This window comes from Blastococcus aggregatus (assembly GCF_900221005.1).
Lineage (GTDB): Bacteria > Actinomycetota > Actinomycetes > Mycobacteriales > Geodermatophilaceae > Blastococcus > Blastococcus aggregatus.
This window is the reverse complement of sequence record NZ_OBQI01000006.1, coordinates 1-376,660: the sequence shown is the minus strand read 5'-3', so window position 1 is coordinate 376,660 and position 376,660 is coordinate 1. Positions and strand designations below refer to the sequence as shown.

General features: G+C 73.8%; 356 protein-coding genes, 7 tRNA genes, 3 pseudogenes and 3 riboswitches. Of the genes and pseudogenes, 205 read left to right on the top strand and 161 right to left on the bottom strand.

Features of this window, described 5'->3' with window-relative positions; all coding sequences use genetic code 11:
• The 3 genes and pseudogenes from CRP29_RS19970 to CRP29_RS19960 all read left to right on the top strand — a co-directional run.
• Positions 1 to 3,159 (top strand): AAA family ATPase (locus CRP29_RS19970; protein ID WP_097196834.1); only part of this gene is annotated, 3,159 nt, incomplete at its 5' end.
• Positions 3,160 to 3,318: 159 nt separating this feature from the next.
• The gene (locus tag CRP29_RS19965; protein ID WP_097196781.1) at positions 3,319 to 3,543 is read left to right on the top strand and encodes a helix-turn-helix transcriptional regulator; all 225 of its coding nucleotides are present in this window, start codon (positions 3,319 to 3,321) and stop codon (positions 3,541 to 3,543) included.
• A 162-nt stretch (positions 3,544 to 3,705) separates the two neighbouring features.
• Positions 3,706 to 4,653 (top strand): annotated as a pseudogene (locus CRP29_RS19960) (tyrosine-type recombinase/integrase); the annotation flags it as partial.
• Positions 4,654 to 4,858: 205 nt separating this feature from the next.
• Here CRP29_RS19960 and CRP29_RS19955 read toward each other — a convergent pair.
• From CRP29_RS19955 to CRP29_RS19930, 7 genes are all read right to left on the bottom strand, one after another.
• Positions 4,859 to 4,931 (bottom strand) — tRNA-Ala (locus tag CRP29_RS19955).
• 25 nt (positions 4,932 to 4,956) lie between these two features.
• Positions 4,957 to 5,100, bottom strand: coding sequence for a DLW-39 family protein (locus tag CRP29_RS22925; protein ID WP_176523062.1), 144 nt, complete (start codon positions 5,098 to 5,100; stop codon positions 4,957 to 4,959).
• 72 nt (positions 5,101 to 5,172) lie between these two features.
• Positions 5,173 to 5,246: transfer RNA gene (locus tag CRP29_RS19950), tRNA-Ile, on the bottom strand.
• A 162-nt stretch (positions 5,247 to 5,408) separates the two neighbouring features.
• A complete protein-coding gene (locus CRP29_RS19945) occupies positions 5,409 to 6,230 on the bottom strand; it encodes a DUF3566 domain-containing protein (protein WP_097196780.1) in 822 nt (273 codons plus the stop codon).
• 104 nt (positions 6,231 to 6,334) lie between these two features.
• Positions 6,335 to 8,803 (bottom strand): DNA gyrase subunit A, encoded by a 2,469-nt coding sequence (gyrA, locus tag CRP29_RS19940; protein ID WP_097196779.1) that lies wholly within the window; start codon positions 8,801 to 8,803, stop codon positions 6,335 to 6,337.
• Positions 8,804 to 8,888: 85 nt separating this feature from the next.
• On the bottom strand, positions 8,889 to 10,925 hold the full coding sequence (gene gyrB, locus CRP29_RS19935; protein WP_097196778.1) for a DNA topoisomerase (ATP-hydrolyzing) subunit B: 2,037 nt from the start codon (positions 10,923 to 10,925) through the stop codon (positions 8,889 to 8,891).
• A gap of 266 nt (positions 10,926 to 11,191) precedes the next feature.
• Positions 11,192 to 12,613 carry an APC family permease gene (locus CRP29_RS19930; protein WP_097196777.1) on the bottom strand — a complete coding sequence of 474 codons (1,422 nt, stop codon included), beginning with the start codon at positions 12,611 to 12,613 and terminating at the stop codon, positions 11,192 to 11,194.
• A 117-nt stretch (positions 12,614 to 12,730) separates the two neighbouring features.
• On the opposite strand from CRP29_RS19930, the gene CRP29_RS19925 reads away from it, so the two are divergent.
• Positions 12,731 to 14,221 carry an SDR family oxidoreductase gene (locus CRP29_RS19925; RefSeq protein ID WP_097196776.1) on the top strand — a complete coding sequence of 497 codons (1,491 nt, stop codon included), beginning with the start codon at positions 12,731 to 12,733 and terminating at the stop codon, positions 14,219 to 14,221.
• 98 nt (positions 14,222 to 14,319) lie between these two features.
• Here CRP29_RS19925 and CRP29_RS19920 read toward each other — a convergent pair whose 3' ends face one another.
• From CRP29_RS19920 to dnaA, 7 genes are all read right to left on the bottom strand, one after another.
• Entirely contained in the window at positions 14,320 to 15,987 is a 1,668-nt protein-coding gene (locus CRP29_RS19920) for an ABC transporter ATP-binding protein (protein WP_342745239.1), read from the bottom strand.
• 106 nt (positions 15,988 to 16,093) lie between these two features.
• The gene (locus tag CRP29_RS19915) at positions 16,094 to 17,089 is read right to left on the bottom strand and encodes a hypothetical protein (protein WP_097196774.1); all 996 of its coding nucleotides are present in this window, start codon (positions 17,087 to 17,089) and stop codon (positions 16,094 to 16,096) included.
• Between the two features lie 24 nt (positions 17,090 to 17,113).
• Positions 17,114 to 17,614 carry a DciA family protein gene (locus tag CRP29_RS19910; protein ID WP_091991349.1) on the bottom strand — a complete coding sequence of 167 codons (501 nt, stop codon included), beginning with the start codon at positions 17,612 to 17,614 and terminating at the stop codon, positions 17,114 to 17,116.
• Positions 17,604 to 18,779 (bottom strand): DNA replication/repair protein RecF, encoded by a 1,176-nt coding sequence (recF, locus tag CRP29_RS19905; RefSeq protein WP_097196773.1) that lies wholly within the window; start codon positions 18,777 to 18,779, stop codon positions 17,604 to 17,606. The genes CRP29_RS19910 and recF overlap by 11 nt, the downstream gene beginning before the upstream one ends.
• Before the next feature lie 68 nt (positions 18,780 to 18,847).
• Complete coding sequence (gnd, locus tag CRP29_RS19900) at positions 18,848 to 19,783, bottom strand: phosphogluconate dehydrogenase (NAD(+)-dependent, decarboxylating) (RefSeq protein ID WP_097196772.1); 936 nt, start codon at positions 19,781 to 19,783, stop codon at positions 18,848 to 18,850.
• Positions 19,784 to 19,863: 80 nt separating this feature from the next.
• Positions 19,864 to 21,015 carry a DNA polymerase III subunit beta gene (gene dnaN / locus CRP29_RS19895; protein WP_097196771.1) on the bottom strand — a complete coding sequence of 384 codons (1,152 nt, stop codon included), beginning with the start codon at positions 21,013 to 21,015 and terminating at the stop codon, positions 19,864 to 19,866.
• Positions 21,016 to 21,968: 953 nt separating this feature from the next.
• On the bottom strand, positions 21,969 to 23,747 hold the full coding sequence (gene dnaA, locus CRP29_RS19890; RefSeq protein WP_097196770.1) for a chromosomal replication initiator protein DnaA: 1,779 nt from the start codon (positions 23,745 to 23,747) through the stop codon (positions 21,969 to 21,971).
• A gap of 657 nt (positions 23,748 to 24,404) precedes the next feature.
• Between dnaA and rpmH the strand changes: the two genes are divergently transcribed.
• The 8 genes from rpmH (at position 24,405) to CRP29_RS19850 (ending at position 30,026) form a co-directional block, all read left to right on the top strand.
• Entirely contained in the window at positions 24,405 to 24,542 is a 138-nt protein-coding gene (rpmH, locus tag CRP29_RS19885; protein WP_040338882.1) for a 50S ribosomal protein L34, read from the top strand.
• 1 nt (position 24,543) lies between these two features.
• Entirely contained in the window at positions 24,544 to 24,945 is a 402-nt protein-coding gene (rnpA, locus tag CRP29_RS19880) for a ribonuclease P protein component (protein WP_097196769.1), read from the top strand.
• The gene (gene yidD, locus CRP29_RS23725; RefSeq protein WP_097196768.1) at positions 24,942 to 25,295 is read left to right on the top strand and encodes a membrane protein insertion efficiency factor YidD; all 354 of its coding nucleotides are present in this window, start codon (positions 24,942 to 24,944) and stop codon (positions 25,293 to 25,295) included. The genes rnpA and yidD overlap by 4 nt, the downstream gene beginning before the upstream one ends.
• Positions 25,288 to 26,352: a membrane protein insertase YidC gene (gene yidC, locus CRP29_RS19870; RefSeq protein WP_097196767.1), complete on the top strand. Its 1,065-nt coding sequence runs from the start codon at positions 25,288 to 25,290 to the stop codon at positions 26,350 to 26,352. The genes yidD and yidC overlap by 8 nt, the downstream gene beginning before the upstream one ends.
• Before the next feature lie 79 nt (positions 26,353 to 26,431).
• Positions 26,432 to 27,037 carry a Jag family protein gene (locus CRP29_RS19865; RefSeq protein ID WP_097196766.1) on the top strand — a complete coding sequence of 202 codons (606 nt, stop codon included), beginning with the start codon at positions 26,432 to 26,434 and terminating at the stop codon, positions 27,035 to 27,037.
• Positions 27,034 to 27,705: a 16S rRNA (guanine(527)-N(7))-methyltransferase RsmG gene (rsmG, locus tag CRP29_RS19860; protein ID WP_097196765.1), complete on the top strand. Its 672-nt coding sequence runs from the start codon at positions 27,034 to 27,036 to the stop codon at positions 27,703 to 27,705. Before CRP29_RS19865 ends, rsmG begins: the two co-directional genes overlap by 4 nt.
• Before the next feature lie 100 nt (positions 27,706 to 27,805).
• Positions 27,806 to 28,840: a ParA family protein gene (locus CRP29_RS19855; RefSeq protein WP_245853111.1), complete on the top strand. Its 1,035-nt coding sequence runs from the start codon at positions 27,806 to 27,808 to the stop codon at positions 28,838 to 28,840.
• Between the two features lie 91 nt (positions 28,841 to 28,931).
• Positions 28,932 to 30,026 carry a ParB/RepB/Spo0J family partition protein gene (locus tag CRP29_RS19850; protein ID WP_097196764.1) on the top strand — a complete coding sequence of 365 codons (1,095 nt, stop codon included), beginning with the start codon at positions 28,932 to 28,934 and terminating at the stop codon, positions 30,024 to 30,026.
• Between the two features lie 72 nt (positions 30,027 to 30,098).
• On the opposite strand, the gene CRP29_RS19845 is transcribed toward CRP29_RS19850, so the two are convergent.
• The 9 genes from CRP29_RS19845 to CRP29_RS19805 all read right to left on the bottom strand — a co-directional run bounded on the left by CRP29_RS19845 (position 30,099) and on the right by CRP29_RS19805 (position 42,211).
• The gene (locus tag CRP29_RS19845; protein ID WP_097196763.1) at positions 30,099 to 31,094 is read right to left on the bottom strand and encodes a D-alanine--D-alanine ligase family protein; all 996 of its coding nucleotides are present in this window, start codon (positions 31,092 to 31,094) and stop codon (positions 30,099 to 30,101) included.
• Positions 31,091 to 32,515, bottom strand: coding sequence for an aminotransferase-like domain-containing protein (locus CRP29_RS19840; protein WP_176523061.1), 1,425 nt, complete (start codon positions 32,513 to 32,515; stop codon positions 31,091 to 31,093). Before CRP29_RS19840 ends, CRP29_RS19845 begins: the two co-directional genes overlap by 4 nt.
• 348 nt (positions 32,516 to 32,863) lie before the next feature.
• On the bottom strand, positions 32,864 to 34,033 hold the full coding sequence (locus tag CRP29_RS19835) for an N-acetylmuramoyl-L-alanine amidase (RefSeq protein WP_097196762.1): 1,170 nt from the start codon (positions 34,031 to 34,033) through the stop codon (positions 32,864 to 32,866).
• Between the two features lie 154 nt (positions 34,034 to 34,187).
• Entirely contained in the window at positions 34,188 to 34,514 is a 327-nt protein-coding gene (gene trxA / locus CRP29_RS19830) for a thioredoxin (protein WP_091991006.1), read from the bottom strand.
• An 85-nt stretch (positions 34,515 to 34,599) separates the two neighbouring features.
• Positions 34,600 to 35,562 (bottom strand): thioredoxin-disulfide reductase, encoded by a 963-nt coding sequence (trxB, locus tag CRP29_RS19825; protein ID WP_245853110.1) that lies wholly within the window; start codon positions 35,560 to 35,562, stop codon positions 34,600 to 34,602.
• A 101-nt stretch (positions 35,563 to 35,663) separates the two neighbouring features.
• Entirely contained in the window at positions 35,664 to 37,307 is a 1,644-nt protein-coding gene (locus tag CRP29_RS19820) for a protein kinase family protein (RefSeq protein WP_097196832.1), read from the bottom strand.
• Positions 37,308 to 37,389: 82 nt separating this feature from the next.
• The gene (gene murJ, locus CRP29_RS19815; protein ID WP_245853109.1) at positions 37,390 to 39,366 is read right to left on the bottom strand and encodes a murein biosynthesis integral membrane protein MurJ; all 1,977 of its coding nucleotides are present in this window, start codon (positions 39,364 to 39,366) and stop codon (positions 37,390 to 37,392) included.
• On the bottom strand, positions 39,363 to 41,738 hold the full coding sequence (locus CRP29_RS19810) for a DUF6049 family protein (RefSeq protein WP_097196760.1): 2,376 nt from the start codon (positions 41,736 to 41,738) through the stop codon (positions 39,363 to 39,365). Before CRP29_RS19810 ends, murJ begins: the two co-directional genes overlap by 4 nt.
• Positions 41,735 to 42,211 (bottom strand): NUDIX hydrolase, encoded by a 477-nt coding sequence (locus CRP29_RS19805; protein ID WP_097196759.1) that lies wholly within the window; start codon positions 42,209 to 42,211, stop codon positions 41,735 to 41,737. The genes CRP29_RS19810 and CRP29_RS19805 overlap by 4 nt, the downstream gene beginning before the upstream one ends.
• A gap of 105 nt (positions 42,212 to 42,316) precedes the next feature.
• Between CRP29_RS19805 and CRP29_RS19800 the strand changes: the two genes are divergently transcribed.
• Positions 42,317 to 43,765 (top strand): CCA tRNA nucleotidyltransferase, encoded by a 1,449-nt coding sequence (locus tag CRP29_RS19800; RefSeq protein ID WP_097196758.1) that lies wholly within the window; start codon positions 42,317 to 42,319, stop codon positions 43,763 to 43,765.
• 51 nt (positions 43,766 to 43,816) lie between these two features.
• A complete protein-coding gene (locus tag CRP29_RS19795; protein WP_245853108.1) occupies positions 43,817 to 44,671 on the top strand; it encodes a matrixin family metalloprotease in 855 nt (284 codons plus the stop codon).
• An 18-nt stretch (positions 44,672 to 44,689) separates the two neighbouring features.
• Here CRP29_RS19795 and CRP29_RS19790 read toward each other — a convergent pair whose 3' ends face one another.
• Positions 44,690 to 45,997, bottom strand: coding sequence for an MFS transporter (locus CRP29_RS19790; protein ID WP_097196756.1), 1,308 nt, complete (start codon positions 45,995 to 45,997; stop codon positions 44,690 to 44,692).
• A 69-nt stretch (positions 45,998 to 46,066) separates the two neighbouring features.
• Here CRP29_RS19790 and CRP29_RS19785 point away from each other — a divergent pair, with 69 nt between their 5' ends.
• Entirely contained in the window at positions 46,067 to 46,732 is a 666-nt protein-coding gene (locus tag CRP29_RS19785) for a YqgE/AlgH family protein (RefSeq protein WP_245853107.1), read from the top strand.
• Between the two features lie 110 nt (positions 46,733 to 46,842).
• On the opposite strand, the gene CRP29_RS19780 is transcribed toward CRP29_RS19785, so the two are convergent.
• The 3 genes from CRP29_RS19780 to CRP29_RS19770 form a co-directional block, all read right to left on the bottom strand.
• Positions 46,843 to 47,595, bottom strand: a complete 753-nt coding sequence (locus tag CRP29_RS19780) for a hypothetical protein (RefSeq protein WP_097196755.1) — start codon at positions 47,593 to 47,595, stop codon at positions 46,843 to 46,845.
• Between the two features lie 104 nt (positions 47,596 to 47,699).
• Complete coding sequence (locus CRP29_RS19775) at positions 47,700 to 48,779, bottom strand: inositol-3-phosphate synthase (protein ID WP_097196754.1); 1,080 nt, start codon at positions 48,777 to 48,779, stop codon at positions 47,700 to 47,702.
• Positions 48,767 to 49,459 carry a PadR family transcriptional regulator gene (locus tag CRP29_RS19770; protein WP_245853106.1) on the bottom strand — a complete coding sequence of 231 codons (693 nt, stop codon included), beginning with the start codon at positions 49,457 to 49,459 and terminating at the stop codon, positions 48,767 to 48,769. The genes CRP29_RS19775 and CRP29_RS19770 overlap by 13 nt, the downstream gene beginning before the upstream one ends.
• A 142-nt stretch (positions 49,460 to 49,601) precedes the next feature.
• On the opposite strand from CRP29_RS19770, the gene CRP29_RS19765 reads away from it, so the two are divergent.
• The 3 genes from CRP29_RS19765 (at position 49,602) to CRP29_RS19755 (ending at position 54,260) form a co-directional block, all read left to right on the top strand.
• A complete protein-coding gene (locus tag CRP29_RS19765; RefSeq protein ID WP_097196753.1) occupies positions 49,602 to 50,015 on the top strand; it encodes a DUF5318 family protein in 414 nt (137 codons plus the stop codon).
• A 164-nt stretch (positions 50,016 to 50,179) separates the two neighbouring features.
• Positions 50,180 to 52,762, top strand: a complete 2,583-nt coding sequence (locus tag CRP29_RS19760) for a transglycosylase domain-containing protein (RefSeq protein WP_097196752.1) — start codon at positions 50,180 to 50,182, stop codon at positions 52,760 to 52,762.
• A 22-nt stretch (positions 52,763 to 52,784) separates the two neighbouring features.
• Positions 52,785 to 54,260 carry a glycosyltransferase family 87 protein gene (locus CRP29_RS19755; protein ID WP_097196751.1) on the top strand — a complete coding sequence of 492 codons (1,476 nt, stop codon included), beginning with the start codon at positions 52,785 to 52,787 and terminating at the stop codon, positions 54,258 to 54,260.
• 63 nt (positions 54,261 to 54,323) lie between these two features.
• On the opposite strand, the gene CRP29_RS19750 is transcribed toward CRP29_RS19755, so the two are convergent.
• On the bottom strand, positions 54,324 to 55,112 hold the full coding sequence (locus CRP29_RS19750; RefSeq protein ID WP_245853105.1) for a deoxyribonuclease IV: 789 nt from the start codon (positions 55,110 to 55,112) through the stop codon (positions 54,324 to 54,326).
• A 120-nt stretch (positions 55,113 to 55,232) separates the two neighbouring features.
• Between CRP29_RS19750 and CRP29_RS19745 the strand changes: the two genes are divergently transcribed.
• The 9 genes from CRP29_RS19745 (at position 55,233) to CRP29_RS19705 (ending at position 63,243) form a co-directional block, all read left to right on the top strand.
• Positions 55,233 to 56,264, top strand: a complete 1,032-nt coding sequence (locus tag CRP29_RS19745; RefSeq protein ID WP_097196750.1) for a hypothetical protein — start codon at positions 55,233 to 55,235, stop codon at positions 56,262 to 56,264.
• Between the two features lie 218 nt (positions 56,265 to 56,482).
• Positions 56,483 to 56,770 carry a 30S ribosomal protein S6 gene (rpsF, locus tag CRP29_RS19740; RefSeq protein WP_040339252.1) on the top strand — a complete coding sequence of 96 codons (288 nt, stop codon included), beginning with the start codon at positions 56,483 to 56,485 and terminating at the stop codon, positions 56,768 to 56,770.
• Between the two features lie 2 nt (positions 56,771 to 56,772).
• The gene (locus tag CRP29_RS19735) at positions 56,773 to 57,282 is read left to right on the top strand and encodes a single-stranded DNA-binding protein (RefSeq protein ID WP_097196749.1); all 510 of its coding nucleotides are present in this window, start codon (positions 56,773 to 56,775) and stop codon (positions 57,280 to 57,282) included.
• Between the two features lie 43 nt (positions 57,283 to 57,325).
• The gene (gene rpsR, locus CRP29_RS19730) at positions 57,326 to 57,562 is read left to right on the top strand and encodes a 30S ribosomal protein S18 (protein ID WP_091770706.1); all 237 of its coding nucleotides are present in this window, start codon (positions 57,326 to 57,328) and stop codon (positions 57,560 to 57,562) included.
• A 2-nt stretch (positions 57,563 to 57,564) separates the two neighbouring features.
• A complete protein-coding gene (rplI, locus tag CRP29_RS19725) occupies positions 57,565 to 58,020 on the top strand; it encodes a 50S ribosomal protein L9 (RefSeq protein ID WP_281256821.1) in 456 nt (151 codons plus the stop codon).
• A 588-nt stretch (positions 58,021 to 58,608) separates the two neighbouring features.
• Positions 58,609 to 59,979 (top strand): replicative DNA helicase, encoded by a 1,371-nt coding sequence (gene dnaB, locus CRP29_RS19720; RefSeq protein ID WP_217991679.1) that lies wholly within the window; start codon positions 58,609 to 58,611, stop codon positions 59,977 to 59,979.
• Between the two features lie 176 nt (positions 59,980 to 60,155).
• The gene (locus CRP29_RS19715) at positions 60,156 to 60,746 is read left to right on the top strand and encodes a hypothetical protein (RefSeq protein WP_141437179.1); all 591 of its coding nucleotides are present in this window, start codon (positions 60,156 to 60,158) and stop codon (positions 60,744 to 60,746) included.
• A gap of 1,056 nt (positions 60,747 to 61,802) precedes the next feature.
• Positions 61,803 to 62,213 (top strand): DUF7715 family protein, encoded by a 411-nt coding sequence (locus CRP29_RS19710; protein ID WP_097196827.1) that lies wholly within the window; start codon positions 61,803 to 61,805, stop codon positions 62,211 to 62,213.
• A 52-nt stretch (positions 62,214 to 62,265) separates the two neighbouring features.
• Positions 62,266 to 63,243 carry a DUF2804 domain-containing protein gene (locus CRP29_RS19705; RefSeq protein ID WP_097196746.1) on the top strand — a complete coding sequence of 326 codons (978 nt, stop codon included), beginning with the start codon at positions 62,266 to 62,268 and terminating at the stop codon, positions 63,241 to 63,243.
• A 71-nt stretch (positions 63,244 to 63,314) separates the two neighbouring features.
• On the opposite strand, the gene CRP29_RS19700 is transcribed toward CRP29_RS19705, so the two are convergent.
• Positions 63,315 to 64,520 carry a fatty acid desaturase family protein gene (locus tag CRP29_RS19700; RefSeq protein WP_097196745.1) on the bottom strand — a complete coding sequence of 402 codons (1,206 nt, stop codon included), beginning with the start codon at positions 64,518 to 64,520 and terminating at the stop codon, positions 63,315 to 63,317.
• A gap of 52 nt (positions 64,521 to 64,572) precedes the next feature.
• A complete protein-coding gene (locus CRP29_RS19695; RefSeq protein WP_097196744.1) occupies positions 64,573 to 65,676 on the bottom strand; it encodes a ferredoxin reductase in 1,104 nt (367 codons plus the stop codon).
• Positions 65,677 to 65,771: 95 nt separating this feature from the next.
• Between CRP29_RS19695 and CRP29_RS19690 the strand changes: the two genes are divergently transcribed.
• Genes CRP29_RS19690 through CRP29_RS19680 form a run of 3 tightly spaced genes read left to right on the top strand, consistent with a single transcriptional unit; the run spans position 65,772 to position 69,201 of the window.
• On the top strand, positions 65,772 to 66,968 hold the full coding sequence (locus tag CRP29_RS19690) for a PucR family transcriptional regulator (protein ID WP_245853104.1): 1,197 nt from the start codon (positions 65,772 to 65,774) through the stop codon (positions 66,966 to 66,968).
• On the top strand, positions 66,965 to 68,299 hold the full coding sequence (locus CRP29_RS19685) for a CoA transferase (protein ID WP_217991678.1): 1,335 nt from the start codon (positions 66,965 to 66,967) through the stop codon (positions 68,297 to 68,299). Before CRP29_RS19690 ends, CRP29_RS19685 begins: the two co-directional genes overlap by 4 nt.
• Before the next feature lie 5 nt (positions 68,300 to 68,304).
• Entirely contained in the window at positions 68,305 to 69,201 is an 897-nt protein-coding gene (locus CRP29_RS19680; RefSeq protein ID WP_097196742.1) for a hypothetical protein, read from the top strand.
• Here the strand turns inward: CRP29_RS19680 and CRP29_RS19675 are convergent, their stop codons facing one another.
• Genes CRP29_RS19675 through CRP29_RS19665 form a run of 3 tightly spaced genes read right to left on the bottom strand, consistent with a single transcriptional unit; the run spans position 69,202 to position 72,720 of the window.
• Positions 69,202 to 69,807, bottom strand: a complete 606-nt coding sequence (locus CRP29_RS19675; RefSeq protein ID WP_097196741.1) for a class I SAM-dependent methyltransferase — start codon at positions 69,805 to 69,807, stop codon at positions 69,202 to 69,204.
• A gap of 10 nt (positions 69,808 to 69,817) precedes the next feature.
• The gene (locus CRP29_RS19670) at positions 69,818 to 71,380 is read right to left on the bottom strand and encodes an FAD-binding oxidoreductase (RefSeq protein WP_097196740.1); all 1,563 of its coding nucleotides are present in this window, start codon (positions 71,378 to 71,380) and stop codon (positions 69,818 to 69,820) included.
• Positions 71,377 to 72,720, bottom strand: a complete 1,344-nt coding sequence (locus CRP29_RS19665) for a DNA polymerase IV (RefSeq protein ID WP_097196739.1) — start codon at positions 72,718 to 72,720, stop codon at positions 71,377 to 71,379. The genes CRP29_RS19670 and CRP29_RS19665 overlap by 4 nt, the downstream gene beginning before the upstream one ends.
• 30 nt (positions 72,721 to 72,750) lie before the next feature.
• Between CRP29_RS19665 and CRP29_RS19660 the strand changes: the two genes are divergently transcribed.
• Positions 72,751 to 73,290, top strand: coding sequence for a DinB family protein (locus CRP29_RS19660; RefSeq protein ID WP_097196825.1), 540 nt, complete (start codon positions 72,751 to 72,753; stop codon positions 73,288 to 73,290).
• Between the two features lie 63 nt (positions 73,291 to 73,353).
• The gene (locus CRP29_RS23410) at positions 73,354 to 75,066 is read left to right on the top strand and encodes a DUF5996 family protein (RefSeq protein WP_245853103.1); all 1,713 of its coding nucleotides are present in this window, start codon (positions 73,354 to 73,356) and stop codon (positions 75,064 to 75,066) included.
• A gap of 102 nt (positions 75,067 to 75,168) precedes the next feature.
• Here CRP29_RS23410 and thiD read toward each other — a convergent pair whose 3' ends face one another.
• The 3 genes from thiD to thiM all read right to left on the bottom strand — a co-directional run bounded on the left by thiD (position 75,169) and on the right by thiM (position 77,446).
• Complete coding sequence (gene thiD / locus CRP29_RS19650; protein WP_097196738.1) at positions 75,169 to 75,981, bottom strand: bifunctional hydroxymethylpyrimidine kinase/phosphomethylpyrimidine kinase; 813 nt, start codon at positions 75,979 to 75,981, stop codon at positions 75,169 to 75,171.
• Positions 75,978 to 76,640, bottom strand: a complete 663-nt coding sequence (gene thiE / locus CRP29_RS19645) for a thiamine phosphate synthase (protein WP_097196737.1) — start codon at positions 76,638 to 76,640, stop codon at positions 75,978 to 75,980. The genes thiD and thiE overlap by 4 nt, the downstream gene beginning before the upstream one ends.
• On the bottom strand, positions 76,640 to 77,446 hold the full coding sequence (gene thiM / locus CRP29_RS19640) for a hydroxyethylthiazole kinase (RefSeq protein WP_097196736.1): 807 nt from the start codon (positions 77,444 to 77,446) through the stop codon (positions 76,640 to 76,642). The genes thiE and thiM overlap by 1 nt, the downstream gene beginning before the upstream one ends.
• Positions 77,440 to 77,533: riboswitch (TPP riboswitch) on the bottom strand. It overlaps the preceding gene by 7 nt.
• A gap of 68 nt (positions 77,534 to 77,601) precedes the next feature.
• A riboswitch (TPP riboswitch) is annotated at positions 77,602 to 77,710 on the top strand.
• Between thiM and CRP29_RS19635 the strand changes: the two genes are divergently transcribed.
• Positions 77,702 to 78,715: an alcohol dehydrogenase catalytic domain-containing protein gene (locus CRP29_RS19635; protein ID WP_097196824.1), complete on the top strand. Its 1,014-nt coding sequence runs from the start codon at positions 77,702 to 77,704 to the stop codon at positions 78,713 to 78,715. (Overlaps the previous riboswitch by 9 nt.)
• A gap of 3 nt (positions 78,716 to 78,718) precedes the next feature.
• Here CRP29_RS19635 and CRP29_RS19630 read toward each other — a convergent pair whose 3' ends face one another.
• The 3 genes from CRP29_RS19630 to CRP29_RS19620 form a co-directional block, all read right to left on the bottom strand.
• On the bottom strand, positions 78,719 to 79,597 hold the full coding sequence (locus CRP29_RS19630) for a DUF3626 domain-containing protein (RefSeq protein WP_097196735.1): 879 nt from the start codon (positions 79,595 to 79,597) through the stop codon (positions 78,719 to 78,721).
• A gap of 23 nt (positions 79,598 to 79,620) precedes the next feature.
• Complete coding sequence (locus tag CRP29_RS19625) at positions 79,621 to 82,884, bottom strand: DEAD/DEAH box helicase (RefSeq protein WP_097196734.1); 3,264 nt, start codon at positions 82,882 to 82,884, stop codon at positions 79,621 to 79,623.
• 61 nt (positions 82,885 to 82,945) lie between these two features.
• Positions 82,946 to 84,709, bottom strand: a complete 1,764-nt coding sequence (locus tag CRP29_RS19620) for a DEAD/DEAH box helicase (RefSeq protein WP_097196733.1) — start codon at positions 84,707 to 84,709, stop codon at positions 82,946 to 82,948.
• A 183-nt stretch (positions 84,710 to 84,892) separates the two neighbouring features.
• Here CRP29_RS19620 and CRP29_RS22920 point away from each other — a divergent pair, with 183 nt between their 5' ends.
• From CRP29_RS22920 to CRP29_RS19580, 8 genes are all read left to right on the top strand, one after another.
• Positions 84,893 to 86,152 (top strand): DUF3152 domain-containing protein, encoded by a 1,260-nt coding sequence (locus CRP29_RS22920; RefSeq protein WP_176523059.1) that lies wholly within the window; start codon positions 84,893 to 84,895, stop codon positions 86,150 to 86,152.
• A gap of 50 nt (positions 86,153 to 86,202) precedes the next feature.
• The gene (locus CRP29_RS19610; protein ID WP_245853102.1) at positions 86,203 to 87,042 is read left to right on the top strand and encodes an alpha/beta fold hydrolase; all 840 of its coding nucleotides are present in this window, start codon (positions 86,203 to 86,205) and stop codon (positions 87,040 to 87,042) included.
• Between the two features lie 41 nt (positions 87,043 to 87,083).
• Positions 87,084 to 87,935: an AraC family transcriptional regulator gene (locus tag CRP29_RS19605; RefSeq protein WP_097196731.1), complete on the top strand. Its 852-nt coding sequence runs from the start codon at positions 87,084 to 87,086 to the stop codon at positions 87,933 to 87,935.
• Entirely contained in the window at positions 87,932 to 88,351 is a 420-nt protein-coding gene (locus tag CRP29_RS19600) for a VOC family protein (protein WP_097196730.1), read from the top strand. Before CRP29_RS19605 ends, CRP29_RS19600 begins: the two co-directional genes overlap by 4 nt.
• Before the next feature lie 18 nt (positions 88,352 to 88,369).
• A complete protein-coding gene (locus CRP29_RS19595) occupies positions 88,370 to 88,705 on the top strand; it encodes a YnfA family protein (protein WP_097196729.1) in 336 nt (111 codons plus the stop codon).
• 172 nt (positions 88,706 to 88,877) lie between these two features.
• Positions 88,878 to 89,495, top strand: a complete 618-nt coding sequence (locus CRP29_RS19590; RefSeq protein WP_176523058.1) for a TetR/AcrR family transcriptional regulator — start codon at positions 88,878 to 88,880, stop codon at positions 89,493 to 89,495.
• Positions 89,496 to 89,512: 17 nt separating this feature from the next.
• Positions 89,513 to 91,756, top strand: coding sequence for an MMPL family transporter (locus CRP29_RS19585; protein WP_097196727.1), 2,244 nt, complete (start codon positions 89,513 to 89,515; stop codon positions 91,754 to 91,756).
• Positions 91,757 to 91,779: 23 nt separating this feature from the next.
• Positions 91,780 to 92,496, top strand: a complete 717-nt coding sequence (locus CRP29_RS19580) for a hypothetical protein (RefSeq protein ID WP_097196726.1) — start codon at positions 91,780 to 91,782, stop codon at positions 92,494 to 92,496.
• Positions 92,497 to 92,505: 9 nt separating this feature from the next.
• On the opposite strand, the gene CRP29_RS19575 is transcribed toward CRP29_RS19580, so the two are convergent.
• The gene (locus CRP29_RS19575) at positions 92,506 to 93,417 is read right to left on the bottom strand and encodes a sensor domain-containing diguanylate cyclase (protein WP_245853101.1); all 912 of its coding nucleotides are present in this window, start codon (positions 93,415 to 93,417) and stop codon (positions 92,506 to 92,508) included.
• Between the two features lie 144 nt (positions 93,418 to 93,561).
• Here CRP29_RS19575 and CRP29_RS19570 point away from each other — a divergent pair, with 144 nt between their 5' ends.
• The 3 genes from CRP29_RS19570 (at position 93,562) to CRP29_RS19560 (ending at position 95,787) form a co-directional block, all read left to right on the top strand.
• Entirely contained in the window at positions 93,562 to 94,491 is a 930-nt protein-coding gene (locus CRP29_RS19570; RefSeq protein WP_097196725.1) for a hydroxymethylglutaryl-CoA lyase, read from the top strand.
• Entirely contained in the window at positions 94,488 to 95,003 is a 516-nt protein-coding gene (locus tag CRP29_RS19565) for a flavin reductase family protein (protein WP_245853100.1), read from the top strand. The genes CRP29_RS19570 and CRP29_RS19565 overlap by 4 nt, the downstream gene beginning before the upstream one ends.
• A gap of 115 nt (positions 95,004 to 95,118) precedes the next feature.
• Positions 95,119 to 95,787: a hypothetical protein gene (locus tag CRP29_RS19560; protein WP_097196724.1), complete on the top strand. Its 669-nt coding sequence runs from the start codon at positions 95,119 to 95,121 to the stop codon at positions 95,785 to 95,787.
• A 2-nt stretch (positions 95,788 to 95,789) separates the two neighbouring features.
• Here CRP29_RS19560 and CRP29_RS19555 read toward each other — a convergent pair whose 3' ends face one another.
• Together CRP29_RS19555 and CRP29_RS19550 are read right to left on the bottom strand one after the other, a co-directional pair.
• The gene (locus tag CRP29_RS19555; RefSeq protein WP_097196723.1) at positions 95,790 to 96,224 is read right to left on the bottom strand and encodes a hypothetical protein; all 435 of its coding nucleotides are present in this window, start codon (positions 96,222 to 96,224) and stop codon (positions 95,790 to 95,792) included.
• On the bottom strand, positions 96,217 to 96,579 hold the full coding sequence (locus CRP29_RS19550; RefSeq protein ID WP_097196722.1) for a hypothetical protein: 363 nt from the start codon (positions 96,577 to 96,579) through the stop codon (positions 96,217 to 96,219). Before CRP29_RS19550 ends, CRP29_RS19555 begins: the two co-directional genes overlap by 8 nt.
• Positions 96,580 to 96,794: 215 nt before the next feature.
• On the opposite strand from CRP29_RS19550, the gene CRP29_RS19545 reads away from it, so the two are divergent.
• The 3 genes from CRP29_RS19545 to ngg all read left to right on the top strand — a co-directional run bounded on the left by CRP29_RS19545 (position 96,795) and on the right by ngg (position 101,945).
• Complete coding sequence (locus CRP29_RS19545; RefSeq protein WP_097196721.1) at positions 96,795 to 98,276, top strand: S8 family serine peptidase; 1,482 nt, start codon at positions 96,795 to 96,797, stop codon at positions 98,274 to 98,276.
• A gap of 124 nt (positions 98,277 to 98,400) precedes the next feature.
• Positions 98,401 to 100,185, top strand: coding sequence for an N-acetylglutaminylglutamine amidotransferase (locus CRP29_RS19540; RefSeq protein WP_097196720.1), 1,785 nt, complete (start codon positions 98,401 to 98,403; stop codon positions 100,183 to 100,185).
• A 59-nt stretch (positions 100,186 to 100,244) separates the two neighbouring features.
• On the top strand, positions 100,245 to 101,945 hold the full coding sequence (gene ngg / locus CRP29_RS19535; protein ID WP_245853099.1) for an N-acetylglutaminylglutamine synthetase: 1,701 nt from the start codon (positions 100,245 to 100,247) through the stop codon (positions 101,943 to 101,945).
• Positions 101,946 to 102,041: 96 nt separating this feature from the next.
• On the opposite strand, the gene CRP29_RS19530 is transcribed toward ngg, so the two are convergent.
• Positions 102,042 to 102,323: a helix-turn-helix transcriptional regulator gene (locus CRP29_RS19530; RefSeq protein ID WP_245853098.1), complete on the bottom strand. Its 282-nt coding sequence runs from the start codon at positions 102,321 to 102,323 to the stop codon at positions 102,042 to 102,044.
• A 187-nt stretch (positions 102,324 to 102,510) separates the two neighbouring features.
• On the opposite strand from CRP29_RS19530, the gene CRP29_RS19525 reads away from it, so the two are divergent.
• On the top strand, positions 102,511 to 103,536 hold the full coding sequence (locus CRP29_RS19525) for a TerC family protein (protein ID WP_097196717.1): 1,026 nt from the start codon (positions 102,511 to 102,513) through the stop codon (positions 103,534 to 103,536).
• Between the two features lie 71 nt (positions 103,537 to 103,607).
• Here the strand turns inward: CRP29_RS19525 and CRP29_RS19520 are convergent, their stop codons facing one another.
• On the bottom strand, positions 103,608 to 104,693 hold the full coding sequence (locus CRP29_RS19520) for a CaiB/BaiF CoA transferase family protein (RefSeq protein ID WP_245853097.1): 1,086 nt from the start codon (positions 104,691 to 104,693) through the stop codon (positions 103,608 to 103,610).
• A 93-nt stretch (positions 104,694 to 104,786) separates the two neighbouring features.
• On the opposite strand from CRP29_RS19520, the gene crcB reads away from it, so the two are divergent.
• The 17 genes from crcB to CRP29_RS19435 all read left to right on the top strand — a co-directional run bounded on the left by crcB (position 104,787) and on the right by CRP29_RS19435 (position 123,474).
• The gene (gene crcB, locus CRP29_RS19515) at positions 104,787 to 105,212 is read left to right on the top strand and encodes a fluoride efflux transporter CrcB (RefSeq protein WP_245853096.1); all 426 of its coding nucleotides are present in this window, start codon (positions 104,787 to 104,789) and stop codon (positions 105,210 to 105,212) included.
• Positions 105,209 to 105,568 carry a fluoride efflux transporter FluC gene (locus CRP29_RS19510; protein WP_097196715.1) on the top strand — a complete coding sequence of 120 codons (360 nt, stop codon included), beginning with the start codon at positions 105,209 to 105,211 and terminating at the stop codon, positions 105,566 to 105,568. Before crcB ends, CRP29_RS19510 begins: the two co-directional genes overlap by 4 nt.
• Positions 105,569 to 105,598: 30 nt before the next feature.
• Entirely contained in the window at positions 105,599 to 107,089 is a 1,491-nt protein-coding gene (locus CRP29_RS19505; protein WP_097196714.1) for an alpha,alpha-trehalose-phosphate synthase (UDP-forming), read from the top strand.
• The gene (gene otsB, locus CRP29_RS19500; RefSeq protein ID WP_097196713.1) at positions 107,086 to 107,829 is read left to right on the top strand and encodes a trehalose-phosphatase; all 744 of its coding nucleotides are present in this window, start codon (positions 107,086 to 107,088) and stop codon (positions 107,827 to 107,829) included. Before CRP29_RS19505 ends, otsB begins: the two co-directional genes overlap by 4 nt.
• A gap of 203 nt (positions 107,830 to 108,032) precedes the next feature.
• Complete coding sequence (locus tag CRP29_RS19495) at positions 108,033 to 109,637, top strand: methyl-accepting chemotaxis protein (protein ID WP_097196712.1); 1,605 nt, start codon at positions 108,033 to 108,035, stop codon at positions 109,635 to 109,637.
• A gap of 204 nt (positions 109,638 to 109,841) precedes the next feature.
• Complete coding sequence (locus CRP29_RS19490) at positions 109,842 to 111,488, top strand: methyl-accepting chemotaxis protein (protein ID WP_097196711.1); 1,647 nt, start codon at positions 109,842 to 109,844, stop codon at positions 111,486 to 111,488.
• A 266-nt stretch (positions 111,489 to 111,754) separates the two neighbouring features.
• Complete coding sequence (locus CRP29_RS19485) at positions 111,755 to 113,368, top strand: methyl-accepting chemotaxis protein (RefSeq protein ID WP_097196710.1); 1,614 nt, start codon at positions 111,755 to 111,757, stop codon at positions 113,366 to 113,368.
• Between the two features lie 274 nt (positions 113,369 to 113,642).
• On the top strand, positions 113,643 to 115,274 hold the full coding sequence (locus tag CRP29_RS19480; protein WP_217991677.1) for a methyl-accepting chemotaxis protein: 1,632 nt from the start codon (positions 113,643 to 113,645) through the stop codon (positions 115,272 to 115,274).
• 130 nt (positions 115,275 to 115,404) lie between these two features.
• Positions 115,405 to 117,852, top strand: a complete 2,448-nt coding sequence (locus CRP29_RS19475) for a chemotaxis protein CheA (protein ID WP_097196709.1) — start codon at positions 115,405 to 115,407, stop codon at positions 117,850 to 117,852.
• Position 117,853: 1 nt separating this feature from the next.
• Positions 117,854 to 118,321, top strand: a complete 468-nt coding sequence (locus CRP29_RS19470) for a chemotaxis protein CheW (RefSeq protein ID WP_245853092.1) — start codon at positions 117,854 to 117,856, stop codon at positions 118,319 to 118,321.
• A gap of 153 nt (positions 118,322 to 118,474) precedes the next feature.
• Positions 118,475 to 119,371, top strand: a complete 897-nt coding sequence (locus CRP29_RS19465) for a hypothetical protein (RefSeq protein WP_097196708.1) — start codon at positions 118,475 to 118,477, stop codon at positions 119,369 to 119,371.
• Positions 119,372 to 119,736: 365 nt separating this feature from the next.
• Entirely contained in the window at positions 119,737 to 120,867 is a 1,131-nt protein-coding gene (locus CRP29_RS19460) for a protein-glutamate methylesterase/protein-glutamine glutaminase (RefSeq protein ID WP_097196707.1), read from the top strand.
• Positions 120,864 to 121,688 (top strand): CheR family methyltransferase, encoded by an 825-nt coding sequence (locus tag CRP29_RS19455; protein ID WP_097196706.1) that lies wholly within the window; start codon positions 120,864 to 120,866, stop codon positions 121,686 to 121,688. The genes CRP29_RS19460 and CRP29_RS19455 overlap by 4 nt, the downstream gene beginning before the upstream one ends.
• The gene (locus CRP29_RS19450; RefSeq protein ID WP_097196818.1) at positions 121,688 to 122,080 is read left to right on the top strand and encodes a response regulator; all 393 of its coding nucleotides are present in this window, start codon (positions 121,688 to 121,690) and stop codon (positions 122,078 to 122,080) included. Before CRP29_RS19455 ends, CRP29_RS19450 begins: the two co-directional genes overlap by 1 nt.
• Positions 122,077 to 122,592, top strand: coding sequence for a chemotaxis protein CheX (locus CRP29_RS19445; protein ID WP_097196705.1), 516 nt, complete (start codon positions 122,077 to 122,079; stop codon positions 122,590 to 122,592). Before CRP29_RS19450 ends, CRP29_RS19445 begins: the two co-directional genes overlap by 4 nt.
• A gap of 34 nt (positions 122,593 to 122,626) precedes the next feature.
• The gene (locus CRP29_RS19440) at positions 122,627 to 122,989 is read left to right on the top strand and encodes a response regulator (RefSeq protein WP_097196704.1); all 363 of its coding nucleotides are present in this window, start codon (positions 122,627 to 122,629) and stop codon (positions 122,987 to 122,989) included.
• Positions 122,986 to 123,474, top strand: a complete 489-nt coding sequence (locus CRP29_RS19435; protein WP_097196703.1) for a hypothetical protein — start codon at positions 122,986 to 122,988, stop codon at positions 123,472 to 123,474. Before CRP29_RS19440 ends, CRP29_RS19435 begins: the two co-directional genes overlap by 4 nt.
• Positions 123,475 to 123,666: 192 nt before the next feature.
• Here the strand turns inward: CRP29_RS19435 and CRP29_RS19430 are convergent, their stop codons facing one another.
• Positions 123,667 to 124,125 carry an ATP-binding protein gene (locus tag CRP29_RS19430; protein WP_097196702.1) on the bottom strand — a complete coding sequence of 153 codons (459 nt, stop codon included), beginning with the start codon at positions 124,123 to 124,125 and terminating at the stop codon, positions 123,667 to 123,669.
• 184 nt (positions 124,126 to 124,309) lie between these two features.
• On the opposite strand from CRP29_RS19430, the gene CRP29_RS19425 reads away from it, so the two are divergent.
• The 3 genes from CRP29_RS19425 (at position 124,310) to CRP29_RS19415 (ending at position 128,434) form a co-directional block, all read left to right on the top strand.
• Positions 124,310 to 126,037 carry a SpoIIE family protein phosphatase gene (locus CRP29_RS19425; RefSeq protein ID WP_176523056.1) on the top strand — a complete coding sequence of 576 codons (1,728 nt, stop codon included), beginning with the start codon at positions 124,310 to 124,312 and terminating at the stop codon, positions 126,035 to 126,037.
• A gap of 110 nt (positions 126,038 to 126,147) precedes the next feature.
• Complete coding sequence (locus tag CRP29_RS19420; RefSeq protein ID WP_097196700.1) at positions 126,148 to 127,617, top strand: HNH endonuclease signature motif containing protein; 1,470 nt, start codon at positions 126,148 to 126,150, stop codon at positions 127,615 to 127,617.
• 217 nt (positions 127,618 to 127,834) lie between these two features.
• Positions 127,835 to 128,434 carry a hypothetical protein gene (locus CRP29_RS19415; RefSeq protein ID WP_097196699.1) on the top strand — a complete coding sequence of 200 codons (600 nt, stop codon included), beginning with the start codon at positions 127,835 to 127,837 and terminating at the stop codon, positions 128,432 to 128,434.
• Between the two features lie 70 nt (positions 128,435 to 128,504).
• On the opposite strand, the gene CRP29_RS19410 is transcribed toward CRP29_RS19415, so the two are convergent.
• The 3 genes from CRP29_RS19410 to CRP29_RS19400 are packed head-to-tail and all read right to left on the bottom strand — an operon-like array spanning position 128,505 to position 131,239.
• Complete coding sequence (locus CRP29_RS19410) at positions 128,505 to 129,698, bottom strand: ATP-binding protein (protein ID WP_097196817.1); 1,194 nt, start codon at positions 129,696 to 129,698, stop codon at positions 128,505 to 128,507.
• Positions 129,699 to 129,752: 54 nt separating this feature from the next.
• Entirely contained in the window at positions 129,753 to 130,241 is a 489-nt protein-coding gene (locus CRP29_RS19405) for a GNAT family N-acetyltransferase (RefSeq protein WP_141437178.1), read from the bottom strand.
• A 14-nt stretch (positions 130,242 to 130,255) separates the two neighbouring features.
• Positions 130,256 to 131,239 carry a hypothetical protein gene (locus CRP29_RS19400; RefSeq protein WP_097196697.1) on the bottom strand — a complete coding sequence of 328 codons (984 nt, stop codon included), beginning with the start codon at positions 131,237 to 131,239 and terminating at the stop codon, positions 130,256 to 130,258.
• A gap of 209 nt (positions 131,240 to 131,448) precedes the next feature.
• Here CRP29_RS19400 and CRP29_RS19395 point away from each other — a divergent pair, with 209 nt between their 5' ends.
• From CRP29_RS19395 to CRP29_RS19375, 5 genes are all read left to right on the top strand, one after another.
• Positions 131,449 to 131,820, top strand: coding sequence for a phage holin family protein (locus CRP29_RS19395; RefSeq protein ID WP_217991676.1), 372 nt, complete (start codon positions 131,449 to 131,451; stop codon positions 131,818 to 131,820).
• Positions 131,821 to 131,868: 48 nt separating this feature from the next.
• The gene (locus CRP29_RS19390; RefSeq protein WP_176523055.1) at positions 131,869 to 136,797 is read left to right on the top strand and encodes an NAD-glutamate dehydrogenase; all 4,929 of its coding nucleotides are present in this window, start codon (positions 131,869 to 131,871) and stop codon (positions 136,795 to 136,797) included.
• 96 nt (positions 136,798 to 136,893) lie between these two features.
• Positions 136,894 to 138,741: a glycoside hydrolase family 15 protein gene (locus CRP29_RS19385; RefSeq protein ID WP_097196695.1), complete on the top strand. Its 1,848-nt coding sequence runs from the start codon at positions 136,894 to 136,896 to the stop codon at positions 138,739 to 138,741.
• Entirely contained in the window at positions 138,734 to 140,113 is a 1,380-nt protein-coding gene (locus CRP29_RS19380; RefSeq protein ID WP_245853091.1) for a glucose-6-phosphate dehydrogenase, read from the top strand. The genes CRP29_RS19385 and CRP29_RS19380 overlap by 8 nt, the downstream gene beginning before the upstream one ends.
• A gap of 90 nt (positions 140,114 to 140,203) precedes the next feature.
• Complete coding sequence (locus CRP29_RS19375; protein ID WP_097196694.1) at positions 140,204 to 141,877, top strand: DEAD/DEAH box helicase; 1,674 nt, start codon at positions 140,204 to 140,206, stop codon at positions 141,875 to 141,877.
• Positions 141,878 to 141,880: 3 nt separating this feature from the next.
• Here the strand turns inward: CRP29_RS19375 and CRP29_RS19370 are convergent, their stop codons facing one another.
• The 4 genes from CRP29_RS19370 to CRP29_RS19355 form a co-directional block, all read right to left on the bottom strand.
• Positions 141,881 to 144,013, bottom strand: coding sequence for a SpoIIE family protein phosphatase (locus CRP29_RS19370; protein ID WP_245853088.1), 2,133 nt, complete (start codon positions 144,011 to 144,013; stop codon positions 141,881 to 141,883).
• 132 nt (positions 144,014 to 144,145) lie between these two features.
• Positions 144,146 to 144,892 carry a peroxide stress protein YaaA gene (gene yaaA, locus CRP29_RS19365; RefSeq protein WP_097196692.1) on the bottom strand — a complete coding sequence of 249 codons (747 nt, stop codon included), beginning with the start codon at positions 144,890 to 144,892 and terminating at the stop codon, positions 144,146 to 144,148.
• 4 nt (positions 144,893 to 144,896) lie between these two features.
• Positions 144,897 to 145,700 (bottom strand): exodeoxyribonuclease III, encoded by an 804-nt coding sequence (locus tag CRP29_RS19360; protein ID WP_097196691.1) that lies wholly within the window; start codon positions 145,698 to 145,700, stop codon positions 144,897 to 144,899.
• Positions 145,701 to 145,715: 15 nt separating this feature from the next.
• Positions 145,716 to 146,666 (bottom strand): acyl-ACP desaturase, encoded by a 951-nt coding sequence (locus CRP29_RS19355; protein WP_097196690.1) that lies wholly within the window; start codon positions 146,664 to 146,666, stop codon positions 145,716 to 145,718.
• A gap of 232 nt (positions 146,667 to 146,898) precedes the next feature.
• Here CRP29_RS19355 and CRP29_RS19350 point away from each other — a divergent pair, with 232 nt between their 5' ends.
• A complete protein-coding gene (locus CRP29_RS19350; RefSeq protein ID WP_245853084.1) occupies positions 146,899 to 148,479 on the top strand; it encodes an LCP family protein in 1,581 nt (526 codons plus the stop codon).
• Position 148,480: 1 nt separating this feature from the next.
• On the opposite strand, the gene CRP29_RS19345 is transcribed toward CRP29_RS19350, so the two are convergent.
• Positions 148,481 to 148,864 (bottom strand): VOC family protein, encoded by a 384-nt coding sequence (locus tag CRP29_RS19345; RefSeq protein WP_097196688.1) that lies wholly within the window; start codon positions 148,862 to 148,864, stop codon positions 148,481 to 148,483.
• Positions 148,849 to 149,148, bottom strand: a complete 300-nt coding sequence (locus tag CRP29_RS19340; protein ID WP_097196687.1) for an ArsR/SmtB family transcription factor — start codon at positions 149,146 to 149,148, stop codon at positions 148,849 to 148,851. Before CRP29_RS19340 ends, CRP29_RS19345 begins: the two co-directional genes overlap by 16 nt.
• A 69-nt stretch (positions 149,149 to 149,217) precedes the next feature.
• On the opposite strand from CRP29_RS19340, the gene CRP29_RS19335 reads away from it, so the two are divergent.
• Together CRP29_RS19335 and CRP29_RS19330 are read left to right on the top strand one after the other, a co-directional pair.
• On the top strand, positions 149,218 to 149,745 hold the full coding sequence (locus CRP29_RS19335) for a GNAT family N-acetyltransferase (protein WP_097196686.1): 528 nt from the start codon (positions 149,218 to 149,220) through the stop codon (positions 149,743 to 149,745).
• A gap of 47 nt (positions 149,746 to 149,792) precedes the next feature.
• Positions 149,793 to 150,032 carry a hypothetical protein gene (locus CRP29_RS19330; RefSeq protein WP_097196685.1) on the top strand — a complete coding sequence of 80 codons (240 nt, stop codon included), beginning with the start codon at positions 149,793 to 149,795 and terminating at the stop codon, positions 150,030 to 150,032.
• On the opposite strand, the gene CRP29_RS19325 is transcribed toward CRP29_RS19330, so the two are convergent.
• The 7 genes from CRP29_RS19325 to CRP29_RS19295 form a co-directional block, all read right to left on the bottom strand.
• On the bottom strand, positions 150,020 to 151,231 hold the full coding sequence (locus CRP29_RS19325) for an acyl-CoA dehydrogenase family protein (RefSeq protein ID WP_097196684.1): 1,212 nt from the start codon (positions 151,229 to 151,231) through the stop codon (positions 150,020 to 150,022). The genes CRP29_RS19330 and CRP29_RS19325 overlap by 13 nt on opposite strands.
• Before the next feature lie 78 nt (positions 151,232 to 151,309).
• Positions 151,310 to 151,771 carry a DUF4383 domain-containing protein gene (locus CRP29_RS19320; protein WP_097196814.1) on the bottom strand — a complete coding sequence of 154 codons (462 nt, stop codon included), beginning with the start codon at positions 151,769 to 151,771 and terminating at the stop codon, positions 151,310 to 151,312.
• 123 nt (positions 151,772 to 151,894) lie between these two features.
• On the bottom strand, positions 151,895 to 153,559 hold the full coding sequence (locus CRP29_RS19315; RefSeq protein ID WP_097196683.1) for a carbamoyltransferase family protein: 1,665 nt from the start codon (positions 153,557 to 153,559) through the stop codon (positions 151,895 to 151,897).
• 106 nt (positions 153,560 to 153,665) lie between these two features.
• Positions 153,666 to 154,259 (bottom strand): TetR/AcrR family transcriptional regulator, encoded by a 594-nt coding sequence (locus CRP29_RS19310; protein ID WP_097196682.1) that lies wholly within the window; start codon positions 154,257 to 154,259, stop codon positions 153,666 to 153,668.
• A gap of 8 nt (positions 154,260 to 154,267) precedes the next feature.
• The gene (locus CRP29_RS19305; RefSeq protein ID WP_097196681.1) at positions 154,268 to 154,963 is read right to left on the bottom strand and encodes an ABC transporter ATP-binding protein; all 696 of its coding nucleotides are present in this window, start codon (positions 154,961 to 154,963) and stop codon (positions 154,268 to 154,270) included.
• Entirely contained in the window at positions 154,960 to 156,108 is a 1,149-nt protein-coding gene (locus CRP29_RS19300; protein ID WP_097196680.1) for an ABC transporter permease, read from the bottom strand. Before CRP29_RS19300 ends, CRP29_RS19305 begins: the two co-directional genes overlap by 4 nt.
• A gap of 99 nt (positions 156,109 to 156,207) precedes the next feature.
• Complete coding sequence (locus tag CRP29_RS19295) at positions 156,208 to 157,989, bottom strand: RecQ family ATP-dependent DNA helicase (protein WP_245853080.1); 1,782 nt, start codon at positions 157,987 to 157,989, stop codon at positions 156,208 to 156,210.
• A 678-nt stretch (positions 157,990 to 158,667) separates the two neighbouring features.
• Between CRP29_RS19295 and CRP29_RS22450 the strand changes: the two genes are divergently transcribed.
• On the top strand, positions 158,668 to 159,522 hold the full coding sequence (locus tag CRP29_RS22450) for a hypothetical protein (protein WP_141437177.1): 855 nt from the start codon (positions 158,668 to 158,670) through the stop codon (positions 159,520 to 159,522).
• Between the two features lie 215 nt (positions 159,523 to 159,737).
• Here CRP29_RS22450 and CRP29_RS19285 read toward each other — a convergent pair whose 3' ends face one another.
• The 3 genes from CRP29_RS19285 to CRP29_RS19280 all read right to left on the bottom strand — a co-directional run bounded on the left by CRP29_RS19285 (position 159,738) and on the right by CRP29_RS19280 (position 161,572).
• Positions 159,738 to 160,007 carry a hypothetical protein gene (locus tag CRP29_RS19285; RefSeq protein WP_141437176.1) on the bottom strand — a complete coding sequence of 90 codons (270 nt, stop codon included), beginning with the start codon at positions 160,005 to 160,007 and terminating at the stop codon, positions 159,738 to 159,740.
• 69 nt (positions 160,008 to 160,076) lie between these two features.
• Positions 160,077 to 160,211 (bottom strand): hypothetical protein, encoded by a 135-nt coding sequence (locus tag CRP29_RS23660; protein ID WP_281256820.1) that lies wholly within the window; start codon positions 160,209 to 160,211, stop codon positions 160,077 to 160,079.
• A gap of 140 nt (positions 160,212 to 160,351) precedes the next feature.
• The gene (locus tag CRP29_RS19280) at positions 160,352 to 161,572 is read right to left on the bottom strand and encodes a DUF2786 domain-containing protein (RefSeq protein WP_097196677.1); all 1,221 of its coding nucleotides are present in this window, start codon (positions 161,570 to 161,572) and stop codon (positions 160,352 to 160,354) included.
• 81 nt (positions 161,573 to 161,653) lie between these two features.
• Here CRP29_RS19280 and CRP29_RS19275 point away from each other — a divergent pair, with 81 nt between their 5' ends.
• The 14 genes from CRP29_RS19275 (at position 161,654) to CRP29_RS19210 (ending at position 175,294) form a co-directional block, all read left to right on the top strand.
• Positions 161,654 to 162,049, top strand: coding sequence for a TOBE domain-containing protein (locus tag CRP29_RS19275; protein WP_097196676.1), 396 nt, complete (start codon positions 161,654 to 161,656; stop codon positions 162,047 to 162,049).
• A gap of 97 nt (positions 162,050 to 162,146) precedes the next feature.
• Positions 162,147 to 162,917 carry a molybdate ABC transporter substrate-binding protein gene (gene modA, locus CRP29_RS19270; RefSeq protein ID WP_245853078.1) on the top strand — a complete coding sequence of 257 codons (771 nt, stop codon included), beginning with the start codon at positions 162,147 to 162,149 and terminating at the stop codon, positions 162,915 to 162,917.
• Positions 162,914 to 163,726 carry an ABC transporter permease gene (locus CRP29_RS19265; protein WP_245853074.1) on the top strand — a complete coding sequence of 271 codons (813 nt, stop codon included), beginning with the start codon at positions 162,914 to 162,916 and terminating at the stop codon, positions 163,724 to 163,726. Before modA ends, CRP29_RS19265 begins: the two co-directional genes overlap by 4 nt.
• On the top strand, positions 163,723 to 164,775 hold the full coding sequence (locus CRP29_RS19260; RefSeq protein WP_097196674.1) for an ABC transporter ATP-binding protein: 1,053 nt from the start codon (positions 163,723 to 163,725) through the stop codon (positions 164,773 to 164,775). The genes CRP29_RS19265 and CRP29_RS19260 overlap by 4 nt, the downstream gene beginning before the upstream one ends.
• 26 nt (positions 164,776 to 164,801) lie before the next feature.
• On the top strand, positions 164,802 to 165,380 hold the full coding sequence (locus CRP29_RS19255; RefSeq protein WP_097196673.1) for a nucleotidyltransferase family protein: 579 nt from the start codon (positions 164,802 to 164,804) through the stop codon (positions 165,378 to 165,380).
• Positions 165,377 to 165,787: a molybdenum cofactor biosynthesis protein MoaE gene (locus tag CRP29_RS19250; protein ID WP_097196672.1), complete on the top strand. Its 411-nt coding sequence runs from the start codon at positions 165,377 to 165,379 to the stop codon at positions 165,785 to 165,787. The genes CRP29_RS19255 and CRP29_RS19250 overlap by 4 nt, the downstream gene beginning before the upstream one ends.
• Before the next feature lie 19 nt (positions 165,788 to 165,806).
• On the top strand, positions 165,807 to 166,685 hold the full coding sequence (locus CRP29_RS19245) for an AAA family ATPase (RefSeq protein ID WP_245853072.1): 879 nt from the start codon (positions 165,807 to 165,809) through the stop codon (positions 166,683 to 166,685).
• On the top strand, positions 166,678 to 167,802 hold the full coding sequence (locus CRP29_RS19240; RefSeq protein ID WP_097196670.1) for a vWA domain-containing protein: 1,125 nt from the start codon (positions 166,678 to 166,680) through the stop codon (positions 167,800 to 167,802). The genes CRP29_RS19245 and CRP29_RS19240 overlap by 8 nt, the downstream gene beginning before the upstream one ends.
• A complete protein-coding gene (locus CRP29_RS19235) occupies positions 167,795 to 168,916 on the top strand; it encodes an XdhC family protein (RefSeq protein WP_097196669.1) in 1,122 nt (373 codons plus the stop codon). The genes CRP29_RS19240 and CRP29_RS19235 overlap by 8 nt, the downstream gene beginning before the upstream one ends.
• Before the next feature lie 119 nt (positions 168,917 to 169,035).
• Positions 169,036 to 169,512, top strand: a complete 477-nt coding sequence (locus tag CRP29_RS19230) for a (2Fe-2S)-binding protein (RefSeq protein ID WP_097196668.1) — start codon at positions 169,036 to 169,038, stop codon at positions 169,510 to 169,512.
• 20 nt (positions 169,513 to 169,532) lie between these two features.
• Positions 169,533 to 172,004, top strand: coding sequence for a xanthine dehydrogenase family protein molybdopterin-binding subunit (locus tag CRP29_RS19225; protein ID WP_097196811.1), 2,472 nt, complete (start codon positions 169,533 to 169,535; stop codon positions 172,002 to 172,004).
• Positions 172,001 to 172,858: an FAD binding domain-containing protein gene (locus CRP29_RS19220; RefSeq protein WP_097196667.1), complete on the top strand. Its 858-nt coding sequence runs from the start codon at positions 172,001 to 172,003 to the stop codon at positions 172,856 to 172,858. Before CRP29_RS19225 ends, CRP29_RS19220 begins: the two co-directional genes overlap by 4 nt.
• A gap of 14 nt (positions 172,859 to 172,872) precedes the next feature.
• Positions 172,873 to 173,589, top strand: a complete 717-nt coding sequence (locus tag CRP29_RS19215; RefSeq protein WP_097196666.1) for an SRPBCC family protein — start codon at positions 172,873 to 172,875, stop codon at positions 173,587 to 173,589.
• A gap of 109 nt (positions 173,590 to 173,698) precedes the next feature.
• Positions 173,699 to 175,294, top strand: coding sequence for a SpoIIE family protein phosphatase (locus tag CRP29_RS19210; protein ID WP_097196665.1), 1,596 nt, complete (start codon positions 173,699 to 173,701; stop codon positions 175,292 to 175,294).
• Here CRP29_RS19210 and CRP29_RS19205 read toward each other — a convergent pair.
• From CRP29_RS19205 to moaA, 4 genes are read right to left on the bottom strand one after another with little or no spacing between them, the layout of a single operon-like run.
• Positions 175,291 to 175,791: a histidine kinase gene (locus tag CRP29_RS19205; protein WP_097196664.1), complete on the bottom strand. Its 501-nt coding sequence runs from the start codon at positions 175,789 to 175,791 to the stop codon at positions 175,291 to 175,293. The genes CRP29_RS19210 and CRP29_RS19205 overlap by 4 nt on opposite strands.
• A 51-nt stretch (positions 175,792 to 175,842) precedes the next feature.
• Positions 175,843 to 176,037 (bottom strand): hypothetical protein, encoded by a 195-nt coding sequence (locus CRP29_RS19200; protein WP_097196663.1) that lies wholly within the window; start codon positions 176,035 to 176,037, stop codon positions 175,843 to 175,845.
• Between the two features lie 16 nt (positions 176,038 to 176,053).
• Complete coding sequence (locus tag CRP29_RS19195; RefSeq protein WP_176523053.1) at positions 176,054 to 176,302, bottom strand: MoaD/ThiS family protein; 249 nt, start codon at positions 176,300 to 176,302, stop codon at positions 176,054 to 176,056.
• On the bottom strand, positions 176,299 to 177,360 hold the full coding sequence (gene moaA / locus CRP29_RS19190; protein WP_217991674.1) for a GTP 3',8-cyclase MoaA: 1,062 nt from the start codon (positions 177,358 to 177,360) through the stop codon (positions 176,299 to 176,301). Before moaA ends, CRP29_RS19195 begins: the two co-directional genes overlap by 4 nt.
• Positions 177,361 to 177,496: 136 nt before the next feature.
• On the opposite strand from moaA, the gene CRP29_RS19185 reads away from it, so the two are divergent.
• Positions 177,497 to 178,750, top strand: a complete 1,254-nt coding sequence (locus CRP29_RS19185; RefSeq protein WP_097196661.1) for an MFS transporter — start codon at positions 177,497 to 177,499, stop codon at positions 178,748 to 178,750.
• Between the two features lie 73 nt (positions 178,751 to 178,823).
• Positions 178,824 to 179,654, top strand: coding sequence for an aldo/keto reductase (locus tag CRP29_RS19180; protein ID WP_425427108.1), 831 nt, complete (start codon positions 178,824 to 178,826; stop codon positions 179,652 to 179,654).
• A 107-nt stretch (positions 179,655 to 179,761) separates the two neighbouring features.
• Here the strand turns inward: CRP29_RS19180 and CRP29_RS19175 are convergent, their stop codons facing one another.
• From CRP29_RS19175 to CRP29_RS19165, 3 genes are all read right to left on the bottom strand, one after another.
• The gene (locus CRP29_RS19175) at positions 179,762 to 180,997 is read right to left on the bottom strand and encodes a hypothetical protein (RefSeq protein WP_097196659.1); all 1,236 of its coding nucleotides are present in this window, start codon (positions 180,995 to 180,997) and stop codon (positions 179,762 to 179,764) included.
• Positions 180,998 to 181,094: 97 nt separating this feature from the next.
• Entirely contained in the window at positions 181,095 to 182,513 is a 1,419-nt protein-coding gene (locus CRP29_RS19170; protein ID WP_097196658.1) for a hypothetical protein, read from the bottom strand.
• Between the two features lie 66 nt (positions 182,514 to 182,579).
• The gene (locus tag CRP29_RS19165; protein ID WP_097196657.1) at positions 182,580 to 183,389 is read right to left on the bottom strand and encodes a DUF3097 domain-containing protein; all 810 of its coding nucleotides are present in this window, start codon (positions 183,387 to 183,389) and stop codon (positions 182,580 to 182,582) included.
• Between the two features lie 336 nt (positions 183,390 to 183,725).
• On the opposite strand from CRP29_RS19165, the gene CRP29_RS19160 reads away from it, so the two are divergent.
• A complete protein-coding gene (locus CRP29_RS19160; protein ID WP_097196656.1) occupies positions 183,726 to 184,604 on the top strand; it encodes a DUF2382 domain-containing protein in 879 nt (292 codons plus the stop codon).
• Between the two features lie 81 nt (positions 184,605 to 184,685).
• Here CRP29_RS19160 and CRP29_RS19155 read toward each other — a convergent pair whose 3' ends face one another.
• A complete protein-coding gene (locus CRP29_RS19155) occupies positions 184,686 to 185,981 on the bottom strand; it encodes a M18 family aminopeptidase (protein ID WP_097196655.1) in 1,296 nt (431 codons plus the stop codon).
• A gap of 27 nt (positions 185,982 to 186,008) precedes the next feature.
• On the opposite strand from CRP29_RS19155, the gene CRP29_RS19150 reads away from it, so the two are divergent.
• The 4 genes from CRP29_RS19150 (at position 186,009) to CRP29_RS19135 (ending at position 189,996) form a co-directional block, all read left to right on the top strand.
• Complete coding sequence (locus tag CRP29_RS19150) at positions 186,009 to 186,584, top strand: MOSC domain-containing protein (protein WP_097196654.1); 576 nt, start codon at positions 186,009 to 186,011, stop codon at positions 186,582 to 186,584.
• Between the two features lie 27 nt (positions 186,585 to 186,611).
• Entirely contained in the window at positions 186,612 to 187,340 is a 729-nt protein-coding gene (locus CRP29_RS19145) for a phosphotransferase (RefSeq protein WP_101541104.1), read from the top strand.
• A gap of 11 nt (positions 187,341 to 187,351) precedes the next feature.
• Entirely contained in the window at positions 187,352 to 188,023 is a 672-nt protein-coding gene (locus tag CRP29_RS19140) for a LolA-like protein (protein WP_097196653.1), read from the top strand.
• An 89-nt stretch (positions 188,024 to 188,112) separates the two neighbouring features.
• Entirely contained in the window at positions 188,113 to 189,996 is a 1,884-nt protein-coding gene (locus tag CRP29_RS19135; RefSeq protein WP_097196652.1) for an AAA family ATPase, read from the top strand.
• A gap of 119 nt (positions 189,997 to 190,115) precedes the next feature.
• Here the strand turns inward: CRP29_RS19135 and CRP29_RS19130 are convergent, their stop codons facing one another.
• On the bottom strand, positions 190,116 to 191,243 hold the full coding sequence (locus CRP29_RS19130; RefSeq protein WP_097196651.1) for an NDMA-dependent alcohol dehydrogenase: 1,128 nt from the start codon (positions 191,241 to 191,243) through the stop codon (positions 190,116 to 190,118).
• 158 nt (positions 191,244 to 191,401) lie between these two features.
• On the opposite strand from CRP29_RS19130, the gene CRP29_RS19125 reads away from it, so the two are divergent.
• Genes CRP29_RS19125 through CRP29_RS19115 form a run of 3 tightly spaced genes read left to right on the top strand, consistent with a single transcriptional unit; the run spans position 191,402 to position 193,461 of the window.
• Positions 191,402 to 192,835, top strand: a complete 1,434-nt coding sequence (locus CRP29_RS19125; protein WP_097196650.1) for a bifunctional 3-(3-hydroxy-phenyl)propionate/3-hydroxycinnamic acid hydroxylase — start codon at positions 191,402 to 191,404, stop codon at positions 192,833 to 192,835.
• Between the two features lie 46 nt (positions 192,836 to 192,881).
• Positions 192,882 to 193,220: a hypothetical protein gene (locus tag CRP29_RS19120; RefSeq protein ID WP_097196649.1), complete on the top strand. Its 339-nt coding sequence runs from the start codon at positions 192,882 to 192,884 to the stop codon at positions 193,218 to 193,220.
• A gap of 43 nt (positions 193,221 to 193,263) precedes the next feature.
• Complete coding sequence (locus CRP29_RS19115; RefSeq protein ID WP_097196648.1) at positions 193,264 to 193,461, top strand: hypothetical protein; 198 nt, start codon at positions 193,264 to 193,266, stop codon at positions 193,459 to 193,461.
• Between the two features lie 4 nt (positions 193,462 to 193,465).
• Here CRP29_RS19115 and CRP29_RS19110 read toward each other — a convergent pair whose 3' ends face one another.
• A complete protein-coding gene (locus CRP29_RS19110) occupies positions 193,466 to 193,918 on the bottom strand; it encodes a GNAT family N-acetyltransferase (protein WP_097196647.1) in 453 nt (150 codons plus the stop codon).
• Positions 193,919 to 193,947: 29 nt separating this feature from the next.
• Here CRP29_RS19110 and CRP29_RS19105 point away from each other — a divergent pair, with 29 nt between their 5' ends.
• Positions 193,948 to 194,496: a hypothetical protein gene (locus tag CRP29_RS19105; protein ID WP_097196646.1), complete on the top strand. Its 549-nt coding sequence runs from the start codon at positions 193,948 to 193,950 to the stop codon at positions 194,494 to 194,496.
• Between the two features lie 4 nt (positions 194,497 to 194,500).
• On the opposite strand, the gene mftD is transcribed toward CRP29_RS19105, so the two are convergent.
• Positions 194,501 to 195,742, bottom strand: coding sequence for a pre-mycofactocin synthase MftD (mftD, locus tag CRP29_RS19100; protein ID WP_097196645.1), 1,242 nt, complete (start codon positions 195,740 to 195,742; stop codon positions 194,501 to 194,503).
• Between the two features lie 142 nt (positions 195,743 to 195,884).
• Positions 195,885 to 196,487, bottom strand: coding sequence for a mycofactocin system transcriptional regulator (gene mftR / locus CRP29_RS19095; RefSeq protein WP_245853069.1), 603 nt, complete (start codon positions 196,485 to 196,487; stop codon positions 195,885 to 195,887).
• 122 nt (positions 196,488 to 196,609) lie between these two features.
• Here mftR and mftA point away from each other — a divergent pair, with 122 nt between their 5' ends.
• From mftA to CRP29_RS19075, 4 genes are all read left to right on the top strand, one after another.
• On the top strand, positions 196,610 to 196,726 hold the full coding sequence (gene mftA, locus CRP29_RS19090) for a mycofactocin precursor MftA (RefSeq protein ID WP_091989862.1): 117 nt from the start codon (positions 196,610 to 196,612) through the stop codon (positions 196,724 to 196,726).
• Positions 196,727 to 196,779: 53 nt separating this feature from the next.
• Positions 196,780 to 197,076 (top strand): mycofactocin biosynthesis chaperone MftB, encoded by a 297-nt coding sequence (gene mftB, locus CRP29_RS19085; RefSeq protein ID WP_097196808.1) that lies wholly within the window; start codon positions 196,780 to 196,782, stop codon positions 197,074 to 197,076.
• On the top strand, positions 197,073 to 198,305 hold the full coding sequence (gene mftC / locus CRP29_RS19080) for a mycofactocin radical SAM maturase (RefSeq protein WP_097196644.1): 1,233 nt from the start codon (positions 197,073 to 197,075) through the stop codon (positions 198,303 to 198,305). The genes mftB and mftC overlap by 4 nt, the downstream gene beginning before the upstream one ends.
• Before the next feature lie 86 nt (positions 198,306 to 198,391).
• Complete coding sequence (locus CRP29_RS19075; RefSeq protein WP_097196643.1) at positions 198,392 to 200,227, top strand: putative bifunctional diguanylate cyclase/phosphodiesterase; 1,836 nt, start codon at positions 198,392 to 198,394, stop codon at positions 200,225 to 200,227.
• Between the two features lie 13 nt (positions 200,228 to 200,240).
• Here the strand turns inward: CRP29_RS19075 and CRP29_RS19070 are convergent, their stop codons facing one another.
• Positions 200,241 to 200,720: a pyridoxamine 5'-phosphate oxidase family protein gene (locus CRP29_RS19070; protein ID WP_097196642.1), complete on the bottom strand. Its 480-nt coding sequence runs from the start codon at positions 200,718 to 200,720 to the stop codon at positions 200,241 to 200,243.
• 37 nt (positions 200,721 to 200,757) lie between these two features.
• Positions 200,758 to 201,135: a YchJ family protein gene (locus tag CRP29_RS19065; RefSeq protein WP_097196641.1), complete on the bottom strand. Its 378-nt coding sequence runs from the start codon at positions 201,133 to 201,135 to the stop codon at positions 200,758 to 200,760.
• A gap of 32 nt (positions 201,136 to 201,167) precedes the next feature.
• Between CRP29_RS19065 and mftE (CRP29_RS19060) the strand changes: the two genes are divergently transcribed.
• Positions 201,168 to 201,863 carry a mycofactocin biosynthesis peptidyl-dipeptidase MftE gene (gene mftE, locus CRP29_RS19060; protein WP_097196640.1) on the top strand — a complete coding sequence of 232 codons (696 nt, stop codon included), beginning with the start codon at positions 201,168 to 201,170 and terminating at the stop codon, positions 201,861 to 201,863.
• A gap of 27 nt (positions 201,864 to 201,890) precedes the next feature.
• Here the strand turns inward: mftE (CRP29_RS19060) and CRP29_RS19055 are convergent, their stop codons facing one another.
• Positions 201,891 to 202,883 (bottom strand): iron-siderophore ABC transporter substrate-binding protein, encoded by a 993-nt coding sequence (locus tag CRP29_RS19055; protein ID WP_097196639.1) that lies wholly within the window; start codon positions 202,881 to 202,883, stop codon positions 201,891 to 201,893.
• A 110-nt stretch (positions 202,884 to 202,993) separates the two neighbouring features.
• On the opposite strand from CRP29_RS19055, the gene mftF (CRP29_RS19050) reads away from it, so the two are divergent.
• From mftF (CRP29_RS19050) to CRP29_RS19035, 4 genes are all read left to right on the top strand, one after another.
• Positions 202,994 to 204,445 carry a mycofactocin biosynthesis glycosyltransferase MftF gene (gene mftF, locus CRP29_RS19050; RefSeq protein WP_097196638.1) on the top strand — a complete coding sequence of 484 codons (1,452 nt, stop codon included), beginning with the start codon at positions 202,994 to 202,996 and terminating at the stop codon, positions 204,443 to 204,445.
• A 72-nt stretch (positions 204,446 to 204,517) separates the two neighbouring features.
• A complete protein-coding gene (locus tag CRP29_RS19045; RefSeq protein WP_245853066.1) occupies positions 204,518 to 205,789 on the top strand; it encodes a multidrug effflux MFS transporter in 1,272 nt (423 codons plus the stop codon).
• 4 nt (positions 205,790 to 205,793) lie between these two features.
• Entirely contained in the window at positions 205,794 to 207,050 is a 1,257-nt protein-coding gene (locus CRP29_RS19040; protein ID WP_245853063.1) for an MFS transporter, read from the top strand.
• A gap of 88 nt (positions 207,051 to 207,138) precedes the next feature.
• A complete protein-coding gene (locus CRP29_RS19035; RefSeq protein WP_097196636.1) occupies positions 207,139 to 208,182 on the top strand; it encodes an SRPBCC family protein in 1,044 nt (347 codons plus the stop codon).
• A gap of 159 nt (positions 208,183 to 208,341) precedes the next feature.
• Here the strand turns inward: CRP29_RS19035 and CRP29_RS19030 are convergent, their stop codons facing one another.
• Entirely contained in the window at positions 208,342 to 208,659 is a 318-nt protein-coding gene (locus CRP29_RS19030) for a hypothetical protein (protein WP_097196635.1), read from the bottom strand.
• 197 nt (positions 208,660 to 208,856) lie between these two features.
• On the opposite strand from CRP29_RS19030, the gene CRP29_RS23655 reads away from it, so the two are divergent.
• Complete coding sequence (locus CRP29_RS23655; protein ID WP_176523052.1) at positions 208,857 to 210,377, top strand: HNH endonuclease signature motif containing protein; 1,521 nt, start codon at positions 208,857 to 208,859, stop codon at positions 210,375 to 210,377.
• Positions 210,378 to 210,389: 12 nt separating this feature from the next.
• Here the strand turns inward: CRP29_RS23655 and CRP29_RS19020 are convergent, their stop codons facing one another.
• Genes CRP29_RS19020 through CRP29_RS19010 form a run of 3 tightly spaced genes read right to left on the bottom strand, consistent with a single transcriptional unit; the run spans position 210,390 to position 212,349 of the window.
• Positions 210,390 to 211,010 (bottom strand): alpha/beta hydrolase family protein, encoded by a 621-nt coding sequence (locus CRP29_RS19020; RefSeq protein WP_097196633.1) that lies wholly within the window; start codon positions 211,008 to 211,010, stop codon positions 210,390 to 210,392.
• Positions 211,007 to 211,675, bottom strand: a complete 669-nt coding sequence (locus CRP29_RS19015; protein WP_097196632.1) for an HAD-IA family hydrolase — start codon at positions 211,673 to 211,675, stop codon at positions 211,007 to 211,009. The genes CRP29_RS19020 and CRP29_RS19015 overlap by 4 nt, the downstream gene beginning before the upstream one ends.
• Positions 211,672 to 212,349: a DedA family protein gene (locus CRP29_RS19010; RefSeq protein ID WP_097196631.1), complete on the bottom strand. Its 678-nt coding sequence runs from the start codon at positions 212,347 to 212,349 to the stop codon at positions 211,672 to 211,674. Before CRP29_RS19010 ends, CRP29_RS19015 begins: the two co-directional genes overlap by 4 nt.
• A 72-nt stretch (positions 212,350 to 212,421) precedes the next feature.
• Here CRP29_RS19010 and CRP29_RS19005 point away from each other — a divergent pair, with 72 nt between their 5' ends.
• From CRP29_RS19005 to CRP29_RS18995, 3 genes are all read left to right on the top strand, one after another.
• Positions 212,422 to 213,720, top strand: a complete 1,299-nt coding sequence (locus CRP29_RS19005; protein ID WP_097196630.1) for an amidohydrolase family protein — start codon at positions 212,422 to 212,424, stop codon at positions 213,718 to 213,720.
• An 80-nt stretch (positions 213,721 to 213,800) separates the two neighbouring features.
• Complete coding sequence (locus tag CRP29_RS19000; RefSeq protein WP_097196629.1) at positions 213,801 to 214,154, top strand: ArsR/SmtB family transcription factor; 354 nt, start codon at positions 213,801 to 213,803, stop codon at positions 214,152 to 214,154.
• Complete coding sequence (locus tag CRP29_RS18995) at positions 214,151 to 214,636, top strand: SRPBCC family protein (RefSeq protein ID WP_097196628.1); 486 nt, start codon at positions 214,151 to 214,153, stop codon at positions 214,634 to 214,636. The genes CRP29_RS19000 and CRP29_RS18995 overlap by 4 nt, the downstream gene beginning before the upstream one ends.
• Before the next feature lie 19 nt (positions 214,637 to 214,655).
• On the opposite strand, the gene CRP29_RS18990 is transcribed toward CRP29_RS18995, so the two are convergent.
• Entirely contained in the window at positions 214,656 to 215,471 is an 816-nt protein-coding gene (locus CRP29_RS18990; RefSeq protein WP_097196627.1) for an MBL fold metallo-hydrolase, read from the bottom strand.
• 43 nt (positions 215,472 to 215,514) lie between these two features.
• On the opposite strand from CRP29_RS18990, the gene CRP29_RS18985 reads away from it, so the two are divergent.
• The 5 genes from CRP29_RS18985 (at position 215,515) to CRP29_RS18965 (ending at position 221,793) form a co-directional block, all read left to right on the top strand.
• On the top strand, positions 215,515 to 217,029 hold the full coding sequence (locus CRP29_RS18985; RefSeq protein WP_217991673.1) for a TldD/PmbA family protein: 1,515 nt from the start codon (positions 215,515 to 215,517) through the stop codon (positions 217,027 to 217,029).
• Complete coding sequence (locus CRP29_RS18980) at positions 217,026 to 218,420, top strand: metallopeptidase TldD-related protein (protein ID WP_097196625.1); 1,395 nt, start codon at positions 217,026 to 217,028, stop codon at positions 218,418 to 218,420. Before CRP29_RS18985 ends, CRP29_RS18980 begins: the two co-directional genes overlap by 4 nt.
• Before the next feature lie 262 nt (positions 218,421 to 218,682).
• Entirely contained in the window at positions 218,683 to 218,988 is a 306-nt protein-coding gene (locus tag CRP29_RS18975; RefSeq protein ID WP_097196624.1) for a hypothetical protein, read from the top strand.
• A 284-nt stretch (positions 218,989 to 219,272) separates the two neighbouring features.
• The gene (locus CRP29_RS18970; protein ID WP_245853060.1) at positions 219,273 to 220,301 is read left to right on the top strand and encodes a C40 family peptidase; all 1,029 of its coding nucleotides are present in this window, start codon (positions 219,273 to 219,275) and stop codon (positions 220,299 to 220,301) included.
• Positions 220,302 to 220,314: 13 nt separating this feature from the next.
• The gene (locus CRP29_RS18965; RefSeq protein ID WP_097196622.1) at positions 220,315 to 221,793 is read left to right on the top strand and encodes an APC family permease; all 1,479 of its coding nucleotides are present in this window, start codon (positions 220,315 to 220,317) and stop codon (positions 221,791 to 221,793) included.
• Here the strand turns inward: CRP29_RS18965 and CRP29_RS23650 are convergent.
• On the bottom strand, positions 221,784 to 222,362 hold the full coding sequence (locus CRP29_RS23650) for a YdeI/OmpD-associated family protein (RefSeq protein ID WP_097196621.1): 579 nt from the start codon (positions 222,360 to 222,362) through the stop codon (positions 221,784 to 221,786). The genes CRP29_RS18965 and CRP29_RS23650 overlap by 10 nt on opposite strands.
• Before the next feature lie 101 nt (positions 222,363 to 222,463).
• On the opposite strand from CRP29_RS23650, the gene CRP29_RS18955 reads away from it, so the two are divergent.
• The 4 genes from CRP29_RS18955 to CRP29_RS18940 all read left to right on the top strand — a co-directional run bounded on the left by CRP29_RS18955 (position 222,464) and on the right by CRP29_RS18940 (position 226,027).
• Positions 222,464 to 223,204 (top strand): histidine phosphatase family protein, encoded by a 741-nt coding sequence (locus tag CRP29_RS18955; protein WP_245853057.1) that lies wholly within the window; start codon positions 222,464 to 222,466, stop codon positions 223,202 to 223,204.
• Complete coding sequence (locus CRP29_RS18950; protein WP_097196620.1) at positions 223,185 to 224,075, top strand: NAD(P)H-hydrate dehydratase; 891 nt, start codon at positions 223,185 to 223,187, stop codon at positions 224,073 to 224,075. Before CRP29_RS18955 ends, CRP29_RS18950 begins: the two co-directional genes overlap by 20 nt.
• Positions 224,076 to 224,137: 62 nt before the next feature.
• Positions 224,138 to 225,487 carry an NADP-specific glutamate dehydrogenase gene (gene gdhA, locus CRP29_RS18945; protein WP_097196619.1) on the top strand — a complete coding sequence of 450 codons (1,350 nt, stop codon included), beginning with the start codon at positions 224,138 to 224,140 and terminating at the stop codon, positions 225,485 to 225,487.
• 9 nt (positions 225,488 to 225,496) lie between these two features.
• Positions 225,497 to 226,027 carry a gamma carbonic anhydrase family protein gene (locus CRP29_RS18940; RefSeq protein ID WP_097196618.1) on the top strand — a complete coding sequence of 177 codons (531 nt, stop codon included), beginning with the start codon at positions 225,497 to 225,499 and terminating at the stop codon, positions 226,025 to 226,027.
• A 233-nt stretch (positions 226,028 to 226,260) separates the two neighbouring features.
• On the opposite strand, the gene metX is transcribed toward CRP29_RS18940, so the two are convergent.
• From metX to CRP29_RS18895, 8 genes are all read right to left on the bottom strand, one after another.
• Positions 226,261 to 227,334, bottom strand: a complete 1,074-nt coding sequence (gene metX / locus CRP29_RS18930; RefSeq protein ID WP_176523051.1) for a homoserine O-acetyltransferase MetX — start codon at positions 227,332 to 227,334, stop codon at positions 226,261 to 226,263.
• Between the two features lie 17 nt (positions 227,335 to 227,351).
• Positions 227,352 to 228,644 (bottom strand): bifunctional o-acetylhomoserine/o-acetylserine sulfhydrylase, encoded by a 1,293-nt coding sequence (locus CRP29_RS18925; RefSeq protein WP_097196617.1) that lies wholly within the window; start codon positions 228,642 to 228,644, stop codon positions 227,352 to 227,354.
• A gap of 42 nt (positions 228,645 to 228,686) precedes the next feature.
• A riboswitch (SAM riboswitch) is annotated at positions 228,687 to 228,805 on the bottom strand.
• A gap of 264 nt (positions 228,806 to 229,069) precedes the next feature.
• Positions 229,070 to 229,867, bottom strand: a complete 798-nt coding sequence (locus CRP29_RS18920) for an amino acid ABC transporter ATP-binding protein (RefSeq protein ID WP_425427107.1) — start codon at positions 229,865 to 229,867, stop codon at positions 229,070 to 229,072.
• Complete coding sequence (locus tag CRP29_RS18915; protein ID WP_097196615.1) at positions 229,864 to 230,817, bottom strand: amino acid ABC transporter permease; 954 nt, start codon at positions 230,815 to 230,817, stop codon at positions 229,864 to 229,866. The genes CRP29_RS18920 and CRP29_RS18915 overlap by 4 nt, the downstream gene beginning before the upstream one ends.
• A 17-nt stretch (positions 230,818 to 230,834) precedes the next feature.
• Positions 230,835 to 231,758 carry an ABC transporter substrate-binding protein gene (locus CRP29_RS18910; RefSeq protein ID WP_097196614.1) on the bottom strand — a complete coding sequence of 308 codons (924 nt, stop codon included), beginning with the start codon at positions 231,756 to 231,758 and terminating at the stop codon, positions 230,835 to 230,837.
• 85 nt (positions 231,759 to 231,843) lie between these two features.
• Positions 231,844 to 232,362: a WLR motif membrane protein gene (locus CRP29_RS23085; protein WP_097196613.1), complete on the bottom strand. Its 519-nt coding sequence runs from the start codon at positions 232,360 to 232,362 to the stop codon at positions 231,844 to 231,846.
• Entirely contained in the window at positions 232,359 to 233,258 is a 900-nt protein-coding gene (locus tag CRP29_RS18900; RefSeq protein ID WP_245853056.1) for a mechanosensitive ion channel family protein, read from the bottom strand. The genes CRP29_RS23085 and CRP29_RS18900 overlap by 4 nt, the downstream gene beginning before the upstream one ends.
• Positions 233,259 to 233,291: 33 nt before the next feature.
• Positions 233,292 to 234,098, bottom strand: a complete 807-nt coding sequence (locus CRP29_RS18895; RefSeq protein ID WP_097196612.1) for a thioesterase family protein — start codon at positions 234,096 to 234,098, stop codon at positions 233,292 to 233,294.
• A 191-nt stretch (positions 234,099 to 234,289) separates the two neighbouring features.
• Between CRP29_RS18895 and CRP29_RS18890 the strand changes: the two genes are divergently transcribed.
• Positions 234,290 to 236,161: a BCCT family transporter gene (locus CRP29_RS18890; protein ID WP_217991672.1), complete on the top strand. Its 1,872-nt coding sequence runs from the start codon at positions 234,290 to 234,292 to the stop codon at positions 236,159 to 236,161.
• 13 nt (positions 236,162 to 236,174) lie between these two features.
• Here the strand turns inward: CRP29_RS18890 and CRP29_RS18885 are convergent, their stop codons facing one another.
• The gene (locus CRP29_RS18885) at positions 236,175 to 237,179 is read right to left on the bottom strand and encodes an ABC transporter substrate-binding protein (RefSeq protein WP_217991671.1); all 1,005 of its coding nucleotides are present in this window, start codon (positions 237,177 to 237,179) and stop codon (positions 236,175 to 236,177) included.
• Positions 237,180 to 237,328: 149 nt separating this feature from the next.
• On the opposite strand from CRP29_RS18885, the gene CRP29_RS18880 reads away from it, so the two are divergent.
• Positions 237,329 to 237,892 (top strand): TetR family transcriptional regulator, encoded by a 564-nt coding sequence (locus CRP29_RS18880; protein ID WP_097196611.1) that lies wholly within the window; start codon positions 237,329 to 237,331, stop codon positions 237,890 to 237,892.
• Positions 237,893 to 237,902: 10 nt separating this feature from the next.
• Here the strand turns inward: CRP29_RS18880 and CRP29_RS18875 are convergent, their stop codons facing one another.
• From CRP29_RS18875 to CRP29_RS18850, 7 genes and pseudogenes are all read right to left on the bottom strand, one after another.
• Positions 237,903 to 238,748, bottom strand: coding sequence for an ABC transporter ATP-binding protein (locus CRP29_RS18875; RefSeq protein WP_097196610.1), 846 nt, complete (start codon positions 238,746 to 238,748; stop codon positions 237,903 to 237,905).
• The gene (locus tag CRP29_RS18870; protein ID WP_097196609.1) at positions 238,745 to 239,839 is read right to left on the bottom strand and encodes a FecCD family ABC transporter permease; all 1,095 of its coding nucleotides are present in this window, start codon (positions 239,837 to 239,839) and stop codon (positions 238,745 to 238,747) included. Before CRP29_RS18870 ends, CRP29_RS18875 begins: the two co-directional genes overlap by 4 nt.
• A gap of 20 nt (positions 239,840 to 239,859) precedes the next feature.
• Complete coding sequence (locus CRP29_RS18865; protein WP_097196608.1) at positions 239,860 to 240,915, bottom strand: FecCD family ABC transporter permease; 1,056 nt, start codon at positions 240,913 to 240,915, stop codon at positions 239,860 to 239,862.
• 86 nt (positions 240,916 to 241,001) lie between these two features.
• Positions 241,002 to 241,469, bottom strand: a pseudogene (locus CRP29_RS23390) (mycothiol-dependent nitroreductase Rv2466c family protein); the annotation flags it as partial.
• On the bottom strand, positions 241,408 to 241,668 hold the full coding sequence (locus tag CRP29_RS23385) for a hypothetical protein (protein WP_425427110.1): 261 nt from the start codon (positions 241,666 to 241,668) through the stop codon (positions 241,408 to 241,410). The pseudogene CRP29_RS23390 and the gene CRP29_RS23385, both read right to left, overlap by 62 nt.
• A gap of 95 nt (positions 241,669 to 241,763) precedes the next feature.
• Positions 241,764 to 242,255 (bottom strand): glutathione peroxidase, encoded by a 492-nt coding sequence (locus tag CRP29_RS18855; protein ID WP_097196607.1) that lies wholly within the window; start codon positions 242,253 to 242,255, stop codon positions 241,764 to 241,766.
• Positions 242,256 to 242,283: 28 nt separating this feature from the next.
• Positions 242,284 to 242,679: a DUF2237 family protein gene (locus tag CRP29_RS18850; protein ID WP_097196606.1), complete on the bottom strand. Its 396-nt coding sequence runs from the start codon at positions 242,677 to 242,679 to the stop codon at positions 242,284 to 242,286.
• Between the two features lie 53 nt (positions 242,680 to 242,732).
• Here CRP29_RS18850 and CRP29_RS18845 point away from each other — a divergent pair, with 53 nt between their 5' ends.
• The gene (locus CRP29_RS18845) at positions 242,733 to 244,694 is read left to right on the top strand and encodes an acetoacetate--CoA ligase (protein WP_245853045.1); all 1,962 of its coding nucleotides are present in this window, start codon (positions 242,733 to 242,735) and stop codon (positions 244,692 to 244,694) included.
• A gap of 137 nt (positions 244,695 to 244,831) precedes the next feature.
• Positions 244,832 to 246,103, top strand: a complete 1,272-nt coding sequence (locus tag CRP29_RS18840; RefSeq protein WP_097196604.1) for an acyl-CoA dehydrogenase family protein — start codon at positions 244,832 to 244,834, stop codon at positions 246,101 to 246,103.
• A gap of 67 nt (positions 246,104 to 246,170) precedes the next feature.
• On the opposite strand, the gene CRP29_RS18835 is transcribed toward CRP29_RS18840, so the two are convergent.
• Together CRP29_RS18835 and CRP29_RS18830 are read right to left on the bottom strand one after the other, a co-directional pair.
• Positions 246,171 to 247,910: an alpha-glucosidase gene (locus tag CRP29_RS18835; RefSeq protein WP_097196603.1), complete on the bottom strand. Its 1,740-nt coding sequence runs from the start codon at positions 247,908 to 247,910 to the stop codon at positions 246,171 to 246,173.
• Positions 247,911 to 247,927: 17 nt separating this feature from the next.
• On the bottom strand, positions 247,928 to 248,317 hold the full coding sequence (locus CRP29_RS18830) for a VOC family protein (RefSeq protein ID WP_097196602.1): 390 nt from the start codon (positions 248,315 to 248,317) through the stop codon (positions 247,928 to 247,930).
• Between the two features lie 123 nt (positions 248,318 to 248,440).
• On the opposite strand from CRP29_RS18830, the gene CRP29_RS18825 reads away from it, so the two are divergent.
• From CRP29_RS18825 to CRP29_RS18815, 3 genes are all read left to right on the top strand, one after another.
• On the top strand, positions 248,441 to 248,836 hold the full coding sequence (locus tag CRP29_RS18825) for a VOC family protein (protein WP_245853114.1): 396 nt from the start codon (positions 248,441 to 248,443) through the stop codon (positions 248,834 to 248,836).
• Positions 248,837 to 248,913: 77 nt separating this feature from the next.
• Positions 248,914 to 249,291, top strand: coding sequence for an FKBP-type peptidyl-prolyl cis-trans isomerase (locus CRP29_RS18820; protein WP_097196600.1), 378 nt, complete (start codon positions 248,914 to 248,916; stop codon positions 249,289 to 249,291).
• Between the two features lie 38 nt (positions 249,292 to 249,329).
• Positions 249,330 to 250,022 (top strand): DsbA family oxidoreductase, encoded by a 693-nt coding sequence (locus CRP29_RS18815; protein ID WP_097196599.1) that lies wholly within the window; start codon positions 249,330 to 249,332, stop codon positions 250,020 to 250,022.
• On the opposite strand, the gene CRP29_RS18810 is transcribed toward CRP29_RS18815, so the two are convergent.
• Both CRP29_RS18810 and CRP29_RS22915 read right to left on the bottom strand, forming a co-directional pair.
• Positions 250,019 to 250,981, bottom strand: coding sequence for an NAD(P)H-dependent flavin oxidoreductase (locus tag CRP29_RS18810; protein ID WP_097196598.1), 963 nt, complete (start codon positions 250,979 to 250,981; stop codon positions 250,019 to 250,021). The two genes, CRP29_RS18815 and CRP29_RS18810, sit on opposite strands and share 4 nt — an antisense overlap.
• On the bottom strand, positions 250,978 to 251,223 hold the full coding sequence (locus CRP29_RS22915; protein WP_176523049.1) for a DUF2867 domain-containing protein: 246 nt from the start codon (positions 251,221 to 251,223) through the stop codon (positions 250,978 to 250,980). The genes CRP29_RS18810 and CRP29_RS22915 overlap by 4 nt, the downstream gene beginning before the upstream one ends.
• Between CRP29_RS22915 and CRP29_RS18800 the strand changes: the two genes are divergently transcribed.
• A complete protein-coding gene (locus tag CRP29_RS18800; protein ID WP_097196597.1) occupies positions 251,140 to 251,763 on the top strand; it encodes a TetR/AcrR family transcriptional regulator in 624 nt (207 codons plus the stop codon). The two genes, CRP29_RS22915 and CRP29_RS18800, sit on opposite strands and share 84 nt — an antisense overlap.
• A gap of 49 nt (positions 251,764 to 251,812) precedes the next feature.
• On the opposite strand, the gene CRP29_RS18795 is transcribed toward CRP29_RS18800, so the two are convergent.
• Together CRP29_RS18795 and CRP29_RS22910 are read right to left on the bottom strand one after the other, a co-directional pair.
• Positions 251,813 to 252,055, bottom strand: coding sequence for an acyl carrier protein (locus CRP29_RS18795; RefSeq protein WP_097196596.1), 243 nt, complete (start codon positions 252,053 to 252,055; stop codon positions 251,813 to 251,815).
• Between the two features lie 79 nt (positions 252,056 to 252,134).
• Positions 252,135 to 252,311, bottom strand: a complete 177-nt coding sequence (locus tag CRP29_RS22910) for a hypothetical protein (RefSeq protein WP_176523047.1) — start codon at positions 252,309 to 252,311, stop codon at positions 252,135 to 252,137.
• 92 nt (positions 252,312 to 252,403) lie between these two features.
• Between CRP29_RS22910 and CRP29_RS18790 the strand changes: the two genes are divergently transcribed.
• The 6 genes from CRP29_RS18790 to CRP29_RS18765 all read left to right on the top strand — a co-directional run bounded on the left by CRP29_RS18790 (position 252,404) and on the right by CRP29_RS18765 (position 258,937).
• Positions 252,404 to 252,910, top strand: coding sequence for an SRPBCC family protein (locus CRP29_RS18790; RefSeq protein ID WP_097196595.1), 507 nt, complete (start codon positions 252,404 to 252,406; stop codon positions 252,908 to 252,910).
• A gap of 192 nt (positions 252,911 to 253,102) precedes the next feature.
• On the top strand, positions 253,103 to 254,317 hold the full coding sequence (locus CRP29_RS18785) for an MFS transporter (RefSeq protein ID WP_097196594.1): 1,215 nt from the start codon (positions 253,103 to 253,105) through the stop codon (positions 254,315 to 254,317).
• Positions 254,317 to 255,579 carry an alpha/beta fold hydrolase gene (locus tag CRP29_RS18780; RefSeq protein ID WP_097196593.1) on the top strand — a complete coding sequence of 421 codons (1,263 nt, stop codon included), beginning with the start codon at positions 254,317 to 254,319 and terminating at the stop codon, positions 255,577 to 255,579. The genes CRP29_RS18785 and CRP29_RS18780 overlap by 1 nt, the downstream gene beginning before the upstream one ends.
• Positions 255,576 to 256,244, top strand: coding sequence for an acVLRF1 family peptidyl-tRNA hydrolase (locus tag CRP29_RS18775; protein ID WP_097196592.1), 669 nt, complete (start codon positions 255,576 to 255,578; stop codon positions 256,242 to 256,244). Before CRP29_RS18780 ends, CRP29_RS18775 begins: the two co-directional genes overlap by 4 nt.
• Positions 256,245 to 256,454: 210 nt before the next feature.
• Positions 256,455 to 256,634: a hypothetical protein gene (locus CRP29_RS18770; protein WP_097196591.1), complete on the top strand. Its 180-nt coding sequence runs from the start codon at positions 256,455 to 256,457 to the stop codon at positions 256,632 to 256,634.
• Between the two features lie 245 nt (positions 256,635 to 256,879).
• A complete protein-coding gene (locus CRP29_RS18765; RefSeq protein WP_097196590.1) occupies positions 256,880 to 258,937 on the top strand; it encodes a HelD family protein in 2,058 nt (685 codons plus the stop codon).
• Between the two features lie 6 nt (positions 258,938 to 258,943).
• On the opposite strand, the gene CRP29_RS18760 is transcribed toward CRP29_RS18765, so the two are convergent.
• Positions 258,944 to 259,774 (bottom strand): YhjD/YihY/BrkB family envelope integrity protein, encoded by an 831-nt coding sequence (locus CRP29_RS18760; RefSeq protein ID WP_097196589.1) that lies wholly within the window; start codon positions 259,772 to 259,774, stop codon positions 258,944 to 258,946.
• 298 nt (positions 259,775 to 260,072) lie between these two features.
• Here CRP29_RS18760 and CRP29_RS18755 point away from each other — a divergent pair, with 298 nt between their 5' ends.
• Positions 260,073 to 261,173, top strand: a complete 1,101-nt coding sequence (locus CRP29_RS18755; protein ID WP_097196588.1) for a C40 family peptidase — start codon at positions 260,073 to 260,075, stop codon at positions 261,171 to 261,173.
• Here the strand turns inward: CRP29_RS18755 and CRP29_RS18750 are convergent.
• A complete protein-coding gene (locus CRP29_RS18750; protein ID WP_097196587.1) occupies positions 261,143 to 261,442 on the bottom strand; it encodes a hypothetical protein in 300 nt (99 codons plus the stop codon). The genes CRP29_RS18755 and CRP29_RS18750 overlap by 31 nt on opposite strands.
• A 122-nt stretch (positions 261,443 to 261,564) precedes the next feature.
• Here CRP29_RS18750 and CRP29_RS18745 point away from each other — a divergent pair, with 122 nt between their 5' ends.
• Complete coding sequence (locus CRP29_RS18745) at positions 261,565 to 261,891, top strand: DUF3817 domain-containing protein (protein WP_097196586.1); 327 nt, start codon at positions 261,565 to 261,567, stop codon at positions 261,889 to 261,891.
• 35 nt (positions 261,892 to 261,926) lie between these two features.
• Positions 261,927 to 263,249 (top strand): serine hydrolase domain-containing protein, encoded by a 1,323-nt coding sequence (locus CRP29_RS18740; protein WP_097196585.1) that lies wholly within the window; start codon positions 261,927 to 261,929, stop codon positions 263,247 to 263,249.
• Positions 263,250 to 263,253: 4 nt separating this feature from the next.
• Here the strand turns inward: CRP29_RS18740 and CRP29_RS18735 are convergent, their stop codons facing one another.
• Entirely contained in the window at positions 263,254 to 263,877 is a 624-nt protein-coding gene (locus tag CRP29_RS18735; protein WP_097196584.1) for a pyridoxamine 5'-phosphate oxidase family protein, read from the bottom strand.
• 12 nt (positions 263,878 to 263,889) lie between these two features.
• The gene (locus tag CRP29_RS18730; RefSeq protein ID WP_141437174.1) at positions 263,890 to 264,522 is read right to left on the bottom strand and encodes a hypothetical protein; all 633 of its coding nucleotides are present in this window, start codon (positions 264,520 to 264,522) and stop codon (positions 263,890 to 263,892) included.
• An 83-nt stretch (positions 264,523 to 264,605) separates the two neighbouring features.
• On the opposite strand from CRP29_RS18730, the gene CRP29_RS18725 reads away from it, so the two are divergent.
• The 8 genes from CRP29_RS18725 (at position 264,606) to CRP29_RS18695 (ending at position 272,238) form a co-directional block, all read left to right on the top strand.
• Positions 264,606 to 264,857 (top strand): DUF3253 domain-containing protein, encoded by a 252-nt coding sequence (locus CRP29_RS18725; protein ID WP_097196582.1) that lies wholly within the window; start codon positions 264,606 to 264,608, stop codon positions 264,855 to 264,857.
• A gap of 192 nt (positions 264,858 to 265,049) precedes the next feature.
• Positions 265,050 to 266,213, top strand: coding sequence for a pyruvate dehydrogenase (acetyl-transferring) E1 component subunit alpha (gene pdhA / locus CRP29_RS18720; protein ID WP_245853043.1), 1,164 nt, complete (start codon positions 265,050 to 265,052; stop codon positions 266,211 to 266,213).
• Positions 266,210 to 267,214 (top strand): alpha-ketoacid dehydrogenase subunit beta, encoded by a 1,005-nt coding sequence (locus CRP29_RS18715; RefSeq protein ID WP_245853041.1) that lies wholly within the window; start codon positions 266,210 to 266,212, stop codon positions 267,212 to 267,214. The genes pdhA and CRP29_RS18715 overlap by 4 nt, the downstream gene beginning before the upstream one ends.
• A 1-nt stretch (position 267,215) precedes the next feature.
• Complete coding sequence (locus CRP29_RS18710; protein ID WP_097196581.1) at positions 267,216 to 268,616, top strand: dihydrolipoamide acetyltransferase family protein; 1,401 nt, start codon at positions 267,216 to 267,218, stop codon at positions 268,614 to 268,616.
• Positions 268,617 to 268,687: 71 nt separating this feature from the next.
• Positions 268,688 to 269,086 (top strand): hypothetical protein, encoded by a 399-nt coding sequence (locus tag CRP29_RS18705; protein WP_097196580.1) that lies wholly within the window; start codon positions 268,688 to 268,690, stop codon positions 269,084 to 269,086.
• A gap of 39 nt (positions 269,087 to 269,125) precedes the next feature.
• On the top strand, positions 269,126 to 269,587 hold the full coding sequence (locus CRP29_RS18700; protein WP_097196579.1) for an SRPBCC family protein: 462 nt from the start codon (positions 269,126 to 269,128) through the stop codon (positions 269,585 to 269,587).
• Positions 269,588 to 269,791: 204 nt separating this feature from the next.
• Positions 269,792 to 269,941, top strand: a complete 150-nt coding sequence (locus CRP29_RS22905) for a hypothetical protein (RefSeq protein ID WP_176523046.1) — start codon at positions 269,792 to 269,794, stop codon at positions 269,939 to 269,941.
• 239 nt (positions 269,942 to 270,180) lie between these two features.
• Entirely contained in the window at positions 270,181 to 272,238 is a 2,058-nt protein-coding gene (locus CRP29_RS18695; RefSeq protein ID WP_097196578.1) for a sensor domain-containing diguanylate cyclase, read from the top strand.
• Between the two features lie 12 nt (positions 272,239 to 272,250).
• On the opposite strand, the gene CRP29_RS18690 is transcribed toward CRP29_RS18695, so the two are convergent.
• Genes CRP29_RS18690 through CRP29_RS18680 form a run of 3 tightly spaced genes read right to left on the bottom strand, consistent with a single transcriptional unit; the run spans position 272,251 to position 275,605 of the window.
• Positions 272,251 to 273,081, bottom strand: a complete 831-nt coding sequence (locus CRP29_RS18690) for a tyrosine-protein phosphatase (RefSeq protein WP_097196577.1) — start codon at positions 273,079 to 273,081, stop codon at positions 272,251 to 272,253.
• 31 nt (positions 273,082 to 273,112) lie between these two features.
• On the bottom strand, positions 273,113 to 273,994 hold the full coding sequence (locus tag CRP29_RS18685) for a 3-methyladenine DNA glycosylase (RefSeq protein ID WP_097196576.1): 882 nt from the start codon (positions 273,992 to 273,994) through the stop codon (positions 273,113 to 273,115).
• Positions 273,995 to 274,021: 27 nt separating this feature from the next.
• A complete protein-coding gene (locus CRP29_RS18680; RefSeq protein WP_097196575.1) occupies positions 274,022 to 275,605 on the bottom strand; it encodes a chitinase in 1,584 nt (527 codons plus the stop codon).
• Positions 275,606 to 275,805: 200 nt separating this feature from the next.
• On the opposite strand from CRP29_RS18680, the gene CRP29_RS18675 reads away from it, so the two are divergent.
• Positions 275,806 to 278,931 (top strand): glycosyltransferase family 2 protein, encoded by a 3,126-nt coding sequence (locus CRP29_RS18675; RefSeq protein ID WP_217991670.1) that lies wholly within the window; start codon positions 275,806 to 275,808, stop codon positions 278,929 to 278,931.
• On the opposite strand, the gene CRP29_RS22900 is transcribed toward CRP29_RS18675, so the two are convergent.
• The 9 genes from CRP29_RS22900 to CRP29_RS18645 form a co-directional block, all read right to left on the bottom strand.
• On the bottom strand, positions 278,932 to 279,087 hold the full coding sequence (locus CRP29_RS22900; protein ID WP_176523045.1) for a hypothetical protein: 156 nt from the start codon (positions 279,085 to 279,087) through the stop codon (positions 278,932 to 278,934).
• Positions 279,088 to 279,187: 100 nt separating this feature from the next.
• Positions 279,188 to 281,032 carry an acyl-CoA dehydrogenase gene (locus CRP29_RS18670; RefSeq protein WP_097196574.1) on the bottom strand — a complete coding sequence of 615 codons (1,845 nt, stop codon included), beginning with the start codon at positions 281,030 to 281,032 and terminating at the stop codon, positions 279,188 to 279,190.
• A 165-nt stretch (positions 281,033 to 281,197) separates the two neighbouring features.
• Complete coding sequence (locus CRP29_RS18665; protein WP_245853038.1) at positions 281,198 to 281,563, bottom strand: LapA family protein; 366 nt, start codon at positions 281,561 to 281,563, stop codon at positions 281,198 to 281,200.
• Positions 281,560 to 281,730 carry a hypothetical protein gene (locus CRP29_RS22895; RefSeq protein ID WP_176523044.1) on the bottom strand — a complete coding sequence of 57 codons (171 nt, stop codon included), beginning with the start codon at positions 281,728 to 281,730 and terminating at the stop codon, positions 281,560 to 281,562. The genes CRP29_RS18665 and CRP29_RS22895 overlap by 4 nt, the downstream gene beginning before the upstream one ends.
• A 38-nt stretch (positions 281,731 to 281,768) precedes the next feature.
• Positions 281,769 to 282,200 (bottom strand): hypothetical protein, encoded by a 432-nt coding sequence (locus CRP29_RS18660; RefSeq protein ID WP_097196573.1) that lies wholly within the window; start codon positions 282,198 to 282,200, stop codon positions 281,769 to 281,771.
• A 45-nt stretch (positions 282,201 to 282,245) separates the two neighbouring features.
• The gene (locus CRP29_RS18655) at positions 282,246 to 282,872 is read right to left on the bottom strand and encodes a TetR/AcrR family transcriptional regulator (protein ID WP_097196572.1); all 627 of its coding nucleotides are present in this window, start codon (positions 282,870 to 282,872) and stop codon (positions 282,246 to 282,248) included.
• 155 nt (positions 282,873 to 283,027) lie between these two features.
• Positions 283,028 to 283,162, bottom strand: coding sequence for a hypothetical protein (locus CRP29_RS23645; protein WP_281256819.1), 135 nt, complete (start codon positions 283,160 to 283,162; stop codon positions 283,028 to 283,030).
• An 89-nt stretch (positions 283,163 to 283,251) separates the two neighbouring features.
• Positions 283,252 to 284,166, bottom strand: coding sequence for a metal ABC transporter solute-binding protein, Zn/Mn family (locus tag CRP29_RS18650; protein ID WP_176523043.1), 915 nt, complete (start codon positions 284,164 to 284,166; stop codon positions 283,252 to 283,254).
• Positions 284,167 to 284,271: 105 nt separating this feature from the next.
• Positions 284,272 to 285,198 carry a ribokinase gene (locus CRP29_RS18645; RefSeq protein WP_097196570.1) on the bottom strand — a complete coding sequence of 309 codons (927 nt, stop codon included), beginning with the start codon at positions 285,196 to 285,198 and terminating at the stop codon, positions 284,272 to 284,274.
• Between the two features lie 91 nt (positions 285,199 to 285,289).
• On the opposite strand from CRP29_RS18645, the gene CRP29_RS18640 reads away from it, so the two are divergent.
• The 3 genes from CRP29_RS18640 to CRP29_RS18630 are packed head-to-tail and all read left to right on the top strand — an operon-like array spanning position 285,290 to position 287,837.
• On the top strand, positions 285,290 to 286,105 hold the full coding sequence (locus tag CRP29_RS18640; protein ID WP_097196569.1) for a methyltransferase domain-containing protein: 816 nt from the start codon (positions 285,290 to 285,292) through the stop codon (positions 286,103 to 286,105).
• Positions 286,102 to 287,130: a type III polyketide synthase gene (locus CRP29_RS18635; protein ID WP_097196568.1), complete on the top strand. Its 1,029-nt coding sequence runs from the start codon at positions 286,102 to 286,104 to the stop codon at positions 287,128 to 287,130. Before CRP29_RS18640 ends, CRP29_RS18635 begins: the two co-directional genes overlap by 4 nt.
• 50 nt (positions 287,131 to 287,180) lie before the next feature.
• Positions 287,181 to 287,837 carry a response regulator transcription factor gene (locus tag CRP29_RS18630; protein WP_281256818.1) on the top strand — a complete coding sequence of 219 codons (657 nt, stop codon included), beginning with the start codon at positions 287,181 to 287,183 and terminating at the stop codon, positions 287,835 to 287,837.
• 9 nt (positions 287,838 to 287,846) lie between these two features.
• On the opposite strand, the gene CRP29_RS18625 is transcribed toward CRP29_RS18630, so the two are convergent.
• The 7 genes from CRP29_RS18625 to CRP29_RS23635 form a co-directional block, all read right to left on the bottom strand.
• Positions 287,847 to 289,478 carry a GAF domain-containing sensor histidine kinase gene (locus CRP29_RS18625; RefSeq protein WP_141437172.1) on the bottom strand — a complete coding sequence of 544 codons (1,632 nt, stop codon included), beginning with the start codon at positions 289,476 to 289,478 and terminating at the stop codon, positions 287,847 to 287,849.
• Between the two features lie 93 nt (positions 289,479 to 289,571).
• The gene (locus CRP29_RS18620) at positions 289,572 to 290,105 is read right to left on the bottom strand and encodes a universal stress protein (RefSeq protein WP_097196566.1); all 534 of its coding nucleotides are present in this window, start codon (positions 290,103 to 290,105) and stop codon (positions 289,572 to 289,574) included.
• Positions 290,106 to 290,284: 179 nt separating this feature from the next.
• A tRNA-Gly gene (locus CRP29_RS18615) sits at positions 290,285 to 290,355 on the bottom strand.
• Between the two features lie 70 nt (positions 290,356 to 290,425).
• Positions 290,426 to 291,712, bottom strand: coding sequence for a phosphotransferase (locus CRP29_RS18610; RefSeq protein ID WP_097196565.1), 1,287 nt, complete (start codon positions 291,710 to 291,712; stop codon positions 290,426 to 290,428).
• Between the two features lie 36 nt (positions 291,713 to 291,748).
• Positions 291,749 to 292,711, bottom strand: coding sequence for a methyl-accepting chemotaxis protein (locus CRP29_RS23640; RefSeq protein WP_097196564.1), 963 nt, complete (start codon positions 292,709 to 292,711; stop codon positions 291,749 to 291,751).
• Between the two features lies 1 nt (position 292,712).
• Complete coding sequence (locus CRP29_RS22890) at positions 292,713 to 293,291, bottom strand: PAS domain-containing protein (protein WP_176523034.1); 579 nt, start codon at positions 293,289 to 293,291, stop codon at positions 292,713 to 292,715.
• 184 nt (positions 293,292 to 293,475) lie between these two features.
• Positions 293,476 to 296,142, bottom strand: coding sequence for a S8 family serine peptidase (locus tag CRP29_RS23635; RefSeq protein WP_097196562.1), 2,667 nt, complete (start codon positions 296,140 to 296,142; stop codon positions 293,476 to 293,478).
• A gap of 149 nt (positions 296,143 to 296,291) precedes the next feature.
• On the opposite strand from CRP29_RS23635, the gene dcd reads away from it, so the two are divergent.
• Entirely contained in the window at positions 296,292 to 296,879 is a 588-nt protein-coding gene (gene dcd, locus CRP29_RS18590) for a dCTP deaminase (RefSeq protein ID WP_097196561.1), read from the top strand.
• Here the strand turns inward: dcd and CRP29_RS18585 are convergent.
• Together CRP29_RS18585 and CRP29_RS18580 are read right to left on the bottom strand one after the other, a co-directional pair.
• Positions 296,848 to 298,191 (bottom strand): CynX/NimT family MFS transporter, encoded by a 1,344-nt coding sequence (locus CRP29_RS18585; protein ID WP_097196560.1) that lies wholly within the window; start codon positions 298,189 to 298,191, stop codon positions 296,848 to 296,850. The genes dcd and CRP29_RS18585 overlap by 32 nt on opposite strands.
• 82 nt (positions 298,192 to 298,273) lie before the next feature.
• Positions 298,274 to 300,571 (bottom strand): (Fe-S)-binding protein, encoded by a 2,298-nt coding sequence (locus tag CRP29_RS18580; protein WP_097196559.1) that lies wholly within the window; start codon positions 300,569 to 300,571, stop codon positions 298,274 to 298,276.
• Between the two features lie 425 nt (positions 300,572 to 300,996).
• Between CRP29_RS18580 and dnaK the strand changes: the two genes are divergently transcribed.
• From dnaK to CRP29_RS18545, 7 genes are all read left to right on the top strand, one after another.
• Positions 300,997 to 302,856, top strand: coding sequence for a molecular chaperone DnaK (gene dnaK / locus CRP29_RS18575; protein WP_097196558.1), 1,860 nt, complete (start codon positions 300,997 to 300,999; stop codon positions 302,854 to 302,856).
• Positions 302,853 to 303,542: a nucleotide exchange factor GrpE gene (gene grpE, locus CRP29_RS18570; protein ID WP_097196557.1), complete on the top strand. Its 690-nt coding sequence runs from the start codon at positions 302,853 to 302,855 to the stop codon at positions 303,540 to 303,542. Before dnaK ends, grpE begins: the two co-directional genes overlap by 4 nt.
• A gap of 22 nt (positions 303,543 to 303,564) precedes the next feature.
• Positions 303,565 to 304,782, top strand: a complete 1,218-nt coding sequence (gene dnaJ, locus CRP29_RS18565; RefSeq protein ID WP_097196556.1) for a molecular chaperone DnaJ — start codon at positions 303,565 to 303,567, stop codon at positions 304,780 to 304,782.
• Positions 304,779 to 305,228 (top strand): heat shock protein transcriptional repressor HspR, encoded by a 450-nt coding sequence (locus tag CRP29_RS18560; RefSeq protein ID WP_097196555.1) that lies wholly within the window; start codon positions 304,779 to 304,781, stop codon positions 305,226 to 305,228. Before dnaJ ends, CRP29_RS18560 begins: the two co-directional genes overlap by 4 nt.
• A complete protein-coding gene (locus CRP29_RS18555) occupies positions 305,225 to 305,704 on the top strand; it encodes a MarR family winged helix-turn-helix transcriptional regulator (protein ID WP_097196795.1) in 480 nt (159 codons plus the stop codon). Before CRP29_RS18560 ends, CRP29_RS18555 begins: the two co-directional genes overlap by 4 nt.
• Positions 305,705 to 305,819: 115 nt before the next feature.
• Positions 305,820 to 306,311 carry a MarR family winged helix-turn-helix transcriptional regulator gene (locus CRP29_RS18550; protein WP_097196554.1) on the top strand — a complete coding sequence of 164 codons (492 nt, stop codon included), beginning with the start codon at positions 305,820 to 305,822 and terminating at the stop codon, positions 306,309 to 306,311.
• Between the two features lie 59 nt (positions 306,312 to 306,370).
• Positions 306,371 to 307,981, top strand: coding sequence for an MFS transporter (locus CRP29_RS18545; protein ID WP_245853035.1), 1,611 nt, complete (start codon positions 306,371 to 306,373; stop codon positions 307,979 to 307,981).
• 57 nt (positions 307,982 to 308,038) lie between these two features.
• Here CRP29_RS18545 and CRP29_RS18540 read toward each other — a convergent pair whose 3' ends face one another.
• The gene (locus CRP29_RS18540; protein ID WP_091982398.1) at positions 308,039 to 308,473 is read right to left on the bottom strand and encodes an OsmC family peroxiredoxin; all 435 of its coding nucleotides are present in this window, start codon (positions 308,471 to 308,473) and stop codon (positions 308,039 to 308,041) included.
• Positions 308,474 to 308,553: 80 nt separating this feature from the next.
• Positions 308,554 to 309,009: a MarR family winged helix-turn-helix transcriptional regulator gene (locus CRP29_RS18535; protein ID WP_097196553.1), complete on the bottom strand. Its 456-nt coding sequence runs from the start codon at positions 309,007 to 309,009 to the stop codon at positions 308,554 to 308,556.
• 206 nt (positions 309,010 to 309,215) lie between these two features.
• On the opposite strand from CRP29_RS18535, the gene clpB reads away from it, so the two are divergent.
• Together clpB and CRP29_RS18525 are read left to right on the top strand one after the other, a co-directional pair.
• Positions 309,216 to 311,807, top strand: a complete 2,592-nt coding sequence (gene clpB / locus CRP29_RS18530; RefSeq protein ID WP_097196552.1) for an ATP-dependent chaperone ClpB — start codon at positions 309,216 to 309,218, stop codon at positions 311,805 to 311,807.
• A gap of 88 nt (positions 311,808 to 311,895) precedes the next feature.
• A complete protein-coding gene (locus CRP29_RS18525) occupies positions 311,896 to 312,600 on the top strand; it encodes a hypothetical protein (protein ID WP_097196551.1) in 705 nt (234 codons plus the stop codon).
• Here the strand turns inward: CRP29_RS18525 and CRP29_RS18520 are convergent, their stop codons facing one another.
• Positions 312,601 to 313,044, bottom strand: a complete 444-nt coding sequence (locus CRP29_RS18520) for a hypothetical protein (RefSeq protein ID WP_141437171.1) — start codon at positions 313,042 to 313,044, stop codon at positions 312,601 to 312,603.
• Positions 313,045 to 313,154: 110 nt separating this feature from the next.
• Between CRP29_RS18520 and CRP29_RS18515 the strand changes: the two genes are divergently transcribed.
• The 8 genes from CRP29_RS18515 (at position 313,155) to CRP29_RS22885 (ending at position 320,794) form a co-directional block, all read left to right on the top strand.
• A complete protein-coding gene (locus CRP29_RS18515; protein WP_217991669.1) occupies positions 313,155 to 314,750 on the top strand; it encodes a molybdopterin-dependent oxidoreductase in 1,596 nt (531 codons plus the stop codon).
• Positions 314,751 to 314,883: 133 nt separating this feature from the next.
• On the top strand, positions 314,884 to 315,438 hold the full coding sequence (gene pyrE, locus CRP29_RS18510; RefSeq protein WP_097196549.1) for an orotate phosphoribosyltransferase: 555 nt from the start codon (positions 314,884 to 314,886) through the stop codon (positions 315,436 to 315,438).
• A 31-nt stretch (positions 315,439 to 315,469) separates the two neighbouring features.
• Positions 315,470 to 316,894: an FAD-binding oxidoreductase gene (locus CRP29_RS18505; protein WP_097196548.1), complete on the top strand. Its 1,425-nt coding sequence runs from the start codon at positions 315,470 to 315,472 to the stop codon at positions 316,892 to 316,894.
• 123 nt (positions 316,895 to 317,017) lie between these two features.
• The gene (locus CRP29_RS18500; protein ID WP_097196792.1) at positions 317,018 to 318,370 is read left to right on the top strand and encodes an FAD-dependent oxidoreductase; all 1,353 of its coding nucleotides are present in this window, start codon (positions 317,018 to 317,020) and stop codon (positions 318,368 to 318,370) included.
• 3 nt (positions 318,371 to 318,373) lie between these two features.
• On the top strand, positions 318,374 to 318,994 hold the full coding sequence (locus tag CRP29_RS18495) for a pentapeptide repeat-containing protein (protein WP_097196547.1): 621 nt from the start codon (positions 318,374 to 318,376) through the stop codon (positions 318,992 to 318,994).
• A gap of 59 nt (positions 318,995 to 319,053) precedes the next feature.
• Complete coding sequence (gene fbaA, locus CRP29_RS18490; protein ID WP_097196546.1) at positions 319,054 to 320,088, top strand: class II fructose-bisphosphate aldolase; 1,035 nt, start codon at positions 319,054 to 319,056, stop codon at positions 320,086 to 320,088.
• A 2-nt stretch (positions 320,089 to 320,090) separates the two neighbouring features.
• Entirely contained in the window at positions 320,091 to 320,510 is a 420-nt protein-coding gene (locus CRP29_RS18485) for a DUF3151 domain-containing protein (protein ID WP_097196545.1), read from the top strand.
• A gap of 140 nt (positions 320,511 to 320,650) precedes the next feature.
• Positions 320,651 to 320,794: a GPGG-motif small membrane protein gene (locus CRP29_RS22885; protein ID WP_176523042.1), complete on the top strand. Its 144-nt coding sequence runs from the start codon at positions 320,651 to 320,653 to the stop codon at positions 320,792 to 320,794.
• Between the two features lie 47 nt (positions 320,795 to 320,841).
• Here the strand turns inward: CRP29_RS22885 and CRP29_RS18480 are convergent, their stop codons facing one another.
• The 3 genes from CRP29_RS18480 to CRP29_RS18470 all read right to left on the bottom strand — a co-directional run bounded on the left by CRP29_RS18480 (position 320,842) and on the right by CRP29_RS18470 (position 323,464).
• Positions 320,842 to 321,678 carry an ATP-binding cassette domain-containing protein gene (locus CRP29_RS18480; RefSeq protein ID WP_217991667.1) on the bottom strand — a complete coding sequence of 279 codons (837 nt, stop codon included), beginning with the start codon at positions 321,676 to 321,678 and terminating at the stop codon, positions 320,842 to 320,844.
• A complete protein-coding gene (locus CRP29_RS18475; RefSeq protein ID WP_097196790.1) occupies positions 321,675 to 322,742 on the bottom strand; it encodes an ABC transporter permease in 1,068 nt (355 codons plus the stop codon). The genes CRP29_RS18480 and CRP29_RS18475 overlap by 4 nt, the downstream gene beginning before the upstream one ends.
• Before the next feature lie 107 nt (positions 322,743 to 322,849).
• Positions 322,850 to 323,464, bottom strand: coding sequence for a hypothetical protein (locus CRP29_RS18470; RefSeq protein WP_097196544.1), 615 nt, complete (start codon positions 323,462 to 323,464; stop codon positions 322,850 to 322,852).
• A 61-nt stretch (positions 323,465 to 323,525) separates the two neighbouring features.
• Here CRP29_RS18470 and CRP29_RS18465 point away from each other — a divergent pair, with 61 nt between their 5' ends.
• On the top strand, positions 323,526 to 324,815 hold the full coding sequence (locus CRP29_RS18465) for an adenylosuccinate synthase (protein WP_097196543.1): 1,290 nt from the start codon (positions 323,526 to 323,528) through the stop codon (positions 324,813 to 324,815).
• A 157-nt stretch (positions 324,816 to 324,972) separates the two neighbouring features.
• On the opposite strand, the gene CRP29_RS18460 is transcribed toward CRP29_RS18465, so the two are convergent.
• Positions 324,973 to 326,001: a glycerophosphodiester phosphodiesterase family protein gene (locus CRP29_RS18460; RefSeq protein ID WP_097196542.1), complete on the bottom strand. Its 1,029-nt coding sequence runs from the start codon at positions 325,999 to 326,001 to the stop codon at positions 324,973 to 324,975.
• Between the two features lie 253 nt (positions 326,002 to 326,254).
• Here CRP29_RS18460 and rsgA point away from each other — a divergent pair, with 253 nt between their 5' ends.
• The 10 genes from rsgA to CRP29_RS18410 all read left to right on the top strand — a co-directional run bounded on the left by rsgA (position 326,255) and on the right by CRP29_RS18410 (position 336,454).
• Positions 326,255 to 327,286 (top strand): ribosome small subunit-dependent GTPase A, encoded by a 1,032-nt coding sequence (gene rsgA, locus CRP29_RS18455; protein ID WP_097196541.1) that lies wholly within the window; start codon positions 326,255 to 326,257, stop codon positions 327,284 to 327,286.
• A gap of 24 nt (positions 327,287 to 327,310) precedes the next feature.
• Positions 327,311 to 328,582 (top strand): phosphoribosylamine--glycine ligase, encoded by a 1,272-nt coding sequence (gene purD, locus CRP29_RS18450; protein WP_097196540.1) that lies wholly within the window; start codon positions 327,311 to 327,313, stop codon positions 328,580 to 328,582.
• A 49-nt stretch (positions 328,583 to 328,631) separates the two neighbouring features.
• The gene (gene purB / locus CRP29_RS18445; RefSeq protein WP_097196539.1) at positions 328,632 to 329,939 is read left to right on the top strand and encodes an adenylosuccinate lyase; all 1,308 of its coding nucleotides are present in this window, start codon (positions 328,632 to 328,634) and stop codon (positions 329,937 to 329,939) included.
• On the top strand, positions 329,936 to 330,796 hold the full coding sequence (locus tag CRP29_RS18440; RefSeq protein ID WP_097196538.1) for a phosphoribosylaminoimidazolesuccinocarboxamide synthase: 861 nt from the start codon (positions 329,936 to 329,938) through the stop codon (positions 330,794 to 330,796). The genes purB and CRP29_RS18440 overlap by 4 nt, the downstream gene beginning before the upstream one ends.
• A 121-nt stretch (positions 330,797 to 330,917) precedes the next feature.
• Positions 330,918 to 331,796, top strand: a complete 879-nt coding sequence (locus CRP29_RS18435; protein ID WP_176523040.1) for an endonuclease domain-containing protein — start codon at positions 330,918 to 330,920, stop codon at positions 331,794 to 331,796.
• A gap of 151 nt (positions 331,797 to 331,947) precedes the next feature.
• Positions 331,948 to 332,187, top strand: coding sequence for a phosphoribosylformylglycinamidine synthase subunit PurS (gene purS / locus CRP29_RS18430; RefSeq protein ID WP_040338692.1), 240 nt, complete (start codon positions 331,948 to 331,950; stop codon positions 332,185 to 332,187).
• A gap of 11 nt (positions 332,188 to 332,198) precedes the next feature.
• Entirely contained in the window at positions 332,199 to 332,870 is a 672-nt protein-coding gene (gene purQ, locus CRP29_RS18425; protein WP_097196536.1) for a phosphoribosylformylglycinamidine synthase subunit PurQ, read from the top strand.
• Between the two features lie 76 nt (positions 332,871 to 332,946).
• Entirely contained in the window at positions 332,947 to 335,235 is a 2,289-nt protein-coding gene (gene purL, locus CRP29_RS18420; protein WP_097196535.1) for a phosphoribosylformylglycinamidine synthase subunit PurL, read from the top strand.
• Positions 335,235 to 335,624: a sterol carrier family protein gene (locus tag CRP29_RS18415; protein WP_097196534.1), complete on the top strand. Its 390-nt coding sequence runs from the start codon at positions 335,235 to 335,237 to the stop codon at positions 335,622 to 335,624. Before purL ends, CRP29_RS18415 begins: the two co-directional genes overlap by 1 nt.
• A gap of 59 nt (positions 335,625 to 335,683) precedes the next feature.
• Positions 335,684 to 336,454 carry an acyl-CoA thioesterase domain-containing protein gene (locus CRP29_RS18410; protein WP_097196533.1) on the top strand — a complete coding sequence of 257 codons (771 nt, stop codon included), beginning with the start codon at positions 335,684 to 335,686 and terminating at the stop codon, positions 336,452 to 336,454.
• Positions 336,455 to 336,512: 58 nt separating this feature from the next.
• Here the strand turns inward: CRP29_RS18410 and CRP29_RS22880 are convergent, their stop codons facing one another.
• Both CRP29_RS22880 and CRP29_RS18405 read right to left on the bottom strand, forming a co-directional pair.
• Entirely contained in the window at positions 336,513 to 336,671 is a 159-nt protein-coding gene (locus CRP29_RS22880; protein ID WP_176523033.1) for an MFS transporter small subunit, read from the bottom strand.
• Positions 336,668 to 338,077 (bottom strand): OFA family MFS transporter, encoded by a 1,410-nt coding sequence (locus tag CRP29_RS18405; protein WP_097196789.1) that lies wholly within the window; start codon positions 338,075 to 338,077, stop codon positions 336,668 to 336,670. Before CRP29_RS18405 ends, CRP29_RS22880 begins: the two co-directional genes overlap by 4 nt.
• Before the next feature lie 195 nt (positions 338,078 to 338,272).
• Here CRP29_RS18405 and CRP29_RS18400 point away from each other — a divergent pair, with 195 nt between their 5' ends.
• Positions 338,273 to 339,364, top strand: a complete 1,092-nt coding sequence (locus tag CRP29_RS18400; RefSeq protein WP_097196532.1) for an S-(hydroxymethyl)mycothiol dehydrogenase — start codon at positions 338,273 to 338,275, stop codon at positions 339,362 to 339,364.
• Positions 339,361 to 339,972 (top strand): MBL fold metallo-hydrolase, encoded by a 612-nt coding sequence (locus CRP29_RS18395; protein WP_097196531.1) that lies wholly within the window; start codon positions 339,361 to 339,363, stop codon positions 339,970 to 339,972. The genes CRP29_RS18400 and CRP29_RS18395 overlap by 4 nt, the downstream gene beginning before the upstream one ends.
• Here CRP29_RS18395 and CRP29_RS18390 read toward each other — a convergent pair.
• Positions 339,969 to 340,613 carry a DUF5701 family protein gene (locus tag CRP29_RS18390; protein WP_176523039.1) on the bottom strand — a complete coding sequence of 215 codons (645 nt, stop codon included), beginning with the start codon at positions 340,611 to 340,613 and terminating at the stop codon, positions 339,969 to 339,971. The genes CRP29_RS18395 and CRP29_RS18390 overlap by 4 nt on opposite strands.
• Before the next feature lie 163 nt (positions 340,614 to 340,776).
• Between CRP29_RS18390 and purF the strand changes: the two genes are divergently transcribed.
• Positions 340,777 to 342,315 carry an amidophosphoribosyltransferase gene (gene purF / locus CRP29_RS18385; RefSeq protein WP_097196530.1) on the top strand — a complete coding sequence of 513 codons (1,539 nt, stop codon included), beginning with the start codon at positions 340,777 to 340,779 and terminating at the stop codon, positions 342,313 to 342,315.
• Positions 342,312 to 343,373, top strand: coding sequence for a phosphoribosylformylglycinamidine cyclo-ligase (gene purM, locus CRP29_RS18380; RefSeq protein ID WP_097196529.1), 1,062 nt, complete (start codon positions 342,312 to 342,314; stop codon positions 343,371 to 343,373). The genes purF and purM overlap by 4 nt, the downstream gene beginning before the upstream one ends.
• A gap of 154 nt (positions 343,374 to 343,527) precedes the next feature.
• Here the strand turns inward: purM and CRP29_RS18375 are convergent, their stop codons facing one another.
• Both CRP29_RS18375 and CRP29_RS18370 read right to left on the bottom strand, forming a co-directional pair.
• A complete protein-coding gene (locus CRP29_RS18375; protein ID WP_091982312.1) occupies positions 343,528 to 343,755 on the bottom strand; it encodes a DUF3073 domain-containing protein in 228 nt (75 codons plus the stop codon).
• Between the two features lie 164 nt (positions 343,756 to 343,919).
• Entirely contained in the window at positions 343,920 to 344,984 is a 1,065-nt protein-coding gene (locus CRP29_RS18370) for a Glu/Leu/Phe/Val family dehydrogenase (protein WP_097196528.1), read from the bottom strand.
• Between the two features lie 150 nt (positions 344,985 to 345,134).
• Here CRP29_RS18370 and CRP29_RS18365 point away from each other — a divergent pair, with 150 nt between their 5' ends.
• From CRP29_RS18365 to mftG, 7 genes are all read left to right on the top strand, one after another.
• Positions 345,135 to 346,118: a sugar ABC transporter substrate-binding protein gene (locus CRP29_RS18365; RefSeq protein ID WP_097196527.1), complete on the top strand. Its 984-nt coding sequence runs from the start codon at positions 345,135 to 345,137 to the stop codon at positions 346,116 to 346,118.
• 8 nt (positions 346,119 to 346,126) lie between these two features.
• Positions 346,127 to 347,206 carry an ABC transporter permease gene (locus CRP29_RS18360; protein ID WP_097196526.1) on the top strand — a complete coding sequence of 360 codons (1,080 nt, stop codon included), beginning with the start codon at positions 346,127 to 346,129 and terminating at the stop codon, positions 347,204 to 347,206.
• Positions 347,203 to 347,985 carry an ATP-binding cassette domain-containing protein gene (locus CRP29_RS18355; RefSeq protein ID WP_097196525.1) on the top strand — a complete coding sequence of 261 codons (783 nt, stop codon included), beginning with the start codon at positions 347,203 to 347,205 and terminating at the stop codon, positions 347,983 to 347,985. The genes CRP29_RS18360 and CRP29_RS18355 overlap by 4 nt, the downstream gene beginning before the upstream one ends.
• Before the next feature lie 149 nt (positions 347,986 to 348,134).
• On the top strand, positions 348,135 to 349,487 hold the full coding sequence (locus tag CRP29_RS18350) for a M23 family metallopeptidase (RefSeq protein WP_097196524.1): 1,353 nt from the start codon (positions 348,135 to 348,137) through the stop codon (positions 349,485 to 349,487).
• Between the two features lie 25 nt (positions 349,488 to 349,512).
• Positions 349,513 to 350,382, top strand: a complete 870-nt coding sequence (locus CRP29_RS18345) for an MBL fold metallo-hydrolase (protein ID WP_097196523.1) — start codon at positions 349,513 to 349,515, stop codon at positions 350,380 to 350,382.
• Positions 350,379 to 351,692: a class I adenylate-forming enzyme family protein gene (locus tag CRP29_RS18340; RefSeq protein WP_097196522.1), complete on the top strand. Its 1,314-nt coding sequence runs from the start codon at positions 350,379 to 350,381 to the stop codon at positions 351,690 to 351,692. The genes CRP29_RS18345 and CRP29_RS18340 overlap by 4 nt, the downstream gene beginning before the upstream one ends.
• A gap of 17 nt (positions 351,693 to 351,709) precedes the next feature.
• Positions 351,710 to 353,203 (top strand): mycofactocin dehydrogenase MftG, encoded by a 1,494-nt coding sequence (gene mftG / locus CRP29_RS18335; RefSeq protein WP_245853031.1) that lies wholly within the window; start codon positions 351,710 to 351,712, stop codon positions 353,201 to 353,203.
• 64 nt (positions 353,204 to 353,267) lie between these two features.
• Here mftG and CRP29_RS18330 read toward each other — a convergent pair whose 3' ends face one another.
• Positions 353,268 to 353,483 (bottom strand): hypothetical protein, encoded by a 216-nt coding sequence (locus CRP29_RS18330; RefSeq protein WP_097196521.1) that lies wholly within the window; start codon positions 353,481 to 353,483, stop codon positions 353,268 to 353,270.
• 254 nt (positions 353,484 to 353,737) lie between these two features.
• On the opposite strand from CRP29_RS18330, the gene CRP29_RS18325 reads away from it, so the two are divergent.
• Both CRP29_RS18325 and CRP29_RS18320 read left to right on the top strand, forming a co-directional pair.
• Positions 353,738 to 354,415 (top strand): phosphodiesterase, encoded by a 678-nt coding sequence (locus tag CRP29_RS18325; protein ID WP_097196520.1) that lies wholly within the window; start codon positions 353,738 to 353,740, stop codon positions 354,413 to 354,415.
• 117 nt (positions 354,416 to 354,532) lie between these two features.
• Positions 354,533 to 355,561, top strand: coding sequence for a glycosyltransferase (locus tag CRP29_RS18320; RefSeq protein WP_097196519.1), 1,029 nt, complete (start codon positions 354,533 to 354,535; stop codon positions 355,559 to 355,561).
• Between the two features lie 41 nt (positions 355,562 to 355,602).
• Here CRP29_RS18320 and CRP29_RS18315 read toward each other — a convergent pair.
• The 6 genes from CRP29_RS18315 to CRP29_RS23360 all read right to left on the bottom strand — a co-directional run bounded on the left by CRP29_RS18315 (position 355,603) and on the right by CRP29_RS23360 (position 358,438).
• Positions 355,603 to 355,676 (bottom strand) — tRNA-Phe (locus CRP29_RS18315).
• A 25-nt stretch (positions 355,677 to 355,701) separates the two neighbouring features.
• Positions 355,702 to 355,775, bottom strand: a tRNA-Asp gene (locus tag CRP29_RS18310).
• A gap of 16 nt (positions 355,776 to 355,791) precedes the next feature.
• Positions 355,792 to 355,864: transfer RNA gene (locus CRP29_RS18305), tRNA-Glu, on the bottom strand.
• A gap of 88 nt (positions 355,865 to 355,952) precedes the next feature.
• Positions 355,953 to 356,288, bottom strand: coding sequence for a hypothetical protein (locus tag CRP29_RS18300; protein WP_097196786.1), 336 nt, complete (start codon positions 356,286 to 356,288; stop codon positions 355,953 to 355,955).
• 23 nt (positions 356,289 to 356,311) lie between these two features.
• On the bottom strand, positions 356,312 to 357,844 hold the full coding sequence (locus CRP29_RS18295; RefSeq protein WP_245853029.1) for a metallophosphoesterase: 1,533 nt from the start codon (positions 357,842 to 357,844) through the stop codon (positions 356,312 to 356,314).
• Positions 357,845 to 357,907: 63 nt separating this feature from the next.
• The gene (locus CRP29_RS23360; RefSeq protein ID WP_245853027.1) at positions 357,908 to 358,438 is read right to left on the bottom strand and encodes a GtrA family protein; all 531 of its coding nucleotides are present in this window, start codon (positions 358,436 to 358,438) and stop codon (positions 357,908 to 357,910) included.
• A 180-nt stretch (positions 358,439 to 358,618) separates the two neighbouring features.
• On the opposite strand from CRP29_RS23360, the gene CRP29_RS18285 reads away from it, so the two are divergent.
• Positions 358,619 to 359,497, top strand: a complete 879-nt coding sequence (locus CRP29_RS18285) for a Rieske (2Fe-2S) protein (protein WP_097196783.1) — start codon at positions 358,619 to 358,621, stop codon at positions 359,495 to 359,497.
• A 341-nt stretch (positions 359,498 to 359,838) separates the two neighbouring features.
• On the opposite strand, the gene CRP29_RS18280 is transcribed toward CRP29_RS18285, so the two are convergent.
• The gene (locus CRP29_RS18280) at positions 359,839 to 360,210 is read right to left on the bottom strand and encodes a hypothetical protein (protein WP_097196518.1); all 372 of its coding nucleotides are present in this window, start codon (positions 360,208 to 360,210) and stop codon (positions 359,839 to 359,841) included.
• A gap of 198 nt (positions 360,211 to 360,408) precedes the next feature.
• On the opposite strand from CRP29_RS18280, the gene CRP29_RS18275 reads away from it, so the two are divergent.
• Positions 360,409 to 360,481 (top strand) — tRNA-Lys (locus tag CRP29_RS18275).
• A 203-nt stretch (positions 360,482 to 360,684) separates the two neighbouring features.
• On the opposite strand, the pseudogene CRP29_RS23840 reads toward CRP29_RS18275, so the two are convergent.
• A pseudogene (locus CRP29_RS23840) lies at positions 360,685 to 361,635 on the bottom strand (tyrosine-type recombinase/integrase); the annotation flags it as partial.
• A 604-nt stretch (positions 361,636 to 362,239) separates the two neighbouring features.
• Between CRP29_RS23840 and CRP29_RS18255 the strand changes: the two are divergent.
• Both CRP29_RS18255 and CRP29_RS22870 read left to right on the top strand, forming a co-directional pair.
• Positions 362,240 to 362,710 (top strand): SDR family NAD(P)-dependent oxidoreductase, encoded by a 471-nt coding sequence (locus CRP29_RS18255; protein ID WP_097196515.1) that lies wholly within the window; start codon positions 362,240 to 362,242, stop codon positions 362,708 to 362,710.
• Positions 362,711 to 362,835: 125 nt separating this feature from the next.
• A complete protein-coding gene (locus tag CRP29_RS22870; RefSeq protein ID WP_176523037.1) occupies positions 362,836 to 363,009 on the top strand; it encodes a hypothetical protein in 174 nt (57 codons plus the stop codon).
• A 92-nt stretch (positions 363,010 to 363,101) separates the two neighbouring features.
• Here the strand turns inward: CRP29_RS22870 and CRP29_RS23355 are convergent, their stop codons facing one another.
• From CRP29_RS23355 to CRP29_RS18240, 3 genes are all read right to left on the bottom strand, one after another.
• Positions 363,102 to 363,419 (bottom strand): hypothetical protein, encoded by a 318-nt coding sequence (locus tag CRP29_RS23355; RefSeq protein WP_245853025.1) that lies wholly within the window; start codon positions 363,417 to 363,419, stop codon positions 363,102 to 363,104.
• A 56-nt stretch (positions 363,420 to 363,475) separates the two neighbouring features.
• Positions 363,476 to 364,396, bottom strand: coding sequence for a hypothetical protein (locus CRP29_RS18245; protein ID WP_245853024.1), 921 nt, complete (start codon positions 364,394 to 364,396; stop codon positions 363,476 to 363,478).
• A 179-nt stretch (positions 364,397 to 364,575) separates the two neighbouring features.
• The gene (locus tag CRP29_RS18240; RefSeq protein ID WP_097196514.1) at positions 364,576 to 364,785 is read right to left on the bottom strand and encodes a helix-turn-helix transcriptional regulator; all 210 of its coding nucleotides are present in this window, start codon (positions 364,783 to 364,785) and stop codon (positions 364,576 to 364,578) included.
• 1,049 nt (positions 364,786 to 365,834) lie between these two features.
• On the opposite strand from CRP29_RS18240, the gene CRP29_RS18235 reads away from it, so the two are divergent.
• The 4 genes from CRP29_RS18235 (at position 365,835) to mftF (CRP29_RS18220) (ending at position 369,290) form a co-directional block, all read left to right on the top strand.
• Entirely contained in the window at positions 365,835 to 366,077 is a 243-nt protein-coding gene (locus tag CRP29_RS18235; protein ID WP_176523036.1) for a hypothetical protein, read from the top strand.
• Positions 366,078 to 366,240: 163 nt separating this feature from the next.
• Positions 366,241 to 367,095, top strand: a complete 855-nt coding sequence (locus CRP29_RS18230) for a GMC family oxidoreductase (protein WP_141437170.1) — start codon at positions 366,241 to 366,243, stop codon at positions 367,093 to 367,095.
• 43 nt (positions 367,096 to 367,138) lie between these two features.
• Positions 367,139 to 367,828 carry a GMC oxidoreductase gene (locus CRP29_RS18225; protein ID WP_176523035.1) on the top strand — a complete coding sequence of 230 codons (690 nt, stop codon included), beginning with the start codon at positions 367,139 to 367,141 and terminating at the stop codon, positions 367,826 to 367,828.
• Position 367,829: 1 nt separating this feature from the next.
• Positions 367,830 to 369,290, top strand: coding sequence for a mycofactocin biosynthesis glycosyltransferase MftF (gene mftF, locus CRP29_RS18220; RefSeq protein WP_097196511.1), 1,461 nt, complete (start codon positions 367,830 to 367,832; stop codon positions 369,288 to 369,290).
• Here mftF (CRP29_RS18220) and mftE (CRP29_RS18215) read toward each other — a convergent pair.
• The 5 genes from mftE (CRP29_RS18215) to CRP29_RS18195 all read right to left on the bottom strand — a co-directional run bounded on the left by mftE (CRP29_RS18215) (position 369,171) and on the right by CRP29_RS18195 (position 374,192).
• A complete protein-coding gene (mftE, locus tag CRP29_RS18215; RefSeq protein ID WP_097196782.1) occupies positions 369,171 to 369,959 on the bottom strand; it encodes a mycofactocin biosynthesis peptidyl-dipeptidase MftE in 789 nt (262 codons plus the stop codon). The two genes, mftF (CRP29_RS18220) and mftE (CRP29_RS18215), sit on opposite strands and share 120 nt — an antisense overlap.
• Before the next feature lie 30 nt (positions 369,960 to 369,989).
• On the bottom strand, positions 369,990 to 370,880 hold the full coding sequence (locus tag CRP29_RS18210) for a vWA domain-containing protein (protein WP_245853021.1): 891 nt from the start codon (positions 370,878 to 370,880) through the stop codon (positions 369,990 to 369,992).
• A gap of 108 nt (positions 370,881 to 370,988) precedes the next feature.
• On the bottom strand, positions 370,989 to 371,978 hold the full coding sequence (locus tag CRP29_RS18205) for an AAA family ATPase (protein ID WP_097196509.1): 990 nt from the start codon (positions 371,976 to 371,978) through the stop codon (positions 370,989 to 370,991).
• Positions 371,979 to 372,334: 356 nt separating this feature from the next.
• Positions 372,335 to 373,141, bottom strand: coding sequence for a mycofactocin-coupled SDR family oxidoreductase (locus tag CRP29_RS18200; protein ID WP_097196508.1), 807 nt, complete (start codon positions 373,139 to 373,141; stop codon positions 372,335 to 372,337).
• 103 nt (positions 373,142 to 373,244) lie between these two features.
• Complete coding sequence (locus CRP29_RS18195) at positions 373,245 to 374,192, bottom strand: AraC-like ligand-binding domain-containing protein (protein WP_097196507.1); 948 nt, start codon at positions 374,190 to 374,192, stop codon at positions 373,245 to 373,247.
• A 137-nt stretch (positions 374,193 to 374,329) separates the two neighbouring features.
• On the opposite strand from CRP29_RS18195, the gene CRP29_RS18190 reads away from it, so the two are divergent.
• Positions 374,330 to 375,757: an IS1380 family transposase gene (locus CRP29_RS18190; RefSeq protein ID WP_097196506.1), complete on the top strand. Its 1,428-nt coding sequence runs from the start codon at positions 374,330 to 374,332 to the stop codon at positions 375,755 to 375,757.
• A 628-nt stretch (positions 375,758 to 376,385) separates the two neighbouring features.
• A partial coding sequence (locus CRP29_RS18185; RefSeq protein ID WP_245853019.1) for a relaxase domain-containing protein occupies positions 376,386 to 376,660 on the top strand: 275 nt, incomplete at its 3' end.

Below are 376,660 nucleotides of genomic sequence, written 5' to 3'. Positions count from 1 at the left end.
CTGCACCTGCAGTTCCTGTCCCGGGTATTCGCCGCGGGGAAATGGCGCGGCTTGCACACCGTCGGCGTCCGCGACTTCTTGGGCGCGATCAACGGCATCGGGCACGCCGCGATGGCGTGTGACCCGGAATTGAACGCCGCCTTCGCCGACAACGGCTACCGGAAGGACGCTACGGGAGAAATACTGGAGCTCGCCGAGTACGCGGGCCCGTTCAGCGCGCGGCACGCGCAGATCGCCCGGAATGTGGACGACTACGAACGGGATTGGACCGCCGCGCACCCCGGCGAATCCGCCGGGCCGGCGCTGCGCCGGGCCTGGGATGCCCGGGCGTGGGCCGACGGCCGCCCGGACAAGGTCACTCTCCAGCCCGGGGTCAGGCTGGAGGAACGCTGGCGGGCCGAGCTGTCCGCCCTCGGCTACCGCGACCCGGGTCAGCCGGTCGACCTCGCCCCCACCCCGATCGGGGCCCTCGATCGCGACACGCTGGTGCAGCGCGCGCTGGCCCGGCTCGCGGCGGCGCGGTCGGCGTGGAACGCCGCCGACATTCGGGGCGAGGCCGAGCGGCTGATCGCCGCCGCAGGCGTGATCGCCGACGCCGGGGTGCGCATCGAGCTGGCCGAAGACCTCACCGCCCGCGCCCTGCAGCGCTGCATCCCCCTGCTGGACCGCGACGGGGTGCCCGAACACATCCGGGCCTGGACCTCCCAGCCGGTCCTCGACGTCGAAGCCGACCTGACCACCTGGCTCGCCGCCCGCGCCGCACCCGGCGTGCCTGACACCGACCCGGCACTCCCGGTCGAGCGCGCGGCCGCCGCCGGCCGTCTGGATCCCGGCCAAGCCGCAGCGGTCGCCGCGCTCGCCGGCGACCGCCCCCTGGTGGTGATCGAGGGCGCCGCGGGGGCGGGCAAGACCACCACGCTCGCCGCCACCCGCGAACTGCTCGAGGCGCGGGACCGCCGGCTCGTGGTGGTCACCCCCACGCGCAAGGCGGCCAAGGTGGCCGCCGGCGAGCTGGGGACGGCCGCCGGATCGGCGGCGTCCCTCGCCTTCGGGCACGGCTGGCGCTGGAACGACGAGGGGCGGTGGACCCGGCTCACCGTCGGCCAGGTCGACCCGGCGACCGGACGGATCTACGCCGGGCCGAACGAGGCAGCGCGGCTGCGGCCCGGCGATCTGCTGCTGGTCGACGAGGCCGGGATGCTCGATCAGGACACCGCCCGCGCCCTGCTGACTGTCGCCGACGAGTGCCAGGTCCGGGTGGCGCTGCTCGGCGACCGGCACCAGCTGTCCGCAGTCGGCCGCGGCGGCGTCCTGGACCTCGCCATCGCCCAAGCCGACCCGGCGGCACACCTCACACTCGACGGGGTGCACCGCTTCACCCGAACCGACGAGGAAGGCCGCACAACACCCGACACCGGCTATGCCGAGCTGACCCTGGACATGCGCGTCGGCGAGGACCCCGGCGCGGTCTTCGACGCCCTGCTCGCCCGCGGCCAGATCGAGCTGTACCCCGACGCCGCCGCGCGGCAGACCACGCTGGCCGCCACCGCCGCCGCCTCTTATGCCGCAGGCCGCCGGGTGGCGGTGGTGGTGGTGGTGGACACCCGCGAGCAGGCCGCCCAGTTCAACAACGCGATCCGCGAGCGGCTGGTCGTCGCCGGCCGGGTCGATGACCGAACGGTGGTCATCGCCGGGGCCGGGGAGCGGATCGGCGCCGGGGACCGGATCGCCACCCGCCGCAACGACCGCCACCTCGACGTCGCCAACCGCGACGTCTGGGTCGTCACCGCCGTCGGCCGCCGCGGCGGGCTGCTCGTCACCCCCGCTGTCACCCCCACCGGCACCGACCCCGGGAACGGGTCCGGCGGTGTCACCCCGGCCGGGGCGAGACCCCGGGTGCTTCCCGCGGACTACGCCACCGAGCACGTCGAGCTCGCCTACGCCTCCACCGCGTACGGCGTGCAGGGCGAGACCGTCACGGCGTCGCACGTGATGGTCGGCGAGCAGACCGGCGCCTCGTCGGCCTACGTCGGGATGACCCGCGGCCGAACGGCGAACACCGCCCACCTCGTCGCCGCCGACGCCGACGAGGCGCGGGAGCAGTGGCTCGCCGTCTTCGCCCGCGACCGCGCCGACCTCGGCCCCGCCCACGCCGCCCAGCAGGCCGCCACCGAGGCCGCCCGCTACGCCCCATCCCGCCCGCTGGCCGACGTGCTGGCCGAGCTGCGCACGGCGTGGACCACCGAGCAGCGCTGCCTCCAGCGACTCGCCTACTGGGAACCACAGCGCGAGACGCTCCGCGAGGTGGTCGCGGTCGAAGCTCCCCACGCCGGCGAACTCGCCAACCTCGAAGCCACCCGTGAACGGACGGCGATCACCGCCGAACAGGCCAAGCAGCAGGCCGCAGCCAGCGGCGCGGCCCTCGCCGCCCACGCCGACTGGGTCCGCGACACCCTCCTCGCGCGCTGGGACGGCGAACGCCCCGCCACACGCGCAGCGGCAAAAACCGTGCTCGACGGCCCGGGCCGGCTCGGCCTCCGACGAGGCGCGGTCGCGCGGGCCGGCGAGCAGCTCACCGACTGGGCCGACCGGTGGCGGCCACACGTGCCGTCCCTGCCCACCGAGCGGAAGGACCTCGCGGAGGTTGCCGTCTGGTTCGACGACCGGCCCGCCCTGTGGAGGGCGCTCGACACCTCCGCCCACCAGGCGACCGAACAGGCCGACCCAGAACACGTCCAGCTCCGCGTCGCAGCCGACACCGCCCGGCACGCGGCAGGGCAGGCCAGGCGCGCACTGGCCGAGGCCAGCCGCCGGCGCGAGGAACGACTCGGCCCGTTTGGGCCGGTGGCCTGGGCCCCTGACCCGGCCGGCCGGCTCGCGGACCTCCAGCGCGACATCGCCACCACCCGCCAGGAGCTGACCGACGCCCAGGCGCGCATCGCGACCCTCACCGCTGACCCGGCTCTCCGCGCCCAGCCGCCGGACTGGCTCGATCGCGAGCGCGAGGCATGGCGCACATGGCGCACGGCCGGCCCCGACCAACGTGGATCGGCGCGCCCGCGGCCGACCGCCCCCGTCCCGGGGGTCCCTCGGCCCGAGGAGGAGCGCCTCGGCTCGTCCCTCGCCCCGCGTGGCAGCGCCCCAGGCATCGGTCGATGAGCAGCGTGGTTCCGCCGGCGACCGCGGGTTCGGCCACGCGGAGCAGGAGAACAACTGGAGGTTTTCGGAAGCATCTGGCGGTCGGCTGTCAGCAAGGGCTCTGAATCGGCGCCTTCTCAGGTGACGGAGCCAGTCCACCCGACCAGAACGGAGCCAGCCATGCCCGACCATCCCGCCAGCCGCGAGCCCGAACTGCTCACCATCACCGAAGCCGCCGAGCTCCTCCGTGCTCCGGTCGCCACCCTGCGGTACTGGCGCCACCTGGGCACCGGCCCCCGCAGCTTCCGCCTCGGCCGCCGCGTCCTCTATCGCCACGACGACCTCCGCAGCTGGATCGACGCACAGCACGGCCAGGTCGCCCATGGCCCACGAAACAGGCAGTGAGCTGCCACCACCCGGCGCCCACAGGAATCCACAGAATGCCGGTGCATCCACCGAAGGACAGGCGACCGACGGCAAGCTTGGCTCGGCAGATGCTCGCGTGAGCGGTAGAACCCCTCGTGCGCACGCCGTGGCCGGGGATCGAGGAGAGGCAGGTGGTCGGCGATGGTGTCGATCGCGAGAAGACCTGACGGTACGTACCGGCCGCGGTACCGCGACGAGCACGGCAAGGAGCACGCTCGCCACTTCAAGCGCAAGGTCGATGCCCAGCGATGGCTCGACGAGGTCACCGCGGCCGTGCAGACGGGCACCTACGTCGACCCCAAGCGGGCCAGGACGACCGTGGGCGAGCTGGCGCCGGTCTGGCTCGCCGGGAAGATCAACCTCAAGCCCACCAGTCGGGCCCGCTACGCCGACGTCCTCAAGACCCACGTCCTACCGCGCTGGGGGCACGTCGCGCTGATCCGGGTGACCCACGGCGACGTGCAGGCCTGGCTGTCCGAGCTCTCCGGCCGGGGGCTGGCCGGGGCCTCGGTCCGCAAGGCCCAGGGCGTCCTGTCGGGCATCCTCGGGCTCGCGGTGCGCGACCGGCGCCTGGCGGTCAATCCCGCCCTGGGCGTCGCCCTGCCGCCGATGGGCGAGAAGCGCCGGCGGTACCTCACCGCCGAGCAGCTCGACGCGCTCGCCGAGGCCGCCGGGCCCGGCCGGGTGGCGGTACTGGTGCTCGGCTACTGCGGGCTGCGCTGGTCGGAGCTGGCGGCGCTGCGGGTGCGGCACTTCGACCTGTTGCGCCGGCGGGTCCTGGTGGAGGAGGCGGTCACCGAGGTCGACGGCTCGCGCCTGGTGTGGGGTACGCCGAAGACCCACGGCCGCCGCTCGGTGCCGCTGCCGCGGTTCCTCGTCGACGAGCTCGCCCGGGCGGTCGTGACCCGCCCTGCCGACGAGCTGGCCTTCCCCTCGCCGCAGGGCGCGGTGCTGCGCAACCGGAACGCCCGGTCCGCCTGGTTCGACGCCGCGGCCCGGGCCATCGGGGAGCCCGGGCTCACGCCGCATGAGCTCCGGCACACCGCGGCCTCGCTGGCGATCAAGGCGGGAGCCAACGTCAAGGCGGTGCAGCGGATGCTCGGGCACGCCTCGGCGGCCATGACCCTGGACCGCTACGCCGACCTGTTCGATGACGACCTGGACGACGTGGCAGACCGGCTGGACGCCCTGCGGGCCGCAGCCCGCGGACGAGTTGCGGACTTTTTGCGGACTGAGACCCGGCGGGAGGGTTCGCCGGAGCCCCCGACGGAGGTGAATCCGCAGGTCAGCGGAGTGGAGACGAGGGGAATCGAACCCCTAACCCCCGCCTTGCAAAGGCGGTGCTCTGCCAATTGAGCTACGTCCCCGACGGGGCCGGGGCCCCGGGGTGGATCAGCGTGCGGTGGGGGTGCTGACGGCCTGGGGGCCGCTGGTGGCCTCGCGCCAGAGGTCGGCCTCGGCCTTGCCGCTGGAGCGCCTGCGGACGGCGGCGACTGCACCGACGGCCGCTGCGACCAGCGCCAGCTTCTTCAGCACGCGATGACCTCCTCGGGCGCGTGGCGCGCCGACTCGATGCGAGTACGGCGCCCGGAGGCACCGGCACACGGGTGGGCCTGGGAGGACTTGAACCTCCGGCCTCATCCTTATCAGGGATGCGCTCTAACCGCCTGAGCTACAGGCCCGTGAACCTCGAACAGCGTACCTGGGCTTGGAGACGGATCGGCAGGAGGGGTCCTGTCGTGCCGAGTGGGCCCCGGAGGGGTCCGCGCAGGCGCGACGACGGGGCTCCACGGCGCAGGGGAACGGCTCCTGGTGGCGGTGTCGTCCGGAGGACGACGGATTACTCAGTCGCGCTCGGAGAGCGTGAGCTCGAGGCCGCCGACCAGGTCGGAGCACATGTTGTAGATGAACGTCCCCACGGTGCACAGCGCGGTGAGCAGCACGATGTTGATGGCGCCGATGATCGCCGCACCACCGAAGACGACGCCGGGGGTCAGCACGTCGCTGCCCTCCTCCGTGCCGCTCTCGGTGCCCAGCTGGCCGAAGAGCTCGTTGAGGGTGTCGAAGACGCCGAGGGCGTTGAGCACGCCGTAGAGCACGCCGACGGCCACCATCCAGATGAAGAACAGCGCGATCGACAGGACCAGCGAGATCTTCAGCGCCGACCAGGTGTCGATGTGCCGCAGCTGCAGCCGGGCCCGGCGCGGCCCACGGGTGGCGCTGCGCCCGGAGCGGCCCTTGGCCGCGGCCGGGGCACCAGCGGAGCCGGCACCACCGGCGGGGGCACCACCACCGGACGGGGCGGAACCGGACGGGGCGGGAGGCGGCGACGCGGGAGGCGGCGACGCGGGACCGGCCGGGACGGCCCCGGCAGCGGACACCGGGGTCGGCGGGACGGCGATCGGCGGAGCGGGCGTAGCGGCCGGCGCCGCGCTCGCCGACGCACCGGCCGCGCGCTGGGTCCCGGTCGTGGGGATCGCCTGCGTGCCGGTGGCCGGGACTGCCCGGTCGGCGGTGCCCGTCTGCGCGCCGGCACCGGGGATCGCGTGCGTCCCGGTGTCGGTCGTCGGCGCCTGCGGGGCGGCGGCCGCGGGGGCCTCGCCGCCGGCCGGGTCCTCGTCGTTGCGGGATCCGGTGCGCACCGAACCGTCCGGCCGGTCGCTCATGCCAGTCTCCCCATCGCCTGCGGCACGGACCGCTCCCTCGCGACCGGCTCCCGGGCCACGCTCGCGCGCGCCCGGGCTCCGATCAATCGTCACCAGCCGTCACCCTAGGCCGACGGCTCGTCGTTGTCCGTCGTACGCGCGATTGCCACGATGGACACGTCCTCCGGCAAGTTCATGAGCTTGACGCCCATGGTCGCGCGGTCCTTGTTGTGTCGCACCCCGTTGACCGGCGTCCGGATCACGCCACCACCGGAGGTGATGGCGTAGAGCTCGTCCCCGAGGGTGACCGCGAGGGCGCCGACCAGGGCACCCTTTCGGGCCTTCGGGTCGGCGGTGAGCACGCCCTTCCCGCCCCGGCCCTGGTTCGGGTAGTTCTCGATCCCGGTGCGCTTGGCGAAGCCGCGCTCGGTGGCGACGAGGACGTCGACGCCCTCCTGCACCACCATGAGCGACAGGAGCCGGTCGTCCTCGGACAGCGCGATGCCGCGCACGCCCTCGGTCGCCCGGCCCATCGGGCGCAGCGCGGTGTCGTCGGCGGTGAACCGGATCGACATGGCCTTGCGGGTCACCAGCAGCAGGTCGGACTCGCTGTCGATGAGCGCGGCACCGACCAGCTCGTCGCCGTCGCGCAGGTTGATGGCGATGACGCCGCCCTGGCGCGGGGAGTCGAAGTCGGTCAGCCGGGTCTTCTTCACCTGCCCGCGGGCGGTGGCGAGGACCAGGAACGGCGCGACCGTGTAGTCCTTGATCTGCATGACCTGGGCGATCTTCTCGTCCGGCTGGAACGCGAGGATGTTCGCCACGTGCTGGCCGCGGGCCGTGCGGTTGGCCTCCGGCAGCTCGTAGGCCTTGGAGCGGTAGACCCGGCCCTTGTTCGTGAAGAACAGGATCCAGTCGTGGGTGGAGCCCACGAAGAAGTGGTCGACGATGTCGTCCTGCTTGAGGGCCGCGCCCATCACGCCCTTGCCACCGCGGCGCTGCGAGCGGTAGAGGTCGCTCTTCGTCCGCTTGGCGTACCCGGTGCGGGTGATGGTGACGACGACCTCCTCCTCCGCGATGAGGTCCTCCATCGACACGTCGCCCTCGTTCGCCACGAACTGGGTGCGGCGGTCGTCGCCGTACTTCTCGACGATCTCGGCGAGCTCGTCCTTGATGATCTGCCGCTGGCGCAGCGGCTTCTCGAGGATGTCGAGCAGGTCGGCGATGCGCGCCTCGATCTCGGCCAGCTCGTCGAGGATCCGCTGGCGCTCCAGGGCCGCGAGCCGGCGCAGCTGCAGGTCGAGGATCGCGACGGCCTGGATCTCGTCGACGTCGAGGAGCTCCATCAGGCCGGAGCGCGCCTCCTCGGCCGAGGGGCTGCGGCGGATGAGGGCGATGACGTCGTCGAGGTGGTCGAGCGCCTTGCCGTACCCGCGCAGGATGTGCGCGCGCTCCTCGGCCTTGCGCAGCCGGTAGCGCGTGCGCCGCTGGATGACCTCGATCTGGTGGTTCACGTACTCGCGGACGAGCTCGTCGAGGCGCAGCGTGCGGGGGACGCCGTCGACGATGGAGAGCATGTTGCAGCCGAAGGTGGTCTGCAGCTGGGTGTGCTTGTAGAGATTGTTCAGCACGACCTTGGCGACGGCGTCGCGGCGCAGCGTGAAGACCAGCCGGCGGCCGACGCGGTCGCTGGACTCGTCGGCGATCTCGCTGATGCCCTGGATCCGGCCCTCCTTGACCGCCTCGGCGATGGACTCGGCGAGGTTGTCCGGGTTGACCTGGTAGGGCAGCTCGGTGCAGACCAGCTGCACCCGGCCCCGCGAGTCCTCCTCGACGGTGACGACGGCGCGCATGCGCACCGAGCCACGGCCGGTGCGGTACGCGTCCTCGATGCCCTCGCGGCCGACGATCAGGCCGTGGGTCGGGAAGTCCGGGCCCTTGACCCGCTGCATGCACGCGGCGAGGGACTCCTCGGCCTCGGCGTCCGGGTGGTCGAGCACCCAGAACACCGCCTCGGCGATCTCGCGGAGGTTGTGCGGCGGCATGTTGGTGGCCATGCCGACGGCGATGCCGGCGGAGCCGTTGATCAGCAGGTTCGGGATGCGCCCCGGCAGGACCAGGGGCTCCTGGTTCTTGCCGTCGTAGTTGGGCTGGAAGTCGACGGTGTCCTCGTCGATGTCCCGGAGCATCTCCATGGCCAGCGGGGTGAGCCGCGCCTCGGTGTACCGCATGGCCGCGGCCGGGTCGTTGCCCGGCGAGCCGAAGTTCCCCTGCCCGTCGATCAGCGGGTACCGCATCGACCACGGCTGGGCCAGCCGCACGAGGGCGTCGTAGATCGAGCTGTCGCCGTGCGGGTGGTAGTTACCCATCACCTCACCGACGACGCGGGCGCACTTGACGTAGCTGCGGTCGGGCCGGAAGCCCTGGTCGAACATCGCGTACAGGACGCGGCGGTGGACCGGCTTGAGTCCGTCGCGGACCTCGGGGAGGGCGCGGCCGACGATCACGCTCATCGCGTAGTCGATGTAGCTCCGCTGCATCTCCTGCTGGAGATCGACCGGTTCGACGCGGTCGCGGGGAGGGGTCTCGGTCACGGTTCAGGTCTCCACAGGTGGGTGCACAGAGGTGGACAACGTCGCTGCTCGGCGGCCGGCCCCCGCCGGGCGGGGGCCGCCCGACTCACACGTCGAGGAAGCGGACGTCCTTGGCATTGCGGGTGATGAAGCTGCGGCGGGCCTCGACGTCCTCGCCCATCAGCACGCTGAAGAGCTCGTCGGCGGCCGCGGCGTCGTCGAGGGTGACCTGCAGCAGCACCCGGGTCTCCGGGTTCATGGTCGTCTCCCAGAGCTCGGTCGCGTTCATCTCGCCGAGGCCCTTGAAGCGCTGGATGGCGTCGTCCTTGGGCAGCTTGCGGCCGGCCTCGGCGCCGGCCGCGAGGACGGCGTCGCGCTCGCGGTCGGTGTAGACGTACTCGTCGCCGAACTTGCCGCCCCACTTGATCTTGTACAGCGGCGGCTGCGCGAGGTAGACGTAGCCGGCCTCGACCAGCGGCCGCATGAAGCGGAACAGCAGGGTCAGCAGCAGCGTGCGGATGTGCTGGCCGTCGACGTCGGCGTCGGCCATCAGCACGATCTTGTGATAGCGCAGCTTGCTGACGTCGAACTCGTCGTGGATGCCCGTGCCGAACGCGGTGATCATCGACTGGACCTCGTTGTTCTTGAGGACCCGGTCGATGCGCGCCTTCTCGACGTTGATGATCTTGCCGCGGATGGGCAGGATCGCCTGGAACATCGAGTCGCGGCCGGACTTCGCGGAGCCGCCGGCCGAGTCGCCCTCGACGATGTAGATCTCCGAGGCGCGCGGGTCGGTCGAGCGGCAGTCGGCCAGCTTGCCCGGCAGCGAGTTGTTGCTCAGCAGGTTCTTGCGGGCCAGCTTGCGGGCGTCCTGCGCCGCACGGCGGGCGCGGGCCGCGGACGAGGCCTTGTTGATGATCGTCTTGGCCTCGGTCGGGTTGGCCTCGAACCAGTGCTGGATCTGCTCGTTGCAGATCTTCTGGACGAAGCCCTTGACCTCGGTGTTGCCGAGCTTGGTCTTGGTCTGGCCCTCGAACTGCGGGTCGCCGAGCTTCACCGAGATGATCGCGGCCAGGCCCTCGCGGATGTCCTCACCCGTGAGCTTCTCGTCCTTGGTCTTGAAGAGCTTCTTCTCCTCGGCGTACCGGTTCACGATCGAGGTCAGCGCCGCGCGGAAGCCCTCCTCGTGCGTGCCGCCCTCGTGGGTGTTGATGACGTTGGCGAACGTGTAGACCGACTCGGAGTACGCCTCGGACCACTGCATGGCGACGTCGATCGACATCGGCATGTCGTTCTTGCCGACGCCGTCGGCGGCGAAGCTGATGACCGACTTGTGGATCGGCGACTTCTTGGCGTTGATGTGGTCGACGTAGTCGACGAGGCCGCCGTCGTACCGGTAGGTGATCTCGGTGGGCTCGAAGCCCTCCTCCTCGTGGCCCGCCTCGACCGCCACCTCGGCGACCGAGACCTCCTCGGCCATGCCCGTCTCGACCTTGCTGCGGCCCGGGCGCTCGTCGCGCAGGACGATCGTGATGCCCTTGTTGAGGAAGGCCATCTCCTGCAGCCGGCGGCTGATCGTGTCGAACGAGTAGGTCGTCGTCTCGAAGATGTCGCCGTCGGCCCAGAACGTGACCGCCGAGCCGCGCTTCTTCGTGGCGCCGACCTCCTCGAGCGGGCCGGGCTTGGCGAGGTCGTAGCGCTGGAACCACTCGGCGCCGTCACGCCAGACGTTCACCTCGAGCCGCTTGGACAGCGCGTTGACGACGGTGACACCCACGCCGTGCAGACCGCCGGAGACGCCGTAGCTCTTGCCGTCGAACTTCCCGCCCGCGTGCAGGACGGTCATGATCACCTCGAGGGTGGGCCGCTTCTCGACCGGGTGCATGTCCACCGGGAAGCCACGGCCGTTGTCCTCGACCCGCACGCCGCCGTCGGCCAGCAGGGTGACCCGCACCGTGTCGCAGTAGCCGGCCAGCGCTTCGTCGACGGCGTTGTCGACGACCTCCCACACCATGTGGTGCAGGCCACGCTCACCGGTGGACCCGATGTACATGCCGGGACGCTTCCGGACCGCCTCGAGACCCTCGAGGACGGTGATCGAACTGCCGGAGTAGGCGTTCTCGGTCTGCGGTGCTGCGACCACGGGGGGCCTTCCTTTCGCGCAACCGGCACGCGTTCCCCCGGTGTTCGCGGGGGGTGACGCGCAGAACGGCACTGGGCCCGTCGGGGCGCAGGACGACGCTGGGCCGGTTGCTGGCGGTTTCTGCATCCGAGGATAACGGGTGCTACGACAGGAATGCCGCCGTCCACGCCCTGACGTCGTGTCTGAGGCCCCACGGGGGCCTCCGCCACCACCCGTGCTGCCCCCGCTATCGACACGACGTCCTCGGGCGGCTCATCCGGTCGCGGTCAGTTCTTCGGGCCCGCGGGCCGCTCGCCACTGAGGTTCTGCGGGTCGAACGACGCCGGTCGACCGCCCGTCCGGCGGGTCACGAGCACGGTCACGAACCAGAGGACGACGCCGATCGCCAGCAGGATCCCGGCGATCCGGTACTCCTCCGTCGGCCGCCCGGCGAAGGGCGTGGCGAGGAATCCGCAGGCCAGGGCGCCGATGACCAGCAGCACCGTCGGGGTGCGGAAGTGGTCTGCGTCGACGCCGTCGCGCCGGAGCACCAGCACCGCCACGTTGACCACGGTGAACACCAGCAGCAGCAGCAGGGCGGTGGTGCCGCCGAGCGCCGGCACCGCCCCGACGAAGGTGATCAGCCCGAAGGCGAGCGCGGTGGTGAACAGGATCGCCGTCGTCGGCGTGCGGCGGCGCGCGTGCACCCGGCCCAGCAGCGGCGGCAGGACCCGCTCCCGGCTCAGGCCGTAGACCAGCCGGCTGGCCATGAGCATGTTGATCAGCGCCGAGTTGGCGACGGCGAACATCGTGATGACGCCGAACAGCCCGATCGGGAAGCCGGGGGCACCGGCCTCGATCACCTTCAGCAGCGGGGTGTCGCCCTCGCTCAGGTCGTCGGCCGGCACCAGCGCGATCGCCGAGATCGACACCAGCACGTAGATGACGCCGGTGGCCACCAGCCCGGCGAGCAGCACCCGGGGGAAGATCCGCCGCGGCTCCTTGCACTCCTCGGCCATGTTCACCGAGTCCTCGAAGCCGACCATCGCGAAGAACGCCAGCCCGGTCGCGGCGATGACGCCGCCCACCACCGATCGCTCGCCGGTGTCGAACTCGGTGACCCGCGAGAAGTCGCCGCTCCCACCGCCGAGGGCCCAGACACCGACGCCGATCACGATGAGCAGGCCGGTCAGCTCCACGCAGGTGAGGACGACGTTGGCCTTGACGCTCTCGCCGACCCCGCGGTGGTTGACCAGGGCCACCAGCGACATGAAGGCCAACCCGATCAGGGTGATCCCGATGCCGTCGCCCAGGTCGAGCTCGAACACGCTGGCGAAGTTCGCGCTGAACGCGCGGGCGGCGGTCGACGCCGACGTGATGCCCGAGCTCATCACCGCGAAGGCCACGACGAACGTCAGGAAGTGCACGCCGAAGGCCTTGTGCGTGTACAGCGCCGCACCCGCGGCCTGCGGGTACTTCGTCACCAGCTCCAGGTAGCTGAACGCGGTCACCAGCGCGACGAGGAAGGCCACCAGGAACGGCAGCCAGACGGCGCCGCCCACCTCGGCGGCCACCTGGCCGGTGAGCGCGTAGATCCCGGTGCCCAGGACGTCGCCGACGATGAACAGCAGCAGCAGCCCCGGGCCCATGACCCGCTTGAGCGCCGGCTGGCCGTCGGCGGTGCGCTCGTCGGTGGTGGCGTCGGCCATCGGGCCCTCCGGGGGACGGTGGTGCGCGGGGCCGGCGGCGGCCGCGTCGATCGTCCTGCGCGACCTGCGCCTGCGCGATTCGGGCGCCCCGACCGGAGAGCGCCGACACTCGGCGGCATGCCCTCCTCGGAACCCACGCTCTGCCTGGTCACGGGCGCGACCGGCTACATCGGCGGGCGGCTGGTGCCCGAGCTGCTGGCGGCCGGTCACCGCGTGCGGGTGATGACCCGCAACCCCGACCGGATCCGGGACCACCCCTGGGCCGGCCAGGTCGAGGTGGCCCGCGCGGACGCGACCGACGCCGCCCAGGTCGCCGCCGCCTGCGCCGGCGTCGACGTCGTCTACTACCTGATCCACGCCCTCGGCGCCGGGCCGGAGTTCGAGGAGACCGACCGCCGGACCGCCCGGGTCATGGCCGACGCGGCCCGCACCGCCGGTGTCGGCCGACTGGTCTACCTCGGGGCGCTGCGCCCGCAAGACGAGGAGCTCTCCCCGCACCTGCGCTCGCGCACCGAGGTCGCCGACATCCTGCTCGCCTCCGGCGTCCCGACGGCCGTGCTCCGCGCGGCGATGGTGCTCGGTTCGGGCTCGGCGTCGTTCGAGATGCTCCGGTACCTGACCGAGCGGCTGCCGGTGATGGTCACGCCGCGCTGGGTGCACAGCCGCATCCAGCCGATCGCCGTCCGGGACGTGCTGCGCTACCTCGTCGGCAGCGCCGGCCTGCCGGCCGAGGTGAACCGGTGCTTCGACGTCGGCGGGCCCGACGTCATGAACTACGCCGAGATGATGCAGCGGTACGCCGAGGTCGCCGCCCTGCCGCGCCGCCGGATCCTGCCGGTGCCGCTGTTCAGCCCCTCGCTGTCCAGCCACTGGGTCGGCCTGATCACGCCGGTGCCGGCCGGGATCGCCCGTCCCCTGGTGGAGTCGCTGCGCAACACCGTGGTCTGCGGCGAGCACGACATCGCCGAGCACGTGCCGGATCCGCCCGAGGGGCTGCTCGGCTTCGACGAGGCGGTGGAGCTGGCGGTGCAGCGGGTGCGCGACTCCGCCGTCGCCACGCGGTGGGCCTCGGCGTCGGTGCCCGGCGCTCCGTCGGACCCGCTGCCGACCGACCCCGACTGGGCGGGCGGCAGCCTCTACGTCGACGACCGGACCCGGTCCACCAGCGCGGATCCCGCCGCCGTCTGGCGGGTCGTCGAGGGCATCGGCGGCGAGCGCGGGTGGTACTCGTTCCCGCTGGCGTGGCGGGTGCGCGGGCTCTTGGACCGGGCGGTCGGCGGGGTCGGGCTGCGCCGCGGCCGCCGCGACCCCGACCGGCTCTACGCCGGCGACGCCCTCGACTTCTGGCGGGTGGAGGAGCTCGAGCGCGGCCGGCTGCTCCGGCTGCGCGCCGAGATGCGCGTGCCCGGCCTGGCCTGGCTGGAGTTCCACGTGGAACACGACTCCGCGGACGGGGGGCAGGGCACGACGACGCTGCGGCAGCGGGCCACCTTCGCGCCGCACGGCCTCGCCGGGCACGCCTACTGGTGGACGGTCGCCGCGTTCCACGGGATCGTCTTCGGCGGCATGATCAAGGGCATCGCCGGGGCCGCCGAGCGGCGCGGCTGACGCCGTCGCCCGCCGTCCTCCCTCACCGTCCCGCGTCCTCCCTCACCGCAGACCGTGCGGGAGGACGCGCTGGGATCAGGTCACCTGATCCCAGCGGGTCACACGAGGAGCTGGGCGGTGGCGAGCTCCCGGTACAGCGGGCTGCTGTCCACGAGCTCGGCATGCGTGCCGCGGGCGACCACGCGGCCCTGGTCGAGCACCACGATCTGGTCGCTGTCGAGGACCGTCGAGAGCCGGTGCGCGACGACGAGCAGGGCGCGGTCGGCCGAGGCGGCGGCGAGCGTCTCCCGCAGCAGCCCCTCGTTGCGCGCGTCGAGGCTGGCGGTGGGCTCGTCGAGCAGCAGCAGCTCGGGCCGGGCCAGCAGCGAGCGGGCGATCGCCAGCCGCTGGCGCTCGCCGCCGGAGAGCAGCACGCCCTCGTCGCCGACCAGCACGTCCAGCCCGCGCGGGGACCGGCGGACGACCTCGGTGAGGCCCACGTCCGCGAGCACCGCCCACAGCTCGGGATCGGTCGCGTCCGGCCGGGTGAGCAGCAGGTTGTCGCGCACCGTGCCGGCCAGGACGGGTGCCTCCTGCTCGACGTAGCCCAGCCGCGCCCGCAGCGCCGCCCGCGGCAGCTCACGGACGTCCGTCCCCGCCCAGCGGACCGCGCCGTCGCCGACCGGGTAGAAGCCCTCGATCAGCGCCAGGACCGTGGACTTGCCCGCGCCCGAGGGGCCGACCAGGGCGACCCGGCTGCCGGCGGCCACCTCGAAGGAGACCCCGCGCAGCACCGGCGTCCCGTCGGGATAGGCGAAGGAGACGTCCTCCAGCGCGAGCAGGGGTGCACCGGGGCGCGGACCGGCTCCCGTCCGCTCGGGCCGCCCGTCCTCCTCCGGCTCGAGCGCGAGGATCTCCTGGATGCGGGTCAGCGCACCCAGCCCGGTCTGCAGCTGGGTCCACGCCGAGATCGCATGGCCCAGCGGCATGACCAGCAGGAACAGGTAGAGGATGAAGGCGACCAGCGACGCCACGCTGATGGAGCCGTTCGCGACGCGGTAGCCGCCGACGCCGAGCACCGCCAGGAAGGCGCCCTGGACGGCGATCGACCCGGCCGGGGCGATCAGCGACTCGAGCCGGGCCAGTCGCACGCCGGCGTCGAACGCCCGCCGCGCGCTGCCGCCCACCGTCGCCACCTCGCGGGTGGTGGCGCCGCTGGCGCGGATGGTGCGCACGGCCGACAGCGCCCGCTCGACGGCCGCGGTCATCGCCCCGACCTCCTCCTGCGCCAGGCGCGACAGCCGTCGCACACCGCGCGAGGCCAGCACCACGACGGTGAGGCCGACGGCGACCGAGACGAGGGTGAGCAGCAGCAGCCAGACGTCGACCAGCGCCATCGCGATCACGGCGCCGACCCCGAGCACCACGGATCCCGCGACGTCGACGACGCCGGAGGTGACCGTCGCGCGCAGCAGCGTGGTGTCCGCGCCCACCCTCGACATCAGGTCGCCGGTCCGGCGTCGGTCGTACTCGGCCACCGGCAACCGCAGCAGCCGGTCGGCGAGCAGCCGGCGGGTGGTGAGGACGACGCCCTCGGCGGTGCGCTGCAGCAGGTACTGCTGGAAGGCGCCCAGCGCCGAGGCGGCCAGCAGCACCACGACCAGCACCGAGACGACGGGCAGCAGCGGACGCCCCGACCCGACGGCGTCGATCACCCGCGCGACCAGCGCAGGCTGGGCGAGCGCGCCGGCCGCGGACACGAGGGACAGCCCCGCCGCCGCGGCCAGCGCACGGCGGTGCGGCCGCAGCAGGGGCAGCAGCTCGCGGGGGCCGGCGCCGGTCGGGGTGGCCGTCGACCCGGGGCGGTCGGGAGGAGTCAGCGGATCAGCCCGGTCAGAACCCGGCGGCCAGCGCGGCGACGAGGGCGGTGAGCAGCCGGGTGTGGTGCTCGATCAGCTGGGGGCGGTGGCCGTCCGGCCGGATCGCCGCCAGGAAACCGCCCGTCGTCCAGAACTCGTCGCCGTCGTCGGTGCCGAGCAGCAGCCGCCGGACCTCGGGATCGGCGACGAGCCGCCGCACCTGCGGGCCGTCCTCGACCGCCAGCAGCGTCCAGCGGCGGTCGAAGTCCGGGTCGTCCGACGGGATCTGCACCATCCCGCCGACGCCGTGCTTCCACAGCCGGGCCGGGGAGAGCCGCAGCGCGGGCGGCGCACCGAGCAGCGGGGCGGCGGTGATGGCGTACTCCGGCACCACGTGCCGGCCCGACGTGTAGACGGCGTCGAAGGCGACCAGGTCGAGCGTTCCGGCCCGGCCGCGCAGCACGCTGCCCGGCCGGTGGTCCTTGGTCAGCCGCACCGGCGCCGAGGCGATCAGCTCCTGCAGCGCGGCGTCCTCGGGGGCGGTGCCGTCGGAGATGGTCCAGCCGCGCTGGAGCGCCCAGCCCTGCGCGCCGACGACGTCGCCCTCGTAGGTGAACGCCCGCTCCATCTCGGGATCGCGCTGGCGGCGGCCCCCGAAGAGGCCGCGCCGCACGGGCGCCTCCTGGGGCGGGGCCTGCTGCACCTGGTCCTGCTGCGGCGGGGCCCAGCCGGGGTCGATGCCCGATGGCTCGGCGGCGGACGACTCGGCGGCGGACGGCTCGCGCGCCGGCCGCTGGGGCTCGGCGTCGGGCAGGTCCCACCCGGCGGGCCGCCAGGTCGCGGGGTCGACCGACGGGTCGCTGTCGCGGGGCTGCTTGCGGCGGTCGGCGAAGTTGGGGTCCTCCTGGGCCGGCCCGTCCTGCGCGGGCTCGTCCCGGGTGGGCTCGTCGCCCCCGAGGTGCGGCGGCTCCTGCCAGCCGCGGCCGGCGTCGTCGTCGTCCGAGCCGTTGCGGTCCCGAGGCGTGCTCATCGCTGCCCTTCCGTCGTGTGCCTGCTATCCGTACGTGTCGCGGGGCCCCCGCCCGCGCACGGAGCGCGGGCCCTTCTTCCAACTGGGGGCCGTCGGTCCGACAACGCGCAACCGGGTCACGACGTCCCCGCCGACCCCCGCGCGCAGCTTGCCCAGGATCGTCGGCGCCAGCAGCCGCAGCTGGGTGGCCCAGGCGGTGGACTCCGCGACGATCAGCAGTTCGCCCTCGGTCAGCGTCTGCGGCGCGCAGTGCGCGGCGATCTCCGGTCCGACCAGCATCTCCCACCGGCCGAAGACCGCCCCGGTGCGCGTGCGCTCGGACCAGTCCTGCTGGGCGACCAGCGAGTCCACCAGCCGGCCCAGCGGCTGCGGATCGTCGGCGCCGGGGCCCGGACCGCTCCACGACCGGCGCGGCCCGGCGATCCGCCGGCGGGTCGGCCGCGGGCGGGCCGCGGAGGCCGCGCGGGCCGCCTCCAGCGCGGCGCGGGCGATGTCGCTCGGCCGGGCCGGTCGCTCATCGCTCATCGCTCGTCGCCACCTCTCCGGGATCGAGCACGCGTGCGGTGCCGCCGCCCACCTCGACCCGGCCCCCGCGCAGCTCCGCCGGGACGTCCTCGAGGACCGCCGCGGTGATGAGCGTCTGCTCGGCCGAGCGTGCCACCTCGGCCAGCGCCGCGCGACGCTCGGCGTCCAGCGTGGCGAACACGTCGTCCAGGATCAGGATCGGGTCCTCGCCCTCGGCGCGCAGCAGGGCGAACGTCGCCAGCTTCAACCCCAGCGCCAGCGACCAGGACTCCCCGTGGCTGGCGAAGCCCTTCGCCGGTGCCGGGCCCAGGTGGATGACCAGGTCGTCGCGGTGCGGGCCGACGAGCGTCATCCCGCGGTCGAGCTCGTCACCCCGCCGCTCGGCCACCCGCTCGCGCATCGCCTCGGTCAGCTCCGCCGCCGTCGGCAACGTGCAGTCGGGGCGCAGCGCCGCGCCGTCCCCGGCCAGCGGGGTGGTCGAGGAGTAGCCCAGGCCCGCGGCGAGCGCGCCGTCCCCGGCCACCCGCGCGTACGCCTCGGTCAGCTGCGGGGCGAGGTCGGCGATCAGCCCCAGCCGCGCGAACAGGAGCTGACCGCCCAGGTCGGTGAGGTGCCCGTCCCAGACGTCCAGGGTCTCGATCGCCTTGCCCCGCGCCAGCCGCGCGGTCTTGAGCAGCGCGTTGCGCTGCTTGAGGACGCGGTCGTAGTCGGCGCGCACCCCCGCCAGCCGGGGCGTGCGGCTGACCAGCAACTCGTCCAGGAACCGCCGGCGCTCGGTCGGGTCGCCGCGGACCAGCGCGAGGTCCTCGGGCGCGAACAGCACCGTCCGCACCATGCCGAGCCAGTCGCGCGGGCGCTGCATCGGCGCCCGGTTGACCCGTACCCGGTTGGCCCGGCCGGGGTTGATCTCGATCTCGACCAGCAGCTCGCGGTCGCCGCGCCGGAGCGCGGCGCGCACCACCGCCTGGGCCGCGCCGTGCCGCACCAGCGGCGCGTCGGCCGAGACGCGGTGGCTGCTCATCGTCGCCAGGTAGCCCACGGCCTCGACCAGGTTGGTCTTGCCCTCGCCGTTGCGGCCCACGAAGACCGTCGGGCCCGGCGACAGGGGCAGGTCCACGTGCTCCCAGCTGCGGAAGGAGCCGAGCTGCAGGTGCCGGACGTACACCTGGGCTCAGCGCACCGGGAGGGCAGACATGGCCATTCCTGCCCTCCCGGGGGGACGCGGCGGGGTCGTCATGCCGGGCGCTCGGCCTCGGCCTGCTCCACCGCCCGGACGGCGTGCCCACCGAACTGGTTGCGCAGCGCGGCGACCGCCTTCATGGTCGGCGAGTCCTCCTGGCGGGAGGAGAAACGGGCGAACAGCGAGGCCGCGATCGTCGGCATCGGGACGGCGTTCTCGATCGCCTGCTCGACGGTCCAGCGCCCCTCACCGGAGTCCTCGGCGTAGCCGCGCACCCGGTCCAGCGCCGGGTCCTCCTCCAGGGCGCGGACCAGCAGGTCCAGCAGCCAGGACCGGATGACCGTGCCCTGGGTCCAGGACTTGATGACACCGGGCACGTCCTCGATCAGGTCCACGGCCTCGAGCAGCTCGTAGCCCTCGCCGTAGGCCTGCATCATCGCGTACTCGATGCCGTTGTGGACCATCTTGCTGAAGTGGCCGGCCCCGACGGGGCCCGCGTGCACGAAGCCCGCGTCACCGCCGATGGGCTGACCGGACTCGTCGGTGGGGGCCGGCGGCTTGAGCGCGTCGAAGACGGGCTGGACCTTGGCGACGTCCTCGGCGGTGCCGCCCACCATCAGCGCGTAGCCGTTCTCCAGGCCCCAGACCCCGCCGGAGACGCCGGCGTCGACGTAGCCGACGCCCTGCTCGCGGCACAGCACGTCGTGCACCTGGTCATCGGTGTACTTCGAGTTGCCGCCGTCGACGATCACGTCGCCGGGCTCGAGCAGCCCGGCGAGCTCCTTCACCGTCTCCCGGGTCGGCTCACCCGAGGGCACCATCACCCACACCACGCGGGGCGCGGCGAGCGCCTCCACCAGCGCCGGCAGGCTGTCGACGTCCCGTTTGCCGGGCGCGCGGTCGTAGCCCACCACCTCGTGACCGGCGCGGCGGATCCGCTCGGCCATGTTGCCGCCCATCTTGCCCAGCCCGATCAGCCCCAGCTGCACGGCGGATGTCCCCTCTCGGCTTGCACGTCCTGGTCAGTGCCCCATCGTGCGCGTGGCGACGCGGTGCCGCCCGACGGGGCTCAGCCCGGAAGGCGCACCGGCATGATCAGGTAGCGGTAGCTGCCCGGTCGCGGCGCCGGGGCGTCGTCGCCCTCGGCGGGCTCCTCGACACCGGAGAGGACCGCCGGCTTGAGCGGGCTGGTGAAGTCCATCCGCGCCCGCGAGGTGTGCACGGCGGCCAGCCCGTCCAGCAGGAACGTCGGGTTGAAGCCGATGGTCAGCGGCTCACCGTCGAAGTCGACGTCGCAGCGCTCCTCCGCCTGACCCTCGTCGTCGGTGCCGCCGGCGCGCAGGGTGACCTGGCCGGGGGTGAACTCGCAGCGCAGCGGCGTGCCGCGCTCGGCGACGAGGGCGACGCGCTTGGCCGCATCGGTGAACAGGCCGACCGGCAGCGTGGCGCTGGAGGCGGACTCGTTCGGCATGATCGCGCGGTACTTCACGAACTCGGCGTCGAGCAGCCGGGTCGTGGTCTGCCGGTCCTTGCCGGAGAGGCCGAGGATGCCCTCGCCGGAGCTCCCCGAGGACAGCGACACGGTGATCTCCGGTCCGCTGGTGAGCGTCTTCGCGGCGTCGGCCAGGGTGCGGGCGGGGACCAGCACGGCGGCGGACAGCCCGGAGGTGTCGGGGCGCCAGGCGAACTCGCGCACGGCCAGCCGGTAGCGGTCGGTGGCGGCGAGGGTGATCTGGTCGCCCTCGATCTCCAGCCGGACGCCGGTGAGCATGGGCAGCGTGTCGTCCCGGCCGGCGGCCACGGCCACCTGGCTCACGGCCTCGGCGAAGACGTCGCTGTCGACGACGCCGGCCGACGACGGCATGTGCGGGAGGGACGGGTAGTCCTCCACCGGCAGGGTCGGCAGGCTGAACCGGGCGTTGCCGCAGGTGATCGCCAGCCGCGGCCCGTCGGCGGTGATGTCCACCGGGTGCGGCGGCAGGGCGCGGGTGATCTCGGCGAGGAGCCGGCCGGGCACCAGGACCCGGCCGTTCTCGGTGGCCTGGACGTCGGCCTCCGCGCGGGCGGAGACCTCGTAGTCGAAGCCCGACACCGACAGCTGGTTGCCGTCGACCTCCAGCAGGATGCCGGCGAGGACGGGCACCGAGGGGCGCGGCGGCAGGCTGCGCGCCGTCCACGCGACGGTGTCGGCGAGCACCTCTCGTGCCACCCGGAACTTCATCTGTCCATCCACCCGATCTCTTCTGCGTCCACGGTGCATCGGGGGACGAGGTCTGGCCTCCTGCCCCGGTGCGGTGCTCATGGTGCCTGCTGGGTGCCCTCGGGGGGAAACCCTGTCCCTCGATGAGTGCTCCACCGACCACACCTGGTGCTGCTGTCGAGGCTCCGCGAGGCCTGCCCAGGGGAGCGTCCCCACCCAGAATGTGGTTCAAGAAAATTTGGGTAGAAGTACCTCATCTTCGTCATCACACGTGTGGAAGCTGGGGATCGAGGCCCTTTGCGCAGGTCAGGGCCCCACCAGCCCTGTTGGCCCGATGTGGGCGGTGACCGTCGATCTGTTGTCGACACGTGGACAACTCGACCGCCGTGCACAGCGGCCGCTCCCCGTCCACCTGCACTCCCCTGGTTGCCCCCTGTCCGTCCCCATCCCCTGTGCACGCCCGAGCAGGCCCGGCTGCGACGGCTGGACCCCGCGGCGACCTCCGGACGCCCTGTGACGACATAACCCCAGGTCAGACGCGGGTCGGCCGGTGTGGCCGGCGCCGCGTGGGATCCGCCGTCGAGGACCGGGGTGACGTCACGAACCGGCTCGGTGAGGGATCTCCCCAGGCTGTGCACATGTCTGGGGACAACTTCTCGATGTGTCGACGCGGGAGCCGGTCGATGACCAGTCCCCGTCCCGCCGGAACTGGGATTTCGTCGTCCACCGGGTTCCACACAACTGTGGACAGCGACTTGTCGACCTCGGGGTGGCGGCTGCCCGACGACCGGGTGACGAGCGGACGACGAACCGCTCCGTCGGCGCTCCAGCCATGTCGATCGACGTCCAGCCGCGCCACCACGCGGCTGGACGTCCGTCCGCACGGCTGGACCCCGGGACGGGCGTGATGGACCCGCTCAGCGCAGGTGGGGGGAACGGCAAACGGTGGCGGTGCGGTCCGGAGGACCGCCCTGTCACTGCCTCGCGCGGCTCTTGATGCGTGCGGTGAGCTCGGTGACCTGGGTGTAGGTGGCCCGCCGCTCGCTCATCAGGTTGGTGATCTTCTTGACGGCGTGCATGACCGTGGTGTGGTCCTTGCCGCCGAACGAGGCACCGATGCGCGGCAGGGACAGTTCGGTCAGCTCGCGGCACAGGTACATGGCGATCTGCCGGGCGTTGACCAGCGTGCGGCTGCGGTTGGAGCCCTGCAGCTCCTCCATCGTCACGGAGAAGTACTCGGCGGTGGCAGCCATGATGATCGCCGCGGTGATCTGCGGGCCCTGCTCGTCGCTGATGAGGTCCTTGAGCACCAGCTCGGCGAGGGGCAGGTCGACCTGCTGCTTGTTCAGCGAGGCGAAGGCGGTGACGCGGATCAGCGCGCCCTCGAGCTCGCGGATGTTGGTCTGCACCTTGCTGGCGATGAACTCGAGGACGGCGTCGGGCACCTGCAGCCGCTCGCCCCAGGCCTTCTTGCGCAGGATGGCGATGCGGGTCTCGAGGTCGGGCGCCTGGACGTCGGTGATCAGGCCCCACTCGAAGCGGGTGCGCAGCCGGTCCTCCAGCGTCGTCAGCTTCTTCGGGGCGCGGTCGGAGGTGATGACGATCTGCTTGCTGGCGTTGTGCAGCGTGTTGAAGGTGTGGAAGAACTCCTCCTGCGTCCGCTCGGCGCGCTCCAGGAACTGGATGTCGTCGATCAGCAGGAAGTCGATGTCGCGGTAGCGCCGGCGGAAGTCCTCGGCCCGGCCGGAGTGCACCAGGTTGATGAACTCGTTCGTGAACTCCTCGGTGCTGACGTAGCGCACCTTGACGTTGGGGAACATCCGCGCCGCGTAGTGGCCGATCGCGTGCAGCAGGTGCGTCTTGCCCAGCCCGGACTCGCCGTAGATGAACAGCGGGTTGTAGGCGCGCGCCGGCGCCTCGGCCACGGCGACGGCGGCGGCGTGGGCGAACCGGTTGCTGTTGCCGATGACGAAGCTGTCGAAGACGTACTTGGGGTTCATGCCCGGATCCAGCCCGGCGGGCCGGTTGGTCTCCGGTCGGCGTCCGCGGCCGCCGCCGGCCCGCGAACTGTGCCGTTCACCCTCGGTGGAGGAGAGGTCGAACGGCAGGACGTCGGCGGACTGGCCGTCGTCACCGCCGCCCCAGTCCTGCGATCCCGAACCGGAGTCGGGTGGCCCCCAGGGGGTGGTGCTCCAGTCCTCGGGTGCGCCGCGGTCGACCGGCGGGCGGCCCCCGTCCAGCGGCCGCAGCTCGCGTACCTCGGAGGGGCGGCCGGCGGCGGGCTCCTCGTGCGAGTCGCGGGAGTCGCGGGAGTCGCGGTCCCAGGGGGCGGTGCCGACGACGTCGGTCCGGACGCCGAACGCGCTCCGGCCGTCGTCGGCACGGTCGCGCGTCGCCTGGTCCTCGGCCGCCCGGCGTGCCTCGAGCGCCGCCTCGGAGGCCGACCACGGACGACGGGTCGGCTCGGGGTCGGCCTGCTCGTCGTCCTGGGCCGGCGCGTCCTCGAGCTGGATCGCGACGCGGATGTCCCGGCCGAACTGCTCGGACAGCGCCTCGGCGAGCACCCGGCGCATCCGCGACTCCAGCACGGTCTGGGTGAACTCGTTGGGTGCGGCGAGCACCGCCGTGTCCTCGACCAGCCCCAGCGGGCGGGTCAGGTTCAGCATGGCGTTCTGCTGCGGGGAGAGGCTGGTGGCCAGCCGCTCCCGGATCTGGTCCCAGACCGTCGCCAGGTCCAGCGTGGCGTCCGCCATGCCGTCGTCCTCCCCATGCAGTCGACCCCGGTGGTCGGTCCCCCGTGGCGTTCCGATCCCGTCAGCGTGGTGCCTGCCGGCGGATCTGGTGCGTTCCCCCACGGCAGCTGCGGACGCTCGTGTTCCACACGGGTGTCCACAGGCTGTGCACGACCGGTGGCGATGCCACCGGGGCCGGCGAGGGCCGGGGACTGGCCAGCGTTTCTGCTGGTCAGCACCCCGTCGTCGGGGTCTGCGGGCGCTACGGGGGCTCGGTTGACCTTCGGGTCGGCCCACGCGCCGTGACCCTGTCGTCCGGTGCGGGGCGACGGCGACGCTAACAGCCCCGTCCACAGCCCGGCAACGACGCGGTTCCGGTTCCGGGCGCGTCGCGGCGGCGCGCCGCCGCCGGCCCGCCACCCCGGTCGGGGCATCATGGGCGGTCCGGATGAATCCCCGCCACCGTCGGGCGGGAATCCTCGGTTATGCTGTCCGGAGTCCGTGACGGCTCCTGCCGCCATGCCCGCCTCGCGCGCGGCTGGTGGGTGTGGGGCTCGTTGCGGAAAGACCAGCTTCCGGGGTCCGGGGTGGGTGCGGCGAACGCCGTCCCGGCCGGCACCCCGCGCGCGTCCGCCCACCGGTGGCGCGCACCGCCGAACGTGATAGTGGGAGTACCTCGTGAGCAAGCGCACGTTCCAGCCGAACAACCGTCGCCGGTCCAAGACCCACGGCTTCCGGCTGCGGATGCGCACCCGCGCCGGCCGAGCGATCCTCGCCGGCCGCCGGCGCAAGGGTCGCGAGAAGCTCTCCGCCTGACGTGCTGCCCGCGCAGGCACGCCTGCGCCGGCGCCCGGAGTTCACCGCGGTCGTCCGGTCCGGTCGACGTGCCGGGCGGCCGACCATGGTGCTCCACCTCCTCCCCGAACGGCCCGCGCACGCGGGCGGTCATCCGGCACGCAGCGAGAACGCGCGCCCGGTGCTGCCGTCCGGTGCTCGGGCCGGTTTCGTGGTGGGCAGGTCGGTGGGCAACTCCGTCGTCCGCCATCGCGTGACGCGCCGGCTCCGCGCGGTGGTCCGCGCCGAGCTCGACCGCCTGCCGGCCACGGCCGACCTGGTCGTGCGTGCTCGGCCGGAGGCGGCGTCCGCCGGCTCGGCGGAACTGCACCGTGACCTGAGCCGCGGCCTGGACCGGCTGCTCGGCCCTCGGGCCGACCGATGAGCGGGCGCGCACCGGTGCGACGGGCGCTGCTGGCCGTCGTCGGCTTCTACTCGCGGGCGATCAGCCCCGCGCTGCCGCCGCGGTGCCGCTTCTACCCCACCTGCAGCGCATACGCCGCCGAGGCGATCGAGCGACACGGAGCCGCGCGCGGGAGCTGGCTCGCCCTGCGCCGGATCCTGAAGTGCGCGCCCTGGCACCCCGGCGGGGTGGACCACGTGCCGCCCCTCTCCGGAACCAGCCTGCCTGCCCAGGCGTCGAGCACTGCGGTGCCTCCGACGGCGGCACCCTCATCCGACCGTGCCACCCCGCCGGCCCTGCGCCGGGCGAACGAGGAGACCTCCGTTGCTTGACTGGCTGTACACCGCGATCGCCTGGGTGATGGCCCGGTGGCACGACGTGCTCTCGACCTTCCTCGACCCGGCCGGCGGCCTCACCTGGGCGCTGTCGATCGCGCTGCTGGTCGTCACCGTCCGGCTGCTGCTCTTCCCGCTGTTCGTCAAGCAGGTGAAGTCGCAGCGGGCGATGCAGGAGCTGCAGCCCGAGATCGCGAAGCTGCGCAAGCAGTACGGCAGCGACCGCCAGGGCATGAGCCAGGCGATCATGGCGCTGCAGAAGGAGCGTGGGGTCAACCCGCTGGCCGGCTGCCTGCCGATCCTGCCGCAGATCCCGATCTTCATCTCGCTCTTCCACGTGCTGCGCCGGCTGGCCCCGGACAAGGACGGCCTCTACAGCTGGTCCGACGAGCTCACCGACCAGGCGGCCCGCGCCGATCTGTTCGGAGCGCCGATCTCCTCGTCGTTCAACATGGACGGTGCCAAGGAGCAGGCGATCCTGGCCCTGGACGGGGTCACCTACGGCAGCATCCGCACCGTCGCGCTGATCCTCATCCCGCTGATGTGCCTGACCACCTTCTTCACCCAGAAGCAGGTCATGAAGCGCTCCGGCCCCGTCGAGGGCCAGGCCGCCATGGTGCAGAAGCTGCTGCTCTACGGCATGCCGCTGAGCCTTTTCGTCACGGGCTTCTTCTTCCCGATCGGCGTCCTCCTCTACTGGGTCGTGAACAACGCCTGGACGTTCGGCCAGCAGTTCTTCATCCTCCGCAAGCTGCCGCCGGCCGGCTCGCCCGCGGCCAAGGCCAAGGCCGCTGCCGACAAGCCCGTGATCGACCCGAAGACCCTCGCCCCCAAGCCCGGAGCCAAGCCGGTGCGCCCGAAGCCGGGCCGCCCCGCGACCGCCGCACCCGAGAGCACGGTCGACGGCGCGGTGGACGGCACGACGCCGAACGGCGCGACGGCCGCCGGTGCGGCGGACGGCCGACCGGGCGGAGCGGCCGGCAACGGACCCCGCGGGGGCGCCGGCCGGGCCGGCCAGGGCCCCGCGAACCGGGGCAAGCGCAAACGCCGTTGACGGCGCACTCCGGACTGCGGTCCGGACCTCGACCACCGGGGCCATCCCGGATGCCCGAACCGACAGTGGAGGAATCTCCGTGAGTGCCCCTCAGCAGCACCCCATCGACAGCGCTCCGGCGCTCCCGGACGCCGATGCGGCCAGCGACGACGCGCTCGTCGAGCCCGCCGACCTCGAGACGGACGGGGCCGGTGCGGCTCCTGCGTCCACCGGGCCGCGTGGGGAGGCCCTGCTCGTCCAGGAGGGTGACGTCGCCGGGGACTACCTGGAGCGGCTCCTCGACATCCTCGACGTGGACGGTGACATCGACCTCGACGTCGAGGGCGACCGCGCGTCGGTCGCGATCGTGGGCGGTCGGCTGAACGACCTGATCGGCCCGGACGGCGCCACGCTGGAGGCGCTGCAGGAGCTCACCCGGCTCGCCGTCGCGCAGTCCACCGGCGTCCGCAGCCGGCTGATGCTGGACGTCGGTGGCTTCCGGGCCAAGCGGCGGACCGACCTCACCGGCCTGGCGGGCGAGACGGCCCGCCGGGTCGCCGAGAGCGGCCAGCCGGAGCGGCTCAGCCCGATGAACCCGTTCGAGCGCAAGGTCGTCCACGACGTGATCGCCGGCGTGACCGGCGTGCACAGCGAGTCGGAGGGCGAGGAGCCGAACCGCCGCGTCGTGGTCCTGCCGGACGCGTGACCGAGGCGGAGCGCACGCCCGAGGCCCCTCCGCCGCCCCCGGTGGCCGCGGAGGTCTTCGGCGACGCCCTGCCCGCGGCGCTGGCCTTCGTCGCCAAGCTCGCCTCCGACGGCGTGACCCGTGGCCTCATCGGCCCGCGCGAGGTGCCGCGTCTGTGGGAGCGGCACGTGCTCAACAGCGCCGCCGTGGCCGAGGCGGTGCCCGAGGGTGCGCGGGTGGTCGACGTGGGCAGCGGAGCGGGCCTGCCGGGCATCCCGCTGGGTCTCGCGCGCCCCGACGTCGCGCTGACGCTGGTCGAGCCGATGGCCCGGCGGGTCGAGTTCCTGCAGGAGGCGGTCAGCGAGCTGTCCGAGGTCCAGCGGACGCCCTGGCGGGTGCTCCGCGGGCGGGCCGAGGAGCGATCCGTCGCCGTCGCCGTGGGCGAGGTCGACGTCGTCACCGCCCGCGCGGTCGCACCGCTCCCCCGGCTGGTCGGCTGGTGCCGTGGCCTGCTGCGCCCGGGCACCCAGTTGGTCGCCCTCGTGGGTGCCCGCGCGCTCGAGGAGTTGCCGTCGCTGGTTCCCGAACTGGAGGCGGCGGGCATGCGCGACATCCACCCGCGGGCGGTCGGTGCGTCGCTGGGGTCCGCTGCCACTACCGTGGTGGTCATGACGCGTGGGGCACGGTGACGGCTCTCCCCCGCGAGATGCTGAGGAGCGACCTGTTCCACGTGGAACAGGTGCAGATGCCCGACCCGTTCCACGTGAAACGCCACCAGGAGGAACTGCGATGACCGACCCGGGCGAGCGGCTGCGGAGCAGCCTCGCGGCCGACCAGTCGTCTTCCGGGGGCATGGCGGACTTCGACAGCCCGATCGCCATGGAGGCGCTCCGGGCGACCCGGGTGCTGCACGCCGCGGACCAGGATCCCTTCCCTCCGCCGGCGCGGATCCGGATCATCACCATCGCGAACCAGAAGGGCGGCGTCGGGAAGACGACGTCCACGGTCAACCTCGGCGTCGCGCTCGCGCTCTACGGGCTGCGGACGCTGGTCATCGACCTGGATCCCCAGGGCAACGCGAGCACCGCCCTCGGTGTGGACCACACGGTCGGCACGCCGTCCATCTACGACGCCCTGGTCGGGGACAGCACCCTCACCGAGGTCGTGCACGCGACCACGGCGAGCCCGCACCTGCTCTGCGTCCCCGCGACCATCGACCTGGCGGGCGCCGAGATCGAGCTCGTCTCGGTCGTCGCCCGCGAGCACCGGCTGCGCCGCGCGATCGAGGGCTACATCGCCGCGCTCCCCCCGGAGAAGCGGCCGCACTACGTGCTGATCGACTGCCCGCCGTCCCTGGGACTGCTCACCCTCAACGCGCTCGTGGCGGGCGACGAGGTGCTGATCCCGATCCAGTGCGAGTACTACGCGCTGGAGGGCCTGGGTCAGCTGCTCAACAACATCGACCTGGTCCGGCAGCACCTGAATCCCGGCATCGCCGTCCGCACGATCCTGCTCACGATGTACGACGGCCGGACCAAGCTCGCCGACCAGGTCGCCGACGAGGTGCGCAACCACTTCGGCGACGTCGTGCTGAACGCCGTGATCCCGCGCAACGTCCGGGTGTCCGAGGCCCCGGGCTACGGCCAGTCGGTGCTGACCTACGACCCCGGATCCCGCGGATCGACGAGCTACGTCGAGGCGGCGCGTGAACTGGCGCACCGCGGGGTGGATCTCCCCCCGATCGACCGCACGAGCACACCGGCCGCCGCGACGGCCTTCGCCGTCGCCGACGGTCCACCCCCGGGTACGCAGGACGGCTCGTGAGCGAGCTTGCGAGCGAACCGATGAGCACAGCAGCGCCCGGTCACGCGGATGACGAGCGCCAGCGAGGAGCACGCGTGAGCGAGGAGCAGCGATGAGCAAGCGCGGTGGACTGGGGCGCGGACTGGCCGCTCTCATCCCGACGGGGCCGCCGCCGGCGACCCCGGCACCGGTTGCCGAGACGCACCCCGCTGAAGCGCCTGCCGACCGGCCGTCGGACGACGAGCGGTCGAGCTCACCGGTGAGCCTCGTGCCGCCGCCGCCCTCCGAGCCGTCGTCGAACGACGGGCCGGTGACGGACAGCGCCGCTCCCGCGCCGGCGGTCCGCAGCGTCGAGCCCTCGGGTGCGCTCGGCGTCCCCGGCGCCCAGTTGCGCGAGGTCGCGGTCGACGACGTCGTCCCGAACCCCAAGCAGCCCCGGCAGGTCTTCGACGACGAGGCGCTGGAGGAGCTCGCCCACAGCGTCAAGGAGTTCGGCCTGCTCCAGCCGATCGTCGTCCGGGAGAACGCCGGCGCCGAGGGCGGCGCGGTCACCTACGAGCTCATCATGGGCGAGCGCCGCCTGCGTGCGGCCCGTGTCGCCGGCCTGGAGACCGTTCCGGCCATCGTCCGCGACACCACGGACGACGCGATGCTGCGCGACGCCCTGCTGGAGAACATCCACCGGGTGCAGCTGAACCCGCTCGAGGAGGCCGCCGCCTACCAGCAGCTGCTGGAGGAGTTCGGCGCCACCCACGAGGAGCTGGCCAGCAAGATCGGCCGCAGCCGCTCGCAGGTAACGAACACCATCCGGTTGATGAAGCTGCCGGTGAAGGTGCAGACGCGCGTCGCCGCGGGGGTCATCTCCGCCGGCCACGCCCGCGCCCTGCTCGGGCTCGCCGACGCCGAGGCCCAGGACGCCCTCGCCACCCGCATCGTGGCGGAGGGCATGTCGGTGCGGGCCACCGAGGAGGCCGTCGCGATGGCGGCCCTGGAGCGGCCGGCCGCCAAGCGCCGGACGCGGAACATCTCCGCCCCCGGGGTCGAGGAGCTGGGCTCCCGGCTGTCCGACCGCTTCGAGACGAAGGTCAAGATCCAGATCGGTCGCTCGAAGGGCAAGATCGTCGTCGAGTTCGGCTCGGTCGACGACCTCCAGCGGATCATCGGCGTGATGGCGCCCGAGATCACCGGACGGCGCCCGGAGGCCTGACCAGCCCCTACCTGTGCGCGGGCCCCCATAACGTCACAGACGTTATGGGGGCCTCGTCGTGCGGGACCGGGATCAGCGGGCCGTGGCCGCCCGCGCCGCGAGCAGCCTGGCGATCACGTCGCCGAGCTCGTACCCGGCGGCCTCGATCGCCATCGGGAACATCGACGTCTCGGTCAGCCCGGGCGAGACGTTCACCTCGAGGAAGTGCACCTCGCCGTCCGGCGTGATGATCGCGTCGGTGCGGGAGAGGTCGGCCAGGCCCAGGGTCTCGTGCACGCGGACGGCGACCGCAGCCGCCTTCGCCGCGACGTCGTCCGGGATGCGGGCGGGCGCGTGGTACTCGGTGAGCCCCGGGGTGTAGCGGGCGGTGTAGTCGAAGACGCCGGACTCGGGGGTGATCTCGACCGCCGGCAGGGCCTGCGGGCCGTCGCCGAGGTCGATCACCGCCAGCGCCACCTCGACGCCCTCCACGTACCGCTCCACCATCACGGTGTCGCCGTAGGCGAAGCAGCTCACCATGGCGGCGGGCAGGTCCTCCACGCGGTTGATCCGCTGGACGCCGAGGGCCGACCCGCCCGAGGCCGGCTTGACCATGAGCGGCAGCCCCAGCCGGGCCACCATCAGGTCCAGCACCGTGCCGGCGCCCAGCTCGCGGAAGGTGCTGTGGGGGAGCGCGACCCAGTCGGGCGTGGTGATGCCGGCGGAGCGGACGACCGACTTGGCGGCCGGCTTGTCCCATGCGAGGCGGCAGGCGGCGGCGGGCGAGCCGACGTAGGGCACCCCGGCGAGGTCCAGCACCGCGCGCAGGGCGCCGTCCTCACCCGTGGCGCCGTGCAGGGCGATGAAGACCGCGTCAGCCGGGGAGGCGGCGAGTCCGGGCAGCAGATCGGCGTCGGCGTCCCGGAGCTCGGCGTCCAGGCCGACTCGGGTGAGCTCCTCGACGACCTGGGTGCCCGAGGAGAGCGACACCTCGCGCTCGAAGGTCAGCCCGCCGGCCAGGACGACGGCCCGCAGCGGGTGTGGTGCGCTCTCGGGGGCGGGTGCCGGGGCGGGTGCGGACTCGGTCATCGGCCGTCCTCGTAGGCGTTGCTGTTGGCGGGCCCCACGATGGTGCCGGACCCGCTGAACCGGCCGTCGGCATCCGGCCGGACCGCGCGGAAGGTGCCGGTGTCGACGGCGTCGAAGGTGCTGTGCAGGTCGAGCTCCGCCTCGATGACGCGGGCCAGCCGGCGGACGCCCTCGCGGATCTGGTCGGGCTCGGGGTAGCAGTAGGACAGCCGCATGTACTCCTGGCCGCTCCCGTCGGCGTAGAAGCCGATGCCGGGGACGTAGGCGACCAGCGCGTTCACCGCGCGCGGCTGCATCAGCTTGGCGTCCAGACCGTGCGGGAGCTTGAGCCACACGTAGAAGCCACCGTCGGGCCTGGTCCAGGTGGTGCCGGCCGGCATGAGGGCCTCGAGGGACTCCAGGCAGGCGTCGCGGCGCTCGCGGTACAGCTCGGTGAAGATCTTGATCTGCTCGCGCCAGGGCTGGGTGTCCAGGTACCGGGCGACGGCGTACTGGGTGAGCGAGGGCGGGCAGAGCACCTGCGCCTCGGTCGCCAGCACCAGCTTCTCGCGGACGGCGAGCGGCGCGAGCACCCAACCGACCCGCAGCCCCGGCGAGAACGTCTTGGAGAACGAGCCGAGGTAGATGACCCGCTCCGAGTTGCGCGCCCGCAGCGCCCGCAGTGGCTCGTGCTCGAAGCCCAGGAGACCGTAGGGGTTGTCCTCGATGACCAGCAGGTCGTACTTCTCGGCGAGGGCGATGATCGCCTCGCGTCGCGGCTCGGTGAGCGTGACGCCGGCGGGGTTGTGGAAGTTCGGCACCGTGTACAGGAACTTGACCCGGTCGCCCGCGGCCCGGCAGTCGAGCAGGGCCTCCTCGAGCGCCTCCGGGATCAGCCCGTCGTCGTCCATGGCGACGTGGCGTACGCGGGCCTCGGCGGACTGGAAGACACCCAGCGCACCGACGTAGGACGGCGCCTCGGCCAGGATCACGTCGCCGGGGTCGACGAAGACGCGGGTGACGAGGTCCAGACCCTGCTGGGATCCGACCGTGACGACGACCTCGCTGGCCGAGGCGTCGTGGATCCCCTCCAGCGCCATGACGTCGCAGATCCGCTCGCGCAGCCGCGGGTCCCCCTGACCGGAGCCGTACTGCAGGGTCTGCGCGCCCATCCCGGACACCAGGTCGCCGATCATCGAGCCGACGGCGTCCAGGGGCAGGGCGGTGACGGCGGGCATGCCGCCGGCGAGGGAGACGACCTCGGGCCGACTGACCACGGAGAACAGCGCACGGATCTCCGAGCTCTTCATCCCGTGGGTGCGTGCTGCGTAGCGGTCGGCCAGCGGGTCCAGCCGCGGATGCCGCGGGGAGGGGTGGGGCGCACCGCGGTGCGCGCCCTGCTGTCCGGAACCGGCCGACGAGCCGGGCGGGGAGGTGGCCACGGACCGAGTCTAGGCCCGCACGCCACCGCGTTCCGGGAGGCGACCGGACCGACCCGTCACACGATGACACTGTCGTCCTCCGGACGACACCGCGGCCACGTGCCGTCCCCTGCTGAGCTGAGCGCGTCGGTCGTCCCTGCGCGGGACCCTCCGGGCCCCACTCGGGCTGCACAGCACTCACCGCGGCCACGTGCCGTCCCCTGCTGCGACGAGCGCGTCGGTCATCCCTGCCCTGGACCCTCCGGGCCCCACTCGGGCTGCACACGGCCAGGAGCCCCCCCGGCTGAGCTCAGCGCGGCGGTCATCCCTGCGCGGGACCCTCCGGGCCCCACAGCACTCGGCTCGCGCCTAGACGCCGCTCGGCAGTACGAAGGTTCCGGTCGGGGGGTCGGCCTCGGCAGGCAGGAACAACCGCTGCACGGCGGCGAGCACGCCCTGCGCGATCGAGCCGCGCACGCGGGCGTCGAGCAGCAGCAGCCGGTCCACCGGGTGCGACAGGTAGCCGACGTCCAGGCGCACGGCCGGCATCCGGCTCATGCGCAGCAGATCCCAGGTCTTGGCGTGCGACTCGAGGTCGAGCAGGCCGGTGCGGGCCACCACCTCCCGCCGCGCGAGGTTGGCGAACTGCTCGCCGACGGTGGACGACGCCCCGGAGCCGGTGCCGTAGTAGAAGCTGGCGACCCCGCGGGCGTGCTCGGACGCGTGCGCGTCCACGTGCAGGGACAGGAAGAGGTCGGCGCGGGCGGCGTTGGCGAAGGCCGTGCGCTCGGCCGCGGTCGGGTTCTGTTCGCGGCCCCGGGTGAGGTAGACCGTCGCCCCGGCGGCCGCGAGCCGGCCCTCGATGCGCGAGGCGAGGTCGAAGACCAGGTCGGCCTCGGTGGTCTCGCCGTGCACGTGGCCGAGGTCGGTGCCGCCGTGGCCGGGGTCGACGACGATCCGCCGTCGGATCAGGTGCGGGCCGCTGTCGACGAACGAGGCGCTCTGCCGCAGCAGCTGGGGCCGGCCCCCGGTGACCTTGCGGCCGAGCTGGCGCAGCGCGCGCAGCGTGGCCGGGCCGCAGGTGCCGTCGGAGGTGAGCCCGTAGTCGCGCTGGAAGGCGCGCAGCCCCGTCTCGGTGTCGGCACCGAAGACGCCGTCCACCGGGCCGGCGTCGTAGCCGAGCTCGTGCAGCCGCTCCTGCAGGTTGATGACGTCGTCCCCGCGGACGGCACGCTCGGGGTCGTAGCGCAGCAGCCTGTCCCCCAGCGACCAGCGGGCCTCGTTCAGCGCCCGGTAGGTCTCCTCGCCGACCCGCCCGTCGACGGACAGCCCGCGGTTCTGCTGGAAGTGCCGCACCGCCAGCTCGGTGGCGTCGTCGAAGACCGCGGCGTCCAGCGCGATGTCGGGGAGCGTGGCCATCGCCTGCAGTGGGCGGGGCGCGGCGCTGCCGTCGACGTCGGGGAGCAGCCCCAGACTGCGGAGGGCGGTCTGCACGTCCGCGACCGCGGGCCCGCGATCGCCGAGCCTCAGGATCTGCATACCGGTGTTGGCTCCCATCGTGTCCTGATTGTCGTCCCCGACCCCCGTCCCGGCCTCACGGGGTACCCGGAACGACGACGGGTCCACCTGTCCGGGTGGACAGGTGGACCCGTGATCACGCTGTGTGGCGCCCCTGCGCGGCAGGGGGTGCTGCTCAGATGTAGTCGGCGAGGTCGTTCAGGATCGCGCCCTTGGGCTTGGCACCGATGATGCTCTTCACCGGCTTGCCACCCTGGAACACCGTCATCGTCGGGATCGACATGACCTGGTAGTCGCGGGCGATCTGCGGGTTCTCGTCGATGTTCAGCTTGGCGATCGTCAGCTTGTCGCCGTGCTCGGCGGCGATCTCCTCCAGCACGGGGGCGACCATCTTGCAGGGGCCGCACCACTCCGCCCAGAAGTCCACGAGCACGGGCTTGTCGCTGCCCAGCACGTCGGTGGCGAAGCTGGTGTCGGTGACCGTCACGGTGTTGCCTGCCATCGGTCGTTCTCCCTCTCGTCCACTTGCTCGAAGTCCTGCGGGGAGAACCCGCGGGACGGTCGTTCTATGCCCGGGTGGCGGGCGGTCAGCGCTCGTCGAAGGTGTCGGCGAGCCAGCGCTCGGCGTCGATCGCGGCGGCGGCACCGGTGCCGGCCGAGGTGATGGCCTGCCGGTAGATGTGGTCCACGACGTCGCCGCACGCGAAGACGCCGTCGATGTTCGTGCGGGTGGTCGGGTGCTCGACCTGCACGTAGCCCTCGTCGTCCAGCTTGAGCTGGCCGACGAACAGCTCGGTGCGGGGGTCGTGGCCGATGGCCACGAACAGCCCGCTCACCGGGAGCGTCTCGGTGGCGCCGGTGGTGGCGTCGGTCAGCTCCACGCCGGAGACGGTGCTGTCGCCGTGCACCTCGGTGACCTGCTTGCCGAGCGCCCAGCGGATCTTCTCGTTGTCCTGGGCGCGCTTCTGCATGATCTTGGAGGCGCGCAGCTCCTCCCGCCGGTGGACGACGGTGACGCTCTTGGCGAAGCGGGTGAGGAAGGTGGCCTCCTCCATCGCCGAGTCACCGCCGCCGACGACGGCGATGTCCTGGTCGCGGAAGAAGAAGCCGTCGCAGGTGGCGCAGGCGGAGACGCCGCGGCCGAGCAGGCGCTCCTCGTTCTCCAGACCCAGGTACCGGTACTTGGAGCCGGTGGCGACGATGACCGCGTGCGCGCGGTGCACCTCGTCGCCGACCTTCACGATCTTCGGCTCCGCGGTCAGGTCGACCTCGGTCACGTCGCGCGGCACCAGCTCGGCGCCGAACTTCTCGGCCTGCGTGCGCATGTCGTCCATGAGCTGGGGGCCCTGGATGCCGGCCGGGAAGCCGGGGAAGTTCTCCACCTCGGTGGTCGTCATCAACGCGCCACCGAACTGGGAGCCCTCGAAGACCAGCGGGTGCAGGTTCGCGCGCGCGGCGTAGGTGGCCGCGGTGTAGCCCGCGGGGCCGGAGCCGATGATGATCAGGTCGCGGATGCCGTCGTGCTCGGCCGGGGGGATCACGGGGTTCACGATCTCCTCCGTCGTCACGGCGGGACCGGGGGTCGGGGAGTCACTCACAGGCGGCACAACCGGAATCGTAGGTCCGGCATTCCGGGCCTGCCCCCGACGGGTCAGCCCGCGGCCTGGACGGTGACCTCGCCGATCTCCCCGACGAAGCCGTCGCCGTCCTCGACCAGTTCGGTGATCCAGAGCAGGACGTAGCGGGCCTCGACCGGCTCGTCGAAGCGCAGGTCGGTGGTCTCCTCGAGGGTGCCGGAGGCCGCGGGGTCGAAGCCGCCCAGGTCGCCGGCCGGGGAGTCGGCCGTGCGGATCTCGACGGTCGCGCCGGGCCGGGGCGTGCTGACCGTCACGCCGGCGAGGGACTGCGAGTCGCCGAGGTCGTAGACGATGCCCAGGCCGGACTTGAGGTTGCCGAACGTGGCCGAACCCCGGTAGGTGACGGTGGACCAGGTCGTGGTCGGGTCGCCGTCGAAGGTCAGCGGGACGTCGCCGTCGTTCTCGGGCTGGCCGTCGCCCTCGGGGTCGAAGACCTCGGCGCCCTGGATCGTCGTCGAGGGCCCGGCCGGGGCGTCGTCCTCACCGGAGGCGCCGGCGGTGGGCACGCTGATCGACGGCGTGGAGCCCTCGTCGACGGAGCCGGCGACCGACAGCACGCTCGTACCGACCCACCAGGCCAGCCCGATCACCACGAGCAGCGCCAGCAGGGGCAGGCCGACGACGAGCAGCCGGTGCCGGCGCGCGCCGTCCTCCTCGTCGTCCGGACCGGTGGAGCCGGTGGGTGGGCCGGTGTAGAGGTCACCGGGCAGCGACGCGAACGCGAAGTCGTCGGCCTGCTCGGGCCGTCGGCCGGCGGCGTAGGGCCCCCCGGCGGGGGCGACCGAGCGGGCGTCGACGGTGTCGCCGCCGAACGCGACCGGTGCCACGACGGTGTCGCCGGAGCCGGCCGGGCGCAGGGACGGGACCGGCGGGAGGGTGCCCGGGTCCTGGCGGACGGGCGGCTCGGCGCGCGGGTGCTCGGACCGGTCCCCGCGGGTGCCGCTGGTGGCGGGCCGGCTGCGCGGCCGCTCGGCGAGGATCGCCGCCATGGCCGCGACGCTGGACAGCGCGTGGCCGGGATCGGTGGACCGGGCCCGTCGCGCCAGCGCCACCAGGTCGGAGGGGCCGTGCAGCGGGCGGGGCTCGGCCTCGCCGGGGCGCAGGCCGGTCAGGCAGACCTCGAGCAGTGCGCCCAGGGCCGCGACGTCGCCGTCGATCGTGCCGCTGGCGGCCGGCACGCCGCGCAGACCCACCAGGCCGTTGGGCCGCAGCACCACGTTCTCGGGGGTGAGCCCCCCGACGGCCAGGCCGACGCGGTGCGCCTCGGCGACGCCGTCGGCGAGGCGGCGCAGCACGGTGCGCACCTCCCGCTCCGGGAGCGGCCCCTCGGCCAGCCGCTCGGACAGCGGGACGCCGTCGATCCACTCGTTGACGACGTAGGCGGCCCCGCCGGGGGACTGCGGATCGCCGCTGCCCTCGGAGGCGTCGTAGACCATCGCGAGGGCGGGGGTGGCCAGCCCGCCGGCGGTGAGGGCACGGGTGATCCACGCGTGCGCGGCCGGGCCGGCGGGGGTGTGCACGCGGACGGCGACGTCGCGGTTGAGGATCCGGTCCTTGGCCCGCCAGGTCTGGATGACGCCGGTCTCGGTCTGCTCGTCGGGCCCGACCTGATCCAGTGGCCGGTAGCGCTCCGGGAGGCCGGTGACCGTGGACGTCATCGACACTGTCGACCTCCTGCCTTGCTCCGGCGGACGGTGCGACTGCACCGGCATCGGCGCCGCTTCCTGCGAGGAGAGGCGGTCATCCGCGCCGGACGCGCGCCCTGACGGCTGCCAGGGGTTCGCGGATCTCCGGTACGCGGGCGACCACGAGACCTGCGAGAGCTGCGGCGCCGATGACCACGGTACCGACCAGCACGCGGCCGAGCGACCCTGCGGTCGACGATCCGAGCAGGTCATCGGTCACGATCAGGACAAGCTGCCCGAGGAGGCCCGCGGCCAGCGACGCCGCGGCCACCCGGGCGACCTGGACGAGGGTCTCCCGGGTGCGCAGCGCACCGAGCCGCCGGCGCAGCGCGAGGTCGCCGAGGACCCAGCCGGCCAGGTACGTGATGCTCGTGGCCAGCATGAGCCCGGCGACCACGTGCTCGGGGCCCACGACCGCGGGGACCAGCAGCAGCAGGGGCACCCGGACGGCGACCATGCCGAGCTGGATCAGCGTCGGCGTGCGGGCGTCCTTCATCGCGTAGAACACCCGGAGCTGGAGCAGGGTGACCGCCATCGGCAGCAGCCCGAAGGCGCCGATCGCCAGGGCGGTCCCGATCGCGGCGGCGTCGTCGACGGAGGTGTTGCCGCGGGCGAAGGCGACGACGCCCAGGGCCGGGCCGAGCACGGTCAGCAGCGCCGTCACCGGCAGCAGGCCCAGCGCGGAGAGGCGGGTGCCGAGGGAGAGGTCGGAGACCACGCCCGGGACGTCGTGCCGCGACGCCGCCCGGCTCATCCGCGGCACGAGGGCGGTCAGCAGCGCGACGCCGATGATCCCGTAGGGCATCTGGAACAGCAGGCTGGCGTTGGCGAAGCCGTAGGACCCCAGGCCGTCCTCGCGCCCGGCGGCGTTGGCCACCCGCATGGCGACGACGACGCCGATCTGGCTGATCGCCACGTAGGCGATGACCCACAGGCCGAGCGTGCCGGCCTCCTTGAGCCCGGTGTTGCGCAGCCCCCAGCGCGGACGCAGCGGCACGCCGGCCCGGGAGAGCAGCGGCAGCAGCACCAGCGCCTGGACGGCGATGCCGAGCGTCGTGCCGATGCCCAGCAGCCACACCTGCCCGGTGGTGATGGTCACCGGCGTCAGCGCGCCGGGCCCGGTCGCGGCGATGAGCAGCCCACCGGTGGCGATGACCACGAGGTTGTTGAGCACGGGCGCCCACGCGGGCGGCCCGAAGACCCCCCGCGAGTTGAGGATCGCCTGGGCCAGGGCGCCCAGGCCGTAGAAGACGATCTCCAGCAACAGGATGCGGGCCAGCCAGTTGGCCAGCCGGACCTGCCCGGGGTCGTCGCTGATGCCGTACAGCGCGGTGAGCAGGGGTGCGGCCAGCACCGCGAGCGCGGTGACGAACACCAGCCCGACCGTGGCGATGGTGGCCAGCCGCTGGGCGTAGGCGGCGCCGCCGTCCCGGTCGCGCTCCTGGGCGTGCACCAGCAGCGGGACGACGACCGAGGTCAGCACCCCGCCGAGCAGCAGCTCGTAGACGATGTTGGGCAGGGTGTTGGCGGTGTTGTAGGCGTCGCCCACGAGGCCGATGCCCAGCGCGGCGGTGAGCACCATCGTGCGGGCCAGGCCGGTGACACGGGAGACGAGCGTCGCCACGGCCATGGTGCCCGCCGCGCGCAGGATGCCCCGGCTGGCGCCGGGAGCGCCCTCGCGCTGCTCGACGTCGTCGTCGGTGTCGTGCGCGGTGCGCGGCACCGGCGGCAGCACCGGCATCGGGAAGACCTGGGTCTCGTCCGCGGCAGGCACCCAGCGGTGCCGCAGCGGCGGCAGCGGCGGCACGGGTCCGGCCGCCCGGTCGGTCCGGAGCCGGCCCTGCTGTGCCGGGGGCGAGCCGCGCCGCACCGGCGGGGGCACCGGAGGCAGCGGGAGGCGGCCGTCGTCGGGCGCGGCGAAGGGGGCACCCTCCGGCGGGGTGGCCCGGTACGGCGCGGGCGGCAGCGGCCGGCCGGCCGGCGGCCGGGGTCGCTCGAGGGCCGCCTGCTCGTCGTCGGGCGGCGTGCTCACACCGGGCTCCGCGTCGGCGTGCCGTCGGGGCCCAGCGACACGCCTGCGTCGTCGGCACCGCCGGTGCGGGCGCGGCGGCGCAGCACGAAGCGCACCAGGCGGCGGAGGAACAGCAGCCCCAGCAGGGACGCCGCCCCGAAGGTGATGATCAGCGAGATCGGTCCGTAGGCGGTGCTGCGCACCTGCAACTGGACGCGCTCGCCCAGCGGGCTGCCGCCGGGGGTGGTGAGGGTGGCGGTGACGGCGAACCCGCCGGACTGCCCCAGCGAGGTGGGCACCTGGAGCACCGCCCGCTCGCCCGGTGCGAGCACCCGGACGCCGATGTCGCCGATCGACAGCGCCCGGTTGCCCCGCGCCCGGACCTCGGGGAGCACCCGCACCGCGAAGGGGAGGTCGTTGCGGACGGTGAGCACGAGCGGGGCGTCGCTGGAGGCCAGCGTGTAGGTGCCGTCGGCGGGCGCCAGCAGCGTCACCTGCCCGCGCATCCGCTGCATCGTGGCGGTCAGGTCCGCGGCGGCGTCGCGGAACCCGGTCGGGTCGTCCCACCAGGCCACCGAGGTGGCGCGGGCGGTGGCGGCGTCGAAGGCCTGCAGCGCCGTGGCGGCGTCGCCCTCGACGGCGCCGGCGAGATCGTTCCGTGCGTCGTTCGCCGCCGTGACGCCGAGGAGACCGGCGGTGTCCAGCCGGAGCGGGTCGGCCGGCGCGAGGAGGTCGCCGTCCTCGGTGAACGGGCCGGTGCTGAGCGACTCGAGCGGGATGGGCCGCAGCCAGGGCTGCGAGGTGGTGTCGGCCATCATCGCCCCGGCGCCCTCGGGCCCGGCGTCGACGTCGCGCGGCGCGGTGACCAGGACGGTCTGCTCGGTGTCCGGCGCCGCCTGGCTGGTGAGGACGGCGAGCTCGGCGAGGTAGCGCTGCTCGGCGAGCCGGGGGCCGCCGGCAGCGAGCTGGCTGCCGCCGACCACCGCGGTCAGCCGGGAGTCGGCGACCAGACCGGGCATCGGGCCCCCCGCCGTGCCGACGGTGACGGCGGCCGCGGCGGTGGCGTCGGTGAGCCCGACCGCCGAGTCCCCGGTGGTCACCGCGTCGGGGCCGAGGACCACCTGGTCGATGCCGCCTCCGCGGAGCCGCTCCAGGGCGCCCGGCAGCAGCGACCCGCCCGGGGCCCAGGCCAGGTCCGTGCGCGGCTCGACGTCGAGCGCCTCGGCGAGGATGCGGGCACCGGCCCCCTCCTCCGGGACGGGGACGTCGGCGGGCGCACCGGACTCCCCGGCAGGCGGCAGCGGTGCGTCGGTGGTGGCGCCCGCCGGGGTGCCGGGCGGGTCCTGGGCCGTCCCTGCGGGTGTGCCCGGCAGGCTGCGGGTGACGACGTCGCCGAGACCGGCGGTCTCCAGCGAATCGATGTCCACGTCGCCGTAGGGGAGCGCGACGACCGGGTGCGCGGCGGCCATGTCGCGCAGCCGCCGGAGGTAGTCGCGCGCCTCCTCGGTCCCCGACCCGCGTCCGCCGGGCACCTCGTACTCGCCGGCCGCCATGATCTGCAGCTCCTCGACCAGGGCCGGGTCGATCGCCAGGGTGATCGGCAGGGTCGGTGTGTCCGAGGAGCCCGGCAGCCGCTCGACGACGCCGAGCGCCCGGTCCAGCCGGCCCTCGTCGGCGATGGACTCCGCGAGCTCGTCGTCGGCGAACCGGCCGGAGGCGGTGCGGTGGGTCTTCTCGGTGAGTGGCCACAGCCAGGCCACGGCGGTCCGTGCCGTGGGCTGCAGGGGCTGCTGGACGACGAAGGTGGAGAGCTCGCCGACGCGCCTGGTGTCGCCGTCGATGCTGCCGTTGACGTTGAGCAGCACCGGGTAGACGCCGTCCCGCTCCAGCCGCAGCTCCGTGGAGTCGACGGTGTAGTCGAAGGTGCTGCTCTCGCCGGCCTCGAGCCGCTCGGCGAGCCGCTGGAAGGGCAGCACGACGCTGGTCGAGGGATCGGGGTCGGCGTCCTCCGCGGCGAGCTCCGCCCGGCTGAGCAGCACGTCCCCGCGCTGGAGCCGGAGGTCGAGGTCCTCGATCACCGCGCTGCCGGTGTTGACGACCGTGCCCTTGACCCGGATCAGCGAGCCGGGCGTCACCGTGCGCGGCTCGAACAGGTTGACCTCGAGGCGCACCGGGCGGTCGGGGTCGACGGTCTCGTCGGCCGGTGCTGCGGCGAGGACCGGGACGGCGGCGTGCGGAGCGGCCGCGGCGGCGGGGGCGACGACGCCGACGGTGGTCAGCAGCACGGGGAGGAGGACGACGGGCAGCAGCGCCCGGGGCCGGGAGCGGGTGCGGTCGGAGTCGGGGGCGGCGGCACGGCGGCCACCGGCGCCACCGGCGGCCGGCCGGGTCACGCGGTGTCGGCCAGCAGTCCGGGCGCACGCTCGACGAGGGCGCGTTCGTCGGCGTAGGCGAGCCGGCCGCTGAGCTCGTCCAGCGGCACCCAGGCCACCTCGGTCACCTCGACGTCGGCGTCGGAGAGCGCGCCCCCGACCGCCCGGAGGAGGAAGTGGTGCACCGTCTTGTGCACGCGTCGGCCGTCGGCCACGAACCAGAAGTCGATGATGCCGAGCGGCGCGACCACCTCGCCGATGATCCCGGTCTCCTCCGCGACCTCGCGGACGGCGGTGTCCTCGGGTGTCTCACCGGCCTCGATGTGGCCCTTGGGCAGCGACCACAGCAACCGGCCGCGCCGATCGGTGCGGCCGATGAGCGCGGCACGGGGCCCGTGCACGCCGTCGTCGGCGACCACCAGGCCCCCGGCGGACGTCTCGTCGACCCGACGCAGCCGGCGGCCGGGGCGCCCGCGTCCGCCCGTCCCAGCCATGCCAGGAGGGTAGCGCGAGTGCGCGCACTACTCTGGTCGGTCGTGTCCGTCCCACCTCCGAGTCGTGCGAGCGGGACCAGTGGGCCCCGCCCCGTCCCGGAGCCCGTGCCGCCCGCCGTGCAGCAGACCGTGCGGGACCTGGTGGACCTCTCCCCCGTGCTCGCCGAGGTCGGTCAGCGCTTCACCGCGGCCGGTTTCCAGGTGCACCTGGTGGGCGGATCCGTCCGCGACGCGCTGCTGGCCGCCGAGTCGGGGGCCCCGGGCGTCCCGGGCGACCTCGACCTGACCACCGACGCCCGTCCGGAGCAGACGCTCGAGCTGCTGCGGGGCTGGGCCGGTTCCACGTGGAACACCGGCATCGCCTTCGGGACGGTCGGGGCGGACGTCCGGGGATCGCGGCTGGAGATCACGACCTTCCGCGCGGACCGCTACGACCGGGAGTCCCGCAACCCGGAGGTGGCCTGGGGCGACTCGCTCGAGGACGACCTGGCCCGCCGCGACTTCACGGTCAACGCGATGGCGGTCTCGCTCGGCCCGGACCGCACCGTCACCGACCCCTTCGGCGGTCTGGGCGACCTGATCCGCCGTCGCCTGCGCACCCCCGGGGCGGCCGAGGAGTCGTTCGCCGACGACCCGCTGCGCATGCTGCGCGCCGTCCGCTTCGTGGCGCAGCTCGGCCTCGAGCCCGACGACGACGTCGTGCGCGCGATGACCGCGATGTCGGCGCAGCTGGGCCGGATCACCGCCGAGCGGGTGCAGGCGGAGCTGTCGAAGACGCTGCTGCAGGCATCGCCGCGGGCCGCGCTGGAGCTCTTCGTGGCGACCGGGCTGGCCGACGTCGTCCTCCCGGAGCTCTCCGCGCTGCGGATGGAGATCGACGAGCATCACCAGCACAAGGACGTCTACAGCCACTCGCTGACCGTGCTGGACCAGGCGATCGCGCTCGAGGAGGCCGACCCGGACGCGGACTCCCCCGACCTGGTGCTCCGGCTGGCCGCGCTGCTGCACGACATCGGCAAGCCGGCGACCCGGCGGCACGAGGAGAAGGGCCGGGTCTCCTTCCACCACCACGAGGTCGTGGGCGCCAAGCTGGTGCGCAAGCGGCTGATGGCGCTGAAGTACCCGAAGGACGTCGTCGAGGCGGTCTCCCGGCTGACCTTCCTGCACCTGCGCTTCCACGGGTACGGGCGCGGCGAGTGGACCGACTCGGCGGTGCGGCGCTACGTCACCGACGCCGGCAGCCTGCTGCCGCGGCTGCACAAGCTGGTCCGCTCGGACTGCACGACCCGCAACCGGCGCCGGGCGGCCGCGCTGGCCGAGACCTACGACTCGCTCGAGGCGAGGATCGTCGAGCTGTCGGCGGCCGAGGACCTCGCGCGGGTGCGGCCCGATCTGGACGGCAACGCGATCATGGAGCTCCTGGGGCTCCCCCCCGGCCCGGAGGTCGGGCAGGCCTGGCGCTTCCTCAAGGAGCTGCGGCTCGAGCGCGGCCCGCTGGATCCGGACGACGCGGAGACGGCGCTGCGCGAGTGGTGGGCGGCCCGGCAGGCCTGAGTCCCGGCGCGCCGGGTGCCGGTCGGGGCCTCCACGGCCGAGAGTGCTCCTGTGAGAGCACTGCGGCGGCTGCTGCGCGGAGCCGGCGTCGTGCTGGTGCTGCTGCTCGCCGTCCTCGGCGCGGGGGTGCTCGGCGGGCCCGGTGGGCTGCCCTGGGCGGTGCAGGTCACCGCGCAGCCCGACGTGCTCCCGGAGCCACCCCCGCCGCCCCCGGTCCCGGAGAAGCCCCGGGACCGGCCGACGCCGGGCCGCGAGGCCGCCGACGTGCCGCTGGGCGTGCCGCAACCCCCGCCCCCGCAGGGCGGGACGCACGCCTTCACGGCCCTGCAGGCCGACGGGGTCACCCCGGTGGCCTACGACCCCTGCCGGCCGATCCACTACGTGGTCAACGGCCTCGGCGCCCCGCCCGGCGGCGAGCCGCTCGTGCACGCCGCCGTCGCGCGGATCGCGGAGGTGACCGGGTTGCGCTTCGTGCACGACGGCGCCAGCGACGAGCTCCTGCTGCCGGACCGCCCCGTCTACCAGCCCGAGCGCTACGGCGACCGCTGGGCGCCGGTGCTCATCGCCTGGCAGACCGAGCAGGAGGAGCCCGCCCTGGCCGGCGACGTCGTCGGTCAGGCCGGCAGTGCCGGGGTGTCCCTGGGGGGCGGGCCGACCGTCTACGTCACCGGCACCGTGGCGCTCGACGCCCCGCAGATCACACCGGTGCTGGAGCGCCGCAGCGGCCGGGCGGTCGTCGAGGCGATCGTGCTGCACGAACTGGGCCACCTGGTGGGGCTCGCGCACGTCGACGACGCCACCCAGCTGATGTACCCGGAGGTGCAGTCCGAGCTCACCGAGCTGGCCACCGGAGACCTCACCGGGCTGGCCCGCCTCGGTGCGGGGCGGTGCGTGCCGGAGCTGTGAGCCGGCGGACCGGCACCGTCAGGCCGGGGACGCCAGCGGAGCCCGGCGGCGGATGCCCAGGTAGGCGACGACGGCGAGCAGGTAGCCGGCGCCGACGGCCAGGAGCACCGGCACCGACCGGCCCGACTCCGGGAGCACGAGGGCGGCGACCACGACGGCGCCGACGAACGCGACGTTGAACAGGGTGTCGTAGACGGAGAAGACCCGGCCGCGGAAGTCGTCGTCGACCGTCTCCTGCAGGGTCGCGTCGACGCAGATCTTCACGCCCTGGCCGACCAGACCCAGCACGAAACCGCCGGCCACCACGCCGGCCGGCGTGAAGGGCAGCCCGAGCAGCACCTGGGCGACGGCGCCGGACAGCAGCAGCCCCACCGTCCAGCGGACGCGGCCCGCGCGGCGCACCGCCGGCGGGGTGAGCGCCGCCGCGAGCAGCGAACCCGCCGCGATCGCCGCCACCAGCTGGCCGAGACCGGCCAGGCCGCCCCGGAGCAGGCCGGCCGCGTCCTCGAACGGGCCGCGGTGGAGCAGCAGCGTCATCAGGGTCAGCAGGCCGAAGCAGACGCGGTGCAGGCCGATGGCGGCCAGCGCGGCGGCGGCCGGCGGTCGCGCCCAGGCGTGCCGGGCGCCGTCCACCAGGCCGGCGACGACGCCCCGGGCCCCGACCCCGGCCACCCCGACCCCGACCGCATCGGCCCCGACCACCCCGTCCGGACCGAGGTAGCCGCGGTCGAACCCGGAGACGACGGCGGAGGCGGCCAGGTAGGGCAGCGCCGAGGCGAGCGCGATCGCGGCGTACCCGGCGTCCCCGGACCCGACGAGCGGCAGCAGCAGGAGCGCGGCACCGCCGCCGGCGACGGTGGCGACCGAGCCCGACGTCGTGGACAGCGCGTTCGCCGGCACGAGCGCGTCCGTCGTGTGCGGCAGCCCCGCCGACAGCGCCGCCAGGACGAACCGGTTGACCGAGAAGACCGCGAGGCCGGCGAGGTAGAAGGGGACGCCGTCGACGCCGCCGGAGATCACCGCGGCGGCGACCGCGACCAGCAGCGCCCGCACCACGTTGGCGCGCAGCAGCACCGTGCGCCGGCTCCAGCGGTCCAGCAGGACGCCGGCGAAGGGACCCAGCACCGACCAGGGCAGCAGCAGGACCGCGAAGGCGGCGGCGACGTCGAGCGGGTCGGTGGCGCGCTGCGGGTTGAACAGCACCGTGCCGGCCAGCGCGGCCTGGAAGACGCCGTCGCCGAACTGGGAGAGCAGCCGGGTCCCGAACAGCCGCCGGAAGTCGCCGCGGGCCAGGAGCGACCGCACCGTCGCCCCGTCCTCCCGCACCGGCCCACCCTAGGAGGAGTGGCGATCGGCACGGCGCCGGCAGCCGCGAGGTGGGGCACACTGGAGGTGATGACCCCGGTGCCCGCCTCGCCCGATCCCGAGTCCGGACCGCCCGCGCGGCCCGTGACCGGTCGCCGACGTGCGCCGATGCCCGCGCTCTCCATCGGCGAGCTCGCGGACGTGCGCCCCGGCTCGCTGCTCGTGGCCATGCCCGGCCTCACCGACCCCACCTTCGCGGGATCGGTGATCTACGTGCTCGACCACTCCGAGACCGGCACGCTCGGCGTGGTTCTCGGCAGCCCCAGCCAGGTGCAGATCCGCGACGTGCTGCCCGGCTGGTGCGACCTCGCCGTCGAGCCCGGCGTGTTCCACGTCGGCGGGCCGTGCGAGACCGACACCGCGCTGTGCCTGGCCCGCTGCGCCGGCAGCGGCCCGCCGCCGGACAGCGGGCTGCGCCCCGTCGCCGACGGGGTCCACCTCCTCGACCTCGACGTCGACCCGGAACCGCTGGCCGGATCGGTGCAGGACCTGCGCGTCTTCGCCGGCTACGCCGGCTGGTCGCCCGGGCAGCTGGCCGGTGAGCTGGCCGAGGGCGCCTGGGCCTGCCTGCCGGGCTCGCCGGACGACGTCTTCACCGAGGTCTCCGGGTCGCAGCTGTGGCGCGCGGTCGTGGGCCGCCAGACGGGCCGGCTCGCCGTCCTCCGGACCGCGCCGGTCGACCCGACGATCAACTGAGGATGGCTGCCGGAACGCCGCGCATCTGGTAGGAAGTACCCGGGAAGGGGCGGTCTGGGGAAGAGGCCGCCCCTTCCCACTTCTCCGTCCGCCTCCGCTGCGGACGAGCCCTAGAGCCCCAGCGCCGCGGCGAGCTCGGGATGGTCGGCCACCGGCGCGGTCTGCGCCTCGTCCGGCAGGTCCAGCGAGCGGCGGCCGTGCTCGGCCAGCGTCGTCGTCGCCTCCAGCTCGCCGTCGGCGGCCGGCAGCGGCGTGGCGAACTGCACGAGCACGTCCTCGGTGGAGGAGACCGCGACCGTGCGGTCCCCCGGCAGGCCGAAGAGGTCCGTGGGCCGGCCGTCGATCGACCGCCGCCCCTGCCAGCTGTAGTCGCCGTCGAGGAAGCCGGCCGGGGCGTCGTCACCGTCGGCGGACAGGCCGAGCAGCACGGTCACCAGGACGTCGACCAGCGGGGTCTCGCCGTCGCCGGTGGCCATCGGGCGGCTGAGGAAGGTCGCACCCGAGTCGGCCAGCGCCTCGGTCACCCCCGGCACGTCCCCGAACCAGAGCTGCTCGCGGGTGAAGAACACGGTGCGGACCACGTCGTCACCGTCGGTGCTGGTCACGGCCTGCGCGCGGCCGGTCCCGGCACGGAAGTCGACCTCCCCGACGAGGGTGAGCACCGCGCCCGGGCCGAAGGGGGCGGTGACCACGAAGTCGGCGCCGCCCTCGGTGTGGTTGCGGTGCAGCAGCCCGGCGAGGAGGGCCGCCTCCTGCGCGGTCACGTCGTCCCCGGCGGTCCGCCGGCCGTCGTCCCCGGCGCAGCCGGTCGCCAGCGCCAGCACCAGGGCGACTGCCGGCAGCGCGTGGGTCGGGAGCCGCATGGCCGTCAGCGTAGGAGGCCAGGTCCCCGGCCACGGGACGACGCGACGAGGCCCGCGCCCCCGGATGGGGACGCGGGCCTCGTCGGCGTGCGGGGAAGCGGTCGTCAGCGCTCGATGTCGCCGCGGATGAACGCCTCGACGGCGTCCCGCGCCTGGCTGTCGTCGTACTGGACCGGCGGCGACTTCATGAAGTACGAGGACGCCGACAGGATCGGGCCGCCGATGCCGCGGTCCTTGGCGATCTTCGCGGCGCGGACGGCGTCGATGATGATGCCGGCCGAGTTCGGGGAGTCCCAGACCTCGAGCTTGTACTCCAGGCTCAGGGGGACGTCGCCGAACGCGCGGCCCTCGAGGCGGACGTAGGCCCACTTGCGGTCCGAGAGCCACGGCACGTGGTCCGACGGGCCGATGTGCACGTTGTCCTTGCCCATGTCCCGGTCGACCTGGCTGGTGACGGCCTGGGTCTTGGAGATCTTCTTGGACTCCAGGCGCTCGCGCTCGAGCATGTTCTTGAAGTCCATGTTGCCGCCGACGTTCAGCTGCATCGTGCGGTCGAGCTGCACGCCGCGGTCCTCGAAGAGCTTGGCGAGCACGCGGTGGGTGATCGTGGCGCCGACCTGGCTCTTGATGTCGTCACCGACGATCGGCACGCCCGCGGCGGTGAACTTGTCCGCCCACTCCTTGGTTCCGGCGATGAAGACCGGGAGCGCGTTGACGAACGCGACGCCGGCGTCGATCGCGGCCTGGGCGTAGAACTCGGCGGCGGCCTGCGAGCCCACGGGGAGGTAGCAGACGAGGACGTCGGCGCCGGACTCCCGCAGGGCGGCGACCATGTCGACCGGGGTGTCGTCGGACTCCTCGATGGTCTCCCGGTAGTACTTGCCGAGGCCGTCGAGGGTGGTGCCGCGCTGGACGGCGATGCCGAGCGGCGGGACGTCGCAGATCTTGATCGTGTTGTTCTCGCTGGCGACGATGGCCTCGGAGAGGTCACGGCCGACCTTCTTGGCGTCCACGTCGAACGCGGCGACGAACTCGATGTCCGAGACGTGGTACTCGCCGAAACGGACGTGCATCAGGCCGGGAACCGACGCGGACTCGTCCGCGTCGCGGTAGTAGTGCACGCCCTGCACGAGCGATGCGGCGCAGTTGCCGACGCCGACGATGGCGACCTTCACGGAGCCCATGGCTCTCCTTCCCCTGGACCCTCAGCGGGTCCGACGGACGCGGACCGGGTGCGGTCCGCGGATGACGGTGCAGGGGCCGCCGGTGCCGGCGCAGCGCCCGGCTCCTCGCGTCCTGCCGTGCTGCCCGACGCCTCGCGGCGTTCGGAATCGATCAGCTCCGAGAGCCAGCGGACCTCGCGGTCCACCGATTCCAGGCCGTGGCGCTGCAGCTCGAGGGTGTAGCGGTCGAACCGCTCGCGGGTCCGCGACAGTGAGGACCGCAACCCTTCGCGCTGCCGCTCGACGGTGCGACGGCGGCCCTCGAGGATCCGCAGTCGTACGTCGGAGGCCGTGTGCCCGAAGAAGGCGAGGCGGACCCCGAAGAGCCCACCGTCGTCGTACGCCTCCGGCCCGGTCTGGCTGACCAGGTCGTGGAAGCGCTCCTTGCCCTCCGCGGTGATCGTGTAGACCACCTTCCCGCGCCGGCCGGTGAGCGGCGGAGCGTCCGCCGGCAGCAGCGCGTGCGGGTCGGGCTCATCGGTGCTGATGAGTCCGGCCGCCCGCATCCGCTTGAGCGCGGGATACAGCGAGCCGTAGGAGATGCTGCGCAGCCCGCCGAGCACGTGCGCGAGCTGCTTGCGCAGCTCGTACCCGTGCATCGGCGCCTGGTGCAGCAGACCGAGGATGGCGAACTCGAGCACCACGCCTCCTCGGACCCTGCGGTCGATGTATCGGCACGATACATCGGGGGAGCCCCGGCGTGGCAAGTGGCCATGGGCGTCGACGCAGGTGACACAGCTCGCTGACCTCCGGCCGAGGGCGCCCGCCACGTACATTGGCGCGGTGCCCGGACGTCGATCCGTCGTGGACTACTCGCTGCAGAGGCGAGCCGTCCTGGCCGACGTGTACGCCGGGCGCACCGGGTTGTTCGAGGTCTGCGACGCCAGTCCCTACCTGTCCCGGGCGGCGAAGTACCACGGCGAGGCGACCGACGCGCCCTGCCCGGTGTGCCGCCGGGAGCGCCTCACCCGCGTGAACTACGTGTACGGCGACCGCCTCGGCCCGGTCGCCGGCCAGGCGAAGAGCCCGGTCGAGCTGGCCCGCATGGACGCCGCCCAGGAGGAGTTCACCGTGTACGCCGTCGAGGTGTGCCGGGGGTGCGGCTGGAACCATCTCGAGTGCTCGTACGTGCTCGGAGCCGAGCCGGTCCCGGGACGCCGGCCCCAGCGGGGGCGGCGCCGGACCGCCACGGATTAGTGCCGACGACCGATCGTCGGCCCGCCCCGGCGGACCCCTCCGTCACTGCAGCCCCGCCAGGGCTCCGACGGACGAGGACCTCCCCCGTACCCACAGCTGAAGACGCCAGGCTGCGACCAGGGCCGTGCCCGTCGCCCACCACCAGTCAGAAAGGGGTTCATCGCGTGCCGATCCACGACGAGACCTCGACCGTCGGACCGCGCGCCGGCTCGGTGCACCGTCCGGCCCCCGCCCGCACCCGGAGCACGGGTGGCGGTGGTGGCGCCGCACGCGGCTCCGGCGCCGGCTCGGGCGCTCGTCGCCCGGCGGTCCCGCCGAGCCGGGGCGCGCGCACCACGGCCGCCCGCAGCGGCGGCGCGGGCGGCGGCCGTCCGCCGGGCTCCGGTGGTCGTCCCCCCGGTTCCGGTGGCCCGCCCGGGTCCGGCCGTCCGCCGGGTTCCGGTGGCCGCCCCCCGTCGGGCGGCAAGCCCTCGGGTGGCAAGGGCCGTCCGGCCCGCACGAAGAAGCAGCGCCGTCGTCGCCGGCTGAAGATCGGCGCCGGCGTCCTCGGCGGGCTGTTCGTGCTGTTCTGCGTCTTCATCGGCGTCGTCTACGCCAGCACCGAGGTGCCCAGCCCGGACTCGATCACCAACGCCCAGACCACGGTCGTCTACTACGCCGACGGCACCACCGAGATCGCGCGCCTCGGCGACGAGAACCGCACCAACGTGCCGCTGGACCAGGTGAGCGAAGCCGCGCAGAACGCGATCCTGGCCGCGGAGAACCGCGATTTCTACACCGACCCGGGCATCTCGGCGACGGGCATCGTCCGCGCCGCCTGGAACAACCTGACCGGTGGCTCCACCCAGGGTGGCTCGACGATCACCCAGCAGTACGTGAAGAACGCGATCCTGCAGAACTCCGAGCAGACGTTCAGCCGCAAGTTCCAGGAGCTCTTCCTGGCCATCAAGCTGGACAACAACTACTCGAAGGAGCAGATCCTCGAGAACTACCTCAACACGATCTACTTCGGCCGGGGTGCCTACGGCATCGAGTCCGCGGCGACCACCTACTTCGACGTGCCGGCGGCCGAGCTGACCGCCCAGCAGGCGGCCGTGCTCGCCGTGCTGATCCGCAGCCCCGGCGCCTACGACCCGGAGACCAACCCCGAGGGTGCGCAGGACCGCTGGGGCCTGGTGCTCGACGCGATGGTCGGCGAGGGCTGGCTGTCGGCCGAGGAGCGGGCGCTGTCGCAGTACCCGGTCGTGCTGCCGAAGGTGGCGCCGTCCATGGGCATCCCCGCCGGCCCGGAGGGCCTGATCGTCGGCCGGGCGCTCACCGAGCTGCGCGCGAAGGGCTACACCGACGACCAGCTCTACGGCGGCGGCCTGAAGATCGTCACCACCGTCGACAAGCGCTCGCAGGACATCGCCGTCAACGCGGTGAACACCGTGATGGAGGGCGAGGACCGCGCGGTGCTGCGCGAGGCGCTGGTCGCCGTCGACCCGCGCACCGGTGCGGTGCAGGCCTACTACGGCGGCCCGAACGGCACCGGCACCGACTACGGCGTGAACCAGCGCCAGCCGGGCTCCTCGGTGAAGCCCTACGTGCTGGCCACCGCGCTCGAGCAGGGCATCAGCGTCACGGCCCGCCGGGACGGCAGCGCGTCGAAGACCTTCCCCGACCGGCCGGACAAGCCGGTGCGCAACTCCGGTGGCGCGTCCTGCCCCTCCTGCACGCTCGAGGAGGCGATGAAGCGCTCGCTCAACACCACCTACTACGGGCTCACCTACGAGCTCGGCCCGGAGAAGGTGCGCGAGACGATCCTGGCCGCCACCGGCATGCCGGAGACGTGGGAGAGCGGCAACGACCAGTTCATCGGCAACCGGACGCTCGCCGATCCGCAGAGCGCGGGCGTCGACTCCGGTCTGGGCATCGGCCAGTACGACATGCGCCCCATCGACCAGGCCGTCGGCTTCGCCACCTTCGCCAGCGGGGGCATCCGCCGCGACGCCTACTTCGTGGCCAAGGTGACCGACAGCGAGGGCACCGTCCTGCTGGAGAACACCGGCCAGGCCGGCGAGCAGGTGATGGACGCCCGCGTGGCCAACGACGTCACCTACGCGCTGCGCGACGTCGCCACGTACTCGAAGCGCGCGCTGGACGGCGGCCGCGAGGTGGCCAGCAAGACCGGCACCGTCGGCTCCTCGGACGAGGAGAACGCCGATGCCTGGATGGTCGGCTACACCCCGTCGCTCTCCGCGGCGGTCTGGATGGGCACCGACCGCTACGAGCCCATCCGCAACGCCCAGGGCCGGATCATCTACGGGTCGGGGCTGCCCGGCGCGATCTGGAAGACGTTCATGGACGGCGTCCTCGAGGGGGCGGCGAAGGAGAAGCTCCCGACGGCGCCCTCCATCAAGGGCGACACCGGCGAGGGCGTCCCCGAGCCGACGCCGGAGCAGACCGCGGAGCCGACGCCGACCGCGACGGCGACGCCCACCCCGACGGTCACGACGACGACGCCGCCCGCGCCGAGGACCCCGGTGGACACCGACGGGGACGGGACGCCCGACGACCAGGACTTCGCCCCGCGGGATCCCTCGGTGACAGCGCGGCCGACCCCGGTCGCCCCTGTCGACACGGACGGGGACGGGACGCCTGACGACCGGGACCCGGCGCCGAACGATCCCTCGATCCCGGGGAGGCAGGGTGGACTCCCCGCCCCCGCTGAACCGGTAGCCCCGGTCGCTCCCGGGAACGGCTGACCCGGTCCCGCACACTGACCGGGTGAGCAGCACGCCGTCGGGCCCGTCCGCCACCGCGGACGGGCCCGCCGCGTTCCCGGACCGGGTCGTGCCGACCTGGACCGATCCGGTCGCCGCCCAGGCCAGCGAGGCGGTCGGCGGCCCGTGGGGCCGGCACGCGGTGACCGGCCGGGCGCTGTTCTGGACGCCGCTGCGGGTCTGCCTGCTGTTCGTCGTCCTGGCGCTGAGCCTGGCCTGGGCGAAGCAGGCGCCGTGTGCCGACGGCGACTGGAGCGGCTCCCGCCAGTACACCCACCTCTGCTACTCCGACGCCGTCCCGCTCTTCGGCTCCTACGGCCTGGGCGACGGCGCGCAGCCCTACCTGGACTCAGCGGTCGAGTACCCCGTGCTCACCGGCGGGTTCATGGCGCTGTCCGCGCAGGTGGCGCGCGGCTACGACGCCCTGGCCGGCTCCCTCGGGTTCCTGCCCGACGCGCCGCCGGTCGAGAGCTACTACGTCGTCACCTGCCTGCTGCTCGCCCTGTTCGGGCTGGCGCTGGTGGGCGCCGTCCTGCGCCTGGCGGGCCGGCGGCCGTGGGACGCGGCCATGATCGGGCTGTCGCCGCTGCTGGTGGTGCACGCCTTCACCAACTGGGACGTGCTGGCGGTCGCGCTGTCGACCGCCGCGATGCTCGCCTGGGCCCGCTCCCGGCCGGTGCTGGCCGGCGTCCTCCTCGGGCTGGGCGTCGCCGCCAAGCTCTACCCGGTGCTGATCCTGGGCGCGCTCTTCCTGCTGTGCCTCCGGGCGGGCCGGCTGACCGAGTGGGCGAGGACCGCCGGGGCGGCGATCCTCGCCTGGACCGCCGTCAACCTGCCCGTCGCGCTGGCCGCGCAGGAGAACTGGTCGTGGTTCTTCGCGTTCAGCCGCGAGCGCGGGGCGAACCCGGAGTCGATCTGGAACATGCTCAGCCGGCTGGCCGGTGGGGAGCTGTTCGACGGGCCGCTCGCCGAGGGGCAGGCGCCCACCGTGCTCAACGCCGTGGTGACCGTCGCGCTGCTGCTCGTCGGACTCGGGGTCGCGTGGCTGACGTTCGCCGCACCCCTGCGCCCGCGGCTGCCGCAGATCGCGTTCCTGCTGGTCGCGGCGTTCCTGCTGCTCAACAAGGTGTGGAGCCCGCAGTACTCGCTCTGGCTGCTGCCGCTCGCCGTGCTGGCCCGCCCGCGGTGGCGGTCGCTGCTGCTGTGGCAGGCCACCGAGGTGCTGGTCTGGGTGGCGACGATGCTGCACTACCTCGGCACCGACGACAACGGCATCGAGGTCGGCTGGTTCTTCCTCGCCGTGGGCCTCCGCGACGTCGCCGTCGTCGTCCTCATGGGGCTGGTGGTCCGGGACGTGCTGCGGCCCGACCGCGACGTCGTCCGCACGAGCTGGCCCGGCGTCGACGACCCGGCCGGCGGTCCGCTGGAGCGCGCCGAGGACATCGTGGTCCTGGGCCGCCGCCGGGATCAGGTCACCTGATCATCGAGCTTCCTCCCTCACGGCACACGGTGAGGGAGGAAGCGCTGCGGTGAGGGAGGACGGCTAGGTGAGCGCGTTCCTGACCAGCGCGATCTCCCCGGCGTGGCCCGCGGCGTCCCCGGGGGTCTCGAGAATCACCGGGCAGTCCGCGGCGCGGGCCACCTCGAGGAGCAGTTCGGTCGGGATCTCGCCGTCGGCCAGCGGTGCGTGCCGGTCGCGGCTGGAGCCGGCCGGGTCGCGGCTGTTGTTCAGGTGCACGAGGTCGATCCGGCCGGTGATCGCGCGGACGTCGTCGACGACGCTGCCCAGGTCCCAGCCGGCGGCCCAGGCGTGGCAGGTGTCCAGCACGAACCCGGCGCCGAACTCCCCCACCGCCTCCCAGAGCCGGGCGAGCGCGTCCAGGTCACGGGCCATGGCGTTGCCGCCGCCGGCGGTGTTCTCGATGAGCAGCGGGAGCGCGAAGCCGCCGTCCTTCGCCTGGTAGGCGAAGGTCTTGCGCCAGTTGTCGACGCCGGCGGCCGGATCGTCCGTGGCCAGCACGTGCCCGCCGTGCACGACCAGCCCGAGGGCGCCGATCGCCGCGGCCGCCGAGGCGTGCTGGGCCAGCAGCTTGCGGCCGGGAACGCGGATCCGGTTGTTCGTCGACGCCACGTTGAGCATGTACGGCGCGTGCACGACGACGGTGACGTCGGCGGCCCGGAGTTCGGCCTCGTCGGGACGCGGCTTCGGCGCCTTGTAGCTCTGCGGGTCGGTCAGGAACAGCTGGACGGCGTCGGCGTCCAGCTCGGCGGCCGCTGCCAGCGGCCCCTCGCTCGCTGCGCCCACGTGTACGCCGATCGGGTGGTTGGCCACGCCTCCGGACACTAGTTCGCGACCCGATCCAGGTTTAGCCGTAACCCGGATCACACATCATCGTTCAAGCAGCGTGACGGGGGTTACCCAGCAGTAGGTCGAGTCGGAGGTTCTTCGCAGATGGCAACGGATCGCATCCACCGGAACGCGCGGCGTGGCATCGCCGTCGCGATCCTCGGCTGGCTCTCCGTCGCAGCCGCCGCGGTCGTCCTGGCCCCGCCCGCCGGCGCCGCCCCCGCCGTCACCGTGCCGATCCGTGACCTGACCCCGCCCGTGGTCTCCGTCGACGGCGGCGGCACGGTCACCTTCGTCAACGAGATCCAGGACAAGACCGTCCAGGTCGGTGGCGGCGGGCTGCTCCCCACGCTGGTGAGCGTCACCGCGAAGACGGAGGTGACGCTCGGCCTGCCCTCGGGTCAGCGGGTGCTCGCACCGGGCGCCTCGGTCGCCGAGACGTTCGCCAGCACCTGCCTGACCTGCTCGATCACCTACACCTACCGGCTGCAAAGCAACGCCTCGCTGACCTCGGTCCTCACCGACGCCGCCACCAAGCTGCTGCCGCCGCTGCCGGCCCCGACGCCGTTCGTGGTGAACACGCTGATCCCGCTGCCGAACCTGCCGGGTGTGAACCTGCCGCAGCTCCCGCCGCTGACCCTCCCGGCGCCGGCTGCCGGTGGCCTGCTGCCGACGCCGCCCAGCGCCCAGCCGAACACCCCCACCGTTCCCGGGGCCGTCGCTCCCCCGGCGGCGGCTCCCGAGCAGCCGGCCGTCGAGGGCGTCCCGGGCAGCCAGTACACCTACTCGACCGGTGCGGGCGCCGCTCAGCTGAGCCCCGGCACCGGCTCGGCCGCGGCCGCCTTCGACCCGGCCCGCTTCCTCGCCTCCCGCAACGCGACCGGCTCGGCCGGCACCGGTTCGGGTTCCGGCGGCCTGGCCGGCAGCTACGACGGCGCGACCGTCCCCGTCTTCGGCCAGCTCGCCGGCCTGAACGGGTCGGGCCTGGACGCCGAGGGCGAGGCCCTGGACACCACGGCCGACACCGCGTCCACCGCGACGCCGCTGCCGGCGGCGGCCCTGGCCGCGGTGGTCGCCCTGGCTGCCGCCGGCGCCGCCCTGGTCCGCACCCACCAGGCCTCGCGCGCCTCCAGCTGACGCTCCGCCGGGCCCGCGGCCGCCGTCCCCCTCAGGGGCCGGCGGCCGCTGCCGTTCCCGGGCTCCCTGTGGACGACGCCGGGCGCACCCTGGGTCACTGGTAGCCTGGGCCCGCGCGTTCCGGCACTCCACGAGCTCGTCGGGACGCGCAACGCATGCACAACCCTCCTGCTGCAGATCCCCTGCAGCCGCCGAGACCAGAGGAGGTGGGGTTCTCCGTGCGCAATTACGAACTGATGATCATCCTCGACCCCGATCTCGAGGAGCGCACCATCGCGCCCTCGCTCGACCGGTTCCTGACCGTCGTCACCAACTCCGGTGGCACCGTCAAGACCGAGATCTGGGGTCGTCGCCGGATGGCCTACGAGATCAACAAGAAGCCCGAGGGCATCTACGCGATCATCGACATCCAGGCCGAGCCGGCCGCCGTCCAGGAGCTGGACCGGCAGCTGAACCTCAACGAGTCGGTGCTCCGTACGAAGCTGATGCGCCCCGAGGCTCACTGAGCATGGCCGGCGAAACCGTCATCACCGTCATCGGCAACCTGACGTCGGACCCCGAGCTGCGGTTCACGCCGTCGGGTGCCGCCGTCGCCAACTTCACCGTGGCCTCGACGCCGCGCACCTTCGACCGCCAGTCGCAGGAGTGGAAGGACGGCGAAGCGCTGTTCCTCCGGTGCAACGTGTGGCGCCAGGTGGCCGAGAACGTCGCCGAGTCCCTCACCCGCGGTTCGCGGGTCATCGTCAGCGGGCGGCTCAAGCAGCGCTCGTTCGACACGAAGGAAGGCGAGAAGCGCACCGTCATCGAGCTGGAGGTCGACGAGATCGGCCCCTCGCTGCGCTACGCCACCGCGAAGGTCACCAAGGCCTCCCGCGGTGAGGGTGGCGGCGGCGGCTTCGGTGGCGGCAGCGGCGGTGGCGGTGGAGGCGGCTTCGGCGGCCCCAGCGGCGGCGGTGGCGGCGGTGCGAGCGACCCCTGGTCGACGCCGGCCGGCCCCTCCGACGAGCCGCCCTTCTGATCCCTCGATCCCTCTTTCTCTCTGAGATCTCTGGAGTACTCCGGTGCCCAAGCCACCCATTCGCAAGGTCAAGAAGAAGGTCTGCCAGTTCTGCAAGGACAAGGCGACCGGCGTCGACTACAAGGACACGACGCTGCTGCGGAAGTTCATCTCCGACCGCGGCAAGATCCGTGCCCGCCGCGTCAGCGGCAACTGCAGCCAGCACCAGCGTGATGTCGCGATCGCTGTGAAGAACAGCCGCGAGATGGCCCTGCTGCCCTACACCTCCACGGCGCGCTGATCATGAGCACTCTGAAGCTGATCCTCACGCAGGAGGTCACCGGTCTCGGTTCCTCCGGCGACACCGTCGAGGTCAAGGGCGGCTACGGCCGCAACTACCTCCTGCCCCGCGGGCTGGCCATCAAGGCCACCCGGGGTGCCGAGAAGCAGATCGAGTCGCTCCGCCGGGCACGTGCCTCCCGTGAGGTGCGCTCGCTCGAGGAGGCACAGGCCGTGGCCGGCCAGCTGGCCGGCCTGAAGGTCCGCGTGCCGGCTCGCGCCGGCGACGGTGGCCGCCTCTTCGGTCGCGTCACCACCGCCGACGTCGCCGCCGCGGTCACCGCGGCCGGTGGCCCGGAGCTCGACCGTCGCCGGATCGAGCTGCCCAGCAGCATCAAGACCACGGGCCAGCACACCGTCACCGTGCGGGTGCACCCCGAGGTCAGCACCACGCTGGCGATCGACGTCGTCGCCGGCTGAACGGCCTGAGCGCGCCCTGAGCGCGTGCACCGTCCCGAGGGGCGCCGGACTCCGGTCCGGCGCCCCTCGTGGCGTCCTGGGGGTGCTCAGCGGTCGCCCGGCCGGTCGTCGCCCGTGCCCCCGCGCTCGGCTGCGCACGCGGGCGGTCCCGTGCTCCGCGGCGGCGGCGCGCGCCCGCCCGCGGGTGCCCCGCGGCGGTGGATGGGACGGTCCCGTTCGTCACGCCGACACCACGCGTGCCAACCGGGAAAAAAGTTTCGGAGAACTTTCTGTCCACAGCCCGGGGACGGCGTCCGCGCAGGTGACCGGCTCGCGACGGGGAGCCGACCCCAGGGTGTCCCCGTCCGTCTCCACATGTCGACACGCCTCCGTCCACCGACTTGTCCACATGTTGTGCAGATCGAGGTGTTGGACGGCGCCGCTCCAGGTTCCTAACGTCCTCCCCAGCTGCTGCGGGACGCGAAATGTCAGTGCCCGGCGGTAGCAAGGACCGAACACGCGTTCGGCACTGGCGGCGCCCGCCGACCTCCCGGCTTCCCCTCGGTGAGCGGCTTGCGGGCGCGCCTGCAGGAGATGGAGGTATGCCCCGTGGCGGTGGCCGACGAGTACAGCCGGCCGATGGCGGCGGCGCCGGAGTACGACCGGCAGCCCCCGCAGGACGTCCAGGCCGAGCAGTCGGTGCTCGGCGGCATGCTGCTCAGCAAGGACGCCATCGCCGACGTCGTCGAGGTCCTGCACGGCGCCGACTTCTACCGCCCGGCGCACCAGATCATCTTCGACGTCGTCCTTGACCTGTACGGCCGCGGTGAGCCCGCCGACGCGATCACCGTCGCCGCCGAGCTGAACCGCACCGACCAGCTGTCCAAGATGGGTGGCGCGGTCTACCTGCACACGCTCATCGCCTCGACGCCGACGGCGGCCAACGCCGGCTACTACGCCGCGATCGTGGCCGAGCAGGCAGTGCTGCGCCGGCTGGTCGAGGCCGGCACGCGCGTCGTCCAGCTGGGCTACGGCGCCGCCGGCGGCCGGGGCGACGTCGACGACATCGTCGACCGCGCCCAGCAGGAGATCTACGACGTCACCGAGAAGCGGATGAGCGAGGACTACTCGCGCCTCGCCGACGTCCTGCAGCCCACGATGGACGAGCTGGACGCGATCGCGTCCCGCGGCGGTGTGAGCCGCGGCGTCCCGACCGGCATCCGCGACCTCGACGAACTGACCAACGGCCTGCAGTCCGGCCAGATGATCGTCATCGCGGCCCGTCCCGGTGTCGGCAAGAGCACCCTGGGCCTGGACATCGCGCGCTCGGCGTCGGTGAAGCACCACATGCCCGCCGCCATCTTCTCGCTCGAGATGAGCAAGCACGAGATCACCATGCGTCTGCTGTCGGCCGAGGCGAAGGTGCCGCTGCACCACATGCGCGCCGGCACGCTGAGCGACGAGGACTGGTCGAAGCTGGCCCGGCGGATGGGCGAGATCGCCGACGCGCCGCTCTACATCGACGACTCACCGAACATGACGATGATGGAGATCCGGGCCAAGGCCCGGCGGCTCAAGCAGCGCAACGACCTCAAGCTCATCGTGATCGACTACCTGCAGCTGATGACCTCGGGCAAGAAGGTGGAGAGCCGCCAGCAGGAGGTCTCGGAGTTCTCCCGCGCGCTGAAGCTGCTGGCCAAGGAGCTCGAGCTCCCGGTCATCGCGATGTCGCAGCTCAACCGTGGGTCGGAGCAGCGTCAGGACAAGAAGCCGATGCTGTCCGACCTCCGCGAGTCCGGCTCGATCGAGCAGGACGCCGACATGGTGATGATGATCCACCGCGAGGACATGTACGAGAAGGAGTCCCCGCGGGCCGGCGAGGCCGACATCATGCTGGTCAAGCACCGCAACGGCCCGACCGCGAACGTCACCGTCGCCTTCCAGGGCCACTACAGCCGCTTCGTGGACATGGCCAACTGACAGATGTTGCGTTTGGCGGATGGGACGGAGGGCACGTTCGCCGACCGACATGCAGCGTTCGGCGGTCTGAGCCCTTCCCGCCGCGACGACCAGTGGGCTGAGCCGTTGCAAGGGGGCCGCTCTTGACGAGCGCTTTGGACGTTCGCCGCAGCGCTCAGGCACTCATAACGGCCAAGGTGAACCGCAGTGCGGTCCTGGACCCGTTGGTTGCGGAGGCTGCGCGGGAGATGCCGACCGACATGATCGCCTGCTTGATCGCGTTCATCCACGCGCACACGGCTGTCTCAGAGGACGTGGGGGAGCCCGACGAGATGATCAACTATGTCGGGCGCAGCGCGCACGCGGTCATCGAAGGTCTGGGTGCCTGCGCGGCCGAGAGTCTTGATGCCCCGGGTGAGCCGGTTGTCTCGGAGCTTCTCGGGGTCGTGCTGACAATGCCGTCTGAAGCGGACGATCCCATTCATCAGGCTGCTCAGGCTCTGCTCGGAGCCCTGGCGATCAAGGACCTGCGGGTGAGCGAGGTTGTCTTTCGCGCCTGCATCGCCCGCTGCACCTCCGGGGCCCACCTCCTCATCTCCGCCATGCTTGACCTGGTCATGGCGGCCATACAGGTGGTCGAGGACCACGTGCAGCCCGAGCAGGTCATCGGGCTGCTGCTCGAACGAGCCGAGGAGATCATGAGCGGCCTGGCGCATCAGGAGGGCTGCTCGGTCGAAGCCCAGGTGAACAGAGCCTGGATGACGCTGGAGCAGGCGCCACCCAGGTAGCGCTCAAGAGTGACGCCAGGCCTGCCGATAGTGCGCATGCCAGGATCGTGGGTATGATCCTGGACGACAGGAGGTGGCACGTGGCGCTGCTAGAGCGTACGTATCAAGCGAGCGACCTAGCTGGAACAGGTCGGCGTGAGTTTCTGGACGAGGCCAAGGCGGGGACCGCTCGACTGCGGGATACCGACGGCACAAGTTTGGTGATGCTCCCCGAGGGAGAATTGTCCTTTCTGAGTAGTATGCGACGATTCATAACTGATTACTTGGCACTTGAGACTGCTTTGGGTCGTCCCCGTGAGGACCGTGCGCCCACGGACTTCGGTGGATTGGCGTGGGCTGAATTCCTAGATGATGATGATCTCCATGAACTGCGGCGGGAGTACGGTCAGGAATTGGCCCGCGCAGCATCCGCCCGCAACACCGAAAAGTTGGATGGGTGTTTGCACGCTTGGCAGATGACCGCGGCGACACTCTCGGATCCCGTAAGTCGCGAAATTCTTGAGGGACGAGCTGGAGACGATGACTTTATAGAGGTCCATCGTCCAGCGTCTGAAGAGTGACCCCTCGCGTCAGGGAGGCCGGCGCGTACGACCCCTACCTGACGACCGAGCGGCCAGGTGGGCGACCGGATGCCCAGCCGCGCTTCCGGGTGCTCATCCATAAGCGCCACCTGGCTAAATGGCAGGAATTGGTGCGGCGTGTGGGAACGCAAAACGCCCAGCAGTTCTGGGATCATGTTTCCAATCGCGCTGATCAGCCACCTCTCCTCGGCACGTGTACGCCACTCAAGGGCAAGCACAATGCTGGAAGTGGGGGTTGGTCACGCCGGTACCACTATGAGATCACTGGGGCCGGGCGGGTCGACTACGAGTTTCATCCTGCATATCAGGGGGGCGGGCAGGGGGACAAGCATGCGGTGGTTCGAGTGATCGGCATTGACTGGTCGTCGCACTGACGCAAGACGCCTTCCAGGGCCACTACAGCCGCTTCGTGGACATGGCCAACTAGCAGCCGGACCAGCGGGAACTGTCGTACTCACTCGCCACAGTGGCGGCCATGAAGCTGCTGACTGCGACCCGCGAGGGTCAGGGCGACCGGGGCGGGGACTTCTGCTTCGCCGTCGAGGGCGAGCTGGTGTTCGCGGGGTTCGTCTGCGCGACCGACCGGCGCGATCCCGCGGGCGGCTGCGGCTGCGGCCGGGCGTTCTCCGGGCTGAGCTCCCGGAAGGCCACCACCACGGCGCTGGTGCGCGACCTGGACCTGTCCTACGACGACGTCCGTCTGGCCCTCACCGACCACTTCGTGACCACGGGCATGGGGCCCGACGTGATCGGCGCCCTGGAGTTCGACGACCTGCTGGACCAGGAGGTCGAGCAGACGATCCGGTACGCGGAGGTGTGGCAGCCGGGCGCCGTCGTCGGGCGCCGGCTGGACTCCGTGCACCTCCGTGCGCCGGCGGTCCGCTGACGTCGGTTCCACGGGAAACATCGCCGCTCGGGCGGCCCGCTAGCCTGCCGCGGTGCCCACCACCGAACGCGAGCTCACCGCCCCCGTGGACCTGTGCGGGGCCGACGGGCGGTTGAACCCGGCAGCGGTGGGCTGGAGCCGCACCCCGCTGCACCGCGCCAACCTGCGCGGCTGGGGGCGGGCCAAGCGGTGGGAGTACTGGGGCATCGTCACCCCCACGCACGTCCTCGGGGTGACCGTCTCCTCGCTGGACTACGCCGCTCTGTACAGCCTCTACGTGCTCGACCGCGCGACCGGGCGGGAGATCGAGCGGGCCGACACCGTGCCGCTGGCCACGGGCGTCGTGCTGCCCGAGCGCACCGGGACAGCGAGCGGCCGCGGCAGGACGCTCGCCTTCGAGTTCGGCGGCACGCCGGCGGCCACGACGCTCAAGGGCCGGGCGCCCGACATCGATTTCGACCTCACCGTGCAGCGCGACCCGGGCCACGAGGCGCTGGCCGTCGTCGTGCCGTGGAGCCCCAAGCGGTTCCAGTACACCGTCAAGGACGTCGCCCTCCCCGTGATCGGGCAGCTGCTGATCGCCGGCGTCGAGGTGCCGGTCGGCGAGGGGTCGTTCGCCGTCCTGGACTCCGGCCGCGGCAAGTGGCCCCGCTCGATCACGTGGAACTGGGCGGCCGGCAGCGCGCCCGGCGGGCGGGGGCTCACCGTCGGCGGGACGTGGACCGACGGCACGGGCTCGACCGAGAACGGCGTGCTGGTCGACGGCCGGCTGCACAAGATCGGCGAGGAGCTCCGCTGGGACTACGACCGCACCGACTGGATGCGCCCCTGGCGGATCCACGGCGCGACGGTCGACGTCACGCTGCACCCGTTCCACGAGCGGTCGGCGGCCACCGACATGAAGATCATCGCCTCGGAGACCCACCAGTGCTTCGGGGAGTTCACCGGCTGGGCGACGACCGAGGACGGCGAGCGGGTGGGCGTCGACGGCCTCGTGGGGTGGGCCGAGGAGGCCCGCCAGCTCTGGTGAGGCCGAAGCAGTGAACGCCAGAGGCCCAGAACCGGTGCGGTTCTGGGCCTCTGGCGTTCAGCGGATGTGCGTCAGGCGGCGGCGGGGCGCGCCTGCATCGCGCGGCGGACCTTCGGCCCACCGGTCGTCATCTTCCAGAGCTTGCCCAGCTGGGAGGGCAGGTTGGAGGGCTTCGTCTCGGCCATCCAGTCGTTCGGCAGCGAGAGCCGGATGACCTTGTGCCAGGCGCTGGCGACCTGCTTGTAGAGCGGCGCCGAGTGATAGGTCAGGCCGTAGCGGTCGAAGATGTCCTGCACCCGCGGTGCGATCTCGGCGTACCGGTTGCTGGGCAGGTCGGGGAACAGGTGGTGCTCGACCTGGTGGCTCAGGTTGCCGGTCAGGATGTGCATGGCCTTGCTGCCGGAGATGTTGGCCGAGCCGAGCATCTGGCGGAGGTACCACTCGCCACGGGTCTCGCCCTCGATCGAGGCCTTCTCGAAGGTCTGCACGCCCTCGGGGAAGTGGCCGCACATGATCACCGAGTGCGACCACAGGTTGCGGACCACGTTGGCGGTGAAGTTCGCGGCCAGGGTGGGCACGAACGAGGGACCCGACAGCGCCGGGTGCAGGACGTAGTCCTTGGTCGCCTGGTTGCGGATCTTCTTGAGCACCTGCTTGGTGGCGGCCCGGAACTCCGGGTTCTGCCGGCGCTTCTTCGTGGCCAGGTTCTTGCCCAGCTCCAGGTCGTAGGCGGCGATGCCGTACTCGAAGAAGCAGGCGTTGACGAAGTTCCACAGCGGCTGGGCCAGGTAGAGCGGGTGCCACTTCTGGTCCTCGTCCACCCGCATGATCCCGTAGCCGAGGTCGTTGTCCTTGCCGATCACGTTCGTGTACGTGTGGTGCAGCTCGTTGTGCGAGTGCTTCCACTGCGCGGCGGGGCTGGCCATGTCCCACTCCCACGTCGTGGAGTGGATCTTCGGGTCGCGCATCCAGTCCCACTGGCCGTGCAGGATGTTGTGCCCGATCTCCATGTTCTCGAGGATCTTGGCCAGGGAGAGCCCGACGGTGCCGACGAACCAGGCCGGCGGAAACATCGAGGCCAGCAGGACGGCGCGGCTGCCCAGCTCGAGCTTGCGCTGCACGTCGATGACGGTGCGGATGTAGGCGGCGTCGTCCTCGCCGAGGCTGTCCCGGATCTCCTGGCGGATGGTGTCGAGCTCCTTGCCGATGAGCTCGATGTCCTCGGCGGAGAGGTGGGCGATCGGGTTGTCGTCGATCTTCTTCTGGATGACGGTCATGTCCGGCTCCTCGGTTCGTGGGTCGGTCAGTGGTCGGCGAGCTGGACTCGGCTCAGTGGTCCACGGTGCAGGCGCCGGCGGCGGCGCTGACGCAGGTCTGGATGAGGACGCCGTCCCCGGGGGCGGCGGTGGTGATCTCGCCGTTGCGCAGATCGCGCACGGCGCCCTCGCGCAGGGGGAGGACGCAGCCGAAGCAGATGCCCATGCGGCACCCGCTGGGCATGAGGACGCCGGCCTCCTCGGCGGCGTCGAGGATCGGCGTCGCGCCGTCGGCCTCGACGGTGGTGCCGTTCTTCGTGAACGAGACGGTGCCGCCCTCGCCTGTGACGAGGATCCGGGGCCGGAATCGCTCGGTGTAGAGCCGGTCGGCGATGCCGGCCGACGCCCAGTGCTCCTCGAGGGCCTCGAGCATGCCGAGCGGGCCGCAGGCCCAGGTGGCGCGCTCGTGCAGGTCCGGAACGAGCTCGGCGATGGAGCGGGCGTCGAGCATGCCGGCGCTGTCGGTGTGCTGCTCGATCAGCCGGATCCGCCCCTCGGCGGCCATCTGCCGCAGCTCCTCGCCGAAGACGACGTCGTCGGCGGTGGGGGCCGAGTGCACGAGCACCGTGTCGGTGAGCTGGGCGGCGTGGTTGCGCAGGATGCCCATGACCGGCGTGATGCCGGAGCCGGCGGTGACGAACAGCGCCTTCTCCGGCGCCCGCTCGGGCAGGCAGAACTCACCGGTGGCCTGGTCGAGCTGCACGATCGTGCCGGGCGTCACCCGGTGCACGAGGTGGTTGCTCACCTTTCCGTCGGGGATCGCCTTGACGGTGATGGAGAAGCAACCGTCGGGGCGGTCGAGCACCGAGGTGATCGAGTAGGCCCGCCACTGGCGGACCCCGTCGATGTCGATGCCGATCCGCACGTACTGGCCGGGGCGGTGCGGCAGCCAGTCCCGGCCGGGGCGGATGACGATGCTGGCCGCGTCGCGCGTCTCGTGCAGCACGGCCTCGATCCGCCCGCGCAGCGCCGCGCCGGAGCGGAGCGGGTCGAACAGGTCCAGGTAGTCGACGGGCAGCAGGGGCGTGGTCACCAGCTCGGCCAGCCGCACGGCGCGCTTCCGCAGCGAGGCCAGGGGCGACCGCACCGAGTCGGGGCGGGGAACGGTCGTCGTCATGTACTGAGGTTGTCCGACCCAGCGGTCAGTTACCTGTGTGCCGGACGTGAATCAACCGGTACGTTCTGTTCGCTGCGAACAAAGGGAGCGGGATGATGAGCGAGCCGAACACCATCCCGGCCGCGGTCGCCCAGGCGATGCGCGACGAGCTGCCGTCGGTCGCCGGGCACACCGTCGCCGAGATCATCGTCGAGGTGCCCAGCTACGCCGACGCGTTCTCGGGCCGGATGGGCCAGAAGATCGGCGGCGCCGTGGAGCTGGCGCTCGGCGGCTTCCTCGAGCTGGCCACCGCGAGCACCGGCGCCGACCCCAGCACCCCGATCCGCCCCGCGCTGGCCGCCGCCTACGAGCTGGGCCGCGGCGAGGCGCGCGACGGCCGCTCCATGGACGCGCTGCAGGCCGCCTACCGCGTCGGGGCACGCGTCTCGTGGCGGGAGATGAGCGCGACCGCCGTCCGCGCCGGGCTGTCGGCGGAGCAGCTGGCCCGCTTCGCCGAGCTGGTGTTCGCCTTCATCGACCAGCTGTCGGCCGCCAGCGTGGCCGGCCACGCCGACGAGCTGGCGACGACGGGCCGGGTCCGCCAGCGGTACCTGGAGCGGCTGGCCACCCTGCTCCTGACCGGCGCGCCCGCGGAGCAGCTCCTCGCCGCCGCCGAGCGGGCGGACTGGGCGCCGCCGCGCACGCTCACCGCCGTCCTGCTGCCGGAGGCGCGGGTCCGCGGCGCCATGGTCTCCCTGGACCCGCGGACGCTGCGCACCACCGACGACGTCCAGGATCCGGCCGGTGAGGGCGAGCTGATGGTCCTGCTGGTCCCCGACGCGGAGGGCCGGTCGCGGCCGGCCCTGCTGCGCTCGCTCGACGGCCGCTGCGCCGTCGTCGGGCCGGCGCGGCCGTGGACGGAGGCGCAGGGCTCCTACGCGCGGGTGAGCCGCGCGGTGCAGCTCGGGCTCGCGCCCGAGGGCTCGGCGCCGCTGGACACCGAGACCCGGCTGACCGAGCTGGTGCTGCGGGGGGACGAGGCCGCGCTCGCGGACCTGCGGTCGCGGGCGCTGGCGCCGCTGGCCGAGTTGGGCGACAGCGCCCGCGAGAAGCTGATCGAGACCCTGCGCTCCTGGCTGCTGCACCAGGGACGCCGGGACGCCGTCGCCGCCGAGCTGTTCGTGCACCCGCAGACGGTGCGGTACCGCATGGGCCAGCTGCGCGAGCTCTACGGAGCACGGCTGGAGGATCCGCGCGCGGTGCTGGAGCTGGTCCTCGCGCTGGGCGTGCAGCCGGAGGGGACGGGCGCGTGAGCTCCCTGCTCGCCGAGGTGGCCGCCGTGACCGGGCTGCCCGCCGCCGCGGTGCAGCCGACCGGCTCGCCCGGCCTGGGTGGGCCGCTGGCCGTCGACGACCTGGTGACCGGCGCCGTCGCCGCGCAGCTGCACGCCGCCCGGCTGCTCGCCGGGGGTGACGGACCGGTCCGGCCGGACGGGCGGCTCCGGCTGGACGGACCGCATGTGGGCCTCGCGGTGCGCAGCGAGCGGTACGCCCGCCTCGCCGGGCGGCCGGTGGGGATGGGCTTCGCGCCGCTGTCCCGGTTCTGGCGGACCGCGGACGGCTGGCTGCGACTGCACGGCAACTACCCGCACCACCGGGCGGCCGCGGCCTCCGTCCTCGGGTCCGAGGAGGTCGACGCGGTCGCGGCGGCAGCGGCCAGGTGGCGGGCCGAGGAGCTGGAGAGCGCGGTGGTCGCGGCCGGGGGTGCTGCGGCCGCCGTCCGGACGCCGGAGGAGTGGGCGGGCTCCCCGCAGGGCCGGGCGGTGGCCGGCCTCCCGCTGCTGGGGCTGAACCGGGTCGTCGACGGGCCCGCGCGTCGGCCGGAGCTGCACGGGCTGCGGGTGCTGGACCTGACCCGGGTGATCGCCGGTCCGGTGGCGACGCGGGTGCTCGCCTCGCACGGGGCCGACGTGCTGCGGGTGGACGGGCCCCGGCAGCCCGACCTGCGGGAGGGGCTGCTGGACACCGGTGTCGGCAAGCGGCACGTGGTGCTGGACCTGGCCGACGCCGGCGACCGCGGCACCGTCGAGGAGCTGCTGGCGAGCGCGGACGTGGTGGTGCAGGGCTACCGGCCCGGGGCGCTGGATGCGTTCGGCCTGGATCCGGCGTCGCTGGCGGCGCGGCACCCGCACCTCGTCGTCGTCCGGCTGTCGGCATGGGGGCTGCGCGGCCCGTGGGCGGGCCGGCGCGGCTTCGACTCGCTGGTGCAGGCGGCGACCGGCATCGCGACCGTCTCCGGGGCGCCGGAGGAGCCCGGGGTGCTGCCGGCCCAGGCGCTGGACCACGCGACCGGCTACCTGGCCGCCGCGACCGTGCTGGCCGCGCTCGCGAGGCAGCGGGACGAGGGCGGCGGTTGGTACGGCGAGCTGTCCCTGGCCCAGACCGCGCACTGGCTGCTCGCCGCGCCGCGGACCGCCTCGGTGCCCGGCCCGTCGGTCGATCCGGGGCCCTATCTGCAGACGCTGGACTCCCCCGACGGTCCGGTCACCGTCGTCGCGCCGCCGGGCTCGCCCCGCTGGACGGCGGCGGCCGTCCTGCCGCCCGCGGCCCATCCGGCCTGGCGGTCCCGGTCCGGCGCAGGATGACCGCCATGACCGTCGACCTGACCGCGGCCGCCGCCTTCCTCGCCGCGCACGGGCGGTTGCTGGACCGCCGCCGCTTCGACCTGCTCACCGGCTCGGGCGGCGCCGACGCCGTGGTCGCCGCCGTCGACGGCTACCGCAACCCCGACGGCGGCTACGGCTGGGGTCTGGAGCCCGACCTGCGCTCGGCGGGCAGCCAGCCCGGCGGCGCACTGCACGCCCTGGAGGCGTTCGCGGACCTGGCACCGGCGACGACGCCGCGCGCCGCGGAGGTCTGCGAGTGGCTGGCGGCGGTCTCGCTCCCCGACGGCGGGCTGCCGTTCGCGCTGCCGGTGCCCGATCCGGCCGCCTGCGCGCCGTTCTGGGCGCAGGCCGACCCGTCGACGTCGTCGCTGCAGATCACCGGGGTCGTCGCCGCGACGGCCTACCGGGTGGCCGCGGTCGACCCGGCGGTGGCGGGCCACCCGTGGCTGGCGCGGGCGACGGCGTACTGCCTGGGGGCCGCGCGAGCGCTCGACGGGTCCACGAACGCCATGGAGCTGGCCTTCGCGGTGCAGTTCCTCGACGCGGCGGGCCGTTCCGGTGCCGGCGCCGACGAGGCGCGGACCCTGCTGGACCGGCTGCGCGCGCTGATCCCGGCCGACGGGCTGCTGCACGTGGCCGGGGGTGCTGCGGACGAGTTCATGCGGCCGCTGGACTTCGCGCCGTTCCCCGGCGGCCCCGCCCGCGAGCTGTTCGCGCCGTCGGTGGTCGAGGCCGAGCTCGACCGGCTCGCCGCCGGCCAGCAGCCCGACGGCGGCTGGACCGTCGACTTCGACAGCTACTCCCCCGCCGCCGCCCTGGAGTGGCGCGGGCACGCCACCGTGCAGGCGGTCGTGCTCCTGCGCGCCGCCGGCCGGCTCTGATCAGACCGGGCGCAGCACCGCGACGAGGAAGTCGGCGTCGGGGGTGAACGGCCGCAGGTCCCAGGTGGAGAGCAGCAGGTCGGGAGCCCAGCCGGTGGCCCCGGCGTCGGCCAGGAAGGCGTCGAACTCGTAGCCGCGGCCGGCGCCGAAGCCGAACACCGCCCGGCCGTCGCCGGCGACGACGTCGCGCAGGTGGCGCAGCACGTCGGTCCGCGTGCTCTCGGCCACGAAGGTCATGACGTTGCCCGCGCAGACGATCGCGTCGAAGCCGGCGTCGATCCCCTGCGCCCGCAGGTCCAGCTCGGCCAGGTCGCCGACGAGCCAGCGCGGGCCGGGGTGGTCCTCCTCGGCCGCGGCGATGAGCACCGGGTCGGCGTCCACCCCGACCACCTCGTGCCCGACCTCGTGCAGGTACGCGCCCACCCGGCCCGGGCCGCAGCCGGCATCCAGCACCCGCGAGCCACGCGGCAGCATCGCGTCGACCAGCCGGGCCTCGCCCACGAGGTCCATGCCCTGCTCGGCCAGCGTGCGGAACCGCTGCACGTAGGCGGCCGAGTGCTCCGGGTCCTCCTCGGTCATCCGCTGCCACGCGTTCTGTTCGGTCACGGTGCCCGTTCTACACGGCGTCGACGAGAACGCCCGGGTTGAGGACGCCGGCGGGGTCCAGCGCCGCCTTCGCGGCACGCAGGGCGACGGCGAACGGCTCGGGGCGCTGCCGGTCGTAACCGGGGCGGTGGTCGCGGCCGACGGCGTGGTGGTGGGTGACCGTGCCGCGCAAGCGGGTCAGCACCTCCATCGCGGCGGTCTTGACGTCGTCCCACATGGCCACCTCGGAGCCGGGCCGCCCGACGCCCACGACGGTGAAGTACGGCGCCGGTCCGTCGGGGTAGACGTGGGTGAAGCGGCAGTTGACCAGCCCGGGCGCGCCGGTGACCTCCCGCACCGCGGCACCGACCTCGGCCTGCACCGTCGCGTACAGCTCGTCGACGCGGTCCCACGTGGTCGCCGTCTCGAAGGTCTCCACGAGCGCGCTCATCCGGGCCAGCCCGTCGCGGCCGTAGGGCGCGCGGAGGAAGGACGACCGCCAGGCGTCGGCGGCGGCGTCCCGGGGGCCGTCCCGCCGGGGGGCCACGACACCGCCGCAGTCGCGGGCCAGCGTCAGCAGCTCCTCCAGCCGGCTGTCCACCGGGTGCGCCGCGGACTCGACGCCCAGCACGAGCACGCAGCCCCCCGTCGTCGAGGCGCCCGAGGTGGCCGCCTCGCCGGCGTCCAGCAGCCGGCAGTTGGCCGGATGGAGGCCGGCCTGCGCGATCGTGCGGACGGCGCCGATCGCGGTGGTCATGTCGGGGAAGGTCACCGACGCCGAGGCCTTGAACCGCGGCCGGTCCTGCAGCCGCATCCACGCCTCGGTGATGACGCCGAGCGTCCCCTCCGAGCCCAGGAACATCCGGTCCGGCGAGGGGCCGGCGCCCGATCCGGGCAGCCGCCACGACTCGCTGGTCCCGACCGGGGTGACCACGCGCATCGACTCGACCAGGTCGTCGATGTGGGTGAGCAGCGTCGCGTAGTGCCCGCCGGCGCGGGTGGCCAGCCAGCCGCCGAGCGTGGAGAACTCGAAGCTCTGCGGGTAGTGGCGCAGCGTCAGGCCGTGCGGGCGGAGCTGCTCCTCGAGCACCGGCCCGAGCGCGCCGCCCTGGATCCGCGCCGCCCGGCTGGTCCGGTCGATCTCCAGCACCCGGTCCAGCGCGGTGAGGTCCATCGACATCCAGGGCCGGTCGCCGCGGTACTCGACCCCGCCCACCACCGAGCTGCCGCCGCCGAACGGCACGACGACGACGCCGGCCGACGACGCCCAGTCGAGCAGCCGCACGACGTCGTCCTCGTCCGCGGGGTGCGCGACGGCGTCCGGTGCTCCGGGCAGCTCGCCGGACAGCGCCCGGACGACGTCCCGGTAGGCCTTGCCGTAGGCGTGCCGTGCCCGGTCGTCGTGGTCGGTGGAGACCGGGAGCCCGTCCGGCGCGGTCACCCGGGACGACGGCAGCACGACGTCGGCCAGCCGGGGGACCGGGCGCGGGCGGTCGGGCAGCCCCGGCAGCGCGGCCGCCCGGGCGACGCACTCCTCGTCGGACAGGGCCTGGTCGGTCGTGCCCCACCCCCACCACGAACGGTCCGGATTCATGCGGTCGGCCTCCAGTCGGGAGGGTCGGCCGGCTGCAGCAGCGGATCGTCTGCGGCCAGCGTGCGCACCGGACCGGGCGTGGTCAGCGGCCCCTCGAAGCGGACCGTAACGCGCCCCAGCCCCCGGCCCCAGACCCAGCCGGCGCCCTGCTCCTCGTGCCGCACGTCCTGCCCGGGCCACCAGCGCTTGTCCGCGGGCAGGGGCGGCTCGGGCACGGCGTCCTCCGGCGCGGTCTCCTCGGTGGCGGTCATCGGGGCGTCGTCGTCGTCCTCGGCGAACAGGTCGCCCTGGGCGTAGAGCGAGAGCCCGGAGACCCCCACCCCGAGCAGCCGCAGGCCGCCCTCCGCGCCGGCGTCGGCCAGCAGCCGGCGGGCGATCGTGGCGATCTGCCGGGGGTCGTCGGTGGGCTGCGGGAGCGTCTGCGAGCGGGTGAGGGTGGTGAAGTCGTACCGGCGCAGCTTGAGGGTGACGGTGCGGCCGGAGAACGCCGAGTCGCGCAGCCGCTTGCCCACGCGGCCGGCCATCGAGTCGATCTCCCGGCCCAGGACGGCGAGGTCGGTGAGGTCGCGCTCGAAGGTCTCCTCGTGCGACACCGACTTGGCCTCGCGGTCGGGCACCACGGCGCGGTCGTCCTCGGCGCGGGCCAGGGCGTACAGGCCCGCGCCGTGCGCCCGGCCGGCCAGCGCGACCAGGTCGGCCAGGGACTTGGCGGCCAGGTCGCCGACGGTCTTGACCCCGACCTGGTGCAGCCGCTCCGCCGTCGCCGGCCCGACGCCGCCCAGCGTGGTCACCGACAGCGGGTGCAGCAGCTCGAGCTCCCCGCCCGGGGGGACGACGACCAGGCCGTCGGGCTTCTGCAGCTCCGAGCCGATCTTCGCCATGAGCTTCGAGGAGCCGATGCCGACCGAGCCGGTCACTCCTCCGGTGGCCGCCGCGATCCGGACCTTCAGGTCCCGGCCCAGTTCCGTCACAGCGGCCACGGAGAGGTCGTGCCCGCCGGCGGCGAGATCGACGTAGGCCTCGTCGATCGACACCGGCTCGACCAGCGGCGACAGCTCGCGGAGCAGACCCATGACGACCTCGGAGGTGCGCCGGTAGGCGGCGAACCGGCCGCCGAGGAACGCCGTCCCGGACGGGCAGCGCCGCCGGGCCTCGGCCGTCGACATGGCCGAGCGGGCGCCGTAGGCGCGCGCCTCGTACGACGCCGTGGCGACGACGCCCCGCCCCCCGACCCCGCCGACGACGACCGGCCGCCCGCGCAGCGAGGGCTTGTCGCGCTGCTCGACGGCGGCGAAGAAGGCGTCGAGGTCGAGGTGCAGCACGCTCGCCTCCCGCCTCACCCCCTCAGTGTCCCCGTTAGCGTGCAGGCCATGACCGACAGCGACGAGGCAGGCCGGATCGAGCCGCCCCCCGCCGACGACGAGCTCGCCGTCCTGACCGGGTTCCTCGACTACCAGCGCGCGACGCTGGCGTGGAAGACCCGCGGCCTGGACGCCGAGGCCCTGCGGGTGACGGTGGCCGCCTCGACGATGACGCTGGGCGGGCTGCTCAAGCACCTGGCCTTCGTCGAGGAGATGTGGTGCTCCCGGCGGCTGCTGGGCCGTGGGTGGAGCGAGACCTTCGCCGACGTCGACTGGGACGAGGACCCGGACTGGGAGTGGCACTCGGCCGCCGAGAACTCCCCCGAGCAGCTGCACGCGCTCTGGTCCGGCGCTGTCGACCGGTCCCGGGAGCTCGTGGCCGAGGCGCTGAGGGACGGCGGCCTGGACCGCCCGGCCGACGTCGGTTCGCCGGACGGCACCACGCCCAGCCTGCGCTGGATCCTCGTGCACCTGATCGAGGAGTACGCGCGGCACAACGGGCACGCCGACCTCATCCGGGAGTGGATCGACGGCGAGGTCGGCGAGTAGGCCGGTCCGGCCGGCACGAGGTCCTGTCGCCGTCGGCCGTCGGTGGGACGACAGACTGTCGCCGTGACCGAGCAGACCTCCCCGCGCTCCTGGCCGGCTCTGCCGGTGGACGGCTGGGCCGACACCCGCGACACGCTGCAGCTGTACACGCAGGTGGTGGGCAAGGTCCGGATGGCCAACGCCGGCCTGTCCAACCACTGGTGGAACGTGCCGCTGTACGTGACGGCGAGGGGGCTGACCACCTCGCTGATGCCGCACCCGACCGGGCCGTCGTTCTCGGTGGACTTCGACTTCGTCGACCACCGCCTGGTCGTCGCCACGGTGGACGGCACGACCGGCTCGCTGCCGCTCGGGGCGCGGGCCGTGGCGGACTTCCACGCCGACGTGATGGCACTGCTCGACGAGCTGGGCGTCGGGACCGAGATCTGGCCGGTGCCGGTGGAGATCCCCGGCGCCGTCCCGTTCCCCGACGACCGGCTGCACGCCAGCTACGACCCCGATGCGGTGCACCGGTTCTGGCTGGGGCTCGTGCAGATGACGCGCGTCCTCACCACGTTCCGCGACCGGTTCGTCGGCAAGTCCAGCCCGGTGCACCTGTTCTGGGGGGCGCTCGACCTGGCCACGACCCGGTTCTCCGGCCGCACGGCACCCGACCACCCGGGCGGGGCGCCGAACTGCGGCCCGCACGTGATGCTCGAGGCCTACTCCCACGAGGTCAGCAGCTGCGGCTACTGGCCCGGCCCGCCGGGTGAGGAGGGCGTCTTCTACAGCTACGCCTACCCCGAGCCCGCGGGGTTCCGGGAGATCACCGGCCTGCCCGAGGGGGCGCGCTGGGACGACGGGTTGGGCGAGTTCGTGCTGCCCTACGAGGTGGTGCGCACCGCCGCGGACCCCGACGCGGTGCTGCTGGCCTTCCTCCAGCGCACCTACGAGGCGATCGCCATCTCCCAGCGGCAGCTGGCGCTCAAGCAGGCCGAGATCGCGGCCGAGACCGACGCCGCCAAGGCGCGCGCCGCCGCGGCCGGGCCGCTGGCGCAGGCGGCGCAGGACCAGGCGATCCTCATGGAGCAGGAGAAGGTCGCCGAGCGGACCGCGGCCCTCACCGAGCGGCAGCTGGACACCCAGGTGCGCCGCCCGGCCGACGCCCAGCGCTACAAGGTCGAGCAGGAGGCCGAGGGCCGCAAGAACTCGGCGATCCTGACCGCCGAGGCACAGCGCCAGGCGACGATCGCCGCCGCGGAGGCCGCTGCCCGGCAGGCCGAGCTCTCCGGTGAGGGTGAGCGGGCCCGCCGTTCGGCCCTGGCCGAGGCGGAGGCGATCGAGGGTGCCAAGCGCGGTGAGGCGGAGAAGCTGCGCCGCGAGGCGATCGCCGACGCCGTCGAGCGCGAGGGCGCGGCCGAGGCGGCCGCGATCCTCGCCCGCGGTCAGGCCGAGGCCGAGTCGATGGACGCCCGCTCGGACGCGTTCGCCAAGTACGGCGAGGCGGCGATCCTGGAGATGCTGGTCAAGGTGCTGCCCGACGTCGTGGGCGCGGCCGCCGCCCCGCTGTCGGCGGTGGAGAAGATGACCGTCATCTCCACCGACGGCGCCGGCTCGCTCGGGCGGTCGGTCGCCTCCAACGTGGCGCAGGGGCTGCAGCTCTCCGGCGACCTGACCGGCATCGACGTCGCTGCGCTGCTGCGCCGGCTCGGCGGCGCCACCGGTGCCGACGCCGTCACGCGCGTGCCGATCTCGCCTGACGGCGACGGCAGCGGCAACGGGTCGCACGGCAGCTGATCCGGCCTGTCGGCCGCACTCTGCGGGTCGGTTCCGGACGTTGCCGACGGGATCGCGTCGGCAACGTCCTCAACGCGTGCGCACAGTGGCGGCCGGGCCGGCTCAGGCCGGCCAGATCCCGGCGAAGTGGTGCACCGGCCCGTGCCCGGAGCCCACGGACAGGGACGCGCCCTCCGCCAGCGCGCGGTGCAGGTAGTCGCGGGCTCCCTCGACCAGGACGGGCCAGTCCGGGATCCCGCCCGAGCGGGCCGTCAGCGCCGCGATCGCCGAGGACAGGGTGCAGCCCGTGCCGTGGGTGGCCGTCGTCGCGAGGCGGGGCCGGCGGCTGACCGTGGTTCCGGCGGAGGTGACCAGCACGTCGGTGCTCTGCTCGCCGCCGAGGTGCCCGCCCTTGAGCAGCACCGCGCCCGGGCCCAGGTCGAGCAGGGCCCGCGCGTGCTCGTGCAGGCCCGCGACATCGGTGGCCGGGGCGACGTCGAGCAGCGCCGCCGCCTCGGGCACGTTCGGCGTGATCAGGTCGGCGACCGGCAGCAGCTCGGTCCGGACGGCGGCGATCGCCTCGTCGTCGATCAGCCGGTCGCCGCTGGTCGCCACCATCACCGGGTCGCAGATCACCGGCCCGGGGCGGCGTTCGGCCAGCACCGCCGCCACCTCGCGCACCACGTCCGCGCTGCCCAGCATGCCGAGCTTGGTGGCGTGGACCGTGACGTCGTCCAGCAGGGTGGTCAGCTGCCGGCCCACGAACGCCGCCGGCACGGGGTGCACCCCGGTGACGCCGTGGGTGTTCTGCGCCGTGAGCGCGGTGAGGACGGCGGTGCCGTAGACGCCGAGGGCGCTGAAGGTCTTCAGGTCGGCCTGGATCCCCGCTCCTCCGCTGGGGTCGCTGCCCGCCACGGTCAGCGCGGTCGGCGTCACCGGGCGGCCGCCGGGCTGATGGCCGCCCGGAGGGTGGCCGCCGCGGCGTGCGGGTCGGCCGCCGCGCAGACAGCGGAGACGACGCAGACGCCGTCGACCCCGGTGGCGGCTGCCGCGGCGGCCCGGCCGGCGTCGATGCCACCGATCGCCACCGCCAGCAGCCCGCCGGCGTGCGCCGTCCGGACGAGCTCGCCCACCGCCTCGAGCCCCAGGCCGGGGCCGGCCTCCGGCTTGGTCGGCGTCGCCCAGACCGGGCTGAGCCCCACGACGTCGACGGTGCCGGGCGGCAGTCGGAGGGCCGTGGCGAGGTCGTCCGCGCTCTCGACGGACAGTCCGAGCAGCCGGTCGGGGCCCAGCAGAGCGCGCACCTCGACCGCCGGCAGGTCGTCCTGGCCGACGTGCACGCCGTCGGCACCGGCCAGCAGGGCCACGTCGACCGCGTCGTTCACGACCACCGGGACGTCGGGGCGGTCGGCCAGCGCGTCCCGGACGGCGCGGGTGAGCGCCAGGAGGTCGCGGCGGGAGGCGTGCTTGTCGCGTACCTGGACGGCCGTGACGCCACCGGCCACCGCCGCGCGCACCACGTCGGCCACCGGGCGCGGGGAGCACAGCTCCGTGTCGGTGACCAGGTAGAGCGTCGGGTCGAACGGCGGGCGCATCACGCGCTCCGCAGGTCCGCGCCGGCGAGCTCGTCCGGCCCCACGGCGTCGAGGGCGTCGAGCCAGGCGGGGGCGAAGGTGCCCGGCCCGGCGGCGGTGCGGGCCGCCCGCTCCGCTGCCACGGCGACGTGCGCGTGGGCGGCGACCGCGCCGGTCAGCGCGTCGCCGGTCGCCGCGACGTAGGCGGCCACCAGCGCTCCCAGGGCGCACCCGGCCCCGGTGGTGCGGGTCAGCAGGAGCGACCCGCCGCCCACCCGGACGGTGCGCCGGCCGTCGGTGATCAGGTCCACCTCGCCGCTGACGGCGACCACTCCGCCGGTCCGGGCCGCGAGCGCGGTGGCCGCGGCGGCGGCGTCGTCCGCCCCTGCCGTGCTGTCCACGCCCCGTCCCCCGGCTCCGGCCCCGGCCAGCGCCATGACCTCCGAGGCGTTGCCCCGCACGACGGCCGGCGCGAGCTCCACCAGCTCGGCGGCCAGCTGCGTCCGGTAGGCGAGCCCGCCGACGGCGACGGGGTCCAGCACCCACGGCGTGCCCGCCGCGCGCGCCGAGCGGGCGGCCAGGCGCATCGCCTCGGCGGTCCGCTCGTGCACCGTCCCGACGTTGATCAGCACGGCCGAGGCGACGGCGGCGAAGTCGCCTGCCTCCTGCGGGGCGTCCACCATCGCCGGGGCGGCCCCGACGGCCAGGAGGGCGTTGGCGGTGAGGGTCTGCACCACCGTGTTGGTCAGGCAGTGCACCAGGGGGGTGCTCGCGCTCAGCGCCTCGCGGGCCGCGCGCAGGTCGATCGTTTCCACAGCACTGGACATGCCGGTGACATCCCTTCGCCAGTGTGAACTGGAGCAGGTTCGACGGGTGTGCTCTCAGTCCCGGGCGGGACACCCCGTGCCACGTACGGGCCGAACGTAACACCGCCTCCCGGCGGGCCCCGGGGGTGCCTCGGCGAGCGGCGGTGGCTACGGTTCGCCCATACCGCGGGAGCCCGACGCATCGGGCTGAGAGGACGGCTGCGGCCGCCGACCGTTCGAACCTGTCCGGGTCATGCCGGCGTAGGGAGGCACGAGATGCGCGCGATCCGTTTCCACGGTCAGGGTCGGCCGCTGGCCGTCGAGGAGATCGACGAGCCGCGGCCCGGACCCGGCGACGTGCTGATCGACGTCGTGGCGGCGGGGATCTGCGGCACCGAGCTGCACTTCCTCGACGGGCTGCTGACCCCGGCCACCACCCCGCTCACGCTGGGGCACGAGGTGGCGGGGGTGGTCGCGGAGGTGGGCGCCGGGGTGGACGGCGTCGCTGTGGGCGACCGCGTCGCCGTGCACTACCTGCACGCCTGCCACCGCTGCCGCTCGTGCATGGCCGGCGACGACCACCTGTGCGACGAGCCGCTGGGATTCCTCGCCTTCGTCACCGACGGCGGCTTCGCCGACCGGATCGTCGTGCCCGCCTCCGCGGCCGTGCCGGTGCCCGAGGGGCTGGACCTGTCCGTGGCGGCCACGCTGTGCTGCAGCGCCACCACGGCGCTGCACGCCGTGGACGTGGCCGGGGTGCGGCCGGGATCCTCGGCCGTCGTCTACGGCGCCGGCGGCGTGGGCCTGGCGCTGGTGCAGGTGCTGCGGGAGGTCGGCGCCCGGCCCATCGCCGTGGCGCGGAACCCCGAGCGGCTGGCCCTGGCGCGCGAGCTCGGCGCGGTGGCGACGGTGGACGCCACGGTCAGGGACGTCGCCGCCGCGATCCGCGAGGCCACCGACGGCGCCGGTGCCGACGTCGTCTTCGAGCTGGTCGGTACCCGGGAGACCGGTGCGGCCGCCCTCGCCTCGCTCGGCAAGCGCGGGACGCTCGTGTACGTCGGCTACAGCGCCGACACCGTGGAGATCGCACCGCTGTCCCTGGTCGTCCCCGAGCAGCGGATCGTGACCTCGGTCGGCAACCGGCGGTCCGAGCTGGTCGCGGCCCTGGACCTGGCGGCGCGCGGGCGGCTGGGCGCCACGGTCGTCGAGTACCCGCTGGAGCAGGCCGCTACGGCGCTCGAGGACCTGCGGGCCGGCCGGGTGATGGGCCGGGCCGTCCTCCGGCCCTGAGGGTCAACTCTCGGCCGGTGCGCCGAACCGGGCGACGCAGTGCCAGACCTTCCTGAGGTCCTGCCGGTCCTCGTCCCCCGCCTCCACTGCGCGACCGATCACCGCCGCGTCCAGCAGCCCGGCCACGGCGACGCGGCGGCCGACCTCGACCGTGCGCGGGCCCCGGAACCGGGGGTGGTCGGCGAGCACGTCAACCGTGAGCCGCCGTCCCTCGTGCCACTCGACTGCGACGCCGAGCGTTGCCGCCTGCACCTCGACCGGCGAGCCGCGGAAGCAGGGGTCGAGCACCAGGGCCTCGACGTCGACGGCCAGCTCGACCGGGCCGTGGACGTGCGCCTCGACGTAGTCGTCGAGCAGCCCGCCCTCGGTGGCCTCGAGCTCGTCGGTGCGCGGCTGTGCTTCGAACTGCTCGACGAGGGGGAAGAGTCCGAACCGGGCGGCGGTGGCCAGCGCGGTCGGCTCGAACACCGAGTCGGGGAAGCAGAAGGTGGTGCGGTCCAGGACCTCCTCGGTCAGCCGCAGGTGCGCCGAACCGAACCGGGGTGCGGCGCCGATCCGGCGCCGCCGGTGGTTCAGGGCCCCGTACTTCGGACGCTCGTCGGCGGGTGCGTCGTCGTAGGCGGCCCCGAAGATGCGCTGCTCCCAGCCCCACCGGTCGCCACCGGGCTGCGCGGTGAGGCCGCCGTTGCTGGTCCCGGTCTCGAACTGCGACCGGTAGACGCCGTCCCGGGCCAGCCGCTCGAGGACGGTGGCGCCGTCCAGCAGACGCTCGGGATGGAAGTTGAGCGTCACGCGCAGCGACCGGTCCAGCGGCTCGCCCGACGACGAGCGCGCCACGTGTGCCACGGCGCGCCGTGCCGAGGGCGTCGACGGGCCGGTCACGTTCCCGATGCTGCCAGGAGCCCTCAGCTGAGCAGGCCGCGGACGTCCTCGGCCGTCAGCGCCCCGGAGCCGAGCGCGCCGTCCTCGACGACCCGGGAGAACAGCGCGGACTTCCGGGCCTTGAGCTCCATGACCTTCTCCTCGATCGTGCCCACCGCCACCAGGCGGTAGACGATCACCGTCTTGTCCTGGCCGATCCGGTGCGCCCGGTCGACCGCCTGCGCCTCGCTGGCCGGGTTCCACCACGGGTCCAGCACGAAGACGTAGTCGGCCTCGGTGAGGGTGAGGCCGAAGCCGCCGGCCTTGAGGCTGATGAGGAACACCGGTGCGGTGCCGGTCCGGAACTCCTGGACGACGGCGTCCCGGTCGCGGGTGCGCCCGTCCAGGTACACCCAGCCGATGCCCTCCGCGGTGAGCCGGTCGCGGATGCCGCGCAGGAACCGGGTGAACTGGCTGAACACCAGCACGCGGTGCCCTTCGGCGACCACCTCGCGCAGGTGCTCCAGGAAGGCGTCGGCCTTGCTGGAGCGGACGTCGGCGTACGCGGGGTCGATCAGCGCGGGGTCGAGGCTGAGCTGCCGCAGCAGGGTGAGCGACCGGAAGATCGTCATCCGGTTCTTCGACATGTCCTCGACCAGGCCGAGGACCTTGCTCCGCTCCCGCTGCAGGTGGGTCTGGTACAGCTTCTCGTGCCGGGGGTTGAGCACCACCTCCAGCACCTGCTCCTGCTTGGGCGGCAGCTCGGCGGCGACCATCTCCTTGGTCCGCCGGCGTACCAGCGGGCGGATCCGGCGGCGCAGCTGGGCCAGCTTCTCGCCGTCGCCGTCCCGTTCGATGGGGATCCGGTACTGCTCGGTGAACCGCTGCGGATCGGGGAACAGCCCCGGCGCCACGATCGACAGCAGCGCCCACAGGTCCATCACGCTGTTCTCCAGCGGCGTGCCGGTCAGGGCCACCTTCACCGGCGCCCGGAGCCGTCGCGCGCACTGGTAGGTGCGGGCGCGGTGGTTCTTGACGAACTGCGCCTCGTCGAGCACCAGCCCGCGCCACGGCAGCTCCGTCCAGGCGTCCTCGTCGATCCGGAACAGCGCGTAGGAGGTGACGACGACGTGCGCGCCGGCCACCCGTGCGTGCAGCGCGGTGCCGGCCTTGCGTTCGGTCTCCGCGACCACGGCCACCCGCAGGCCGGGGGCGAACCGGGCGGCCTCCCGCGCCCAGGTGGACACCACGCTGGTCGGTGCCACCACCAGCACCGGTGCCTCGTCCAGGTCACCGGCCTCGTGCGCGCGGACCAGCAACGCGAGGGTCTGCAGCGTCTTGCCCAGTCCCATGTCGTCGGCCAGCACGCCACCCAGCCCGTGCTCCCAGAGGAACGACAGCCAGCCGTACCCCTCGAGCTGGTAGGGCCGCAGCTGTGCGGTCAGCCCGGCCGGCGCCGGCGGCGGCTCGGCGTGCTCGAGGTCGAGCAGGCCGCGCACCTCGCGGGTCCACCGCTCGCTCTGCTCGTCCACCACCCCGAGCGCCATCAGCTGCTCGAACAGCGACGCCTGGTAGCGGCTCACCCGGGTGCCCTCGCCCGGTACGTCCTGCAGCGCCCGGGCCTCCTCGATGAGCAGCCGCAGCTGCTCGAACTCGGGGCGCTGGAGGGAGAAGTAGGTGCCGCTGACCAGCAGCAGGCGGGTGCGCCCGGCCGCGAGCGCCTTGTACAGCGTCTCGAACGGCACGCTCTGCCCCTCGACGGTGACGCTGACCTCCAGGTCGAACCAGTCGGACTCCCCGGTGTCGCGGGCGGTGAAGCTGATCTGCGGCGCCGCGGTGGACTGCCGGTAGTCCGGGGGCGTGCCCAGCACGGCGACCTCGACGTCGGGGTCGGCGCGCAGCGCGGGCAGCACCTCGGTGGTGAACTCGAGCGCCTCCATCCCGCTCAGCTCGGCGGTGCCCGCGAGCGCGCCTGCCGGTGTCCACAGCTCGGGCAGGGCGCGGACCGGGCCGGGCAGCGCCTCGACGAGCGACTGCTCGGCCGCCGGGTCCCGGCCGTCGCCCGGCGCGGTCGCTGCGCCCGGCGGGAAGGACCGCTCGGGTCCGTAGCGGAGCAACCAGGTCACTTCTGCCGTCGCGTCCCCGGGGTAGCGGACCTCGACCGCCAGCCGGGGCGGGACGACGTCGGGCAGCTCCACCGAGCCGTCGGCGGAGATCACCGGCACCGCCTGCCGCAGGCCCGGGAACCAGTCCCGCCGGAAGCGGTCGACGTCCCCGGCGGGGATGGTGATCGCCCCGCCCCGCGCGACCAGCCCGGCGAGCGCGGGCGGGGCCGGACTGTCGAGGCGGGCCAGCACCAGGCCGGGGCCGTCCTCGGCGGGCGGGCCGTCGACGGTCACCCCGTGCGGAGGCATGCCGAGGAAGGACAGCGCGGCCGGCGCGACGGGGCGGCCGTCGACCCGGAGGACGGCGGACAGCTCCGTCGCCTCCCCCCGTCGGCGCAGGTCGACCGCGAGGGCGGCCGCCTCCGCCGCCAGCACCACCGGCCGGGGCTGGCGGTCGGCCGTCATCAGCTGCACGCCGTCGCCGACCGCCTCGGCGAGCAGCCGCCACAGGCCCGGGCCGAACTCGTGCAGGTACACGTCGACCGGGGCGTAGGAGTAGTACTGGTTGCGGGCCGCGGAGTGCGTGGCGTGCAGCGCACGCAGCGCCGCCAGGTGCGCCGGGTCCCAGCCGGCCCGCACGCTGTCGTACTGCAGCTGGCGCCAGGAGATCCCGCTGCGCACCCACCTCCTGCGCGCGCCAGGGACGACCGGCCGCAGCCGGACCAGCCGCTGCCGCACGCCGGGCGAGCCGATCGAGGCACGCCCGCGGTCGGCGTCGGCCATCTCGAACTGCAGCCCGATCGGCACCGTGCTGGTCGATCCGAGGTCGGCGGCCGCGGACACCAGCTCCTCGAGCTGCTGCTCCCAGCCGGGGACAGCGGTCCGCCTGCCGCCGGGGGGGCTCAGCCGGGGCCGGAGGGACAGCAGCACCGCGACGGCGTGCTTGCAGTCGTCGCCGACAGGGCAGGTGCAGGCCCCGACCCAGCCCGCCCGGCCGCCGTCGGCGCCGGTGCGCACCACGGTCGTCCGGTAGGGAACGGCGTCGCCCCCCTGGACGAGCGCGGTGGCCCGGCGCCCGTCCTCGGCCAGCTGCAGGCCGAGGACGCTGCGTCGCGCGTACGGCCGGGCCCGGCCCAGCACCCCCGCCCCGACCGCCTCGGTCAGGGCCTCGTCGGTGACCATCTCCTGCCAGTCGCCGAGCACGCGGACAGGCTACGGCGGCACTCCGACGATCCGGTCCGACCGCCACGGCCGCCGAGCGCGGTCAGCTCTCGGCGAGCGCCGTCGCGGGCAGCCAGTCGGCCTCGAGCAGCTCGGCGATCTCCTGGAGCGCGGAGGTGTCGGCGCCGGCGGTGGAGCCGGTGACCGCCAGCCGCTCGACCATGACCCGGGCGACCTGCTCCTCCACCGTGTCCTCGGCGAAGGCGACCAGCCACGGCGAGGTCTTCCCGTCGCGGTGGGTGCGGCCGGTGACCTGCCGGGCCTGGATGCCGGAGAACCGGGGCTGGTGGAACAGCCCCACGCGCGGCAGCTCGGAGGCGTGTGCGCCGTCGGGCAGCAGCTCGCCGGCGTGCAGGCTGATCGAGGCGGTCACGGTGAACACGCACACCTGCGCCTCGCCGCGCTGGAAGCGCAGCCGCTCGGCCTCCACGTCGAACCGGTCGCGGCCGTAGATGCCGGCCACCTCGATGCCCGCGGACAGCAGCGCCTCGCGGATGGGGTCGGCCGCCGTCTCCACGAACTCCACCGACACCGCGACCTGCCGCTCCGCCTCGACCTGGGCCTTCACCCAGTCGACGGTGGCCTGCACGCGGATCAGCCCGGCCTTCTGCCGGAACCTCAGCAGCGCGGCACGGCCACGCGCGGTCTGCCGCGACCGGCGGGCCAGCTGCATCTCGGCCCGGAACTCCGACCACTCCGCCTCGTAGGACGCCCGCTCCGCCGGGGTCAGCGCCACCGGAGCGCCGCTCACCGACACCGGGCCCCACGGCGCGGGCCGGTGCAGCGTCGCCGGCGGCTCGGCCTCGGCCAGCCAGCTCTGCAGCGTGGCGAGGTCGGCGCGGCGCTCGTCGGCGTCCTCGGTCCACTGCCAGCCGTAGCGGCCACGTTCCACGTGGAACCCGCGCGCGGCCAGCCGGGCGGGGAGGTCCGCCCAGTCCTTGAGCGCCTCGCCGTGCTGGACGGCGAACTGCGGCGCCAGGTACGGCAGCTCCAGCGGGGTGTGCGCCGGGGTCGCGGTGCAGGCCAGCACGTACGGGGCGTCCTTGACCCGGCCGGCGCCGGAGACCGCCTTCCAGTGCTTCCAGCGCTGGGTGGTCGTGTGCCGCACCATGTGCGCCTCGTCGGCGACGACGACGTCGAACCGCGCGCCGGTCGCCCGCTGCACCGCGGCCACCTTGCCCAGCCGGTCCCACGTCGTCACGCACCAGCGCAGCTCGCCGTCGCCGAACCCGGCGATCGAGCGCGACCAGTGCGGGATGGTGATCGCCGCGGGGCGGTCGGCGACGACCAGCACCCGCGAGACGTCGCGCTGCTCGGCGATCGCCTTGACGGCGAGGATCGCCGTGCCGGTCTTGCCGACGCCCGGGTCGTCCCCGAGCAGGAACACCCGGCCGCCGGCCGCGGCGTGCGTGGCGACGACGTCGGCGCCGTCGCACTGCTGGTCGCGCGGGGTCAGCGCGCGACCCTCGGGGAGGGGGCGGGGATCGGCGTTCAGCTCGTCCTCGACGAAGCGCTCGAAGCTGTACGGCGGGGGGTCGTAGGGCACCAGGGCCGCGGGCAGCTCGCCGCCGACCCAGACGTGCGCCTGCAGCCCCGGGTGCCAGACCGCGCCGGGGGCGGGCGCGCGGAACGGGACGGCGAGCACCCACACCCGCTCCCCCGGCCCCGCCACCGGCAGCCCGGCCGCGGCCTTGCTCGGCTTCGCCGCCGCCCGTTTCCGCGGCGCCGCCGTCCGGGTGCGGCTCGTCGTGCCCCGCGCCGTCGTGCTGCGGCTGCTGGTCGTGCTGCGCCGTCGTCGTCCGGGCATGCCCGCACCTCCCCCTCGTCCCGGGGCACGGTAGGCGTCGCCTCCGACGGATCCGTCGCGCCGGGCGGGCATGTCGCGTCGCGGGCGGTTGCCGCCGCAGGTCGAGGGGTTCCGGGTGCCGGCCGTCACGGTTACGGTCCACCGCGTCGTGGCCCCCCGGCCGCCGTCGGCGAGGAGCAGCCCATGCCGAGGACCTGGCGCGCACTGCTGGTAGCACTGACGGCGGTCGCCGCCGTCCTGCTCCCGATCGGCCCGCCGGCGCAGGCCGCCGAGCGGGTCGTCACCTACACGGTGGTGTCGCAGGGCGTCGTCCACGGCGACCTCGGGCAGCTCGCCGCCGTCGCGGCGGGCACGCTCAACGACGCCCGCGGATGGGGCCTCGGCGGCGCGCTGGCCTTCCAGCAGGTGCCGTCCGGTGGCGAGTTCACCCTCATCCTGGCGGCGCCGTCGGTGGTCGGCGCGCAGAGCGGGTGCGACGCCTTCTACAGCTGCCGGGTGGGCCGCAACGTCTACATCAACGACGATCGCTGGCGCGGGGCCACGGCCACCTGGCCGCACGGGCTGGCGACCTACCAGCAGTACGTGATCACCCACGAGGTCGGCCACTGGCTGGGCCTCGGCCACCGGAACTGCCCCGCGGGCGGCCGGCTCGCCCCGGCCATGCAGCAGCAGTCGATCGGCCTGCAGGGCTGCCTGGCGAACATGTGGCCGCTCATCGGGGAGCGCGAGGAGGCCGGCCGGAACATGCGCGTCGCCGTCGGCTGGACCTGGATCGAGCGCCGGTACATCGACCTCGGCCAGGAGCGCGGCCCGCTCGGCGGGCCGGTCACCTGGGAGACGCCCACCCCGTACGGCCTGGGCTGGATGCAGCACTTCAACCGGCCCGACGGCGCCTCCATCTACTGGTCGCAGTCCACCGGGGCGCACGAGGTCTACGGGCTCATCCGGACCCGGTACGGCCAGGTGGGCTGGGAGCTCGGCCCGCTGGGCTTCCCGGTCACCGGCGAGCTGCCGACGCCGGACGGCTGGGGCCGGATGTCGCACTTCGCCGGATCGGGCGGCGCCTCGATCTACTTCCACCCCTGGACCGGCGCGCACGAGATCTACGGTGCGATCCGGGCGCAGTGGGGTGCCCTGGGCTGGGAGCTCGGCCCGCTGAGCTACCCGGTGACCGGTGAGCTGCCCACGCCGGGCGGCCGGGGCCGGTTCAACCACTTCGCCGGGCAGGGCGGGGCGTCGATCTACTGGTCGCCGACCACCGGCGCGCACGAGGTCTACGGCGCGATCCGCGCGCGCTGGGCGCAGCTGGGCTGGGAGCAAGGCGCGCTCGGCTTCCCCGTCAGCGGCGAGTACCCGGTCCCCGGCGGCCGGCGGAGCGACTTCGAGGGCGGGTCCATCCGCTGGGACGCCGCGCGCGACGTCACCGAGGTCCTGCCGCGCTGACCGCGCGCCCCGGGGCGACGCCGGTCCGGCGGGCTGGTGGGATGGACGGCGTGGACGACGACCTGCGACTGCACGCACGCACCCTGGGCGAGTCCGGCCCGCGCGTGGTGTTCGTGCACGGGCTGTTCGGCCAGGGCAAGAACTGGACGACGATCGCCAAGGGGCTCACCGACCGGCACCGCGTCACGCTGCTCGACCTGCCCAACCACGGCCACTCGCCCTGGACCGACCGGATCGACTACGTCGACATGGCCGAGCTGGTCGCCGCCGAACTGGCGTCCTACGGGGAGCCGGTGACGCTCGTCGGTCACTCGATGGGCGGCAAGGTGGCGATGACGCTCGCGCTGCGCCGGCCGGAGCTGCTGCGCGCGCTGGTCGTCGTCGACATCGCGCCGGTCGAGTACCCCCTGCAGGGCGGCCGGACCGACGACGAGGACGAGGAGGCCTCGCCCTTCGGCGCGTTCATCGCCGCCATGAAGGCGATGGACCTGGGTGCGCTCGAGACCCGTGACGACGCCGACGCCGCGCTGCGCACCGCCGTCCCGAGCCGGATGGTGCGCGGCTTCCTGCTGCAGAGCCTGGTCCGCGAAGGGCTCGGCGCCGACGGCGGCTGGCGCTGGCGGCTGAACCTCGACCTGCTCGAGCGCGACCTCGGCGAGCTGCGCGGCTTCCCCGACCCGCCGTCCGGCGCCACCTTCGACGGCCCGGTGCTCTGGATCGCGGGGGCGAACTCGCACTACGTCCTGCCCCAGGACCGCGAGCGCATGGACGAGCTGTTCCCGGCCACCCGGCTGGTCCGCGTCAAGAACGCCGGCCACTGGGTGCACTCGGAGCAGCCCGAGGTGTTCCTGGAGACCCTGCGGTTGTTCCTGGACGCCGTCGACGGCTGAACCCCCTGGTCGCCGGGATCGGCTGCGGCCATGCTGGCCCGGTGGAGCAGGAGTCCGTGGTGCACGCCGCGCACCCCCGCCTGCGCCCGTTCGTCGCCGCCGCCGTCGGCTACCGGCACGAGGGTCTGCCGCCCGGTGAGCACCTGGGCCTGCCCTCGCCCTTCCTCACGCTGATCGTGCCGCTCGACGACCCCCTGGAGATGGCGGCCCACCCGGATCCCGCACAGCCACCCGGGAGCTACGACGGGCTGGTCGGCGGTCTGCACACCCGCCCGGCGCGGATCACCCACTCCGGACGGCAGTCCGGCATCCAGCTCTCCCTCACCCCCGCGGGCGCCCGGGCCCTGCTGGGCTGCCCGGCCGGCGCCCTCGCCTCGCTGGACAGCCCGCTGGACGACGTCCTCGGGGCGGTCGGGACCGAACTGGTGGAGCGGGTGCGGGCGGCGGGGAGCTGGCCGGCGCGCTTCGCCGTCCTGGAGCAGGTGCTCCACCGGCAGGTGGCGGACGACGGGGTGCGCCCGGAGGTGGCCGAGGCCTGGCGCCTGACGACGGCGGGTGGCGGCCGGCTGCCGGTGGCCGAGGTGGCCGCGCGGGTGGGCTGGTCGGTCCGGCACCTGGAGCAGCGGTTCCGCGCCGAGACCGGCCTGGGCCCGAAGGAGGCGGCCCGGGTGGCCCGGTTCGACCGTGCGCGCCGCGCCCTGGCCGGCCGGGCCGGCGGCGGGCGGCCGCTGGACCTGGCCGGGCTCGCCGCGGCCACCGGCTTCGCCGACCAGGCGCACCTCACCCGCGAGTGGCGGGCGTTCGCCGGCCTGCCCCCGACGCGCTGGCTGGCCGCGGAGTTCGGATTCGTGCAAGACACCCGGGCGCTGACGGCGGCACTCTCCTCGGCATGACGACTCCGCCACGCACCAGCCCGCAGCCCACCGTCTGGCCCGCCTTCCGCGCCCGCGACGCCCGCGCCCTCATCCGCTTCCTCGTCGACACCTTCGGCTTCGAGGAGACCGCCGTGTACGGGGAAGGCGACCGGGTGGACCACGCCCAGCTCTCCTGGCCCGAGGGGGGCGGCGTGATGCTCGGCTCGGTCCGCGAGGGCGACGACGCCTGGCCCGCCGTCCCCGGCACCGCCGCCTGCTACGTCGTCACCGCCGACCCGGCCGCGGTCCGCACGCGGGCCGGAGCCGCCGGCGCGACGATCGTCAAGGAGCTGAGCACCACCGACTACGGCTCGTCGGAGTTCTCCGCCCGCGACCCCGAGGGCAATCTCTGGTCCTTCGGCACCTACGCGGGGGAGCCGCGCAGCGCGGGGTGACCGCTCTACGGTCCTCCGGTGACCGTCGCGCGCTCCGTCCTGCTGTTCGTGCTGGCCGCGATCGCCGAGATCGGGGGCGCCTGGCTGGTCTGGCAGGGCGTGCGCGAGTCGCGCGGCTGGCTCTGGATCGGCGCCGGTGTGCTCGCGCTGGGCGCCTACGGCTTCGTCGCCACCCTGCAGCCCGACGCGAACTTCGGCCGCATCCTGGCCGCGTACGGCGGGGTGTTCGTCGCCGGCTCCCTGCTGTGGGGCATGGCCGTCGACGGCTTCCGGCCCGACCGGTACGACGTCGTCGGCGCCCTGCTGTGCCTGGTCGGCGTCGCCGTGATCATGTACGCCCCCCGCGCCACCTGACCCGCTTCTTCGCTCCCGCGTAGCCAGGCATGGGAAGCAATACATGCGTTCTGGCCCGCGAAACGGGTGTATCGCTTCCCATGCCTGGGTGGGATCCCGCGCGTGGGACGTTCGCCACATCCGATGCATCCGTGCACTCGATGCACCGCCGTATCCAATACATTCGTGCATCGTGAGCACCGACAGCCTGGAGGCGCGGCCGAAGCGGCGCCGGGCCGACACCGTCGAGCGGCTGCTCGACGCCGCGCTGGAGACCTTCGCCGACCTGGGCTTCGCCGCCGCCAGCGTCGAGGACATCTGCCGCCGCGGTGGCTTCACCCGCGGCGCCTTCTACTCCAGCTTCCGCACCAAGGACGAGCTGTTCGCCGCGCTCTTCGCCCGCGAGACCGGCCGCGAGCTCGGCCAGGTCGAGCAGCAGCTCGCGGGCCTGGAGCACGAGCCCGATCCGGTCGCGGCCTCCGTGGAGCGCTGCCTGTCGGTGTTCCGCGCCGACCGGTCCTGGGTGCTGGCGCGCACCGAGTTCGCGCTGCACGCCGCCCGGCACCCCGAGGCCGCCCGCGCCCTGCGGGAGCACGAGGACGCCCTGCTGGCCCGGGTCACGGCGATCATCGACGACACCCTCGGCCGCACCGGCCTGCGGCTGACCCTCCCGGCCGGTCAGCTGGCCCGCATCCTGCTGGCCCTGCACGACGGCCTCGCGCTGCGCGACGCCGTCCGCACGCCCGACGGCCCCGACGCCGACCTCGAACGCATTGCCCTGCTGCGCCTGCTGCGCGCCGTCACCGACTGATCCCGGAGAAGACCCCCATGGCAACCCTGCTGGCCCGCGTCGGCTCCGCCGCCTTCCGCCACCGCCGGATCGTGGCGACGGCGTGGGGTCTCCTGCTCGCCGTCGTCGTCACCCTGCTCGTCACGGTGGGTGGTGCGTTCGACGACGAGTTCACCATCCCGGGCTCGGAGTCCCAGGAGGCGCTGGACCGGCTCGACGAGCTCTCCCCCGAGGCGGCCGGCGCGGGCGCGCAGATCGTGTTCGTCGCCCCCGAGGGGCAGACCGTCCTCGACCCGGCCTTCACGGCGGCCGTCGAGGAGACCCTCGCCGAGGCGGCGGACGTGCCGCAGGTCGCCGGGGTGGTCAGCCCGTTCGAGAGCCTGAGCCTGAGCGCGGACGGCCGGGCCGCGCTCGCGCAGGTCCGGTTCGACGTCGCCCCCGAGCTGCTGGACGACGGCGCCCTGGACGCCCTGGTGACGACGACGGAGCCCGCCGAGCGGGCCGGCCTCGAGACCGCCGTCGGCGGCAACGCGTTCGGCACGACCGGCGTCTCGGTCGGCCCGCTGGAGTTCATCGGCGTCGGGGTCGCCGTCCTGGTCCTCGTGCTGACCTTCGGCTCGCTGCTGGCCGCGGGGATGAACCTGGCGATCGCCCTGGCCGGCATCGCGGTCGGCATGGGCGGGCTCCTGCTGGCCTCCAACCTGGTGACGCTGTCGTCGACCGCCCCGACGCTGGCGCTGATGATCGGCCTGGCGGTCGGCATCGACTACACGCTGTTCATCCTGTCCCGGCACCGCACCCAGCTGGCCGGGGGCATGCCGCCCCTGGAGTCCGCCGCCCGGGCGGTCGGCACCGCCGGCTCGGCGGTCGTCTTCGCCGGGCTCACGGTGATCATCGCGCTCTCCGGGCTGGCCGTCGTCGGCATCCCGTTCCTCACCGTCATGGGCATCGGGGCTGCCGGCACCGTCCTCGTCGCCGTCCTCGTGGCGCTGACGCTGCTGCCGGCGCTGCTCGGGTTCGCCGGGCAGCGCCTGGCGCCCAGGCCCGGCTCCCGCGCGGCGCGGCGCGAAACGGCCGCCGCGGAGAACACCGGGGCCGGCGGCTCGCTCGGTGCCCGGTGGACCCGGCTGATCACCGCCCGGCCGCTGGTCACCGTGCTCGCCGCGCTGGCCGGGCTGCTCGTCCTGGCGCTGCCCGCGCCGCAGCTCGAGCTCGCGCTGCCGGACAACTCCGCCGCCGCCGAGGAGACGCCGCAGCGGCAGGCCTACGACTTGGTCAGCGAGTACTTCGGCCCCGGCCTCAACGGCCCGCTCGTCGTGCTCGTCGAGGACCTCGACCCGGCCACGGCCCAGCAGACGCTGGAGGACGTCGCCGTCGCGATCGCCGGCACCCCGACCGGCACGCCCGGCGAGTTCGAGGGCGGTCTGGACGGCGTGCTCGTCGCGCAGCCCACGCCGCTGCCCGGCGGGACGGCGGCGATCGTGAGCGTCATCCCGGAGACCGGCCCGCAGGACGAGGCGACCCACGACGTCGTCGCCGAGCTGCGCACGCTGGCCGGCGACCTCGAGGCGCAGACCGGCGCCGAGTTCGCCGTCACCGGGCAGACCGCCGTCGGCATCGACATCTCCGAGCGGCTCGCCGACGCCCTGCTCCCGTTCGCCCTGGTCGTCGTGGGCCTGGCGCTGGTCCTGCTGCTGTTGGTGTTCCGCTCGATCCTGGTGCCGATCAAGGCCGCCGTCGGCTTCCTGCTCTCGGTGGCGGCCTCGTTCGGTGCGGTGGTCGCGGTCTTCCAGTGGGGCTGGCTGGCCGACCTGCTCGGCGTGCCGGCCACCGGCCCGGTGATCAGCTTCCTGCCGATCATGCTCATGGCGATCCTGTTCGGCCTGGCCATGGACTACGAGGTCTTCCTCGTCTCCCGGATGCGCGAGGAGTACGTCCACGGCGCCACGCCCCGCGAGGCCGTGGTCACCGGCGCCCGGCACGCGTCGCGGGTGGTCGTCGCCGCCGCGCTGATCATGTTCTCGGTGTTCGCCAGCTTCGTGACCATCGAGGACGTCACGGTCAAGGCGATCGCCTTCGGCCTCGCGGTCGGCGTGCTGGTGGACGCCTTCCTCGTGCGCATGACGCTGGTCCCGGCCGTGCTGGCGCTGCTGGGCCGCTCCGCGTGGTGGCTGCCCGCGTGGCTGGACCGCGTCCTGCCGGACCTCGACGTCGAGGGCGCCGGGCTGGCCGAGGAACCGAGCGGCACGACGACGCGCGAGCCGGCCACAGCGGCGCGCTGACCGGCACCCGGCAGACTGGCCGGGTGAGCGAACACGGGTCGGAGCACGAGGGGACGCCGGAGAGCTACGCGGGGCCGCCGTCCTACGGACCGCCGCTTGGCCACGGCCAGCCGGCACCTGGCCAGCAGGGATACCCGCAGCAGGGGTACGGCCAGCCCTACGGCTACGGCCCGCCGCCCGGCTATCCGCAGCAGGGCTATCCGCAGCAGGCCTATCCGCAGCAGGCCTACCCGCAGCAGGGGTACGCGCCGGCCGGCTACCCACCGCCGGGCTATCCGCAGCCCGGGTACGGCCAGCCCTACGGCTACTGGCCCGGCCGCGTGCCGGCGTGGCCGGCCGGGCCGGGTCGTCCCGGGATCGCCACCGCCGCGGCCGTCCTGGGGTTCGTGACCGGCGGGCTCACCGCCCTCATGACCACCGGCTTCCTGTTCGGCCTGACCTCCGGCGACGACGAGGCCGTCTACGTGCTGACGGTCGTCACCGGCCTGCTCTGCGCGGCGGGCCTGATCACCGGGAGCGTCCGGCTGCTGGCCCGGAAGTCCGCGGACCTGCTCTTCTTCTCCGCGCTGGCCGCCACGGTCTCGCTGGTGCTCATCGGCCTGCTCGGCGCGAGCACGCTCTACGGGGACGACGCGACGTTCATCGTCTCGTTCGCCACCGTCGGGTTCGCCCTGCCCGTCGTCACCGCGATCCTCGCCCGCGTGCGCGACACCGTCGGCTGGGTCTCCTCCGGCGCCTGACCGGGCGGCTCAGCGGGAGCGTGGCCGCCCGCGGCGACGCCGGGCGGCCTTGTCCGCGTACATCGCGTCGTCCGCGGCCCGGATCACCCGCTCGTGGACGTCGCCGGGCTCCTCGCCGCCCGGCGCGGAGCCGATCCCGATGCTGATGCCGATCGAGACCTCATGGCCGCTGAGCTCCAGCGGTGCGGTCACCGCCGCGCGCAGGCGGGCGGCGAGCACTTCGGCGTCGGGCCGGTCGGTGTTCTCGCAGACGATGCTGAACTCGTCCCCGCCGAGGCGGGCCGCGGTGTCGCTGGCCCGCAGCACCGAGCGCAGCCGGTCGGCGAAGGCGACCAGTACGAGGTCGCCCATCGGGTGGCCGAGCTCGTCGTTGACGGCCTTGAACCCGTCGAGGTCCATGATCAGCACGCAGGTGGGCGTGCGCTCGCGCTGACCACGCTCCAGGGCGTGCCACAGCCGGTCCTGGAACAGCAGCCGGTTGGGCAGCCCGGTGAGCGGGTCGTGCAGCGAGCGGTGCACCAGCTGCGCCTCGAGCGCCTTGCGCTCGGTGATGTCCTCGACGATGACGACGAGGTGCGCGGCCTGCCCTTCGGGGGTCTCCTCGACCCAGGAGGCGGTCAGCTGCACGGGGACGACGGTGGAGCCGGCGCGCACGAGCCGGGTCTCGTGCCGCATCGGCCGGCTCGTGTCGGCCAGCAGGTCGGCGTGCGCGACCCGCGCGGCGGACGCCCCCTCCGGGTGGATCAGGTCGAGCAGGGAGGTGCCGTACAGCTCCTCGCCGGTGCGCTCCAGCAGCGCGCAGAACGCGGGGTTCACGTCGACCAGGACGCCGTCGGGGGTCGTCAGCGCCAGCCCCACCGGGGCGTTGGCGAAGGCACTGCGACGGTCGGCAGGAGGGAACGCGCCCATCACCTCGACCACCGCCCCACCTCCGTTCCGGACTCTCATCTTGCGCGACGGCACCGACGAAGGGGACGCCAGGCATCACAGAACCGTTCCGGGTCGCCTCATCGGGGGACACCGGACGGGTGCAGGATGCACGGAGGGTTACGTCAGGAGGCACCCGTGCACGAGTTCGACCTGGTCCTGCCCGCGGAGGTCGACGTCCGCGAGGTGGGCATGCGCGACGGCCTGCAGCTCGAGGCGCCCGTCCCGCTCGAGGCCAAACTGGAGATGCTGGAGGCGCTCGTCGCCTCCGGAGTGCGCCGGATCGAGGCGACGTCGTTCGTCTCGCCCAAGGCGGTCCCGGCCCTCGCCGACGCCGACCGGCTGGCCGCCGAGCTGTCCCGCTGGCCGGAGGTGCACTGGTCGGCCCTGGTGGCCAATCCGCGCGGCGCCGTCCGGTCCGTCGACGCGGGGGTGCCCGACCTCGAGTACGTGGTCTCCGCCGCCGACGGGCACAGCCGCGCCAACGCCGGCCGCTCGACCGCGGAGGCCGTCCACGCCGTCGGCGAGATCGCCGAGCTGGCCCACGGCGCCGGAGGGTCGCTGGAGGTCATCATCGCCACCGCGTGGGACTGCCCCTTCGACGGCCGCACGCCGATCGCCCGCACGGTCGACGTCGCCCGCGCCGCCGTCACCGCCGGCGCCGATCAGCTGTGCCTGGGCGACACCATCGGGACGACGACGCCGCTGCGCGTGGTGCAGATGCTCGACGCCGTCCGCCGCGCCTGCCCCGGCGTGCCGTTGGGCGTGCACTTCCACGACACCCGCGGGACCGGCCAGGCCAACGCGCTGGTCGCCGTCCAGGCCGGGGTGACCCAGCTCGACTCCTCGATCGGCGGCCTCGGCGGCTGCCCCTTCGCCCCGGGCGCCAGCGGCAACATCGCCACCGAGGAGCTGGTCTACATGCTGGAGGAGTCCGGCGTGCGCACCGGCCTGGACCTCGACGCGCTGCTGCTCGCCGCCGCCGCGACGGAACGGGTGGTCGGCCACGAGCTGCCCAGCTCCCTCTACCGCGCCGGCGGGCGCTCCGTTCCCCGGGATGCCCGGTGAGCGACGCGCTGTCCGGGGAGCCGCAGCGCATCGTCGACCCGCGGGTCATGCGCGACGTCCTGGGCCACTTCGCCTCCGGTGTCACCGTGCTGACCGCCGCCACCGACGCGGGCCCGATCGGGTTCACCTGCCAGTCGTTCAGCTCGCTGTCGCTGGACCCGCCGCTGGTCGCGTTCGCCCCGGCCCGCTCGTCGCGGACCTGGGCGCAGCTGCGCACCCTCGGCCGGTTCTGCATCAACGTGCTGGCCGAGGGTCAGGACGACGTCTCGCAGAACTTCGCCCGCTCCGGCGCCGACAAGTTCGACGGGGTGCCGTGGACGCCGAGCCCGCACGGCTCGCCGGTCCTCGACGACGTCGTCGCCTGGATCGACGGCGAGCTGTGGGCCGAGTACGACGGCGGTGACCACACCATCGTGGTGGCCCGCGTGCTCGACCTGGGCGCGGCGCCCGACCGGCGCCCGCTGCTGTTCCACCGCGGCGCCTACGGGCTGCTGCACCGGCCGGAGGGCTGAGCGCGCCCGGAGCCCGCCACTCTGCCGGCGGATTCCGGACGATGACGGCGCGATCGGGCACCCGACGTCGGCAGAACAGCGGCAGAGTGGGGTGCGACACCGCAGGAGGAACGCCATGGGACTGCTCGACCGGCTCTTGGGCCGCACCCCCCGACAGCCCGCGGGCTACGGCAACGCGGGCTACGGCACCCACCGGCAACCGGCCGGGCAGCCGCTGCCCGACGAGCAGGCGGTGGCCCGCTACCGCTACCTGCTGCGCACCGCGCCGCCGGAGCAGATCGAGCAGGCGCACGCCGAGGCCTTCGCCCAGCTCACCACCGACCAGCGGCAGCAGGTGCTCGCGCAGCTCGCCGCCGCCGTGCCGGCCGCCGAGCGCCCGCGCACCGACGACGCCGCGACCCTCGCCCGGGTGGCCACCCGGGTGGAGATGCGCCAGCCGGGCACGCTGGAGCGGGCCCTGGGCGGCTACGGCCCCGGCTACGGGGCGCAGCCCGGGTACGGCGGCCGCCAGGGCTACGGCGGCGGGTACGGCGGGCCGGGGATGGGCAGCATGATCGGTGGCAGCCTGCTGGGCACGATCGGCGGCCTGGTCATCGGCACCGCGGTCGCGGACGCCCTGTTCGACAGCGGCCCGGGCGACGGGGGCCTGTTCGGCGGGGGCGACGAGGAGGCCTACGCCCAGGGCTACGAGGACGGATCCGACACCGGTGACCTCGGGGGCGGGGGCGACTTCGGCGGTGGGGACTTCGGGGGCGGCGGGGATTTCGGGGGCGGCGACTTCTGAGCTCAGCGCGCCGTGCCGCCCGCCGTCCGCCGGCGGAGCAGGACGGCGAGGCCGAGCACCGGCAGCACCAGGGGGACGTACAGGTAGCCGCGGCCGTAGCCCGACCACACCGTCTCGTCCGGGAACGCCGCCGCGTCGGCCAGCGACAGCGTGCCGACGACGAGGACGCCCACCAGCTCGACGCTGATCGCGGCCAGGGCCACCCGCCGCCCGGCCGCCCCGCGGGCCAACGCCACCGTGGCCACCAGGTAGACCACCGCGGCGAGCGCCGAGAGCAGGTAGGCCACGGGTGCCTCGTCGAAACGGGTCGCCAGCTGGACGGCGGCCCGCGCCCCCGCGGCGAGCGCGAAGACGGCGTACAGCGCCACCAGCACGCGGGAGACGCCGGACCCGGAACCCGCCTCGGCGGGCGCGCCCAGCGCGCGGTCGTCAGGCACCGGTCGCCTCCCAGAGCTCGAGCAGCCGCCACACCATGACGCCCACCGACGCACCCGCGACGGCCAGCACCGTGCCGGCCCAGCGGGTCACCTCGGTGCGCGCCCACAGCACCCCGGCGACCGGGATGAGCACCACGCCGAACAGGTAGCCGAGGAACGACGGGGTGTCGGCGGGGGTGTCGGCGTCCATGGCGGCCAGCGCGAGCACCGCCTGCACCACCAGCAGGACCTCGACGACGGCGGCCAGGGCCAGGTGGACCAGCCCGATCTGCCGCCGGGCCAGCGTCGAGGCCAGCCCCGCCACGACCAGCAGCACCGCCACGATCGTCGTCGCGACGACGAGGAACGGCGTCACCGCTGCGGCGCGGGGCGGACGGCGGGGAGCACCCGGACATCCTCTCGCGCCGCGTCCGGGCGCCGGTACGGGGTCGGCGCCACCTCCCTCGGCGTGCACCGTGCGGGAGCTCGCGCCGCGGTGAGGGAAGGCGCCGCCGGACCCGGTGGGTAACCCTCCGGCGAGGACGTCGTTGTCGCAGAGCACACACCGTCGTGTCCTGCCCTGGAGGGCCCATGCGCCGCTCGTCCCGCCGTCTCCCCCGCCGCGTGCTCGGCGCCGTCAGCGGGGCGGTCGTCGTCGCCGCACTGGCTGCCGCTCCCGCCTCCGCCGCGCCGACCGGGCCGCTCGCGCCCGTGCAGGATTTCCTGGCCGCCCAGCTGGCCGGCCTGACCGGCAGCACCACGGTGCTGGTGCACGGCGTCGACGCCGCCGCCGCCCGCGCCGCCGTCGCGGCCACGGGGATGAGCACCGTCACCGAGTTCGAGCGGATCGGCGTGGTGGTCGCCTCGGGCACCGCCGGGCAGATCGAGTCCGCGCGCACCCAGCCGGGCGTGACCTACCTCGAGGGCAACAGCCCCATCGAGTTCGCGCAGGAGACGTCCAACGTCGCCACCCGGGGCGCGGAGGCCGCGGCCACGCTGACCGGCGCGAACGGCGAGGCCCTCGACGGCAGCGGCGTCTCGGTGGCGGTGATCGACTCCGGCGTCGACCCGAACCACCCGTACCTCCGCGACGCCGACGGTCGCAGCGCCGTCGTCGCCAACCTCAAGAGCTTGTGCCTGGTGGAGGCGACGCCGACGCCCGACTGCGTCGTCCGGGTGCCGTCGGTGGTCGACACCGACACGCTCTCCCTGGGTGGGCACGGCACGCACGTGAGCGGGATCGTGGCCGGCCGGCCGACGACGCTGTCCGACGGCGGCCGGCTGCAGGGAGCGGCCCCCGGCGCGAGCCTGGTGTCGATCTCCACCGGTGCCGTGCTGCTGATCGTCGGCGCCGACTCCGCGCTGAACTGGGTGCTGGAGAACCACGAGGCGCCGTGCGGCGCGGGCGTCTCCCCCACCGTCTGCCCGCCGATCAAGGTGACGAACAACAGCTACGGCCCGACCGGCGGCGGCGCCTTCGACCCGAACTCGGCCACCGTCAAGCTGCAGCGGGCCCTGGCCGCCGAGGGCGTCGTGACCGTCTGGGCGGCCGGCAACGACGGCGGCGACGGCTCGGCCTCGGTCACCAACCCGCCCGGCCAGGACCCGACCGGCGGCATCCTCTCGGTCGCCTCGTACTCCGACCTGGAGACCGGCACCCGGGACGGCGTCGTCAGCGAGTTCTCCTCCCGCGGCGCGTCCGCCGACCCCTCCACCTGGCCGGACCTCGCCGCGCCCGGCGACACGATCACCTCGGCCTGCCGCCCGTACCTGCCGATCTGCGCCACCGGGCTGGACTTCCGCAACGGCCCCGGCCTGCTCGACGTGGGCACCTTCAACACCATCAGCGGGACGTCGATGGCCGCGCCGCACGTCGCCGGCATCGTGGCCCAGCTGTTCCAGGCCGACCCGGCCGCCACGCCTGCGGAGATCGAGGCGGCGCTGGTCGGCAGCGCGCACCGGTTCACCGACGGTGCGCCCTACGCCTCGGTCGGCGGCCGCACGACGTCCTTCGACAAGGGCGCCGGCCTGGTCGACGTCCTCGCGGCGGTCGCCCAGCTCACCGGCAGCTGACCGGCCCAGGGCAGAGATGGCCGTCTCTGCCCTGGGCACGTTCCACGTGGAACCGTGTGACGACTGGATGTGATCTTGCTCCCCGGAGGGCGTGAACCCCGCCCAGCGGGTTAGATCGGTCTGCATGTGCGGCCTGTGCGGAGAGATCACCTTCGACGGTTCGACGGCGGACACCACGGCCGTCGCACGCATGGTGGAGGCCCTGGTCCCGCGCGGCCCGGACGGCCAGGGGTCGTGGAGCAGCGGCCGGGTGGCCTTCGGTCACCGCCGGCTCTCGGTCATCGACCTCTCCACCTGCGGTTCGCAGCCGATGGTCGACAACGAGCTCGGGCTGACCGCCGTCTTCAACGGCTGCATCTACGACTACCGGGAGCTGCGCGCCGAGCTGGAGGGCCACGGCTACCGCTTCTTCTCGCACAGCGACACCGAGGTGATCCTCAAGGGCTACCACCACTGGGGCCCCGACGTCGTCTCGCACCTGCACGGGATGTTCGCCTTCGTCATCCACGAGCGGGACACCGGCCGGGTGGTCCTGGCCCGGGACCGGCTGGGCATCAAGCCGCTCTACCTCGCCGAGACGCCGGGCAAGCGGCTGCGGTTCGCCTCGACCCTGCCCGCCCTGCTCAAGGCCGGCGACGTCGACACCTCGATCGACCCGGTCGCGCTGCACCACTACCTCTCCTGGCACGCCGTCGTCCCGGCGCCGCGCACGATCCTCAACGGCGTCCGCAAGCTGCCGCCGGCCACGCTGCGGATCGTCGAGGCCGACGGCACGAGCACCGAGCGCCGCTACTGGAACGCCACCTACGAGCGCCGCGCCGAGCACGCGAACTGGTCCGCGCGCGACTGGGAGGACGCGATCGAGGAGGCGCTGCGGGTCGCCGTCCGCCGGCGGCTGGTCGCCGACATCCCCGTGGGCGTGCTGCTCTCGGGCGGCCTGGACTCCAGCCTGATCGTCGGCCTGCTCGCCCAGGAGGGGCAGACCGGCCTGGCGACCTACTCCATCGGCTTCGAGTCCGTCGGCGGGCACGAGGGCGACGAGTTCGCCTACTCCGACGTCATCGCCGAGCACGTCGGCACCGATCACCACCGGATCCGGGTCGGCTCCGACGAGCTGGCCGGGGCGCTCGGTCACGCCATCGGGGCGATGGCCGAGCCGATGGTCAGCCACGACGTCGTCGCCTTCGACCTGCTCAGCGAGCGGGTGTCCCAGTCCATCAAGGTGGTCCAGTCCGGGCAGGGCGCCGACGAGGTGTTCGCCGGCTACCACTGGTACCCGCCGCTGGCCGGGGTCGGCCGCGAGTCGGCGGTGCAGACCTACGCCCAGGCGTTCTTCGACCGCGACCACGGGCAGATGCGCGGCGTCGTCGCCGACCGGTACGCCCTCGCCGACGACCCGAGCCTGGCGTTCGTGCGTGCCCACATGGCGGCCGCCGGCGCGGAGACCGCCGTCGACGCCGCGCTGCGCCTGGACAGCGAGATCATGCTGGTCGACGACCCGGTCAAGCGGGTGGACAACATGTCCATGGCCTGGGGCCTGGAGGCCCGGGTGCCCTTCCTGGACCACGACCTGGTCGAGCTGGCGGCGATGTGCCCGCCGGAGCTGAAGCTGGCCGACGGCGGCAAGGGCGTGCTCAAGGCGATCGGCCGGCGGATCATCCCGCCGGAGGTCATCGACCGGCCCAAGGGCTACTTCCCGGTGCCGTCGATCACCCACCTCGAGGGCAAGGTGCTGGGCCTGGTCCGCGACGCGCTCGCCGGCGACGCCGCCCGGGACCGCGGGCTGTTCCGGCCCGAGTACGTGCGCGAGCTGCTCGCCGACCCGAACGGCGAGCTCACACCCCTGCGCGGCAACAAGCTCTGGCAGCTCGGCCTGCTCGAGCTGTGGCTGCAGACCCACGTGGCCTGAGCGGCGCCATGACGCGGATCGCCGGTCACCGGCGCAGGACACCGGTCGCGACCCCGCCCATGACCGACCGGTCGTGGCGGGAGCCCTCCGCGCACCAGCGGCAGGGGATGCGGGAGGACGTCGTCCTCGACATGGGGTGGGGCCGGCTGGTCATGGGCCAGACCTTCGCCGACCTGCGCGGCATCGTCGACGCCCTGCGCGCGGAGGAGAGCGGCGAGCGGGACATCTGCATCTACCCGCGGGATCCGCACGTGCTCGTCGGCCTCGCGCCCGACGAGCTCTTCATCGACCCGAGCTACACCTACCGGCTGGACCTCCACCGCTACCGCCCGCGGCCCGAGCTCATCCGCGACGTCTTCGTCCGCACCGCGACCTCGCGCGCGGACATGGAGGCGATCAACGAGATCTACGCGCTCAACGGGATGGTGCTCGGCGAAGCCGACGTCATGTGGGCCAACCACCGCACCCGCTGCTTCACCTACCTGATCGCGGAGGACCAGCGCACCGGCCGGATCATCGGGACCGTCACCGGCGTCGACCACGCGCTGGCCTTCGACGACCCGGAGGCCGGCACCAGCCTCTGGTGCCTGGCCGTGCACAACCAGGACGCCCCGCCCGGCACCGGCGAGGCGCTGGTGCGGGTGCTCGCCGAGCGCTACGTCGGCCGCGGACGCGCCTACCTCGACCTCTCGGTCATGCACGACAACGAGGGCGCGATCCGGCTGTACCGCAAGCTCGGCTTCGGCCGCGTCTCGGCCGTCTGCGTCAAGCGGAAGAACCCGATCAACGCAGGCCTGTTCGCCGCCCGCCCCCCCGGCCTGGAGGCCCTCAACCCCTACGCGCTGCTCATCGCCGAGGAGGCGCTGCGCCGGGGGATCCGCGTGGAGGTCACCGACCCCGAGTGGGGCGAGCTTCGCCTGTCGGTCGGCGGCCGGACCGTCGTCACCCGCGAGTCGCTGTCGGAGTTCACCACCGCGGTGGCGATGAGCCGCTGCGACGACAAGCGGGTGACCCGGCGGATCATGGAGCGCGCCGGGGTCCGCGTGGCCCGCGGGGCGCTGGCCTGCGAGGGCGAGCTCGACGAGGCCCTCGCCCTGGTGGCCGAGGTCGGCGCGGTGGTGGTCAAGCCGGCCCGCGGGGAGCAGGGGCGCGGCATCACCGTGGGCGTGCGCGACGAGGCCGGGTTGCAGCGCGCCGTCGGCCTGGCGCTGCAGTTCTGCCCCGACGTCCTGGTGGAGGAGCTGGTGCCCGGCCAGGACCTGCGGGTGCTGGTCATTGACCGGGCGGTCGTCGCGGCCGCCGTCCGCCGCCCCGCCGAGGTCATCGGGGACGGGCGGAGCACGGTGACCGAGCTGATCCGCTCCACCAGCCGGCGGCGCGAGCGCGCCACCGGCGGGGAGTCACGGATCCCGCTGGACGCCACGACCACCGACGTGGTCGCCGACGCCGGCTACGGGATGGACGACGTCCCCCCGAACGGCGAGCGCATCCAGGTGCGGCGCACGGCGAACCTGCACACCGGCGGCACCATCGAGGACGTCACCGCCGAGCTGCACCCGGAGGTCGCCGCTGCCGCCGTCCGGGCCGCCGCGGCGCTGGACATCCCGGTCACCGGCATCGACCTGCTCGTGCCCGACGTGACCGGGCGGGACTACGTGTTCATCGAGGCCAACGAGCGGCCGGGGCTCGCCAACCACGAGCCCCAGCCGACCGTCGAGCGCTTCGTCGACCTGCTCTTCCCCGAGACCCGGAAGCGCTGACGCCTCCCCCGCGATGATCAGGTGACCTGATCGTGGCGCGTCCTCCCTCACGGTGCGCGGTGAGGGAGGAGGCGCTGCGGTGAGGGAGGACGGGGATCAGCGGCCCAGGAGCGCGATCAGGCCGTCGATCTCGTGCGCCGCCGTGCTGGGGTGCCGGAAGTGCTGGTGCGGCCGGATCTCGTAGTGCGTCCGCCGGCCCTGGCGGGTGCGGGTCAGGTGACCGGCCTCCTCCAGGTCGCGCAGGATGCTCAGCGCGGCCCGGGTGGTGACCCCGACCTCTGCGGCGATCTCGGCGACCCGGGCGTCCGGCGACCGGGCGACTGCGAGCAGCACGTGCGCGTGGTTGGTGAGGAAGGTCCAGGAGCGGTCCTCCGGCACGGTGGTCCTCTCCGGTGCGGGGTGGCGCCAACAGGTGAAGTCTGCTTCACTCTTCTTCAGAAGGGGAGTATCCCTCAGCGCGTCGTCGTCACTACGGCTTCCCATGGAGTCCGGCGGAGCGGGCCGCCACCGAGCGGCCGGGAGAGACCTTCAGTGGGCACGGCCCTACTGGAGGAGTGGTACGCGCGTGGACGTCTCCCTGTGGCTCTGGTTCGCGGTGCTGGGGCTGATCCTCGGCATGCTCGCGATCGACCTGTTCGCCCACCGCAAGGCGCATGTGATCGCCGTCCGCGAGGCGGCCGCCTGGTCGGTGGTGTGGGTGACCATCGGTGTCGCCTTCGGCGCGTGGGTGTGGTGGGCGCACGGCGCCGAGTTCGGCCAGCAGTACTTCGCCGGCTACCTGATCGAGAAGTCGCTCGCCGTCGACAACGTGTTCGTGTGGGCGATCATCTTCACCTTCTTCGCCGTCCCCCGGGAGTACCAGCACCGGGTGCTCTTCTTCGGCGTGCTCGGTGCGTTGATCTTCCGCGGCGTGTTCATCGCCGGCGGGTCGGTGCTCATCGCCAGCTTCGGCTGGATCCACTACCTGTTCGCCGCGTTCCTGCTCTGGACCGGCATCCGGATGATCCGGCAGCGCGACGAGCACCTCGACCCGGAGAAGTCCCGGGCGCTGAAGCTGTTCCGCCGCTACGTGCCGATGACCGACGCGTACCACGGCCAGCGGTTCCTGATCCGCCGTGCCGGTGTCCTCATGGCGACCCCGCTGCTGGCCGTGCTGGTGCTGGTCGAGGTCACCGACATCATCTTCGCGGTCGACTCCATCCCGGCGATCTTCGCGGTGACCGACGAGCCGTTCCTGGTCTTCACCGCCAACGCCTTCGCCATCCTGGGCCTGCGGGCGATGTACTTCCTGCTGGCCGACCTCATCCACCGCTTCGTGTACCTCAAGGTGGGCCTGGCGCTGGTGCTGGTGTGGGTCGGCATCAAGATGCTGCTCAAGGTCGACGTCTACTACATCCCCACGACGGTGAGCCTCGCCGTCATCACGGTGCTGATCGGCGGTTCGATCGTGCTCAGCCTCCGGGCGACGCTGGGGCAGGGGCGCAGCGCCCTGGAGGCGCCGGCCACCCCGCCCTTCCGCGTCGCGACCGACGAGGAGCTGGCCGAGCTGGAGCCGCTCCGGCGTCGCCGCTCCCCCGCCACGATCAGGTGACCTGATCATCGAGCGTCCTCCCTCACGGTGCGCGGTGAGGGAGGACGCTCGGCGGTGAGGGAGGACGGCGTCTAGAGGCCGAGCTCGGCGCGGATCTCGTCGCTGTGCTGCCCGGCGCGCGGCACCGAGCCGACCGCACCCGGCGTGAGGGAGAACCGGGGGGCCGGCGCGGGCTGCACCGTGCCGTCGACCTCGACGAAGACCTCGCGCTCGCGGTTGTGCTCGTCCTCGGTCGCCTCGAGCAGCGACCAGACCGGCGCCACGCAGGCGTCGGTGCCGGCGAAGACCTGCCACCACTCGTCGCGCGTGCGGCCGGCGAACAGCTCGGTGAACCGCTCCCGCAGGGCCGGCCACTGCTCGGGCTTGTACCGGTCGGGGAACGTCTCGTCGCCGGCCACGCCGAGGCCCTGCAGCAGGGCGGCGTAGAACTGCGGCTCCAGCGCTCCGACGGCGAGGAACTGGCCGTCGGAGCAGCGGTACACGTCGTAGAACGGCGCGCCGGTGTCCAGCAGGTTCTCCCCGCGCTTGTCCTGCCAGGCGCCGGTCGAGAGCATCCCGTGGATCATCGTGGTCAGGACGGCGGTGCCGTCGACGATCGCGGCGTCGACGACCTGCCCCTTCCCGGTGGTCCGGGCGTGCAGCAGCGCGGCCAGGGCTCCCAGGGCGAGGAACACTCCCCCGCCGCCGAAGTCTCCGAGCAGGTTGATCGGCGGCGCCGGGCGCTCGTCCGGGCGGCCGCTGGCGCCGAGCGCGCCGGTGAGCGCGATGTAGCCGATGTCGTGCCCCGCGCTGTGCGACAGCGGGCCGGTCTGGCCCCAGCCGGTCATCCGGCCGTAGACCAGCGCGGGGTTCTCCGCCAGCAGCGCGTCGGGCCCCAGGCCCAGCCGCTCCATGACGCCGGGGCGGAACCCCTCGAGCAGCACGTCGGCGCGCCGCACCAGCGCGCGCACCACCTCGACGTCGGCGGGGTCCTTGAGGTCCAGGGCGATGGAGCGCTTGCCGCGGTCCAGCAGCGACGTGGCCCCGAGGCCGCTGCCGTTCCCGCGCCGGTCGATGCGGACGACGTCGGCGCCCAGGTCGGCCAGAAGCATGCCGCAGAACGGCCCCGGCCCCAGTCCGGCGAACTCGACCACACGCACTCCCGAGAGCGGGCCCACGGTTTCTCCTCTGCTGCCCGGGGCCACGCCGTCGTGCGCCCTCGTCGGTGGCATGCTGCCCGATGACCGGGCCGGCGGACAGGGGGACTCTCGGTGATCGGCTACCTCGCCGCCGCCCTCGGGGGCGCGCTGGGCGCCCTGGGGCGCTGGGGGATCGCCGAGGCGCTCCCGCGGGAGGCCGGCGGCTGGCCGTGGGCGACGCTGCTGGTCAACGTCACCGGCTGCCTCGTCCTCGGGCTGCTCATCGCTCTGGTGTTCGCCCGCGCCCCCGGCTCCGCCTGGCTGCGGCCCTTCCTCGGCACCGGCGTCCTCGGCGGCTTCACCACCTTCTCCGCCTTCGCCGTCGAGACCGTGCAGCTGACCGAGGCGGGGCGCCCCGGTGTCGCCGCGGGGTACGTGGCGGTGTCCGTGGTCGCAGGCGTCGCCGCCTCGGCGCTGGGGCTCCTGGCCGGCCGTGCGCTCGGCCGATCGCGGCCGACGCCGGGCGACGAGATCACCGCCGAGGAGTCGATCGCATGACCCCGCTGCTCGTGATCGTGGGCGCTATGGCCGGCGCGCCACTGCGGTTGCTGGCCGAGCGCCTGGCGGTCGCCCGCCGGGGCGCCGGCTCGGTCGTCGGCACGGTGGCGGTGAACGTCGCCGGGAGCGCCGTCCTGGGATTCCTGCTGGGGGTGGCCGACGTGCCCGCCTGGGTCCTCGCGCTGGTCGGCACCGGCTTCTGCGGCACCCTCACCACCTTCTCCACGCTCGGGGCGGACGTCGTCCGGCTCGGGGAGCAGCGGCGTACCGGCGCCGCTGCGGCCTACCTGGGCGGGACGCTGGTGCTCGGCATCGGTGCGGCGGCCGCCGCCTACGGAGCCGCCGGCCTGCTCTGATCGCCGGGGGTCGGTAGGGTTGCCCTTGGTATGACCGATCCCACGAACGAGCAGGTCGGGGCCGAGAGCCCCGTCGTCGTCGTCGCCAACCGCCTGCCCGTCGACCAGGTCACCGACCCCGACGGCAGCACGCGCTGGCAGCGCAGCCCGGGCGGCCTCGTCACCGCACTGGAACCCTTCGTCGCCGGTCGCGGCGGGGCCTGGGTCGGCTGGTCCGGCGCCGCGGGCGAGGCGCCCGAGCCGTTCGAGTCCGGCGGCATGTCGCTGGTCCCGATCCCGCTCTCCGAGGACGAGGTCGACCGCTACTACGAGGGCATGTCCAACGCCTCGCTGTGGCCGCTCTACCACGACGTCGTCGAGAAGCCGGAGTACCACCGCAACTGGTGGGACACCTACGTCCAGATCAACAAGCGCTTCGCTGAGCGGACGGCGGAGATCGCCGCGGAGAACGCGATCGTCTGGGTGCACGACTACCAGCTGCAGCTCGTGCCGGCGATGCTCCGCCAGCAGCGGCCGGACCTCACCATCGGCTTCTTCCTGCACATCCCCTTCCCGCCCTACGAGCTGTTCACCCAGCTGCCCTGGCGCTCGGCGATCGTGGAGGGTCTGCTGGGGGCGGACCTGGTCGGTTTCCAGCGGCCGGCCGCGGCGGCGAACTTCGTCCAGCTCGCCCGCCGGCTGCACGACCTGCCCGCCCGCGGGCAGGTGGTCGAGTACGACGGCCGCACGGTGGCGGCCAAGGCCTTCCCGATCTCCATCGACGTCGCGTCGTTCGACGAGCTGGCCCGCTCCCCCGAGGTGCTCGCCCGGGCGAAGGAGATCCGCGAGGAGCTCGGCAACCCGTCCAAGATCATCCTGGGCGTCGACCGGCTGGACTACACCAAGGGCATCAGCCTCCGGCTGAACGCGTTCGAGGAGCTGCTCGAGGACGGCGCGGTCGAGGCGCCGGACACCGTGCTGGTGCAGGTGGCCACGCCCAGCCGCGAGCGTGTGGAGCACTACGTGCACATGCGGGAGACGATCGAGCAGCAGGTCGGGCACATCAACGGGGTCTTCGGCTCGATCGCCGGGTCGGCGGTGCACTACTTCAACCAGTCGATGCCCCGCGAGGAGCTGGCGGCGCTGTACCGCGCGGCCGACGTCATGCTGGTCACCCCCTACCGCGACGGCATGAACCTGGTGGCCAAGGAGTACGTGGCCGCGCGGGGTGACCTCGGCGGCGCCCTGGTGCTCTCGGAGTTCGCCGGTGCGGCGGCCGAGCTCAAGCAGGCGTTCCTGGTGAACCCGCACGACATCGCCGGCGTCAAGAGCCAGCTGCTCCGGGCGCTGCGGATGGACGCGGCCGACGGTGCCAAGCGGATGCGCGCCATGCGCCGCCACCTGGTCAAGAACGACCTGGACCACTGGGCGAACTCCTTCTTCCGCGCGCTGCACGACCAGGCCAGCGGGCAGCCGACGGGGCGCGCGGCGGGCCGGGAGTCCACGCCGCTGTCCAACGGCCGCGGCGGAGCCCAGGGATGAGTGCGCTCCCGGGCGACCTCGCCGCGGCGCTGCAGGCGTTCGCCGCGCGACGGCCGCTGCTGATCGCCAGTGACTACGACGGCGTGCTGGCACGACTGGTCGACGTGCCGTCCGAGGCGGTGCCCGAACCGGGTGTCGCCGAGGTGCTCGCCCGGCTCACCGCCGTTCCGGGCGTCACCGTCGCGCTGGTCAGCGGGCGGGGCGTGGCCGACCTCCAGCGCACCAGCGGGCTCACCGGGGAGCTGCGGTGGATCGGCAGCCACGGCGCGGAGTTCGACGGACCGCTGACCGGCGAGCTGGCCGCCCGTCGCGATGCCCTGGCCGCCCGGCTGGCGCCGCTGGTGGCCGGCACGCCGGGTGCCCACCTCGAGATCAAGCCGGCGAGCGTGGCGGTGCACGTCCGACCGGTGGCCGACCGTTCTGCCGCAGCCGCGCTGCTGGAGGACGCGCGTGCGCTGGTGGATTCGTCACTGACGTTGAAGCCCGGCAAGGACGTGCTCGAGGTCGCGGTCACGGACGCGGACAAGGGCTCCGCGGTGCGCCGTCTGGCGGCGGAGATCGGCGCCGCGGCCGTGCTCTACCTCGGCGACGACGTCACCGACGAGGACGCGTTCCGCGCGCTCGGCGCGGACGACGTGACCGTCAAGATCGGCGACGGGGTCACCGTCGCCGATCACCGGGTGCCCGACCCCCCCGCCGCGGTCGCGATGCTCGAGTTCCTCGCGGCACTGCTCGCCTGACCAGGCTTTTCCAGGCCGTTCCGTCGATTCCGCCGCCATTCGCTGCGGTCGACAAATCACCCGCACCGATGCGCTGACCCTGCCTACGCATCACGATTTCGGAATTGTGCCGGAATGAGCGGGGCCGGTGGGGCTGGAGTCACCACACTCATCGCATCCGCTCGGCCGACCGGCTGCGACTTCTCCATTCTCCGAGGTATTCCATGAGCGTCACCGTCCCCTCTCGCGTCCCCCGGCGCTCCGGCTGGTTCGCGGACCGCCCTCTGGCCATGAAGTTCGGCGTTCTCCTCAGCGCCGTCGCCCTCGCATGCGGCGGCGTGCTCGGCTCGATGCTCGTCGGCAACGCGAGCGTGCGCGACGCCAGCAGTGAGCTCGCCCGCCTCAACGAGGCGCAGGCGCTGGTCCTCCAGCTGGACACGCGCGCCAGCGAGCTGAAGGTCGACGGCTTCAAGGCCCTGGTCCGGGAGAACCCCGCCGACCAGCTCAGCGAGCTCACCGACGACATCGCCACCCCCCAGGCCATGCTGGAGCAGCTCGCTCCGATCGAGCTCACCGGCGACAGCGCCGACGCGGTGGCCGGCCTGGCCGACAGCTACAAGGCCTACACCGACGCCATCACCGCCTTCATCAACAGCGCCGTGGCCGACCAGACCGGCACCCGCGCCGCCTGGGAGGACATCCAGACCGCGAACGACCTCACCGACGGCGCCGTGGGGACGGCCAAGGACGCCCTCGCGGCCGACAGCGCCGCCGCGCAGACCCGCCTGGACGACGCGATCGCGCGCGCCCAGACGGTGAGCCTGCTCATCGCCCTCGGGGGCATGGTGGTCATCGGTCTGGTGAGCTGGGTGACGCTGAAGTCGATCACCCGGCCCGTACAGGCGGTCAAGCGCTCGCTGGCGGCCCTCGCGGACGGCGACCTCACCGTCGCCACGGGCGTGACCTCGCGCGACGAGGTCGGCCAGATGGCCGCCTCGCTGGACGCGGCCCAGGCGTCGCTGCGCGCCGTCCTCTCCGGGGTGGCCGGCTCCGCGCAGGCGGTCGCCGCCTCGTCGGAGGAGCTGTCGGCGTCGTCGGCGCAGATCTCGGCGTCGGCGGAGGAGACCAGCGCGCAGTCCGGGGTGGTCGCGGGTGCGGCGGAGGAGGTCTCGCGCAGTGTGGAGACCGTGGCCGCCGGTGCGGAGCAGATGGGTGCCTCGATCCGGGAGATCGCGTCCAACGCCGCGGAGGCCTCCGAGGTGGCGGGGCGTGCGGTGCTGGCCGCGGAGCGGACGACGGCCACCGTGGCGAAGCTGGGTGAGTCCTCGACCGAGATCGGCAACGTGGTGAAGGTGATCACGAGCATCGCGGAGCAGACGAACCTGCTGGCCCTGAACGCCACGATCGAGGCTGCCCGAGCGGGCGAGGCGGGCAAGGGCTTCGCGGTGGTCGCCAACGAGGTCAAGGAGCTGGCGCAGGAGACGGCGAAGGCCACCGAGGACATCGCCCGCCGGGTGCTGGCCATCCAGGGCGACACGACGGCGGCGGTGAGCGCGATCGAGGAGATCTCGACCATCGTCGCGCAGATCTCCGACCGGCAGACCACCATCGCCAGTGCGGTGGAGGAGCAGACGGCGACGACGAACGAGATGTCGCGCTCGGTGCAGGAGGCGGCGTCGGGCTCGGGGCAGATCGCGGAGAACATCACCGGCGTCTCCGCCGCCGCCGACTCCACCACGCAGGCGCTCACGCAGACCCGGGTCGCCGTGGACGAGCTGTCGCGGATGGCCGCGGACCTGCGCACCACGGTGGGACGCTTCACCTACTGAGTGCCGGTCACCGCATTCCGGAGTCGACACGTCGGCTTCCGGAATGCGGTGACCGACCATTCTCGTCCAATCCTGCGACACGCATGGTGCGCACGGGAATGCGGACGATCCGGTGCCACATCCTGTGTCCGGACGCATTCCGCGTTCTACCGAACGAGCGGCTCCCACATCCGCCGCCGCAGCGCCGAGCGAGGAACACCGAACATGTCGAAGGCACGAACCGAACGGTTCCGCGAGAGCGGGCCGGCCCGGCACTGGTACCGGGACCGGGGTATCTCCACCCGCATCTTCGCGATCAGCGCAGCCCTGATGCTCGGCACCCTCGCGGCCACCGTTGCGGGCATCCACGGGACGCAGCGCGTCGGTGAGCTGCACGAGGAGGCGACGGCGGCGGTCGGCGCCCAGCGGACCGTGGAGGACGCCCGGTACGACCTGCTCTGGGCGGCGAACTGGCAGAACATCACCGCCTGGAACGCCCGGGTGGTCGGCGGCGAGAGGGCCGCCGCGCCGGGCGGCGACAACGTGGCCAACTACCGCGACGGGGCCGAGGGCTTCCAGGAGCTCTTCGACATCGACCGGGACCAGCTCGACGCGGAGGCGGAGGCCAGCCTCGCCGTCATCCAGCAGAACTGGACGGCGATGAGCGGCTACAACGAGCAGATCTTCACGCTGTGGTCCCAGGGCCGGCTCGACGAGGGCGACGCGCTGTCCAACGGCGACAAGTGGGACGTCTTCTACGTCCTGGACCAGGCCATGACGGAGCTGGTCGACTCCGTCGACGCCCGGGTCGCGCAGACCGAGGCCCAGGTCGTCGACGCCAAGCGCGAGACGGTGGTCCTGTCGGTCGTCGTCTCGCTGGTCGCCTTCGTGCTCGGCGGCGGGCTGGCCTTCGTGGTGTCGGGCGGCATCGTCCGCGGGGTGCGCGGCGTGCAGAACGGGCTGGAGCGCCTGGCCGCCAACGACCTGACGGTGCGGATGCCCGTGCGCGGGCACGACGAGGTCGGACAGATGACGGCGGCCCTGAACACCGCGGCCGGTGCCATGGCCACGACGATGGGCGAGATCGTGGCCGCCGCGAGCGCGGTCGCCGCCTCGTCGGAGGAGCTGTCGGCGTCGTCGGCGCAGATCTCGGCGTCGGCGGAGGAGACCAGCGCGCAGTCCGGGGTGGTCGCGGGTGCGGCGGAGGAGGTCTCGCGCAGTGTGGAGACCGTGGCCGCCGGTGCGGAGCAGATGGGTGCCTCGATCCGGGAGATCGCGTCCAACGCCGCGGAGGCCTCCGAGGTGGCGGGGCGCGCGGTGCTGGCCGCGGAGCGGACGACGGCCACCGTGGCGAAGCTGGGTGAGTCCTCGACCGAGATCGGCAACGTGGTGAAGGTGATCACGAGCATCGCGGAGCAGACGAACCTGCTGGCCCTGAACGCCACCATCGAGGCTGCCCGAGCGGGCGAGGCCGGTAAGGGCTTCGCCGTCGTCGCCAACGAGGTCAAGGAGCTGGCGCAGGAGACGGCGAAGGCGACCGAGGACATCGCCCGCCGGGTGCTGGCCATCCAGGGCGACACGACGGCGGCGGTGAGCGCGATCGAGGAGATCTCGACCATCGTCGCGCAGATCTCCGACCGGCAGACCACCATCGCCAGTGCGGTGGAGGAGCAGACGGCGACGACGAACGAGATGTCGCGCTCGGTGCAGGAGGCGGCGTCGGGCTCGGGGCAGATCGCGGAGAACATCACCGGCGTCTCCGCCGCCGCCGACTCCACCACGCAGGCGCTCACGCAGACCCGGGTCGCCGTGGACGAGCTGTCGCGGATGGCCGCGGACCTGCGCAGCACGGTCGGGCGGTTCAGCTACTGAGCCGAGTCTGACTCCTCCCCAGATCCACCCGCGACGGGGTGGCGGCCGCACCGGTCGCCACCCCGTCGCCATTTCCTCACCATTCATCGAATGGCGTCATGTCGACTCCGCGGAGGTGGCCGTCGAACTTTCCGGCCTCCGAGTTGCGACACGTCTCGAATTGTGTCCCGACCTCGTCCGGAACGGCAGAGGATGCATTTCCCCCGAAGGCTCACCGACGACGCCGACTGGGTGAATGCATCGACATCTACGCCCAGGAGTACCCCATGTCCGCACCCGCCGTCCCCGTCCGCTCCGGAAAGGCCGGCAACTGGCTGGCCAACCGGCCGATCGCCGTCAAGATCGGGTCCGCCGTCGCCGTGCTGGCGCTCGTGGCGATGACGATGGCCGCCCTGGCCGTCTCGCGGATCAGCTCGCTCAACACCGCCGCCGTCGCGATCAACGAGAACGTGTCGACGCTCGCGGATCTGGCCAACATCCAGCGCAGCTGGCAGGGCGACCGCGCTCGGTACAACCAGTACGGGCTCGCGGACGCGGAGACGCGAGCCGCCCTGCGCACCGACCTGGCCGAGCGCCGCGAAACTCTCGACGGGCAGCTCGACGCCTACGCCGCGGTGACGGTGAACAAGGAGGCCTTCGATGTCTTCCGCGGCCACCTTGACACGTTCTACGTCGCCGCCGAGGGGCAGCTGGTGCCGGCGGCGGACGCCGGCGATCTCGCCACGGTCGCCGCGGTCGTCGCCGGTCCCCTGCAGGACGCCTCGGACCTGACCATGGACGAGTACCAGGCCATGCAGGACCGGCGCGTGGCCGCGGGTGAGGCCGACACCGCCGAGGCCGAGGCGATCGCCTCGTCGGCCGTCACGACGCTCTGGACGGCCCTCGCGGTCGGCATCCTGCTGGCCGGCGGGATGGCCTTCGTCGTCGTGCGCCAGATCGTCAGGACCGTGAAGAGCGTCCAGGCCTCGGTGGTGGCGCTGGCCGGCGGCGACCTGACGGTCGTGCCGGAGGTCACCTCGCAGGACGAGCTGGGGCGCATGGCTGCGTCCCTGGCGACGGCGCAGGAGAACCTGCGGGCGGTCCTGGGTGAGGTCGCCGGCTCGGCCGACGCCGTCGCCGCCTCCTCGGAGGAGCTGTCGGCCTCGTCCGCGCAGATCTCGGCCTCGGCCGAGGAGACCAGCGCCCAGTCGGGTGTCGTCGCCGGAGCAGCGGATGAGGTGTCCCGCAGCGTGCAGACGGTGGCGGCCGGCGCGGAGCAGATGGGTGCCTCGATCCGGGAGATCGCAAGCAACGCCGCGGAGGCCAGCGAGGTCGCGTCCCGCGCGGTGACGGCGGCCGAGCGGACGACGGCCACCGTCTCCCGGCTGGGGGACTCGTCGGCGGAGATCGGCAACGTCGTGAAGGTGATCACGAGCATCGCGGAGCAGACGAACCTGCTGGCGCTGAACGCCACCATCGAGGCCGCCCGCGCCGGGGAGGCCGGCAAGGGCTTCGCCGTCGTCGCCAACGAGGTCAAGGAGCTGGCGCAGGAGACGGCGAAGGCGACCGAGGACATCGCCCGCCGGGTGCTGGCGATCCAGGGCGACACCACCGCCGCGGTCAGCGCGATCGAGGAGATCAGCTCGATCGTCGCGCAGATCTCCGACCGGCAGACCACCATCGCCTCCGCGGTGGAGGAGCAGACGGCGACGACCAGCGAGATGTCGCGGTCGGTGCAGGAGGCGGCGTCGGGCTCGGGGCAGATCGCGGAGAACATCACCGGCGTCTCCGCCGCGGCCGACTCCACCACGCAGGCGCTCACCCAGACCCGGGTCGCCGTGGACGAGCTCTCCCGCATGGCGTCCGACCTGCGCACCACGGTGGGGCGGTTCACCTACTGAGCCGACCCTGATCCACCTCTGATCCACCCGCGACGGGGTGGCGGCCGATCCGGCCGCCACCCCGTCGCCATTCTCAAGCCATTCCGCGTGGCGTCATGTCGACACCGGAAAGCGCATGGGCGAGCTTTCTCGAATTCCGACCGCGACACGTTTCGAGCGCAGCAATACCGGATCCGTTCCGTCCTACCTTTCTGGAGCCACCCCATCGGGTGGCGGACAGGCCGAAGGACCGGCCCCGGCGCGGACAACCCGCCCTTTCCTCTGGAGAAGAGTCATGACCCGATCCGACCGCACCGCCACGCCCATCCCGGCGGGTCGGGGTATGTCCTGGTGGGCCGACCGATCGGTCAAGGTCAAGGTCCTCAGCACGGTCACCGTGTCCGCCGTCATCACCGGCGCGGTCGGCTTCATGGGGCTGAGTGCTCTGGGCTCCGCGGCCGACGGGGCCGACGTCCTGTACCGGAGCAACCTGCTCGGCGTCTCGGCCGCCGGCGACATGGACGCGCTGGTCGGCGACATGCGGACCAACATCCGGGACACCATCCTCGGTGCCGACCCGGCAGCCAGCATGACCAAGGTCGCCACGCTCGGCGCCGACTTCGAGGCAGCCGCCGAGGCCTACCGCGCCACGACCGCCGGGGACACCGACAAGCAGGCGGCCCTGGACGTGATCCTGGCCGACACCGCCGACTACGTCGCCTTCCAGCAGGACGTGCTCGTCCCCCTGGCCCAGGCCTCCGACTTCACCACCTGGATGGCGCAGAACGCCGAGCAGGGCTCGTCTCTCGGGGTCGCCGTCCAGGAGGGCATCCAGTCGCTCCGGGAGGTCGAGTCCGCCGAGGCCGAGAGCGCCGCCGCCACCATCCGCACCGACTACGAGTTCCAGCGGACCCTCGCGCTCGTGCTGATGCTCGCCGGCATCGGTCTCGCGCTCGCGCTCGGCTGGTTCGTGGCCAGTGGCATCGCGCGCTCGACCCGCAAGGTCCAGGACGTGGCCGAGGCCCTCGCCGCCGGCGACCTCACCACGTCCAGCGGGCTCACCTCCGCCGACGAGCTCGGCCGGATGGGCCAGGCCCTCGACACCGCCGTCGCCAACCTGCGCGCCGTCCTGGGTGAGGTCGCCGGCTCGGCCGACGCCGTCGCCGCCTCCTCCGAGGAGCTGTCGGCCTCGTCCGCCCAGATCTCGGCCTCGGCCGAGGAGACCAGCGCCCAGTCCGGCGTGGTGTCCGCCGCCGCGGAGGAGGTCAGCCGCAGCGTGCAGACCGTCGCCGCGGGTGCGGAGCAGATGGGCGCCTCGATCCGCGAGATCGCCAGCAACGCCGCGGAGGCCAGCGATGTCGCCGCCCGCGCGGTGACCGCTGCCGAGAAGACCACCGCCACCGTGACCAAGCTGGGCGAGTCCTCCGCCGAGATCGGCAACGTCGTCAAGGTCATCACCTCGATCGCCGAGCAGACCAACCTGCTGGCCCTCAACGCCACCATCGAGGCCGCGCGGGCCGGGGAGGCCGGCAAGGGCTTCGCCGTCGTCGCCAACGAGGTCAAGGAGCTGGCGCAGGAGACCGCCAAGGCGACCGAGGACATCGCCCGGCGGGTGCAGTCGATCCAGGGCGACACCAGCGCCGCCGTCGCCGCCATCGAGGAGATCTCGAGCATCGTCGCGCAGATCTCCGACCGGCAGACCACCATCGCCAGCGCGGTGGAGGAGCAGACCGCCACCACCAACGAGATGTCGCGGTCGGTGCAGGAGGCGGCCTCGGGCTCGGGCCAGATCGCGGAGAACATCACCGGTGTCTCCACGGCCGCCGACTCCACGACCCAGGCACTGACCCAGACGCGGACGGCGGTCGACGAGCTCTCCCGGATGGCCGCCGACCTGCGCACCACGGTGGGCCGTTTCACCTACTGACGCCCGGCCTGCCGATAACGATCCAGACGGCCGCGGTCGGCGGCGGATTCACCTTGAGTCCGCCGCCGTCCGCGCCGAGAACCCAGCGGGGCGACTGCGCTCCGATGCGAAGCAGAGAGAGAGACACCCCGTGGACGGTCTGGACGACATCGTCGAGGAGTTCCTGGTCGAGAGCCACGAGAACCTGGACCAGCTGGACTCCGACCTGGTCGCCCTCGAGCAGGAGCCCAACTCCCGCGAGCGGCTGTCCAGCATCTTCCGGACCATCCACACGATCAAGGGCACCAGCGGCTTCCTGGCCTTCAACAAGCTGGAGCAGGTCACGCACGTCGGCGAGAACATGCTGTCGCGGCTGCGGGACGGCGAGCTGGCCCTGACGCCGCACCGCACCAACGTGCTGCTGCAGATGGTCGACACCGTGCGCGCCCTGCTGACCTCGATCGAGGCCAACGGTGGCGAGGGCACCGTGGACGTCTCCGCCTCCGTCGCCGCCGTCACCGCGGCGATGGAGGACACCCCGGCCCCCGCGCCGGTGCCGGAGGCCCCTGCCGCCCCGGCTCCGGCCGAGGCGGCCGCGGCCAAGGCCTCCGCTGCCACGGCCCCCGCTGCGAAGGCCAACGCTGCCAAGGCACCCGCTGCCAAGGCGGCTGCGAAGGCCCCCGCCAAGCGCGCCCCCCGCATCAAGGCCGCCGCCGTCCCCGCGCCGGCCCCCGTTCCTGCCGACGAGCTCATCGAGGACGTGACCCCCGCCGTGCCCGAGACCCTGCCCGAGGAGACCGCCGACCACGAGGCGCCTGTCGTCGAGGGCACCGGCGGCCAGCCCCGCCGCGCCGTCGCCGACAGCACCATCCGCGTCGACGTCGACCTGCTCGACGAGCTGATGCTGCTGGTGGGTGAGCTCGTGCTGACCCGCAACCAGATCGTCCAGAACGTCGCCCGGCAGACCGACACCGACCTGATCCGGGCCTCGCAGCGGCTGAACCTGATCGCCAGCGAGCTGCAGGAGGGCGTCATGAAGACGCGCATGCAGCCGATCGACCACATCTGGTCCAAGCTGCCCCGCGTCGTCCGCGACCTCGGCCAGCAGTGCGGCAAGTCGGTCCGCCTGGAGATGGAGGGCCGGGAGACCGAGCTGGACAAGACCCTGCTCGAGGCCGTCAAGGACCCGCTGACCCACCTGGTGCGCAACTCCGTCGACCACGGCATCGAGACCCCCGAGGCGCGCAAGAAGGCGGGCAAGGCCTCCGAGGGCGTGCTCACCCTGCGCGCCCGCCACGAGAGCGGTCAGGTGGTCGTGGAGGTCGCCGACGACGGCGCCGGCATCGACCCCGCCAAGCTGGGCGCCAAGGCCGTCGAGCGCGGCCTGATCACCCCGGACGCGCTCGCCCGGATGAGCCCGTCGGACGTCCTCCAGCTGATCTTCCTGCCCGGCTTCTCCACCGCCGCGGCCGTCACCAACGTCTCGGGCCGCGGCGTCGGCATGGACGTGGTCAAGACCAACATCGAGTCCATCGGCGGCACCATCGAGGTCGAGTCCGACCCGGGCATCGGCACGGTCTGCCGGCTGCGCATCCCGCTGACGCTGGCGATCGTCCCGGCGCTCACCGTCGAGTGCGCCACCGACCGCTACGCCATCCCGCAGATCAGCCTGCAGGAACTGGTCAGCCTGGACGCCGAGAAGGCCGCGAACGCCGTCGAGGAGGTCGGCGGCGCGCAGGTCTACCGGCTCCGCGGCGAGCTGCTCCCCCTCGTCCGGCTCACCGACGTCCTCGGCCTGACCTCCGAGCGGCACGACGGCCACGTCGTCATCGCCGTCCTCCGCTCCGAGGGCCGTCGCTTCGGCCTCGTCGTGGACCGGGTCATCAACACCGAGGAGATCGTCGTCAAGGCGGTCGGCGGCCAGCTCAAGCAGATCGGGCTGTACTCCGGCGCCACGGTCCTCGGTGACGGCACGGTCGCCCTCATCCTGGACGTGCAGGCCCTCGCCCGCCGCGCCCTGCGGACCGAGACCGCCGAGCGCCAGGAGTCGCGCGCCTCGGTGAGCTCCGCCGCGGCCGCGGAGACCGAGCGCCAGCGCATGCTGCTCGCCTCCATCGGCGGCGGCCGGCGCGTGGCGATCCCGCTGGACACCGTCACCCGGCTCGAGCAGGTCCGCGCCGACGCGGTCGAGAAGGTCGGCAACCGCGAGGTGGTGCAGTACCGCGGCGCCATCCTCCCGATCGTCCGGCTCGACCGGCACCTGGGCGCCTACGGCGAGAACGACCGCGAGGTCCTCGAGGTCATCGTCTACGCCGACCACGGCCGCAGCGTGGCGATCGTCGTGGAGGAGATCCTCGACATCGTCGACGGCGAGTCCGCGGTGCGCAGCGACATCGACGACCTGGGGCTGCTCGGCTCCGCCGTCCTCGGCGACCGGGTGACCGAACTGCTCGACGTCCGTGCCGCGATCCTCGCGGCCGACCCGGCGTTCTACGCGGGACACCCCGCGCCCGCAGCCGCTCTGGCGGCGCTCGACAGCCCGGCCCACCCCACCGCCCTCACGCCGTCCGGCGTTCCCGGCTCCTACCTGGAGGTCTGACGTGACCGCGACCGACTACGCGACCAGTGACGGCTCGGTGGCCTCGGCCACCAGCGGTCAGCTGGCCACCTTCCGGCTCGACGGCGACCTGTACGGCGTCGAGGTCGAGCACGTGCAGGAGGTGCTGCGCAGCCAGCAGCTCACCCGCGTGCCGCTGGCGCCCAGCGCCGTCGCCGGCCTGATCAACCTGCGGGGCCAGGTGGTGACGGCGATCGAGCTGCGCGAGCGGCTCGGCCGCCCGGCCCGCCCGGAGGGCACCGACGCCGTCGTCATCGTCGTCCGGCTCGACGGCGAGGCGGTCAGCCTGCTCGTGGACTCCATCGCCGACGTCGTCGACGTGGACGCCGCGGACTTCGAGGCGCCGCCGGACACGCTCGAGGGTCAGTCGCGCGACCTGATCCGCGGTGCCTACAAGCTGGACGGGCAGCTGCTGCTCGCGCTGGACGTGCACAAGGCGGTCAGCGCCTAGTAACGCTCCGGAGTTCCCCGATAGCACAGACAGTACGGACACGCGGCCGTCACCCCGGCAGGCTCCTGCCATGGGGTGACGGTCGCGTGGCGTTCCGGCGCGATCACCGCCAGCATGGGGACTCCACGATCCCGGCCCTTTCGGAGGCGCGCTGTGCCGTACACGCTGGTCAGTGCCGCCACCCTCGGGTTCGACCTCGTCCGCCTGCCCGCCGGCCGGGCGCTGGCGGGCGTGCTCCTCTCCGCGCTGCAGGCCGACGACGCCGCGCTCGCCCGGCTGGGCGCCGTGCACCCGGCCCGCGGCCTGGAGCGCGACCAGCGGCTCACCCTGGCCGTCCGCTCCCGCCGCGCCCGCGAGATGGCCGTCGCCGTGCCGCACGTGCGCACCGCCGCTGCCGGCGCCCGCGCCGCGGGCGACCGCGCCGCCGTCCTGGTGGAGCAGCTCGAGCAGGGCACCATCGGCGACGCCCCCACCCTGGAACGTCTGCTCCGCGAGGACGTCCTGGGCGCCGAGCACCCGGCCGCGGCCCTGCTGGACCCGGAGCTCCTCGCCGAGGCCGCCGACGTGCTCTCCGACGCCGCCATCGGCTACTGGGCCGCCGGGGTGCTCCCGCCCCTGGTGCGCCGGGAGCTCACCGCCTCCTACGACCGGGTGGCCGACAGCACCCCGCCGGCCGGACCCGAGAGCCTCGACCTCGGTGCGGCCGGGGCCGACCTGACCGCCTTCCTCGACGGGCTGCGCGCGCTGGACGACGCGGGCCGGGCCCGCTGGCGCGCCGCGGTCGACCAGGGCCGGGCCGAGCGCCGCCCGTGGGCCACCGCCATGCACGAGGCGTCCTGGGCCGCGCACGTCTCCGGCCGCATCCGGGTGCTCGCCACCGCGCAGCTGCACGCCGTCCAGGCCTTCCTCGACGGCGGGTTCGACCGGCACGACGGTGCCGCCGGGGCGTGGAACGCCGTCGCCGGCTGCGTCCAGGGCATCGCCATGGGCGACCTGCTCGACGAGGGCGCACTGACCGTCCTGCGCGCGCCGCTCACCCGCACGGCCTGACCCCTCCGCCCGCCCCCGCCGGCCGGGCGACCCCCCTCCGGCGGCGCCGCCGACGGCGGAAACCGCAGGTCGGAGACGCGCCGTGGAATGGCGCCCGGTCACCTTCCCGGCGATGTCGACAAGGCCCCGAAATGCTTTTCCGTCCGCCATTCGGACGGTGACCGCGAATTGCGTAACGGTTGGGTCCGTCGCCTTTTCTTCCGCCTTGTTGCCGCCGATGCTCATGGTGCGGATGTGACGACGGGAGAGCCCCGGAAAGCACCGCTGAGGCACGACCGGTCCCGCTCAAGAAGCCGGGAAACGGTGCCGATACAGCAGTGATCAGTCCTGTCGGGCTGCACCGGCAGGAATCCAGGAGGACGCACGTGAACCCGATCCGGGTGATGGTGGTCGACGACTCGGTCGTCGTCCGCAAGATCGTGACCGACGTGCTGTCCGAGGACCCCGGCATCGAGGTCGTGGGTACCGCCGTCAACGGCAAGGTCGCCGTGAGCAAGCTCGAGCAGCTCAAGCCCGACCTGATCACGATGGACATCGAGATGCCGGAGATGAACGGCATCGAGGCGGTCCGCGCGATCCGCGGCGCCCGCAACCGCGTCCCGATCATCATGTTCAGCACGCTCACCGAGCGCGGCGCGACCGCGACCCTCGACGCGCTGTCCTCCGGTGCCAACGACTACGTCACCAAGCCGGCGAACGTCGGCAGCGTCGCGCAGTCGATGGAGAGCGTGCGCGAGCAGCTCATCCCCAAGATCAAGGCGCTGACCGGCCGCCCCGCCGCCCCCGTCCGGCCGACCGCCCGGATCGCTCCCCCTCCCCCGGCCGCGCCGCGCACCGGCCCCGGCAAGAAGCCCGCGGTCCTGGTCATCGGCTCCTCCACCGGCGGCCCCGAGGCCCTGGCCAAGTTGCTGCCGCAGCTGCCGGCGTCCCTGCCCGTGCCGATCCTGCTCGTCCAGCACATGCCGCCGGTGTTCACCCGCCAGTTCGCCCAGCGACTCGACCGGCTCTGCGCGCTGCGCGTCGTGGAGGCCACCGACGGCGTCCCGCTGCAGCCGGGCACCGTGCACCTGGCCCCCGGCGACCACCACCTCGTCGTCCGGCCCGGTCGCGGCACCCACACCACCGGGCTGCACCAGGGCCCGCCGGAGAACTTCTGCCGTCCCGCCGTCGACCCGCTGTTCCGCTCGGCCGTGGCCGCCTACGACGGCGCGGTGCTCGGCGTCGTCCTGACCGGCATGGGGTCCGACGGCCGCAACGGCGCCGGCGAGATCCGTGCCGCCGGCGGCACGGTGCTGGCCCAGGACCAGGCCACCTCGGTCGTCTGGGGCATGCCCGGAGCGGTGGCCCAGGCCGGCCTCGCCGACGAGATCCTGCCGCTCGACCGGGTCGCCGAGGCGATCCAGCGCCACCTGTCGGGGGTGCCGGCCGTCCGGCTCGCCTCCCCCACCACCGCACCGGCTCCCGGCCGCGCCGTCCTGTTCGGAGGGAACCGATGACACTCACCACGACGAGCTTCGACTGGGTGCGCCACCTGGTGCACAAGGAGAGCGCGATCGTCCTGCAGCCCGGCAAGGAGTACCTCGTCGAGGCGCGCCTGCTGCCGATCGCCCGGCAGGCCGGCCTCACCGACGTCTCCTCGTTCGTCGAGACCGTGCGGAACCGCCCCGACGCCGACAGCACCCGCCGGATCGTCGAGGCCCTCACCACCAACGAGACCTCGTGGTTCCGCGACGGCGACCCCTTCACCGCGCTCACCTCGACGGTCCTGCCGTCGCTGCTCGGCGCACGCGGCCCCAACGAGCGGCTGCAGATCTGGTCGGCGGCCTGCTCCAGCGGGCAGGAGTCCTACACGATCGCCATGCTGCTCGAGGACGCGCTGCCCAATGCCGCGTCGCGGGTGTCGATCACCGCGACCGACATCTCCCGGGAGATGGTGGAGCGCACCCGGGCCGGCCGGTTCAGCCAGCTCGAGGTCAACCGCGGCCTGCCCGCCCCCATGCTGGTCCGCCACTTCACGCGGGCCGGCAGCGAGTGGGAGGTCGCGCCCGCGCTGCGGCGCATGGTGACGGCGAGCCAGTGCAACCTGGCGGCACCGCTGCCCCGGATGGGCCCGTTCGACGTCGTCTACCTGCGCAACGTGCTCATCTACTTCGACCTGCCCACCAAGCAGGCGATCCTCCGCCGGGTCCGCGACCTCATGCGCCCCGACGGCTGGCTGTTCCTCGGCGCGGCTGAGACCACGCTCGGGGTGGACGACTCCTGGGAGCGGGTCGTCGTCGGCCGCAGCTCCGCCTACCGCCCGTTGAAGGGGAAGTGATGCGTGCTCTGGTGATCGACGATTCGCGCGCGATGCGCCGGATCGTCTCGGGAATCCTGGAGGGGCTCGGCTACGAGACCCAGCAGGCCGGCCACGGCCGCGAGGGCCTCGACGTCCTCGACGGGCTGGCCGCCGACCAGCTCCCCGACCTGGTCTGCGTGGACTGGAACATGCCGGTCATGGACGGGCTGCAGTTCGTCTCGGCCGTCCGCTCGAACCCGGCCTGGCGCTCGATGACGATCATGATGGTCACCTCCGAGAGCGAGCACACGCAGATCGTGCGGGCCCTGGCCGCCGGCGCCCACGAGTACGTCATCAAGCCGTTCACCGCCGACGCGATCCGCGACAAGCTCGCGCTGCTCGGCCTGCTCCCCCAGGAGGCCGTCCTGTGACCGTCATCGACAACGGCGAGCGCCGCCGCGGCAGCGATGCCCGGCCGGTCATCTCCGACCTGATCGACGAGGCGACCGTCGAGTCGATCGCCCAGGAGGCGTGGATCTCCCTGGTCGGCGAGGACGAGGTTCTCGTCCCGCTGCCCGGGGAGCCCGTGACCGACCCGGTCTCCAGCTGGGTCGACGTCGTCGGCCCGTGGACGGGGAGCGTCGTCCTGACCACCGGCCGCCGCACCGCCGAGGAGCTCACCCGGGCGCTGCTCCGGGAGCACTCCCCCGAGGTGCTCGAGGACGAGGACGTCGTCGACGCCTTCGGCGAGATCGCCAACGTCGTCGGCGGCAACGTCAAGGCCGCGCTGCCCGGCTCCTCCGGCCTGAGCCTGCCCGACGTGGGCGAGGCCCCGGCCCTCCGCAACCCCGCCGACCTCTGCCGCATCGAGCTGCAGTGGCGCGGCGAGCCGCTCTCCATCTCCGTGCAGGGGGCGCTCCCGGCGCTCCCCGCCGTCTCCTGACCCGCACCTACTGCCGAGAGAACGAGGTACCGCTGTGAAGATCCTGATCGCCGACGACAGCCGCGTCATGCGGCAGATCGTCATTCGCACGCTGCGGCAGGCCGGCTTCGACGACCACGACATCGTCGAGGCCGAGGACGGCGCCGACGCCTACGCCAAGGTCGGTTCCGAGAAGCCCGACCTGGTGCTGTCGGACTGGAACATGCCGAACATGACCGGGATCGAGTGCCTCCAGGCGCTGCGCTCGGCCGGCTCCGCCGTCCCCTTCGGCTTCGTGACCTCGGAGGGCTCCCCCGAGATGCGCGAGAAGGCCGCCAACGCCGGCGCGCTGTTCCTCATCGCCAAGCCGTTCAACGAGGACACCTTCGCCGAAGCGCTCAGCGGGGTGATCGCATGAGCACCGGCACGATCCCCCTGCCGGCCGCCAAGGACGTCCGCGACATGCTCACCGGCCTGGTGGGCAAGCCCGTGAACGTCACGCCCGGCGACCCGGTGACGCCGGCCCCCGAGCGGCCGGTGGCCGTGGCCGTCTACGTCGACCCCGGCATGAACGTCAACGCCCTGTGCCTCATGGACCTGGGCGCGTCGGCCTACACCGGCGGTGCACTGGCCCTGCTGCCCCCCGGCGGCTGCCAGGACGCCGTCGAGGAGGACGGCGAGCTGACCGGCATGCAGGTCGAGGCGCTGCACGAGGTGGTCAACGTCCTCGCGGCGCTGTTCAACACCCAGGGCGCGCCCCACTCGAAGCTGCACAAGCTCTACGCGCCGGGCGAGGAGATCCCCGGCGACCTGGCTGGCATGCTCGCGGCCTTCAACCGGGTCGACCTGGCCATCGACATCCCCACCTACGGCAAGGGCGCTCTCAGCCTGGTCCTGCCATAACGATGACACCGCGGTCCTCCCGACCGCACCGCGGCCACGTGCCGTCCCCCCGCTGAGGGGAGCGCGTCCGTCGTCCCTGCGCGAGACCCTCCGGGCCTCACTCGGGACGACAGGGCAAGGCAGTGGTCACGGCACAGACGCCCCGGGGCGGCGCCGGAACTCGCGTTCCCGCCGCCCCGGGCGCTGTGCTTCTCAGGCGGGGACGGAGGCGTGGTCCTCGACGCTGGGCAGGCAGGCCCACACGTGCTTGGCCCCGGTGTCGACGTACCAGCCGTGCTCGACCGCCAGCCGCGCGACCAGCTGCAGCCCCATGCCGCCGTAGGCGGGATCGCGGTCGACCACCGGCGCCGGCATCGCGTGGGGCGCGCGGTCGCTGACGTCCAGCAGCCATCCGCCGGAGCCCGCGATCACCGTCGCGACGACCGGGGTCTCGCCGTGCCGAAGCGCGTTCGAGGCGAGCTCGTCGAAGGCCAGCACGAGCTCCTCGCTGGAGGAGTCCTCGGCGTCGGGCGGGTAGCCGGCGTTCCCCAGCCGGCTCCGCAGCGCGGCGCGCGCGGCGGGCAGTTCCGCCAGCGCGACCAGGTGCCAGCGCCACACCTCACCGCGGCCGTCCGGCAGCGGTCGTAGCGGCCAGGCCAGTCGACGCGCCATGCCTCCCCCTCGTTCGCCCTCTGTTGGACTACTCGGGGGATGCCCCCGGAGACGGGCCGGAAACCGTCCGGCCCCGGGCAGCTGCTCCCGCACCGCCGTGCTTCTGGTCACGAGGGGTGATTTCCGCGCCTTCGTCGTCCTCGTCCCGGCTGTGCGGCCCGCGCCATGCGGCACAGTGGTCGCCGTGACCCCGGAGGACTCGGCCCAGCTACCGGGCGACCTGCTGCTGCAGGCCGTCGAGGGCATGCTCCGGCCGTTGTTCGTCCTCGACCAGGAGTGGCGGTTCCGCTACGTCAATCCGGCCGGCGCCGAGGTGCTCGACCGGACGGTCGAGGAACTGCTCGGCCGGAACATCTGGGCGGAGTTCCCGGAGGCCGTCGGGAGCCCGTTCGAGGCGCTCTACCGCGAGGTGCGCCGGACCGGCGGGACGGGTGGCACGGAGGCCTGGTTCGCGCCGCTGGGCAAGTGGTTCCGCGCCGACGCCTTCCTCACGCCGGCGGGGCTCGTCGTCACCTACGACGACGTCACCGAGCAGCACCGCATCGGTGAGGAGCGCGCCGCCGCGGTCGACGCGCGCGAGCAGGCCGGCCGGCACCTGATGCTGCTGGGTGACATCAACCTGGCGATGACCTCGACGATCGACACCGACGAGGCGGTGCAGCGGTTCGCCGAGCTGGTCGTGCCGCAGCTCGCCGACTGGTGCATCGTCAGCGTCGTCGACGCCGACGGGACGCGCCGGGACGTCGGCCGTGCGCACAGCGACCCGGCGATGGTGCCCGCCATGCACCGGTACGCGGACCTGCGCGTGGCGTCCAACGCCCGGACCGCGCCGGTGCCGGTCATGCTCCGCGACCCCAGGCCGGTCGTCCTCCCGGAGATCACCGAGGAGATCGTGCGGTCGATGGTCCCGGGCGAGGAGGCCCGCGCGGCGTTGGCCCCGCTCGCGCCGGGTGCGGCCGCCGCCTTCCCCCTGGTCGCGCGGGGCGAGGTCATCGGCGGCGTCACGCTGGTGAACGGGCGCGAGCGCGGCGCGCACACCCCGGTCGAGCTGCGGACGGCGGAGATCGCCTCCCGGCGCGCGGCGCTCGCGCTCGACAACGCCCGGTTGGCCGCCGCCCAGCAGCAGGTGGCGGAGCGGCTGCAGATGAGCCTGCTCTCGCCTCCGGTGCAGCCGGACTCCCTCGAGCTGGCCGTGCGGTACCGGCCGGCGACCCAGGGGATCGCCATCGGTGGCGACTGGTACGACGCCTTCCTGCAGCCCGACGGCGACACGGTCCTCGTGATCGGCGACGTCATGGGCCACGACATCGAGGCCGCGGCCGCGATGGGACAGGTGAAGACGCTGGTGCGGGGCATCGGCTACGACCGCCTGGACTCCCCCGCCGGGCTGCTCCGGCGGGTCGACCACGCGATGGTGGGCCTGGACGTGCCCGCGATGGCCACGGCGCTGGTCGCCCGGATCGAGCTCGCTGCCGACGAGGACGGCCGGCCGGCCCTCCGGCTCCGCTGGGCGACCGCCGGGCACCCCGACCCGCTCCTGCTGCTCGAGGACGGCACGGTGCTCGACCTCTCGGCGCCGATCGGTCCCCCGGTGGGCATCGGCTGGCTGGGCCCCCGCACCGACGAGGTGAGCCCCCTGCCGGAGGGCAGCACCCTGCTGCTGTTCACCGACGGGCTGTTCGAGCGGCGCGCCATGCTCCTGGACGAGGGACGCGACCTGCTGCGCGAGCTGGTCGCCCGGTCGGCGGGGCTCCCGCTCGACGAGCTCTGCGACCGGCTGCTGACCGAGATGCTCGGCCCCGATGTCGAGGACGACGTCGCCGTCCTGGCCGTGCGGGTGCACCCGCTGGGCGTGGAGCGCCCGGCCGAGGCCGGCCCCGAGCTGCTGCCGGCGGGGCTGCCGACCCCCTGATGTCCCGGTGTCGTCCCTCTTCACCGGACCGACGGCGACGGTCGAGATCACGAGCCGGAAGGGCTGGTCAGGCCCCCGAAAGTGTCAGAGGTGGCCCGTAGCTTCGTGGTGTGCAGACGCTGGCGGGGACCTCCGTGGTGGAGGGGGTGGTGGTCGACTGGGTGAGTGCGCACCCGGAGGCGCACCTGGACCTGCCTGCTGACTGGCTCGACGGCGAGCAGGTCGCTGCGGAGCTGGGCCGGATCGAGCGGGACCGCGCGCGGCAGACCGCGCGGGAGGCGCAGCTGATCCTGCGGCTCGCGGAGCTGCGGCCGGATACGGACGACCCGGCGCCCGGCACGCCGGGTGCGCGTCGGCGGAGCTGGCGGAAGACCGCTCCGGAGTTCGCCGGGGTCAGTGAGTTCTTCGTCGACGAGGTGGCGCACGCGCTCAACCTGGGTCGGGGGACGGCGGCGTTCCGGGCGCGGCGGGCGTTCACCTGGCGGGACAACCTGCCGGCCACGTTCGCGGCGCTGCGCCGGGGCGCGGTCGACGAGCGCCGGGCCGGGGTGCTGGCCGACGCCCTGCAGGGGGCTGCCCCGGAGCTGGCGCGGGCGGTAGAGGTGGTGCTCCTGCCCGAGGCGGGGGAGCTGTCGCTGTCCCGCCTGTGTGCGCGAGCCCTCGAGCTGCTCGCCGAGCTGGACGCCTCGGCGGTGGAGGAGCGGCGGGCCGAGGCTCAGCGTGCCGCCGACGTGCGCGTCCACCCGACGGCGGACGGGATGGCGGCGCTGACCGCCGACATGAGCGCGGAGGATGCGGCGGCCTGCCACGCGGTGATCGACCAGCTGGCCGCGATGGCGAAGGCCGACGGTGACGAGCGGCCGATCGGGCAGATCCGGTCGGCGATCCATTCGATGCTCGTCCTCCGTCCCGCCGACCACGGCCTGGGCGGGGTGTCGGTGCAGCTGACCGTGACCGCCGCGCTCGACGGGCTCGACGGGGCCAGCGACCGGGGCGGCGAGGTCGCGGGGTTCGCGATCACCGCTGCGCACCTGCGTGAGCTGCTGCGCCGGGTCGAGGCGATCGGGCTGACCGCACCGGCCGGTGGGTCGCTCACCTTCGCGCTCACCGACCAGCGCGGGCAACTGCTGGCCACGGTGAGCGGTGCAGAGCTCGGGCGGCTCGCCGCGAAGGGCTGCCCTCAGCACCCAGACACGGGCTGCGAGTGCTCGGTGCTCGGCATGCCGGCCGACGCCGACAGCTACGAGCCCCGAGCGGCCCAGCAGCGGTTCGTGACGACGCGGGACCGGCGGTGCCGGATGCCGAACTGCGGTCAGCGGGTCGGTTGGGCCGACCTCGACCACGTGGTCGCGCACGCCGACGGCGGGCGGACGTCGTGCACGAACCTCTGCTGCGCCTGCCGCTCCCACCACCGGCTGAAGACCTTCGCCCACGGCTGGCGGTTCCGCATGGATCCCGACGGCACCCTGCACGTCACCAGCCCGTCGGGCGTCACGAGGACCACCCGACCCCCGGGCCTCCGACCACCGGAACCGCCACCCTCACCGCCGGACCCCGCGGACGACCCGCCGCCCTTCTGATGCCCTTCCCGGCAACGTTCGCCCTGAAGGCGGCTTCAGGGACAGTTCAAAGCCCCCGCCTTCGCGCGTCACCGATAGGGATGCGCCACTTCCAGAAGCTCATCGATGAAGGCGCCGAGTGGTGGGCCGCTCTGGGAGACCCGACTGCGCACCGACGCGCCCTTTCAGTGCCAGTGCCGCAGTAGGGGATGCTGCGGCGGTGTCAGCGAGGTCGTGGGTGCTGCCGGCCTTCCCGAAGAGCGTTCGAGCAGAGGCAGTTAACGTTGCCGACGCTCTGCCTCGTGCGACTCTCGAGCCAGCGGGGCAGTTCGACGTCGAGGTCGCCGGTGAGCGACTTGTCATCCCCGACCGCATCTACCCGGTTGAGGTTCCCGACCGGTACGAAAGCTGGTCCGCGACTCAGCGGCTCATTGCTGACTGCCTCTACACCCGCCACCACGACGGCAGGGTCCGAGAACGCAGGGCCCGGCTCATCGTGGAGGACCTCTCGCCCTGGGTCGTGCCTTTCGTCGTGCACCTCGTGGGCGAGTACGTCCTCGAGATTGTCCTTGCGATCGACGAGCGCCTTACTCACATCAGCACGGCCGGTTCAGCGCAGCAGCGGGCGTACGGCACCTTTGCGGCGGCGAATCCTAGGTTCCTTGAGCTGACGACAGCGCGCGTCATCAGCTACTGGGACTGCTACTACCGCCGGCAGTTCCCGGCCCTGGTCGACTACCCGCCGCATCGTCTGATCACAGCCATCAAGAAAGCCGGAGGCGCGGCTGTAGACGCCACCGCCGGAAACGCAGAGAGGGCAACTCCAGACTGTCCCTAAGTGGGCCGCTCAGGGACGCCCCACGCCACTGCGGTACGCATCGGTACGGCGCCGTCGGGGGTTGATGGGGTCAGTCCGGGTGGCGCAGCAGGTAGCGGCCGAAGTGCGGCACGGTGAACGCGATCTGGCCGCGCTCGGCCGAGTACACGAGCCCCTTCTTGATCAAGGAGTCGCGCGCAGGGGAGAGGGACGCGGGCTTGCGGCCCAGGGAGACGGCGACCTCCGACGTCGCGACGGCCGCGCCCTGCGGGCCACCCAGCTCGGCCATCGCGTGCATGTACTCGCGCTCCGCGGGCGTGGCGCGGTCGTAGCGCGAGCCGAAGAACCCGACCGCCAGCTCGGTCTCGGCGACCGGGGCGGCCATGGCGACGTCGTCGGCGGTGATGGGGGAGGCGGCGGCGACGTCCCAGGTGACCTTGCCGTAGGCCTGCACGAAGTAGGGGTAGCCGTCGGCCGCCTCGTAGAGCGCGTCGAGGGCGCCCGGGGCGAACTCCACCCCCTCGCGCTCGGCGGGGGCGATCAGCGCGCGGTCGGCGGCGTCGCGCTCCAGCCGGTCGATGCGCAGGTAGCGGAACAGCCGCTCGGAGTAGCTCTTCGACGCGCTCAGCACGGCCGGCAGGTGCGGGAGCCCCGCGCCGACGACGATCAGCGGCGCGCCCTGCTGGGAGAGCTCGTGGCAGGCGGCGCAGATCGCCGAGACGTCGTCGGGCTGCACGTCCTGCATCTCGTCGATGAACAGCGCGATCCCGCTGCCGATGTCGGCGGCCACCCCGGCGGCGTCGCTGAGCAGCTCCACCAGGTCGATCTCCATGTCGCCGGAGTCGGCCCGGCCGGTTGCGGCGGGGACGTCGATGCCCGGCTGCCAGCGGTCCCGGACCTTGGCGTCGGCCGGCGCGACCCGCTGGGCGAACGCCTTCACGACGCCGAGCACCTCGGCCACCGACTCCTGGTCGCCGTGCCGCGGACCCAGCTCGCGCAGCGCCATGTGCAGCGCGGAGGAGACCGGCCGGCGCAGCGACTGGTCCGGGCGGGCCTCGATCTTGCCCGTGCCCCAGCCGCGCGAGATCGCCGCGGACCGGAGCTGGTTGAGCAGCACCGTCTTGCCGACGCCGCGCAGCCCGGTCAGCACCAGCGAGCGCTCGGGTCGGCCGTGCGCGATCCGCTCGAGCACCACGTCGAAGGCCGACAGCTCGGCGTCGCGACCGGCCAGTTCCGGAGGACGCTGGCCCGCGCCCGGGGCGTAGGGGTTCCGCACGGGATCCATGTCGAGCACGGTATGCCGTCGTCTAGCCCGATCCCTAGACATCGGTAGAACCGTCTAGCGCGTGTCGGGCTCCCGGGGCGGGGCGGCGTCTCGGAGGCGGAGATAGCACAGCCGACCGTCTGTGGTCGACGCGAGGCCCTTGTGCTCGTACCACCGGCGGGCGAGCTCGTCACGGGGGTGCGCCGCGAGCAGCCGAGTGCCCGCCCTTTCGCGAACCTCGATCGCCCTGCGCACGGCGTCGATCAGCATGAGGTCTCCCAACCCGCTCCGTTGGTGCGCCTGGTCGACGGCCAGGCGACCCAGGAGAACCATGGGAATGTCAGCCGAGAGGCCGCCTCGCGCTCGTGACGGCAATGATCGGGGGCTGGTCGAGCCCACCACCAAGGCGCTGTAGGCGAGGACTCGATGGTGTTCGTCGGCCACGACGAACACCCGGGCCGTGTCCCGTTCCTGGGCCGTGTGGGCCTGGCCCAGCCAGCGCGTCAGTTCCGGCGCTCCGCAGTCGAACGACGAGATGTCGTGGTTCGCGCCGAGCGGGGTCACCTGCGGCGGTTGGCTCACAGGAGTTCGCGGAAGCGGGACGGCCGCACCGGCTGGTCCAGATCTGCGAGCAGGTCGTCGAAGGCGGCGTCGGTGAGGACCACGCGAGGGTCGAGAGCTGTCGGGGCCGCGATCGGGATCAACGACATCGTCGCGGAGCCCTCCGGTGCCCTCAGTGCCAGGACGACGTCGTCTCCGTCCTGCTCCAACGACTCGACGATGGCGTCCTCGAAGACCTGCTCCACCTCGCCGAGCGGGACGACGACGCCTCCCACGACGACCGTGGGCTCGGTCTCCATCCGCAGCTGGTGGCGGTCACCCACCGCGACAGCGGCACGCAACCGGCCCACGTCCTCCCCGGCAAAGCGGACCTGTCCAGTCGTCCAGTGACCGCGCACCGTCTCACCCCGGAGCAGGCGTCGGCCTCTCAGCAGTTCCTTGATGAGGTCCTCTCCGAGGTGCTCCGGAACGATGATGTCGCGGCCGCTCAGCACTGACATGTCAGCAAGGAGCCGCAGGAGTCGGAGTAGCGAGGCGTCCACGGCCAGCCCGCCCGAGGCGGGGAAGCGCTCGGGTGCCAATTGCCCGTCCGGCATGACGAGTGCGAGAGCGCCCGTCGCCGCTGCATGCAGTACCTCGGCGTCGGCTGCCGCCTGCGTCGCGGACCGTCCTGCTGGAGCGAACTCCAGGTGGACCGACAGCTTCATCGACCGCGGATCCATCGTCAGGTCTGCCGTCAGAGCCCGGTCGCGTTCCGAGTACAGGTGCACCACGTCGTCGACCCGCAGTCGCCGCAGGAAGCGAAGACGCGCCGTCGCCACCGGCGCATCGCCGTGGACGGCCGCCAGGCCCAGCTCGAGGTCCGTGTCCTCGATGGCGGCGTGCGTGAGGGCCATGTCGATGGCTGCACCCACCGGGCTCGCCGGACTTCGCGCGGTCCAACCGACCAACGGGTCGTCGTCGTCGGGCGTGACGAGGTCGAGGCCGTCGACGATGGTCATGCACCCATCATGGCCGCTGCGGCCTGCCGCGTGGCGCCTGTTCCACACCCAGGCCCCGTTCGGGCGATGTACCGATGCTGCCTCACGCGACGTCCTCAGCGCGCCGGCCCACGGTGGGCGTCGTATGTCGATGTCTAGCGATGACTTTAGACAACGGAAGACGTGCTCAGAAAGCTCTCGGAGGGCGCTGGACCGCTAGCGTCGCGCCCGTGATCAAGTTCCTGCTCAAGGTGGTCATCCTCGGAGCGGTCTTCTACGGGCTGACCTACTTCGAGGTGCTCCCCGGCCTCGACGTCGACCCGAACCCGGACGGGCCGCTCGGCGAGTACGGCACCTACCTGTGGATCGGGCTGATCTTCGGCGTGGTCAACGCGATCGTGGGCCCGGTCCTGCGGCTGCTCTCGCTGCCGTTCGTGCTGCTGACGCTGGGCCTGTTCCTGCTGGTCATCAACGCAGCCCTGCTCGGGCTGACCGCGGCGATCAGCGACCGGCTCGCCGTCGACGGCTTCGGCACCGCGGTGATCGGCGGCCTGATCCTGGCCATCGCCGGGTGGGCGGCCGACCAGGTCCTGGACCGCTGACCCCGCGTCGCCGGGCCGGGGCACTCCGGGCGCAGTAGCGTCCGGGACATGGCGAGCACTCCCGGCTCCCTGACCGAGCTGGCCGCCCTGGAGGCGGCCCGCGAGGAGAAGCGGCGCCTGCTCGAGGAGGCCGCCCGGACGGCCGTCGACGAGCTCGGTCCGGACGCGGCGTACCCCGCGGGCTGCACCGCCGACGACGTCCCGGCGCTGCTGCGCCGCTACTACTGGAGCGAACCCTCGGCCGAGGTGCTCGGCCGTGCGCCGCGCGAGCTCGCCGGCCTGGCGCTGGGCCACGTGGCGGCCGCCCGGACCCGGCCCGCCGGCGCGGCGCTGGTGGACGTCGTCCGGTCCCCCGACGGCGTGGCCGTCCTGCGGCTGGCGACCGACGACATGCCGTTCCTCGTCGACTCCGTCACCGCCGAGGTCGTCCGCCAGGGCGTCGCGATCGCGCACGTGGTGCACCCGGTGCTCGTGGTCCGCCGCGACCTGCGCGGCCGGCTGCTCGCCTTCTGCGACAGCGCCACCCCGGAGGGGTGCGGCCCCGACGCCCTCGCCGAGTCGTGGATGGCGGTGGTCCTCGACGGGCCGCTGGACGACGAGGCGCAGGACGACCTCGTCGTCGGTCTGCGCACGGTCCTCGACGACGTCCGCGCCGTGGACGAGGACAGCGCGCGGCTGCACGCCCGGCTGCTGGAGCTCGCGGCCGCGCTCGAGGGCCTCGCTCCCGGCGAGGTCGCCGATCCCGCGGACGACCCGGTGGAGGCGGCGGCACTGCTGCGCTGGCTGGCCGACGGCAACGTCGTCCTGCTGGGTGCCCGCGACGTCGACCTCCCGGCGGCGGGGGAGAAGACCTCGGCCGCGCGGCCCGTGCCCGGCAGCGGGCTCGGCGTGCTGCGCAGCGATCCCGACCGGAACGCCGCCTCCCCGACGCCGGAGGCGGCCCAGGTGCCCGACCGGCGACTGCTCACCGTGACCAAGGCCGACGCCCGCTCACCGGTGCACCGCCGCGCCTGGCTCGACCTGGTCGCCGTCACGCTCCCGGGCGCGGGCGGCCGGCGGCAGCACCGGTTCGTCGGGCTCTTCCCGTCGACGGCGTACACCGCCAGCGTGCTCGACGTCCCCCTGGTGCGGCGTCGCGTCGCCGAGGTCATCGCCCGCGCCGGTGTGCCCGCCGACAGCCACACCGGCAAGGAGCTGCTGGAGGTCCTGGAGACCTATCCGCGCGACGAGCTGCTCCAGCTCGGCGCCGACGAGCTGCTCCCGGTGGCCGACGCCGTCCTGCACCTGCAGGAGCGCCGCCAGACCCGGCTGTTCCTGCGGCAGGACCCCACCGCCCGGTTCTGGTCGGCGGTCGTCTACCTGCCCCGCGACCGCTACACGACCGAGGTCCGGCTGGCCATGCAGCAGCTGCTGCTCGAGCGCCTCGGCGGCACGAGCGTCGAGTTCACCGCCCGGTCCACCGAGTCGGTCCTGGCCCGGCTGCACTTCGTCGTCCGCCTGCCGGTGAGCCGGCACGGCCGGTCGACCCCGGCCGTCGTCGACGCCGACGCTCTGCAGGCCGAGCTCGCCGCGGCGGCGCGCAGCTGGACCGACGACCTCGCCGACGCGCTCACCGCGCGGCACGGCAGCGAGGGGGAGCGGCTGTTCGCCCGTGTCGCCGACGCCTTCCCGGCGGCCTACCAGGGGGACTTCCCGGCGGAGCGGGCCGTCGACGACCTCGCCCGGCTCGACGGGCTGACCGACGGGCAGCTGGCGCTGCGGCTGTGGACGCCGGCCGGCGCGGGCCCGGGGGAGCGGCGGCTCACGGTCTACCGCGTGGGGGAGCGGCTGCTGCTGTCGGACGTGCTGCCGCTGCTGCAGCACATGGGCGTCTCCGTCGTCGACGAGCGGCCCTACGAGATCGACCGGATCGGCGCCCCGCTGTCGTGGATCTACGACTTCGGGGTCGCCGTGCCCGTCGCGGACCTCCCGCTGCTGCGCTCGCTGCCCGAGCGGTTCACCGACGCGCTCGACGCGGTGTGGCGCGGCGAGGCCGAGGACGACGGTCTGGGCGCGCTGGTGCTGCTCGCCGGGCTGAACTGGCGGCAGGTCGGCGTTGTCCGGGCCTACGTGCAGTGGCTGCGCCAGGCCGGGCTGCCGTTCAGCCAGGCCTACGTCGAGTCGACGCTGGCCGACCACCCCGACGTCGTGTCCCGGCTGGTGGCCCTCTTCGAGGCGCGCTTCTCCCCGCGGGTGGCCGGGGGGCGGGAGGAGCGGCAGGCGGTGCTCGCCGAGTCGCTCCGGCAGTCGATCGGCGAGGTCGCCTCGCTCGACGCCGACCGGGTGCTCTCCTCGCTGCTGGCCGCGATCACCGCCACCCAGCGGACGACGTACTACGCGATGTCCGCCCCGCCGCACCCCGTGCTGGCGCTCAAGCTGGACCCGGCGTCGGTGCCCGACCTGCCCGAACCCCGGCCGGCGCGGGAGGTCTGGGTCAGCTCGCCGCGGGTCATGGGCATCCACCTGCGGTTCGGCGCGGTCGCCCGCGGCGGGCTGCGCTGGTCCGACCGGCGCGAGGACCTGCGCACCGAGGTCCTGGGCCTGGTCAAGGCGCAGATGGTGAAGAACACCGTCATCGTGCCGACCGGCGCGAAGGGCGGCTTCGTGGTGAAGCGGCCGCCGGCGGACCCGTCCCGCGAGGCGCAGCTCGCCGAGGGGCAGGCCTGCTACCGGATCTTCATCGGGGCGCTGCTCTCGCTCACCGACAACCTGTCCGACGGTGCCGTCGTCCCCGCCGAGCGCGTCGTCCGGCACGACGGCGACGACACCTACCTGGTGGTCGCCGCCGACAAGGGGACGGCGACCTTCTCCGACCTGGCCAACTCCGTCGCCCTCGAGCGCGGCTACTGGCTGGGCGACGCCTTCGCCTCCGGGGGCTCGGTGGGCTACGACCACAAGGCGATGGGCATCACCGCCCGCGGCGCGTGGGAGTCGGTCACCCGGCACTTCCGCGAGCTCGACGTCGACGTCCAGCGGCAGGAGTTCACCGTCGTCGGCATCGGTGACATGTCCGGCGACGTCTTCGGCAACGGGATGCTGCTGTCCGAGCACATCCGGCTCGTCGCCGCCTTCGACCACCGGCACGTCTTCGTCGACCCCGCGCCGGACGCGGCGTCGTCCTTCGCCGAGCGGCAGCGGCTGTTCGCGCTCCCGCGCTCTTCCTGGGCCGACTACGACCCGGGCCTGATCAGCCCCGGTGGCGGGGTGTGGCCCCGGACGGCGAAGTCGGTGCCGGTGTCCGCGCAGATGCGCGCCGCGCTCGGGCTGGACGGCGCCGTCGGCGCGCTCAGCCCGGAGGCGCTGATCCGCGCGATCCTGCTGGCGCCGGTCGACCTGCTGTTCAACGGCGGCATCGGCACGTACGTGAAGGCGGCGGGGGAGAGCGCCGCCGACGTGGGGGACAAGGCGAACGACGCCGTCCGGGTCGACGGCGGGCAGCTGCGCGCCCGGGTCGTGGGGGAGGGCGGCAACCTCGGGCTCACCCAGCGCGGCCGGATCGAGTACGCGCTGGCCGGTGGGCGGGTGAACACCGACGCCATCGACAACTCCGCCGGCGTCGACACCTCCGACCACGAGGTCAACATCAAGATCGCGCTGAACGCGGTGGTGGACGCCGGGAAGCTGGACGCCGAGGGCCGCGCCGCGCTGCTGCAGGAGATGACGGACGACGTCGCCGCCGCCGTCCTCACCGACAACTACGCCCAGAACGCCACGCTCGCCGGCGAGATCAGCTCGGCGCGCAGCCTGCTCGACGCGCACGAGCGGTTCATGGCGGCGCTGGTGCGCAGCGGGCGGCTGGTCCGCAGCGTCGAGGCGCTGCCCGACGACCGGCAGCTGGCCGAGCGGCGCCGGGACGGCCAGCGGCTCACCGGCCCGGAGCTCTCCGTGCTGCTCGCCTACGCCAAGCTCGACACCGACGCCGCGGTGCTCGACTCCTCGCTGCCCGACGACCCCGCCTTAGGGCACCTGCTCGCCGACTACTTCCCCGCCGCGCTGCGCGAGCGGTTCCCCGACGCGATCGACGGGCATCCGCTGCGTCGCGAGATCGTCGCGACGGCCCTGACCAACCGGTCGGTCAACGTCGCCGGGGTGACCGGGCTCTACCGGCTGGCGGAGGAGACCGGCGTGCCCCCGGCGGCGGTCGTCCGGGCGCACGCGGTCGCCCGCGCCGTCCTCGACGTCGACCGGCTGTGGGACGCCCCGCGGACGCTGGACAACCGGGTGCCGGCCGCCGTCCAGGGAGAGCTGCGCGAGGAGGCGACCCGGCTGGCCGAGCGCGGAGCGCGCTGGCTGCTGCGGCAGCGCGACGTCACCGCCGAGCCGGCCGCCCCGCTCGGGACCGTGACGGAACGGTTCGGGCCTCCGGTGGCGGCCGTCCGGGCCGGGCTGCCCGGCTGGCTGCTGGGTGCGGAGGCCGACGCGTTCGCCGCGCGGGCCGCGCGGCTGCGGGACGCCGGGGTGCCGGACGAGCTCGCGGCGGAGGTGGCCGCAGCGCCACTCCTGCCGGCGGCGCTCGACCTGGCGGTGGTCGTGGAGCGCACCGGGGCGCCGGTGCAGCTGGCCGGGAGGGTGCTGCAGTGCCTGGCCGAGCGGCTGGGGCTGGTGCCGCTCCGCGAGCTGATCACCGCGCTGCCGCGCGACCGGCGGTGGCCCTCGATGGCGCGGGCGTCGCTCCGCGACGACCTCGCGCTCGAACAGGCCTCGCTCACCGAGGACGTGCTGAGCCTGCGCGTCGGCGACGACGACGATCCGCGCGCCCTGGTGGCGGGCTGGGTGGAGGGCTGGGACGCCGCCCAGTCGCGGGCCGCGGCCCAGCTGGCCGACATCGCCGGCGGGGACCGGCAGGACCTGGCCGAGCTGCTGGTGGCCGTGCGCACCCTGCGCGGCCTGCGCCGGCGCCGCGAGGCCCGCCGCATCCCCCGCCCGGCCGCGACGTAGCTCCCGGCGTCACGCGACCGTCATGCCCTCGGACGGTTCCCCGGTCCGCGGGCCGGGAACCCCGTCGGTGACCTGTTGCCGAACCGAGGACATCCCTTGCCGCTGCGCCCCCTCGTCCGCACGGACGGATACCTGCCCATCGAGGACCACGGACTCATCGGGGACGGGGCGACCAGTGCGCTGGTGGGGCGGGACGGGCGCATCCCCTGGCTCTGCCTGCCGCACTTCGACAGCCGCCCGTTCCTCGCCGGCCTGCTCGACGCCGAGCGCGGCGGCAGCTTCGACGTGACGCCGGTCGGGCTGCAGGCCTCGGCCCAGCACTACCTGCCCGACACCGCGGTCCTGGTGAGCGACCTGCAGGGGCCCGACGGGCGCCTCGAGCTGACCGACTGCATGACCCTGCGTTCGGGTGCCGACCTCGGCGAGCAGGTACCGGCCGGCCGCGGCGAGCTGCTGCGGCTGGCGCGAGCGGTGTCGGGGACGGTCGAGGTCGACGTCCGCCTGACGCCGCTCGACGGCGTGCACGTCCGCCGGGAGCTCGGCTCCTGGCGGATGCAGTGGCCCGCGCACCCGGAGCTGGAGCTGTACCTGTGGTGCTCGCACGAGATCGGCGTGGGCCGCGACGGCAGCATCGGGGGCCGGGTCCGGCTGCGCGAGGGCGAGCTGCTCACCGTCACCCTGCACTGGTCGGGGCAGACGCACACCCGCGCCCGGACCGCGCCCGGGCGGCTCGTGGACCAGACCGCGGCGGCCTGGCGGGACTGGGCCGAGCACATCGACTACGCCGGACCGCAGCGCGAGCTCGTCCGCCGGTCGGCACTGACGCTGAAGCTGCTCGACCACGCCGCCACCGGCGCGATCATGGCGGCGGCCACGTCGTCGCTGCCCGAGGAGATCGGCGGCGTCCGCAACTGGGACTACCGCTACACGTGGGTGCGCGACGCCGCCTTCGCCACCTACGCCCTGCGCCGGATCGGCATGCGGGAGGAGGCCGACTCCTTCCTGGCCTGGACGCTGCGCAACGTCGAGCGCGACGAACGGACGAGCATCGTCTACACCCTGGACGGGCACCGGCCGGGGCTGGAGTGGGAGGACCTCGCCCTCTCCGGCTACCGCGGCTCCGGGCCCGTGCGCTGGGGGAACGGCGCGGCCCGGCAGATCCAGCACGACGTCTACGGCGAGCTGCTGGACGTCGCCTACCAGTGGGTGCGTGCCGGGGGAGAGGTGGGCGAGCCGCTCTGGCGGGCGTTGAGCGCGCTCACCGAGCAGGCGATCAGCAACTGGCGGACGCCGGACAACGGCATCTGGGAGATCCGCGACGCCGGCCGCCCGTTCACCTACTCGGTGGCGATGTGCCACGTCGCCGTCGACCGGGCGGTGCAGATCGCCGAGCGGTGCGGGCTCCCGCATCCGGGGGAGCGGTGGCGCCGGGAGGCCGACCGGATCCGGGCGACGCTGCTCGAGGAGGCCTGGGACGCCGAGCGCGGCACCTTCACCGAGCACCTGGCTCCGTCGGGGGAGCGCAACCGCGGTGGCCTGGACGGCTCGCTGCTCACCCTTCCGTTGCGCCGGCTGGTGGCGGCCGACGACCCGCGGATGGTGGCCACCACCGAGGCGGTGCGCCGGCACCTCGACGCCGGGGACGGGCTGCTCTACCGCTACCTGCACGCCGACTCGCCGGACGGCCTGCCGGGGGCGGAGGGCGCGTTCCTCCTGTGCAGCTTCTGGCTGGTGGACAACCTCACCGGACAGGGCCGGCTGGACGAGGCCCATGCGCTGTACGACTCGCTGTGCGGCCGGGCGAACGAGCTCGGCCTGCTGGCCGAGGAGGTCGACCCCTCGACGGGCGCGTTCCTCGGCAACTTCCCGCAGGCCTTCAGCCACGTCGGGGTGATCGCCAGCGGGTGGAACCTGGCGCGCGCCGAGGCGGCCCGGAATGGGTGAGGAGCTCGTGAAGCGGTCCTTCGTCGTCCTCGGGGGGAGTGGTGACCTCACCGGCCGGCTGCTCCTCCCGGGGCTGGCCGAGCTGTTCGACGCCGGCGTGCTGGACGAGGAGGTCGACGTCCTCGCGATCAGCCGGGAGGACTGGGACGACGACGCGTACCGGGACTGGGCGCGCCGCCGGCTGGACGCCCACGCGCCGCACGTCCCCGCGGGCACCCGGGCCCGCGTCCTCGGCCGGCTGAGCTACCTGCGCGGGAACGTCACCGACCCCGCGGACCTCCGCCGGGGGCTGGATCGGCTCGACGACCCCCCGGTGGTCTACCTGGCGCTGCCGAACACCGTCTTCCGGCCGACCCTCGAGGCGCTGGCCGAGGTCGGTCTCCCCGACGGCGGCATCATCGCGGTGGAGAAGCCGTTCGGCGGGGACGGCGCCGACGCGCGGGAGCTCAACCGCATCCTGCGCCGGCTCGCGCCCGAGGACGCGGTGTTCCGCATCGATCACTTCCTTGCCAAGCAGACGGTGCTCAACGTCCTGGGCCTGCGCTTCGCCAACCGGCTGTTCGAGCCGGTGTGGAACGCCGGCCACGTGGAGAGCGTGGAGATCGCCTTCGACGAGACGCTGGGACTGGAGGGTCGGGCCGGCTACTACGACACGGCGGGCGCGCTGCGCGACATGCTGCAGAACCACCTGTTGCAGCTGCTCGCGCTGGTGGGGATGGAGCCGCCGCTCACCGTCGACGCGGCCGGTCTCGCGGCCCGCAAGGGCGACATGCTGCGTGCGGTCCGTCCGCCGGCCGACCCGGCAGCCGGCAGCGTCCGGGCGCGGTACACCGCCGGCACGGTGGGGGAGCGACGGCTGCCGGACTACGCCGCCGAGGAGGGGGTGGACCCGGGCCGGGGGACCGAGACCTACGCGGAGGTCACCGTGACGGTGGACAACTGGCGCTGGTCCGGGGTGCCGTTCCGCCTGCGCAGCGGCAAGGCGCTGGGGGCCGACCGGCGGGAGATCGTCGTCCGGTTCAAGCCCGTCCCGCACCTGGCCTTCACCGACGAGGACCCCGAGCCCGACGTGCTCCGCATGCGCCTGGATCCCGACGGCATCGCGCTGGAGGTCAACCTCAACGGGGCGGGGGACCCCTTCGACCTGGAGCGGCGGGTCCTGGACATGGCCCTGCCCCCGGCGGGGCTGTCGGCCTACGGACTGCTGCTGCGGGAGATGCTGGCGGGCGACGCCGCGCTGTCGATCAGCGCCGTCGAGGCCGAGGAGTCGTGGCGGATCGTCGAGCCGATCCTCGCGGCCTGGCAGGCCGGGGAGGTCCCGCTCCGGGAGTACCCGGCCGGCTCCGACGGGCCTGGTCCGAGGACCGTATGACGACGTCTGGGGACGTCTAGCCGTGTCGCTAGAGAAGCGTAGAGGGGGTCAGAGGGTGGGCGCCCGTGCGGGCAGGGACCATGGACGGCGATGAACACCGATCAGGACGGCCCCACCTTCGCCGAGCTCGGCCTGCGCCCCGAGCTCCTCCAGGCGCTCACCACCCTCGGCTACGAGGAGCCCACGCCCATCCAGCTGGAGGCGATCCCGCTGGTGATCGAGGGCCGCGACCTGCTCGGCCAGGCCGCGACGGGCACCGGCAAGACCGCGGCCTTCTCGCTGCCGGTGCTGGAGCACCTGGAGGCGCACCGCGCCGGGCGCTCGCCGATCGCGCTCGTGCTGGTGCCCACCCGCGAGCTGGCCGTCCAGGTGTCCGAGGCGTTCCACCGCTACGGCAAGGACCTCGGCGCACGGGTGCTGCCGGTCTACGGCGGCGCCCCGATCGTCCGGCAGCTCCGCTCGCTCGAGGCGGGCGTCGACGTCGTCGTCGCGACGCCCGGCCGCGCGCTGGACCTGCTGAACCGGGGGAGCCTGCGGCTGGACGAGATCGCCACCGTCGTGCTCGACGAGGCCGACGAGATGCTCGACATGGGCTTCGCGGAGGACCTCGACGCCATCCTCGACGCCACCCCCGAGCAGCGCCAGACCGTGCTGTTCTCCGCCACCATGCCGCGCCGGCTCGACGCGCTGGCCCGGCGGCACCTGCGCGACCCGGCCCGCATCACCATCGCCAAGGAGCAGGCCCCCGCCGGCGAGGCGCCGCGGGTGCGGCAGACCGCCTACGTCGTCCCCCGCGCGGCCAAGCCGGCGGCGCTGGGCCGGATCCTCGACATCGAGGCCCCGACGGCGGCGATCGTGTTCTGCCGCACGCGCGAGGAGGTCGACACCCTCACCGAGACGCTCAACGGCCGCGGCTACCGCGCCGAGCCGCTGCACGGGGGCATGAGCCAGGAGCAGCGGGACAAGGTCATGGGCCGGCTGCGCAGCGGGACGGCGGACCTGCTCGTCGCCACCGACGTCGCCGCCCGCGGCCTGGACATCGAGCAGCTGACCCACGTCGTCAACTACGACGTCCCCTCCGCGCCGGAGTCCTACGTGCACCGCATCGGCCGGGTCGGCCGGGCCGGGCGCGAGGGCGTCGCGATCACCCTCGCCGAGCCGCGCGAGCACCGGCAGCTCAAGACCATCGAGAAGGTTGCCGGCGCGACGATCTCGGTGCAGACGGTCCCCACGGTCGCGGACCTCCGGGCCCGGCGGCTGGACCTCACCCGCGCCGCGCTCCGCGAGAGCCTGCTCGGCGACGAGCTCGACCGCTTCCGGGTCGTCGTCGAGACCCTCGCCGACGAGTTCGACCTGATGGAGGTGGCGCTGGCCGCGGTCAAGCTGGCGCACGAGGCCGTCGGCGGGACCGACGACGACGAGGAGATCCCGCAGGTCGGCTTCCGCACCGACCGGGACGCGGGGCGCGGCCCCGCGGGGCAGGGGAGCGGGCGCGGCGAGCGGCCGGCCCGGCGCGCCCCGGGCGGGCCGACGGCGCGGTTGTTCGTCGGCCTGGGTCGGGAGGCCGGCATCCGTCCCGGCGACCTGGTCGGCGCGATCACGGGGGAGACTGAGCTCCGGGGCAAGGACATCGGCTCGATCGAGATCCACCAGCGGTTCGCCCTGGTGGAGATCCCCGAGCCCGCGGCCGACGAGGTCGTGCAGGCGCTGCGCGCCACGATGATCAAGGGCCGGAAGGCCACCATCCGGCGCGACCGGGCCTAGCGGTCAGGGCTGGTCGTCGTCCAGGTCCTGGCGGTGCAGCCGGACGGCGACGAGCGCGACGTCGTCGTCCGGACGGCCCTGGACCAGCCGCTCGATCAGCTCGTCCAGCAGGTCGTCCAGGGGCAGCCCGACCAGTTCGACGAGGGCCTGGCGCAGCCGCGCCATGCCGGCGTCGAGGTCGGAGTCGCGCCGCTCGACGAGGCCGTCGGTGTAGAGCAGCACGGTGGAGCCGTGGTCGAGCACGACCACCGACTCCCGCCGGAGGGCGGCGGCGTCGACGCCCAGCATCAGGTCCCCGACCCACGGTGCCAGCTCGGCGACGGTGCCGTCGCGGTGCACGACCATCGGCGGCAGGTGCCCGGCGTTGGCCCACCGCATCCGGGTCAGGCCGCGCCGGCGCTCCGCAGGCGTCTGCTCGAAGCGGGCGACCGCCGCGGTGGCCAGCGTGCCGAGCTGGAGGGTGGACATCGAGGAGTCCAGGCCGCGGAGCACCTCGACCGGTCCGGCGTTGCTGTACGTGGCGATCCCGCGCAGCAGGCTGCGCAGCTGACCCATGGCGGCGGCTGCCTCGGTGTCGTGACCGACGACGTCGCCGATGACGAGCATGGTGTTGCCGTTCTGCTGGAGGAAGGCGTCGTACCAGTCGCCGCCTACGCGGGCCGCCTCGGCGGCGGGCAGGTAGCGCACCGCGATCTCGGCGTGCTCGGGCTCGGGGGGGTCGGTGAGCAGGCTGCGCTGCAGGCCCTCGGCCAGCTGCTGCTGGGCGCTGAACAGTCGCGCGTTGTCCCAGGCGAGCCCGGCGCGGTCGGCGACGTCCTGGGCGATCGCGACGTCCTCGTCGGTGGGGGCGTGGCCCTCGGCGTAGAAGAGGGTGAGCAGGCCGACGGTCCGGCCGCGGGCGCGCAGCGGCAGGGCCACCTCGCTGGAGGGCGCCAGCACCGTGAGCAGATCCCGCGCAGGCCCCGGCGGCAGCACCTCGAGGACGGCGTTGCCGGTGAAGGTGGCGGCCTCGCCGGAGTGCAGCGCACGGGCGACCGGCGCGGTCATCGGCATCGCGTCGAGCCGGACCTCGCGGTAGCGCTCGAGCAGCGGGCGCGCGCTGGGATCGACGTGCCAGCTGCCCACGTCCCGGGGCGCTCCGTCGGCGCCGATGACGGTGACCACGCAGAAGTCGGCCAGGGCCGGGACGACCAGTCGCGGCAGCCGGGCGGTGGCCACCTGGGTGTCCAGGGTGCCGGCGAGCTCGGCGCTCACCTGGGCGAGCGTGGCCAGCTGGCGGGCCCAGCGCTCGGCCCGCTCCTCGGCCGCCCGGCGCTCGGTGACCTCCAGGAAGTAGACGGACAGGCCGTCGGGGGTCGGCCAGGCGCGCAGTTCGTACCAGCCGTCCAGCGGGGCGGGGTAGTAGGCGTCGAAGGAGACGGGTTCGCCGCTGCTGACCGCCTCGCGGTAGCTCGACTCGAAGACGCCGGCCACGGTGGCGGGGAACGCGTCCCAGAGGACCTCGCCGAGCAGTTCGTCGCGGCCGTGCCCCAGGAGGCGCTCCGCCTCGGCGTTCACGTGGCTGAACCGCCACTCGCGGTCCAGGGAGTAGAAGCCGGCCGGCATGGCCTCGAGGACGCGGGTGACCCGCGTCGCCGCCTCGCGTTCGCCGGTGGTGTCGTAGGCGGCGCCGATCAGCCGCTCGGTCCGGCCGTCCGCTCCGGGGAGGCACCGGCCCCGGGCGTGGATCCAGCGGGTCTCCCCGCCCGGGAGCACGATCCGGTACTCCACGTCGTACTCGCCGCAGGTGTCGGTGCTGGCCTGCAGGGCGTCGGCGTGCCAGCCCATGTCGTCGGGGTGCACCCGCGCGTTGAAGGCCGCGAGCGACTCGTCGAAGGAATCCGGACCGGAGTAGCCGAACATCCGCTGGAGCTGCTCGTCCCACAGCAGCGTGCCCGTGGCCGGTTCCCAGTCGAACGTCCCGACCTCACCGGCGTCCTTGGCGAGCTCCCAGCGCAGCCGCTCGTTCTCGTAGCGCTTCTGCAGGGCGACGAGCTGCTCGGCGAGCGAGGTGGGCTCGACGTCGGCATCGGGGCACGTCTCGACCTCCGGCCGCCCGCCTTCAGCGGCGGTCGCCCGGTCCGGGGGTGAGTCCACGAGGAGCCTTTCTGCCCGGGGGCGACCCGGTCCGTGCGGCGGTGGCCACGTTGCTGGAGCCGCGCGCCGTACCCGGAACGTTATGTCACGCCCTCCGTGGGGGACGCAACCATCCCCGGACGGGCGGCCGTGTCAGATCGCGGGCTCGACCAGCGTGAGCGCGGTCCCGCCGGCATGTTCCACGTGCAACCCCGCGCGCCTCAGCAGTCGCCGCAGCCCCACGACGTCCGCGGGTTCGCCCGTCGTCGTCGCCAGCAGCCGGGCCAGCCGGCCCTTCGTCGCCTTGTTGAAGTGGCTGACGACCGACCGCGTGCCGTCGGGGCGCTCGCTCAGCACCTGGACGGTGACGGCACCCGCCACCGGGGCGAGCGCCGCGTAGGCGCCGCTGCGCAGGTCGACGACGAGGCCCGGCTCGGCGGCGAGCACCGGTTCGAGCGCCGGTCGCCAGATCGCCCGGAGCGTGGGCAGGCCCGGCAGCGCAGAGCCGGCGGAGAGCCGGTAGGCCGGGATCCGGTCGCCGCCGCGGACGAGGCCGAACAGGGCCGAGCCGACGGCGAGCCGGGCGTCGGCCCTGGCCCGCTGGGCACGGGTCAGCGATGCGACGTCGAGGGCGTCGTAGAGCACGCCGGTGTACCGGTCGAGGACGGGCAGGGTGGCGCTGGTCCGGAGCTCGGCGTTGCGGGCGATCTCGCCGTCCTGGCGCGCCGAGACCCCGAGCGCTGCGCGGGCGCCCGGGACGTCGCCGGCCAGCTCGACCAGTGCCTCGACCAGTTCGGTCCGGACGCCGGTGAGCTCCGGGGTGCTGAGCGCGCCGAGGTCGAGCGGGGGACCGTCCCCGCCGGGGTGCTTGGTCTCCGACGGCGGCAGGAGGACGAGCACGCGGTCAGTCCGCGAGGTCGACGATCACGGGGGCGTGGTCGCTGGCGCCCTTGCCCTTGCGCTCCTCGCGGTCGATGAGCGCGCCGGTCACCCGCCCGGCCAGCGCGGGGGAGCCCAGCACGAAGTCGATCCGCATGCCCTCGCGGCGTGGGAAGCGCAACTGCGTGTAGTCCCAGTAGGTGTAGACACCCGGACCGGGGGCCAGCGGGCGGACGACGTCGGCGTACCCGGCGTCGACGACGGCCTGGAAGGCGGCGCGCTCGGGCGGGGAGACGTGCGTGGAGTGGGTGAAGACGGACATGTCCCAGACGTCGTCGTCCTGGGGGGCGATGTTCCAGTCGCCGACGAGCGCGATGGGGGCCTGCGGCTCGGCGGCGAGCCGGTCGCCGGCGGCGACGCGCAGGGCGGCCAGCCACTCCAGCTTGTACTGCAGGTGCGGGTCGGCCAGCGTGCGGCCGTTCGGCACGTAGAGGCTCCACACCCGCACGCCGCCGCAGGTGGCGGCGATCGCCCGCGCCTCGGGCGCCGGGTCGAGGCCCTCCTTCGAGGACCAGGACGGCATGCCCGGGAAGCCGATCTCGACGTCGTCCAGCCCGATCCGGGACAGCACCGCGACGCCGTTCCACTGCGAGTGGCCGACGTGCGCCACCTCGTAGCCCAGCGCGCTGAACACCATCTCCGGGAACTGGTCGTCCCGGCACTTGGTCTCCTGCAGCGCCAGCACGTCGACGTCGTGCCGCTGCAGGAAGGCGGCCACCCGGTCGGCCCGGGTTCGGATGGAGTTCACGTTCCAGGTCGCCAGGCGCATGGCGACCGACCCTACTTAGACCTGGACGGGCGTCTGCCCCTTGGCCAGCATGCGCGCGCGCATCCGCTCGCGGCTCTCCACGAACTTGGTCGCCTGCGCGTCGAGACCGGTGAGGAAATCGGCCAGCTGCTCGCGGGCCTGCTCGCCCTCGGGTCCGAGGTCGCTGCGGTCGAACACCTTCCAGGTGCGCAGGACGGGGCTGACGACCTCGTCGTGGTGCAGGCGCAGGTCGTAGATCCCGGCCTTGGCGATGATCGTAGAGTTCTTCCGGAAGTTCGCCATGTTCGCGCCGGGCATCTCGAAGTTCATGACCTCGTTGGCCACGGCCTTCATCGTCTCGTCCGGGTCGATGTCGAACGCCGCGGTGACGAGGTTGCGGTAGAAGATCATGTGCAGGTTCTCGTCGGTGGCGATGCGCGCCAGGAGCTTGTCGGCGATCGGGTCGCCGGTGGCCTTGCCGGTGTTGCGGTGCGAGACGCGGGTGGCCAGCTCCTGGAAGGAGACGTAGGCGACCGCCTCGAGCGGGGTCTTGTCCCCGGAGTCGTAGCCGGTGGTCATGTAGTCCATCCGGGCCCGCTCCAGCTCGACCGGGTCCACGCCGCGGGTGACGACGAGGTAGTCCCGCAGCGCGACGCCGTGCCGCCCCTCCTCGGCCGTCCAGCGGCCCACCCACTGTCCCCAGGCGCCGTCGCGGCCGAAGCGCGTGGCGATCTCCCGGTGGTAGCTGGGCAGGTTGTCCTCGGTGAGGAGGTTGACGAACATCGCGGCCTTGGCCGTCTGGTCCAGCCGCGACTGCTCGGGCGACCAGTCCTCGCCGCCGAGGAAGGCGAAGTTCCGGCCCTCGTCCCACGGGACGTAGTCGTGCGGGTGCCACTCCTTGGCCATCCGGATGTGCCGGTCGAGGTTCTCGGCGACCACCGGCTCGAGCTCGGTCAGGACAGCGGCCTGCGGGGACGTCTGGGACATGAGGACCTCCGGGTCGACTCGACCTACGCCGTCGTAACCTACGCGGCCGTAACCATCGGGTCACGTACCCCGTGGGTGCCCAGTCCGCGTGCTGCGCACGCGCGGCGGGCGCGCCCGGCGTGTCGCCCGGTCGAGGGGTACCGGGCGGGGGATGTCCCCGAGGGGCGGCCCGGGGCGCACATCGGTGGGAACATGGCGCTGTGACCAGGGCCTGCACCGTGATGGCCCCCCGGTGAGCGGCTCCCCGTCGGTGGACCTCGGGGCGCGGCGCCGGGCGGGCAGCTTCCGTGCCGCCCTCGGCTGGACCGTGCTCAACGCCCTCCTGCCCGGCACCGCCTTCCTGGTCGTGGGCCGGCGGGTGCTCGGCGGCGTCGTGCTGGGGGGATTCCTGCTGCTCGCCGCCGGCGGTGCGTGGGTCGCCACCGGCGGGCAGCGCTCGGCGGTCCGCGCGTCCGTGGACACGTCGTCGCTGCTGTGGATCGTCGCCGGGGTGGGCGTCGGGGCGCTGCTGTGGTGCGCCGTCGTCGTCGCCGGGTACCTGCTCCTGCTGCCCCGTGGCACGTCGCGCGGCCGTCGGCTCCTGGGCGGCGGGGTGGTGTTCCTGCTGGTCGCCGCGGTGCTGGCCCCCGCGGTGGGAGCCGGCCGGGTCGCCCTGACCCAGCGCGACCTCATCGCCGAGGTGTTCACCGACGACGGCCGCTCCGCGACGGTGGACGAGGACGACCCGAACCCGTTCGGCAGCCAGGAGCGGGTGAACGTCCTGCTCCTGGGCGGCGACGGCGGCGAGGGACGCGAGGGGGTGCGCACCGACACCGTCATCGTGGCGAGCATCGACACCGACGACGGCGCGACGACGCTGTTCAGCCTGCCCCGCAACCTCGAGGACCTGCCCTTCCCCGAGAGCAGCCCGCTCGCCGACCTCTACCCCGACGGCTTCGACGCCGGCAGCGAGAGCGAGAGCCTGCTCAACGCCGTCTACCGCAACGGCCCGGCGATGTACCCCGACGCGCTCGGCCCCACCGACAACGCGGGGGCGGACTTCCTCAAGCTCGGCGTCGGCGAGGCGCTGGGCATCGAGATCGACTACTACGTGCTGGTCAACCTCGAGGGCTTCAGCCGGCTGGTCGACGCGCTCGGCGGGATCACCGTCGACGTCAACTACTGGGTGCCGATCGGCGGCGAGCCGTCGCTGGGCACCCTGCCCGACGACTACATCGCCCCCGGGCCGAACCGGTTCATGGACGGCGCCACCGCCCTGGCGTTCGCCCGTGGCCGGTTCGGGCTGACCGACTACGACCGGATGGACCGGCAGCGCTGCACCCTGGACGCGATCGTCGACGCCGCCGACCCGATGACCCTGCTGCGCAAGTACCAGCAGCTGGCCCGAACCACCAAGGACATCGTCTCCACCGACATCCCCCGGTCGGTTCTCGGCGACTTCGTCGACCTGGCGTTCCTGGTCAAGGACGCCGGCATCCGCAGCGTCGTCTTCGACGACTCGGTCATCGACCCCGCCTATCCCGACTACGACAAGATCCGCGGGGCGGTCTACCTGGCGCTGTCGGGGCCGGACGGGGGCAGCGACCCCGACGGCAGCGACCCCGACGGCAGCGAGCCCGACGGCGGGGCCCCGGGCGACGACGCGGCGGACGGCACCGACGAGCCGACGCCCGCCGCCCCGACGCCGTCGACGGGGGGCGAGGAGCCGGAGGGATCGGTCGCCCCGAGCGACGTCCGCGACGCCTGCGCCTACGACCGGGAGGCCGCCGAGCTCGCCCTGCAGGAGGGCGAGCCCCCGACGCGCGGCGACTGAGTCACATCGCGGCGATCTGGAGCAGGTTGCCGCAGGTGTCGTCGAGCACCGCGGTGGTGACCGGCCCCATCTCGGTGGGCGGCTGGGTGAACCGGACCCCCAGCGCGGTCAGCCGGTCGAACTCGGCCCGGACGTCGGCCACGGTGAAGGAGTTGTAGGGGATGCCGTCGGCGACGAGGCCCTGCTTGAAGGCCTGCGCCGCGGGGTGCTCGTCGGGCTCGAGGACGAGCTCGACGCCGTCGGGCTGCTCGGGCGAGACGACGGTCAGCCAGCGGTGCGCGCCCATCGGGACGTCGGTCTTCGGCACGAAGCCCAGCACGTCGGTGTAGAACCGCAGCGCCTTCTCCTGGTCGTCCACGAAGACGCTGGTCAGGGTGATCCGCACGGGTCCTCCTCCTGGGGGTCGATGCGCCACCGGTCGGTGATGGCGCGCAGCGGTGCGGTGTCCAGGTCGTGGAACTTGTAGCGGCCCTCGCGCCGGGACCGGACCAGCCCGGCCTCCTCGAGCACGCCCAGGTGCTGGGAGACCGCCTGGCGGGTCGAGGAGAGCCCGTGCCGCGTGACGAGCCGGTTGATCAGCTCGAACAGCGTCTGGCCCGAGCGTTCCTGCAGCTCGTCGAGGATGGCGCGCCTGGTCGGATCGGCGAGGGCCCTGAACACGTCGCCCACACCGACACCATAGGCAAGCGCAGGCTTGCGTGACAACCCCCGGCGCCGCGCGCGGGGCGGCGCGGGAGGATGGAGGGCGTGCCCGCCGTCGACGTCCGTGCCGTGACCACCGTGGACGACGCCCTGCGGGCCGAGCTCCTCGCCTGCTGGGTCGACGTCACCAACGCGGGCGGCGCGGTCGGTTTCGTGCCCCCGGTGACCGCGGCGGACGTCGCGCCGGTGCTCGACCGGCTGCTCGACGGCATCACGTCGGGGCGGGACGTCCTCTGCGTGCTCACCGTCGACGGCGCGACGGCGGGGTTCGCGGCGCTGGTCGGCTCGTCGTCGCCGCTTCGCCGGCACTGGGGCACCGTGCTGCGGGTCCAGGTCCACCCCTCGCGGCAGGGCACCGGCCTGGGCCGCGCGCTGATGGAGGGTGTGCACCGGATCGCGGCAGGCCGCGGGTGGGAGTTCGTCTCGCTCACCGCGCGGGGCGGCACCGGTGTCGACGCGTTCTACCGGGGCCTGGGGTACACCGAGGCGGGCCGGTTGCCGGGTGCGGTGCGCGTGGCGCCCGGCGACGACCGGGACGAGATCCTGCTGGCCCGCCCGCTCTGAGGCCCTGCCCGCTCTGATGTCCTGCCCGCTCTGGTAGACCCGGGGCCATGACCGCCGGCCCTCCCGACCGCTCCCCCCGTCGCACGCCCGAGCAGGACCGGGCGCGGCAGATCGCGCTGTTCGTCGTCGGCGTCGCCGTCGTCCTGCTGGTCTCGTCGGTGACCTGGTTCGGCAGCGACCGCGCGGGCTGGGGCATCGCCCAGGTGGTCGTGGGCGTGCTGGTGGCTGCCGCGGGGCTGGTCCTGTACCGGCGCGCCAGCCGGGGCGCCGGCGGTCAGCCGCTGTAGGGGCGTTCCCGGGCCAGCTCCTCCTTGGCCACGCCGCGGATGTGGACGGCATCGGGTCCGTCGACGATCCGCAGCGTGCGGGCGCTGGCGTAGAAGCGGGCCAGGACGGTGTCGTCGCTGACGCCCGCCCCGCCGTGCACCTGGATCGCGCGGTCGATGACGGCGAGCGCGACCTTCGGCGCCGCCACCTTGATCGCCGAGATCTCCGTGCGGGCGCCCTTGGCGCCGTACTTGTCGATCAGGTCGGCGGTCTTGAGCACGTAGAGGCGCGCTTGGTCGATCTCGATGCGGGAGAGCGCGATCGCCTCCCGCACGGTGCCCTGCTCGGCCAGTGGACGGCCGAAGGCCACCCGGTTCTTGGTCCGCTCGACCATGAGCGCCAGCGCTCGCTCGGCCATGCCGATGGCACGCATGCAGTGGTGGATCCGGCCGGGGCCGAGCCGCGCCTGGGCGATCATGAAGCCGTCGCCCTCGCCGGCCAGCAGGTTGCCCACCGGCACGCGGACGTCGGTGAACCGCAGCTCGGAGTGGCCGTGCTGGTCCTGGTAGCCGAACACCGGCAGGTGACGGACGATCTCGAACCCCGGGGTGCCCCGGGGGACCAGGACCATCGACTGCTGGCGGTGCGGCGGGCCGTCGGGGTCGGTCTTGCCCATGACGATGAAGATCTGGCAGCGCTCGTCGGCGGCGCCCGTGGTCCACCACTTGCGGCCGTTGATCACGTACTCGTCGCCGTCGCGGACGATCGAGGTCTGGATGTTGCGGGCATCCGAGGAGGCGACGTCGGGCTCGGTCATCGCGAAGCCGGAACGGATCTCGCCCTCCAGCAGCGGGGCCAGCCAGCGCTGCTTGTGCTCCTCGGTGCCGAAGAGCATGAGGGTCTCCATGTTGCCCGTGTCGGGCGCGCCCACGTTCATCGCCTCGGGGGCGAGGACGGGCGACCAGCCGGTGATCTCGGCGACGGAGGCGTACTCGAGGTTGGTGAGCCCGCCGACCTCGTGGGAGAAGAGGTTCCACAGGCCCCGCCGGCGGGCCTCGGCCTTGAGCTCCTCCAGCACCGGCGGGTGCCCGTGGTCGTCGTGCCCGCGCTCGGCGCGCCACCGGTCGTAGACCGGCTCGGCGGGGAAGACGTGCTCGCGCATGAAGTCCCAGGCGCGGGCGCAGACGTCCTCGGCCTTGGCGGAGAGAGCGAAGTCCATGCCCGGCACGGTAGCCGCGGATGTGACCCACGTCGCACCGGGCGGACGTGCCCGGTGCGACGTGCGGTCAGCGGGAGGTCAGACCGTGCGCCGGTGGTCGACGGCGGTGCGGACCGGACCCAGCGCGATGGCCAGGCCGACGAGGGCGGTCAGGATGTGCAGCACGTTGTCGGCGGCGTTCAGGTTGAGGAAGTCCCAGTCCTCGCCCACGGCGACGAGGCCGTACACGAACGCGGCGCCGTAGCCGATCGCCAGCAGCCACCCGTAGGTGCGGGCGCCGGCCAGCGTGCGGGACAGCGCCAGACCGACGGCGCCGATGAGGATGTGCACGACGTTGTGCATCGGGTTGATCATGAACCCGAGCAGGTTCTCGTCCACGTGGTGCGCCGGCTGGCCGTTCTCGTTGCCGAGGAAGTTGTCGAACCCGGTGATGAAGAAGCCGATGATCCCGATCAGCAGGTAGACAGCGCCGAATGCCAGGCCCAGGATCTGCGGCCACGTCATGGCCCGGTCGGCCCGGGGGGTGTGCGAAGCGGACATGGTGATCTCCAGAATCGTTCCGACTGCCGCCGTGGTCTCGACGGGCACAGGGGATACCCCCGCCCCACCTGGGGTAACGGAGGTCACCCGGTCGTGTGCCCGGATCGTGACCGGTGTCCTCCGTCAGTTCCGGGTGCGGGAGGTCGGCGTCGCCCGCCGGACGACGAACGGCCCGATCGCGAGCAGGTCGACCGGAGCCGAGCCGAAGCACTCCAGCGCGTCCCGCGGGTCGTCGACCATCGGCCGTCCCGCGGTGTTGAGGCTGGTGTTGACGACGACGGGGATGCCGGTACGCCGCTCGAAGGCGGAGATCATCCGGTGCACCAGCGGCTGGGTCCCCGGGTCGATCGTCTGGATCCGCGCCGTCCCGTCGACGTGGGTGACCGTCGGGATGCGCTCGCGCCACTCCTCGGCGACGTCGTGCACGAACAGCATGTACGGCGAGGGGATCGGGCCGCGGCTGAAGATCTCCGGAGCCCGCTCCAGCAGCACCATGGGCGCGACGGGCCGGAACTGCTCGCGGCCCTTCACGTCGTTCATCCGCTCCAGGTTGGCCGGGTGGCCGGGGTGCGCCAGCAGCGAGCGGTGGCCCAGCGCGCGCGGACCGTACTCGCTGCGGCCCTGGAACCAGGCGACGATGCCGTTGTCGGCCAGCACCTCGGCGACCGTCTCGGCGACGTCGTCGGGGCGCTCGTAGTCGATCGCCGCCGTCCTCAGCACCTTCTCGATCTCCTCGTCGCTCCAGCCGCGGCCCAGAGCGGCGCCGGGCATCGGCTGCGTCGCCTCGCCCAGTTCGCGGGCGACGTGCAGCGCGGCGCCCAGGGCGGTGCCGGCGTCGCCCGCCGCGGGCTGGACCCAGACCTGTTCGAACGGGCTCTCGGCGAGGATGCGGGTGTTGGCCACGCAGTTGAGTGCCGTGCCCCCGGCGAGGGTGAGGGTCTTCTCGCCGGTCTGGGCGTGCACCCAGCGGGCCAGGTCGACCAGCACCTCCTCGAGCCGGGTCTGCACGCTGGCGGCGAGGTCGGCGTGGGCCTCGGTCCACTGGTCGCCCTTCCCCAGGCGGGGCGCGAACTCGGTGAAGTCGATCTTCTCGGTGCGGAAGCCGCCGTCGTCGGTGGCGCGGATGAGCTCGGAGAGCTGGCCGAGGAAGCGGGGCTTTCCGTAGGAGGCCATCGCCATGACCTTGAACTCGTCGGAGCTGCGGAGGAAGCCGAGGTGGTCGGTGAGCTCCTCGTACATCAGGCCGAGGGAGTGGGGGAGTGCCTGGCCGGCGAGGATCTCCAGCTGCCCGTCGACGTAGCGGCCGGCGAGGTGGCTGTGCGCCTCGCCGCGACCGTCCAGCACGAGGACGGCGTTGTCCCGCCGACCGTCGCATCCGGGCGCGGCCAGCCCGGCCGAGGCGGCGTGCGCGACGTGGTGCTTGACGTAGCGGACCTTCGCCGGGTCCAGCCCGGGCAGCGCGTGGGCGAGGAAGTCCGGCGCCATCTCGGCGTACCGCTTGCGCATGACGTCGCCGTCGTCGAAGAGGCCGGTGTCCTCGGGCGTCGTCATCAGCGCGGGGTCGAAGGAGTAGGCGACCGCGTCGAGCTCGTCGGCGCGGATGCCGGCCTCGGCGAGGCACCAGGCGGCGGAGAGCTCGGGCAGCTCCCACGCGCTCCAGGGGAGCGGGCGCTTCCCGTGCTTGCGTCGGCTGAAGCGCTCCTCCTCCGCGGCGGCGACGACGGTCCCGTCGACGACGAGCGCCGCCGCGGGGTCGTGGTAGATCGCGTTGATGCCGAGGACCTTCACGGGCGCACCCCTTCTCCCACGGCCGCTCCCCCTGGGCTCGGGACAGCGACCCGTCGTCGTCTCGAATGATCACGGGGGGCACCGGACCTCGCAGCTCGAAGCGGGGTCAGCCGCGGGCGCGACCCCGGTCCCGGACGAAGGGCTCGAGCACCGACCGGGCGGCCGCCCAGGCGCGGTCCAGGTCCGCGGTGCCCTCCTCGATCTGCCGGGACGCGCCGCGCACCAGGGCGTCGATCTGCCCGGCGACGAGGTCCGCGTCGGGAACCCCCAGGGAGCCGAGCGCCTCCAGGAGGGGCCGGCTCAGCGCGTCGTGCATGCTGCGGGCCCGCTCGCTGGTCACGTGCCCGGGCGCGATCGTCGCCAGCGCGGCGATGATCGCGTGCTCGCCCTCGGCGACCTGCGCGAGGTGCGCGTGCACGTAGGCGAGGACGGCCTCGGCGGGTGATCCCGCCGCGTCCACCTCCGCCCGCACCCGGGCCGCCCAGCGGGGGGTGATGTCCTCCACGAGCGCGGCGAGCAGGTCGTCGGCGGAGGTGAAGTACTCGTAGACGCTCGACCGCGCGAGGCCGGCGCCCGCCGCGACCCCGGACAGGGTGGGCGGCCGGCCGCTCTCGGCGACGATGCGGCGCCCGGCGTCGAGCAGGGCCCTGCGCTGCGCGGCCCGGTGCTCGGCGACCGTGGCCGCCCGGATGCGGGGCACGTGCCTCCTCAGCTGTGGGCGTGGACCTGGCCCAGCTTCCCATCCACCATCTCCAGCACGCGGTCGCAGGCCCCGATGACGTCGTGGTCGTGGGTGACCATGACCGTGGCCACCCCGAACTCGTGCGTCTCCTGGGCGAGCAGCGCGACGATCTCGCGGCTGCGGGCGCGGTCGAGGGCGGCGGTGGGCTCGTCGACCAGGAGCACCGAGGGCCGGGTGACCAGGGCGCGGGCGATGCCCACGCGCTGCCGCTCGCCCCCGGAGAGCTGGTGCGGGCGGTGTCCCGCCCGGGCTGACATGCCCACCCGCTCCAGCAGCAGCTCCGGGGTGTGCGCGGCGTCGGCACGGCGGCCGGCGATCCGGAGCGCGAAACGCAACTGGTCGACCGCGGTGAGCGCCGGGATGAGGTTCCCGGACTGGAACACGAAGCCCACCTGCTCGCGGCGGTAGCGGGCCAGCTCGCGCCGGGAGGCCGTGGCGAGGTCGACGCCGCCGACGCGCACGCTGCCCTCGTCGGGGCGGGTGAGGCCGCCCGCGACGGCGAGCAGGCTGGACTTGCCCGAGCCCGAGGGGCCGAGGACCGCGACCAGCTCGCCCGGGGTGACGTCCAGGGTGACGTCGTCCAGCGCGGTGACCTGCGCGTCGCCGTCCCCCAGGCGCAGGGTGACGTGAGCCAGTTCCAGGGCGGCGCTGCCGCGGGTCATCGCTGTCCTCCGAGGGCGGTGAGGGGGTCGATCCGGGCGATGCGGACGGCGGCCGCCGCCGCGCCGAGCAGGCCCAGCAGGACGAGGAGCGCGGCGGCGGTGGCGACCGGCGCCGCCTCCAGGGCGAACGGCATGGAGCTGCCGGCGAGCAGGGCACCCAGGCCCAGGCCGGCGAGGACGCCGACGGCGGTGGCGAGGACCAGCACCACGGCGGCCTGCGCGACCGTGTCACGGACCAGATACCCGGCCGTTCCGCCCATGGCCCGGATGACCGCGAGCTCGTGCCGGCGGTTGATCGTCCAGACGGTGAAGAAGGCGCCGATGACCAGCGCCGAGATCACGTAGAGGAACCCCTCGATCAGGTTGAGCGTGGAGGTCTCGGCCGTGTAGCCCGGGGAGGCACCGAAGGACTCCTCCAGCGTCAGCGTGCGGGTCCCAGCGGCGTCGTCACCGGCTGCGGGATCGAGCTGCGCGCCGTCCTCGGCGAGCAGGGCGACGGCGGTGGCCTCGGAGCGGGCCTCCTCGCGCAGCGGGTCACCCGGCCCGGCGCCGGCGTGCACCTCCTGCCAGGTGGCGAGCGGGACGTAGGCGACGTCGACGTGTCCGTAGGTGTGCTGCTCGGCCAGCGTGCCGACGACGGTCAGCTCCGTGCCGATCCGGTCCAGCACGACGGTGTCGCCGATGCGCACGCCCTGGTCGGCCAGCGTGCCGCTGATGACGATGCCGGCCGGGTCGCCGTCGTCCAGGCGGTTCCCCTCGACCGGCTCCGGGGCCAGGAACGAGCCGGCCGGGACGCCGAAGAGCGCCAGGTCGACGGGGACGGTGCGGCCGTCGCCGCCGGTCGCGGAGCCGTTGACCAGCGCGTTGCCGAAGGGCGCGGCCTCGGCCACGCCCGGCTGGTCCGCCCAGTCCGCGACCTGGTCGAACGAGACGACGCTGCGGGAGAACGCCGAGTCCGTCTTCGTGTCGTCGTCGAAGGCGAAGGCCGTGACCGGTAGCCGCTGGAGTCCGGAGACGCCGTCGTTGACCAGGCCGGTGGACAGCCCGGAGAGCAGGACGACGAGCAGCGCGATGAGCGCCACGACGGCGCCCATGAGGCTGAAGTGGCCGCGGGCGAACAGCAGTTCGCGGGCGCCGAGGAACATGGGTACCCCCTGCGCCGCATCGGGGATGGCGTGATGCCGACGGCGCGTCGGGAACTTTACCGACGCTGTGTCGGGAACTGGTGGCGGGGTGGCCGGGTGTCAGCGGGCGCGCAGCAGGTCGTGCTCCAGCACCGCGGCGAGGCCGAGGGTCTTGTAGCCGACCTCGTCGAACAGGACGGTGATCCGGTCGTCCTCGACCCGCATGACCACGCCGTTGCCCCACTCGGTGTGCGCGACGGGCGTCTCGACCGGGAACGGGGTGTCGTGGTCGTCGGGGCCGGGGTGCTCCTGGGCGGTGCCGGACGTGCAGTTGTCGCAGTTGCCGCACGGCTGGTCGAGCTGCTCGCCGAAGTAGCCGAGCAGGAACTGGCGCCGGCACTCGGCGGTCTCGGCGTAGCCGCGCATCATCTCGACGCGGCTCTGGTCCACCTTCTCGTGGTGCTCGGCGAGCTCGCGGGCGGCTGCGGCGGCCTCCCCGGGACTGGGGGCGTTCTCGGCCGGGTGGGCGGCGCCGTCCTCGTCGATGACGACGGCCTCGACCTGTTCGAGCAGGTTGAGGTCGCGGACCAGCGGGCTGGCGGCCCGGCCGGTCTCCTGGCGCAGGGTTCGCACGTCGACGCCGTCCTCGAGTCCGGCGGCGGGGGCGGCGGCGACCAGCCCGGCGACCTGCTGCAGCTCCTCCTCGGCCGGGGTGCCGGCGGCGAAGAAGCGGCGCAGGCCGAGATCCTCCTGGCGGTAGACCAGCACGGCGAGGGCCGGGTCGCCGTCGCGGCCGGCCCGGCCGATCTCCTGGTAGTAGCTGTCCACCGAGTCGGCGGGTTCGGAGTGGATGACGAAGCGGGTGCCGGGCTTGTCGATGCCCATGCCGAAGGCGGTCGTGGCGACGACGACGTCGAGCTCGTCGTCCATCCAGGCGCGCTGGGTCTCCTCGCGGTCGGCCCTGTGCAGGCCCGCGTGGTAGGCCTGCGCGCGCAGGCCGCGGTCGCGCAGCTCGTCGGCGATGGTCTCGGTGCCCTTGCGGGTGGCGCTGTAGACGATGCCCGGGCCGCGTCCCTCGCCGATCTCGGTCAGCACGCGGTCGAGCACGCCGAGCTCCTTGCCCCGGGCGTCGGCGTGGTGGTCGACCTCGAGCCGGATCTCGGGCCGGTCGAAGCCCGCGACGACGATCGCGGGGTCGGTCATGCCGAGTCGCTCGACGATCTCGGCCCGGACCGGCGGTGCGGCGGTGGCGGTGAGCGCCAGGACGGTGGGGGAGCCGAGCTGCTCGACGGCGTTGCCCAGCCGCAGGTAGTCGGGGCGGAAGTCGTGCCCCCAGGCGGAGACGCAGTGCGCCTCGTCGACGACGAACAGCGCCGGGTGCGCCGCGGCCAGGGCGTCCACCACGTCGGGCTTGGCCAGCTGCTCGGGAGCGAGGAAGAGGAAGCGGACCGTTCCGTCACCGAGGCCTTCCAGCGCCTCGCGCTGGTCTCCGGCCGACATCGTGGAGTTCAGCTTTGCGGCCCGGCCGGCCTCCGCTTCGAGCTCGGTGAGCCGGTCGACCTGGTCGCGCTGCAGCGCGATCAGCGGCGAGACGACGACGACCGGACCGGCGAGCAGCTGCCCGGCGACCTGGTAGATCGCCGTCTTCCCTGCGCCCGACGGCAGCACGGCGAGGGTGTCCCGGCCGCCGACGACGGCCTGCATCGCCTCCTCCTGGCCCGGGCGGAAGGACTCGTAGCCCAGGACGTCGCGAGCGAACTGCCGGATCCGGCGGGTCCGCACGGCGGCTGTGGCGCCTGCCGGGTTCGGGTCGGTCGTGGCCTCGGCGGTGGTGGTCTCGGCGGTGGTGAGCTCGGCGGTCGTGGTCTGGGTGGTCGTGGTCTGGGTGGAGGCGCGCGGCACCGGTTCCCTCTCCCCGTGGCCTGAGATCGACAAACCGTGCCGAGTTTCACCGCGATCCGCGCATCCGGACGGACGTTCCCGCGGGAACGTCCCCGCCATTCCCTCACCCTGTCACCGGGTCACCCCGTCAGTCCCCGTTCTGCCTCCCGGCGCCGCACGAACTCCCGGTGGTCCATGAGGACGCCGATCGCACACGCCATGTTCAGCCGCTCGTACGGGACGTCGCGCGGCGCCGGGCGCGGGGGAGTGCCGTCGGGTCGCCCACGACGTCCGGTAGGCACGGGGTCGTCCGCCGACCGCGCCCCGGTCGCTCCGCACCCTTGCAGCCGCGCCCTGCGGACGCCCCCCGTCCGGCGAGGGCGCCACAGGTGCCGACGCGGCGCACGGGCGCCCTCCCGGCGTCCCTCCGGGCAGACCCGTGCACCGCGATGCCCCCCGCGGCAAAGGACGCACCGCCGTGAGGAATGAGAGTCCGAGGGCAGGCCCGGGCTACGTTGCTACCTCGAGTCAAGGTCGCGCCGCTGCGCGGCGCGACGGAGGGGCCCAAGGTTGAGCAGCACTACGGTCTGGCACGTGTGGGGCAGGGTCGCCGGTCCCAATCTTCCGGCGTCTCCATTGACATTGGACGACATTGTTGTGGGGCTAACGCGGGACAGCCCCCTCCCTGAAGTTGGCAACGTGAATCCCACCCCAAACGGGGCCCATAGCCACTTCGCAAACATCGAATCCTCGACGCGGTCCGAATCGCCCTGCTTCGTTCGAGTTACCGTCTCAGCCGAAGGGCCATTCGAGGCGTTGGGAAAAGCCAACCTTCAACAGGTGCCCCTACTGCAGGCGGCGCTGTCGCTTCGACAGGAGGGTCTTTCCCATCGAATCCAGTTAGTGGCCGTCGACGGTCCCGGCGGGATGCAAGGGCTAAGCGGCCAGGCGGCTGTCGCTCTTTTCAAAGATGAACCACTCGACCACGAGGGCGTCGAGCGAGTACGTCAGAATCACACCGCGCTGACCTCGAATGCCGCTGCTCGCCGTGCGGCCATGCTGTTGGCTCGTGGCATCCGTCTCTTGGATCTTGGCAGCGACGTAGCGCTTGTTGGAGCGTCACTCCTGGCTCACTTCCAGGTCCTGGAAGCGGTAGGAACGTCCATCCCCGCCGAGCCGCCCAAGGACTACGGGGAACAGAGGACTCAGTTAATGGAAGCCCTGCGGGCCGAGTTGGATTCCCCTGCGACACCCAGCAAGAAGGCAACGGCAATCCGACGTTGCGAAGCTGACCTTGGTCGCCTGGACGCAAAGTACACCAGCCTGAGAATCGCGAACGCGGGAGCCGTTCTGGGCATGAGTCAGGAATGGCAATCTGCCGCCACCGCTCTGGGTAAGCTGCGCAACACCAAGCTCGGCCACTCGGCCGAATCTGTTCCCTTCTCGGAGTTTGCTCCATGGCTTCCGCAAGGCACGGGCATCTACGGGTTCAGCGCGTTGAGCCTTGCGAAGTCGCTGCTAGACGCCTGGATCGAGCGACTCGTCAACGGGTGAGTCAGCTGGGGGGCTTCGCGGTTGTCGACGTTGCGTCCGCTGGTCGGTGTGTGCGCCCAGAAGGCGGCTCTAGAGACAGATCCCCCGCGGCGCACCGGCACCGTCGTCGGGTGCGCAAGGTGGCCGCCGCCCGTTGCCCACCAGTGGGTCTGCAGCGGAGACCGCAAGAGCGATGGTGGTCGAAGCGTGAGCGCCTGAAGTTTGCTCGCCAGGCCCTACGCCTCGAACGCAGGAGGCATGGGTCCCGCGTCTCCTACCTCCTCCTTGATGAACCGGACGAGGTGCTCGGGGAGCTCATCCGCGTGCGGTGCCAGATCCCAGGCCATGAATTCCAGCGCCAAGTCTGGCTCGCCGACCCGCAGCAGTTCCTCCGCTTGCTTGGTGCACTCGGACGAGAGCAAGCCTGACGCCTCTACGAGCAGGTAGCGCACGGCGCTGTTCGCGCGCGTGAATTCGTCTTCGCCTCGACGGTGACGCCAACCCATGGATGCCAGTCTCTCGGAAGTCCCGTCGACATCGACGCAACGAGCACGAGTCCGCCCTGAGTGGGCCGCTCACGGACGTGACCCGCAGGGGATGGCTTCACGATTGGTGGCCTTGGCCATGGCGGTCGGCCCGCCGAAGATCCAGTCCCGCATGTGGTGGACGTACAGGCGCTCGATGCGGGCCGTCGCGGCGGCGAGCCGCACCGCCGCCGCCTACTCGTACAGCGGCGTCTCGTCGGTCTCGCGATCTTCGATCGCAAGTCCGAGCGATAGGGCGGGAGCTCGACAGTTCGTACTGGTCAGGCTCGGACGCTCCCGCGGGAGCGCCCGGTGGGGCGTTGGGATCAGCCGAGGGGTGAGCGGCGCGGGCCGACGTCGGCCCGCTCGGCCGCGGTCTGGCCGGCGTACCAGCCGCCGGCGTCGACCGACGCCCGGCTGCGACTGCTGCGCAGCTTCGGGAAGAGCTGGGCGACCGCGGAGTCCACGGCCTCCCGGCGGGACCGGAGCACCGGCAGCAGGTCCAACTCGCGTTCCGCCGCCGCCTCGGCGGTGGCGCGGCGCCGGGCGTCCTGCAGCCGCTCGCCGATCCGGTGCGCGTACCCGAGCAGGAAGGCCCGGCGGAAGGCTCGGGGCGATGAGGACGGCCCCGCCGTGCGCTCGGCTGCCGCGAGGCCCTGGGCGACCTGCAGCAGCAACGACGTGAACAGCAGTTCCACCGCGTCGAGGTCGGCCCGCCCGCCGACGATCGTCGCGATGCCCAGGCCCTGGTACCAGACCAGCCGGACGTCGTTGGCCTCCGCGACCGCGCCCAGGAGCTGCACCTTGGCGCGCACGTAGGGATCCGCGACGTGCACCCGTCGCGTGTCCACGTCGCCGGCCGGCAGGTCGCCCTGCAGCACCGCTGCGTCGACCGCGTGCCGGGTCATCAGCTCCTGCGCCTTCGCGGTGAGCGTCTCCGCCTCCTCGGCGAAGTCCGTCGCCTCCGCCTTGGCCAGCAGGCCCCGGATGACGCGCAGGGCGCGCTCCTCGCCGGCGACCGCGCCCGGGGCGGCCGCGCGGCGCCGGGCGGCGCCCCATCGCGACGGCGGCGGCACGAGCAGCTCGATCCGTGCCGTCGAGCGCAGCATCCCGAGCAGGTGGAGGGTGATCCGCCAGGCCTCCACCGGCGTCCGGCGCTCCGCCTGCTGCCAGCCGGCCACCACGGCGCCGTCCCCGGCCCCGAGGGCGCCGAGCTCCCGCAACTGGTCGACCCAGGTGTCCGGGGCCCGCTCGGCGGCCGACGTGCGCCGCGCGTGCTCGGCGATCAACGCGACGGCCAGCGGGACCGACCCGGCCGTCGCCTTCCGGCGGGCGGCGTGCGTGACGTCGGCCGGCTGCCAGCCGCGCTCCCAGGTCTCGTCCAGTGCATCCAGCAGGGCGCGCGTGACCGAGCCGTCGGCGTCCAGCGCGACGCCGTGCGCCGCGAGATCGGTGGCCACATCTGCGGCGGTCTCGGCGTCGGCGAGCAGGAACGCCCGGTGCCGGAGCAGGTCTGCGAGCCAGGCGTCGTCGATCACGTCGGGCATGCTGCCCCGTCCTGCCGACGGGGCGGCGGGCGCGGTTGTGGACGACGCGGCGCCGTCCACAACCGTCGCTAGGGTCTTGTCGTGGCCGCCACCTACCGGATAGCCGAGGCGGCGGCCCTGCTCGGCGTCAGCGACGACACCGTCCGGCGCTGGATCGACAGCGGCCGGCTGCCCGCCTCCCGGGACGGCGGTGGACCGGCCGTGGTGGACGGCGCCGACCTCGCCCGCGTCGCCGCCGAGATGCACGAGCCGCCCGCGCCGGGCGTCACCCGCTCCTCGTCGGCGCGCAACCGGCTCACCGGCATCGTCACCCGCGTCGTCCGCGACACCGTGATGGCGCAGGTGGAGATCCAGGCCGGTCCGTTCCGCGTCGTCTCGCTGATGTCGCGCGAGGCCGCCGACGAGCTCGGGCTCGAGGTGGGCGTCCGGGCGGTCGCCACGGTCAAGGCCACCCAGGTCAGCGTCGACGTCCCCTGACAGGCCTCCTCGCCCGGGCGCACCTGCGGCACTCGGCGCCGACGAACTTGCGCAGCAGCGGAAAAATCTGCTCTGCTACCCCGCAGACGCGGTTGCCGTGGCGGCGTCTGGAGAGGACGCGATGCGCCGGCGGGCCCCGCTCGCACTGCTCGGGTGCGCCCTGCTCCTTGCTGGGTGCGGGGGCTCGGACGGCCGGAGCAGCACGCTCACCGTCTTCACCGCGGCCTCGCTGACCGACGTCTTCGCGCAGCTCGGCGACGAGCTCGAGGAGCAGCGCCCCGGGCTCGACGTCCGCTTCACCGTCGCCGGCAGCTCGACGCTGGCCGCGCAGCTCGTCCAGGGCGCCCCCGCCGACGTCTTCGCCTCCGCCGACGAGCGGCAGATGGCCGTGGTCACCGGCGCGGGGCTCGCCGACGCCCCGACGGTCTTCGCCGCGAACGTGCTCACCGTCGTCGTCCCGGAGGGCAATCCGGCGGGCGTCATCGGCCTGGCCGACCTGGCCCGCGAGGAGCTCGCGGTCGCGCTCTGCGCACCCGAGGTGCCGTGCGGCGCCGCGGCCGAGCGGCTGCTCGCCGCCGCCGGGGTCGAGGCCCGGCCCGACACCCTCGAGGCGGATGCGCGGGCGGCGCTCACCAAGGTCGAGCTCGGCGAGGTGGATGCCGCCCTGGTCTACGTCACCGACGCCGCCGGCCGCCCGGACACCGTCGACGCGATCGAGATCCCGCAGGCCGGCTCGGCCGTCAACGACTACTCCGTCGGCGTCCTCACCGACGCGCCGAACCCCGATGCCGCCCGGGCCTTCGTCGACCTGCTGCTGTCCGCGGACGGCCGGCGCCTGCTGGCCGACGCCGGGTTCCGGCAGCCGTGAGCCGCACCGGGCGGACCGGCGCCGGCGTGCCGGTGCCGCTGATGATCCCGGCGGCGCTCGCCGTCGCCTTCCTCGTCCTGCCGCTCGCCGGCCTGCTGGTCCGCGCGCCGTGGTCCGGGCTCGCCGAGCAGCTCACCGCCCCCGGGGTCGGGTCGGCCCTGCGCCTCAGCCTGGTCTCGGCCACCGCGGCCACGGCGGTCTCCCTGGTGCTCGGCGTCCCGCTCGCCTGGGTGCTCGCCCGCTCGCGCGTCCGCGGTCGCGCCGTCCTGCGCGCGCTGGTCACCGTGCCGCTGGTGCTGCCCCCTGTGGTCGGCGGCGTCGCGCTCTTCCTCGTGCTCGGCCGGCAGGGCATCGTCGGCTCCTGGCTGGACGAGACCTTCGGCATCACGATCCCGTTCACGACGACGGCGGTGGTGATCGCCCAGACGTTCGTCGCGATGCCCTTCCTCGTGGTCAGCGTCGAGGGCGCGCTGCGCGCGGCCGACGCCCGGTTCGAGGACGTCGCCGCCACCCTCGGCGCCGACCGGTGGACGACGTTCCGCCGCGTCACCCTGCCGATGGTCGCGCCGGGCGTCGCCGCCGGCGCGGTGCTCTGCTGGGCCCGGGCGCTCGGCGAGTTCGGGGCGACGATCACCTTCGCGGGCAACTTCCCGGGAACGACGCAGACGATGCCGGTCGCGGTCTACCTGGCGCTGCAGCGCGATCCCGAGGCCGCCGTCGCCCTCTCCCTCGTGCTGCTGGCCGTCTCGCTGGCGACGCTCCTGCTGCTGCGCGACCGCTGGCTCGGCCGTGCCGGGGTCGCGCCGTGAGCCTGTCGGCCCGGGTGCGCGTCCGGCGGGGGATGTTGCACGTGGAACTCGACGTCGAGGTCGCCGACGGCGAGGTGCTCGCCGTCCTGGGGCCCAACGGTGCCGGGAAGTCCACGCTGCTCCGGGTCCTCGCCGGATTGCTGGCCCCCGACGCCGGCCGGGTCGAGGTGGACGGCGTGCCGTGGGACGACGTCGCCCGCGGCGTCCACCTCGCGTCGCACCGGCGTCCGCTGGGCATGGTCTTCCAGGACGCGCTGCTGTTCCCGCACCTGTCCGTGGCCGACAACGTCGCGTTCGGGCTGCGGACCCGCGGCACCGGCCGCGCCGCCGCACGGGCGGCCGTGGACGGCTGGCTGACCCGGGTGGAGCTCGACGGGCTGGGCGGACGGCGGCCCGCGGAGCTCTCCGGCGGCCAGGCGCAGCGGGCGGCGCTGGCGCGGGCGCTCGTCGGCGACCCGGCGCTGCTGCTGCTCGACGAGCCGCTCTCCGCGCTGGATGCCCGCACCCGGCTCACCGTCCGGGCGGTGCTGCGCCGGCACCTCGCCGCCTTCGCCGGCAGCACGGTGCTGGTCACCCACGACCCGGTCGACGCGATGGCGCTGGCCGACCGCGTCGTCGTCGTCGAGGAGGGCCGCGTGGTGCAGGCCGGCACCCCCGTCGAGGTGAGCCGGCGGCCGCGCACCGACTACGTCGCCCGGCTGGTCGGCCTCTCGCTGCTGCCCGGGACGGGGCAGGGGCGGACCGTGCGGCTGGACGGTGGCGGCGAGGTGGCGGTCGCCGAGGAGGTGACCGGGCCGGTGTTCGCGGCGGTCCGCCCGGAGTCGGTCGCCCTCTACCTGGCCCGGCCCGAGGGCAGCCCGCGCAACGTCTGGCTCCTGCGGCTGGCCGGCGCGGTCCCGCACGGGACGACGGTCCGCTGCGAGCTCGAGGGCGCGGTGCCGCTGGTCGCCGACGTCACCGCGACCGCCTTCGCCGAGCTCGGGCTGGCCCCCGGCGCCGAGGTGTGGGCGGCGGTCAAGGCCTCCGAGGTGGCGGTCTACGCGCGGTGACCGGGCCCGCTGGGAGAGTGGGGCCCATGAGCTGCGCCGCCGTCGTCCTCGCCGCCGGGGGCGGCCGCCGCTACGGGATGCCGAAGGCGCTCGTCGAGTACGAGGGCAGCCTGCTGGTCGAGCGGGCGGTGCGGACGGCGCGGGCGGCGTGCGACGTCGTCCTGGTCGTCCTCGGCGCGCAGGCGGTCGACGTGTGGCGCACCGCGGACCTCAGCGGCGCCACCGTGCTGGCCAACAAGGACTGGGAGACCGGCATGGCCTCCTCGCTCCGGACCGGGCTGGACGGCCTGCGCGGGTTCCCCGGAACCGTCGACGCCGCGCTGGTCACCCTCGTCGACATGCCCGGCATGACGCCGGAGGCGCTGCGCGCCGTCGCGGCGCACGCCGCACCCGGCGCGCTCGCCGTCGCCACCTACGACGGCGTCCGCGGCCATCCGGTGCTGCTCGGCCGCGAGCACTGGGCCGGGGTGGTCGAGACCGCCACCGGCGACGAGGGCGCCCGGCGCTACCTGACCAGCCATGACGTCACCGAGGTCGACTGCACCGGCCTGGCGGATCCGGCCGACCTCGACGTCCCGCCGCCGGGGGTACCTTCGGCGCCGTGATCGCCCGAGTCGTCGACGCGCCGCTGTCCGTCGCCGAGCACGAGGACGCCGTCGCCGACAAGGCCGCCGGCGCCGTCGTCTCCTTCGCCGGCGTCGTCCGCGACCACGACGGCGGCCGGTCGGTGACCGAGCTCGAGTACGTCGGGCACCCCACCGCCGAGCAGGTGCTCACCGAGATCGCCGCTGAGTTCGCCGCCCGCGAGGGCGTGCACGCCGTCGCGGTCAGCCACCGCATCGGCCTCCTGGGCATCGGCGACGTCGCGCTCGCCTGCGCCGTCAGCACGTCGCACCGCGGTGCGGCCTTCGCCGCCTGCGCCGACCTCGTCGACGAGGTGAAGGCGCGGCTGCCCATCTGGAAGCGGCAGGTCTTCACCGACGGCGAGGAGGAATGGGTGGCCTGCCCCTGACGGTGGGATGCTCGCAGGCGTGACCCACCTCACCAGCCCGGAGGAGCTCGCGGCCGCCCTCGAGGCCACCGGCTACCTGCCCGACGAGGGCCTCGCCACCGCGGCCTACCTGGCCCTGGCGATGCACCGGCCGCTGTTCCTCGAGGGGGAGGCCGGCGTCGGGAAGACGGCGCTGGCCCACGCGCTGGCCGAGGTCACCGGCCGGCCCATCTACCGGCTCCAGTGCTACGAGGGCCTGGAGGCCAGCCAGGCGCTGTACGACTGGGACTTCGGTCGCCAGCTGCTGCACCTGCGGGCCGCCGAGGCCGCGCACGCCGCCGACAACCCCGACGCCCTCGAGGCATCCCTCTACGACCGGCGCTTCCTGCTGGCCCGGCCGCTGCTGCAGGCGCTCGAGGACTCGCCGTCGGTGCTGCTCATCGACGAGATCGACCGCGCCGACGACGAGTTCGAGGCGTTCCTGCTCGAGGTGCTGTCGGACTTCACCATCTCGATCCCCGAGCTGGGCACGGTCCGCGCCGAGACGCCGCCACTGGTGATCCTCACGTCCAACCGCACCCGCGAGGTGCACGACGCCCTCAAGCGCCGCTGCCTCTACCACTGGCTGCAGCACCCGGACTTCGACCGCGAGGTGGCGATCCTCCGCCGCCGGCTGCCCGAGGTGACCGAGCAGCTGGCCCGCGAGGTGGCCCGGGCGACGGCGCGGCTGCGCACCCTGGACCTGCTCAAGCCGCCGGGCATCGCGGAGGCGATGGACTGGGCGGCGGCGCTGCACACCCTCGGCGCCCGCGAGCTCGACCCCGACACCGCTGCCCGCACGCTGGGCGCGGTGCTCAAGTACCGGGAGGACACCGAGCGGGTGCAGCAGCAGGTGCGGGGGGTGCTCTTCGGTGCCTGAGACCCGCGACGGGGCCCGGGACGTCGTCGACACCGTCCTCGGCTTCGCGCGCACGCTGCGGGCCGCCGGGGTGACGGCGTCGCCGGACCGCGTCGAGGCGATGCTGGCCGCGGTCGGGCACCTCGACGTCCTCGACGCCTCCGACGTCTACTGGGCCGGCCGGCTGACCCTGTGCGCCGGCCCGGACGACCTGGACCGCTACGACGCGGCTTTCGCCGCCTGGTTCGGAGGCGAGCGGCCACGGGCGCCGAGCCGGACGGCACCCGAGCTGCGGGTCGTCTCGACGATGGCCCCGCTCGGCGACGGCGAGGGCGAGGGCGAGGAGTTCTCCGGATCGGAGGAGCTCGCCGTGCAGGCCAGCGCCGCCGAGGTGCTGCGGCACCGCGACGTCGCCGAGCTGAGCCTCGCCGAGCGCGAGCACCTGCGCCGGCTGTTCACCGTGCTGCGGCCGGCCGCGCCGATGCGCCCGTCGCGGCGCCGCCGGCCGAGCTCCGCCGGTCCCGTCCACCCCGCGCGCACGGTGCGCCGCGCGCTGCGGGACGGCGGCGAGGTGACCCGCCTGATGCACCGCCGGTCCGCCCCGCGGCACCGCCGCGTCGTCCTGCTCGTCGACGTGTCCGGCTCGATGAGCCCGTACGCCGACGCGCTGCTCCGCTTCGCGCACGTGGCGGTGCGGGCCCGCCCGTCCTCGACCGAGGTGTTCACGATCGGCACGCGGCTGACGCGGGTGACCCGCGAGCTGCGGCTGCGCGACCCCGACCGGGCGCTGGCCGCCACCGGCTCGGCGATCCCGGACTGGTCCGGCGGCACCCGGCTGGGCGAGGTGCTCAAGGCGTTCCTCGACCGGTGGGGGCAGCGCGGCACGGCCCGCGGTGCCGTCGTCGTCGTGTGCAGCGACGGCTGGGAGCGCGGCGGGACCGAGCTGCTGGGCGAGCAGATGGCGCGGCTGCGCCGCCTGGCGCACGCCGTGGTGTGGGTGAACCCGCACAAGGGCCGGGAGGGCTACGAGCCCCTCGCCGGTGGCATGCGCGCGGCGCTGCCCTCGGTCGACGTCTTCGTCGCCGGGCACAGCATGGCCGCGTTCGAGGAGCTGTCGGGAGTGATCCAGCGTGCGTGATGTTCTCGAGGACCTGGTCGGGTGGTGGCAGGCGGGGGAGACCGTCGGCATGGGCACCGTGGTCGCCACCTGGCGGTCCGCGCCGCGGCCGGCCGGCGCGTCGATGCTCGTCGGCCCGGACGGGACGGCGGTGGGCAGCGTCTCCGGCGGCTGCGTCGAGGGCGCGGTCTACGAGGAGGCCACCGACGCCGTCGAGACCGGCGAGTCGACGCTGCGGCGCTACGGCGTCAGCGACGACGACGCCTTCGCCGTCGGGCTGACCTGCGGCGGGATCCTCGACGTCTTCGTCGAGCCCGTCTCGCGGGAGTCGTTCCCGGAGCTCGGCGAGGTCAAGGAGTCGGTCGACCGGCACGAACCGGTCGCCGTGGTCACCTGCGTGAAGGGCGGCGACGACCGGCTGGGCCGGCGGATGGTGCTCTGGCCCGACCGGGCCTCGGGCAGCTTCGGCCTGCAGCGCCTGGACGACGCCGTGGCCGCCGACGCCCGCGGCATGCTCGTCGCCGGCCGCACCGGGATGCTGCACTTCGGCCACGACGGCGAGCGTCGCGGCGACGACCTGGAGTTGTTCGTCAACTCCTTCGCCCCGCCGGCCCGGATGGTCGTGTTCGGCGCGATCGACTTCGCCGCCGCGGTCGCCCGCGTCGGCTCCTTCCTCGGCTACCGGGTGACCGTGTGCGACGCCCGGCCGGTGTTCGCGACGCCGAAGCGCTTCCCGGAGGCCGACGAGGTCGTCGTCGAGTGGCCGCACCGCTACCTGCAGGGCGAGGTCGACGCGGGCCGGATCGACGAGCGCACCGTGCTCTGCGTGCTCACCCACGACCCGAAGTTCGACGTCCCCCTGCTGGAGGTCGCGCTGCGGCTGCCGGTGGCCTACGTCGGCGCGATGGGCTCGCGGCGCACGCACACCGAACGACTGGAGCGGCTCTCCGAAGCGGGCCTGTCGGCGACGGAGATCGCCCGGCTCTCCTCCCCGATCGGGCTGGACCTCGGGGCGCGGACGCCGGAGGAGACCGCCGTGTCGATCGCGGCGGAGATCATCGCCGGCCGGTGGGGCGGCTCCGGGGAGCGGCTGACCGGGAGCGAGGGCCCGATCCACCGGACCGCCGACCGCTGACCTGCGAGGGGACGCGCCGATAGGTGTGGCCCAAGTCACTCCGAGCGGGTAAGACTCGGAGGACGTGGTCCGACCGGAACCGGGGGCCCACACGGAGCAGCGATCCGAGCGGAGGATTCGTGACCCAGATTTCGGTGCGCGTCGACGGGGCGTCCTACACGGACGAGGTCGAGCCACGCACGTTGCTCGTCCACTATCTGCGGGAACAGCTCGGCAAGGTCGGCACCGTCGTCGGCTGCGACACCAGCAACTGCGGGGCCTGCACGGTGCACCTGGACGGCGAGGCGGTGAAGAGCTGCACGGTGCTGGCCGTCCAGGCCGCCGGCAGCGAGGTCACCACGATCGAGGGGATCGCGCAGAACGGCTCCCTGCACCCCATGCAGAAGGCGTTCCACGAGCTGCACGGGCTCCAGTGCGGCTACTGCACACCCGGGATGATCATGGCCTCGATCGACCTGGTCGGCGACAACCCCGACCCCAGCGAGCACGAGGTGCGCGAGGGCATCGAGGGCAACCTCTGCCGCTGCACCGGCTACCAGAACATCGTCCGCGCCGTGCAGCAGGCGGCCGCCGAGATGCGCGGGGCGCAGGCATGACCGCCGTGGAGGACCGGCCGATGACCGCTGGCCCGGCCAAGGAGGTCGGCCAGGCGCGCAAGCGCAAGGAGGACGCCCGGCTGATCACCGGGAAGACCACCTGGACCGACAACATGGTGCTCCCGGGGATGCTGCACCTGGCGGTGGTCCGCAGCCCCGTCGCGCACGCCAAGCTCGGGACGATCGACGTCGAGGCGGCGCGCTCGGCGCCCAACGTCGTCGCCGTGTTCACCGGCCGCGACCTCGCCGAGGAGCAGGGCTCGATCCCCTGCGCCTGGCCGGTGACGCCGGAGATGGTCAACCCCGGGCACCCCTCGGTCGCCGTGGACGAGGTCAACCACGTGGGCGAGGCGGTCGCCGTCATCGTGGCCCGCAGCAAGACCGCCGCGCAGGACGCCGTCGAGCTCGTCGACGTCGACTACGACCCGCTGCCCGTCGTCCTGGACATGGAGCGGGCGCTGGCCGAGGGCGCGGCGCTGACCCACGACCACGTGGCCTCCAACGAGAGCTACCGCTGGATCTTCGACGCCGGTGAGGCCGGGACCGGCTCGAGCACCGACGAGGCGTTCGCCAAGGCCGACGTGGTGGTCAGCCGGCGGTTCGTCCAGCAGCGGCTGATCCCGGCGTTCATGGAGCCGCGGTCCACCGTCGTCCAGCCGCAGGGCGACAACTACACGATGTGGTCCGCGACCCAGGTGCCGCACATCCTGCGGATCATGCTGGCGATGACCACCGGCGTCCCCGAGCACAAGCTGCGGGTGATCGCCCCGGACGTCGGGGGCGGGTTCGGCGGCAAGCTGCAGGTGACGCCCGAGGAGGTCATCACGCTCCTGGTGGCCAAGCGGCTCGGGAAGCCGGTGAAGTGGACCGAGACCCGCAGCGAGTCGCTGATGAGCGCCCACCACGGCCGCGACCAGATCCAGTACGTGGACATCGCAGCCGACCGCGAGGGCAACGTGCTCGGCCTGAAGGTGCACCTCCTCGCCGACATGGGGGCCTACCTGCGGCTGGTCACGCCGGGCGTGCCGATCCTGGGCGCCTTCATGTTCCCGGCGATCTACAAGTTCCCGGCCTACCGGTTCGACTGCCAGGGCGTCTTCACCAACAAGACGCCCACCGACGCCTACCGCGGCGCCGGCCGGCCCGAGGCGACCTTCGCCATCGAGCGGATCATGGACGAGCTCGCCGTCGAACTCGGCATGGACCCGCTCGAGCTGCGCCGGAAGAACTGGATCAACGCCGACGAGTTCCCCTTCACGACCGTCGCCGGGCTCGAGTACGACAGCGGCGACTACGAGCAGGCCACCCAGCAGGCTCTGGAACTGCTCGGCTACGACGAGCTCCGCGAGGAGCAGCGCCGGCGGCGCGAGTCGAACGACCCGGTCCAGCTGGGCATCGGGTTCTCCACCTTCACCGAGATGTGCGGCCTGGCCCCCTCGCGGGTGCTCGGCTCGCTCTCCTACGGCGCCGGCGGCTGGGAGCACGCCTCCATCCGGATGCTGCCCACCGGCAAGGTCGAGGTCATCACCGGCTCCACCCCGCACGGACAGGGGCACGAGACGGCGTGGAGCCAGCTCGTCGCCGACGAGCTCGGCGTGCCGTTCGAGGACATCGAGGTGCTGCACGGCGACACCGCGATCTCCCCGCGCGGCCTGGACACCTACGGCTCCCGGTCCCTGGTCGTCGGCGGGGCCGCGGTGGTCAACGCCTCGCAGAAGGTCGTCGCGAAGGCCCGCACCGTCGCCGCGCACCTGCTGGAGGCCAGCGAGGACGACCTGCAGTTCGAGTCCGGGACGTTCTCGGTGCGCGGCACGCCGGGCAGCGGCGTCTCCATCCAGGAGATCGCGCTGGCCACGTTCGCGGCGCACAACTTCCCCGACGGCGTGGAGCCGTCGATCGACGCCGACGCCACCTTCGACCCGGTCAACTTCTCCTTCCCCCACGGCACGCACATCTGCGCCATGGAGGTCGACACCGAGACCGGCATGGTGACGATCCGGAAGTACGCCTGCGTCGACGACGTCGGGAAGATCGTCAACCCGCTGATCGTGGAGGGTCAGATCCACGGCGGCCTGGCCCAGGGGATCGCGCAGGCCCTGTACGAGGAGGCGGTCTACGACGAGGACGGCAACCTCACCACCGGCACGTTCGTCGACTACCTCGTCCCCTCGGCTGCCGACCTGCCGCACTTCGACACCGGCAACACCGTGCACGAGGCGCCCGGCAACCCGATCGGCGCCAAGGGTGTGGGCGAGGCGGGCTGCATCGCCTCGACCCCCGCCGTCGTCAACGCCGCGCTGGACGCCGTCCGGCACCTCGGGGTGACGGACATCCTCATGCCGCTGACCCCCGAACGCGTCTGGAGAGCGATCCACCGGGGCGGGGACGGCGGTGATCGCGCGACCGCGGGCACCAACGCCTACGGCGGCGCGCAGACGGAGACCACGGCCGGGGTCTCGACGCCCGAGTCGCGCCTGGGCGGCGACCGATGATCCCCGCGGCGTTCGGCTACGTCCGGCCCGGGACCGTCGACGAGGCCCTCCGGGCGCTCGCGGACGGCGGCGAGGACGCCAAGGTCCTGGCCGGCGGGCAGTCGCTCATCCCGGTCATGCGGCTGCGGCTCGCGGCGCCGTCGATGGTCGTCGACCTGACCCGGGTGACCGAGCTGCGCGGCGTCCGGGACGACGGCGACGCCCTCGCGATCGGCGCGATGACGACCCACTCCGACGTCATCTCCGACCCGCTGATCAGGGAGTTCGCCCCGCTCATCGCTCAGGCGACCGAGACCGTCGCCGACCGCCAGGTGCGGCACCGCGGCACCTTCGGCGGCGCGCTGGCCCACGCCGATCCGGCCGGGGACCTGCCGGCGGTCGCGCTCGCCCTGGACGCCGAGTTCGTGCTCGCCGGCCCCGGCGGGCGGCGGACCGTGCCCGCGCGGGACTTCTTCGTGGACTACCTGACCACGGCGCTGGCCGAGGACGAACTGCTGGTCGAGGTGCGCATCCCCAAGCTCGCGGGCTCCTGGGGCATGCACTACGAGAAGTTCAACCGGGTGGCCCAGGCCTGGTCGATCGTCGCCGTCGCGGCGGCGGTCCGCCGTGAGAACGGGCACATCGCCGAGGCACGGATCGGGCTGACCAACATGGGCCCGACCCCGCTGCGGGCGACCGCGACCGAGCAGGCGCTGGCCGGCGCGGACGCGGGGGAGGCGGCGATCGCCGAGGCCGCCCGGCACGCCGCCGAGGGCACCGCCCCCAGCGACGACCTCAACGCCCGGGCCGACTACCGTGCGCACCTGGCCGAGGTGCTGACCCGTCGGGCGGTCACCGCGGCCGTCGGGCTCTAGGCCAGGAGGTCCCCGTGCAGCTGGAGAACTCGTTCACCGTCCCCGTCCCCGTCGACGAGGCGTGGCGGGTGCTGCTCGACATCGAGCGCATCGCGCCGTGCATGCCGGGCGCCGTCCTGGACTCGGTGACCGGGGACGACTTCACCGGGCGGGTGAAGGTGAAGCTCGGCGTGATCACCATGACCTACCAGGGCAAGGCGTCCTTCGTGGAGAAGGACGAGGCGGCCCACAAGGCGGTCATCGACGCCCGCGGCAAGGACCAGCGGGGCAACGGCACGGCCGCCGCGCTGGTCACCGCCACGCTGGCGGCCGAGGGCGACAGCACGCGGGTCGACGTCGTCACCGACCTGAGCATCACCGGCCGCCCGGCCCAGTTCGGTCGCGGCGTCATGACCGACGTCGGCAACAAGCTGCTCGGCCAGTTCGCCGACAAGCTCGCCGCCCAGCTCGGCGAGGGCGACCGGGAGCCCGGGCCGCTCGCGGAGCAGGCACCCCGGCCGGCCGCGGAGCCCGCGGCGGCGCCGGTCGCGGAGGCGGTGCGGTCGGTCCCCTCGATCCCCCGCCCGGTCGAGGAGCCTCCGCCCACGGCCCAGCTCCGCAAGCAGCCGGAACCGGAACCGATCAACCTGCTGGAGGTCGCCGGAGGTGCGGCGGCGGCCCGCTTCGCCGCGCCCGCCGCCGGGCTCGCCGTCCTGCTGCTGATCATCTGGCTGGTGCGCCGCCGTCGCTGACGGGTGCTTGATTGTGCACCACCCAACGTGAAATAACTGGAATGCGGCGGTCCTTCGTCGCGCTGCTCCGGGCGTTCTCGCGGTGAGCGGGCGACCGGATAGGGGCGACATGCAACGGCCGGACAGCGACCACGTCCTCGCGACCATGCCGGTCGGGTTCATGGCCGTCTCCGCGGACTGGGTCATCACGCACGTCAACCCGGCCGCGGAGCAGTCGCTGCTGCTCGAGGCGAGCGCCCTCGTGGGGCGCGACTACTGGGACGCCTACCCCGCCAACGTCGACAACGAGTTCGGCCGGACCTACCGCGCCACGATGGTCGACCGCGAGATCCGGACGATCGAGTCCTTCTACCCCGAGCCGCTGAACCGCTGGTACGACGTGGAGGCCGTGCCGGTCGACGACGGTGGTCTGTACTTCTACTTCTCCGACGTCACCGACCGGCGGGTGGCCCAGGACCGGCTGACGCTCCTGGACCGGGTGGGCGCCGAGCTCGCCGGCACCCTCGACGTCACCGCCGCGGCGACGCGCATCCCGGAGCTCGTCGTCCCCGTCCTGGCCGACGGCTGCCTGGTCACCCTGCTGGACGAAGACGGGCGGCCCCAGGGCGTCGGCTCCTGGCACGTCGACCCCGAGGCGCGCGCCCTGGTCGAGCGGTACGCGCAGGTCCGGCTCGCGGACCTGCCGCCCACCGCGCCGCTCCTGCGGGCCCTCCGCGACGGCGAGACGGTCGGCTTCTCCGGGGCACGGGCGCTGGAGACCCTGCCCGAGGGGGAGCCGCGAGCGCTGCTGGAGAGGCTCGCCATCGGGTACGGGCTGACCCTCCCGCTGCGGGGGCACGGCCGGGTCGTCGGCGGGCTGACGCTGCTGCTGCCCGGCGCCGAGCCGCCGAGCGCGCGACACGTGGCCACCGCCCGCCAGGTCGCCGACCGCATCGGCCTGGCGCTGGACAACGCGCGCATGTTCGACCAGCAGCGCCAGCTGGCGGAGGGGCTGCAGCGCAGCCTGCTCACCGCCCCGGTGCAGCCCGCCCACGCCGAGATCGTCGTGCGCTACACCCCCGCCGCGGAGGCCGCTCGGGTGGGCGGGGACTGGTACGACGCGTTCGTCCAGCCCTCGGGGGCGTCGATGCTGGTCATCGGGGACGTCGTCGGGCACGACACCGAGGCCGCGGCGTCCATGGGCCAGCTGCGCTCGCTGCTCCGCGGCATCGCCACCTACAGCGACGGGACACCGGCCGAGGTGCTCCGCGGGCTCGACGGGGCCATGGCGCAGCTCCGGGCGGAGACCTACGCGACCGCGGCGATCGCCTGCTTCGAGCCCGACGGGGTCGACGGCGCTGTCCGCATGTGCTGGTCCAACGCCGGGCACCTGCCGCTGCTGGTCATCCACCCCGACGGGACGCTCGCCGCGCTCGGGGACTGGCAGGGCGATCTCATGCTCGGCGTCGACCCGGCGGCACCCCGCTCGGACTCCGTCGTCCGGCTCGGCGAGGGCTCGACGGTGCTGATGTTCACCGACGGGCTGATCGAGCGCCGGTCCCGCGACCTGGACACCGGGATGGCCCGGTTGCGGGAGGTGGCCGGCGAGCTGGCCGGCCGGTCGCTGGGCGACCTCTGCGACGAGATCATCGAGCGGCTGGTGGACGGCCGGGCGGAGGACGACGTCGCCCTGGTCGCCATCCGGTTGCGCGCCCGCCGGGACTAGCGGACGGCGGGGCGCCCGGGCAGCGGAGGCGGGTCCATCCCCGCCGCCATGAGGGTGCTGAGCATGCGCGCGGCGGCTTCGACCACGCGCAACTCGCGCACCGCACTGCGCGGCTTGGCGCGGAACGCCACCCCGCACAGCGTGCCGAACAGGCTGCCGTCCTCGCGCACCAGCGGCACCCCCACGTACGCCGCCACATCGGCGATCGAGCCGGTGGTGCGGGAGGCGTACGCGGGCACGGCTGCGGTGACGGTGGCCAGCCGCGGCGCGCGGCCCTCGGTCATCTCGCGGCAGAAGCTGCGCTCCCACGGCAGTTCCATGCCCGGTGCGGCGGCGCCCTCAGGGTGCGCCAGCAGGATCACCTGCCGCTCGTCGACGACCTGGGTGACGAGCCAGACGTCCCAGCCCACGTACCCGGCCAGGAAGGCCAGTGCCCCCTCCGCGGCCGAGCACCAGTCACGCCACGGGGCGACATCACTGACCGGATCCGGAACCATACCGGCACGTTCCGCCGCCTCGTGCTCGGCGTCAACCGCACCGTGCGCCGGTCAGCGGACGCCGGCGAGCCCGTCGTCGTCCGGCTTCTCCGACCGCTCGAGGGCGTCCTCCTCGGCCTGGGCCTCCATGACGTGCGCCTCGCCGGCGACCGTCGCAGCGGCGTCCCCGTGCGACTCGCCGTAGACCTGCTCGGCGCGGCCCAGCAGTTCTTCCGCCTTGGCCTTGGCCTTTCCGAAGATGCTCATGCGCCCATCCTCCCTGTCACCCTCCGGCGAACGGAGGCAGCACGTCCACGACGGCTCCTGGTGAGAGCTCCAACGACCGGTCGCGGGTCTGCGTTCCGTCGACGAGGAAGGAGCAGGCGGTGAGCACCTTCGCCATCCGCGCTCCGTGCGCATCGACGATCTGGCCGACGAGCTGGTCCAGCGAGGCGGCCTCGCGGGTCTCGGTGTCGACGCCGGAGGCCGCCCGGGCCCCCGCGAAGTAGCGCACGGTGACGGGCACCCTCACCCCCCGATCGCCGACATGGGCCGGGTCGGCTGGAGGAAGCTCGGGTCGTCGATGCCGTGCCCGGGCAGCTTGCCGAGCGTGGCGATCCGCCAGCGGTCGGCGATCTCCTGGTCGGTGGCGCCCTCGCGCAGCGGCGTCCGCAGGTCGGACTCCTCGCGCGCGAACAGGCAGTTGCGGATCTGGCCGTCGGCGGTGAGCCGGGTGCGGTCGCAGCTGCCGCAGAAGGAGCGGGTCACCGACGCGATGACGCCGACCGTCGCGGGTCCGCCGTCGACCAGCCAGCGCTCGGCGGGCGCGGAGCCGCGGGCCTCGGTGTCCGGGGTGAGCTCGTGCGCCGCCGACAGCCGGTCGAGGATGTCCTCGGCGGTGACCATCTCGCCGCGGGTCCAGGCGTGGTGGGCGTCCAGCGGCATCTGCTCGATGAAGCGCAGCTGGTAGCCGTGCTCCAGGCAGAAGTCGAGCAGCGGGACGGCGTCCTCCTCGTTCATCCCGCGCAGCAGGACGGCGTTGACCTTGACCGGGGTGAGCCCGGCGCGTTGCGCGGCGGCCAGCCCGGCCAGGACGTCGTCGAACCGGTCGCGGTGGGTGAGCTGCTTGAACCGGTCGCGGTCGACGGTGTCCAGGCTGACGTTGATCCGGTCCAGGCCGGCTGCCGCGAGCGCGGGCGCCACCCGGGCCAGGCCGATGGCGTTGGTGGTGAGGCTGACCTCCGGGCGCGGCGTGAGGGCCGTCGCGCCGGCGACGATGCCGACCAGGCCGGGCCGCAGCAGGGGCTCGCCGCCGGTGAACCGGACCTCCTCGATGCCGAGGTGCTCCACGCCGATGCGGACCAGCCGGACGATCTCCTCGTCGGTGAGCACCTCGACCTTCGGCAGCCAGTCCAGGCCCTCGGGCGGCATGCAGTAGGTGCAGCGCAGGTTGCAGCGGTCGGTCAGGGAGACCCGGAGGTCCGTGGCCACCCGCCCGTGCCGGTCGACCAGCCCGCCGGAGCCCGGCGCAGGGGGCGGGGCCGGCGCGGCGCGCCGGACCACGGGGTCGGGCAGCTCGGCGCTGGTCATGGCCCGAATGTAGCCTCGCGCGCGCCGAAATGCGGTGCCGCTGCATCCCGGCCCCCGGCTAGGCTCCCGGAGCCACCCGAGGGACCGGCGGAGCTCTGGGCCCGCACTCGCCCGTGGCCAGGAAGCGCGAGAGCCCGTGTCACCCCGCACCGTCTTCGATCCCTACCTCCGCCTGTTCGCCGTCCCCGGCTCGCGGGCCTTCGCCTTCGCCGGCTGGGTCGCCCGGCTGCCGGCCCCGATGCTGGGCCTGGGCGCCGTCCTGCTGGTGGAGGAGGCGTCCGGCAGCTACGGGCTGGCCGGCGCCGTCTCCGGCACGCTGGCGCTGAGCTTCGCGGTGGCCGGGCCGCAGTGGGCCCGGGCCATGGACCGCCGCGGTCAGGGCGCGGTGCTGCGCCTGGCGATGGTCTCGCTGGCCGTCACCGGCGTCGCCTTCGCCCTCGCGGTGCAGCTCGACGCACCCCGGTGGAGCTGGTTCCTGCTCGCCGCGCTGACCGGCGGCTCGGCGCCCAACGTCGGGTCGATGGTGCGCGCGCGGTGGTCCGCGGCGCTCGACTCCTCGGGCCGGCAGACCGCGTTCGCGTTCGAGGCGGTCGTCGACGAGGTGGTCTTCGTCCTCGGCCCGCCGCTGGTCACCCTGCTGGCGACCCTGGTCGCGCCGCCCGTCGGCTTCCTCACCGGCATCCTGCTCGGCGTCGTCGGCGGCTTCTCCCTGGCCGCGCAGCGCGACACCGAGCCGCCGCTGCACCCCCAGGAACGCTCCGCCACGGGGCGCCGCCGCTCGGTGGTGACGCCCACGCTGCTGGTCGTCGCGCTCACCTACCTGGCGGTGGGCACCGTGTTCGGCGCCATCGACGTCGTCGTCATCGGGTTCGCCGAGGCCGAGGGTGCCAAGGCGCTGTCCGGCCTGGCACTGGCGGTCTTCGCCGGCGGCAGCCTGGTCGCGGGGCTGGTCTACGGCCTCGCCCGCCCGGCCCGGTCGCTGGCCGCGAGGTTCGTGGGGACGGCGCTGGCCTTCGCGCTGGCCGCCCAGCTGCTGTGGGCCGTCGGCTCGCTGCCGATGCTGGTCCTCTGTGGCTTCCTGGCCGGGCTGACCATCGCGCCGGTGCTCGTGTCGGGGACCTCGCTGGTCGAGTCGCGGGTCGGCCGGGGCGTGCTCACCGAGTCGCTGGCCTGGACGATCACCGGCCTGACGCTCGGGGTCACCGTCGGCTCGGCGCTGGCCGGGGCGGCCGTCGACTCGTGGGGCGCGCAGCAGGCGTTCGCCGTGCCGGCGCTGGCGGCGGGGGCGGCCGGCGTGCTGGCGCTCGTGTCCGCGCCGCTGCTGCGGGAGCGGGCGGGTGTGGCCCCCGCGACCCCGGAGGAGCGGGTGAACTCGCCGGCCCGCGGGTAGGCGGGGTGAGGCCCGATCGCGCACGACCCGTCGCGCGGGGGCCCATCCGTCGAGAGGACACCCTGTGGTTGCTGTGCCCACCATCGCTCTGAACAACGGCGTCGAGATCCCCCAGCTGGGCTTCGGCGTCTACCAGGTGCCGCCGGAGGACACCGCCGACGTCGTCGGCCAGGCCCTCCAGGTCGGCTACCGGCACATCGACACCGCCGAGATGTACGGCAACGAGAAGGGTGTCGGCGAGGCCATCGCCCGCTCCGGCATCGACCGCGGCGAGATCTTCGTGACCAGCAAGCTGAACAACGGCTTCCACCGCCGCGACGACGCCCTCCGCGCGTTCGACCGGACGCTGGCCGACCTCGGCACCGACCACCTCGACCTGTTCCTCATCCACTGGCCGCTGCCGGGCATCGACGTCGACTTCGTCGAGACGTGGAAGGCCATGGAGGAGATCTACGCCGGGGGCCGGGCCAAGGCCATCGGCGTCTCCAACTTCACCGCCTCCCACCTGGGCCGGCTCCTCGCCGAGACCCAGGTGCGCCCGGCGGTGAACCAGATCGAGGTGCACCCCTACCTCGCGCAGGACGAGCTGCGGGCCTTCGACGCCGAGCACGAGATCGTGACCGAGGCGTGGTCGCCGATCGCGCAGGGCAAGGTCCTCGACGACCCGGCCATCGTCGCCATCGCCGAGCGGCTCGAGCGCACGCCCGCTCAGGTCGTGCTGCGCTGGCACGTGCAGCGGGGCGACGTCGTCTTCCCGAAGTCGACGTCCAGGAAGCGCATGGAGGAGAACTTCGCGCTGTTCGACTTCGAGCTCGGCACCTCCGACATGGCGGCGCTGACCGGCCTGGACCGCGGCGAGCGCACCGGCCCCGACCCGGACACCTTCAACTACATCCCCCGCTGACCCGCCCCGCCCCGCCCCAGTCGAGTTGATCATCGTCTGCGTGCCCGCGACACGGTGCGACCCGCCGCTGATGCGTGCACCGAGGCGATGATCAACTCGGGGAGGGCCTAGCGGGACTGGCTGGCGAGGACGGCGCCCGCCGCGTCGTAGGCGGTCACGGTGAACGGCGCGATACCGCCCGGCGGCGGGAACAGCGGGATGAACGTGCCCCACACCCGTTCGCCGGGCCGCGGCCCGTCGGCGGCGAGCACCGCCTCCAGCGTGCTCCCGTCGGCGGCGGTGACCGTGACCCGGGCCGTCCCCGGCGGGGCGACGCCGCCGACGATGCCGGAGCCCCAGCCCTGCACGGCCAGCTCACCCAGCGGTGGCGGCATGACCGATCCGCCGCTCCCGCTGCCGGAGGTGAGGTCGAACTGGCAGGCGCTCCACTCGCCCCAGCCGGAGTGGGGATTGGGTGCAAGGTGGAACACCCAGCGGGAGGCTCCCTCGACGCCGCTGACGAAGCCGCTGTCCGAGGGGCAGGGTGACTCCACACCGGTCGGCGGGCGGTTCCGGATCTCCTCCTCCAGCGCATCGGCCTCCGCCACCGTCCCGACGCGCAGGTTCCGGACCACCTCGTCGAGGAGGTCGTCCCCGCCTCCGTACATCACGGCCGACAGGACCAGGCCGTCCTCGGCCCAGACCCGTCCCCGGGCGGCCACGTCGCCGCCACCTGCTCCGGTCAGGGCCCCGGCCGAGCCCGGCAGCCCGCGGACCGAGGTCCCCGTGGGGTCGGTCAGCCAGAACCCCCACAGCGCCGCGAGGCGCGGGTCGGCGCGCACTACGGAGACGGTGGCCCAGCTCACGGTGGGCCCCTGGAGGACCATGCCGCTGCCCAGCCCGCCGGGCCCGTCCGCCGGGCAGCCGGCCACCAGGTCGGGGATCACCGTCCCGGTCCGCCCGCCACCCAGGTCGACCTCCCGCGCGCCGGCTCCTCCCGGCGTCGGGCCGCCGTGTGCCGACCCGGAACTCGACCCCACCAGCAGGACCGGCCCGTCGAGGGTGTCGGTCAGGGCCGGATCGCCGTAGAGGGTGGCGCAGCCGCCGCCACTGCCGCTCGTCAGGTCGTCCGAGGCGTTCGTGACCAGCAGCCCGTCCGGGACCGGGTCGAGGACGACCGGTGTCGCGGGCGGGAGCGGATCGACCACGAGTTCCTCACCCCCCGCCCACGGGCGGGGGGTGCCGACCCCTGCCACCGATCCGGGTGCGACGGCCTCCCCGTCCGCCGTGTCCGCACACCCGGCCAGGCTCGCGACCAGCACGGCGGCCAGGAGCGCGGTCCGCGCCCTCGTGATCGAGGTCATGGGCGCAGCGTGCCCGTGCTCGGTCTCGTCGAGGTCTCGGTCGTCGTCACGACGACGAGGCGCCACGACCGGGCCTGGGGGCCGACGCGTCCGCCCGCTAGACGGCCACGCTGTCCAAGACCGCCCCGGCTGCGTCGTAGGCCGTCACGGTGAGCGGCGGACCGCCGGCCGCTGGAGAGACCTGTGGGACGAGCGTGCCCCAGACCCGCTCGCCGGGGCGCGGTCCCTCCTCGGCGAGCTGCGCCTCCTGCACGCGTCCGTCGGCGGTGGTGACCGTGACCCGGACGGTTCCCGGCGGGGCGACGCCACCCAGGATGCCGGAGCTCCCCACGCCGGCGGCCAGCTCGCCCAGCGGCGGGGGCATGATCGTCCCGCCACCTCCGCCATAGCCGGTGAGTTCGAAGTAGCAGGTGCTCCACGCGCCCATGCCCGAGTAAGGGTTGGGCTGCAGGTGGAACAGCCACCGGACGCCGCCGTCGACGCCGCTCACGAATCCGCCGCCCGGCGGGCAGGGCGCCTCCTCGCGGGTCGGCGGGCGCATCCGGATCTCCCCGTCCAGCGCCTCGAACTCCGCCCACGTGCCCACGCGCAGGTCGTCGACCACCTGGTCCAGCACCTGGTCCGCGTTCCCGACCCGTTCACCCTCGGCGTCCATGGTCACGACGACCGACAGGACCAGGCCGTCCTCGGCCCAGACCCGCCCCCGGGCGTCGGGATCCCCGACGTTGGCGCCCTGGAGGTCACCCGCGGAGCCCGGGTGCCCCCGGACCTCGGTGCCCGAGGCGTCCTCGAGCCAGAAGCCCCAGAGCGCCGCGAGTCGCGGGTCGGCGCGCACCGCCTCCACACGGACATAGCTGCCGTCGCCCTGGAGGGACATCTGCACGCCCGAACCGGACCCGGGCCTGTCCTGCGCACTCCCGGCGACCAGCGGCTCCAGCCCGTCGGGGACGGCGTCGGACGCGAGCGTCGTCGTGGCCGACGCGAAGTCGGCTCCGCGCGCCGCCGCGACGAGCTCGTCGTCGTAGATGCCCCGCCCGACGACGAACTCGGTGTAGTCGTTGCCCTCGATCACGACCCAGGTCCGGTCGGAGTCGGGCACCACCCGGCCGGTCCGTCCGTCGCCCAGCTCGACCTGCTCGCCGGGGGCGTCGTACCCCGGGCCGGCGATGGTGGCCGAGCCCGTGCTCGTCCCGACGAGCAGGACCGGCCCGTCGAGGGTGTCGGCCAGCGCCGGATCGCCGTACAGGGTGGCGCGCGCCGGCTCGTAGCTCCCGGAGGACTCGTTGTACTGGCGGTCGTCCTCCGGCGGCTGGTACGCGAGGCCGGTGAGCAGCAGCCCGTCCGGAACCGGGTCGAGGATCACCGGTGCCTCGAGCGGCAGGGCGTCGACGACGAGATCGCCACCTCCGGCCGCCGGGCGGGCGGGTCCTTCCCCCGCCACGGATCCGGGCGCGCCGGCGTCGGACCCGCCGTCCGCGCACCCGCTCGCGCCCGCCACCAGGAGGGCTGCCAGCACCGCTGTCCGCACCCTGCTCCGCGAGGCCACGGGCGCAGACTGCCTGCGCCAGGTCTCGAACGGGTCTCAGTCGGTCGTGACGAAGTCGATCAGTTCCTCGACCCGGCCGATCAGCTGCGGCTCGAGGTCGGTCCAGGTGCGCACGCGGGCCAGGATGCGCTGCGCCCAGACGTAGCCGGTGTCGTCCTCCCAGCCCAGGCGACTGCACACGCCGGTCTTCCAGTCCTCGCCCTTCGGTACGGTCGGCCAGGCCTTGATGCCGACGACGGAGGGCTTGACGGCCTGCCAGATGTCGATGAACGGGTGGCCGACGACGAGCGCGTGCGCGCCGGTGATCTGCTCGGCGATCCGGGACTCCTTCGAGCCCTTCACCAGGTGGTCCACCAGGACGCCGAGGCGGCGGTCGGGGGAGGGGCGGAACTCCTTCACGATCGCGGGCAGGTCGTCCACGCCGTGCAGGGGCTCGACGACGACGCCCTCGATGCGCAGGTCGTGGCCCCACACCTTCTCGACCAGCTCGGCGTCGTGCTTGCCCTCGACGTAGATGCGGCCCTGGCGGGCGACCCGGGCGCGTGCGCCGGCGACGTAGGTGGAGCCCGACGCGCTCCGGGTGGGCGCGGTCGGTGCCGCCTGCTTCGGCCGCACCAGGACGACCGGGCGCCCGTCGACCCAGAAGCCGGGGCCGAGCGGGTAGCCGCGGACGCGCCCGTGGCGGTCCTCGAGGTGGACGACGTCCTTCTCGCACCGGACGACGGCGCCCACGAAGCCCGAGCTGGGGTCCTCGACGACGAGGTCCTTCTCGGCCTCGACGGTGGGCACGGGCTTCTTCTGCGTGCGCGGGTGGACGAGGTTGTCGTACGGCGAACGGGGAGGCACCCGGCGACGCTAGGCAGACCGTCCTGCCTCCGGGGGACGACGCGCCGGGCCGAGGCGATCCGGACACGCCCGACCTGCGTCAGCGTGACGCTGCGTAGCTGAACGAGGGGTCCGGTTGCGTCTCGCAACCGGCACGCCAGTGCGACGGAAGGCTCGCTCCTGAGCAGGGTGGACGTCCCGATCGTCCGACGATCGTGACCGCGCGTCACGTCTACCGCAGGTGGGGTGCAACTCGGCGGCCCTCCAACGGATCGGCCCGGATCGTTTCGCCGGCCGGATCCCGGTCACCCAGACATGTGACCGGGAACACCCGCAGCAGATGGGAGCACACCCACGATGATCGGCACCGAGACCCTCGACCGCGTGATCGGCAAGGACGTCTACGACGAGTCGGGCCAGAAGATCGGCTCCGCCGGAGAGGTCTACCTCGACGACGAGACCGGGCAGCCCGAGTGGGTCACCGTCCGCACCGGCATGTTCGGCACGAAGGAGTCCTTCGTCCCCATCCGGGACGCCGACCTCACCGACGACGGCCTGCGCGTACCCGTGAGCAAGGCCCGCGTGAAGGACGCCCCGAAGATCGACACCGACGGCCACCTGTCGCCGCAGGAGGAGCAGGAGCTCTACCGCTACTACGGCATGGGGGCGGGCGGTACCGGGACGCAGACCACGGGCCGCGAGCACCTCGCCGGCACCGAGTCGACCACCGGCATGGCGATGGAGGACACCTCCGGCCGGCACGTGGCCGGCACCGGCACCGTCGGCACGGGCATGACCGACACCGACACCAACCGGCACGGCACGGTCGGGCACGACACCTCCGGCCCGACGACGGACGACGCCATGACCCGCTCCGAGGAGCGGATGACCGTCGGCACCGCCTCGGAGGAGACCGGGCGGGCGCGACTGCGCAAGTACGTGGTCAGCGAGAACGTCACCCAGAGCGTCCCCGTCACGCGCGAGGAGGTCCGCGTCGAGCGCGAGCCCATCACCGACGCGAACGTCGGCAACGCGATGGACGGCCCCGCCATCAGCGAGGAGGAGCACGAGGTCACCCTGCACGCCGAGCGAGCGGTCGTGGAGAAGGAGGCCGTGCCCGTCGAGCGGGTGCGCCTGGACAAGACGACGGTCACCGACCAGGAGCAGGTCTCGGCCGACCTGCGCAAGGAGGAGATCGAGGTCGACGGCGCCCGGGACGACGACCGGCGCAGGTGATCTGAGCCCGGCACAGCCGGGCAACCAGACGGCGGCGGCCGGCCGGGCGACCTTCGATGCCCCGGCCGGTCGCCGTTCCCCTCAGTCGGTGAAGCAGGCCGCCAGCGCCTCGACCATCAGCGGCACGTCCAGCGCGGAGGCGACCTCGCGGCAGGAGTGCATGGCCAGCTGCGCGATCCCGACGTCCACCGTGGCGATTCCCAGCCGGGTCGCGGTGAGCGGGCCGATCGTGCTGCCGCACGGCAGGTCGGCGCGCATCACGAACGACTGCGACGGCACCCCGGCCTCGGCGCACCGCTCGCGGAACCAGCCGCCGGTCGCCGCGTCGGTCGCGTAGGCCTGGTTGGCGTTCAGCTTCACCACCGGGCCCCCGCCCAGCCGGGGCTGGTGCGCCGGCTCGTGGCGGTCGGACCGGGTCGGGTGCACCCCGTGCGCCATGTCCGCCGAGACCAGCACGGAGCGCGCGATCGCCCGGTGCACCGCCTCGGCGTCCCCCGGGTCGGTGCCCGTGGCCAGCCGGCGGACGACGTCCTCGAGGAAGCTGCCCCGCGCCCCGGACATCGAGCCGCTGCCGATCTCCTCGTGGTCGTTGCACACCAGCACCTGGGTGCGCTCCCCGGCCGGCGCGGCGAGCAGCGCGAGCAGCCCGGCATGGCAGGAGGTCAGGTTGTCCAGGCGGGGGGCGGCGATCCAGGTGCCGTCGGCGCCGGCCCGCGCGGCGGGCTGGGTGTCGGCCAGCACGAGGTCGTGCCCGACGACGTCGTCGAGGCCGGCGCCCGCTGCGGCGGCGACGGCCTCGAGGAGCCCGGGCTCCTCGCCGAGGTCGCCGTCCCACACGGGGACGAGGTGCCGCTGCGGGTCCAGGGTCAGCCCCTCGCGGACGGAGCGGTCGAGGTGGATGGCGAGCGAGGGGAAGCGCAGCGGCGCGCCGGGCAGCCGGACCAGCGCCGTCGCCCCGCCGCGGAGCGCGACCCGGCCGGCCACGGTCAGCTCCCGGTCCAGCCAGGTGTGCCACAGCCCGCCGCCGTACGGCTCCACGCCGACCAGGCGGTACCCGGCCTGCCGGACGTCGGAGTGCGGGCGGACCTTGAACGTCGGGGAGTCGGTGTGCGCGCCCACGAGCCGCATGCCGGTGTCGCCGAGCGCGCCGGTGCCCACGCGGAAGGCGATCAGGCTGCCGGAGCGGACGACGAAGTGGCTGCCCCCGGCTGCGAGTTCCCACCGGTCGGCCTCGGCCAGCTCGGTGAAGCCGGCCGCCGTCAGCCGCCGGGCCAGCTCCGCCACCGCGTGCGACGGCGAGGGGGAGGCGTCGACGAACGCGCGCAGGTCGTCGCCCAGGGCGAGCTCGTCGGGGGAAGCAGCGTCCGGCGTCGGCATGCCGTCATCGTGCCCGACACTGCGGACATGGCCGCCTCTGCCCTTCCGCACGCGTACGACGTCGAGATCGTCGGGCTGGTGGCCGCGCCCGGGCACCGCTACGACGGCCGCCCGCGGGACGTCGTTCCGGCGCAGGACGGCGACCGGCGCACCGAGGTGGAGGTGCGCGCCGGGTTCGGCGTCGTCGGCGACCGGTACGCCGGCCGTCCGGCGCACCGCGACGCGCAGGTCACCGTGCTGGCCGCCGAGGCGGTGGAGGCGCTCGCCGCGGAGCTGGCCGCCGGGCCGCTGGACCCCCTGCTGGCGCGGCGCACCGTCGTCCTGCGGGGGGCGGAGGTCGAGGCCCTGCGGGGGCAGGAGTTCTCGCTGGACTGCGGGGTGGGTGAGGTGCGGCTGCGCGGCGGACGCCCGGCCAACCCCTGCGCGTGGCTGGACACGGTGCTCGCGCCGGGCGCGCACCGCGGGCTGCGCGGCCGGGCCGGGATCCGCTGCGCGGCGCTGACCGGCGGGCTCCTCCGGCTCGGCCCCGCCGTCCTCCGCTCGGCCGTGCCGCTCGATCCCGCCGCGGCCGGGCGGGCGGTGAGCCCGACGCGCCCCCGCTGAACCCGGCCCTCTGCCACACTCCCGCCCGTGCAGCTGCTGGGCGTGGGGCGGGACGCGGACGTCTTCGCCCTGGACGGCGGCCGGGTGCTGCGCCGCTACCGGGACCCGCAGCGCTCGGCCGAGCGGGAGGCGCGGGTCATGGCGCATGCCCGGGCCGCCGGGCTGCCGGTGCCCGAGGTGTTCGACGTCGACGGCGCCGACCTGGTGCTGCAGCGGATCGAGGGCCCGACGATGGCGGCTGCCCTGGTCCGCCGACCGTGGACCCTGGCCGCGCAGGCGCGGGTGCTCGCCGGGCTGCACCGGGCGGTGCACGAGGTGCCGGCGCCGGAGTGGCTCCCGGGCGTGGGCGACCTCGGCGGCACGGCTCTGCTGCACCTGGACCTGCACCCGGAGAACGTGCTCCTGGCGGCCGGCGGTCCGGTGGTGATCGACTGGACCAACGCGGCGCGGGGGCCGGCCGGAGCCGACGTCGCCGACGCGTGGCTGGTGATGAGCGTGGGCAGCGTCCCGGGCGGGCGCCTGCAGGCAGCGGTCGTGGGGGGCCGCGCAGGGCACCTTCGCCCGGTCGTTCCGCCGGGCGGCCGGGCTGGACCTGACCGCCGTCCTGCCGGCGGCCGCGGCCCGTCGGCTCGCCGATCCCAACCTGGGCGACCGCGAACGGGCGCGCATCCGCCGCCTCGCGGGCCAGGGGTGAGCGCTGCGTCACTCCTGCCTGGCAGGATCTGGGCGCCCCCGGTCACCCCGGGTCCGCCCTGACGAGGAGTCCCATGCACATCCGTTCGTTCACCGCCCCCGCCGTGCTGGTCACCGGCGCGCTCCTGCTCTCCGCGTGCGGCGGTGACAGCCCCCTGGAGGGGAAGACCGGCCCGGAGGTGGCCGAGCTGGCCGCCGACGCGCTCGTGGAGGCCGGTTCGGTCCACGTCAGCGGCGAGATGACCGACGACGGCGAGACCGGCGAGATCGACCTCCGCCTCGAGGGCGACGACGCCGCCGGCACCATCACGATGGACGGCGTGGAGATCGAGATCATCAGCGTCGACGGGACCGCCTACCTGCGCGGCACCTCCGACCTGGTGTCGATGCTCGGCATCCCGGCCGAGGCGGCGGACCAGATCGAGGGCAAGTGGATCGAGCTCCCCGGTGACGCCTCGGCGGACTTCGAGGACTTCTCGCTGAAGGGGATCGCCGACGAGCTGCGCTCGCCCGACGACGCCAAGGACGAGACCCGCAAGGACGAGCTGGACGGCGACGACGTCGTCATCGTCGAGCAGGAGGACGGCAAGTCGCTCGTCGTCAAGGACGACGACCCGGCCTACCCGCTGGAGATGCGCGGTGGCGGCGACTCCGAGGGCACGCTGACCTTCCGCGACCACGGCGAGAAGCAGGACATCGAGGCTCCCGACGACATCGCCGACCTCGAGAGCATCCTCGGCGGCTGATCCCCACGAAGGACCGGCCAGGGCCCGCGGTCCCGGCCGGTCCTGTCGTCCACCCCCGCCCGTCCGGGCGGCTCCCGTCGAGAGGCGTCATGTCCGTCGAACCCGTTCCCGCTCCCACGGTGCCCGCCCCCGTGGTGGGGCTGGGCCGTGAGCGCGAGGTGCTCACCGTCGCGCTCGCCACGCACCGGCACGTCGTGCTGGAGGGCCCCCCGGGCACCGGCAAGTCCACGCTGCTGCGCTCGGTGGCCGCCGAGACCGGTCAGGACGTCGTCTTCGTGGAGGGCAACGCCGAGCTGACCCCGGCGCGCCTGGTCGGTCAGTACGACCCGTCGGCCGTGCTGGCCGGGGGGTACCTGCCGGAGAACTTCACCGACGGCCCGCTGCTCACCGCGATGCGCGGCGCGGGCCTGCTGTACCTCGAGGAGCTCAACCGGATCCCCGAGGAGACGCTCAACGTCCTCATCACGGTGCTCACCGAGGGCGAGATCGCCGTCCCCCGGCTGGGCACGGTGCACGCGACGTCGGGCTTCCGGCTGATCGCGGCCATGAACCCCTTCGACGCGATCGGCACCGCCCGGGTGGGGCAGGCCATCGCCGACCGCATGTGCCGGGTGGTCCTCGGCTACCAGTCGGAGGACGCCGAACGGGCGATCGTCGCCGGGGTCACCGGCGCGGGGGAGCCGCAGATCGCGCTCGCCGTCAGCCTGGTGCGGGCCACCCGGGAGCACCGCGACCTGCGCACCGGCTCGTCCGTGCGCGGCGCCATCGACCTGGTGCTGCTGCTCGACGGCCTCCTCCGGATGCGCGGGGAGGAGCTGGCCGGCGGCCGCGAGACGGCCCGGGACGCCGCCCACGCGGCGCTGTCCGGCCGGATCCGGGTGACCGAGGGCGTCGAGCGGACCCCGGAGGCCGTGCTGGACGAGATCCTCGACGAGGTGTGGCCGGTGGGCTCGGCGCCGCCGGAGCCCGGGGAGGGCGCCCCGGGCGACGCCCCCGAGCCCGCTGGTGGTGGTCAGGGAAAAGCACCGGGCCCGTCGGCTGAGACGGGCACCGAGCAGCCGAGCATCCCGAAGCGCGACGCCGCCTCCCGGCGCGGCCCGTCGTCGACGGGCCGCCGGGAGATGCAGCTCCGGCACCAGGCCTTCTCCGAGGTCAGCCCCGAGGTGGGCGAGCTGGACGAGGACGCCTTCGCGGGGCTGATGGGCGCCGATCCCGACGCCGCGGCCGCCCTGCTGGCCGATCTGGCGACCGCCACCGACCGCGAGCTGCGCTCGGCCGCGCGCCGGCTGGCGGCCCGGGTGTTCGTGCAGGTGGGCCGGGTCGGCGCGACCCGGGCGCGCGGCACGCGGCGGCTGGTGCCGACCCGTCGTCCCGAGGGCGACCTCGACCTGGACCGCACGCTGGACCGCTGGTCGGGCATCTGGCCGCCGGCCGCCGAGGACCTGGTCACCCGCAACTGGACCGGCTCCCGGCGGGCGGTCTGCCTGGTGGTCGACCGGTCCGGGTCGATGCAGGGGCTGGGGGTCGCCATCGCGGCGGTCGCGGCGGCCGGCGTCGTGCTGGCGGCCGACGAGCGGCTGCAGACCAGCGTGCTGACCTTCGCCGACGACCTGACCGTGCTGCAGCCGCTGGGCCGGCACCGGGCCGCGGAGGACGTCGTGCTCGACCTGGTGGGGCTCCGCGGGCACGGCAAGACCGACCTCGCGGTCGCGCTCCGCGGGGCGCGGCGGGAGCTGGCGCCGGCGACGGCCGACGAGCGGGTCGTCGTCCTGCTGTCGGACTGCCTGTCGACGGCGGGGGAGCCGGCCGAGACGGCGCTGGCCGGCATCGACCGGCTGCACGTGCTGTGCCCGCTGCCGAGCGAGGAGGCACTCGACGCGGCCCGCCTGCTGGCCGCGCGCGGCGGCGGGCGGATGGAGCCGGTCCGGTCGCTGACCGACCTCGGGGCCGCCCTCACCCGGCTGCTGGGGTAGCTCTGCACGGCGCCCGACGAGTGGGGGCCGGAGGCTCCCCCGAGGAGCGGTGCGGACGCGCTCCGCTCCTCGGGGGTACGGCTCCTGGCCGCGGTGTCGTCCGGAGGACGACGGATTGCTCAGTTCCGGTCGGCGTCCGTGTAGACGATCATGCCGCGGATGTTCTTGCCGTCGCGCATGTCCTGGTAGCCCTGGTTGATGTCCTCGAGCTTGTACCTCGTGGTCACCAGCTCCTCGAGCTTGAGCTGCCCGGCCTGGTAGAGCGAGAGCAGCTCGGGGATGGCGTTGCGCGGGGCGAGGCCACCGAAGATGGCGCCCTGCAGGTCCTTCTGCATGAGGGTGAGGTCGAACAGGCTGAGCTTCACGTCGACCTTGTCGAAGCTGCCCATGCCGGTGACGACCGCACGCCCGCCCTTGCCGGTGATGCTCATGGCGGCGGCGACGTCCTCGCCCTGGATGTCGCCCACGGTGATGATCACCTTCTCGGCCATCCGGCCCCAGGTCAGCTCGTTGATCTGAGGGGTGGCCTCCTCGATGCTCGCGTAGGTGTGGGTGGCGCCCATCTCCATCGCCCACTCGCGCTTCTGCGCGACCGGGTCGATGACGATGACCCGCTTCGCGCCGGCCGCCGCAGCGCCCTGCACGGCGTTCATGCCGACGCCGCCGGCGCCCATGACGACGACGTTCTCACCGGGACGGACGTCGGCGACCTTGGTCGCGGAGCCCCAGCCGGTGGTGACGCCGCAGCCCACGAGGGCGGCGATCTCGAGCGGGATGTCCGGCTCGATGCGCACGACCGAGGCCTGGTTCACGGTGATGTAGGGGGAGAAGGTGCCGAGCAGGCACATCGGCGAGACGCCCTGGCCCTTGGCGGTGACGCGGTTGGTGCCGTCGGCGATCGCCTTGCCGCCGAGCAGGTGGGCGCCGAGGTCGCAGAGGTTCTGCTGGCCGCGCGAACACGGCGGGCACTTGCCGCACGCCGGGATGAAGGCGGTGACGACGTGGTCGCCCACCTCGAGGTCGGTCACGCCGGGGCCGACCTTGATGACCTTGCCGGCGCCCTCGTGGCCGCCCAGGCTCGGGAAGCCGACCGGGGTGGCGCCGGTGACGAGGTGCTCGTCGGAGTGGCACAGGCCCGAGGCGGCCAGCTCGACCATCACCTCGCCGGCGACGGGGTCACCGACCTCGATCTCCTCGACCGACCACTTCTCGCCCACGCCCCACAGAATCGCGCCCTTGGTCTTCACAGATGTCCCTTCGATCCGAGACCCACCAGAGGTGGCGGGTTCGCAGCACGACAGTGCTCCGGGTCACTCTTAGCACCTCCGCCCCACCCGTCAAGGTCGGGGGGCCTGTCCCCGCACCCGGGTGACGCATCCCGGCGGGTCCGGGAACACTGGCGCGCGTGTCCGGCGAGCCCGTGGTCGTGGTCGGCGCCGGGCCCGTGGGGCTGACGGCGGCGCTGCTGCTCGCCCGGCGGGGGCTGCGCGTCCAGGTGCTCGAACGGCACCGCACGCCCTACGAGCTCCCGCGCGCGGTGCACCTGGACGACGAGGTGTTCCGCGTGCTGCAGGACGCCGGGGTCGCCGACGAGCTGGTGCCGCTGACCCGGCCGATGGCGGGGCTGCGGCTGGTCGACGCCGCGCACGAGGTGCTCGCGGAGTTCCGCCGGCAGCCCGGTGCGGGCGTCAACGGCTGGGCGGCGGGCTCGCTGGTGCACCAGCCGGACGTGGAAGCGGTGCTCGCGGCGGCCGCCGCCCGGACGCCGGGCATCGAGATCCGCCGTGGGTGCGAGGTGACCGGACTGGCCCCCGAAGGCGACGGCGTCGTCCTGACGGTGCGGGTCAGGGACGGCGGGGGGGACCGGTCCGTCCGGGCGGCCGCCGTCCTCGGCTGCGACGGCGCCAACAGCACCGTCCGAGAGCTGATCGGGGCCCGGATGCGGGACCTCGGCCCGGCCGACCGCTGGGCCGTGCTGGACGTCCGCTCCCCGGTGCCGCTGCCGATCTGGTCCGGCGTCACCCAGGTCTGCGATCCGGCCCGTGCCGCGACCGCGATGCCCGTGACCGGGGATCGGTACCGCTGGGAGTTCCGCCTCGCGCCGAGGGAGACCGTCGCGGACCTGACGACGCCCGGGGTGCTGCGGCGGCTGCTGGCGCCGGTCGACCCGGCGGCGGTCGAGGTGGTGCGCGCGGCCGAGTACACGTTCCGGGCGCAGCTCGCCGACCGCTGGCGGGCCGGGCGGGTGCTGCTCGCCGGCGACGCCGCCCACCTGACGCCGCCGTTCGTCGGGCAGGGGCTCGGCCTCGGCCTGCGGGACGTGCACCAGCTGAGCTGGAAGCTGGCCGCCGTCCTGGCAGGGGCGGGCGACGACGGACTGCTCGACAGCTACCAGGCCGAGCGGGAGCCGCACGCCCGCGCGCTGATCCGGCTGGCGCTGCTGCTGGGCCGGCTGATGACCGGCGGGGGCCGGGGCGCGGCGGTGCTGCGCCGTGCCGTGCTGGCCGTCGTCCGCCGGATCCCCGCGGTGGCCCGGCTGGCCACCGACAGCCGGACGCCGCCGCTGCGCGGGCCGCTGCTCGACCGGCGCGGGCGGGCGGGCCGGCGGCTCGTGGGCGGCCTGGTCCCGCAGCCGGAGGTGGTCGTCGAGGGGCGCCGGTGCCGGCTGGACGACGTCCTCGGGGACGGCGCGGCCGTGCTGACCGCCGACCTGGAGGTGTGCCGGCCCGACGGGACGCGCACCCGCGTCGAGGACCCCTCCGGGACGCTGCGGCGCTGGCTGGGTAGTGCCACCGAGGTGCGGATCCGCCCCGATCGGATCGTCGCCTCGGCCGGCTGAACTGCCCGCTGGGACGTCGGCGCACCCGCACCGGCACGATGGGGGCATGCACGATCCGGACGACCAGTCCCCCAGGGCGGTGGGCCGACGCGTGCGTCGCGCGGCGTCGGGCAGCGGGCCGGTGCCCGACGACCCGGACGAGCGCGAGGCCGCCCACGAGCTGGCCCTCGACCACCTGCACGTCCTCGACCGGCAGCGCTACTGGGCCCCGGCGATGTTCGTGGCGCTGGCCCTGCTGGCGGCCGGGGTGGCGCTCACGGGGCCGGCGTGGGTGTGGATCACGGTCCCGGTGTGGCTGGCGGCCGCAGTCGGGCACTCGTACCTGCGCGGCCGGGTGCGCGCCCGGGTGGATCTCCTCGCCCCCGGTTCACCCCGGCTGGACTGAGGCCGGTCCGCATCGTCTCGTCGGTCCGGGGTACCGGGTGCCCATGAACATCGACAAGAGCCACATCCTGCAGCTGCTGAAGTCCCAGGGTGACGACGCCAAGGCCCAGCAGGCGGACTCGGAGCTCCCGGACCAGGTGGACACCGAGAAGGACGCCGGGCTGCTCGCGAAGTTCGGCATCGACCCGATGGACCTGATCAAGAAGTTCGGCGGCGGCAAGCTCGGCGGGCTGCTCGGCTGAGCTGCTACTCCGCCGGCGTCTGCAGGAGATGCCGGGAGGAGGCGAAGCCGAGCCGCTCGTAGACGGGCACGGCTCTGCTGCTGGAGTGGACCGTCACGCGAGCCGCCCCCAGGCGGCGAGCGTGGTCCGTCGCCGTCCGGACGAGCTGGGAGCCGATGCCCCTCCCGCGCTGCTCGGGCACGACGAAGACGCTCTGGATGTCGGCCGAGAGCCGAGCCGTCGTGCCCGGTCTCGGCACCCGCGGGACGAGCGCCAGCCACGCCATGCCCACGACGTCGGACTCGGGGAGCCGCGCGACGAACGCGACGTGCGAGCCGGCGCGGTCGGCCAACCAGGCGTCCAGGTCGACGGCGAACGCCTCGACGGATTGCCGCGCCTGCTCGTCAGGCCCCGCGAAGAGCCAGAGCAGACGTGCCAGCTGCGACACGTCCCGCGGTCCGGCGAGGCCGACGTCCACCCGCCCAGTCTGAGCTGCACGATCGCCGCATGCGCGAGCGGCTGCTGCACGCCCCGGCCTGGGTCCTCGGCCTGGTCAACGGATCGCTGTTCGGCCTGTTCTGGGTCGCCTGGACCCGTTACGGCGAGAGTGGCAGCTGGACCGCCGCCGTCGTCCAGGGCGCCCTCATGGGCCTCTTCTTCGGCGCCGTGATGGGCAGAGTCCAGCACCGGCAGCAGCGCGGGGTGCGGGAGGTGGCCGCACGCTCACCCGGGGGGCTGTCGAAGCGGGTGCGCCGTGCGGCCCTGCGCGGGCCGGCGCCCGCCGAGCCGGCGCTGCGCGAGGCGGCCCATGGCCTTGTGCTCGCCCAGCTCACGCAACTCGACCGGCAGCGGCGGTGGGGGCCGACGGTCTTCGCCCTGGTGGCGGCGCTCTCGGTGTTCCTCGCGGTCACCGACAGCCCGTGGTGGTGGCTCGCCGTCGGTGCGTGGACGGCGGCGGCTTTCGGTCACCCCTGGCTACGCCGCCGCCTGCGCCGGCGGGCGGCGCTGCTGCGCGCCCACCCCGGCCCGGAGACCGAGGTGGGCGCGAGCGCATGAGCGGTCAGGCCTCGCGTGCGCGCGAGGCGGCGGGCGAGGTGCTCAGCATGGCGTTGGCGACGGCGACGTCCCCGAGCTGGCGCTCGAAGCCTGCCGGGATGACCAGGTCGTCGGTGCTGAGATCGGCGACGTTCGCCTTGCCCAGCCCGATCATCGCCGAGCCGAGGCCGTCGCGGAGCAGGTCGAGCACGTTGCCGACGCCGGCCTCGCCGTTGGCGCCGAGGCCCCACAGGTAGGCGCGGCCGATCATGACGGCCTTGGCGCCCAGGGCAAGGGCCTTGGCGACGTCGCCGCCGCGGCGGATGCCGCCGTCGAGGAGGACCTCGACCTGGTCGCCGACGGCCGCCGCGACCGAGGGCAGGGCGCGGATCGAGGCGGGCGTGCCGTCGAGGTTGTTGCCGCCGTGGTTGGACACCGAGATGGCGGTGACGCCGGCGTCGACGGCGCGCTTGGCGTCGTCGACCCGCATGACGCCCTTGAGCATGAAGGGCTTGTCGGTGCCCCACAGCTCGCGCAGCCAGGCGACGTCCTCCCAGGTGGGCATGGGGGACTGCATCCACTGGCCGTAGGCCTCGAAGAAGGTCGGGGCCTTGTCGCCGGGGGTGGCGACCATGTTCGGCACGGTCAGGTCGGGGATCTTCATGGTCTTCGCGAAGTCCCACAGCCAGCGCGGCCGGGTCAGCACCTGCGGGGCGTACCGGCGCGCGGCCTCGAAGTTGATCCGCTCCGGGATGAAGGGGCTGCCCCAGTCACGGCCGTAGGAGAACGACCAGTCGAGGGTGGCGATGAGCCCGGCGGCGCCGGCCCGGCGGGCGCGCTCGACCTTGGCGGCCATGACGTCGCGGTCGCCGACCCAGTACAGCTGGAAGAACGTCTTGGGGTTGGCCGCGATGACCTCCTCCATGGGCTTGCTCGCCATGGACGACAGCCCCATGGCGGTGCCGCGGGAGGCAGCGGCCCGGGCGACGTCGACCTCGCCACCGGGGGTGACGGCCTGGACGCCGGTGGGGCTGATCATCACCGGCATCGAGAGCTCCTGGCCCATGACGGTGACGGCCATGTTCTTCTCGTTCGCCAGCCCGGCGGTGTGCGGGGCGAAGCCGATCTCGGCGAAGGCGGCGAGGTTGTCCTCGGCCGTCAGCCCGCGCTCGGAGCCGGCGACCAGCGCGCCGTAGACGCCCTTGGGCAGCCGCTTCTTCGCCCGCCGCTGGGCCTCCGCCACCGACTCGAACCAGGGGTTCGGCATCTGCTGCTCTCCTGTCACCCGGGGTCGCCCCGCGCTCGGGATGACCGCCTGATCTGCTCCCCCGACCGGGAACGGTCGGTGGCACTGAGTGCCAGGCTACCCGCTCACCAGGAGACGAGCGCCACACCTGCGGGGGAGGCGGTCAGCGGAGCAGCCCCGGGAAGCCGGCGGTGAGCTCCGCGAACGCCTGCCGCAGGTGGGTCCCCAGCGCGGAGCGCTGATCGGCCAGCCAGGCCTCGAACGCCGTCGTCGCGGCGGCGCGGGTGGTGGCGGCGACGAGCCGGGGGACCAGGTCGGTGGCGGCCGCCCCGGAGCGGCCCGCGACGTACCGGGCGACCACCCGGTCGACCTCGGCGAACCGCAGCTGCGAGTGCGCGAGCAGCGCCGGCTCGGTGAGGATCAGCAGCATCCGCTCGCGCAGCAGCGGCAGCTCGGCCACCGCGTAGTCGTTCACCTCCACGTAGGCCGCGCACACCGAGGCGAGCACCGGTTGGGCCGGGTCCGTGGCGGCCAGCAGCTCCTCCAGTCGCGCCACGTGCGCGGCGAAATCGCCCCACACGGCGTCGGCCTTGGTCGCGAAGTACCGGAAGAACGTGCGCCGGCTGATCCCCGCCGCGTCGGCGACCTCGTCGGTCGTCACCTGCTCGAAGCCGCGCAGCGTGAACAGGTCCAGCGCGGCCCGCTCGACCCGGGCGCGGGTGCCCTCGGCCGGGAGGCCCGGCGCGGTGGTCTCGATGGCGGTCACGCACGCATTGTGCCCACCCCGCGCGCCGATCCCCACGGATCCGGCACCCCCTGTTGCCCGGTGGCACCCGGTGTCATTAGCCTCCCTGCATCGTCCGTGACCGCGATCACCAGGAGTGCGCCATGCCCGAGAACCACGCTGACGTCGACGCCGCCCCGGCCCCCGCCGCCGAGGAGACCCTGGTGGAGGAGTCGCTGGTCGAGGAGGTCTCGATCGACGGCATGTGCGGCGTCTACTGAACGACGCCGGCCCTCCTGTGACCGCGGCGGTGTCCCCGACCGAATCCCCGGCCGTGTCCCCGGCCGAGGTCGACTTCGACCCGGACCGGCCCTGGCGGCGCGCCCGCTCGGTCGCGCTGCGGCCGGAGCCCTTCGGCGCGCTGGTCTACCACTTCGGCAACCGGAAGCTCTCCTTCCTGAAGTCGAAGACCCTGGTCGCCGTCGTCGAGGCCCTCGCCGACCACCCCAGCGCGAGCGCCACGCTCGCCGCCTGCGGCGTGACCGAGGCCCAGCACCCCGCCTACGTGAAGGCGCTGGCCGACCTCGCCCGCTCGCAGATGATCGAACCGAATCCCGAGGGGACCTCGTGACCGCCGTCCTGCCGTCCCGCACCGCCCGGCCCGACCGACCCGTCGGCGGCCGGCTGATCGACCAGTTCGAGTACGGCCTGGACGCGCCCATCTGCCTGACGTGGGAGCTCACCTACGCCTGCAACCTGGCCTGCGCCCACTGCCTGTCCTCCTCCGGACGGCGGGACCCGAACGAGCTGTCCACCGCCGAGGCCGAGGCGGTCATCGACGAGCTGCAGCGGATGCAGGTGTTCTACGTCAACGTCGGCGGCGGCGAGCCCACGGTGCGCCCGGACTTCTGGCACCTGCTCGACTACGCCATCGGCCACGACGTCGGCGTCAAGTTCTCCACCAACGGCATCAAGCTGGACAAGACCCGCGCCGCCCAGCTCGCCCGCACCGACTACGTCGACGTGCAGATCTCCCTCGACGGCGCCACCGCCGAGGTGAACGACCGCGTCCGCGGCGCCGGCTCCTACGCGACCGCGATCCGAGCGCTGGAGAACCTGGCCGAGGCCGGGATGAAGGACTTCAAGGTCTCCGTCGTCGTCACCCGGGAGAACGCCGGGCAGCTCGACGCGTTCAAGGAGCTCACCGACTCCTTCGGCGCCCAGCTCCGGATCACCCGGCTGCGGCCTTCCGGCCGCGGGGCCGACGTGTGGGACGAGCTGCACCCGACGATGGCCCAGCAGCGCGAGCTCTACAACTGGCTGCTGGCCAACGGCGACGGCGTCCTCACCGGCGACTCGTTCTTCCACCTGTCGGCGTTCGGCGAGGCCCTGCCCGGGCTGAACCTCTGCGGCGCCGGCCGCGTGGTGTGCCTGATCGACCCGGTCGGCGACGTCTACGCCTGCCCGTTCGCCATCCACGAGAACTTCCTGGCCGGCAACGTGCGGGACGAGGGCGGCTTCCAGCGGGTGTGGCAGCAGTCGGAGCTCTTCGCCGACCTGCGCAACCCCCAGACCGGCGGCGCCTGCACCAAGTGCGCGCACTTCGACGCCTGCCGCGGTGGCTGCATGGCGGCCAAGTTCTTCACCGGCCTGCCTCTCGACGGCCCCGACCCCGAGTGCGTCCAGGGCTACGGCGAGAGTGCCCTGGCCGCCCGGGACCTCGAGCTGGTCACCCCGCGCAGCCACATCGACCACTCGCACAGCGGGCCGGTGCGCGGGCAGCCGACGCTGCTGGGGATCCCGTCGATCCCCAGCAAGATCTGCGACGAGTCCCCGCTGGCCGGGCTCGACCTGCGCTGAAACGCTCCACCGGCTGACCCACCCCCTTGGGGGGAGGGGCGGCCGGTGGACTGCGGAACAGGATCGTCCGCGCCGATCAGGACGAGGTGATCCTCGACCTCCGCACGCGGGCTGAGCGGCTGCTTCCCTCGGGCCGCCGGCTGCCCGAGGCGGTGTGGCAGCGCCGCCACAGCGCGATCGTCCGCCTCGCGGCCGGGTGCGCCGTCGGGCTCGTGGTCCTCGCCTGGGCGTGGGGGTACGGGCAGCCCGCCGCGGTCGCCGTCCTGGCCGCCGTCGCCGGCCCGCTCGCTCTCGCGGTCGCGCCGGGGCTGAGCCGGGTGGTCCGGGCGGGCGCGACGACGTGCAGCCTGATGGCCGCCTCGGTCGCGCTGGTGCACCTGTGGGGCGGGGTCACCGAGGCGCACTTCGTGTTCTTCGTGATGATCGGCATCGTCTCGCTGTATCAGGACTGGGTGCCCTTCGGCATCGCCGTCGTGGTCGTGGCCGCCCACCACGGGGTGGTCGGCACGCTGTACCCCCACGCGGTCTTCGGGCACGGCGGGCAGGGCAACCCCTGGATGTGGGCCGGTGTCCACGCGGCGTTCGTGCTGGCCGCGAGCCTGGCGCACCTCTCCTCGTGGCGGCTCCACGAGGACCAGGTGCTCAGCGACCCGCTGACCGGCCTGGCCAACCGCACGCTGCTCGAGGAGGTCACCCACCGCCTGCTCGCCCGCGGCGGCGCGGTCTCCCTGCTCCTCATCGACATCGACGACTTCAAGGTGGTCAACGACGGCCGCGGGCACGCCGTCGGCGACGAGTTGCTGCTCGTGCTGTCCGAGCGCCTGCGCGGTTGCGTCCGCCCCGGAGACGTCGTCGCGCGCATCGGCGGGGACGAGTTCGCCGTCGTCGTGGACGGCGGCCCGGACGTCGCCCGCGCCGTGGCCGAGAGGGCGCTGGTCGCCGTGTCCGTCCCCGTGCCGCTGGACGACGGCCCGCTCACCGTGCACTGCAGCGTCGGCGTTGCCGCCTCCACCGACCCGACCGACCGGACGGCCGGCGCCCTGCTCCGCAACGCGGACCTGGCGATGTACCTCGCGAAGGCGCAGGGCAAGAACCGGCTGGTCGTCTACGCCGACGGCATGGCCGAGGCCGCCCGTCGCCGGGCGGGCCTGGCCCAGGATCTCGCCGCGGCGGCCGACGCCGGTCAGCTGGAGGTCCACTACCAGCCCACCGTCCGCCTCGCGGACGGCCGCACCACCGGCTTCGAGGCCCTCGTCCGCTGGAACCACCCGACGCGCGGCCTCATCCCGCCGGTCGAGTTCATCCCGCTGGCCGAGGAGACCGGCGCGATCGCCGGCATCGGCAGCTGGGTGCTGCGCGAAGCGCTCCGCCAGGGCGCCACCTGGACGGCGGAGACCGGCGCGCCTCTGCGCATGGCGGTGAACCTCTCCCCCCGGCAGTTCCACGACGGCAGCGACGTGACCGCCCTCGTCGTCGCGGCGCTGGCCGAGACCGGCTTCCCCGCGGACCAGCTCACGCTGGAGGTGACCGAGGGCGTGCTCGTCGAGGACGGCGACGCCGTCGTCGCCCAGCTCCAGTCGCTGCGGGCCCTGGGCGTCCGCATCGCGATCGACGACTTCGGCACCGGCTTCTCGGGGCTGTCCTACCTCCGGCACCTGCCGGCGGACATCATCAAGATCGACCGCAGCTTCGTCATGGACCTGCCGCGCGGCCGCTCGGCGGTCACCCTGATCACCTCGATCGTCGAGCTGGCCCACACGCTGGGGCTGGACATCGTCGCGGAGGGCGTCGAGACCGAGGGCCAGCGGCAGGCGCTCGCCGACCTGGACTGCGGCTCCGCGCAGGGCTACCTGTTCGCCCGGCCCGAGCCCGCCGACCGCGCGGGCGCCGCCCTCGCCGCCGGCATGCCCGTGCGGAGCTAGCCGAGCAGTCGGGTCAGAGCTCGACCTTCTCGTTCTCGCCGCCCTGGATCCGCTCGCCGGTCGCCTTGGCCTTGACGAAGCTGAAGGCGGTGGCGAGCCGGCCGCCGGGGCTGTCCCAGTACTCGGCGGAGTCGCCCTCGACCTTCAGCAGGACGACCGAGGGGTCCTCCGGGCCCTGCGGGAACCAGGCCTCGACGGCGCCGTTCCACAGCTCCTTCTTCTTGGCGACGTCCTCGACGACGCGGGCGTGCCCGGTCAGCGAGACCCAGGTGCCACCGGAGCCGACGCCCACGTTGACCTGGGGCGCGACCTGGATGTGCTGCACCGGGTGGGAGCCGCGCTCGGCGAAGAACCACAGGTCGCCGTCGAACTCGACCTCCTGCAGCGTCATGGGCCGGCTGGTGAGCTTGCCCTCGGGGGTGGTCGTGGTGAGGAAGCCGAACCGCTGACCCTTGATCAGCTCGGCGACCTTGCGGGTGTCCTCTGCGCTCATGGGGAGGGCGTTCCCCGGCCTGGACGCTCCGACACCCTCAGACGGCGTCCAGGTACCGCCACGCGCCGTCCTCGCGGACGAACCGGCTGACCTCGTGCTGCTCGCCGCGCTGCCCGCCGGAGATCCGGTGTGCGACGAACTCGACGGTCCCCTCCGCGGCCAGCAACCCGCCGCCGTCGGTGGCCAGGACGTCCAGCCCGAGCCAGCGGGTGCCGGGGTCGAGCTCCAGCGCCGCAGGTCGGGTGGTCGGATGCCAGGTGGCGAGCAGGTACGGCGCGTCACCGACGGCGAAGGCGCTGTACCGCGACCGCATCAGCTGCTCGGCGGTCGCCGCCGCGGTCGTGCCGGCGTGCAGGGGGCCGCAGCAGTCGTCGTAGGGCAGGCCCGTTCCGCAGGGGCAGCGCCGGTTCGCCATGCAGCCAGTCTGGTGCTCCCTAGGCTGCCCGGGTGACCCAGCTCGCCGGTGCCGTCTGGCCGCAGATCCCCGAGGCCGCGCTGCTGGTCGTCCCGCTGGGCTCGGTCGAGCAGCACGGCCACCACCTGCCGCTGGCGACCGACACCACGGTCGCGGCCGCCGTGTCGCGGGCCGCGCTGCCCGGGCTGGCCGATGCCCTGCTGGCGCCCGCGCTGCCGTACGGCGCGAGCGGTGAGCACGAGGGCTTCCCCGGAACGGTGTCGATCGGCACCGAGGCGCTGACGACGGTGCTGGTCGAGCTCGGCCGTTCGGCCTGCCGGTGGGCGCCGCGGCTGCTGGTGGTCAACGGCCACGGCGGCAACCTGGAGGCGCTGGGGGCGGCGGTGCCGCTGCTGCGGTCGGAGGGCCGGGACGTGGCCTGGTTCCCCTGTGGGGTGCCCGGCGGGGACGCGCACGCCGGCCGCACCGAGACGTCGCTGATGTTGCACGTGGAACCGGCCGGCGTGCGCGAGGCCGACGCGGTGGCGGGGGAGACCGCGCCGCTGGCCGAGATCCTGCCGCGACTGCGGGCCGGCGGGGTGCGGGCGGTCAGCCCGACGGGGGTGCTGGGGGATCCCTCGGGGGCATCGGCAGCGGAGGGAGCGGGGCTGCTCGTGGCGATCACCGCGCGGCTGGTCGAGGCGGTGCGCCGCTGGGAGGTGGACCCGGCCGGGCGGCTCAGGAGCTGAGCCGCCCGGCGGGACCGGCCGTCCGGCTCAGGCCAGGGCGTCGGCGAACAGCGGAACGGTCGTCTCGAGCGCGTAGAGGATGCCCGGTGCCGTGCCGATGGAGAAGGCGCTGGCCAGCGTCTGGTCCTCGAGGACCACGACCCGCCCGTCCTGGACCGACGGGAGCGCCTGCCACAGCGCGTTCGAGGTGAACTCGGACGCCTCCACGTAGATCGGGAAGGCGACGGTGAGCCCGGCGTCGAGGATGGACACCTGCTCCTCGCTCACGCCGACGAAGAAGTTGTCCGTCGCCTGGTCCTGGATCTCCGCCTCGTTGACGAAGCCGAGCTCCTCCATGAAGTCGACGCGGGCGTCGCCCTGCACGTAGGCGCCGAAGCCCTCGGAGGTGAAGGCGGCGACGGCGACCTCGGTGCCCTCGAACTCCGGGTGCGCGGCGGCGGCGTCCTCGAACGCCTGCGCGACCTCGGCGGCGAGGTCGTCGGCCTCGTCGGTCCTGCCCAGAGCCTGGCCGACCAGCTCGAGCTGCTGGTCCCAGGAGGTCTGGTAGGCCTCGACGCCCTCGGGCTGGCCGATGGTGGGCGCGATCTGGCTCAGCAGGTCGTAGCGCTCCTGCGCGCCGTCGGACTTGGTGTCCAGGATCAGGTCGGGCTCGAGCGCGGCGATCGCCTCGAGGCTGGGCTCCAGCGTCTCGATGATCTCCGGGGCCTCGTCGTACCGGCCCTCGGACCACGGGCCGACGCCCTCGCCGCCGAAGGCGAGCCAGTCGCTGGCGCCGACCGGCTGCACGCCCAGGGCCAGCGCCGTCTCGGCGTCCCCCCAGCCCAGGGCCACGATGCGGGTCGGCTCGTCGGCGATCTCGACGTCCCCGAAGGCGGTGGCGACGGTGACGGGGAAGGCGCCGGAGGAGCTGGTGCCGCCGCCGGAGGACGAGTCGGTGTCGTCGTCGGAACCGCATCCGGTGACGACGAGAGCTGCGGCGGCCAGGACGGCGGCACCGCGGAGGATCGGGCGGGCGGGCATGGAGGGACTCCTTCGAAGGTCAGGTAAGGCTGACCTAAACACACCCGTGCGCGGCGGGGTGCACCCGCCCGTCCTCCGGATCGGTCGGGCGAGCCGGGCAGACTGCCCGGGTGACCGGATCGGCGGCGGCTCCCGCGGCTCTCCCCGCGGCTCCGGAGCTGCGGCTGCCCGACGGCTTCGCCGTCCGCCTGGACCCGCGGGTGCGGCGGCGCGACGGCGGGACGACGTTGCTCGGCGGCGCGCCGCTCCGGCTGCTGCGGCTGGCCCCGCGGGCCCGGACGCTGCTGGCCGGCGACCGGCTCGTCGTCCGGGACGGCGCCACGGCGGCCCTCGCCGCCCGCCTGCTGGACGCCGGGCTCGCGCATCCCGACCTCGCCCCCGCGGCCGACGCTCCTGCGACCCGTGCCCGCGACGTGACCGTCGTGATCCCGGTGAAGGACCGGCCGGTCGGGCTGGCCCGGCTGCTCGCCGCGCTGCGGAGCGATCCGGCCACCGCGGGGCTGCCCGTCGTGGTGGTGGACGACGGGTCGGCGGCCCCGGTGCGGACCGACGACGCCGTCGTCGTCGTCCGGCACGGGACCGCACGCGGACCGGCGGCAGCGCGCAACGCCGGGCTGCGGGCGGTGCGGACGCCGTTCGTCGCGTTCCTGGACTCCGACTGCGTGCCGCGCCCGGGGTGGTTGGCTGCGCTGCTGCCGCACCTGGCCGACCCCCGGCTCGCGCTGGTCGCGCCGCGCATCGTCGCGCTGTCCGGCGAGGGGTGGCTGTCCGGCTACGAGGCGGTCGACGGCGCGCTGGACATGGGACGGCAGGCCGCGCCCGTGCGCCCGCTGACGGCGGTCTCGTACGTGCCGAGCGCGGCGCTGCTGGGCCGGACCGCGGCGCTCGCCGGCGCCGGCTTCGACGAGACGATGCGGGTGGCGGAGGACGTCGACCTGGTGTGGCGGCTGACTGCGGCGGGCTGGCGGGTGCGCTACGACCCGGCCGCCGAGGTGGCGCACGAGCACCCCACCGGGACGGCGGAGTGGCTGCGCCGCCGGGCGTTCTACGGCACCGGGGCCGCGCTGCTCGCCGCCCGGCACGACGGCCTCGTGTCCCCCCTCGTCGTCGCCCCGGACGTGGCGGCCGCCGTGGGGCTGGCCGCGGCCGGCGGCCGGCGCGGCCGGGCGGTGGCCGTCGGGCTGCTCGCCGTGCGGGCGGTGCGGCTGTCCCGCCGGCTGGCCCGGCCGGGGGAGCGCCCGCCACTGGGGCTGGCGACCGTGCTGACCGTGCGCGCGACCGGCGTCTCCGCCCGGGCGATGGCGCGGGCGGTCACCCGCCACCACTGGCCGCTGGCGGTCGCCGCCGGCGTGCTGTCGCGGCCGGCCCGGGGCCGGCTGCTCGGGCTCGCCGTCGCCGAGGGGTTGCTGGCCTGGTTGCCGCACCGGCACGAGGTCGGACCGGTCCGTCACCTCGCGGCCCGGCGGCTGGACGACCTCGCGTACGGGGCGGGGCTGTGGGCGGGGGCCGCCCGTGTCCGCTCCGCGGCGGCGCTGCTGCCCACCCGGCCGCCCGGCCCGTGACGCCCGTGTGAACAATCCGCTATTCGCTCACGATCCGGAATGGGGGGCGTCCGCCGGTCCTTGCGGCCACCTGTGACCACCCTCTCCGAACGTCCGGCGCCCGCACCCGCGACCGCGCCGGCGGTCCCGGTGCCCGGTGCGGCCCGGACCGCCCTGATCCTGGGCGCGTTCGTGGCGATCGGTCCGCTGACCATCGACATGTACCTGCCGGCGCTGCCCACCATCACCCGCGAGCTGGAGACGACGTCGGCGGCGGTCCAGCTGACGCTGACCGGCACCCTCGTCGGGCTCGCGCTGGGGCAGCTGGTGCTGGGGCCGGTGTCCGACGCCTACGGCCGGAGGCGCCCGCTGCTGGCCGGCACCGCGCTGCACGTGCTGGCCTCCCTGCTGGTCATCATCGCGCCGAACCTGGCCGTGCTCGGCGCGCTCCGCGTGCTGCAGGGCGTCGGGACGGCGGCCGGCGCGGTGATCGCGATCGCGATCGTGCGCGACCTGTACGACGGCCGGGCCGCCGCACGGATGCTCTCCCGCCTGTTCCTGGTGCTCGGCGCCGCGCCGGTCCTCGCCCCGACGATCGGCGGCGAGATGCTTCGGTTCACCTCGTGGCGCGGGATCTTCGCCCTGCTGGCGGTCTACGGCGTCGTCATGGTCGTCGTCGGTGCGCGCCTGCTGCCGGAGACCCTGCCGCCGGAGCGGCGCCGGTCCAGCGGCGTCACCGGGACGCTGCGGGGCTACCGCGAGCTGCTGCGCGACCGCGCCTACGTGGGCCTCGTGCTCGTCGCCGGGCTGACGATGGCCGGGCTGTTCAGCTACGTCTCGGGCTCGGCGTTCGTCTACCAGGGCCAGTTCGGTCTCGACGAGCAGCAGTTCGGCCTGCTCTTCGGCGCCGGCGCCGTGTGGCTGATCGCGGCGACCCAGCTCAACCCGGTCCTGCTCGGCCGATGGTCCCCGGCGCAGATCCTCGTCGCCGGCACGGCGGCCGGGGCGCTGGCCGGAGCCCTGCTCGTCGTCCTGGCCGTGACCAGCACCGGCGGCCTGTGGGGCGTGGCCCTCAGCCTGTGGGCGGTGCTCTTCGCCTGCGGCCTGGCGCTGCCCAACGCTCCTGCCCTGGCGCTGTCCCGCCACGGTGACGCCGCCGGGACGGCCGCGGCGCTGCTCGGTGCCGTGCAGTTCGGTGTCGGCGCGCTGGTCTCGCCGGTCGTCGGCCTGCTGGGGAACGACGCGGCGGCCATCGGCACGGTCGTGGTGACGGCGCTGACGCTGGCGATCGCCCTGCTGGTCGTCGTCGTCCGCCCCTGGCAGCTGCCGCTCGACGACGACGTCCAGCCGGTCGCCGTCCACTGATGTCGTGACCGACCCGACCTCCCCGCCGCTCTCGCCCGGGCGCGTGGCCGCGGCGATCGTCGCCCTCGCGCTCGGCGGGTTCGCGATCGGCACCACCGAGTTCGTGACCATGGGCCTGCTGCCCGACGTGGCCGAGGGCGTCGACATCGACATCCCCACCGCCGGGCACGTGATCTCGCTGTACGCGCTGGGCGTCGTCGTCGGCGCGCCCGTCCTCGCCGCGCTGGGTACCCGGCTGCCCCGCCGGGGCCTGCTCATCGGGCTGATGGTCGCCTTCATCGCGGGCAACGCGCTGACCGCGCTCGCCCCGGGCTACGGCTCGCTGCTGGCCGCGCGCTTCCTGGCCGGGTTGCCGCACGGCGCGTACTTCGGCGTCGCCTCGCTGGTCGCCGCCTCGCTGGTGGCCCCGCACCTGCGCGGGCGCGCGGTGAGCTCGGTGATGCTCGGGCTCGCCGTCTCCAACGTGGTGGGCGTGCCGGCGGCGACGTGGCTGGGACAGCAGCTGGGCTGGCGCAGCGCGTACTGGGCGGTGGTGGTCATCGCCGCGCTGACGATCGTCTCCGTCGCCGCGGTCGTGCCGGCGACCCCGGCCGACCGGGGGGCCACCGTGCGCACCGAGCTGGGGGCGTTGCGTCGTCCCCAGGTGCTGCTCACCCTGCTCGTGGGCGTGGTCGGGTTCGGCGGGATGTTCGCCGTCTACAGCTACGTCGCGCCGCTGGTCACCGAGGTGTCCGGGATGTCCCGGGGCGCCATCCCGCTCGTGCTGCTGGCCTTCGGCGCCGGCATGGTCGTCGGGACGGCGGTCGGCGGGCGGCTCGCCGACCTGGCGCTGTTCCGGTCGCTGGTGGGCGCGAACGTCGCCATCGGCGCGGTCCTGGTGCTGATCCCGCTCGCCGCCCGGACGCCCGTCACGATCGTCGCCGCCGTCTTCCTGCTGGGCGCCACCGCGTCGGTCCTGGTCGTCTGCCTGCAGATGCGACTCATGGAGGTCGCCGGGGAGGCGCAGATGCTGGGTGCGGCGCTGAACCACTCGGCGCTCAACGCCGCGAACGCGCTCGGCGCCTGGCTCGGCGGCCTGGTGATCGCGGCGGGCGCCGGCTACACGGCCCCGGGGCTGGTCGGCGCCGCCCTCGCCGCGGCGGGGCTGGCGGCGCTCACGGCATCGGCCCTCCTGCGCCGCCGGGAACTGCGGGTGGAACACCCGTCCCACCAGGCGCAGCCCGCTCGCGCCGTGCGGGTGGAGGAGCAGGTCGGGCGGTAGCGTCGGGCAGCCGCCGGTCCGTACTCGTCCGTCCCACCCGGGGCCCCACGGAGGCCCGGCGGGATCGCAGCCCCAGGAGGATCCAGCCGTGCAACTGGAGAACTCGTTCAGCGTGCCCCTGCCCGTCGACGAGGCGTGGCGGGTGCTGCTCGATCTCGAGCGGATCGCGCCGTGCATGCCCGGCGCCACGCTGGACTCGGCCGGCGACGACGACGTCAGCGGCTCGATCAAGGTCAAGCTCGGGCCGATCAACCTGACCTACCAGGGCAAGGCGTCGATCGTGGAGAAGGACGAGGTCGCGCACCGGGCGGTGATCGAGGCGCGCGGCAAGGACCAGCGGGGCAACGGCACCGCGGCCGCGACGATCACCGCGAGCCTGGCCGCCGACGGTCCCGGCACCCGCGTGGACGTGGCCACCGATCTGACCATCACCGGCCGGCCGGCCCAGTTCGGCCGCGGGGTCATGACCGACGTCGGCGACAAGCTGCTCGGCCAGTTCTCGGACAAGCTCGCCGCCCAGCTGGACGCACCCGCTGCCGCTCCTGCACCGGGCCCCGTCGCGACGGTGGCCGCGACGGCGACCGGCGCGGTCGAGGAGATCGCCGCCTCCGTCGAGCAGCTGCCCGGCGAGAGCGCGCCCGCGAAGGCCGTGAAGAAGGCCGCCGCGGCCACGAAGAAGGCGGCCGCGAGCGCCACCGAGAAGGTGTCCGAGCCGAAGCCGGCGGCGAAGGCCGCCCCCGCGAAGAAGACCGAGCCGGCGAAGAAGGCGGCCCCCGCGAAGAAGGCCGAGCCGGCGAAGAAGGCGGCGCCCGCCGCCAAGAAGGCCGCCCCCGCAGCCAAGAAGGCGGCGGCCCCCGCCCGCCCCAGCGGACCGCCCGCCGGGCCCTCCGGCCCGCCGGCCCGCCCGGCCACGGGAGCGCCCGTCCGCAGCGTGCCGTCGGCCGGACCGCGCGCCGCGGCCCCCGTCGTGGCCCCGGCCCCGGTGGCGACGCCCGCGAAGCCGGAGCCGATCGACCTGCTCGAGGTCGCCGCGGCCGGCCCGGTGGCCCGCTACGCGCCGGTTGCCGGAGCCGCTGCGGCGGTCCTCGCCGTGGTCCTGCTGGTCCGCCGGAGGCGCCGCAGCCGCAGCTGACCGATCGGGCGCCTCACGAGCCGCCGAGCGCGGTCCGTGAGGGCGACAGAGCGGGCTCCCTGCGGGGATGTGACCGCCCGAGAATCAGTCGGGGTGGTTCGGCCGGGAAGCCTGCGAGACCCGCCCTGAGCGGCCCACTCGGCGCGAACTGTCGAGTGGCTACGAGGGCTCGCGACGCAACCACATGCGCATGCGGAGGGCGAAGCCCATGCCACCTACGTAGATGAGAACTGCGAAGGCGAGGAGAACCAAGATCGCCTTGCTGCCGACTGTCAGCGGGAAGAGGCTCCACCATGAGGAGGCGATGAACAGGCTGAAGAGAGCGCCCCTCAAGAGTCCTTGCGGAAGCTGTGCGGCGGCTTGCCCGGCTCTGTCTCGGGCGAACTGCTCGTCCTCGGGGGCGATCGCACGTCCCAGGATCAGCGCCTTGAGGATCTTCCGTCGGCGGGACCGTTCAAGGGCCGCATAGCCGGTCAACGGGCGCTTCCTCCGGCCCTGTCCGCGGCGCCGGCCCGTACTCATGCTTTTTCTATCGGCGATGGGCAGGTGTCCCTGAAGCCGCCTTCTGCGCGAGTCCGCGACGCGCAATGGGCCGGATGCGATCTCCGCATCGGCCGTACTCGCGAGCCGCTGACCGGCGGAAACTGTCGGACCCCAGCTCTATCGTCATACACATGTTCGATCTGGGCAGCGGATACGGGGTGGCGGTCTCGATCGCCCCGGTGGTCCGTGCGCCCTGGCCCGAGCAACCACTCGCAGCGGGGGTGACCTCGCGGTCGGGCCGGCTGGGCGACGTGCTGCCGGTGGCCGCCCGCACGGATGCGGAGATCGCGGCGGAGCTGCAGCGGGTGCAGCGGGCGAAGTCGGCGTTGGCCGCCTACGAGGCGGAGCTGGTGGTCGGGTTGGCCGCACTGCGGCCGGACGGCGCCGACCGGGAGATCGGTGAACCGGGCGTCGCGGGTGAGGCCTGGGCGTCCGGGCCCGGGCGGCAGCCGGTGGCGGGGGTGAGCGAGTTCTTCGCCGATGAGCTGGCGATGGTGCTCAACTGCTCGCGGACGGCGGCCTCGGTGCAGGGCGACCTGTCCTGGGTGCTGGTCGAGCGGCTGCCCGCGACGTGGGCGGCGCTGGCCGACGGTGCCCTGGACCGGCCCCGGGCGTTCGGCCTGGCCGCCGAGCTGAGCGATGCGGCCCGGGAGCTGGAGCCCGCGGTGCTCCAGCAGATCGAGGCGGCGGTGCTGCCCCGGGCGGGGAGCGTGTCGGTGTCCCGGCTGCGGGCGCTGGCCCGCGCCGAGCTGCAGCGACTGGACGCCACCGCCGCCGACCGGCGCCGCAAGCAGGCCCAGAAGTCCGCCGACGTGACCGTCACCCCGATGCGGGACGGCATGGCCGAGCTGCGCATCTTCCTGCCGCAGCCGATGGCCGCCGCCCTGCACGGCACTCTCGACGGGTACGCGCGGATGGCCAAGGCCGACGGCGACCCGCGTCCGCTGGGGCAACTCCGGGTCGGTGTGCTCACCGACCTGGTGCTGCGCCCGTGGGACGAGTCGCGGCCGCCGGTGACCGCGCACCTCACCGTGTCCGCCGACCTGGGCGCGCTGCGCGCGTCCTGCGGCTCCGCTGACATCGACGGGCAGCCGATCACCGCCGCCCACCTGCGCGAACTCCTCGAGCAGCTCGACGCGCTGTGCCCCGGCGGCCTGCAGGCGCCCGCCGGCGGCACCCTGCACCTCGCGCTCACCGACCCTGTCAGCGGCGCCCTGCGCGCGGTGGTTCCCCGCGCCGAACTCGAACGCCTCGCCCGCCGCGGCTGCCCCCACCACCCCGAGGGCACCTGCGGATGCCCGCTGCTCGACCGGCCCGCCGACGTCGACCGGTACCGGCCCAGCCCCGCCCAGCGCCGCTACACCCGCGCCCGCGACCGCACCTGCCGCCACCCCGGCTGCCGCAACTCCGTCGCCCGCGCCGACCTCGACCACGTCGTCCCCCACGCCGAGGGCGGCGCCACCAGCTGCTCCAACCTCTGCTGCCTGTGCCGCCGCCACCACCGGCTCAAGACCCACGCCCCCGGCTGGCGGTTCACCATGACCGCCGACGGCGTGCTCACCGTCACCACGCCCAGCGGGGTCACCCGCACCACCCGACCACCGGGCTCCCGCATCCCCGACCGGTCCGACGACGACCCGCCACCCTTCTGATGCGGCGGTAGGTCAGGCCGGGAGCACCTCGGTCAGCCAGGACAGCGCGGCCGCGGCCGCCAGGCCCGGGTTCTTCTTCAGCGAGTGGTCGCCGGGCACGGCGTAGACCGACGCGAGCCCGGAGCCGGCCAGTGCCGCGGCCACGTGCTCCGGGCGGCCCATCGCGTCGGTCTCGCCCTGCACCACGACGATCGGCACCCCGACGGCGATGAGCTCCGGGGCGCGGGTCTTCTCCGGCTTGCCCGGCGGGTGCAGCGGGAACGCCAGCGCCAGCACGCCGGACGCGCCCTCGGCCGCCGCCGTCCGGCAGGCCACCCGGGCACCGGCGCTCCGGCCGCCGAGCACGAGCCGGCCGGGCAGCCGGTCGGTCAGCCGCAGCCGGTCCAGCACCGCGCCCCACGCCTCGTCGAGCCGCGGCGGCGCGGGAGCGATCCGCTTGCCGGCCACCCGCCACGGCTGGTCCACCCGGTGCACCAGCCAGCCGGCGTCCGCGGCCTCCGCGGTGAGCGCCGCCAGATCGGGCGCCTCGGAGCTTCCCCCCGCCCCGTGGCCCAGGACCAGCGTGCCCGCGCTGCCGTCGCCGCTGCTGAGCACGCGTGCCGGACCGTGCGGGGTGTCGATCAGCTCGCTCATGCCGGCAGTGCCAGCAGCGCCTCGACGGCGCCGGCCAGGTCGTCGGCCCGCACGTGCGGCGCCGCGTAGACCGACGGGTACACCCGCTCGCTGCGCGGGAACCACGCGCCCGTGAGCCCGGCGCGCTGGGCGCCCAGGACGTCCCAGCCGTGCGCGGCGACCAGCGCCAGCCGGTCGGGTGCCACGCCGCACCGGCCCGCGGCCCACAGGTAGACCTCGCGGGCGGGCTTCCACGCGCGGATGGACTCGCTGGTCAGCGTCGCCTCGACCAGGGGCGTGATGCCCCCGCGCGCCAGACCGGCCTCGGCCACGCCGGGCGAGCCGTGCGACAGCGTCACGACGCGCACGCCCGCCTCGGTCAGCCGGCGCAGCGCCGGCTCGACGTCCGGGTGCGGCGAGAGCTCGGCGAACCCCTCCAGCACCCCCGAGCGGGCGGCGGGGGAGAGGTCGCTCTCCTGCTCCAGGGCCGCGTCGAACGCCTCCCGGAAGGAGCACCAGTCGCCCACGACGGTCGCGGCGAAGCCGGTGAGCAGCGTCCGCGCGAACACCGCGCGCAGCAGCGACTCCGGCTGCCCGGCCTCGACCAGCGTCGCACGCACCGGCGCGAGGTCCAGCAGCGTCTCGTTGACGTCGAGGGCGACGACCGCGGGGCGCCGGCGGGTCATGCCTGGTCGCGCTCGTCGGCCGGCAGGTGCGCCCCGGCCGTCGGCGGCCGGCGCAGGCCCCCGCTCAGCTTCTTGTAGAGGAACCAGCCGACGAACAGGACGACGGCGGCGACCACCGCGTAGTCCAGGTAGTGCAGGTTCTCCCGCACGAAGTCACCGGCGGCCACGCCGAGCCCGATGAGCAGGCTGTTCCAGATCAGGCTGCCGCCCGCGGTGAAGAGCAGGAACTGGCCGATCGGCATCCGGACGACACCGGCCGGCACGGAGATGAAGCTGCGCACGATCGGCACCATGCGGCCGAAGAAGACCGCCGATCGCCCGTGCCGCTCGAACCAGGCGAACGTCTTGTCGACGTCCTCGGTCTCCACCAGGGGCAGCCGGTCCAGGAAGGCGTGCGACCGACGGGGCCCCAGGGCCAGGCCGACGTAGTAGAAGAAGATCGCGCCCAGGATCGAGCCGAGCGTGGCGAACAGCACCACCGGCACGACGTCCATCTCGCCGTCGTTGATGAGCACGCCGGCCAGCCCGAGGACGGCCTCGCTCGGGATCGGCGGGATCACGGTCTCGGCCAGGATCGCCAGCCCCACGCCCACCGGGCCCAGCGAGTTCACCAGGTCCAGCAGGAATCCGGTGATCCCACCCTCGTCGGAGGCGGCGGCGGTGAGGAGGTCCATGGCGCCCACGGTATCGGCGGCTCCGGTGCGCTGCCGCGACGCCGACGGCGGGCGCGGCTAGCGTCGCCAGCTATGCGTCAGCGCTTCACCGCCCGGGCGGTCGTGGTCGGGGACCGCGCCGGCACCGTCGTCCCCGATGCCGTCGTCGATGTCCGGGACGGCGTGATCGAGTGGGTCGGGCCCTCCGGCGAGGCGCCCGAGCGGGCGGATGCCGACGTCGTCGCGGTGCCCGGCGTCCTGACGCCCGGCCTGGTCAACGCCCACTCGCACGCGCCGATGGTGCTGTTCCGCGGCCAGGGAGAGGGGCTCCCGCTGGACCGCTGGCTCAGCGAGGTCATGTGGCCGCGCGAGGCCCGCCTGACCCCGGAGGACGTCGAGGTCGCGATGACCGCGGCGTCGGCGGAGATGCTGGGCAACGGCATCACCACCAGCGTCGAGATGTACTTCCACCCCGAGCGGATCGCCGCCGCCGTCGGCGTCACGGGCGCCCGCGCGGTGATCGCCACGCCGCTGCTGCCCCTGCCCGGCATGCCGCCGATGGACGAGCAGCTCCGCACCGCCGTCGCGCTGGCCACCGGTGCCCCGGACGACGGCGGCGTCGAGTACGGGCTGGGCCCGCACGCGGCCTACACGGTGCCCCTGCCCGTGCTGCGCGACGCGGCCGAGGCGGCCCGCGAGCACGGCCTGCTGCTGCACCTGCACGTCGCCGAGACCGCCACCGAGGGCGACGACCTGCTCGCCGCGCACGGCCTCTCGGTGCCCTCCCTGCTGGCTGCGCACGACATCCTCGGCGGGCGGGTGCTCGCCGCGCACTGCGTGCACATGGACGACGGCGACCTCGACCTGTGGCGGGAGTACGACGTCGCCGTCGCGCACTGCCCCGCGAGCAACGCCAAGCTCGCCAGCGGCGTCATCCGCCTCCGGGACATGCTCGACCGCGGCATCCGCGTGGGCCTGGGCACCGACGGCCCGGCGTCCAACGACTCGCTCGACCTGCTCGCCGACCAGCGGCTGGCCGCGGGGATGGCCCGGCTGCGCGAGCGGTCGGCCACCGCGCTCACGGCCGCGGAGGCGTTCTGGCTGGCCACCGGCGCGGCCGCCGACGCGATCGGCCGGCCCGACCTGGGCGTGCTCGAGGCCGGTCGCCGCGCGGACCTGGTGCACGTGGACACCCGCGACCTCGTCTTCGAGCCGGTCGGCGACCTCGCCGACCTGCTGGCGCACCTGGTGTGGTCCGCCGACGGCCGGCACGTGCGCGACGTGTGGGTGGGCGGTGCCCAGGTGGTCCGCGACGGCGTCTCGACACGGGTGGACGCCGACGCGCTGCGGTCCGACGTCGCCGCCCGCGCTGCCCGTCTCGCCACCGGCTGACCTTCTTCAACTGATCGGTTGACCACGCGCGCCCACAGGTCTACCGTCTTCTTCAACCGCGAGGTTGAACGAGGAGGAACATGGTGGCGGATCCGCTCTCCCGGGTGTTCTCGGCGCTGGCCGACCCCACCCGGCGGGACATCGTGGCGCGACTCGCGGTCGCCGACGCCACGGTCAACGAGCTCGCCGCGCCCTACGACGTGACCGTCCAGGCCGTCTCCAAGCACCTCAAGGTGCTGGAGGACGCCGGCCTGGTGAGCCGGAGCCGGGAGGCCCAGCGCCGCCCGGTGCACCTCGAGGCCGAGGTGTTCGACCTGATGACGAAGTGGATCGAGCGGTACCGGCGCCAGGCCGAGGAGCGCTACCGCCGTCTGGACGACGTCCTGCGCGACATGCCGGATGCCGTCCTCCCCCAGGAAGGAACCCCGTCATGACCAGCACCACGCACCACGAGACCCAGATCGTCTCCGATCCCGACGTCCCCCTCGTCCGGGTCACCCGCGAGTTCGACGCCCCGCGCGAGAAGGTCTTCCGCGCCCACGTCGACCCCGACCTGTTCGCCCGGTGGAACGGGCCGGCGGGCATGGAGACCCGCATCGACCGGCACGACTGCCGCACCGGGGGCTCCTACCGCTACGTGATGACGCAGGACGGCGAGGAGTACGCGTTCAACGGCGTCTTCCACGAGGTGCGGCAGGACGAGCTGATCGTGCAGACGTTCGCCTTCGAGGGCATGCCGGACGCCGTCGCCCTGGAGCGGCTGGTGCTCGAGGACCTCGGGAACGGGCGCTGCCGGCTCACCTGCACGTCGCTGGTCGACTCCTTCGAGGGCCGCGACGGGTTCGTGGCCAGCGGCATGGAGGTCGGCGTGAATGAGGGCTACGCGAAGCTCGACGCGCTCCTCGCCGGCAGCTGAGCCACGCGGGGCGGGACGGTCAGGCGCGCAGGCTGACCGTCTCGCCGCGCTGAGCGGTCCGCAGCTCGCCCGGCAGCTCGCGGCGGCCGACCTCGGCGACGAAGTCCCCGAGCGGGCTCCGGAACCGGTCGTAGTCGTCGTAGTGCACCGGCACGGTGACCGGCGGCCTCAGCAGCTCGACCAGATCGGCGCCCTGGCGGGCGTCCATCGTCACCGTGATCCCCAGCGCCTTCGTGCCGCCGAGGTGCGGGATCAGCACATCCAGCGGGCCGCAGCGCTCCAGCACCTCGCCGAGCGCGGGGCGGTAGAGGGTGTCGCCGCTGATGTAGCCGCGCCAGGAGACCTCGCCGCCACGCACCAGCTCGACGACGCTGCCCATGACCTGCGGCAGCACCCGCGCCAGGGGGCCCGGACCGTGCACACCGGGCACCGACGTGATCCGCAGCGTGGCTGGGCCGCGGGTGAACTCGTGCGTCTGCCAGGCCCGCAGGTCCGAGGTGCCGGTGAACCCGCGGTCGGCCAGGCACCTCGCGGCCTCCGGCGTGGTCACCACCGGGGTGTCCTTGGGTAGCGACCTCGTGGCGATCCGGTCCCAGTGGTCGCCGTGCATGTGCGAGAGCAGGATCCCGTCCAGCGCCGGCAGCTGGGTCGGCTGCAGCGCGGGCTCGGTCAGCCGCTTGGCGCGCAACCCGTAGCCGAGCCTGGCCCGCTGCCCGCGGTGCAGGAAGTTCGGATCGGTCAGCAGGGTGAACCCGCCGATCCGCAGCAGCATCGTCGCGGTGCCGCCGAAGGTCATGGTCACGTCGTCCGGAGGCTGCTGGGCAGGGTCGGCCATGAGAGGCGCTCTACCCCGCCGACCGGCTGGTAGACAGGGCCGCGTGCCAGGAACCCGTTCCGTCGACGAGTCCTTCCTCGCCCTCCCGCTGTCCGCGCTCACCGACGCCGCGCTCACCCGTGCGGTGGACCTGGGCTGCGAGCACGCGGACATCCGGGTCGAGCGGATCCGCACGCAGACGATCAGCCTGCGCGACGCCCGCCCGGAGGCGGTGACCGACGGCGAGGACCTCGGGCTCGCCGTCCGGGTCGTGCACGAGGGCACCTGGGGCTTCGCCGCCGGCGTCGTCCTCACCGCCGCGGAGGCCGTGCGGCTGGCCGAGGAGGCCGTCGTCGTGGCCAAGGTGTCCGCGGCGATCAACACCGACCGCGTGGAGCTCGCCCCCGAGCCGGTGTACGCCGACGCCACGTACGTCTCGGACTACGAGATCGACCCGTTCGACGTGCCCGACGCCGACAAGACCGGGCTGCTCGCCGAGTTCTCCGAGCGGCTGCTGGCCGCCGACGGCGTCGAGCACGTGCGCGCGAGCTGCATGCACGTCAAGGAGCAGAAGTACTACGCCGACACCGCCGGCACCCGCACCCGGCAGCAGCGCGTGCGGATCCACCCCGATCTGACCGCGCTCACCGTCGACCGCGCCACCGGCTCCTTCGAGAGCATGCGCACCCTCGCGCCGCCGGTCGGCCGGGGCTGGGAGTACCTCACCGGTACCGGCTGGGACTGGGACCCGGAGTTGTCGGAGCTGCCCGAACTCTTGCGCGAGAAGACCAAGGCGCCCTCGGTCGAGGCGGGCCGCTACGACCTGGTCGTCGACCCGTCCAACCTGTGGCTGACCATCCACGAGTCGATCGGCCACGCCACGGAGCTGGACCGGGCGCTGGGCTACGAGGCGGCCTACGCCGGCACCTCCTTCGCCACCGTGGACAAGCTCGGCACCCTGCGGTACGGCTCGCCGCTGCTGCAGATCACCGGCGACCGCACCGCCCCGCACGGCCTGTCCACCGTCGGCTGGGACGACGAGGGCGTCGCCGGTCAGGAGTGGGACATCGTGGCGGACGGCGTGCTGGTGGGCTACCAGGTGGACCGGAACATGGCCCGGCTGCGCGGCCTGCCCCGCTCCAACGGCTGCGCGTTCGCCGACTCCCCCGGCCACGTGCCCGTGCAGCGGATGGCCAACGTGTCGCTGGAGCCCACCCCCGACGGCCCCTCGACCGAGGAGATCATCGGCGGGGTCGAGCGCGGCATCTACGTCGTCGGCGACAAGAGCTGGTCGATCGACATGCAGCGCTACAACTTCCAGTTCACCGGCCAGCGCTTCTACCGCATCGAGGGCGGAAAGCTCGCCGGCCAGCTGCGCGACGTCGCCTACCAGGCCACGACGACGGACTTCTGGGGCTCCATGTCGGTCGTCGGCGGCCCGCAGACCTACGTCCTCGGCGGCGCCTTCAACTGCGGCAAGGCCCAACCCGGGCAGGCGGCGCCGGTGAGCCACGGCTGCCCGACCGCACGGTTCGACCAGGTGTCGATCCTGAACACCGTGCAGGAGGCCGGGCGATGAGAACGAGCCGGATGACCGCCCAGGAGCTGGTCGAGGCATGCCTCGCGGCCTCGACCGCCGACGCCCAGATCACCTACGTCACCGAGCACGCCGAGGCCAACCTGCGGTGGGCGGCCAACAGCCTGACGACGAACGGGGCGATGCGGTCGCGCTCGGTCGTCGTCATCTCCTTCGTCGACGGTGGTGCCGGTATGGCCGCGGGCTCGGTCTCCCGCACCGGGACGCCGGACGTCGCCGAGCTGGTGGCCGCCAGCGAGCGTGCGGCCCGCGACGCCGGCCCCGCGGAGGACGCCGTCCCGCTGGTCGCCGAGGCACCGCCCGGCGCGGGGGACTGGTCGGCGGACCCGGCGGAGACCTCGATCGAGGTGTTCGCGGAGTTCGCGCCGGCGCTCGGGCAGGCCTTCGGCGAGGCGCGGGACCGCGGGGAGCTGCTCTTCGGCTTCGCCGAGCACTCGATGAGCACCACCTACCTGGGCAGCTCCACCGGCCTGCGGCTGCGCACCGACCAGCCCACCGGCCGGGTCGAGCTCAACGGCAAGAGCCCCGACTTCAGCCGGTCGGTCTGGTCGGGCACCAGCACCCGCGACTTCCGCGACGTCTCGGTGGCGGCGCTGGCGGCCGACGTGGAGAAGAAGATGGGCTGGTCGCAGCGGCGCATCGACCTCCCGGCCGGGCGCTACGAGACGCTGCTGCCGCCGTCGGCGGTGAGCGACCTGATGATCTACCTCTACTGGACGATGGAGGCCCGCGACGCCGACGAGGGGCGCAACGTCTTCGCCCGCGCCGGCGGTGGCAACCGCATCGGCGACCGGCTGGCCGAGCTCCCGCTCACGCTGCGCAGCGACCCCGCGTACGCCGGCCTCGAAGCGGCCCCGTTCCAGGTGGTGCCGGCGTCGTCGGGCTCGGCCTCGGTGTTCGACAACGGCCTCGCCGCGCCGGCGATCGACTGGATCACCGACGGCGTCCTGACCAACCTGGTCCGCCCGCGGTCCTGGGCGCTCACCCAGACCGCGCCCGCGACGGTCGCCGTCGACAACCTGATCCTCGAGGACCGCTCGGCCGCGGTGGATCCCGCCGAGATGGTGGCGGCCACCGAGCGGGGCCTCCTGCTGACCACGCTCTGGTACATCCGCGAGGTCGATCCGCAGACCCTGCTGCTCACCGGGCTCACCCGCGACGGCGTCTTCCTCGTGGAGAACGGCGAGGTGACCGGGGCGGTGAACAACTTCCGGTTCAACGAGTCGCCGGTGGACCTGCTGGGCCGGACGGTGCAGGCCAGCCGCACCGAGCGCACCCTGCCGCGGGAGTGGAACGACTGGTTCACCCGCACGGCCATGCCGATGCTGCGGGTGCCGGACTTCAACATGAGCTCGGTGTCGCCCGCCAGCTGACGGCGCCGAGCGCGTCGCGCCCCGTCCGTCCCACCCGTCACCAGAACGCCTCCGGACGGTGCAGTTCCGCCAACCGGCGGCGCGACACCTGGGGAGTAATGACGGCGACGCCTCGTAGGCGTGGGATTACCGTGGGTGTCGAAACTGGTGCAACGAAAGGCTTTACCGCAGGAGCACTCCTGCCGAAACCTTCCGTAGCTCCTTTTTTCATCACGCACACGGGCCCGGCTCTGCGGAACGGGCTGTCGAGGGGAGGACTCCCATGAGCAGGAGTCACAAGCCGTCCGTCTTCCAGGTCGGCAAGGTCCGCGACGACGGGCACACCGTCGTCATCTCCGGCTGGGGCCTGGGCCTCTGCGCCGTGGCCTGCGCGTGCCACCGGCACCCGGCGGCCGGCAACCTGGCCATCGACGAGGACCAGGCGGGTGGCCGGCTCGGCCTCGTCAGCTTCGCCGACGGCGGCTGCGACTGCTGCGAGGCGTGGACGGCCGACGAGCTGTCGGCGATCCTCCGCGACTTCCAGACCGTCGCCGGCCTCCAGCAGGTGCAGGAGCCGCTCGCCGGCTGACCCACCACCGCCGTCCCCGAACGGACCCCAGGGCAGAAATGGTCATTCCTGCCCTGGGGTCCGTTCGTCTTCCTGGCCTGGCCTGGCCGATCCGGGGGTCGAGGACGGCACGGGAGTGGGCACGGGGACGGATGAGCAGCCTGAGGCGGACGAGGCGAGCAGACGGGTTCCGCTCCAGCGCGCCGTCCGCTACGTGCCGACATCGGATCCCTACGGTCCGTACCGACGCGCAACGAACAGTGCCCTTCCCCGGCACCGGCGCAGCTGCTGATCGGAGGCCGACGGTGCAGTCCGCCCGCACGACCCAGCGCCACCGTTCCCGGGCTGTCCTGGCCCTGGGCGCCGTGCTCGTCGCCGCCACCACCGGCCTCCTCGCGCCCTCCCCGGCGGGTGCCGCACCGAGCACGGCCGCGGAGGCCGGCGAGCTCATGCGCACCGCCGCCCAGGAGCTGACCGTCGTCGACGAGCAGCTGCACGAGGCAGAGATCGCCGTGGCAGCCCAGCAGCAGGCGGCCGCGGCCGCCGCCGAGCAGGCCGCCGTCGCGCACGCCGCCTTCGCCGTCTACGAGCCACGGCTGCGGGCCATCGCGCAGGGCGGCTACACCGGGAAGACGCAGTCGCGCATGGCGGCGTTCCTCACCAGCAGCTCCGCCGACGTGCTGGTCCAGCAGATGACGACGCTGGACCTCATCGCCTCCCGCACCAACGCCGTCGTCGCCGAGGCGGCCACCGCGCAGACCGCCGCCCGCCAGGCGCAGGAGGCCGCCGACCAGGCCGCCGCCACGGCGCAGGCCGGCGCGGAGCAGCTGCGCGCGCAGAAGGCCGAGGTCGAGAAGCGCGCGGCCACCTACCGGGCCGACTTCGACCGGCTCTCGACCGCCGAGCAGGTGCGTGTCACCACCGCCGTGGCCGGCCGCTCGCTCGAGGCCCCCGCGGTCTCCGAGCTCCCGGTGGTCTCCGGATCGGCCGCCGCCGCGGCGATCCAGGCCGCCCTGGCGCAGGTCGGCGACCGCTACGCCGCCGGCGGCACCGGCCCCGACGCCTTCGACTGCTCGGGCCTCACCTCGTACGCCTACGCAGCCGCCGGTGTGACCCTGCCGCACTCCAGCCGCGCGCAGTCCCAGCTCGGCCAGCAGGTCTCGCGGCAGGAACTCCAGCCCGGCGACCTCGTCTTCTACTACACGCCGATCAGCCACGTGGCCCTCTACATCGGCAACGGCATGATCGTGCACGCCCGCACCTACGGGTCGCCGGTCGCGGTCACCAGCGTCGACCAGCGCGGCTACCGGTTCGGCGTCCGCCTCGGCGGCTGATGACAATGGCGGGGTGACGGCCACCGCGACCGGGCCCCAGGCGGGGGCGACGCTCCGCCCCGACGCCGTCGGCTTCCTCGACACCCTCGTCATCGGGCTGGCGGCCACCTCGCCGGCCTACTCCCTCGCCGCCGTCCTCGGACCGATCGTGGCCTTGGTCGGCGTGCACGCCCCCGGGGTGCTGCTCGCCTCCTTCCTGCCGATGCTGCTCATCGCCGGGGCGTTCGCCGCGCTGAACCGGGTCGACCCCGACTGCGGGACGACGTTCAGCTGGGTCACCCGCGCGCTCGGGCCGTGGACCGGCTGGATCGGCGGCTGGGCGATCGCCATGACCGGCGTCCTCGTGCTGGGCTCGCTGGCCGAGGTCGGCGTGCGGTTCACCCTGCTGGCCGTCGGCCTCGACGGGCTGACGGAGTCGACACCGGCGGTCATGGGTCTGTCGGTGCTGCTCGTCGTGGTCATGGCGGCGATCTGCGTGCGCGGGACGGAGCTCTCCGCGCGGCTGCAGAACGGCCTGATCGTCGCGCAGACGGTGGCGCTGGCGGTTTTTGCCGTGGTCGCCCTGGTGCGCGGCCTCGCCGGGGACAGCCCGTTCGGCGGCCTCACCCCCGAGTGGAGCTGGCTGGACCCGTTCGGCTCCGGCGGGGCGGCGCTGACCGGCGGGCTGCTGCTCGGCGTCTTCGCCTACTGGGGGTGGGAGTCGGCGGTCAACCTGACCGAGGAGACCCGCGATCCGCTGCGGGCCCCCGGGCGCGCGGGCGTGTGGTCGACGGTCGTCCTGCTGGTCACCTACCTGGGCGTGGCGACGGCGATCGTCACCTTCGCCGGCACCGGCTGGCTGGCCGGCAGGGCCGACGAGGAGGAGGCGGTCTTCGCTCTGCTCTCCACCCGGGTGCTCGGCGGCTGGGACTGGGTCGTGCTGGTCGCCGTGGCGACGTCGGCGATCGCCTCGACCCAGACGACGATCATCCCGGCGTCGCGGACCGGCCTGTCGATGGCCCGGCGGGCCGCCCTGCCGCGCCGCTTCGCCTCGATCTCCCCCACGCACCGCACGCCCGACGTCTCCACCTGGTGGGTCGCCGGCATCGGGGTGGCCTGGTACCTCGGCGTGGGGCTGATCAGCGAGAACGCCCTGTTCGACTCGATCACCGGGCTCTCCCTCCTCATCGCGCTCTACTACGGGCTCACCGGACTGGCCTGCGCCGTCTACTTCCGGCGGCAGCTGCTCGCCAGCGTGCGGAACTTCCTGCTGCTGGGCGTCGGGCCGCTGACCGGGGCGGGGATGCTCGCCTGGCTGCTGGTGCTCTCGGTCCGTGACCTCGCGGACGCGGAGAACTCCTACACCGGCCAGGCGTGGCTGGGCGTCGGCCCGCCGCTGGTGATCGGCGTCGGCGTCATGGCGACGGGCGTCGGGCTGATGCTCTGGTGGCGTTCCCGGGACGCCACCTTCTGGCGCGAGCGGGCCTCGTTCGCCCCCGGCGGTCAGTGGTAGGTCCGCCCCTCCCGCAGCATCTCGACGGCGGCGGTGATCCGCCGGGCCCGCGTCGCAGGGGTGGCCGCGGTGTGCACGCGGTGGAGGACGGCGTAGCGGTTCTGCCCGGTCAGCGCGTCGAAGGCCGCGCGGGCCGCGGGCACGGCGTCCAGCGCGACGGTGAGGTCGTCGGGGACGGTGATGGTGGCCGGGCCGCCGTAGGCCCGCTCCCACCGGCCGTCGGCCTTCGCCGCCTCGACCGCGGCCAGCCCGGCCGGGCGCATCCGCCCCTCGTCGGTCAGCCGTTCCACGGTCGCCACGTTCTTCGCCGACCAGATGCTCTTCGGCCGCCGGGGGGTGATCCGCTGCAGGTAGAACGAGTCGTCCAGCCGGTTGGCGCGGCCGTCGATCCAGCCGAAGCAGAGCAGCACCTCGACCATCTGCTCCCAGTTGATCGACGGGACGCCCGAGCTCTTCTTCGCCAGCTTCACGTACAGCCCGGGCGCGGTGAGGTGCTCGGCCTCCAGCCACGCCTCCAGGGCGGCCTGGTCGGCGAAGGGCAGCACCGGCAGGTCCGTGGGCAGCGTCACGCCGTCATCCTGCCCGCGGGGGCCGACGGTTTCGGGAACGTCGTGTGCGGCTACCGCCGGGCGGATGCCCGCACGGTGCGGAGCGACGACGGAGGTGGCGGGTGGCGAGCCGGGAACCGGGACCGTCGGTGCTGTGGCTGGTCCGGCACGGCGAGAGCATGGGCAACGTCGCCGACGCGCACGCGCAGCGCGCCGGGGCCGGCCGGCTGGACCTCGACGTCCGCGATCCCGACGTCCCTCTGTCGGACACCGGCCGGTCGCAGGCCGAGGCGCTGGGCGCCTGGCTGGCGGAGCTGCCCGGGGACGAGCGCCCGACGGCGGTGCTGAGCTCGCCGTTCGAGCGCGCGCTGACCACCGCGACGCTGGCGACGGCGGACCTGGGGCTCCGGGTGCGCACCGACGAGCGGCTGCGCGAGCGCGACTTCGGCACCTTCGACCGGATGACCGGCGCCGGCATCCGCGAGCAGTTCCCCGAGGAGGCGGAGCGGCGCGACCTGCTCGGCAAGTTCTACTACCGGCCGCCGGGCGGGGAGAGCTGGGCCGACGTCGCCCTGCGGATCCGCAGCCTGCTGGCCACCGAGGGGCTGCGGCACGACTGCGAGCGGCTGGTGGTCGTGGCACACCAGGCCGTGATCATGGTCTTCCGCTACGTGCTCGAGGAGCTGACCGAGCAGGAGCTGCTCGCCGTCGACCGGGAGGAGCAGGTCGCCAACGCCTCCCTCACCCGCTACGAGCGCACCGAGGACGGCGGCTTCCGGCTGGTCGCCTTCAACGACGTGGACCACCTGGTCGCCGAGGACGAGCGCGTCACGGAGGAGCCCGATGCCGTCCAGCAGGCCTGACCCCACGACGGTCACCCCCGAGCTGCTGCGGGCCTGGCCGCTGCCCGAGCCGACCGGGAGCAAGAACGCCCGCGGCTCCATCCTGGTGATCGGGGGCAGCACCGAGACCCTCGGCGCCGTCCTGCTGGCGGCCACCGCGGCGATGCGGGCCGGCGCGGGCAAGCTCCAGGTCGCCACCGTCGCCTCCATGGCGCCGCACGTGGCCACCGCGCTGCCCGAGGCGCTGGTGCGGGCGCTCCCGCAGACCGGGGGCGGGGCGATCGGCCCGGAGGCGGCCGACGTCGTCCGGGACCTGGCGGAGGCGGCCGACGCCGTGCTCATCGGGCCCGGGATGGCCGACAAGGAGGCGACCCAGGCCTTCGGGGAGCGGTTGCTGCCGCACCTGCGCGGTCCGCTGGCCCTCGACGCGCTGGGCCTGGCGACGGTGACCGCCGACGAGGGCTGCGTGCACCACCTCGACGGCCGGGTCGTGCTGACCCCCAACCCGACCGAGGCCGCCTACGCGCTGCACGTCGAGGAGGACGAGATCGACGAGGATCCGGCCGGGTCCGCGGCCGGGCTCGCCGGCCGGACGAAGGCGGTGGTGGGCCTGGGCGGGTCGACCTCGTGGATCGCCGCGCCCGACGGCCGGATGTGGCGGGACGACAGCGGCACGGCGGGGCTGGGCGTCTCCGGCTCCGGCGACGTGCGGGCCGGCATCACCGGCGGTCTCCTCGCCCGCGGCGCCGAACCCGCGCAGGCCGCGGTCTGGGCGGCCTGGCTGCACGGCCGGGCCGGCGAGCGGCTGGCGTCCTCGGTGGGCCGGCTGGGATTCCTCGCCCGCGAGCTGCCGGGGGAGGTGCCGGGCGCCCTGGCGGAGGTCGCGCCCTGAGCCGCGGGAGGCCGCGCGTAGGTTGGCCCCGCAAGATCGGACCGGCAATCGGAGGAGAACCCGTGCACGTCGACGTGCCTGCCAAGGTGCAGGAGATCTACGCCGAGGTGCTGCGGCGCAATCCCGGTGAGGCCGAGTTCCACCAGGCCGTGCACGAGGTGCTCGAGTCGCTGGCCGTCGTCCTCGGCCGGCACAGCGAGTACACCGAGATGAAGACGATCGAGCGGATCTGCGAGCCCGAGCGGCAGATCATCTTCCGCGTGCCGTGGCAGGACGACCGCGGCGAGGTGCAGATCAACCGGGGCTTCCGCGTCGAGTTCAACTCCGCGCTCGGCCCGTACAAGGGCGGGCTGCGCTTCCACCCCTCGGTGAACCTCGGCATCGTCAAGTTCCTCGGCTTCGAGCAGGTCTTCAAGAACGCGCTCACCGGGATGCCCATCGGCGGCGGCAAGGGCGGCTCCGACTTCGACCCCAAGGGCCGGTCGGACGCCGAGGTGATGCGGTTCTGCCAGTCGTTCATGACCGAGCTCTACCGGCACCTCGGCGAGTACACCGACGTGCCGGCCGGCGACATCGGCGTCGGCGCCCGGGAGATCGGCTACCTCTTCGGCCAGTACAAGCGGATCACCAACCGCTACGAGTCCGGCGTGATCACTGGCAAGGGGCTGGGCTGGGGCGGCGCGCTCGTGCGCACGGAGGCCACCGGGTACGGCGCGGCCTTCTTCGCCGACGCGATGATGCGCGCCCGCGGCGACTCCTTCGACGGCAAGCGCGTGGTCATCAGCGGCTCCGGCAACGTCGCGGTCTACGGCATCGAGAAGGTGCACGAGCTCGGCGGCACGGTCGTGGCGTGCTCGGACTCCAGCGGCTACGTCGTCGACGACAACGGCATCGACCTCGACGTCCTCAAGCAGGTCAAGGAGGTCGAGCGCGCCCGGATCAGCGAGTACGCCGATCGGGTCGAGGGCGCCCACTACGTCTCCCAGGGCAGCATCTGGGACGTCCCGTGCGAGGTCGCGGTGCCCAGCGCCACGCAGAACGAGCTCGACGGCAAGGACGCGCGCACCCTGGCCCGCAACGGCTGCCAGTACGTGGTCGAGGGGGCGAACATGCCCACGACCCCCGACGCGGTCTCGCTGTTCCGCGCCGCCGGTATCGGCTTCGCCCCCGGCAAGGCGGCCAACGCCGGCGGCGTGGCCACCTCGGCGCTGGAGATGCAGCAGAACGCCTCGCGGGACCGGTGGACCTTCGAGCACAGCGAGGCCAAGCTCGAGGAGATCATGCGCGGCATCCACCAGCGCTGCCACGACACGGCCGAGGAGTACGGCGCCCCCGGTGACCTGGTGCTCGGCGCCAACGTGGCGGGCTTCCTCCAGGTGGCCGAGGCGGTGCACGCCCACGGGCTGATCTAGGTTCGCGGCGTGGACAACTTCATCGGCGCCCTGGACTTCGGCTCACCCGCGATCGACGACGAGGCGTGGGTGGCGCCGACGGCGGTGGTGGTGGGCGCGGTGACGATGGGCCCGCGGTCGAGCATCTGGTACGGGGCGGTCGCCCGGGCCGACGCCGAGGTCATCGAGATCGGCGCCGACTCCAACATCCAGGACGGCTGCACGCTGCACTCCGACCCCGGCTTCCCGCTGGTCGTGGGCGACCGGGTCTCGGTGGGCCACCGGGTGGTGCTGCACGGCGCCCGCATCGACGACGACGTGCTCGTCGGCATGGGCAGCGTGGTGATGAACGGCGCGCACATCGGCTCGGGCTCGATCGTCGCCGCCGGCGCCGTCGTCACCCAGGGCAAGGTCTTCCCGCCGCGTTCGCTGATCGCCGGCGTCCCGGCGAAGGTCATGCGCGAGGCGACCGACGACGACCAGCTGCACATCGCCCACAACGCCAAGGCCTACAGCGACCGGCTCGACGGGGCCCGGCGGGTGCGCCGGCTCGAGCGCTGACCCGTCTGTCCGCCGCCGAGTGCGACGAACTCGTGGCCATCAGCGGTTGATCGCCACGAGTTCGTCGCACTCGCTGGTGAGCGTGGCCGCGTGACCGGGCTGCCCGCCCTGGCCGCAGCGCTGGAGCCGCCGGCCACCCGGTCACCTGGGACGACGACTTCCCGGGACACCACCGCTGCTACGGCGCGGACCCCTTCGGCAACCGGCTGGAGTTCCTGGAGCCGACCGGCTGATCAGCCGGCGAGCAGCTCGCTGAGCAGCGCGCCGACCTCGTCCACCTCGACGAGGAAGCCGTCGTGCCCGTACGGGGATGCGATCAGCCGCAGCGGCACGCCCAGCGCGTCGGCGACCCGCTGCTGCAGCGCCGGGGGGTAGAGCCGGTCGCTGTCGATACCGGCGACGACGGTCCGCGCCGTCACCCGGGCCAGCGCCGCCTCGACGCCGCCGCGGCCACGGCCGACGTCCCAGGAGTTCATCGCCTCGGTGAGGACGACGTAGCTGCCGGCGTCGAACCGCCGCACCAGCTTGTCGGCGTGGTGGTCCAGGTAGGAGCCGACGGCGTAACGGCCGTCCTCCTGCACCCGTGCGCCGAACCGGGCGTCCAGCTCCAGGGCGCTGCGGTAGGTGAGGTGCGCGATCCGGCGGGCGACCCCGAGACCGTCGGACGGCGGGTCGGCCCGGTCGTAGTCCCCGCCGCGCCACCGCGGATCGGCGCGCACCGCGGCCTGCTGGGTGGTCTGCGTGCCGAGCTGGTCGCCGGTGGCGGATGCCCCCGACGCCAGGAAGAACAGCGACCCGACCCGCTCCGGAAATGCCACTGCCCACTCGAGAGCCCGCATGCCGCCCATCGAGCCGCCCACCACGCAGGCCCAGCGGTCGATGCCGAGCGCATCGGCGAGAGCCGCCTCGACCCCCACCTGGTCGCCGACGGTCACCTGGGGGAAGCGCGAGCCCCACCGGGCGCCGTCGGGGGCGAGCGAGCCCGGCCCCGTCGTCCCCTGGCAGCCGCCGAGCACGTTGGCGCAGACGACGAACCACCGGTCGGTGTCCAGCGGCCGGCCGGGGCCGACCAGGCCCTCCCACCAGCCCGCGGTCGCGTGGCCCGGGCCGGCGGCGCCCACGACGTGGCTGTCACCGGTCAGGGCGTGCTCGACCAGCACGGCGTTCCCGCCGTCGGCCGCGAGCGTCCCCCACGTCTCGTAGGCGACCCGGACCTCCGGGAGCTCACCACCGCGCTCCAGGCCGACGGCGGGCAGGTCGAGGAAGAGCCGGTCGCCGACCGGATCCCCCTCGACCCACCCGCCCATGCCTGCCCGCGCTGCCGTCAGGCCGACTTGGCGGCCCGGAAGCCGGCCTCGAGGTCGGCGAGGATGTCCTCGATGCCCTCCAGGCCCACCGCCAGACGCACGAGGCCGGGGGTGACGCCGGTGGTGAGCTGCTCCTCAGCGGTCAGCTGCGAGTGCGTGGTCGACGCCGGGTGGATGACCAGCGAGCGCACGTCACCGATGTTCGCCACGTGGCTGTGCAGCTCGAGGGCCTCGACGAACTTCTGCCCGGCCTCGCGGCCGCCGTGCAGCTCGAAGGTGAGGACGGCGCCGGCGCCCTTCGGCGCGTACTTCTGCTGGTTGGCGTGCCACGGCGAGGAGGCGAGGCCTGGGTAGTTGACCCGGTCGACCGCGTCGTGCGCCTCGAGGAACTCGGCCACGCGCTGGGTGTTCTGCACGTGCCGCTCCATGCGCAGCGACAGCGTCTCGATGCCCTGCACGACGAGGAAGGCGTTGAACGGCGAGATGGCCGGGCCGAGGTCGCGGAGCAGCTGCACGCGGGCCTTGAGGGCGAACGCGGGCGCACCGAGGTCGGCGTAGACGACGCCGTTGTACGTCGGGTCGGCGGTCGTGAACATGGGGTGCCGGCCGCCGCGCCAGTCGAACGTGCCGCCGTCGACGATCACGCCGGCGATGGCCGTGCCGTGGCCGCCGAGGTACTTCGTCGCCGAGTGCACGACGACGTCGGCACCGAACTCGAAGGGGCGGATCAGGAACGGGGTGGCGATGGTGTTGTCCACGACCAGCGGGACGCCGTTGCGGTGCGCGACGCCGGCGACGGCCTCGATGTCGAGGATGTCGCCCTTCGGGTTGCCGATCGTCTCGGCGAAGAACGCCCGGGTGTTCTCCTGCACGAGGGCCTGCCACGCCTCCGGGTCGTCGGGGTTCTCGACGAAGGAGACGGTGATGCCCAGCTTGGGGAACGAGTGGTGCAGCAGGTTGTACGTGCCGCCGTAGAGCGAGGCGGAGGCGACGATGTGGTCGCCGGACTCGGCGAGGTTCAGCAGCGCCAGGGTGGTCGCCGACTGGCCGGAGGAGACGGCGAGCGCCGCGACACCACCCTCCAGCGAGGCGACGCGCTGCTCCAGCGCGTCCTGCGTCGGGTTCATGATCCGCGTGTAGATGTTGCCCATCTCGGCCAGCGCGAACAGGTCTGCGGCGTGCTGGCTGTCGCGGAACTGGTAGGCCGTGGTGGCGTAGATGGGCAGGGCGCGGGCCCCGGTGGTCGGGTCGGGGCTCGTGCCGGCGTGGATCTGCCGGGTCTCGAAGCTCCAGTTCTGCGGGTCGCTCATGCGCCGTCTCCTCTCGATCAGGAGTTCCCGCGGCGCACGGGAGCTCCGTCCTTGCTCCCGCAGCGGGCGCCGCGCGAGCCGGCTCTTCCCCTGGAGCACCTCAGACGGAGTAGGAGGTTGCCGGGCAGTCAGCCAGGTGCTTCGCACTGCCTCTCGTGAGCCGTCCTGATCTTAGGCACGGCCGTTGTCCCACGTGAAACACGGGTCACAGTCACCCGGACGTGCGGGGCGGCATCCCGACACCTCGACCACTGCCTCGTGGAGCGCGCCGAGCCTTCCGCCGCACCCGTGCTGCTGTCGGCCCGAGGTCGTTCTGCGGACGCTCGGTCTCTGCCCACACCCGCAGGGCAGAGGCCGACTGTGCGGGACACCTTCTGCCGGTGCTCTCGCTGATCGTGCGCGCCGTGGGTGGAGTGGCGTCCGGGTCAGAGCACCTTGGAGAGGAACGAGCGGGTGCGCTCGTGCTGCGGGTCGGTGAGCACGCTCCGTGGGTCGCCGGACTCGACGATCACGCCGTCGTCCATGAAGACCAGGGTGTCGCCCACCTCGCGGGCGAAGCCCATCTCGTGGGTGACCACGACCATGGTCATCCCGTCAGTGGCCAGGCCCCGCATGACGTCGAGCACCTCGCCCACGAGCTCGGGGTCCAGTGCCGAGGTGGGCTCGTCGAAGAGCATCAGCTGGGGCTCCATCGCCAGCGCCCGGGCGATCGCCACCCGCTGCTGCTGCCCGCCGGAGAGCTGGTTGGGGTAGTTGTGCACGCGGTCGGCCAGCCCCACCCGCTCGAGCAGGGCCGCCCCGCGCTCGCGGGCCTCGGCCCGGCGGACGCCCTTCACCTGGATCGGCGCCTCGATCACGTTCTCCAGTGCCGTCATGTGCGGGAAGAGGTTGAACCGCTGGAACACCATGCCGATGTCCCGCCGCTGCGCGGCCACCTCGGAGTCGCGCAGCTCGTGCAGCCGGCCGCCCTTCTCGCGGTAGCCGACCAGGTGGCCGTTCACCCACAGCCGGCCGGCGTTGATCCGCTCGAGGTGGTTGATGCAGCGCAGGAAGGTGGACTTGCCCGACCCGGACGGCCCGACGATGCACATGACCTCGCGCGGGGCGACCTCCAGGTCGATCCCCTTGAGCACCTCCACGTGGCCGAAGGACTTGTGCACCCCCTCGGCCTTCACCATGGGCTGGACGGCCCCGGGGGCGGGGGTCCCGACGGCGCTGCTCAATGCGTGCTCCCCACGTCGCGGGCCCGGCGAGCGGCCCGCTGCTGCCGGGTCTCGCGGTTGCCGAAGCCGCGGCTGAACCGCTTCTCCAGGAAGTGCTGACCGATCATCAGCAGGCTGGCCAGCGCGAGGTACCAGAGGATCGAGGCGACGGCCATCGGGATGACCTGGAAGGTGCGGCTGCCGATGGCGCGCAGCTGGAAGTTGAGCTCGTTGGTGACCGGGACGGCGATCAGCAGCGAGGTGTCCTTGAGCATCGCGATCGTCTCGTTGCCCATCGGCGGGATGATCACCCGCATCGCCTGGGGCAGCACGATCCGGCGCATCGTCTTGCCGCGGCTCATGCCCAGGGCCTGCGCGGCCTCGACCTGGCCCGGGTCGACCGACTGGATGCCGGCCCGGACGATCTCGGCCGCGTAGGCGCCCTCGGAGAGCGTCAGCCCCAGCAGGCCGGCGACGAACCCGCGGAAGATGTCGTTGCCGTCCAGGCTCAGGAACCGCCAGTCCCCCTCGAACCCGAACAGGTCCATGATCTGCTGGTCGAAGGGGAAGCCCAGCTCGTAGGTCGAGTACAGCGCCCCGAGGCTGGCGGAGAAGAACAGCAGCACGATCCGCGGGATCGCGCGGAAGAACCAGATGTAGACCCACGCCGCGCCCGACACGACGGGGTTGGCCGACAGCCGCATGACCGCGAGCACGATGCCGAGCAGGATGCCGATGGCCATGGCCAGCACCGTCATGACCAGCGTCGTCCGCGCGCCCTTGAGCACGGGGTCGCTGGACATGTTGTCGACCATGAAGTCCCACTGGAACACCTCGTTGGTGGCCAGCATGTGGACGAACATGGCCGCGAGCACCGCGATGACCGCGGAGGCGATCCAGCGGCCGGGATGCCGGACCGGCACCGCCCGGATCTGCTCGGGCGGTGCCGGTGTCGTGCTCGTGTCGGGCATGGGGTCGCGCGGAGCGGTCAGCCGGCCGGGTTGACGGCCGGGTCGTCGATGGCGCCGGCCTCGACGCCCCACTTCTCGAGGATCTCGGCGTAGGTGCCGTCCTCGATCAGCGCGGAGAGCGCGTCGGCCAGGACCTGCGCGAACTCGGTCTCCGCCTGCGGGACGACGTAGCCGTAGGGCGCCGAGTCGTAGATGTCGCCGAGCAGCTCGAGCTGGCCGTTGGTCTGCTGGACGGCGTAGGCCATGACCGGGGAGTCCGCGAGGCTGGCGACGACGCGACCGGAGACCAGCGCCGCGGTGGCCTCGTCCTGGCCCTCGAACTGCTGGATGTCGATCGCCGCCTCGCCGGAGGCCTCGCACTCGGCCGAGCGGGCGGTGATGTCGTCGGCCTGCACCGTGCCCCGCTGGACCGCGATGGACAGCCCGCAGGCGTTGTCCGCGTCGACGTCCTCGGGGTTGCCCTCCTGCACGGCCCACTGGGTGCCGGCGGAGAAGTAGCTGACCATCGTCGCCTCGGCCAGGCGCTCGGGGTTGATGGTGAACGAGGAGACACCGACCTCGTACCGGCCCGAGCCGACACCGGCGATGATCGAGTCGAACGAGGCCGACTCGAACTCCGCCTCGAAGCCGAGCTTCTGGGCGACCGCGGAGAACAGGTCGACGTCGAAGCCGACGATCGTCTCGCCGTCCTCGTCGATGAACTCGCTCGGCGCGTAGCTGGTGTCGCTGCCGACGGTGATCTTCCCGTCCTCGCCGATCTCGTCGGGCACCCGTGCGGCCAGGGCCTCGTCGACCTCGACGCTGGGCGTGCTCTCGGTGGCCCCGTTCCCCGAGGAGGAGGCGTCGTCGGGGTCGTCACCGCAACCGGTGAGGACCAGGGCGGCACTGGTGGCCACGGCGACGAGGGTCGCGGAGCGTCGGGTCAGGGAACGTGCGGACACAGGCGGGGTCTCCTTCGGGCGGGACAGGGGCTTGATCTTGCCTTGCGCTGCGCCGATCCGTCTCGCGAGGTCCGTACCGCTTCGGTCACGGTGTGGGCGCGGAGGTGGTCCCGGGGGTGTCCGGATCCGTCGTCCCGCCGGTGGTGTCCGAGGGGGCAGAGGTCTCCGGGGCGGTGCTGGTCCTGGTCGTGGGCGACGTCGGGGACGTGGTCGGGGAGCCGGGCGTGGTGCTCGTGGCCGGCGCCTCGGAGGGCTCGGTCCCGTCGGGGTCCGTCGTGGGCGCCGGCTCCTCGGTGGGCGGCGGCGTCGTGGGCTCGACGGGCACCAGGGGGTTCGCCGGCGCCTCGACATCGCTGCCGCCCCCGGCCGGCGAGGTGCCCGTGGTCCCGACGTCGGGGCGCACGTTGAGGTACAGCGCGAAGACGGCGACGAACAGCACGGAGAGCACCACCGTCGACGTCCGGGCGCGGCCCAGGTGGTCGGGCAGCGCGCTCCGGTGCCACCAACGGGGCCCGGCGGGCGGGGTCTCCCCGCCGGCGGGAGCGGTGCTGACCGTCGGCGTCTGCACCCGGTCCGGCGTCGGCTCGTCCTGCGGCCCGCTCATGCGTCCTCCCCCTCGCGCACGAGGTGCGCCGTCGGTGCGTCGCCGGCGGCCGGCGGCGGCACGACCTGCATGCCCTGCTGGCGGAACGCCAGGACGATGCGCACGCGAAGATCGCGGCCCACCTCGAACTGCTTGCCCGGCAGGGTGCGGGCGACCACCCGCACGTTCACCTCGTCCAGTCCGAGGCTCTCCACGCCCATGACCGTCGGCGGATCCAGCAGCAGCGGGCGCATGGCCGGGTCGCGGAAGGCGTCCCGGCCGACCTCGCGGAGGATCTCGTTGACCCGGTTCACGTCGGCGTCCGAGGGCACCGGCACGTCGATGACGGCGCGCGCCCAGTCCCGGGAGAGGTTGACGACCTTGACGATCTGGCCGTTGGGCACGGTGACGACCTCGCCGTTGGCCGAGCGCACCCGGGTCACCCGCAGGGTCACGTCCTCCACCGTGCCGGTGGCCGGGTCTCCGCCGCCCACCACCTGGATGGAGACCACGTCGCCGAACCCGTACTGCCGCTCGGTGATGATGAAGAAACCGGCCAGGACGTCGCCGACGATCCGCTGCGCGCCGAAGCCGAGCCCCACGCCCAGCACGGTGGCCGGCGCCACGAGCCCGGTCACCGGCACGCCGAGCCGGTCGAGCACGAAGAAGACGGCGACGGCGTAGATCAGCACGACCGCCGTCCAGGTGATGACCTGGGTCAGCGAGTGCCGGTGCTTGGCGGCCTCGGAGCGGACGAGCGCGTCACCGCCGGTGTACTGGTCGTCGATCCGGCTGGTGATCCGGCCGCCGGCCCAGCCGACGAGGCGGGCGAGCAGCACCGATCCCAGGATGATCAGCACCACCTCGAGCCCTCGCCCTGCGAACCAGTCCAGGACCTCTCTCAGTGCGTCACCCACGAAGGGGTCCTCCTCGTCGATCTCGTCGCGGCATCACCGCGGTTCCACGAACAGCGACTGGGTCGAGCGGCCGATCGCCCCCTCGGCGTCGAAGAGGACGGCGGTGCACTGCGCGGCGCCGGAGTCGCCGAGCACCGTGGTCGCGGCCATGCCCAGCCACTCGCCACGCGGCGGCCGGTGCAGGCCGACGCTCAGGTCCACGTTGGCGAAGGTCGCCGTGCTCCAGTCCAGCACCGCCGAGATCCCGCTCGCCGCGTCGGTCATGACCAGCAGGTGCTCCAGCGGCGAGATCGGCTCGCCCTCCACCAGGGTGCACTCCGGGCGCGTCCAGGCCGCGGCCGGCCCCGGCGAGTTGAAGCTGCCCGAGGCGAACCGCCACTCGAGCGCCTTGTGGTAGGCCACGTCGCTGCGGAAGAAGGCCGCCTCCTCGCCGCGGCTGCCGTCGACACCCGCCGGCGCGGGATGCGGTGCCCCCGGGGCCGAGCCCGCCACGGCGGCCGGGAGCCCCTCGGTGCGGGTGCGCATCCGCCAGGCCGACAGCCGCATCAGCGGGCGGCCGTCACCCGCGTCCAGCACGGCCTCGACGAGTTCCACGCGGCGGCCGGGCCGGACGACGGAGGTGGTGATCCGCACCGGGCCCACCGGCACCGGCCCGAAGATGTCGTAGGTCAGCCGCACCGTCTGGCCGCCGGCGATCCCGCTCGCCCGCTCCGCCGCCCGCGCCAGCAGCGCAGCCGGCGGGCCCGCGTGCTGGAGACCCGGGTCCCAGGGCCCGATGGTCAGGGCGGTGGCCGTGAAGCCGTCGGCGGTGGGGACGTACAGGGCGCTGGGCAGCTCCATGCCGTCAGTCTCCCGTGCGGGCCCCGACATCGCCGGGACCACCCGGTCGGGGGAGCGTCCGCGCCTCCGGGAGCTGCCGGTTTGCGCCGGGGCCGGCTTCTGCGGACCGTTGACGCCGACGCCCGACCAGTGCCGGTGGGACCCGTCGACGAACCGAACGGAGGGGCGCCGCCCGCGGCGCCGACACACTTGTGACCCAGAACGACACCCCGATCGCGCCCCAGAACGACACCTCGACCCCGCCCGCGCGGGGATCGAACGGCCACCCGGAGCCCCGCGGCGGGGCCTCGGCCGTGCACCCGGCACTCGCCGAGCCCCCCCGGGCCGCAGCCGACCGCGAGGGCCGGCTCGACACCGTCGTCTTCGGCGTCGCCGCCGCGGTCGCCCTCGCCTTCGTGGCCTGGGGGTTCCTGTCGCCGTCGGGCCTGGGCTCGGCCAGCGGCTCGGCCCTGACGTGGGTGGAAGAGAACCTCGGCTGGCTGTTCGTCACGCTCGCGTCCGGGTTCGTCCTCTTTGTCCTGTGGCTGGCGGCCAGCCGGTACGGCCGGATCCCGCTCGGCGGCGACGACGAGGCACCGGAGTTCCGGACGGTCTCCTGGATCGCGATGATGTTCAGCGCCGGCATGGGCATCGGGCTGATGTTCTTCGGCGTCAGCGAGCCGCTCACGCACTACGTCTCGCCCCCGCCCCGGACCGTCGACGCCGAGACCCCCGAGGCGATCTCGACGGCGATGGCCACCACGCTCTTCCACTGGACGCTGCACCCCTGGGCCATCTACGCGGTGGTCGGGCTGGCGATCGCCTACGGCACCTTCCGCCGCGGCCGGCCGCAGCTCATCAGCGCCGCGTTCGCCCCGCTGTTCGGCCGCCGCCGCACCGAGGGCCCGGCGGGCAAGCTCATCGACGTCCTGGCGATCTTCGCGACGCTGTTCGGGTCGGCCGCCTCGCTGGGGCTCGGTGCGTTGCAGATCGGCAGCGGCGTGGAGATCCTCGGCTGGGCCGGCGACGTCGGCAACGGCCTGCTGGTCGCCATCATCGCGGTGCTGACCTGCGCGTTCGTCGCCTCGGCGGTCTCCGGCGTGGCCAAGGGCATCCAGTGGCTGTCCAACGTCAACATGGTGCTCGCGGCCGTGCTGGCCGCCTTCGTCTTCGTCGTCGGCCCGACGGTGCTGATCCTCAACCTGGTGCCGGGCGCGATCGGGGCCTACTTCTCCGACCTGGCCGAGATGGCCGGGCGCACCGAGGCCAGCGGCGGTGACCCGATGGCCGAGTGGCTGCGCGGCTGGACGGTCTTCTACTGGGCCTGGTGGATCAGCTGGACGCCGTTCGTCGGCCTGTTCCTCGCCCGGATCAGCCGCGGCCGGACGATCCGCCAGTTCGTCACCGGTGTGCTGCTGGTACCCAGCGTGGTCAGCCTGGTCTGGTTCGCGGTCTTCGGCGGCGCCGGTATCGCGGCCCAGCGGGACGGCGCCGACGTCGCCGGGCAGTCGACGTCGGAGGGACAGCTGTTCGGCGTCCTGAACACCTATCCCCTGGCCACCGTGATGACGGTGCTGGTCATGCTGCTGGTGGCGATCTTCTTCGTCTCGGGCGCCGACGCCGCGTCGATCGTCATGGGCTCGCTGTCGGAGCGCGGCGCGCTCGAGCCCACCCGGCGGACGGTCATCTTCTGGGGCGTGGTCATGGGTGCCGTCGCGGCGATCATGCTGCTGGTCGGGGGGGACGAGGCCCTCACGGGGCTGCAGAACCTGACGATCATCGCGGCGCTGCCCTTCGCGCTGGTGATGGTCGGGCTGGCGGTGTCGCTGGCCAAGGACCTGCGGTCGGACCCGATGGTGCTGCGCAGGACCGTGGCGGTCGAGGCGGTGGAGCAGGCGGTCGTGCACGGCATCCGGCACCACGGCGACGACTTCGTCCTGTCGGTGAAGGCGGCCCCTGACCCCGCCGGGGACGGGGGGCCCGACGCGGGGAGCCCGGTCCGGGCGGTGGAGCGCGAGCGGTCGAACGGCGCGGCGGGCACGGCCGAGGTCGGGTCGCCCGTGCCCGGCGAGCGCCGGACCTGACCCGCGGCGGAGGTCAGGGCGTGACGTCGCGCGCCGCGGTCAGCCAGCCGGCCAGTTCGGACATGTAGGCGGCCTGGGCGGCGTAGTCCATCCCGATGTACTTCCACGGGTGCACCTGGTCGGCCCGTGCTGCGGGCAGCAGGGCGTAGGTCGGCTGCTCGGCCATCTCCTCCGGCGGCAGCGCGCCGCGCAGGGAGTAGAGGATCAGGTCGCTCGGGTACTGCGGCACGTCCTCCCAGCCGGCGGTCTGCCAGTAGTAGTCCTCGCCGCCCGGGTCGACGAACCGGACGCCGAGCTCGCTGTACATCCGCAGCGAGGGCTCGTCGGGGGCCTTGGCCATGTAGAAGCCCTCGTCGGCGTAGGCGGCGACGGGCAGCACGGTGAGCCCGCTCGCCGCGGCCGCGGTGAGCGCCTCGCCGGCGGCCTCGAAGTCCTCGCGCGCCGCGGTGACCTCGTCGCTGTCCAGATCCGCGCCCAGGGCCTCGGCCAGCTCGGCGGTGCGCTCGATGACGTCGGCGGCCGAGCCGCGCCAGGCGATGGCGATGATCGGGGCGATCGTCGCGATCTGCTCCTGCTGCTCGATCGACTCGAAGCCGTAGAGGGGCTGGCTCTCGTCCAGGGTGCCCTCGGAGTCGGTCGGGTAGACCGTGGTGACGATGACGTCGGGCCTGGCTGCGGCCAGCTGCTCGAGGTCGATGTCGCCGTAGCTCTCGCCGAGGATCTCGACGTCGGAGAGGTCCCGGCCCTCGAAGGCGACGTCGTCGGCGGTGGAGGTCTGGCCGAAGGTGGCCACCGGCTCGACGCCGTAGTTCCAGAGCGAGGACATGACGTCGTTGATGCCGGCGACGCGGTCGGGCGCCTCGTCGAGCTCGACGGTGGTGCCCAGGTCGTCGGTGAAAGACCAGCCCTTCCCGGAGGCGGCGGCGTTCTCGCCACCGTCGTCGCTGGAGCAGGCGCTGAGGCCGACGGCGGTGAGCGTCAGCAGGCCACCGAGCAGGCGGCGGGATGTGCGGTGCACGCGTGTTCTCCCTCGGGTCAGGGGATGGATGATCATCCCCATGCGCTGGGAAGGTTAGCCTGCCCTTAGTACGTGAGCCACGGGGGTCCGCGCCGGAACCTGGAAGCTCGTCCACGCGTCGAACCGGAGGACCCGGGAGGAAGTCACGCATGGAGGGGCTGCGCGAGCGCAAGCGGGCGGCCAGCCGCGCCCAGACGGTCGACGCCGCGACGCGGTTGTTCGCCCAGCGGGGCTTCGACGGCGTCACCGTCGCCGACATCTGCACGGCCGCGGACATCGCGCCGCGCACGTTCTTCCGCTACTTCCCGACCAAGGACGACGTCCTCGCCGAGCCCAGTCGCGTCATGGCCGACCGCGTCGCGGCCGACCTCGCCGCCGCCCCGGAGGGTCTGGACGACGCCGAGGTGCTGCGCTGGGCGCTGCGCCGGCTGGGGGCCTACGTCGTCGCCGAGGGGGACCGGCTGGTCGGCCACCTGCAGGTCCTGGCCGAGGTGGCGCGGGAGCGCGCGGGCTCACCGACCACCCGGCTGGCCGACCGGGAGCGGGAGCTCACCGAGCGGCTGGTCGGCCGCCGCGGGGGCGTTGCCGACTGGCGGACCCGGCTGCTGGTCGGGCGAGGAGTGGCCGGATTCCGGGTGTGGCTGGACGACGTCCGCGCCGGGGTGGGCGGCGATCCGCTGGAGCACCTGGACGAGGTGCTCGCCGCCGCCTGAGGCGCCGGCGTCAGCGCAGCCGGCGGACCGGCACCACCATCGGCGTCCCGGTGACCGGGTCGGGCACGATCCGCGCCTCGAGGTCGAACACGTCGGCGAGCAGCTGCTCGGTGAGCACCTCCGCCGGCGTCCCGGAGGCGACGAGGACGCCGTCCTTCATCGCGACCAGCCGCTGCGCGTAGCGGGCGGCGAGGTTCAGGTCGTGCAGCACGACGGCGACGGTCCGCCGCCGTTCGGCGTGCAGCCGCCCGACCAGCTCCAGCACGTCGATCTGGTGGGCGAGGTCGAGGTAGGTCGTGGGCTCGTCGAGCAGCAGCAGGTCGGTGCCCTGGGCGAGCGCCATCGAGATCCAGGCCCGCTGGCGCTGCCCGCCCGACAGCTCGTCGACCGGACGGCCGGCGAGCTCGGACATGTCCGTCCACTCCAGCGCCTCGGCGACCACGGCCTCGTCGTCGCGGGACCACTGCCGGACCCAGCTCTGGTGCGGGTGCCGGCCACGCGCAACCAGGTCGGCCACGGTCAGTCCCTCCGGCGCGATCGGCGACTGGGGGAGCAGGCCGAGCACCGTGGCCACCTCGCGGGTCGGGGTGCGGGAGATCGCGCGGCCGTCGAGCAGCACCTGGCCGCCGGTCGGGCGGAGCAGGCGGCCCAGCGCGCGCAGCAGGGTGGACTTGCCGCAGCCGTTCGGTCCGACGATCGCGGTGAAGGAGCCCTCGGTGAGCTCGAGGTCCAGGTCGTGGACGACCACGGTGTCGTCGTAGGCCAGCCGGACGCGCTCGGCGGCCAGCCGCACCCGGCCGTTCCCGGGGGTGCTCGAGGCCTCCTGCGGCACGTCGGTCACGGTGTGGGCCGTCATAGGGTGGATCGCCGCCTTCCGCGGACCAGGAGCCAGAGCAGGTAGGGCGCGCCGATCACGGCGGTGAGGATGCCGACCGGCAGCGCCTCGGGGAGCGCGGTGCGGGTGACGAGGTCCGCGCTCACCACGAGGACGGCGCCGAGCAGGCCCGAGGCCAGCAGCGGTGGCCGGGAGCCACCGGCCAGGCGCACCGCCACCTGGGGGACGACGAGCGCCACGAAGGTGATCGGCCCGGCGGCGCTGACCGCCACCGCCGTCAGGGCGACGGCGAGCAGTACCACCGCGGCCTGGGCCGTCGGCAGCCTGAGCCCCAGCCCGCGGGCGGTGTCGTCGCCGAACTGCAGCACGCCCAGCGCCCGGCCGGTGGCCAGAGCCAGGGGAAGGAGGACCGCCAGGGCGATGGCCAGCGGGAACGCCTGGTCCCAGGTGCGGGCGTTGAGCGAGCCGGTGATCCAGACGTAGGCCGCGGCGGCGTCGTAGATCTGGGCGTTGGTGAGCAGCCAGTCGACCAGGGCGCCGCCCACCGCCCACAGGGCGATGCCGACGAGCACCAGCCGGTAGCCGTCGACCCCGTCGCGCCAGGCCAGCAGGAACAGCAGCAGCCCGGTGACCAGGGCGCCGGACAGCGCAGCGAGCTGGACGCCGAACCCGCCGAGCAGCGCGCCGACCGAGCTGCCGCCGGTGAGCACGAGCGCCGCGACCGCACCCACCGAGGCGCCCACGGTGATGCCGAGGGTGTCGGGGGAGGCCAGGGGATTGCGCGCGAAGGTCTGGAACAGCGCGCCGGCCACGCCGAGGGCGAGCCCGACGAGCAGCCCGACGACCACACGGGGCGCCCGCAGCTGGAGCACGATGAAGTTCTGCGGCCCCTCGCCCAGCCCCGCGAGCGTGCGCAGCACGTCGGGGACGCCGATCGGGTAGTCGCCCCGGCCGATGCTCAGCGCCGAGACCAGGACCAGGACGGCCAGCGCGGCCAGCGGGACGACGACCTGGCGCCAGCGCAGCACCGCCGACGCGGGCCCGATGCGGATCGTCGTGCGGCCGCCCTGGCCGCTGACCGGGCGCTCCAGCGTGGCGCGTGCTGTGCTCATAGTTGAGCTCGCAAGCTCGCTCACAACGCCATCGTCCGGCGGCGGCGCACGAGTGCGATGAAGAACGGCGCGCCGACCAGCGCGAGCACGATGCCCACCTGGAGCTCGCCGGGACGGGCGAGCACCCGACCGAGGACGTCGGCGACCAGCAGCAGCGCCGCGCCCAGCAGTGCCGAGCAGGGGACCAGCCAGCGGTGGTCGGGTCCGGTGAGCGCGCGCACCACGTGCGGCACGACCAGCCCGACGAAGGCGATCGGCCCGCAGGCCGCCGTCGCCGCGCCGCACAGCAGGGTGATGGCGGCCAGGCCGACGGCGCGGGCCGCCCAGATGCGCTGCCCCAGCCCGCGGGCGACGTCCTCGCCCAGGCCCAGGAGGTTCAGCGCCGGCGCGTTGGCCAGCGCCAGCACGGCGCCGAGGGCGATGAACGGCCCCACCTGCCAGGCGATCTCCGAGCCGCGGCCGGCCAGGGCGCCGACCTGCCAGAACCGGAAGGAGTCCAGGGTCTGGGTGTCGCTGACGACGACCGCGCGGACCAGTGCGTACAGCAGGGCCGACAGCGCGGCGCCGGCCAGCGCCAGGGTGATCGGCGTCGCCCCGACGCGGCCGGCCGAGCCGATCGCGTAGACGAGGACGGTGCCGGCCAGGGCGCCGGCGAAGGCGAACCAGACGTAGGCCGACGCCGAGGTGACGCCCAGGTAGGCGATCGCGAGGACGACGGCCAGCGAGGCGCCGGCGGTGACGCCGAGCAGCCCGGGATCGCCGAGCGGGTTGCGGGTGTGGCCCTGCATCAGGGCGCCGGACATGCCCAGCGCGGCGCCGACCATCAGGCCCAGCACCGTCCGCGGCACCCGCAGCTGCTGGACGATGACCGCGGCCTCGCTGGTCGGATCGTCGTCGAACAGCGCGCGCCAGACCTCGCCGGGCGCCAGCGACCGGGTGCCGACGGCGATGCTGGCCAGCGCCGCGGCGGCCACGAGCCCGACCAGCGCCAGCAGGAACAGCAGCCGACGGGATCGGACTCCGCTCCCGCGGGAGCGCGCGCCGCTCCGCACGGGAGCGTCGGCCGTGGTGGTCACGAGCAGCTCCTGGCGACGGCGACGGTGTAGCTGAGGCTTACCTTAGCTGCGCCGGTCGGGGAAGCCCGTGCCGGGAGAGCGGAGCGCTACCGCTTCTGCCGGCGGCTGCCGCCGTGCCAGTCCTCCTGCCGTCCCGCCTCGTCCGTCCGCACGCCGAACGAGGGCAGCTGCGGCCGCTCGCGCAGGCTGCGCTTGAGCTCGGCGAAGCCCGGGAACGACGCGAGCGCCACGACGTGGTCCCACAGCGCGACGGCGTCCTCGTCGGCGGGCAGCCGGCTGATCACGGGGCCGAAGAACGCCACGCCCTCGGGCGGGCGGAAGTGCAGGATCGGCGTCCCGACGTCCTTGCCGGTCAGGGCGAGCGCCTCGTCCGTCTCGCCCTGGATCTGCTCGTCCCAGGAGCCGTCGTCCAGGGCCGCCGCCAGTCCTGCCGGGAGCCCGACCTCGGCCAGCACCGGGTCGAGGAACTCGCGGGTGCCCCGTCGCGCCGCGTCACCCCGGCCGGCGGGCACCTCGAACACGTGCGCGCCCAGCGCGGCGTACAGCCGGTCGACCGCCTCGGGGCCGTGCTCCGCGCGGGCGCGGAGCCGCGACGCGCAGCAGGCGCAGACCGGAGGTGTGCCCGGCCTCGTACTCCGGCGGGAAGTGGGTGGCGTAGTCGACGTGCGCGTTGAGCAGCCGCAGCGAGATGAACCGCCACTCGACGTCGTACCGCCGCTGGGCGCTCACCTGGCGGACCCACTTGCTGGTCATCCAGGCGAACGGGCAGACCGGATCGAACCAGAAGCGGAGGTCGGCCATGCCCCGAACCTAGGGGCTGCCGACCGCCCTCGCCGCGCGGTCGCCGGTCAGCCCAGGGCCGTGACGATGGCCGCCCGGACCTCCGGGGCGTCGGGGGTGGTCATCGGGCGGAAGCGGGCGACGACGTCGCCCTGGCCCGAGACGACCCACTTCTCGAAGTTCCACGACACGTCGCCGGCCTTCCCGTCGGCGTCGGGCACCGCGGTGAGCTGCTGGAACAGCGGGTGCGCGTTCTCGCCGTTGACCTCCACCTTCTCCGTCATCGGGAAGGTGACGCCGTAGGTGGCCGAGCAGAACTCGGCGATCTCCTCGGCCGTGCCCGGCTCCTGGCCCATGAACTGGTTGCACGGCACGCCGACGACGGTGAAGCCGCGGGGGGAGAACTCCTCGTGCAGCGCCTCCAGCGCGGTGTACTGCGGGGTCAGGCCGCACTTGCTGGCCACGTTCACCACGAGCGCCGGCCCGCCGCCGGTCAGCTCCCGCAGCGTCGTCGTCTGGCCCTGGAGGGTGGTCACCGGCACGTCGAGGAGGTCGCTCATGACCGCCGCAGCACCGTCGCGGCCCTGTTCATTCCAGCGCGCTGAGGTCGTCCGGGACGTCGACGGCGTGCTGGCGCAGCGCCTCGATCGGCACGATCTCCAGCGCGCGCTCGTTCGTGGCGGCCAGGACGACGCCCGCGGCGGCGCCGGCCTCGTAGGCCTGCAGCCAGCGGACGGCGACGACGCACCAGCGGTCACCGGGGCGCAGGCCGGGGAAGCCGTACTCGGGTCGCGGGGTGGAGAGGTCGTTGCCCAGCTCCCGCTGCATCTCCAGGAACTCGGCGGAGACGACGGCGCAGACGGTGTGCGAGCCGAGGTCCTCGGGGCCGGTGCTGCAGCAGCCGTCGCGGAAGAAGCCGGTGAGCGGCTCGGTGCCGCAGGGCTGCAACGGGCCGCCGAGGACGTTCCGTTCGTCGTCGGGCACGGTGGCTCCTGTCTCCGGTGGGCACGCGGGGGTCAGGATGGCAGGGTTCGGGCGTGAGCGACGTCCTGTGGCAGCCGACTCCCGAGACCATCCGCGGCACCCGGATCGCGGCGTTCGCCGGCTGGGTGGCGCAGCGCCGGGGGCGCTCCTTCGGCGAGCCGGCCGACTACGACCCGCTGTGGCGCTGGTCGGTCGAGCACCTGGACCAGTTCTGGGGCGACCTGGCCCGCTGGACGGGGGTTCTCGACGTCCCGGACGCCGACGTGCTGCCCCGGCGGGAGATGCCGGGCGCGGTCTGGTTCCCCGGCGGAGGCGTCAACTACGCCGAGCAGGTCTTCCGGCAGGTGACGGCCGACCACCCGGCGATCATCGCCACCGCCGAGGACGCCGAGCCGGTCGAGATCTCGTGGGCGGAGCTGCGCGGGCAGGTCGGCGCGTTCGCGGCCACGCTGCGGCGGCTCGGCGTCGGCCCCGGCGACCGGGTGGCCGGGTACCTGCCGAACGTGCCCGAGGCGGTCGTCGCGTTCCTCGGCGCGGCCACGGTCGGGGCGGTGTGGTCGGCGTGCGCGCCGGACTTCGGCACCCGCGCCGTCCTGGACCGGTTCGCCCAGATCGAGCCCACCGTGCTGGTCGCCGTCGACGGCTACCGCTTCAACGGGCGGGAGTTCGACCGGCGCGACGTCGTCTCCTCGCTGCGGGAGGCGCTCCCGACGGTCCGGACGACGATCTCGGTGCCCCGGCTCTTCCCGGCGGAACTGCCGGACGGCGCGCTGGCCTGGGCGGACGCCGTCGCCGATGCGCAGGAGCCCCGGTTCGAGCCGACGGCCTTCGACGCCCCCTTGTGGATCGTCTACTCGTCGGGGACCACCGGCCTGCCCAAGGGCATCGTGCACGGCCACGGCGGGGTGGTGCTGGAGCAGCGCAAGTCCGCCGAGCTGCACATGGACGTCGGCGTCGGCGACCGCTTCTTCTGGTACGCCTCGACCGCCTGGATCATGTGGAACATCGCCACGTCGACGCTGCTGTCGGGCTGCACGCTCGTGGTGCACGACGGCGCGCCGGCCCACCCGACGCCGGACGCGCAGTTCGCCCTCGCCGCGCGCACCGGGATGACCTACCTGGGCACCAGCGCCGGCTACCTCTCCGCGTGCGAGAAGGCCGGGCTCCGGCCGGGGCGGGACCACGACCTCTCCGCGCTGCGCGGGGTCGGCTCGACCGGCTCACCGCTGCCCGCCGCCGCCTTCCACTGGGTCTATGACGCCGTGAAGGACGACGTGCTGCTCGGCTCGCTGTCGGGCGGCACCGACGTCGCGACCGGCTTCATCGGCAGCTCGCCGCTGCTGCCGGTGACGGCGGGGGAGCTGCAGCGCCCGATGCTCGGCGTCGCCGCGGCCGCGTGGTCGCCCGACGGGGAGCCGGTGACCGGCGAGCTCGGCGAGCTGGTGATCACCGAGCCCATGCCGTCGATGCCGCTGCGGTTCTGGAACGACCCCGGCGACGCCCGCTACCGGGCGGCCTACTTCGAGCCGTGGCCCGGGGTGTGGCGGCACGGCGACTGGATGGAGATCACCGAGCGCGGCACCTGCATCATCACCGGCCGCTCGGACTCCACCCTCAACCGCGGCGGCGTGCGGATGGGGACGGCCGACATCTACGCCGCCGTCGAGTCGGTGCCGGAGGTGCTGGACTGCGTCGTCCTCGGGGTGGAGCAGGCCGACGGCGGCTACTGGATGCCGCTGTTCGTGCAGCTCACGCCCGGCGTGGAGCTGGGTGACGAACTGGTCCGCCGCCTGCGCGAGGTGATCCGGGAGCAGGCGTCGCCGCGGCACGTGCCCGACGAGATCCTCGCCGTCCCGGCGGTGCCGCACACGCGCACCGGCAAGCGCCTGGAGGTTCCGCTGAAGCGGCTGTTCCAGGGCGTCGACCCGGCGAAGGCCGTGAACGTGGGCACCGTCGACGACCCGGCCGCCGTCCAGCACTACGTCGAGCTCGCCCGGCGGCGCGCCACCCCCTGACCGGACTTTCTGCACCGAAAGTCCGGAGGGCGGGCGGTGAGGCTGGTCACCTGCGCGGATGACCGCGGCGTGCGGCGGGCAGGTCCAGCCCCCAAGGTGAACGTGATCATCCCGCCGTCGAGGAGGGCACACCGACGATGACGTCGAGCGCCAGCACCGAAGAGACCGAGACCCTGCTGCCCCCGCCGCCGGTGCTGCTGCCCCCGTGGCACACGCCCGAGCGCGAGGAGCTCCAGCTGCAGGCGCGCCGGTTCGCGATGGACGAGGTGCTGCCGGTCGCGAACGAGCTCGACCCCCAGAAGGGCCTGATCCCGGCGTCGCTGCTGGCCCGGCTGGCGGAGCTCGGCTACTTCGGCATCACCGTGCCCGCCGAGCAGGGCGGCCTCGGGCTCGGCGTCTTCGAGTACTGCATGGTCAGCGAGGAGCTGGCCCGCGCCTGGATGTCGACGGCCAGCATCCTGGCCCGCTCCCAGGGCCTCGGGACGGCGGTGCCCGACGCCGACCGACGCGACGAGCTGCAGCGGAGCAGCGCCCGGGGCGAGTGGATCGGCGCGATCGCGCTGTCCGAGCCGGACGCGGGCTCCGACCTCGCCGGCGTCTCGACCCGCGCCGTCCGCGAGGGCGACGAGTGGGTGGTGACCGGCCGCAAGCGCTGGTGCGGCAACGCCGAGGCGGCCGACTTCATCCAGGTGCTGGTGCGCGAGCGCGAGCCGGAGGAGGGGGAATCCCGCTCGGCGGGGCTGATCAACCTGCTGCTGGAGAAGGAGCGGGGCGAGTTCCCCGAGGGGCTCACCGGGCACCCGATCGACAAGATCGGCTACCACGGCTTCCTGACCTGGGACCTCACCTTCGACGGCGTACGGATCCCGGTCGAGAACATCATCGACGAGGCGAAGGCCGCCCGGGAGGACAGCGGCGAGGAGGGCGAGGCGGCGAAGCAGGCCGGGTTCGCCGAGGCGCAGAAGTTCCTCAACACCGCCCGCGTGCACACCGCGGCCCGCGCCGTCGGCCTGGCCCGCGCCGCGCTGGAGGACTCGATCCTCTACCTGCAGGAGCGCGAGCAGTTCGGCCACCCGATCGGTGACTTCCAGGCGCTGCGCTTCGCCGTCGCCGAGATGGCCGCCCAGATCGAGCAGGCCCGGGCCTTCTACCGGCAGGTCGCGCACCTGATCGATCTCGGCCTGCCCGTGGCCAAGGAGGCCTCGATGGTGAAGCTCGAGGCGACCGAGATGTCGGTGCGGGTGACCAACCAGGCCATGCAGTTGCACGGCGGCAACGGCTACACCACCGAGCGGCAGGTCGAGCGGCACTGGCGCGACGCCCGCCTGACCACGATCTTCGAGGGCACCAGCGAGATCCAGAAGCGGATCATCAGCGACCGCCTGCTGCCGCGCTCGCCGCTGGGCTGAGCTACGGCGCCGAGTGCGCGCTCAGCGTGGCTCTCGCCGCGGCGTGACCACGCTGAGCGCGCAGTGATCACGTGGGCAGGCGCAGGACGCGGGCCTCCCACGGGCGCAGTTGCGCGGTGTCGTCCTCGGGCAGGTTGCCCAGCACCAGCTCCGCGCCGACGGACTCGGGCAGCAGCGCGGCCAGGTCGTGCGGCGTCCGGGAGACGTTGCAGACGACGAGCAGCGCGCTGCCTGCCAGCGAGCGGGTGAAGGCGTAGACCTCGTCGTGCTCCGGCACCAGCAGGTGGAAGTCGCCGAGCGCCACCACCGGGTCGTCGTGCCGCAGTGCGATCAGCCGGCGGTAGTGGGCGAACACCGACGTCTGGTCCTCCCGCTGCGCCGCCGCGTTCCACTCGACGTGGTCGGGGTTGACCGCCAGCCACGGCCGGCCGGTGGTGAAGCCGGCATTCGGGGAGGCGTCCCACTGGACCGGCGTGCGGGCGTTGTCCCGGCTGCTCGTGCGCAGCGCGGCCAGCACCTCGGCCGGATCGTGCCCGGCCGAGACCGCGTGCACGTGGTGGTTGAGCGACTCGACGTCGGCGAACTCCTCGAGGGAGGTGAACGGGTAGTTCGCCATCCCGAGCTCCTGGCCCTGGTAGACGTACGGCGTCCCGCGGTGCAGGTGCAGCAGCGTGGCCAGGCAGGTCGCCGAGTCGCGGCGGTACTGCGGGGAGTCGTCCCCGAACCGGGAGACCGCCCGCGGCTGGTCGTGGTTGTCCCAGTAGAGCGAGTTCCAGCCCACGTCGGCCAGCCCCGTCTGCCAGCGCCCGAACGAGGCCTTGAGGTCGCGCATCCGCAGCGGGTGGACCTCCCACTTCGACGTCCCGTGGTCCAGGCCGACGTGCTCGAACTGGAACACCATGTCCACCTCGGCGCGGGCCGGGTCGGTGAACTGCCGCGCCTGCTCCACGGTCACGCCGGGCATCTCGCCGACGGTCAGCAGCGCCTCCGAGCGTCCGGCGAAGACCTCGCGGTGCATCTCCTGCAGGAACTCGTGGATCCGCGGCCCGCAGATGAAGGAGGCGTAGCCGCTGCCCAGTGCCGAGCCGGGGATCGGCGGGCCGTCGTGCAGCTCCCCGGCGGGGCCGACAGCCTTGCTGATCATGTTGATGACGTCCATGCGGAAGCCGTCGACCCCGCGGTCGAGCCACCACCGCATCATCTCGTAGACCGCATGCCTGACCTGCGGGTTCTCCCAGTTCAGGTCGGGCTGCCGGCGGTCGAACAGGTGCAGGTAGTACTCGCCGCTGGCCTCGTCGAGCGTCCACGTCGGCCCGGAGAAGAACGACTGCCAGTTCGTCGGCTCCGCCCCCGGGTCACCGGCCGCCATCCCGTCGCGCGGCGGCCGCCACCAGTACCAGTCCCGCTTCGGCGAGTCCTTCGACGACTTGCTCTCCAGGAACCACGGGTGCGCGTCGCTGGTGTGGTTGACCACCAGGTCCATGACCAGCTTCATCCCACGCGCGTGCAGCGCGGCGATCAGCTCGTCGAGCTGGGCGAGCGACCCGAACAGCGGGTCGATGTCGGTGTAGTCGCTGATGTCGTAGCCGTTGTCCGCCTGCGGCGAGGGGTAGACCGGCGAGAGCCACAGGACGTCGACGCCGAGGTCGGTGAGGTGATCCAGCCGCTGCAGGATGCCGCCGAGGTCGCCGATCCCGTCGCCGTCGGAGTCCATGAACGAGCGCGGGTAGACCTGGTAGACGACGGCGCGGGTCCACCACGGCGCGGACTCGGCGCCCGTCGGAGACGGCGCGGTTGCGGGATCCATGCCTCCGTCTGCCCGCATCAGGGCGCCGGGAACCCGTGGTGCACGGCCTCGACGTTGTTGCCGTCGAGGTCGCGGAAGAAGACGCCGTAGTAGCCGGGGTGGTACTCGGGCCACTCCCGGGGCTCGTGCAGGACCTCCGCGCCGGCCTCCTGCACGGCGGCGAACACCGCGTCGACGGCGTCCCGCGACGGCGCGGCCAGCGCGAGGTGGACCGGCCGGTTGCCGGGCCCTTCCAGCGGCGACGTCCAGAGCTGTGGCTCCCCGGCCGGCCCCGCCAGGCCGATCACCGGACCGTGCGGGGTGTCGATGCGCATGGCCTCGCGGACGCCGCAGGGGGCGAGGACCCGCTCGTAGAACGCGGCGGCGGCCGCGGGATCGGTGCACTGCAGACCCAGGTGGTCGATCATGGCGCGACGCTAGCGGCGGTTCCCGACACCGGTCGATGAGTTCTGCCGTGCCCGCCGGTCGGAACAGCCGAGCGGGGCACGCGAAGGGTGCTCCCGGACCGATCGAGGAGAACTCCCGTGCGCATGATCTTCGTCAACCTCCCCGTCGCCGACCTGGCCCGGGCCAAGGCGTTCTACGGCGGCCTCGGGTTCGGCTTCAACGAGCAGTTCAGCGACGAGAACGCGGCGTCGGTCGTCATCAGCGAGCAGATCGTCGTCATGCTCCTGACCCGCGACCGCTTCGCCGACTTCGTGCCCGGCGGTGCCGTGGGGGACCCGGCTCAGGCGACGACGGTGCTCAACGCCCTGTCCGTCGACTCGCGGGAGGAGGCCGACGACATGCTGGCTCGCGCGCTGGCCTCGGGTGGCAAGCCGTGGCAGCCGGCTCAGGACCACGGCTTCATGTACGGCACCAGCTTCACCGACCCGGACGGTCACGTCTGGGAGACCATGTGGATGGACCCCTCCGCGGTGCAGTGACCGCCCGGGCGACCTGCTCCGCGCGCTGCTTGGATGGGTCGCGGCGCCGGGAGAGCCCTGGCGCAGGAGGGAGCACCGTGGCTGAACTGACCCGTCCCGAGGTCGAGCCGCCGACCGGACCCGCCCCCGACGACCTGGTGATCGAGGACCTCGTCGTCGGCGACGGTCCCGAGGCCAAGGCCGGCGACCTCATCAGCGCCCACTACGTCGGTGTCACCCACGACGGCGGCGAGCAGTTCGACGCCTCCTGGGACCGCGGCGACCCGCTGGAGTTCCGCCTCGGCGTCGGCATGGTCATCCAGGGCTGGGACGAGGGCATGGCCGGCATGAAGGTCGGGGGCCGCCGACGGCTCACCATCCCCGCGCACAAGGCCTACGGCGAGCGCGGTGCCGGCGGCGTCATCAAGCCCGGCGCGACGCTGGTCTTCGTCGTCGACCTCGTCGGCGTGCGCTGACCCGGAATCCCCCACACGGCGACGACGTTGGGCCGGGCATGCGCGTAGAGGTCTGGTCCGACGTCGTCTGTCCGTGGTGCTACGTCGGCAAGCGCCGGCTGGAGACCGCCCTGGAGCGGTTCCCGCACCGCGACCAGGTCGAGGTCGTCTGGCGCTCGTTCCAGCTCGACCCGACCGCCCCCGAGGGCGAGACGCACCCGACGCTGCCCGCGCTGGCCGCCAAGTACGGCACCAGCGTCGAGCAGATGCGCGAGAACATGCGCGGCCTCGAGGAGACAGCCGCCGCCGAGGGGCTGGAGTACCACCTGGCCGACGGCGTCAGCGGCAACACCCTGCTGGCCCACGAGCTGCTGCACCTGGCTGCCGAGCACGGCAAGCGCAACGAGCTCAAGGAGCGCCTGCTGCACGCCTACTTCGAGGAGGGCCGGTCGGTCTTCGACGTCGAGTCGCTGGTGCCGTTCGGCGTCGAGGTGGGCCTGGACGAGACCGAGATCCGCGAGGCGTTGACCGACCGGCGCTTCCGCTGGGCGGTCAGCGAGGACAGCGCGACGGCCGTGGAGCTGGGCGCGAGAGGCGTCCCGTTCTTCGTCGTCGACCGGAAGTTCGGCGCCGCCGGAGCCCAGCCCGCCGACCAGCTGCTGCAGATGCTCGAGCGCGCCTGGGCGGATGCGAACCCGCTGATCACGGTCCCGGCCGCCGAGGGCTGCGAGGACGGGACCTGCGCGGTCTAACCCAGCAGGGCTGAGCCCGAGCGCAGCGCCTGTTCGGCGTCGGTGGCCAGCTCGCGGACGACGTCGGTCGCCGACCGTTCGGCCGTGACCATCCCGACCGCCTCACCGGCGTAGAGCGGGGCGTGCGCAGGGTTCCCCGAGCGCCGGCCCTCGACGACGAGCCCGCGCGCGGCGTCGTCGCCCACGAGTTCGCCCTCCCGGCCGTGCCACGCGCGGGAGAAGTCGTTGGTCAGCGCCCGGCCGGGCCAGCGCTCGGGCCAGGCGATGCCCTCCGCAACGTCGAAGGCGCGGGTCAGCACCGTCTCGTCACCGGTCGCCTCGCGGATCCGCGCACGGGCCGGCGCGCCGTTGAGCCCCTCGGTGCACGACAGGAGCGCCGTCCCGATCCACACCCCGGCCGCGCCGGCGACCAGCATCCCGGCCATCGCGCGGCCCGTGGCGATCCCGCCCGCCGCGACGACGGGCCGGTCGGTGAGCGCCAGGACCTCGGTCAGCAGCGGCAGCAGCGCGCGCTGACCGGTGTGCCCGCCCGCCTCCGTGCCCTGGGCGACCAGGACGTCGACGCCCGCCTCGAGCGCCCGGTGCGCGTCCGCGACGGTGTTCACCTGCGCCGCGACCGCGATCCCGGCGTCGTGCAGCGGGCCGACCCAGGGCGCCGGGTCGCCGAACGACATCGACACCAGGCTGGGCCTCGCCGCGACCGTCGCGTCGAACAACTCCGGCCGGTCGGCCAGGGTCCAGATCATCAGCCCGACGCCGAACGGCAGCTGGTCCTGCCCGGCCACGGCGCTCTCCGCTGTCACGAATTCGGCGCTGTGCCGCCCGCTCACGCCGATCATCCCGAGCCCGCCGGCACGCGAGACGGCCGCGGCCAGCGCGCCGCCCGAGACGCCGGCCATCGGGGCGCCGATGACCGGCGTGGAGAGGTCGAACCGGCGGGTGAGGGGGGTGTGGATCACGTGCCCATGGTGCCCGGTTCCTTCGTCACCGCGGACCGCAGCATCGCGGGGACGATCCGGCGGTGGAAGGGGCGGACGAGCGCGAAGTACGCCCGACCGAGAGCGCCGTGGACGGTCACGGTCGTCGTGAGCTGCAGGAACTCCGCCGCCCCGCCGGAATGCAGGAGACGCAGGCTGACGCGGAAGTCCAGGTGCCGGTCGTCCAGGCGCAGGAGCACCCCGAAGTCGCGACGGGCCAGCACCGGGATGCCTGGACCCGTGCGGCACTGGAGGTGCTCGGGGAGCGTGGCGTGACCGGCCTGGCCATCGAGCCGCTGGCGAGGTCGCTCGGGACCACCAAGGGCAGCTTCTACTGGCACTTCCGCGACCGCGAGGACCTCATCCGGGCTGCCCTCGAGCGGTGGGAGAACGCGGAGACCGACGCGGTCATCGCCATGCTCGGGCCGCTGGCCGACGGCGGCTCCCGCCTGCGGGAGCTGCTCACGGCGATCTTCCTGACGCATGCGGATGTGCCCGACCGCAGCGTCGGCCTGGCCGCCCACCCCGGTCATCCGGCGGTGGACGAGGTCCTCGCCAGGGTGACGCGGCGTCGCATCGACTACGTGGCCGAGCAGCTGGTGGCCGCGGGCATCGATGCGGAGGAGTCCAGGCACCGTGCGGTCCTGGCCTACACCGCCTACCTCGGCTGGTCGACGATGATGCGGAGCACCCCGGAGGTGCTCCCTCGGCGGGAGCAGGCCGCGGCGTTCGTCGAGTCCCTGATGCGTCTGCTCGTCCGCTGACCCGGGGGCCGGCTCCGCTCGGCGGTGCGGGCCGAGCGGAGAGCGCGTGCTACTTGGTGGCGGGACCGCCCTGGTCGGTGCCCTGCAGGCGCCCCAGGAACTCGTGGCAGCGCTTCGCCCGCGCGGAGTCCTGCTCCATCACCTCGCGGAAGAAGCTCGCGATGTCGTCCAGGCCCGCGTTCTCGGCGTCCCGGACGTACTGGCCGTAGTCGTGCCCGGCCTTGAGCGAGTGGTACTGGACGGAGACGAGGTCGTAGAAGACGTCCTCGAAGCCGGTCTCACCGGTGGCCATGGGGTCCTCCTCGGGTGCTCGACGGTGGGGCCGTGGAGTACCCGTATCGGACCGATCCGTCACATGCCCACGCGGCCGACTACGGGACGGTGTAGCCGGTGTCGTCGTCGGCAGGGGGCAGCTCGTCCTCGCCGGCCGCGACCGGGTCGTCGGCGGCGGAGGCGAGGTCCTCGCCCTGGCCCATCGCGCCGGGGTCGGCCTGCAGGGTGCGGGGGTCGTTGAGCGGATCCGGGGTGTCGGGATCGGTGACGGTCATGCACCGCGCATGCCCCGGCGTTCCGCGGGCGGAAACCTCTGGTCCCCGTGGGCTGCGGCAGCGAGGCTCACCGCAGCAACGAGGGGGCGCGGATGACCGAGGGCGTGGAGTCGCGGCGGGGCGTCGTGACGCGGCTGGACGACGGGCGGCAGCGCCTGGAGTTCCGCCGCTCCTGGCCGGACCCCGTCGACGACGTCTGGGCGGCGCTCACCGAACCCGAGCGGCTGGCCCGCTGGATCGGCGCCTACGAGGGCGAGCGCGCCGTGGGCGGCACCGGCACCTTCACGATGACGCACGAGGACGAACCGGTCGGCGAGCCGATGCGGATCGTCGAGTGCGACCCGCCGCGGCGGCTGGTCGTCGAGTGGGTGCAGCAGGACACCGACGCCTGGCGGGTCGACCTCGACCTCGACACCGAGGGCGACCGCACCGTGCTGCGCTTCGTCCAGGTGTTCGGCGCCGATGCCGACGTCACCGACTTCGCCCTGGGCTGGCACTGGTACCTGGAGAAGTTCGGGTCCGTGGTGGAGGGGGCGCCCGGGCCGGGCGACTGGGACACCTTCCTCGCCGCCACCGGCCCGGCCTACGGCCGCCCCTGACGGGGGAGGCGCGTCCCGGGCCTGCACCACGGGCTGTGATCCGCGCGATAGCGTGCCGGGGATCCGACCGCCGACAACGGCGTCGGCGGCCGGATCGACCTCCCCGCGCGCCGTCCCGCTCGTCCGGTGTCGCCGCTCGGGGTCGGTTAGCGTGGAAGAGCCGCAACCCGTTCGACGGAGGCTCTTCCCCACGTGGCGAATCCCTACCTGCAGGTCCTGCGCACGCCGCACGCCCTGCCCATGGTGCTGGCGGCGTTCATCGGCCGGCTGCCCCTGTCGATGGTGGGGCTGGGCTGCGTGCTGCTCGTGGCGTCCGAGACCGGTTCCTACGGCCTCGGCGGTGCCGTGGCCGCGGTGGGCGCCGTGACGACGGCGGTGTCCGGACCGGTCATCGGCCGGCTGTCGGACGCCCACGGCCAGCGACGGGTGCTGCTGCCCGTGCTGGCGGTCTTCGTCACCGCCGGGACCGCGTTCCTCGTCGCCGTCCGCCAGGACTGGCCGCTGCTCGCCGTCTTCGCCACCGCCGGGCTCGCCGGCGCCTGCCTCCCGCCGGTCTCCTCGATGATCCGCGTCCGCTGGACCCACCTGCTGCGGGGCAGTCACCGGCTGCCGACCGCGATGGCGATGGAGTCCGTCGTCGACGAGATGGTCTTCGTGCTCGGGCCGGTGCTGGTCACGATCCTGTCCACCACCGGGCACGCCACCTCCGGCCTGGTCACCGCCTTCGTGCTCGCCACCGTCGGCAGCCTGCTGTTCGCGGCGCAGCGCCGGACCGAGCCACGGCCGACGGCGCACGAGCACCGCAGCAGCGTCTCGGCCATGCGCTGCGACGGGCTGCGGGTCCTGTTCGTCGTCGCCGCCGCGGTCGGGACGATCCTCGGCACCCTGCAGGTCTCGCTGCTCGCTTTCGCCGACGAGGCGGGGGAGAAACCGATGTCGGGGGTGCTCATCGCCGGGCTCGCCGTCGGCTCGATGGTCAGCGGCATCGGATGGGGCGCGGTGCACTGGCGGCTGCCGCTGCGGCACCGCCTCGCGGGGGTGCTCGTGCTGCTGACCCTGCTCAGCGCTCCGCTGCTGCTCGTCCGGGACGTCTGGCTGATGGTCCCGTTCGTCGTGCTCGCGGGGATCGCCGTCTCGCCGTCGCTGATCAGCGCGTTCACCCTGGCCGAGCTGCTCGTGCCCCGCGCCGCCGTGACCGAGGCCTTCACCTGGATCGGCACCGCGCTCGCGCTGGGCGTGGCCGTCGGCGCCTCGGTGTCGGGCAAGATCGCCGACGGGCCGGGCGCGAACGCCGCCCTGGCGGTGGCGACGCTCGCGGCGGCGGCCGCCGCCGTGGTGGTCGCGCTGAGCCAGCGGTCGCTGCACGTGCCGGCCGAGCACGCCTCGGCGCCGGCGCTGGCCCGCTGATGGACGAGCGGTACGAGATCCCGGGGGCGCTGGTCCACGACCGGTCGGTGCCCGTCCCCCTGCACCGGCGGGACGACGACGGCGCGACGATCGAGGTCTTCGTCCGCGAGCTGGTGCACCCGGACAAGCGGGACGCCGACCTGCCGCTGCTGCTCTTCCTGCAGGGCGGCCCGGGCGGGAAGTCGCCGCGACCGACGCGTGGCGGCTGGCTCCCGCGGGCGCTGCAGGACCACCGCGTGGTGCTGCTCGACCAGCGCGGCACCGGCCGCAGCTCCCGGGTCACCGGCGCGACGATGCGGCGCTTCCCCGACGCGCAGGCGGCCGCGGCGCACCTGCTCGCGTTCCGGGCCGACTCCATCGTCGCCGACGCCGAGCACGTCCGCGCCACCCTCTACGGCGGGCGCCGCTGGACCACCCTCGGCCAGAGCTACGGCGGCTTCCTCACCCTCACCTACCTCTCCGTGGCGCCCGAGGCGCTCGACCGCTGCCTGATCACCGGCGGCCTGCCCGGGCTGCGCGCGGACGCCGGCGAGGTCTACCGCCGCACCTATCCGCGCGTGGCGGGCAAGGTGCGCCGCTTCTACGAGCGCTATCCGGCCGACGTCGCACGGTTCGCCGACGTGGCCGACCGGATCGCCGCCGCGCCGGTGCGGCTGCCCGACGGGGACGTGCTCTCCGTGCGCCGGCTGCAGACCGTCGGCCAGGTCCTGGGCACGCAGGCCGGCGCGGAGGAGCTGCACTGGCTGGCCGAGGAGGCGCTGGACGACGACGCCCCCACCGGGCTGGCCGACACGTTCCTGGACCAGGTCGCCCGCCGCACCGCCTTCTGGGACAACCCGCTCTACGCCGCCCTCCACGAGAGCATCTACGGCTCGGGGGCCGGCGCGACCGGCTGGGCCGCGGAGGCCGAGCGCGGCCCGGAGTTCGACGGCGGCCGGCGCCCGCTGCCGTTCACCGGCGAGATGATCTACCCCTGGATGTTCGACGAGATCGCCTCGCTGCGGCCCTTCGCCGCCGCCGCGCACGCGCTCGCCGAGCACCCGGCGCACACGCCCCTCTACGACCCGGTCCGGCTGGCCGCCAACGAGGTGCCGGTCGACGCCGCCGTCTACTTCGACGACATGTTCGTCGATGCCGACCTGTCGCTGGAGACCGCCGCCGCCGTGGGCAACGTGCGCACCTGGGTGACCAACGAGTACGAGCACGACGGCCTGCGCACCGGCGACGTCCTCGACCGGCTGCTCGACCTGCGCTCCCGGTGACCCGGCCGCGCCCGGCTCCGGGTGGAGGGCGCCGGCTCGGCGTCGCCCCCGAACGGCTCGGGAAGTGGCTGGACGGCGTCGCCGAGCGGCACGGGGCGTTCGCCGACGCGGTGCCTGACGACGACGGCACGCTGCGGCTCACCTGCGCGGACACCACGACGGTCGTCCTGCGGGCGCCGTTCGGGTGGACGCCGGGGCAGCCGGCGCTCGCCGGCTTCACGGCGGCCGCGCGGGCCGACCGGACCGCCGCCGTCCTGCTCGTGCGACGTGGCCGATGGGCGGTCGGCGTCTTCGACGGGGCCCGGCTGAGGGTGTCCAAGGTCGACGCCCGCCAGGTCCAGGGGCGGACCGCGGCCGGCGGCTGGTCGCAGCAGCGGTTCGCCCGGCGGCGGGGGCACCAGACCGACGCGGTCGTGAGCTCGGCGGCGGACACCGCCGCGCGGGTGCTGCTGCCGCACCTGGCCGACGTGGTCGCCCTGTTCACCGGCGGCGACAAGGGCCTGGTCGACGAGGTGCTGGCCGACCGCCGGCTGACCGGCCTGGCGGCTCTGCGGCGCGAACCCGCCCTCGACGTGGGGGAGCCCACCAAGGCCGTGCTCCTGGAGACCCCCGGCCAGTTCCGGGCCGTCGAGGTCACGATCGTGGAGCCGGCCGACCGTTCCTGACGACCGAATCCGACCCGGAATGGTCGCAACGGTGCAGAAAGTGGTCCAGGACACGCCGAGAGCGTGGCTTGGGACACTTTTCCGGAGCGGCGTGAGCAGCGTCTCAGGAATGCACGGGATGCAATCCCGAAATTGGTCGTTAACTACTAAAGGAATGACCAAGCGTGGCCGATGCGAATCACGACCACCGACATCTGTCAGGAGAGAGTCATGGGACCGCACACCGCTCACAAGCCCAGCACGCTCGGCAACATCCCGATGAGCTTCGCGCCGATGCTCTACGCCGACCCGTCCTACTTCCAGGCGGACCGTGCCCCGGCCGGCGCCTACCAGGGTGACGGCGTCCGCTTCATCGCCAAGCTCGGACGGATCCTCCGCGCGCACAGCTGAACCATTCTTCCTCGCTGAGCGAGGACCTCGATGACGACGCGGGAACCGCTGAATGCGGCTCTCGCGTCGCTGTCGTTCCATGACACTGTCGTCCTCCGGACGACACCGCGGCCAGGAGCCATGACCGGCGGCGTGGAGCGAGTCCGTCACGCCTGCGCGGGAGCCTTCGGCCCCCACTCGGCGCGCACAGGAACGGCACAAAGACACTCGACCGGCCCCCGCCGCCGGCGTAACGTCCTCCGACCGTGTCTCCCGTCGCCCCCACCGAGACCGATCCCCCCTCCGACCCCGTCCTCGCCGCCGAGCGCGCACACCTGGCGCGCGCCGAGGAGTGCCTCGCGCAGATGCGCGTGGCCACCACCGCCGTGACCGACGCCGGCGTGGACGCCTGGGCGTCCGAGCGGCTCGGCGCGGCCCGCGCCGAGCGGCTGCGCCTGCTGGCCGCCGACCCCGGCGTCCCGCCGTTCTTCGGCCGCACCGACAGCACGGGGCCGGCTCCCGAGACCTTCCACATCGGCCGCCGGCACGTCCGCGACGACGCCGGCGACCCGGTGGTCATCGACTGGCGCGCACCGATGAGCCGGCCGTTCTACCAGGCCACGGCCGTCGCTCCCCAGGGCGTCGCGCGCCGCCGCCGGTTCGGTTTCTCCGACGGCGAGCTCACCGGTTACGAGGACGAGCGGCTCGGGACCGGCGACGACGGCCCGGGGGAGTTCCTCCGCGCCGAGATCGAGCGACCCCGCAGCGGCCCGATGCGCGACATCGTGGCGACCATCCAGCCCGACCAGGACGACATCGTGCGCGCCCCGCTGGCCGAGTCGATCTGCGTGCAGGGCGCCCCCGGCACCGGCAAGACCGCGGTCGGGCTGCACCGCGCCGCCTACCTGCTCTACACGCACGGCGGTCAGCTGGCCCGCACCGGCGTCCTCGTCGTCGGGCCGAACCGCGCCTTCCTGCGCTACATCGAGCAGGTGCTGCCGACCCTCGGCGAGGTCGACGTCGCCCAGTCCACGGTCGCCGACCTCACCGGCCGGGTGCCGGTGCGCGTCGTCGACGGCCCGGCGGCGGCCGTCCTCAAGGGCGACGTCCGGATGGCCGAGGTACTGCGCCGGGCGCTGTGGGGCGAGATCCGCAAGCCGGCCGACGACGTGCTGGTGCCGCTGGCCGGCCGCCGCTACCGCGTGCCCGTGGAGCGGCTCAAGCGCTTCGTCGACGACCTGCGCCGCCGCGCCCGTGGCGCCGACGACCAGCAGCTGCTGCACTACGCCGCCGGGCGCGAGCGGCTGGCGATGCTCCTCGCCGCGGACGCCCGCCGGCAGAAGGAGGAGGCCGGCGGCAGCCCGACCGACGCCGAGACGCGCAAGGCGGCCCGCAGCGCCGAGGTCCGGGCGTTCTGCGACGAGGTCTGGCCAGCGCGCGACGCCGCCGGGCTCGTGGCCGCGCTGTTCACCGACGCCGCCCTCCTCGCCCGCGCGGCCCGCGGGATCCTGGACGACGACGAGCAGGCGCTGCTGTCCTGGCCGGTGCCGCCCCGGTCGATCCGCACGGCGCCCTGGACCGAGGCCGACGCGGTGCTGGTCGACGAGGCCGCCGGCCTGCTCGAGCGGACGGCGGGCTTCGGGCACGTCGTCGTCGACGAGGCGCAGGACCTCTCCCCGATGCAGTGCCGGGCGGTCGCCCGCCGGCTGGCGGCCGGGTCGCTCACCGTGCTCGGCGACCTCGCGCAGGCGACCAGCCCGTGGTCGGCGGCCGACTGGCAGCAGACCCTCACCGGGCTGGGCCGGCCCGACACCGTCGTGCGCCCGCTGACGCGGGGCTACCGCGTGCCGGCCGAGGTGCTCGACTACGCCAACCGGCTGCTGCCGGTCATCGCCCCCGGCCTGCCCGCGGCGACCGCGGTGCGCGGCGAGCCCGGATCGCTCCGGGTGCGGTCGGTGACCGACCTGGCCGGCCCGCTGGCCGCCGTGGTGGCCGAGCTGGCGGACGAACCGGAATCGATCGGCGTGGTCTGCGCCGACGACGCCGTCGCCGACGTCGTCGCCCTGCTGACCGCCGCCGGCCTCCCCGCCGCGGCCCTCGTCGACGACGGCGAGCCGCCGGCGCGCCTCGCCGTCGTGCCCGCGACCCTGGCCAAGGGGCTGGAGTTCGACGCCGTCGTCGTGGCCGACGCGGCGGCGATCGTGGCCGCCGAACCGCGGGGGCTGCACCGGCTGTACGTCGTCCTCACCCGGGCGGTCAGCACTCTCGTCGTGCTGCACCGCGGCGACCTGCCGGTCCAGCTGGCCGCCGCTCCCGTGGGCTGAGCCCGGTCAGCCCGCGACGGTCCCGCGGCGGCGTTCGAGCACGTCGTCCAGGGAGCCGGTGAGCAGCCAGCCGCCGAGCACCACCAGGTGCAGCAGCCACAGCCAGAAGCCGACCGCGACGACCCCGCCCACCACGGTGAGGCCGCCGAACGGTGCGCCGAGGTCCAGGGGGAGGGACAGGAAGAGCACGAACCCCTGCAGGAAGCCCGACAGACAGGCCGCCGTGAACAGCGCGCCGCAGACGAGCGCCGGCCAGTGCACCTGGCCGCCGCCGACGACCCGGAAGCCCCACGCCAGCGGGAGGGTGAGCGCGGCGAGGCAGGCGTAGAAGCCGACGGCGATCCGGCCGACGGTCGGGCCCACGCCCCCGGTCTCGGCGAGCTCGGCCATGTAGTCGACGGCGAGCAGCAGGGGGTAGAGCAGGAACGGGGCGAGCAGCAGGAGCGGCAGTGCGGTCAGCCGGCCGCGCCAGCCGGTCATGCCCTCCTCGCGGCGGCTGAAGCGCAGCAGTGCCCGGCGCAGCCCCTCGCCGTACAGCGACATGGGCAGCAGGGCGAGCAGGCTCTGGAGCACGCTCATGCCGACGCCGGCCTCGACCAGCCGGGCGACCGCGTCCGGCGCGCCCAGCTCGGGCGGCAGCAGACCGGCCAGCCGGTCGCCGAGCTCGCGCACGCGGTCGGCCGAGGTGAGGTGGGCGGTGAGCGAGAACGCCAGGACGAGCAGCGGCACCACGGCGATGCCCGCGTAGAAGGTGAGACCCGCGGCGATCAGAGCGAGGTCACGCCCCTGCAGCCGCCGTCGCACGCCTGCGAGGAGGGCCCGGATCCAGGAGTGCACCGGTAGAGGGTGCCAGGGTGCCCGATCAGCCGACGGCGTCGTCGGTGCGGGCCGCGCCCCGTGGTGCCCGTGGTGCGTGTGGTCACAGCCGAGAAAAAGATGGACGGGTCCGTCACACGTTCCTGCAGGCCAGAGGGACGTAGTACCCGGACCTCGGCTCGGCAAACCACACAGTTGTATTTCGCCCGTTGTCACAGGTGGGTAACGGCCTTACGGTCTGTGTGCCCGCCGGGGCTTTCCGTCACCGACTGGGTGACAGCCCGTCGGACCACCGAACGAATCGGAGAGCCGCCCGCTCATGGCGTTCCCCCTGTCTGCTCCCCGCGGCCGCACCGCACGCCGGGCCCTGGTGGCCCTCGCCGGCGCCGCCGGCATCCTGCTCGCGACGGTGCCCGCCTCGGCGGCCCCCACGAACCCGGCGACCGCCACCGAGGCGGCCGAGCTGATCGCCGCCCGGGGTCACGACCTCGAGGCGCTCGCCGAGGAGTTCAACGAGGCGCGGGAGAACCTGGCCGCCCAGCAGGCCGCGGCCCAGGCCGCCCAGGTCGAGGTGGAGCGGGCCACGGCCGTGCTGGCCGAGGCGCAGCAGAGCGTGCGCGGCGTCGCCCGTAGCGCCTACACCGGTTCGGGGCTCAACTCGTTCCAGGCGCTGATGATCAGCGGGTCCGCCGACGAGTTCGTCAACCGCATGTCCACGCTGCAGATGGTCGCCGGGCACCAGAACGAGCTGCTCACCGTCGCGGCCGACGCCAACGCCGTGGCCGTGCGGGCCCAGGCGGAGCTGCAGGCCTCCGCCGCCGAGGCGCAGCGCCAGTACGACGCCGTCTCCGGCCAGAAGGTCGAGCTCGAGCGGCAGATCGGCGAGTACCGGGCGATCCACGACCGGCTCAGCGCCGAGGAGCAGCGGGCCGTGGCGGCTGCGGCAGCCACCGCGCACGCCTCGGGCGCTGCGCACGGGTCCGAGAGTGCTGGCTCCGAGCGGGCCAGCCGTGGCGAGCGCACCGAGCCGCTGGCCGCCGCATCCGCACCGGTGGTGGCCGACGGCCAGGCCGCCCAGGTCGCCATCGACACGGCCATGGCGCAGCGCGGCAAGCCCTACGTCTGGGCCGCCGGCGGCCCGAAGGCGTTCGACTGCTCCGGCCTGACCCAGTACGCCTTCAAGGCCGCGGGCATCAACCTGCCGCACTCCAGCCGGATGCAGTCGCAGATGGGTCGGTCCGTCGCGCGCGGCGACCTGCAGCCCGGCGACCTGGTGTTCTTCTACAGCCCGGTCAGCCACGTGGGCATCTACATCGGCAACGGTCAGATGGTGCACGCGCCCACCTCGGGCGACGTCGTCAAGGTCGCGCCCGTGGACGCCGTAGGCGGCTACGCCGGGGCCCGCCGCATCGCGGCCTGATCCACCCGCTGCAGGAGCCCCCACACGAACGTCGTCCGCACCCCGCCGGGGTCGACGCTGCGCGCCCCCGGCAGGACGACGACGTCGTCCAGCACGTGCTCCCAGACCCGCAGGTCGTCCACGGCCGCCTGCCAGCGGGTGTGCGCGGCGTGCGCCTCCGCGCGCGTCGCGCCGAGCCGGGGCAGCGCCTCGGCGACGAGGTCGGGGCGGACGTCGGCCATCCGGCGCAGCAGCACGGGGCAGAACTCCCGCCGCGCCAGCCCCCGCACGACGGCGACCCTGCCACTGCCGGGAGGATCACACCGCACGCGGGGACGCCGGACCGCAGCCACCCGTTGAGCTCTCGACCGCCGATCCCCGATCGACTCCCGACCCCCGAGGACCCGCCCCGATGAACCCCCGCACCGTCGCCACCGCGTTCCGCGTCGTCGCCATCGCCGAGGCCTGCTCCTGGGTCGGGCTGCTGGCCGGCATGTTCGTGAAGTGGATCCTGGAGACCTCCGAGGTCGGCGTGCAGATCTTCGGGCCGATCCACGGTGCCGTCTTCGTGGCCTACGTGCTGGTCACGCTGGTCGCCGCCCGGGTGCTGCGCTGGTCGGCCGGCACCACGCTGCTCGCGCTGGCCGCCTCGGTGCCGCCGCTGGTGACGATCTGGTTCGAGCGCTGGGCCACCCGCACCGGTGCGCTCGGTGCGCAGGACGCCGTCCGCACCACCTGACCTGCGGGGATCCCGGCGGCGCTACGGTCCCCGTCATGCCCGAACCCGTGCTGCCCGCGACCGCCCGCACCCTGCTCGCCCGCGTGGCCCGCGCACAGGCGGACGGGCGCGCACCGAGCCTGGTCGCCGGCGTCGTCCGGGACGGCGGGCTCGCCTGGTCGGCCGGCCGCGGCGACGTGCCCGAGCCGCACGCCGACGTCCAGTACCGGCTCGGCTCGATCAGCAAGACCGTCACCGCCGTCCTGGTGATGCGGCTGCGCGACGAGGGCCGGCTCTCCCTCGACGACCCGCTCGAGCGGCACCTGCCGGGCACGCCGCTCGGCGAGCGCACCGTCGGGCAGGTGCTCTCGCACCTCGCCGGCGCCTCGGCCGAGAGCCCGGGCGGCTGGTGGGAGCGCGTGCCGGGTGGGTCGCTGGCCGACCTCGGCCTGGCGGACGACCACGTCGTCCTCGGCGCCGCGCGGCGGTTCCACTACTCGAACCTCGGCTTCGGCCTGCTCGGCGAGCTCGTGGCGCGACAGCGCGGCAGCTCGTGGGAGGACGCGGTGCGCACCGGGGTGCTCAGCCCCCTGGGGATGTCCCGGACCACGCCGCGCCCGTCGGGGGCGGCCGCGCAGGGGCAGGCCGTGCACCCGTGGGCCGACGTCGTCCTGCCCGAGCCGGAGCACCACGCCGGGGTCATGGCGGCCGCCGGCCAGCTGTGGGCGACCCTGGCCGACCTCGGCCGGTTCGCCGCCTTCCTGCTCGGTGACACCGCCGACGTGTTGGACCCGGCGACGCTCGAGGAGATGACCGAGCCCGCGGGCGTCGACTCCTCGGCGCCGGGCTGGTCGGCCTACGGCCTGGGCCTGCAGGTGATGCGCGTGGACGGGCGCACGCTGGTCGGCCATGGCGGCTCGATGCCCGGCTTCCTGGCCGGCGTCTTCGTCGACCGCGACGAGCGGACCGGCGCGGTGTCGCTGGCCAACGCGACCGCCGGCGTCGATCCGGTCGTCTTCGGGCTGCTGTCCGACCTGCGCGCCGCCGAGCCCCGGATCGTCGAGCCCTGGAGCCCGTCCCCGTCCCCGGTGCCGTTGACCGCGCTCGGCGTCTGGTTCTGGGGGGTCTCGCCGGTGGTGCTGCGTGCCGTCGCCGGCGGGCGGCTGCACCTGGGGCCGCTGCCCGGGCGCGGCGGGCGGGCGAGCCGGTTCGAGCAGCGAGACGGCCGCTGGGTCGGTTTGGACGGCTACTACGCCGGGGAGACGCTGCGCATCGCCGAGGACCACCTCGACCTGGGCACCTTCATCTTCACCCGCACGCCCTACGACCCCGCCGCGCCCGTGCCCGGCGGCGTCGACGAGGCCGGCTGGCGCCCCTGACCGGTCAGGCGGTCGGGTAGAGGCCGGCGGCGTAGGTCTCGGGGGAGTAGTAGCGCTCCAGCTCCTCCAGCGGCTCGTGCCTGCGCTCCAGCGCGTGCGCGATCCGTGCCCGCGAGGGGACCGCCTCGGGCGCCCAGCTCCCGGCGTCCCAGAGCTGCGAGCGCAGGAACGCCTTGCCGCAGTGGGAGAAGACCTGCTCGATCTCGACCACCACCGCCAGCACCGGCCGGTGCCCCTTCACCACCATCCGGTCGAGCAGGTCCGCATCGGTCACCAGGCGGGCGCGGCCGTTGATCCGCAGCGTGTCGGTCCGGCCGGGCAGCAGGTGGATCAGCCCGACGTGCGGGTTGGCCAGGATGTTGCGGTAGCCGTCGGCCCGGCGGTTGCCCGCCCGCTCGGGGATCGCGATCGTCCGGTCGTCGAGGACCAGCACGAACCCGGGCGGATCACCCTTGGGGGAGACGTCGCAGCTGCCGTCGGCACCGCTGGTCGCGATCAGGCAGAACGGGGAGGCCGCCAGCCACTCCCGGTCGACGTCGGCCAGCGCCGTCCGCTCCTTCGCCAGCGCGGCGGGCACCGGCTCGCCGAGCAGGGCGCGGAGCTGGGCCTCGCTGGTGATCTCCTGCATCCGCGGACTGTGTCACGGAGGCCCGGAGGCGTCGATCGCGTTCTCCGTCCGCGGAACCGGGACCCGGCGCCGGCGCAGGACGAGCACCGCGGCCGCACCCAGGGCGGCGAGCCCGACGGCCCCGGCGAGCACCGGTCCGGTGCGGTCGTCGGACACGTCCGTCGGCGCCGAGGCCGGGCCGGTCCCGGGCAGCGTCCCGGGGAGCGCGTCCAGCTGCGCCTGGAGCGCCGGGGTGAGGGCGCCGGTGCCGTCGCACTGGTTGATGGCGAACTGGTCGGGCTCGAGGGTGAACAGCCCGCTGACGTCATCGGCGCGGGTGCCGAAGACGGCGAACGGGCCGCTCCCGGACAGGAACACCCCGCAGCTCCCCGAGTCCGACGACGTGACGATCTCCTGCCGCTCCAGCACGTCACCTTTCACCACCGTGTCGACGGCGAACACGAGGACCGTGGGGACGTTGCCCCAGCGCCCGGGCGGGCCCTTCCGGCTGTCGACCAGCCGGCCGGTGAACACCGCGTCGGCCCACTCGGCGCTCTCCGCCGTCGTCCCCGTGGAGCAGTCGCAGGCCTGGGCGGGAGCGGCCACCCAGATGCCGACCGCGCCCAGCAGCGCACCGAGCAGCAGGACCACGGCGGGACGGCGCACGGGGCGCAGCGTGCCCTGCGCCGCGCGCGGGCGCCAGTACCCGGCGGGTGGCGGTCGGGCCGCCGGCCGCGCAGGCTCGAGCCGTGGACGGCGGCGCGCGGCTGGAGCAGGCGATCGGCGAGCTGCTCGACCTGCGGCGCCCGGGCACCACGATCTGCCCCTCGGAGGCGGCCCGCCGGGTGGATCCGGCGGAGTGGCGCGAGCTCATGCCCGCAGCCCGCGCCGCGGCCGGACGCCTGGCGGCCGCGGGGCAGGTCGAGGTCACCCAGGGCGGGGTGGTCGTCGACGTCGCCACCGCCCGCGGGCCGGTCCGGATCCGGCGCCCGGAGGGATGATCCACCCGTCCGGGCGACACGGGACCCGGCGAACCCGCGGCGATCGGCTGCTGAGGGCCGCGACTTCGTAGGCCGCCGCACCGACCCGTGGCAGGATGTGTGAGCGGCGCCACACCCCGGCGCCGAGCAGACGTCCACCTCCGCGCGGAGCCGGTGACCCCGGCCGGTGCGGCGAACGGCGAGGAGCGAGCGGTGACCGCTGTGCGCAACGAGACCGAGATCGACATCGGCGAGGCCGGCGAGTTCGCCGGCCCCCTCCCCGGCGCCGGAGCGCCGCACCTCCCGCAGCAGCCGGACCTGGTGCAGCTGCTGACCCCCGAGGGCGAGCGGGTGGAGCACCCCGGGTATCCGCTGGAGGTCTCCGACGAGGAGCTGCGCGGCTTCTACCGCGACATGGCGCTCGTCCGCCGGTGGGACGCCGAGGCGACGGCGCTGCAGCGGCAGGGCGAGCTCGGCATCTGGGCCTCCCTCCTCGGGCAGGAGGCCGCCCAGCTCGGCGCCGGCCGCGCGCTGGAGGACGGCGACATGGCCTTCCCGACCTACCGCGAGCACGGGGTCGCGTGGGCCCGCGGGGTCGACCCGCTGCACGTCATGAGCCTGTTCCGCGGCGTGGACAACGGTGGCTGGAACCCGGTCGAGCGCAGCTTCGGCCCGTACACGATCGTCATCGGCGCCCAGTGCCTGCACGCCACGGGCTACGCCATGGGGATCCAGCGCGACGGCGCCGAGTCCGCCGTCCTCGCCTTCCTCGGCGACGGCGCCACCAGCCAGGGCGAGGTCAACGAGGCCATGGTCTTCGCGGCCAGCTTCGCCGCCCCCGTCGTCTTCTTCTGCCAGAACAACCAGTACGCGATCAGCGTGCCGCTCGAGCGGCAGTCCAAGGTGCCGCTCTACCACCGCGCGGCCGGCTTCGGGTTCCCCGGCGTCCGGGTCGACGGCAACGACGTCCTCGCCGTCCTGGCCGTCACCCGCGCCGCGCTGCGCGCCGCCCGCGAGGGGCAGGGCCCGACCTTCATCGAGGCGTTCACCTACCGGATGGGCGCGCACACGACGTCGGACGACCCCACCCGCTACCGGCTCGCCGACGAGGTGGAGGAGTGGAAGCTGCGCGACCCGATCGCCCGGCTCAAGGCCTACCTGTCCCGCAGCGGGCTGGCCGACGCCGCGTTCTTCGAGGGAGTGGACGCCGCGGCCGACGAGCTGGCCGTCCGCATCCGCAGCGGCACGGTCGAGATGCCCGATCCGCCGCCCACGGCGATGTTCGACGCGGTGTACGCCGAGCAGACCCCGCACCTGGCCGCCCAGCGGGCGCAGTTCGAGGCGTACCAGGCGGGCTTCGACGGCGGTGCCGAGTGAGCGCCGAGCTGCTGGACGCCCCCGCGACCCGGACCCTCACCATCGGCAAGGCGCTGAACGACGGGCTGCGCCGCGCGATGGAGGACGACCCGAAGGTCGTGCTCATGGGCGAGGACATCGGCCGGCTGGGCGGGGTCTTCCGGATCACCGACGGCCTGCAGAAGGACTTCGGCGAGGACCGCGTCGTCGACACCCCGCTGGCCGAGGCCGGCATCGTCGGCACCGCGGTGGGTCTGGCGATGCGCGGCTACCGGCCGGTCGTCGAGATCCAGTTCGACGGCTTCGTCTTCCCCGCCTACAACCAGATCGTCACCCAGGTGGCCAAGCTGCACGCCCGCTCGCGCGGCGCGATGCCCATGCCGATCGTCATCCGCATCCCGTTCGGCGGCGGCATCGGGGCCGTGGAGCACCACAGCGAGAGCCCGGAGGCGTACTTCGCGCACACGCCCGGCCTCAAGGTCGTCGCGGTCAGCAATCCCGTCGACGCCTACTGGGGGATCCAGCAGGCGATCGCCTGCCCCGACCCGGTGGTCTTCCTCGAGCCCAAGCGCCGGTACTGGGACAAGGCGCCGGTGGACACCTCCGGCACCCCCGAGCCGCTGTTCGGCGCCCGGATCGTGCGCGGCGGCGACGACGTCACCGTGCTCGCGTACGGCCCCATGGTGAAGACGGCGCTGCAGGCCGCCGAGGTCGCCGCGGGGGAGGGCCGTTCGCTGGAGGTCGTCGACCTGCGCACGCTCTCGCCGCTGGACCTCGACCCGGTCGTCGACTCCGTCCGGCGCACCGGCCGCTGCGTCGTCGTGCACGAGGCGCCGGTCACCCTCGGGCTCGGTGCGGAGATCGCCGCCCGGGTGACCGAGGCCTGCTTCCACTCCCTGGAATCCCCGGTGCTGCGGGTGGGCGGCTACGACGTGCCCTATCCGCCGTCGAAGCTCGAGGAGGCCTACCTCCCCGATCTCGACCGGGTGCTGGACGCCGTCGACCGCGCGATGGAGTTCTGAGATGGCGAACGCGACGCTCCGCCGGTTCGCGATGCCCGACGTCGGGGAGGGCCTGACCGAGGCCGAGCTCCTGCAGTGGCTGGTCGCCGTGGGCGACACCGTCACGGTCAACCAGCCGCTGTGCGAGGTCGAGACGGCGAAGGCCGCCGTCGAGCTCCCCTCGCCCTACGCCGGCCGGGTGGTCGAACTGCTCGTCGAGGCCGGCGCGACCGTCGACGTCGGGACGCCGATCATCACGGTCGACACCGGCGACGGGGGCGTCGAGGCTCCGGAACCCACCGGCACGGGGCTGATCGGCGAGACCACCGCCAACGGCCGGACGGCGGTGCTCGTCGGGTACGGCCCGCGGAACACCGAGGCCCGTCGCCGACCCCGCCGGACCGCCGACGACCTCCCCGACCGGGCGCCGCTGCTCGCCACCGCGCCGGATGCCCGCTCCAAGCCCATGCGGCACGGCGGTCTGGAGGTGGGCCGGCAGGCGGAGGCCGCTGCGCTCCGCGAGGACGCCGCGCCGTCCCTCGCCGTCGCGCCCGGCCGGCGCGGACCGCGGCCGCTGGCCAAGCCGCCCGTGCGCAAGTACGCGAAGGACCTGGGCGTCGACCTCGCGACGGTCCGCGGCACCGGGTCGAACGGCGTCATCACCCGCGCCGACGTCGACGCCGCCCGCACGCCCCTGGGGGCGGAGACGGCCATGTCCGCCCAGGGGGAGGAGCAGCGGATCCCGATCAAGGGCGTCCGGAGGCACATGGCCGCCGCGATGGTCGCCAGCGCGTTCACCGCGCCGCACGTCACGGAGTTCCTCACCGTCGACGTCACGCGGATGGAGAAGCTGCGCAGGCGGCTGGCCGAGCGGCCCGAGCTCGCCGGCGTGAAGATCAGCCCGCTGCTCTTCGTGGCCAAGGCCGTGCTCCTGGCGGCCGGCCGGCATCCGATGATCAACAGTTCCTGGGACGAGGCGGCCCAGGAGATCGTCGTGCACGGGCAGGTGAACCTGGGCATCGCCGCCGCCACCCCGCGCGGCCTCGTCGTCCCGAACATCGCGGACGCCGGGCGGCTGTCGCTGGCCGAGCTGGCCGGTGCGCTCGCCGACCTGACCGAGACCGCCCGCGCCGGGCGCACCGCGCCGGCCGACCTCACCGGCGGCACGATCACGATCACCAACGTGGGTGTGTTCGGCGTCGACACCGGCACGCCCATCCTCAATCCCGGCGAGGCGGCGATCCTGGCGTTCGGGGCGATCCGGGAACGCCCCTGGGTGCACAAGGGGAAGGTCCGGCCGCGGCAGGTCACCTCTCTGGCGCTCTCCTTCGACCACCGGATCGTCGACGGCGAGCTCGGCTCCCGGTTCCTCGCGGACGTCGGCGCGCTGCTGGCCGACCCCGGCGCGGCCCTGGCGTTCTGACGGTGGCGTTCTGACGGGGGCCTTGTGACGGGCGCGTTGTGACGGCGGCCGTGGGCGGCAGGATGGCGCTCATGGACCGCCGTCTCCCCGCCCTCGTCGCCCTGGTCGCCTTCGCCGTGCTGACCTGGGCCGCCGGCGCCGTGGTCGACGCGGACGACGAGGCCGGCGCCGGATCGCTGGTGCTCGCCTTCGCGGGCTACGCGGCCGTGCTGCTCGCCGCCGGGCTGCTGCTGGCGCAGTCGGCCGGCGCGCGGGGGCGGCGGACCGGGGTGGTGCTGCTGATCACCGGGCTGGGCATGGGCGGGGTGCACCTGGGGGTGGCCCTGTCCGACCGCCCGGACGCGGACATCGGCTCGGGGATCGTCCTGTTGCTGCTCCTGGTCGTCACCGCGACCGCCGCGCTGCGCCTCCTCGCCGGACTGCTGCTCGACCGGCGCGTTCGACGTGTCACCTCGTCGTCCGCGGGGTAGGTCGCACACGACCGATCAAGCGACACGAGGAGCGAGACCGTGGCCAGCGTGCAGGAATCCGTCGACGTCGACGTCCCGATCCGGGCCGTCTACGACCAGTGGACGCAGTTCGAGTCCTTCCCCCAGTTCATGGGCGGGGTCGAGAAGATCACGCAGATCGATGACACGCACACGCACTGGGTCACCAACATCGACGGTGTGAAGCGGGAGTTCGACGCCGAGATCACCGAGCAGCACCCCGAGGAGCGGGTGGCCTGGACCAGCACCACCGGTGAGGCCAAGCACGCCGGGGTGGTCACCTTCCACCGGCTGGACGACGCCAAGACCCGCGTGATGATCCAGATCGACTGGGAGCCCGAGGGCCTGGTCGAGAAGGCCGGCGCCGCGCTCGGCTTCGACGACCGCCAGGTCAAGGCCGACGCGAAGAGGTTCAAGGAGTTCATCGAGAGCCGCGGCACCGAGACCGGTGCCTGGCGCGGGGACGTCCAGCGACCCAGCTGACCGCCCGCGCGCACGACGACGGCGCCCGTCCTCCTCGGAGGGCGGGCGCCGTCGTCGTCCGTCGATCGTGACCCGATTCACCCGCCCGGATGAGAGATCCTCGGCGTTGCTGGACCTCTGCCTCCGATCCGTCGGAATAATGGGGACATCGCAGGCACTGTCCTAGGTGCAGGCCCACCATGACCGACGAAAGAGGCACCAACGATGAACAGCGTCACGTCCACCTGGCGGCAGCGGCGTCAGGCGGCCCGTACCCGCCGCGCGATCGATGCGGCTCTCGCGCGCAGCAGCAGCCCTGCGATGCGTGACGAGCTCCTGACGATGGCCGGCGCCACCTCGTACGTCCGCCGCTGATGCGGCCGCGCCGTCCCTGACGGCGCCGCTCCACCCGCGCGACCCCGGTCCTCACGGAGGCCGGGGTCGAATGCTGTCCGGGGGCGTCCACCCGGAAGAGTGGTTCCGCTCATGGTCGGACCGCTTCGTGCCGAAACGTCTCCCGTGATGTGCATGCGGACGGGGAGCGACCCGGCCCGACCCCTCGGTCGGAGCACGGTCGTGCCTCTGACGTGCACGGACGCGGCGAAGGACCCGCGGTGACCGCCGTCCGGGCCGCCGGCGCGGAACCGCGCGAGACCTCCGGTGTCACCACGGCCGGCCTGCTGACCTACGTCGCGACGCACGGCGAGCCCGACGCGGTCGCCCGGCTCCTGGAGCTGGCCGGTGTCTCCTACACCGCCGAGGAGCTCGCCGACCAGTCGCGCTGGTTCAGCTACGCCACCCGGGTGCGCCTGTTCTCGGCCGCGACCGAGGTGCTCGGTGACCCCGATGTCATGTTCCACGTGGGCGCCGCCGCGCTGCGCAGCGGCCTGGCCCACTCCCTGGAGCTGGTGCTGCGGGCCCTCGGCTCACCCCGGCAGGTCTTCCGCCGCCTCCCGCGTGCCGTCGCCAAGTTCACCACCGTCTCCTCCATGGAGATCCTCGAGACCACCGCCACCTCGGCGCGCACCGCGCTCCACCTGCACGAGGGGTACGAGCACTCCGCACTGGACTGCGACTTCGCCCGGGGCCTGGCCACCACCGTTCCGCAGCTGTTCGGCCTGCCCGCCGGCGTCGTCACCTCTGCGGAGTGCCGCACCGGCGACGGCCGCACCTGCATCTACGAGGTCAGCTGGGAGCGCCGGTCCCGGCTGCGCCGGCGGCGCAACTCCGGCACGGACACCGACCGCGAGCTCGCGGCGCTGCGCGGGCAGCTGCGTACGTTGCAGTCCACGGCCACCGAGCTCGCCGGCAGCGACGACCTGGACACCGTCCTGCGCCAGATCGTCGCCCGCGCCGGTCAGGCGGTCCTGGCCCCCGCCCACCTGCTCGCCGTCGCCGCCCCCGGCGGCGGCCCGCCCCTGGTGCACAGCGCCGGGCTCCCCTACGAGGAGGCCCAGGAGCTGGCCCGCCGGCTGCTCGCCGACGAGGACCTCGGCCCCCGCGCCGTCGTCGTCGACGTCGCCTCCGCGCGCCGCCGGCACGGCCGGCTGGCTGCCGTCTACCCCTCCGGAGACGGCTCCATGGCGGACGAGCAGGCCATGCTGGCCGCCTACGCCGGACACGCGGCCGCCGCTCTGGAGCTGCTCTTCGCGCTCGACGGCGCTCGTCTCGAGGCCGAGCGGGCCGGCGCCCTGCTCTCGCTCGCGCACGAACTGGCCGCCGCCGACGCCGTGGACGCGATCTGCCAGGTCGTCGCGAACGCGCTCCCGCGGGTCGTCGGCTGCGACAGCGCCTCCGTGATGCTCTGGGACCCCTCCACCGGCCAGCTGCAGGCCCGTGCCTCGGCGGACGTGGGCAGGCCCAAGCAGGAGGTCTTCTTCGAGACCCCGCTGCGACCGGAGGAGAGCCCCGAGCTGCTGGAGCTGCTCAGCACCCGGGAGCCACGCATCATCCGCGACGGCGAGGGAAGCCCGGCGGTGCGGTCGCTGCTGGCGCAGATCGGCGTCACCGACGTCGTCGCGCTCCCGCTGGTCACCGACGGCATCTTCCTGGGCATCGCGACGGCCAGCTGGACGACGGAGGCCGCCCCGGGGGAGCTCACCGGCGACGTGCTCGTCCGGCTCCAGGGCGTCGGCGACCAGGCCGTCTCGGCCCTGCAGCGGGCCCGCCTGCTGGAGACCGTGCGGCACCAGGCCCACCACGACGCGCTGACCGGACTGCCGAACCGGGTGCTCTTCCTGGAACGGCTGCTCGCCGAGCTGCCGTCGGCCGGGCCGGGCGCCCACCTGGGCGTGCTCTTCTGCGACCTCGACCGCTTCAAGCAGGTCAACGACGTCCTCGGGCACGCGGCCGGTGACGAGCTGCTCCGCCAGGTCGCTGCGCGTCTGGGGGCGGCGATCCGGCCCGGCGACACGGTCGGCCGGCTCAGCGGCGACGAGTTCGCGATCATCCTGCCCGGCCTCCTCGACGCGGCCGACGCGCACGGCCTGGCCGACCGGGTCGTGGACTGCTTCGACGAGCCGTTCCGGCTCGAGGGCCGGGAGGTGACGGTCGGCACGAGCGTGGGCGTCGCCGTCCACCAGCCGGGCAGCGACGCCGAGGAGCTCCTGCGGCAGGCCGACGCCGCGATGTACCGGCACAAGCAGGGGCAGAGCTCCCCTCGACCCGCCTGACCGGCCGGTCGCTCAGTCCCGCAGGCGCGCCCGCAGTGCGGCCTGCTCGTCGGCGCCGAAGCCGTGCGTCTCCAGCCAGCCGATCGGCCCGCCGAAGCGCTCGTCCAGGATCTCGAGGACCCGGTCCATCGTCTCCCGGCGCGGGGCGTGCGCGGCGGTGTCCCGACGCTCCATGTCGCCGCCGTAGGTCCGGGTGGCGGCCAGCCGGGCGACGATCGCGTCGATGACGTCCCCGCTGAGGCCGTAGTCGATGGCGATCTCCTCGTGCGGCACGCCGGCGACCGCCAGGGATAGCGCGACGACCACCCCGGTGCGGTCCTTGCCGGCGGCGCAGTGCACCACCGACGCGCGCTCGCCCGGCTCCGCCAGGGCGCGCAGCGCCTCGACGACGGCGTCGCCGCGCTGGGTCAGGTAGCCGAGGTAGCTGCGCACCGGCGGCGGCTCGCCCTCGTCGTGCTCGGCGACGTGGCGCGGCAGCAACGAGTCCAGCCACCCGGAGGGCAGGTCCTGGACCTCGGGCTCCTCGGCGGCGAACACGTCGGTGTACTGGCCGCGCTCCGGCAGCAGCGTGAAGTGGCGGTGGACCACCTCGGGGCGCTCCCGCAGCGGCCCCCGGCCCTCCAGCAGCACCTCGGCGCTGGTGCGCAGGTCGATGACCTCGCGCAGCCCGATCTTCTCGACCAGGAGCTGCACGTCGGAGTCGCTGAGGCTCTGCAGGTTGTCGCTGCGCAGGATCCGGTTCGGCTGCGTGCGGCCGCCGTCGGTGGTGGGCAGGCCACCCAGGTCGCGGGTGTTCGCGGTGCCCTCGAGGTGGATCCAGCGGCCGTCGGAGTCGGAAGTCACCTCCTGACCGTACGGCGGGGCGGTGAACTCCTCATGCCAGGGTCAGCGACGCGCAGACGTCCAGCAGCCGGCGGCGCAGCTCCGCCCCGCGAGCGGCGAAGCCGCGCTGGGCGGCGGCGTACTCGGTCCTGCCGTCGGGCGTCTCGATGGCGACCGGGGTGTAGCCGGCGTCGCGGAGGTCGTACGGCGAGGCCCGCATGTCCAGCTCGCGGACGTCGGCGGCGAGGTCGAAGCAGTCGGCGAGCAGCTCGCCCGGGACGGCCGGACCGAGCTTGTAGGCCCACTTGTAGAGATCCATCGTGGCGTGCAGGCAGCCGGGCTGCTCCATCGCGGGCTGCGTCTCGCGGGTGGGCTGCAGCCGGTTGCGGCCGACCGCTTCCGGCGTGAAGAAGCGGAACGCGTCGTAGTGGCTGCACCGGATCTGGGCGGCCTCGACGACGGCGTCGGTGCCCGCCCGGCCCAGCCGCAGGGGCAGGGCATGCCGCCGCTCGTCGGCGCGGTAGACCATCGCCCACTCGTGCAGCCCGAAGCAGCCGGTGAAGACCGGCCGGCCCGCGGTGGCGGCCAGGAGCCCGCGCACGAACTCGACCGTCGTCCCGCGGTCGGCCAGGTAGCCCGCCGCGTCCAGGGTCACCACGCCGTCGTCGCCGGCGCGGTACCAGCGCCACCCGGCGTGCGGGGCGGGGCCGTCGGCCGACGGGGCGAGCGCGGTGCCGACGCCGGGGTGCCAGCGGCGCAGCCGCCCCGGCGTCTCGGAGTAGTACGTGAACAGGAAGTCGTGCACCGGGTGCGTCTCGCCGCGCGAACGCCGTTCGCGGTGCGGCGCCGCCCAGCGGTCGATGCGTGCCTCGTGCGCCGCCGTCCGGGTCTGCCAGTCCGGCGCCAGGAGCACGGTGGCGGTGGCGACGGGCACGAGGCCAGGGTAGGTCGCGCCCGCCCCTCAGCTCCCGGCCGGCTGGCCGGGGATGGTGAACAGCGGCGCCCAGGCCTCGTCGGACCCGATCGGGAACAGGGTTCCGGGAGCCTCGCCGCGGCTGGCCCAGCGCGCCTCGTAGGGCAGACCGTCCAGCAGGACGCGGGCGCCGCGCTGGTAGAGGGCCTCGGGGGTCCAGACCTCGGTCACGCCGGTGACCGTGGGCACCGGCGCCGGGGTGGCCTCCCGGCTGGTCACGGCTCCGAGCAGGGCCCAGGGCGACTCCGTCCCGGTCGTGGCCGGGATGGACGGGTCCACGCCCGCGGCATACCAGCGGGCCTGGTAGACCTCGCCGTGCCAGACGACCTTGTAGCCGGTCGGATACTGGCCCTCGGCGCGCCAGATCGGGTACGGGCTCGTGGCCGGGTCGTCCACGACCGGCTGCCGGTCGGGGTTCCGGACCACGTCGCTGACCCGGACGGCAGGGCCCTCACCGGCGAGGCCGGAGAAGACGTCGACGAAGGCGAGCGACTCCTGGTCGATGCCGCTGCAGACGTTCGAGTGCACGGCGACGTCGGCGAAGCTCGCGCTGCAGCGGGTGTCCCGGTTCAGCGACCACAGGGAGACCCGGCCCAGGCCGTTGTCCCGGGCGAAGACGGTCAGGTCCTCGGCGTCCGCGAGGGTGAAGACCTCGCCCTCGACGTCGTTCTGGCCGATCATCGGCGTCGCGCCGACGCGGCTCCAGGCCTCGGCGTCGCTGAGCCGGGTGCCCTGCTCGCCGTACACCGTCCTGACCTGTTCGGCAGTCGACCGCAGGGCCTGCTCGGTGGCCAGGAGCATCGACTGGGTCGAGGCCCGGGAGCCGCCGTAGTTCATGGTCATCACGTTGACACCGGTCAGCTCGACACCGCCGGCCAGCGTGGTGCGCACCAGGTCGAGCGCGTCGGCAGTCAGCCCGCTCGGCGCGACCGGCAGGGTGAGCCACACGTCCAGCGGGGAGTCGTCGGCCGCCCGCTCGCGCTGCAGCGACGCCAGGGCCTCGGCCCTCCGTGCGGCGGCCGGCTGGTCGGCGACGGCCGTGCCCTCGATGTCGAGGTCGATGGCCGACAGGTCGTAGCGCTCCACGACGTCGCGGTAGGCGCCGGTGAGGTCGCGGGTGTCGGTGCAGGCCACGGCGAGCTCGTCGTTGGCCTGCCCGCCGAAGCTGACCATGACGTCGCCGCCTGCGGAGCGCAGCTGGTCGATGCGACGGTCGAGCTCCAGGTCGGAGCCGGCCTCGTCGAGCGAGTAGTAGGTGCCCCAGCTCGGGGCGCAGGCGTCGTCGGTGTCCGCGACCACGAACGCCAGGGCGACCGTCCGGGCAGGGTTGGCCGTCGGATCCTGGAACTGGAAGGTCGGCGTGAGGGTCACGTCGACGTAGGGGACGCTCCACGACGTCGTGGTCGAGGGTGCCGCGCGGCCGACGGCCCCCGTCAGGGAGGCGAACGCGCCGCCGGCCAGCGCTCCCACGAGCAGGAGCAGCAGCCCCAGACGCGCCCAGGACAGCCGCCGTGCGACCGGCTGCTCGTCCTGGAGGTGCTCGCCGGGGGTTGCGACGCGTGCTGCGCGCATGGAGGCCTCGCTCTCGTCGATGGAGCACCGGCGGGACCGCGCGCTACCTGGGATCAGCTGAGACAGACGGTGCCACCCCATCGACCCGGGGTGGCGACGCCGGGTGTCGTGGTCACCACGAAGAGTGAGCAGGGGCAGCGTCGGGGGGTGCGGCCGCCGCAGGATGCCCGAGGACGTCCGAGCTCAGGCCCGTCTGCCTGGTGCCCGTCGGACCCGACGAGCAGAAGGTGGACCCCTCGATGCAACGCACCGCGCCCGATCCCCGCCGGCCCGCCATCCGGCGGCAGTGGGGCAGCGACCGCCGGCGCGCGCCGCTCCCGCTGGTGCCGCCGAAGGTGTCCGAGAGCCGCATGGCGATCGGGCGGCTGGCCATCGTGCTCACGGTCTCGGCGTGGGCGGTCTACGTGGCCTTCACGATCGAGCAGCAGTTCATCGAGGGCAAGGCCGACAGCGCACGGCTGGTCATCGAGGCGATCGTCTACCTGCTGATGGTCACCGGGCTGGCCACCTCGGCGATGGCCTACCTGATCACCCGGATCGGCTTCTTCTACCGGAGCCGGGCGCACAACCGCGCCTCCCGGGTCGTCCTGGACGCCTTCTTCGACCAGCCGTCGGCGCCGGTGACCGTGCTGGTCCCCTCGTACCAGGAGGACGAGCGGGTCATCCGGACGACGCTCCTGTCCGCGGCGTTGCAGGAGTACCCGGCGCTGCAGGTGGTCCTGCTCATCGACGACCCGCAGCACCCGACCACCCGGCAGGCCCGGGCCCTCCTGGACGATGCGCGGGCGCTGCCCGGGATCATCGAGGACGAGCTGGGTGTGCCCGCGAGCCGCTTCCGCGCCGCGCAGGAGGCCTTCGAGCGCGCGATCGGCGAGGGCGGTGGCCGCGCCTCGACGACCGAGGACATCCGCGAGCTCGCCGGGCACTACCGGTTCGCCGTCGAGTGGCTGGACGACCTGGCGACCCGGCACGAGATCATCGACCACACCGACCTGTTCTTCGTCGACCACGTGCTCGGCGCGCTGTCCGCGGACCTCGCCACCGTCGGCGAGGCCCTGGCGACGGGCGCCGACGAGGGGATCGTGCTCCCCGCCGGCCGGCTGCTGCAGCTCTACCGCCGGCTCGTCGCCACGTTCGCGGCGCGCGTCACCAGCTTCGAGCGCAAGCGGTACCGCTCGCTGTCGCACGAGCCGAACAAGGCGATGAACCTCAACAGCTACATCGGCCTGATGGGTGGCAGCTACCAGGAGGTCGAGACGCCCGTCGGCCTGGCGCTGGTGAGGTCCTCGGCGCGCGCGGCCGACCTGGTCGTCGAGGAGCCGGCCTTCGTGCTCACCCTGGACGCCGACAGCATGCTGCTGCCGGAGTACGCCGCCCGGATGGTCCACCTCCTCGCGCAGAGCGCGCACTCCGGGGTGGCGGTCGCGCAGACGCCCTACAGCTCGTTCCCCGGCTCGGCGACCCGGCTGGAGCGCATCTCCGGCGCCTCGACGGACCTCCAGCACATCGTCCACCAGGGGATGACCCAGTACGACGCCACCTTCTGGGTGGGCGCCAACGCGGTGCTGCGCAAGAAGGCCCTGGACGACATCGTCGAGGTCGACTACGACGGCGACTTCGAGATCCGCCGCTACATCCAGGACCGCACGGTCATCGAGGACACCGAGTCGACCATCGACCTCGGCGTCCACGGCTGGCAGCTGGTCAACTATCCCGAGCGGCTGGCCTACTCGGCGACCCCGCCGGACTTCGGCTCGCTGTGCATCCAGCGCCAGCGCTGGGCCAACGGCGGCCTGCTCATCCTGTCGAAGCTGCGCGAGCAGATGCGGGCCCGCCGGGCGCGCGGCGAGCGCAACCGCTTCGGCGAGCTGTTCCTGCGGGTCAACTACATGGCGTCGATCTTCTGGAGCTCCGTCTGCCTGGTGACGATGCTCGTCTACCCGTTCAACGCCGAACTGCTCAACCCGCTGCTGCTGCTCGTGTCGATCCCGTACTTCCTCATGATGGCCGGGGACCTGCGTTCCACCGGCTACCGCCGCACCGACGTCCTGCGCATCTACGGGTTCAACCTCGTCCTGCTGCCGGTCAACCTGTCGGGGTCCTTCGCGTCGATCCTGCAGCTGATCACCGGGGAGAAGAGCGCCTTCAAGCGGACCCCGAAGGTTCGGGACCGCACCACCGCCGGAGCGTTCTTCATCCTCGCCCCGCTGGCGCTGATCGGGCTGGCCGGGTACGCGGTGGTGACCGACATCCAGCGCGAGCAGTGGGGGCACCTAGTCTACGCGCTGCTGAACTTCACGCTCGCGAGCTACGCGATGGTCGCCTTCGTGGGGGTCGGCAACAGCATCGTCGACCTGTGGGTGCACCTGCGGGACTGGCTCTACCGCCCGGTGGACACCCGGCGGCCGGCCGCCTCCGTTCCGGCTCCTCGGGAGTCCGGCGCTCCGCAGGCGGCCCGGCGGCGCGCCGTGGTGGAGCCGGTGGGCGCGGACTGGGCCTCGGTGCTGCACTACGGGATCCCCGGCACCGAGGGTGGTGCGCTCGCGGGCGACCCGGCCGGAGCCGGGTCCGCGCAGCACCGCCGGCCCGTCCCGGCGCCCAGGCAGGCGGACGTCGCCGCCGGCCCCGAGCAGCGCGCCGGTGTCTCCGCGTTCCGCGACTTCATCTTCTTCACCGTCTTCCAGCCGATCGTCGACCTCGAGGCCGCCGAGCCGGTGGGCTACGAGGCGCTCTGCCGCTTCGCCGACGGGCGGCCGCCGCAGGAGCGGCTGGACGCCGCCAGCGTCAACGGCCTCGGCGTGGACCTGGACGGCGCGATGATGCGCGCCTCGCTGGCGGCCGCCGCCTCCCTGCCGGAGGGCGCCTGGGTGTCGGTGAACGTGTCCCCGGCCATGTGGGACGACCGTCGGGAGCTGGCGGCCATCCTGGGGGAGTGCTCCACCCCGGTGGTGCTGGAGTCCGGTGCGCAGAAGGGGGCGGGCGGGCTGTCGGCCGCCGACGTCCCGATCGGTGTCCAGGTCGCCCTCGAGCACGCGCTCGTCGGGTACGACAGCTTCAGCACGGTCGAGCAGTACCGGCCGGCGTTCCTCAAGCTCGGCCGCGAGACCACGGCCGGCATCGAGGACGACGCGGCCAGGCGCGCCCTGCTGGCTGCCCTGGTGCCCTTCGCTGCCGAGCGGGACTGCCAGGTGATCGCCTCCGGTGTGGAGACCGCGGCGGAGCGGGACGCGCTGCGCTCCTGCGGCGTGCGGCTCGGCCAGGGCTACTTCCTCGGCCTGCCCGCCCCCGCCGGCCGGGGAGCGCGGCGTCCGGCCGTGACCGCCTGATCAGTCGTTGCCAGGACGGGCGACGCCCTCGTCCCGCTGGGCCTCGTCGTCGGTGGTCAGGGTCGCCGAGCCCTCGGGCGCGTCGTCGGGGGCGGGTGCGGTGCCGTCGCTGGTGTCGGGGGACTCGTGGTAACCGGTGCCTTCGGGCTCGCTCATCCCCGGCCCATGCCCCTCGACCCGGGCCTGAAACGGCGACGGCCGCCACTCCCGGGTAGGGAGGGGCGGCCGTCGGCGCGGGGCAGGTTCAGGACGGGGCTCAGAACGCGGCCTCGTCGACCTCCATGAGGGCGTTGTCGGTGTTCTCGACGATGATCCGCTCCGAGCTCAGGCGCGGGAGCACCTGGCTGGTGAAGAAGCGGGTGGCGGCGAGCTTGCCCTCGTAGAAGAACCGGTCCTTCTCGCTGACGTCGCCGGCCAGCGCGGACAGCGCGACCTCCGACTGGCGGACCAGCAGCCAGGCGGCGACCAGGTCGCCGACCGACAGCAGCAGGCGGCTGCTGTTCTGGCCCACCTTGTAGAGGGCCTTCATGTCCTGCTGGGCCTCGGTGAGGTGGCCGAACATCGCGGTGAGCATGCCCTGGACCTCGTTGAGCGCGGCCGCGAGCGCGGCGCGCTCCTCCTTGAGCCGGCCGTTGCCCACCTCGTTGTCGACGGTGGCCTGGATCTGGCCGGCCAGCCAGGTCAGCGCGACGCCGCCGTCCTTGACGATCTTCCGGAAGAAGAAGTCCTGCCCCTGGATCGCCGTGGTGCCCTCGTAGAGGGTGTCGATCTTGGAGTCGCGGATGTACTGCTCGATCGGGTAGTCCTGCAGGAAGCCCGATCCGCCCAGGGTCTGCAACGACTCCGCGGTGAGCAGCTGGGTGGCGCGCTCGGAGCCGAAGCCCTTCACGATCGGCAGCAGCAGGTCGTTGAGGCGGGCGGCGAGCGTCGCCTCCTCGCTGTCCGCGGTGCCCTCGGCCTCGGCGGCGGTCACCTGGTCGCGGAAGCTGGCCGCGTAGAGGTAGAGCGCGCGCATGCCCTCGGCGTAGGACTTCTGCAGCATCAGCGAGCGGCGCACGTCGGGGTGGTGGGTGATGGTCACCCGCGGCGCGTCCTTCGACGTCGCGGTCAGGTCGGCGCCCTGGACGCGGGTCTTCGCGTAGTCCAGCGCCACCTGGTAGCCCGCCGACAGCGTGGCGATGGCCTTGGTGCCGACGAACATCCGGGCGTACTCGATGATCTTGAACATCTGGGCGATGCCGTCGTGCACCTCGCCGACCAGCCACCCCTGCGCGGGCACCGGACCGTCGCCGAAGGTCACCTCGCAGGTCGTGGACACCTTGAGGCCCATCTTCTTCTCGACGTTGGTGACGTAGGCGCCGTTGCGCTCGCCGAGCTCGCCGGTCTCGAGGTCCACGTGGAACTTGGGGACGACGAAGAGCGAGAGGCCCTTCGTGCCGGCCTTCGCGCCCTCGGGGCGGGCCAGCACGAGGTGGATGATGTTGTCGCTGAGGTCGTGCTCGGCGGAGGTGATGAACCGCTTCACGCCGGAGATGTGCCACGAGCCGTCGGGCTGCTGCACGGCCTTGGTGCGGCCGGCGCCGACGTCGGAGCCTGCGTCGGGCTCGGTCAGCACCATCGTGGCGCCCCAGCCCTTGTCGATCATGATCCGGGCGAGCTTCTTCTGGTCCTCGGTGCCCAGGTCGTACAGGGTCTGGGCGAACGAGGGGCCGGAGCCGTACATGAAGACGGCGGGGTTCGCGCCGAGGACCATCTCGAACGCGCCCCAGGTCAGCGCTGCCGGGGCACCGAAGCCGCCGAGCTCCTCGGAGAGGTCCAGCCGGAACCACTCGCCGGCGTTGAGCGCCTGGACCGACTTCTTGAACGATTCGGGGAGCGTCACCGAGTTCGTCGCCGGGTCGAAGACCGGCGGGTTGCGGTCGGCGTCGGTGAACGACGCGGCGATCGGCCCCTCGGCGAGCTTGCGGATCTCGGCCAGCACACCGCGGGCGGTCTCGGTGTCCATCTGCGCGAACGGGCCGGTGCCGAACCGGTCCTTCGTGTCGAGGAACTCGAAGAGGTTGAACTCGAGATCCCGCAGATTGGCGGTGTAGTGCGTCATGCGCTGTGCTCCCGTGCTCCGTGCCGGTGGACGGCAAGTCCTTCGATCCGGCGTGACCTACTCGCCAGTAACAAAGAACGATACCGGCTGCAGGCGGAGACGGGCACCCCTCTCCGCGGACACCCCCGAAGACGTGCCCGGAGGGGTGCCCGCGGAGAGGACAGGTCAGGAGCGGTGCCGGCGGCGGGTGCGCAGCACGAGGTGCAGGAGCCAGCCGACGAGGGCGCCGAGCACGGCCGCGATCAGCAGCGCCAGGACCAGCGGGGCGTCGACGTCGGTGAAGACGAGGCTGATCCGCACGGTCTGCCCGTTGAAGACGACGAACAGCACGAGGACGACCGTCACGAAGATCAGCAGTCCGAGGGCGAGGCCTCGGCCGACGGTGCCGGCCGCCTGTCGCGTGCGGCCGGGCCCGGAGGGCTGCGCCGGCTGTGCCGGCTGCGCCTGTTCCGGCGAGGTCGCGGGCCGGTCGAGGCCCACGCTCAACGGGTCGGAGGGAGTCCCCGTCGTGCGGGGATCGGGGGCGGTCACTGCGCGTCCGGTTCGGTGTCGGCGGGCGGGTAGGCCGGACCGGCGATCCCGTCGGTCGAGCCCCGGACGTCCCCGAGCGACTCCCGGTCCTCGCCGGGCGCCTTCTCGGCCCCCAGGGGCTTGGCCTCGCGGTCGGATCCTGCGCTGTTCTCGTCGGGCATGGTCACCCTCCGGTTCTGCCCGCGGAACGGGGGCGGGAAACGGCTCAGGGCTGGTCGGCGAGGGAGGGGCCGGCCTCGTGACGGGGGTGGCCCGGGGTGCGTTCGCGCTGCTTCATGCGTGCCTCGAACACGTGCCGGTCCCCACCGGAGAGCTCCTCGCGGGCGCGGGCGTCGTAGCCGCGGAAGGCGTCCCAGTACCCGGCGTCGAAGTCCTCGACGATCTGGAAGGTCCACCGGTCCGCGATGACGTTGCGACCGACGAGATCGCGGTCGAGGTCCGCCGCCAGCTCGGTGGCGCCGGCCTGCTCGAACAGCTCGACCGACTCCTGCAGGAGGCGGTCGGCCTTCCCGGTGAGCTGGTGGAAGGCGTAGAGGAACCCGCGGGCCTGGTCGACGGTCTCCAGTGCCTCGGAGAGCTTGCCCAGCGCCTCGACGGCGGTGTCGTCGAGATCGGGCCTGGTCCGGTCGTTCGTCACCAGATCATCGTGCGGGGCGTCAGGCGTTCACGCTCGACGGGCCGCTCAGGCGCGGGCGACCGCCGCCTCGACGAGCTTCTCGGCCAGCCGGCGGCCGTGCGAGGCCGGGCCGTCGGGTCCGAGGAGTCCGCCGGACAGGTACATCCCGTCGATGATGAGGTGCAGCTGCGCAGCGAGGTCCTCGCCGGCGCCCGGGACGAGCTGGTCGGTCAGCCGCTCGAGCCGGGCGTGCAGCTCGAACTTGTAGTCGGCGGCCGCGCTGCGGGCCGGGTGCTGGGGGTCGTCGTACTCGCTGCTCACGTTGGTGAACGGGCAGCCGCGGAAGCCGCTGCGGGTGACGTCGCGCTCGACGGCGTCGACGACCGACAGCAGCGCCGCGCGGGGGTCGTCCTCGAGGCGGATCAGGTCGGCGTCGATGAGGCCGAGCACCGTGGCCGCCTTGCGGGTGAGGTAGGCGCCGACCAGGTCGTCCTTGCTCTTGAAGAGCCGGTAGACGGTCATCTTGCCCAGCCCGGTCTCGCGCACCAGCTCGTCCATGCCGACGCTGCGCGAGCTGCGGCTGGAGAAGAGCCGTTCCGCGGTGTCGAGCACGATCGCCTGACGCTCCGCCCGGCTCCGGCGGACGGGGCTGGCGATGTCGTCGACGGCGGTGAGGTGCATGGCGGCGGTCACGTCAGCGATGCTGCCCCAGCGCGTGACGGAGCAGTTCGCGGCACGCCGACAATGATCGCTCTGAGTGACGAGGGGACAACGAGTTCCGCGTGGCGGGACGGGCACCTGGGGCCGGTGTGATCACCCAGGGTGATCGGGGCGGGAGGCCCGCGCGGTCAGGCCCGGCGGATGCGTCGCGGGTTGGCCAGCATCCGGGCCACCGTCGCCGCGGTGGAGGCCTCGGGCGACGGCTCGTCACCGGAGGTCTGCGGGGTGGAGTCTGCTGCCCGGGAGTCGCGCTGGTCGTCCATGGGCCCACCCTGCCCCCGCGGTTCCCGCGAGAACCGGGTGGCCGCCGGAAATCACCAGCTCGGAGGAGAGATCTCGGTCACTGCCGAGGTCAGCGGCCCTCCGCGAGGGCCTCGGACAGCGCGCCGAGCTGGGCGAGCTGCCACTCCACGAACGGCGTGTCCTCGTCCGGGGTCTCGGTGATCACGACGACCGGCACCTCGCCCTCGTCGGCCGCGTCGTCCAGCCCGTCGGGCAGGTCGTCGCCGACCTGGACGAGGACGTCGACGGCGCCTCCGCGCAGCGCCGTCTCGAACTCGGCGAGCTCCCCGCGCGTGGGCTCGCCGCCGGTCCGGACGGTTCGTGCGTAGCCCGAGGGCGTCGCGTCGGTCAGGCCGACGGCGTCGGCCAGCCGGTCGAACGCGTTGCCGGTCGCGGCGAAGGCGCGCCCGTCGGAGGCGGCCCGGAGCGCCTCGACCGCCTCGAGCCAGGGCTGCAGCGCCGTGGTCCAGGCGGTGTGCTGGGCGTCGAAGTAGGGCGCCGCGTCCGGGGAGAGCCGGGCGAGCTCCAGCGCCACCTCCCGGGCCACCTCCGGGACGACGGCCGGGTCGTACCAGAGGTGGGGGTCGCGGACCTGGCCCACGGCGCCGGCCACCTCCGCCGCGCTGACCACCACCGGGTCGCCGGCTGCCGCCGCCGCGTCGGCCGCCCACCCGTCGAGCCGCGCCCCGTTGACGACGACGAGGTCGGCCGCGGTGAAGGCCTCCCGGTCGGCGGGTGCGACCTCCGCCGGGGCCTCGGCCTCCGGCGCGATCGTGGTGACCGTCGCGCAGTCCCCGCCCAGCTGCCGGACGACGTCCCCCCACGCGCCCACGGACACCACGACGTCGAGCACCTCGCCGGGGCACGCCGACGCTTCGCCGGACGAGACGGCGGCCTCGCTCTCCGCGGCATCGTCGCCGGAGCAGGCGGTGAGGGTCAGCAGGGCGAGCACCGGCAGCCCGGCGCGGAGGATGGCGTGCCGCACACGTCCTCCATCGCCGACGACCGAACTCCCCGGCGAGTATGGCGGACCGGATCGTCCGGGACGGCGAGTGCCCCGCCTCCGGGCCGGCACCCGCTCCGGAAACCGTCAGGCCACCTCGGTGGCCTGCGGCACCCGGGCGAGCACCGCCTGCACCTCGTCGTCCCCGGGCAGGCCGCCCCGGGCACCTTCCCCGGTCGTGGACAGCGCGGCGGCGGCGACGGCGTAGCGGACGGCGCCGGGCAGGTCCTGGCCACCGGCGAGCGCCTGCGCCAGCGCGCCCGTGAAGCAGTCCCCGGCGCCGGTCGTGTCGACCGGCGTCACCTCCGGCGGCGGCTGCAGCAGTGCGGGCGACCCGTCGCGGAGCACCAGCAGCGCGCCGCGGGCGCCCAGGGTCACCACCACGACCGGGCCGGCGACGCGCTGCGCCAGGGCGACGAGTTCGGCGGGCGTCCGCTCGCCGGGGGTGGCGCCGGTCAGCTGGACCAGCTCGTGCTCGTTGGGCACCAGCACGTCGACCAGGGCCAGCAGCTCCTCGGACAGGGGCTGCGGCGGCGCGGGGGTGAGGACGACCCGCCCGCCCGACGTGGCGGCGGCCTCGCGGACCGCGTCCAGGGGCACCTCGAGCTGGAGCAGCAGCACGTCGGCGCGGTGCACCGGCTCGACGTCGACGTCCTCGGGGGTGAGCGCCTCGTTGGCGCCCGGCTGCACGACGATGAGGTTCTCCCCGCTGCCGTCCTCGACCGGGATGGTGGCCGTGCCGGTGGGCAGCCCCGGGGTGCGGTGCACCCGGCTCACGTTGACCCGCGAGCCGGCCAGCGCCGCCAGCTGGCGGTCGCCCGCGGCGTCCTCGCCGACCCGGCCGACCATGTGCACCCCCGGGCCGAGCAGGCCCGCGGCGGCCGCCTGGTTGGCACCCTTGCCGCCAGGAGCGCGGATGACCGACCGGCCGACCACGGTCTCGCCGCGGCCGGGCAGTCGGGCGACGGCGACGAGCACGTCCTCGTTGACGCTGCCGACGACGGTGACGGACACGGGACCTCCGGTGGGGGTGCGGGCGGGGACGGACACCGGCGATCATGGTGACCGTGACCGGGAGCCGCGGAGACAGGGTCGTGGCAGGGTCGTGAGCGGTGCCGACCGGGCCGGCCGGCGGGCGCGCAACGACCCCGCCCAGTACGACACCCTCGCCGACCAGTGGTGGGAGCCCTCCGGCGGGTTCGCCGCGCTGCACTGGCTGGCGGCCTCCCGCGCCGAGCACATCCCGCCCGCGGACCGGCCGGGGTCGGTGCTGGTCGACCTCGCCTGCGGAGGGGGGCTCATGGCCCCGCACGTCGACCGCCTCGGCTACCGGCACGTCGGTGTGGACATCGGGCTCAGCGGGCTGCTGCTCGCCCGCGGCCACGGGATGACGCCGGTGCGGGGGTCGGTCCTCGCGGTTCCGCTGGCCGACGGCTGCGCGGACGTCGTGGTGGCAGGAGAGATCCTCGAGCACGTCGAGGACCACGTCGGCGTCCTCGCCGAGTGCGCGCGGCTGCTGAAGCCCGGAGGGACGCTCGTCATCGACGCGCTGGCGGCCGGCCGGCTGTCGGTCCTGATCAACGTGCACCTGTTCGAGCGGCTGCCGGGGGGACCGCCGAGGGGCCTGCACGATCCGGCCCTCTTCGTCGACCGGAAGCTGCTCCTGGCCGCGGCGGACCGGCTCGGTCTCGACCTGGAGCTGGTGGGGCTGCGACCGTCGATCCGCGAGGCGATCGCCTGGAAGCTGGGCCGCCGGGACCTGGTCCGCATGAAGCCGATCCGCTCCACGGCCGTCGTCTTCGCCGGTTACGGGCGCAAGCGCCGGGAGACCACCGCGTCGCCGGACGGGCACGGTGCCCGCGCCGCACGTACCGTCGAGGACATGACGCCGAGCCCGCGCGCCGCCCAGGCCCAGCCGTGAGCGCCGCCGTCCTCACCGGGGCCGGATCGGCCCTGCCCGCTGCGCTGGAGCAGGAGGCGGCCTGGGACGGCTTCTTCGCCGCTCACTACGAGGGCGTGCGCGCCGCCAAGCGGATCTTCCTGGGCGCCGGCGTCCGACAGCGGCACGCCGTGGCCAACCCGCTGGACGAGGACCTCAGCACGTGGGGCACCGGCGCCCGCATGGAGCGCTACGTCCAGGAGGCGCTGCCGCTGGGCAAGCAGGCCGTCGCGGGCGCCCTGGACGCGGCCGGGCTGGCACCCGGCGACGTCGGGCTGTTCGCCGTCGCCACCTGCACGGGGTACGCCACGCCGGGCCTGGACATCCGGCTGGCCAGCGACCTGGGCATGCCCCCGGGGCTGCAGCGGCTGCTGATCGGGCACATGGGGTGCTACGCGGCCATCCCCGGGCTGGCGGCGGTGGGCGACTTCGTCGCCGCTCGGTCCCGGCCGGCCGTGCTGCTCTGCTGCGAGCTGACCAGCCTGCACGTGCAGCCGGCGGCGCGGGATCTCGAGCAGGTGGTGGCGCACGCGCTGTTCTCCGACGCGGCGGCCGCCGTCGTCGTCGAGCCCGGCGCGGGCCGGGGTCGCCGGCTGGCCGGTGTGGTGGCCCGCACCGACGCCTCCACCGCCGACCTGATGACCTGGGACGTCACCGACCTCGGCTTCCGCATGGGCCTGTCCCCGCGGGTGCCCGACGTGCTGTCCAAGCACGTGGGCGAGGTCGTCGACGAGCTGCTCAAGGGCGCCGGCCTGCGGGCCGAGGACGTGGCCGGCTGGGCGGTCCACCCGGGTGGACCGCGGATCATCGACGTCGTCCGCGACGAGCTGGGCCTGGCCGAGGAGCAGGTGGCGGCCTCCCGCCGGGTGCTCTCCGAGCACGGGAACTGCTCGTCCGCCACGGTGCTGCTGGTTCTTCAGGAGATGGCCGACGTCGAGGGTCCGGTGGTGGCCATGGCGTTCGGTCCGGGCCTCACGCTGTACGCGGCGCTGTTGCTCCCCGCCTGATACCGCCTACCCTCTGTGTCCCGGGTCACATCGGGCTGGGGGAGGCGGGCGTGACCGAGAACAGGGCCACGATGCGCGTGTTCCTCGTCGACGACCACGAAGTGGTCCGCCGGGGCGTGGCCGAGGTGCTCGAGGACGATCCGCACCTCGTCGTGGCCGGCGAGGCCGGGTCGGTCGCCGAGGCACTGGCCCGCGTGCCCGCCGTCCGTCCCGACGTCGTCGTCGTGGACATGCGGCTGCCCGACGGCAGCGGCGCGGACCTCGTCCGCTCCCTGCGGCAACGGATCCCGGGGCTGCCCTGTCTCGTGCTGACCAGCTTCTCCGAGCCCGAGGCGCGCGATGCGGCGGTGCTGGCCGGGGCGACGGGGTTCCTGCTGAAGCAGGTGCGCGGCCCCGCCCTGGTCTCCGCCGTCCACACCGTGGCCGCGGGCGGGACGTTGCTGGAGGAGGTCGGAGCTGCCCGGCCCCGCCCGCGCGCCCCCGCGCCCGCGGGTGCCGAACGGCTGGAGCTGCTCACCGACCAGGAGCGGATCGTGCTGCGGCTGATCGGGGAGGGGCTGACCAACCGGCAGATCGGCGACCGCATGGGGCTGGCCGAGAAGACGGTGAAGAACTACACCAGCCACCTGCTGGCCAAGCTCGGGCTCGAGCGGCGGACGCAGGCGGCGATCCTCGCCACCCAGCTGCGGGACGCGCCGGCCGGGTGAGTGCGCCGGTCAGCGCTCCACCGGGACCGTCCACTCGACCTCGCTGCCGGACGGACCGCCCGAGGCGACGAGCCGGCCGCCGCGACGCTCGGCGCGGTCGGCCAGGTTGGCCAGCCCGCTGCGCACCGTGATCGCCGGCAGACCGAGGCCGTCGTCGGTCACCTGCACGCGGACGTCGTCGGCGACCGTGACCGTGACGGTGACCCGCTCGGCGCGGGCGTGCCGGACCACGTTGGTCACCAGCTCGCGCACCGCCGCCACGACGTCGTGCACCAGCTCCGGCGGCAGGTCCTCGACCTCCCCGTGCATGCGGAGATCGGGCCGCAGGCCGTGCCCGTCGATCACGGAGCGGACCACCTCGACCAGCCGGTGCCGCACACCTTCGGGCGAGGCGTCCTGGTGCTGCAGCTCGAAGATCGAGGTGCGGATGCGGGAGATGGTGCCGTCGAGCTCGTCGACCCGTTCGGCGAGCCGGGCGGCCAGCTCGGGCGACTCGCCCTCGACGGAGCGGCCGATCCGGTCGAGGGCCAGGGCGGTGGCGAAGATCCGCTGCACCACGTGGTCGTGCAGGTCCCGGGCGATGCGGTCGCGGTCGGCCTGCACCTGCAGGCGGCGCTCGCGGTGCTGGCTGCGGACCAGCTCCAGGGCCACCGTGGCCTGCGCGGCGAAGGCGGCGGCGAGGTCGAGCAGCTCCGCCTCGAAGGGGTCGCTGTCGCGGAGACGCAGCACCGCGAGCGTGCCCAGCGCCGGTGGGCCCCCCACGGGGATCAGCATGGCGGGGCCGTACTCGTGGCTGAACTGCTCGGCGAGCGCGGGAGCGGAACCGGCCAGCCGCTGGAACTCCTCGTCGGTGACCAGTCTCGGGGTTCCGGACCGGTGCACCTCGCGCAGGATCGGGTCCTCCAGGGGCACGCGCACGCCCTCGGCGTCGGCGCCCCGCGGGCCGAAGGCCAGCAGGATGCGCAGCGCCGCGTCGTCCCCGGGGATCGGGACCAGGACGCCCCCGGCCTGTGCCCCCGAGAGCTCGGCGATCCGTGCGGTCGCGGTGCGTAGGACCTCGTCGGGTTCGGCACCGGCCAGCACCGTCGTCGAGCAGTCCATGCCGGCCTGGCCCCACGCGCGCCGCCGCTCCGCCCGCTCCAGCAGCTTCGCGTTCTCGATGGCCAGCCCGGCGACGGCGGCCAGGGACTGGGTGACCTCGACGTCGGCATCGGTGAAGGGGCCACCGGAGCGCTTCTCGGTGAGGTAGAGGTTGCCGAAGACCTCATCTCCCACGCAGACCGGGACGCCGAGGAACGACCGCATCGGCGGATGCCCGTCGGGGAACCCGCGGAAGGCGGGGTGGTCGGCCAGGTCGTCCAGGCGCAGTGCGATCGGCTCCGCGACGAGCAGCCCGAGCAGTCCCTCGCCGGCCGGGAGCGTGCCGATGCGCCGCACGTCGTCGTCGTCCATGCCCTCGATGACGAACCGGTCCAGCCGCCGGCCGTCGGTGCTGAGCACGCCCAGCGCGCCGTAGGTCGCGTCCACGTGGCGGACTGCGGCGCGGACGACTTCGCGCAGCGTCGCCTCGAGATGGCTGCCGGAGGCGGCCGCCCGGACCGCAGCGGCCAGCTCGGGCGAGCTGCGCGGGGGTTCGCTCACCGGCACACCGCACCGTCGGGCGGGGTCACGGCCCGACGGTAGGGGTGCCCGCCGGCGGCGGGTAGGGGGTGCGGCGTGGCTTCCGGCCGCTGGTCAGGCGCCACGCGCGACGCGACGGAAGGGTGGGCGGGGGACGGCCGGGCGCAGCAGCCGCTTGCCGCCCGCGCCGACCACCACCAGGTCGGCGCCGTGCACGGCCGCGTCCAGCGCCTCGAACACGGCGCGCTCGAGCACCGCGGTGCGGGTGCGGCCGCTGATGCCGGTCTCTGCGATGGCGCGCAGGACGTGTGCCTCCAGGCGGTCGCGGGCGGCGGCCTGGGTGCGCGGTGAGAGCCGGGCGGTGCCGTCCAGCGGATCGCCGTCAGGGGCGTCGAGGACGGCGACGGCCACGACCGTGGCCTCCCGGCGCGCGGCCTCGCGCACCGCCCACACCAGGGCGCGGTGGCCTTCGGGGGTGCCGTCGACCTCCACGAGGAGCCAGGGGCTCTGCCGGCGGGGGTGGAGGGGGATGAGCTGGAGGTGCTCGACCGCGGGCGGGGTGCCGGCGGGAGCGGAGGTGGGAAGGGAGTCGGGGGCCTGGACCTCGGGGCACTCGGTGACGGTTCCCGGGAACCGGTACTGGCTCATACCCGGATCGTGTCGTTCCGGGAACCGCCGCCCCAGGGACCAAGGGCCCGCGGCCGCGAACCTCCGGGCGTTCGGGCCCGGTCCGGGCCCCGAAATCCGGCGCGCCCGTGCGTTCCGTGAGGAGGTGGTCACCGTGCTGCGATGCGGAGACTCGAGCAGCAGCGGAGGGAGAGGAGGAGAGCGGGTGACGAGAATCGAACTCGCACTGTCAGCTTGGGAAGCTGATGTTCTACCATTGAACTACACCCGCGTACCGCTCTGACCTGCACGTTTCCCGTGCAGCTCCCCGGCGTGACGCCGAGCGAGCGATCGTCGCGAGACTACACGGTGGCCCTTCCGGACCGGGAGCCGGTGCCGCCCGAGGGCGCTGTCGCCCAGCGCTCGGCCAGGGTGATCCGGGCGTCGGTCCGCACCCTCCAGTCGCGCTGCAGCACCCGGAACGGCCCCGTCGCGAGACCCAGCAGCACGGCGGCGACCCGCGGCCGCAGCTCCCCGGCCGGCCAGCGGCGCAGCGCAGCTTCCTCGAGCTCCGCGCGGTACCGCGCGGCCGTGGCCGGTGCGGGCAGGATCGTCTCCAGCAGCGCCAGGTGCCCGAGGAGAGTGGACCAGTCGTCGATCCGGTGCCCGCGGCCCACGGTGTCGACGTCGAGCAGCCCGACCACCGAGCCGTCGTCGACCAGGAGCTGGGCCTCGTAGAAGTCGCCGTGCACCGGCACCTCGGGGTGCTCTCCCCGCTCGGCCGACCCGAGGAGGGCCAGCAGCCGGTCGAGCCGCGGGGCCAGCTCCGGCGCGACCATCGAGAGGACGGCGGCGTGGTCGCCCGCCCGGCCGTGCGCGTCGCCCGGACGGCTGCGGCCCACCGCGGTCACCCCTGCGGCGGCCGCGGGTAGCGCATCCAGCAGTGCGTCCAGGGCCGCCGCGCCGGGCAGCCCGGCGCCGTCGCCGGCGATCAGCTCGCGCATCGGAGTTCCGGCGAGGCCGGGGAGGACGACCACGCCGTCGTCCGTGGCCCCGAGCACCGGCGGCACCGGCACCGCCCCGTCGAGGAGCACGTGCCGCTCGACCAGCCCCGCGACGGCGGACGGCCGGACCACCTTGAGGAAGAGCGTTCCGGAGCCGGTCGTCGCCTCGACCACGGCGCGGCGCCCGGGCCGGTACGAGCGCAGCCGCAGCCGCACCGGCCCGTCGGTCAGCCCGAGCTGTCGGAGCCGGGCGGCCGCCTCGGGGGAGCGGGCCGCCCACGCCAGCGCCGGCAGGGCGGGGTCGAGCGGCCACCGCCAGAGGCCGACCGGGACCGGGGTCCCGTCGACCACCTCGTCGAGGAGTGCGGCACCGGGCGGGATCGCCGTGCCGACCGTGGCGACGAGCGACTCACGCGTTCGCCGTCCGCCGTCCCAGGTGACCTCGGCCGCGTACCGGACCGTCGCGGCGCCGTCGGGGCGCAGGTTCGTGCCGGTCGCCCGCAGCCGGGTCGGCCGGCCGCCGGCCGGGGCCAGGGCGTCCGCGCACAACGCGCCGGCCCGTTCGCCCAGCAGCAGCCGGAGAGCCGGCGGCCAGGCCCGGCGCCGGGCCGGGGGAGCCGTCGGCTCCAGGACGGGTGGGGGCACGCGGCCACGCTAGGGCCGCGCCGGGCGGCCGGGCGCCTAGCGGCGCATCTCCGCCAGGAAGTCGATCGCCTCGGTGCGCAGGCGCTCGGCCATCTGCGACAGGCCCATCGGCTCGGCCCCGCCGACGAGCGTGGAGCCGTCGACCGCGGTGGCGATGCCGTCGACCACACCGTTCATCTCGTCCACCGTCGCCCCCACCGTGGTCATGCCGCCGGCGACGTCCTCGCAGGCCTGCCGGATCTGCTCCACCTGCGCGGTGACCCGCTCGGTGGCCCGTCCGGTCTGGTCGGCGAGATCCTTGACCTCCGAGGCGACGACGGCGAAGCCCTTGCCGGCCTCCCCCGCGCGCGCCGCCTCGATCGTGGCGTTGAGCGCCAGGAGGCGGGTCTGGGCGGCGACCGAGTCGATCAGCGCGATGATCTCCTTGATCTCGGCCGAGGAGCGGGTCAGCGAGCCGATCGTCGCCCGCGCGGTGCCCACCTCGCTGCTGGCCGCCGACGCGGCCTGCGTGAGGCCCGAGGCGGACGCGCTCATCTCCGTCGCTGCGGTCGCCACCTGCTCGGACATGGCCAGGACCACCGACTCGAACTCGTCGGCCAGCCGCAGCCGCGACGTCTGCGCCTCGGTGACGTGGCCCGCGGTCTCCTGCATCGCGTCGCGGGCGGTGTTGATGTCGGTGGCGCCCTTCCGGAACGCCCCGCGCAGGCCGGTGAGCAGCACCCGGCGGTGGAAGCGGCCCTCCGCGGCCGTGCTCAGCGCCGCGGACGCCTCGCGGACGTACGCGTCGGAGACGTCGAGCACGCGGTTGACGCCGTGGTGCAGCGCCATCAGCTCCGGGACGTCGGCCATCCCCGGCACCGGTGCGCTGCGCGCCTCCAGGTCGCCCCGGGCGGCGGCGTCGCAGGTCTCGGTCAGCCGGCGCACGAAGGCGCGGTGGATCTCGAGCTCCTCGGCGTCGGTCCGCCGACGGTCGTCCCGGCGGGCGAAGCGGCCGGCCATCTCAGCTCTCCTCACGGTTGATGATCGACCAGATGAAGTCCTCGTAGGAGTCGGCCCGGTCGGCGATCAGCTCGGTCAGCAGCCGGGACGACGCCTCCACGGCGGCCTTGGCCGTGGGGTGGCGCCGCTCCTCGTCGAGCAGCTGCCGGTACAGCGGGGTCACGCGGGCCACGGCCGACGGCGAGGGGCGGCGGCGGTTGGAGTGGTAGCCGACGATCGCACCGTTCGCGCCGTAGGACGGCGTGACGTGGGCGAGCACCCAGTAGTGGCCGCCGTCGGAGGCGAGGTTGTCGATGTAGGCGAAGATCTCGCGGCCCGCGGCCAGGGTCTCCCACAGCAGCGCGAAGACCGCGCGCGGCATGTCGGGGTGGCGGATCAGGTTGTGCGGCTGCCCGATCACCTCGTCCAGCTCGTACCCGCTCACCCGCAGGAAGACGTCGTTGGCGTAGGTGATCACGCCGCGCCGGTCGGTCTTGGAGACGATCAGGTCCTCGGCCGGGAACGTGCGCTCCACCCCGGTCGGCCGCACCGGCCGACGGGCGCCTCGCGTGCCGACGGGCGCCGCCTGGGTGTCCAGCACGCTCGAGCCTCCTCCGTGTCCGGGCCGGTTCGTCCGATCCGGTTCCTCTTCCTCTCCATCGGCACCCGGCGGGCCGGGCGGGACCGTGGCGGACGACACCGCGCCCCGTCCGCATGGGGAAGTCGGACGGGGCGCAGTGGGTCGGGGCGCCGGGGTCAGGGGCGCCGGGTCGAGGGCGGCCCGATCAGATCGCGACGCCGGTGCAGGAGGCGGAGCACTCGATCGACCAGATCCCGCGCAGGGCGGAGAAGGTGGCCGACCGCACCAGCCGCTCGCCGTGGGGGCCGGTGCGCTCCACCGGCCCGCTGCCGGTGCCCGGGTCCGCCGGGGTCGTCCCGGGGCCGGACGGGGGCGGGACCGTGCCGGGCGCGGGGGAGGTTCCGCCACCGGGAGGTGTCCCCGGTGCCGTCCCGCCGCCGCTCGGTGCATCCGCGAGGTAGGTGAGCGCGCCGGCGAGGACCGTGGTGCGGCCGTCCGGGGCGAACACGGTGACGTCGTGGACCCCGGCCACCCGAGCGGGGGTCCGGAACTGGAGCCGCGTCGTCGACGCCGAGACGACCGCCGCCTCGGCGCTGGCACCGATGCGCACCCGGGCGCCTACCGGCAGCGCGGTCCCCGTGATGGTCACCACGGTGCCGCCGCCGACGGCGACGGCGTTCGGGCTCAGCGACGTGATCCGGAAGTCGCCGACCGAGGGGTACGTCGTCGTGTCGTTCCCAGGCGCCGACGGCGTCGTCCCGCCGCCCGGGCCCGGCGGGGTGCTCGGGGCCGGGGAGGATCCGCCGGGACCGGTGCCCGGAGCCGGGGTTCCCGGCGTGGGCGTGCCGGGGGCCGGAGCGCCCGGGGCGGGTGTGCTCGGCGCGGGTGTGCTCGGGATGGGGGTGCCCGGAGCACCCGGAGCGGGTGTGCCGGGAGCGGGTGTGCCCGGTGCCGGCGTCCCAGGCGTCCCGGGCGTCGGGGCGGTGCCCGGCGCCGGCGCGGGGGTGCCGGGAGTGGTGGGCACCGGGGCTGCCGGAGCGGAACCACCGCCCGGCGTGGAGCCGCCGGGCCCTGGGGTGCTGGGCGGCGCGGTTCCGCCGGGGGCGGGGGTGGTGGGGGAGGAACCGCCACCCGGGGTGCCGGGGGTCGGTCCCGGGACGCCGGGGCCCGAGCCGGGCGTGGCGGTCCGGACGAGCAGCGGCGCGGCCGCGGCGCGGCCGACCGGGGTGCCGTTCCGGAGCATCTGGACCGTGAGCACGTAGCGGCCGTCAGCCAGCGGCACGGTGGGGGACAGGCCGAGACCGTCCAGCTTCGCGAGCGTGCCGAGGTCGAACACGGCACTGCCGGTGTCATCGGTGGCGACGGTGGCGCCACCGAGGGTGACCGGCTTGTCGGCCAGGGCCCAGATCTCGCCGGCGTGCTCCATGCCGAGGCCGACGGCGACCGAGTAGTCCCCGGCCGCGGCGGAACCGCTGACACCGATCCGCGGGGTGACCGTGCCGGCCGGTGCCGTCATCGAGGTGAAGGCGTACCGGACGGATTCCGCCGGGGTCCCCGACAGCCGGCCGAGAGCGAGCCGGCCACCGGTCACGGACCGCCCGGCGAACGCGGGCCTCGGGTCGACGTCGTCCAGCAGCGTCTGCTTGAGCTCGGCGGCGCCGGCATCCGGCATCGCGGCGCGGTACAGGGCGAGGGCCCCCGCGACCAGGGGCGCGGCGAACGAGGTCCCGTTGACCGGCGCGTAGCCGCCGGAGTTCGAGGTGGTGGTGACCCACGACCCCGGCGCGAAGAGATCGACCGCCGTGGCGCCGTAGGCGGAGAAGCTGCTGGCCGTGTCGGCGGCGGTGGACGAGCCCACCGTGATGACGTTCCAGTCGGTCAGGCTGGCGGGGTAGGCGATGGTCGTGTCGCGGTTGCCCGTGTCGTTGCCGGCCGCGGCCACGACGAGGACGTCGTGTGCGGCGGCGTACGCCACGGCCGACTGGAGCACCTGCAGCGCGTAGCCACCCATCGGCCCGCCCCAGGAGGCGTTGATGACGTCCGCACCGTGGTCCACGGCGTAGCGGATGGCCTCGGCGGCCGAGACGACGTCGACGGTGCTGCCGCCGCCGGCGACCAGCGGCATGATCGTCGCCTCGGGAGCGACGCCGGCCAGACCGATGCCGTTGTCCGCCCGCGCCCCGACGCTGCCGGAGACGGCGGCGCCATGGCTGCCGTGGACCCCGTTGTCCACGTCGGCGTTGTTGGCGTACCAGTTCCACCCGTGGCAGTCACCGGCCTTGCCGTTGCCGTCGGTGTCGACCGTGCCGCACGGTTCGGCGGGGTTGACCCACAGCGAACCGGCCAGGTCCGGGTGATCGAGGTCGAAGCCGGAGTCGATGACGGCCACCACGACGCCGGCGCCGCGGGTGACGTCCCAGGCGGCACCGGCGTCGATGTCGGCGTCCGCGACGACGGGGTACTGGTGGACCGCATTCGTCCCGGTGTTCTCCAGGTGCCAGCCGTGGGTCCCGAACCACGGGTCGGTCACGGTGGCGGCCAGCGGCACGCTGGCGGAAGGCTCGACGTCCTCCACACCCCGCACGGCGCGGAGGTCGGACGGCGTCAGGGCGTCGGTGGCCACCAGGGCGCGCCCGTCGCTGAGCGGCTGTGCGCTCCGCACGCCGTCCACGGCGGAGAGCTCGGCGAGCAGGCCGTCGTCCACGGTTCCGGCGGCCGCGGCGACCACGTACCGGGTCAGCCCGTCGCCCGGACCGAATTCCGGTGCCGCCGGTGCGGCGGGGGCCGCCAGCGCCGTGTAGGCCGCCGCGCCGCCGTAGCCCGCGACCAGCGCCGCCGCCAGGGCCAGCGCCTGGAGCTTCCTGCTCGTCATCCGTGAAGTCCTCCGGACGCGGCCGCCCGGCCGGTCCGGGAGGAGCCGGCGCCTCGGGGGCGCCGGCAGGCGTCATCGCGCTGCCATCGGCCGGTGCGCGGGCGGCCTTGAGCGGGTTCACCCCGTGGGGGGTCCCTAGACTCCGCGCCATGCTGCTGAGCGACCGCGACATCACGGCCGCGATCGCCGAGGGACGCCTCGGCATCGAGCCCTACGACCCGGGTCTGGTGCAGCCCTCCAGCATCGACGTCCGCCTGGACCGCTTCTTCCGCGTCTTCAACAACTCGCGGTACACCCACATCGACCCGGCCGAGCAGCAGGACGACCTCACGACGCTGGTCGAGCCCGAGGGCGACGAGCCGTTCGTGCTGCACCCCGGCGAGTTCGTGCTCGGCTCGACGCTCGAGGTGATCAGCCTTCCCGACGACATCGCGGCGCGTCTGGAGGGGAAGTCCTCGCTGGGCCGGCTGGGGCTGCTGACCCACTCGACGGCGGGCTTCGTGGACCCGGGCTTCTCCGGTCACATCACCCTCGAGCTCTCCAACGTGGCGAACCTGCCGATCACGCTGTGGCCCGGGATGAAGATCGGGCAGCTGTGCATGTTCCGGCTGACCAGCCCGGCCGAGCACCCCTACGGCTCGGCCGTCTACGGCTCCCGGTACCAGGACCAGCGCGGGCCCACGCCGTCGCGCTCCTACCGCAACTTCACCCGCGCGGAGACCCGCCGCCCGGAGTGACGTGGGCGCTCACCGGCGCCTCGGCGCCGGCGCTCTCCAGCACCTCGGTGCCGGCCGGGGCCGGTCCGGCGGAGGACCACCCCGGGACGGCCCGGTTCACCTCGTCGTCGACGAACCGGGGCCGGGTCACCAGCCAGCCCAGCGTCCACAGCCCGGCGACGCCGGCGAGCATGAGCACGAACATGCCGTCGTAGCCGCCGGTGGCTCCCCGTAGCACGCCCACCAGCAGGGGCCCGGCGCCGGCGATCAGGTAACCCCAGCCCTGCGCGACGGTGGACAGCGCCGCCGTCGTCTCCGGGGTGCGGGCCCTCAGCCCGAAGAGCGTGAGCACCATCGAGAACGTGCCCAGGCCCAGGCCCAGCAGCACCATCCACAGCCACGGGGCGGCCAGCGGCGCCGTCCAGAGGCCGATCCAGCCGGCGGCGTAGCAGCACATGAAGAACGACAGCAGCGGCCACTGCGCGCGGGGTCGCACGGTCATCGCCGGCACCAGCGCGTTGACCGGGATGGCGACGATCGAGTTCACGCCCAGGAGCAGCCCGGCCGTGGCGGCGCTGAGCCCCGCGTCGCGGAGGTACTGCGCCGACCAGCCGACGATCACGTAGGCCTGCATCGCCTGCAGGCCGAAGAACACGGTCAGGGCGATCGCCAGCCGGCTGTGCACGAGATCGCGCATGCGGACGGCGACGTGCGAGGCGCGGGACACCCCCGGCGTGGCCCGCACGAGGAGCCAGACCAGCGCGGCGACCAGCGCCAGCCCGGCCCACACGCCCAGGCCCCAGCGCCAGCCGTCCGCGGTCCCGACGGCGTCGGCGATCGGCTGCGTGCTCACCGAGACCACCGCGGCGCCGGCGCTGAGCGCCGTGCCGTAGGCGCCCACCATCAGGCCGGTGCGGTCGGGGAAGTAGCGCTTCACCAGCCCCGGCAGCAGCACGTTGCCGAGCGCTCCGCCGACCATCGCGAGCACCGTGCCGACGAGGAAGAGCCAGAAGGACCCGGCCAGCGAGCGCAGCACCATGCCGGCGGCCATCGCCAGCAGCGCGCCGCCCAGCACGTGCGCGTCGCGGAACCGGGCCGACAGCGGAGGGCCCGCGAACCCGATGGCCGCGAAGGCCAGCACCGGCAGGGAGGTGATCAGCCCGGCGACGCCGCTGGAGACGCCGAGGGCGGTCTCGATCTCCTCGAGCACCGGGCCGACGCTGTTGACGGCGGTGCGCAGGTTGAGCCCGGTGAGCACGATCGCCGTCCCGATCAGTACCAGGCCCGTGCTGCTGCGTCCGGTCGTGGGGGGCGAGGCGGCGGTGCGGGTCACGCGGGAATGGTCCTCCACCGGAACGGCGACGGCGCGCGCCCCCTCGCGGGGGGGCGCGCGCCGTCGGCGGAGCGGAGTGCGGTTACTTCGGGTCGTGCTCCGTCGCGGGGGAGTCCAGGCCGACGACGTCGTCGGCCTTCGTGCCGACGTCGGCACCGGAGGCCGCGCCCTGGACGCCCGCCGCCACCGGCTGCATCGAGCGCAGCAGGATCTGGCTGACGTCGAGGACCTCGACGTGGTCCTTGGCCTCGCCGTTCTGCTTCTTGGCGGTCAGCGCGTCGCTGAGCATCGTGATGCAGAACGGGCAGGCGGTGGAGATGACGTCGGGATCGAGCTCGAGCGCCTCCTCGGTGCGCTCGACGTTGATCCGCTTGCCGATCTTCTCCTCCATCCACATGCGGGCGCCGCCGGCGCCGCAGCAGAAGCCACGGTCCTTGCAGCGGTGCATCTCCTGCGTGGAGAGGCCCTGGACGGAGTCGAGGATCTCGCGCGGCGGCGTGTAGACCTTGTTGTGCCGGCCCAGGAAGCACGGGTCGTGGTAGGTCACCTTGCGGTCGATCGGGGTGACCGGGACGAGCCGGCCCTCCTCGATCAGCTGGCCGAGCAGCTGCGTGTGGTGGATGACCTCGTACTCGCCGCCGACCTGCGGGTACTCCTTGCCCAGCGAGTTGAAGCAGTGCGGGCAGGTGGCCACGATCTTGCGCGTGCCGGGGACGCGGCCCTCGAAGACGCTGTTGAGGGTCTCGACGTTCTCCATGGCCAGCTGCTGGAACACGAACTCGTTGCCCAGACGGCGGGCCGGGTCACCGGAGCAGGTCTCGCCGTTGCCGAGGACGGCGAACTCGACGCCCGCGGTGTGCAGCAGCTCCGCGACGGCCTTGGTGACCTTCTTGGCGCGGTCGTCGACGGCGCCGGCGCAGCCGACCCAGAACAGGTACTCCACCTCGTGGGGCAGCGGGCCGTCGGCCATGCGCACCTCGAAGTCGAGCTCCTTGATCCAGTCCTCGCGGACGTTGCCGCCCATGCCCCACGGGTTGCCGCGCTTCTCCAGGTTGGTCAGCATCACGCCGGCCTCGGAGGGGAAGTTGCTCTCGATCAGGACCTGGTAACGACGCATGTCGTTGATGTGGTCGATGTGCTCGATGTCCACCGGGCACTGCTCGACGCAGGCACCGCAGTTGGTGCAGCCCCACAGGACGTCGGGGTCGATGACCCCGCCCTCCTCGAGGGTGCCGACCAGCGGGCGGTGCGCCTGCGCGTCGTTGGTGCCCTCGATGCGCGCGTAGCCCGACGCCCAGGCCTGCTCGTCGCTGGGCTTGAGGACGTCGAAGTCCGGCGCGGTCTCGCTCGCCGTCTGCGCACCCAGCAGGTACGGGGCCTTCGCGTAGAGGTGGTCGCGGAGGTCCATGACCAGCATCTTCGGGCTGAGCGGCTTGCCCGTGTTCCAGGCCGGGCACTGGCTCTGGCAGCGACCGCACTCGGTGCAGGTGCTGAAGTCCAGCATGCCCTTCCAGGTGAAGTCCTCGATCTTGCCGCGGCCGAAGGTGTCGTCCTCGCCCGGGTCCTCGAAGTCGATCAGCTTGCCGCCGGAGCTCATGGGCAGCAGCGGGCCGAGCGCGGGGGCGCCGTCGGCGTTCCGCTTGAAGTAGATGTTGAAGAAGGCGCTGAACCGGTGCCAGGCCACGCCCATGTTCAGGATCCGGCTGATGACCACCAGCCAGGTCAGGCTCACCACGATCTTGACGAACGCGACGACGGTCAGCAGGTCGGGGCTGTCCGGGAGGATCGTGGCGACCGCGCTGGAGACCGGGTGCGACCAGCCGGGGGCGTCGGTCAGGTCGGAGGAGACCTTCAGCGCGCGGATCAGCAGGATGCAGATGCCGACGGTGAGGACGATCGCCTCGACGAAGTAGCCGCGACCCTCGTTGCTGCCGGCGAAGCGGCTCTTGCGGCCCTGCCGGCGCGGGTGGTCCTTCTGGCGCCGGTAGATCAGGTAGATGATCCCGAGGATCGTGCCGGTGCCGATGATCTCGGCGAACAGGTTCCAGATGCCCCAGTTGCCGATGAGCGGCAGGTGGAACGCAGGGTTCCAGACCTCTCCGAACGCCTCGACCAGCGTCAGGAACAGGCCGTAGAAGCCCACGAAGACGAACCAGTGGGCGATCCCGATGGACGACCACTTGAGCATCCGGGTGTGGCCCAGCGACTCGATGGCCAACGTCTTCAGCCGGGTCTTCACCGGGCCGAAACGGGTTCCGTCGGGTTGGCCGATGCGGATGATCCGCACCATGGCTCGGACGGCTCGATAGGCCATCACGGATGACACGATCAGGAACAGGACGCTGATCGTCCCGAGGACGATCTGCAGCGGGCCCGTCATCTTTTCCTCCCCCGCACGCCTGCCGGCGTCGGTTACTCCCGTGCCGTTCGGCGACGGCGAAGCTGTGGGTGGTGCACGCGCCGTCGTCGTCGCCGGTCGGAGGACCGGCGCGCGGAACGCATGCGGGCACGGCGTGCCCGCACGGATCGCACGATAGCTGGCGCGCCAGCGGCGGGCCGCTTGCGATCACGCAGAAGCCGCGTTGCGGCTGCCGGAGCCGCCCCGTGCGGGGGTTCCCGCTGCTGCGCGGCGGCGCGGCGACTGCCAGGCGGCTTCCGCACAGTCCGTGCCGGACCCGGGAACACGCCGCCGGACCATGCCGTTATGGTGGGCAGGAAAGTTGAGCGGACCACGCGCAAGGCGGGTCGGGCTCGGCTTCCCACGGACCAGCACCACCCCCCGCACACGGAAGAGAGGCCATCTCCATGGCTCGAGCTGTCGGTATCGACCTCGGCACCACCAACTCCGTCGTCACCGTCCTCGAGGGCGGTGAGCCCACGGTCATCGCGAACTCCGAGGGTTCGCGCACCACGCCGTCGGTCGTCGCCTTCGCCAAGAACGGCGAGGTGCTCGTCGGGCAGTCGGCCAAGAACCAGGCCGTCACCAACGTCGACCGCACCATCCGGTCCGTCAAGCGCCACATGGGCACGACCTGGACCACCGACGAGATCGACGGCAAGAAGTACACCGCGCAGGAGATCAGCGCCCGCACGCTGCAGAAGCTGAAGCGGGACGCCGAGACCTACCTGGGCGAGCCGGTCACCGACGCCGTCATCACCGTCCCGGCCTACTTCGAGGACGCGCAGCGCCAGGCCACCAAGGAGGCCGGTGAGATCGCGGGCCTCAACGTCCTGCGCATCGTCAACGAGCCCACCGCCGCCGCGCTGGCCTACGGGCTGGACAAGGGCGAGACCGAGCAGACGATCCTCGTCTTCGACCTCGGTGGCGGCACCTTCGACGTCTCCCTGCTCGAGATCGGGGACGGCGTCATCGAGGTCAAGGCCACCGCCGGTGACAACCACCTCGGTGGTGACGACTGGGACCAGAAGGTCATGGACCACCTGGTCAAGACCTTCAACGCCTCCAACGGCATCGACCTGTCCAAGGACAAGCTGGCGATGCAGCGCATCCGCGAGGCCGCGGAGAAGGCCAAGATCGAGCTCTCCGGCGCGCAGTCGTCGAACATCAACCTGCCCTACATCACCGCCGGTGCCGAGGGGCCGCTGCACCTCGACGTCACGATCACCCGCGCCGAGTTCCAGCGGATGACGCAGGACCTGCTCGACCGCGCCCGGGCCCCGTTCAACCAGGTGGTCCGCGACGCCGGCATCTCGGTCGGCGAGATCGACCACGTCGTCCTCGTGGGTGGTTCCACCCGCATGCCCGCCGTCAGCGACCTGGTCAAGGAGCTGACCGGCGGCAAGGAGCCCAACAAGGGCGTCAACCCGGACGAGGTCGTGGCCATCGGTGCCGCGCTCCAGGCCGGTGTCCTCCGCGGCGAGGTCAAGGACGTCCTGCTCCTCGACGTCACCCCGCTGTCCCTGGGCATCGAGACCAAGGGCGGGATCATGACCAAGCTGATCGAGCGCAACACCACGATCCCGACGAAGCGCTCCGAGATCTTCACGACGGCCGACGACAACCAGCCGTCCGTGCAGATCCAGGTGTTCCAGGGTGAGCGCGAGATGGCGATGTACAACAAGAAGCTCGGCATGTTCGAGCTGACCGGCCTGCCGCCGGCGCCGCGCGGCGTCCCGCAGATCGAGGTCGCCTTCGACATCGACGCCAACGGCATCGTCCACGTCACCGCGAAGGACCTGGGCACCGGCAAGGAGCAGTCGATGACCATCACCGGCGGCTCGGCCCTGCCCAAGGACGACATCGAGCGGATGATGAAGGACGCCGAGGCGCACGCCGAGGAGGACAAGAAGCGCCGCGACGAGGCCGAGACCCGCAACCTGGCGGAGTCGCTGCAGTACCAGACCGAGAAGTTCCTGGCCGAGAACGGCGACAAGATCCCGGCCGACAAGAAGGACGAGCTCGGCGAGGCCCTGACCGACCTGCGCAGCGCGCTCGGCGGTTCGGACATCGAGGCGATCAAGTCCGCCCAGGAGAAGGTCGCCCGGGTCTCCCAGGAGGTCGGTGGCGCCCTCTACGCCCAGGCGGGCGAGGCCGGCGCGGCCGGTGCGCCCGGCGCCGAGGCGGGGGAGCAGGCCGGCGCCCCGGCGGGTGACGACGACGTCGTCGACGCCGAGATCGTCGACGAGGACACCGACAAGCGATGACCTCGGGGGAAGAGCAGCCGCGGGTCGTCATCCGCGACAAGCGGCGCATCGACCCGATCAGTGGTGAGGTGCGGGCGTCGGCCGGCGAGCAGCCGGCCGACGCCCCGCCCGGCCCGACCGTCGCAGGGGAGCAGATGAGCGAGCACGACATACCCGTGGAGGACCAGCCGCAGGAGCCGGTCGCGCCGGCCGCAGGCGCAGGTGACGACGTCGCCGCGCAGCTGGCCGAGCGGACCGAGGACCTGCAGCGGGTCACCGCCGAGTACGCCAACTACCGGCGCCGGGTGGACCGCGACCGGTCCCTGGTCGTCGACCAGGCGGCCGAGCGGTTCGCCACCGGCCTGTTCCCGATCGTCGACGACATCGAGCGGGCGCGGGACCACGGCGACCTGACCGGCGCGTTCAAGCTGGTCGCCGACCGCATCCTGGGCCTGCTCGACGGCCTCGGGGTGGCGGCGTTCGGCGCGGCCGGCGACGCCTTCGACCCGGCGCTGCACGAGGCGGTCATGCACGACACGTCGGCCGACGTGGCGGTGCCGACCGCCACCACGGTCCTGCGGCAGGGTTTCCGCCGCGGCGACCGCGTGCTGCGGACGGCGATGGTCGCGGTCACCGAGCCGGAGCACCCGGCACCCGCCGGTGACGGCGCGGTGCCGGCCGACCCGGGCGCCGCGGCGTCCGACTGATCCGCGGGGAGGGGGGCACCCGATGAGCACACGGGACTTCATCGAGAAGGACTACTACGGCGCGCTGGGCGTCTCCCAGGGCGCCGACGCGGCCGAGATCAAGAAGGCCTACCGCAAGCTGGCCACCGAGCTGCACCCGGACAAGAACCCCGGCAACGCCGAGGCGGAGTCCCGGTTCAAGGAGGTCTCCGAGGCCTACGACGTGCTCTCCGACCCGAAGCGGCGCGGCGAGTACGACGAGGCCCGGCGGCTGTTCGGGGCCGGCGGGGCGGGCGCCCGTGCCGGCTTCCCGGGCGGGGGCGGTTTCCCCGGCGGGGAGCAGACCTTCGACTTCGGCGACCTGTTCAGCGGCGGCGCTGCCGGCGGTCCCGGGGCCGCCGGCGCCCGCGGCCCCGGCGGCCTGGGCGATCTGCTCGGCGGCCTGTTCGGGGGCGCCGGGGGTGCGGCACGGGCCCGCAGCCAGGCCGCCTCCGGCCCGGCCCGTGGTCAGGACGTCGAGACCGAGGCGACGCTCTCGTTCGAGGAGGCCGTTCTCGGCGTCACCGTGCCACTGCGCATGCAGAGCCCGGGCAGCTGCCCGACCTGCGCGGGCAGCGGGGCGAAGCCGGGGACCAGTCCGCACACCTGCCCGGTGTGCCAGGGCGCCGGGGTCACCAGCCGCAGCCAGGGCGCGTTCGCGTTCTCCGAGCCCTGCCGCAACTGCCGAGGCAGCGGCTCCGTCGTCGACGACCCCTGCCCGACGTGCTCGGGAAGTGGCGTCACGAGCCAGACCAGGACGATCACCGTCCGGATCCCCGCCGGGGTCAAGGACGGGCAGCGCATCCGGCTGGCCGGCAAGGGTGCTCCGGGGCGGCGCGGCGGGCCGGCCGGTGACCTCTTCGTCGTCGTCCACGTCGCCGAGCACACCCTGTTCGGCCGCAAGGACCAGGACCTGACGCTCACCGTGCCGATCACCTTCGCCGAGGCGGCGCTGGGGACGACGCTCACCGTGCCGACGCTCGACGGCACCGTGTCGCTCAAGGTGCCCGCCGGCACCTCGAGCGGCCGGACGCTGCGGGTGCGCGGCCGCGGTGTGCCCGGCAAGGGCCGCACCGGCGACCTGCTGGTCACCCTCGACGTCGCGGTGCCCGTGCGGCTCACGCCGGCCCAGCGGCAGCTCATCGAGGACCTGGCCGCGGGGATGGACGAGGACCCCCGGCCGCAGATCACCGCGGTGCTCCGGGCGGGAGCCGAGCGATGACCCGCCCGGTCGACCCGGCGCGGGGCGCGTCGCGCTCCGTCGCCGAGGACGCCCCGGTCTTCGTGATCTCCGTAGCCGCCGAGCTCGCCGGCATGCACGCGCAGACGCTGCGCCAGTACGACCGCCTCGGGCTGGTCAGCCCGGGGCGCACCCCGGGGGGCGGCCGCCGTTACAGCCCCCGGGACGTCGCGCTGCTCCGCGAGGTCCAGCGGTTGTCGCAGGAGGACGGCGTCAACCTCGCCGGGATCAAGCGGATCATCGAGCTCGAGTCGCAGGTCGAGGCGCTGCAGGCCCGGGTGCACGAACTGCTGGACGAGCTCGAGCACAGCGAGCACCGGCGGATCGCCGCCGAGGCCGCGATCGCGGCCGGGTACCGCGCCGAGCTGCTGCCGCAGCGGAGGCCGGGCAACGCCCTCGTCGTGTGGCGCCCCCGGAGCGGTCGGTGAACGAGGTCGACGCGCACGAGGCCTTCGTCGCCCTGGAGCGGGAGATCGGCCTGCTGCTGCGCCGGTCGCGGGCCATGTCGGCCCGGCTGGCCGGCCAGCTGCACCCCGATCTCGACGGCGCCGCCTTCGGCCTGCTCGCGCTGCTGCAGGACGCCGGCCCGCTGCGCGCCAGCGACCTGGTCGCCCGGCTGGGGCTGGACAAGAGCACGGTGAGCCGGCAGGTGGCCAGCCTGGTGGCGCTCGGCCTGGTGGACCGGAGCGCGGACCCCGACGACGGGCGCGCCCAGGTGCTCACGCCGTCGGCCGAGGGTGCTGCCCGGCTCGCGCAGATCCGTACGGCCCGCCGCGAGCGGTGGGAGTCCGACCTCGGTGACTGGCCGGCGCACGACGTCGCCACGCTGGCCGAGCTGCTCCACCGGCTCAACCGGCTCGGCGAGGCGCGCGAACGCGAAGCGGGGGACGAACCGACCGGCTGACGAGGCCGGCGGGCGACGACGCGGAACGACATGTGACGGGCGATTCGTTGCAGACCACAACCAACAGGTTTATGGTTGCACTCTGCACACGTCTCGATCGTCAGGAATTCCGCTCATGTCCATCAGTCCCGATACGCGGGACCGGCTGACCGCCAGCATCGCCCAGCTCATCCGCACGGGCCGCCACGTCAGCACGCGCGCCGCCGCCCAGCTCTACGGCGAGCTCCCCTCCTACGGCTGGACGCTCCTGCTCCCGCTCGAGCAGGACGGCGACCAGCGCTGCAGCGCGCTCGCCGCGCGCGCCGGGATCGACGTCTCCGTGGCCAGCCGGCAGCTCGCCGTCCTGGAGCGGTCCGGGTACGTGGAGCGTCACCCCGACCCGCGGGACGGTCGGGCCACGCTGCTCCGGCTCACGCCGCAGGGCGCCGAGGCGCTCGCCGGCACGCGTGCCGTGCGCGCCGACTGGGCGCTGACCGCGCTGTCCGGCTGGGACGAGCACGACGCCCGCCGGCTCACCGACCTGCTCGACCGCCTGCGGGCCGACATCGAGGTGGCCGTCCCGGCCGCGCCGCTCGCCCCCCGGCAGCCGACGGGGGCCGGCCGATGACCCGCACCCGCCCCGCCCCTGCGACGCATGATCGCTCGCCCCAGCAGCCCAGGAGACCCATGACCAGCACCGTCGACCGGCCGGCTCCCCAGGCGCCGGTCGAGCAACAGGGCGGCATGACGCACCGGCAGATCCTCTCGGCGCTGTCCGGGATGATGCTGGCGATGTTCGTGGCGTTCCTGTCCTCGACCGTCGTCTCGAACGCGCTGCCCACGATCATCACCGACCTGCAGGGCTCGCAGGGCCACTACACCTGGGTCGTCACCGCGACGCTGCTGTCCTCGACCGCCTCCACGCCCATCTGGGGGAAGCTGTCCGACCTGTTCAGCAAGAAGCTGCTGCTGCAGCTCTCGATCATCGTGTTCATCGCGGGGTCGATGCTGGCGGGTCTCGCGCAGTCAGTGGAGACGCTGATCGCCTGGCGGGTGCTGCAGGGTCTCGGGCTGGGCGGTCTGCAGGCGCTGGTCCAGATCGCGATGGCGGCGATGATCAGCCCCCGCGAGCGCGGGCGCTACGCCGGACTGTTCGGGAGCGTCTTCGCCACCGCGACCGTGGGCGGCCCGCTCATCGGCGGCCTGCTGGTGGACACCAGCTGGCTGGGCTGGCGCTGGTGCTTCTACGTGGGCGTGCCCTTCGCCGCGGCGGCCCTGGTGCTGCTGCAGCGCACCCTGCACCTGCCGGTGACGAAGCGGACGGTGCACATCGACTACCTGGGTGCGGCGTTCCTGACGGCGGGCGTCTCGTCGCTGCTCATCTGGGTCACCCTGGCCGGGGGCAGCTTCCCCTGGGCCTCGCTGGAGACGACGCTCTTCGTCGGTGGCGGCGTGCTCGCCGTCCTGGCCTTCCTGGTCACCGAGACCCGGGCCAAGGAGCCGATCGTCCCGTTGCGGCTGTTCCGCGACCGCACCACGACCCTGGCGATCGCCGCCAGCGTCGCGATCGGCGTCGCCATGTTCGGCTCGACGGTCTTCCTCGGGCAGTACCTGCAGATCTCCCGCGGCTACTCGCCGACGGCGGCCGGCCTGCTGGCGGTGCCGATGGTCGGCGGGATGCTGCTCTCCTCCACCGGCTCGGGGATCCTGATCACCCGCACCGGCCGGTGGAAGCGGTTCCTGGTCACCGGCTCGATGCTGACCGTGCTGGCGTTCGGGCTGCTGTCGATGGTCGACCACGAGACGAACATCGTGCTGCTGTGCTGCTTCCTGTTCGTCCTGGGCACCGGGATCGGCATGACCATGCAGAACCTGGTCCTCGCGGTGCAGAACACCGTGGCCGCCACCGACCTGGGTGCGGCGAGCTCGGCCGTGGCGTTCTTCCGCAGCCTCGGTGGCACGGTCGGCGTCTCGGTGCTGGGCGCGGTGCTCTCCTCGCGCGTCGGCACCCTCGTCTCCGAGGGGCTCGAGGGCACGCCCGGTGCGGGGCAGGCCGGCGGTTCCGGGGACGTCGGGCTGGCCGACCTCACCGTCGTCCCCGCCCCCGTCGAGGCGCTCATCCGCGCGTCCTACGGGGATGCGACCGGCCGGATCTTCCTGGTCTCGGCCGTCATCGCGGTGATCGCCGTCGCCGCCATCCTGCTGATCCGCGAGATCGCGCTCGGCACCGAGAGCGGCGACGAGCGGCTGGAGCGCGAGAGGGCCGACGCGCAGTCCGCCGAGGCGCAGCCCAAGTAGCGACGACGGCAGCGGCCCGCATCCCCCGGGGGATGCGGGCCGCTGTCGTCCGTGGCGTCAGTCGAGCGAGGCGTCCAGGGTGATCTCGGTGCCGGCGAGCGCCTTGCTGACCGGGCAGCCGACCTTGGCCGCCTGGGCCGCGGTCTGGAACGCGTCGGCGTCCAGCCCCTCGACCTCGCCGCGGACGGTGAGGGCGATGCCGGTGATCGCCGAGGCGCCGTCCTTCTGGCCGAGCGTGACCTCGGCGGTCACCTCGAGCGCCGTGGGGGTGCCGCCGGCCTTGCCGATCTCGTTGGACAGGGCCATCGCGTAGCAGGACGAGTGCGCCGCCGCGATCAGCTCCTCGGGGCTGGTCGTGCCCCCGGCCTCGTCGGCGGCGCGCTTCGGGAACGAGACCTCGTAGGTACCGATCTTGGAGCTGGAGAGCTCGACCTGCCCGGACCCTTCCTGCAGGGTGCCGTTCCAGGCGGTGCGTGCGGTACGAGTGGGCATGTCACTTCTTCCGTGCCGGGCGCCGCCCGCTCCTGGACGGCGCGTCGACCCGGCCCCTACCCGGTGCGGAGTCGCCGCACTCAGCAGACGGCTTCCCCGCCGTTGACCCGCTCGATGAGCACCTGCAGCCGGCCCTTGAGCTCGGCGAACTCGCCGCTGTCGAAGCCGATGGCACCGATCATCTCCTCGGAGATGGCGACGGCCTTGTCCTGCAGGGCGCGGCCGGCGTCGGTGAGCGCGATCGCGACCGAGCGCTCGTCCTCGACGCGGCGGTGGCGGGTGACCAGGCCGGCGGCGGTGAGCCGCTTGAGCAGGGGGGAGAGGGTGCCGCTGTCCAGCGCCAGGCGCGAGCCCAGTTGCCCCACGGTCTGGTGGTCCTCTTCCCAGAGCAGCATCATCACCAGGTACTGCGGATAGGTCAGACCGATGGCCTCGAGCATCGGGCGGTACCGGGCCGTCACCGCGCGCGAGGCCGCGTACAGCGCGAAGCAGAGCTGGTCGTCGAGCGCCACGCTCGGCGCCGGCAGGGCGGTCATGCGTCGAGTCTAGGGCGCGCGGCGGTGGTGACCAGAGGTCGGCGTGGTCCGGTTTCGTGGATCGGCACGCGGACGGTGCAGGGGGTGGACTCAGCAGGGTTGAGTGGAACAGACTCAACTCCGCGCTCGTTGCAGTGGACGATCAGCGAGGTCGCCGTCCCGCGGCGGCCCGTGCACGACGAGACGAGAGGACGCGCGCCGCGACCATGGAGAGCAAGCTGACCACCCGATCGCAGGAAGCCATCGCCGCCGCTCAACGGCTCGCGGTTGCCCGCGGCCAGGCCGAGCTCCAGCCGCTGCACCTGCTCGCGGCGCTGCTCGAGCAGGACGACGGCATCGCCGGCCCGCTGCTGAAGGCCGTCGGGGCCGATGCCGCCGACGTCCGAGCCAAGGCGGAGGCGGCCGTGCGCCGCCTGCCCAGCGTCACCGGCGCCACGGTGCCCGCCCCCTCGCCCACGCGGGAGTTCCTGCGCGTGATGAACGACGCCGGCGAGCAGGCCGGCGCCCTCGGCGACGAGTACATCTCCACCGAGCACCTGCTGGTCGGGCTGGCCGGTTCGACCGGCGAAGCCGGCACGGTGCTGACCGGCGCCGGCGCCACCCGGGACGCCCTGCTCGCGGCGTTCCGGACCGTGCGCGGGACGCGCAAGGTCACCACGCCTGACCCGGAAGGCACCTTCCAGGCGCTCGAGAAGTACGCCGTCGACCTCACCGAGCGGGCCCGCGAGGGCAAGATGGACCCGGTCATCGGCCGGGACACCGAGATCCGCCGCGTGGTGCAGGTGCTGTCCCGCCGCACCAAGAACAACCCGGTGCTCATCGGCGAGCCCGGTGTCGGCAAGACCGCGATCGTGGAGGGCCTGGCCCAGCGCATGGTCGCCGGCGACGTGCCGGAGAGCCTCAAGGGCAAGCGCCTCATGTCGCTGGACCTGAGCGCGATGGTCGCCGGGGCGAAGTACCGCGGCGAGTTCGAGGAGCGGCTCAAGGCCGTCCTCCAGGAGATCACCGACTCCGAGGGGCAGATCGTCACCTTCATCGACGAGCTGCACACCCTGGTCGGTGCCGGCGCCAGCGGCGAAGGCGCCATGGACGCCGGGAACATGATCAAGCCGATGCTGGCCCGCGGTGAGCTCCGGATGGTCGGCGCGACGACGCTGGACGAGTTCCGCGAGCACATCGAGAAGGACCCGGCCCTGGAGCGCCGCTTCCAGCAGGTCCTCGTCGGGGAGCCCAGCGTCGAGGACACGATCGGCATCCTGCGCGGCCTCAAGGAGCGCTACGAGGTGCACCACGGTGTCCGGATCACCGACACCGCCGTCGTCGCCGCCGCGACCCTCTCCGACCGCTACGTCACGGCGCGGTTCCTGCCGGACAAGGCGATCGACCTGGTCGACGAGGCCGCGAGCCGGCTCCGCATGGAGATCGACAGCCGGCCGGTCGAGGTCGACGAGGTCGAGCGCGCCGTGCGCCGCCTCGAGATCGAGGAGATGGCGCTGTCCAAGGAGGACGACCCGTCCTCGGTGGAGCGCCTGGCGGCGCTGCGCGCCGACCTGGCCGACAAGCGGCAGGAGCTGGCCGAGCTGACCGCCCGGTGGCAGCAGGACAAGAGCGACATCGGCCGGATCCAGGCGATCAAGGAGGAGCTGGAGCGGCTGCGGCTCGAGGCCGAGCGGGCCGAGCGGGACGGCGACCTGGCCCGCGTCGCCGAGCTGCGGTACGGCCGCCTCCCGCAGCTGGAGAAGTCCCTCACCGAGGCCGAGGCGTCGGTGGAGGACGGCGACTCGATGCTCAAGGAGGAGGTCGGCCCCGACGACATCGCCGAGGTCGTCCAGGCCTGGACCGGCATCCCCGCAGGCCGGCTGCTCGAGGGCGAGACGCAGAAGCTGCTGCGCATGGAGGACGAGCTCGGCAGGCGCGTCGTCGGGCAGGTCGACGCGGTCCGCGCTGTCTCGGATGCGGTCCGCCGGGCGCGGTCCGGCGTCGCCGACCCCAATCGGCCCACCGGCTCGTTCCTCTTCCTGGGCCCGACCGGCGTCGGCAAGACCGAGCTGGCCAAGGCGCTGGCGGAGTTCCTGTTCGACGACGAGCGGGCGATGGTCCGCATCGACATGAGCGAGTACTCGGAGAAGCACTCCGTGGCCCGGCTGGTCGGCGCACCGCCCGGCTACGTCGGTTACGAGGCCGGAGGCCAGCTCACCGAGGCCGTGCGGCGGCGCCCGTACACCGTCGTCCTCTTCGACGAGGTGGAGAAGGCCCACCAGGACGTCTTCGACGTGCTGCTCCAGGTGCTCGACGACGGCCGGCTCACCGATGGTCAGGGGCGGACGGTCGACTTCCGCAACACCATCCTGATCCTGACCTCGAACCTCGGCTCCCAGCTGATCGCCGACCAGTCGGTGGCCGAGGACCGCCGTCGGGACGCGGTGATGGAGGTCGTCCGCACCCACTTCAAGCCGGAGTTCCTCAACCGGCTGGACGACATCGTGGTGTTCCGCGCCCTCGGGAGCGAGGAGCTGACCGGCATCGTCGACATCCAGGTCGGCGTCCTGGCCCGGCGGCTCGCCGCGCGGCGGCTCACGCTCCGCGTGACGGACTCCGCGAAGGAGTGGCTGGCGCTCAACGGTTTCGACCCCGTCTACGGTGCCCGTCCGCTGCGCCGGCTGGTCCAGTCGGCGATCGGCGACCAGCTCGCCAGGGCACTGCTCTCCGGCGAGATCCGGGACGGCGACGAGGTCGTCGTCGACTGGTCGGCCGACGTGGCAGAGGGCGCCGCGGGGCTGAGCGTCACCCGCGGCTGACCCGAGCGGCCCGCCGGATCCCCCCGTGGTCCGGCGGGCCCCGTCTCGGCCATGATCGACGGTGCACACCGAGGCGGGGAGGCACCACATGACGTCCGACCAGGGCGGCCGGTACGGCGAGCCCGAGGGCGGTCCGGGCGCGCCCCCGCCGCAGGGCTGGAACGCGCCGCCTCCGCCCCCGCAGGGCTGGAACGCGCCGCCTCCGCCCCCGCCCCCGCAGGGCTGGAACGCGCCGCCCCCGGGCTGGCAGCCGCCGGGGCAGCAGTGGCCGGGCTACGGCGGCTACGTGCCGCCGCCCCCGCCCGGCTCGCCCGAGCCTCCGCTGACCGTGCGGGCGGGCATCGGCGCGTTCGTCGCGACCGTGGTCCTCAACCTGGTCGCGGCGGTGGTCATGTTCGTCAACTACGACACGGTCCTCGACGAGGCGATCGCCCAGGCGGGCGTCGGCCTGACCGGCGAGGACCGCGAGATCGCGCAGGACGTCGCCGAGATCGTCGTCCAGTTCAGCCTCGTCGTCAGCGCGATCTTCGCGGCGGTCTTCCTGCTGTTCCTCTGGTTCGCCTGGCGCGGGCGCAACTGGGCCCGCGTCGTGCTCTGGGTCTTCGGCGGGCTCTCGGTGCTCAGCGGCTCCGCCGGCATGGGCGGCGGCGGCACCGGGGTCGGCTACCTCGACGGCCTGAGCGTGTTCATCCTGCTGCTCACCGTCGCCGGGGTCGTGCTGCTGGCGCTCAAACCGAGCAACGACTGGTACCGGTACACGGGCTGGGTGCGCCAGTACGGCCCGCGCCCCTGATCAGGCGCCCGGCATCCAGGCGCGCGTCGTGCGCGCCATCAGGCTGGTCACGGCTGCGACCGAGAGCACGAGCAGCAGCAGCGACGTAACACTCACGGCACCGCCGATCACCGCGCTGATGATCGTGATCACGACGAGAACCCCACTGGCCGCTGCGCCGACCCAGCGTGCCCAGCCTCGCTGGCGCGGCACGAACACCGCGGCCAGCGCCAGCGCCGCGCCGAGGACCAGGGAGGGCACCAGGGACAGGAAGATCACGAACCGGCGAGCCTCGTCTTCGGTGGCGTCGGTCTCGTCGGTGATCCGGTCCACGACGACGTCCAGGCCGAACAGGAGCAGCACGCCGCTGGCCAGCAGCAGCAGTGCCAGGACCGCCATGACCCCGACGGCGACCCGCACCGACGGAGGCATGACCGGTGCGGGGGCGGGGGTGGGCTTCGTCACGCCCCCAGCGTGGCAGACGGAGCGACGCCGATCGGGGAGATCACCCGGTCGGGCACCCGACGATGATGCGCCGCATGCATCCCGATCGGCCCGGCGCACGAAGACTGGGCGTGACGACGACGCTGCCCGCCCCGGACCCCGTCGCCCCCGTCGACCGCCACCGCCGGCCCTGGCCGCTGGCCGCGCTGGCCGGGCTGCTCGCGGCGGCGGTCGCCCTGGGGGTGGCCGAACTCGTCGCCGGCCTCGTCGGTCCGGCGTCGTCGCCGGTCATCGCCGTCGGCGACGCCGCCATCGCGCGGGTCCCCGAGTCGGTCAAGGCATTCGCGATCCGGACGTTCGGGGAGGACGACAAGGTCGCCCTCGTCGTCGGCACCCTGCTGGTGGTCGCGGCCTACGCGGTGCTCGTCGGCCTGGTCGGGCTGCGGAACCGCCGGCTCGGCGTCCTGGGCGTGCTGCTCTTCGGCGCCGTCGGCGTCCTGGCGGCGGTGACCCGCCCCGCGGGGGAGTGGCCGGACGCGCTGCCCTCGCTGGCCGCCACCGCGGCCGGGGTCGTCGCGCTCCTGGCCCTGCTCGCGCCGCTCGGCGACCGGCTGCGGACGGTGCCCGCCGCCGGCGACCGCGCGGCCGGCGGCCTGGACCGCCGCCGGTTCGTCGTCACCGGTGCGGTCGCCCTCGGCGCCGCCGCCGTCACCGGCGGCGGTGGCCGACTTCTCCAGCGCCGGACCGAGGTCACCAGCCTCCGCGACGGTGTCCGGTTGCCGGTGCCGTCCTCGCCGGCGGCCGCGCTGCCGCCGGGCGCCGACCTCGCCGCCGAGGTGGACGGCCTGACCCCGCTGGTGACCCGCAACGGCGCGTTCTACCGGATCGACACCGCGCTGATCGCGCCGCGGATCCGGCCGGCCGACTACCGGCTCGAGCTGGCCGGCATGTTCGACTCCCCGCGCAGCTACACCCTGGCCGACCTGCTCGGGCGGCCCGACGTGATCGAGCGGGACATCACGCTCACCTGCGTCTCCAACGAGGTCGGTGGCGCGCTCGCGGGCAGCGCGCGCTGGCTCGGCGTCCCCCTGGCGGCCGTGCTGCGGGAGAACGGCATCCGCCCCGGCAGCGACCAGCTGCTGTGCCGGTCCGAGGACGGCATGACGATCGGCGCCCCGACCCGCAGCGCGCTCGAGGTCGAGGACGCGATGCTGGCCTTCGGGATGAACGGCGAGCCGCTGCCGGTCGTCCACGGCTTCCCGGTGCGGATGATCATCCCCGGGCTCTACGGCTACGTCTCGGCCTGCAAGTGGCTCACCCGCATCGAGGCGACGACGTTCGACGCCGTCGACGCCTTCTGGATCGAGCGGGACTGGGCGGTCGAGGGGCCGATCAAGATCGCTTCCCGCATCGACACCCCGGAGATGCTGCGCGAGTTCCCGGCCGGCCGGCGCGCGATCGCCGGCGTCGCCTGGGCGCAGACCCGCGGCATCGCGCGGGTCGAGGTCCGCGTGGACGACGAGGACTGGGCGGAGGCCCGGCTGTCCCCGGCGATCGACGCGGACGTCTGGCGCCAGTGGGTGCTGCCCTACGACTTCTCGCCGGGTCGGCACGTGCTGACCGTCCGGGCCACGAGCACCGACGGCGAGGTCCAGACCGAGCAGCGCGCGTCGCCCTTCCCGGCCGGCTCCAGCGGCTGGCACTCGGTCGAGGTCATCGCCGGCTGAGCGCTCGCCCTCGGCGGATGTCCAGCCGCGTCACCGGCCGTTCAGCCGCGTCGTGTCGCGGCTGAAGGGCCCGCCGGACGGCTGGACCCGGTGACCCCGCCGCCGGTTCCTGGCCGTGGCTAGGGTCGTCCGCATGACGGCTGCCCGCGTGCTCCCCGACCGTGACCGCCTGCTCGAGCTCATCGTCGACCTCGCGGTGGTGCACGGGAAGGTGACGCTCTCCTCGGGGCGCGAGGCCGACTGGTACATCGACATGCGCCGGCTCACGCTGCACCACGAGGGCGCGCCGCTGGTCGGTCGCGTCATGCGGCAGCTCACCGGCGACCTGCGCTACGACGTCGTCGGCGGGCTGACCCTGGGCGCGGACCCGGTGGCGACCGCGATGCTGCACGCCGCGTCCGCGGGCGAGGGCTTCCTCGACGCCTGCGTCGTCCGCAAGGAGGGCAAGGCGCACGGCCTGCAGCGGCGGATCGAGGGCCCGGACGTCGAGGGCCGCACCGTCCTGGTCGTCGAGGACGTCTCGACCACCGGCGGCAGCCCGCTGACCGCGGCCCAGGCCCTGCAGGAGGCCGGCGCGGAGGTCATCGGCGTCGCGGTGATCGTCGATCGCGGGGCACGCGCGGCGGTCGAGGCGGCGGGCTTCGAGTACCGCGCCGCCTACGAGCTCTCGGACCTCGGCCTCGCCTGACCTCGTCGGCCCCTGGGCCTACGGTGTGACGGTGACCACTTCGTGGGTGACCGAACTGCGGGCAGCGCTCGGTGCGGACAGCGTGCTCACCGATCCCGACGTCACCGCCGGCTACGCCCGCGACCAGGCGATGCTCGCTCCCGCCGGCACCCCCGCGGCCGTCGTCCTGCCTCGCACCACCGAGGACGTCGTCGCGGTCATGCAGGTGGCGACGCGGCACGGGGTCCCGGTCGTGCCGCGCGGCGCCGGTTCGGGGCTGGCCGGTTCCAGCAACGCCGTGGACGGCGCGATCACGCTGGTCATGACCCGGATGGACGCGGTCCTCGAGGTCTCGCCGGCCGACCGGCTCGCCGTCGTGCAGCCGGGCGTCGTGAACAAGCACCTGCGCGACGCCGTCGCCGGGTACGGCCTGTTCTATCCCCCGGACCCTTCCAGCTACGACTGGTGCACGATCGGCGGCAACCTCTCCACCAACTCCGGTGGCCTGTGCTGCGTGAAGTACGGCGTCACGACCGACTACGTGATGGCCCTGGAGGTCGTGCTCGCGGACGGGCGCGTGCTGCGCACCGGGCGGCGCACGGTCAAGGGCGTGGCCGGCTACGACCTGCCGCGGCTGTTCGTGGGCTCGGAGGGGACGCTCGGCGTCATCACCGAGGCGACGCTCGCCCTGCGCCCGGCACCGAAGCGCCCGGTCACCCTCGCCGCCTCGTTCGCGACGACGGCGCAGACCGGCCAGGTCGTCGAGCGCGTCGTGACCAGCGGCCTGGTGCCCAGCCTGCTCGAGGTCATGGACAACACCTGCATCTGCGCCGTCGACGCCCTGCTCAAGGCCGACCTCGACCGCTCCGCCCACGCGCTGCTGGTGGCGCAGTCGGACTCGGGAGGCACCGTCGCCGTCGAGGAGATCGAGGCGCTCGCCCAGCTGTGCCGGGAGGCCGGCGCGGAGTTCGTGCACACCACCGACGATCCGGCCGAGGGCGACCTGCTGCTCCAGGCGCGGCGGATGGCGCTGCCGGCGCTGGAGCTGCTGGGCACCACGCTCATCGACGACGTCGCGGTGCCGCGTTCGCGCATCGCGGCGTTCCTCGACGGCTGTGACGCGGTCGCCGCGGCCCGCGGGCTCACCATCGGCGTCGTCGGGCACGCCGGCGACGGCAACATGCACCCGACCGTCTGCTTCGACCCCGCCGACGCCGGCCAGCGCGAGCGGGCCTACGCCGCCTTCGACGACATCTGCGAGCTGGGGCTGTCGCTCGGGGGCACCATCACCGGCGAGCACGGGGTGGGCGCGATCAAGGTCGACTGGCTCGAGCGCGAGATCGGCCCCGTGGCGCTGGACGTGCACCGCGCGATCAAGGACGCCCTGGACCCGATGGGCCTGCTCAACCCGGGCAAGGTCTTCCGCCGCGCGTCCGTCCGCGACCTCCCGGCGGTGGCGGAGCTGACCGGCCGCTGACCTCGGCGCTGTCGGTGCGGGAGCCACCGTGTCGTGCGAGAGCCGCCGTGCGCCGCGGCTCGACTGCTGCACGCCGGCTCCGGTGGCGCAGCCGGTGTCGGCGCGGGGTGACACGCTGTGGCGGTGAGCACCGATCGGTTGGTCGTCATCGGCGGGGACGCCGCCGGGATGTCCGCGGCGGCCCAGGCGCGCCGCCTGCGGCCCACGGCGGACCTCGAGGTCGTGGTCCTCGAGCAGGGGCCGGACGTCTCCTACTCCGCCTGCGGCATCCCGTACTGGATCGGCGGCCAGGTCTCCGACCGCGACGCCCTCATCGCCCGCACCCCGGAGCGGTTCGAGGCCGACGGCATCACCGTGCACACCCACGTCCGCGCCGAGGCGATCGACCTGGAGGCGGGCAAGGTGTCCGCCTCGGACGGGCGGACCTACGGCTACGACAGCCTCGTGGTCGCCACCGGCGGCCGCCCGGCGCGGCCACCCATTCCCGGCCTGGACGCCGAGGGCGTCTTCGGTGTGCACCGGCTGGCCGACGGCTCCGACATCCGGGCCGCGATCGCCGCGGGCGCGAAGAAGGCCGTCGTCCTCGGTGGCGGCTACATCGGCCTGGAGATGGCCGAGGTGCTCCTCGCCCGCGGGCTGTCGGTCACCGTCGTCCTCGCCGATCCGCTGCCGATGGCCCAGCTGGACGACGACATGGGCGAGCGGATCTGCGCCGCGATGTGCTCGATGGGCATCGACGTGCAGCCGAACCAGCCGGTCCGCGAGATCGAGGTCGGCACCGACGGCCGGGTCCGCGCGGTCCGCACCGACACGAACAGCTTCGCCGCCGATCTCGTCGTCCTCGGGCTGGGCATGGGGCCGGAGACGACGCTGGCGCGCGAGGCCGGCCTGGGGATCGGCGTCACCGGGGGCATCGACGTCGCGCACACCCAGCGCAGCCGCTCGCACCCCGAGGTCTTCGCGGCCGGTGACTGCGTGCAGACCTTCCACCGGATCACCGGCGAGGCGATCCACGTCGCGCTGGGCACCCACGCCAACAAGCAGGGCCGGGTCGCGGGCTCGGTGATCGGCGGGCGGCCGGCCCGCTTCGCCGGCGTGCTCGGGACGGCGGCGACCAAGGTGGGCGACCTCGAGGTGGCGCGCACCGGACTGTGCACCACGCAGGCCGAGCAGGCCGGCTTCGACCACCGCACCGAGACGATCGAGGCGACCACGCGGGCGGGCTACTACCCCGGCGCCGAGCCGATCGCGGTCAAGATCATCACCGAGCGCGGCTCCGGGCTGCTGCTGGGTGCCCAGATCGTCGGCGGGCCGGGCAGCGGCAAGCGGATCGACGTCCTGGCCACCGCGATCTGGGCCGGGATGACGGCCGAGGAGCTGGCCGGCTCCGACCTGTCCTACGCGCCGCCGCTCTCGCCCACCTACGACCCGGTGATCGTCGCCGCGCGCGTCGCCAGCCGGATCGAGACGGGCTGAGCCGTGACCGAGCCGACGGACACCGGACCGGCAGCGACCGAGGTCCGCGACGCGGACTGGTACGGCGAGGACCTCTCCGGCCGGGAGCACACCGGCGTCCGGTTCTCCGGCGTCGACCTCACCGAGGCGATCGGCGAGGGGGCGGTCTTCACCGACTGCACCTTCGTCGACTGCAAGTTCAACGCCACGCGCTTCACCGACGCCGCCTTCCTGAACTGCTCGTTCACCGGCTGCGCGTTCTTCCAGGCGGAGTTCACCGCGTGCAAGGTCGTCGGCAGCCGGTTCCAGCGGTGCACCTTCGACCTGATGCGCGTCGACGGCGGGGACTGGTCGTTCGTCCTGCTGCCCGGCGCCGACCTCGCCCGCGCCACGTTCGCCGGCACCCGGATGCGCGAGGCCGACCTCACCGGGGTGCGCGCCGCCGGGGCCACGCTGCGCGGCCTGGACCTCTCCGCCGCCGAGCTGTCGGGCATCGACCTGAGCGGCGCCGACCTGCGCGGCAGCGACCTGAGCGCGCTCGACCCGCGCGACGCGGAGCTCGCCGGCGCGCAGGTCGACGTCACCCAGGCGGTCGTTCTCGTGACCACCCTCGGGTTACGGGTCGGCCCCGACGCCCCGGAGTAGCGGCCTGCCGGGATACTGGGCCGGAGCAGCGCAGGACGTCGACACGAGGAGTGCCCCGCATGCCCATCGCGACCCCCGAGGTCTACGCCGACATGATCAGTCGGGCCAAGGAGAGCGGGTTCGCCTACCCGGCGATCAACTGCACCTCCTCGGAGACGATCAACGCGGCCCTGCGTGGCTTCGCCGACGCCGGCAGCGACGGGATCATCCAGTTCTCCACCGGCGGTGCCGAGTTCGGTTCGGGCACCAAGGTGAAGGACATGGTCACCGGGGCCGTGGCGCTGGCCGAGTTCGCCCACGTCGTCGCCGAGAAGTACCCGGTCAACGTCGCGCTGCACACCGACCACTGCCCCAAGGACAAGCTCGACGGCTACGTCCGCCCGCTGATCGCGCTGTCCCAGGACCGCGTGGACGCCGGCCAGGAGCCGCTGTTCCAGTCGCACATGTGGGACGGCTCGGCCATCGAGCTCGGCGAGAACCTCGACATCGCCGAGGAGCTGATGGAGAAGTCGGCGGCCGCCAAGCTCGTGCTCGAGCTGGAGATCGGCATCGTCGGCGGCGAGGAGGACGGCGTCGTCGCCGAGATCAACGAGAAGCTCTACACCGCCGACGGCGACTTCCTGCGCACCGCGCAGAAGCTCGGCCTGGGGGAGCGCGGCGTCTACCTGCTCGCCGCCACCTTCGGCAACGTGCACGGCGTCTACAAGCCGGGCAACGTCAAGCTCCGGCCCGAGATCCTCAAGCAGGGTCAGGACGTCGTGGCGAAGGAGTTCGGCCTCGGGGACGGCGCCAAGCCGTTCAACCTGGTGTTCCACGGTGGCTCCGGCTCCGCGGAGTCCGAGATCCGCGAGGCGCTGTCCTACGGCGTCGTGAAGATGAACGTCGACACCGACACCCAGTACGCCTTCACCCGGCCGGTCGCGGCGCACATGTTCAGCAAGTACGACGGCGTGCTGAAGATCGACGGCGAGGTCGGCGACAAGAAGGCCTACGACCCGCGCAGCTATCTCAAGGCCGCCGAGGCCGGCATGGCCGCCCGGGTCGTCGAGGCGTGCGAGCACCTGCTCTCCGCCGGTCAGTCGCAGGGCGCCTGACCATGACGCACTCCCACAACCTGCTCGGCGAGCCGGACCCCACCCTGCTGCCGGCGAACCCGGAGGCCGACGGCGAGCTGGCCGCCGGCACGCCGGCCGCCGAGGTCGCCGCGCACCACCCCACGGTGAGTGCCGCGTGGGCTGCCCTGGCCGAGGAGGCGCTGAACCGCACCGAGCGGCAGCTCCCCGACACCATCGAGGCCTACGCCTACGCCCGCACCGGCTACCACCGCGGGCTGGACGCGCTGCGCCGCAACGGCTGGAAGGGATTCGGCCCGGTGCCGTGGTCGCACGAGCCCAACCGCGGCTTCCTGCGCTGCGTCACCGTGCTGGCCGCGGCCGCAGGCGCGATCGGCGAGCACGACGAGCAGGATCGCTGCACGCAGCTGCTCCGGGACTGCGACCCGTCGCTCGTCCCGTGACGGTGAGTAACACCTACTAGGGGCCGGCGATACCGCGCTGACCTGGGCTTTCGCCCCAACTGGTTTCGAAGTTGATCGTGAAGGTCATCACTGTGAGTGCACGGTGCCGGCTCACGGCGCCCGCACGAACGGAGCGTCACATGGCGACCCTGTTGCTGATCCTCGCCGCGATCCTCGTGATCGCCGGCATCGTCTCGATCGTCCGCGGTCAGCTGCTGTGGGGGATCGTCCTGATCGTGGTCGGGCTGCTCGTCGGTCCCGGCGGGGTGAGCGTCTTCAACTGAGCGTGCCCCGGGCCCCCTTCCCGGGGCCCGGGGGCACCCGCTCGCCGTCAGCGGTCGCCGAGCTCCGGATGCAGCGCGGTCAGGGCGTCGGTGAGCACGCGCAGCTGGTCGCCGCCGGCCATGAGCGCGGTGAGACCGTCGGCGTCGACGTCCTCACGGGTCAGGGTGCCCGCCACCTGACCGCCGGCCAGCAGCAGGAACCGGTCCCCGATGAGGTGGGCGTAGCGCGGGTTGTTGGTGATGACCACGACCGCGAGCCCCTGCGCGCGGGCATCGAGGATGGTCTGCCCGAACAGGGTCTGCCGGGCCACGGTCATCGGCGTCGTCGGCTCGTCGATGACGAGCGCCCGAGCGCCGAAGTGCAGGGCCCGGGCCACCGCGAGGCTCTGCCGCTCCCCGGCCTGGAGGCGGCTGGCGGGCTGGTCGGGATCCACGCCCGGGACGCCGACCCGCGCCATGGCCCGCGCGGTGGTCGCGCGCGCCGAGTCCAGGTCCAGCCGGCGCAGCGGCCACACACCCCGGGTCGGCTCGGCGCCCAGGAAGAAGTTGCGCCACACCGAGAGCAGCGGAGCGACGGCGAGGTCCTCCCACACCGTCGCGATACCGGCCGCGCGCGCGGCCCGGGGCGAGCGGAACCGCACCGCGGTGCCGTCCACCAGCAGCTCGCCCTCGTCGTGCCGGCGCAGCCCGGACAGCAGGGCCACCAGCGTCGACTTGCCCGACCCGTTCTCGCCCAGGACGCAGCTGATCTGGCCGGCGGGGAAGGTCGCGGTCACCCGGGACAGCGCCGGCACGCTGCCGTGCCGGACCGTCACCCCGCGCAGCGCGAGGCCGCGCACCCCGTCGAGGCCGGGGCGGGGCGGGTCGGAACCGTCACCGCTCACGAGCGGGGCACCCCCTTCAGCCGGTGCCCGACCACCGCGTTGGCGACCAGCGCCACCACCAGCAGGACCCCGAGCAGTGCCTGGAACCACGGCGGATCCCAGCCGGCCAGGGTGATCCCCTGCCGGACGACGGCGTAGAGCAGCGCACCGATCGAGGCGCCGAGCGCGGAGCCGTAGCCGCCGGCGAGCAGGCAGCCGCCGAGGACGGCGACCACGATGAAGTCGATGCCGGTCGCCAGCCCGGCGCTGCCGACCTGCACGGCCGCGAACCGGACCAGGCCCAGCGTGCCGATCAGCCAGCCGGCCGTGGCGCTCAGGCAGAACAGCGCGACGGTCGTGCGGCGCACCGGCACGCCGAGCTCGCGCGCCGCGGTCCGGGCGCCGCCGCTGGCGAAGACGGCGTTGCCGAACTTCGTGCGCCACAGCACCCAGGTCGCGACCGCGGTCACCCCCGGCCACCACAGCAGCGAGACCCGGAACCGCCCGTCGCCCAGCTGCGCGGTGGAGCCGAACAGCGTCGCCGCGGAGGACCAGCCGGGGGCGTCGTCGAGCCCGGAGATCCGGCCCGAGCCGGCGATCGCCCGCACGCCGGCCAGCGTCGTCCCCTGGAGGACCAGGAACGTCGCGAGGGTGACCAGGAAGCTGGGCAGCCCGGTGTTGACGACCAGCACCCCGTTGACGACGCCGACGAGCAGCGCGCACGCCAGCGAGGCGAGCAGGGCCGGCCACATGCCCCAGCCGGCGTGCCCCACCAGCAGGGCGGTGACCGCCGCGCTGGACATCGCGAGCACGCCCACCGACAGGTCGAACTGGCCCGCGACCAGCAGCAGGGCGACCGCGACGCCGCCGATGCCGAGCGTGGCGGCCACGTCCACGACGCCGGCCAGCCCCCGGGCGCTGAGCAGCTCGGGTGCCTTCAGCGCGAAGAACGCCACGACGAGGGCCAGGGCGACCAGGGCCGGCAGGCTCGGCCGGGTCAGCGCCCGCTCCAGCACCCAGCGGCCCCGGGCGGCCCGCGGGGCCCCGGCGCGGGGAAGGCCGGAGACGGACAGGCGGTCGGCCATCACCGGCGGCAACCGGCGGGGCGGGGGGACGACGGCAGCGGAGCCTCCTCGGGCGGGCGTGCCGCCCAGTGTCCACGACGTCCCCGGCCACCCGCAGGGCGCTCCTGCTAGGGGTGGAGCAGCCAGCGGACCCGGTCGTCGGCGAACCAGGTCCACCGCTGGACGGGCCGCGGGTACCGGACGCCGTCCCGGAGGATCCGCGCCGGATCGGAGGCGACCTGCAGCGCCCGGCCGCTGGTCCGGCGGGTGGGGCGCAGCGGCTGCGTCATGACGGTGACGGCGATGGTGTCGACGGCGGTCCAGTCGGGGCGCACGTCGATGCGGGTGATCTCGCCGTCGGCCACGCGGAGGTCGTCGTGGTGCGCCTGCAGCCCCAGCCGGCGGCTCAGCGAGCGCCGGCCGTCGCCGTCGGCCTCGATGCGGCCGTGGTGCAGCAGCACCCCGCCGTGGTCGTCCCGGACCAGCGACATCTCCCGGGGCCCGCCGGTGCCGATCCCCAGGTCGCGGGCCAGGCCGGTGGAGTCCTTGTCCGCGGTGGGCTCCCACGCCACCGGGACCCCCGCCGTCCGCCCCGCCTTGAGCAGCACGCCCAGGACGGCGGACAGCCCGGCGACCGGTCCGCGGACCAGCACCGACGTGGCGTCGGACGCGCCCGCCACGGACGCCGCACGCGGGGCCTCCCCGGCTCCCAGCCGCCGCAGATCCAGCTCGACCGAACCCATGCGGATACCCTGCCATCCGACCGGTTCCGCAGCTCCGATGCACCCGAGGAGACCTTTCCCCATGCCCGCAGTCGTGCTGATCGGCGCCCAGTGGGGCGACGAGGGCAAGGGCAAGGCCACCGACCTGCTCGGTGGGCGCGTCCCCTACGTCGTCCGCTACCAGGGCGGCAACAACGCCGGCCACACGGTGATCACCCCGGACGGCGAGAAGTACGCCCTGCACCTGATCCCGTCGGGGATCCTGACGCCGGGCTGCACGCCGGTCATCGGCAACGGCGTCGTCATCGACCCCGAGGTGCTCATCCACGAGCTCGCCGGCCTGGAGGAGCGGGGCGTGGACACCTCGCGCCTGACCATCTCCTCCGACGCGCACCTGATCATGCCGCACCACCGCGCCCTCGATAAGGTCACCGAGCGCTTCCTGGGCAAGCGCAAGATCGGCACCACCGGCCGCGGCATCGGCCCCGCCTACGGCGACAAGGTCGCCCGCACCGGCATCCGCGTGCAGGACCTGCTCGACCTGTCGATCCTCCGGCAGAAGCTCGAGGGCACGCTGCAGGAGAAGAACCAGATCCTGGTCAAGGTCTACAACCGCAAGGCCATCGACGTCGACGAGGTCGTGGAGGAGTACGCCGGCTACGCCGAGCAGCTCAAGCACCGCATCGCCGACACCCGGCTGCTGCTGGGCAAGGCGCTCGACGCCGGCGAGTGGGTGCTGCTCGAGGGCTCGCAGGGCACGCTGCTCGACGTCGACCACGGCACCTATCCCTTCGTCACGTCGTCCAACCCGACGGCGGGCGGCGCGGCGGTCGGCGCCGGGATCGGCCCCACCCGCATCGAGCGGGTGGTCGGCATCCTCAAGGCGTACACGACCCGGGTGGGCTCGGGCCCGTTCCCGACCGAGCTGTTCGACCAGTGGGGCGAGTACCTCCGCAAGCAGGGCGGCGAGGTCGGCGTCACGACCGGCCGCGACCGGCGCTGCGGCTGGTTCGACGCCGTCGTCGCCCGGTACGCCAGCCGGGTCAACGGCATCACCGACTACTTCCTCACCAAGCTCGACGTCCTCTCCGGCCTGGACACGGTGCCGATCTGCGTGGCCTACGAGATCGACGGCGTGCGGCACGACGAGATGCCCATGACGCAGACCGACTTCCACCACGCGAAGCCGATCTACGAGGAGATGCCCGGCTGGTTCGAGGACATCCGGCACTGCCGCACCTTCGACGAGCTGCCGGCGAACGCGCAGGCCTACGTGCGGCGGCTCGAGGAGCTCGCCGGCGCGCGGATCAGCGTCATCGGCGTGGGCCCCGGCCGCGACGAGAACGTCGTCATCCACGACCTGATTGGTTGATGCTCCGCATCAACACCGCGGTCAGGAGCCTGCCCCGGCTGCGTTGAGCGGGTCCCGGCCCCTCCTCGGGGACCCGCCGGGCCCCGCTCGTCGGGGCCGCCTCGCAGGGCGTCGTCCCTGACCTGCGGTGGGGACCCTCCGGACCCCGCTCCGCGGGTCAGGCGACGGCGGCCTGGCGGTTGCGGGTCCGCAGCGCGGTGACCGCGTGGTCGGGCGAGTCGGTGATCAGGCCGTCGAGCCCGAGGTCCAGCAGGTGCCGCGCCTCGGCGAACGCGTCCCCGAGGGCGCCGGGCTCGTCGCCGCGACGCAGGGCCTCGGGCAGGAACACGTTCTCCGCCCGCAGCGTCCAGCAGAACACCGACAGCGCGGCGCGGTGGGCCTCGTCGACGAGCGGGCACCGGGCGCCCCCGGTCGTGGCGGCGTCGGCGAGGATCCGCTCCCGGCTCGGCGCGATGCCCTGGGCGTAGGTGGAGATCTCGCGCAGCCCGGAGCGGGTGACCATCTGGTCGAAGCGGGGGAGGTCCGCGACCAGCTGGATCAGCCGCGGGCCCTGCTCGCCGAGCAGCGCGCGCAGCTCGCGCAGCAGCCGGGGGTCGAAGGCCTGCACCAGCACGGGGCCGGCGGCGTCCGCGGCGCCCAGCCGGCGTAGCTCCTCGGCGGTCAGCTCCGCCAGCGTGGGGCCGTCGCCGCCGGGCCAGGTGACCGTCTTGAGCTCGACCAGCACCTGGACGGTGCGCTCCGGCGTCGAGCGGCGGACGGCCAGCTCGACGACCTCGGCGAGGGTCAGGATGCCGAAGGAGCGGTCGTAGGCGGTGTTCAGCGGCCGCAGCTCCGGCATCCGCTCGACCGCCCCGAGGGTGCGCAGCTCGGCGAGGGTGAAGTCCTCGGTGAACCAGCCGGTGACCGGCTTCCCGTACACCTCGCGGGTGGTGCGGCGGTCGGCGAACCGGGGGTGGTCGGCGACGTCGGTGGAGAGCGACAGCTCGCTCTCGTGCCGGACGACCAGCACGCCGTCGCGGCTGACCACGACGTCGGGCTCGATGAGGTCGGCACCCTGGTCGATCGCGAGCTCGAAGCTCGCGGTCGTGTGCTCCGGCCGGTAGGCGGGGGCACCACGGTGGCCGATGACAGCGGGACGGGGAAGGCGGGTCACGGGCGGCATGGCCAGCGACTCGGTCGCGTGCATGGGTTCCATGCCACCGCACCGAGGTGGCCGGAGGGCGAACTGCGGGCAACGTGTTGCGCACGGTCGGGCGCACAGCCCGCTGACCTGCGGAGGTGCATGCGGGTAGTGACGCATGTCTCGTCTTTGCAATCCGGTTGCGCCGCGCGTCGCGCGCGAGCGCGCTCGTCCCGCCCGTCCCCCGCGTCCCCCTGGTGATCTCCCGCCCCGGGGAAATCGGATGACACCGCGCGGGGAGGCCGCCCACCATTCCGGTGTGACCCCACTCGCCGCCCTGGGCTGGCGCCCCGAGCTGGCCGCCCGGCTTCCCGCCGGCACGGTGCCCGCCCGCGTGGCGCGCGTCGACCGGAGCCGGCTGGCCGTGCTCACCGAGGACGGCGAGCGGCGGGTGCACCCCGGGGCCGGTCTCTACGCCGATCCCGAGCTGGGTGGTCCGGCGGTGGGGGACTGGGTGGCGCTGCGCGACGAGCTCGCCGTCGCCGTGCTCCCGCGCCGCAGCGCCTTCACGCGCACGGTCGCCGGCCGCACGTCGGCCGCCCAGGTCGTCGCCGCGAACCTCGACGTCGTCCTGGTGGTGGACGCGCTGTCCGGGCCGTCCCGCCTGCGCCGGGTGGAGCGGTACCTGGCGGTGGCCTGGAGCAGCGGCGCGACGCCGGTCGTCGTCCTCACCAAGGCCGACCTGTGCGACGACGTCGGCGCGGCGGTCGCCGAGGTGGCCGAGGACGCGCTCGGTGTCGACGTGCTCGCGGTGAGCGCCGTGACGGGGGAGGGGCTGGACGCCGTCCGCGCGGTGCTGGCGCCCGGGTGCACCGCGGCGATGGTGGGCCCGTCGGGGGTCGGGAAGACCAGCCTCGCCAACGCGCTGGCCGGCCGGGAGCTGGCCGCCACCCGGGAGATCCGCGAGGACGGCCGGGGGCGGCACACGACCACGGCCCGCGAGCTGCACCTGCTCCCCGGGGGCGCGCTGCTCGTCGACACCCCGGGGATGCGGGAACTGGCCCTCTACGACGACGCGGACGGCGTGGCCGCGGCGTTCTCCGACGTCACCGCCCTCGCCGACGGGTGCCGGTTCCGGGACTGCGCGCACCGCACCGAACCCGGCTGCGCGGTCGCCGCGGCCATCGACGACGGTCGCCTGGACCCGGCGCGATTCGCGGGCTGGCGCAAGCTCCAGGCGGAGGCGCACCGCCAGCTGCTGCGCGTCGACGCCCGGGCGCGCGCCGAGGAGCACGCCCGGGTGCGCGCGCTCCACCGGTCGCGGCGCGACCAGCCGATCCGGCCCCGGTGACGTCGCGTCGGTAGCGTTCGCCCCGTGCGCGTGCTCGTGATCGGCTCCGGTGCCCGGGAGCACGCCCTGTGCGTGGCTCTGACGTCCGATCCCGCCGTCGAGGCGCTGGCCTGCGCGCCGGGCAACGCGGGCACCCGCGCGCTCGCCGAGCCGTTCCCGCTCGACGTCCGCGACCCGGACGCGATCGCGGCCCTGGCCCGGTCGTGGCGGGCCGACCTCGTCGTCGTCGGCCCCGAGGCGCCGCTGGTCGCCGGCGCGGCCGACGCCGTCCGGGACGCCGGGATCGCCTGCTTCGGCCCGTCGGAGCAGGCCGCGCAGCTGGAGGGCAGCAAGTCCTTCGCCAAGCACGTCATGACCACCGCCGGGGTGCCCACCGCGCAGGCCTGGCCGGTCGGCGGGGCCGCCGAGCTGGAGACGGCGCTCGACGAGGTCGCCGCCCTCACCGGCGGGGCGCCCTACGTGGTGAAGGACGACGGCCTGGCCGCCGGCAAGGGCGTGCTGGTCACGCCGGACCGGGACGCCGCCGTCGCCCACGGGCGCGCGGTGCTGGACGCCGGGGGAGCGGTGCTGGTCGAGGAGTACCTCGACGGCCCCGAGGTCTCGCTTTTCGCCGTCACCGACGGCACGACCGTGCTGCCGCTCGTCCCCGCGCAGGACTTCAAGCGCAGGGACGACGGCGACGGCGGGCCGAACACCGGCGGCATGGGCGCCTACGCGCCGCTGCCGTGGGCGCCCGCCGGCCTGGTCGACGAGGTGCTGGCCACGGTTCTGCAGCCGACCGTCGACGAGATGGCCCGCCGCGGCGAGCCGTTCAGCGGCCTCCTCTACGCGGGCCTGGCGCTGACCTCCCGCGGCATCCGGGTGGTCGAGTTCAACGCCCGCTTCGGCGACCCCGAGACCGAGGTCGTGCTGCCGCTGCTGGTCACCCCGCTGGCCGGGCTGCTGCACGCGTCCGCCACCGGCACGCTCGCCGCACACCCGCCGCTGGAGTGGCGCGCGGGCTCGGCCGTCACCGTGGTGGTGGCGTCGGCCGGGTACCCCGAGGCGCCGCGCACCGGCGACCCCGTGACCGGCGCCGACGGCGCGGGCGTGCTGCACGCCGGGACCGCCCTGACCGACGACGGCACCGTGGTCTCGGCCGGCGGGCGGGTGCTGGCCGTGACCGCCGTGGGGGAGGACCTCGCCGCCGCACGGCAGGCCGCCTACGAGCGGCTGGCCGGCGTCCGGCTGGCCGGGGCGCACTGGCGCACCGACATCGCGCTGGGCGCCGTCGAGGGGCGGATCGTCCTCCCCTGACCGGCCTACGGGAGACTGTGCCCGTGCTGATGGCGACGAGGTGGGCCCGATGATCGAGCGCTACACGCTCCCCGAGATGGGGCGCGTCTGGAGCGACCAGCACAAGTACGAGCTGTGGTGCCGGGTCGAGACGCTGGTCCTCGAGGCGCACGCCGCTGCGGGCCGGGTGCCCGCCGAGGTCGTCGAGCCGGTGCGCAACGCGCCCCCGCCCACCCCGGAGCGGGTCGCGGAGATCGAGGAGACGACGCAGCACGACGTCATCGCCTTCCTCACCGCCTGGGCCGACAACACCGAGCCCCGCTCGGCCGCCGCCTACGTGCACCACGGCATGACGTCGTCGGACCTGCTGGACACCGCGCTCGCGATCCAGCTCACCGACGCCACCGACGTGCTGCTCGACAAGGCCGACCGGCTGGTCGCGGCGCTGCGCGACCACGGGCTGGCCCACCGGTCGACGATCAAGGTCGGCCGGACGCACGGCGTGCACGCCGAGCCCGTCGTCTGGGGGCACCGGGTCGCCGACCTCGCCTTCGCCGCCGCCCGCTCGCGTGACCGGCTGCGCGCCGCACGGGACGCCGTCGGCGTCGTGGCCATCTCCGGGGCCGTCGGCACGTACTCGCTGATCGACCCGTCGGTCGAGGCCACCGTCGCCGAGGCGCTGGAGCTGCGGCCGGCCGACGCCTCGACGCAGGTGGTGCTGCGGGACGGCATCAGCGAGTGGGTCTCGGCGCTGGCGATCATCGCCACGGTCTGCGAGGCGATCGCGCTGGAGGTCCGGCACGGCCAGCGGACCGAGGTCCGCGAGCTGTCCGAGGCGTTCGGGTCGGGCCAGAAGGGCTCGAGCGCGATGCCGCACAAGAAGAACCCGATCCGGTCCGAGCGCATCGCCGGGCTCGCCCGGGTCGTGCGCGCGGCGATCGTGCCGGTGATGGAGGGCATCCCGCTGTGGCACGAGCGGGACATCTCGCACTCGTCCACCGAGCGGGTCTTCCTGCCCGACGCCGCGATCACCACCGACTACCTGCTGAACCTCACCGCGGGCCTGGTGGAGAACCTGGTCGTCGACGCCGACCGGATGCGCGCGAACCTGGAGTCGACCGGCGGGCTGATCTACACCTCGTCGGTACTGCTGGAGCTGGTCGAGGGCGGCCTGTCCCGCGAGGACGCCTACGCGCTGGTGCAGACGGCGGCGATGGAGACCTGGAACAGCGGCGTGCCGTTCCGGGAGACGCTCCGCGCGCGGGCCGCCGCCTCGTCGGTGACGCTGGACGAAGCCCGGCTGGACGAGATCTGCCGGCCCGAGCGCTACGTGGCCAACCTCGGGCCGCTGTTCGACCGGCTCGCGGCGCTGTCGTGACCGTCGACCTGCCCCTCGTCGCCCGCGGCAAGGTGCGGGAGGTCTACGACGCCGGCTCCGACCGGCTGCTGCTCGTCGCCTCGGACCGGATCTCGGCGTACGACGTCGTGCTGCCGACGCCGATCCCGGACAAGGGGCGGGTGCTCACCCGGCTGTCCGTGTGGTGGTTCGAGCAGCTGACGCCGGTGCTGTCGTCCTTCGGCGCGACGCACCACCTGGTGTCGGCCACGGACGTGCCCGCGGCGGTGGCCGGGCGCGCCATGCTCGTGCGGCGGCTGGAGATGCTCCCGGTGGAGTGCGTGGCGCGCGGCTACCTCTCCGGCGGCGGCACGAAGGAGTACGAGCGCACCGGCTCGATCCGCGACGTCGTCCTGCCGGCGGGTCTGGTCGAGGGCTCGCAGCTGCCGACGCCGGTGTTCACGCCGTCCACCAAGGCCGAGATCGGCGAGCACGACGAGCCGATCGACTTCCCGCGGGTGGTCTCGCTGGTGGGGGCCGAGCGCGCGGAGGAGCTGCGGGAGCTGACCCTGGCGCTGTACCGGCGCGGCGCGGAGATCGCCCGCGACGCGGGGATCGTGCTGGCGGACACGAAGTTCGAGTTCGGGTTGTCCGGCGGCGGGCTGGTGCTCGGCGACGAGGTGCTCACCCCGGACTCCTCCCGCTTCTGGCCGGCCGACACGTGGGCGCCCGGCTCGGTGCAGCCCTCCTACGACAAGCAGTTCGTGCGGGACTGGCTGACGTCGTCCGGCTGGGACCGCGTCTCCGCGCCGCCCGAGCTGCCCGCCGACGTCGTCGCCGCCACCCGCGAGCGCTACGTCACCGCCTACGAGCGCCTCACCGGCACCCCCTTCGCCTAGCCCGTCCCGCCGAGTGCGACGAACTCGTGGCCATCACCGCCTCATCGCCACGAGTTCGTCGCACTCGATGCCCTGTGGACGAGCAGAGCGAGCCCGGGCCACGGCCCGGCAGGCTGCCCGGGTGCCGACGCCACCCGTCCCGCCGCGTCTGGGGGCCCCCTCCGACCGGCGCGGCGCGATGGCCGCCGGTGTCAGCGACTGGCAGCTGCGGCACCGTGAGGTCGTCCGCTCGTCGAGGGACACCTACCTGCCGCGGGCCGGGGTCGACGAGCTGCGTCAGCGCATCGACGCCGTCCTCCTGGGTGCTCCGCCGGGCGCCGTCCTCAGCCACCTGACCGCCGCGGCGCTGTGGCGCTTCGAGGTCCCGCTCGTCGGCGACGACCGGAGGGTGCACCTGTCGGTACCGCCGGGGAGCCGGGTCCGCTCGCGCGCGGACCGCGTCGTCCACGCGTCGCCGGTCCCTGGACCGGAGACCCGCCGCCTCCATGGACTGCTCGTCACGTCCGCGAGCCGGACGTGGATGGACCTCGCGGCGGTGGTCCCTCCGGCCGCCCTCCTGGCGGTCACCGACCAGATGCTGGCCCGTCGCTTCCCGGCCGACGAGTTCCCCGCCGTCGTCGCACGCGCGCGGGGCCGACGCGGGGTGGCGACGGCGCGCGCCGTGATGTCCCTGGGCGACCCGCTCGCGGGCTCGCCGATGGAGTCGGTGCTGCGGTGGATCCTGCTGGAGGCGGGTCTGCCGTGCCCCGTCCTGCAGCACGTCATCCGCGCGCGCGGACGGTTCCTCGGCCAGGTGGACATGGCCTGGCCGGACCGGAGGGTGCTGGTCGAGTTCGACGGCGAGGTGCACCGCGAGCGCAGGGTCTTCGTCGACGACGTCCGGCGGCAGAACGGGCTCGTGCTGGCCGGGTGGACGGTGCTCCGCTTCACCTCCGCGGACGTCCTGGGGCGGCCGCAGCATGTGCTGGCCACCATCCGCGCGGCTCTCGGGCTCGCCTGAACCAACGAGTGCGACGAACTCGTGGCCATCAGCGGCTGATCGCCACGAGTTCGTCGCACTCGACAGGTCGATGCGCCGATGTGGGCGAGGGGCAGGGCGGGGAGACGAGGGTCACCGGGGCGGGCGCGGTGGCCCCGGTACGCTCGTCGGCGTGTCCCGTGTGGTCGTCGATGTGGTCCTCAAGCCGGAGATCTCCGACCCCCAGGGGCAGGCGGTCCTGGGTGCGCTCGGCCGGCTGGGTCACGACAGCGTGCGCAGCGTCCGCCAGGGCAAGCACTTCGTGCTCGAGGTCGACGGGACGCCCGACGAGGCCGAGCTGAAGCAGATCGCCGAGACGCTGCTGGCCAACCCGGTCATCGAGGACGTCGAACTGCACCTCCCCAAGGACTGAGAGAGCAGACCGTGCGCATCGGTGTCATCACCTTCCCGGGCTCCCTGGACGACGTCGACGCCGCCCGCGCGGTCCGGCTCGCCGGCGGTGAGCCGGTCGCGCTGTGGCACGGCGACCACGACCTGAAGGACGTCGACGCCGTCGTCCTCCCCGGTGGCTTCTCCTACGGCGACTACCTGCGGGCCGGTGCCATCGCCGCCCGCTCGCCGCTGATGCAGGACGTCGTGGCAGCCGCGCACGGCGGCCTCCCGGTGCTGGGCATCTGCAACGGCTTCCAGGTGCTCTGCGAGGCTGGCCTGCTGCCCGGCGCGCTGACCCGCAACAGCCACCTGCACTTCCGCAACCGCGACCAGCTGCTCCGCGTGGAGCGCGCCGACACCGCGTGGACCGGTGACTACGCGGATGGCCAGGAGATCCTCATCCCGGTGAAGAACGGCGAGGGCCGCTACGTCGCCGCCGACGCCGACCTCGACCGCCTCGAGGGGGAGAACCGGGTGGTGTTCCGCTACGTCGGGGGCAACCCGAACGGCTCGAGCCGCGACATCGCCGGTGTCACCAGCGAGAACGGCCGGGTCGTGGGCCTCATGCCGCACCCGGAGCACGCGGTCGAGGACCTCACCGGCCCGAGCACCGACGGCCTGGGCTTCTTCACCAGCGTCCTGAAGGCGGTCGTGAACGCGTGAACGCGAGAACGACGCCCGAGCGAGCATCGCAGGGAGCGCCAGCGACCGAGGAGCGGAACGAGGGGGGAGTCGAGCAATGAGCATCGACACCGTCGACGTCGCCGCCCAGAACCCGGACGACGAGCAGCCCTGGGCCGAGCTCGGCCTCAAGGCCGACGAGTACGCCCGCATCCGGGAGATCCTCGGCCGCCGCCCCACCACGGCCGAGCTCGCGATGTACAGCGTCATGTGGAGCGAGCACTGCTCCTACAAGAGCAGCAAGGTCCACCTCAGGCAGTTCGGTGACCTCCCGAAGAGCGACGCCCTGCTCGTCGGCATCGGCGAGAACGCCGGCGTCGTCGACGTCGGCGAGGGCTACGCGGTCACCTTCAAGGTGGAGAGCCACAACCACCCCAGCTACGTCGAGCCCTACCAGGGCGCGGCCACCGGGGTCGGCGGCATCGTCCGCGACATCCTGACCATGGGCGCCCGCCCGATCGCGGTCATGGACAGCCTCCGCTTCGGCCGCGCCGACGCCCCCGACACCGCCCGCGTGCTGCCCGGCGTCGTCGCCGGCGTCGGTGGCTACGGCAACTGCCTGGGCCTGCCCAACATCGGCGGCGAGCTGCTGTTCGACGAGTGCTACACCGGGAACCCGCTGGTCAACGCCCTGTGCGTCGGCGTCATGAAGCACGAGGACGTGCACCTGGCCAAGGCCGAGGGTGCCGGCAACAAGGTCGTCCTGTTCGGTGCCCGCACCGGTGGCGACGGCATCGGCGGCGTCAGCGTCCTGGCCTCGGAGACCTTCGATGCGGAGGGCCCGGCCAAGCGCCCCGCCGTCCAGGTGGGCGACCCGTTCACCGAGAAGCTGCTCATCGAGGCGTGCCTCGAGCTCTTCGCCCAGGACCTCGTCACCGGCATCCAGGACCTCGGCGGCGCGGGCCTGTCCTGCGCGACGAGCGAGCTGGCCAGCGCCGGCACCGGCGGCATGCACGTCGACCTCGAGACCGTCCCGCTGCGCGACAGCACGCTCACGCCCGCCGAGATCCTGATGAGCGAGTCGCAGGAGCGCATGTGCGCGATCGTCGAGCCGGGCAAGGTCGAGCAGTTCCTCGCCGTCTGCCGCAAGTGGGACGTCCGCGCCGCCGTCATCGGTGAGGTCACCGACGGCGACCGGCTCACCGTCGACTGGCACGGCGAGCGGATCGTCGACGTCCCGCCGCGGACCGTCGCCCACGAGGGCCCGGTCTACGAGCGCCCGATGCAGCGCCCGGCCGACCTCGACGCCCTCCAGGCCGACGACCCCGCCCGCCTGACGCGGCCGGCCACGCCCGCCGAGCTGCAGGCGCACTGGCTCGCCGTCGTCAGCAGCCCGGATGGCGCGGACAAGAGCTGGGTCACCGAGCAGTACGACCGCTACGTCCGCGGCAACACGGTGCTGGCCCAGCCCGAGGACGCCGGCGTCGTGCGCATCGACGAGCAGAGCTTCCTGGGCATCGCGCTCTCCCTCGACGGCAACGCCCGGTTCGCCCGGCTCGACCCCTACACCGGCACCCGGCTCAACCTCGCCGAGGCCTACCGCAACGTCGCCGCGACCGGTGCGACGCCGCTGGCCGTCACCAACTGCCTCAACTTCGGCTCCCCGGAGAACCCCGAGGTCATGTGGCAGTTCGCCGAGGCCGTCCGTGGCCTGGCCGACGGCTGCCGCGAGCTCGGTCTGCCGGTCACCGGCGGCAACGTGAGCCTCTACAACCAGACCGGCGACGTCGCCATCAACCCGACCCCGGTCATCGGTGTGCTCGGCGTGCACGAGGACGTCCGCACCCGGATCCCGAGCGGCTGGCGGAACGCGGGCGAGACCGTCCTGCTGCTCGGCGAGACCCGGCCCGAGTTCGGCGGCTCCGCCTGGGCGAGCGTCGTGCACGGCCACCTCGGCGGGCGGCCGCCGGTGGTCGACCTCGCGGCGGAGCGCTCGCTGGCCGAGCTGCTGGCCGCGCTGGGCCGCGACAGGCTGGTCGCTTCCGCGCACGACCTGGCCGACGGTGGGCTCGCGCAGGCGCTCACCGAGTCCGCGCTGCGCTACGGCACCGGCGCCCGGCTGGCGCTCGGCGACGACGCGTTCACCGCGCTGTTCAGCGAGTCCGCGGCGCGCGTCGTCGTCACGACGACGGAGCCCGACCGGGTGCGGAACGTCGCCGCTGCTGCCGGTGTCCAGGTCACCGACCTGGGGACGACGGGCGGCGAGGCGCTGGTCCTCGACGGCGTGCTCGACCTGCCGCTGGCCGAGCTGCGCGCCGCGTGGAGCGCCACGTTGCCGGCGCTGTTCGGCGGACCCGAGCACAGCACCGTGTTCACCGTCCCGGCGGGCACCGTCCCGACCAGCTGATGGCCGGCACCGCCCCGATCCCGGCCGACGAGCTGCGGTCCGCCGTCGATCCGGTGCGCCCCTGGCTCGCCGGCGAGGTCGAGCGCCCCTCGCGCGCGGTGGTCGGGGCCGCGGTGAAGACGAGCGCGCGCTGGCTGGCCCAGCAGGTGCCCGGCCGGTCGGTGGAGCTGCGGGTGCCGCCGCACGTCGCCGTCCAGTGCATCGAGGGGCCGCGCCACACCCGGGGGACGCCGCCGAACGTCATCGAGACCGACGCCGCCACCTGGCTGCGCCTGGCCAGCGGCCTGATCACCTGGGCGGACGCCGTCGCCGAGGGGACGGTCGTCGCCAGCGGCAACCGCGCCGACCTCTCGGCCCTGCTGCCGCTGCGGCCCCTCACCCGGCCCTGAGCACCCGTCGGGCATGCTCGACACCCGGGCGGACGGGCCGCCACTCGCACGGAGGTGTCATGCAGGCGTCGTTCACGCCCGACGGGGACCGGCTGGTGCCCTCGCCGACGGCGGCCAGCCCGTGGTCGGACGAGATGCTCAACGGTCACCACATGGGCGGGCTCGTGGGCTGGGGTGTCCAGCGCGACGCCGCGGACCCGGAGTTCCAGCTCTCCCGCATGACGGTGGACATGGTCCGCGCGGTGCCGATGGTCCCGCTGCTCGTGGAGACCCGGCGCACCCGTGACGGTCGCCGGCTGCGCGCGGTCGACGTGAGCGTGCTGGCCGACGGCGTCGAGGTCCTGCACGGCTCGGCCGTGCTGCTCCGCCGCTCCGAGCACCCCGACTCGGAGCCGTTCACGCCCCAGCCGTGGGACGTGCCCCCGCCCGAGGCGATCGAGGGCGGGCCCAGCGGGGCCATGTCGTGGGAGATCCGGCGGATCAACGAGTGGGGCGCGCCCGGACCGGGCCGGGTGTGGATGCGGGAGACCGCCGACTTCGTGGCCGGCGAGCCGCTCACCCCGCTGCTGCGGGCGGCCCTGATGGCCGACTTCACCAACCCGCTGTCGAACTCGGGCCGCGACGGGCTGGCCTTCATCAACACCGACGTGACCCTGTACCTGGCCCGCGACCCCCGCGGCGAGTGGATCGGGATGGAGAGCGCGGGCCACCTCGGTCACGACGGCGTCGCCTTCGGCACCACGTGGATGTACGACCGGGACGGGCTCATCGGGCACGGCGTGGCCGGGGCGCTCCCCGACCCCCGGATCCAGGCCCGCCAGCGCTCGTAGCGACGCCCCCGCCCGCGGGATGCGGGCGAGGGCGTCGGGGACCGGTCGAGCGCCGGGTTCAGCCGCCGAAGAGCGAGCTCGCCGTCTTCACCGTCTGGTACAGCCCGTAGGCCAGCGGTACGCCCACGAGGGTCCACGCGAACGCGATGAGTCCCGTGGGGGTGTGGGTGGGCTGCTGGCTGCCGCTCGAGGCGGGGGTCGATGCGGAGGAGCTCATCGGACGGCGCTCGCTTCCTGGGTGGAGGGGGAGGGTGGGGACGTCGGCTCGTGCCACTTGGCCGCCACCGGCTTGACCAGCAGGTTGGCGATGAAGCCGATCACCAGCAGGCCGACCATGATGAACAGCGCCGGTCGGTAGTCCCCGGCGACCAGCTCACCGGGCTCGCCCTCGGCCAGGTCCAGCACGCCGTTGATGATCAGCGGCCCGGCGATACCGGCAGCCGACCACGCGGTGAGCAACCGGCCGTGGATGGCGCCGACCTGGAACGTGCCGAAGAGGTCGCGCAGGTAGGCCGGGACGGTGGAGAACCCGCCGCCGTAGAAGCTGATGATGATCGCGGCGGTGATGACGAAGATCCAGGTCGCGGAGCTGCCGAGCGTGGCCAGGACGACGTAGAGCGCGATGCCGACGCCGAGGTAGACCATGTAGATCGGCTTGCGGCCGATGTAGTCCGACGTGGTGGACCACACGAAGCGGCCGCCCATGTTGAACAGCGACAGCAGCCCGACGAAACCGGCGGCCGTCGCGGCGGTGACCGCGGAGGTCTCACCGTCGCGGAAGAAGTCCTGGATCATGGGTGCGGCCTGCTCGAGGATGCCGATCCCGGCGGTCACGTTGCAGAACAGCACGATCCACAGCAGCCAGAACTGCGGCGTCCTGATCGCGTTGTTGGCCGAGACGTTGTCGGTGGTGACGAGCGCCTTCTGCTTGACCGTCGAGGGGTCGAACCCGACCGGCTTCCAGCCGTCGGCCGGCACCCGCACGATGAGGGCGCCGAAGCTCATGAACAGGGCGTAGAGCACGGCGAGGGTCAGGAAGAGCAGCGCGACCGACTCGCCGCTCGGCACGGTGCCGGCGGTGCCGTCGTAGTCGGCGTCGTAGAAGTTCATCAGCTGGCGGGACAGCGGCGAGGCGATCAGCGCACCACCGCCGAAGCCCATGATCGCCATGCCGGTGGCCAGGCCCGGGCGGTCGGGGAACCACTTGATCAGCGTCGAGACCGGCGAGATGTAGCCGATGCCCAGACCGATGCCGCCGATGACTCCGTAGCCGAGGTAGAGCAGCCACAGCTGCTCGGTGGCGATGCCGAGCGAACCGACGAGGAAGCCGGTCACCCAGAACGCGGCGGAGGTGGCCATCGCCGCACGCGGGCCGTTGCGGTCGACCCAGGTGCCGAAGACCGCGGCGGACAGGCCGAGCATCACGATCGCGATCGAGAAGATGATGCCGATCGAGGTGAGGCTGGCGTCGAAGTGCTCGACGAGCGCGGTCTTGTAGACGCTGGTCGCGTACGCCTGGCCGATGCACAGGTGGACGGCGAGGGCGGCCGGTGGGATCAGCCACCGGTTGAAGCCGGGCCGCGCGATGATGCGCTCGCGGGCCAGGAAGCTGGGAACGGCCACGGACGGGACCTCCGGGGACGGGCGGCGGTGCGGCCGGTCGGACGCGACCCGGCTGCGCACTGTCGTGTGTGTCACAGCCGCTTGGCAACGTACGACGGCGGTGGTCTGCGCGCCCGTTCAACGGGGATCCGTGACGTTCGCGTGACCGTCGGGGGCCGGGCTGCCGCGGAGGCGCTGCCCGCCTAGGCTCGGCCCATGGCCTACGAGGTGAAGGGCGTCGTCGCCCGCAGCAAGGGTGCTCCCGTCACGATCGAGACGATCCTGGTGCCCGACCCGGGCCCGGGCGAGGCCGTCGTCGACATCGCGGCGTGCGGGGTCTGCCACACCGACCTGCACTACCGCGAGGGCGGCATCAACGACGACTACCCGTTCCTGCTCGGCCACGAGGCCGCCGGCACCGTGGCCGCGGTCGGCGAGGGCGTCACCAACGTGGCGGTCGGCGACTACGTGGTCCTCAACTGGCGGGCCGTCTGCGGCCAGTGCCGTGCCTGCCTCAGGGGCGAGCCGAAGTACTGCTTCGCCACCCACAACGCCGCGCAGAAGATGACGCTGGCCGACGGCACGGAGCTCTCCCCGGCGCTGGGCATCGGCGCCTTCGCCGAGAAGACGCTGGTCCACTCCGGCCAGTGCACGAAGGTCGACCCGGCCGCCCCGCCGGCGTCCGCGGGCCTGCTCGGCTGCGGCGTGATGGCCGGCGTGGGCGCGGCGATCAACACCGGTGCGGTGCAGCGCGGCGAGAGCGTGGCCGTCTTCGGCTGCGGCGGCGTCGGTGACGCCGCGATCGCCGGTGCCAAGCTCGCCGGGGCGACGACGATCATCGCCGTCGACATCTCCGACACCAAGCTCGCGTGGGCCGAGAAGTTCGGCGCCACGCACACGGTGAACTCGAAGGAGACCGACCCGGTCGAGGCGATCAGGGCGCTGACCGGCGGTTTCGGCGTCGACGTCGCCATCGACGCGGTCGGTCACCCCGCCGTCTTCGAGCAGGCCTTCTACGCCCGCGACCTCGCCGGGCGGGTCGTCATGGTCGGCGTCCCGACGCCGGGCATGGAGATCACGCTGCCGGCCACCGAGGTCTTCGGCCGCGGCGGCTCGATCAAGTCCTCCTGGTACGGCGACTGCCTGCCCAGCCGCGACTTCCCGATGCTCGTCGACCTCTACCTTCAGGGCCGCTTCGACCTCGACGCCTTCGTCTCCGAGACGATCGGCCTCGGGGACGTCGAGGAGGCGTTCGAGAAGATGCACAAGGGCGAGGTCCTGCGCTCCGTCGTGGTGTTCGACAAGTGAGCACCGCGCGGATCGAGAAGGTCGTCGTCAGCGGCGTGTTCTCCCTCGACGGGCAGGACTTCGACGTCGACAACAACGTCTGGCTGGTCGGGGACGACGCCGAGGTGCTCGTCATCGACGCCGCGCACGACGCCGCCCCCATCGTCGAGGCGATCGGCGGCCGCACGGTCACCGCGATCGTCCTGACGCACGGGCACAACGACCACATCACCGCCGCCCCCGCGCTCCGCGAGGCCACCGGCGCGGAGATCTGGTTCAACCCGGCCGACCGGATGCTCTGGGACATGACCCATGCCGACGCGACGCCCGACCGGGACCTGACCGCCGGCACCCGGTTCACCGTCGCCGGGACGACGCTCACCGCGCTGCACACGCCGGGTCACTCCCCGGGCAGCACCTGCCTGCACGCCCCGGACCTCACCACCGTCTTCACCGGGGACACGCTGTTCTGCGGCGGCCCCGGCGCCACGGGTCGCTCGTTCAGCGACCACCCGACGATCCTGGACTCGATCCGGTCGCAGCTGTTCAGCCTGCACGGCGACACGGTGGTGAAGACCGGCCACGGCGACGACACCACGATCGCCGGGGAGCTCCGCAACCTGGACTAGCCGGCGAGCGGGTCGCGGCGGGCGGCGGAGGCGAAGCCGAGCCAGGTGTGCCGGTTGCCCGCCCAGCACCAGCCGACCTTCGGTGCGCCCCGGCGGGCCCTGCCGTCCCGGCCGGTGCCGTTGCTGATCCACAGCGCCGGCGTGCGGGAGTCCAGCCGGCCGTTCGGCTTCCGCAGGCGGGAGCCGATCGTCATGAAGCAGGCGGTGCGCTCCAGCACGTCGGGGCACTGCAACAGCCAGGCGATCCCCTCGGTCAGGGTGAGCGGCGTCCGACCCGCCTCGACGATCGCGGGCAGCGCCTCGTCCGGGCTCCAGTTCGCCAGCTCGTCGCCGCGGTCCGGGCCGGCGACGGTGTAGACCGGACCGTCGGGGACCTCCACCCCTGGGATCGGGCCGAACGCGTCGACGTCGGTCATGTCCTCGACGACGAAGCCGGGCCGCTCGTCCAGGCAGAGCAGCGGGGCCAGGACCGACGCCGGCGCCAGGGTCGGGTGGACGACCAGCAGCGCGTCGCCGCCGGCGGAGACAGCCGCGGCCCGCAGGTCGGCAGCGGGGAGCCCCGCCCGTTCGTGCACGCCCAGCGCGACGAGGCGCTCGGCCTGGGCGGCGGGGGAGGGCAGGGTGAGCGAGGCGACGGGCACGAGCGACCTCCGGGGAGCGACGACGGACCACGGTCAACGCGCACCGCCGGCAACGGGTTCCCGGCCCGCGACACGGCTGGTGAGCTGCACGGACACGCCGCAGGGTGACCCGCCCCACTCCTCCCGGGCTGGGCATCGGCCCGCGCGCCGGTACGGTGGGCGGGTGCCTCGCGGTGATGGACGGCTCACGCACGACCTCGACCCCCACAACCCCGGACCTCAGGACGCCTGCGGCGTCTTCGGTGTCTGGGCGCCGGGTGAAGAGGTCGCGAAGCTGACCTATTTCGGCCTGTACGCCCTCCAGCACCGCGGTCAGGAGGCGGCCGGGATCGCGGTGTCCGACGGCACCTCCGTGGTCGTCTACAAGGACCTCGGGCTGGTCAGCCAGGTCTTCGACGAGGCCACGCTGGGCAGCCTGCGCGGCCACCAGGCGGTCGGCCACACGCGGTACTCCACGACCGGCGCCTCCACCTGGGAGAACGCCCAGCCGACGTTCCGCACCACCGAGGCCGGCACCGGCCTGGCGCTGTGCCACAACGGCAACCTGGTCAACACCGCCGAGCTGGCCGTCAAGGCCGCCGACGCCGGGGTGCCGGGTGCGTTCGTCGCGACCAACGACTCGGACCTGATCACCGCGCTCATCGCCGCCCGCCCCGACCTCTCGGTCGAGGCCGCCGCGATGGAGGTGCTGCCCCAGCTGCGCGGCGCGTTCAGCCTCACGTTCATGGACGAGGACACCCTCTACGCCGCCCGCGACCCGCAGGGCGTCCGCCCGCTGGTGCTGGGCCGGCTGGAGCGCGGCTGGGTCGTGGCGAGCGAGACCGCCGCGCTGGACATCGTCGGTGCCTCGGTGGTCCGCGAGGTCGAGCCGGGCGAGCTCATCGCGATCGACGAGAACGGGCTGCGCAGCCAGCACTTCGCGACCGCCCAGCCCAAGGGCTGCGTCTTCGAGTACGTCTACCTCGCCCGCCCCGACACCACGATCTCCGGCCGGGGCGTGCACGCCGCCCGCGTCGAGATCGGCCGGCGGCTGGCCAAGGAGCACCCGGTCGAGGCCGACCTGGTCATCCCGGTGCCGGAGTCGGGGACGCCGGCCGCGGTCGGGTACGCGCAGGCCTCCGGTATCCCCTACGGCCTGGGGCTGGTCAAGAACTCCTACGTCGGGCGCACCTTCATCCAGCCGTCGCAGACCATCCGGCAGCTCGGCATCCGGCTGAAGCTCAACCCGCTCCGCGACGTCATCCGCGGCAAGCGACTGGTGGTCGTCGACGACTCGATCGTCCGTGGCAACACCCAGCGCGCCCTGGTCCGGATGCTGCGCGAGGCCGGCGCCGTCGAGGTGCACGTCCGCATCGCCTCGCCGCCGGTGAAGTGGCCGTGCTTCTACGGCATCGACTTCGCCAGCCCGGCCGAGCTGGTCGCCAACGGGCTGGACATCGACGGCGTGCGCGCCTCGATCAACGCCGACTCCCTGGGCTACGTCTCCGAGCAGGGCCTGATCGCCGCCACCGAGCAGCCCGCCAACCGGCTGTGCACCGCCTGCTTCACCGGGAAGTACCCGATCCCGCTCGAGCAGCCCGAGGTGCTCGGCAAGCACGTGCTCGAGGGCATCGAGAGCCGTGCCCTGACCGGCTGGACCGGTCAGCAGGCCGGCAGCGCGACCGTCCCCGGTGGTGCCGAGGACGCTCTGCTGCGGCCGTGAGCCAGGAGTTCACCTACGCGGCCGCCGGCGTCGACATCGACGCCGGAGAGCGCGCGGTCACGCTGATGAGGTCGGCGGTCGCCCGGACCAACCGGCCCGAGGTCGTCGGCGGGCTCGGCGGCTTCGCCGGGCTCTTCGCCCTGGACACCGCCAAGTACCGGAAGCCGCTCCTCGCCTCGTCCACCGACGGCGTCGGCACCAAGATCGCGCTCGCCCGGCAGCTCGACCGGCACGACACCGTCGGCATCGACCTGGTGGCCATGGTCGTCGACGACCTGGTGGCCTGCGGCGCCGAGCCGCTGTTCCTCCAGGACTACGTGGCCTGCGGCAAGGTCGTCCCCGAGCGGATCGCCGCGATCGTCACCGGCATCGCGACCGGCTGCACGCTGGCCGGCGCCGCGCTGGTCGGCGGGGAGACCGCCGAGCACGGCGACCTGATGGACGCCGACGAGTACGACCTCGCGGCCACCGCGGTGGGCGTGGTCGAGGCCGACGCCGTCCTGGGACCTGAGCGGGTGCGCGCGGGCGACGTCGTCGTCGCCATGTCCTCCAGCGGCTTCCACTCCAACGGCTACTCGCTGGTGCGCCGCGTCGTCGCGGCCGCCGGGCTCGACCTGCACGCCACGCCCGCCGGGCTGACCCGCCCGCTGGGCGAGGAGCTGCTCGAGCCGACCCGCATCTACGCGCTGGACTGCCTGGCGCTCGTCGCGCGGCACGGCGTCGAGGACGTGCACGCCTTCGCCCACATCACCGGCGGTGGGCTGGCCGGCAACACCGCGCGGGTGGTGCCCGACGGGCTCCAGGCGGTGCTCGACCGCGGCACGTGGGCGCTCCCGACGGCGGTGCGGCTGATGGAGGAGCACGGCGTCCCGCGCGAGGAGTCCGAGCGCGCGTTCAACTGCGGGGTCGGCATGGTCGCCGCCGTCGCCCCCGACGTGGCCGACGCGGTCGTCGCGCAGCTCACCGCCGCAGGCATCGACTCCTGGATCGCCGGCACCCTGCAGGTGCGCACGGACGACGACGCCCCGGCCGCGCGCCTGGTGGGCACCTACCGCTGACGGCTCGGACTTTCGGTGCAGAAAGTCCGCAGAGGTGCCGGACTTTCGGTGCAGAAAGTCCGCTCGCGGTCCGGACGACGACGCACGAGTGCACCGCCTCCCCCGCAGGAAAGGCGGTGCGTCGTGTCAGCTGGACCGGATCAGCGTCGCCGCGTCAGCGGGTGGCCGCCCAGTCGTCCCCGGAGTCGTCGTCCGCGGCCCAGCGGTCGGCGTACTCGTCGTCCTCGTCCTCGTCGTCGTCCGCTGCCGCGCTCGGCGCGGTGTAGGTCGACGACGATCCGGCCAACTCCCGCTGGAGAGCGGTGAGGTCGGTGTTCGGTGAGCTGTACTTGAGCTCACGGGCCACGCGTGTCTGCTTGGCCTTCGCTCGGCCGCGCCCCATCGGCTCGACCCCCTCGCTACGGAGTGCTGGCGTCCAGCCCGTGGGCTTGACGGCCCGCGTGGCGACCCCGGCTGAGTGACTATGTCCTGGCCAACATTACGACACGGATCCGCGGCGGGCACACGTCCCCTCCCCGAGCGTGGAAACGGCCGGGTCCGGGCAGGTCAGCGGGGCAGCCGGATGGTCGCCAGCCGGCCCACCGAGCGGATGCGCTCCTCGGCCAGCCGGTCGGCCGCCACGGCGGGGGAGACGCCGTCGGCATCGGCCGTCCGGAACACCCGCTGGGCGACGTCGAAGATGCCGGCGGCCCGTTCCCGGGCGCGCTCGAAGGAGAAGCCGTGCCGCTCGTCCTCGACCTGGATGACGCCGCCGGCGTTCACCAGGTAGTCCGGCGCGTAGAGGATCCCGCGGGCGAGCAGGTCGTCGGCGATCCGCGGGGTGACCAGCTGGTTGTTGGCGCCGCCGCAGACGATCCGGGCCGGCAGCGTCGCCACGGTCGCCGCGTCCAGCGCCCCGCCCAGGGCGCAGGGTGCGTAGACGTCGTGCGGCATGCCGACCAGCTCGGCGGTGTCGGCCGCGACCCGTACCTGCGGGTGGCGGGCGCGCACGCGGTCGACCGCCGCCGGGTCGACGTCGGTGACCACGAGCTCCGCGCCGTCGGCGGCCAGCAGGTCCACCAGCTCGGAGCCCACCTTGCCGACGCCGGCGACCGCGACCGTGCGCCCGGCCAGCGACGGCGTCCCCCAGCGGTGCTCCGCCGCGGCGCGCATGCCCTGGAACACGCCGTAGGCGGTGAGCACGGAGGAGTCGCCGCAGCCGCCGTAGGCCAGTGAGCGCCCGTGCGCGAAGCGCGTCTCCCGGGCGACGACGTCGAGGTCGGCGTTGTAGGTGCCGACGTCGCAGGCGGTCAGGTAGCGCCCGCCGAGGGCCTCGACGAAGCGGCCGTAGGCGCGCAGCAGCGCCTCGGTCTTGTCCGTGCGCGGGTCGCCGATGATCACCGCCTTGCCGCCGCCGAGGTCGAGACCGGCCAGGCTGTTCTTGTAGGACATGGCCCGCGACAGCCGCAGCGCGTCGGCGACGGCGTCGTCCTCGGTGGCGTACGGGTAGAACCGGGTGCCGCCGAGCGCGGGGCCGAGGGCGGTCGAGTGGATCGCGATCACGGCCCGGAGGCCGGAGCCCGGGTCGCTGCAGAAGACGACCTGCTCGTGGCCCGAGCCCAGAATGTCCACGGCGCCGAGGGTAGAACGCACCCTCGACCAGCCGGAGCGTCGCACCGGCCGGACAGGACCGGCGCCGTCCGGGCAGGCATCATGTCCCGTTGGACACCCGACGGAGGGCAGCGCCCGCTCTGCCGCACCGTGGCACACAGGAGGACTCCCATGCCCGCACCCAGGCGACTTCTCGCGTTCGCGCTGGCCGCGCCGCTGCTGCTCGCGTCGTGCACCACCGACGGCGGCGACTCGGACGACGGCGGCTCCGCGAACGCCGGCGGGGGATCCGACGGCGACCTGAGCGTCACCGTCATCACGCACGGCTCGGCGGGCGACGCGTTCTGGGACGTCGTCCAGAACGGCGCCGAGGCCGCCGGCGAGGACCTCGGCGTCGACGTCGACTACCAGAGCGACGGCGACCCCCAACGTCAGGCGCAGCTCATCGACGCCGCGGTGAACCAGGGCGTGGACGGCATCGTGGTCTCCATGGCCAACCCGGACGCCCTCCAGGAGTCGGTCGAGTCCGCGGTCGCCGCGGGCATCCCGGTCGTCACCATCAACTCCGGCGGGGACCGCTCGACGGAGTTCGGCGCCATCGGCCACGTGGGCCAGGACGAGACGATCGCCGGCGAGGGAGCCGGCCGCGAGCTCGCCGCCGAGGGGGCGAGCAACGTGCTGTGCGTCATCCACGAGGCCGGCAACATCGGCCACGAGCAGCGCTGCGCGGGCGCGGCCACCGGCCTGGGCGCGACGGTCACCCCGGTGCAGGTGGACATCAACGACCTGACCGGCGCGCAGTCGACGATCACCTCGCAGCTGCAGAGCGACCCCACCATCGACGCCGTCCTGGCGCTGAACTCGGCCGTCGCCGCGGTGGCCGTCGAATCGGCCGCGGACGCCGGCTCCGACGCCAGCATCGCCACGTTCGACCTCAACCAGGACGTCATCGGCGGCATCCAGGACGGCTCGATCGCCTTCGCCGTGGACCAGCAGCAGTACGAGCAGGGCTACCTGCCGGTCGTGATGCTCAAGCTCTACGCCGAGAACCTCAACACCGTCGGCGGCGGCCAGCCGGTTCTGACCGGCCCCGGGATCGTCGATGCCACGAACGTCGACGAGATCGCCGACCTGGCCTCGGCCGGCACGCGCTGAGCACCGCGATGGCGCCCGTCCCGGCGGACCCCGGGGCCGGGGCGGCGGGGGGCCCATCGACGCAGCGGGCCGACGAGCGGCTGTCCGCCGTGGGCCCGCTGCGCCGGCTGCTGGTCAAACCCGAGCTCGGGGCGCTGGTCGGCGCCATCGCGGTCTTCACGTTCTTCGCCGTGCAGTCCGAGGTCTTCCGGTCGGCGCGCGGCATCGCCAACTGGCTGGACCCGGCCTCGACGCTGGGGATCATGGCGGTCGCCGTCGCCCTGCTCATGATCGGCGGGCACTTCGACCTCTCCGCCGGCGTGATGTCGGGGACGACGGCGCTGACCGTCGCGATCGTCGCCGTCGAGTACGAGCAGAACATCTGGGTGGCCATCGGCGTCTCGCTGGTCGTCGCCCTGCTGCTCGGCTTCTTCAACGGCTGGCTGGTGACCCGGACCGGCCTGCCCAGCTTCATCATCACGCTGGGCACCTTCCTCATGCTCCAGGGCCTGAACCTGGGCCTGACGAAACTGCTGACCGGCACGGTGACCGCCACGGGCCTGGCCTCGGTGCCCGGGTACGCGAGCGCCGAGTGGGTGTTCGCCTCGCGCATGACGATCCTCGGGGCCGAGGTGCGCGTCGCCGTCCTCTGGTGGGTGCTGTTCACGGCCGTGGCCAGCTGGGTGCTGCTGCGCACCCGCTTCGGCAACTGGGTCTTCGCGACCGGCGGTGACGAGGTCGCCGCCCGCAACGTCGGCGTCCCCGCGCGGCGGACGACGATCGCGCTGTTCATGACGACGTCGACGGCGGCCTGGTTCGTCGGGACGACGCTGGCCGTGCGGCTGACCTCGGTGCAGGCGAACACCGGCACCGGGCAGGAGCTCATCTACATCGTGGCGGCGGTCATCGGCGGCTGCCTGCTCACCGGCGGCTTCGGCTCGGCGATCGGCGCCTCGCTCGGCGCGCTGATCTTCGGCATGACCCAGCTGGGCATCCCGTACCTGCGCTGGGACGCCGACTGGTTCTACTTCTTCCTGGGGGCCATGTTGCTGCTCGCGGTGCTGGCCAACCGGCTCGTCCGGCGGTACGCCGAGGCGGCCCGACGATGACGGCCCCCCTGCTCGAGCTGCGCGACGTGGGCAAGGACTACGGCTCGGTCATCGCCCTGGACGGCATCAGCACCACCGTGCGCGCCGGTGAGGTGACCTGCGTCCTCGGCGACAACGGCGCGGGCAAGTCCACGCTGATCAAGATCCTTTCCGGGGTGCACCGCGCCGACCGCGGTCAGCTGCTGCTGGACGGGCGGCCGGCCGACTTCGGCTCGCCCCGCGAGGCGCTGGACGCCGGCATCGCGACGGTCTACCAGGACCTCGCGATGATCCCGCTGATGGCGATCTGGCGGAACTTCTTCCTCGGGGCGGAGCCCACCCGCGGCTGGGGGCCCTTCCGGCGGTTCGACGCGGCGCGGGCGAAGGACGCCACCCGCCGCGAGCTCTCCGCCATGGGCATCGACATCCGCGATCCCGACCAGCCCGTGGGCACACTGTCGGGCGGCGAGCGGCAGTCGGTCGCGATCGCGCGGGCGGTGCACTTCGGCGCCCGGGTGCTGATCCTGGACGAGCCGACGTCGGCGCTGGGCGTGAAGCAGGCCGGCGTGGTCCTGCGGTACGTGGCGCAGGCGCGGGACCGGGGCGTCGGCGTCGTGCTGATCACGCACAACCCGCACCACGCGCATCCGGTGGGGGACCGCTTCCTGGTGCTCAACCGGGGACGCAGCCTGGGCGAGTTCGCCAAGGCCGACGTGAGCCGGGACGAGCTCACCCGGCTGATGGCCGGCGGGGCGGAGCTGGACCAGCTGGCGCACGAGCTCGAGCGGCCGTCGACCTGATCCTGTCGACATACCGACGGTTCCGAGACGGTGACTGAACGAAGTTGACGCGGCGCGTCTGATGGTGCGCGTGTTGCCTTTGTGACTGGCGGTGACGCTGCGACTCTCGTCGAGCACGTCACCCCCTTCCCCTTCCCCGGGAGCCCGTCATGTTCCAGCGCCGTCCGTCGATCCCGACGACCGCGCGTCCGCAGGCCCGTCGGTCCCGCTCGCTGCGGTCCGGTCTGGTGGCGATCCTGGCCGGGACGGCGCTCGTGGTCACCGCCGCGCCCGCCCTCGCCGTGCCGCCCGCGCCGCCGAACCCCAGCGACAGCGAGATCGGTGCCGCCAAGGCGCAGCAGGACGCCGCCGCCGCCGAGGTGGGCCGCATCGCGGGTCTGGTCGCGACCGCCGAGGCCGAGCTGGAGCGCCTGGGCGTGCAGGCCGAGGCGGCCGGCACCGCCTACGAGGCGGCCAACGAGGCGCTGCAGGTGGCGCAGGGCAAGGCGGACGAGGCCGCGTCCCAGCTGCAGGTGGCCGCCGAGGCGGTGGCTGCCGCGCAGGTCCGGATCGCCGCCTTCTCGCGGGACAGCTACATGCAGGGCGCGTCGATGAGCACCTCGGCCGTGCTGCTGAGCGCCACGGGACCGGCCGAGCTGATCCAGCGCGCGGCGATGCTCGACTACGTCGGGGCGAACAAGGTCGACGTCCTGGCCGACATGGAGGTCGCCCGCGTCGCGCAGGCCGAGGCGGAGGCGGGCGCCCGCGCCGCGCGCGACGAGATGGCCGCGGCCGAGGAGACGGCAGCGGCGGCCAAGGCGCAGGCCGACGGGCAGGTCGCCGTCCAGCGGGGGGCCTACGCCGAGATCGAGGCCCAGAAGGACGCCTACGAGACCCAGCTCGAGGCCGCGAACATCGCGCTGCTCCAGATGCAGGGCGCCCGCAACGCCCACCAGCAGTGGCAGCAGCAGAAGGCGGCCGAGGAGGCCGCGCAGAAGGCGGCGGCCGAGCGCGCGGCGGCCGAGGCCGCGGCGGCCGCGGCGGCCGCCCGGAACGCACCCAGCCGGTCCCCCGTGAGCAACGGGAGCTCGGGCGGCGGGGGAGGCGCCTCGTCCGGCCCGTACGTGAAGCCGACGTCGGGCCGGGTGTCCAGCTGCTTCGGCGCCCGCTGGGGCACGCTGCACGGCGGCGTCGACATCGCGGCTCCGATCGGAACGCCCATCTACGCGGCTCACGGCGGCGTGGTGCAGCGCGCGGGCACCGCCAGCGGGTTCGGCTACGCCGTCTGGATCCTCGGCGACGACGGGTACGTCACCGTCTACGGGCACGTGAACAAGTACTTCGTCCGCGCCGGCGAGCGGGTGCGCGCCGGTGAGGAGATCGCCGAGGTCGGCAACCGCGGCGAGTCCACCGGGCCGCACCTGCACTTCGAGGTGCACTCCCGCGGCGTCATGTACGGCGGGCAGATCGAGCCGGTCGACTGGCTGCGCGCCCGCGGCATCGACCTGGGCAACGTGTGCTGAGGCACGCGGGGATAGCGTGCCCCGCGTGAAGGCTCCGGTCGATCCGCGCACCAGCTGGCAGCTCCCGGCGTTCGGCGGCATGCCGCGCACCGCCGACCTGGAACCACTGGTCACGCGGGTGCTGGCGCCGAACCCGAACAGGATGACGCTCGACGGCACCAACAGCTACCTGGTCGGCGCACCGGGCAGCGGTGCCGCGGTGCTGGTCGATCCCGGCCCCGACGACCCGGCACACCTCGCCGCGGTGGAGGCGGCGCTGGCCGCACGCGGCGCCCGTGTGGCGGCGGTGCTGGTCACCCACCACCACGGCGACCACGCGGAGGCGGCCCTGCCCTGGGGTGCCCGCTTCGGAGCCCAGGTGATGGCCGGCAGCGGCGACGTCGCCGGCCCCGGCGGGCGCGTGCTCACCGGCGGCGACCGGCTGCGGCTCGCCGGCACCACGGTCGACGTCGTCCCGACGCCCGGGCACTGCTCGGACCACCTGGCCTTCCGGATCGAGTCCGGCGCCGTGCTGGTCGGCGACCACGTCCTGGGCCGCGGCACCTCGGTGGTCACCCATCCCGAGGGCGACGTCGTGGCCTACCTGGAGTCGCTGCGCACCGTCCGCGACCTGGGGCCCAGCGCCCTGTACTGCGGGCACGGCCCCGAGCTGACCGAGGACCCGGGCGCGGTGCTCGACTACTACCTCGCCCACCGCGCCTACCGCGAGGGGCAGGTCGTGGCCGCGTTGCAGGCCGGCGCCACGACCGTGGACGAGCTGGTCGCGGTCATCTACGCGGAGGTGCCGCGCGAGGTCTGGTTCGCCGCCGCGCAGTCGACGCGGGCGACGCTGGACAAGCTGCGCGCCGAGGGCCGCGTCGAGCAGGCCGTCGACGGAACGGTGCGCCCGGCGTGAGCATCCCCGTCGTCCGGAGCGCGGAGAGCGAGCGCGACCAGCGCCGCGCGGCCGCCGCGCTGGCGGCGGCCGGGGTGCGGCGCGGGGATCGGCTGCTGGTCTCGGCCGCGGCGTCGCCCGCCCTGCTGGCCGTCGTGCTCGGCGCGCTGCGGACCGGCATCGTCCCCGTCGTCCTGGATCCGGGGCTGCCGGCCGCGGAACGCGCGGCCCTGGCCGAGGACGCCGATCCGGCGCTCGACGTGGCCGACGACCCCGCCCGCCTGCTCACCGGCACCGACGAGGCGGAGCTCGCCGACGTGCCGCTGGCCCGCCCGATGCACTACACGTCGGGGACGACCGGGCGGCGCAAGGGCGTGTGGTCCGGCGTCCTCGCCGACGACGACGCCCGGGCGCTCGCGGCCGAGGAGATCGAGCTCTGGGGCTTCGACGCCTCCGACCGCCACCTGGTGCTGTCGCCGCTCCACCACAGCGCGCCGCTGCGGTTCGCCATCCACACCCTGCTCGCCGGGGGCGAGGTGCTGCTGCCCGGCCCGTTCGACGCCGAGCGCGCCGCACGGACCATCACCGAGCTGCGGCCCACCACGACGTTCTGCGTGCCCACCCACCTGCAGCGGCTGCTGGCGCGCGACGACATCGACTGGTCCTCCTTCCGCCGGCTGGTGCACGCCGGAGCACCCTGCCCGGAACCGCTCAAGCGGGCGGTGCTCGCGGCGCTCCCCGAGGGCAGCGTGTGGGAGTTCTACGGCTCGACCGAGGCCCAGTTCACCGTCTGCTCGCCGGAGGACTGGCTGGCGCACCCCGGCAGCGTCGGGCGGGCGCGCCCGGGACGCCGGCTGGAGACCGACGAGCGCGGCCAGCTGTGGTGCGCGGTGCCCCGCTGGGCCCGCTTCGAGTACTGGCGGGCGCCGGAGAAGACGGCCGCGGCCTGGCGCGGCGACCGGGTGACCGTCGGCGACCTCGGCCGGGTGGACGACGACGGCGTGGTGTGGCTCGACGGCCGCCGCGAGGACCTCGTCATCTCCGGCGGCGTGAACGTGTACCCCGCCGAGGTGGAGGCGGTGCTCGACGCGCACCCGGGTGTGATCGAGAGCGCGGTGTTCGGCGTGCCCGACGCGGACTGGGGGCAGCGGGTCGTGGGCGCCTACGTCGGCGACGCCGACGTCGACGAGCTGGTCGGCTGGGCCCGCGAGCGCCTCGCGGCCGCCAAGCGGCCCAAGGCGCTGCACCGGGTGACCGAGCTGCCGCGCACCTCCACCGGCAAGGTGCGCCGGCTGGACCTGCCCGACGTGCTCGGCCTCGACGGTGCCTGACCCCCGGTAGGGCAGAAGTGGCCATCTCTGCCCTCGGGGCGGGCTGGGACGTCGTCGTCGTGGGTGCCGGGACGGCCGGATGTGCCCTGGCGGCACGGCTGGCCGACGGCGGCCGGCGGGTGCTGCTGCTCGAGGCCGGCCCGGTGCCGCTGGCGGTGCCGGACTGGCCGGCCGAGGTGCGTGATCCGGCGAGCCTGGCCGCCACCGCGCCCGGGCATCCGCTCAACTGGGACCTCGCGGCCGAGGTGGCCCCCGGTCGGGCCGTGCGCGTGCCGCGGGGCCGGATCGCCGGGGGCTCCAGCGCCCTGAACGCCGCCGTGTGGATCCGCGCCCCCCGGGCCGACCTCGACGGCTGGGCGGCCGCGGGGAACCCGCTGTGGGCGCACGACGCGGTGCTGCCCGCCTTCCGCCGGTCGGAGTCCGACGCAGACTTCGGGACCTCGCCGCTGCACGGCACGGACGGCCCGGTGCCGGTGCGCCGGCTGCCGGGCCCCACGCCGCTGGCCGACGCCTTCGCCGCCGCGAGCGCGGAGCTCGGGTTCGCCGTCGTCGAGGACGAGAACGGCGACGCCGGGCCCGGCCACGGGCGCATCCCGTTCAACGTCGACGGCGGCGTGCGGATCAACACGGCGATGGCCTACCTCGCCCCCCGCCGCGGGCTGCCGGCGCTCACGGTGCGCAGCGGCGTCGTCGTGCGCCGGGTGCTGGTCGAGGGCGGCCGCGCGGTCGGCGTGCTGACCGACGACGGCCCGGTCTCCGCAGGCGAGGTGGTGCTCAGCGCCGGGGCCGTCGGCTCGGCGCACCTGCTGCTGGTCTCCGGGCTGGGGCCGGCGGCCGACCTGGCGGCGGCCGGGATCGACGTCGTCGCGGACCTGCCCGTGGGCGCTGCGTCGAGCGACCACCCGATCGTCTACCTGCCCTACCGCCCGGCCCCGGGCGTGCCGGTGCCCGCGCTGCCCCTGCACGGCGTCCTGCACGCCCCGGTGAGCGGCGGGGAGGTCGAGCTGCTGCCGTGGCTGCGGCCCTTCGGCGTCGATCCCGAGCCGATGATCGGGATCGGGCTCCAGCACCCGGTCGCGCGCGGGCGGTTGACCCTCGATCCGCGCGATCCCGCGGGGCCGCCGCGGCTGGCGTACCGCTACCTGGCCGAGGCGGCCGACCGCCGCGGCCTGCGCGAGGGGGTGCGGCTCGCCGCGTCGCTGCTCCGCACCGCCGCCGTCGCGGGCACCGTGGGGCCGTCGGACGCCCTGCCCGACGCGATCCGGGACGACGACGCCGCGCTGGACGCCTGGATCACGGCCCGGGTCGGCACCGCCGTGCACCTCTCCGCGACCGCGCCGATGGGTTCCGGCGAGGGGGCGGTCGTCGACCAGCACCTGCGGGTGCTGGGTCTCACGGGGCTGCGCGTCGTCGACACCTCGGTGCTGCCCGCGGTGCCCAGCCGGGGGACGGCGGCGACGGCGGTGATGATCGGCGAGCGGGCCGCCGAGCTGATGGCCTCGGCCGGCTGACCGGATCGTCCCGGCGGCGCGCTGACCGCAGCCGCCGGGACGCCGGAGTCGGGGGCGTCCGCGATCAGCGGACGGCGGGCATCTCGTTCGTCGAGGCGCCGGCCATCGGCGACCACGCGTCGGGGTGCGCACGCCCGGCCTGGGCGACCCAGGTCTCGCCGCGACCGGCGCTCGTCGAGCGCGCGACCGTGGCGGGGCGGGCGCTGAGGCTGACGATGAGGGCCAGCAGCACGAGGAGCCCCACGAGGACACCGCCGAGCACCAGGAGCGTCGAGAGCATGCTCAGAAAGTAGTGGTGCGGATCGGTCCGTGTCACGGGGCGCGGCGGTCAGATTGCGCCGAAGATCCCGGCCGCGTTGCGCACTATTCGCCGCTGGTCCCCGGGGCTCGTCCCGCCCGTCACACAGGTCTCCACAACCGGCGCCGGGCCGGCCCACCGTAGCCGTTCGGGCTGGTCAGGGGAACGGGGCGGCCCGCGCTCAGCGTGGTCCCGCCCGGTCCGGGTAGGGAGCGCGCGGCGAGGGGAGGGCGGTCGTGGGAGATCTGGCGCGGGGAGCGGGCCGGCTGGTGGCGGTGCCGTTGGCCGCGCTGGCCCGGTGGCGCGACGGCAAGCCGATGCATCCGCGGGGCGCGGTGTTCGACGCGGTCCTGGAGCGGCACGGTGGGAGCAGGCCGTGGGGCGTGCCGTTCCTCGACACCACGGGGACCGAGGGCGTCGTCGTCCGGGTGTCCCGGGGTGCCGGGTTGCCCGCGTGGCTGCCGGACCTGCTGGGCCTCGCGGTCCGGCTCGGCGGGGAGGACGGGGCGCCGGTCGACCTGCTGCTCTCCAGCACCGGCCGGGGCCGGCTCACCCGGGTCCTGCCGGCGCTCCGCCGCGACACCGCCTCGGCGTACTGCTCGATCATGGCCTACCGCTCGGTCGCGGGATCCCTGCGCATCGCCGCCCTGCCCACCACCGACGGCGTCCCCTCCGATCCCGCACCGCCGGCCGCCGCCGTCCACCGGGGAGCGCTGGTCTTCGTGCTCGCGGCCGCTCGCGGTACGGAGCCGTGGCGGCCCTTCGCCCGGCTGACCCTCGCCGATCCGGTGCGCACGCTGGACCCGGACCTGCGGTTCGACGCCGTCCGCCACCCGCCGCCCGGCCTGGTCCCCGACGGTCCCCTGGCGCGGTTCCGGGCGCCGGCCTACGCCGCCGAGCAGGCCGCCCGCTGACGGCGCGGATCCGGACGATCACCCGATGGAGTCGGTCACAGGTTGGCCACAGAATGGCAGGGTAGGCAGAGGAGCCGCCCCGCTCGAGACCGCACGAGGAGCAGAACCCAGCCAGTGATGTCCGCAGAACCCAGCCCGGGCGAGGCCGCCGGCGGGCAGCCGAACCCGCTCCGCGTCGCCAGTGTCCCGTTCTCGGACCGCTACGTGGACGCGGTGCTGCCCGGCGGGGCGGTGCGCGTGGGGGAACCCGGGGAGCCGAGCTCCTGGCTCGACGAGGCCTACCTGACCGAACACGCCGGCGACGTCGACGTCCTGCACCTGCACACCGGCTACGGCCACCTCGACGTGCCCGCGCTCGAGCGGTGGGCGGAGACGGTGCGGCGCCTGGGCGTCCCGCTCGTCGTCACCGTGCACCAGCTGTGTGAGGCCGGGCAGCGCGGCCGCGTCCGCCACGACGCCCACCTGGCGACCCTGCTGGGGACGGCGGAGGTGGTGCTGACGCTGACGCCCTCGGCGGCCGACGAGATCGCCGACCGCTACGGCCGGACGGCGATCGTGGTGGCCCATCCGTCGCTCGCCGTCCCCGACCCCGAGCTGGGGGCCGAGCGCGGGTTGGTCGGCGTCCAGCTCGGCACGGCGTCGCCGGCGGTGCCGGAACCCGCAGCGGTGGCCCGGGCGGCGGCGTCGGGAGCGGTCTCCGGCGGAGGCCGGCTCCGGGTGCTCGCCCGTGCCGGCTCGGACGTCGATCCGGGCGTGCGGGCCATGGCGGAGAACGGCGACCTGGAGCTGGTGGTGTTCCGGCCGGGCGAGCTGCCCGCCCAGCTGCAGCAGCTGCACGTCGCGGTGCTGCCGGAGCAGTGCGGGACGCACTCCCGCGACCTGGAGGTGTGCCGCGACGTCGGCACCCGGGTGGTGGCGCCGAGCTGCGGCTTCTTCGCCGACCAGTGGTCGGAGGTGGTGACCTACGCCAACGACGAGATCGACGGCCTCGACCCGGTGTCGCTGACCGCGGCGGTGTCGGCTGCCCTGACCCGGCCCATGCCGCGGCCGGCCGACCGGGCCTGGCGCGAGGAGCAGCGCGACGCCGTCCGGCGGGTGCACGCGGAGGTGTACGCCCAGGTGGCGGCGGACCGCAGCTGGGCCTAGGAACCCGCGGCCAGAGCTGGCGGCGGGGGAAGAGAAGAGGGTGGGCAGGGGCGGGGTCGAACCGCCGACCTCTCACTTTTCAGGCGAGCGCTCGTACCGACTGAGCTACCTGCCCCTCCCGGTGCTCGCGCACCGGGTAGCGACCCTGACGGGACTCGAACCCGCGACCTCCGCCGTGACAGGGCGGCGCGCTAACCAACTGCGCTACAGGGCCAAACTGTGTCGTGCTGTGCCCCCAACGGGGTTCGAACCCGTGCTACCGCCTTGAAAGGGCGGCGTCCTGGACCACTAGACGATGAGGGCTCGTTCTGCCGGGGGCAGACGAAACAATACATGCCGTCCGAGGCGCTCCTGCACAGGGTCGTCCGACCGCCGGGATCGCGCCAGGGCCTCAGCCCAGCGAGGCGGTGAGCTCGACGCGGTCCTCGGTGACCGAGGAGCACTCCAGGTCCAGGCTCCCGGCCGAGACGCTCTCGCCCTCGGCGCAGGAGACGTCGGCCGACCCGACGCCGAGCGAGGCGCGACCGTCCTGCGTGCCGGCGAACGTGAGGGTGGTGCCGAGGATGTCGACCTGCGCGTCGGTGCCCTCCAGCGTCACCGTGCACGAGCTGGGCGAGCACCGGACGTTCTCGGAGCCGAAGGTGCAGCCGGTCAGGGCGGCGAGGCCCAGCCCGCCGGTGAGCAGGCCGGCGGCCAGGCGGGAGCGGGACGTCGTCGTCGCGGGCATGGTGCGAGGGTAGGACTGCGCGGTCATCCGGGCGGGGACGCCGGAGCGCCGTCGTCCACGGCGCCGTCTTCGGGGCTGTCCTCGGTGCCGTTCTCGGGGACAGGCAGCGGGATCACGGTGCGCTGGATGGTCACCTCGGACTCGCCGAGCCCGCCGAGGGTGATCTCGTCGTAGGCCTGCAGCCGGCCGGTGCCCGCGGCGAAGTAGAGGACCGTGCAGGTCAGCGGCTCGGGGTACTCGCCCTGCAGCGCGCGCAGCCCGGCGCCACCGGTGGACCCCTGCACCATGAGCAGCGTGCCGTCGTCGAGCTCGGTGACCTTCCGCTCGTGGGTGTGGCCGGCGAGGATCACCGGCGACAGCCCCTCCAGCGGCGGAGCCTGCTTCGGGTCGTGCACGAGGGCGACCTCCGGGGGCTCGGCCAGCGACTCGATCAGGGTGGCCAGCCGCTCGCCGGACCGGGTGAGCACCTCGGGGCCGGCGTCGTCGTCCCCCGAGCTCTTGTCGGGGGTGAAGCGCGGGTCCTTCGCGCCGGCGATCGAGATCCCGGCGATCTCGGTCGTGGAGTCGTCGAGGACCGTGGTGTTCGGCTGGGCGTCGACCCGCTCCGCGGTGGTGGCGGAATCGTGGTTGCCGCGGATGAACACGTAGGGCACGCCGAGGCGGCCCACGGAGGCGATCAGCTGGTTCTCCGGCGGGCTGCCCCAGTCGGTGATGTCGCCGGTGTCGAGCACGCCGTCGACCTGGAACTGGGCGACGACCTGCTGCACCAGGTCGAACCCGGCGGGGTTGAGGTGCAGATCGGACACGTGCAGGAGCGCGACGGTGTCGTCGGCCGCGCCGGGCGGCGGCAGCGCGGAGAGGGTGCTGTACAGGGAGCCGACGTTGGCGACCAGATCCTCGAGCGAGGCGCGGTAGGCGTCGAAGCGGGCCACGATGTCCTGCGCGTTGCCGATCAGGCTGTTCGCGTTGACCAGCAGCCCCGTGTACGTCGGCGTGGACATGGCCTCCGGGCGCCAGGTGGTCGCGCCGATCCCGCCGATGCCGAGCAGGAGGGCGCCGGTGATGCCGGCGGCGATCAGCGGCTCGCGACGGCGGCGAAGGGCCAGCCAGGACACGAGCGCGGCGCCGATCAGCGCCACGACGACGGTGCGGACGACCAGCTCCACGGCAGCGCCCTGCAGGTCCTCGGTCACCCGGTCGACCACGCCGGCCAGCCGCACGGGGTCGTTCGCCAGCGCCTGGGCCCGCACCTGGTCGACGCTCTGCAGCTGCACGTCCAGGCGCAGCGGGCCGTCGAAGACGTCCACGGCCAGCGAGCCCAGCGGCGGGACGGCGACCTCGGCGCCACCGGACCCCGGGCGGACGGCGAGGGTGGCGTCGAACGGGCCGATGGGCGCCGAGATCCGGGCGAAGAGGAGGACGGCGACGAGCGCGCCGACCAGCGCCAGGCCGATCCGCGCCAGCCACAGGCCGGCCAGCCGGGCGCGACGGCGCCACGGCGAGGGCGCGTCGCTCGGCACGGCGTCGCTCTGCACGGCGTCCGGCGACTCGGTCACGCTGCCCACGCTAGCGAGCCGCGCGGAGGTGCGGCGGGTGGAGCGGCGAGCGCGCCCGGGTGGTCAGGCCTCGTCGGCGGGGGACCGGAAGATCCAGCGCAGCGCGATGAAGCGCATCAGGCCGATCGCCGCCGTCACCGTGACGACGGCGGTGATCTGCAGCCAGACGTGGCCCTCGGCGGCGGTGGTGTCGACCCAGCCGAGGGTGGCGCTGGTGGCCACCAGGCCCAGCGCGGCGACGGTGCTCGCCTCCCACTGGGCGGTGAACCAGCCCACGCGGTCCTCGGCGTGGAAGGTCAGCCGCCGGTGCATCTCGTTGGCCAGCACGGTGGACGCGACGGTGGCGATGAGGTGCGCGGCCAGGTAGCCGAAGCCCTGGAACGGGATGAACAGCATCGCGTAGACCAGCGTCGTCGAGCTGCCCACCAGGACGAAGCGGGCGAACTGGGCCAGGGTGTCGTCCCGCCGGAGACGCTCGGCCAGCCGTACGGTCCCCTGGGGCGCGGGCGCGGGCGCGGGCGCGGTCTCCGCCACCGGGTCCCCCGCGACGTCGCTGCCGGAGGCACGGCGACGCAACAGGGACGGGCGGGTCACGGAGGTCCTTCCGGGCGCGGGCGGCGGCGCGACTCAGGATCCTCCTCGCGCCGCTCGTTGTCACAGGTCAGCATGCCGGTAACAACTGGCAGAAGCTGCCGCATTCCGCGGGATGCACCCGGACGAGACCGCGTCGTGACCGGGGAGTCGGCGCCGCGCGCCGGGGGTAGCAGCCTCCGCATGAGTCTTCTGGGGTTCCTCGACCGGGTCGCGGACGTCGCGACGTTCGACAAGGTGATCGAGCCGGCCCGCCGGGCCGTGCGGGGCGCGCTCCCGCCGCCGGTCAAGGACCTCCTGCACGGCACCTGGATCGGCCACCCCCTCCATCCGATCCTGGTGCAGGTGCCGGTGGGGAGCTGGGTCTCCGCCGGACTGCTCGACGCCATTCCGCGGCTGCGGCCGGCGGCCACGTTCCTGATCGGCGCAGGGGTGGCGGCGGCGGTGCCTGCCGCGGCGTCGGGCGCGGCCGACTGGTCGGAGCAGGGGCCCGGCGTGCGCCGGCTCGGCGCGCTGCACGCCGTCGCCAACACGGTCGCGCTCGGGCTGTACGCCGGCTCGCTGGCGGCGCGACGGAAGGACCGCGGCGGGCTGGGGCGGGTGCTCTCCTACAGTGGGCTGGCGATCGCCGGGGGATCGGCGGCCATCGGCGGGCACATGTCCTACGCGCAGTCGTCCGGGGCGTCCCACGCGGCGACGGCGGCGCGGGCGCTGTCCTCGGAGTGGCTGGACCTGGGGCCGCTGGACGACTTCCCCGAGGGGCGGCCGGCGCGGCGCACGGGCACCGGCGGGGCCGCGGACGTGCCGCTGGCCGTGGTGCGCCGGGGGACGAAGGTCGACGTCTTCGTCGGCGCCTGCGCGCACCTGTCCGGGCCGTTGCAGGAAGGGACGGTCGAGGAGGTGCGCGGGTCGCAGTGCCTGGTCTGCCCGTGGCACGGCTCGGCGTTCGACCTCGACAGCGGCGAGCCGCGGCGCGGGCCGGCGGCCAACCCGCAGGAGAAGCTCGAGGTGCGCATGGAGGCAGGGCACGTCATGGCGCGGGTGCACAGCCGCAACCGCTGAGCCGCGAGAGAAGCCGGCCCGGCCGGCCCGGGGGGAACGGGTCGGCCGGGCCGGGGTCATCGGCCACCCGGGAGCACGCACCAGGCGGGGCAGTGATGACCCTACGTAATCGGACCCGGAGTTCGGCATCCCCTGAACGGGTGCACATCCGGACGGCACAGTGACGGAAAGCTCATGTCGATGCGGTTCGAGGTTCGCCGCTCACCCGGTCGGGCAGAGGGCGGGAATGTTCTTCCTCTTCTCCAGCCGGCTGGGCTGCCTCGGCTCGCTAGCCCTCTCCGCGCTGATCACCGTGCTGCTCCTCCTGCTCCTCGACGTCCTGTGATCGCGGTGGGACGACGTCACTGGGACTCCTCGGCGTTGAGGTAGGCGCAGCGGAACCGCGCGGCGGACATCGCCTCGGTGAACCTGGCCTCCCAGGCCGGGTCCTGCGCCGGGAAGGTCTGCAGCACCCGCTCGTCCAGCACTGCCGGCAGGCCGTCCAGACCGGTGTAGGTCCGGCGCACGAGGATCCGGGTCGTGCCGTCGATCTCGTCGTGGGCCGGGACCCAGCGGGCCTGGGCGACGGCGGCGGCCAGCTGGGCGCGCTGCCGGGACGGCAGGGGAGCGACCGCTGCGTTCTGGCGGAGGGCGGTCCACAGCGACCAGCCGACGGTCCCGAGGAGCGCGAGCACGGCCAGGACCACCGCCAGCTCGATCAGTCCGAGGACCATGCGGCAGACGCTAGTTCGCACCCCGTCCCTTCGGGCGATGGGTGACGGCGACGGCCGGCCGCTCCGGGGGCGAGGGTCAAGGCGCAGAACTTGACGACGCTCCCGCGGGAGCGTCGTCCGTCCGGCGGTAGCCTTCGCGGGACGGGCAACCGCTCTCGGTGGTCCCGGAACCGGGGCGTGCCGGCGCGGCGTGCCCTCGGGCCTCTAGCTCAATTGGCAGAGCAGCGGACTTTTAATCCGCGGGTTGTGGGTTCGATCCCCACGGGGCCCACCGCGTTGACCTTGGCGTTTTCCCTTCGTCGGAGTCTCGGCTGCTGGCCGCGCCCACACGGCGCCCACACGCGCGTCCGTGGCTGCCCGCGCGGCGGCGTCCATCCGGTCGGCCAAAGCGGCTAGGTCGTCGTCGAACAGGCCCGAGTACACGTCCAGCGTCATGGCCGCCGAGGCGTGCCCGAGCATCCGCTGGACGCTCTTGACGGTCGCGCCGCTGGCGACGGCGAGAGAGGCGGCGGTGTGCCGGAGGTCGTGTGGGGTGACGTCGCTCAGCCCGGCCGTCCGGACCGCCGGATCGAAGACGGCCCGACGCCAGTTCCGCAGCCGCAGCACCGTGCCGCTGGCCGTGGTCCTCAGCAGGTCGTCGCCCTGCTTGCCCTCGCAGTGGCGGGCCAGCGACTCGGCGAGGGTCGCGGGCAGGGGCACGGTCCGCTGCTGATGGGTCTTCGGTGTGCCGAACTCCAGCCGCCCGCCGACTTCGGTGACCGCCTCGGCGATGGTGAGCCGGCGCCGGAGGAAGTCGACCCGTCGGACCCGCAGGGCGGCCATCTCGCCGAAGCGCAGTCCGGTGTAGCCGAGCAGCCGTATGACGTCCCCGTCCTCACCCGCCGCGTCGGCGAGCCGCTCGACCTCGTCATGGTTGAGGAACCTCGGCTCCTGCCGCGTCACTCGGGGCAGGGGTACGCGCTCGGCCGGGTTGCGGGGGATGCGCCCGTCGCGGACGGCGAGGCCCAGGAGGAGTGAGAAGACGCGGTGGGCCTGGCGGACCGTGCCCGGGGCGGATCCCTGCGTCAGCAGCTCAGCCACCCAGACGGCGACGTCGGCGTGAGTGACGTCGGCGAGCCGGTACCGACTCCACGACGGCAGGACGTGGGTCCGCAGCAGGTTCTCGTACCGGTAGAGGGTGCTCGGCTTGACCCCGGTCTGCGAGGACAGCCATCGATCGGACCACTCCTCGACGGTGATCCGGCCTCGGACTGGCGCCGTCCACGTTTGCGTGACCATGGCTGACGTAGCCTCATCCAGCCAGCGCTGCGCATCTACCTTCCGCGCAAAGCGCCTCTCGTGCTGACGGCCGCCTGGGTCGCGATACCGGGCGCGATAGCGGGTTGAGCCGTCGCTGAGCGTGATGCGGGTGATCGAGCCGTCCATGAGGACCTCCGTAGCGAGGTATGCGTCTCTCAGCGTGCCGGACGCCTCTGACAACGGGCCGCCCTCGTCATCCCCGACATGATTGCGGGCTTCGCTGCTGATCGGCGGATAGGCTGCGTTCTCCTTCCTGGCCTGCGCGTATAGGCGTGGAAGGTAGTTGGCCGTCAATGGCGAGATGCGGATGTCTTGCGGACTGTCGGCGGACTCTGTGCGGAGCAGGATCGTGGCGATGGTTGTTCATCGATCGCCCTCCGGACGACGAGGGCTCCGCTCCCCATAGGGCGGCCGAGCCTGCCGGAAGTATCGCTGTCGCCGGGCGGCCCCGCCCATCCTGTCGAGCGTTACACGCTCTCGCGTGTGTCTACGGAATTGACGCTTCGCGGTCGTCATCCCTGACGCATGACCGCATGCTTGCTGTGGGTTATGGCTGCTTCCACGTGCCAGCTGCGGAACTTCGGCTAGAGAGCTCGGCGTCGGATCCTCTCGACCTGCCTAAACCCGTCACGAGGGTGACCATAGAAAAGCCAGGCCAACAGCCGGTTCCCGGGCATTCATCGAGCGTTCGTGGGCCGACGTCGGCGAACTTTATCGGCAGGAGGCATCCATGTCTGGACGTGTTGAAGGCAAGGTCGCATTCATCACCGGAGCCGCTCGCGGGCAGGGCCGCTCACACGCGGTGCGGCTGGCCCAGGAGGGCGCGGACATTATCGCCGTCGACATCTGCGAACCGGTCCGCAACATTAGCTACGAGTTCCCCACCGAGGCGGATCTCGCAGAGACGGCACGGCAGGTGGAGGCGCTGGACCGGCGGATCATCACGCACAAGGTCGACATCCGGGACTACGACGGGCTCAAGGCCGCCGTGGACGACGGCGTGGCGCAGTTGGGGCGGTTGGACATCGCCGCCGCCAACGCCGGCCTCGGCTCCAGCCCCTACCGGGCGTGGGAGATGCCCGAAGAGGTCTGGCAGGACATGATCGACGTCAACCTGACGGGTCAGTGGCAGACCTGCAAGGCCGCCATCCCCCACATGATCGACGGCGGCAATGGCGTTGCTCTACCTGGCTTCCGATGAGGGCCGGTACGTCACCGGTGTCACCCTCGCTGTCAGCGCCGGCAGCATCGTCACCTGAGGAGTCATCCAGGCAAACCTGTCGTCCGGCCTGCCGTTGCCAGGAGCGCGCAAGGCCGGCTGCGGACATGACCATTCTCGCCGTCGAGGAGGTCGGGCGCGCGCTCTTCGCCGCCCCGGCGTGCTTCCGGCCGTTCATCGCGGTGTGCGTGTTCGCCTGGCTGCGGCTGGGAGGTTCGCCGCGGATCCAGTACGGCACACCCGTATCCCGACCTGCCCGGCGGACGACCGCGCGGCCGTGAGGGTCTTCCTGAGGACGTCACGCGGCGATGCGAAAGAGCACGGATTCAGTAGAGGTAGCGGTCGATGCCGGAGCCGTGGGCCCAGATGTGGTTCATGCGGTCGGCGGTGCGGGCGTGGGCGGCTTCCTCGGGGTCGCTGAGTACGCAGTCGATGCCGGGCGGGGTGGCCCGAAGCCGGGCGGTGAGCAGTCGGGTCTCGTCGGTGGGGGCGAGGTCGAGCAGAGGCCGGCCAGCCGTGCGAGAAGCGAGACCAGCTCGATGCGGCCGCCCGAGCGGCAGCCGCCGGCGAGCTGCTCGGCGTGGGCGTCGACGAGCTCGGTGATGTCGGGGTGCAGTCCGGGGTGGCCGAGGGCGGCGGCGGTCGCGGAGAGCAGGTCGACGTCGGCAGCGGGCAAGGTGAGCACGGTCATCGGCGCGTGCTCGTAGCGGCCGTCCGGGGCGAGCAGCCGGCCGCACCCTGGCCCCGCTACTGGGTGGGCGCCAGGGCGGTGAGCAGGCGCTGCACGGCGGCGAGAGCGACCCGGTCGGCCAGCGGCGGCGGCAACCGCAGTGGTTCGGTGCCGGCGCTCGGGTTCCGCCGGTCGTCGTCCTCCCACATGCCCAGGCACAGCAGGATCTCCTCCAGGGCGCGCAGCGGCGCCAGCGGCTCGCCGTCGAGGTCGACGACGAGCATGGCGCGCTGCCCCGGCTGGGTTCCGGCGGTTGGTCCGGGGTGGCCGGTCGGCTGCTCAGTCATGGGCGGACCACCGCTCGGTGGCCGACCGGGCCGGTCATGCCGGCGGCCCGGCCGATGTCGGCCCACGCGGCTCCGGCCGCGAGTGCGGTGCGCACCGCCTCGTCCAGCGAGCGGGCGGCGGCGGCCTGCCGGGCGGCGGCCGCCTCGACGTCCTCGAGGGGCTTGCCATCCGGCGATGTGGCGGCGCCAGTCCTGCATCACCCGGTTTTCGTCGGCGGCCTCCAGGTCGGCCCACGGGCCGGTGACGGCGAGCCGCCGCGCCGCGGGGTCGGCCAGCTCCGGTGGTACGCGGGTCCAGGGGGTGCCGCGCCAGCCGCAGGTGCAGCCGGCGGCCCAGCCGACGACCGCGGCGTCCGGGCGCCACTCCTCCGCCTGCTCGGTCACCTCGAGGAGAACCTGGCCGCTGGTGTGGGCGTGCGCGATCCCGTCGCCACGGAGAAGTGTGCTGTCCTGCCAGACGCCTTCGGCGGTGGAGCCGTCGCGGTAGGTCAGCCGCACCCGGTCGCCGTTGCACGGCCCCTCGTCGGGTCGGCGGGCCACCAGCAGACCGCGGGCGCTGCTGGTGCCGGCGCCTTGCGCGCCGTCGGCGAACAGCGGCACCACCCAGCCCTCGTGCTCCTGGTCGTCTACGACCGGGCCCATCCATCCCATGACTCCTCCTCTCGGTGACGTGAGCGTCGCCGTTCCAGCGCTGCCCCGGCCTGTCCCGGTTGGCTTCGGTGGACGACCGTCGTTGTCCACAGCCGGGGCTGGCCGCAAGGCCCCGCCGTGTGCCCGGAGTTCGGAGCCGCAGCGCATCCCGTGCAGCCGCTTCCTCTGGAGGCGCGGGGCTATCGGCGCGGGGACTGGTCTGCTTGTCCGTCGATCCAGGTGCGCAGGTCGGCGCGGCGGTAGAGGACGCGCCGGCCGAGTCGGAAGCTTTTCGGGCCGATGTTCCGGTGTCGCCAGTACCGGAGGGTGGCGACCGGCGTGCGGAGCACGTCCGCGGCCTCGGTGATGGTGAGCAACTCGGGCTCGTGGTCGGCGGTGAGGTCGGGCATGGCTGGCTCCCCGGGGGGTCGTCGGTGGTGAGTGCCTTCACCACAGAAGGCGCCATTTCGGGCCCGGTGGTGACACTGCACAGCCAGCCTTGTCGGACTACCTCCAGTTCTTCTCCTGTAGTGCGCCCCTGGCGTGTCACCCGCCAGCGATGGAGGCCCTTCATCTGCCGACGCCGGAGGCGGCGCCGGGACCGTCGGGGGACAGCCGCGCTCCTGCGGCCGGGTTCGGCCCCGTCCCGATAAGCATTCCCGGGACCCGCCTCCAGTTCGTCTCCGGTCCTTCTCCTGCCGCTGCCTCGGTTGTCCTCCGCGACGCTGTCGCTGACCGATCTGCGCCGCCCGCGCTTGTGAAGCCGTTCTCCGGTAGGCCGACGACCGTCAGGGGACCCGTGTGCCCACAGGACTGGAGGTCCGCTGCTGACCGGGGGGTCCTCCAGTTGTCCTCCTGTTGTCCTCCAGTCAGCCGATGCTGGCCGTGAGCATCGGGGCGCTCCTGCGCAAGTGGTCCGTGTGGACAGCCGCTCCTCGTCCACAACAACCGGGCGGGCGCCGGCCTGGCCACGCTCGACCCATGGCGCTGGACACCGCACCCGGAGCGCGGCAGGACCGCGGAGCCGGTGACCGGCCCGCCACGGCCCTCGGCGACGTGTCGGGTGGGCAAGGCTCCCTGATCGGTGGGCGCGCCGGCATCGTCCTCGCGCCACGGCCGCTGGGGCGGGCCAGGAGCACCCTTCGGGCCACGCTGCGCGTGGCGCCGGCTGCGCCGTCGTCAAGGTCCGCCTGCGGCGGGGCTGTCCTTGCTGATCCCGCGACCCGTCCGGCAGCTCAGCGTAGGGGCCTCCCGCGCCGTCTCCTCCCGACCGGACCAAGATCCTTCCGCCCTTCGGGCGCTCCGCTGCGGAAGCAGTCTTGGTCCGGTCGTCCCCCGCCGCCGCTCCCGGCCCCTGAGCAGAGCTCTGTGCCGGACGGGCCGGGGGGAATGGGTGGCAGGACACCCGTTCCACAGTCCCTCCCGTACCGGCTTCGGCTCCAGTTCCGGGAGGGTCCAGATGACCAACACCAACAGCACACACAGCAGCGCGGCCAGCGGCACGAGCAGCAATCGGACAGGCAGGTGCAGCCGGAGCCGGCGGCCGCAGCTGAGTCCGGCGCAGCGGGAGGCAACCGACGCCGCGCAGGCAGCGAGGATCGCCGCCCTGCACGACCAGATCGGCGAGCAGGTCGAGGCGCTCACCGCCGATCCGCAGTGGCGGGCCTGGGGGCCTCGAACTTTCCGGACTGCGGAGCCGTAGACGCGGGTGAACGCCAGCTCCCGGACAGCCCGCCGACGTCATAGGCGTCGTATCCGATTGAATCGAGGAACTCGGTCGCCGTCTGCTTGTACGCACATGTCCCCTTGACTCGTGGTGACTCACTCGAAGTCACCGAATCGCGAACCGCTGGCATCCTGTGACCATGCGGGCGGACTACGTCGTGGTGGGGGCCGGCGCCGCCGGCTGCGTCCTCGCCGAGCGGCTTTCCCGCGACCCGACAGTGTCCGTCGTTTTGGTGGAGCACGGAGGCCCGGTCCGGAATCCATGGTTCCGGGTGCCGAAGAGCTTCTACGCGGCCATGCGCAGCGCTCGGTACACGCATCGCTATCCCGTGCGGGTAAACGGCTCCGGTCAGGAGACCTGGTTGCGCGGTAAAGCTCTCGGCGGCTCCACGGTGCTCAACGGGATGCTTTACTCCCGCGGCGACCCCGTGGACTACGACGACCTAGCCGCGGCGAATCCCGGGTGGGCGTGGGCGGACATGCTGCCGGCCTTCCTGGCGATGGAGGACCATGCCCTCGGCGCGTCGCCTGACCGCGGCGCCGGAGGCCCGTTGCCGGTCTCCGTCACCAAGGCCGACGACGCGGTCTTGCAGGCGATCTGTGGCGCAGTCGCCTCCATGGGGATCCCGCTGGTCGATGATGTCAACGGGGTGGACGGCGCTCGCATCGGCCCCACGTCGGTCACCATCCGGCATGGCCTGCGCGTCGACGCCGCGTCGGCCTTCCTGGCTCCGGCACGGCGACGCCCGAACCTCGTGGTGGCGGACGACGCGCGGGCCGGACACCTCCTCTTCGACGGTCCGCGTGCCGTCGGGGTGCGGGTGCGACGGCGGGGCGAACGTCTGGACGTGACGGCCCGTCGCCAGGTCATCGTCGCCGCCGGAGCGCTCGAGTCCCCCTGCTGCTCGAGCGATCGGGCATCGGGGATCCCGAGGTCCTGCGCACGGCCGGCGTCCCCAAGCGCGTGGAGAGCCCGCGCGTCGGAAGGCGATTGATCGAGCAGCGCTCATCACCGTCAAGGCACGCCTGCACCCCGGTGTGGGGCTGGGTCCCCGGCTCGACACCCCGGCCAAACGGCTCATCGCCGTCGGCCGTTACCTCGTGGACCGCGGATGGCCGGTCGGGGCCGGCGCGTACGAGCTGGCCGCGCTGATCTGCGCCGGCGGCGTCGATGGGGCAGGCTCCGCGCGACCCGACACGCAGGTGCTCTTCCGGCCGCTGGCGACCGACGACACCGGCGTCCGACCCGCGCCGCATGCGGGCGTGCTGGTGCAGGGGTACGCGCTGCGCCCCTCGACGGCAGGCTCCGTGCACATCAGCAGCGCGGCCGCCGACACCCCACCGTTCGTCGAGGCCCGCTTCCTGCAGTCGGAGGGCGACCGCGATCTGGCCGCCCGCGTGCTCGACTGGGAGCGCGAGCTCCTTGCGACGTCGCCGTTGGCCGCGCTCGTGATCGAGGAGCTCGTTCCCGGCCCCGGGGTCCGCTCCTCCGACGACGTCGTGACATATGCGCTGGCCACGGGGATGGGGATCTTCCACGCCGTCGGTTCCTGTGCGATGGGGCCGACCGATGCGGACGTGGTGGACGCGCGCCTCCGGGTGCGCGGTGCCCCGGGACTGCGGATCGTCGACGCTTCGGTGTTCCCCACTCCGCCCGCCGGCGCCATGGCCGCACCCGTCATGGCCGCGGCCTGGCGAGCGGCTGACCTGATCGCGGAGGACACCTGACGTGCTCGTCAGCGACCGTCCCTCCGGGAAGGAGCCCGCGAGACCGCCGGCCGGCCGGCTGCCGCCCGGCGCGCGCGTCGTCCGGGACGGCCGGGCTCGCCTCCGAGCCGGCGACGCGTTCCTTACCGGTGGTGCGCCCTGGGGCGTCACGCGTCTGTCACCGCCCGCCCGCCCCTTCGCGCGACGTCTCTTCGCCGTCGGCGACCAAGGGCTGCTGCCGGCGGAAGGGCTGGAGCGCACGGTCGCGTACCTGCTGGTCCAGCGCGGGTTTGCGCACCCCATCGTGCAGCCCCGCCCGGTCGCCGCCGTCACGGTCATCGTGCCGGCCTTCGACCGGGTGGACCTCCCCGACGCGTGCCTGCGGAGCCTGGCTGGGCTGGACGTCATCGTCGTCGACGACGCGTCGACCCGGGCCGACGCCGTCCGCCGGGTCGCGGACACTCATCGAGCCAGGCTGATCCGGCACTCGGCCAACCGCGGGCCGGGCGCCGCGCGCAACACCGGGGCGGCGGCCGCGGGCACGCCGTTCCTCGCCTTCGTCGACTCCGACTGCACGGTGCCACCGGGCTGGCTGGACGGCCTCCTTCCCCACTTCGATGACCCCCGGGTCGGGATGGTCGCGCCGCGGGTGCGCCCTCGTCCGTCGGGCACCTCGCTGTTCGCCCGGTACGAGGAAATGCGATCGGCGTTGGACATGGGCCCAGACCCGCACCTCGTGCGGGACGGCGGGCCGCTCGGCTATCTGCCGTCGGCGGCCCTCGTCGTCCGCCGCGCCGCAGTGGCGGAAACGGGATTCGACGCCGGAATGCGGGTCGGCGAGGACGTGGATTTTGTGTGGCGCGTATCGGACGCCGGCTGGCACGCGCGCTATGACCCGAGCGTCGAGGTGCACCACGAGATTCGCGTTCGGCCCCTGGAATGGGCCCGTCGCCGTCTGCAGTACGGAAGCTCCGCGGGGCCGCTGGACCGGCGGCAACCGGGCCGGCTGGCACCGGTCCGCCCCTCGGCCTGGAACGTCGCCACGGTGGCACTGCTCCTGGGCCGCTGGCTCGGCGCGGCGGCCGGCGTCACGACAGCGTCGACGGTGCTGTTGCATCGCCGACTCGGGAAGGTGGAGGCGCCGCCGTGGCTCACGGCCGTCGTGGCCGGGAAGGGCGTGCTCGCCGATGCGCTGGCAGTTGGGCACGCGCTCCGGCGCGAGTGGTGGCCGGTGGGATGGGCCGCCGTGGCATGTGCCCGGCGATCACCCGTGGCGGCGTCAGCGGCCGTCGCCATGCTCGCTCCCATCGCGCTCGAGCACGTCCGCAGCCGGCCGGCGATCGGCCCCGTGTCGTACGCGGCCCTACGGCTGATCGAGGACGCGGCCTACGGCACCGGCGTCCTGCTGAGCGCCGTCACGGCGAGGAGGCCCGGGGTGCTGTGCCCGCAAGTCCGGTGGCCGACGGTCCGCCGTCGGTGGTGACCGAGCAGGCGTCGTATGCGGCCACCGCCTTCGCGACGAGCGCGTCGACATGCCGGTGGCCCTCTTCCGCGCTGGTTCCGTCGGGTCGCCCAGCACGCCGTTGGGGCTCACCGCGCGCACGCCGTCCTTCAGCAGCCGCGGCAGCAGTTCGGCCAGCGGTGCTGTCGTACCGGGTTCAGCCAGGTCCAGCCGAACGCGCTCGGGGGCAAGGTGCAGCATGATCGAGGTCTCGGCTCGCCCCGCGTGCGCGTCCATGCCCGCCAGCGACAGGTGGACGACGGCCAACCGGCGTCCCTCGTAGGCACACGTGCGGGCCGCGGCCCGCAGTGCCTCGTCGTTTCCCCCGTGCCCGTTGACGACCAGCACCGCCGGCCAGTGCCCCGAGGCGTGCCGCACCAACTCGACGACGACCGCGGTCGTGGCGGCCGTGCCGATCGAGAGGGTCCCCGGGAAGTCGGCGTGCTCGCCGCTGGCTCCCAGGGGCAGCAGCGGTGCGATCGCGGCGGCCGGCCGACGCGCCTGCAGCCGATCGACGATCGAGTCGGCGATGAACGCGTCAGTGTCGAGCGGCAGGTGCGGCCCGTGCTGCTCGAGCGAACCCAGGGGCACGACGAGGGCACCGGCACGCGGGCAGTCCACGTCCATCCATGTGGCATTCCCGAGCCTCATGGAGGCCACTCTGCCCGGTCCACGCCGCGATCAGTCGGCGAACACCGCGCTCAGCGCGCCGGCGACGTCCCGGTGATCACGGATCAGCCGCAGCTGCCCGCGACCGGCCCGGGCGAGATCGCGGCCGAGGTCGACGTCCTTCTCCCCAGAGGTGTCCAGCAGGACGTCGAGCCGGGGCAGCCGGGCGGCCACCGCCCGCGGGTCCGGCCCGGCGTTGTGCACGGCATCGGAGAGCAGCAGGACGCGGGCATCACGGGGGAGGACGCCGGCGAGCTGCCGACCGGCCACCTCCAGGGCGAACGAGACGTTGGTCAAGCCCTGGGCCGGCACCCGGAGCAGGGTGTCGAGGATTTCCAGCGGCTCGACCGGCTCCCCGAGCCGGGCGAGGACCGCGGCGTCGGACCAGAAAGCGACGACGGCCAGCCGGTCATGAGCCAGCTCGCCGGCCAGGGCACCGACCGCCGCGGCCGCCGTCCGCACCCGCTCGCCCTTCATGGAGCCGGAGACGTCCACGACCAGCACCACTGACCGGCGCTGGCGGATCCGTTCCCGGACGACCACGTCCTCGTCCTCAGGGAAGGGCTTGCCGGCCAGGTTCTCCAACGTCCGGTCCAGATCGATCTCGTCGGCCGCCCCCCGGTAGGGCAGGCTCGCCAGCTTGCCGACGGCCCGCCGAGCGGCCCGGTCCCGCCGCGGCGCGGGCACCGCCAGGCGCTGGGCGATCTCGCGGGCGCGCTGCCGGGTGCTCGCCTCGACGGCGTCGGCCCCGGCGTCGAGGTCGGCCAGGGCGATCACCTCGGCCGGCTCGTCGGTCTCACCGGGCGTCGTCGTACCCGGGCGGGTCCCCTCGGGGCGGCCGCGGCGCCGATCACCGCCGGCGAGCACGAGGGACCCGGCGCCCGAGCCCGACGGCTCGAACAACGAGGGCTCCTCGGTCAGCTGCTTGGGCTTGCGGCGCAGCGGCTTCCACCGCGGCCGATCCGCCGACTGGGTCCGCCGGGTCAGCGGCGAGTCGGCCTCGACGGCTCTTCAACCTGGCTCGGCGGCCGCCGGCTGCAACAGGAAGTGGTCCTCCCAGATCTTCCGGAGCACCGCCTCGGGGCCGGCCTCCAGCGTGGCGTCGAGGTGAATGCGGCCGGAGAGCCCGACCAGCATCGCGTCGAGCACCAGGGAGGTGTACTCCTCGGGCAGGTTCCGCGGCGGGGTGTCGCCGGGGGCCTCGGGCAGGTCGACGCCGCGCATCTCCGCCAGTTGGGTGGCGATCAGCGCGACGTCGATGGCGCCGCGCACGCTGCTTCCCTGCGTCACGCCATCCCACTCGCGGGTGGCGCGGGTGAGCGCGACGGCGTCGGTGACGAGCCGCTCGTTGCGCACCCCGGTGCGCAACCGGACGATGCCGCGTTCCGCGTCGGCGTCCTGGTAGCCGACCGCCAGCCGGCTCATCCGGTCGTGCACGCTAGAGGACAGCCGCGTCGTGCCGATGTTGTCGTAGGGGTTCATCGAGGCCACGACCCGGAACGTGGGCAGCGCCTCGATCGTGCCGACGCGCGGCACGGTGATCTGCCGCTCGGCCATGGCGGTCAGCAGGGTGTTGAGGGTGTCCTCGGGCGCCCGGTTGAACTCCTCGACGTAGAGGAAGCCGCCGGTGCGCATCGCCTCGACCAGGGGCCCGGGCACGAAGTTGTCCTCGGTGTAGTCCTCCCGCAGCACGCGCGCCGGGTTGTGGTGACCGACCAGCCGGGACGGCGTGAGGTCGGCGTTGCCCTCGACGAAGACCAGCGGAATGCCCCACTCGGCGGTGATGGCCCGCAGCAGCGTGGTCTTCGACGTCCCGGGCGGGCCCTCGATCAGCACATCCCGTCCGGCGGCGACGGTAGCGAGCAGCAGCTCGAGCTCGCCCTCCCGACCGACGACGTGGGCGGCGATCCGGTCGCGGAGGTCCACGACCGAGCTGTCGCCGGTGGCCCGGCTGCCGGCCAGCGGACTGCCCTCGACGGTCCTGTGGGAAACGGTGGTCATGGCTCCTCGATGCTGGTGCGGTGATGACGGGTGCGGGGAGGGCGGGCCGCGCCCGCCCTCCGAGATCAGGCTCGGTCACGTCGGCGGAGCGGCCGCGCCCGGCATGTCGCCCGGGGCCTTCCTCAGTTTCCGAGCGAGGCGTGGCTGGACAGCCATGAGGCCGGGCGAAGCGCCTCAGCCCCACACTGAGGCGCTTCGCGCGAAGGGTGGATCGCACGTCAACGGAGTGCCGTTCCGTGGGGACCGGACCCACGACCCCGCGAGAGCACTCCCGACGAGTTTCCTGTGACCCACACCGACTCGACCGGGGAGCCACCGCCGGGCCGGGTCGACCCCGCGGGGCCGCTCTCCTCACGTCACCGAATGGTGCAGCCTGCGTCGACCTTCATCTCGAGACCGGTGACGTACCGGGCCTCGTCAGAGGCCAGGTAGAGCAGCGCGTTGCTGATGTCCACCGGGTCCACCATCTCGACGGGCATGGTGTTCATGAAGATCGGGCCCAACGTGGGGCTCTGCTCGATGAACTTGTTCATCCCGCCCAGCCCGGCGACCAGCGGCGTGTCGACGCCGGCAGGGTGGATGGTGTTGACCCGGATGTGCTGGTCGGCGAGCTCGTTGGCCAGCGAGCGCATCAGCCCCACGATCCCGTGCTTTGCCGCGACGTACGGCGCGAGCCACGGCTGCCCCTTGATGCCCGACGTGGAGCTGGTGATGACGATCGAGCCGCCCCCCGATGTCTGCAGATGGGGGATGGCCGCGACGCAGGTGTTCCAGACACCGGTCAAGTTGACGTCGATGGTGTCGGCCCAGATCTGCGGGGTGACCTCGTCCCAACGCTGCACCGTGCAGATGCCCGCGTTGGCGGCGACGATGTCCAGCCTGCCGAGCTGCGCGACACCGTCGTCCACTGCCGTGCGCAACGCGTCCGGATTGCGGACGTCTGCCTTGATCGCCACGATGCGCCGGTCCAATGCCTCCACGGCCTTCACCGTGTCGGCGAGATCCTCCTCGGTCGCCATCGCGTAGCCGACAGTGTCGAAGTCCTGGCACGCGTCGATCGCGATGATGTCGGCGCCCTCCTCGGCCAGTCGAATGGCGTGGCTGCGGCCCTGTCCGCGCGCCGCACCGGTGATGAATGCGACCTTGTCCTGTACCCGCCCCATGGCGAACTCCCCTCGTCGATGTTCGGTCAACGTAGGAGCAGCGCGGACGGCCGTCTTGACCGTCAGCGCACCGGCACTTGCACCACGGTGCGCTGTGCCGGCGTCACGCGCGGCGACGCCGGCTCGGGGTGATGCCGTACCTCGTCTTGAACGTGCGGGTGAAGTGCGCCGCTTGACTGAACCCGACACGAAGGGCGATCTCCTCGATCGTTCTCCCTTCCCACCTCGGGTCGACGAGCAGTGCGTCCGCCCGGGCCAATCGCTCTTCCAGGATCCATCTGGCCGGTGACGTGCCGTCGGACTCGAACAGTGCGTAGAGATATCGCAGCGACACGTTGCTGCCCTTCGCGACCAACGCGGGGGTGAGAGTCGGGTCGTCCAGGTTCTGCCGTATGAAGCTGCGGGCCCGCCCCAAGTGCGAGGCGCGAACCGACTCGCGCTCGACGCCTCCGCGTCCTCTCGCGTAGAGCGCAGCCGCCACGAGGTCATAGACAGGCCCGGCCAGCGATGGCATCGGGCCGGTCTCCTCGCCGTAGAGCGGCAAGGAGCGCAGCAAGCCCGATGCCATGGCGCCGACCCCGCTGGCCCCGCTGACGGTGACGGCGGTGACCTGCTCGAAACGCGGCAACCAGACGGCGAGCCGACTGCGCGGCACCCGCACGACGACCTGCCGCGACCGGCCGTTGAGGCGGCCACGGTAGGGACGGGAGCTGTCGAGGAGCACGAAGTCACCAGGCCGGGCGAGCACCGCGCACCGGCCCGCCTGCTCGAACATCCCGTCACCAGCCACGAGCACGGTGAGAAACAGGTCGTCGTTGTCGGATCGGCTGATCAGCCGGGGAGTGCGCACCACCTCGTGCGCGTCCGCGATCACGGAGCTGACCTGCAGTCCGTCCATCGAGTTGCGCACGATCCCACCCGTGAAGCTCGTTGAATCCGGAGTGCCGACCGTGTGCGCCCGCAGCTCGACGATGTGTTCACAGATGGCATCACGCCAATGACCGAAACCGGAGAAGCGGTCAGCATCGGAGGACGACGGTCGGACCGTCATCGGCGTCACCTCGCTAGCCCGGGGCTTTCATGTCGGGACTGCATAGCGCAAAGTTGATTAAACGGAAGGTGCCCCTGACCTGCGATAATCGGGACTGTCGAGGAACCGAGAAGCGTAGATCGAGGAGCACCTTCCAGGTGAAGAAACCTACCTTGTACTACCCGCGTCCGGCCATCGACGGGGCCGGCGCCTCGGTGGTGGCTCACGCCGGGTCGACGTTGCTGCTGCGCACGGCGCAGACCGTCGGTCTTCCCCAGGAGCTGCGCCAGGCGCTGGCGCCGTGGCGTAAGCCGCTGGCCGTCCACGATCCCGGCAAGGTGCTGCTGGACCTGGCGGTGTCGCTGGCGATCGGCGGGGACTGCCTGGCCGACATCGCCCAGCTACGCGCGGCTCCCGAGGTGTTCGGAGCGGTGGCGTCGGACCCGACGGTGTCCCGCTGCATCGACACGCTGGCCGCCGACGCCCCGGCCGCGCTCGCGGCGATCAACACCGCCCGCGCCGCGGCACGCACCGCTGCCTGGTCGTTGGCCGGGGAGCACGCCCCCGACTCCGGCGCCGACGCTGCGGCGCCGGTGGTGATCGACGTGGACGCCACCCTGGTGACCGCGCACTCGGAGAAGGAAGCGGCCGCCCCGACGTTCAAGCGCGGCTTCGGGTTCCACCCGCTGTGGGCGTTTGTCGACCACGGCGCCGAGGGCACCGGTGAGCCGCTGGCCTTCCTGCTGCGCAAGGGCAACGCCGGGTCCAACACTGTCACCGACCACCTCACCGTGCTGAAGGCAGCCCTGGCGCAGCTACCCGGCGGGCACACCCGCGGCAAGAAGGTGCTGGTCCGTATCGACGGCGCCGGCGGCACCCACGAGCTACTCGCCTGGCTGACCCGCCGCCGGCTGTCCTACTCGGTGGGCTTCACCCTGCCCGGCGACCTCGCCGCTATCCAAGCCAAGCTCGCCGCGATCCCCGATGACGTGTGGGATCCGGCCTACGACGCCCACGGGCAGGTCCGGCCCGGCGCCTGGGTCGCCGAAGTCACCGACCTGTTCGATCTGTCCTCCTGGCCGGCCGGGATGCGGATCATCGTCCGCAAGGAACGCCCGCACCCCGGCGCGCAGCTACGGATCACAGACCTCGACGGCCTGCGGGTGACCGCGTTCGCCACCAACACCAGCCGCGGACAGTTGGCCGCACTCGAGCTGCGGCACCGCCGCCGCGCCCGCTGCGAGGACCGCATCCGCTGCGCGAAGGACACCGGGCTGACCAACCTGCCGCTGCACGACCTCGACCAGAACAAGATCTGGTGCGCCATCGTCGCGCTGGCCTGCGCGTTGACCGCCTGGATGCAAACCCTCGCGCTCACCGGGCACCCCGGAAACGGAGACGCCCGCAGGTGGGAACCCAAGAAGCTCCGGCTGCGACTGTTCTCCATCCCCGCCCGAGCAGCCCGCACCGGACGCCAGCGGCTGCTCCACCTCGCCGCGAACGCGCCGTTCACCGCGCTCGCCCTGGCAGCGCTCGACGCCCTGGCCAGACTGACCGGCTCACCGCCACCAGCCGTAGCCGGCTGACCACCGGCTCTCAGACCCAACGACCCGAGAAACCCGGCCGACCAGTGGAACCGGCGCCCACCCGAGCCACCTCGGGCGAACCGTCACACCCCGATGTCATCCTCACGCCCACGCGGGCTCAGAACCCCGACGATCATGAACCCCGACAAGATCACGAAAGATCAAGGTTAGGGCTGGCCGGTATACCGAAAGGCCCGAGACACGGGCGACGTTCCATCTCGGCGTCGCGGGGGTGCCCCCGTCTGGTCACGGACGAACCTCATCGGCCATGGGTGTCACCGCGCCGGGTAGCGGCCGGACGGCGGGGCCCTCGCCGTGAGCACCCGGAGGGCCCTGGGACCGACCGGACCGCACGGTGCCGACGCGAACCCGAAGTCATGATCGTCAAGAACCGTTAAGTCGGCATTCTGCAAGCAATCAGTGATTGTCACGAGTAACCAATGAGTCGAACCCCTCCAGCCTTCTTGTATCGACTCCAAGCGCTTACCAAAACCGCACAAGCCTTTGCTGAAGAACGGCACGAATGCTACCTTCGGAGGTAGCTCGGGCCCCGCTTCGCGGGGCCCATCGGCGTTTCTAGGGGTGACTCGTTGGTCATTGTCGGGTGGCGTTGAAGATGCACGGCGGAATGAAGATTTACGCCGGCGCGCCGGTGGCTGCCCGGCACTACGTGGAGGCCGACCGCGGCCGGGTCGACGACTACTACCTCACCGAGGGCACCGGCGTCGCCCGTCGCTTCACCACAACGGATGGTCGCGTGGCCGAGCTGGGGCCGCTGACCGGCGACGCCTACGAGACCTGGGTGGCTGGCCGCGACCCGGACACCGGCGAGCCGAGGGGGCAGCTGCGCACCGATGAGCACGCCGTTCGGTTCGCCGAGGTGGTGGTCAACGGCCCGAAGAC

Bases quoted from the DNA above. Each gene is read 5' to 3' on its own strand.
- CRP29_RS19285 (WP_141437176.1), bottom strand. From the start codon at position 160,007: ATGGGTTGGCGTCACCGTCGAGGCGAAGACGAATTCACGCGCGCGAAC.
- CRP29_RS19660 (WP_097196825.1), top strand. From the start codon at position 72,751: ATGACCGACAGCGACGAGGCAGGCCGGATCGAGCCGCCCCCCGCCGAC.
- CRP29_RS18770 (WP_097196591.1), top strand. From the start codon at position 256,455: ATGGGACCGCACACCGCTCACAAGCCCAGCACGCTCGGCAACATCCCG.
- CRP29_RS18745 (WP_097196586.1), top strand. From the start codon at position 261,565: ATGAACCCCCGCACCGTCGCCACCGCGTTCCGCGTCGTCGCCATCGCC.
- CRP29_RS19485 (WP_097196710.1), top strand. From the start codon at position 111,755: ATGTCCGCACCCGCCGTCCCCGTCCGCTCCGGAAAGGCCGGCAACTGG.
- CRP29_RS22920 (WP_176523059.1), top strand. From the start codon at position 84,893: ATGCCGAGGACCTGGCGCGCACTGCTGGTAGCACTGACGGCGGTCGCC.
- CRP29_RS19495 (WP_097196712.1), top strand. From the start codon at position 108,033: ATGAGCGTCACCGTCCCCTCTCGCGTCCCCCGGCGCTCCGGCTGGTTC.
- pyrE (WP_097196549.1), top strand. From the start codon at position 314,884: ATGACGGCTGCCCGCGTGCTCCCCGACCGTGACCGCCTGCTCGAGCTC.
- CRP29_RS18680 (WP_097196575.1), bottom strand. From the start codon at position 275,605: ATGCGCGCAGCACGCGTCGCAACCCCCGGCGAGCACCTCCAGGACGAG.
- CRP29_RS18355 (WP_097196525.1), top strand. From the start codon at position 347,203: ATGACGGCCCCCCTGCTCGAGCTGCGCGACGTGGGCAAGGACTACGGC.
- dnaJ (WP_097196556.1), top strand. From the start codon at position 303,565: ATGAGCACACGGGACTTCATCGAGAAGGACTACTACGGCGCGCTGGGC.
- CRP29_RS19775 (WP_097196754.1), bottom strand. From the start codon at position 48,779: ATGGGCTCCGTGAAGGTCGCCATCGTCGGCGTCGGCAACTGCGCCGCA.
- CRP29_RS19200 (WP_097196663.1), bottom strand. From the start codon at position 176,037: ATGAGCATCTTCGGAAAGGCCAAGGCCAAGGCGGAAGAACTGCTGGGC.
- CRP29_RS18710 (WP_097196581.1), top strand. From the start codon at position 267,216: ATGGCGAACGCGACGCTCCGCCGGTTCGCGATGCCCGACGTCGGGGAG.
- CRP29_RS18525 (WP_097196551.1), top strand. From the start codon at position 311,896: ATGACGTCCGACCAGGGCGGCCGGTACGGCGAGCCCGAGGGCGGTCCG.
- CRP29_RS19455 (WP_097196706.1), top strand. From the start codon at position 120,864: ATGACACTCACCACGACGAGCTTCGACTGGGTGCGCCACCTGGTGCAC.
- CRP29_RS18735 (WP_097196584.1), bottom strand. From the start codon at position 263,877: ATGCAGGAGATCACCAGCGAGGCCCAGCTCCGCGCCCTGCTCGGCGAG.
- CRP29_RS18620 (WP_097196566.1), bottom strand. From the start codon at position 290,105: ATGAGCCAGTACCGGTTCCCGGGAACCGTCACCGAGTGCCCCGAGGTC.
- CRP29_RS18880 (WP_097196611.1), top strand. From the start codon at position 237,329: ATGGAGGGGCTGCGCGAGCGCAAGCGGGCGGCCAGCCGCGCCCAGACG.
- CRP29_RS19560 (WP_097196724.1), top strand. From the start codon at position 95,119: ATGGGACTGCTCGACCGGCTCTTGGGCCGCACCCCCCGACAGCCCGCG.
- CRP29_RS19490 (WP_097196711.1), top strand. From the start codon at position 109,842: ATGTCGAAGGCACGAACCGAACGGTTCCGCGAGAGCGGGCCGGCCCGG.
- otsB (WP_097196713.1), top strand. From the start codon at position 107,086: ATGAGTGCGCTCCCGGGCGACCTCGCCGCGGCGCTGCAGGCGTTCGCC.
- CRP29_RS19220 (WP_097196667.1), top strand. From the start codon at position 172,001: ATGATCCCCGCGGCGTTCGGCTACGTCCGGCCCGGGACCGTCGACGAG.
- CRP29_RS19105 (WP_097196646.1), top strand. From the start codon at position 193,948: ATGCGCGAGCGGCTGCTGCACGCCCCGGCCTGGGTCCTCGGCCTGGTC.
- dnaA (WP_097196770.1), bottom strand. From the start codon at position 23,747: ATGGCGGACGCCACGCTGGACCTGGCGACGGTCTGGGACCAGATCCGG.
- CRP29_RS18410 (WP_097196533.1), top strand. From the start codon at position 335,684: ATGCAGGCGTCGTTCACGCCCGACGGGGACCGGCTGGTGCCCTCGCCG.
- CRP29_RS19055 (WP_097196639.1), bottom strand. From the start codon at position 202,883: ATGCCCGCCCGCCCGATCCTCCGCGGTGCCGCCGTCCTGGCCGCCGCA.
- CRP29_RS18460 (WP_097196542.1), bottom strand. From the start codon at position 326,001: ATGCACGCGACCGAGTCGCTGGCCATGCCGCCCGTGACCCGCCTTCCC.
- CRP29_RS19450 (WP_097196818.1), top strand. From the start codon at position 121,688: ATGCGTGCTCTGGTGATCGACGATTCGCGCGCGATGCGCCGGATCGTC.
- CRP29_RS19845 (WP_097196763.1), bottom strand. From the start codon at position 31,094: ATGACCGAGTCCGCACCCGCCCCGGCACCCGCCCCCGAGAGCGCACCA.
- CRP29_RS19925 (WP_097196776.1), top strand. From the start codon at position 12,731: ATGCCCTCCTCGGAACCCACGCTCTGCCTGGTCACGGGCGCGACCGGC.
- CRP29_RS19745 (WP_097196750.1), top strand. From the start codon at position 55,233: ATGGCAACGGATCGCATCCACCGGAACGCGCGGCGTGGCATCGCCGTC.
- CRP29_RS23635 (WP_097196562.1), bottom strand. From the start codon at position 296,142: ATGACGAGCAGGAAGCTCCAGGCGCTGGCCCTGGCGGCGGCGCTGGTC.
- CRP29_RS18540 (WP_091982398.1), bottom strand. From the start codon at position 308,473: ATGCCCACTCGTACCGCACGCACCGCCTGGAACGGCACCCTGCAGGAA.
- CRP29_RS18740 (WP_097196585.1), top strand. From the start codon at position 261,927: ATGCCCGAACCCGTGCTGCCCGCGACCGCCCGCACCCTGCTCGCCCGC.
- CRP29_RS19670 (WP_097196740.1), bottom strand. From the start codon at position 71,380: ATGAATCCGGACCGTTCGTGGTGGGGGTGGGGCACGACCGACCAGGCC.
- CRP29_RS19945 (WP_097196780.1), bottom strand. From the start codon at position 6,230: ATGAGCGACCGGCCGGACGGTTCGGTGCGCACCGGATCCCGCAACGAC.
- moaA (WP_217991674.1), bottom strand. From the start codon at position 177,360: ATGACCAGCGCCGAGCTGCCCGACCCCGTGGTCCGGCGCGCCGCGCCG.
- CRP29_RS19335 (WP_097196686.1), top strand. From the start codon at position 149,218: ATGGAGGGCGTGCCCGCCGTCGACGTCCGTGCCGTGACCACCGTGGAC.
- CRP29_RS19805 (WP_097196759.1), bottom strand. From the start codon at position 42,211: ATGGCTGGGACGGGCGGACGCGGGCGCCCCGGCCGCCGGCTGCGTCGG.
- CRP29_RS19280 (WP_097196677.1), bottom strand. From the start codon at position 161,572: ATGCCCGACGTGATCGACGACGCCTGGCTCGCAGACCTGCTCCGGCAC.
- dnaN (WP_097196771.1), bottom strand. From the start codon at position 21,015: ATGAAGTTCCGGGTGGCACGAGAGGTGCTCGCCGACACCGTCGCGTGG.
- CRP29_RS18475 (WP_097196790.1), bottom strand. From the start codon at position 322,742: ATGGCCGACCGCCTGTCCGTCTCCGGCCTTCCCCGCGCCGGGGCCCCG.
- CRP29_RS19330 (WP_097196685.1), top strand. From the start codon at position 149,793: ATGACCGCCGGCCCTCCCGACCGCTCCCCCCGTCGCACGCCCGAGCAG.
- CRP29_RS19255 (WP_097196673.1), top strand. From the start codon at position 164,802: ATGAGCTGCGCCGCCGTCGTCCTCGCCGCCGGGGGCGGCCGCCGCTAC.
- dnaK (WP_097196558.1), top strand. From the start codon at position 300,997: ATGGCTCGAGCTGTCGGTATCGACCTCGGCACCACCAACTCCGTCGTC.
- CRP29_RS23355 (WP_245853025.1), bottom strand. From the start codon at position 363,419: ATGACCGTGCTCACCTTGCCCGCTGCCGACGTCGACCTGCTCTCCGCG.
- CRP29_RS19695 (WP_097196744.1), bottom strand. From the start codon at position 65,676: ATGACGACGACCGTTCCCCGCCCCGACTCGGTGCGGTCGCCCCTGGCC.
- CRP29_RS18545 (WP_245853035.1), top strand. From the start codon at position 306,371: ATGACCAGCACCGTCGACCGGCCGGCTCCCCAGGCGCCGGTCGAGCAA.
- CRP29_RS18285 (WP_097196783.1), top strand. From the start codon at position 358,619: ATGAGTCTTCTGGGGTTCCTCGACCGGGTCGCGGACGTCGCGACGTTC.
- CRP29_RS19065 (WP_097196641.1), bottom strand. From the start codon at position 201,135: ATGGCGAACCGGCGCTGCCCCTGCGGAACGGGCCTGCCCTACGACGAC.
- CRP29_RS18255 (WP_097196515.1), top strand. From the start codon at position 362,240: ATGTCTGGACGTGTTGAAGGCAAGGTCGCATTCATCACCGGAGCCGCT.
- CRP29_RS18670 (WP_097196574.1), bottom strand. From the start codon at position 281,032: ATGACGCACTACACCGCCAATCTGCGGGATCTCGAGTTCAACCTCTTC.
- CRP29_RS19785 (WP_245853107.1), top strand. From the start codon at position 46,067: ATGACCCCGGTGCCCGCCTCGCCCGATCCCGAGTCCGGACCGCCCGCG.
- CRP29_RS19510 (WP_097196715.1), top strand. From the start codon at position 105,209: ATGACCCCGCTGCTCGTGATCGTGGGCGCTATGGCCGGCGCGCCACTG.
- CRP29_RS19835 (WP_097196762.1), bottom strand. From the start codon at position 34,033: ATGCAGATCCTGAGGCTCGGCGATCGCGGGCCCGCGGTCGCGGACGTG.
- CRP29_RS19910 (WP_091991349.1), bottom strand. From the start codon at position 17,614: ATGAGCGATGAGCGACCGGCCCGGCCGAGCGACATCGCCCGCGCCGCG.
- CRP29_RS18795 (WP_097196596.1), bottom strand. From the start codon at position 252,055: ATGGCCACCGGTGAGACCGGCTTCGAGGACGTCTTCTACGACCTCGTC.
- CRP29_RS18980 (WP_097196625.1), top strand. From the start codon at position 217,026: ATGAGAACGAGCCGGATGACCGCCCAGGAGCTGGTCGAGGCATGCCTC.
- CRP29_RS19140 (WP_097196653.1), top strand. From the start codon at position 187,352: ATGCACATCCGTTCGTTCACCGCCCCCGCCGTGCTGGTCACCGGCGCG.
- CRP29_RS19680 (WP_097196742.1), top strand. From the start codon at position 68,305: ATGACCGTCGACCTGACCGCGGCCGCCGCCTTCCTCGCCGCGCACGGG.
- CRP29_RS18975 (WP_097196624.1), top strand. From the start codon at position 218,683: ATGAGCAGGAGTCACAAGCCGTCCGTCTTCCAGGTCGGCAAGGTCCGC.
- CRP29_RS19780 (WP_097196755.1), bottom strand. From the start codon at position 47,595: ATGCGGCTCCCGACCCACGCGCTGCCGGCAGTCGCCCTGGTGCTGGCG.
- CRP29_RS19300 (WP_097196680.1), bottom strand. From the start codon at position 156,108: ATGTTCCTCGGCGCCCGCGAACTGCTGTTCGCCCGCGGCCACTTCAGC.
- CRP29_RS18995 (WP_097196628.1), top strand. From the start codon at position 214,151: ATGACCAGCACCACGCACCACGAGACCCAGATCGTCTCCGATCCCGAC.
- CRP29_RS19160 (WP_097196656.1), top strand. From the start codon at position 183,726: ATGATCGGCACCGAGACCCTCGACCGCGTGATCGGCAAGGACGTCTAC.
- CRP29_RS22870 (WP_176523037.1), top strand. From the start codon at position 362,836: ATGACCATTCTCGCCGTCGAGGAGGTCGGGCGCGCGCTCTTCGCCGCC.
- CRP29_RS18915 (WP_097196615.1), bottom strand. From the start codon at position 230,817: ATGCCCGACACGAGCACGACACCGGCACCGCCCGAGCAGATCCGGGCG.
- CRP29_RS18320 (WP_097196519.1), top strand. From the start codon at position 354,533: ATGTCCGCAGAACCCAGCCCGGGCGAGGCCGCCGGCGGGCAGCCGAAC.
- CRP29_RS19710 (WP_097196827.1), top strand. From the start codon at position 61,803: ATGAAGCTGCTGACTGCGACCCGCGAGGGTCAGGGCGACCGGGGCGGG.
- CRP29_RS19210 (WP_097196665.1), top strand. From the start codon at position 173,699: ATGCAACGGCCGGACAGCGACCACGTCCTCGCGACCATGCCGGTCGGG.
- CRP29_RS19380 (WP_245853091.1), top strand. From the start codon at position 138,734: ATGGGTGAGGAGCTCGTGAAGCGGTCCTTCGTCGTCCTCGGGGGGAGT.
- grpE (WP_097196557.1), top strand. From the start codon at position 302,853: ATGACCTCGGGGGAAGAGCAGCCGCGGGTCGTCATCCGCGACAAGCGG.
- CRP29_RS18990 (WP_097196627.1), bottom strand. From the start codon at position 215,471: ATGGCCGACCCTGCCCAGCAGCCTCCGGACGACGTGACCATGACCTTC.
- purL (WP_097196535.1), top strand. From the start codon at position 332,947: ATGAGCATCGACACCGTCGACGTCGCCGCCCAGAACCCGGACGACGAG.
- CRP29_RS18705 (WP_097196580.1), top strand. From the start codon at position 268,688: ATGGACCGCCGTCTCCCCGCCCTCGTCGCCCTGGTCGCCTTCGCCGTG.
- CRP29_RS18240 (WP_097196514.1), bottom strand. From the start codon at position 364,785: ATGCCCGACCTCACCGCCGACCACGAGCCCGAGTTGCTCACCATCACC.
- clpB (WP_097196552.1), top strand. From the start codon at position 309,216: ATGGAGAGCAAGCTGACCACCCGATCGCAGGAAGCCATCGCCGCCGCT.
- CRP29_RS18950 (WP_097196620.1), top strand. From the start codon at position 223,185: ATGCCGTCCAGCAGGCCTGACCCCACGACGGTCACCCCCGAGCTGCTG.
- CRP29_RS19585 (WP_097196727.1), top strand. From the start codon at position 89,513: ATGGCAACCCTGCTGGCCCGCGTCGGCTCCGCCGCCTTCCGCCACCGC.
- CRP29_RS19360 (WP_097196691.1), bottom strand. From the start codon at position 145,700: ATGCGCCTGGCGACCTGGAACGTGAACTCCATCCGAACCCGGGCCGAC.
- yidD (WP_097196768.1), top strand. From the start codon at position 24,942: ATGAGCGGGCGCGCACCGGTGCGACGGGCGCTGCTGGCCGTCGTCGGC.
- CRP29_RS18580 (WP_097196559.1), bottom strand. From the start codon at position 300,571: ATGACGGGCCCGCTGCAGATCGTCCTCGGGACGATCAGCGTCCTGTTC.
- CRP29_RS18560 (WP_097196555.1), top strand. From the start codon at position 304,779: ATGACCCGCCCGGTCGACCCGGCGCGGGGCGCGTCGCGCTCCGTCGCC.
- metX (WP_176523051.1), bottom strand. From the start codon at position 227,334: ATGGGCGGGTGGGTCGAGGGGGATCCGGTCGGCGACCGGCTCTTCCTC.
- CRP29_RS18825 (WP_245853114.1), top strand. From the start codon at position 248,441: ATGATCTTCGTCAACCTCCCCGTCGCCGACCTGGCCCGGGCCAAGGCG.
- CRP29_RS18195 (WP_097196507.1), bottom strand. From the start codon at position 374,192: ATGACGGTCCGACCGTCGTCCTCCGATGCTGACCGCTTCTCCGGTTTC.
- CRP29_RS19305 (WP_097196681.1), bottom strand. From the start codon at position 154,963: ATGACCCGCGGCAGCGCCGCCCTGGAACTGGCTCACGTCACCCTGCGC.
- CRP29_RS19690 (WP_245853104.1), top strand. From the start codon at position 65,772: ATGAGCGAGCCGAACACCATCCCGGCCGCGGTCGCCCAGGCGATGCGC.
- fbaA (WP_097196546.1), top strand. From the start codon at position 319,054: ATGCCCATCGCGACCCCCGAGGTCTACGCCGACATGATCAGTCGGGCC.
- CRP29_RS19000 (WP_097196629.1), top strand. From the start codon at position 213,801: ATGGTGGCGGATCCGCTCTCCCGGGTGTTCTCGGCGCTGGCCGACCCC.
- CRP29_RS18800 (WP_097196597.1), top strand. From the start codon at position 251,140: ATGCAGGAGACGCAGGCTGACGCGGAAGTCCAGGTGCCGGTCGTCCAG.
- CRP29_RS19850 (WP_097196764.1), top strand. From the start codon at position 28,932: ATGAGCAAGCGCGGTGGACTGGGGCGCGGACTGGCCGCTCTCATCCCG.
- CRP29_RS19435 (WP_097196703.1), top strand. From the start codon at position 122,986: ATGAGCACCGGCACGATCCCCCTGCCGGCCGCCAAGGACGTCCGCGAC.
- CRP29_RS19635 (WP_097196824.1), top strand. From the start codon at position 77,702: ATGCGCGCGATCCGTTTCCACGGTCAGGGTCGGCCGCTGGCCGTCGAG.
- thiM (WP_097196736.1), bottom strand. From the start codon at position 77,446: ATGTCCAGTGCTGTGGAAACGATCGACCTGCGCGCGGCCCGCGAGGCG.
- CRP29_RS19390 (WP_176523055.1), top strand. From the start codon at position 131,869: ATGGCGAGCACTCCCGGCTCCCTGACCGAGCTGGCCGCCCTGGAGGCG.
- CRP29_RS19320 (WP_097196814.1), bottom strand. From the start codon at position 151,771: ATGTCCGCTTCGCACACCCCCCGGGCCGACCGGGCCATGACGTGGCCG.
- CRP29_RS18280 (WP_097196518.1), bottom strand. From the start codon at position 360,210: ATGGTCCTCGGACTGATCGAGCTGGCGGTGGTCCTGGCCGTGCTCGCG.
- CRP29_RS18855 (WP_097196607.1), bottom strand. From the start codon at position 242,255: ATGAGCGACCTCCTCGACGTGCCGGTGACCACCCTCCAGGGCCAGACG.
- CRP29_RS22880 (WP_176523033.1), bottom strand. From the start codon at position 336,671: ATGAGCTCCTCCGCATCGACCCCCGCCTCGAGCGGCAGCCAGCAGCCC.
- CRP29_RS19150 (WP_097196654.1), top strand. From the start codon at position 186,009: ATGGCCGCCTCTGCCCTTCCGCACGCGTACGACGTCGAGATCGTCGGG.
- mftE (WP_097196782.1), bottom strand. From the start codon at position 369,959: ATGAGGCTCGGGAATGCCACATGGATGGACGTGGACTGCCCGCGTGCC.
- CRP29_RS18365 (WP_097196527.1), top strand. From the start codon at position 345,135: ATGCCCGCACCCAGGCGACTTCTCGCGTTCGCGCTGGCCGCGCCGCTG.
- CRP29_RS23655 (WP_176523052.1), top strand. From the start codon at position 208,857: ATGTTCGATCTGGGCAGCGGATACGGGGTGGCGGTCTCGATCGCCCCG.
- CRP29_RS19400 (WP_097196697.1), bottom strand. From the start codon at position 131,239: ATGACCATCGTCGACGGCCTCGACCTCGTCACGCCCGACGACGACGAC.
- CRP29_RS18350 (WP_097196524.1), top strand. From the start codon at position 348,135: ATGTTCCAGCGCCGTCCGTCGATCCCGACGACCGCGCGTCCGCAGGCC.
- CRP29_RS22885 (WP_176523042.1), top strand. From the start codon at position 320,651: ATGGCGACCCTGTTGCTGATCCTCGCCGCGATCCTCGTGATCGCCGGC.
- CRP29_RS19135 (WP_097196652.1), top strand. From the start codon at position 188,113: ATGTCCGTCGAACCCGTTCCCGCTCCCACGGTGCCCGCCCCCGTGGTG.
- CRP29_RS18200 (WP_097196508.1), bottom strand. From the start codon at position 373,141: ATGGGGCGGGTACAGGACAAGGTCGCATTCATCACCGGTGCGGCGCGC.
- CRP29_RS19325 (WP_097196684.1), bottom strand. From the start codon at position 151,231: ATGGACTTCGCTCTCTCCGCCAAGGCCGAGGACGTCTGCGCCCGCGCC.
- trxA (WP_091991006.1), bottom strand. From the start codon at position 34,514: ATGGCAGGCAACACCGTGACGGTCACCGACACCAGCTTCGCCACCGAC.
- CRP29_RS18415 (WP_097196534.1), top strand. From the start codon at position 335,235: ATGGCCGGCACCGCCCCGATCCCGGCCGACGAGCTGCGGTCCGCCGTC.
- dcd (WP_097196561.1), top strand. From the start codon at position 296,292: ATGCTGCTGAGCGACCGCGACATCACGGCCGCGATCGCCGAGGGACGC.
- CRP29_RS18875 (WP_097196610.1), bottom strand. From the start codon at position 238,748: ATGACGGCCCACACCGTGACCGACGTGCCGCAGGAGGCCTCGAGCACC.
- CRP29_RS19410 (WP_097196817.1), bottom strand. From the start codon at position 129,698: ATGGATCCCGTGCGGAACCCCTACGCCCCGGGCGCGGGCCAGCGTCCT.
- CRP29_RS18925 (WP_097196617.1), bottom strand. From the start codon at position 228,644: ATGAGCGACCCGCAGAACTGGAGCTTCGAGACCCGGCAGATCCACGCC.
- CRP29_RS18230 (WP_141437170.1), top strand. From the start codon at position 366,241: ATGCGGGCGGACTACGTCGTGGTGGGGGCCGGCGCCGCCGGCTGCGTC.
- CRP29_RS19545 (WP_097196721.1), top strand. From the start codon at position 96,795: ATGCGCCGCTCGTCCCGCCGTCTCCCCCGCCGCGTGCTCGGCGCCGTC.
- mftD (WP_097196645.1), bottom strand. From the start codon at position 195,742: ATGCCGAACCCCTGGTTCGAGTCGGTGGCGGAGGCCCAGCGGCGGGCG.
- CRP29_RS23085 (WP_097196613.1), bottom strand. From the start codon at position 232,362: ATGAGCGGGCCGCAGGACGAGCCGACGCCGGACCGGGTGCAGACGCCG.
- CRP29_RS19155 (WP_097196655.1), bottom strand. From the start codon at position 185,981: ATGCCGACGCCGGACGCTGCTTCCCCCGACGAGCTCGCCCTGGGCGAC.
- CRP29_RS18830 (WP_097196602.1), bottom strand. From the start codon at position 248,317: ATGATCGACCACCTGGGTCTGCAGTGCACCGATCCCGCGGCCGCCGCC.
- CRP29_RS19930 (WP_097196777.1), bottom strand. From the start codon at position 12,613: ATGGCCGACGCCACCACCGACGAGCGCACCGCCGACGGCCAGCCGGCG.
- CRP29_RS18300 (WP_097196786.1), bottom strand. From the start codon at position 356,288: ATGCCCGCGACGACGACGTCCCGCTCCCGCCTGGCCGCCGGCCTGCTC.
- rplI (WP_281256821.1), top strand. From the start codon at position 57,565: ATGAGCACTCTGAAGCTGATCCTCACGCAGGAGGTCACCGGTCTCGGT.
- CRP29_RS19355 (WP_097196690.1), bottom strand. From the start codon at position 146,666: ATGTCCCAGACGTCCCCGCAGGCCGCTGTCCTGACCGAGCTCGAGCCG.
- CRP29_RS18360 (WP_097196526.1), top strand. From the start codon at position 346,127: ATGGCGCCCGTCCCGGCGGACCCCGGGGCCGGGGCGGCGGGGGGCCCA.
- mftA (WP_091989862.1), top strand. From the start codon at position 196,610: ATGCCCGAGAACCACGCTGACGTCGACGCCGCCCCGGCCCCCGCCGCC.
- CRP29_RS18245 (WP_245853024.1), bottom strand. From the start codon at position 364,396: ATGGGATGGATGGGCCCGGTCGTAGACGACCAGGAGCACGAGGGCTGG.
- CRP29_RS19480 (WP_217991677.1), top strand. From the start codon at position 113,643: ATGACCCGATCCGACCGCACCGCCACGCCCATCCCGGCGGGTCGGGGT.
- CRP29_RS18790 (WP_097196595.1), top strand. From the start codon at position 252,404: ATGACCGAGGGCGTGGAGTCGCGGCGGGGCGTCGTGACGCGGCTGGAC.
- CRP29_RS18465 (WP_097196543.1), top strand. From the start codon at position 323,526: ATGCCCGCAGTCGTGCTGATCGGCGCCCAGTGGGGCGACGAGGGCAAG.
- CRP29_RS18550 (WP_097196554.1), top strand. From the start codon at position 305,820: ATGTCCATCAGTCCCGATACGCGGGACCGGCTGACCGCCAGCATCGCC.
- CRP29_RS23645 (WP_281256819.1), bottom strand. From the start codon at position 283,162: ATGGACGACCAGCGCGACTCCCGGGCAGCAGACTCCACCCCGCAGACC.
- CRP29_RS19115 (WP_097196648.1), top strand. From the start codon at position 193,264: ATGAACATCGACAAGAGCCACATCCTGCAGCTGCTGAAGTCCCAGGGT.
- CRP29_RS19005 (WP_097196630.1), top strand. From the start codon at position 212,422: ATGCGTCAGCGCTTCACCGCCCGGGCGGTCGTGGTCGGGGACCGCGCC.
- CRP29_RS19175 (WP_097196659.1), bottom strand. From the start codon at position 180,997: ATGACCTCGATCACGAGGGCGCGGACCGCGCTCCTGGCCGCCGTGCTG.
- CRP29_RS19540 (WP_097196720.1), top strand. From the start codon at position 98,401: ATGTGCGGCCTGTGCGGAGAGATCACCTTCGACGGTTCGACGGCGGAC.
- CRP29_RS18840 (WP_097196604.1), top strand. From the start codon at position 244,832: ATGACGTCGAGCGCCAGCACCGAAGAGACCGAGACCCTGCTGCCCCCG.
- CRP29_RS19205 (WP_097196664.1), bottom strand. From the start codon at position 175,791: ATGGTTCCGGATCCGGTCAGTGATGTCGCCCCGTGGCGTGACTGGTGC.
- CRP29_RS18235 (WP_176523036.1), top strand. From the start codon at position 365,835: ATGACCAACACCAACAGCACACACAGCAGCGCGGCCAGCGGCACGAGC.
- CRP29_RS19820 (WP_097196832.1), bottom strand. From the start codon at position 37,307: ATGACGTCCACGGTCACCGGCCTCCCGGAGCGCTACCGGCCACTGGAT.
- CRP29_RS19430 (WP_097196702.1), bottom strand. From the start codon at position 124,125: ATGGCGCGTCGACTGGCCTGGCCGCTACGACCGCTGCCGGACGGCCGC.
- CRP29_RS18470 (WP_097196544.1), bottom strand. From the start codon at position 323,464: ATGGGTTCGGTCGAGCTGGATCTGCGGCGGCTGGGAGCCGGGGAGGCC.
- CRP29_RS18815 (WP_097196599.1), top strand. From the start codon at position 249,330: ATGCGCGTAGAGGTCTGGTCCGACGTCGTCTGTCCGTGGTGCTACGTC.
- CRP29_RS22910 (WP_176523047.1), bottom strand. From the start codon at position 252,311: ATGACCGTCACCGATCCCGACACCCCGGATCCGCTCAACGACCCCCGC.
- CRP29_RS19375 (WP_097196694.1), top strand. From the start codon at position 140,204: ATGAACACCGATCAGGACGGCCCCACCTTCGCCGAGCTCGGCCTGCGC.
- CRP29_RS18485 (WP_097196545.1), top strand. From the start codon at position 320,091: ATGACGCACTCCCACAACCTGCTCGGCGAGCCGGACCCCACCCTGCTG.
- CRP29_RS18755 (WP_097196588.1), top strand. From the start codon at position 260,073: ATGGCGTTCCCCCTGTCTGCTCCCCGCGGCCGCACCGCACGCCGGGCC.
- CRP29_RS19915 (WP_097196774.1), bottom strand. From the start codon at position 17,089: ATGAGCACGCCTCGGGACCGCAACGGCTCGGACGACGACGACGCCGGC.
- CRP29_RS19700 (WP_097196745.1), bottom strand. From the start codon at position 64,520: ATGACCGTCATCCAGAAGAAGATCGACGACAACCCGATCGCCCACCTC.
- CRP29_RS18375 (WP_091982312.1), bottom strand. From the start codon at position 343,755: ATGGGGCGCGGCCGAGCGAAGGCCAAGCAGACACGCGTGGCCCGTGAG.
- CRP29_RS19010 (WP_097196631.1), bottom strand. From the start codon at position 212,349: ATGGACCTCCTCACCGCCGCCGCCTCCGACGAGGGTGGGATCACCGGA.
- CRP29_RS18895 (WP_097196612.1), bottom strand. From the start codon at position 234,098: ATGGAGCTGCCCAGCGCCCTGTACGTCCCCACCGCCGACGGCTTCACG.
- CRP29_RS22905 (WP_176523046.1), top strand. From the start codon at position 269,792: ATGAACAGCGTCACGTCCACCTGGCGGCAGCGGCGTCAGGCGGCCCGT.
- ngg (WP_245853099.1), top strand. From the start codon at position 100,245: ATGACCGACCGGTCGTGGCGGGAGCCCTCCGCGCACCAGCGGCAGGGG.
- CRP29_RS19015 (WP_097196632.1), bottom strand. From the start codon at position 211,675: ATGACCCGCCGGCGCCCCGCGGTCGTCGCCCTCGACGTCAACGAGACG.
- CRP29_RS19505 (WP_097196714.1), top strand. From the start codon at position 105,599: ATGACCGATCCCACGAACGAGCAGGTCGGGGCCGAGAGCCCCGTCGTC.
- CRP29_RS18400 (WP_097196532.1), top strand. From the start codon at position 338,273: ATGGCCTACGAGGTGAAGGGCGTCGTCGCCCGCAGCAAGGGTGCTCCC.
- CRP29_RS18780 (WP_097196593.1), top strand. From the start codon at position 254,317: ATGGACGAGCGGTACGAGATCCCGGGGGCGCTGGTCCACGACCGGTCG.
- CRP29_RS18330 (WP_097196521.1), bottom strand. From the start codon at position 353,483: ATGCTCTCGACGCTCCTGGTGCTCGGCGGTGTCCTCGTGGGGCTCCTC.
- CRP29_RS19070 (WP_097196642.1), bottom strand. From the start codon at position 200,720: ATGAGCGCAGAGGACACCCGCAAGGTCGCCGAGCTGATCAAGGGTCAG.
- CRP29_RS19120 (WP_097196649.1), top strand. From the start codon at position 192,882: ATGCACGATCCGGACGACCAGTCCCCCAGGGCGGTGGGCCGACGCGTG.
- purB (WP_097196539.1), top strand. From the start codon at position 328,632: ATGATCGAGCGCTACACGCTCCCCGAGATGGGGCGCGTCTGGAGCGAC.
- CRP29_RS19600 (WP_097196730.1), top strand. From the start codon at position 87,932: ATGACGACTCCGCCACGCACCAGCCCGCAGCCCACCGTCTGGCCCGCC.
- CRP29_RS19855 (WP_245853111.1), top strand. From the start codon at position 27,806: ATGACCGACCCGGGCGAGCGGCTGCGGAGCAGCCTCGCGGCCGACCAG.
- CRP29_RS18835 (WP_097196603.1), bottom strand. From the start codon at position 247,910: ATGGATCCCGCAACCGCGCCGTCTCCGACGGGCGCCGAGTCCGCGCCG.
- CRP29_RS23385 (WP_425427110.1), bottom strand. From the start codon at position 241,668: ATGACCAGCAAGTGGGTCCGCCAGGTGAGCGCCCAGCGGCGGTACGAC.
- CRP29_RS18870 (WP_097196609.1), bottom strand. From the start codon at position 239,839: ATGAGCACAGCACGCGCCACGCTGGAGCGCCCGGTCAGCGGCCAGGGC.
- CRP29_RS19620 (WP_097196733.1), bottom strand. From the start codon at position 84,709: ATGCCCGGACGACGACGGCGCAGCACGACCAGCAGCCGCAGCACGACG.
- CRP29_RS19735 (WP_097196749.1), top strand. From the start codon at position 56,773: ATGGCCGGCGAAACCGTCATCACCGTCATCGGCAACCTGACGTCGGAC.
- CRP29_RS19225 (WP_097196811.1), top strand. From the start codon at position 169,533: ATGACCGCTGGCCCGGCCAAGGAGGTCGGCCAGGCGCGCAAGCGCAAG.
- CRP29_RS19965 (WP_097196781.1), top strand. From the start codon at position 3,319: ATGCCCGACCATCCCGCCAGCCGCGAGCCCGAACTGCTCACCATCACC.
- CRP29_RS19020 (WP_097196633.1), bottom strand. From the start codon at position 211,010: ATGAGCGAGCTGATCGACACCCCGCACGGTCCGGCACGCGTGCTCAGC.
- CRP29_RS18205 (WP_097196509.1), bottom strand. From the start codon at position 371,978: ATGACCACCGTTTCCCACAGGACCGTCGAGGGCAGTCCGCTGGCCGGC.
- CRP29_RS18535 (WP_097196553.1), bottom strand. From the start codon at position 309,009: ATGACCGCCCTGCCGGCGCCGAGCGTGGCGCTCGACGACCAGCTCTGC.
- CRP29_RS23640 (WP_097196564.1), bottom strand. From the start codon at position 292,711: ATGGCCGGCCGCTTCGCCCGCCGGGACGACCGTCGGCGGACCGACGCC.
- thiE (WP_097196737.1), bottom strand. From the start codon at position 76,640: ATGCGCCCGCCGTTCGACCCGACGCTCTACCTGGTCACCGACACGGAG.
- CRP29_RS22900 (WP_176523045.1), bottom strand. From the start codon at position 279,087: ATGAGCGAGCCCGAAGGCACCGGTTACCACGAGTCCCCCGACACCAGC.